Annotated in this window: 416 protein-coding genes, 2 tRNA genes, 1 pseudogene and 1 riboswitch (1 of these 420 only partly in view); of the genes and pseudogenes, 193 read left to right on the top strand and 226 right to left on the bottom strand. The window is 61.9% G+C overall.

What is annotated here, in order from left to right; all coding sequences use genetic code 11:
- From urtD to ureG, 11 genes are all read left to right on the top strand, one after another.
- Positions 1 to 364: the end of an urea ABC transporter ATP-binding protein UrtD gene (urtD, locus tag PQR27_RS03360; protein ID WP_408522304.1), read on the top strand. The gene continues 500 nt to the left of window position 1, outside the view; only the last 364 of its 864 coding nucleotides appear in the window; the start codon falls outside the window, past its left edge; it ends in the stop codon at positions 362 to 364.
- A gap of 56 nt (positions 365 to 420) precedes the next feature.
- The gene (gene urtE / locus PQR27_RS03355; protein ID WP_408522303.1) at positions 421 to 1113 is read left to right on the top strand and encodes an urea ABC transporter ATP-binding subunit UrtE; all 693 of its coding nucleotides are present in this window, start codon (positions 421 to 423) and stop codon (positions 1111 to 1113) included.
- 165 nt (positions 1114 to 1278) lie between these two features.
- A complete protein-coding gene (locus PQR27_RS03350) occupies positions 1279 to 2160 on the top strand; it encodes an urease accessory protein UreD (protein ID WP_408522302.1) in 882 nt (293 codons plus the stop codon).
- Between the two features lie 90 nt (positions 2161 to 2250).
- Positions 2251 to 2517 (top strand): hypothetical protein, encoded by a 267-nt coding sequence (locus PQR27_RS03345; RefSeq protein ID WP_408522301.1) that lies wholly within the window; start codon positions 2251 to 2253, stop codon positions 2515 to 2517.
- A 383-nt stretch (positions 2518 to 2900) separates the two neighbouring features.
- Positions 2901 to 3704, top strand: a complete 804-nt coding sequence (locus tag PQR27_RS03340; RefSeq protein WP_408522300.1) for a transporter substrate-binding domain-containing protein — start codon at positions 2901 to 2903, stop codon at positions 3702 to 3704.
- Positions 3705 to 3867: 163 nt separating this feature from the next.
- Complete coding sequence (gene ureA / locus PQR27_RS03335; protein WP_154565940.1) at positions 3868 to 4170, top strand: urease subunit gamma; 303 nt, start codon at positions 3868 to 3870, stop codon at positions 4168 to 4170.
- Between the two features lie 19 nt (positions 4171 to 4189).
- Positions 4190 to 4495 carry an urease subunit beta gene (locus PQR27_RS03330; protein WP_408522299.1) on the top strand — a complete coding sequence of 102 codons (306 nt, stop codon included), beginning with the start codon at positions 4190 to 4192 and terminating at the stop codon, positions 4493 to 4495.
- A 55-nt stretch (positions 4496 to 4550) separates the two neighbouring features.
- The gene (gene ureC, locus PQR27_RS03325; RefSeq protein WP_408522298.1) at positions 4551 to 6257 is read left to right on the top strand and encodes an urease subunit alpha; all 1707 of its coding nucleotides are present in this window, start codon (positions 4551 to 4553) and stop codon (positions 6255 to 6257) included.
- A gap of 3 nt (positions 6258 to 6260) precedes the next feature.
- Positions 6261 to 6971 (top strand): urease accessory protein UreE, encoded by a 711-nt coding sequence (gene ureE, locus PQR27_RS03320; RefSeq protein WP_408522297.1) that lies wholly within the window; start codon positions 6261 to 6263, stop codon positions 6969 to 6971.
- On the top strand, positions 6958 to 7638 hold the full coding sequence (locus PQR27_RS03315) for an urease accessory protein UreF (RefSeq protein WP_408525391.1): 681 nt from the start codon (positions 6958 to 6960) through the stop codon (positions 7636 to 7638). Before ureE ends, PQR27_RS03315 begins: the two co-directional genes overlap by 14 nt.
- Before the next feature lie 11 nt (positions 7639 to 7649).
- Positions 7650 to 8303, top strand: coding sequence for an urease accessory protein UreG (gene ureG / locus PQR27_RS03310; protein ID WP_408522296.1), 654 nt, complete (start codon positions 7650 to 7652; stop codon positions 8301 to 8303).
- Between the two features lie 26 nt (positions 8304 to 8329).
- Here ureG and waaA read toward each other — a convergent pair whose 3' ends face one another.
- The 4 genes from waaA to PQR27_RS03290 form a co-directional block, all read right to left on the bottom strand.
- A complete protein-coding gene (gene waaA, locus PQR27_RS03305; protein ID WP_408522295.1) occupies positions 8330 to 9640 on the bottom strand; it encodes a lipid IV(A) 3-deoxy-D-manno-octulosonic acid transferase in 1311 nt (436 codons plus the stop codon).
- A gap of 58 nt (positions 9641 to 9698) precedes the next feature.
- Entirely contained in the window at positions 9699 to 10583 is an 885-nt protein-coding gene (gene kdoO / locus PQR27_RS03300) for a Kdo hydroxylase KdoO (protein WP_408522294.1), read from the bottom strand.
- Positions 10584 to 10628: 45 nt separating this feature from the next.
- Positions 10629 to 11630: a lipopolysaccharide heptosyltransferase I gene (waaC, locus tag PQR27_RS03295; protein ID WP_408522293.1), complete on the bottom strand. Its 1002-nt coding sequence runs from the start codon at positions 11628 to 11630 to the stop codon at positions 10629 to 10631.
- A 216-nt stretch (positions 11631 to 11846) separates the two neighbouring features.
- The gene (locus PQR27_RS03290; protein ID WP_408522292.1) at positions 11847 to 13241 is read right to left on the bottom strand and encodes a phosphomannomutase/phosphoglucomutase; all 1395 of its coding nucleotides are present in this window, start codon (positions 13239 to 13241) and stop codon (positions 11847 to 11849) included.
- A 285-nt stretch (positions 13242 to 13526) separates the two neighbouring features.
- Between PQR27_RS03290 and PQR27_RS03285 the strand changes: the two genes are divergently transcribed.
- From PQR27_RS03285 to galE, 4 genes are read left to right on the top strand one after another with little or no spacing between them, the layout of a single operon-like run.
- Positions 13527 to 14789, top strand: coding sequence for an oligosaccharide flippase family protein (locus tag PQR27_RS03285; RefSeq protein WP_408522291.1), 1263 nt, complete (start codon positions 13527 to 13529; stop codon positions 14787 to 14789).
- Positions 14786 to 15625, top strand: a complete 840-nt coding sequence (locus PQR27_RS03280; RefSeq protein WP_408522290.1) for a glycosyltransferase — start codon at positions 14786 to 14788, stop codon at positions 15623 to 15625. Before PQR27_RS03285 ends, PQR27_RS03280 begins: the two co-directional genes overlap by 4 nt.
- Positions 15626 to 15651: 26 nt before the next feature.
- A complete protein-coding gene (locus PQR27_RS03275) occupies positions 15652 to 16800 on the top strand; it encodes a glycosyltransferase family 4 protein (RefSeq protein ID WP_408522289.1) in 1149 nt (382 codons plus the stop codon).
- Between the two features lie 12 nt (positions 16801 to 16812).
- Positions 16813 to 17835, top strand: coding sequence for a UDP-glucose 4-epimerase GalE (gene galE / locus PQR27_RS03270; RefSeq protein WP_408522288.1), 1023 nt, complete (start codon positions 16813 to 16815; stop codon positions 17833 to 17835).
- An 89-nt stretch (positions 17836 to 17924) separates the two neighbouring features.
- Here galE and PQR27_RS03265 read toward each other — a convergent pair whose 3' ends face one another.
- Positions 17925 to 19559 carry a methyl-accepting chemotaxis protein gene (locus tag PQR27_RS03265; RefSeq protein ID WP_408522287.1) on the bottom strand — a complete coding sequence of 545 codons (1635 nt, stop codon included), beginning with the start codon at positions 19557 to 19559 and terminating at the stop codon, positions 17925 to 17927.
- A gap of 632 nt (positions 19560 to 20191) precedes the next feature.
- Between PQR27_RS03265 and PQR27_RS03260 the strand changes: the two genes are divergently transcribed.
- Positions 20192 to 21244, top strand: coding sequence for an O-antigen ligase family protein (locus tag PQR27_RS03260; protein WP_408522286.1), 1053 nt, complete (start codon positions 20192 to 20194; stop codon positions 21242 to 21244).
- A 165-nt stretch (positions 21245 to 21409) separates the two neighbouring features.
- Entirely contained in the window at positions 21410 to 22519 is a 1110-nt protein-coding gene (locus tag PQR27_RS03255) for an MraY family glycosyltransferase (RefSeq protein ID WP_408522285.1), read from the top strand.
- A 96-nt stretch (positions 22520 to 22615) separates the two neighbouring features.
- Here the strand turns inward: PQR27_RS03255 and PQR27_RS03250 are convergent, their stop codons facing one another.
- From PQR27_RS03250 to PQR27_RS03175, 16 genes are all read right to left on the bottom strand, one after another.
- Positions 22616 to 24526: a polysaccharide biosynthesis protein gene (locus PQR27_RS03250; protein ID WP_408522284.1), complete on the bottom strand. Its 1911-nt coding sequence runs from the start codon at positions 24524 to 24526 to the stop codon at positions 22616 to 22618.
- A 20-nt stretch (positions 24527 to 24546) separates the two neighbouring features.
- Positions 24547 to 25107: a sugar transferase gene (locus tag PQR27_RS03245; RefSeq protein WP_408522283.1), complete on the bottom strand. Its 561-nt coding sequence runs from the start codon at positions 25105 to 25107 to the stop codon at positions 24547 to 24549.
- Positions 25107 to 26048 carry a UDP-glucose 4-epimerase family protein gene (locus PQR27_RS03240; RefSeq protein ID WP_408522282.1) on the bottom strand — a complete coding sequence of 314 codons (942 nt, stop codon included), beginning with the start codon at positions 26046 to 26048 and terminating at the stop codon, positions 25107 to 25109. Before PQR27_RS03240 ends, PQR27_RS03245 begins: the two co-directional genes overlap by 1 nt.
- On the bottom strand, positions 26045 to 27223 hold the full coding sequence (locus PQR27_RS03235; RefSeq protein WP_408522281.1) for a glycosyltransferase family 4 protein: 1179 nt from the start codon (positions 27221 to 27223) through the stop codon (positions 26045 to 26047). Before PQR27_RS03235 ends, PQR27_RS03240 begins: the two co-directional genes overlap by 4 nt.
- A gap of 55 nt (positions 27224 to 27278) precedes the next feature.
- A complete protein-coding gene (locus PQR27_RS03230; RefSeq protein ID WP_408522280.1) occupies positions 27279 to 28235 on the bottom strand; it encodes an NAD-dependent epimerase/dehydratase family protein in 957 nt (318 codons plus the stop codon).
- Between the two features lie 42 nt (positions 28236 to 28277).
- Positions 28278 to 29315: an EpsG family protein gene (locus tag PQR27_RS03225; protein WP_408522279.1), complete on the bottom strand. Its 1038-nt coding sequence runs from the start codon at positions 29313 to 29315 to the stop codon at positions 28278 to 28280.
- A gap of 21 nt (positions 29316 to 29336) precedes the next feature.
- Positions 29337 to 30248, bottom strand: a complete 912-nt coding sequence (locus PQR27_RS03220) for a glycosyltransferase (protein ID WP_408522278.1) — start codon at positions 30246 to 30248, stop codon at positions 29337 to 29339.
- Complete coding sequence (locus PQR27_RS03215; protein ID WP_408522277.1) at positions 30242 to 31513, bottom strand: O-antigen translocase; 1272 nt, start codon at positions 31511 to 31513, stop codon at positions 30242 to 30244. Before PQR27_RS03215 ends, PQR27_RS03220 begins: the two co-directional genes overlap by 7 nt.
- Positions 31513 to 32673 (bottom strand): dTDP-4-amino-4,6-dideoxygalactose transaminase, encoded by a 1161-nt coding sequence (rffA, locus tag PQR27_RS03210; protein WP_408522276.1) that lies wholly within the window; start codon positions 32671 to 32673, stop codon positions 31513 to 31515. The genes PQR27_RS03215 and rffA overlap by 1 nt, the downstream gene beginning before the upstream one ends.
- A 14-nt stretch (positions 32674 to 32687) precedes the next feature.
- On the bottom strand, positions 32688 to 33413 hold the full coding sequence (locus tag PQR27_RS03205) for a GNAT family N-acetyltransferase (protein ID WP_408522275.1): 726 nt from the start codon (positions 33411 to 33413) through the stop codon (positions 32688 to 32690).
- 55 nt (positions 33414 to 33468) lie between these two features.
- A complete protein-coding gene (locus PQR27_RS03200; RefSeq protein ID WP_408522274.1) occupies positions 33469 to 34362 on the bottom strand; it encodes a GumC domain-containing protein in 894 nt (297 codons plus the stop codon).
- Between the two features lie 90 nt (positions 34363 to 34452).
- A complete protein-coding gene (gene rfbD / locus PQR27_RS03195; RefSeq protein WP_408522273.1) occupies positions 34453 to 35355 on the bottom strand; it encodes a dTDP-4-dehydrorhamnose reductase in 903 nt (300 codons plus the stop codon).
- 7 nt (positions 35356 to 35362) lie between these two features.
- Positions 35363 to 35914, bottom strand: coding sequence for a dTDP-4-dehydrorhamnose 3,5-epimerase (gene rfbC, locus PQR27_RS03190; RefSeq protein ID WP_408522272.1), 552 nt, complete (start codon positions 35912 to 35914; stop codon positions 35363 to 35365).
- Positions 35911 to 36792, bottom strand: coding sequence for a glucose-1-phosphate thymidylyltransferase RfbA (gene rfbA / locus PQR27_RS03185; protein ID WP_408525390.1), 882 nt, complete (start codon positions 36790 to 36792; stop codon positions 35911 to 35913). Before rfbA ends, rfbC begins: the two co-directional genes overlap by 4 nt.
- A gap of 11 nt (positions 36793 to 36803) precedes the next feature.
- Positions 36804 to 37865, bottom strand: a complete 1062-nt coding sequence (gene rfbB / locus PQR27_RS03180; protein WP_408522271.1) for a dTDP-glucose 4,6-dehydratase — start codon at positions 37863 to 37865, stop codon at positions 36804 to 36806.
- 414 nt (positions 37866 to 38279) lie between these two features.
- On the bottom strand, positions 38280 to 39191 hold the full coding sequence (locus PQR27_RS03175) for a GDP-mannose 4,6-dehydratase (protein ID WP_408522270.1): 912 nt from the start codon (positions 39189 to 39191) through the stop codon (positions 38280 to 38282).
- A gap of 205 nt (positions 39192 to 39396) precedes the next feature.
- Between PQR27_RS03175 and PQR27_RS03170 the strand changes: the two genes are divergently transcribed.
- Positions 39397 to 40275: a symmetrical bis(5'-nucleosyl)-tetraphosphatase gene (locus PQR27_RS03170; protein ID WP_408522269.1), complete on the top strand. Its 879-nt coding sequence runs from the start codon at positions 39397 to 39399 to the stop codon at positions 40273 to 40275.
- Here the strand turns inward: PQR27_RS03170 and PQR27_RS03165 are convergent.
- The 8 genes from PQR27_RS03165 to PQR27_RS03130 all read right to left on the bottom strand — a co-directional run bounded on the left by PQR27_RS03165 (position 40272) and on the right by PQR27_RS03130 (position 47316).
- On the bottom strand, positions 40272 to 41117 hold the full coding sequence (locus tag PQR27_RS03165; protein WP_408522268.1) for a lysophospholipid acyltransferase family protein: 846 nt from the start codon (positions 41115 to 41117) through the stop codon (positions 40272 to 40274). The two genes, PQR27_RS03170 and PQR27_RS03165, sit on opposite strands and share 4 nt — an antisense overlap.
- Positions 41118 to 41154: 37 nt before the next feature.
- Positions 41155 to 42435 (bottom strand): dihydroorotase, encoded by a 1281-nt coding sequence (locus PQR27_RS03160; RefSeq protein ID WP_408522267.1) that lies wholly within the window; start codon positions 42433 to 42435, stop codon positions 41155 to 41157.
- A gap of 98 nt (positions 42436 to 42533) precedes the next feature.
- The gene (locus PQR27_RS03155; protein WP_408522266.1) at positions 42534 to 43559 is read right to left on the bottom strand and encodes an aspartate carbamoyltransferase catalytic subunit; all 1026 of its coding nucleotides are present in this window, start codon (positions 43557 to 43559) and stop codon (positions 42534 to 42536) included.
- Positions 43560 to 43702: 143 nt separating this feature from the next.
- On the bottom strand, positions 43703 to 44245 hold the full coding sequence (gene pyrR / locus PQR27_RS03150; RefSeq protein WP_408522265.1) for a bifunctional pyr operon transcriptional regulator/uracil phosphoribosyltransferase PyrR: 543 nt from the start codon (positions 44243 to 44245) through the stop codon (positions 43703 to 43705).
- Complete coding sequence (gene ruvX / locus PQR27_RS03145; protein ID WP_408522264.1) at positions 44232 to 44672, bottom strand: Holliday junction resolvase RuvX; 441 nt, start codon at positions 44670 to 44672, stop codon at positions 44232 to 44234. The genes pyrR and ruvX overlap by 14 nt, the downstream gene beginning before the upstream one ends.
- Before the next feature lie 10 nt (positions 44673 to 44682).
- Positions 44683 to 45261: a YqgE/AlgH family protein gene (locus tag PQR27_RS03140; protein WP_408522263.1), complete on the bottom strand. Its 579-nt coding sequence runs from the start codon at positions 45259 to 45261 to the stop codon at positions 44683 to 44685.
- A 219-nt stretch (positions 45262 to 45480) separates the two neighbouring features.
- A complete protein-coding gene (locus PQR27_RS03135; protein ID WP_408522262.1) occupies positions 45481 to 46890 on the bottom strand; it encodes a hypothetical protein in 1410 nt (469 codons plus the stop codon).
- A 255-nt stretch (positions 46891 to 47145) separates the two neighbouring features.
- A complete protein-coding gene (locus PQR27_RS03130; protein ID WP_006047743.1) occupies positions 47146 to 47316 on the bottom strand; it encodes a rubredoxin in 171 nt (56 codons plus the stop codon).
- Between the two features lie 279 nt (positions 47317 to 47595).
- Between PQR27_RS03130 and PQR27_RS03125 the strand changes: the two genes are divergently transcribed.
- A complete protein-coding gene (locus tag PQR27_RS03125) occupies positions 47596 to 48459 on the top strand; it encodes a hydroxymethylpyrimidine/phosphomethylpyrimidine kinase (RefSeq protein WP_408522261.1) in 864 nt (287 codons plus the stop codon).
- Between the two features lie 176 nt (positions 48460 to 48635).
- On the opposite strand, the gene groL is transcribed toward PQR27_RS03125, so the two are convergent.
- Complete coding sequence (gene groL / locus PQR27_RS03120; protein WP_408522260.1) at positions 48636 to 50276, bottom strand: chaperonin GroEL; 1641 nt, start codon at positions 50274 to 50276, stop codon at positions 48636 to 48638.
- Between the two features lie 52 nt (positions 50277 to 50328).
- Entirely contained in the window at positions 50329 to 50619 is a 291-nt protein-coding gene (gene groES, locus PQR27_RS03115) for a co-chaperone GroES (protein ID WP_007178996.1), read from the bottom strand.
- A gap of 446 nt (positions 50620 to 51065) precedes the next feature.
- On the opposite strand from groES, the gene PQR27_RS03110 reads away from it, so the two are divergent.
- The 3 genes from PQR27_RS03110 to PQR27_RS03100 all read left to right on the top strand — a co-directional run bounded on the left by PQR27_RS03110 (position 51066) and on the right by PQR27_RS03100 (position 53372).
- Complete coding sequence (locus tag PQR27_RS03110; RefSeq protein ID WP_408522259.1) at positions 51066 to 52157, top strand: alpha/beta hydrolase family protein; 1092 nt, start codon at positions 51066 to 51068, stop codon at positions 52155 to 52157.
- Positions 52158 to 52647: 490 nt separating this feature from the next.
- Entirely contained in the window at positions 52648 to 52929 is a 282-nt protein-coding gene (locus tag PQR27_RS03105; RefSeq protein WP_408522258.1) for a CppA family protein, read from the top strand.
- A gap of 38 nt (positions 52930 to 52967) precedes the next feature.
- A complete protein-coding gene (locus PQR27_RS03100) occupies positions 52968 to 53372 on the top strand; it encodes a DUF2471 domain-containing protein (protein WP_408522257.1) in 405 nt (134 codons plus the stop codon).
- 306 nt (positions 53373 to 53678) lie between these two features.
- Here PQR27_RS03100 and PQR27_RS03095 read toward each other — a convergent pair whose 3' ends face one another.
- The 4 genes from PQR27_RS03095 to PQR27_RS03080 form a co-directional block, all read right to left on the bottom strand.
- Positions 53679 to 56465 carry a winged helix-turn-helix domain-containing protein gene (locus tag PQR27_RS03095; protein ID WP_408522256.1) on the bottom strand — a complete coding sequence of 929 codons (2787 nt, stop codon included), beginning with the start codon at positions 56463 to 56465 and terminating at the stop codon, positions 53679 to 53681.
- Positions 56466 to 56960: 495 nt separating this feature from the next.
- Positions 56961 to 58040, bottom strand: a complete 1080-nt coding sequence (locus PQR27_RS03090; protein ID WP_408525389.1) for a porin — start codon at positions 58038 to 58040, stop codon at positions 56961 to 56963.
- Positions 58041 to 58309: 269 nt separating this feature from the next.
- Positions 58310 to 59266 carry a PDR/VanB family oxidoreductase gene (locus PQR27_RS03085; protein WP_408522255.1) on the bottom strand — a complete coding sequence of 319 codons (957 nt, stop codon included), beginning with the start codon at positions 59264 to 59266 and terminating at the stop codon, positions 58310 to 58312.
- A gap of 170 nt (positions 59267 to 59436) precedes the next feature.
- Positions 59437 to 60492, bottom strand: coding sequence for a Rieske 2Fe-2S domain-containing protein (locus PQR27_RS03080; RefSeq protein ID WP_408522254.1), 1056 nt, complete (start codon positions 60490 to 60492; stop codon positions 59437 to 59439).
- Positions 60493 to 61285: 793 nt separating this feature from the next.
- Here PQR27_RS03080 and PQR27_RS03075 point away from each other — a divergent pair.
- On the top strand, positions 61286 to 62140 hold the full coding sequence (locus PQR27_RS03075) for a transglutaminase-like domain-containing protein (RefSeq protein WP_408522253.1): 855 nt from the start codon (positions 61286 to 61288) through the stop codon (positions 62138 to 62140).
- Positions 62141 to 62228: 88 nt separating this feature from the next.
- On the opposite strand, the gene PQR27_RS03070 is transcribed toward PQR27_RS03075, so the two are convergent.
- Positions 62229 to 62702, bottom strand: coding sequence for a PRC-barrel domain-containing protein (locus PQR27_RS03070; protein ID WP_408522252.1), 474 nt, complete (start codon positions 62700 to 62702; stop codon positions 62229 to 62231).
- Positions 62703 to 63002: 300 nt separating this feature from the next.
- Here PQR27_RS03070 and PQR27_RS03065 point away from each other — a divergent pair, with 300 nt between their 5' ends.
- From PQR27_RS03065 to PQR27_RS03055, 3 genes are all read left to right on the top strand, one after another.
- Positions 63003 to 63662: a carbonic anhydrase gene (locus PQR27_RS03065; protein ID WP_408522251.1), complete on the top strand. Its 660-nt coding sequence runs from the start codon at positions 63003 to 63005 to the stop codon at positions 63660 to 63662.
- Positions 63663 to 63704: 42 nt separating this feature from the next.
- Complete coding sequence (gene cynS / locus PQR27_RS03060; RefSeq protein WP_408522250.1) at positions 63705 to 64175, top strand: cyanase; 471 nt, start codon at positions 63705 to 63707, stop codon at positions 64173 to 64175.
- Positions 64176 to 64288: 113 nt separating this feature from the next.
- A complete protein-coding gene (locus PQR27_RS03055) occupies positions 64289 to 65650 on the top strand; it encodes an MFS transporter (protein ID WP_408522249.1) in 1362 nt (453 codons plus the stop codon).
- 202 nt (positions 65651 to 65852) lie between these two features.
- On the opposite strand, the gene PQR27_RS03050 is transcribed toward PQR27_RS03055, so the two are convergent.
- Positions 65853 to 66176 carry a hypothetical protein gene (locus tag PQR27_RS03050; protein ID WP_408522248.1) on the bottom strand — a complete coding sequence of 108 codons (324 nt, stop codon included), beginning with the start codon at positions 66174 to 66176 and terminating at the stop codon, positions 65853 to 65855.
- A gap of 780 nt (positions 66177 to 66956) precedes the next feature.
- On the opposite strand from PQR27_RS03050, the gene PQR27_RS03045 reads away from it, so the two are divergent.
- The 3 genes from PQR27_RS03045 to PQR27_RS03035 all read left to right on the top strand — a co-directional run bounded on the left by PQR27_RS03045 (position 66957) and on the right by PQR27_RS03035 (position 69145).
- A complete protein-coding gene (locus PQR27_RS03045) occupies positions 66957 to 67211 on the top strand; it encodes a hypothetical protein (RefSeq protein ID WP_408522247.1) in 255 nt (84 codons plus the stop codon).
- A 25-nt stretch (positions 67212 to 67236) separates the two neighbouring features.
- Positions 67237 to 67479, top strand: a complete 243-nt coding sequence (locus PQR27_RS03040; RefSeq protein ID WP_408522246.1) for a hypothetical protein — start codon at positions 67237 to 67239, stop codon at positions 67477 to 67479.
- Positions 67480 to 68206: 727 nt separating this feature from the next.
- On the top strand, positions 68207 to 69145 hold the full coding sequence (locus PQR27_RS03035; RefSeq protein ID WP_408522245.1) for an alpha/beta fold hydrolase: 939 nt from the start codon (positions 68207 to 68209) through the stop codon (positions 69143 to 69145).
- Here the strand turns inward: PQR27_RS03035 and PQR27_RS03030 are convergent.
- The 3 genes from PQR27_RS03030 to PQR27_RS03020 all read right to left on the bottom strand — a co-directional run bounded on the left by PQR27_RS03030 (position 69142) and on the right by PQR27_RS03020 (position 72103).
- Positions 69142 to 70017 carry a PhzF family protein gene (locus tag PQR27_RS03030; protein ID WP_408522244.1) on the bottom strand — a complete coding sequence of 292 codons (876 nt, stop codon included), beginning with the start codon at positions 70015 to 70017 and terminating at the stop codon, positions 69142 to 69144. The two genes, PQR27_RS03035 and PQR27_RS03030, sit on opposite strands and share 4 nt — an antisense overlap.
- 27 nt (positions 70018 to 70044) lie before the next feature.
- A complete protein-coding gene (locus PQR27_RS03025; protein ID WP_408522243.1) occupies positions 70045 to 70767 on the bottom strand; it encodes a transporter substrate-binding domain-containing protein in 723 nt (240 codons plus the stop codon).
- Positions 70768 to 70861: 94 nt separating this feature from the next.
- On the bottom strand, positions 70862 to 72103 hold the full coding sequence (locus PQR27_RS03020) for a pyridoxal phosphate-dependent aminotransferase (RefSeq protein WP_408522242.1): 1242 nt from the start codon (positions 72101 to 72103) through the stop codon (positions 70862 to 70864).
- A gap of 158 nt (positions 72104 to 72261) precedes the next feature.
- Here PQR27_RS03020 and PQR27_RS03015 point away from each other — a divergent pair, with 158 nt between their 5' ends.
- The 7 genes from PQR27_RS03015 to PQR27_RS02985 all read left to right on the top strand — a co-directional run bounded on the left by PQR27_RS03015 (position 72262) and on the right by PQR27_RS02985 (position 78753).
- Positions 72262 to 73695 carry an aminotransferase-like domain-containing protein gene (locus PQR27_RS03015; protein ID WP_408522241.1) on the top strand — a complete coding sequence of 478 codons (1434 nt, stop codon included), beginning with the start codon at positions 72262 to 72264 and terminating at the stop codon, positions 73693 to 73695.
- Between the two features lie 148 nt (positions 73696 to 73843).
- Entirely contained in the window at positions 73844 to 73990 is a 147-nt protein-coding gene (locus tag PQR27_RS03010) for a hypothetical protein (protein WP_408525530.1), read from the top strand.
- A gap of 165 nt (positions 73991 to 74155) precedes the next feature.
- A complete protein-coding gene (locus tag PQR27_RS03005; RefSeq protein WP_408522240.1) occupies positions 74156 to 75178 on the top strand; it encodes an LLM class flavin-dependent oxidoreductase in 1023 nt (340 codons plus the stop codon).
- Positions 75179 to 75516: 338 nt separating this feature from the next.
- Positions 75517 to 76296 (top strand): acetoacetate decarboxylase, encoded by a 780-nt coding sequence (locus tag PQR27_RS03000; RefSeq protein ID WP_408522239.1) that lies wholly within the window; start codon positions 75517 to 75519, stop codon positions 76294 to 76296.
- 18 nt (positions 76297 to 76314) lie between these two features.
- The gene (locus PQR27_RS02995; RefSeq protein WP_408522238.1) at positions 76315 to 77097 is read left to right on the top strand and encodes a 3-hydroxybutyrate dehydrogenase; all 783 of its coding nucleotides are present in this window, start codon (positions 76315 to 76317) and stop codon (positions 77095 to 77097) included.
- A 10-nt stretch (positions 77098 to 77107) separates the two neighbouring features.
- Positions 77108 to 78385 (top strand): DUF3734 domain-containing protein, encoded by a 1278-nt coding sequence (locus PQR27_RS02990; protein ID WP_408522237.1) that lies wholly within the window; start codon positions 77108 to 77110, stop codon positions 78383 to 78385.
- A gap of 224 nt (positions 78386 to 78609) precedes the next feature.
- Positions 78610 to 78753: a hypothetical protein gene (locus PQR27_RS02985; RefSeq protein WP_408522236.1), complete on the top strand. Its 144-nt coding sequence runs from the start codon at positions 78610 to 78612 to the stop codon at positions 78751 to 78753.
- A gap of 52 nt (positions 78754 to 78805) precedes the next feature.
- Here PQR27_RS02985 and PQR27_RS02980 read toward each other — a convergent pair whose 3' ends face one another.
- The gene (locus tag PQR27_RS02980; protein WP_408522235.1) at positions 78806 to 79246 is read right to left on the bottom strand and encodes an ester cyclase; all 441 of its coding nucleotides are present in this window, start codon (positions 79244 to 79246) and stop codon (positions 78806 to 78808) included.
- Positions 79247 to 79842: 596 nt separating this feature from the next.
- On the opposite strand from PQR27_RS02980, the gene PQR27_RS02975 reads away from it, so the two are divergent.
- On the top strand, positions 79843 to 80904 hold the full coding sequence (locus PQR27_RS02975) for a Dyp-type peroxidase (protein WP_408522234.1): 1062 nt from the start codon (positions 79843 to 79845) through the stop codon (positions 80902 to 80904).
- Complete coding sequence (locus PQR27_RS02970; protein WP_408522233.1) at positions 80897 to 81700, top strand: family 1 encapsulin nanocompartment shell protein; 804 nt, start codon at positions 80897 to 80899, stop codon at positions 81698 to 81700. Before PQR27_RS02975 ends, PQR27_RS02970 begins: the two co-directional genes overlap by 8 nt.
- Positions 81701 to 81796: 96 nt before the next feature.
- On the opposite strand, the gene cydB (PQR27_RS02965) is transcribed toward PQR27_RS02970, so the two are convergent.
- The gene (gene cydB / locus PQR27_RS02965; protein WP_408522232.1) at positions 81797 to 82804 is read right to left on the bottom strand and encodes a cytochrome d ubiquinol oxidase subunit II; all 1008 of its coding nucleotides are present in this window, start codon (positions 82802 to 82804) and stop codon (positions 81797 to 81799) included.
- 4 nt (positions 82805 to 82808) lie between these two features.
- Positions 82809 to 84197, bottom strand: a complete 1389-nt coding sequence (locus PQR27_RS02960) for a cytochrome ubiquinol oxidase subunit I (protein ID WP_408522231.1) — start codon at positions 84195 to 84197, stop codon at positions 82809 to 82811.
- 414 nt (positions 84198 to 84611) lie between these two features.
- On the opposite strand from PQR27_RS02960, the gene PQR27_RS02955 reads away from it, so the two are divergent.
- Entirely contained in the window at positions 84612 to 85181 is a 570-nt protein-coding gene (locus tag PQR27_RS02955) for a hypothetical protein (RefSeq protein ID WP_408522230.1), read from the top strand.
- Between the two features lie 180 nt (positions 85182 to 85361).
- Positions 85362 to 86264 (top strand): hypothetical protein, encoded by a 903-nt coding sequence (locus tag PQR27_RS02950; protein ID WP_408522229.1) that lies wholly within the window; start codon positions 85362 to 85364, stop codon positions 86262 to 86264.
- 29 nt (positions 86265 to 86293) lie between these two features.
- Here the strand turns inward: PQR27_RS02950 and PQR27_RS02945 are convergent, their stop codons facing one another.
- Positions 86294 to 87367, bottom strand: coding sequence for a glycosyltransferase (locus tag PQR27_RS02945; protein WP_408525388.1), 1074 nt, complete (start codon positions 87365 to 87367; stop codon positions 86294 to 86296).
- Positions 87367 to 88620 (bottom strand): oligosaccharide flippase family protein, encoded by a 1254-nt coding sequence (locus PQR27_RS02940; protein ID WP_408522228.1) that lies wholly within the window; start codon positions 88618 to 88620, stop codon positions 87367 to 87369. Before PQR27_RS02940 ends, PQR27_RS02945 begins: the two co-directional genes overlap by 1 nt.
- Before the next feature lie 341 nt (positions 88621 to 88961).
- Between PQR27_RS02940 and PQR27_RS02935 the strand changes: the two genes are divergently transcribed.
- Positions 88962 to 90152, top strand: coding sequence for a glycosyltransferase (locus PQR27_RS02935; protein WP_408522227.1), 1191 nt, complete (start codon positions 88962 to 88964; stop codon positions 90150 to 90152).
- 67 nt (positions 90153 to 90219) lie between these two features.
- Here PQR27_RS02935 and PQR27_RS02930 read toward each other — a convergent pair whose 3' ends face one another.
- Both PQR27_RS02930 and PQR27_RS02925 read right to left on the bottom strand, forming a co-directional pair.
- Positions 90220 to 91464 (bottom strand): acyltransferase family protein, encoded by a 1245-nt coding sequence (locus PQR27_RS02930; protein ID WP_408522226.1) that lies wholly within the window; start codon positions 91462 to 91464, stop codon positions 90220 to 90222.
- A gap of 12 nt (positions 91465 to 91476) precedes the next feature.
- Positions 91477 to 92625: an acyltransferase family protein gene (locus PQR27_RS02925; protein WP_408522225.1), complete on the bottom strand. Its 1149-nt coding sequence runs from the start codon at positions 92623 to 92625 to the stop codon at positions 91477 to 91479.
- A 281-nt stretch (positions 92626 to 92906) separates the two neighbouring features.
- Between PQR27_RS02925 and PQR27_RS02920 the strand changes: the two genes are divergently transcribed.
- Positions 92907 to 94400 (top strand): hypothetical protein, encoded by a 1494-nt coding sequence (locus PQR27_RS02920; RefSeq protein WP_408522224.1) that lies wholly within the window; start codon positions 92907 to 92909, stop codon positions 94398 to 94400.
- Positions 94397 to 95608: a glycosyltransferase gene (locus tag PQR27_RS02915; RefSeq protein WP_408522223.1), complete on the top strand. Its 1212-nt coding sequence runs from the start codon at positions 94397 to 94399 to the stop codon at positions 95606 to 95608. The genes PQR27_RS02920 and PQR27_RS02915 overlap by 4 nt, the downstream gene beginning before the upstream one ends.
- A gap of 53 nt (positions 95609 to 95661) precedes the next feature.
- On the opposite strand, the gene PQR27_RS02910 is transcribed toward PQR27_RS02915, so the two are convergent.
- Positions 95662 to 97401, bottom strand: coding sequence for an FAD-dependent oxidoreductase (locus PQR27_RS02910; protein WP_408522222.1), 1740 nt, complete (start codon positions 97399 to 97401; stop codon positions 95662 to 95664).
- Between the two features lie 229 nt (positions 97402 to 97630).
- Positions 97631 to 98251: an LbetaH domain-containing protein gene (locus tag PQR27_RS02905; protein WP_408525387.1), complete on the bottom strand. Its 621-nt coding sequence runs from the start codon at positions 98249 to 98251 to the stop codon at positions 97631 to 97633.
- A 185-nt stretch (positions 98252 to 98436) separates the two neighbouring features.
- Here PQR27_RS02905 and PQR27_RS02900 point away from each other — a divergent pair, with 185 nt between their 5' ends.
- Positions 98437 to 98937, top strand: a complete 501-nt coding sequence (locus PQR27_RS02900; protein ID WP_408522221.1) for a hypothetical protein — start codon at positions 98437 to 98439, stop codon at positions 98935 to 98937.
- A 32-nt stretch (positions 98938 to 98969) separates the two neighbouring features.
- Here PQR27_RS02900 and PQR27_RS02895 read toward each other — a convergent pair whose 3' ends face one another.
- From PQR27_RS02895 to PQR27_RS02855, 9 genes are all read right to left on the bottom strand, one after another.
- On the bottom strand, positions 98970 to 100301 hold the full coding sequence (locus tag PQR27_RS02895; protein ID WP_408522220.1) for a glycosyltransferase WbuB: 1332 nt from the start codon (positions 100299 to 100301) through the stop codon (positions 98970 to 98972).
- A gap of 48 nt (positions 100302 to 100349) precedes the next feature.
- Complete coding sequence (locus PQR27_RS02890; protein ID WP_408522219.1) at positions 100350 to 101492, bottom strand: glycosyltransferase family 4 protein; 1143 nt, start codon at positions 101490 to 101492, stop codon at positions 100350 to 100352.
- 113 nt (positions 101493 to 101605) lie between these two features.
- Entirely contained in the window at positions 101606 to 102565 is a 960-nt protein-coding gene (locus tag PQR27_RS02885; RefSeq protein ID WP_408522218.1) for a GDP-L-fucose synthase family protein, read from the bottom strand.
- 5 nt (positions 102566 to 102570) lie between these two features.
- Positions 102571 to 103689, bottom strand: coding sequence for a GDP-mannose 4,6-dehydratase (gmd, locus tag PQR27_RS02880; RefSeq protein WP_408522217.1), 1119 nt, complete (start codon positions 103687 to 103689; stop codon positions 102571 to 102573).
- Between the two features lie 80 nt (positions 103690 to 103769).
- A complete protein-coding gene (locus tag PQR27_RS02875; protein WP_408522216.1) occupies positions 103770 to 106004 on the bottom strand; it encodes a succinoglycan biosynthesis protein ExoP in 2235 nt (744 codons plus the stop codon).
- A gap of 49 nt (positions 106005 to 106053) precedes the next feature.
- Positions 106054 to 107202, bottom strand: coding sequence for a polysaccharide biosynthesis/export family protein (locus tag PQR27_RS02870; protein WP_408522215.1), 1149 nt, complete (start codon positions 107200 to 107202; stop codon positions 106054 to 106056).
- Between the two features lie 70 nt (positions 107203 to 107272).
- Positions 107273 to 108658, bottom strand: a complete 1386-nt coding sequence (locus PQR27_RS02865; RefSeq protein WP_408522214.1) for an undecaprenyl-phosphate glucose phosphotransferase — start codon at positions 108656 to 108658, stop codon at positions 107273 to 107275.
- 53 nt (positions 108659 to 108711) lie between these two features.
- The gene (locus tag PQR27_RS02860; protein ID WP_408522213.1) at positions 108712 to 110238 is read right to left on the bottom strand and encodes a mannose-1-phosphate guanylyltransferase/mannose-6-phosphate isomerase; all 1527 of its coding nucleotides are present in this window, start codon (positions 110236 to 110238) and stop codon (positions 108712 to 108714) included.
- Positions 110239 to 110332: 94 nt separating this feature from the next.
- On the bottom strand, positions 110333 to 111316 hold the full coding sequence (locus PQR27_RS02855; RefSeq protein ID WP_408525385.1) for a helix-turn-helix domain-containing protein: 984 nt from the start codon (positions 111314 to 111316) through the stop codon (positions 110333 to 110335).
- A 795-nt stretch (positions 111317 to 112111) separates the two neighbouring features.
- On the opposite strand from PQR27_RS02855, the gene PQR27_RS02850 reads away from it, so the two are divergent.
- From PQR27_RS02850 to PQR27_RS02840, 3 genes are all read left to right on the top strand, one after another.
- Complete coding sequence (locus PQR27_RS02850) at positions 112112 to 114397, top strand: hypothetical protein (protein WP_408522212.1); 2286 nt, start codon at positions 112112 to 112114, stop codon at positions 114395 to 114397.
- Positions 114398 to 114548: 151 nt separating this feature from the next.
- Complete coding sequence (locus tag PQR27_RS02845; protein ID WP_408522211.1) at positions 114549 to 115001, top strand: GDP-mannose mannosyl hydrolase; 453 nt, start codon at positions 114549 to 114551, stop codon at positions 114999 to 115001.
- Positions 115002 to 115122: 121 nt separating this feature from the next.
- Entirely contained in the window at positions 115123 to 117504 is a 2382-nt protein-coding gene (locus PQR27_RS02840) for a hypothetical protein (RefSeq protein WP_408522210.1), read from the top strand.
- Between the two features lie 25 nt (positions 117505 to 117529).
- Here PQR27_RS02840 and PQR27_RS02835 read toward each other — a convergent pair whose 3' ends face one another.
- Together PQR27_RS02835 and PQR27_RS02830 are read right to left on the bottom strand one after the other, a co-directional pair.
- Complete coding sequence (locus tag PQR27_RS02835; RefSeq protein WP_408522209.1) at positions 117530 to 118615, bottom strand: glycosyltransferase family 4 protein; 1086 nt, start codon at positions 118613 to 118615, stop codon at positions 117530 to 117532.
- 921 nt (positions 118616 to 119536) lie between these two features.
- Positions 119537 to 119920 carry a hypothetical protein gene (locus PQR27_RS02830; protein ID WP_408522208.1) on the bottom strand — a complete coding sequence of 128 codons (384 nt, stop codon included), beginning with the start codon at positions 119918 to 119920 and terminating at the stop codon, positions 119537 to 119539.
- Here PQR27_RS02830 and PQR27_RS02825 point away from each other — a divergent pair.
- Positions 119895 to 121436, top strand: a complete 1542-nt coding sequence (locus PQR27_RS02825; protein ID WP_408522207.1) for a hypothetical protein — start codon at positions 119895 to 119897, stop codon at positions 121434 to 121436. The genes PQR27_RS02830 and PQR27_RS02825 overlap by 26 nt on opposite strands.
- A 17-nt stretch (positions 121437 to 121453) precedes the next feature.
- Here the strand turns inward: PQR27_RS02825 and PQR27_RS02820 are convergent, their stop codons facing one another.
- A complete protein-coding gene (locus PQR27_RS02820; RefSeq protein WP_408522206.1) occupies positions 121454 to 122269 on the bottom strand; it encodes an SOS response-associated peptidase family protein in 816 nt (271 codons plus the stop codon).
- Between the two features lie 69 nt (positions 122270 to 122338).
- On the opposite strand from PQR27_RS02820, the gene PQR27_RS02815 reads away from it, so the two are divergent.
- From PQR27_RS02815 to PQR27_RS02785, 7 genes and pseudogenes are all read left to right on the top strand, one after another.
- The gene (locus tag PQR27_RS02815) at positions 122339 to 122722 is read left to right on the top strand and encodes a hypothetical protein (RefSeq protein ID WP_408522205.1); all 384 of its coding nucleotides are present in this window, start codon (positions 122339 to 122341) and stop codon (positions 122720 to 122722) included.
- Positions 122723 to 122898: 176 nt separating this feature from the next.
- Positions 122899 to 123231, top strand: coding sequence for a hypothetical protein (locus PQR27_RS02810; RefSeq protein ID WP_408522204.1), 333 nt, complete (start codon positions 122899 to 122901; stop codon positions 123229 to 123231).
- 125 nt (positions 123232 to 123356) lie between these two features.
- The gene (locus tag PQR27_RS02805; protein ID WP_408522203.1) at positions 123357 to 123668 is read left to right on the top strand and encodes a hypothetical protein; all 312 of its coding nucleotides are present in this window, start codon (positions 123357 to 123359) and stop codon (positions 123666 to 123668) included.
- Positions 123669 to 123965: 297 nt separating this feature from the next.
- Entirely contained in the window at positions 123966 to 124247 is a 282-nt protein-coding gene (locus PQR27_RS02800; RefSeq protein WP_408522202.1) for a hypothetical protein, read from the top strand.
- A gap of 137 nt (positions 124248 to 124384) precedes the next feature.
- Entirely contained in the window at positions 124385 to 124690 is a 306-nt protein-coding gene (locus PQR27_RS02795; RefSeq protein WP_408522201.1) for a hypothetical protein, read from the top strand.
- Positions 124691 to 124748: 58 nt separating this feature from the next.
- Positions 124749 to 125087, top strand: a pseudogene (locus tag PQR27_RS02790) (IS21 family transposase); the annotation flags it as partial.
- A 168-nt stretch (positions 125088 to 125255) separates the two neighbouring features.
- Complete coding sequence (locus tag PQR27_RS02785) at positions 125256 to 125396, top strand: hypothetical protein (protein ID WP_408522200.1); 141 nt, start codon at positions 125256 to 125258, stop codon at positions 125394 to 125396.
- A 43-nt stretch (positions 125397 to 125439) separates the two neighbouring features.
- Here the strand turns inward: PQR27_RS02785 and PQR27_RS02780 are convergent, their stop codons facing one another.
- On the bottom strand, positions 125440 to 125649 hold the full coding sequence (locus PQR27_RS02780) for a hypothetical protein (protein WP_408522199.1): 210 nt from the start codon (positions 125647 to 125649) through the stop codon (positions 125440 to 125442).
- Between the two features lie 200 nt (positions 125650 to 125849).
- Here PQR27_RS02780 and PQR27_RS02775 point away from each other — a divergent pair, with 200 nt between their 5' ends.
- A complete protein-coding gene (locus tag PQR27_RS02775) occupies positions 125850 to 126497 on the top strand; it encodes a LysE family translocator (protein WP_408522198.1) in 648 nt (215 codons plus the stop codon).
- A 256-nt stretch (positions 126498 to 126753) separates the two neighbouring features.
- A complete protein-coding gene (locus PQR27_RS02770) occupies positions 126754 to 127542 on the top strand; it encodes a sulfite exporter TauE/SafE family protein (protein WP_408522197.1) in 789 nt (262 codons plus the stop codon).
- 30 nt (positions 127543 to 127572) lie between these two features.
- On the opposite strand, the gene PQR27_RS02765 is transcribed toward PQR27_RS02770, so the two are convergent.
- Both PQR27_RS02765 and PQR27_RS02760 read right to left on the bottom strand, forming a co-directional pair.
- Positions 127573 to 127821 (bottom strand): hypothetical protein, encoded by a 249-nt coding sequence (locus tag PQR27_RS02765; RefSeq protein ID WP_408522196.1) that lies wholly within the window; start codon positions 127819 to 127821, stop codon positions 127573 to 127575.
- 258 nt (positions 127822 to 128079) lie between these two features.
- Complete coding sequence (locus tag PQR27_RS02760) at positions 128080 to 128427, bottom strand: BON domain-containing protein (RefSeq protein WP_408522195.1); 348 nt, start codon at positions 128425 to 128427, stop codon at positions 128080 to 128082.
- Positions 128428 to 128951: 524 nt separating this feature from the next.
- Here PQR27_RS02760 and PQR27_RS02755 point away from each other — a divergent pair.
- The 3 genes from PQR27_RS02755 to PQR27_RS02745 all read left to right on the top strand — a co-directional run bounded on the left by PQR27_RS02755 (position 128952) and on the right by PQR27_RS02745 (position 132451).
- Entirely contained in the window at positions 128952 to 130457 is a 1506-nt protein-coding gene (locus PQR27_RS02755) for a TAXI family TRAP transporter solute-binding subunit (RefSeq protein ID WP_408522194.1), read from the top strand.
- 136 nt (positions 130458 to 130593) lie between these two features.
- The gene (locus tag PQR27_RS02750) at positions 130594 to 131244 is read left to right on the top strand and encodes a 2-hydroxychromene-2-carboxylate isomerase (protein ID WP_408522193.1); all 651 of its coding nucleotides are present in this window, start codon (positions 130594 to 130596) and stop codon (positions 131242 to 131244) included.
- A 226-nt stretch (positions 131245 to 131470) separates the two neighbouring features.
- On the top strand, positions 131471 to 132451 hold the full coding sequence (locus PQR27_RS02745) for a LysR family transcriptional regulator (protein ID WP_408522192.1): 981 nt from the start codon (positions 131471 to 131473) through the stop codon (positions 132449 to 132451).
- 66 nt (positions 132452 to 132517) lie between these two features.
- Here the strand turns inward: PQR27_RS02745 and xdhC are convergent, their stop codons facing one another.
- Genes xdhC through xdhA form a run of 3 tightly spaced genes read right to left on the bottom strand, consistent with a single transcriptional unit; the run spans position 132518 to position 137049 of the window.
- Positions 132518 to 133084, bottom strand: a complete 567-nt coding sequence (gene xdhC, locus PQR27_RS02740) for a xanthine dehydrogenase accessory protein XdhC (protein WP_408522191.1) — start codon at positions 133082 to 133084, stop codon at positions 132518 to 132520.
- 40 nt (positions 133085 to 133124) lie between these two features.
- Complete coding sequence (xdhB, locus tag PQR27_RS02735; protein ID WP_408522190.1) at positions 133125 to 135491, bottom strand: xanthine dehydrogenase molybdopterin binding subunit; 2367 nt, start codon at positions 135489 to 135491, stop codon at positions 133125 to 133127.
- A 28-nt stretch (positions 135492 to 135519) separates the two neighbouring features.
- Positions 135520 to 137049 carry a xanthine dehydrogenase small subunit gene (gene xdhA / locus PQR27_RS02730; RefSeq protein ID WP_408522189.1) on the bottom strand — a complete coding sequence of 510 codons (1530 nt, stop codon included), beginning with the start codon at positions 137047 to 137049 and terminating at the stop codon, positions 135520 to 135522.
- A gap of 379 nt (positions 137050 to 137428) precedes the next feature.
- On the opposite strand from xdhA, the gene PQR27_RS02725 reads away from it, so the two are divergent.
- Positions 137429 to 138640, top strand: coding sequence for an MFS transporter (locus PQR27_RS02725; RefSeq protein WP_408522188.1), 1212 nt, complete (start codon positions 137429 to 137431; stop codon positions 138638 to 138640).
- Between the two features lie 252 nt (positions 138641 to 138892).
- Positions 138893 to 140224 carry a DUF1996 domain-containing protein gene (locus tag PQR27_RS02720; protein ID WP_408522187.1) on the top strand — a complete coding sequence of 444 codons (1332 nt, stop codon included), beginning with the start codon at positions 138893 to 138895 and terminating at the stop codon, positions 140222 to 140224.
- A 78-nt stretch (positions 140225 to 140302) separates the two neighbouring features.
- Here the strand turns inward: PQR27_RS02720 and PQR27_RS02715 are convergent, their stop codons facing one another.
- From PQR27_RS02715 to PQR27_RS02695, 5 genes are all read right to left on the bottom strand, one after another.
- Positions 140303 to 141541 carry a pyridoxal-phosphate-dependent aminotransferase family protein gene (locus tag PQR27_RS02715; protein WP_408522186.1) on the bottom strand — a complete coding sequence of 413 codons (1239 nt, stop codon included), beginning with the start codon at positions 141539 to 141541 and terminating at the stop codon, positions 140303 to 140305.
- Positions 141542 to 141701: 160 nt separating this feature from the next.
- Positions 141702 to 143366, bottom strand: coding sequence for a bifunctional aspartate transaminase/aspartate 4-decarboxylase (locus tag PQR27_RS02710; RefSeq protein WP_408522185.1), 1665 nt, complete (start codon positions 143364 to 143366; stop codon positions 141702 to 141704).
- Positions 143367 to 143478: 112 nt separating this feature from the next.
- Complete coding sequence (gene aspT, locus PQR27_RS02705) at positions 143479 to 145161, bottom strand: aspartate-alanine antiporter (protein ID WP_408522184.1); 1683 nt, start codon at positions 145159 to 145161, stop codon at positions 143479 to 143481.
- A gap of 129 nt (positions 145162 to 145290) precedes the next feature.
- Positions 145291 to 146973 (bottom strand): aspartate-alanine antiporter, encoded by a 1683-nt coding sequence (aspT, locus tag PQR27_RS02700; RefSeq protein ID WP_408522183.1) that lies wholly within the window; start codon positions 146971 to 146973, stop codon positions 145291 to 145293.
- Positions 146974 to 147072: 99 nt separating this feature from the next.
- On the bottom strand, positions 147073 to 147204 hold the full coding sequence (locus PQR27_RS02695) for a hypothetical protein (RefSeq protein WP_408522182.1): 132 nt from the start codon (positions 147202 to 147204) through the stop codon (positions 147073 to 147075).
- A gap of 348 nt (positions 147205 to 147552) precedes the next feature.
- On the opposite strand from PQR27_RS02695, the gene PQR27_RS02690 reads away from it, so the two are divergent.
- Positions 147553 to 148551, top strand: a complete 999-nt coding sequence (locus PQR27_RS02690) for a 2-hydroxyacid dehydrogenase (protein ID WP_408522181.1) — start codon at positions 147553 to 147555, stop codon at positions 148549 to 148551.
- Here the strand turns inward: PQR27_RS02690 and PQR27_RS02685 are convergent.
- The gene (locus PQR27_RS02685; protein ID WP_408522180.1) at positions 148548 to 149168 is read right to left on the bottom strand and encodes a plasmid fertility inhibition factor family protein; all 621 of its coding nucleotides are present in this window, start codon (positions 149166 to 149168) and stop codon (positions 148548 to 148550) included. The two genes, PQR27_RS02690 and PQR27_RS02685, sit on opposite strands and share 4 nt — an antisense overlap.
- Before the next feature lie 62 nt (positions 149169 to 149230).
- On the opposite strand from PQR27_RS02685, the gene PQR27_RS02680 reads away from it, so the two are divergent.
- The 3 genes from PQR27_RS02680 (at position 149231) to PQR27_RS02670 (ending at position 152728) form a co-directional block, all read left to right on the top strand.
- Positions 149231 to 150055, top strand: coding sequence for a crotonase/enoyl-CoA hydratase family protein (locus PQR27_RS02680; RefSeq protein WP_408522179.1), 825 nt, complete (start codon positions 149231 to 149233; stop codon positions 150053 to 150055).
- A gap of 200 nt (positions 150056 to 150255) precedes the next feature.
- Positions 150256 to 151422, top strand: coding sequence for an MFS transporter (locus PQR27_RS02675; protein ID WP_408522178.1), 1167 nt, complete (start codon positions 150256 to 150258; stop codon positions 151420 to 151422).
- Positions 151423 to 151567: 145 nt separating this feature from the next.
- On the top strand, positions 151568 to 152728 hold the full coding sequence (locus PQR27_RS02670; protein ID WP_408522177.1) for an MFS transporter: 1161 nt from the start codon (positions 151568 to 151570) through the stop codon (positions 152726 to 152728).
- A 404-nt stretch (positions 152729 to 153132) separates the two neighbouring features.
- On the opposite strand, the gene fahA is transcribed toward PQR27_RS02670, so the two are convergent.
- Positions 153133 to 154431 (bottom strand): fumarylacetoacetase, encoded by a 1299-nt coding sequence (fahA, locus tag PQR27_RS02665; RefSeq protein WP_408522176.1) that lies wholly within the window; start codon positions 154429 to 154431, stop codon positions 153133 to 153135.
- Complete coding sequence (gene hmgA / locus PQR27_RS02660; protein ID WP_408522175.1) at positions 154428 to 155774, bottom strand: homogentisate 1,2-dioxygenase; 1347 nt, start codon at positions 155772 to 155774, stop codon at positions 154428 to 154430. The genes fahA and hmgA overlap by 4 nt, the downstream gene beginning before the upstream one ends.
- Before the next feature lie 345 nt (positions 155775 to 156119).
- Between hmgA and PQR27_RS02655 the strand changes: the two genes are divergently transcribed.
- A complete protein-coding gene (locus PQR27_RS02655; RefSeq protein WP_408522174.1) occupies positions 156120 to 156953 on the top strand; it encodes an EAL domain-containing protein in 834 nt (277 codons plus the stop codon).
- Between the two features lie 23 nt (positions 156954 to 156976).
- Here PQR27_RS02655 and PQR27_RS02650 read toward each other — a convergent pair whose 3' ends face one another.
- Entirely contained in the window at positions 156977 to 157762 is a 786-nt protein-coding gene (locus PQR27_RS02650) for an IclR family transcriptional regulator (RefSeq protein WP_408522173.1), read from the bottom strand.
- 104 nt (positions 157763 to 157866) lie between these two features.
- On the opposite strand from PQR27_RS02650, the gene PQR27_RS02645 reads away from it, so the two are divergent.
- Positions 157867 to 159057 (top strand): acyl-CoA dehydrogenase, encoded by a 1191-nt coding sequence (locus PQR27_RS02645; protein ID WP_408522172.1) that lies wholly within the window; start codon positions 157867 to 157869, stop codon positions 159055 to 159057.
- 124 nt (positions 159058 to 159181) lie between these two features.
- Here PQR27_RS02645 and PQR27_RS02640 read toward each other — a convergent pair whose 3' ends face one another.
- Complete coding sequence (locus PQR27_RS02640; protein WP_408522171.1) at positions 159182 to 159820, bottom strand: peroxiredoxin; 639 nt, start codon at positions 159818 to 159820, stop codon at positions 159182 to 159184.
- A gap of 386 nt (positions 159821 to 160206) precedes the next feature.
- Here PQR27_RS02640 and PQR27_RS02635 point away from each other — a divergent pair, with 386 nt between their 5' ends.
- The 3 genes from PQR27_RS02635 to PQR27_RS02625 all read left to right on the top strand — a co-directional run bounded on the left by PQR27_RS02635 (position 160207) and on the right by PQR27_RS02625 (position 161666).
- Positions 160207 to 160509, top strand: coding sequence for an ElaB/YgaM/YqjD family protein (locus tag PQR27_RS02635; protein WP_028198798.1), 303 nt, complete (start codon positions 160207 to 160209; stop codon positions 160507 to 160509).
- A 138-nt stretch (positions 160510 to 160647) separates the two neighbouring features.
- A complete protein-coding gene (locus PQR27_RS02630) occupies positions 160648 to 161031 on the top strand; it encodes a phage holin family protein (protein ID WP_408522170.1) in 384 nt (127 codons plus the stop codon).
- Positions 161032 to 161186: 155 nt separating this feature from the next.
- Complete coding sequence (locus tag PQR27_RS02625; RefSeq protein ID WP_408522169.1) at positions 161187 to 161666, top strand: DUF3318 domain-containing protein; 480 nt, start codon at positions 161187 to 161189, stop codon at positions 161664 to 161666.
- A 62-nt stretch (positions 161667 to 161728) separates the two neighbouring features.
- Here PQR27_RS02625 and PQR27_RS02620 read toward each other — a convergent pair whose 3' ends face one another.
- The 7 genes from PQR27_RS02620 to glyA form a co-directional block, all read right to left on the bottom strand.
- Positions 161729 to 162160 (bottom strand): type IV pilin protein, encoded by a 432-nt coding sequence (locus tag PQR27_RS02620; protein ID WP_408522168.1) that lies wholly within the window; start codon positions 162158 to 162160, stop codon positions 161729 to 161731.
- A 10-nt stretch (positions 162161 to 162170) separates the two neighbouring features.
- Positions 162171 to 162617 (bottom strand): pilus assembly PilX family protein, encoded by a 447-nt coding sequence (locus tag PQR27_RS02615; protein ID WP_408525384.1) that lies wholly within the window; start codon positions 162615 to 162617, stop codon positions 162171 to 162173.
- A gap of 89 nt (positions 162618 to 162706) precedes the next feature.
- Entirely contained in the window at positions 162707 to 163516 is an 810-nt protein-coding gene (locus tag PQR27_RS02610; RefSeq protein WP_408522167.1) for a PilW family protein, read from the bottom strand.
- Positions 163513 to 163959: a type IV pilus modification PilV family protein gene (locus PQR27_RS02605; protein ID WP_408522166.1), complete on the bottom strand. Its 447-nt coding sequence runs from the start codon at positions 163957 to 163959 to the stop codon at positions 163513 to 163515. Before PQR27_RS02605 ends, PQR27_RS02610 begins: the two co-directional genes overlap by 4 nt.
- Positions 163956 to 164516, bottom strand: coding sequence for a GspH/FimT family pseudopilin (locus PQR27_RS02600; RefSeq protein ID WP_408522165.1), 561 nt, complete (start codon positions 164514 to 164516; stop codon positions 163956 to 163958). Before PQR27_RS02600 ends, PQR27_RS02605 begins: the two co-directional genes overlap by 4 nt.
- Before the next feature lie 205 nt (positions 164517 to 164721).
- Positions 164722 to 165204: a transcriptional regulator NrdR gene (gene nrdR / locus PQR27_RS02595; RefSeq protein ID WP_280997910.1), complete on the bottom strand. Its 483-nt coding sequence runs from the start codon at positions 165202 to 165204 to the stop codon at positions 164722 to 164724.
- A 6-nt stretch (positions 165205 to 165210) separates the two neighbouring features.
- On the bottom strand, positions 165211 to 166458 hold the full coding sequence (glyA, locus tag PQR27_RS02590) for a serine hydroxymethyltransferase (RefSeq protein ID WP_408522164.1): 1248 nt from the start codon (positions 166456 to 166458) through the stop codon (positions 165211 to 165213).
- Between the two features lie 166 nt (positions 166459 to 166624).
- Positions 166625 to 166733, bottom strand: a riboswitch (ZMP/ZTP riboswitch).
- Between the two features lie 238 nt (positions 166734 to 166971).
- Here glyA and ydfG point away from each other — a divergent pair.
- The 9 genes from ydfG to PQR27_RS02545 all read left to right on the top strand — a co-directional run bounded on the left by ydfG (position 166972) and on the right by PQR27_RS02545 (position 173573).
- Entirely contained in the window at positions 166972 to 167718 is a 747-nt protein-coding gene (gene ydfG / locus PQR27_RS02585; protein WP_408522163.1) for a bifunctional NADP-dependent 3-hydroxy acid dehydrogenase/3-hydroxypropionate dehydrogenase YdfG, read from the top strand.
- 70 nt (positions 167719 to 167788) lie between these two features.
- Positions 167789 to 168268, top strand: coding sequence for a tol-pal system-associated acyl-CoA thioesterase (gene ybgC / locus PQR27_RS02580; protein ID WP_408522162.1), 480 nt, complete (start codon positions 167789 to 167791; stop codon positions 168266 to 168268).
- 155 nt (positions 168269 to 168423) lie between these two features.
- Positions 168424 to 169101, top strand: a complete 678-nt coding sequence (tolQ, locus tag PQR27_RS02575; RefSeq protein WP_012431821.1) for a protein TolQ — start codon at positions 168424 to 168426, stop codon at positions 169099 to 169101.
- Positions 169102 to 169111: 10 nt separating this feature from the next.
- Entirely contained in the window at positions 169112 to 169558 is a 447-nt protein-coding gene (tolR, locus tag PQR27_RS02570; protein ID WP_408522161.1) for a protein TolR, read from the top strand.
- On the top strand, positions 169555 to 170571 hold the full coding sequence (gene tolA, locus PQR27_RS02565) for a cell envelope integrity protein TolA (RefSeq protein WP_408522160.1): 1017 nt from the start codon (positions 169555 to 169557) through the stop codon (positions 170569 to 170571). Before tolR ends, tolA begins: the two co-directional genes overlap by 4 nt.
- A 138-nt stretch (positions 170572 to 170709) precedes the next feature.
- Positions 170710 to 172002 (top strand): Tol-Pal system beta propeller repeat protein TolB, encoded by a 1293-nt coding sequence (gene tolB / locus PQR27_RS02560; RefSeq protein ID WP_408522159.1) that lies wholly within the window; start codon positions 170710 to 170712, stop codon positions 172000 to 172002.
- 32 nt (positions 172003 to 172034) lie between these two features.
- Positions 172035 to 172544: a peptidoglycan-associated lipoprotein Pal gene (gene pal / locus PQR27_RS02555; RefSeq protein WP_408522158.1), complete on the top strand. Its 510-nt coding sequence runs from the start codon at positions 172035 to 172037 to the stop codon at positions 172542 to 172544.
- Positions 172545 to 172563: 19 nt separating this feature from the next.
- Positions 172564 to 173313, top strand: coding sequence for a tol-pal system protein YbgF (gene ybgF, locus PQR27_RS02550; protein ID WP_408522157.1), 750 nt, complete (start codon positions 172564 to 172566; stop codon positions 173311 to 173313).
- A gap of 184 nt (positions 173314 to 173497) precedes the next feature.
- A tRNA-Lys gene (locus PQR27_RS02545) sits at positions 173498 to 173573 on the top strand.
- 904 nt (positions 173574 to 174477) lie between these two features.
- Here the strand turns inward: PQR27_RS02545 and PQR27_RS02540 are convergent.
- Positions 174478 to 175365 (bottom strand): LysR family transcriptional regulator, encoded by an 888-nt coding sequence (locus PQR27_RS02540; RefSeq protein ID WP_408522156.1) that lies wholly within the window; start codon positions 175363 to 175365, stop codon positions 174478 to 174480.
- Positions 175366 to 175466: 101 nt separating this feature from the next.
- On the opposite strand from PQR27_RS02540, the gene PQR27_RS02535 reads away from it, so the two are divergent.
- The gene (locus tag PQR27_RS02535; protein ID WP_408522155.1) at positions 175467 to 176060 is read left to right on the top strand and encodes a LysE family translocator; all 594 of its coding nucleotides are present in this window, start codon (positions 175467 to 175469) and stop codon (positions 176058 to 176060) included.
- Between the two features lie 2 nt (positions 176061 to 176062).
- Complete coding sequence (locus tag PQR27_RS02530; RefSeq protein WP_408522154.1) at positions 176063 to 176446, top strand: cupin domain-containing protein; 384 nt, start codon at positions 176063 to 176065, stop codon at positions 176444 to 176446.
- Between the two features lie 260 nt (positions 176447 to 176706).
- Here the strand turns inward: PQR27_RS02530 and PQR27_RS02525 are convergent, their stop codons facing one another.
- Together PQR27_RS02525 and PQR27_RS02520 are read right to left on the bottom strand one after the other, a co-directional pair.
- Complete coding sequence (locus PQR27_RS02525) at positions 176707 to 177414, bottom strand: SDR family oxidoreductase (protein ID WP_408522153.1); 708 nt, start codon at positions 177412 to 177414, stop codon at positions 176707 to 176709.
- Complete coding sequence (locus PQR27_RS02520) at positions 177366 to 177536, bottom strand: hypothetical protein (RefSeq protein WP_408525529.1); 171 nt, start codon at positions 177534 to 177536, stop codon at positions 177366 to 177368. Before PQR27_RS02520 ends, PQR27_RS02525 begins: the two co-directional genes overlap by 49 nt.
- Before the next feature lie 115 nt (positions 177537 to 177651).
- Here PQR27_RS02520 and PQR27_RS02515 point away from each other — a divergent pair, with 115 nt between their 5' ends.
- Positions 177652 to 178542 (top strand): LysR family transcriptional regulator, encoded by an 891-nt coding sequence (locus PQR27_RS02515; RefSeq protein WP_408522152.1) that lies wholly within the window; start codon positions 177652 to 177654, stop codon positions 178540 to 178542.
- 254 nt (positions 178543 to 178796) lie between these two features.
- On the opposite strand, the gene PQR27_RS02510 is transcribed toward PQR27_RS02515, so the two are convergent.
- Positions 178797 to 179987: an MFS transporter gene (locus tag PQR27_RS02510; protein WP_408522151.1), complete on the bottom strand. Its 1191-nt coding sequence runs from the start codon at positions 179985 to 179987 to the stop codon at positions 178797 to 178799.
- Between the two features lie 22 nt (positions 179988 to 180009).
- Positions 180010 to 181170, bottom strand: coding sequence for an alkene reductase (locus tag PQR27_RS02505; protein ID WP_408522150.1), 1161 nt, complete (start codon positions 181168 to 181170; stop codon positions 180010 to 180012).
- Between the two features lie 83 nt (positions 181171 to 181253).
- Between PQR27_RS02505 and PQR27_RS02500 the strand changes: the two genes are divergently transcribed.
- The 4 genes from PQR27_RS02500 to PQR27_RS02485 all read left to right on the top strand — a co-directional run bounded on the left by PQR27_RS02500 (position 181254) and on the right by PQR27_RS02485 (position 184951).
- Entirely contained in the window at positions 181254 to 181637 is a 384-nt protein-coding gene (locus tag PQR27_RS02500) for a winged helix-turn-helix transcriptional regulator (protein WP_408522149.1), read from the top strand.
- A gap of 795 nt (positions 181638 to 182432) precedes the next feature.
- Positions 182433 to 183092 (top strand): hypothetical protein, encoded by a 660-nt coding sequence (locus PQR27_RS02495; RefSeq protein ID WP_408522148.1) that lies wholly within the window; start codon positions 182433 to 182435, stop codon positions 183090 to 183092.
- A gap of 358 nt (positions 183093 to 183450) precedes the next feature.
- A complete protein-coding gene (locus PQR27_RS02490) occupies positions 183451 to 183825 on the top strand; it encodes a hypothetical protein (RefSeq protein WP_408525383.1) in 375 nt (124 codons plus the stop codon).
- A gap of 313 nt (positions 183826 to 184138) precedes the next feature.
- Positions 184139 to 184951 (top strand): mechanosensitive ion channel family protein, encoded by an 813-nt coding sequence (locus tag PQR27_RS02485; protein WP_408522147.1) that lies wholly within the window; start codon positions 184139 to 184141, stop codon positions 184949 to 184951.
- Positions 184952 to 185094: 143 nt separating this feature from the next.
- Here PQR27_RS02485 and PQR27_RS02480 read toward each other — a convergent pair whose 3' ends face one another.
- Entirely contained in the window at positions 185095 to 185766 is a 672-nt protein-coding gene (locus PQR27_RS02480) for a VTT domain-containing protein (RefSeq protein WP_408522146.1), read from the bottom strand.
- A 219-nt stretch (positions 185767 to 185985) separates the two neighbouring features.
- On the opposite strand from PQR27_RS02480, the gene mutL reads away from it, so the two are divergent.
- Both mutL and miaA read left to right on the top strand, forming a co-directional pair.
- A complete protein-coding gene (gene mutL / locus PQR27_RS02475) occupies positions 185986 to 188013 on the top strand; it encodes a DNA mismatch repair endonuclease MutL (RefSeq protein ID WP_408522145.1) in 2028 nt (675 codons plus the stop codon).
- A 42-nt stretch (positions 188014 to 188055) separates the two neighbouring features.
- Entirely contained in the window at positions 188056 to 189000 is a 945-nt protein-coding gene (gene miaA / locus PQR27_RS02470; RefSeq protein WP_408522144.1) for a tRNA (adenosine(37)-N6)-dimethylallyltransferase MiaA, read from the top strand.
- An 866-nt stretch (positions 189001 to 189866) separates the two neighbouring features.
- Here miaA and purM read toward each other — a convergent pair.
- Positions 189867 to 190934: a phosphoribosylformylglycinamidine cyclo-ligase gene (gene purM / locus PQR27_RS02465; protein WP_408522143.1), complete on the bottom strand. Its 1068-nt coding sequence runs from the start codon at positions 190932 to 190934 to the stop codon at positions 189867 to 189869.
- A gap of 94 nt (positions 190935 to 191028) precedes the next feature.
- Between purM and PQR27_RS02460 the strand changes: the two genes are divergently transcribed.
- The 7 genes from PQR27_RS02460 to panB all read left to right on the top strand — a co-directional run bounded on the left by PQR27_RS02460 (position 191029) and on the right by panB (position 197336).
- Entirely contained in the window at positions 191029 to 192105 is a 1077-nt protein-coding gene (locus PQR27_RS02460; protein WP_408522142.1) for an AI-2E family transporter, read from the top strand.
- Positions 192106 to 192179: 74 nt separating this feature from the next.
- Positions 192180 to 192941 carry a DnaA regulatory inactivator Hda gene (hda, locus tag PQR27_RS02455; RefSeq protein WP_408522141.1) on the top strand — a complete coding sequence of 254 codons (762 nt, stop codon included), beginning with the start codon at positions 192180 to 192182 and terminating at the stop codon, positions 192939 to 192941.
- Positions 192934 to 193620, top strand: a complete 687-nt coding sequence (locus PQR27_RS02450; protein ID WP_408522140.1) for a histidinol-phosphatase — start codon at positions 192934 to 192936, stop codon at positions 193618 to 193620. The genes hda and PQR27_RS02450 overlap by 8 nt, the downstream gene beginning before the upstream one ends.
- Positions 193617 to 195209, top strand: a complete 1593-nt coding sequence (gene pcnB / locus PQR27_RS02445; protein ID WP_408522139.1) for a polynucleotide adenylyltransferase PcnB — start codon at positions 193617 to 193619, stop codon at positions 195207 to 195209. Before PQR27_RS02450 ends, pcnB begins: the two co-directional genes overlap by 4 nt.
- Before the next feature lie 48 nt (positions 195210 to 195257).
- Positions 195258 to 195806, top strand: coding sequence for a 2-amino-4-hydroxy-6-hydroxymethyldihydropteridine diphosphokinase (folK, locus tag PQR27_RS02440; protein WP_408522138.1), 549 nt, complete (start codon positions 195258 to 195260; stop codon positions 195804 to 195806).
- Positions 195803 to 196483: a deoxynucleoside kinase gene (locus PQR27_RS02435; RefSeq protein ID WP_408522137.1), complete on the top strand. Its 681-nt coding sequence runs from the start codon at positions 195803 to 195805 to the stop codon at positions 196481 to 196483. Before folK ends, PQR27_RS02435 begins: the two co-directional genes overlap by 4 nt.
- Before the next feature lie 37 nt (positions 196484 to 196520).
- The gene (gene panB / locus PQR27_RS02430; RefSeq protein ID WP_408522136.1) at positions 196521 to 197336 is read left to right on the top strand and encodes a 3-methyl-2-oxobutanoate hydroxymethyltransferase; all 816 of its coding nucleotides are present in this window, start codon (positions 196521 to 196523) and stop codon (positions 197334 to 197336) included.
- Positions 197337 to 197421: 85 nt separating this feature from the next.
- Here panB and pabB read toward each other — a convergent pair whose 3' ends face one another.
- The 5 genes from pabB to grpE all read right to left on the bottom strand — a co-directional run bounded on the left by pabB (position 197422) and on the right by grpE (position 203959).
- The gene (gene pabB / locus PQR27_RS02425) at positions 197422 to 199314 is read right to left on the bottom strand and encodes an aminodeoxychorismate synthase component I (protein WP_408522135.1); all 1893 of its coding nucleotides are present in this window, start codon (positions 199312 to 199314) and stop codon (positions 197422 to 197424) included.
- A 24-nt stretch (positions 199315 to 199338) separates the two neighbouring features.
- The gene (gene dnaJ, locus PQR27_RS02420) at positions 199339 to 200481 is read right to left on the bottom strand and encodes a molecular chaperone DnaJ (RefSeq protein ID WP_175052138.1); all 1143 of its coding nucleotides are present in this window, start codon (positions 200479 to 200481) and stop codon (positions 199339 to 199341) included.
- A gap of 266 nt (positions 200482 to 200747) precedes the next feature.
- Positions 200748 to 202700, bottom strand: a complete 1953-nt coding sequence (gene dnaK, locus PQR27_RS02415; RefSeq protein ID WP_408522134.1) for a molecular chaperone DnaK — start codon at positions 202698 to 202700, stop codon at positions 200748 to 200750.
- Positions 202701 to 202852: 152 nt separating this feature from the next.
- On the bottom strand, positions 202853 to 203293 hold the full coding sequence (locus PQR27_RS02410; protein ID WP_408522133.1) for a thioredoxin family protein: 441 nt from the start codon (positions 203291 to 203293) through the stop codon (positions 202853 to 202855).
- Between the two features lie 36 nt (positions 203294 to 203329).
- A complete protein-coding gene (gene grpE / locus PQR27_RS02405) occupies positions 203330 to 203959 on the bottom strand; it encodes a nucleotide exchange factor GrpE (RefSeq protein WP_408522132.1) in 630 nt (209 codons plus the stop codon).
- Between the two features lie 380 nt (positions 203960 to 204339).
- Here grpE and PQR27_RS02400 point away from each other — a divergent pair, with 380 nt between their 5' ends.
- Positions 204340 to 204501, top strand: a complete 162-nt coding sequence (locus tag PQR27_RS02400) for a hypothetical protein (RefSeq protein ID WP_165848039.1) — start codon at positions 204340 to 204342, stop codon at positions 204499 to 204501.
- Here PQR27_RS02400 and hslR read toward each other — a convergent pair.
- The 3 genes from hslR to hrcA all read right to left on the bottom strand — a co-directional run bounded on the left by hslR (position 204473) and on the right by hrcA (position 207142).
- A complete protein-coding gene (gene hslR / locus PQR27_RS02395) occupies positions 204473 to 204880 on the bottom strand; it encodes an Hsp15 family ribosome-associated heat shock protein (protein ID WP_408522131.1) in 408 nt (135 codons plus the stop codon). The two genes, PQR27_RS02400 and hslR, sit on opposite strands and share 29 nt — an antisense overlap.
- 8 nt (positions 204881 to 204888) lie before the next feature.
- Complete coding sequence (gene hemH, locus PQR27_RS02390) at positions 204889 to 205959, bottom strand: ferrochelatase (RefSeq protein WP_408522130.1); 1071 nt, start codon at positions 205957 to 205959, stop codon at positions 204889 to 204891.
- A gap of 163 nt (positions 205960 to 206122) precedes the next feature.
- Positions 206123 to 207142: a heat-inducible transcriptional repressor HrcA gene (hrcA, locus tag PQR27_RS02385; protein ID WP_106284494.1), complete on the bottom strand. Its 1020-nt coding sequence runs from the start codon at positions 207140 to 207142 to the stop codon at positions 206123 to 206125.
- Positions 207143 to 207460: 318 nt separating this feature from the next.
- On the opposite strand from hrcA, the gene PQR27_RS02380 reads away from it, so the two are divergent.
- Both PQR27_RS02380 and recN read left to right on the top strand, forming a co-directional pair.
- Positions 207461 to 208363 (top strand): NAD kinase, encoded by a 903-nt coding sequence (locus PQR27_RS02380; protein ID WP_408522129.1) that lies wholly within the window; start codon positions 207461 to 207463, stop codon positions 208361 to 208363.
- Between the two features lie 65 nt (positions 208364 to 208428).
- Complete coding sequence (gene recN, locus PQR27_RS02375; RefSeq protein WP_408522128.1) at positions 208429 to 210099, top strand: DNA repair protein RecN; 1671 nt, start codon at positions 208429 to 208431, stop codon at positions 210097 to 210099.
- Between the two features lie 64 nt (positions 210100 to 210163).
- Here recN and glnE read toward each other — a convergent pair whose 3' ends face one another.
- Positions 210164 to 213010: a bifunctional [glutamate--ammonia ligase]-adenylyl-L-tyrosine phosphorylase/[glutamate--ammonia-ligase] adenylyltransferase gene (gene glnE / locus PQR27_RS02370; RefSeq protein ID WP_408522127.1), complete on the bottom strand. Its 2847-nt coding sequence runs from the start codon at positions 213008 to 213010 to the stop codon at positions 210164 to 210166.
- 132 nt (positions 213011 to 213142) lie between these two features.
- Here glnE and PQR27_RS02365 point away from each other — a divergent pair, with 132 nt between their 5' ends.
- From PQR27_RS02365 to PQR27_RS02340, 6 genes are all read left to right on the top strand, one after another.
- Positions 213143 to 217330 carry a YhdP family protein gene (locus PQR27_RS02365; RefSeq protein WP_408522126.1) on the top strand — a complete coding sequence of 1396 codons (4188 nt, stop codon included), beginning with the start codon at positions 213143 to 213145 and terminating at the stop codon, positions 217328 to 217330.
- A 127-nt stretch (positions 217331 to 217457) separates the two neighbouring features.
- A complete protein-coding gene (locus PQR27_RS02360) occupies positions 217458 to 218321 on the top strand; it encodes a carbon-nitrogen hydrolase family protein (RefSeq protein ID WP_408522125.1) in 864 nt (287 codons plus the stop codon).
- 110 nt (positions 218322 to 218431) lie between these two features.
- Entirely contained in the window at positions 218432 to 219898 is a 1467-nt protein-coding gene (tldD, locus tag PQR27_RS02355; protein ID WP_408522124.1) for a metalloprotease TldD, read from the top strand.
- 404 nt (positions 219899 to 220302) lie between these two features.
- Positions 220303 to 221376, top strand: a complete 1074-nt coding sequence (aroG, locus tag PQR27_RS02350; RefSeq protein ID WP_408522123.1) for a 3-deoxy-7-phosphoheptulonate synthase AroG — start codon at positions 220303 to 220305, stop codon at positions 221374 to 221376.
- 192 nt (positions 221377 to 221568) lie between these two features.
- A complete protein-coding gene (locus PQR27_RS02345; RefSeq protein ID WP_408522122.1) occupies positions 221569 to 221907 on the top strand; it encodes a type II toxin-antitoxin system RelE/ParE family toxin in 339 nt (112 codons plus the stop codon).
- Between the two features lie 3 nt (positions 221908 to 221910).
- Positions 221911 to 222243 carry a helix-turn-helix domain-containing protein gene (locus PQR27_RS02340; RefSeq protein ID WP_063494819.1) on the top strand — a complete coding sequence of 111 codons (333 nt, stop codon included), beginning with the start codon at positions 221911 to 221913 and terminating at the stop codon, positions 222241 to 222243.
- Between the two features lie 114 nt (positions 222244 to 222357).
- On the opposite strand, the gene hmpA is transcribed toward PQR27_RS02340, so the two are convergent.
- Together hmpA and PQR27_RS02330 are read right to left on the bottom strand one after the other, a co-directional pair.
- Positions 222358 to 223563, bottom strand: a complete 1206-nt coding sequence (gene hmpA / locus PQR27_RS02335; protein WP_408522121.1) for an NO-inducible flavohemoprotein — start codon at positions 223561 to 223563, stop codon at positions 222358 to 222360.
- A 100-nt stretch (positions 223564 to 223663) separates the two neighbouring features.
- On the bottom strand, positions 223664 to 224218 hold the full coding sequence (locus PQR27_RS02330; protein ID WP_408522120.1) for a cob(I)yrinic acid a,c-diamide adenosyltransferase: 555 nt from the start codon (positions 224216 to 224218) through the stop codon (positions 223664 to 223666).
- A 206-nt stretch (positions 224219 to 224424) separates the two neighbouring features.
- Here PQR27_RS02330 and PQR27_RS02325 point away from each other — a divergent pair, with 206 nt between their 5' ends.
- From PQR27_RS02325 to proC, 6 genes are all read left to right on the top strand, one after another.
- Positions 224425 to 225840: an FAD-linked oxidase C-terminal domain-containing protein gene (locus PQR27_RS02325; RefSeq protein WP_408522119.1), complete on the top strand. Its 1416-nt coding sequence runs from the start codon at positions 224425 to 224427 to the stop codon at positions 225838 to 225840.
- Positions 225841 to 225935: 95 nt separating this feature from the next.
- A complete protein-coding gene (locus tag PQR27_RS02320) occupies positions 225936 to 227429 on the top strand; it encodes an FAD-linked oxidase C-terminal domain-containing protein (protein WP_408522118.1) in 1494 nt (497 codons plus the stop codon).
- 271 nt (positions 227430 to 227700) lie between these two features.
- Positions 227701 to 228789, top strand: coding sequence for a glycolate oxidase subunit GlcE (gene glcE, locus PQR27_RS02315; protein ID WP_408522117.1), 1089 nt, complete (start codon positions 227701 to 227703; stop codon positions 228787 to 228789).
- A gap of 8 nt (positions 228790 to 228797) precedes the next feature.
- Entirely contained in the window at positions 228798 to 230024 is a 1227-nt protein-coding gene (glcF, locus tag PQR27_RS02310; protein ID WP_408522116.1) for a glycolate oxidase subunit GlcF, read from the top strand.
- Positions 230025 to 230166: 142 nt separating this feature from the next.
- Complete coding sequence (locus PQR27_RS02305; RefSeq protein WP_408522115.1) at positions 230167 to 230865, top strand: YggS family pyridoxal phosphate-dependent enzyme; 699 nt, start codon at positions 230167 to 230169, stop codon at positions 230863 to 230865.
- Positions 230866 to 230892: 27 nt separating this feature from the next.
- A complete protein-coding gene (gene proC / locus PQR27_RS02300; RefSeq protein WP_408522114.1) occupies positions 230893 to 231708 on the top strand; it encodes a pyrroline-5-carboxylate reductase in 816 nt (271 codons plus the stop codon).
- A gap of 84 nt (positions 231709 to 231792) precedes the next feature.
- Here the strand turns inward: proC and ubiA are convergent, their stop codons facing one another.
- The 7 genes from ubiA to recG all read right to left on the bottom strand — a co-directional run bounded on the left by ubiA (position 231793) and on the right by recG (position 239659).
- Positions 231793 to 232656, bottom strand: coding sequence for a 4-hydroxybenzoate octaprenyltransferase (ubiA, locus tag PQR27_RS02295; RefSeq protein WP_408522113.1), 864 nt, complete (start codon positions 232654 to 232656; stop codon positions 231793 to 231795).
- Between the two features lie 205 nt (positions 232657 to 232861).
- Positions 232862 to 233350 carry a Dps family protein gene (locus PQR27_RS02290; RefSeq protein WP_408522112.1) on the bottom strand — a complete coding sequence of 163 codons (489 nt, stop codon included), beginning with the start codon at positions 233348 to 233350 and terminating at the stop codon, positions 232862 to 232864.
- A 176-nt stretch (positions 233351 to 233526) separates the two neighbouring features.
- On the bottom strand, positions 233527 to 233688 hold the full coding sequence (locus PQR27_RS02285) for a hypothetical protein (protein WP_408522111.1): 162 nt from the start codon (positions 233686 to 233688) through the stop codon (positions 233527 to 233529).
- 80 nt (positions 233689 to 233768) lie between these two features.
- The gene (locus PQR27_RS02280) at positions 233769 to 235223 is read right to left on the bottom strand and encodes a catalase (protein ID WP_408522110.1); all 1455 of its coding nucleotides are present in this window, start codon (positions 235221 to 235223) and stop codon (positions 233769 to 233771) included.
- Between the two features lie 90 nt (positions 235224 to 235313).
- Positions 235314 to 235454 carry a hypothetical protein gene (locus PQR27_RS02275; RefSeq protein ID WP_408522109.1) on the bottom strand — a complete coding sequence of 47 codons (141 nt, stop codon included), beginning with the start codon at positions 235452 to 235454 and terminating at the stop codon, positions 235314 to 235316.
- 166 nt (positions 235455 to 235620) lie between these two features.
- Complete coding sequence (locus PQR27_RS02270) at positions 235621 to 236580, bottom strand: hydrogen peroxide-inducible genes activator (protein ID WP_408522108.1); 960 nt, start codon at positions 236578 to 236580, stop codon at positions 235621 to 235623.
- Positions 236581 to 237352: 772 nt separating this feature from the next.
- Positions 237353 to 239659: an ATP-dependent DNA helicase RecG gene (gene recG / locus PQR27_RS02265; RefSeq protein ID WP_408522107.1), complete on the bottom strand. Its 2307-nt coding sequence runs from the start codon at positions 239657 to 239659 to the stop codon at positions 237353 to 237355.
- 148 nt (positions 239660 to 239807) lie between these two features.
- On the opposite strand from recG, the gene queA reads away from it, so the two are divergent.
- From queA to secF, 5 genes are all read left to right on the top strand, one after another.
- A complete protein-coding gene (gene queA, locus PQR27_RS02260; RefSeq protein WP_408522106.1) occupies positions 239808 to 240857 on the top strand; it encodes a tRNA preQ1(34) S-adenosylmethionine ribosyltransferase-isomerase QueA in 1050 nt (349 codons plus the stop codon).
- Between the two features lie 171 nt (positions 240858 to 241028).
- A complete protein-coding gene (gene tgt / locus PQR27_RS02255; protein WP_408522105.1) occupies positions 241029 to 242246 on the top strand; it encodes a tRNA guanosine(34) transglycosylase Tgt in 1218 nt (405 codons plus the stop codon).
- A 216-nt stretch (positions 242247 to 242462) separates the two neighbouring features.
- Positions 242463 to 242792, top strand: a complete 330-nt coding sequence (gene yajC, locus PQR27_RS02250; protein WP_035562406.1) for a preprotein translocase subunit YajC — start codon at positions 242463 to 242465, stop codon at positions 242790 to 242792.
- Positions 242793 to 242909: 117 nt separating this feature from the next.
- Positions 242910 to 244958 carry a protein translocase subunit SecD gene (gene secD / locus PQR27_RS02245; RefSeq protein ID WP_408522104.1) on the top strand — a complete coding sequence of 683 codons (2049 nt, stop codon included), beginning with the start codon at positions 242910 to 242912 and terminating at the stop codon, positions 244956 to 244958.
- An 18-nt stretch (positions 244959 to 244976) separates the two neighbouring features.
- Positions 244977 to 245927: a protein translocase subunit SecF gene (gene secF, locus PQR27_RS02240; protein WP_408522103.1), complete on the top strand. Its 951-nt coding sequence runs from the start codon at positions 244977 to 244979 to the stop codon at positions 245925 to 245927.
- A 115-nt stretch (positions 245928 to 246042) separates the two neighbouring features.
- Here the strand turns inward: secF and PQR27_RS02235 are convergent, their stop codons facing one another.
- The 4 genes from PQR27_RS02235 to PQR27_RS02220 all read right to left on the bottom strand — a co-directional run bounded on the left by PQR27_RS02235 (position 246043) and on the right by PQR27_RS02220 (position 249370).
- Positions 246043 to 247320, bottom strand: a complete 1278-nt coding sequence (locus PQR27_RS02235) for an MFS transporter (RefSeq protein WP_408522102.1) — start codon at positions 247318 to 247320, stop codon at positions 246043 to 246045.
- A gap of 279 nt (positions 247321 to 247599) precedes the next feature.
- Positions 247600 to 248169, bottom strand: a complete 570-nt coding sequence (locus PQR27_RS02230; protein WP_408525382.1) for a YceI family protein — start codon at positions 248167 to 248169, stop codon at positions 247600 to 247602.
- 68 nt (positions 248170 to 248237) lie between these two features.
- Positions 248238 to 248801 carry a YceI family protein gene (locus PQR27_RS02225; RefSeq protein WP_408522101.1) on the bottom strand — a complete coding sequence of 188 codons (564 nt, stop codon included), beginning with the start codon at positions 248799 to 248801 and terminating at the stop codon, positions 248238 to 248240.
- Positions 248802 to 248809: 8 nt separating this feature from the next.
- On the bottom strand, positions 248810 to 249370 hold the full coding sequence (locus PQR27_RS02220; protein ID WP_408522100.1) for a cytochrome b: 561 nt from the start codon (positions 249368 to 249370) through the stop codon (positions 248810 to 248812).
- A 418-nt stretch (positions 249371 to 249788) separates the two neighbouring features.
- Between PQR27_RS02220 and PQR27_RS02215 the strand changes: the two genes are divergently transcribed.
- From PQR27_RS02215 to PQR27_RS02185, 7 genes are all read left to right on the top strand, one after another.
- Positions 249789 to 250520, top strand: a complete 732-nt coding sequence (locus PQR27_RS02215; protein ID WP_408522099.1) for a paraquat-inducible protein A — start codon at positions 249789 to 249791, stop codon at positions 250518 to 250520.
- A gap of 7 nt (positions 250521 to 250527) precedes the next feature.
- On the top strand, positions 250528 to 251178 hold the full coding sequence (locus tag PQR27_RS02210; RefSeq protein ID WP_408522098.1) for a paraquat-inducible protein A: 651 nt from the start codon (positions 250528 to 250530) through the stop codon (positions 251176 to 251178).
- A complete protein-coding gene (locus PQR27_RS02205; protein ID WP_408522097.1) occupies positions 251171 to 252829 on the top strand; it encodes a PqiB family protein in 1659 nt (552 codons plus the stop codon). The genes PQR27_RS02210 and PQR27_RS02205 overlap by 8 nt, the downstream gene beginning before the upstream one ends.
- Positions 252826 to 253539, top strand: a complete 714-nt coding sequence (locus PQR27_RS02200) for a PqiC family protein (RefSeq protein ID WP_408522096.1) — start codon at positions 252826 to 252828, stop codon at positions 253537 to 253539. The genes PQR27_RS02205 and PQR27_RS02200 overlap by 4 nt, the downstream gene beginning before the upstream one ends.
- A 719-nt stretch (positions 253540 to 254258) precedes the next feature.
- Positions 254259 to 255554: a THUMP domain-containing class I SAM-dependent RNA methyltransferase gene (locus tag PQR27_RS02195; protein ID WP_408522095.1), complete on the top strand. Its 1296-nt coding sequence runs from the start codon at positions 254259 to 254261 to the stop codon at positions 255552 to 255554.
- 263 nt (positions 255555 to 255817) lie between these two features.
- Positions 255818 to 256201, top strand: a complete 384-nt coding sequence (locus PQR27_RS02190) for a VOC family protein (RefSeq protein ID WP_408522094.1) — start codon at positions 255818 to 255820, stop codon at positions 256199 to 256201.
- Between the two features lie 59 nt (positions 256202 to 256260).
- Entirely contained in the window at positions 256261 to 257001 is a 741-nt protein-coding gene (locus PQR27_RS02185) for a helix-turn-helix transcriptional regulator (protein WP_408522093.1), read from the top strand.
- A gap of 100 nt (positions 257002 to 257101) precedes the next feature.
- On the opposite strand, the gene PQR27_RS02180 is transcribed toward PQR27_RS02185, so the two are convergent.
- From PQR27_RS02180 to PQR27_RS02170, 3 genes are all read right to left on the bottom strand, one after another.
- The gene (locus PQR27_RS02180; RefSeq protein WP_408522092.1) at positions 257102 to 258556 is read right to left on the bottom strand and encodes an NAD(P)(+) transhydrogenase (Re/Si-specific) subunit beta; all 1455 of its coding nucleotides are present in this window, start codon (positions 258554 to 258556) and stop codon (positions 257102 to 257104) included.
- The gene (locus PQR27_RS02175; RefSeq protein ID WP_408522091.1) at positions 258556 to 258885 is read right to left on the bottom strand and encodes an NAD(P) transhydrogenase subunit alpha part 2; all 330 of its coding nucleotides are present in this window, start codon (positions 258883 to 258885) and stop codon (positions 258556 to 258558) included. Before PQR27_RS02175 ends, PQR27_RS02180 begins: the two co-directional genes overlap by 1 nt.
- Before the next feature lie 129 nt (positions 258886 to 259014).
- Entirely contained in the window at positions 259015 to 260157 is a 1143-nt protein-coding gene (locus PQR27_RS02170) for a Re/Si-specific NAD(P)(+) transhydrogenase subunit alpha (RefSeq protein ID WP_408522090.1), read from the bottom strand.
- 259 nt (positions 260158 to 260416) lie between these two features.
- Here PQR27_RS02170 and PQR27_RS02165 point away from each other — a divergent pair, with 259 nt between their 5' ends.
- From PQR27_RS02165 to PQR27_RS02130, 8 genes are all read left to right on the top strand, one after another.
- Complete coding sequence (locus PQR27_RS02165) at positions 260417 to 260896, top strand: NUDIX hydrolase (protein ID WP_408522089.1); 480 nt, start codon at positions 260417 to 260419, stop codon at positions 260894 to 260896.
- Between the two features lie 41 nt (positions 260897 to 260937).
- The gene (gene mnmA / locus PQR27_RS02160; RefSeq protein ID WP_408522088.1) at positions 260938 to 262119 is read left to right on the top strand and encodes a tRNA 2-thiouridine(34) synthase MnmA; all 1182 of its coding nucleotides are present in this window, start codon (positions 260938 to 260940) and stop codon (positions 262117 to 262119) included.
- 176 nt (positions 262120 to 262295) lie between these two features.
- A complete protein-coding gene (locus PQR27_RS02155) occupies positions 262296 to 263906 on the top strand; it encodes an FMN-binding glutamate synthase family protein (protein WP_408522087.1) in 1611 nt (536 codons plus the stop codon).
- A 260-nt stretch (positions 263907 to 264166) separates the two neighbouring features.
- A complete protein-coding gene (gene glyQ, locus PQR27_RS02150; RefSeq protein ID WP_408525381.1) occupies positions 264167 to 265174 on the top strand; it encodes a glycine--tRNA ligase subunit alpha in 1008 nt (335 codons plus the stop codon).
- A 15-nt stretch (positions 265175 to 265189) separates the two neighbouring features.
- A complete protein-coding gene (gene glyS, locus PQR27_RS02145) occupies positions 265190 to 267289 on the top strand; it encodes a glycine--tRNA ligase subunit beta (protein WP_408522086.1) in 2100 nt (699 codons plus the stop codon).
- Positions 267290 to 267299: 10 nt separating this feature from the next.
- Positions 267300 to 267854, top strand: coding sequence for a D-glycero-beta-D-manno-heptose 1,7-bisphosphate 7-phosphatase (gene gmhB, locus PQR27_RS02140; protein WP_408522085.1), 555 nt, complete (start codon positions 267300 to 267302; stop codon positions 267852 to 267854).
- 40 nt (positions 267855 to 267894) lie between these two features.
- The gene (locus tag PQR27_RS02135; protein WP_408522084.1) at positions 267895 to 268653 is read left to right on the top strand and encodes a lysophospholipid acyltransferase family protein; all 759 of its coding nucleotides are present in this window, start codon (positions 267895 to 267897) and stop codon (positions 268651 to 268653) included.
- A gap of 44 nt (positions 268654 to 268697) precedes the next feature.
- Positions 268698 to 269594: a M48 family metallopeptidase gene (locus PQR27_RS02130; protein WP_408522083.1), complete on the top strand. Its 897-nt coding sequence runs from the start codon at positions 268698 to 268700 to the stop codon at positions 269592 to 269594.
- A gap of 55 nt (positions 269595 to 269649) precedes the next feature.
- Here PQR27_RS02130 and PQR27_RS02125 read toward each other — a convergent pair whose 3' ends face one another.
- From PQR27_RS02125 to PQR27_RS02100, 6 genes are all read right to left on the bottom strand, one after another.
- Positions 269650 to 270048, bottom strand: a complete 399-nt coding sequence (locus tag PQR27_RS02125) for a hypothetical protein (protein ID WP_408522082.1) — start codon at positions 270046 to 270048, stop codon at positions 269650 to 269652.
- A 25-nt stretch (positions 270049 to 270073) separates the two neighbouring features.
- A complete protein-coding gene (gene gloA, locus PQR27_RS02120; RefSeq protein WP_408522081.1) occupies positions 270074 to 270460 on the bottom strand; it encodes a lactoylglutathione lyase in 387 nt (128 codons plus the stop codon).
- A 99-nt stretch (positions 270461 to 270559) separates the two neighbouring features.
- Entirely contained in the window at positions 270560 to 272206 is a 1647-nt protein-coding gene (locus PQR27_RS02115) for a long-chain-fatty-acid--CoA ligase (protein ID WP_408522080.1), read from the bottom strand.
- Between the two features lie 100 nt (positions 272207 to 272306).
- The gene (locus tag PQR27_RS02110; protein WP_408522079.1) at positions 272307 to 274127 is read right to left on the bottom strand and encodes an alkyl sulfatase dimerization domain-containing protein; all 1821 of its coding nucleotides are present in this window, start codon (positions 274125 to 274127) and stop codon (positions 272307 to 272309) included.
- Between the two features lie 122 nt (positions 274128 to 274249).
- Positions 274250 to 274939 (bottom strand): TetR/AcrR family transcriptional regulator, encoded by a 690-nt coding sequence (locus tag PQR27_RS02105; protein WP_408522078.1) that lies wholly within the window; start codon positions 274937 to 274939, stop codon positions 274250 to 274252.
- 112 nt (positions 274940 to 275051) lie between these two features.
- Positions 275052 to 276008 (bottom strand): LysR family transcriptional regulator, encoded by a 957-nt coding sequence (locus PQR27_RS02100; RefSeq protein WP_408522077.1) that lies wholly within the window; start codon positions 276006 to 276008, stop codon positions 275052 to 275054.
- 102 nt (positions 276009 to 276110) lie between these two features.
- On the opposite strand from PQR27_RS02100, the gene PQR27_RS02095 reads away from it, so the two are divergent.
- The 3 genes from PQR27_RS02095 (at position 276111) to PQR27_RS02085 (ending at position 280708) form a co-directional block, all read left to right on the top strand.
- Positions 276111 to 277430, top strand: coding sequence for an MFS transporter (locus PQR27_RS02095; RefSeq protein ID WP_408522076.1), 1320 nt, complete (start codon positions 276111 to 276113; stop codon positions 277428 to 277430).
- A 227-nt stretch (positions 277431 to 277657) separates the two neighbouring features.
- Positions 277658 to 280471: an autotransporter family protein gene (locus PQR27_RS02090; protein ID WP_408522075.1), complete on the top strand. Its 2814-nt coding sequence runs from the start codon at positions 277658 to 277660 to the stop codon at positions 280469 to 280471.
- A gap of 6 nt (positions 280472 to 280477) precedes the next feature.
- Positions 280478 to 280708 carry an autotransporter outer membrane beta-barrel domain-containing protein gene (locus PQR27_RS02085; RefSeq protein ID WP_408522074.1) on the top strand — a complete coding sequence of 77 codons (231 nt, stop codon included), beginning with the start codon at positions 280478 to 280480 and terminating at the stop codon, positions 280706 to 280708.
- Between the two features lie 4 nt (positions 280709 to 280712).
- Here PQR27_RS02085 and PQR27_RS02080 read toward each other — a convergent pair whose 3' ends face one another.
- A complete protein-coding gene (locus PQR27_RS02080) occupies positions 280713 to 281825 on the bottom strand; it encodes a porin (protein ID WP_408522073.1) in 1113 nt (370 codons plus the stop codon).
- 354 nt (positions 281826 to 282179) lie between these two features.
- On the opposite strand from PQR27_RS02080, the gene PQR27_RS02075 reads away from it, so the two are divergent.
- Positions 282180 to 283115 (top strand): DMT family transporter, encoded by a 936-nt coding sequence (locus PQR27_RS02075; protein ID WP_408522072.1) that lies wholly within the window; start codon positions 282180 to 282182, stop codon positions 283113 to 283115.
- 70 nt (positions 283116 to 283185) lie between these two features.
- Here the strand turns inward: PQR27_RS02075 and rsmA are convergent, their stop codons facing one another.
- The 4 genes from rsmA to lptD all read right to left on the bottom strand — a co-directional run bounded on the left by rsmA (position 283186) and on the right by lptD (position 288971).
- On the bottom strand, positions 283186 to 284052 hold the full coding sequence (gene rsmA, locus PQR27_RS02070) for a 16S rRNA (adenine(1518)-N(6)/adenine(1519)-N(6))-dimethyltransferase RsmA (RefSeq protein WP_408522071.1): 867 nt from the start codon (positions 284050 to 284052) through the stop codon (positions 283186 to 283188).
- A gap of 107 nt (positions 284053 to 284159) precedes the next feature.
- The gene (gene pdxA, locus PQR27_RS02065) at positions 284160 to 285170 is read right to left on the bottom strand and encodes a 4-hydroxythreonine-4-phosphate dehydrogenase PdxA (protein ID WP_408522070.1); all 1011 of its coding nucleotides are present in this window, start codon (positions 285168 to 285170) and stop codon (positions 284160 to 284162) included.
- Positions 285171 to 285175: 5 nt separating this feature from the next.
- On the bottom strand, positions 285176 to 286540 hold the full coding sequence (locus tag PQR27_RS02060) for a peptidylprolyl isomerase (protein WP_408522069.1): 1365 nt from the start codon (positions 286538 to 286540) through the stop codon (positions 285176 to 285178).
- Between the two features lie 73 nt (positions 286541 to 286613).
- Positions 286614 to 288971, bottom strand: a complete 2358-nt coding sequence (gene lptD, locus PQR27_RS02055) for an LPS-assembly protein LptD (RefSeq protein WP_408522068.1) — start codon at positions 288969 to 288971, stop codon at positions 286614 to 286616.
- A gap of 222 nt (positions 288972 to 289193) precedes the next feature.
- On the opposite strand from lptD, the gene PQR27_RS02050 reads away from it, so the two are divergent.
- On the top strand, positions 289194 to 290261 hold the full coding sequence (locus tag PQR27_RS02050) for an aminoglycoside phosphotransferase family protein (RefSeq protein WP_408522067.1): 1068 nt from the start codon (positions 289194 to 289196) through the stop codon (positions 290259 to 290261).
- 3 nt (positions 290262 to 290264) lie between these two features.
- Positions 290265 to 290978, top strand: a complete 714-nt coding sequence (gene murU, locus PQR27_RS02045; protein WP_408522066.1) for an N-acetylmuramate alpha-1-phosphate uridylyltransferase MurU — start codon at positions 290265 to 290267, stop codon at positions 290976 to 290978.
- Between the two features lie 69 nt (positions 290979 to 291047).
- On the opposite strand, the gene PQR27_RS02040 is transcribed toward murU, so the two are convergent.
- Positions 291048 to 292937 carry an ABCB family ABC transporter ATP-binding protein/permease gene (locus tag PQR27_RS02040; protein WP_408525380.1) on the bottom strand — a complete coding sequence of 630 codons (1890 nt, stop codon included), beginning with the start codon at positions 292935 to 292937 and terminating at the stop codon, positions 291048 to 291050.
- A 284-nt stretch (positions 292938 to 293221) separates the two neighbouring features.
- On the opposite strand from PQR27_RS02040, the gene PQR27_RS02035 reads away from it, so the two are divergent.
- Positions 293222 to 293617, top strand: a complete 396-nt coding sequence (locus PQR27_RS02035) for an acyl-CoA thioesterase (RefSeq protein WP_408522065.1) — start codon at positions 293222 to 293224, stop codon at positions 293615 to 293617.
- Positions 293618 to 293686: 69 nt separating this feature from the next.
- Here the strand turns inward: PQR27_RS02035 and PQR27_RS02030 are convergent, their stop codons facing one another.
- Positions 293687 to 296797 carry a sensor domain-containing protein gene (locus PQR27_RS02030; protein WP_408522064.1) on the bottom strand — a complete coding sequence of 1037 codons (3111 nt, stop codon included), beginning with the start codon at positions 296795 to 296797 and terminating at the stop codon, positions 293687 to 293689.
- A gap of 159 nt (positions 296798 to 296956) precedes the next feature.
- Positions 296957 to 297433 carry a nitrate reductase associated protein gene (locus PQR27_RS02025; protein ID WP_408522063.1) on the bottom strand — a complete coding sequence of 159 codons (477 nt, stop codon included), beginning with the start codon at positions 297431 to 297433 and terminating at the stop codon, positions 296957 to 296959.
- Positions 297434 to 297592: 159 nt separating this feature from the next.
- Here PQR27_RS02025 and fdhD point away from each other — a divergent pair, with 159 nt between their 5' ends.
- On the top strand, positions 297593 to 298432 hold the full coding sequence (fdhD, locus tag PQR27_RS02020; RefSeq protein ID WP_408522062.1) for a formate dehydrogenase accessory sulfurtransferase FdhD: 840 nt from the start codon (positions 297593 to 297595) through the stop codon (positions 298430 to 298432).
- Positions 298433 to 298459: 27 nt separating this feature from the next.
- On the opposite strand, the gene PQR27_RS02015 is transcribed toward fdhD, so the two are convergent.
- From PQR27_RS02015 to PQR27_RS01930, 18 genes are all read right to left on the bottom strand, one after another.
- Complete coding sequence (locus PQR27_RS02015; RefSeq protein ID WP_408522061.1) at positions 298460 to 299230, bottom strand: enoyl-CoA hydratase; 771 nt, start codon at positions 299228 to 299230, stop codon at positions 298460 to 298462.
- 95 nt (positions 299231 to 299325) lie between these two features.
- Entirely contained in the window at positions 299326 to 300525 is a 1200-nt protein-coding gene (locus PQR27_RS02010; protein WP_408522060.1) for an acetyl-CoA C-acyltransferase, read from the bottom strand.
- 21 nt (positions 300526 to 300546) lie between these two features.
- The gene (locus PQR27_RS02005) at positions 300547 to 302982 is read right to left on the bottom strand and encodes a 3-hydroxyacyl-CoA dehydrogenase/enoyl-CoA hydratase family protein (protein WP_408522059.1); all 2436 of its coding nucleotides are present in this window, start codon (positions 302980 to 302982) and stop codon (positions 300547 to 300549) included.
- 110 nt (positions 302983 to 303092) lie between these two features.
- Positions 303093 to 304880, bottom strand: a complete 1788-nt coding sequence (locus PQR27_RS02000) for an acyl-CoA dehydrogenase C-terminal domain-containing protein (protein WP_408522058.1) — start codon at positions 304878 to 304880, stop codon at positions 303093 to 303095.
- 96 nt (positions 304881 to 304976) lie between these two features.
- Positions 304977 to 305576 (bottom strand): TetR/AcrR family transcriptional regulator, encoded by a 600-nt coding sequence (locus tag PQR27_RS01995; RefSeq protein WP_408522057.1) that lies wholly within the window; start codon positions 305574 to 305576, stop codon positions 304977 to 304979.
- A 225-nt stretch (positions 305577 to 305801) separates the two neighbouring features.
- Entirely contained in the window at positions 305802 to 307061 is a 1260-nt protein-coding gene (gene clsB / locus PQR27_RS01990; protein ID WP_408522056.1) for a cardiolipin synthase ClsB, read from the bottom strand.
- A complete protein-coding gene (gene nudB / locus PQR27_RS01985) occupies positions 307058 to 307558 on the bottom strand; it encodes a dihydroneopterin triphosphate diphosphatase (RefSeq protein WP_408522055.1) in 501 nt (166 codons plus the stop codon). Before nudB ends, clsB begins: the two co-directional genes overlap by 4 nt.
- A 180-nt stretch (positions 307559 to 307738) precedes the next feature.
- Positions 307739 to 309538, bottom strand: coding sequence for an aspartate--tRNA ligase (gene aspS, locus PQR27_RS01980; RefSeq protein WP_408522054.1), 1800 nt, complete (start codon positions 309536 to 309538; stop codon positions 307739 to 307741).
- Between the two features lie 65 nt (positions 309539 to 309603).
- Positions 309604 to 310263, bottom strand: a complete 660-nt coding sequence (locus PQR27_RS01975) for a DUF502 domain-containing protein (protein WP_408522053.1) — start codon at positions 310261 to 310263, stop codon at positions 309604 to 309606.
- A 75-nt stretch (positions 310264 to 310338) separates the two neighbouring features.
- A complete protein-coding gene (locus PQR27_RS01970; RefSeq protein WP_408522052.1) occupies positions 310339 to 310740 on the bottom strand; it encodes an FmdB family zinc ribbon protein in 402 nt (133 codons plus the stop codon).
- Between the two features lie 150 nt (positions 310741 to 310890).
- Complete coding sequence (locus tag PQR27_RS01965; protein ID WP_408522051.1) at positions 310891 to 311514, bottom strand: methyltransferase domain-containing protein; 624 nt, start codon at positions 311512 to 311514, stop codon at positions 310891 to 310893.
- 23 nt (positions 311515 to 311537) lie between these two features.
- Positions 311538 to 313115 (bottom strand): ubiquinone biosynthesis regulatory protein kinase UbiB, encoded by a 1578-nt coding sequence (ubiB, locus tag PQR27_RS01960; protein ID WP_408522050.1) that lies wholly within the window; start codon positions 313113 to 313115, stop codon positions 311538 to 311540.
- 15 nt (positions 313116 to 313130) lie between these two features.
- A complete protein-coding gene (locus tag PQR27_RS01955) occupies positions 313131 to 313775 on the bottom strand; it encodes a ubiquinone biosynthesis accessory factor UbiJ (RefSeq protein ID WP_408522049.1) in 645 nt (214 codons plus the stop codon).
- 144 nt (positions 313776 to 313919) lie between these two features.
- Positions 313920 to 314912, bottom strand: a complete 993-nt coding sequence (locus tag PQR27_RS01950) for a Tim44 domain-containing protein (protein WP_408522048.1) — start codon at positions 314910 to 314912, stop codon at positions 313920 to 313922.
- Positions 314913 to 314950: 38 nt separating this feature from the next.
- Positions 314951 to 315682, bottom strand: coding sequence for a bifunctional demethylmenaquinone methyltransferase/2-methoxy-6-polyprenyl-1,4-benzoquinol methylase UbiE (gene ubiE, locus PQR27_RS01945; RefSeq protein WP_408522047.1), 732 nt, complete (start codon positions 315680 to 315682; stop codon positions 314951 to 314953).
- Between the two features lie 67 nt (positions 315683 to 315749).
- On the bottom strand, positions 315750 to 316163 hold the full coding sequence (locus PQR27_RS01940; RefSeq protein WP_408522046.1) for a gamma-butyrobetaine hydroxylase family protein: 414 nt from the start codon (positions 316161 to 316163) through the stop codon (positions 315750 to 315752).
- A 7-nt stretch (positions 316164 to 316170) separates the two neighbouring features.
- Positions 316171 to 316599 (bottom strand): HIT family protein, encoded by a 429-nt coding sequence (locus PQR27_RS01935; RefSeq protein WP_408522045.1) that lies wholly within the window; start codon positions 316597 to 316599, stop codon positions 316171 to 316173.
- Between the two features lie 34 nt (positions 316600 to 316633).
- Positions 316634 to 320743: a DUF3683 domain-containing protein gene (locus PQR27_RS01930; protein ID WP_408522044.1), complete on the bottom strand. Its 4110-nt coding sequence runs from the start codon at positions 320741 to 320743 to the stop codon at positions 316634 to 316636.
- Positions 320744 to 321245: 502 nt separating this feature from the next.
- Between PQR27_RS01930 and ilvA the strand changes: the two genes are divergently transcribed.
- From ilvA to queF, 3 genes are read left to right on the top strand one after another with little or no spacing between them, the layout of a single operon-like run.
- The gene (gene ilvA / locus PQR27_RS01925) at positions 321246 to 322769 is read left to right on the top strand and encodes a threonine ammonia-lyase, biosynthetic (RefSeq protein WP_408522043.1); all 1524 of its coding nucleotides are present in this window, start codon (positions 321246 to 321248) and stop codon (positions 322767 to 322769) included.
- Between the two features lie 23 nt (positions 322770 to 322792).
- On the top strand, positions 322793 to 323695 hold the full coding sequence (locus PQR27_RS01920; protein ID WP_408522042.1) for a 5'-nucleotidase: 903 nt from the start codon (positions 322793 to 322795) through the stop codon (positions 323693 to 323695).
- Positions 323692 to 324516, top strand: coding sequence for an NADPH-dependent 7-cyano-7-deazaguanine reductase QueF (queF, locus tag PQR27_RS01915; RefSeq protein WP_408522041.1), 825 nt, complete (start codon positions 323692 to 323694; stop codon positions 324514 to 324516). The genes PQR27_RS01920 and queF overlap by 4 nt, the downstream gene beginning before the upstream one ends.
- Positions 324517 to 325317: 801 nt before the next feature.
- Here queF and PQR27_RS01910 read toward each other — a convergent pair.
- The 3 genes from PQR27_RS01910 to PQR27_RS01900 all read right to left on the bottom strand — a co-directional run bounded on the left by PQR27_RS01910 (position 325318) and on the right by PQR27_RS01900 (position 328162).
- Positions 325318 to 325710, bottom strand: a complete 393-nt coding sequence (locus PQR27_RS01910; RefSeq protein ID WP_408525379.1) for a RidA family protein — start codon at positions 325708 to 325710, stop codon at positions 325318 to 325320.
- 76 nt (positions 325711 to 325786) lie between these two features.
- Positions 325787 to 327268, bottom strand: a complete 1482-nt coding sequence (locus PQR27_RS01905; RefSeq protein WP_408522040.1) for an N-acyl-D-amino-acid deacylase family protein — start codon at positions 327266 to 327268, stop codon at positions 325787 to 325789.
- A gap of 3 nt (positions 327269 to 327271) precedes the next feature.
- Positions 327272 to 328162, bottom strand: coding sequence for a MurR/RpiR family transcriptional regulator (locus PQR27_RS01900; protein ID WP_408522039.1), 891 nt, complete (start codon positions 328160 to 328162; stop codon positions 327272 to 327274).
- 145 nt (positions 328163 to 328307) lie between these two features.
- Here PQR27_RS01900 and PQR27_RS01895 point away from each other — a divergent pair, with 145 nt between their 5' ends.
- Entirely contained in the window at positions 328308 to 329585 is a 1278-nt protein-coding gene (locus PQR27_RS01895; protein WP_408522038.1) for an amino acid deaminase, read from the top strand.
- 59 nt (positions 329586 to 329644) lie between these two features.
- Here PQR27_RS01895 and PQR27_RS01890 read toward each other — a convergent pair whose 3' ends face one another.
- Positions 329645 to 330154: a MarR family winged helix-turn-helix transcriptional regulator gene (locus PQR27_RS01890; RefSeq protein ID WP_408522037.1), complete on the bottom strand. Its 510-nt coding sequence runs from the start codon at positions 330152 to 330154 to the stop codon at positions 329645 to 329647.
- Between the two features lie 31 nt (positions 330155 to 330185).
- Complete coding sequence (locus PQR27_RS01885; RefSeq protein WP_408522036.1) at positions 330186 to 331781, bottom strand: MDR family MFS transporter; 1596 nt, start codon at positions 331779 to 331781, stop codon at positions 330186 to 330188.
- Positions 331782 to 331920: 139 nt separating this feature from the next.
- On the opposite strand from PQR27_RS01885, the gene PQR27_RS01880 reads away from it, so the two are divergent.
- Positions 331921 to 332763, top strand: coding sequence for an EcsC family protein (locus PQR27_RS01880; RefSeq protein WP_408525378.1), 843 nt, complete (start codon positions 331921 to 331923; stop codon positions 332761 to 332763).
- On the opposite strand, the gene PQR27_RS01875 is transcribed toward PQR27_RS01880, so the two are convergent.
- From PQR27_RS01875 to PQR27_RS01840, 8 genes are all read right to left on the bottom strand, one after another.
- Complete coding sequence (locus tag PQR27_RS01875; RefSeq protein ID WP_408522035.1) at positions 332733 to 333698, bottom strand: alpha/beta hydrolase; 966 nt, start codon at positions 333696 to 333698, stop codon at positions 332733 to 332735. The two genes, PQR27_RS01880 and PQR27_RS01875, sit on opposite strands and share 31 nt — an antisense overlap.
- Positions 333699 to 333817: 119 nt before the next feature.
- Entirely contained in the window at positions 333818 to 334252 is a 435-nt protein-coding gene (locus PQR27_RS01870; RefSeq protein WP_408522034.1) for a CHRD domain-containing protein, read from the bottom strand.
- Positions 334253 to 334989: 737 nt separating this feature from the next.
- Complete coding sequence (locus PQR27_RS01865; RefSeq protein ID WP_408522033.1) at positions 334990 to 339456, bottom strand: ATP-binding protein; 4467 nt, start codon at positions 339454 to 339456, stop codon at positions 334990 to 334992.
- Between the two features lie 20 nt (positions 339457 to 339476).
- On the bottom strand, positions 339477 to 340223 hold the full coding sequence (gene aqpZ / locus PQR27_RS01860) for an aquaporin Z (RefSeq protein WP_408522032.1): 747 nt from the start codon (positions 340221 to 340223) through the stop codon (positions 339477 to 339479).
- 247 nt (positions 340224 to 340470) lie between these two features.
- On the bottom strand, positions 340471 to 341115 hold the full coding sequence (locus PQR27_RS01855) for a response regulator (RefSeq protein WP_408522031.1): 645 nt from the start codon (positions 341113 to 341115) through the stop codon (positions 340471 to 340473).
- A 131-nt stretch (positions 341116 to 341246) separates the two neighbouring features.
- Positions 341247 to 341939: a response regulator gene (locus PQR27_RS01850; RefSeq protein ID WP_408525377.1), complete on the bottom strand. Its 693-nt coding sequence runs from the start codon at positions 341937 to 341939 to the stop codon at positions 341247 to 341249.
- Positions 341940 to 342089: 150 nt separating this feature from the next.
- The gene (locus PQR27_RS01845) at positions 342090 to 342743 is read right to left on the bottom strand and encodes a response regulator (RefSeq protein WP_408522030.1); all 654 of its coding nucleotides are present in this window, start codon (positions 342741 to 342743) and stop codon (positions 342090 to 342092) included.
- 253 nt (positions 342744 to 342996) lie between these two features.
- Positions 342997 to 344328 carry an MFS transporter gene (locus PQR27_RS01840; RefSeq protein WP_408522029.1) on the bottom strand — a complete coding sequence of 444 codons (1332 nt, stop codon included), beginning with the start codon at positions 344326 to 344328 and terminating at the stop codon, positions 342997 to 342999.
- 99 nt (positions 344329 to 344427) lie between these two features.
- On the opposite strand from PQR27_RS01840, the gene PQR27_RS01835 reads away from it, so the two are divergent.
- From PQR27_RS01835 to PQR27_RS01805, 7 genes are all read left to right on the top strand, one after another.
- Positions 344428 to 345315, top strand: coding sequence for a LysR family transcriptional regulator (locus PQR27_RS01835; protein WP_408522028.1), 888 nt, complete (start codon positions 344428 to 344430; stop codon positions 345313 to 345315).
- Positions 345316 to 345775: 460 nt separating this feature from the next.
- The gene (locus tag PQR27_RS01830) at positions 345776 to 346492 is read left to right on the top strand and encodes a c-type cytochrome (protein ID WP_408522027.1); all 717 of its coding nucleotides are present in this window, start codon (positions 345776 to 345778) and stop codon (positions 346490 to 346492) included.
- Positions 346489 to 347856 carry a c-type cytochrome gene (locus tag PQR27_RS01825; protein WP_408522026.1) on the top strand — a complete coding sequence of 456 codons (1368 nt, stop codon included), beginning with the start codon at positions 346489 to 346491 and terminating at the stop codon, positions 347854 to 347856. Before PQR27_RS01830 ends, PQR27_RS01825 begins: the two co-directional genes overlap by 4 nt.
- Positions 347857 to 348015: 159 nt before the next feature.
- Positions 348016 to 348192: a cytochrome c oxidase subunit 2A gene (locus PQR27_RS01820; protein ID WP_408522025.1), complete on the top strand. Its 177-nt coding sequence runs from the start codon at positions 348016 to 348018 to the stop codon at positions 348190 to 348192.
- Between the two features lie 2 nt (positions 348193 to 348194).
- A complete protein-coding gene (locus PQR27_RS01815) occupies positions 348195 to 348767 on the top strand; it encodes a cupredoxin domain-containing protein (RefSeq protein ID WP_408522024.1) in 573 nt (190 codons plus the stop codon).
- On the top strand, positions 348754 to 350379 hold the full coding sequence (locus tag PQR27_RS01810; protein ID WP_408522023.1) for a b(o/a)3-type cytochrome-c oxidase subunit 1: 1626 nt from the start codon (positions 348754 to 348756) through the stop codon (positions 350377 to 350379). The genes PQR27_RS01815 and PQR27_RS01810 overlap by 14 nt, the downstream gene beginning before the upstream one ends.
- The gene (locus tag PQR27_RS01805) at positions 350376 to 351185 is read left to right on the top strand and encodes a c-type cytochrome (protein WP_408522022.1); all 810 of its coding nucleotides are present in this window, start codon (positions 350376 to 350378) and stop codon (positions 351183 to 351185) included. Before PQR27_RS01810 ends, PQR27_RS01805 begins: the two co-directional genes overlap by 4 nt.
- Positions 351186 to 351938: 753 nt before the next feature.
- Here PQR27_RS01805 and PQR27_RS01800 read toward each other — a convergent pair.
- Positions 351939 to 353552, bottom strand: coding sequence for a methyl-accepting chemotaxis protein (locus tag PQR27_RS01800; RefSeq protein WP_408522021.1), 1614 nt, complete (start codon positions 353550 to 353552; stop codon positions 351939 to 351941).
- A gap of 302 nt (positions 353553 to 353854) precedes the next feature.
- Between PQR27_RS01800 and PQR27_RS01795 the strand changes: the two genes are divergently transcribed.
- The gene (locus PQR27_RS01795; protein ID WP_408522020.1) at positions 353855 to 354655 is read left to right on the top strand and encodes a bestrophin-like domain; all 801 of its coding nucleotides are present in this window, start codon (positions 353855 to 353857) and stop codon (positions 354653 to 354655) included.
- A gap of 84 nt (positions 354656 to 354739) precedes the next feature.
- Here the strand turns inward: PQR27_RS01795 and PQR27_RS01790 are convergent, their stop codons facing one another.
- Entirely contained in the window at positions 354740 to 355279 is a 540-nt protein-coding gene (locus tag PQR27_RS01790) for a single-stranded DNA-binding protein (RefSeq protein ID WP_408522019.1), read from the bottom strand.
- Positions 355280 to 355404: 125 nt separating this feature from the next.
- Complete coding sequence (locus PQR27_RS01785) at positions 355405 to 356592, bottom strand: MFS transporter (RefSeq protein ID WP_408522018.1); 1188 nt, start codon at positions 356590 to 356592, stop codon at positions 355405 to 355407.
- Positions 356593 to 356902: 310 nt separating this feature from the next.
- Between PQR27_RS01785 and uvrA the strand changes: the two genes are divergently transcribed.
- The 3 genes from uvrA to PQR27_RS01770 all read left to right on the top strand — a co-directional run bounded on the left by uvrA (position 356903) and on the right by PQR27_RS01770 (position 362346).
- Positions 356903 to 359776: an excinuclease ABC subunit UvrA gene (gene uvrA, locus PQR27_RS01780; RefSeq protein ID WP_408522017.1), complete on the top strand. Its 2874-nt coding sequence runs from the start codon at positions 356903 to 356905 to the stop codon at positions 359774 to 359776.
- A 34-nt stretch (positions 359777 to 359810) separates the two neighbouring features.
- Positions 359811 to 360896 carry an AI-2E family transporter gene (locus PQR27_RS01775; RefSeq protein ID WP_408522016.1) on the top strand — a complete coding sequence of 362 codons (1086 nt, stop codon included), beginning with the start codon at positions 359811 to 359813 and terminating at the stop codon, positions 360894 to 360896.
- Positions 360897 to 361119: 223 nt separating this feature from the next.
- Positions 361120 to 362346, top strand: a complete 1227-nt coding sequence (locus PQR27_RS01770; RefSeq protein WP_408522015.1) for a PepSY-associated TM helix domain-containing protein — start codon at positions 361120 to 361122, stop codon at positions 362344 to 362346.
- Between the two features lie 96 nt (positions 362347 to 362442).
- Here the strand turns inward: PQR27_RS01770 and purU are convergent, their stop codons facing one another.
- The 5 genes from purU to PQR27_RS01745 form a co-directional block, all read right to left on the bottom strand.
- A complete protein-coding gene (purU, locus tag PQR27_RS01765) occupies positions 362443 to 363312 on the bottom strand; it encodes a formyltetrahydrofolate deformylase (RefSeq protein ID WP_408525376.1) in 870 nt (289 codons plus the stop codon).
- 71 nt (positions 363313 to 363383) lie between these two features.
- Positions 363384 to 364232 carry an NUDIX hydrolase gene (locus PQR27_RS01760; RefSeq protein WP_408522014.1) on the bottom strand — a complete coding sequence of 283 codons (849 nt, stop codon included), beginning with the start codon at positions 364230 to 364232 and terminating at the stop codon, positions 363384 to 363386.
- A 61-nt stretch (positions 364233 to 364293) separates the two neighbouring features.
- Positions 364294 to 364908: a LysE family translocator gene (locus PQR27_RS01755; protein WP_408522013.1), complete on the bottom strand. Its 615-nt coding sequence runs from the start codon at positions 364906 to 364908 to the stop codon at positions 364294 to 364296.
- 43 nt (positions 364909 to 364951) lie between these two features.
- Entirely contained in the window at positions 364952 to 365518 is a 567-nt protein-coding gene (locus PQR27_RS01750) for an adenine phosphoribosyltransferase (protein ID WP_408522012.1), read from the bottom strand.
- 88 nt (positions 365519 to 365606) lie between these two features.
- Positions 365607 to 367610, bottom strand: coding sequence for a monovalent cation:proton antiporter family protein (locus tag PQR27_RS01745; protein WP_408522011.1), 2004 nt, complete (start codon positions 367608 to 367610; stop codon positions 365607 to 365609).
- 147 nt (positions 367611 to 367757) lie between these two features.
- Between PQR27_RS01745 and kdsD the strand changes: the two genes are divergently transcribed.
- The 11 genes from kdsD to PQR27_RS01690 all read left to right on the top strand — a co-directional run bounded on the left by kdsD (position 367758) and on the right by PQR27_RS01690 (position 377167).
- Complete coding sequence (kdsD, locus tag PQR27_RS01740; protein WP_408522010.1) at positions 367758 to 368741, top strand: arabinose 5-phosphate isomerase KdsD; 984 nt, start codon at positions 367758 to 367760, stop codon at positions 368739 to 368741.
- Complete coding sequence (locus tag PQR27_RS01735; protein ID WP_408522009.1) at positions 368741 to 369301, top strand: KdsC family phosphatase; 561 nt, start codon at positions 368741 to 368743, stop codon at positions 369299 to 369301. The genes kdsD and PQR27_RS01735 overlap by 1 nt, the downstream gene beginning before the upstream one ends.
- Positions 369298 to 369906 carry an LPS export ABC transporter periplasmic protein LptC gene (gene lptC / locus PQR27_RS01730; protein ID WP_408522008.1) on the top strand — a complete coding sequence of 203 codons (609 nt, stop codon included), beginning with the start codon at positions 369298 to 369300 and terminating at the stop codon, positions 369904 to 369906. The genes PQR27_RS01735 and lptC overlap by 4 nt, the downstream gene beginning before the upstream one ends.
- Positions 369907 to 369926: 20 nt before the next feature.
- A complete protein-coding gene (lptA, locus tag PQR27_RS01725) occupies positions 369927 to 370598 on the top strand; it encodes a lipopolysaccharide transport periplasmic protein LptA (RefSeq protein WP_408522007.1) in 672 nt (223 codons plus the stop codon).
- On the top strand, positions 370595 to 371380 hold the full coding sequence (gene lptB / locus PQR27_RS01720; RefSeq protein ID WP_408522006.1) for an LPS export ABC transporter ATP-binding protein: 786 nt from the start codon (positions 370595 to 370597) through the stop codon (positions 371378 to 371380). The genes lptA and lptB overlap by 4 nt, the downstream gene beginning before the upstream one ends.
- 187 nt (positions 371381 to 371567) lie before the next feature.
- Complete coding sequence (locus tag PQR27_RS01715) at positions 371568 to 373082, top strand: RNA polymerase factor sigma-54 (protein ID WP_408522005.1); 1515 nt, start codon at positions 371568 to 371570, stop codon at positions 373080 to 373082.
- Between the two features lie 170 nt (positions 373083 to 373252).
- The gene (hpf, locus tag PQR27_RS01710) at positions 373253 to 373612 is read left to right on the top strand and encodes a ribosome hibernation-promoting factor, HPF/YfiA family (RefSeq protein ID WP_408522004.1); all 360 of its coding nucleotides are present in this window, start codon (positions 373253 to 373255) and stop codon (positions 373610 to 373612) included.
- 277 nt (positions 373613 to 373889) lie between these two features.
- On the top strand, positions 373890 to 374405 hold the full coding sequence (locus PQR27_RS01705) for a PTS sugar transporter subunit IIA (RefSeq protein ID WP_408525374.1): 516 nt from the start codon (positions 373890 to 373892) through the stop codon (positions 374403 to 374405).
- Between the two features lie 128 nt (positions 374406 to 374533).
- Entirely contained in the window at positions 374534 to 375502 is a 969-nt protein-coding gene (gene hprK / locus PQR27_RS01700) for an HPr(Ser) kinase/phosphatase (protein ID WP_211608704.1), read from the top strand.
- Positions 375503 to 375598: 96 nt separating this feature from the next.
- Positions 375599 to 376492, top strand: a complete 894-nt coding sequence (rapZ, locus tag PQR27_RS01695) for an RNase adapter RapZ (RefSeq protein WP_408522003.1) — start codon at positions 375599 to 375601, stop codon at positions 376490 to 376492.
- Between the two features lie 39 nt (positions 376493 to 376531).
- Positions 376532 to 377167 carry an LON peptidase substrate-binding domain-containing protein gene (locus PQR27_RS01690; RefSeq protein WP_408522002.1) on the top strand — a complete coding sequence of 212 codons (636 nt, stop codon included), beginning with the start codon at positions 376532 to 376534 and terminating at the stop codon, positions 377165 to 377167.
- A 12-nt stretch (positions 377168 to 377179) separates the two neighbouring features.
- Here PQR27_RS01690 and mutY read toward each other — a convergent pair whose 3' ends face one another.
- Positions 377180 to 378295, bottom strand: coding sequence for an A/G-specific adenine glycosylase (gene mutY, locus PQR27_RS01685; protein ID WP_408522001.1), 1116 nt, complete (start codon positions 378293 to 378295; stop codon positions 377180 to 377182).
- A gap of 7 nt (positions 378296 to 378302) precedes the next feature.
- Positions 378303 to 379133 (bottom strand): bifunctional DNA-formamidopyrimidine glycosylase/DNA-(apurinic or apyrimidinic site) lyase, encoded by an 831-nt coding sequence (mutM, locus tag PQR27_RS01680; RefSeq protein ID WP_408522000.1) that lies wholly within the window; start codon positions 379131 to 379133, stop codon positions 378303 to 378305.
- Between the two features lie 87 nt (positions 379134 to 379220).
- Between mutM and PQR27_RS01675 the strand changes: the two genes are divergently transcribed.
- The 8 genes from PQR27_RS01675 (at position 379221) to hisC (ending at position 386432) form a co-directional block, all read left to right on the top strand.
- Entirely contained in the window at positions 379221 to 381059 is a 1839-nt protein-coding gene (locus PQR27_RS01675) for a tetratricopeptide repeat protein (RefSeq protein WP_408521999.1), read from the top strand.
- Positions 381059 to 381691: a lipoprotein insertase outer membrane protein LolB gene (gene lolB / locus PQR27_RS01670; protein WP_408521998.1), complete on the top strand. Its 633-nt coding sequence runs from the start codon at positions 381059 to 381061 to the stop codon at positions 381689 to 381691. Before PQR27_RS01675 ends, lolB begins: the two co-directional genes overlap by 1 nt.
- A 65-nt stretch (positions 381692 to 381756) precedes the next feature.
- The gene (gene ispE / locus PQR27_RS01665; protein WP_408521997.1) at positions 381757 to 382638 is read left to right on the top strand and encodes a 4-(cytidine 5'-diphospho)-2-C-methyl-D-erythritol kinase; all 882 of its coding nucleotides are present in this window, start codon (positions 381757 to 381759) and stop codon (positions 382636 to 382638) included.
- Between the two features lie 52 nt (positions 382639 to 382690).
- Positions 382691 to 382767, top strand: a tRNA-Gln gene (locus PQR27_RS01660).
- Between the two features lie 45 nt (positions 382768 to 382812).
- Positions 382813 to 383769, top strand: a complete 957-nt coding sequence (locus PQR27_RS01655) for a ribose-phosphate pyrophosphokinase (protein ID WP_310813145.1) — start codon at positions 382813 to 382815, stop codon at positions 383767 to 383769.
- A 164-nt stretch (positions 383770 to 383933) separates the two neighbouring features.
- Positions 383934 to 384554: a 50S ribosomal protein L25/general stress protein Ctc gene (locus PQR27_RS01650; RefSeq protein ID WP_408521996.1), complete on the top strand. Its 621-nt coding sequence runs from the start codon at positions 383934 to 383936 to the stop codon at positions 384552 to 384554.
- A gap of 142 nt (positions 384555 to 384696) precedes the next feature.
- The gene (gene pth / locus PQR27_RS01645) at positions 384697 to 385302 is read left to right on the top strand and encodes an aminoacyl-tRNA hydrolase (protein ID WP_408521995.1); all 606 of its coding nucleotides are present in this window, start codon (positions 384697 to 384699) and stop codon (positions 385300 to 385302) included.
- Positions 385303 to 385352: 50 nt separating this feature from the next.
- The gene (gene hisC / locus PQR27_RS01640; protein ID WP_408521994.1) at positions 385353 to 386432 is read left to right on the top strand and encodes a histidinol-phosphate transaminase; all 1080 of its coding nucleotides are present in this window, start codon (positions 385353 to 385355) and stop codon (positions 386430 to 386432) included.
- Positions 386433 to 386510: 78 nt separating this feature from the next.
- On the opposite strand, the gene PQR27_RS01635 is transcribed toward hisC, so the two are convergent.
- The 3 genes from PQR27_RS01635 to rsmD all read right to left on the bottom strand — a co-directional run bounded on the left by PQR27_RS01635 (position 386511) and on the right by rsmD (position 388074).
- On the bottom strand, positions 386511 to 386768 hold the full coding sequence (locus tag PQR27_RS01635; RefSeq protein WP_211608693.1) for a YfhL family 4Fe-4S dicluster ferredoxin: 258 nt from the start codon (positions 386766 to 386768) through the stop codon (positions 386511 to 386513).
- 63 nt (positions 386769 to 386831) lie between these two features.
- Positions 386832 to 387347 carry a pantetheine-phosphate adenylyltransferase gene (gene coaD / locus PQR27_RS01630; RefSeq protein WP_408521993.1) on the bottom strand — a complete coding sequence of 172 codons (516 nt, stop codon included), beginning with the start codon at positions 387345 to 387347 and terminating at the stop codon, positions 386832 to 386834.
- Positions 387348 to 387459: 112 nt separating this feature from the next.
- On the bottom strand, positions 387460 to 388074 hold the full coding sequence (gene rsmD / locus PQR27_RS01625) for a 16S rRNA (guanine(966)-N(2))-methyltransferase RsmD (protein WP_408521992.1): 615 nt from the start codon (positions 388072 to 388074) through the stop codon (positions 387460 to 387462).
- Positions 388075 to 388314: 240 nt separating this feature from the next.
- Between rsmD and ftsY the strand changes: the two genes are divergently transcribed.
- Complete coding sequence (gene ftsY / locus PQR27_RS01620; RefSeq protein WP_408521991.1) at positions 388315 to 389445, top strand: signal recognition particle-docking protein FtsY; 1131 nt, start codon at positions 388315 to 388317, stop codon at positions 389443 to 389445.
- A gap of 89 nt (positions 389446 to 389534) precedes the next feature.
- Here the strand turns inward: ftsY and maiA are convergent, their stop codons facing one another.
- Both maiA and PQR27_RS01610 read right to left on the bottom strand, forming a co-directional pair.
- Entirely contained in the window at positions 389535 to 390179 is a 645-nt protein-coding gene (maiA, locus tag PQR27_RS01615) for a maleylacetoacetate isomerase (protein ID WP_408521990.1), read from the bottom strand.
- A 20-nt stretch (positions 390180 to 390199) separates the two neighbouring features.
- Positions 390200 to 390898, bottom strand: a complete 699-nt coding sequence (locus PQR27_RS01610) for a fumarylacetoacetate hydrolase family protein (RefSeq protein ID WP_408521989.1) — start codon at positions 390896 to 390898, stop codon at positions 390200 to 390202.
- A gap of 237 nt (positions 390899 to 391135) precedes the next feature.
- Here PQR27_RS01610 and ybiB point away from each other — a divergent pair, with 237 nt between their 5' ends.
- Positions 391136 to 392107 carry a DNA-binding protein YbiB gene (ybiB, locus tag PQR27_RS01605; protein ID WP_408521988.1) on the top strand — a complete coding sequence of 324 codons (972 nt, stop codon included), beginning with the start codon at positions 391136 to 391138 and terminating at the stop codon, positions 392105 to 392107.
- Between the two features lie 228 nt (positions 392108 to 392335).
- Here the strand turns inward: ybiB and PQR27_RS01600 are convergent, their stop codons facing one another.
- Both PQR27_RS01600 and PQR27_RS01595 read right to left on the bottom strand, forming a co-directional pair.
- On the bottom strand, positions 392336 to 392719 hold the full coding sequence (locus PQR27_RS01600) for a nuclear transport factor 2 family protein (RefSeq protein WP_408521987.1): 384 nt from the start codon (positions 392717 to 392719) through the stop codon (positions 392336 to 392338).
- A 43-nt stretch (positions 392720 to 392762) separates the two neighbouring features.
- Complete coding sequence (locus PQR27_RS01595) at positions 392763 to 393326, bottom strand: acyloxyacyl hydrolase (RefSeq protein ID WP_408521986.1); 564 nt, start codon at positions 393324 to 393326, stop codon at positions 392763 to 392765.
- A gap of 362 nt (positions 393327 to 393688) precedes the next feature.
- On the opposite strand from PQR27_RS01595, the gene rpoH reads away from it, so the two are divergent.
- From rpoH to cydX, 5 genes are all read left to right on the top strand, one after another.
- Positions 393689 to 394624, top strand: coding sequence for an RNA polymerase sigma factor RpoH (gene rpoH / locus PQR27_RS01590; protein ID WP_408521985.1), 936 nt, complete (start codon positions 393689 to 393691; stop codon positions 394622 to 394624).
- A gap of 338 nt (positions 394625 to 394962) precedes the next feature.
- On the top strand, positions 394963 to 395223 hold the full coding sequence (gene cydP, locus PQR27_RS01585; protein ID WP_408521984.1) for a cytochrome oxidase putative small subunit CydP: 261 nt from the start codon (positions 394963 to 394965) through the stop codon (positions 395221 to 395223).
- Positions 395213 to 396808: a cytochrome ubiquinol oxidase subunit I gene (locus tag PQR27_RS01580; protein ID WP_408521983.1), complete on the top strand. Its 1596-nt coding sequence runs from the start codon at positions 395213 to 395215 to the stop codon at positions 396806 to 396808. Before cydP ends, PQR27_RS01580 begins: the two co-directional genes overlap by 11 nt.
- Positions 396809 to 396842: 34 nt before the next feature.
- Positions 396843 to 397979 carry a cytochrome d ubiquinol oxidase subunit II gene (cydB, locus tag PQR27_RS01575; protein ID WP_408521982.1) on the top strand — a complete coding sequence of 379 codons (1137 nt, stop codon included), beginning with the start codon at positions 396843 to 396845 and terminating at the stop codon, positions 397977 to 397979.
- A gap of 28 nt (positions 397980 to 398007) precedes the next feature.
- Positions 398008 to 398124, top strand: a complete 117-nt coding sequence (gene cydX / locus PQR27_RS01570; RefSeq protein ID WP_408521981.1) for a cytochrome bd-I oxidase subunit CydX — start codon at positions 398008 to 398010, stop codon at positions 398122 to 398124.
- A gap of 126 nt (positions 398125 to 398250) precedes the next feature.
- Here cydX and nagE read toward each other — a convergent pair whose 3' ends face one another.
- The 5 genes from nagE to PQR27_RS01545 all read right to left on the bottom strand — a co-directional run bounded on the left by nagE (position 398251) and on the right by PQR27_RS01545 (position 405641).
- Positions 398251 to 400026, bottom strand: a complete 1776-nt coding sequence (gene nagE / locus PQR27_RS01565) for an N-acetylglucosamine-specific PTS transporter subunit IIBC (protein WP_408521980.1) — start codon at positions 400024 to 400026, stop codon at positions 398251 to 398253.
- Between the two features lie 93 nt (positions 400027 to 400119).
- On the bottom strand, positions 400120 to 402705 hold the full coding sequence (gene ptsP / locus PQR27_RS01560) for a phosphoenolpyruvate--protein phosphotransferase (protein WP_408521979.1): 2586 nt from the start codon (positions 402703 to 402705) through the stop codon (positions 400120 to 400122).
- A gap of 12 nt (positions 402706 to 402717) precedes the next feature.
- Positions 402718 to 403725, bottom strand: coding sequence for an SIS domain-containing protein (locus tag PQR27_RS01555; protein ID WP_408525373.1), 1008 nt, complete (start codon positions 403723 to 403725; stop codon positions 402718 to 402720).
- Positions 403718 to 404821: an N-acetylglucosamine-6-phosphate deacetylase gene (nagA, locus tag PQR27_RS01550; RefSeq protein WP_408521978.1), complete on the bottom strand. Its 1104-nt coding sequence runs from the start codon at positions 404819 to 404821 to the stop codon at positions 403718 to 403720. The genes PQR27_RS01555 and nagA overlap by 8 nt, the downstream gene beginning before the upstream one ends.
- A gap of 85 nt (positions 404822 to 404906) precedes the next feature.
- The gene (locus tag PQR27_RS01545; protein WP_408521977.1) at positions 404907 to 405641 is read right to left on the bottom strand and encodes a GntR family transcriptional regulator; all 735 of its coding nucleotides are present in this window, start codon (positions 405639 to 405641) and stop codon (positions 404907 to 404909) included.
- A gap of 383 nt (positions 405642 to 406024) precedes the next feature.
- Here PQR27_RS01545 and PQR27_RS01540 point away from each other — a divergent pair, with 383 nt between their 5' ends.
- Positions 406025 to 406951, top strand: a complete 927-nt coding sequence (locus PQR27_RS01540) for a bifunctional helix-turn-helix transcriptional regulator/GNAT family N-acetyltransferase (RefSeq protein WP_408521976.1) — start codon at positions 406025 to 406027, stop codon at positions 406949 to 406951.
- A gap of 83 nt (positions 406952 to 407034) precedes the next feature.
- Here PQR27_RS01540 and PQR27_RS01535 read toward each other — a convergent pair whose 3' ends face one another.
- The 7 genes from PQR27_RS01535 to PQR27_RS01505 all read right to left on the bottom strand — a co-directional run bounded on the left by PQR27_RS01535 (position 407035) and on the right by PQR27_RS01505 (position 414324).
- Positions 407035 to 407847: a MetQ/NlpA family ABC transporter substrate-binding protein gene (locus PQR27_RS01535; RefSeq protein ID WP_408521975.1), complete on the bottom strand. Its 813-nt coding sequence runs from the start codon at positions 407845 to 407847 to the stop codon at positions 407035 to 407037.
- Between the two features lie 205 nt (positions 407848 to 408052).
- Positions 408053 to 409876, bottom strand: coding sequence for a methyl-accepting chemotaxis protein (locus tag PQR27_RS01530; protein ID WP_408521974.1), 1824 nt, complete (start codon positions 409874 to 409876; stop codon positions 408053 to 408055).
- A 319-nt stretch (positions 409877 to 410195) separates the two neighbouring features.
- Entirely contained in the window at positions 410196 to 410825 is a 630-nt protein-coding gene (locus PQR27_RS01525) for an SCO family protein (RefSeq protein WP_408521973.1), read from the bottom strand.
- 5 nt (positions 410826 to 410830) lie between these two features.
- Entirely contained in the window at positions 410831 to 411736 is a 906-nt protein-coding gene (gene cyoE / locus PQR27_RS01520) for a heme o synthase (RefSeq protein ID WP_408521972.1), read from the bottom strand.
- 6 nt (positions 411737 to 411742) lie between these two features.
- Positions 411743 to 412852, bottom strand: a complete 1110-nt coding sequence (locus PQR27_RS01515) for a COX15/CtaA family protein (RefSeq protein WP_408521971.1) — start codon at positions 412850 to 412852, stop codon at positions 411743 to 411745.
- A gap of 22 nt (positions 412853 to 412874) precedes the next feature.
- Complete coding sequence (locus PQR27_RS01510; RefSeq protein ID WP_408521970.1) at positions 412875 to 413537, bottom strand: SCO family protein; 663 nt, start codon at positions 413535 to 413537, stop codon at positions 412875 to 412877.
- 70 nt (positions 413538 to 413607) lie between these two features.
- Positions 413608 to 414324, bottom strand: coding sequence for an SURF1 family protein (locus PQR27_RS01505; protein ID WP_408521969.1), 717 nt, complete (start codon positions 414322 to 414324; stop codon positions 413608 to 413610).
- 111 nt (positions 414325 to 414435) lie between these two features.
- Between PQR27_RS01505 and PQR27_RS01500 the strand changes: the two genes are divergently transcribed.
- Positions 414436 to 414645: a twin transmembrane helix small protein gene (locus PQR27_RS01500; RefSeq protein ID WP_007179452.1), complete on the top strand. Its 210-nt coding sequence runs from the start codon at positions 414436 to 414438 to the stop codon at positions 414643 to 414645.
- A 200-nt stretch (positions 414646 to 414845) separates the two neighbouring features.
- On the opposite strand, the gene PQR27_RS01495 is transcribed toward PQR27_RS01500, so the two are convergent.
- The 8 genes from PQR27_RS01495 to PQR27_RS01460 all read right to left on the bottom strand — a co-directional run bounded on the left by PQR27_RS01495 (position 414846) and on the right by PQR27_RS01460 (position 422103).
- Entirely contained in the window at positions 414846 to 415703 is an 858-nt protein-coding gene (locus PQR27_RS01495; protein ID WP_408521968.1) for a cytochrome c oxidase subunit 3, read from the bottom strand.
- Positions 415704 to 415843: 140 nt separating this feature from the next.
- Positions 415844 to 416053 carry a DUF2970 domain-containing protein gene (locus tag PQR27_RS01490; RefSeq protein ID WP_408521967.1) on the bottom strand — a complete coding sequence of 70 codons (210 nt, stop codon included), beginning with the start codon at positions 416051 to 416053 and terminating at the stop codon, positions 415844 to 415846.
- A gap of 35 nt (positions 416054 to 416088) precedes the next feature.
- A complete protein-coding gene (locus PQR27_RS01485; RefSeq protein ID WP_408521966.1) occupies positions 416089 to 416703 on the bottom strand; it encodes a cytochrome c oxidase assembly protein in 615 nt (204 codons plus the stop codon).
- Positions 416704 to 416745: 42 nt separating this feature from the next.
- Positions 416746 to 416880 carry a cytochrome oxidase small assembly protein gene (locus PQR27_RS01480; RefSeq protein WP_095417582.1) on the bottom strand — a complete coding sequence of 45 codons (135 nt, stop codon included), beginning with the start codon at positions 416878 to 416880 and terminating at the stop codon, positions 416746 to 416748.
- Between the two features lie 117 nt (positions 416881 to 416997).
- Complete coding sequence (gene ctaD / locus PQR27_RS01475; RefSeq protein ID WP_408521965.1) at positions 416998 to 418611, bottom strand: cytochrome c oxidase subunit I; 1614 nt, start codon at positions 418609 to 418611, stop codon at positions 416998 to 417000.
- Between the two features lie 44 nt (positions 418612 to 418655).
- On the bottom strand, positions 418656 to 420320 hold the full coding sequence (coxB, locus tag PQR27_RS01470; protein ID WP_408521964.1) for a cytochrome c oxidase subunit II: 1665 nt from the start codon (positions 420318 to 420320) through the stop codon (positions 418656 to 418658).
- 66 nt (positions 420321 to 420386) lie between these two features.
- A complete protein-coding gene (locus PQR27_RS01465) occupies positions 420387 to 420860 on the bottom strand; it encodes a DUF2244 domain-containing protein (protein WP_408521963.1) in 474 nt (157 codons plus the stop codon).
- 277 nt (positions 420861 to 421137) lie between these two features.
- Positions 421138 to 422103, bottom strand: a complete 966-nt coding sequence (locus tag PQR27_RS01460; RefSeq protein WP_408521962.1) for a methyltransferase domain-containing protein — start codon at positions 422101 to 422103, stop codon at positions 421138 to 421140.
- An 84-nt stretch (positions 422104 to 422187) separates the two neighbouring features.
- On the opposite strand from PQR27_RS01460, the gene PQR27_RS01455 reads away from it, so the two are divergent.
- Together PQR27_RS01455 and trmL are read left to right on the top strand one after the other, a co-directional pair.
- Positions 422188 to 422973 (top strand): phosphoribosyltransferase family protein, encoded by a 786-nt coding sequence (locus PQR27_RS01455; RefSeq protein WP_408521961.1) that lies wholly within the window; start codon positions 422188 to 422190, stop codon positions 422971 to 422973.
- An 18-nt stretch (positions 422974 to 422991) separates the two neighbouring features.
- Complete coding sequence (gene trmL, locus PQR27_RS01450) at positions 422992 to 423462, top strand: tRNA (uridine(34)/cytosine(34)/5-carboxymethylaminomethyluridine(34)-2'-O)-methyltransferase TrmL (RefSeq protein WP_408521960.1); 471 nt, start codon at positions 422992 to 422994, stop codon at positions 423460 to 423462.
- Here the strand turns inward: trmL and PQR27_RS01445 are convergent.
- The 5 genes from PQR27_RS01445 to PQR27_RS01425 form a co-directional block, all read right to left on the bottom strand.
- Positions 423435 to 423983, bottom strand: coding sequence for an O-acetyl-ADP-ribose deacetylase (locus PQR27_RS01445; RefSeq protein WP_408521959.1), 549 nt, complete (start codon positions 423981 to 423983; stop codon positions 423435 to 423437). The genes trmL and PQR27_RS01445 overlap by 28 nt on opposite strands.
- 95 nt (positions 423984 to 424078) lie before the next feature.
- Entirely contained in the window at positions 424079 to 425077 is a 999-nt protein-coding gene (locus PQR27_RS01440) for an NAD(P)H-dependent glycerol-3-phosphate dehydrogenase (protein WP_408521958.1), read from the bottom strand.
- A gap of 22 nt (positions 425078 to 425099) precedes the next feature.
- Positions 425100 to 425570 (bottom strand): protein-export chaperone SecB, encoded by a 471-nt coding sequence (secB, locus tag PQR27_RS01435; protein ID WP_408521957.1) that lies wholly within the window; start codon positions 425568 to 425570, stop codon positions 425100 to 425102.
- Positions 425571 to 425721: 151 nt separating this feature from the next.
- Positions 425722 to 425985, bottom strand: a complete 264-nt coding sequence (grxC, locus tag PQR27_RS01430; RefSeq protein WP_408521956.1) for a glutaredoxin 3 — start codon at positions 425983 to 425985, stop codon at positions 425722 to 425724.
- The gene (locus PQR27_RS01425; protein ID WP_408521955.1) at positions 425982 to 426407 is read right to left on the bottom strand and encodes a rhodanese-like domain-containing protein; all 426 of its coding nucleotides are present in this window, start codon (positions 426405 to 426407) and stop codon (positions 425982 to 425984) included. The genes grxC and PQR27_RS01425 overlap by 4 nt, the downstream gene beginning before the upstream one ends.
- Positions 426408 to 426544: 137 nt before the next feature.
- Here PQR27_RS01425 and gpmA point away from each other — a divergent pair, with 137 nt between their 5' ends.
- The 3 genes from gpmA (at position 426545) to PQR27_RS01410 (ending at position 430082) form a co-directional block, all read left to right on the top strand.
- Complete coding sequence (gene gpmA / locus PQR27_RS01420) at positions 426545 to 427291, top strand: 2,3-diphosphoglycerate-dependent phosphoglycerate mutase (RefSeq protein ID WP_408521954.1); 747 nt, start codon at positions 426545 to 426547, stop codon at positions 427289 to 427291.
- Positions 427292 to 427598: 307 nt separating this feature from the next.
- Positions 427599 to 429170, top strand: coding sequence for a carboxyl-terminal processing protease CtpA (gene ctpA / locus PQR27_RS01415; RefSeq protein WP_408521953.1), 1572 nt, complete (start codon positions 427599 to 427601; stop codon positions 429168 to 429170).
- 153 nt (positions 429171 to 429323) lie between these two features.
- Entirely contained in the window at positions 429324 to 430082 is a 759-nt protein-coding gene (locus PQR27_RS01410; protein ID WP_408521952.1) for a HesA/MoeB/ThiF family protein, read from the top strand.
- A gap of 79 nt (positions 430083 to 430161) precedes the next feature.
- Here the strand turns inward: PQR27_RS01410 and ptsP (PQR27_RS01405) are convergent, their stop codons facing one another.
- The 7 genes from ptsP (PQR27_RS01405) to PQR27_RS01375 form a co-directional block, all read right to left on the bottom strand.
- Complete coding sequence (ptsP, locus tag PQR27_RS01405) at positions 430162 to 431910, bottom strand: phosphoenolpyruvate--protein phosphotransferase (RefSeq protein WP_408521951.1); 1749 nt, start codon at positions 431908 to 431910, stop codon at positions 430162 to 430164.
- Positions 431911 to 432154: 244 nt separating this feature from the next.
- A complete protein-coding gene (locus tag PQR27_RS01400) occupies positions 432155 to 432424 on the bottom strand; it encodes an HPr family phosphocarrier protein (RefSeq protein WP_408521950.1) in 270 nt (89 codons plus the stop codon).
- 95 nt (positions 432425 to 432519) lie between these two features.
- Entirely contained in the window at positions 432520 to 433047 is a 528-nt protein-coding gene (locus tag PQR27_RS01395; protein ID WP_408521949.1) for a PTS sugar transporter subunit IIA, read from the bottom strand.
- Between the two features lie 340 nt (positions 433048 to 433387).
- Positions 433388 to 434344 carry a glutathione synthase gene (gene gshB / locus PQR27_RS01390; protein ID WP_408521948.1) on the bottom strand — a complete coding sequence of 319 codons (957 nt, stop codon included), beginning with the start codon at positions 434342 to 434344 and terminating at the stop codon, positions 433388 to 433390.
- Between the two features lie 102 nt (positions 434345 to 434446).
- On the bottom strand, positions 434447 to 435736 hold the full coding sequence (gene gshA / locus PQR27_RS01385; protein ID WP_408521947.1) for a glutamate--cysteine ligase: 1290 nt from the start codon (positions 435734 to 435736) through the stop codon (positions 434447 to 434449).
- 238 nt (positions 435737 to 435974) lie between these two features.
- Positions 435975 to 437483: an ammonium transporter gene (locus PQR27_RS01380; protein WP_408521946.1), complete on the bottom strand. Its 1509-nt coding sequence runs from the start codon at positions 437481 to 437483 to the stop codon at positions 435975 to 435977.
- 43 nt (positions 437484 to 437526) lie between these two features.
- Positions 437527 to 437865: a P-II family nitrogen regulator gene (locus tag PQR27_RS01375; RefSeq protein WP_006048089.1), complete on the bottom strand. Its 339-nt coding sequence runs from the start codon at positions 437863 to 437865 to the stop codon at positions 437527 to 437529.
- A 397-nt stretch (positions 437866 to 438262) separates the two neighbouring features.
- Between PQR27_RS01375 and PQR27_RS01370 the strand changes: the two genes are divergently transcribed.
- Both PQR27_RS01370 and PQR27_RS01365 read left to right on the top strand, forming a co-directional pair.
- Positions 438263 to 438520, top strand: coding sequence for an accessory factor UbiK family protein (locus tag PQR27_RS01370; protein WP_169485370.1), 258 nt, complete (start codon positions 438263 to 438265; stop codon positions 438518 to 438520).
- Positions 438521 to 438641: 121 nt separating this feature from the next.
- Positions 438642 to 440234: a YifB family Mg chelatase-like AAA ATPase gene (locus PQR27_RS01365; protein ID WP_408521945.1), complete on the top strand. Its 1593-nt coding sequence runs from the start codon at positions 438642 to 438644 to the stop codon at positions 440232 to 440234.
- Positions 440235 to 440565: 331 nt separating this feature from the next.
- Here PQR27_RS01365 and PQR27_RS01360 read toward each other — a convergent pair whose 3' ends face one another.
- Positions 440566 to 441246, bottom strand: coding sequence for a hypothetical protein (locus PQR27_RS01360; protein ID WP_408521944.1), 681 nt, complete (start codon positions 441244 to 441246; stop codon positions 440566 to 440568).
- A 173-nt stretch (positions 441247 to 441419) separates the two neighbouring features.
- Between PQR27_RS01360 and PQR27_RS01355 the strand changes: the two genes are divergently transcribed.
- Positions 441420 to 441950: a TlpA disulfide reductase family protein gene (locus tag PQR27_RS01355; protein ID WP_408521943.1), complete on the top strand. Its 531-nt coding sequence runs from the start codon at positions 441420 to 441422 to the stop codon at positions 441948 to 441950.
- 75 nt (positions 441951 to 442025) lie between these two features.
- Here the strand turns inward: PQR27_RS01355 and PQR27_RS01350 are convergent, their stop codons facing one another.
- The 8 genes from PQR27_RS01350 to ugpQ all read right to left on the bottom strand — a co-directional run bounded on the left by PQR27_RS01350 (position 442026) and on the right by ugpQ (position 452048).
- Positions 442026 to 443378, bottom strand: coding sequence for a sigma-54-dependent transcriptional regulator (locus PQR27_RS01350; protein WP_408521942.1), 1353 nt, complete (start codon positions 443376 to 443378; stop codon positions 442026 to 442028).
- Positions 443379 to 443394: 16 nt separating this feature from the next.
- Positions 443395 to 445392 carry a sensor histidine kinase gene (locus PQR27_RS01345; protein ID WP_408521941.1) on the bottom strand — a complete coding sequence of 666 codons (1998 nt, stop codon included), beginning with the start codon at positions 445390 to 445392 and terminating at the stop codon, positions 443395 to 443397.
- A gap of 28 nt (positions 445393 to 445420) precedes the next feature.
- Positions 445421 to 446701: a dicarboxylate/amino acid:cation symporter gene (locus PQR27_RS01340; protein WP_408521940.1), complete on the bottom strand. Its 1281-nt coding sequence runs from the start codon at positions 446699 to 446701 to the stop codon at positions 445421 to 445423.
- A gap of 397 nt (positions 446702 to 447098) precedes the next feature.
- The gene (locus PQR27_RS01335; RefSeq protein WP_408521939.1) at positions 447099 to 448169 is read right to left on the bottom strand and encodes an ABC transporter ATP-binding protein; all 1071 of its coding nucleotides are present in this window, start codon (positions 448167 to 448169) and stop codon (positions 447099 to 447101) included.
- A 19-nt stretch (positions 448170 to 448188) separates the two neighbouring features.
- Positions 448189 to 448980 carry an ABC transporter permease gene (locus tag PQR27_RS01330; RefSeq protein WP_408521938.1) on the bottom strand — a complete coding sequence of 264 codons (792 nt, stop codon included), beginning with the start codon at positions 448978 to 448980 and terminating at the stop codon, positions 448189 to 448191.
- Complete coding sequence (locus PQR27_RS01325) at positions 448977 to 449915, bottom strand: ABC transporter permease (RefSeq protein ID WP_408521937.1); 939 nt, start codon at positions 449913 to 449915, stop codon at positions 448977 to 448979. Before PQR27_RS01325 ends, PQR27_RS01330 begins: the two co-directional genes overlap by 4 nt.
- 121 nt (positions 449916 to 450036) lie before the next feature.
- Entirely contained in the window at positions 450037 to 451149 is a 1113-nt protein-coding gene (locus PQR27_RS01320) for an ABC transporter substrate-binding protein (protein WP_408521936.1), read from the bottom strand.
- 113 nt (positions 451150 to 451262) lie between these two features.
- Positions 451263 to 452048 carry a glycerophosphodiester phosphodiesterase gene (gene ugpQ, locus PQR27_RS01315; protein ID WP_408521935.1) on the bottom strand — a complete coding sequence of 262 codons (786 nt, stop codon included), beginning with the start codon at positions 452046 to 452048 and terminating at the stop codon, positions 451263 to 451265.
- A 565-nt stretch (positions 452049 to 452613) separates the two neighbouring features.
- Here ugpQ and PQR27_RS01310 point away from each other — a divergent pair.
- A complete protein-coding gene (locus PQR27_RS01310; protein ID WP_408521934.1) occupies positions 452614 to 453384 on the top strand; it encodes a DeoR/GlpR family DNA-binding transcription regulator in 771 nt (256 codons plus the stop codon).
- Positions 453385 to 453441: 57 nt separating this feature from the next.
- Here PQR27_RS01310 and PQR27_RS01305 read toward each other — a convergent pair whose 3' ends face one another.
- Entirely contained in the window at positions 453442 to 455109 is a 1668-nt protein-coding gene (locus PQR27_RS01305; protein WP_408521933.1) for a Na/Pi cotransporter family protein, read from the bottom strand.
- Between the two features lie 211 nt (positions 455110 to 455320).
- Between PQR27_RS01305 and PQR27_RS01300 the strand changes: the two genes are divergently transcribed.
- A complete protein-coding gene (locus PQR27_RS01300) occupies positions 455321 to 456004 on the top strand; it encodes a histidinol-phosphatase (RefSeq protein ID WP_408521932.1) in 684 nt (227 codons plus the stop codon).
- Positions 456005 to 456046: 42 nt separating this feature from the next.
- Here PQR27_RS01300 and PQR27_RS01295 read toward each other — a convergent pair whose 3' ends face one another.
- The 6 genes from PQR27_RS01295 to PQR27_RS01270 all read right to left on the bottom strand — a co-directional run bounded on the left by PQR27_RS01295 (position 456047) and on the right by PQR27_RS01270 (position 461298).
- Entirely contained in the window at positions 456047 to 456886 is an 840-nt protein-coding gene (locus tag PQR27_RS01295; RefSeq protein WP_408525372.1) for an ABC transporter permease subunit, read from the bottom strand.
- 26 nt (positions 456887 to 456912) lie between these two features.
- A complete protein-coding gene (locus PQR27_RS01290; RefSeq protein ID WP_408521931.1) occupies positions 456913 to 457719 on the bottom strand; it encodes a taurine ABC transporter ATP-binding protein in 807 nt (268 codons plus the stop codon).
- Between the two features lie 41 nt (positions 457720 to 457760).
- Positions 457761 to 458783, bottom strand: coding sequence for a taurine ABC transporter substrate-binding protein (gene tauA / locus PQR27_RS01285; protein ID WP_408521930.1), 1023 nt, complete (start codon positions 458781 to 458783; stop codon positions 457761 to 457763).
- A 357-nt stretch (positions 458784 to 459140) separates the two neighbouring features.
- The gene (gene lipA / locus PQR27_RS01280; RefSeq protein WP_408521929.1) at positions 459141 to 460151 is read right to left on the bottom strand and encodes a lipoyl synthase; all 1011 of its coding nucleotides are present in this window, start codon (positions 460149 to 460151) and stop codon (positions 459141 to 459143) included.
- Between the two features lie 13 nt (positions 460152 to 460164).
- Positions 460165 to 460890, bottom strand: coding sequence for a lipoyl(octanoyl) transferase LipB (gene lipB / locus PQR27_RS01275; protein WP_408521928.1), 726 nt, complete (start codon positions 460888 to 460890; stop codon positions 460165 to 460167).
- Between the two features lie 81 nt (positions 460891 to 460971).
- The gene (locus PQR27_RS01270) at positions 460972 to 461298 is read right to left on the bottom strand and encodes a DUF2917 domain-containing protein (RefSeq protein WP_408521927.1); all 327 of its coding nucleotides are present in this window, start codon (positions 461296 to 461298) and stop codon (positions 460972 to 460974) included.
- Positions 461299 to 461373: the final 75 nt, after the last annotated feature.

The raw sequence follows: 461373 nt of genomic DNA, 5'->3' as shown, positions 1-461373 counted from the left end.
AGAGACGTTGGCTTTGATCGGGTTGGAGAGTGAGGCGCGGCGGCTTGCCGGTGAGCTGTCACATGGACAGAAGCAGCGGCTCGAGATCGGCATGTTGCTGATGCAGCAACCGGCACTGCTTTTGCTCGATGAGCCCGCGGCAGGCATGACCGATGATGAGACGATGCAGCTAGCCCAACTGCTCAATCATTTGCGTGGGACATGTTCGATGATGGTTGTTGAACATGATATGGAGTTTGTGGCGGCTCTTTCGGGCGAAAAGGGAAAAGTGACGGTGATGGCTGAAGGGCGGGTTCTCGCCCACGGCACGCTTGACGAGGTGAAGAGAGATGAGACGGTAATCGAGTCTTACCTCGGGCGGTAACGGCCGCAATCAAACCAGAGCCGCAAAAAGCCACCAGAATTCAAGGATCGACCGACATGCTAGAAGTGGAAAACCTGAACCAGTACTACGGCGGCAGCCACATCCTCCGCGACGTGAAACTCACCGTGCCCGACGGCAAGCTCACCGTCTTGCTGGGCCGCAATGGTGTCGGCAAAACAACACTGCTCCGATGCCTGATGGGCGTTGTCCAGACCAGGAGCGGCTCGATCGCCTGGCGTGGCACACCGATCACCAAACTGCCAACCTACTCGCGTGTAGAAAGAGGCCTCGCCTACGTTCCGCAAGGTCGCGACATCTTCCCGCGGCTGACGGTGGAAGAAAATCTGTTGGTCGGCGCGGCCAGCAAAAAAGCCCCGAAGAAAATCCCGGACCGCATCTACGAACTGTTCCCAGTCCTGAAGGATATGCGCAGCCGCCGCGGCGGCGATCTCTCCGGTGGTCAGCAACAACAACTTGCGATCGGCCGCGCACTGATGAGCGATCCGCAATTGCTCATCCTCGATGAACCCACCGAAGGTATCCAGCCTTCGATCATTCAGGATATCGGCCGGACGCTGCGTCAGCTGGTCGAAGAAATGGGCATGACCGTGCTGCTCGTCGAACAGTATTACGACTTCGCCAAAGAAATCGCTGATCGGTATTGGGTGATGAGCCGTGGTGAAATCGTCGCGGGCGGTGAAGGCGCGAACATGGATACGGATGGTGTGCGTGCGCTGATCGCGGTCTGACGCGTATCGGACACGCGGCGGCACAGCTAATCTGCGTGCTATTCTCGCCGCATCCGCTGGCAACGCGGCCAATCGCGGCCTGGCGTCCACGGCAGCACGCGTTGTCATGGCCGTAACCGCACCCATTGGCGCGCCCACCCGCCCGTCCTTCGTACTTCCATTCGTATGTCGCTTCACGAAAATTACGCTGCACTCGCCACCGCACAACCCACTGCGCACTCGCAATGGCGTGCGCGACTCGAACTCGGTTTCGTCAGAGACGGCGAACGGACCACGCTCAAGCATCGGCTGCATGATGGTCCGTTGCGCGTGCAACGGCCGCTCTATCCGGAAGGCCATGCGATCTGCCATGCGGTGATCGTGCATCCGCCGGGCGGGATCGCGGGCGGCGATCAACTCGATATCGACGTGGGCGTCGGCGACAACGCGCATGCCGTCATCACCACGCCTGGCGCGACCAAGTGGTACAAGTCCAACGGCCGTGCGGCACGGCAGAATATTGCGGTGCGCGTCGGCCCTCAGGCGAAGCTCGACTGGCTGCCGCAGAACAATATCGTTTTCGATCACGCCAATGCGATGCTGGATTTTTCGCTGACGCTTGGCGAGGGTGCGACCGCGATTGGGTGGGATGCGACTCAGCTTGGGCGGCAAGCTGCCGGTGAACGCTGGACGGCCGGCCATTTACGCGCGGTGTCGCGGATCGTTGGGGCGGATGGTGAGGCTCTGTGGCTCGAACGTGCGAGTCTTGCTGCAGAGGATTCGTTGCGGGATGCGGCGCAAGGCCTTGCCGGGTTTCCTGCGTATGGGACGCTTTGGGCGGTTGGGTCGGCCTGTAATGATGCGCTCGCTGAAGGGCTCACCGCCCAGTTGCCGTTCGATGATTCGTTGCGGGCGGCGGCTTCTTGCGTCACCGAGGGCGTTTTGCTCGTGCGTGCGGTTTCGCGGTCGATGGAAACGCTGCAGCGCGCTTTGACTCAATGCTGGCTTCAGTTGAGGCCTGTTGTGCATGGGGTTGAGGCTGTGCCTTTGAGGATATGGGCGACGTAGTCCCGAGGTTTGGTTGTGGGCCTTTCGGCTTTGGCCTTTCCTTGCTTTGTTAGTGGTCTATGAGCGACTTCATCGGATTCAGGAAATAAATTGGCTACTCTATATTTTGAGTTATTCGCTGACGTCACCGCCGCACACCCATACATTGCTGTCCATCTTTTTGAAGATGGCGAGTCTTACGACCCTGGCAAGTTCAATCCCTTCATGGAGCTTGCAGTTGAAAAGGACAACAATCTGGTTCTTACCGTCTACAAGACCGACAAGGCCCAGTCCTTGACTGTCGAACAATGGGACGAAATTTCGAGGCGCGCACGCGCCTATCACGCGGAAGTCCTCGCCAGCGGAGAGGAGTGGTAACGCGGCGGGAATGATGAAAGTGGATGGCGCGAGAAATCGCGCCTTTTTTATGCCTCAGGTTGTGTGCTACCGCACTGACATATCCGCGCGAGTGACACAGTAGTCATTCTTCCGGCGGCGCTGCGCGCGTTGTAGCGGTACTTCATCCAGCGCGATGCCTTTATACGCAAGAGTGCTTTGCGGAGGCTTCAACCGCCTTTCACCTTCGTAAGACCGCGCGCGCACCAACATGAATCGCACCAACACCCCAATTAGGTGCACAACTCCCCTTCCTCACCGCAAACCCATGCTGCACCGTCATGGCACACACCTTGCGTCGAGAACCCCCACGATGCTGCCGCGCCCTGACGGCAGCCGACCACCGCCACCACCGCTCGCATAACATGAATCGATCGATCCTTCGCCCCGCGCGTCGCGCCTGGCTCGCCGCACTGCTGCTCTCGCCCGTCCTCGCCATCAACGCGCCCGCCGCTCACGCGGATACGCTCGATAACATCGCCAAAGCAGGCGTACTGAAAGTCGCCGTCCCGGAAGACTATCCGCCGTTCGGTTCGGTTGGCGCGGACATGAAGCCGCAAGGCTATGACATCGATACCGCCGCCCTGCTCGCGAAATCGATGAACGTGAAGCTCGAACTCGTGCCGGTCAATAGCGCAAACCGCATCCCCTATCTGCAGACCAGCAAGGTCGATCTCGTCATCTCGTCGCTCGGCAAAACGCCTGAGCGCGACAAGGTCATCGATTTCTCGACGGCCTATGCGCCGTACTACCAGGGCGTGTTCGGGCCCGCCGACATCAAGGTCACTAGCCCCGCAGACCTCACCGGCAAGACAGTCGGCGCCACCCGCGGCGCGCTCGAAGAAATCGGTCTCACGCAAATGGCACCGAATGCCACCATCAAGCGCTTCGAAGACAACAATGCGACCATCGCCGCGTTTCTGTCCGGGCAGGTGCAGTTGATCGCCGCCGGCAATATCGTCGCCGCCGCAATCCTCGCGAAGAATCCGCCGCGTCGTCCGGAACCGAAGTTCGTTATCAAGAACTCGCCGTGCTTCGTCGGCATGAACAAGAACGAAGCGCGCCTGCAGCAGAAAGTGAACGCCGCCATCGCCCAGGCCAAACAGGACGGCACACTCAATGCGATGTCGAAAAAGTGGTTCGGCGCGCCGTTGCCAACGGATCTGTAAGCGCATCGTTAGCCGGACTTGATACCGTGGCTGGCTTATCCGGCATTGCATTCGTTGTGGACTCATCCCGTGCATAGCATGCGATCACGACCATGACGCGCAACGCCTATCATTGTCGCAGCCGGCCCCGCTCGGAACCGGCGCAACCCTACGCACACATTCGATGAAGCTGACACCTCGCGAAAAGGACAAGCTGCTGATCTTCACCGCCGCGCTGCTCGCCGAACGGCGCCGCGCGCGCGGTCTCAAACTGAATTATCCGGAAGCGGTCGCCTTCATTACCGCCGCGCTGATGGAAGCAGCCCGCGACGGCAAAACGGTCGCCGAGGTCATGCACTACGGCACCACGCTGCTCACGCGCGCCGATGTCATGGAAGGCGTGCCGGAGATGATCCCCGACATCCAGGTCGAAGCCACCTTCCCCGACGGCACCAAGCTCGTCACCGTTCATCACCCAATCCCTTAATCGAAACAAGGCAGGCCCCATGATTCCCGGCGAACTCCTCATCGACGACGGCGAACACGAACTCAACGCGGGCCGCGCCACCGTCACGGTGGTCGTGTCGAACACAGGCGACCGCCCGGTGCAGATCGGCTCGCACTATCACTTCTATGAAGTGAACGAGGCGCTCTCGTTCGATCGCGAAGCGGCGCGTGGCTTCCGGCTCAATATCGCAGCCGGCACCGCCGTGCGCTTCGAGCCCGGTCAGGAACGCACCGTCGAGCTGGTCGAACTGGCGGGCGAGCGCGTCGTCTACGGCTTCAACGGCAAGATCATGGGCAAGCTTTGATGCGCCACCCGCGTGCGCCTGCTCTGACCGCCCTGCTCATTTCCGGACCCACACCATGACATTACGCATTGGCCGCCGCGCATACGCGGAAATGTTCGGCCCCACGACCGGCGACCGCGTGCGTCTCGCCGATACCGAGCTGCTGATCGAAGTCGAACGCGACTTCACGACCTACGGCGAAGAAGTGAAATTCGGCGGCGGCAAAGTGATTCGCGACGGCATGGGTCAGTCACAACGCGTACACGCCGAGGTCGTCGATACGGTCGTGACGAATGCGGTGATTCTCGACCACTGGGGCATCGTCAAGGCCGACATCGGCATCAAGAATGGTCGCATCCACGCAATCGGCAAAGCGGGTAATCCGGACATTCAACCGAACGTGACGATCGCAATCGGCGCATCCACCGAAGTGATCGCGGGCGAAGGCCTGATCGTGACGGCGGGTGGTATCGACACGCACATCCACTTCATCAGCCCGCAGCAGATCGAAGAAGCATTGGCGAGCGGCGTGACGACGATGCTCGGCGGCGGCACCGGTCCGGCGACGGGCACGAACGCGACGACCTGCACGCCCGGTCCGTGGCATCTCGAACGCATGCTGCAAGCGGCCGATGGTTATCCGATGAATCTCGGCTTTCTCGGCAAAGGCAATGTGAGCCAGCCGCAGCCCGCGCTGGAGCAGATCGCCGCGGGGGCGATCGGTTTGAAGCTGCACGAAGACTGGGGCACGACGCCGGCCGCGATCGACAACTGCCTCTCGGTCGCCGACGACACCGACACGCAAGTCGCGATTCACACGGATACGCTGAACGAGGCGGGCTTTGTCGAAACAACCGTGGCCGCGTTCAAGGGCCGCACGATTCACACGTATCACACCGAAGGCGCGGGCGGCGGCCACGCGCCGGACATCATCAAGGTGTGCGGCGAAGCCAACGTGCTGCCCTCGTCCACGAATCCAACCCGCCCGTACACCGTCAATACGCTCGAAGAGCATCTGGACATGCTGATGGTGTGCCACCACCTGGACCCGTCGATCGCGGAAGACATCGCCTTCGCCGAGTCGCGGATTCGCCGCGAAACCATCGCCGCGGAAGACATCCTGCACGACCTCGGCGCGTTGTCGATGCTCTCGTCGGATTCGCAGGCGATGGGCCGCGTGGGCGAAGTGATCATCCGCACATGGCAGACCGCCCACAAGATGAAGGTGCAACGCGGCGCGCTGCCCGAAGACAACGCGCGGCACGACAATTTCCGCGCGAAGCGTTATGTCGCCAAGTACACGATCAACCCGGCCATCACGCACGGCATCGCGCATGAAGTTGGTTCGATCGAGCCCGGCAAATGGGCGGACCTGGTGTTCTGGGAACCGGCGTTCTTCGGCATCAAGCCGTCGCTGATCCTGAAGGGCGGCATGATCGCGATGGCGCAGATGGGCGACCCGAACGCGTCGATTCCGACACCGCAGCCGGTGCACTATCGCGAGATGTTCGCAACGCGCGGCGGCGCATTGGGACGCACGTCGCTGACCTTCGTGTCGCAGATGGCCGCCGACGCGGGCGTCGGCGAACGTTATGGCCTGAACAAGCGTATCGTGGCCGTGAAGAACTGCCGCAAGATCACGAAGGCCGACATGATTCACAACGCGTGGCGCCCGGCGATCAGTGTCGATCCGGAAACGTATCAGGTGATCGCCGACGGCCAGTTGCTGACCTGCGAACCCGCAACGGTACTGCCGATGGCGCAACGCTACTTCCTGTTCTAAACCATGCGCACACTCGACAAACTGATCGCTCCGCATCTGAAGCTCGCACCTGTTCTGGTAAAGCGCGCGCCAACCTTGACGCTCGCTTTCGACGACCGTCGCAAGAGCCGTCTCGCCGTCACGCTCGATAACGGTGAGGAAGTCGCGCTGCTGCTGCCACGAGGCACGGTGCTGCGCGACGGCGATGTGCTGGTCGCCGACGACGGCGCTTTGGTACGCGTGATCGCCGCGCCCGAGGCGGTGCTCTACGTCCGTGCCAACGATGCGCTGACGCTCACGCGCGCCGCGTATCACCTCGGCAACCGGCATACGCCGGTGGAAGTCGGCGCGGATTATCTGAAGCTGGAATACGACCCGGTGCTGGCCGATATGCTCAAGCGCATCGGCGCCAGCGTCGATCAGGTATCGATGCCGTTCCAGCCGGAATCCGGCGCGTACGGCGGCGGTCACAAGCATGGTCACGACGAGACGTTCGCAGAAGACTATGCGTTAGCGCAGCAGGTGTTTGGCGAGCATCACGGGCACTCACATGAGCATGGGCATGAACATGTGCATGACCAATCGCACGAACACGGTCATCACCACGCGCAGGGGCACTCACATGATCATGCCGAGGACCACGGCAACGATCATTCGCACGATCACAAAGACGCCGATCACGTCCACGACGAATCGTGCGGCCATGGCCATCATCATCACCATGCGCATCGCTGAACTCACGGCCCTGCTGCATCTCGCCTCGCCGGCACTGCCGATCGGCGCGTTCAGTTACTCGCAGGGTCTCGAAGCAGCGATCGAAGCGCAACTGATCACCGACGCCAATTCCGCGCGCGCGTGGATCGCCAGCGGTTTGCGCGACGTGCTCGCGCACGGCGAACTGCCGTTTCTCGCGCACCAGATGGAACGCTGGCGTACCCATGACGCGGCCGGTTTGAGCGAGGCGAACAGCGAGTTCCTGGCGAGCCGCGAGTCGGCGGAGTTACGACGCGAGACGGAACAGATGGGTTGGTCGCTGCGGCAGTTGTGCGCATCTTTGGAATGGGGCGATGCCGAAAGGCGCGCCACATTGGCTTCGATGACGCCGCTGGCACAACCAACCGCTTTCGCGTTTGCCGCCTTCGCACACGACGCCGCGCCCGACGCCGCCCTCGCCGCTTACGCCTTCAGCTGGGTGGAGAACCAGGCCGCCGCTGCATTGAAAGCGGTGCCGTTAGGCCAACTCGCCGGACAACGCATCATCGTCGCATTGCGCGAGCCGATTGACGCAGCCGTCACGCGCGCGCTGGCCACTTCGCCCGGGGATATCAATACTTTCGCGCCGCAACTGGGCATCCTGTCGGCACGTCACGAGTCGCAGTACTCGCGGCTCTTTCGCTCATAAGAAGATCCATCATGAACGCACCTCATCACCCCGCTCACCCGCCCGTCCGTACGAAGAAGTTGCCGCCGCTGCGCGTGGGCGTCGGCGGCCCGGTTGGCTCCGGCAAGACCACGCTGCTCGAAATGCTCTGCAAGGCGATGCGCGAACAGTACGACCTTGTCGCAATCACCAATGACATCTATACGAAAGAAGATCAGCGTCTGTTGACCGTGGCGGGCGCGTTGCCGGCCGAGCGGATCATGGGCGTCGAAACGGGCGGCTGCCCGCACACAGCGATCCGCGAAGACGCATCGATCAATCTGGAAGCCGTCGACCGGATGCTCACGCGCTTTCCTGATGCCGACATCGTGTTCATCGAATCGGGCGGCGACAATCTCGCGGCGACGTTTAGCCCGGAGTTGTCGGACCTGACGATTTACGTGATCGACGTCGCGGGCGGCGAGAAGATTCCGCGCAAGGGCGGCCCCGGCATTACCAAGTCGGACCTGCTCGTGATCAACAAGACGGACCTGGCGCCGATGGTCGGCGCGAATCTCGAGGTGATGGCTTCTGACGCGAAGAGGATGCGCGGCGACCGGCCCTTCGTGATGAGCAATCTGAAGGCGCTCGACGGGCTGGATGAGGTGGTGAAGTTTATCGAGAAGAAGGGGTTGTTGAAGGTGTGAAGTCGGGGCACCTTGCACCCCACGCCTCACTCCGGCAACACCGCCATCAACACATCGACCGTCCGCGCCGTCGCCCCCCGATGGCGCGCAGCGAACGCGGAAGCCGCACCGCTCATCGCCAGCCGCCGCGCCTTGTCACCGAACAGCTCACGCAGCGCGCGGGCCAGGTCGGCCGGGTCCTGCACCTGCACCGCCGCACCGGCCGCTACCGCGTCAGCCGTGGCCTGCGTGAAGTTGAACACATGCGGCCCGATCAGCACCGGCACGCCGACCGCACATGCCTCGATCAGATTCTGCCCGCCAAGCGGTAGCAGACTGCCACCGATAAACGCCAGATCCGAAGCGGCATAGTAAGCACCCAACTCGCCCATCGAATCGCCGAGCAGCACGTTCACGCCAACCGGCAACGCGGGCACATCGCCCATCGCACCCGCAGCTGAAGCCACCGTCGCCGCAGGCGCCCACGTCGAACGCCGCTCGATCCGCAGCCCAGCCTTCTCCACCAGCGCCGCCACTTCGTTGAACCGTTGCGGATGTCGCGGCACCAGAATCAGCAGCGCATCGTCGACACCTAGCGCGGCGAACGCCTGCAGCACGAGCTCCTCCTCGCCTTCACGCGTGCTCGCCGCAACCCACACCGGCCGCGCGCCGATCGCCGCGCGCCACGCATGGCCACGCGCCGCAAATTCCGGCGGCGTGCTCATATCGAACTTCAGGTTGCCGAGCACCGCCACATTGCGTGCGCCAAGCGCCGTGAGCCGTTCCGCGTCCGATGGACTCTGCGCCAGCACCCGCGCAAACCCGCCGAATACATCGCGGGTGGCATTGCCGAACTTCGCCGCGCGCCTGTACGAGCGTGCCGACATCCGCGCATTGGTGAGCACCAGAGGTACATCCGCGCGACGGCATTCGTCGATCAGCGTCGGCCACACTTCCGTTTCCATCACCAGACCAAGCGACGGCCGCCACGTCCGCAAAAAGCGCCGCACGGCGTGCGGCAGGTCGTACGGCAAATAGCTGCGCAACACTCGGTCGCCGAAAATCTGCTCGCCTGTCGCGCGACCACTCGGCGTCATGTGCGTGAGGAGAATGCGCGCATCAGGACGCGCCTTCAGCAGCGCGTCGATCAACGGTTGGGCAGCGCGCGTCTCGCCGACCGATACCGCATGCACCCAGATCAGTGGCGTGTTGTCTTCCGGCAGCCTGCCGCGCGAATAACCGAACCGCTCGCCGATATGCTCGCGATAGCCGCGCTCCTTGCGCGAACGGATCAGCAAACGCAGTACCGCAAGCGGCGCGACGATCCACCAGAGCGCGTTGTAAATCGCCCTCAGCATCGGGGCTCCGCGCGCTTCTTCGCATTTTTCAGCGCAACTGGCACAAAAACGGCGGCGCTCAAACCAGCGCCCTGCCCTTCAGGCGCTCGAGAATGCCGAGCGGCGCGCATTCGGGCTGCGCCATTGCCTTGACGGGCAGAAAAAAAGTCTGCTCCAGCATGAACTGGCCGGACATCACTGCGTGCGAGGTCTGGTCGGAGAAACATACCCACACGCTGCCGGGCGGAAACGGCATGGTCTCCTGCGGGCTCGACTTCTGATAGTCGAGGTCGGCCTTCATGCCGTCGTGCAGATTCAGCATCAGATGATCGTATTCGCTGCGCTGCGATTTGGTCACGTGCAGCAGATTCAGCAGCCAGGCCGAGCCCGGCATTTGCGGTTTGATGCGCGGCAGGAAGCGTTTGGCCATGTCCTCGAACGGTTCGCCGACACGCCACACACGCGGTGCGCCTTGCGGATTGACGTTGGTGAACACGCGCAGAATGCGTTCGCCATAATTCGGCCGCGACGGGAATGCGTCGACGTGCAAACGGCTGTCGTCCTTGCGCCAGGAAGTCTGGCGCGTTTCCACCTGATGCAACCGCAGGCTGGTCGGCGCGACGCGCAGCTTGCCGTTGTATTCGGGGAAGAGCCCATCGACCAGCGTGCGCGCGTTGGTTTGATAACGCGCGATCAACGCGCGCACCGCCGACTGCGTGACGGCGTCGCCGGCCACGCCGTGCAACGCGCCGCCATTCGGTTCGAGGCTGATGTTCTTGCGGTTCGGATCGGCGAGCGCGGGGTCGAGCAGCGCCTGTTCGCCGCCTTCGATCGCAAAGCGCAGATTCGGGAAGTACAGCACTTTGCCGCGTTCAACGCCGGCCAGCAGCGTTTCACGCGGCACGGACAGGCTGCGCCCGTGCCAGTCGGCGTTCGCTACTTCAATAATCTGGGTTTCGTTCATGGTCGCCCTTGAAAACGGATGAAGCGTAAGGCGAAGCGCGCCGCGCTACAGCAGACCAAAGCCGGCCAGCGCGGATTTGACTTCTTGCAGCGTGGGCGGTTTGCCTGCCGTGCCGAGATTCAGGACATTCGGCGACCAGTAACCGCCGGTGCGCCACGCGGTGGCGAAATTGTACAACTCGACCGTTGGTCGCTTCAGCGCCGCCGCGATGTGAACCAGACCTGTGTCAACCCCGACCGTCGCCGCCGCGCCTTCGATCAGCCCGACCACGGCGGGCAACGAGAGCTTCGGCGGCACGATGGCCGCCGCGCCAAATTCCCTGGCCAACCGCTCGCTGGTCGCGCGCTCCTCCTCGCTGCCCCACGGCAGCACGATCGACGCGCCGCGCCGCACCAATGACTGGCCGAGTTCGATCCAGGCGGCATCGGGCCATTGCTTGTCGGCGCGCGAGGTAGCGTGCACGAACACCACATACGGCACCGGCAGGTTCAGATTGGCCTCCGACAAAGCCAGTGCCGCGCGCCCGGTGTCGAGGCCGAAGTCGATGTGATCGGTGGGCTGCGGCCGCGGGTCGTCGAGCGCCGCGGCCACCAGCTGGCGCGTGCGTTCGACCACGTGCGTGCGCGGCTCGATCGGCACGCGTTTGTCGTAGAAAAAGCGTACTGGCCATTCGAAGCCCGCGCCATCCGTTCGGTTGGCGAGACCCACCACCGGCCCGCGCGCCATGCTGGCGAGCCAGGCGGTCTTGATGAGCCCCTGACAGTCGATCACGAGGTCGTAGTTCCCGGCGGCGAGCGCGCGGCGAAACGCGCCGATCTCGCGCCAGTTGTCGAGCGAAAAGAGACGCTTGCGCCAGCGGCGCAGCGACACGGGGATCGCCCGATGCACTCCGGCGACCAGCTGCACGAGCCCTACAAAGCTCTCTTCGACGAGCCAGTCGATCTGGGCCTCGGGATGGCGGCGTTGGATGTCGGCAATCACCGGCATGTTGTGAACGACGTCGCCCAGTGACGACACCCGCACGATCAGTATCTTTTGCACGCTCAAGAGTGGGAAAACCGGCTATCCGGCCCGAAGATGCGTTAAGAGAGAGCCCCCGAACCTGTCGCTTCGCGCCAGGCCCCCGAAGGGGTGAGCAGGGGACGGCAATTCTAGCGCGCCACGCATAAATGACATGAAAAAACGCGGCGCGGTAAGTGAAACCCGCGCCGCGTTGGACGGCGGCCGCGGCTCACACCGAGCCGCGCGCCCCCGCGTGTGCCGTCAGAACGGCAGCTTGGCGTCAGCCTTCTCCGCGAGAATCACGCGGCGGAAGTCTTCCTGGATGCGCTTGAGCGCGGCGTCGTTATCGGCCTCGAAGCGCATCACCACCACCGGCGTGGTGTTCGACGAACGCGCCAGACCGAAGCCGTCCGGGTACTCGACACGCAGGCCGTCGATCTTGATGACCTCGTCCGCGCCGGTGAACGTCGCGCTTTGCTGCAGACGCGCGATCAGTTCAAAGTTTTCGCCCTCTTCGAGCTTCAGTTGCAGTTCCGGCGTGGAATGCGAGTTCGGCAGCGAATTCAGCAACTGGCTCGGATCGGCCACGCGCGTGAGGATTTCGAGCAGCCGCGCGCCCGTGTACAGGCCGTCGTCGAAACCATACCAGCGGTCCTTGAAGAACACGTGGCCGCTCATTTCGCCTGCCAGCGGTGCGCCGGTTTCACGCAGCTTCGCCTTGACCAGCGAGTGGCCGGTTTTCCACATCAGCGGCTCGCCGCCCTTTTCCTTGACCCACTTAGCCAGATTACGGGTGCACTTCACGTCGTAAATGATCTGCGCGCCCTTGTTGCGCGACAGCACTTCTTCGGCGAACAGCATCAACTGGCGGTCCGGGTAGATGATCTGGCCGTCTTTGGTGACGACGCCGAGGCGGTCGCCGTCGCCGTCGAATGCGAAGCCGATTTCTGCATCCGTTTCCTTCAGCGCGCGAATCACATCCTGCAGGTTTTCCGGGTGAGCCGGGTCCGGGTGGTGGTTCGGGAAGTTGCCGTCGATCTCGGTGAACAGCTCGACCAGTTCGCAGCCGAGCTTTTTGAAGAGCTTGGGCGCGAGGCCGCCCGCCACGCCATTGCCGGTATCGACCACGATCTTGATGGGGCGCGTGAGCTTGATGTCGCTCGTAATGCGGTCGAGATACGCGTCGGCGATGTCGTATTCGGCGTACGTGCCGTCACCCGCGGAGAAATTCTCGTCGACGATACGTTGATGCAGCGCGAGGATCTGCTCGCCGTATATGGCGGCGCCGCGCAACACCATCTTGAAGCCGTTGTAGTCGGGCGGATTGTGGCTGCCCGTCACGACGATGCACGAATCGACGCGGCGTTCACCGCCGTCGAGCTGCAACGGCACGCTGGCCGCGAAGTAGCCGACCGGCGTGGGCACCATGCCGACATTGACCACGTCGACACCGGCCGCACGCAAACCGTCTGACAATGCCTGAACCAACTCGGGACCCGACAGGCGGCCGTCACGCGCGACCACCACGGCATCGCCACCTTGCGCCCGCACTTCGCTACCGAAGGCGCGACCAATGGAACGCGCTGTATCGGCGTCGAGCGTCTTGCCGATTACACCGCGAATGTCATACGCCTTGAATATGGATTTGGAGATCATGTTGGCTCACTTGCGTGCAATGGAAAATTTTGACCGGCGCCTTGCTGATTGATCGGTAAAACACTCTGTCAACCCCGCAATGCGCCCTTGCCGGAAGCGATCCGGTTCCAACTTATAATTGCGTTTTTCTGACCAGCCTTATAACGCCATTCTAATGCTTAGACGCCCTCCTTATGGAAAGTTGCCGCGACAGCCGGCTCGCGGGTGGGCGCTCGCGCACATTGCCGCCGCGCAGAGTGCGCCTCCTGCGCAAGCGGCGCGCGTGGATTGGCGAGCGGCGCCCGGATGCTGACGCTCAAACGCTTCGCTAATCCCGACGTCACACGCGCTTTCACCAATATCGTCTGGCTGGGGCTGGAGCGGCTTACGCAGATCGGCGTGGCGATCGTGATCAGCGGCATGCTGGCGCGCTACTTCGGGCCGGATACCTTCGGTAAATGGCAATACGCGAACACGCTATTGCTGGTGCTCTCGCCGATCACCTGGGTGTGCGGCGCGGAAATCCTCGTTCCTACCATTGTGAGCCGGCCGTCCGCCCAACTGGGCACGGTCCTCGGCAGCGCCTTCGCGCTGCGCTTTTCCGTTTCCGTGGCGGCGCTGCTGCTCACGTGGCTCGGCATTGCCTCGCATTTCTTCGAGCCGCTGGTCGGCGCCATGCTGGCGGGTCTCGCGGTGACGATGCTGTTTCGCGAGCCGTTCGTCGGCGTGATCAATGCGTGGCTGCAGAGCATGACCTACAGCAAGCCGCAATTGCTCACCAGCATGAGTACGGCCGTCCTGAAGGCCGGCTTCGTCTATCTGCTGGTGCGCGCGATGGCGACGCCCGCGCGCTTCGGCTGGCTTTGGGCCGCCGAATCCGCGTTGATCGGCGCGGTTCTGCTGATCTATTACATCCGCCGGCATGGCGGCAAGCTCGGCTGGCAGGTCGACCGTTCGCTGTTCAGGCACTTCGCCACCGCGGGCACGGTGTTCTGGCTTGGCCTGATCTGTATGTATCTGTTCCTGAAACTGGACCGGCTGATGCTCGAACGGGCGATTTCCTTCGCGGATCTCGGGCGCTATTCCGCCGCCCAGCAACTGAACGAAAACTGGATCACGCTCGCGCTGATGCTCGCGCAGACGATTGCCCCCGCCTTTGTGTACCGGGTGCAGGACGCCGCGCAGTTGCGCCGCAACATGTGGCGCCTCACCGCGATGACCGCCGCCTTGATGGTCAGCGGCGCGCTCGTGCTCGATCTGCTGGCCGGGTTCATCATCCGCCGGGTGTTCGGGCCGGACTATGAAGGCGCGATCGAGATTTTCCGCTGGGCCGTATGGCTTTCCGTGCCGGCCGGCATCGAAGCGATCGGCAATCTGATCGTGCTTAAATACCAGGCCAAATTCGTGTTGCTGACGAAATGGCTGCTGGCGCTGGCCGTAGCCTTCATCGTCAATCTGCTGGCCATTCCGCGGCTTGGCGCTTATGGCGCGCTGGTGGGTCTCGCCGCTGGCTACCTGGCTGCTGCGTCGGTTAATCTTTATTACATCCGTTTCAAATTGCGCCCATGACGAACGCATCCGCCGCTGCGCAAAATTCCGCTGTGCCGTTGGACGACGTCGCGATTCTGCTGCCCGCCTACAACGGCCAGGCCGACGTCGATCTCACCCTCGCGTCGTTCAGCGAAAGCGCGCTGATTCACGTATTGATCGTCGACGACGGCAGCACGCCGCCGATCGTCGCGCCGGTCATCGCCAATATGCAGATCGCCGTGCTGCGCATGCCGCAGAACGGCGGCATCGAGCGCGCGCTGCAAACCGGCATCGACACCCTCGCCCAGCGCGGCTTTCGCTACGCCGCCCGGATCGACGCGGGCGACCGCAGCGTGCCGCAGCGGCTCGCCAAACAACGCGCCTTCATGGAACTGCATCCGCGGGTGGCCGGCCTCGGCATGTGGACGCAGGTCGTCACACGGGAAGGCAAGCCGCTGTTCGTGCTGACGCCCCCCGCCGAACCGGGCGCGATTCGCCGGATGCGCTTTTTCCGCTCGCCGCTTGCCCATCCTTCGATGATGCTGCGTATCGACGCCGTGCGCGCTGTCGGCAACTATCGCGTACGGTATCCGTCGGCCGAAGACCTCGATCTGTTCCTGCGCCTGATGGAGCGTTACGACTGCGCGAACCTGCCGGAACTCGGCCTCTATTACGAGCTGAACGAAGGCGGCATCAGCGCGACCAGGCGGCGCCGCCAGGTGAAGTCGACGCTGCAGTTGCAACTGCGCTACTTCAACGCCGCCAATCCGTACGACTGGCTGGGCCTCGCTAAAAACCTGCTGCACCTGGTGACCCCTTACCGCGCATTGGCGCGGGTCAAACGCACTTTGCTCGCGCCACGCGCGAGTCACTAACCTTCCACCGTCGAGTCTGTTCCTGCATGAAGCCTGCCTTGAAGTCGACGCCCGCGTTGCGCATCTCACTCGTCTGTAACACTGCCTGGGCAATCTATACCTACCGGCAAGGTTTGATCCGCACGCTGATCGGACGCGGTGTCGACGTGACGGTGCTCGCGCCGCGCGACCGCACGTTCGAACTGCTCACCGCGATGGGCTGCCGCTGCATCGACTTGCCGATGGCATCCAAAGGCACCAATCCACGCGACGACCTGCGCACGCTGTGGGCGCTCTATCGCCAATACCGGACGATCCGCCCACACGTGGTGTTTCATTACACGATCAAGCCGAACATCTACGGCTCGATTGCCGCGAAACTGGCGGGCGTGCAATCGGTGGCGGTGACGACCGGGCTGGGTTATGTGTTCATCCAGCACAGCCGCGCTGCGCAGGTGGCGAAAAAGCTGTACCGTTTTGCTTTCCGTTTTCCGCGCGAGATCTGGTTTCTGAACCGCGACGACCAGGCAGCTTTCGTCGATCAGAATCTGCTCGCGCATCCCGAGCGTGCGCGTCTGTTGCATGGCGAGGGCGTCGATCTCGAACAGTTCGCTTTCACGCCGCTGCCCGAGCGGAGCGCCTTCAAGTTCGTGCTGATCGGACGGTTGCTGTGGGACAAAGGCGTGGCCGAATATGTCGATGCCGCACGGCGTTTGCATCAGCGTTACCCGCAGGCGCATTTTCAATTGCTTGGGCCGGTTGGGGTCGACAATCCGAGCGCGATCACGCGTGAAGATGTGGCCGGCTGGGAACAGGAAGGCATCATCGAGTATCTTGGCGAGGCGCATGATGTACGGCCGCTCATCGCCGACGCGGATTGCGTCGTCTTGCCGTCGTACCGCGAAGGGGTGCCACGCACGCTGATGGAAGCCTCGGCGATGGGCCGCCCGATCGTGGCCACCGACGTGCCCGGTTGCCGCGAAGTGGTGGCGGACGGCGTCAATGGATTGCTGTGCGAAGTGCGCAATGCCGACAGTCTCGCGGAGAAAATGGCGCGTATGCTCGACATGAGCGGTGCCGAACGCCGGGCCATGGCTGAACGCGGCCGACAGAAAGTCGCGGCAGAATTCGACGAGCGGGTGGTCGTCGACACGTATAAAGACCTGGTGCAAAAAATGACGGGCGTTTTACTTTAACGGAGCAACAGCATGACCACGAAGGGTACGATTCTGGTAACGGGCGGCGCAGGCTTTATCGGCTCGCACACATGTGTCGAACTGCTCAACGGCGGTTACGACGTCGTGGTAATCGACAATCTCGTGAACAGCCGGCCCGAGTCGCTGCGGCGCGTGGAGCGCATCACCGGCAAAGCGGTGACGTTCTACGAAAACGACGTACGCGATGAAGCCGCGCTCAAGCGCATTTTCGACGCTCATCCGATCACCGGCGCGATTCACTTTGCCGCGTTGAAGGCGGTGGGTGAATCGGTCGCCAAGCCGATCGAGTACTACAGCAACAATGTCGGCAGTCTGCTGACACTGCTCGGCGTGATGCGCGATCGCAACGTCAAGCAATTCGTGTTCAGCTCATCGGCCACCGTGTATGGCGTGCCGAAGAGTTCGCCGATCGATGAATCTTTCCCGCTTTCGGCGACCAATCCCTATGGGCAGTCCAAGCTGATCGCCGAGCAGGTCTTGCGTGACCTCGAACTGGCCGATCCGTCCTGGCGTATTGCCACGCTGCGCTACTTCAATCCGGTCGGCGCGCATGAGAGCGGGTTGATCGGCGAAGATCCGGCTGGCATTCCTAACAACCTGATGCCCTATGTGGCGCAGGTGGCGGTCGGCAAACTCGGGAAACTGCGCGTGTTCGGCGGCGATTATGAAACGCCCGATGGCACCGGCGTGCGCGACTATATCCACGTTGTCGATCTGGCGCGCGGGCACCTCGCGGCGCTCGATGCGCTGGTCACGCGCGATGCGAGCTTCGTGGTGAATCTGGGTACGGGCCAGGGCTATAGCGTGCTGGACGTGGTGCGCTCGTTCGAAAAAGCATCGGGCAAGCCGGTGCCTTACGAAATCGTCGCCCGGCGCCCGGGCGATGTGGCGTCATGTTTCGCCGATCCGGCGGCGGCCGGGAAGATCATCGGCTGGCGCGCGCAGTTCGGCATCGAGCGGATGTGTACGGATCACTGGCGCTGGCAATCGACGAATCCGGACGGATTCGCCTGAGTCGATTGAAGTCGACGGCGTCGGCGGGGAATCTGCGGTTGGCGATTCCCCACTGCCGCCGTCGATTGCGGGATTATCCCGACGAGCGATTACGCCATTGCGGCGACCGCTCTGGCGGCGGGCGCGGCAGCGGCCAGCGCCGCTCTGCCTTGCTGCTGCGCGGCCGACGCTGACGGTGCATCCACCTGGAACACCGCCACTGCATCGCGCAGCAACTGCGCCTGCTCTTCGAGCGATTTGGCCGCGGCGGCCGCCTCCTCCACCAAGGCCGCGTTGTGCTGCGTTACCTGGTCGATCTGTGTGATCGCATGATTCACCTGCTCGATGCCGTCGCTCTGTTGCAAGGCGGCGGCTTCGATCTCGCCCATGATGCCGGTCACGCGCTCCACCGACTGCATCGCCTCGCTCATCGTCTTGCCGGCTTCGGCGACCAGCGTCGCACCTTCATCGACCTTCGCCGCCGATTCGCCGATCAGCTCCTTGATCTCCTTGGCGGCGCCACCCGAACGCTGTGCGAGGTTGCGCACTTCCGCCGCCACGACCGCGAAACCGCGCCCTTGCTCACCCGCGCGCGCCGCCTCGACCGCCGCGTTGAGCGCAAGAATGTTGGTCTGGAACGCGATGCCTTCGATCATGCCGATGATTTCCGCCATCTTGCGCGACGAACCGGTGATGCCGTCCATCGTCGCGACCACGCGCGTGACCACCGAGCCACCGCGCGTCACCGTTTCCAGCGCACTGTGCGCGAGGCGGTTGGCCTGCTTGGCGTTGTCCGCGTTCTGCTTCACCGTTGCCGACAGTTGCTCCATGCTGGCTGCCGTCTCCTGCAGCGCTGCCGCCTGCTGCTCGGTACGTGCCGACAGGTCTGCGTTACCCGCGGCGATCTCATTCGCGCCTTGCGTAATCGCGCCGGTGCTGCCGCGCACCTTCGAGACAGTCTCTACCAGGCCGTCGCGCATTTTCGTCAGCGCGCCTAGCAACTGCCCCATTTCGTTGCGCGACCTGCTCCTGATTGCAATCGTCAGATCGCCCGCGGCGATGCGCTCGAAATGTTTGATGGTCGTGTTGACCGGCTTGATTACCGCCGCCGACAAACCGGCCCGCGCCATCACGCCGATCACGATTGACAGCGCGCCGATTGCGCCGAACAGCAGCGTGGCCAGCTGAAAGCGCTGCGCAGCGGTGTCGGCCTGCTGATGCCGAGTGTCGACCTGCTGACGCTCGAGCGCGTCGATAGCCTTCGCATAGGTCGCGTAGAAGCTGTTCGCGGTGTCGCCCTGGATGTTGCGGAAGGTGTTGAAGTCGAAATCGGTGAGCGCCTTGAACTCCGGCTCGATAGCCCGATCGACCAGCGCGGTGCGCGCCTGCTCAACTGCTTGCGCAAGCCGCTTTTCGTCTTCGTTGACGAATGGGCCGGCCATGTAATTGCGGAAGTCCTTATTCGACTCGACCAGCACCTTGTGCGCGGCCGGCAACAGATCGTCGGTTTGCTTGCCGACGCTAAAGAGCGTCTGATAGGTGCCTAGCGCGAGCTGCACCTGCAGGAGCTTCTCCGAGCTCGCCTTCAGATGCGACAGCGCGGCCGAGCTACGCTGCGTGTCGTCGAGGCTGCTGTTCGCCAGCTTGAGTGCGCCGTAGCCGACACCGATCACGGTCAGCAGGAAAGCGACGAAGACGCTGATGACCAGCGTCAGTCCGCCACGAATGGTGATGTTGTTTAGCATTGGGTCTCCGGAACGGCTTGTCGAACGGCGGCGAAAACGCTGAAACGTTGGTACGTGTCGTTTCTCGTTGGCTGCTTACACTTCGCCGCATCCAGATTAACGACTTGCCGCAGCCGTGGCTAAATAGGGGGAATCCATGATGGGCAAGGGTTTGCGGGGGGATTTTGCCTCACTATGTGGGATAGTTGGGGGAGTGGGGGTGGGGGCGTGCTTCACCCTTGATTCATCGAGTGTGCCGGATAGAAAATCCGATGAAGTCCGTTTAGCCATGACGCCGACGGTCTGGACGAAGAGGCGATCCCTCCTGGGAAGCAGGTACAATAATGGGTCAATTTATCCGGCCGCGCACGTCACCTTGACGTCTTGAAGGTCGACCAAAGTCCAGAGACATGTCGACGCCCGCTACAAAATCTTCCCTGAGCGTCAGCCCGCGACGCCTGTTACCAGCGTTTTTTCTGCTTACGTATCCCGCACTTACGTTGCTCATGCGCGGCGGCGCAAGCGCAATTTCGATTGCAGCCGCGGTGATTTCGCTTGCCCTGCTACTTTCGCCCAAGCCTTGGACACGCCTTGCACCGATTCAATGGGACCGCGTAGATACAAGGTTATGCCTTGCGATGGCGAGTCCGCTTGTGGCGGTGCTGATCGCCGAGATGTGGCACGGCGCAGTGGTGGCCAGCACGCTCGATTCGCCGTCCCGGTTCCTGGCTGCAGCACCGCTATTTCTGGTCCTGCGACAAGGGGCGCCTCGGGCGCTCGCCTGGAGTGACCTTTCGTTTGCGCTCGGCGCGCTGGCCTCGTTGGGCTTACTGCTGATTGCACCGCACAGTTCCGGTATCGATCGGCTCAGCAGCCAGTTCCTGAATCCAATCCACTACGGCGATATTGCACTGGCGCTCGGCGCGCTTTCTATCCTTTCGCTCAACTGGTGGAAAAAGGACAGCTTGCTCGTACGGATCGTCAAGATCGCCGGGCTGATTGCCGGCTTGGCCACATCGCTGCTGACCGGCTCGCGCGGCGGCTGGATCGCCGTTCCTGTCGTCGCGGCACTGATTCTGTATGTTCGCAGCAGTGGCAAGTCTCGCCGATGGAAGGTGCTTCTGCCTCTTGGCATTGTGGCGATACTGGCCTGTATCTTTGCTTTTTCGCCCACGGCGCGAGACCGGGTCGGCGATATATCGTCGGACCTGGTTCACTATAAGCAGGGGCAGAGGGACACGTCGCTTGGCATCCGTCTTCAGTTGTATGAAGTAGCGGTGAAGATCGTAGAGAACCATCCGCTTCTCGGCTTGGGCGCTCATGGCTTCCGCAACAGCATGCAGTCATTTGCCGATGCGGGGGCACTCACACCCGTGGCCGCGCAACTGGGCAGAGGCGAGGCGCACAATCAGTTTCTCGCCTATTTGACGGACTACGGCATCGTCGGCGGCCTTGCCTTGCTGTCCGTGTATGTGGTGCCAGGCGTGATCTTCTGGAAACGGCTCAATGCTCCGACAGCTCCTACCCGCCGCGCCGCGCTCATGGGCCTGACGTTCGTGGTCGCTTTCTGGATTTTCGGCCTCACGGTGGAAACCTTCGACCTTAAGTCGACGGTCGCCTTCTACGCCACCGTGGTCGCGATACTGGCGGCGCTGGCAACGTGCGCCGATAAGACAGCTCGCGCAGCGCGCGTTCCCCCTGAATAGCAAAGGTCACGGTAGCGCAGCACGAACCCGTCCGACGCCTCAGATTTGCGGGCGTTTTCGCCTCACTATCCGGGATATTTCACGCAGTCGCCGCGCAGGCCGCGCTGCCGGGCACCAACCGTTTCGTTTGTATAATTCGGCGTCCTCTCGTTCAGGCCCACCCTCATGCTTAGTTTCGCGCTCGGCTTTCTCATTTCACTGCTAATCACGCTGCTGATCGTGCGTTACGCGCATTTGCATGAGAAATTTTCCACTGATACCGATCTGGCCGGAGTACAGAAGTTCCATGCGCGACCCGTGCCGCGAGTCGGAGGCATTGGGATCCTTATCGGGCTGTCAGTGTCGGCGCTGCAATTGCACTTTTCCTATCCAAAGGTAAGCGCCGGCATTCTCGGTCTGATTGCGTGTGGGATGCCGGCGTTCGCGTCGGGCCTGATCGAAGACGTGACCAAGCGAGTCTCGCCGCTCGCCCGTCTGATTTCTACAATGGGTGCGGCGGTACTTGCGTATTTCCTGCTGAATATCGCGGTTACGCGTATAAGCATCCCTTCCCTTGATTTCTTGCTATCTTATGCGGCGGTTTCCTGCGTCATCACAGTGCTGGCAGTAGCGGCACTGGCCAACGCCATCAACATCATTGACGGCTTCAACGGTCTGGCTTCGATGGTCGCGCTGATGATGTTCGCGTCGATGGCTTACGTTGCTTTCGAGGTTCACGATCCGATCGTGTTGTCTGCTTCGCTCATCATGATGGGTGCCGTGTTGGGTTTTTTTATCTGGAACTTCCCGGCCGGTTTGATCTTTCTCGGCGACGGCGGCGCGTATTTCATTGGGTTCATGCTTGCCGAGCTCTCCATCATGCTCGTGATGCGCAACCGTGATGTATCGGCCTGGTACCCTGTGCTGTTGTTCATGTATCCGATCTTCGAGACCTGCTTCTCGATTTATCGAAAGAAATTCATTCGTGGGATATCACCAGGAATTCCCGACGGTGTGCATTTGCACATGCTCGTATACAAAAGATTGATGCGCAAAGCGGTAGGCGCGCGCACCGCGAGAGAACTCACCCGGAGCAACTCCCTTACCTCCCCGTATCTATGGCTGCTCTGCCTGATTGCCGTGATTCCGGCAACGCTCTTCTGGCGACATACATTGCATCTGTTCTGCTTCGTGGTGCTATTTGCCGGAACGTACGTGTGGCTTTACATGAGTATCGTGCGCTTTAAGGTGCCACGCTGGATGGTTTTTCGTAGACGCCCTGGTCGCCGGCTATAGCGGCGACCAGGGTGTCTGGAGGACATTACGACTGAGCCCCGATAGCAAAATAGCGCCTGATTTTGGAATCAATTCTGCTTTGCAAGCCACCTACAATCAAGGTACAGGCGTTGAAAGCGATTGCTGCACTTGATGTAGATGGTCGACGATATCCCGTTCAGGCTTGTAACCTGCGACGTGCTCAAACAGGATGCCACGAATGCTCACCAGATTGTTTTCTGCGCACGCGTTCGCGAGCGTTTCGATAACCGCATCCATACGTTCTCGTACAAGAAAATTCTCCCGCGCCTTCATGATTCGAGGATGTGAGGTTCCCGTCACGTCCCCGCCAATCAACAGTTCTTCGTAAAGTTTTTCACCGGGCCGCAGTCCCGTAAACGCGATCTCAATGTCGCCGTGCGGTTCAGTCGCATCTTTGACCGAGAAACCACTCAGGTTGATCATGCGGCGCGCGAGGTCAAGAATCTTCACGGGCTCGCCCATGTCGAGCACAAAGACCTCGCCGTTGCCACCTAACGCACCCGCCTGGATTACCAATTGGGATGCCTCAGGAATTGTCATAAAGTAGCGAATGATCTCGGGATGTGTGACGGTAACCGGGCCACCTCTCGCGATTTGCTGACGGAACAATGGCACCACTGAACCGGAGGAACCCAGCACGTTGCCGAACCGCACAATACTAAAACGGGTGGCAACGGTCGGATCGCTAGCAAGGGCTTGCAGAACGAGTTCTGCCATCCGCTTGCTGGCACCCATCACGTTCGTCGGCCGGACAGCCTTGTCAGTCGAAATCAGTACGAAAGTCTCCACATTCGCTGCGATTGCGGCGAGTGCCGTGGCTCGGGTACCGAACGTATTGTTGACGATACCTTCAACCATATTGCACTCTACCAACGGTACATGCTTGTATGCAGCCGCATGGTAGACCGTCTGGATTTGATACCGGCGCATGATGCTGCTCAGGCGACTCATGTTCTGCACCGAACCGAGCACCGGGAGAACTTCAACAGTCAACTTATGAGTTTGCGCGGTGTGCCTCAGTTCGCGCTCGATGCTGTAGAGCGCAAATTCGGAGAGTTCATACAGCACTAGCAATTTAGGCTTGTTTGCAATGATCTGCCTGCACAACTCGCTGCCAATTGACCCTCCCGCGCCGGTCACCATCACAGCCTTGTCCCGAATGTTCGCAGCAAGCAACTGCTCATCCGGCGGCACGGCATCCCGCCCTAGCAGTTCGTCGATTTCGACTTCCCGTACGTCACTCATCTTGACTTCGCCACCCACCACCTCCGCGAAGCCCGGCACTACCTGAACGCGCACATGCAACGGGACCAACTGATTGATGATTTCGATGCGCCGGTTGCGCGAAGCAGAAGGCATTGCGAGCAGAATCTCCGTAACGTCAAACTTACGGATCAACGATTCCAACTGGTCGTCGGAGTAGACAGTTATCCCATCGATCGCGAGCCCGCGTTGGGAGGCGTCGTCGTCGACGAACGCTACCGGCATATATTCGCGGCTGATCCGCAATGCCAGGGCGAGTTGCCGTCCAGCACTTCCCGCGCCATAGATGATCACCCGGCGGCCCGATCTCGACTCAAATTGGCGGAGCAGGATGCGCGCCATAAAACGGCTGACACCGATCGTGAACACTGCCAATACCCAATAGATGGCAAGAGCACCTCGAGGGATATTGGGCAACGCAAGAAACGAATAAACACCAGCGAACACCACAACTGAAATGGTGACCGCCAGCAAAATGGTCAGCGCGGCCTTGTCGCCAAGAAAGCGAATGACGGCCCGATAGAGGCCCATTCGGATGAAGATGGGAATCGCTATCGCCGACGGCAAAAAGAAAATCCACCAACTGTAAACATTTGCGGCTTGCCAACTGTCCATGCGCAGCCCGATGGCCGCCCACAGAGAAAAAGGCAGTAGCAGGCAATCGGCCGCGATAATTAGCGACCGTTTGGCCGCTCGCGGCCAGTTAGAGACTTTTGTACCCATGTTACCTTCCTATTGCCTTCCTAATGCGACACACCGTCTCGTCCCAACACCTTTCCAAAGGTTAAGACAAGAATCTTGATATCAAATATGAAGGATTGCTTCCGAGCATACTCCACGTCGAACTCAACCTTTACGGGAATCGGCAATTCGTCGCGCCCGTTAACCTGCGCCCAACCCGTCAAGCCTGGCCGTAGCAGATGAACGCCTCTCGCGGTTCTCAGGCTGATCAGATCGTCCTGGTTGAACAATGCTGGACGTGGACCGACAAAACTCATATCACCTCTTAAAATTGACCAGAGCTGCGGCAGTTCGTCCAGACTGCTCTTACGAAGAAAGCCACCGATCGGCGTCAGGTGCGCATTCGGATCAGAAAGCAGGTGCGTCGCCACGGCGGGCGTCCCCACTCGCATCGAACGGAATTTCGGCATTCTGAATGTCTTGTTGCCTCGCCCAACCCGGTCGGACCAATACAAAATCGGCCCCCGGGAAGTAACCTTGACCAGCAAGGCAACCAGCAATGCTGGCGTCACAAGCACAGCCAGCGCAACCAGCCCAACTATTAGATCGAATATGCGCTTCATCACTCGCTGATCCGTGTCGAGAGAAAATGAGCCACCGTTTGCGCGATCCCCTGGTCGACGGAAATGCGCGGTTGCCACCCCAACATTGCTTTCGCTTGCGTAATGTCGACCTGCAATGAGCCCGTCACGCGATCGATCGCGGCTGTCCTACCTGTGACGGCACCGACCAATCGCAACAGTGGAAGTGGTACTGGGACAAGGCGAGCTTGACGGTGCATGGCCTTTGCGAGCTTTCGCGCAAGCGCCGCCGTGCTGATATCTTCACCATCCGAGATGAGAAAGGTATTCCCTGCAGCGTTGGCGTGCGTAAGGGCGGCAACGAGAAAGTCCACCAGGTTATCCAGCGCAACCATGCTTCGCGAATTGCGCACCGATCCGATCGGCAGTGGGATGCCGCGATGGACGGCACGCATCAGATTCCGAAAGTTGGCTTTGACGCCCGGGCCGTACACCAGCGGAGGCCTCACTACGACCACTTCCATTTGGGTTTCGCCGGCCAGTTTCCACAAAGCCTCCTCGGCTAGATGCTTCGAGACGCCGTAAGGATCCTCTGGCGCGGGAGTATCGGACTCGGAGTAAGGTTTGTCGGTGGTTGCCTCGCCGTTTACCTTGACCGAGCTAACAAACACGAACCGCTTTACGCCAGCCGATGCCGCTTGCCGAGCGAGGTTGATCGTGCCATCTACATTCACGCGCCGGAATGCCGCAGACGGGTCGACTTCAGTCTCGTCCATGACATGGACCCGTGCGGCAAGGTGCACGACGTGAGAAACGTTCTGCAGTGCGCCCCTCCAATCGGTATCCGGGGCGAGGTCGCCCACGGCGATGTGGCCGTCTCGCGCCGTTCGCCCTGTTCCAACAAAAGCGATGCCCATAGTTGCCAGTTCTTTGCACAGGCGGCGCCCAACAAATCCGCTTGCTCCAGTTACAAGTACATTCATGTCAAATTCCCAGCAACGGCCGTGGTTTTGCCACTTCCAACGCCTTCCTTATTATAAAAATCGAGCAGCGCCTGAACCACACGTTCTTTTGAAAATAGCTCCTCAGCGCGCCGACGTGCCGCCTGCCCCAATGTTTTTCTGAACGTGGTATCCGTAGCCAGCCGATCCATCAACACTTCCAATCCTTTTACGTCTTTCGCCTGATGCAGCATGCCCGTCCTGCCATCCTCGATTGCATCGGTAATTCCGTAAATGCGCGAAGCGATAGTCGGTAAACCTGCCGCTGCGGCCTCGATAATGACTGTGCCAAACCCTTCCCTGTAGCTAGGCAAACAGAACACATCCGCGGCGGACATATATTCTTGGGGACGGGTCGTAAAACCAATACGGTGAATTCGCCCACAAGTAGTACGCCGGCCTTCTTCAATGTCGCGCTCGAAATCTGCTTCGGAAGGTCCAACTATCACAAGATGTAGCCGCTCGGATCTGACCGCAATGCCGCTGAACGCCTGCAAGAGTTCGCTGATACCTTTCTCTACTGTCAATCTGCCCACAAAGAGGAAAACGATATCACTGTCGTTGATGCCCAATTCAGCACGCACCTTGAGCCGTGCTTCATCATTGCGACTGAACTTGCGAACATCCACGCCGCAGATTGACCCATCCGCGAGAACCTCTATACGCCGTCTCGAAACAATGCCCTGCTCGATGAGAAACTCCATTTGCGACGCACTATCGGCGAGAAGGCGGCTTGCGCAACTGGACAAGACCTTATCCATTGCCTTCAGCACTTGACGCATTACGCCGGTTCGCGTTGCCCAGACTTGACCGGTAAAAGAGTGAAAGCGATGTGGCGTGCCAGCCAATCTTGCCGCCAGCATGCCAAGCAGCCCGGATTTCGGCATCAGCGTATGCACGGCTGCGAAGTTACCTGTACGAATGAACCGATGGAGCCACAATACGCACTGAAAATCTTTCCGGAAAGAGATGTTACGCTGGATAGGACACGCGACAAAGGACACGTGCTCGCCGAGCAAGCCCTCGACTTCGGACGATGCGCCATCGCAGACGAGAACCACGTCATAGAGCATTGACAATGCTTCGATGTGCGGCCCCATAAAGACCCTGAGCGGGGTCGCAATCGTGGACACGATGCATATGCGTTGACGTGCCATACATACTTCCTAAAAGTGGTTTAAGGGAACCGGGGGCCGCACGAGAACGGCAACGCTACAAGCGAAGCATCGCGCAAGCGCGAGACGCGACCGAGATCGACGGCCGCACCCCCAGTTCCTGCTGAATTTGTTGTGACGAATACGAAGTGCGCCCGACAAGCGCATCAATCCGCTCCGAAGTAAGGGGGAACCGTGGGACTACCGCGCCGATGGCAGAAATGGCTCTTGCTGCCGCTTCGGGCATGCGCAGCTTGGGCGCGGATACGCCTAGTTCGTGCGCTGCGCCGGAAACCAGTTCTACGAGCGGGCAATCATTAGAGATATTAAAGATGCGGTTGCGCGCAGCCAGATGGCTGCTGCAAGCAATCAATCCCGCTACAACGTCGTCAACGTGGACGTAGTTGGCTACCGCATCACCCTTACCGATGTAAAAGAACAAGCCCTTGCGGATCATCGAAAGCAATCCGCGCAACGACGCATTGCTCATGGACTCGCCGAACACATTTGTCGGACGCACGATCGTGTAGGTAATGGCCTCGCCGTTGCCGGCGTCCATCACCAACTCGTCCGATCGGGTTTTAGTGACCTCGTAAGGACCTACAGGACGCAGTGGATAATTCTCTGTGACAACTCGCACCTCATTCGCGTTATCAGGCGGTCCATAGGCACCGACACTGCTAAGGTTGACCCAGTGGATTGGTCTTCCATTTCGCGCAGCAGCCCTCTCGGCGGCGTCAAGCAACCGCCGTGTGCCGTTAACATGAAGCGCTTCCATCGCCTCCGGCCTGTAGAGTTCACCGGCACAATGAAACACCGTGTCGCATCCGTCGAGCAGCGGCAGTAAATCGTCTTCGTCGCGACACAGATCGCCGTGTACAACATTGACCCTGCCGGCAAGGTCCGCAGCCACTCCGCGACGCGTCAGTACCGTGACGCTCGCCCCGGTACTCAAAAGATGTTCAACCAGACGGCGGCCAATAAAACCGCTCGCGCCGGTTACCGATACGCGCATGAGAATATCCTAGGTAAGCCTGTTGCGTTGATACACCGCGGACTAAAAGACAAAAAAATAGGCGAACGCGGCGCAGGCGGACAAAGCGGCCAAGACCGAGGAGATTGGCCTGATACTCGGCGGCGTGAGACCAACCGCCAGCATCGGCATCAATTGCCAACCGAGGAGTGCGATACGGTCGCTGAACGGGATATATCCAATCAGAAAAAACAGTCCGTTAAGAGTCAGATATATTTTGAACACAAACATGCAACCGCGGTCAACCTCAAACTTCAGGAGCCTGGTGACAGCAAATGCAATGATCGGCAGCGCGCTAAACGCCAAAAAGCGAAACTTGAAACTTGTGTCGTAAGCAGTCGTCAGTGTGCCCGTCAGATACGAAAAGTAGTAAGGAAATTGCTGCCTGAAACTATCGGGCGCTGCGGCCGCTGCCAGTTCCACGAGATGTCGCGGAATCGATAGCATCGCGCAGACAACACAAACTGCCCAGAACACAAGCAGCGGGCGCAGATTCACTCGCCAACGCAACAAGATGAACAGCGGAGCATAAATTGCCGAGCTGAAATGGAACAGCGAGCCGAGTGCAAGCAAGGTGAATGGACTGTACTTTCGCCCCGACAACTCGGCATCGATCGCATAGACGACGAACACAAGTGCCAGCCCTTGGCGCACCGCGTTAATGCTCAAAGAATAGAAAAAAGGAAATCCGAGCCAGAGCAACGCCAAATAAAACCGATCTTCAAACAGCGGGCTACGCTTACCCAACCGACACGTCAATCCGAAAAATTCGATCGCGAAGATCAAAAAGAAATAGAAATATGTCGAGTCCGTAAGATGGGAGATCAGCCAAGTGAAGCCAAAGAAGGCAGGCTCTACGCGGCCGAACCCTTCCGGGACACCCATGTTGTGGGCCAGGTAAAAAAAATAGAGTTCATAGGCCGGCTTGTCCGAGTCAACGCCGACCGTGGCCGACGCATAGACAAGGGCAAGAAGCAGGCCGATGACAACGTACAACCCCGTCCAGCGGACGCTGTCCAGCCGTGACGGAATTATCGCCCGATGTATTCGTTGATAGTTCATAGCACGAAGGTCCTGTGCCGACTAACGGATACGCTGCTTGGGTCCGACGGCACGCCGGATGCGCATGGTTTCACGTACACGGGCGAGATCAAAGTAATTCGCGTGCCGCAGCAAAAACCAGATCATGTTAGGCGAGAAGGTCCTGATCGTCCGATGGTACGTCAAGATGTTCAAAAAGGCATGGGCGTAAATGTCCCGCCGCAACGCAGGCAGCGCAGTGAAATGGTCCATCAGATGACCAATCAGGATCAGGTACGAGCGCTGCCGACCGCTGCGAGATGCCAGATAAGCCTGATTGGATTCATTGCAACGGTATTCAACCAGCACACGGTTGACGAAGCAAGCTCGTGTTCCAGGCTGGCTTAGATACTCCATGGTGAAGTACCACTCCATGAAGTCGCCCCGATACTCTCGCGTGGTTCGCGCGCTCGCGCGGTACATGTACGAACTGTGAACGGCGATTGTTCCCCAGCGGGCCTGTTCGGCCCGAGTGAAGAATATCAGTTCCCTACCGTCTGGCAGTTCGCCCGTTTCACTCACGTAGGTCCGGCTGTCGTTGAAATAGCGTGCCCGATGGATGACAAGCGTACATTCGGGATTCGCTTCCAGTACATCCACCTGCTGCTGCAACTTGCCGGGCAGCATGAGATCATCTCCGTCGATGTGAGCGACAAAGTCTCCACGAGCAGCATTGTGGGCACGAAAATAGTTACGGGCAGGCCCGACGTTTTCGGTGTTCGGCAGTACCCGGATTAAATCGGGATGTCGCTTCGCATAGTCTTCCACCACTTCACGTGTACCGTCCGGGGAATAGTCATCCGAGATGACGATCTCGTAGGGCACCTTGATATCTTGCGCAAGAATGCTATCAATGCAGTCTGCGATATATTCGCGCTGCTTGTAGCAGGAAACGACAACTGACAGTTTCAGCATGATCTATTTTCAGCCTTCAGCCGTCCGTTTGCATAAATCGCCAAGCCGGCAAAGCATATTATAAAATAAGAAAAGTTCGACAGCGCGTACGCAATAAAAACGCCCTTACCTCCGGCCATATGCGAAGTTATTGAAAATAGCGCGACGTAAATCGCCGACTGCACTATTTCACAAATCACATAAATCTTGGTCGCAGCTTTTGCGACCGCCAGAAATCCAATTACATACGCGCCGATTCTAAAAAAATCCCCAGTCAATTGATACCGCAGCAAATCAGGAGCGATATAAAAATCTTTCGATAACAGTATCGAAAATACCAACCCTCGAAGGAAATAAATTGCCACTGCGCCAATTCCAAATACTATCAAAACGCCCGCTAGCGTTTTCAATACATAGCCAATAACCTTCCGCCCTTCCTTGAGACCGGAAAGCGTGGGCATGTAATACACAGACAGAAAGCTCACAAACAGGCTCAGAGCCGCATAAGAAAGACGTTGCACGCCCTGCCAGGTCCCAGCGCCCTCCCAGCCATCAATTCTCGCCAGCTCTGTCCGAATGTACATTTCTACCAGCGGCATCGTCGCCACTGAAAAAAGCTGCATCAGACTGAACTGTCCAAGCCGCCCTAGCTCGCTGAAATGTGTGATAAATCGCAGCTTCACTTTGACAAGCTTGCGCAATTCGAAAACGGCTGGCAACAGCATTCCCGCCTGCACCACCACCAGCGCAATGACTGCGCCGGCGAGATGGTATGTGCTCACCAAGAAATAGCACGGAACGATGCCAATCAATGAGCCAATCGTCATAATCCGTGAAAAAGCCTGGGTCTGCCGTAGTCCATTAACGACACCTGTCACAAAGTTGATATAGGCAAAGGCGAACTGAGCCAAGCCAACAAATATGATCAACCCTTGATACTGAGCGTCGCCGAACAACAAGACAGAAGCAGTATGAGCACCGCCGACAAAAACTACCGCCAGAACGCACGACGCCAGCAATGAATAGGTCCACGCCGCCGAGAGAAAGCCTTCAAGCCTCGCTTTCGATTGCTCGTACTCCGCCGAATACTTTGCAATTCCGACGTTAATGCCACCTCCCGCAAAGACGAAGAGGATCGAAAGCAGGTTCATGAAATGCCCCAACTTGCCGATCCCTTCAACCCCCAACTGCAATACCACGATCTTAAGTACCGCAAGGCCGCAGGCCATCCGGGTAAGTTGCGCTACGGCACTTGCAATGGATGCTCGTATCCAGCCAGAGGACATTATCTCCGTGCCTCGAAGAACTCCTCCAGCGCGGTGCAAACGCGATCGACCTGCGAATCCGACAATTCGTAATAGAGCGGAAGGCGAAGCAAACACTCCGTATAACGATCGCTGTTCGGCAGGCTCCGGCCGTCATGCTTGTCTGCATAAAACGCACTCGAGTGTAGCGAAAGGTAATGGAAAACCGACATTACTTTCCGTTCCTTGAGATACTGAACGAGTTGAGTACGCTCGTCGAGCGACCTGCACACGATGTAAAACATGTGGGCATTGTTCGTTGCCCAAGCCGGGATATCAGGCAATTCGAAGCACCCACGCTCCGCGAGGGCTTTTACGTTGTGTGTATAACGCTGATGGATTGCGAGGCGTCGCGCCTGTATCGCGTCAAGTTGTTCGAGTTGCGCATAGAGGTACGCTGCCACGATTTCCGAGGGCAGAAACGACGAACCAATGTCGACCCAGCCGTACTTGTCGACTTCGCCACGAAAGAACGCAGAACGATTCGTCCCTTTCTCGCGGATTATTTCCGCGCGGGCCATGTACTGTTCATCATTAACGGTGAGCAACCCTCCCTCACCCGAAATAATATTCTTCGTTTCGTGGAAGGAAAAAGCGCCGAGGGCGCCAATCGAACCAAGCGGTTGCCCTTTATAAAAAGAGTCAATTGCCTGCGCGGCGTCCTCAATGACCACAATGCCTTTTTGATTCGCAATCTCAAGAATGCGGTCCATGTCACACGCAACGCCGGCGTAATGCACAACCACGATCGCCTTGGTGCGGGACGTAATTAATTGCTCGATCTGGCCCGGATCAATATTAGGATTATGTGCATAACTATCCGCGAACACCAGCCTTGCGCCGCGAAGCACAAACGCATTGGCCGTAGAGACAAAGGTGTACGACGGCACAATCACCTCGTCCCCTTCCTGAATTCTGAGCAAAAGGGCTGCCATTTCAAGCGCGTCGGTACAAGACGTCGTTAGCAGCGCCTTTTTGATCGCATATCGATTCTCAAAATACTGATGGCAACGCTTCGAAAAAATCCCGTCGCCCGAAATCTTTCCAGAAGCCACCGCCTCGGCGATATATACGAGCTCCCGACCGTGAAGGTAAGGTTTATTGAACGGAATTAGTTCGTCACTCTTCGAAAGATCAGACATTTACAGCCCCTAGATTAGACAAACCACTTGTGCAGGGTATAGCAGCTTTTTGTGGGCAAAAATCCCACCTTGCAGAGCCCCCGCTGAGCGGGCACGTTTGTTAGTTGTGTCGAATACTCCATGGTCGTCAGACCTCGGGATAAACCCCAGTCCATACTGCCCTGCAGCAACGAACGAAAAAGACCTTCGCGCCGCGCCAATGGCGACACGCCAAGCAAAGAACAATCGAATGCCTGCGGCTCGACGAGCTTAAGTGCGGAAAAACCGATTATTTCGCTTTCCCGCTCCAAGATCAGCACCTCATCCGCGACCTGCGGATTGATGCATGCCGCCTCCGCCCACGACGAATACACCTGATCCGCCTTGTCTTTCGGCAAACGGGGATCGGTGTGGTAATGCCCGTCGTAGTCCCTAAAGACTTGAGAAGCCAAATGGCCAATACGCGACGCGTCTTCAGCCTCCGCCTTACGCAGACGAACAGAATCCGGCAAGATCAAAGCACTTCCGGACGAAAGCGTCTTTTCAAAATAAAGCAAAGCGTCCGTAATGAAGGCCCCTTGTTTCTCCGCTGCCTGCACTACCGGAAGGTCGGAGGAATCGACGCGGAGAATTAGAAATTCAACTTTCTGCGCGCTGCAAGCCTCCATAATCCGATCAAATTCATCCACATGGCGTGCGGTCGCCTTGGCGGTAACCACACCAAATCTGGATTGATCGAGTTCTGACAGGACTAGGCTCATGTGTAATTATGTTGTACGCGTTCGTGATGCGAAGCACCCATGACTTCAGCTTCGCTTAAGGCCGCGCGTTGTCGCTCGGCCGGTTCAGTGCCACCAGGGCGTCGGCTCTCCAGAGCGCCCAACCCAACGCGAGACCGACACCCAGGAGCAAACCCACAAACGCCATCAGCGCTCGCCTCGGTGATACGGGCGCATCGCTCACGACGATCGCCTCCAGCGGACGCGTGACAAAGGAGCGCTGCGGGTCCAGTCGTTCCAATATCTCATTCTTGCGCACACGAATCGCGGTAACTTCCTGAGTGTTGGCGTTGATCAGTTCAGTGAGCATCAATCCCTCCCCTGACGGCGCCCCGTTGCTCTTGCCCTGCGATTGCCGGTCCGCCTCGCTAGCCAGGCGCGTGGAGCGGACCTCTGCTTCAGTCAGGAGCTGACTGACCTCTTTTAGGTCTGCGTTAAGGCGATTAAGCGACGGCGCCATCATTGCCTGGTGGGTCTGCGCCAGTTGATCAATCAACGCATGTAAGTCCCGTTGCGCTTCATCGGGCGAAAATCCGTTTACGTCGACTTCGATCAGGTCCGAACTAACTACCTTGGCACGAGCACTCTTGCGCAGCAAGTTAACGTGTGAATCATCGCGGGCGTCTGGGTCAAGTCCCAAGTGTTTGAGGACGCCATCCTGGAAACCACGCGTGTCAAACCTCGCCACAACATTCGCGGGCGTTTCGACAAGCGTGGCTGAATTGCCGTTGAATAGCTGACCAATCCGGACTACCGCAGTCGATTCCCATTGGCGTGGAAAAAGATAGCTAGCACCTAGTCCCACAGCCACGCCAAGCACCGCACCAATCGAAAGCCGGATGGCATCTCGTCGCACGAAATCGACGAGGCCGTGGAGTGCACCGGAGCGCAATTCTAGTGTCGCGTTTGACTGTTTTGTTGTCTCTTGCATAGTCTCTCGTAAGAGTCAGGATTAGTTGAAGCCCCAAGCTCCAGGCAATTGCGCAGGTGCGGTATCGCTAAGCGAGCACAGCAGCGCCAATCAGGGCGTTTGCAAACAAAGCTGCAACGCATCGCGCCAATCGGGAGGGCGCACCCCAAATGCTCTTGCAAGCTTTTCGTTCGACATCACCGAATTCACAGGTCGCCGGGCTGGCGTCGCGTAAGAAGCAGCGCCAATCTGCTGGATCACAGGCTTCTTACTCAGCGCAGAAAGTTCGAAAATCGCGGTGGCAAAGCCATGCCATGACGTCGCCCCGGAAGCAGTCAGGTGATAGAGGCCTGAGTAGGTCCGCCACCACGCTTTTCGCTCACCCTCCGCCTTTACCATGGCTTGCGCCAAAACATGGGCAGTCACTACAGCAACGGTATTTGCCCACGTCGGCGCGCCGTACTGATCGGCTACGACGTCGAGGCACTCGCGTTCTGCGCCGAGTCGAAGCATGGTCAACAGGAAATTTTTCCCTCTTGCCCCGTATACCCAACTAGTCCGAAAAATCAAATGTGCGCAGCCAGACTCGACGATAGCGCGCTCACCTGCCAGTTTGCTTTTGCCATACACATTCTGGGGGTTCGGCTGATCATCCTCCACGTAAGCACCGCTCCCGGTTCCATCGAACACATAATCGGTCGAGTAGTGAACCATAGGGATATCCAGCCTTTTCGCTTCTTCGGCAATCACTCCAGGCGCCTCAGCATTCAGCGCAAATGCGGCGGCCTCGTCTACCTCCGCCTTGTCTACTGCTGTGTAAGCGGCGGGATTCACAATGAGCGAGGGCTTCAGTCGGCGTATGGTGCTTCGAATCTCCTGCAGGTCCGTCAGATCGAGCGTGCCGCGATCAAGCGCGACGACTCGGCCCAGCCCCTGAAGGCTGCGAGCTAGTTCAAATCCGACCTGCCCATTCACACCAGTAAGCAAGATGACGGGTTGCTCGTTCGAAAACATGACTTTCTCACTCGAAACATTCGGCTTCTGACAGGCGCTTGCCAGCAGCATCCTTCGCTGCAAGCAGCGGCTCAAAGCCAATCGGCCACTCGATTCCGATATCGGCATCGTTCCAGACGATGCAACGTTCATGGTCCGGATACCAATAATCGGTCGTCTTATAGAGCACCTGAGCCGATTCCGACGTGACGACAAAACCATGCGCGAATCCAGGAGGCACCCACAATTGGCGCTGATTCTGCGCGGACAACGTCACGCCCTCCCATTTACCGAAAGTCGACGAACTTTTGCGAATGTCCACAATTACGTCGAATATCTCGCCTTCCACCACACGCACAAGCTTGCCCTGCGGGTGTTGAATCTGATAATGCAAACCGCGCAGTACGCCTCTTAACGAGCGCGAATGATTGTCCTGGACAAACTCAACGTTGGCGTCGACCTGATCGCCGAAGTCACGTGCATTGAAGCTCTCGAAGAAAAACCCGCGCGCGTCTCCGAACACCCTCGGCTCGATAATCTTGACTTCGGGAAATGAAGTGTCAACAACGTGGATCGTCATGCGAATCGGTCGGCCAGTAGGTTCTGCAGATATTTACCGTAACCACTTTTAGCAAGCGGTTGCGCGAGTTTCAACAACTGGTCCGCATCGATCCAGTTCTGGCGATACGCAAGTTCTTCAGGACACGCGACTACCAATCCCTGTCGCCGCTGCAGCGTTGCGATGAAGGTCGCGGCTTCGATCAACGAATCGTGCGTTCCCGTATCGAGCCACGCGTAGCCTCGCCCCATAATCTGGACACTGAGTGCGGCGTTGGCAAGATAGTGAGAATTGACGTCGGTTATTTCGAGCTCACCACGCGGCGACGGCTTGATATCCGCAGCAATATCACAAACCTGATTGTCGTAGAAGTACAAGCCGGTAACAGCGTAATTCGAGCGTGGCTTGGCTGGTTTCTCCTCAATCGACAGCGCGCGAAACTCCTTGTCGAACTCAACAACGCCGTACCGTTCCGGATCCTGCACGTGATACGCGAACACTGTAGCGCCTTGATCCTTCTCGTTGGCCCGCTCCAGCTGCTTCGCAAGATCGTGACCGTAGAAAATGTTATCGCCAAGAATCAACGCCGACGGATCGTTGCCCACGAATTCGCGGCCAATGATGAAGGCTTGCGCAAGACCGTCAGGCGAAGGCTGAACCGCATACTGAATATTCATACCCCACTGGCTGCCGTCGCCGAGCATCGCTTCAAACCGCGGCGTGTCTTGCGGTGTGGAAATGACCAGAACGTCACGAATACCTGCCACCATCAGCGTGGACAGCGGATAGTAAATCATCGGCTTGTCGTAGACCGGCAGCAACTGCTTGGAAACGACGTGCGTAATCGGATACAGGCGCGTGCCTGATCCGCCTGCGAGAATAATGCCCTTGCGCGCCATACCCGTGCCCTTCACGCGCGCTGCGCGTAGTTGGTCTCAACCCACTTTCGATACTCACCCGAAGCAACTTCGTCCGACCACTCCTGATTGTCCAGATACCACTGAACGGTTCTCGCAAGGCCGGTTTCGAACGTTTCGGCTGGCTTCCAGCCGAGTTCACGCTCCAGCTTGCGAGCGTCGATCGCGTAGCGGCGGTCATGGCCAGGGCGATCCTTCACATAGGTGATCTGGTCGCGATACGAAGAGCCCGCCTTCGGACGCAATCGATCGAGCAGGTCGCACAGGGTATGCACGACATCGAGGTTCTTCTTCTCGTTCCAGCCACCGATGTTGTAGGTCTCGCCCGGCACGCCACGGGCGAGCACTTCACGGATCGCGTTGCAATGGTCACCGACATACAACCAGTCGCGCACGTTCAGACCATCACCGTATACCGGAAGCGCCTTTCCGCTCAGTGCGTTGGCGATCATCAAGGGAATCAGTTTCTCAGGGAACTGATACGGGCCGTAGTTGTTCGAGCAGTTCGTGGTGAGCACCGGCAGGCCGTACGTGTGATGGTAGGCGCGCACCAAGTGGTCGGAACCCGCTTTGGTAGCCGAATAGGGGCTATTCGGTGCGTACGGCGTGGTTTCGGAGAATTGTGGGTCGGTAGCTGATAGCGAGCCAAACACTTCGTCTGTCGAAACGTGCAGGAAGCGAAATGACGCCTTGTCCGCTTCACCAAGCCCATTCCAGTAGTTGCGGGTGGCTTCGAGCAACGTAAAGGTGCCAACCACATTGGTCTGCACGAAGTCAGCCGGCCCGTGAATCGAACGGTCTACATGGCTTTCCGCGGCAAAGTGCAGCACCGCACGCGGCTTGCGCTCGGCAAAGAGCGCGTTGAGCGCCGTATGATCGCAGATATCGGCTCTTACGAAGACATGCTTGGGATTGGTTTGCAACGACTTAAGTGTTCCCAGATTGCCAGCGTAGGTCAGTTTGTCGACGTTTAGCACCGCTTCGTCCGACGTGTTGAGCCAGTCGAGCACGAAATTGGCGCCGATAAAGCCGGCACCGCCCGTTACCAGGATCATGTAATTCCCTTCAAGATGTTGGTGGCGGATCGGAATCAGGTTGCCGATCTGCACACCCCGCGTTGTGGTGTCCGATTCTTGTCAACGCCGCCGCCGCCTCTCACACCGCTGGCAGGCGTTCGGACGCCAATCTTATGAAGCCCTGATTATAAAGCCGCTCGGGGCAAAAACTAGAACCCTAACAACTTGAAACAGCTTGACAAGTTTGGTTTCCATTGCTTGGAGGAAGGCGCTGTTCCGCTGCGAGGGTCGTTGCTGGCGGGTGACCGGAGGTCGCCGCGAGAATCAGAGAAATTGCACGGTGGCCTGCCGCAACAAGGTATGTGTAAGGCGGCACATTAGGCTCACAGCACTGAATACACTAGCAATGCTGCTGCGGTACGGCGCATGAGCGATCGACGCCGGCGCACTCCCCTACGCCGCCAACATCCACCGCAACGTATCCACAAACGGAATCGCCTCGACTTCAGGCACCAGCGAACGCAGCTTGGCCGGAGACCCCGCCAGCATCTTCACGTCGGTTTGCCGCACAAAAGCCGGATTGACCTGAATCTCGAGCTCATGCCCCGTCAACTCGCTCGCCGCCGACAGGATTTCACGCAGCGTATAAGGCGTGCCCGTACACACATTGACCGTCTCCGAGGCAGCGGCCGAATCGAGCAGTACTTCATAAGCGCTCGCCACGTACCGCACATCCGAAAAATCGCGCGCCACGTCAATATTGCCGAGTTCGATCGCCGGTTCGCGTCGCGCGAAGTGCTCCACGATCTTCGGCACCAGGAAGTTCGACGCCTGCCCGCGCCCCGTGTAGTTGAACGGCCGCACGATCAGGATCGGCAGGCGGTCGAACCAGGTCCGCACCATCGTTTCCATGGCCGCCTTGCTCGCGGCATAGTGGTTGACGGGCGTGAGCGGAAAGGTTTCGTCGACGGCGCTGCTGGTGACGTTGCCGTACACATTCGCGCTGCTCGCGATCAACAGCTTGCGCGGCGTGTGGCCGACCGCCGCGCAGGCCTCGAGCAGATTCAGCGTGCCGAGCACGTTGACGCGGTAGAAGTCGAGCGGGTCGTTGTGGCCCACAAAGCTGATTGCCGCCAGATGGACGATATAGTCGGGCCGCACGGTTTCGATCACGCGCCGGCATGCGTCGGGCGACGTGATGTCGAGCCTCAGCCGCGTCGGCGTTTCCGCCTCGTGGCGCCCCGCTACTGTTTCGATCACCGTGTGACCGCGGCCGAGCAGGTTCTCAACCAGATAGCGGCCAGTGAAGCCACTCGCCCCGGTGACGAGCGTGCGGATAGGTTGCTTCGCATGAGAAGACGACATGCTTTCTCCGTTCACGAGGGTCATCTGTTGTATTGCAATATCGCGCGGGCCCCTCTCAGCGCGGCCCCCGACTGCTTCCAGTCAGCGCATGGCACGATATCAATGTGTCAAACCAGCTATTATGTCACGCTAGCATGTTGCACCGCCGAACGCGGCGCGTCTCGCCCGTGTTCCGCGTGTGTGTCCCGATTTGCACCCACTCCCGATGACAGCCTCCACCGCTTCCACTCTCCTCCCGCAGTCACACCCGCTGCCGCTTGCCTTCGGCGACCTGCAAGGCTGCCGCACGTCGTTCCAGCAGTTGCTGGTCAAAGCCGCGCCGGCGGCCGACACGCCGCTGTGGTTCGCGGGTGACCTGATTAACCGCGGCTCGGAATCGCTCGCCACGCTACGCGATATCATCGCGCTCGGCGAACGCGCGGTGCCGGTGCTGGGCAACCACGATCTGCATCTGCTGTCGGTGTCGGCGGGAATCCGCAAATCGAAGAAAGGCGACACGATCGACGACATTCTCGCCGCCCCGGACGCCGAGGACCTGCTCGAATGGGTCCGTCACCGCCCGCTCGCGCATTTTGAAAACGACATGCTGATGGTGCATGCGGGCGTGTTGCCGCAATGGGACGTCACGCTGACGCTGGAGCTTGCGGACGAACTGCAGCGGGCGCTGCGCGCACCGAGCTGGAAGGAGACACTTGCCGGCCTGTACGGCAACGAGCCGAATCGCTGGAAGCCCGGCCTCAAAGGCATCGAGCGGCTGCGTGTGACCTGCAGCGCCTTGACCCGCGTCCGTTTCTGCAATCAGGAAGGCACCATGGATTTCAGCACCAGCGGCGGTCTGAGTTCCGCGCCGCCGGGCTTCATGCCGTGGTTTGACGTGTCGTCGCGCAAGACCGCGAACGTCACCGTGGTGTTCGGCCATTGGGCCGCGCTCGGCTTGACCTTGCGCGATAACCTGATTGGCCTCGACTCCGGCTGCGTGTGGGGCGAGAAACTGTCTGCCGTGCGTCTGGCAGCTGATCCGGCGCAGCGCACGCTGACCCAGGTGGATTGCGAGGCGTGCCGGGCGCCAGGCGGCGGTAACTAAGCCGAACGTCCTGTCTGATCGACGCGGTCGATCAGCGTCGCGGCGGCGCCAGGCACCGCCGCTGGCGCTGGCGCTTGCGCGGCAAGCACCGCACCGGCTCGCGCCTTGCCGGCCTGCATGTCGTGCAACGCTGCCGCGATCACCTCTTCGGCTTGCGCCGCCAACGTGCGGCGATCCGCGCCCGGCGCAAGCGGCGCGCCGACATACACATGCGCGGTCAGCGGGCCACCCCGTAGCAACAGATTGAGCGAATCGGCCAGCGTCAGGTCGTCGATATAGGCCGGGGCGGTGGACTGCCGGCCCTGCGCGTCTTCATACATGAGGCACAGCGGCTGCACTGGCGCACCCGCCGACACGGCCGCCTGGAACATATTCGCGTGAAACGGCAGCAGCGCCAGTCCGTTGGATGTGGTGCCCTCCGGGAAAACGCACATCAGCTCGCCCGCGCTCAGGCGGTCGGATAGTTCGTGCATGATCCGCTTCGCGTCGCTGCGCTTCTCGCGCTGGATGAACACCGTGTCCAGTTGCTGCGCGAGCCAGCCGACCACCGGCCACTGCCGGATCTCTGCCTTCGAAACGAACGGCGTGGGCCGCCACGCATTGATCACGTAGATGTCGATCCACGAAATGTGATTGGCGACCACCAGCGTGCCACGGTCGAGCCGTGCGCTGTCGTTATGCACGACGAGCTGCATGCCGCACAGTCGCAGCATTTTCACCGACCACGCGCGATTGAGCGTGCGGCGGCCGTCAGGGCCGGCTTTCGGAAAGCGCGTCGCGACAATCCACATGCCGTGCAACAGATGCGCGATAAGGCGGGCCTTGCGTAACGCGAGCTTCATGGTCGGAGCTTTCCGTAACTGGGCAATGGCGCGGATGTTAGCGCTGCTCGAACGCGAGTTGACCGGACACGATGGTCGCCCGCACGCGCGCCGGCAGCTCGTAGCCAAGGAACGGCGTGTTGTGCCCCTGACTCTTCAACGCGCGCGGCTCGACGCGCCAATGCGCGTTGCGATCGAATATGCAGAGGTCCGCCACGCTGCCCACGCCAATGCGTCCAGCCGCGTCGAGCTTCAGTACATCGGCCGGCGCCGCGGTGATGCGGTTGAGCGCCTTCGCGAGCGGCACGCCCGCTTCGTCGGCCCATTTCACCGTCAGTGACAGAAACAGTTCGAGGCCCGTGGCGCCCGGTGTGGCTTCAGCGAACGGCAACAGCTTTTCGTCATCATCGACCGGCGTGTGGTCGGAGCAGATCGCGTCGATCGTGCCGTCGACCAGACCCGCGCGGATCGCTTCACGATCGCGCTGCTGGCGCAGCGGCGGATCGAGCCGGAACTGCGCGTCGAAGTAGCCGATATCGAGGTCGATCAGATGCACATGGTTCACGGTGACGTCGCACGATACCGGCAAGCCTTCGGCCTTGGCCGCGCGCATCAACGCGATACCCGCCGCCGACGACACATGCGACAGGTGCACTCGCGCACCCGTCACGCGGACCAGTTCGAAAATCGTGTGCAGCGCGATGGTCTCAGCCGACGCCGGCACGCCGGACAGCCCAAGCCGCGACGCCAGCGCGCCGCTCGCGGCCACGCCGCCCTTGCCGAGATACGCATCCACCGGACGCAGCCAAACGGTATAGCCGTAGGTCTTCGCGTATTGCAAAGCGCGCATCAGCACCTGCGTGTCGACCACCGGCACATCGGCCTGCGAAAAGCCGATGCAGCCCGCTTCCGTCAGCTCGACCATTTCGGTGATGACCTGGCCTTTGAGGCCCACGGTCAACGCGCCAAGCGGATACACGTGCGCCTGATTCAGATTGCGCGCGCGGAATTTGAGCATTTCGACGAGGCCCGGTTCGTCGAGCGTCGGATCGGTATCCGGCGGACACACGAGGCTCGTCACGCCGCCCGCGAGCGCCGCGGCCATTTCGGATTCGAGCGTGGCCTTGTGTTCATAGCCTGGTTCGCGCAAACGCGCGGACAGGTCGACCAGACCCGGCGCGATATGCAACCCTGTCGCGTCGATAGTCTTCGTCGCGCTGAAATCGGCGGGCGCGTTGCCGATCGCGACGATCTGGCCTGCCGCGATAAAAATGTCCTGCTGCTGTTCGGTGCCCGCTGCCGGATCGATCAGCGTGCCGCCTTGAATATGAATCTTCATGCGCTGCCTTCTATTCAGCTAAGTTCTGCGTTGCTAATCGCGTGTTGTCATGCGTGCCGTCATGCGTGCCGTCATTGCATTCGACGGCCGCGGCAAGGTCAGTCGTGATTGCCGGCGACGATACCCATCACCGCCATGCGCACGGCGATGCCGAACGTCACCTGATTCAGGATCACGGATTGCGGACCATCCGCCACCTGCGAATCGATTTCGACGCCACGGTTCATCGGGCCCGGGTGCATCACAATCGCATCCGGCTTGGCGAGCGCCAGGCGCTCCGGCGTCAAACCCCAGCTCTTGAAGTACTCCTGCGCCGACGGCAGCAACGCTCCGCTCATCCGCTCGTTCTGCAAACGCAGCATGATGATCACGTCGACGTCTTTCAGGCCTTCGTCAAGGTTGTGAAATACCCGCACGCCCATCTGTTCAAGACCGCCCGGCAACAGCGTGCGCGGACCGATCGCGCGCACTTCCGGCACGCCGAGCGTGGTCAGCGCGTGAATATCCGAACGCGCGACCCGCGAATGCAGAATGTCGCCGACGATCGCCACGCGCAGATTGGTGAAATCCTTCTTGTAGTGACGGATCGTGTACATGTCGAGCAGACCCTGGGTAGGGTGTGCATGACGGCCGTCGCCGGCGTTGATCACGTGCACATGCGGCGCGCAATGCTGCGCGATCAGATACGGCGCGCCGCTCGACGCATGGCGCACCACGAACATATCGGCATGCATCGCCGACAGGTTGTTGATCGTATCGAGCAGCGACTCGCCCTTGCTGGTCGACGAAGCATTGATGTTCAGGTTCAGCACGTCCGCCGATAGACGCGTGGCGGCAATTTCGAAGGTGGTACGGGTGCGCGTGGAGTTCTCGAAGAACAGGTTGAACACCGACTTGCCACGCAACAGCGGCACCTTCTTCACTTCGCGATCGGTCACGCTGACAAACTGGTCGGCGGTATCGAGAATGTGATTGACGATCGCCTTCGGCAAGCCTTCGATCGACAACAGATGTTTGAGCTCACCGTTTTTCGTGAGCTGCGGATTGCCCTTCAGGAAGCCATAACGGAAGCGCTCGGTGGCGCTATCGGCTGAATCCTTGGGAACCTGGGTGGCGGTGTTCATGGTGTACCTGCTTCAAATACGGGCTTCAACGTGATCGGTGTCGATGCGGACTGCGTGTGACGGATCAGTGGCAGCGCGCAATGCCGCCGCGCCCGATCCGTTTGGTCTGGTGCCGATGCTGAGGTTGATGAGTAACGCCACGCTCAATCGGCGCGGGCTTCAGTGTGAAAAGTAAAACGCGGGCTTCCGTTCTCGTCGCTCGCTTCGCGGGCCAGCACGAGCGTCGAATCGGCGGGTACCTGGACCACGCCGCCCACAAACCGCGCCGCCACCGGCAGTTCGCGCCCACCGCGATCGGCCAGCACGGCCAGATCGACCAATGCCGGACGGCCGTAGTCGTACAACTCGTTCAACGCCGCGCGGATCGTGCGGCCGGTGTACAGCACGTCGTCCACCAGCACGATACGGCGGTTGTCCACGGAAAACGGCAGCGAGGTCGGGCTCGCCTGCGCGTGCAGGCCCTTTTTCGCGTAGTCGTCGCGATGCAGCGCGACGTTCACCACGCCGAAACTCGACAGGTTCAGGTCGCGCGCAAGGCGCTCGGCGAGCCACGCGCCACCGCTGTGGATGCCGGCCAGCACGGCGCCTTCTCCGGCGCCTTGTCCACCACCGAGTTGGTCGCCGTACACCGCGAGAATCTGTTCGAGCAAAGCGCGATAGAGTGCTTCGGCGTCAATGGAACTCATGATCGTCGGAAAGTCCGTCTAGATATTGCTGGAGGATGATGCTGGCGGCTTCTGCATCGAGCATGTCGGCGCGGCCGTTGCCGGCGCGGATCTCCGCCTTCGCCTCAACCGACGAATAGCGCTCGTCGATCCATGTAACGGGCAGATTGAAGCGGCCATTCAGCTGATTGCCAAAGCGCTTCGCGAGTTGGGTCATTTCGTGCGGCGTGCCGTCGGGGTGCATCGGCAAACCGACCACCAGCATGGCCGGCTTCCACTCCGTGATCAGCTTGCCGAGCGTCTCGAATCGATACTCCCGGCTGCGGTTTTGCACGATCACGAGCGGCCGCGCGCTGCGCGTGAGCGAATTGCCCACCGCCACGCCAATGCGTTTTTCACCGTAGTCGAACGCAAGCAGCGTCGCCTCACGTCCGGCAGGCAGGCTCATACACCACCTTTCATGCGTGACCCGCTTCGCCCGACAGCATCGACAGTGAGATGCCAAGCAGCGCGAGGGCCGCTTCGAGACGCTCTTCGGCGGGCACGTCGAAGACGATTTTCGGGTCGGCTTCAACCGTGAGCCAGCCGTTCTTCGAAATCTCTTCTTCGAGCTGACCCGCGCCCCAGCCGGCGTGACCGAGCGTGAGCAGGAAACGTTCCGGGCCGGTGCCGCTCGCGACGGCTTCGAGCACGTCTTTCGAAGTGGTCATTTCCAGCCCGCCCGGTACCGACATCGACGACGTGTACGCATTGCCGTCTTTCGGATCGTGCAGCACAAAGCCGCGCTCGGTTTGCACCGGACCGCCGAAATAGACGGGCACATGAAGAAGGGGTTCGATCTCGAGTTTGAGGTCGATGCGACTGAAGAGCGCCTGCAGATCGATGTCGGTCGGCCGGTTGATCACGAGGCCGAGCGCGCCGCGCTCACTGTGATCGCAAAGGTAGACCACCGTTCCTGAAAACGTGGGATCGGCCATGCTCGGCATGGCAATCAGGAACTGGTTGGTCAGATTGATGCGATCAGTACTCTTGGACATAGTTCGGATTTTAGCAAAGACGATGCAGGATGGCGGGGCTTTAAGCGTGGAACCGCGATGTGTGCCATGACGTGTGCCGCGAGCCATCGACGGCCAATCAAGTTGCACTCTATCACGCACGCTGACCTTGTCCACGCTGCAGCTTAGCGCTGTTTTACGACACGCACGCGGCATGCCACCGGTTGGGCCGGCGTGGCGGTGCCGTTCAGGCGGGGCCGCTCAGGCGCCGCCCTCCTCGATTGCGCGCGTCAAGGCGGCCTGCGCGGCGCTGCCGGCGGGCGGCGTCACGCCGGCAGCCACCTTGTGCAGCATCGCCCGCAAAGCCTCGGCGGTCTGCTCGAGCGTCCTCGCGGCCGGCGCGCCGACAATCACGTGCGAACGCACCGCGGGCGTCGAAACGCCGGCATGCGCGCGGCGCCGCCACGCCAGACCCAACGCGTCGGCCACCAACGCCACGTGGCCGAGGCCCAGCGCGCACGCGGCGGAGCCGAGCCGGTAGGCGGCGTCGCCGGCTTGCAACGCTTCGCTCGGATCCGCCTTCTCGGGCTGATCGGCGGCACGCGCATGCTCGGCCAAAGCGGCGATCGATGCATCCGCCGTCTGCAGGAAATCCTCATACGCGTGCGCGTTGACAGTCAACACGCCGAGCTCGCGCGTCAGCGAGACACGCGTGGCGGTAATCGCCTGGGCCTGCGCGGCGCCCGCCTCCCAGAGCATTTCCGACGCCTGGGTGCCCGCCACGTGCCAATCGACCGTCAGACCGTAGTCGTGCAGTACTTCAACCTGATCGGCGTCTTCCGCCGCGGCGCCGAATAGCGCGTAATCGCGCCACAGCAGCGCCAGTGCCGCGCGCACCAGCGAGCGCGGCGCCCGCTCGATGCCGCGCGCATGATCGGCCAGCGTCAGGTTGCAGCGCGCGTAGAAGCGGCGCGCGTCGGCATCCCCATGGGCGCGGCCGCTCACGCGCAACGCCTTGGCGCAGGCTTTGGCGAGCCGCCAGAAATCGTACGGATCGGGGCCAGCAAGTTCGGTGAGACAGGTATCCAGTTCGTCGAGCGCTGCATTCGTGGCGGCCAGTGCGACTCCGCTGAGATCGGGCTGCGCGCGCAGCACCGGCAGCAGCGCACGCTCGAAACGCGCTCGCACATGAGCCAGCTGATCGGCGGACTGGGCGTGCAGCGATGCTGGCGGCACCGGCCGCGCAGCCAGCGCGAGATCTTCGAAAGCAACGGTGGAACCGGGCGTGTGCTGCGACAGATGGGTACACACGGCGCGGTAGTGATTGAAGAGCGTGGGCGAACAGGACAGCTCGCGCAGATTGTGGCGTTCGAGCGCGGCGCGAAAGTCGCGCAACGCGGCGCCGAACACGGGCCGGGCGCCGTCCACGTCGGGCGGATCGCCCGCTGCCAGCGGCGATAGCCGGACCAGCGCGTCGGCGAAACGCTGTGCACCGAGCCAGCCAGCTTCACGCAAGGCGTGCGACGCACGCAGCAACGCCGAAGCGCTCTCGGTATGTTGTTCGAACGCTAATAGCGCCTCGGCCAGTGCCAGTTCCGCGGGACGGACAGCGCCACCGCGTGGATTCGGCAAGGCGTCGAAGGAATCGGGTGCGGCGGATCGAAGGTTCATGGGCTGGCGACAGGAAGCTGACGGGCCGTCGCACTGCGCGCCATGCCAGCAGATCTGCTGACGCGCGAACCGGCGACAGGACTATGACAGACTACCGTTGCGACACGGCACAATCGAGGACGTTCCGCGTCGACACGTGGGACGGGCACTTGCGCGCACCGAATGCGATCGGTCCGGCACACGCCCTGGCGCTGAATCGTGCGCCGCGCGCACGGCACGCGCCTCCGCCGGCAACCGCCGGCTGCCCCTCGAACCTCAGATCTGGACCATCTCGAAGTCTTCTTTGCGCGCCCCGCACTCCGGGCACGTCCAGTTAATTGGAACGTCCTCCCAGCGCGTGCCCGGCGCAATGCCTTCGTCCGGCAAACCGGCTTCTTCGTCGTAAATCCAGCCGCAAATCAGGCACATCCAGCTTTGATATTCCATTCTTGTGTCGCGTCGTAGAGTCCGTTGAAACGGGAGCCATGATGGTACCGTGTTGCCGCCCCAATGCCTAGCAATCAGAAACGCGCAATCGCAGCGTGCGACGGCCTTTGGGCTATGCCGGCTGGCTGGAGCGGCCCGACATCGCGACGCCACGCCGTTGCCTGCCGGCCGCGGCTTGTCCAATGATGCGAAAAAACGCCTTCACGACGGTTTAGGCCGCATAATTGAGCCGATTGCGCACTCTCTGCGCCTAAATTTAGCTCCTTTTCGTAAATCTTCATGCCCAGCGACACGCCTCCGATCGTCCTCACCTTCGGGCTTTCCGATCCCACTGGCGGTTCCGGCCTGCAAGCCGACCTATTGACGCTTGCCAGCATGGGTTGCCATGGCGTTTCCGTGCTCACCGGTTATACGGTGCGCGACTCGGCCAGTTGTGACGAAGTCACCGGGCTCGACCCTGAAGTGGTCGCCACCCAGGCGCGCATGCTGCTCGAAGACATGCCGATCGCCGCCTTCAAGGTAGGCGCGTGCACGCGCGCGGAAGTCGTGAGCGCGATTGCCGAGGTGGTTGCCGATTACGACGACATCCCGCTGATTCTCGCCCCCGACTTCACGCTCGACGACGAACATGTGCTCGCCGCCGACGAGCTGCGCGAAGCGATCGCCGACCTGCTCGCGCCGCAAACCACCTTGCTGGTCGCCGATTCCGCTACCTTGCTCGCCCTCGCCCAGCCGGACGGCGACGCCGAAGCACCGAGCCTCGACGCGGCGATTTCGCATCTGCTGTCGCAAGGCTGCGAATACATTCTGTCGACGGAAACCGGCACGCACCGGCTCGTCAACACGCTGTACAGCGAAGATGGCCAGTTGCGCCAGGACACGTGGGACCGCGGCAGCCATCGGATCATGGGCATGACCGATACGCTAGGCTCGGCCATTGCCGCTTTGCTGGCCAACGGCCAGGAACCGGCCGAAGCCGTCCGCGAGGCGCAGGAGTATCTGTATCAGGCCGTGCGCAGCGCATTTCGCCCAGGAATGGGCGCCTATATGCCGGATCGGTTCTTCTGGGCGCGCAGCAGTGACGACGATGAAACGCCGCCCGCAGCCGGCAAGGATGCGACGCCAGGAGAAGCGCGGCATTGAGACTGGCACCGGGGCGTCTGCCGCATCGGCGGCCGGCGCTCGGGAAGCACGCGAAAACCGGACGCCCATAAAAAAACCCGCATTTCTGCGGGTTTTTTCTTTTGGGAAGCACGCCTCGCAGCGCGCTCCCCCATATGTTTCGAGCCGAGCCTCTAACAGGAGAGGCCCAATCGAAATTACATGTCCATGCCCATGCCGCCCATGCCGCCGGGCATACCACCGCCCATCGGTGCATCTTCCTTCGGCAGTTCGCACACAGCTGCGTCGGTGGTCAACAGCAGGCCAGCGACCGAAGCTGCGTTTTGCAGCGCCGTGCGCGTCACCTTCGTCGGGTCCACGACACCTGCGTCAACCAGGTCGACGTACTCGCCGGTTGCTGCGTTGTAGCCGTAGTTGCCCTTGCCAGCAGCAACAGCTGCCACCACGACGCTGGCTTCTTCGCCACCGTTCGTGACGATCTGACGCAGCGGCTCTTCCATCGCGCGCAGCACGATCTTGATACCTGCGTCCTGATCGGCGTTAGCGCCCTTCAGGCCAGCGATAGCCGTGCGTGCGCGGATCAGCGCGACGCCGCCACCAGCCACGATGCCTTCTTCCACAGCTGCGCGCGTTGCGTGCAGTGCGTCTTCGACACGTGCCTTTTTTTCCTTCATTTCGACTTCGGTCGCAGCACCGACCTTGATCACTGCAACACCGCCGGCCAGCTTGGCCACGCGCTCTTGCAGCTTTTCACGATCGTAGTCCGACGTTGCTTCTTCGATTTGCGTGCGAACTTGCTTCACACGTGCTTCGATGTTTGCAGCTTCGCCAGCGCCGTCGATGATCGTGGTGTTTTCCTTGCCCACTTCGATACGCTTCGCCTGGCCCAGTTCAGCCAGCGTTGCCTTTTCGAGCGTCAGGCCGGTTTCTTCAGCGATGACTTGACCACCGGTCAGGATCGCGATGTCTTCCAGCATGGCCTTACGACGATCGCCGAAGCCCGGAGCCTTGACAGCAACCGTCTTCAGGATGCCGCGGATGTTGTTCACCACCAGCGTTGCCAGTGCTTCGCCTTCGACGTCTTCTGCGATGATCAGGAGCGGTCGGCCAGCCTTGGCGACTTGTTCCAGTACCGGCAGCAGATCACGGATGTTCGAAACCTTCTTGTCGTGCAGCAGCACGAACGGGTTTTCGAGCACGGCAACTTGCTTGTCCGGGTTGTTGATGAAGTACGGCGACAGGTAGCCGCGGTCGAATTGCATACCTTCGACAACGTCCAGCTCGTCTTGCAGCGACTTGCCGTCTTCAACGGTGATGACGCCTTCCTTGCCAACCTTGTCCATCGCTTCAGCGATACGGTCGCCGATCGACGAATCGCTGTTCGCCGAGATCGAACCGACTTGAGCGATTTCCTTGTTGGTCGTGCACGGCTTGCTGATCTTGCGCAGTTCTTCGATCGCTGCGAACACAGCCTTGTCGATACCGCGCTTCAGGTCCATCGGGTTCATGCCCGATGCGACGTACTTCATGCCTTCGCGGACGATCGATTGCGCCAGAACCGTTGCGGTCGTGGTGCCGTCACCTGCGTTGTCGCTGGTCTTGGAAGCGACTTCCTTGACCATTTGTGCGCCCATGTTCTGGAGCTTGTCTTTCAGTTCGATCTCTTTCGCGACCGAAACACCATCCTTCGTGACCGTCGGGCCGCCGAAGCTGCGTTCCAGGACAACGTTGCGACCCTTCGGGCCCAGCGTGACCTTCACAGCGTTCGCGAGGATGTTCACGCCTTCAACCATCTTGGCACGGGCTGAATCACCGAATACGACGTCTTTAGCTGCCATCTTCCAACTCCTTGAATTCTTGGGATATAACCGGGTAAGTAGCGACTGGCGCTTACTTCTGCACCACGGCCATGATGTCTTCTTCGCGCATCACGAGCAGTTCGTTGCCGTCGACCTTGACGGTCTGGCCTGCGTATTTGCCGAACAGGACGCGATCACCCACCTTCACGTCGAGTGCGATTTGTGCACCCTTGTCGTCGCGCTTGCCCGGGCCGACTGCCAGAATTTCGCCTTGATCCGGCTTTTCTGCTGCGGCTTCGGGGATCACGATGCCCGACGCGGTCTTGGTTTCTTGATCCAGACGTTTGACGATCACGCGATCATGCAAAGGACGAAGGTTCATACATACTCCTCTCTTGATTGAGACTGAAGAACGCTGAGAAAACCCGGTTGACTGAGCCAACCGGCGATGTTTGTTAGCACTCTCGTGCAGCGAGTGCTAATTATATGGACGGGTGGTGACAAATTCAAGAAGGGATGTCGCTGCTGTCGAGATTCATGTCGGGATTCGCGTAACTTTGAACTTTGCTCGCTTAGGTTTTGGCTCAGCGCCCAGGATCCGGCGCCGCGAAACATGAAATTCGCAATCAAAACAATGATTTGCTGGCACCTAGAATTCCCACCGCACCGCTCTCATTGAGGGATCGACCCGGCCGTCTACACAACTGCTGAGGCCGCGCCGCGACGCTATTGAGCGTGCCAGGGAAATCCCTGGCACGCTCGCATGCAAGCTCGCAGTGGCCCCCTGGAAAGTGGCCGCTCGCTGCGCAGGCTAAAAATGACTGCTCGATGAGCGGCGCTTCGAGTCCATCGAGAAGCCTGGCCACCAATACGGTCCGTTTCACAACACTGACTCCATACCTTTCAGTTAGAGCGACGGCAAGAAAGGAGACCACTGTGAGATTGATGGCCATCATCACCGCTTTTTTTGCCTTGGCTGCCGCGCCTGTTCTCGCCGCCGATGTCGGCTTTGAGGAGGTCAAGATAGCGAATGGTGCTGAGCCGCCGCTAACGGCCGGCATCTGGTATCCGACAAACGCACCGGCGACACCGCACTCCTTGGGCAATTTCACTCAAACTGTGGCGCCGGACGCTCCGCTCGCAGGCAATCACCTGCCACTGGTGGTGATGTCGCACGGCGGCGCAGGCTGGTACGGCGGCCATTACGACACGGCTCTCGCCCTGGCTCATGCGGGTTTCGTCACGGCAGCGGTCAGTCATGCCGGCGACACCTTCGATGATCAGAGCGGAGTCTTGCAGCTCTGGCGCCGTCCCGCCCAGCTTCACCGGCTGGTTGACTACATGCTCGACAAGTGGCGTGGGCACGAGCGTCTGGATGCGGCACGCGTCGGCGCATTTGGCTTTTCCAATGGCGGCTTCACCGTGCTCGTGGCCGCAGGCAGTATCCCGGATCTTTCGAAAATTGCCCCGTTTTGTGAAGCCCACCCGGATCATGATCTGTGTGAGACCCTGCAGCATGCAGGCGTCGACCTCCGTCTCGGCGCGAATGTTCCCGACGTCGACTGGGTCTCCGATCCGCGCATCAAGGCCGTCGTCATCGCTGCGCCTTCGTTCGGCTTTACGTTCGGCCGCGCAGGGCTAAGCGGCGTGCGCGCCCCGGTCCAGCTCTGGAGCGCAGCCGACGATCGTCATCAGCCGCATCCCTACTATGACGAGGCAGTGCGCGATGACTTGCCCCGCGCGCCCGGCTATCACGTGGTTGCCAACGCAGGTCACTACGACTTCCTGCCACCCTGCGATGCGCGTCTTTCCCGGCTGCGGCCGGAAATCTGCAACAGCCTGCCGAGCTTCAACCGTGCGGCGTTTCATGAGCAATTCAACGCGGATGTGGTGCAGTTTTTCCGGGCAACGCTGCCATAGGAAACTTTCCCTCTTGCGTGAGCCGCCAACGCGAGTCGCGAGGTCGTTGACCGTCGCCGTTCGAGAACCACAGCCGAACGTCCCTTCATGGCCGCCCACTGCCTTATGCGTCTGGCCAGTTGGCAGGAGTGCTCACATAACGCCCGGTTTCATCGTTCGGGACGAAGTCGATTCGGTCCGCGACGGTAAGTCCGAGTTGGTTGCGTGCTCCCAGAGGGATCGTAACTGTCCCTTCAAAGTTGCCGATGCCATACCACCGCCACTAGTTGCGCTCCTGACGTTATGCGGCCCGGACCTTGATAGACGCTCATCTCGCGTCTTGTGACCGGGCAGAAGTGCGTCAGCAGCCTCTGCGTGCTCTAAGACCAACCGCGCATCGATTTTGATCGCCATCTTCCTTTCCGCCGAGTCGAACATCCTGCGAATTGACTTGCATCCTGGCAAAATACTGTATAAATTTACAGTACTGTTTTTATATACAGGATCGGTCATGAACCAACTCATCCGCATCTTGAACGACGGTGACCGCGAAACGCTTGCGTGGTTGCGCAAGCATGTCGGAGACGTGCGCGTGGCTGCTGCTGCGCGACATCTCGGAGGCAACGGCAAACCGTACCTGTCCGCAGTGTGTCGCTATCTCGGCGTACGTCCACCAATGCCTCATCAACATGGCCGACCTGCTGACGACTGCACTGTCGGCGACAACTATCTTGCCCAGATCCGACAGTTGTTGGCACACCGAAACCAGGCGTTGTCGAAGCATCAACCTTGATGTCGAGAGTTGCCGCGAATCTTCCGGAAGATAAAAGTATGGATAACGACTCTGCTCTTGATATGGATGCCCACGATATCAATCCTCTCGCCCTCGAACGCGCACTCCGCAGCGCGTCGCTCGATCTCCAGCAGATCATTGCCACGGTCGCAGGTCGTTACCTCGACAATGGTCGTCATCGTTACTCAAATGGCGCGCGATTACCGACCTGGCGTACGCTGCTGACAATCGACGAACAGGTCTTTGAGAATCGCGGCTTTCGGGCGCGGCACAACGAGACAGTACGCTCGACGTTTGTCCGGTTTGAGGACAGTCGTTTATCCGGGATGGAACTCGACGAACCCGTCGACTGGCGACGTGACGACGACAACTTGCCAGCCGTGTACCTGCTCGTGCGCGCACTGGTACAGGCCGACGCTACCGATGTTGCCACTCAGGACTGATGCGCCGGTATCGGCTGAGTCGCAACGCTGTTGAGGGTGTCAGGGAAATCCCTGGCGCGCCCGCACGCAAGCTCGCAGTGGACCGCTGGGAAGCCGCCGCTCGCTGCGCGAGGGTAAAAAAGACGCCGGCGAGAGGCCAACCGCAAAGAGTGAGGCAATACGCCTCGCAACCGCCAGAGACCTTTAGCGCAGGACGTTTTTGAGGTTCCTCTCGAGCAGCTGCTTTTGTGTCTCTATGTTGCACATTGCGGCGTTCGTCGCAAGATCGGTCTGTCCACGCGGCTGAGCGCCGCTGAGGAAGATCGCCTACGCTATCAGGCCATGCATCCGGGCGACGCGTACTGCCAGGGACCGCCGGTGCACACCAAGCTTCTCAAAGATACGCTTCCAATACCACTTGACAGTGCTTTCGGCCAAGCCCAGCGCTGCCGCAATCTCCGATGTCACAAGATTTGCAGCAGTCAATCGCAGAATTTCGATCTCCCTTTCAGATAAGCCTCTCGCGTCCTCTGCTTCGCGCTGTTGAACCTGAATGCCTGGCGCCGTTTTTTTCTCGTCGATCTTCCGCCCGCATGCGGACAAGAGATGTTTAAGGTATGCGTGCGAAAATACCTCGCCTTCTGTGGGCAAGTCTGCGAGCCCCTCCAGAATAGCGACAACCGTGGGCCCTTCATCAAGAAAGCTTCGCGTAAAGCCACCTGACGCGCCCCACCGGAGCGCGTCGATCATCGTACGTCGTGCGGCCAGTTTGTCGCCGCTACGATAGAGTAGACACGCGAGTAGAACGGCGAGACGTATGCTCGATCGGAGACATTGTCGATCGCGTGTCCAATTCAACCAGCGGCGGAGCATTTTTTGCGCATGACCCGTCTCGCCTCGTTCGGAAGCGATTCGAGCCGTCGCTATGGCGAAGCATTCCTTTGCCGTATCGACATGCCCGGAAAACGACATGGCCGCAGCCGCACCCTTATAGCGAGGATCCTGTATCAATCGCTCGGCGTCCCGACATAGTCCGCCAGAAATTAATAGTGACACACGTTCTGCCAGGACATGGGCATGCAATCGCGGCAAAGTATATCGATCTGCGATTCGAGTTGCGGCGTCGAGCGTTTGGTGCGCCTTGTCTGTCGTGTCATCGGCTCGAGCCAGCCGCGTTGCTGTAATGTATCCGGCGATTACCGAATCGACGAACCTGAAATTAGACGGATGCCCGTTGAGGTTTTCGACTAGCCGACGCGCTTCGCCGAGGTTGTTTTTCTCATAAAGCAACTGCGCGAGTTGCGCTGACGGCATTGCCGCGAGTGTCGAACTTTCGCTTTGAATCCGCATAGCGTCGGCACGTGACTGTAGATAGGCTTGCTCCGCCAGTTGGAGTTCGCCTCTCGCAAAATGAATGCTTCCAACCACGGTGTCCAGAAACACAGTTCCGTAGATAGCATTCGCCTCGATAAACTGGTTTCGCAGTTCCTGCGCATGTGCCTGCGTATGTTCGCATTGGTAGGTTTCCCTATTGAGCATCATCAAGATCCCGCCTACCGAACTCGCCATGAACTGGTCACGGTTGCCAAATTCAGCAATCCATAATTTCGCCGCTGGAAGTGAATGCTCGACATTGTCCGTAAACACATCAAGCATAAATTCTCGATGCGCCAGTTTCATTCGAAAAAGCTCTGCCTCTTCGCCGATAAGGTCCTCTCCGTGGTAGATCTGCGATCCTGACACTTTATTGGCCAGTCTATTGCGGACTTCCTTCAGTGTGCGGCGTGCTTCATCGAAGCGCCAAAGAATCGTGTTCTCCCACGCAAGCTCAAGCTGAAGTCGCGGCAAGCCTTTGGCCAGTTCATCAGGTAGCCGTTCCGCGAAACGGCGAAGCGTGGTCGTCTGACCGTTCGCCAGAAGAAGCGGACTGATTTTGTCAATCAAGGCGCCCGCCCGCGCAAGTTCTGACGCAGCAAAGGCGTGCCCGATTGCGTCCGCTATATACCCGTTATCGGCAAGCCAATTACAAGCGCGTCGATTGTAGATTGCGGCTTCGTCGGGAAAGCGGTCAACTAGCCGTTTGCGTAGAAGGTCTGCGAATAGACCGTGGTATCGATACCAATTGCGTTCGCGATCAAGCGAAAAGACAAACAGATTCGAGTCCTCTATCTTGTCTATTAACGAGCTACTGTCACGACGCTCCAGCACGGCATTGCACAAATCGGAGTTAAAACGATCAAGAATAGAAGTCGCAAGCAGAAATCGCTGAACCTCTTCGGTTTGACGATTTAATACCTCTTCAACAAGGAAATCCGCAATGCTTCGGTCCGCCCCGGAAAACTGTATCAGGAACGCCTCAGCATCGGACAGACCCTGCATGGCAATCGTGACCATCTGAAGGCTGGCAATCCATCCTTCAGTTTTTGTCCACAGGTGTTCCATCTGGATCCTCGTCAGCGGGAAACCAATCCTCGCGCCCATGAAGGCTATGGCTTCGTCGCTGGAGAATTTCAGCATCGCCGCGTCGAACTCCCGAATCTCGCCAAGTGCCCTTAACCGTGCGACTGGCAAGGCGAGCTGCTCTCTCGCTGACATGACGAAGTGCAGGTGCTCGATTGGGGCAAGCAACAGCTCACTAATAAGATCGAGGATTCCCGGATCTTTTATGACGTGAAAATCATCGAAGAAGAGAAAAAGATCGGCGTCGAGGAACGAGAATTCGTTAAGCAATGCCGTTCGCAGACTTGCAAAGGGGGGCACACCTGCGCCGACTTCAGAAGTAAGCAGGCCTAGTGTGTGATTTGAAACCATCACCCCCGTCCGGCGCATCGCCTCCACCAGATGCGAAACGAATCTGACAATATCATTGTCTTGCGCGTCGACGCTCAGCCAGCCAACGTGATGTTTCTGGACGCTCAAGGCCCAAAAGAGCTGGACAAGTACACTGGTCTTTCCATATCCAGCAGGCGCGGAGACAAGGACGAGCCGCCGCCCTGCATTCGCTTCGATGTCTGCGGAAAGGCGCTCGCGCTTAAGGAGTTCCCGCCGCTGTCGCGGAGGACGAAGTTTCGTATTTACCGTCTCTAGCGGCCGCTCGCCTTGCGCGCTCAGCATTGCACGCCAGAAAATCTTTCGCCAGACTGGGGATGGAACCCACTCAATTGATCTGCCAGGTGCATATCCGTGTCCTTAGTTGGCCGGCCCATCTGAAAAGACGGTCTCGTCGACTGTCGCGCTGCGCCTAGGAGCTATAACGGACAATCTGACGTCAGTAGCAAGACAACAATAAAGGCGCGAGCCTCCTGCATCCTGATGATCAACTCAAGCTATAAGCGACATGGCGCTCATCGCCTCACGTTGGGCCGCCAAGCCAATTTCGACCCTGCACCATCCGGCTTCTGATGCCCGATGTGCTGGCATCCACGCAGCTCGGATACACTGGGCGCCGCCTTATTTTCCGCTCATGGGATGAATTGTATCCATTTCCTTTCCGGGAATCGGCGGATTGGGGGCATAGACGCTATTCCGTTAAGGCATCGACACGGATACACCAAACGACTGCTCCGCGGCGTGAAGGCGAAGACAGTCTGACAGGCCCGGGCGGCCCGTTTAGAACATGTGTTCTATCCCTGCGCCTACCCCGGTTGTTGTGCCGCTGACTCCGTGCAAAGCACTGAAGGGAGCAACAGATAGACCCGTGTTCATCGCACCGTGGTTGTTCACCACGCCAACTTGCGCATAGAGCGAGGTCGCTTTCGACAGGAAATACTGGGTACCGAGGGCAATCATTAGCGAATGATTGGCCGTATGGTTGCGGTCGCTCGTCACCCAGACGCCGCCGTTGATATCGAGCACCGGCAGCACGTAGCTATCGAGCCCCGCTCCGAAAACATTACTATTGAACGACCCGGCCACCTTATAGTTGGTGAACGATGCCCGCGCGGTCACGGGGCCAAAATTGTACGCCGCACCAAACGTTCGACCTTCGAAGGCCACGGTAGTCGGAATCGGCGTCTGAACCGTGCCGCCACTGTTTCCGTCAAAAATGGAAGCGTTCACCATCAAAGCAGCACCTTGGTATGTCAGGCTCGCGGAATACTGTCGACCCGCCTGAAAATTACCGGCGGCGCCACCCAACGCGACCAGCACTTCGCCCACAAATCCGGCGATGCCAGGACTGGTATAGGAGACCGCATTCGAAGTGAACGCAGAGGTTCCGCCGACGCTGCCGATAAGATTCACAAGGCCACTTCCGAACTGCGTAAAGAAGCGCGGGTCCGACTCGATTAATGCAATAAAGAACGGTGAGTATTGCAAACCCGCCGTGACCGTCCCAAACCTTCCATCTAGCGCAAGCCAGGCTTGCCGACCGAAAAAGTTTCCGTTTGAATCCGAGTAGCCGCCGTTGGCGATATCGATACCGCTTTCGAGATTGAAGTTCACTTTCAGACCGCCGCCAAGGTCTTCGGTACCTTTGAGACCGAATCGTGAAGACGTGATGCCACTGTCGTTCATCGCAAATGTTCGGCCGCCATTCTGTCCGGTCACTGTGTTGAGCGTCTTGCTGGTGTAGATGAGTCCGCCGTCGACGACCCCGTAGAGTGTGACATTGCTCTGCGCCTGCACCGAAACGCATGACAAAAGCAATGTTGCACCCAAAAATGACTTGAATTTACAGCCTTCCGCCATCTTCATTAACGTCTCCTGATTTAGTTATCCGAACGTTTATTTTGCTTATGACATCTGCTTCAAAACGCTTATGCTGAAGAATTCAGAAGTATCTTGATGCTGGGCTACCGGGATGCTTGCCAACATTTCTGACTTACCCACGCGAGCTAAAATATGCGACGCACGAGAGGCCGTGTTCCGCACGCGCAAATACCCGACGAATTGTGGTTTGCTCAACGTAGTCAAGCTCGAAAAGTACGATATTGCGAGCTACGCGTGACAGACTGGTACTAAAGATCAAGTACCAACATTGCACTCCTGGAACGTGAGCAGCACAGCGTCATCTGGTCGTTCTTCGCGCGCTCGTCATCAGTGAAATACAGATCCCGATGATGCGGCGTTCCATCGAGAACGCGCGTAACACAAGTTCCGCATACACCTTGTTGACATGACATAGGGACGTCAACGCCATGTTCCGCGAGAGCAGCAATGATGGTTTTACCGCTGGCAACGGTGATAATTTTTCCGCTACTGGCTACCTTGACATCGAAGGCAGCATCGCTCGCGGAAGACTGTGTCAGCGCACCGAACCGTTCAAAAATGATCTGTTCATTTTTCCATCCAAAATTTTCTGCAGTCTTGGTCACGAAATCGATGAACCCGCCGGGACCGCATACATATAACGTTGTATCTGGGTCAGGACGGTCAATTAACTCCGGAAGCTTCAATCGTTGCTGGGCTGGTCCGTCATCGAAATGAAAACTCACTCTGTCCGAAAAATCTGATTCGATGATTCGCTGATGGAATGCGGTGCGCCCTGGTGACCGGGTGCAGTAGTGCATTTCAAAATCAGCCCCGATCTTGGCCAACTGTTCAACCATGCATAGGATAGGTGTTACCCCAATTCCGCCTGCGAACAATAGGAAACGTCTCGCGGGTTTTAACGCAAAGTGATTTTTTGGTTCGCTGATATGCAGTATCGTCCCCTCCACCACGTCATCGTGAACTGCGAGTGAACCGCCACGCGAGTTCGGGTCCCGCAGCACGCCGATCACATAACGATGACGCTCCGCTGGATCATTGCAAAGAGAGTACTGACGGACGATGCCGTCACGAACAAGAACATCAATATGCGATCCGGCGCTGAACGCTGGCAGTGGCTGTCCTTCAATATGAGTCAATTCAAGACTGACGACGTCCTCGGCCTCTATACTTCTTTTTGTGACCCTAACGGCGATTTGACTCATGATCGGTAAATGGCAGATTGTGTTGTAAAGAGCCTACGACGGCAGGCAGCGAATAACTTCCTTGATCTGGACTTGCGTAAATCTTTTTAGTGGGAGGGAAAAGTACACTCGGCTTATGTTGCGACCAACGGTACACCGCATCTTGGCGCTCTGAAGCGATATGTCAGCGTTCACGCTTCGAGCATACTTGTCGGCTCGACGGCCGCTTCCTCCTTTAAGAACTTGTCGAGCAACCAGAGCAACTTGCCGGGGCCCGCGTCGTGTACGTAGTCGACCGTGGCGAAGCCAGGCTTTTCCTTCATGCGTTGATGCTGGGCTTCGAGGATTCTCTTATCCTCAAGAAAAGCAACTTCCACGATCTCGTGCAGCAGATCGGTCATACCCGGACTGTCAGTAGCGCGGCTCGCGCCCCACGAGTAGTAATAGTCCACGGAGTCTTCGTCACGTGGGGTAACCGCTTGGCAACTGTAAGTGTCCAGAAGCAGTTGTCCGTCGGAAGGGCCTTCAGTATTGGTCCCCGCACTGAAAATCTGGAGGTGCATGATGAAGTTACATGGCAAGCTCATTTGGACATCAAAGCACATGTCGACCAACGTCCCTGCGGGAAACAGGTGTTGAACGAATCGCACGGCCGGTACGCTGCGTAACCAGGTTACCGTATCGAGGCCTCGTGGCCGGAGGGTATGCTCGCTCTTGACTGTCGACCACGCGTTTGTTCCGCCGAATGTCTCGTCATGGACCCATGCCACATGCGATAAATCGCTTAGATTCGCAATTTCCTGACGATAGTTCGCATCAACCCGGAGTTGCGATGTCTTGATGTTCCATGCCGGATCACCAGGTCCGACGGCGAAGCAGATCAGGGCGGGGTCCGCTTTTATCGGATCCCCCATCCAGATCCAGATCCAGTTGTCTTTCTCGACCACCGGGAACGATCGGACACATGCTTGTTGCGGAACATACTCCTGTCCGGGAATCTCAACACACCGGCCGTCCGGCCCGAACTTCCAGCCGTGATACATGCAACGTAGCGAGTCGCCTTCCTTGCGCCCGCAGGAGAGTGCTGTTTGACGATGGCAGCAACGATCCTCCATGGCTACGACACCGCCGTCCGGTTTTCGATAAAGAACGATCGACTCACCAGCGATACGCCGAGCTAGAAGGGCGTCCTTTCCCAAGCTCAGCTCATAGTCCCAGCCCGCGCAATACCACCAATTTTTCAGCATTGAAATCTCCTCCTAGGTTGCCGCCCCGAGGACGACTGTATTTGTATTCGGCCACGTAGCCGTGTCCGTGATCTAACTTTGTCGATAACGTGAGTTTGTGGCACCCCCCATTTGGGAGGGTTGTCCAGACACCGGGGAGTTTTGAAGGTCATGGACCGATTCCGCCACGAGGCACGGTGTCCTCGAAGGGGACTAGACACCATAGAGTCCTCTGATATTGCCCTCTGCAGCATCTCCCGTTCTACCTGTGCGTTTTAATTCAGGAATTGCACGGACGTTGCAGCACTGCACAGGTGACGTGTTCAGCCTGTTTCCGATCTCGAGAAAGTATTTCCTCCCGCGGCCGGCACGCCGCGCCCAGAAACCGCCTGTTTCCATCGGGCGGCATCACTTGGGCGCAGGAACTGCGGTCCGCGCAACACAACGACCTCGTAGGTACGCCGCTTGCGGTGGCTCATTTGACACGAACTGGACAACCCATTTCTTCGATCGAGTGCGACATGAAAAATCCGTGGATGAAAAAGAATCCGTTTCTCAGCATGTGGTTGAGCGGGGCCAATGCGGCGGCCGGCTCGGCGCGTGGGCACGCAACCGCAGCGGCGAAGCGTGGAACCGCTGCTTTCTGGACCGCTGCGCTTGCACCGCCAAAACCCAAAAAGAAAAGGCGGACGCGACGTTGACCTGGCGGCGGGCGGCATGTTGGCCGAGCAAGTACAGAGCTAACAGTTCTGGAAGAGTGCTGCAGCGTCCACGCTCCGACTCCACCGAGAGAGTCCACTGAAAGAGGAATGCCATGAACCTTCGCGTTGGATTTGAACTGGTCTTTGCATGCAGCCAGCCCACGCCCATGCTACTCATGCTGCACACGCACGCTTCACATGCGAATGAAGTGCTTGTGCCCGACCGCTTGCGGATCGATCCACCGCTTCCCCTCACCCAATATCACGACGCGTTCGGCAACCTTTGCAGCCGCCTGATCACGCCGTCCTGCGGCCTTCTGACACTGTCGACTGAAGCGCTGCTCAGCGTGACTGGCGAGCCGGAAGCGCCGCCGCCGGACAGCTACCAGAGTCCCGTCGAACATCTGCCCGACGCGTGCATGCAGTTTCTCCTCGGAAGCCGGTACTGCGAAACCGACCTGCTGTCGAACATGGCGTGGCAGCTATTCGGCAACTCGCCGCCGGGACGACCGCGGGTGCAGGCGATCTGCGACTATGTACATCGGCATATCGTTTTTGACTACCAGCAGGCGCGCCCGACGCGGACCGCCTTCGAGACCTTCCGCGAAGGCGTCGGCGTATGCCGCGACTATGCGCATCTGGCAATCGCGTTATGCCGCGCGATGAACATTCCTGCGCGCTACTGCAGTGGCTATATCAGCGATGTCGGTCTGCCGCCGCCCTACGCGCCGATGGATTTCTGTGCCTGGTTTGAAGCCTGGTTGGGTGGTCGCTGGCAGACTTTCGATCCACGCAACAACGCGCCCCGGACTGGGCGCGTACTCATGGCGCGGGGACGTGATGCAGCTGACGTCGCGCTAAGCAATGCGTTTGGTCCGGTTCCGCTTGTGAAGTTCAGGGTTGTCTGCGAGCCCGACGAGGGGACCGGTTTCTCAGCAGTGGGCCGCGTTGCATCAATGCAGGGCTGAGAAACTCGCGCCGGCCCGACGAAAACTTCATCGGGCCGGCGCGAGCTAGTTGCGTGTATAGCGCTTCGCGCCCAAGCCGGTGCACGCCTTAGTGTTCAAGCGGGCGGATGTCCGGATCGCCTTCAACGACTTCTTGCGTTGCGAGCCAATAGGGCTGACGGTTGTAATAGCTGTGCGTCGTCGTGCCCCACTTTGCGTCGGCCATCATCGGCCAGTGGTCCTTGTCGAAACCTGGGTCGTCCTTTAGACGCTGTGCGGCGATATCGACGTGGAAGCACTTCTGGTCGGTGTCAAGCGTCAGTGCGCTCCAGGGGATAGCGTGCAGGTTCGCGCCCATGCCCAGAAATCCGCCTTCGGCCAGCACCGCATAGGCGATCCGTCCGCTGCGTACGTCCAGCATGATGTCGGAGATCTTGCCTACATGCTCGCCATCTGACGACATCACCTTGTTGCCGTCAAGCGTTCCCGCCGCCATGATATCTGGCCCCGGACCTTCACCGGTACCGCCGCCAATGACGTTCGCTCCGCCGCGGGTATCACCTTGAGGATTGATTGAGCCCATTATTGCCTCCTATGGAAATGGTGCATTGGAAGTCGCGCAAGGGGCGTACCCGAAACGCAAGCGGATGCATGTGCGGTGACGCAAATTGCCCTTAGCAGGGGCGTGTAGTGCTTTCCAATCCTCGTCAGCCAAACCGGGCGCTCGTAGGTGCGCGGCAGCAGTCATGCCGCACGAACATGGGCACCTTCAAACTATTGGCGTTTCCTATCGATATGATCGAAAACCAGTCTTTGACGCTATAGATTGACCAGCGCATTCTTCGTCCATCGGTTCTCAACGAACCCCCAAACGGAGCGAAACATGCAAGACATCATCGACGGCTTCCTGAAGTTCCAGCGCGACGCGTTTCCGCAGCGCTCCGAGCTTTTCAGGCAACTGGCCACGAGCCAGAACCCGCGCACGTTATTCATTTCCTGCTCGGACAGCCGGCTCGTGCCGGAACTCGTCACGCAGCGCGAGCCCGGTGATCTGTTCGTGATCCGCAACGCCGGCAATATCGTGCCGTCGTACGGCCCGGAACCGGGCGGCGTGACCGCCACGGTCGAATACGCAGTCGCCGCGCTTGGCGTCACCGATGTGGTGATTTGCGGCCACTCCGATTGCGGCGCGATGACGGCCATCGCCACCTGCAAGTGCATGGACCACATGCCGGCCGTGCGCAACTGGTTGCACTACGCGGATTCCGCGAAAGTCGTCAACGAGGCGCGTGAGCACAAGAGCGAACGCGACCGGGTCGATTCGATGGTCCGCGAAAACGTGATCGCCCAGCTCGCGAACATCAAAACCCACCCTTCCGTGCGGCTTGCGCTCGAACAAGGCCATCTGGCCCTGCACGGCTGGGTGTATGACATCGAAACCGGCTCGATTGACGCACTCGACGGCGCGACCAACCAGTTCGTTTCTCTCGCTGAACATCCGCATGCCTGTGCAACGCCGGCTCGACTCAGCCTCGCTGCCTGATCAACTGCTTTTCCATTTCATTCCATCTCAAGGAGCATCATCATGACGCAATCGCAACATAGCCAAGCCCGCCGCGAAGCCCTGACCGACGCGATCATCGACTCGAAGGTTCGCAAGAACCTGACGTTCGAGCAGATCAATGAAGGCACCGGCCTCAGCCTCGCATTCGTCACTGCTGCGCTGCTCGGCCAGCACCCGCTGCCGGCCAACGCCGCGCAAGTCGTGGCCGACAAGCTCGAACTCGGTGAAGACGCGGTTCGCCTGCTGCAAACCATTCCGCTACGCGGCAGTATTCCGGGCGGCGTGCCGACCGACCCGACGATCTATCGTTTCTACGAAATGGTGCAGATTTATGGTTCGACGCTGAAGGCGCTGGTTCACGAGAAGTTTGGCGACGGCATCATCAGCGCCATCAACTTCAAGCTGGACATCAAGAAAGTCGACGATCCGGAAGGCGGCTCGCGTGCAGTGATCACGCTCGACGGAAAGTACCTGCCGACCAAGCCGTTCTGAGCAAGATGGGGAGCCGCTCCTGGATGAATGGCTCTCGCGGTCTTTATTCGGATTGTGTTTTGACGTGATGATCCGTAGTCCCCAAGCTCCATCTATTTCGAACGAGTGCATCAATGAAAGATACTGCAGTGGAGATAAGGAATCCAGACGATTGCTACGACGCCATCACGTCGAATGGTTCTTTGACAGCGATTCGTGATGTCGAGACTACTCACGAAAAATCGGCTGAGACGAGCAAAGCAGCGTGGCTCGTTGTTGCGATGGTCGTCATTGCGATGGCACTTCGACCGGGCATCGCTTCGATTGGTCCGGTGTTGCCGCTCATCAGTCGGGAGTTTTCACTTTCGCACGCGACCGCCTCGTTGCTAACGACTATCCCGACGCTGCTGATGGGGCTGTTGGCACTGCCGACCCCGTGGTTGGCCCGGCGATCTGGAAGAAATGGGGTGCTGATTGCGTCTCTCGTGCTGCTGTTTGTTTCGATGGTGGCGCGGGCATTCGTATCGGACGTAGCGATGCTGTTGCTGACCACAGCAGGTGTGGGAGCCGGAATCGCGATATCGGGAACGCTGTTCGCCGGAATTATCAAGGCCAGGTTTCCGACGAAGGTCGCGATGATGATGAGCATCTATGCCACCGCACTCGCGGGCAGTACCACGATCTCCGCGGCCACGACCGGCGCGATTGCCGCGTTTGCTCGCGCAGAGGGATCAAGCGGTTGGCGGGTTGGAACAGGTATCTGGAGCCCTGTCGCGCTGATCGCAATTTTCGCGGCGCTTGCCATCCTCATGTGGGAAAGGCGGGAACTCGCAAACGCTACAGCCAGGACCGTAACGGCTGCACGATTACCCCTGATGAACCGGACAGCGTGGCTGGTGGCACTGTTCTTCGCCTGCGACAACTTTCTGTTCTTCGCGTTGCTGGCCTGGACTTCACCGATGTATCGGGAGCATGGCCTGTCCGCAACATCCGCAGGCCTCGTGCTTGCAACGTACACGGTGGCGTTCACGGTGGCGATTCCGGTGTTCGGTTTGTTGAGCCGCGCGCATGACCGTCGCGGGTGGCTCGCAGTCTGTGCGGCCCTCTCCGCAGCCGGGACTCTGGGAATAGCCTTGGCGCCCTTATTGATGCCTCACGTGTGGATTGCGATCGCTGCTGTTGGTTTGGGCGGCGGCTTCACACTCGGGATGACCTTGCCGCTCGATAACGCGAATGGCGCGGACGAAGCCAACACGTGGAACGCATTCGTGATGACCGTCGGTTATCTGCTTGCCGCCGCTGGGCCTTTGCTTGTCGGCTATTTGCGCGACGTAACTGGCGCTTTTCATGCTCCAGTTTGGCTTCTGTTTGTCGTTGCGCTCGGAATGCTCGTGTTGACGCCGTTCCTCGCGCCTGGTCCGTTACGACACACCGCTAAGCGTGTCGATGTCCCGCTCCGCCGGGACTTGAACTGCTCGTGCCGCCGTCAGCGTTAGCGCGTCCACGACGCTGCTTCGTCGCGATGTTCTTACTATCCGTGACGCTCGACAGCATGGCACCGTGTAGGTCCATCGTATTGACTAGCTCCTGCCAGTCGCAAAACCGTGGCACGGGTCACGATGACAAGCGCACCTTACGCGATTGCACCTCTTAGTCGGTCTGCACTTATTTGCGCCTGGTTGTCATCTTCAACAACAGTTATTGGCCGGCGGGCGACACTACGCTCGGCGTCGCCAGCGTGTTGTGACCCATGGGAGCGGTGGTGACGGGCGTCGAGCTATTGTCCGTGCTATTCGGCAAGCCCGAGTTCCGCGACCCGACGCCCATGCCGCTGTCGGAGTTGGTGACGCCAGGCGTGCCGTAGCCGCTCGTTGCATCGACCGGCGCCCCGGTGGTCGGCGACACGGCGGCTGGCGACACGGTGGTCGGGGTCGCCAGCGTGTTGTTGCTCTGTGCATAAGCGCCGCCCGACAGCGTGAGTGCGGCGACGGCCGCGATCAATATGCTGGTTGCCTTGTTCATGACCTGCTCCTCCTTGATTGGACTGGAATTTCGACGCGAACGATCCATTCGGATTTTTCCATAGCGGTCGTTGTACGCTTGGCTCGCGGCGATCAAACAAACTCGCGCGACCGGTCGCCGTGGTGTACGTGACGTAAACCACGGATCGCCGCTCAAGGCTGACAACGAGACACGTAATCCATTCCTGGAAAGAACCTACGCCCGCCCAACGCCTACCTGAGTGACCGGCACCTCGTTCATGCCCACGATGCCCTCTATGTCCAGGTAATAGCAAGTTTAGGAAAGCGGTCGCTGATAATTAAGCGCGTTGTTCGCAAGGGTGAATTTCGATTTTTGGAGTTACCCCTAATTGGCCGGGTCCCCAATCTGAGGCGGGCCTGGTTCGGCATTGCGCGGTGCATGCTACGTGACCCGCGAGGAAACTGACTGGGCTGCGTGGATAGCGAACAGCCAGTGGAGCGTGGCCGGTGAGCAACGATGGCGACCTTCAGATTTTCATTAACCGGCCGTTATTCCAAATGACGTTGAGTGAACGCGTACTCTGCGAATTTCCAACAAAAGACGTTAGACCAAAATGAATCGTCGTCGCCGGGCATCGTCAAACGTTGGACTTGTTGGACTTGGCGACCAGAATAATCAACCAGGAGTAAAGCAATCATGCTGTTGGGTCGAATCGCTATCTATAGCCTCGCCGCGTCCATCCTCGCCGGATGCGCGGTCGGCCGGACAACTGTCGACGTCGCGGCGCCGCAAGGCACAAACCCTGCGACGGGGAAATACGTGCGAATTGATTCAGTTCAGGACAAACGCACTTTTACCGTCAAGCCTCCGAGCGCCGACATGGCCTCGCTGGATCCTGATGAAGATTCTAGCGATGCGTCGAAAGCTCGCGCGATCGGTCGGAAGAGAAACGGCTATGGCAAGGCACTCGGCGATGTGGTGCTTCCTGAAGGCAAGACGGCCTCCGGCCTCGTTGAAAGCGCATTGGCTACAGGCTTTCAGGAGGCAGGTTACATTGTCGTGAAGCACGGGTGACCCCAACTTTGCCGCCGCCGCTCCGGTGACTGCGCAAATAATCGATTTCTGGGCATGGTTCCAGCCCGGCTTCTGGTCTATTTCGACCAACCAGAAGTCAGAACTGCAGTTGTCAGGCGATGTCGGCGCTCTTCATGGTGCTCAGACCGTCAAGACTCGCGTTAGCGAATCCAAGCAGGTCGTCGTTTCCAGCGACTGGCAGGAGATCGTCGAAAAAGGCCTGTCGGCCATTACCCTGCGGACAAAGGATTTGGTAAGCGGGAAGTAGCTCCCCTCCAGGAGCGAACCACGTCGCTCGTCGTGAAGATGACGGAAGCGTCTGGCTCGCCAACCCGGGACCGCAATCGGTATCTACCGGTTTGCCGGCGATGGGAGCTTCGTTACGTATCCATTCACGAACACGACGGACTTTATCACCTCACTGGTCACCGACAGCCAGTGGCAATCTTTATGCTGCTACACGAGGCTTAGGAGCACAGATCTTCAAAATCCAGTTCCCGAACCAGTGACCCTCGTTTCTGACGTGCTCGATGACGCTGTTGGAGCTGCTGGTTGTGGCCCATTATCAAACTGCTCTATCTCAGCGTCTCGAGCGAGGACATCGGCATACCGGTAGGCGACCGGCCACAACGTCCAGGCGCCTCGCCGAACCTGTCGGCCGATGTTGGCAATTACGTCGTAAACACAAGGCTCATAGATTTGAGCTGCATGTTCGGCAACTGTAGTTCGATGCTTATCTAGCAATCACCGCTTCGCGTACTGCTGCCAACTATCATCCTGTTTCCGGCCAGCAAACAGATCGGCGGCCGAGGTCGATCCATCCAGACTCAATCCTAACTCGCAGCTAATAAACGAGCCCTATTGTTCGAGTCATAGACATTTGGGTGCTATCTGAGGGGTGTCTCCACATTTGCGCCCCCCATTCGCAGCGAGCCAATAACGCCACCTACCTGATGACTTCGACTAATCCCACCGCCCGCTCCCGTAAGAGCAAAATGATCCACGCAAACGACGTCGATCTGTTTTATGAAGAATTTGGCAACGAATGCGATCCCGCCGTTTTGCTCGTTATGGGTAACAGCGCTCCTGGGTTGGTCTGGCCAGATGCTTTTTGCGAATTAATCGCTTCAAGTGGTTTCCGGGTCGTCCGGTTCGACCAGCGCGACACTGGGCTCTCGACCTATGTCGACTTCAGTCGTGCACCCTATACGCTTGATGATCTCGTTTGCGACGCATTCGAGGTACTCAATGAACTTGGCGTCAAACGGGCTCATATCGTCGGACTCTCGCAAGGCGGCGTGCTTGCTTATCGCATGTCGCTCAAAATGCCACAGCGCCTGGCGAGTCTTGTCATCCTGATGTCCTCAGCGGATTTGCGTCCAAAGAACGACGCGTTCTCGGGCGCACCTGTCAGAGCTGGCGAACTGCCTCGTCCTTCGGCTGAGTACGTCGCTCAGGTTATCGCGCTCAATGCAAACGCGCCGCGCGATGCGAGCGAAGTGGCAAACCGGTTCGTGGAGAACTTCCGGCTGGCGAAAGGGCCGCGCTCGCCGTTTGTTGAAGATGCGTGGCAGGCACTGGGCCGGGCGTTCGCAGAAAGGCCGCTTCTACGGCAAGATGGATTGACGCCGGCGATGGCTAACAACAGCAACCACGCACTCGCGCAGAAAGCCACGCCGGAGTTGAGCGCGGCACAATTGGCGTCGATAGCCACTCCCACGCTTATCGTGCATGGCAGTGATGACCCAATTTTTCCTGTCGACCATGCCCATTGGGCAGCCGCCACAATTCCCGGATCGACACTGCGCGTGATCGACGGAATGGGCCACGCGCTTGACCCTTCTTTCTTCCGGGCGGTGGTTGCTACGCTAACGGAATTTTATAAAGGCAGCGCTCTGGCGCCCCGCCGCAGCACAGACGCGTCGGGCTTCTAGTAAGTCAGTGAGCCCTCTACGCAGGTGACACAGGAGCCGCCGACATGTACCTTCCCGTTCGCATCCACGTTCACCTTTATGCGCCCGTCCCGGCCGACACAGCCACCCTGGGTCGCGACGTAGTCCGTGCCACCGGGCGATAACAGGCCGCGCTCCCACTGGAAGACGGCCACACTGGCGTTGCCGCTCCCGCAGACAGGATCTTCGTCGACCCCACAGGACGGCGCGAAGCTACGCACCTCTATCGCCGCGTCTCCATGCGCGTGAGCACCGAATACTGTCACGCCCGTGGCGCCCAGGCGTCGCTCGAACTGCGCCAGCCTCGTGAAGTCCGGTCGCAGATCGAGCACGGAAGCCGCATCATTCAACTGCGCAATGACCCAGACAGGACCGACGTTGACGATAGCTGGTGCGGTTTGTACGGACACCTTGCAGCCAAGAATGCGTTCCAGATCTGCAATATCAACTGCGTGCAGCGGCTCCATCTTCGAAGACGGGAGGCCAAAAGTCAGTTGACGATCCCGGCCTTGCCCTTCGACCGTCAGTTCGACGAGGCCGAGATTGCATTGCTGGACCAACCGTCCGCCTTGACGAAGTGCGACGCCCCCTGCTTCAAGGATCGCGTGGGCACTCCCTAGCGTGGGATGCCCGGCGAAGGGGAGCTCACTGCGCGGTGTAAAAATCCGCAGCTGATAGTCGGCCGCGGTTATCGTGGGCGGGAGGACGAATGTCGTCTCGGAGAGATTCGTCCACGCCGCGATGGCCTGCATCTCGTCAGTGGTCAATCCCTCTGCATCCAGTATCACGGCCACAGGGTTGCCTCGAAGCGGTCGCGAAGTGAAGACATCAACTACCTTGTAGGGTCGCTTCATACTGGTCTCCATTTAACATGCTCGCCGTTACTCCGTGCCCGCCACCACGCCGTCAATCTCGGTGTGCGTGATGCCGTACTTTTCCATGCGGGTGCGGTGATCGGCCGAACCGAGGTACTTGCGAAGCTGCTCATTCAGAGCCTGTAGAAGGTTGTGATTGCTCTTGCTGAACGAGAAAGCGCCGACCGGTGCGTTGCCTGCCTTGCTCACCTCATGTGCAACGGCTTCAAGCGCCTTGTTGGCGTCAGCAACGACGCGGTTCCCCACTGCCGTGGCCGCAAATGCGTCGATCTTGCCTGCGAGCAGCGCGGCGATTGCATCCGCCTGGTCCTTGAACGTCACGATCTGGCTGTCGCTCACGCCCGCCGACCTGGCGGCGTCAAACTGTATCTGCCCGGGAATGAGTCCCAGCCGCGCGTCGCTTCGTGCCGCCACTGCCGCATAGCTCGTCAGTGCTTTCGGATTGCCCCGATGCACGACGAAACCGTCGCCCAGCGACCAGACCGGCACGCTGAATGCAACGTGCTGCGCACGTTCAGCGGTCGCGAAAATGGGCACATTCATGTCCCAGCGGCCTTCCTGTACGCCGGGCAGAAGCTCTCCGAACGAGGTCAGCTGAAAGTCGATGGACGAAACACCAATCGCTCGAAGCACCACCTCGGCCAGTTCGATGTCCGCGCCTGTGGGCGAATGATCTGCTCCAGTCCAGTAGAAAGGCGGCTCTTCGATATATGCGACTCTTAACTTCATAGCTTACTCCACGTATTGATCCGGTAGCCCCTCCCCGGCCGTTCTTCGCCGGGTGGTCCAGATCGAACAGTTTCTTTGCGACGTCTCCCGTCTGTCACGACGTAGCCGCGTCCAGCGCCGACGAAAGCGCAGACAGCGCGGAGCCGAGGCGCTCGGGCGGCAGGTAACCAAAGCCAAGCCGGAACACGCGACTGCTTTCGCCAAACCATGCCCCTGACGCGAGTTGCAGGTCGTAGTCAGGTAACAGGTCCCAGAATCGCGAGACAGCGGTATCGTCGAATGTATCGGAACGCAAACGCACGCAGCACAACGCACCGGCATCAGGCCGCACCCACTCGATGCGTTTGTGTTCGCTCTTGCACCAGGCCGCCAGTTCCTCGATAGCACCGCCAAGCAACCGACGTCGCGGCGCGAGCACACCTTCCCGGCGGCGCAGCAGAACTGCGGCGAGCGTCTCATCGAGTACCGAACCGGAGATGACGGTATTCATCTTGGCGACTGTCAAACGTGAGCGAAGGTCAGCGTCGGCCACCGTGAGCCAGCCTGTTCGCAAGCCCGGCGCGCCGAGCGCCTTGGATACCGATGCGCCGGTGACGATGCGCGGGTCGAATCCGGCAAAGCTGTCGACCGCGGCATTGTCGCCGTAAGTGGCTTCGCGATAGGTCTCGTCGATGAAAAGTATCGCTTCCGGGGAGCGCCTTGCCAGCAAGGCAAGAAGCTGCTCGATATCAGTACGCGAGACCTGGACGCCGCTTGGATTCTGCGGTGAAGCAATACTTACCAGCCTGGTTTTCGGCGTCAGGTTTGCTTCAATCTGCTCCAGGTCCAACCGATAGCCGTTTTCGAACGACAGCCGGACTTCCCGGACGTTGACGCCGACACCAAGCAGGCTGTCGCGGCTCGGCGGAAAGCATGGCGTCGCGAGCACTGCCTCGTCACCCGGTCGGCAGACTTCGAACGCGAGAAGGAAGAGCCCGAGCGCGGTACCCTGGGTCGTGATGATCTGCTCGGCCGGAACGTTGCAGACGTCCGCAATTGCCTCACGGAGCTCGATCGCTCCCGCGGATCTGCTATAGCCGAGCTTCAGTTCCCGGATACGCTCAAGACCGGCGAGATCCAGGAGTTCGCCAACCGTCAGGTCCTGGGAGGTGCTCTCCGCGAGGTTAAGCGGCCGGTTTACGTCGAGCAGCGAGATGATCTCGTTGTAGGGAAATCTGCCGCGCCACTCCGGGGTATCCGGTTCGCTGGAACCAGACCGTTTCTCTTCGGGCGACTGTCCCGGCACAGTCTCAGCAGAACTCAGGCCCGCTTGCGGGGCGTTAGTAGGGACTGACATCTGGGCTCCTTCGGCTGCGACTGGAATACACACATCGTAGCGTTCACCCATTGACCATAACAGTCACAATTTTCCGCTACTTCGACCATCACAGTTCTGCTTGGCGAACTGGCTGTTCCGGCCAGATAATGCTGAAATCCACCGTCACGAATGGTCCCATGGACACGCATACTTCGTACCGTTACGAGCAGTTGGCAGAGCTCATCGTTGGCATGATCGACAATGGCGCGCTCGTGCCAGGCATGCGTCTGCCATCCGTGCGTGCCGTCAGCGAGCAACATCGCATCAGCATCTCCACGGCGTTACAGGCGTACCGTCTGCTCGAAGATCGCGGCATCCTCGTTGCGCGGCCGCAGTCGGGCTTTTACGTCGCCGTAGCGCGCCGCGGCACGCTCGCGTTGCCATCGACTTCGCGCGCGCGAGCGAGGGCGTCAACCGTATCGATCAGTGGCGCCGTTGCGACGCTGCTCGAACATGCGTCGAACTCCGCACTCGTTCCGCTTGGCTGCGCCGTGCCGGATGGAGGCGTACTGCAATCGAAGCGGCTCGACCTGGCGCTCGCGCGTGCGGCTCGTCAACACGGCGCGCGCTATAACGTCTATTGCCCGCCACACGGTGAACCACGCCTGCGTCAGGAAATCGCCAGACGGGCGCTGCGGTTCGGACATGCGCTGTCGCCCGACGATGTACTCATCACGAACGGCTGCACCGAAGCGCTGACACTTGCACTCACAGCGGTCGCCATTCGCGGCGATACGATCGCAGTCGAATCCCCCACCTACTTCGGGCTTCTGCATACGCTCGAAATGCTCGGTATGAAGGCTTTCGAGCTGCCGACCGATCCCACTCGTGGAATCGATATTGGCGCGCTCGCACATTTGCTAGCGACAGAAACCGTGGCGGCTTGCGTACTGTCATCCAATTTCAGCAATCCGCTCGGCTCGACCATGGCCGAAGCCGACAAGCGGGCGCTCCTCGCGCTACTCGCGCGACATGCTGTGCCGTTGATCGAGGACGATGTCTACGGCGACATCCATTTCGGGCGCGAACGGCCGAAGCCATTCATCGCGCTCGGAGGCGACGCCAATACCATCTATTGCAGTTCGTTCTCGAAGAGCCTCGCGCCGGGATACCGGATCGGCTGGATTGCAGCGGGTGCATATACGCAGCAGGTGATGGAACGCAAGCTCGCATTCAGCCTATGCAGCCCCGTCCTACCTCAAGTCGCGCTCGCGGATTTCCTGGCAAGCGGCGCTTATGATGCGCATCTGCGCCGCATCCGCCACATTTTTGAAGAGAACCTCGCCCGCATGACGCGCGCGATCGAAGCAAGCTTTCCCGCTGATACGAAAGTGAGCCGGCCGGCTGGCGGATTCGTGCTCTGGCTCGAACTGCCGAGGCGATTTGATTCACGCGCGCTCTTCGACGCAGCGCTTGAGCAAGGTATCTGCTTTGCACCCGGCGATGTCTTCTCAGCCGGCCGCCGATTTCGCAATTGCTTACGCCTGAGCGCCGGCTACGAGTGGAATGACCGGATCAAAAGCGGCATTCAGCGCTTGGGACAGCTCGCGTGTGCGCAACTGTCGCATTGAAGTAGTTGACGCATGGTTCAGAAGGGGTAGGCCGATGTTCGAGCAGGGTCCAGCCCTGCGCGAGGTCCGCCCGAGGTAGCACAAGCCGGTGGCATAGGGATTGCGTCAACGTTGGCTCCTTGCCGGAACATCGCAATCGCGAGGCACCGTGAAGACCAACCGCGCACTCGAAGCACTGAACTTCTTCATGGCCGATGTCCAGGCCGGCATCGGCCCGTTTCTCGGCGTGTTTCTACAGGCGCGTGGCTGGGGCACGGACATGATCGGCACAGTGATGAGCACTGTTCCCTCCTGAAAGATGTCTTTGAGAAGCGGTCCAATCGCGCGTTTCGAAGCAAGCTGCGTGATGAGCCAGCTGTGACATAAACACCGCTCCAGTAATACCATTGCAAATCCGGCTCACGCTCACTCGGCAACATTTCCGCTCCCCCATATCTGGACGCCATTGCGCGACGTTCCCATGAAAAAAATTGGCTTTCTCTCCTTTGGCCACTGGACCGATTCTGCGCATTCGCGCGCACGGTCAGCGGCTGATGTTCTCCTTCAATCCATCGACCTGGCCGTTGCCGCCGAGGAACTCGGCGCAGATGGGGCCTTCTTCCGCGTCCATCACTTCGCGCAACAGCTCGCCTCGCCTTTTCCACTGCTCGCAGCAGTCGGTGCAAAAACCAGCAGGATTGAAATCGGAACGGGTGTCATCGACATGCGTTACGAGAATCCGCTCTACATGGCCGAAGATGCCGGCGCAGCCGATCTGATCGCCGGCGGACGGCTGCAGCTTGGAATCAGCCGGGGCTCCGGTGAACAGGTTATCGATGGCTGGCGTCACTTCGGGTACGCGCCTGATGAGGGCGAGACTCATACCGATTTAGCGCGCCGCCATACGGAAGTCTTTTACGAGGTGCTGCGCGGCAAGGGCTTTGCGCAACCGAATCCGCGGCCCATGTTTTCGAATCCACCTGGGCTTCTGCGGATCGAACCGCATTCCGAAGGTCTTCGCGATCGCATCTGGTGGGGTTCGGGCTCCGACGCAACGGCGGTATGGGCCGCGAAGATGGGCATGAATCTCCAGACCTCGACTTTGAAGAACGACGAAACGGGCCGCCCTCTTCATATCCAGCAAGCAGAGCAGATCCGGGCCTACCGTGAGGCCTGGAAAGAAGCCGGGCACACACGAGAGCCGCGAGTGTCGGTCAGTCGAAGCATCTTCGCGCTCATCAACGACCAGGACCGGATGTATTTTGGGCGAGGCGCTCAGAGCAGCGACACGGTCGGCTTTCTGGACGACGATGTCCAAAAGATCTTCGGTCGAAATTACGCTGCAGAACCCGATGTTCTCATCGCGCAACTAGCCAGGGACGAGGCAATCGCGGCGGCCGATACCCTGCTGCTCACCGTGCCCAACCAGTTGGGCGTGGAATATTGCGCGCACGTGATCGAATCGATTCTCAAGTATGTCGCCCCCGGTCTCGGCTGGCGCTAGCACCCCACACTTACTGAAGGCGGGCAAATCGTCTGCAACGCTGTGCTGTTTTCGGAAATGGCTCCCGGAGCCACATGACCACTACGCGAACCGGCCTGTGACTCCCAACCATAAGCACAGGTTCCCTTCGATACCGTAGTCCGTCCTGCAACAATGTTTTGCAAGGTTGGAAAATGTGGCGTCGAGGCAAACCTGGACGCAACGCAAACTCAGGCGGGATAGGCGCTTGAAGCCTGACAAGTCAGATTTTTAATCACCGCCCGCCATGTGCGCGTCGCCGACATCTGCTGTGGCTTTGCCTCTATGATGCAGCGTTCGCTATCCACCGGAAAATTGCCGTGACGCTCGATGAAATCCGCAACAATGCTTTCGCAATGCCTATGCACAATCCGGCGTATCCGCGCCCGCCATTTCGGTTTATCAATCGCGAGTACTTCATCATTTCGTACGAGACCGACATGGACGCGCTTCGCGCGGTCGTGCCTGAACCTCTGACTGTCGACAATAGCCTTGTGCACTTTGAGTTCATCCGCATGCCAGACTCATCCGGATTTGGCGACTACACGGAAAGCGGCCAGGTTATTTCGGTGCTGGACGAAGCGGGAAAGAAAGCCAGCTATACGCACGCGATGTACCTCGATGACGAAGGTCCAATCGCTGCCGGCCGGGAGATCTGGGGTTTTCCGAAGAAGCTCGCTTCGCCCCGCCTGGCCGTTGACGGAAAAGACACGTTGCTCGGCACACTCGACTACGGCACGCAACGGATTGCGACTGGCACGATGGGCTACAAGTACCGCCCGCTCGATATCGAGTCTGAGCGCAAGAAACTCGCGGATACACCCAATTATCTGTTGAAGGTCATCCCTCATGTGGATGGTTCACCGCGGATTTGTGAGCTCGTCCGCTTCTACTTGCGCGACGTTTCCGTGCTCGGTGCATGGGAAGGCCCCGCAGCGCTCGATCTGCATGCCCATGCGTTGGCGCCGGTCGCTGACCTCCCTGTCAAACGGGTAGTGGCTGCCAGACACGTCATTGCCAATCTCACCCTCGATGTGGGCGAAGTCGCTTACGACTATCTCGCCCCGGCGGAAGCACTGAAGCTCGCCGTCAACCAATAACTCAGCAAGGAAAAACTTATGTCGTTGCAAGGAAAAGTCGCGCTCGTGACGGGCGCCGCAAGCGGTATCGGTGAACAATGCGCACGCAAACTGGCTTCAGACGGCGCGGCCGTTGTCATTGCGGACCTGAATCTGGCAAACGCGCAGCAGGTCGCGGACAGTATCGTCGCCGCAGGTGGGAAAGCACTTGCGGTGTCGATGGACGTCACCAGCGAAGAAGCGGTCAACGCAGGTATCGAAGAAGCCGTCAATCAGCTTGGCAGTATCGACGTGCTGGTGTCGAACGCGGGTATTCAGATTGTCAACCCGATTGAAGACTACGCCTATTCCGACTGGAAGAAGATGCTCGCCATTCACCTGGATGGCGCATTTCTGACCACGAAGGCTGCGATCAAACACATGTACGCATCGGGCAAGGGCGGCTCCATCATCTACATGGGCTCGGTTCATTCACACGAAGCGTCGAAGTTGAAGTCGGCTTACGTGACCGCCAAACACGGTCTGCTGGGCCTTGCTCGCGTCGTCGCGAAGGAAGGTGGCTCGCGTGGCGTGAGAGCGAATGTCGTATGTCCGGGTTTTGTTCGTACTCCGTTGGTTGACAAGCAGATTCCGGAACAGGCGAAAGCGCTCGGTATTTCGGAAGCTCAGGTGGTGAAGGACGTGATGCTAAAGGAAACCGTCGACGGCGAATTTACCACCGTAGCCGACGTTGCCAGAACGGTCGCGTTTCTGGCGGGGTTTGATTCAGCAGCACTGACCGGGCAATCGATTGTGGTCAGCCACGGTTGGTTCATGCAATAAGGAGCCGACGATGCGCCGCAGTCAACGCAATACATTAGAGCAACCAAATCAACTTGAGCTGCCTGCCTACGACGAGATCGGTTTGGTCCTGCAGGGCGGTGGCGCATTGGGTTCATATCAGGCCGGCGTCTATGAGGGGCTGGCTGAAGTGGGTGTTGAGCCCACCTGGATTTCGGGCATTTCGATTGGCGCGCTGAATACCGCCATCATTGCCGGCAACGCGCCAGAGGACCGGGTAGAAGCACTGCGCGGCTTCTGGAACACCATCTGTCAACCAGCAGACTTGCTGGGGCACGTAGGCGCCTGGCTGCCGACAGCGTTCGGGTTTCCAGACGTTGCCCGAAAGTGGTCGAGCATGTGGGCTGCCACTCGCGCTTTGACTGAAGGTCAGAAGGGCTTCTTCACACCGCGCTTTTCCGTACCCATTGCCGGCGTTGCAAAGAAACAGCCAGGCGAGGTGAGTTTTTACGATACGACGGCGTTGCGTGCCACCCTCCTCAAGTACGCCAATTTCGACCGTATCAACGACGGTGACGTTCGCGTCTCCGTCGGTGCGGTCAATGTTCGCACGGGCAATCTGGTGTACTTCGACAACACGCAGACCCGTCTCGAGCCGGAGCACTTCATGGCGTCCGGCGCGTTGCCGCCCGGTTTTCCAGCAGTAGAAATCGATGGAGAGTTTTACTGGGACGGAGGTCTGGTCTCCAATACGCCGCTTACGGAAATCGTCAGGGAATGCCAGCACAAGGATGCGCTGGTCTTTCAGGTTGACCTGTGGAGCGCAGAAGGAACACTGCCTGGCGATTTCCTCGATGTTGCCGAGCGGGCCAAGGATATCCAGTTCTCAAGCCGGACTCGCGCCATCACGACCTTCGTGTCGCAAAGCCAGAAGCATGCTCGCCTGATCAAGGAACTGCTTGAACACATTCCGGAGAAAGTGCGGCGGACACACCCGCTAGTCAAACAGGCACAGAAAGTGGCAGACGGTGGTGCGGTCAATGTCGTGCACCTTATCTACAAGAACAAGTTCTTTGAAGGTCATTACAAGGACTACGAATTCAGCAACGACACCATGAGCGAACATTGGGCGAGCGGCCTCGAGGACATTCGCCGCTCGTTCGGTAACCCCGACTGGTTCGAGATCCCAAGTCATGATCTTGGCTTTGTTACCCATGACGTCCATCGCCACGACACTGGCCCGGCTTCAGTTTCCGATCGACCTGAGTACGTGCCAGACATGCCGGAGTTAGTTGACGCGGTGGCGAAAGCGGCATCAGACGCCCGGTAGAGCCGACCAACGAGGGGGCGTGCGAGCGGCGCACCCCGGCGCCCCTCCACTACGCAGCGCCGGGCTTCATCGCAAAACAATCTGACAGTGGCAATTACCCGGGAGTAACATCATTCCCAGCGGGCGCTGCACGCGGCACAGCGCATGCAGGCGGCGATGCGCCGCCACAGTGACTGGCCCCGTCCAGAATACGGTACCCCGTAGTAGTCTGAAGGAGAGACGCCGTGTCACAAGATAGCGGTGAACGCCATCAAACGTTTCGCAAACGCCTCTTCTGGTTCGTTGCGTTGTGGCTGCTCGGATTCGCCGGGACGGCACTGCTTGCGCTACCGTTTCATCTTCTGGTCGCAGCAGCAATGCATCACTAGCCTCAACACCTTCCCTGTCTCAGCGCTGCGTGGTGTGGCACAACACGCACATTCAATGCCCTTCGAGCGTCTTGGGCAACTGTCCCAGTTGTCGAAACACTGAAAGCCAGTCTTCAAGATGCCATGTTTTCGCAATCAGACTTCCGCGCATCTCGTGGAACGAGTGAATCGCGAAGCGGATGTGTTTGGAGCTCGAGGCAATGCCAAGCAGTTCCCCAGATTGAGTGCCACTGATCTCCGCGCGAACGCCCACCCGGTTTCCGTGAACCAGCATGTCGAGAATGGTGACTTCCATATCGGGAAGCGCTTTCGCCAGGTTAGCGAACATCTGGACCATCTGGTCGGGTCCGGGCGTGGTACCGGGGGGCGCCGGAATATATTCCCAGTCGGGGGTGACGACCTTTCGTAACGATGCGACGCTCTTCTCCTCGAACGCGTGATAGAACCCTTCAATCGCTGCCTGGGTAATCTCTTCGCCGGTACTTGAAGTCATGATCGCTTACTCCTCGAGAATCCTGACGGCTAAGGCCGTGCCGAACGAATCTGCCCGGCTGCCGGGTAGCCACTGTCGGGCGTGACGTCGTGTTTGCGAAAAACGCTGCCGCCATAGCCGAGCACGATAGTGTCGACTTCAAACGGCGGCGCCGCCTGCGCTCTGAGTATAAATGCAACGCGGCCCGGGGGTGGAGCTTGCCGAATATCGGTGCTCCGCGCCATATCAATTCGGAATACCAATTATCTTGAACTGTCGCGCCTGTTCCAGCAGGTTTGGACGACCAGCGGCTAGCAGGTAGCCGCCCCAAAATGCGAACGGCAACGAGGTAACAGGGGCGAATTGGAATCTGCTGAACGCGACACGACCGGGTCGCCAGCGAGACCGTCTGCGGGCGCAGCACGCCTCAACTCGCCGACGTAGCAGGCTTGTCAGGCTCTGCTGTACAGTTTCCATAAGACGACTGGGCGGTATAACATCTCTGGGCGCAGTGAACGCCAGCCAACATCGCGTGCATTGGCACGCTATCGCGGCGGCGGCAGGATATTCGATCCGCTGTTGCCGGATTCCGTAACGGTCTATCCATATTCAATCCGATGCCTCAAGACACGCCAGAACCGCAAGTCGTTTGTAATACCGTTACACGTAGCGCGATCTTCATGGTCGCGACCCTCGCAGCTGGCCGCGATCCAGCCGAAACAGTGCGCGCGTGGTGCGCCGACGTGGCCGCCCTCGTGCGTTCGGTCGGCAAGCGCGTCCCCAACGGCAACCTGTCCTGCGTGTGCGGCTTCGGCTCCGAAGCGTGGGACACGCTGTTCGGCGCCCCGCGTCCTGCCGGGCTGCACCCGTTTCGCGAATTCGGCGAGGGCGAACGCCGCGCCATGGCTACGCCGGGCGACATCCTGCTGCACATCCGCGCGGAGCACATGGACCTCTGCTTCGAACTCGCCACGCAGCTGATAGGACGGCTAGGCGATGCGGTCTCGGTAGTGGATGAAGTGCACGGTTTTCGCAACTTCGATATGCGCAGCATGGTGGGTTTCGTCGACGGTACCGAGAACCCGACGGGCCGCGAGGCCGCCGAATTCACGCTCATCGGCGACGAGGATCCGGGTTTCGTGGGCGGTAGCTATGTCCTCGTGCAGAAGTACCTGCATGACATGACGGGCTGGAATGCGCTTTCCGTCGAGACCCAGGAGCGCATTATCGGGCGCACGAAATTGTCCGATATCGAGCTCGACGAAGCGGTCAAACCGTCGTCGTCGCACAGCTCGCTGACAACGATCGAAGAGAACGGCGAGGAAGTGAAAATCCTGCGTGACAACATGCCATTCGGCCGGCCCGGCGCGGGCGAATTCGGTACCTACTTTATCGGTTATGCCCGTTCGCCCGAGCCGATTGAACAGATGCTGGAGAACATGTTCGTCGGCCGGCCGCGGGGCAACTACGACCGGCTGCTCGACTATAGCCGCGCGGTCACAGGCGGCCTCTTCTTCGTGCCGTCGGCCACCATGCTCGAGGCGCTCGCGGAACGCGACCCGCAAGCCGGCGGTGCCGGCGCGGACCAACGGTCTGCCGCTCCATCTTCGTCCGCCGAGCCGCGCCACGACGGCTCGCTGAATATTGGCTCTCTCAAAGGAACGTCGCAATATGAATAACCTGCATCGCGAGCTTGCTCCAATCTCCAGCGCCGCCTGGTCGCAAATCGAAGAGGAAGTGGCGCGCACGTTCAAGCGCAGCGTCGCCGGCCGTCGCGTGGTCGACGTCAAGGGTCCCGGCGGCACTGAACTGTCCGGCATCGGCACCGGACACCAGAGCGCGATCACTCCGCCACAGCCAGGCGTCGTGGCGAAACTGTCCGAGGTGAAGGCCCTCGTCGAGTTGACCGTGCCGTTCGAGTTGCAGCGTGATGCGCTCGACAGCGTCGAACGTGGCGCGAAAGATGCCGACTGGCAGCCTGCAAAAGACGCGGCCAAGGAACTCGCCTATGCCGAAGACCGCGCGATCTTCGACGGCTATACGGCCGCGGGTATCGGCGGGATTCGCGAAGGCTCGTCGAATCCGCCGCTCGCGCTGCCAGCGGACGTCAGCGACTATCCGGCCACGATCAGCAACGCACTCGAACAGTTGCGGCTCGCCGGCGTCGACGGTCCCTACTCCGTCCTGCTCGGCGCCGATGCGTACACAGCGCTCGGCGAGGCAAGCGATCAGGGTTATCCGGTCATCGAGCACATCAAGCGGATCGTGAACGGCGACATTATCTGGGCACCCGCGCTCGCGGGCGGCAGCGTGCTGTCCATGCGCGGTGGCGACTTCGAGTTACATCTCGGCGAAGATCTGTCGATTGGCTACACGAGCCATACCGACACGGTCGTGCGTCTCTATCTGCGCGAAACGCTGACGTTCCTGATGCTGACGAGCGAAGCATCGGTTCCAGTGACGCAAGCGGAATAGGCCGCTTGATGCTTTGATAAGGGCTGGCTCGGGCTTCACCGCCCGGGCCGGTCACATAGAAAGAAGGCCTACTCCGCCAGGCGTTCGCGCTCGCCGTCAGTGATAGCCGGCGTCCCCTTCCCTCACCTTGCCGCGGAATACGCGGTACTGCATCGCGTTGTAGACGAGGATGACCGGCAGCACGATCACCGTGCCGACCAGCGTAAACAGCTGGCTCGAGTGGCTCGACGATGCTTCCCAGATCGTCAGGGACGGCGGCACGATATTCGGCCAGATGCTGATGAGCAAGCCGCTGTAGCCGAGAAAGCACAGCGCGAGCGTCAGAATGAATGGGATTGCTTCGTGCTGCAAACGCAGCGACCGGAAGATGCCCCACACACAGGCGACAACAAGAATCGGCACCGGCATGAACCACCCCAGATTGCCGCTGCCGAACCAGCGATGTGCCACCGCGGGCAATCCGATCACCGTCCACAGACTCACGATCACAATCGCTCCAAGCAGGACAATCACGAGCGGCCTCATCACCTGGCGCACGTTGCGCTGAAGGTCGCCCTCCGTCTTCAGGATGAGCCAGCCGCAGCCGAGCGTCGCATACGTCATGAGTACGCCGATTCCGCAGAACAGGCTAAACGGCGAGAGCCAGTCGAACGGATCGCCGACGAAGCGGTCATTCACGATCTTGATGCCTTGCAGCAGTGACCCCAGCACGATGCCCTGGCACAGCGCCGCGAGCGCGGAACCGCCGATAAAGGCGAGATCCCAGGCATGCTGGGTTCGGGTGGCCTTGGCACGCAACTCGAAGGCCGCCCCACGAAAGATCAGGCCGACCACCATCAGGATCAGCGGCAGATAGTTCGCGGGCAGGAGCGTCGAATAGACCACCGGGAACGCGCCGTAAAGTCCCGCGCCGCCCAGCACGAGGAACGTCTCGTTACCGTCCCAGACCGGCGCGATGGTATTGATCATCACCTCCCGATCGCCTTTCGCCTCGAAGAACGGAAACAGCAGGCCAATGCCAAGATCGAATCCGTCCAGCATCACGTAGATGAAAACGCCGAGTCCGATGATCGCGGCCCACACCACTGGAAGATCGATTTGCACGGTGTCAGTCTCCTTCCAGTGCATCCAGCGCGCGGTTGCGCAATACCGGATGCTTGAGAGATTCGGGGCTGTCGGTATGTGCTTCCGGTCCGCGCTTCATCATCTTCAACATGTAGTAGACACCCATGCCGAACACGAGGAAATACACGAGTACAAAGATCAGCAGTGACACGCCTGCTTGCTGCGAGCCGATCGGCGAGAGGGAGTCCACGGTACGAAAAACGCCGTAGACCGTCCAGGGTTGGCGGCCGACCTCCGTCGTGACCCACCCTGCCAGCAACGCGATAAGTCCCGAAGGCCCCATGCACAGCACAAAAACCTGATACCAGCGGGTTTCGTAGAGACGGCCGCGCAGTCTGAGCAGGAGCCCAAGCAGCGCAGTCAATAGCATCAACATGCCGAGACCCGCCATGACCCGGAACGTCCAGAAGATAATCGGTGAATATGGACGGTCCTCGGGGGGAAAGTCCTTTAGGCCACGGATTTCTCCGTCCCAGCTATGGGTCAGGATGAGACTGCCCAGATGCGGCACTTGCAGCGTGTATCGCGTCACTTCCGCCTTCATGTCGGGCAGACCGACCAGATTGAGCGCCGTGCCGCCTTTCTCGGTTTCCCACAGCCCTTCGATCGCGGCGATCTTGGCAGGCTGATACTGGCGTGTGTTCAGGCCGTGCGCGTCGCCGACAAAAATCTGTACCGGCGTCAGCAGAAGCAGGATCCACAGCGCCATCGAAAAACTGCGTGTAACGGGTCCGTCGCGGCGGCCCTGCAGCAGATGCCATGCACCGCAAGCAGCGACGATAAAGCCCGCAACGATAAACGCGGCGATCGTCATATGCGCGAGCCGATACGGAAACGACGGATTGAAAATCACCTTGAACCAATCGACCGGCACGATACGGCCATTCTCGATGGCGAATCCTTGCGGCGTCTGCATGAAGCTATTCGACGCCAGAATCCAGAAGGTTGAAATCAGCGTGCCCGTCGCGACCATGAGGGTTGCGAAGAAGTGCCCGCGCGGACCGACGCGCTGCCAGCCGAACAGCATCACGCCGAGAAAGCCGGCTTCGAGAAAGAACGCCGTCAGCACTTCATAGGTGAGGAGCGGTCCTGTGACATTGCCGGCAAACGTGGCAAAGCCACTCCAGTTGGTGCCGAACTCGTAGGCCATCACCACGCCCGAGACCACGCCCATGCCGAAGCCGACCGCGAAAATCTTCGACCAGAACAGAAACATGTCCTTATAGACAGTGTCGCCGGTCAGCAGCCACCGTCCTTCCAGCACCGCCAGGAAACTGGCCATGCCGATGCTGATCGCGGGAAAAATGATGTGAAACGAAACTGTGAAAGCGAACTGCAACCTGGCGAGGTGGAAGGCATCGAAAATTTCCATGACGATCACAGGCCCCGGTGAATTGCCGTCACGTCACGATAGACGGCGCGGCTATTGGTGCAAGAGCAATATAGTCCATACGCGCCATATTCGACGGTCCGGATAACGTGGCGTTCTTGCAGACAACCCGCAAGGACCGCGCAACGCGTGCGTCTCCGGTGCCCAGGGATATCCCCTAAAACTTGGTGGCGTTGGCCACATTCGACGCGAATGTGTCTTGATTCGACTGAAGCCTGGCGTTTTCACGCGCTATCCGGCTGCTCAGTCAGCAAAGTGCGGTGTTACGCTCCAAACAGAAGCCTTCGCGGCAACGAGCCGCTTGTTCAGCGGCGGGATCAAAAGCCACGAAAACATACTGCGAACGGCAGCTACCTGCCTTTAAAAGGGCGAAACATCGCTGCGGGAGTGACTGCGATGCGACTTAAAACATATACCGCATTAACGCTATCGGTGATTAGCAGTGCTGCTTTCGCATGGCAGCCGCTCACCTATCCGATCCGAAGTCAAAGCGCTTATCAGCAAAGCATTGACACCGCGATGTGTTATGCGGCGGCGAACAAGCAGACCAAGGTCAACATGGTTCACGAATCGCAGATTCCGCCACGCAAACCGGCGGCGTCCAAAACCTCGTCGACCGGTGTACCGTCGCGACCACCCTTGCCTTCCAGCAGCTTTTCATCGAGCCCCATGAGCGCGAGTATGCCTGCCGCCGCAACGGCGGCCGCCGCAACGGCGCCGGCGGCAAGCGCACCGGCCGCGACCACGGCAGCGGGCAAAGGCGCGAGTGAAACGATGGCTGCCACGCCAGCATCGGCGACCAGCGCCGAGAACGGCGCTGCGCAGACAGCGGCGGCCAGCGACGCACAGACGACCGCGGGGTCCAATGTGAAGCTGCCGCCCCTACCGGCGCCTGAACCGCCAATGACACAGTACTGGGCCGCGTATGGCGCGTGCATGCAGGCACGGGGTTACGCCGTACAGTAACCCCGGTTTGCAAGCCTCCTTGCCGCGCGTTGTTGATCTTGATGGTGGCGCCGGCATTCGACGCCCATTAGCGACATGGCAATGCTTAGCGATATTACTTCCGATCGGCATGATCTCCCCCGATGCGGGCACTGCGGTGCCCCGCTAGACGGGCGCTTCGCGTCCTGCCCGTCGTGCAATGTGCTCGCGATCGATTCGCTCGACGTGCGCCCCGTCACTGCTTCCCCCCTGAAGGTCCCGCTGAGTCACACGCCGCCCCTGGCCGCGTCCGGATTGCCGGTGCCGAAGGTATGGAATTCGCCCTCGCGTGCGCTCACCGAGCCATACTACTTCACCCCTGAAACGCCGGTCACCGTACCGCTCTACCAGAGACTGCGCCGCCCGTTGGCAGTGGGTGCGTCGATGGTTGTCGTGACGTCGGCGGTTTATCTGGGCTTCATCCACAGTAACGACACAGTGGTCGGCACGCCGATCGCGGTGTCCGGCAAAGTCACAACCCAGCCCGTCAAGCCACCGCCGGCAGCAGTCGTCGTGCAACGGGCGGCGCCCCCCGCGCGCACTACGCCGACGCCGCCACCCGTCGTTGTCGTGGCGCCTGCCCCACGGCGCGCAGCGGCGACGACGACAGCGGCCGCGACCGCAGCGCCGATTGCGAAACACAATACGGGCACCCAGATCAGCAGCCAGCAGGACAGACCTCGCGCGGACGTGTCGAAGCATCTCAAAGCTGCGCACGCGGATCTGGTCGAGAACAATCTGGCGGCAACCAGAGCGAGGCTCGCAGCAGCCATCTCCGTCGATCCGGACAATCGCGACGCACTGCGCATGCGCTCGACGCTGACCGAGCGCGAACAGCAACGCGACGCGCTGCTGAGTCTCGCGCGTGGCTGCGGATATATCGCCCGGTGGGACTGCGTGCGGCATAACGCCGGCAACGCGCTGCAAGTGGATACGAGCAGCAAGGAAGCGCAGCGCCTTGTGACGCAGGCCTCGCGTGAGTCTGAACTGGCGATCGCCGTGCCGTCAGAGCCGGTGGCCGCACCGGAACCCGACGACCACGTTATGCCGGTCAACCATCATTGAAGATGACGTGCCACGGCGCAAACAGCGCACTACCGTGCCGGCACGGCGAGACAGACCTGATGCGCGATCGCCCGGTAGCGGGCAGCGGTATCCCTGAGCGTCAGCCCGGCGAGCGAGCGGCGCGCGCGCGCCTGGCTCAGCGCAACCACCACGGCATCCGCATAGCACCGCACATCGTCCGTGTCGACCAGTTGCACGCATGGAAATCCATTCGCGAACGCGAACGACGGAATCTTGCTCGCGACGATCGGTATGCCTGAGGCCAGCGCTTCGAGAAACGCCACGCTATGTGCCTCGGAACGCGACGGCATGGCGAATACGTTCGATTCCGACAGCACGGTCGCCACATCCGTGCGCGGCCCCGCGACCACGACGTGATCGGCAAGTCCTAACGCCTGCACCAGTTCGATGACCTCACGCTGATAATCCGGGTCTTCGACCACGCCATACAACACGAGGCGCGCGTCCTTCACCTGCTTGAGCACCTCGCTGAACGCCCGCACCGTCAATAGCTGATTCTTCACTGACGCATATCGGCCGATCTGCACGACCTGCGGCGCGCGGCCACTGCGATCGACACCGTCGGTGAACGCGAAACGCCCGAGATCCACGCCGTTCGGCACCACGGTCATCGACGGATGCGGCCCGATCGCCTGCGCGTAATCCGTCACACCTTGCTGCGATACGCCGATCACCGCGCGGGCCCGTCCGGACAGAATGTGTTCGACGCGCCGGAACAGCGGCCGCTCGAAGTCGTTAGTCGCCGAATGCATCACGTAGACCACCGGCACGCGCAACGGCAAAGCGCGCGCGTAAAACGACGGGATCGTCGCATGCGCGAAGATGACATCCGGTCGGAAACGCCGCACCGCCAGAAAGAGATTCCACAGTTTGCCGGTCACGCGCCGGCGCCGTGGCGGAAACCAGCACTGCACGCCATGGCTCTGCAGTTCCTCCTGCAAGGGCACGAACTCGACGTGCGAGGGCAACAGCGACGCCATGCACACGGCCATGCCATCGGCGCTTTGATCGATGGCGAGATCCTTCGCGAGGACTTCGGCACCCGACAGACGCGGCGCCAGAACCAGATGAAAGACACGCATCATGGAGTCCTCGCAGTTAGCGTCCGAAATAGCATCCATGCCGCGGCGCAACCCAAACCGAGGGTCATGGACCACGCGATACCCGTCACGCCCCACCAGTGCACAGCAGGCGGCGCGCTGCAAAGCAGCACGACGACCTGGATCGCCGAGGCGTGCACGGTCGCTTTCGCATCACCCACCGCGCGCAAATAAGCAACCAGCACTGCAATCAACGCGCCAATCGCCATGTTGATCACCAGAATTCTGAACAGCGGCACCGCGGGCAGCCACGCTGCGCCGAGAATCAGCGAGAACAGCGGCTCTGCAATCAGGCGGAGCACTTCGACGAATGCCGCCAGCCCCACGGCGATCACCAGCAGATAAATCTTGATGAGACGCGATGCAGCGCGCGGATTCCTGCGATGATGCGCCGCGAACGTCGGGAAAAGGTATTGCGACATGGCGATCGCGGCGTCCGCCAGCAACATCTGCGCGAGCCTCGACGACATCTGGTAGCTACCCAGTTGCGCCGGCCCCAGCAGCTTGCCGACCACCACCTTGTCGAACTGATTGAGCAGCAGGTTGATCACACTACTCGCCCAGATCCAGCGGCTAAAGCCAACGTATTGACCGATTCCCGACCACACGGCGCGCACCGGCGGGCGTGGCGACATCGTCAACCAGGTCAGCGTGCTCTTCAGCGATTCGCCGGCCACGAGGCCGATCAGCACCGAAGCGGCACCCGCCCCGAAAAAAGCGAGGCCGAGCCCGACCGAACAGTCGACAAACGCCGCCGCCACTTCGACACCGGCAATATGCTGGAAACGCCGCTCGCGCTGCACGACGTAGTAAGCCGGCGAGGCCAGACCTCGCAGGAGAGGCAGCAATGCGGCGAGTTGTAACAGGATCAGCGAGCCGTCCAGATGAAACTGACTGGCCAGCACCGGCGCAAGCGCGACCAGCAGCAGCGAGATGAGCACACCGCGCGCGGTCAACGTTGTCCATACCGCACCGAGTTGCGAGCGGGTCGGCGGATGTTCACCTTGAATGACGGCCTGCGCGAGACCGGTGTCCGACAACGCCTCGGCGATCGCCACCGCGAGCAGGGCCACGCTCACGCTACCGATTGCCGCCGGCCCGAGCATCCGGCCTATCGCCAGAAACTTGATGGCCACGAGTCCACGTACGGCGAATTGCTGCAACAGCACCCAGGTCGCCGCACTCGCGCCGAAGCTGGCTGCTATCGAGAGCGCCGGAAGCCTGATCGCCCGCAAGCTGTATCTCCGTCGAATCGGATCGCCGTTGACTCGGCCGCGCAGCGATTCAACGAATCAATGCGAAACGCCGCCGGCGCATAATTAGTCAGGTCGCACCAGCAAGCTGGCGAGGTTTTTTTCAACGAACTCTATGCACGACCTTACCGCGAGAGAATCGGCAACAACCGCCATCAGCTAGGCCAGTTCAGCCGAAGCCATGGCGCTCTAGTACGTTTACCCACAGAACGGCCCAAATTGACGGATCCACTCATACTGACGATGCTAACGTTCTTCAGTTAGCCGCCCGGGACAGCCGGCGTCCAGGTGCTTTTTCCGCAACGCATACGACAACCCACGCGATGGAACAAGACTACGTCCTGATTGTGGAACCGAATCTCACCGGCCATCGCTGGCGTTATGTCGAGTGGACCATGCAGGCTTGTACGGAAGCCGGCTATCCGTGCATCCTCGCCACCGAGTCCGCTAACGAAGACCATCGGCTGCCCAGACAGATCATGGCCGCCAACCGGCCGGAATTGCAGATTGCCTTCGTCGATCCGGAGGAACGGCCGCGCAGCCGGCTGCGCGACCCGAATCAGTACTGGCGCTTCCACCATTATTTCAAACGCGTGCATAAAGTTGTCGGCCGCGCGCAGCCGATCAGGCTGGTGGTCGTACCCTATGTCGACTACTTTTTCTATGCGCTGCCGTTTCTCGGCTCGCCGTTCGGCAAGACGCCCTGGATCGGCATCACCATGCGTTCGACGTTTCATCATCACAAGGTCGGCATCAAATCACCCGATCGGCCCATCGTGAATGCGATCAAGGCGCAGCTCTTCAAACGCGCGACCCGCTCAGCCGGCCTGCGCACGTTGCTGACCATCGATCCAACCTTGCCGGAGTGGTCGGCACGCAACTTGTCGAAAGCGAGTGCCGCGGTCGCGTATGTTGCCGATCCGTTTCCGGACGAGCGCGCAGAAAATCCGGTACTGGCTCGCGAGCGGCTCGGACTCGACCCGTCGCAGCGCTATCTGCTGGTGTACGGTGCCATTACCGAACGCAAAGGCATCTATGAACTGGTTCACGCGCTGACCCGCATGGAACACCCGCCCACACTGATCGTCGCCGGCGAGCAGGACGCGGGCACGCGCCATTTCATGCGCAACCACGTGCGCAGCCTGAATCCCGCACCGTTGGTGCTCGATTCGTTCATCGCCAACGAAGTCGAGCGCGATCTGTTCTCGGCGTGCGACGCCGTATGGCTCGGCTACAAGGGACACTACGGCATGAGCGGCGTGCTCGTGCAGGCCTACCGCTTCGGCAAGCCCGTGATCGCCACGGAAGACGGCCTGATCGGCTGGTTTAGCCGGCGCTGCGAATTGGGGCCGATACTGAGCGATCTGAGCTCCGCGTCGATCGGTAACGCGGTTACCGAAATCATGACGTCGTGGCCGCACGCACCTCAGACCATTCCCTCCGCCCGCGAGGATTTGCTGTCACGCCATACGCTCGGCCAGTTCAAGCAGACCTTGCTGCAACAGATGGCGTGATCCGGCGTCACCCGCACTTCAACGGCCGGCCACGCGCGCGGCCCCGCCCGCCCCGCTTTCGCCACACTCAATCGACCGGTTCGCCGCTGGCGCGCGGCGCGCCGCGTCGGCGCATATCGAGGCCACCGCCGGCAAGCAGTACGCGGCGCGCCCAGTCTCCACAGGGACGGTCGATCCAGCGGCTCGTCGCCACAGCGGCGGCGTAGCAAAGCATGCTCACGACCAGCACCGCCGCCAGAAAACTCAACGACGGATAGTGCTTCGCCACTTGCCCAAGCGGAGTTTTCAGCAGCGCGCGCACGACCGCGACGACAGCAGCGCTCCACAGATAGACGCCATAACTTTGTTCTCCGAAGCGCAGAACCATCGGCACATGGAGCCAGCGAGCCGGCAGATGCGCGCCCACGATCAACAGGCAGATCGCCGCCAGCGCCGCGGCGGCCGGTGCGAGACCGTGAGCGAGTTCAGCACCCGCGCCCACTTCGTATAACAACGCCAGACTCAACGCACCCGCCACCGTGACGGCGAGCAGGCTGCGTGGCGATAGCGTCTGTTTGCCGGTAAGCAACGGCATGCCGAGCCGCGCGAGCCAGAGGCCGAACACAAAGCAGGGTAATTGCACCGGCAGCCAGAAATACAGAAAACCGTTGTTGCCGATATGGCACGCGGCGTTCTGGAAACACGCTCCGGCCACCGCAACGGCGGCCCCCGTAATCAGCATGAAGAGACCCGTCAGCAAGACGCTGCGCTGTGTCCTGCTGGCATGGAGAATGAACGGCGCCAAAGCATAAAAGCTCATCTCGACACCGATCGACCAGCCGCCCGGCACCACGCTATTGATCGCGCTCGGCACCCAGCCGTGGATGAACAGCAGATTCGCCGCCACGTCCAATAGATGATGCGGCAAGTTGATTTGCCCATGCGCGAGATGGGCGAGATAGTCCAGCACGCCGTAGGTGAGAATCGCCGCATAGTAGAGCGGTACGATCCGCACGATCCGCTTGATGTAAAAGCGCCGCACGACCGTATGAACGGTTGCGCCATAGCGCCGCTCATCGGCGTCGAGTGTGTAGCTGATCGTGACCGCGCTGATGACGAAAAACAGTTGAACGCCGTACTGCCCCATTGCGGCGGTCGCGCTCAACCAGTGCGGCAGATTGGGCATCCATAAGCCGAGATGCACGCCGATCACGCCGAGAATGGCCAGTGCACGCGCGGCATCGAGCACCGCCACGCGCGCGTCGGCGGCATGCTCGCCGTGGCCGGCCGCGTAGCCGACGCACGGGCTCGATTGCTCGGGGACCGGCCGCACGGGTCGCCGGGTTCAGGACAGTTGGCCGCCGGCGACGGGCACTTCTTCGCGCACCGAACTGCTCCTCTTCTCAGGGAACACTGCGTTACGCATGCGCAGGAACGGATACTCGATCGCGCGCGAGGTCGCATAGCCGATGCCGATTGCAATCGCGAACTGCGCGGTGAGCGCGACAATCCAGATCAGGCTCGGCGCAAGACCGAGTGCGGTCGCTTTGCGAATCACCATGTCGCCAGGTGCGAGTGCAAGCGAATGCCAGAGGTAAATGCCGTACGAATAGAGCCCGATCCACGCCACCGCGCGGTACACGAGCGACTTGCGTAGCGACCCGGAATGCTCCAGCACGAGCACGATCAAGGCAGCGAAACCGAGGGCCTGAATCGTATAACCAATGCTTTCGTCGAGCGCCAGGTTTTTGGTCGCGAACGCGAGCCACGCGCAGAGCAGCACGACGATGCCCACCAGCAGCCATTTGCGTTTGGCGAGCTGGTGATAGACGCCCGGTTTCATCCAGTAGATCGCGGACAGAATCACGCCGACCAGCAAACTGTCGATCCGGTATTGCGTATAGGCGAATGCACCCTCCAGATCGCCGCCCGCCACCGCGAAGCAGCGTGCGGTGAGCACTACGGCGCAGATGGTGGTCAGCACGCCGACGATCGTCCATACGCCGAAACGCCAGCGCGCAAACAGCAGCAGCAACGCCGGCAACACGAGATAGAAATGTTCTTCGACCGCGAGGCTCCAGGTCTGGGTAATCGACGTCCCCAGATAGTTCTGCAGGTGGGTCAGGTTCTGGAACAGAAAGGTATTCCACGGGTGGCGCCCGGCCAGCATATGGAAAATGATCAGGACGTAATACGCGGGCCAGATACGAAAAATACGCCGGATGATAAAGCGCCGGGCGTCGACATGACCTGTTTCGGCGTACTGTCTGAGCAGCAGGCCGCCCACCAGAAAACCACTCAGCGTGAAGAACAGATTCACGCCTTCACGTCCAAAGTTTTTCAGCGGATATTCGATTATCTGGATCAGGACATTACCGGTATGAACAGCATGAAAATGAAAGCCCATCACCGCGATGATGGCAATGCCGCGGACGAAATCGAGTTCGATCGCCCGGCTGGCTTTCGCGGGTCCCGCCCCGCCGAAAAATTTCATGTTGTTCTCCCCTTTCCGCATTCGAGGGCGCATGTCCCTTTCTGCATCTTCCGTGGCGAGAAGCGTCCGTGCGCGCCAACATCAAGGCATTGGCCGACAACCTGGAGAAAATTGCCCGGGTCTTGCAGGGGACTGCCTTTCCACTGTCGCCAGAACCCAGGCCTTGAGAGACGAAACCATTAAGCGAAATTGGCAAGCCGGGATATTCCCGCACAATGACCCGATGCGAGACCGTCCGTAATAGACCGACGGCGAACCGACGGCGACGGGGAGGATCAGCAATGCGCCATCAGTATGCGACGCTCTGGATATGGTTTTTTCTGTTACCGCTTGCGCTGGACTATAAGGCACCCGACGCGAACACCGCTCACTTCGCCCAGTTCGTGTTCGTGATTCCGGTGATCGCCGCCGGGCTGGCTCTCGCGCTGATTGCACCGCGTTTTCACGAAGCCTCGAAGCTGCGCAGGTTCGTCACGATCAGCGTCCTGCTATGCGTGCTCGGCAGCATCGTCGCGCAACTGGTGCAGGATAACGACACTGGCAATTATCTCCGGGTTCTCCTGCCGTTCGTGCTGTTTCTGCTGGGCTATATCGTCGCCTGCCGTCCGTGGAGTGAATACCGGATCTCGCAGTTCGAGAGAGCCCTGTTCGTCGGTAACACCATCAGCCTCGTGTTCACCTTTGGCTACGGCATGGCGACAGGCGGTGGCCTCGACGACGTCCGTTTCCGCATCATCTCCGTGACCCTGCTGGGACTGCAAGGCGTCCTGCTGCACGAATTCGTCGTCGCCAGACGCTTTTCGTTTGTGACGATCGCCGTGTTCGCCGGCAGCGTGGTGGTCGAGTTGCTGAGCGTCACACGCAGTGTGCTGGTCGGCACCGTGTTGCTGTTCCTGCTTGCAATGGCGCTGTGCGCACCGTCGATGCAGCACGCGTGGCGGGCCATCGCCCGTATGCTGGTGGCCAGCGCGGTACTCGCCGGCGTGGCCGGCATCGCGGCGTTGAGCTTTCCCACCGTGACCGAGCACTGGACCCAGCGCATTTTCGCCTCGCAGGAAGCCGCTTCCGGCAAGGACCCGACCACCGTCACCCGTCTCGCCGAAATGCGCGATCAGTACGATCAGGTGACGTCGACGCCCGAAACGCTGCTATTTGGCGAAGGCTACGGACACTACTATCGCTACTCGCCCGTTTATCTGCCGGATCTTGCCGGCCAGATCAGCGAGCAGGACTTTTACGCGATCAATGAATGGGCCGCGGGTCACAACTTCTGGGTCTATCAGTTCTTCGCGGGCGGACTGCTGTTCGGCCTCGGCTTGCCGGTCGCCGCACTGGCCGCGCTGGCGATCTGCTTCTTCTCGTATCGCTACTGGCGCTCGGTCGTACCGGACGCACCCATGCTCCCCGTGCTGGGGCGCGCAATCATGCTGTTTGCCGCGCTGCCGGCTACTTCGATTGGCGGCAATCCGCTCGGCCCGCGTTTCTCGGGACTGGTATTCGGCATCGCTCTCGGGCTGATGATCGCCACTCATGCGAGATTGCAGCGTGCCCTACCCGCGAAGACAAAGCGCAGGCCCAAGCCGCCGCATTTGCATCCGGCCGCGATGCCCGAGTTGCCACGCAGAATCCAGCCCGGCATGGGCCGCGCCGATCTGCCGGGGACTCTCGGCATGTCGCGCACCGCGAACACAGCCCAGGGCTCCGGCCACTTCGGCGCCCTCGTGTCGCACTCGTCGTCGACGCAAAGCGCCAACCGACCGAACATCGTCCGATGAAAATTCTCCATCTGCTTGCCAGCGTCGATCCACGTGCCGGTGGCCCGGTTGAAGGCGTGCGCCGCAGCGGTGTCGCGATGCAGGAAGCCGGGCATGAAATCGAAGTGGCAACCTGCGATGCCCCCCGCGACGCATACCTCGCAGCGTTTCCGTTTCCGGTTCACGTGTTTGGCCCCACCAGCAACCGTTATAGCTACAGCGCGCGCCTCGTGCCCTGGCTGAGCGCGAACGCACCCCTTTTTGACGCGGTGATCGTGCACGGCCTGTGGCAATACCACGGCTTCGCCGCGTGGAAGGCGCTCAGAAAAAGCGCGGTGCCGTACTACGTGTACGCGCACGGCATGCTCGATCCCTGGTTCAAGGAAACGTACCCGCTCAAGCATCTGAAGAAGTGGCTGTACTGGCCGTGGGCCGAATATCGGGTGCTGCGCGACGCGCGCGCCGTCATCTTTACGACTGAGGAAGAGCGCAGCCGCGCCCGCCAATCGTTCTGGCTCTATCGTGCGCATGAACGGGTCGTGCCGTTCGGCACCACCGTACCCACGCTCGAAGCCGAGCCGCTGCGCGAAGCGTTTCTGCAAGCCGTGCCTGGCTTGCGCGGCAAACGTATCGTGCTGTTTCTCGGCCGCGTTCACGCCAAGAAAGGCTGTGATCTGCTCATCGATGCATTCGCGCGTATCGCCAGCCGGGATCCGGCGCTGCACCTCGTCATCGCCGGTCCCGACGAGACCGGCTGGGAAGCGACGCTGCGCGCCCAGGCACAAGCGGCCGGCATCGCGCAGCGGGTCAGCCTGCCTGGGATGCTGCAAGGCGATCTCAAGTGGGGCGCGTTTCACGCAAGCGATGTGTTCGTTCTACCGTCGCATCAGGAGAACTTTGGCGTGGCGGTGGCCGAGGCGCTCGGCACGGGACTGCCGACGCTGATCTCCGACAAGGTGAACGTCTGGCGCGAGATCGAGGTGGACGGCGCGGGTCTGGTGGCCCCCGATACCGTCGACGGCACGGAAAAGAATCTCGTGCGCTGGCTCGAACTCGACGACACAGCGCGCGCGACGATGCGCGCGCAAGCTCACCGCACCTTCAATACACGCTTCCGGGTGGAAACCATGGTCGGCGCGTTGACCGCACTGCTGGAAGCACGAGGCGGTGCCGACGCGCGCGACAACACCCTCGCGTCCCTGCGCGAAGCCACTCAGCAGAGCCGGTAACCACGCGTGCGCCGCGCGCTGTTATCCGGCTGTTCTGCTCTCATGCACCCTCCTCACTGCTCCTTCATCAACGGCGTCAATGCGGAGGCTGCGATCGGCAGCGTGTCGATCTGACTTTGCGTCGGGATCGACATGGTGGAACTGTTGGCCGCGTCAAACCGGGTGTTGCCCACGATATCCGGCGTATCGAGTCGCCGGGCGAGATGGCCGGCGAGACGCAGCGAAAGCGCCCCGATCGTGATGGTCGGGAAGTTCGCGCCGACGGTCGGAAAGACCGAGCTGCCAGCCACATAAAGATTGCTGATCCCGTGCACCTTGCAGTCGCGATCGACCACGCCTTCGCGCGGCGAATCGTGCATGCGCGTCGTGCCCATGTGGTGCCACGTGCCCTCCAGCTTCGCGGGCCAGTCGCGGCCTTCGAGCGGCGCGTCGAGTTCGATGTCCGCCACACCGGCCATCTGCAGCTCCCGCGCGAACAGGGCAAAGGTTCTGTCGAACGTGCGTTTCACCTGCTCGCCGAGCCGCCATTCCACTTTGACGCGCGGCAAGCCGAGCCGGTCGCGGTGTTCCGTCGACAAGGTAACGCGGCTATCAGGATTGGGCTCCGCTTCGACGATGGCCTGCAAGGTCACGCCGGTGATCAGCACCGGCCATTGAAGCAGACGCGTCAAGCCATAGCCGACGGTGTCGAATGGATGCGCGGCCATGGTCGCGATATCCGCCTTCAGGCTGCGGCCAGGCTGATCCTTCTGCATCAGCGCTTCCTTGCAGCGAATCAATGCCTCGGAACCGGCACTGCCCTCGCCGAAAAAGCGCGAATAGACCCATACCCGCGAATTCAGCAGCTTTTCGCGCTCCATCAATTCCTGCTTCGGCGCGAACTGCGAGGAGATCTTCGTGCCGTGCGCCGAGACCGCGGCGTTCTGATAGTGGTACTTGATGTCGTACAGCTTGTTGCGCGGCACGCCGGGGCGCATACGCACCTTGCCGCACATCATGCGCGGATGATCCATGAAGTAGCGGCCCACCAGATCGTTGGCGTTGCCGAGACCCGCGGCCTGGACGTTGTTCGACGAAAGCAGCAGGCGCGCGTTTTCGATGCCGCCCGTCGCCAGCACGAAAATCCTGCTCACCACCGTCAACCTGCGTCCGCTGACCGTGCCGACCTGCAACCGTGAAATCGTCGAGCCCTGCGCGTCGGCATCAATGTTCAGGACGTTCGCATGCAAAAACACCCGCACACGTTGCGAGCGCGACAGTTCCTCGCGATACACCTTGCCAAAACGCACGGGCGGGCTGAACTGAGCCACGGTGTCGCGCAGATCGCCGGTTGAGAGCGGCAGACGGCGCACGTCCGGCCGACCGATCTCGCGTTCCCAGTAGGCCGGGTCGAAATTCTGCGGGCCGAGTTTCAGCAGCTCGTGCGTGCGCGCGTAATACGGCGCCAGTTCATCGAGTCCGAACGGCCAGCCGCTGTGCGGTATCCAGTCACGCTTCTCGAAGTCCCACGGATCGAGCGGCCGGCACCAGCCACCCCAGCAATTGCTGCTGCCGCCGAAATAGCGGCTGCGCGAACCGTCCGCGAACGTGTAGGGAAGGCCAACGTTCTCGCCGCGATAGAGGTCGCGTGTTTCGTCGTCCGGACCAAAGCCGCCGCTTTCGAGGATACAGGCATCGATCCCGGCCCTCGCCATCTCGAGCCCGAGCGTAATGCCGGCGACCCCCGCGCCGATGATGCAGACTGCCGTTTCGATGACCGTGTTCTGTTCGACATTGCGAGTATCGATAAACATCCCCTGCTCCCCATCTTCAAGCATGTCTTGAGCGCGACCATCCGGCTACCGACCCAGCCCCGGTTGCAGATAAGCACGCACGCGTCGTTGCCGAACACACCATCGACTTCTCACCCTGAACGCCGATCAGTCAGTATCGATCGGCAATCGCATGGCGACCGCCCACATTCCGTTGAACAACGATCCCGGCCTTCCGAGCGTAGCAGCGCTGCGGTTCTATATATGTGCTTCAGGACACGGAATCGAAACGATTTCTGATAAAGCGGCACGGATTACCCCCGTACACTCCCTCCGGCTCGAGCGAGCGATGCACCACGGAGAGCGGCGTCACCACCGCCGAACGGCCGATCGTCACGCCCATCTGCACCACACATTTCGACGTGATCCATACGCCGTCCTCGATGACGATCGGCGCTACGCGCAGATCCATCGTAGTGCTCATGTCGTGAGACCCCGCGCTCAGAAAAGTACCTTGTGAAATACAGACGTTCGACCCGATACGGATCAACGCCTGGTTGTAGATCCAGACATCCACGCCGAACCAGCAGTTATCGCCCACCTCCAGATTCCACGGCGCCTTGACCCGCAGGGGATGCACGAAGCGGCAACCCGTGCCGATCTTCGCGCCGAACAGGCGTAACAGCGACACGCGAACGAACGAGAGCGGCAACAACTTGTTGTTGATCACGCAGGCTTCAAGCACGAACCAGATCAGTTCGATCAGGGCACTGCGTTTGGCGCGGTAGTTTCCTTTTCCCGCGAGACTCAGATCGATGACGCGAACATCTTCGTGAACGCCGTCAACGTCCGGTATGCGACCGAATTGCGGATCGTCGGCAACGTTACCCATCATCGTTCTCCAGGCCATGAACGATAGTCGGCATCCCTACCTGCACCGCCCGTCGTTCCTTCATTATGTTGCGGCGCCTCACGGGACTTTTCGTCATGGCTGTACAGGGAAGCGTTTTGGCGGCTACACGCGGGCTGGTTGGCGCACGATAGCTGTATCTTGATCGCATCTCTCTGGGGAACACGATGGTCATCCCGCTCCGGCATACCGCTATCTCGCTGTTCGTCGCCATCGCCGCCTGCGCCGTACCGGCCTTCGCGCAGAACGCCGCTCCCGCGCCGGCTGCACCAGCCGCTGCTGCCACCACGAACTACGGCACCAAGGCGCCAACGCCAGCGGACCGCCAGGTTGCGCATCGCAACAGCGAAGCAGACCTGCTCGGCGCCCCGAACCCATACGGCACGGCTGATGCGACGAAGGGCAACACCGTCGACACACAGCAGGCCGCCCTGCTCGACGAGCAACGCATGCGTGTGACCGGCGGCGGCCCAGGCGCGCTGACCGCCCAAGGCAAGGGCAACAAGGCGCCGGCCGCCGCCAACGGCCAGGTCCGCGTTGCTGGCCAGGCCGGCCGCGCGAATGCGGCTGACGGCCTGATGCCTGCTACAGCGGCGAAAACCACTTACGCTGATCCGTACGACACCACCGGTGCGGGCAAGCACGCCGTGTACCGCTCCCCGTGGTGATGTCGCGTTCATAATGCTGGCCGCGTACCGGATCAATCCGGCGCGGCTTCCTCCGCAGTCGCCGGCTTGGCGTGTTGTCTCGCCGCCGCTGGCGGCATCGCGCCAAAATACGCAGCCGACCCTTTTGCCTGTTTGCCGCCCGTGCCGCGAACCATCGCTGTGAGACGCTCCTCGAAAGGATGAATCGCCGACTCCGGCGAGAGCGCGCGCTCCGCGTAATCACGCGCCGCCTTGCCGAGCGCTGCACGCTGCTCGGGATCGCTCGCGAGCACACTGATCGCCGCGGCCAGGGCCTTGACGTCATCCGGCGGTACAACCACGCCGCGCGACGACACGGCATCGAACAGCCCCGTGCCGCTGCGCGCCATCGCCACGATCGCGCGGCCACTCGCGAACATGCCGGTGAGCTTGGACGGCATCACCAGATCGGCCGCATCGGCGCGTTGCGGCAAAACGTGAATGTCGGCGAGATTGAGCAATTCGTTGAGCTGTTCCGCGGGCTGCAATGGAATGAAGACGCAGTTCGAGAGGCCCGCGCAGCGCTCGATCAAACTCTGCTTTGCCGCACCGCTGCCGCAGAAAACGAATGTGATATCGGTGCGGTCGGCGAGAGCCGCCGCCGCATCGGCGAGTGTTTCGATGCCCTGCTTCGCCCCCATGTTGCCGGAGTACAGAACGACTTTCTGTCCGGCGGGAATGCGCAGGACCCGCCGATATGCGCTCGCGCCCGCCAGCGGAAAGATGGTCAATGCATCCACCCAATTAGGCAGGCAGACGATTCGTGACGGGTCCACGCCTTTCGCCGCGGCACGCGCGGTCATCTGTTCCGAAATCGACGAAATCGCATCGAAACGCCGCAGGACCCGGCTTTCGATCCAGCGGGCAAAACGCGCGGCGCGCGAACTCTTCAGCAGACCGAGTTCGAAGGCGGCATCGACCTCGTAGTCCTGAATATGCAGCCATGCACTCGCGCCCGTTACGCGCGCGAGCGTCAGTGCCGCCGGCGCGCACATCAGCGTCGGCGCAATCAGCATCACCGCGTCCGGACGCCATAGCGCCTGACGTGCGAGCAGCGGGATCGAGCTCAACGCGAAACTCGCGAGATGCACCATCCGCTTCACGCCGCTGGGACGCGACGGCACCCACAACGGCGCACGCCAGAGCGCCACACCGTCGCGCACTTCGCGCCGATAGCGCCACGACGCATACCCCGCCGTCATGCGCCACTCAGGGTAGTACGGAGGCGCGCACACCACGCGCACCTCGTGACCGCGTCTCGCCAGGATCACAGCCATTTCCGCTGTGTACTTACCCGTTCCCGTCAGTTCAGGCGCGTAATTGAGGCCGTAGATAAGAATCTTCATTGTGGCAGCCGGAACGTGTGGGAGCGTGGCAATGAGACGCGAGGCGCGTCAGTCGCTCAACATCAGCGCGCAGCCGCGCGCGATATTCGCAGCGGCAGACGGCGGGTCGAACCGGCGAATCACATCCATGCAGCGACGCGCGGTGCCGCCGGCATCGGCAAACGCTTCGATCGCCTTGAGCATGGTGCGCTGCAAAGCGGCGACATCGCCGGCTGTAAACGCATAACCGCTCACGCCGTCGATCACCAGCTCCGGAACGCAGCCGCAACTCTCACTAACCACCGCCGGACAGCCGTGCGCCAGCGCCTCGTTGACGACCAGTCCCCACGGCTCGCTATAGCTCGGCAGCACGAGGCACGTGGCGCCGTAATACTCGCGGGTCAGCGGTTCGTCCTGCAGGCTGCCGGCAAAGGTCACGGCGTCGCCGAGTTCGAGTTCGGCCACCTTCGCGTGCAGAATGTCCGACATCGGTCCCGTGCCGACAATGCGCAACTTCGCCGCCGGAATGCGCCGGCGTAGTCCCGCGAATGCCTCGATCAGCGTGCCGATACCCTTCTCTTCCGAAAGACGGCCCACGTAGAGAAACACCGGCGGATTACCGGCGCGATAGGCAACCCGATCGACGAGCGCCCGCTCAGGCGAGAACGAGCCCGGCAACGCAGCGGCCTGACACGGCACGAAGATCTTTTCGCGCTTCGCGCCCAGCGACAGCAGATAATCGCGACTCCTCTCACCGAAGCCGAAGTAGCCGTCGCACAACGAAAAGAACACCCGCTTCGGAATCGACGTCAGCAGCCGCTTGGGCCGGTCGCGCGCGGTCGAATCGCAGAACACCGCGCGCCGCTTGCCGGTCACGATGCACGCCGCCAGCATGGCCCAATATTCCGGACGGTGATAGCCCGGCAGAATGATCAGGTCCGACTTGGTCCGCAGCACTTCCCACGTGAGTCGCGCGATCATCTTGATCGTCGGCACATCTTCGTAGCAGCCGTCGAACAGCTTTTGCATCGGATAGCGATGGTATGAATAATCGACATCGGAGAAACCGACCCGGTCATGCTCGGTGTCCGCGATCTGCACCATCGAATAACGAATCGCTCCAGACGCCGAGATGTTGTGCAACGCGGAAAAAACCACACCCTTGTGGCGCGACCACACGACGTTGTGGAAGATCGTGACTGACGCTGTCATTTTTATGCCACTCCTCGAAAAATCGTCCTGTGTGCGCCGCGCGCATTGCATGCGCGCAACGCCTCAAGCGTTCCTGAATGTTGGAACAGCGCTTGGTGGTCCATGACGCGCGCCTATGCCTCGACGGCGGCGGCGGGCGTCGAACCGGCGTGTGATGCAACGAATTCCCGATACGTAGCCGCGATACCCTCCTCGAGACCGATGGTCGCGTGCCAGTTCATTTGCGCGAGCCGCGATACATCGAGCAGCTTGCGCGGCGTGCCGTCAGGCTTCGATGCGTCGAACACGAGTTCGCCCCCGAAACCGACCACCTTGCAGATGCATTCGGCCAGTTCGCGGATCGACAGGTCTTCACCCACGCCGACGTTGAACAGCCCTTCGGTCACGTTGTGTTCGAGCACGAACACGGTGGCCGCAGCCAGATCGTCGACATGCAGAAACTCGCGGCGCGGCGTGCCCGAGCCCCATACCGTCAAGGTCGCGTCGCCGTTGAGCTTCGCTTCGTGCGCCTTGCGCAACAGCGCCGGCAACACGTGGCTGCTATTGAGATCGTAGTTGTCGTTCGGACCATAGAGATTGGTCGGCATCAGCGAGACGAACTGCGTGTTGTATTCGCGGTTGTAGGCTTCGCATAGCTTGAGCCCCGCGATCTTCGCGATCGCATAGGCGTCGTTGGTGGGTTCGAGCGGCGACGTCAGCAGATATTCCTCGCGGATCGGCTGCGGACACTGCTTGGGATAAATGCACGACGAGCCAAAAAATACCAGCCGCTCGACGCGGGCGCGATACGCCGCATGGATCACGTTGGTTTCAATGACGAGGTTTTCGTAAATGAACTCACCCGGGCGCGACGCATTGGCGAGAATGCCGCCCACCCGCGCGGCGGCCAGCAGCACGACGTCGATCTGCTCTTCTGCGAAGAAGCGGTTCACGGCCGCCTGATCCATCAGGTCGAGCTCCGCTCTCGAGCGCGTAACGACGTTCTCGTAACCGTCGGCGGTGAGCCGTCGAACCAGCGCGGAGCCGACCATGCCGCGGTGACCCGCGACGAAGACGCGTGCATTTTTATTCATCGCAGTCACTCGTGATGTTCCAGCGCCGTGAAACCGGCCAGCGTAACCAGCGCGTCACGCCTCGCGATCTGATAGTCCGCGCGCACCATTTCCTTGACGAGCGCGCTGAACGGCGTGGTCGGCTGCCAGCCGAGCTTCGCATGCGCCTTCGACGGATCGCCCAGCAGCGTCTCGACCTCGGCAGGCCGGAAATAGCGCGGATCGACCCGCACGATCACATCGCCCGGCGTCATCCTGATCTCGCGTCCCTCGACCTTTTCGACGATGCCGACTTCATCCACGCCGGTGCCTTCGAAACGCACGGTCACGCCCAGCTCGGCCGCCGCGTGCAGAACGAAATCACGCACGCTGTATTGCACGCCGGTGGCGATCACGTAATCCTCAGGTTGCTCCTGTTGCAGCATGCGCCATTGCATCTCCACGTAGTCACGCGCATGGCCCCAGTCGCGCAACGCCGACAGATTGCCGAGATACAAGGTCTTTTGCATGCCCACCGCAATGCGCGCCACGGCGCGGGTGATCTTGCGCGTCACGAAAGTCTCGCCACGCACCGGGGATTCGTGATTGAACAGAATCCCGTTGCACGCATACAGCCCGTAGGCCTCGCGATAATTCACCGTGGTCCAGTACGCGAACAGTTTGGCGACCGCGTACGGGCTGCGCGGATAGAACGGCGTGGTCTCGGACTGCGGAATCTGCTGGACGAGACCGTATAGCTCCGAAGTCGAAGCCTGATAAAAACGCGTCTTGTGCTGAAGCCCCAGAATCCGGATCGCTTCGAGAATCCGCAAGGCGCCGAGGCCGTCCGCGTTGGCCGTATACTCCGGTTCCTCGAACGACACCGCCACGTGGCTCTGCGCCGCGAGGTTATAAATCTCGTCGGGTTCGACGCGCTGGATCACGCGCAGGATACTGGTCGAATCGGTCAGGTCGGCGTGATGCAGAAAGAGCCGCTGATCCGGGTCATGTGGGTCGCGATAGAGATGATCGATCCGGTCTGTATTGAACAGGGATGACCTGCGTTTGATTCCATGTACGTCGTAATCCTTGCCGAGCAGCAGTTCGGCCAGATACGACCCGTCCTGTCCAGTGATGCCCGTGATCAGCGCGACCTTACGTTTCATGAAGCATTCTCCAGATTAAGCTGTTCTATGGCGGTGCCACAGCACGGTTGAGTGATCGGCCTCAGTCATGGAGCCGTGTGTCAACCGGCGATGCTGTCGTATCCGTAATAGCCGCCCTGGTAACCCGACCCAAGGAATGCCCCTTCCTGCGGTACATCGGTGAGCAGCACGCCTTGCAGCAGCACGCCGCCGTTGCGCAGCCGTTTGGCCGTTTCGGAGATCTCGTTCAACGGATGACGGCCGTGGCGCACCACCAGCAGAGTCGTGCCCGCGTGCTTGCCGATCACGGTCGAATCGGTCACCGCAAGGACCGGCGGCGTATCGACGATCACGAGGTCGTAGCGCGACTTCAGTTCTTCGAGCATGCTTTCGAAGCGCTTGCTCATCAGCAATTCGGACGGATGCGAGGGCAACGTGCCCTTGGCCAGCACATCGAGCCCAGGCAGCACATCGCGCTGGATCATCGCCATCAGATCGCCGCCGCTCAACACGTCCGAGAGTCCCGGCTGGTGGCCGATACCGAAGTGCGAATGCACATCGCCGCGCCGCATGTCGCCGTCGATAATCAGCACACGCTTGTTCGCCGACGCCACCAGCGCCGCCAGATTCACCGACAGGAACGACTTGCCCGCATCGGGCCGCGAACCCGTGATCATCACGACGTTGTTCTCGGCGTTATCGAGCGACAGTTGCAGCGAGGTGCGCAGATTGCGCACGCCTTCCACGGCGATATCTTCCGGCGCCTGTTGCGCCAGCACGTGCAGCCCACGGCGGCGCAGCATGACGTTTTCCTGCAGGCGCAACTGATGCTGGCTGCGCGGCACGATGGCGAACACCGGCACGCCGAGCGCGCCCTCGATTTCATCCGGACGTTCCACGCCGCCGTACATCGCCCGCTTGAAGAAGGTCAGCATGATGCCGATCACGAGACCGCCGCCCAGCGCGATCAGGATCGCCAGCACGCGCTTCGGACGCACGGGTTCGTCGGGTGCTTCGGCGAAATCGACCACGCGCACGCTGCCCACCTGGCCGGCCTTCGCCACCCGCAGTTGCTGCGCGCTATTGAGCAGATTGGTGTAAAGCTCCGTATCGACGTGCACGTCACGCAACAGACGCAATGCCGTCTGTTCGGTGTCGGGCATCACCGCTACGCTGCGATTCATATTGACCTGCGCGCCCTGCAACGCCGCGATCTGTGCGTCGAGTGCGGCCACCGCCGGGTGATTCGCCGTGAAGCGTTGTGACATCTCCGCGCGTTGCTGCTGCAGATCGAGTAGCTTCGTCTTGTTGTCGACGATCTGCTGCAACAGCAGCCGGCTCTCTTCGCCGAGGTCGACCGTGCCGTGCGTATTGCGGAACTTGTTATAGCGTTGCTCGGCCTCGTCGAGTTCCTTGCGCAGGCCGGGCAGTTGCTGGTCGAGGAACGCCAGCATGTGCTCCGCTTCCGTTGAACGGCTCTCCACGTCCTGGCGCACGAACTCGCGCGCCATGCTGTTGACGATCTCCGCCGTGAGAGCACTGTCGCCGCCTTCGAGACTCGCGCGAATCACGCCGGACTGCAGCGTGGTTTCCGCCACCACGAGTGCCTTCTGCAACCGGTCGACGGTGCTCAAGGTCGACGCGCGCTGCAATTCGAAACGCGAGCCGGGCGCGCCGGTCAGCGAGTCGACGTGCAGCGCGATCGGGCCGTCAGCGGTATCGGTTTCCACGGTCTCCCCCACACGGCCGGAGAGAATGGCAATGCCGTTCTTGTCGCGCAGTACATACGAACCTTCATTGCCCGCCACCAGCGTGAAGGTCGTGTCGTACAACTCCTTCGAGGTGTCGAAGCGGGAGACCGCGATATGCTCGTCGCCCCACGCGTAGCCGGACAGGTTGATGAACTGGGGCAATTTGAAGCCCCATTGCCCGTTCACCAACCCCGCAATCATGCCGCCGATCAGCGGCAGATAACGCGGTGTTGCAGTGATGTCGAGATGCAACCTCTTGACCGTTTCCTCAGTGACCAGACGCGACTTCAGCAGCTCGATTTCCGCCGCGGTGGACGGCTTGGTATCGAACATGCCAGTCAACGGCGGCAGGGAATCCTTGCCGTTGTTGTTGGCATTGCCAGTCTTGTCTTCGACATGGAAGAGCACATCTGCGCGATATACCGGCGGCGCCAGAAATGCGTAGGCGCACCCCAGCGCCAACGCGATCAGCGTCACCATGACGATCGTGCGCCAACCTCGCACGATCGTACGCAGATAGTCCGACAGATGCAGCTCATCCGGCCCGGACACGTCGGTGTAGCGGTTCTCGAAGTTAATTGCCATTTTCATCACCCAACAAAGCCCGGCAGTTCAAGAAATGCGAGGCATGGTTTTACTTCGCGAGGACTGCACCCGTAACAGCGGCGTTGATCGCCGGCAGCAGCAGGTTCAACACGCGGTTAAAGCGAACGAGGCCGTTGTTGTCCACGTACACCACGTCTTTCGGCTGCAGCTCGAACTGATTGGCAAGCACCATCGAGACCGGCGAAGTCGCGTCGAGGTGGTAAATCTGCGGCTGTTCGCCCGCCGAATTGCGGATGACGAACAACTGCTTCGCTTCGGCCGTGTTCGGGTTGATGCTGCCGCTATCCGACAGTGCCTGCGACAGTGTCAGCGAACCGTTGCGCATCGGCAGGATCGTGGCGGGTTTGTTGACTTCGCCCATCACATACACGCCGCTGTCTTCACGCGAGGCAATGCGCAGCATGTCACCCGGTTGCAGGTAAATATTCGACGGGTTGTGGCCGCGCTTGATCAGATCGTCCACGTTGAGCGGATAGATCACGCCATTGCGGATCAGCTCCACGCGGCTGCGGTCCGCGTTCGCGCTGAAACCACCGCCCTGATTGATCGCGGTGGTCAGCGACATCGGGATGTCGTTGATCGATTGCGCGCCGGGCGTGCGTACTTCGCCGTCGATATAGATCTGCGATGCGCGGAACGAAGCCACTCGCACCGTCACCTCAGGCTTCTGGTAAACCGTGCTCAACTTCTTGTGCAGATCGCGCTGGATCGAGCTGACGTCCTTGCCGGCCACATGCACGGTCCCTGCATACGGGAACTGCACATCGCCGTTTTCGTCGACCAGAAAGCCTGGCGCGGCATCCGACGTGCGCTGGTTCTGTGCCGGCTGGCCCAATGCGGCGGCGAGTTCCGGGTGGTCCCAGACCACGATCTGCAGCACATCGCCAGGGCCGACCCTGTAAGCGGTCGGCTTGCCAAACAGGGCCAGCGTTTGCGGCGTCAAGGGAGCCGACGTCTGGTCCGCTTTCATCTTGCGCAACAGTGCCAGGTTGATATCGGTAATCTGAATCGGCACCTGCTGTTCCGCCTCCGTGCTGTACTCCCCTCCGGTCTCGGGCAGCGAAGGTGGCGTAACCATCCGTTGGCCCGTGACCATCGAGCATGCGGACAGCAGCGCCGCGACTAAGCCGATTAACATCTTTCCCGTGCTGATACTGCGTGTTCCTAGCGAGCCCATGATCTTCCTCCTTGCGCCAGGGCATCTGTCCTCGGGGGAGGCAGCGCCCAGCGTGCTTGTTAACCACTTCTTAGTAAGCGTTTCGATGCACCAGTCCTGCAACGATCGTCGCGCCGATAATCCGCATGTCGAGTGCGAACGACCAATGCCCCAGGTAGTACAGGTCATGTTCGACACGACGCTCCATCTTTTCTATGCGGTCCGTTTCGCCACGAAAGCCGTTGATCTGCGCCCAACCGGTGATCCCCGGCTTGATCCGATAGCGATTGATGTAGCCAGCGACGACCTTCTGATAGAGGTCGTCGTGCTCGAGTGCATGGGGACGCGGTCCGACGACCGACATATCGCCACGCAACACGTTGAAGAATTGCGGCAGTTCGTCGAGGCTCGTGCGGCGCAGAAATGCGCCCACACGCGTGACGCGCGGATCGTCGCGCGTGGCCTGACTGAGCGTGCCTTTCTGCTCGATATGCGGACGCATCGAGCGGAATTTGTAGATCGTGAAAACGCGTCCGTCCGCGCCTTTGCGCTTTTGCCTGAAGAACACCGGGCCGCGCGACGAAAGCTTCACCGCCATGGCGATGGCGAGCAGGATTGGCGCGAGGCAGATCAACGCCGTGGCCGCAAACACGCGGTCGAAGATTTCCTTCTTCAGCATCGAACTCGCGGACAGCGGTGAGGCGACGAGGTTGATCGCCGGCACGCCGAGCAGATCGATCACGCCGCTGCCTTCGAACAACGCGAGGCTGCGCACGTCCGGCATGAAGCGGATATTCACCAGATCGTCGCGGAACTCGCCGATCAGCGAACAGATCAGCGGCTCTTCGGTCAACGAAAGCATGAGCCACAACTCGTGCACGTCGTTGGTCCGGATATAGTTGGCGAGCGCATCAACGGTGTCGAATACGGGCACGCGCGAGCTCGTCACAGCGGAAGCATCGGGACGCGAGTTATAAACGGCGGTCGCGCGAAAGCCGGTGGCCGGCGCGGATTCGATCCGGCGAATGATGTCGTCACACTGCGTGCCGCTGCCGACAATCGCCACCTGATGCAGATTCAGCCCGGCGCGGCGCGCACGCGCCAGCACCGCATGCGTGATCAGGCGGTAAGCGATCATCAGGCCGCCCGTCATCGCGGTCCAATACGAGAACCAGAGTCGCGACACGAAGTCGCTGCGGTGCAGCGAATACATCAGCACCAGCGCGCACCCCTGCACCATCAGCCACGCCAGCGACACCTGACCGGCGAGCGCCAGCTTGGAGCGGCCGCGCCATGATTCGTAGACGCCGAACGCCGGGAAGATCGCCAGCGCCAAGGCGGCCGCAAACATCACGAATGCCCAATAGAACCCCGATTGAGCAAGGTAATCAAAGCGGATCTGCGACGCGACCGCCGCTCCCACCAGTACTAACCCGACATCGAAGATTCGCGCGAGCAAATCCTGAAACTTGCGCATTTTGCTTACCTCGTTCTTGCCGTTCTTTTCCGCAAATGAGTATTGGCGTGCTGTTAGGGGCAGCGGCCATAGTTGTCGTCGAACCTCACAATGTCGTCTTCACCGAGATAGGTGCCTGACTGGATTTCAATGATTTCGAGCGGGACCTTCCCCGGGTTTTCGAGCCGATGGCGCGTACCCAGAGGAATGAACGTCGATTCGTTTTCGCTCAGCAGAAACTGCTCGTCGCCGCGCGTGACGCGCGCCGTGCCCCGCACGACAACCCAGTGCTCGGCGCGGTGGTGATGCAATTGCAGCGAAAGCCGGGCGCCTGGCGTGACCACGATGCGCTTGACCTGAAAACGCTCGCCCCGGTCGATGGAATCGTAGAAACCCCACGGGCGGCGCACCTTGCGATGCGCGTCGGCTTCGGGCGCGTGCTGTGCCTTGATGCGCGACACCAGTCCCTTGACGTCCTGGACGTGCGAGCGATCGACCACAAGCACCGCGTCGGCGGTTTCGACTACCACTACGTTGGCGGTGCCGACACAGGCCACCAGCCGGCCCTCCGAATGGGCGTAACTCGATACCGCGCCCTCGAACGTCACGCGGCCACGGCCGGCGTTGCCGTTGGCATCCTTCTCCATTGCGGCCCAGACGGCGTCCCACGAACCCAGATCGGACCAGCCCGCTTCGAGCCGCACGACCACGCCGGGCGGATTCACACCGACATCCGTGTCGGTGAGACGCTCCATCACCGCGTAGTCGATAGAATCCCCGACCGTGGCGAGGAATGCCTCCACTTGCGGACGGAAATACGCGCCGTCCGGCTGGCCGCCTGCAAACGCGCGTTCGCAGGTCGCGTGCATGTCGGGCTGCAGGCGCTTGAGCGTGTCGAGCCATACTTTGGCCCGGACGATGAAAATGCCGCTATTCCACCAATATGAGCCTGCCGCGACGTACTGCGCCGCGATCTCTTCTGCCGGCTTTTCGACAAATCCGTCGATCGCATAGCCGCCTTCCGGTAGTTCGGTGCCGATGCGGATATAGCCGAAACCCGTATCCGGACGCGTCGGCGGCACGCCGAGCGTGGCGATCGCCCCCTGTTCCGCGTACCGGGCCGCGCATTCGAGCGCGCCTTGCAACGCCGGGACATTCGCAATCGAATGATCCGCCGGCATCACGATCAGAATGGCGTCGCCGCCGTCGGCGCACGCGAGCGAAGCCGCAAGCGTCAGCGCTGGCGCCGTATCGCGGCGCGCGGGTTCGACCACCAGGCGTGCGTCGACGCCATTGGCGTGCAACTGCTCGGCGATCACAAACCGGTGTTCTTCCCCGCACACGATGATCGGCGCGGCATCCACCTGCCAGCCGGCGGGAAACCCTTCCATGCGCCGCGCGGTGGCCTGCAATAGCGAATCGGAGCCGACCACATCGATCAGTTGCTTCGGATAGTTTTCGCGCGATACCGGCCACAGCCGCGTGCCCGAGCCGCCAGCGAGAATCACCGGCACGATGCGTGTGCAACGCGCCGCGGCAATCCCGGCTTTAGCCGCCTCCGGGCCCACCGACGCAGCGTTCACAGCTCCCTGGTTCAACATATTCGCATTCCTTATAATTCTTCAAATTCAACGAAAAACCTTAGTGAAGCAATGCGTTGTGATGGGCGCGGTTAGCCGGCAAGCAGCGCGAGCGCTATTCACCAACCATGCGGCGGCTCTGGATCCTGAACTCCGTGGGGGAAATTCTCATACGTTTGCGAAACACTTTCGCGAGCCGGTCACCGTTGCCCATGCCCGTGCGGCGGGCAATCTTGTCGACCGGCAGTTCTGACTCGGTCAACAGGCTGCAGGTGACGGCAAGCCGCTCATGCAACAGAAAACTGGATGGCGTGATGCCCATTTCCATCTTGAAGCGGCGCAGGAAGTTGCGCTCGCTCATGGCCGCGAACTGCGCCGCGTCGGCAATCGAAATCGCCTGCTGGCAATTCTCCTGCAGCCAGCGAGCCGCCGCGCGAACCTTGTCGCCGGGGCTCAGGCCGCCGTCTTCGCCGAGCAACGGAGCGAGATTCGAACACGAATCGGCCAGCAGGCGCTCCGCCACCGTGCGAGCGGCCGCGCCGCCCAGATCGCGCTTGATCATCGCCAGCGCGCTTCGCATCGACTCGAGCCGGTCACCCGCGTCGCCGTTCGGCTCGGCCGCGCGTGCCTGGGTCGATGACTGGCGAAAATCGCCGGCTTCCTTGCTGTCGGCCGTATAGGCTGCTTCGAGCAGCGAGCGCCCTTCGGCGATCGGACGAACCATGCCGGTGTTGCGGCGAACGCGCCGCAACCAGGCGATCAGACGCTCGTCGCTGGCGGCAGCACCCGCTCCCTTGCCGCCGGCAACATACAGTGCGTCGAAGCCGCCGTAATGCCGCGCATCGAGCCCGTCTGTCCAGACACGCAATGCGGAAGAACTGGTCACCATGCCGCCATCGGCGGACAGGAAGGAAACGTCATACAACCAGCCGCCAGATCCCGCGGAGGCAAGTTCGTTAGCCGCCTGAAACACCTCGGCAACGACGCCTGCACCCTGCAGCGAGCAGTCGTTGAACATCAGTATCGCGATGCGACGCATACCCTTGTTCGGCGCGTGCACCCAGCGCAGCATTGCAGACTCGAGACTCGCGCAGGTCATAGTCATCCTCTCACCAGAAAACGGATCTACTTTTCACCTAAAACGGCCACCCAGAGGCATGGTTCTGTGCAGTGCATCATAGCCATCCGAAATCCAGCATTTTGCCGCCATGACCGAAAGCGCAGACATGTTGGCGCTTGGATATGGTGGCCGGCCAGTGATTTTCGGAACAGCCCTGTCATTACAAATTTTTCAAAAATTTAAAACCGATTCTGCATATGATTGAGTTGGCATTCCGCGAATCTTAATGCAAAATAATTCTGGTTTTGGTGCGGCAACCCACACACCAGCGACACTCGAAATGGTCGAGTTGCAATTTGATCTGCCCATCATCTCGTTGATTTCAAGTGACTTTTTTCTGTCATCCAGCCAGAATGAGCGTAGCCGCCTTATCTGTACTGGAGTTGCCCTGGCGAGCAGTCAACGAGCGTTTCTTCCGACAATATTTTGGAGGGCAGCGATATGCAAAACAACCTCCAATATAAGCACTTTCGGCGCGACGAAATTATTTAATTCGTTGCTATTGGAGCTTAAGAATATAAACAGGACGATTAATGTTTCAAACGTGAAACACGCCAATAAGACAACTTTGGCCGGCTCCGCAATACACGGGCCAGTGGCGGATTCTGTCGTATGAGAGGCGGTCCGTTTCCGCCATAGGATTGCGGAAATAGACTATGCGGTTTGCGCAACAGATCGCGTCGCGGGTGCTGAAAAGGCGGCTTCTGCCTGGTGAACTAGCAATTCGGCGACGCGTTGCTGGCAGCAAAACCCATCGAACGATACGGGGAACATATGTCGAATGTAGGCGAATTCAACGCCCTGCGGCGGCTCGCCGGCGCCTTTGCCGTTCACCGCTCACCGCTGCGCGTTGCCGCCCTGCCGATGGCGTTCGCGTTGGCGCTGCTCGCCGGCCAGGGCCGCGCGGCCGGCACTGCGGCGGGTCAGAATGGCGCGAGCAGTGCCGACATCACCGTCGACGGCAGAGTGTGGACACCTTGCGCAGCGGAATACGGCACGTGCCGTTTTAGCGGTACGCGCGACGTGTTGTACGGCACGCCCGAGAAGCATGTCGTCAAGACGTTCTCGAACAGCGCGGATTGCAATAACGGTGTATTCGGCGACCCGGCGCCCGGTGTGGAGAAGCGCTGTGCCATGACGGCCTCGCCGGCACCTGTGGCCCCCGTGGCCTCCGCGGCTTCCGCCAGCAAGGAGGCTCCTGCGAACGCCGTCCCGGAGCCTGCGCCTGTCGCCTTGCAGGCGCCGCCCGGACAAGGCTTGCGTTGCTCCGCGCCAGCGGCGCAAAACCGCGCCGCGCCCAATGGCGACCTGCTCGAGGCGGACACGCCGAGCGACGGCACACACCTCTTTGCGGCGGGCAAACCATTCGCGATCGTCTTCACCGCGCGCCCAACACAAAGCGACACGCTCAACTGGCAGATACGTGACAGCTGGAATACCGTACGCGCCAGCGGCCGATTCCCCGTCGCGGCGGGCGCCACGCTATCGACCCTGAGTTGCGCGTCGAGCATTGCCGGGTACTTCGCCGTTTCCGCGTCGCTGGAACGCGCCCACGGGGCGCTCGAATCGCGCGGCACACGGCCTGCCGGCATCGCCACCTTCGGCGTGTTGCCCGACACATCGGCCGCCTTGCCGCCCGTGCAGTTTCCTTACCAGGATCTGCACCGGTTCGGTGGCCAGGGTACGGCCTATCTCGCGCCAGGACAGCACTGCTGCGACGGCGACGGCTATCGTCCCGTGTATACGGCGCTCGGTTTGTCGTGGGCGAACGACAACCGCAACTGGTATATGGAAGAGCCTCAAAAAAGCGGCACCTTCGATCCTGCGACGAAACAGCTGGCCTCCTTTTTCCGGCGTGGCGACATCATGCGGCTGATCCAGCTCGACGGCATTCCGCAGTGGGCGAGCCCAACCGGCAAGGAGACCCACAGCTACGTGCCGACCTCGCTTGCGCAAATGAAGGACTACATGACCAAAGTGGGCGCCGAGTCCAACCATGTTCGTATGACGTATTTCCCGCAGCAGCGCGACAACTACTATCAGGTGACGTGGGAGCCCGATGCGGACGGTGGTCTTCCATGGCGCGACACCGACGCCAATTTCGTTGCGTTGTACCAGGCAGTCTGGCAAGGCATCCATCAGACGGATCCGCATGCGGTCGTGATGGGTGTGACTTACGCGTCGGTGCAGGCCAACGTCACCTGGCTGCGCCGTCTTGGTCCGCTTGGAATTGGCCGCTATCTGGATGGGCTCACCATTCATGGCTATTACGACATCGGCACGACGCCGTCGCATCCGCCCGAGCGGCGTGCCGACGCGGGCGACCAGGCCGTCGTGGCGGGTGCGCTGCCCGCGTCGATGCGCGCGCTGCGCCACGAACTGCGTCAGTACCTGAAACCCGGCGCACCGCTGTTCGTCACGGAAACCGGCATCAGCTACGACATCGGCGAGTCGTACGGCAAGAACTATCCGGGTGCCGACGTGCTGTACGCACAGGCCGCGGTAGTGGCGCGCACGCACCTGATCCTGCTCGGCGAAGGCGCGGACATGACCTACGTCTTTTATCTCGCGGATATGCCGGACGCCGCGCCTGGCTACGGTCTCTTCTTTGAACTCGATCATCCGAAGGGCGCCTACGGACCGACGCACATCAGCCCGAAACCCGCGGCCCTCGCGGTGGCGGCGATGACGCGAATCATCGACGGCACCAACACGCTCGGGCCGCTCAAGGGGCTGCCCAAAGGCGTCTATGCCTACGCGTTCCGCCGGCTCCGTAACGGCAATGTGGTGACCGCCCTCTGGACGCATGACAACGACAAGTGGAACGCTCGCACCGGCTTCAATGCGAGCCAGAGCGCGGACTATCGCTTACGGGTCGATGCGCCGGGCACCTCGGGCGAAATCACGGTGTTCGACGTGATGGGTAATGCGTCGACACTGCCGTATCGCGATGGCGTGGCGAGCCTCAAAGTTTCCCCCACGCCGATTTACGTGGTCTCCGCGAACGCCGACGTCTTCAAGGACGCGGTCACGACACCGGAGGGATACGTACCGCGTTAAACGCACGCATCGGCCATCGGCATCCGCTGTCCAGTTGCGCCGATACTTCGGCGTGATGTGACAGGCCAGGCGGTTTTCTGCGCACGTAGAATCCAGGCGAAGACCGCACCGCGCGAACGGTTCGCGCGCCCCCCAACGTGCAGGAGAAACCATGCTGACACAGATCGATTTCCTCGACGTGGTCCGTCTGACGCCGCTGGTCGCAATCGACCTGATCGTCACCGATGCCGAGGGCCGCATCCTGCTCGGCCGCCGTCGCAACCGCCCTGCCCGCGGCACCTGGTTCGTCCCGGGCGGGCGCATTCATAAAGACGAAACACTCGACGCGGCATTCGCCCGCATTGCCGACGCCGAACTGGGCATCGCCCAGTTGCAGCGCTCCGCAGCGCGCTTCGAAGGCGTATTCGAACACCACTACAGCGACAACTTCGCAGGCGAGCCGGACGTGTCGACTCACTACATCGTGCTCGCCTATGCGCTCGCGCTCACCGGCACGACTGCGGTCGGGCGGCTCGACCAGCACAGCGAATACGAGTGGCTTGCACCCGCGGCGTTGCTGGCGCGCGACGATGTCCACGAAAACACCAAGGCCTATTTCCGCTAACGCCCGTGCAGCGGCCCAGGGCCAACGCTGGCACGCAATCTGATTGCTACTGTGAGATCGCTAACGTGGCGGCCCGCGCCCGTACAGTAAGATCGAGCCCACCGTCAGGGCTCGACTCAACATGCGATTATCGGCAGCCAGGCTCGTTCGCACTTCGTTCATCGTTTTTCTTGCGACACTCAGTTTCGCCGTCCTTTCCGGTTCCGCGCGCGCGGCCGATTGCGGCGCTGGCACGCTGGTCACCGTGGTCGCCCATCTCGACGACGATCTGCTGTTCGTCGACCCGGCCATCAGCGAGCGTCTCGACGCCGGCTGGTGCATCACAACCGTTCATCTGATCGGCGGCGCCAACGGCGCGGATTTCGCGTACGTGCAAACTCGCGAACGAGCCTCCCGGCTCGCTTATGCGCGCATGGCTGGCGTGCCGGACAACTGGACCGAAACCAATCTACTGATCGCCGGCAAGCTGGTTCATCAGATGGTATTGAAGGCGAAACCGCAGGTTCGGCTGCTTGAATTGCGCCTGCCTGGGGGCGCCGTGCGCGGCGGCCGGGTACCGCTCGGTCTGCTGTGGGAACAGCACGCCACGCTCTCGACCTATCCGATGAACGCCGACGGCTCGGTGCGCGTGCAATACGACCGCGCCTCGCTGTCGGCCACGCTGAAAGCGATACTCGCGGGGGCGACGCAGATCTACACGCTCAATCCGGACACCGTGCCGTTCATCGAGCATCCCGACCACATTTACTCCGCGCGCATTACGCGCCATGTCGCCCAGACGCTCAATAGAAGCGTGCCGATCGAATATCACGTGACCTATCCGACCGGTGGATGGCCCGCCAACCTGCCGACAGCCGACGTGCAACGCAAGCGCGACATTGTGGCCAGCTACTTCGCTATTGATGGCAGCGATTTCTCACATGTATTCGGCGAGTATCAATGGGACGGCAACTGGGTCGCACGACGCTATGCCTTTGCCGATCGCAGCGACCACCGGATAGCCGATTTCCAGTCGCATCCCGTGCAGTTGTTCAATGCGGCGTCGAGCCGCTGCCTGACTTCGGGCGGCAGCGGTCGTGCGCCGACACTCGCCGCGTGCACCGGCACGCCCGCGCAACAGTGGCGATGGGAACCGCTCACCGCCTATCCCGGCAATGCGCGCAACGCCTCACTCGTCAGCGTGTCGACCTCGCAATGCATTGCCGAGCGGGACGGTTATCTGGTCTCCGAAACATGCGACCAATGGGATATGGCACAACGTTGGACACCGTGGGACTTCGGCCTCGTCTATACGCCGCTGCGGCATTGCCTCGGTGAGAACGACGGCGAACTCACCATGCGCGGCTGTTCCTTGCTCACCACCCGTTACCGCTGGGCCACCACGCAGCGCACCCAGGCCACCGATCTGCGCCTCGCCGCCGCCATGTATGGCGATATCAGCGGCACGGGCGAACCGTCCGCCGTCTACGTACAACGGCAGAGCGACGGACCGGGATTCAACGTGTACGCGGCGTCGCTCACGCAAGCGTCGCGACCGGCGCTCTGGTATGCGAATGCCGTTCCCTTCGATTACCGCGCAACGGCGCCGAGCTGCGCGAACGACAAACTGTGTTTCGACAGCGTGCGCTTCGTACTCGGCGATTTCGACGGTGACGGCAAGGCTGATCTGATGGTCATCACCGCGCGGCGCGGCGGCACCGCGTTCTGGCTGCTCCGCAGCACGGGGGACCATTTCGACACGCCGCGTCTCTGGCTGCAGACGAACAGCGCCTTCAAACCCGAACTGACCCAGCAATATGTAGCCGCCGACTTCACAGGAACCGGACGAGCCAGCGTGCTGATCGCGCAAAAGCGAGCCGATAGCGGACTCGATCTGTGGATGGTGTCGTCGATGAGCGCGACGGGCTCCGTACCAGTGCTATGGGCTCAAGCGAAGAGCCTCAGGCAGAACGCCAATCTTCTGCCGGTTCAGCCCGCAGGCTCGCGCGCATCGGTTGTCGCAATGGATGGCGCCGACGGCAAGCTCGCTCTCACGCAGATTGCCAACGATGGCACGCACATGACGATCGGCGAGCGCAAAGACCTGCCGGCGCGCTTCGTCCCCGACTTCGTGAAAGTTGCGGTTGGTCCTGTGCACGGCAAAGACAGCACCACGCTGATTCTGCTGACGCCGCGTCTCGACAGCGCAAACGAGGAAGCCGCGATCGACGTTGCCACCGTCGACAATGCGGACGCGACGAATGCGCCAGTCCAGGTGGCGACTTTGCATGGCATGTCCTGGTCCGACGTTTTTCCGGCGTTCGTTCGTGACAAAGTGAACGCGGCACTCGTGGTGTATCGGAGAACCGATGCGACGCTCGGCGACTTCTATTTCGCAGGCGGGTCGGCGGCGCTCGTGCGCTATCCAGTAGGAGACGGTTTCGCCCTCGGCGCCCCTCAGGCGCTCAGCGAACTACCGGGACTGTTCTCGGAGACAGTGCGAATCGACCGGCTGGCCCAATAGCGCAAGGCGGTCGACCGGAGGGCGTTCACACGGACACGGGAAGCGCACGAACGAACTTGCTCGCGATCGACATATAGCGATCCGCCGTGTCGTGCAGCGTGTAGCCGGACAGTTGACGGTTCGTGCGCGGCATGTCGAGCGCGCCAAGCAACGCCCGCCCATACGCCTCGGGATCGGCGGTATCGACAAGCGTCACGCCGGAAAATCCACTGGCAAATCCGAACGAGGGAATCCGGTTCGCCACTACGGGAATACCGGACGCGAGGGCCTCGAGAAAACCGATACTCTGCGCTTCGAAGCGGGAGGGCATGGCAAAGACGCGGGAAGATCGGAGGATGGCCGCGACATCCGAACGGGGTCCGCACACCGTCACGCGGCTTGTCACGCCGAGGCGGTTGACCAGCGACAGCACCGCCTCGTGATACTCGAGATCCTCGACGACACCACACAGCAGCAAACGCGCCTCGGGCTCGTTTTGCAACACCCGCTCGAATGCGCGAATCGTGTGCAGCTGGCTCTTGGCTTCTATATAGCGGCCAAGCTGGACAATCTGCTTCGCGGGCACTTCGATATCCGCTGCCGGTATGTCGGTATATCCCGCAAACTGCGACGCATCCACGCCATTAGGAATCACAACCATCGCGGGATGCTTGCCGATTTCGCGCAGGTAGTCGTCGATATTTTGCTGCGACACGCCGATGATCGCTCTGGCCCGGCGCGACAGCAGGCGCTCGGCTCGCTTGAGCGAGCCGTTTTCGAAATCATTGACACCCGAATGCATCACCCAGGCGATCGGCGTATGCACCGGCAGAAGACGCACATAGAGTGCGGCGAGCGTTGCGTGAGCAACGATGAAATCCGGTCGGAATTGACGCACGACGCGATACAGGTGCAGCAGCTTGCCCATCCGGCCGTGATGAATCGCGGGGAACATGCAGGTGACGCCGGCGGCCTGAAGCTCGGCCCGGATGTCGGCGAAGTCGTCCTGTTGCGGAAGCAGCGAGGCCATGCAGACTTCATGGCCGGCGCGCTGGTGATGAATCGCGAGCCCCTTTACTAATACTTCTGCCCCGGACAGTCTCGGCGCGTGAACCAACTGAAGAATTCTCACGATTTATCTCTCTGGATAACCGCCTTTTTTGCGCAGCGGATGGACATGCCGACCCGGCAGAAGCACCGACCCCAAAAAGCCCAGCATTCCCATCATCGTCATCTGGCGCACCCCAAAAAACGGACGCGGCCTTGTCTCCGAAAATCAGCAACAGTTCCGCCGCGAAGTCCCTGTCGCGAGGAAACGTTACACCCAAGCTCCAGCACTCTTGCGCCAACTCCAAGTTTTTATCGGCGGTGCAATGAGGGCTACCGCCCATTTCCCTGCCTTATTCGCCAACCCGAATAGTTAGGCATCCGTCTCAAACTTCTGCGTACTCCATTTTTTATGGCGGATATAAGCTGGTCTCAGCATACATATCAAATGATCAGTGCAATGCAATTAGTACCGTTTTAATGTTCATACGTAACAGCTCGTTACTTCTTTTAAACATACAAATGCGTATTGTGGCGCTCGATTCTTCCCAGTTGTACCGGCTTCCCTTACGGAACAGTAAAAAGTTCATCAGATGCAGCAGTGAGGCTATTCGCTGCGACGTGAACAGTGCTGTTTCTTAAGACCATTGTTTGTTTTCATCGTACTTTCCCGGTCGTCAGATTCCGCCAGGCCGTGCAGCGGCGCGGATTCCTCCGACGTGAATTTTTCTTCAGAGAAATGCATCGGGATCCGACAGCCCGGGAGGCATCACCTTTCGTGCAGCCGAAGCTTGCGCGACCACGACAGCCAGATCGGCTGGCTTGCAATTGAACCCCAATGTTCGGTCCGCTTCCTGCCGCGCATCGCGCGAAGAGGCGGACGAATGTTCAGCTAACGCATTGCTTACTTGATGAAATCGCAACTACTCGTACTCTCCACACTTTCTTTGGCATTGGCCGCCTGCGGCGGCGGAGGCGGTGACGGCTCCAGCAACAGCGCGGCAACTCAGGGTGGCAGTACCGGCAGTGGCAGTGCGAGCGCTTCGAATGTCGCGGGAAGTAGCGGCACGAACAGCACGAGTGGATCGAGTGGATCGAGCGGCACGAACAGCACGGGCGGCTCGGCCGCCTTGACCGTCACCGCCAGTCCTACCGCAAAGTTGAGCTGCACTGCGCCGGCCACGTCGGCGGGTTCCGGCAGCGCGACGATCTCCGCGGATACGCCCAGCGCGGACGGCACGCGTATTTTTGCTTCCGGCAGCACCTTCCAGCTCGCCTTCACGACCAACGCGCCATCGGCGGACACGCTGAATTGGGCCGTCACGGATACCCTCGGCAAGGTGGCGGCGAGCGGCAGTACTGCCGTGGCGAGCGGTTCGAAGACGATCACGCTGACCTGCACTTCGACGCTCGCCGGCTATTTCGCGGCCACCGGTACGCTCGCGCAGAACGGCGGCCAGTTGCCGCAGGCCGGCACGCGCCCGGTCGGCATCGCGACCTTCGGTGTGACGCCCAACCTGTCCGGCGTCGTTCCCGTGGTCAATTACGCGCATCAGGAGCAGCACCGCTTCGGCATGCAGGGCGCCAACGACAACGGTCCGCTGCTGGCCGCGCTGGGCATTTCGTCGACCATCGACGACCGCCAGCTCTCGACGATGGAGCCGAATGGGCCGAACACCTTCAATCCGTCGGCGAACAATCTCGATCCGTTCTACAAGACCGGCAATGTGATGCGCCTGATCCGCCTCGACGGAATTCCCGCCTGGGCGAGCAGCACCGGCGCGTTCCAGGACGACACCACGTTGCCGACCGATCTTTCGTACTACCAGGGCTATATGAGCCGCGTGGGTACGGAATCGAACGCGATTCGCGCGGCTTATTTCCCGCAGCAGTCGGCCGACTACTACCAGGTGACGTGGGAGCCGAACGAGATGTGGACCGATACCGACGCGAATTTCATCGCGCTGTACAAGGCCGTCTATCAGGGCATCCACTCGACCGATCCACACGCCGTCGTGATGGGCCCGGCCGATGCGTTCCCGAGCCTGACCACGACGCGCCTGAAGCGCCTCGCGCCGCTCGGCTTTGGCCAGTACATCGACGCGGTGGCGACGCATGGTTACTACGACGCGGGGACCTCGCCGTCGCATCCGCCTGAGCGCTACGATGCCGACCCGTCCACGGCGGCTGGTTCGCTGCGTGGTCAGATGCGCAATCTGCGCGCGGAGATGGCGACCGACTACCGCACGGGGATGAAGCTGTTCTCGACCGAGGCCGGCATCAGCTACGACCTGGGGAGCGCGTACGGTCCGAACTATCCGACCGCGAATGTGTTGTACGCGCAAGCTGCGGTCGCCGCGCGGATGCACATCATTACGCTCGGTGAAGGTGCGGATCAGACTTATGTGTTTTATGGTGCGGACTATCCGGGCGAAGTCGGTTACGGAACGTTCTTCGATTTGAGCGATGCGCAAGGCGCGTTTGGCGCGGCGAACATTAGCCCGAAGCCGGTCGCGATGGCGATCAGCGCGATGACGCGCACGCTTGATGGCACCACGACGCTGGGACCGGTGAATGGAACGCCGAATGGTATTTATGCGTATGCGTTCCAGCAAGTGGGGAATGGTGCAGTGATTACTGCTTTGTGGGCCCACAATAATGCTGTGTGGAGCGCGAGCGCTGGATTTAGCTCGAGTTACAGTGTGCCTTATAGCCTTAGTGTCGATGCGCCGGGCACCAGTGGCACCGTTCAGGTGGTCGATATGATGGGGAATGCATCGAGTGTCAAGTACACCAACGGGGTGGTGACTATTGGGCTGACGGAGTCGCCGGTGTATGTGGTGTCGAATAATGCTGCGGTCGCTAAGGCTAACGCTACGGTGCCTGTGGGGTATGTTGGTATTTGAGGGGGTTTTTGTTTTGCCTACGGCGTTGGGGCGCGACTGGAAGATGTCGGCCTGACGGCGATGCGTCCAAAGAATATGTGAACCGGTAGAGGGTGACGCGATGCACCCGCGACTTCTGGTGGCGGCTCGTCGGTAATCGCAGCAAAAGACCATAGATCGGGTTCACCGGGTATCGACGTGCGTGACCACAGGCAGGCCACCAGCATTTTCTGCGGTAGCGTCGGATCGAATTGCAAAACGATTTTCTTCCCGTTTCGATCGACGTTCTCGTAGAAGCGATTGACGATCATGATGCCGTGGTTGTAGCCGAACAACTTCCCCCATACCCGTCGCAGGTTGTTTCGCCTAGCGTTGTACGTTCCCGGCTTTTCTTTCTCCATCTCCTCATTCCAGCCCGGTAACCGGTAGCGATAGCGCATCGGAACAACGACGCGTCTACCGTCCTGAACGATCAGCACTGGGGCATACCCGCCTGGATAAATCCGAGAATTGGAATGCTTCAAAGTGGAGCGCTTCAGGTCCGCCATCCGGCGCACCGCAGCGTCGACCTTGTTGGAGGCAATGCGCTTGCTTTCGGCCGCTGCCTTCGTGGCCTTCGCTTCCTGACTTCGCTCCGCCTTCACGAGTCGTGCGAGTTGCTCGAAAACCTCCTGTTCGAGCTTCGCGGCCCGCAGCGCATTGCTTTCAGCAATTAGCGTTTGGATTCGCCGTTCATCGTCGGTCTGAGCATTCGACAACGCTGCCTCCATTGCCAGCGGCGCCTTTAGTTCTCGACCGCCATGCTCCCAATACAACTCCGCGAACTCCCGGAGACTCACGGCAGCGCCGAACATCTTTACGTACTTCCGGTAGTCCCTCAATTTGGGCCGAATAGCACATAGATATCTCCATTGAACCGTCCAATGATAGTGCCAGATGCAAACGGCGGAATCCTGGATACACGGTACATCCATACAGTGTTTTATTGCCCGACCATGCGCCACCGCCATCCTCCAACCGCTGTCGAACTGGCCGAAATCTATGACCAGAGCCTTACTCCGGTCGTGCTGAAGCTGCTGCTTGAGATACATCGGCTCCGGGCAACGATCATGCGAGCCGACCGGGTGCGAAGGATGATCGGCAGCGCTGGCAGTTCATTCGTGGCGGGAAGCGTATGGGAATGTTTCGTGCGGGAACTGGATGCAGAGCCGTGCCTGACTGATCCACCCACACCGCGTCAGCAGAAATTCACCGACGAGCGGATGCGTATGCTGGAAGAGTGGCGGAAAAATGGCCGAAGGAGATGAACGTATGTTTGTAGATGAACTGAAGGGACCATGGCCCGCCGCGTGCGAGTCTTTTTTCGTCCCGGCACCCGGGCGCTCTCCCGCAGACTGCTTTTCGTATTTGTCCTATATCGGTTTGTGATCCGATGCGCGAGTCTCTTTGCAAAAGATTTTTTCAACGCGAAGGAGACGGACGCATGACACAAACCACACCTGCCGGAACTAAACATCACTTCGCCACGATCGGCGCGCTAACCGAGCGCGGCGGCATGCTGCGCAAGGTCACCAGCACGTTTGAAGTCCGTGAGACTAGCCGCAATGCGGCATTGATGGGTGACTTCATCGAGTACGAGGATGGCAGTCGCGCGCAGATTATTACAGGTGTCGGCATACCAGATACGCCTCATTTCAAACCGGTCGCAGTAGTGGGAAGCATGCTGGATAACGGTGATGTGATTACCGATAGCCCGCACCACAAAGAGCATGCAACCAGCTTCGTGCCGATGCACGCGGGCACCACCACTCATTGATGTCGAACGATGGCTACCTGCGATACAGAAAGCGAATACGGCGAAACTGATGGCGATGGGCACACGCATTTGCTCGCGTCCGTCGCTTCCGTCGAGAACGTCAACGTCTACCTTGCGGGATAGTCATGCCAGAGCAGATTCACGTCTCCCCGGACGGGGTGAAATACCGGTTGGTAGCAACCAAAACGACCACGCCTACGAAAGATTCTTCGGCAAAAGAAATCATCGTAGATTCCACTACCATTGAAGTCATCGTCAGCGACTCCCGGCTGCGCAGTATGGGTTCACAATGGGGACATGTCGCCATAGAAATCGACGGAATCGTCTATAGTCGCGCTCATGAAGAGTACGTAAAAATGGATAAACACACCTATTTTTATGGTGGTGTCGTGAATCTAACCAACGGGTCGATACGAACTGGCGGATTTGTGGCGTGACAATGTCGGCTTGGTGCTCAGAGTATCTCCGGCCGAAAAAGAGAAGGTAAAACGCGAGCTAGAGCGACGTGTAAGTGTGGATGGAGCATTCAAGCGAGCGCATCCGAATGCAAGTACGTACAGTCTTTTTGATAATAGCTGCTCATCGAATGTGGCCGATGTACTCGAAATGATCGGAATTCTGGCTCATGATCCGCGTTGGCTCCCCACCCCCGTAACGCCAGCAGAGCTAGATGCTGTACTAGAGAAATCGAAGCGGCTCGCAAAAAAGAACTATTACGCAAAACAGGCTAACCAGTGAAGAAGCGCTATTTCGTCCTTGGCTTTGTTCAGTTGCTGTTGATCATTCTATCTGGCTGGCTAAGACGGGCTTCGTGGAACGAAATTGATTTTGCTGGGGGGGTATGGCCCCCAAGCGTGCAGCTTTCGTTCTACTGTTTGGCAGGCTGGTTGGCAACGATTGCTATGGCAATCGGGTTTGCTGTAGTTGACAAGGCGAACAGAACGATGGTCGTTCTGTTCCCTGTTCTTCTTCTGCCGTCGATGGAATTCTTCTTGTGGCTCGCGCTGAGCTTTTAATCGCATGCATAGGCGAAGAAAAGGCGCGATTGCTCGCGCCTTTTTCTTTGGCTGCGGTGTGGTGGCCGCTAGTGGTAGTCCGTGCGGCGCGGTCAGCGCTTAAGTGCGGTAGCGCATTTCACTGTCAATGATTTCCTGTGGGCGTTACCGCGCCGCAGAATGTCGGCCCGCACATCGGGGTCGAGAAGGAACAGAGTGTCGGCAGCGATGAGGGAAAACGCCACTTCCTCCGCCACTGCGCGATCCTTGTAGAAATCAGCACAATCGACCAGAGCGTTCGCCAGGTCAGCATATTCCTTTTGCTGGACCTTCCCGGCAGGTATGTACGATTGAATGGTCCGGGCAAGAGCGGCGATGTTGGTGAACTGTGCAATGTGTCGCTTGCTTGTTTACGCCGACCGAAAATTCAGCCACATGTAGGGATCGCGCCGACTGAAAATTGAGCCGGGCAATCAACCTATCCTGCTAGTTTTTCTGGCAGGGTGTTTGGGGATGATCCCGATGACGATGATTGGCAAGGTGCGGCGGATGTTCCACCGCCAGAACAAGTCGGTACGCGAGATAGCGCGTCTCACAAGCCTGTCGCGCAACACGATTAGTAAATATCTGAACATGGATGTTCAGGAGGAGCCGAAGTATCAGCGGCGCTCGCAGCCGACCCGGTTGACGCCGTTTCATGAGGTGCTGGTGCAGGCGCTCAATGTCGATGCGCGGCGACCGAAAAAGGAACGCCGCACCGCCTGGATGCTGTTCCAGGAGATCAAGGCTGGCGGCTACGACGGCTGGCACTCGCGGGTGACCGATTTCATCCGGGCCTGGCGGCAAGGCGAAGGCAAGGGGCGACACTAATAAACCACTAGAATGCAAGGAAAGGCCCAAGAGGCCAGAACAAGGAAAAGCCAACGCCATAGGCCCCCTCCTGTAGGCAAAAAACCAAAACAAGCGCACACTATCTCACCGCTCCCACCTCTCGCGGAGCGAACAAAATAGCTATCTTGGAGCTTCATCATGGCAAAAGGTCAAATGCGCAGTAACCGTGAAGTCAAGAAACCGAAGCAGGCCAAGAAACCGCAACCGGCCACATCGCCCTCAGGCGCGCCGCCGATCCGGGTAATGCCAACCAGCTCGGCAACTCAAAAGAAGCACTAAAGAAGCAAGCCCGCCTCCGCAAGGCGGGCATCACACTCCAACCTCATTTAGAAATATCCTCAAACGCGACATCGCGCGCCTTTGGCCAGAATATGCCGGTGGCCACCCTCACAATCGCCATCGCGCCGAAATAAACCCAAACACTCCATTCACGCGAAAGCGATTCAGATACGCGGAAAACATCACTGAGTTCCGGCTCCAGGAATAAACCAACCGCGCCCGGATGCTGGTCACGAAACGCGATTGCGTCCACGCATCACGCATCGGCACGGCCAGGCGCCATGGCTGGGCAAAACCTCACACGACAGCATCGCGCCGCCCGGCGCCGGTTTATCGTGCATGCACTTGCCCAGCACTTTCGACATAGCTATGCTGACGGACACGAAAGCACCACGGGCACGTGCAGCGCCCGCATAAACACCCACTCCAAAAAACAATCCGCCCGGGATTCGCATGTCCACCACCAGTCTCTTTTTCACCGCCGCAGGCGTCGGCCTCGCGATTGCGGCGCCGGTCGGTCCGATGGGCATGCTGTGCATCCGCCGCACCCTGACAGGCGGTCCGCGCGCGGGCCTCGCAATCGGCTTCGGCATCGCGAGCGGCGATGCGCTCTACGGCCTGATTGCGGCGCTCGGACTGGTCGGCATCTCGCAGTTCATGCTTGCGTACGACCGCCCCCTGCATCTGGTCGCCGGGCTGTTCCTGCTCTATCTAGGGGTGCGCACGTTACTGCAAAAACCGCCCGCTGAAGCAGCTAACGAAAACGGCAACGGTAACGGCAAGCTCGCGCAAGTCGGCCGCGCCGGCGCGTTGCGTGCGTACGCAAGTTCGCTGCTGCTCACGCTGACCAATCCACAAACGGTCATCATGTTCGCGGCGCTGTTCACCACGCTCGCGCCACGCGGCGCGTTTTCTTCAGGCATCGCGTTGACGACGGTGAGCGGCGTGTTTTGCGGTTCAATCGCCTGGTGGTGTTTCCTCGTGACCGTGGTGTCGCTCGCGCGCCATGCAATCGGCAGCAAACTGCGCGTGGCGATCGACCGGTTTGTCGGGCTCATGCTGGCGGTATTCGGCATCGTCGAGATTCGCCGGGCGCTTTGAGCGCGAAGGTCCACGCAGCCTGAGCGCACGCCGCGGGAAAACCGCCAGACATCCCTATCGCCTGAGCCGCGTGCGCGGCGTGTTACTCCTCGATCCGCCACCCTGAGGGACGGCTTCATACGCAATTGCGGCAGTTTTGCGACAATAGCGGCTTTCGCCGCGCCGAAGCACGCGTATCCGCCCACCATCACAGGCATGCGCGCGCCGGCCTCGTCACTCAACCGTCCACCCCACCCGGCCGTCCGCGGTCCGCTCAATGGCTCTTCCCCACATCGATCTGCTGTATTCCGTCTCCGGCCTGTTCGTCGGCTTTCTGGTCGGTCTGACGGGCGTCGGCGGCGGCTCGCTGATGACGCCGATCCTGGTGCTGTTGTTCAATGTCCATCCGGCCACCGCGGTCGGCACGGACCTGCTGTACGCGGCCGCCACCAAGGCGACCGGCACGCTGGTGCACGGCCTGAAAGGCTCGGTCGACTGGCAGATCACGCTGCGCCTCGCCGCCGGCAGCGTGCCGGCGGCAACCATCACGCTGATCCTGCTACATCGTTACGGGATGGACACCCCCGGCGCGGGACGGCTGATCCAGATCGTGCTCGGCGCCGCGTTGCTGGTAACGGCGGTGGCGCTGGTATTCCGGCCGCAACTCGCGGCACTCGGCGCGCGCCGCCGGCGCCCGCCGAAGCAGGGGCGCACGCTCGCGCTCACCATGCTGACCGGAGCCGTGCTTGGCGTACTGGTTTCGTTGACCTCGGTGGGCGCAGGCGCGATCGGCGTGACGGTGCTGTTACTGCTGTATCCGCTGCTGCCGACCACGCGCATCGTCGGCTCGGACATTGCTCACGCGGTGCCATTGACGTTGCTGGCAGGCACCGGTCACTGGCTGCTGGGCTCGGTCGACTGGTCGATGTTGTTGTCGCTGCTGGTGGGGTCGCTGCCGGGCATCGCGGTCGGCAGTTTCCTGTCGTCGCGCGCGCCGGACGCGCTGCTGCGCAATCTGCTCGCAGCCACGCTCACGCTGGTCGGTGTGCGGCTCGTGCTGACCTGAAGGTAGACCGCCGCACCCACGCCAGGCGAGCTATTTGAAAAAGCGGCAGGTCAGGTCGCTTTCGAACTGCCTTACCCACTGACCGCGCTGGTCGCGATATGACTGCGTCCAGCCGCCGCGACGCACTGTGATGAGCCGCTCATCCGCGGCATCGCCCCGCGCCCCGCTCGCGCTGATGTGGAAATGCACCGGCGCAAAGCCGTGCCGCGCGCACACCAGTTCGAACGCAGCCCGATCGCGGATCGGCAAATCCGTATAGCGCAAAAGCGTGGTTTCCATGACGGCGACTCCGTTTCCCCATGCGTCACAGTACGCTGTGTGGCGCAGCAACTCTGTGCCGTAACGCACGCACGGACGGCTCGCTGCCTGTCTCGCGTTCAGCCCCGGATCGGCCGTCCCATCATCGCCACCTGAAAAAACACCGCCGCGAAAACAAATCGAAAAAAAAGCCCCGGCGCTATACCGGAGCTTTTCGACTGACATGCATCAGGACGGCACGCCGCGCTTGCGGCAGCTCGCGCGCCGATGCCAATACGATTACTGCTGCTGAACGTTCAGCTTGTTCGATACCGACGTCACACCTGCCACGCCTTTGGCCGCTGTACCGGCTGCATCGATCTGGCCTTGATCCGGCACCGAGCCCGTCAGGGTCACCGCGCCGCCGCGAGCGCGCACGGCAATGTTCGACACGTCGACGCCTTGCGTCTTGGCCAGCGCGCCACGCACCTTGCGGCCCAGTTGGCTATTGGCCTTCTTGCTGGACGTGGCGCTAGTAGCCGGCGCAGCCGTCGTGCCCATTGCATCGCTTGCCTGAGCGTACACATTGCACGCCACCACCATTGCCACCACCGAACCCAGCGTTTTCAGATAACCGACCGATTTCATACTTTCTCCTTTGACTCACATTGGACCGCATCTACCAAGCGGCTTCGTTACGACTACCGGCGGCCACGCCCGGCGCGCGACAAGGCGCGGCTGAGCGACGGCCGACTATGGCTGCTACACGGTGTGCGAGAGGCGAGAGAGGCCGGCCGCCATAAGCCGCATGCGATGCGGTACGACAGCTGGCAAGCCGCGAAGTCCACCAGCGCGCCCAGTTCTTGTCAGTCGTGCCGGGTCACGCTGCGCGAACATCCAATCGCGGCAGCGATGCACAATTTAATCTAGCCGGGCCAGAAGCGCAAAGGGTTTAGTCATACCTGGCACAATGGCGGACGACTGGCGATGCACGGCGCGCGCGTTGTTCACGCGTTGTTCACGCGCTGTTCACGATTTGTTACGGGTTTGTCGGCGCCAGCCAACGCCCTCCGAGCCGTCGCCGGGCGAATCAAGGTACCATCGGCGCGACGCGCGCCCCAGAGCACCGCCGCCATCCTGTTCACTTTCGACCGTAGCCGTCACGTCATCCGATGAAGCCAGCCACCGGCCGCAAACGCCCTCCCCTTCTCGTCGCCCGCTTCGTGGCGATCTCATGGCGCGATCTCGCGATCTCGTTCGGCCCGATCCTGCTGGTCGCCGCCGCCGCGATCTGGCTCGCCGTCCGTCTGATCCAGCCCGCCCCGCCCAGTACGCTGACGATCAGCGCAGGCCCCGAAGGCAGCACGTTCTGGAACGCCGCCCAAAAGTACAAGGCCATTCTGGCGCGCAACCGCATCACCCTGAATGTGCTGTCTTCGGAAGGCTCGCTGCAGAATCTCAAGCGGCTCGCCGATCCGAAGTCGAATGTCGATGTCGGCTTCGTGCAGGACGGCGTCGCGCCCGGGCCGGAGAGCGCAGGCCTGATGTCGCTCGGCAGCGTGGCGTATGTGCCGCTGGCGATTTTCTATCACGGCCCCACCGTCACGCGGCTCTCCGAGTTCAAGGGCTTGCGTCTTGCCGTGGGCGCTGAAGGCAGCGGCACGCGCGAGCTGGCGCTCGCGCTGCTCAAGGCAAACGGCATCGTGCCGGGTGGCGCAACCCGGCTGTTGCCGCTGTCCGGCGACGAGGCCGCTGACGCCCTCGTCGCCGGCAAAGTCGACGCGGCTTTTCTGGCCGGCGATTCAGCTCAACCGGCGGTCATGGGCAAGCTTTATCGCACGCCGAACGTGCAGTTCTACGACTTCACCCAGGCCGATGCCTACACGCGCCGCTTTCCGTATCTGACGCAACTCGAGATGCCGATGGGCGCGTTCGACCTCGGCAAGAATCTGCCTTCCGCGCCCATCCATATGGTGGCGCCGACCGCAGAGCTGGTGGCGCGCGACTCGCTGCATCCCGCGCTCTCCGATCTGCTGATCGAAGCCGCCCGGGAAGTGCATGGCAAGGCAAACATCATGCAGCGCGCCGGCGAATTCCCGGCGCCGCTCGCGCACGATTTCGCGATCAGCGACGACGCCGCGCGCTACTACAAATCGGGCAAGAGCTTCCTCTACCGGATTCTGCCGTTCTGGCTGGCGAGTCTCGCCGACCGGCTGCTGGTAGTCGTGGTGCCGCTGATCGTGCTGCTGATTCCCGCGCTGCGTCTCGTGCCGTCGCTGTATGCGTGGCGGGTAAAATCGCGCATCTACCGCTGGTACGGCGCACTGATTGCGATCGAACGCAGCGCGCTCAGCGAGCATTCGGCCGCCGAACGCGCGACGCTGATCGAGCGGCTCGACGCGATCGAGGAGTCGGTGAACGGCCTGAAGATGCCGCTTGCCTATGCGGACCAGTTCTACGTGCTGCGCGAGCATATCGGCTTCGTGCGCGAGCGGCTCACGCATAGCCGCGACGCCCAGCAGGACGCGCCGGGCGAGCCTGGCGACGGACCGGATTCACCCGCAGCCACCCAGACCGAGGAAGCCGGCGAAGCGCCCGCGGTGCGCGGCGCAGCCGACGAGGCCGCCGCCGGCCACCCCGCTTCGGGCCCGGCATCGACTGAGCCGAGCCGGGCGTGACCCGCACTGGGCTCGCCGACGCCGGCTGAAAAAGCATATTTGACCGGTGCAAGCAGCCGCAGCACCGCGTAAGATCATTACAAATCCGACGGTCTGGCAGACGCGCCGTTCGGAACAGGCAATCCGGGAGACATTTATGACCGTTGGCATCGACGCCACGCAACCACAGTGGTTTTACGATTTTGTCTCGCCGTTCACGTATCTGTTGCTCGAGCAACACGACAAATGGCCGGGCTTCGACTTCGCCTTCACACCGGTCGTGCTGAGCGATCTCTACAGCCACTGGGGGCAGCGGCCGGCTTACAGCGTGCCCGGCAAGCGCACCTTCATGTACCGCCACGCGCTGTTTCGCGCGGAGCAACTCGGCATTCCGTACAAGATGCCACCGGCGCACCCGTTCAAATCGATCAAGCCGATGCTGCTCGCCACCGCCGCGAACGGCGACGTTCAATTCGTGCGCGAGATCTTCCGTTTCATCTGGCGTGAAGGCCGCGATCCGTCGAGCGACGAGGCCTTCGCCCAATTGTGCGAACGCGTCGGCATGCCGGACGGCCCGGAGCTCATCAAGAACGAAGAAGTAAAGGCGCAATTGCAGCGCAATACCGCGGATGCAATCGGTCTGGGCGTCTACGGCGTGCCGACCTTCCGTCTGAACGATCAGCTGTTCTGGGGCGAAGACGCGTTGCCGATGGTGCTGTACTGCGCGCGCACGCCGAACTGGCTCGAATCGAAAGAAGTGAAGCGGATCAGTTGCCTGGCTGAAGGCACGATGGACGACTGGATGTAGGCGAGGCGTAAGCTTCACGTGCATCGGACACACCGCGCATGGGATGGCATGCGCGCTTGCGTCGAAAAACCGTGCTGATGCCGGCCATACCGTGCCCGCTATGGCCGTCACAGCGCAAACGGGCCAAAGTGATACCCTTTGCACCCCGTTGCGCGTGCTGTCGCGCGGGCGGTCCCGCGCCACGCCTGAACCGGGCCCGATCCGCTTGCACCGCTTCGCCTAAACCATGGACGACACCGCCGCCTCCCTCGATATCTGGCTCGTGCGCGTTTTGCGCACGCTGCTGGTCGAGCGCAGCGTCACGCAAACCGCGCTGCGTCTGAACCAGACCCAGCCCGCCATCAGCACTGCGCTGCGCAAACTGCGCGAAACGCTGAACGACCCGATCCTCGTACGCGGCAAATCCGGCATGGTGCCGACCGAATATGGCGAATCGCTGCTGGCCTCCGCGCAACGCGTGCTGCGCGAAGTCGATTTCGTCGCCACGCCGCACGGCGACTTCGATCCAGGCCGCTCGCGCCGCACCTTTCGCGTCGCCGCGCCGGACTATCTGAACGACTTCTTCATGCCCACCGTGATCGCGCAGTTTCGCGAGGCCGCGCCGCACGCAAGACTGGAGATCGAGTCACTGAGTCCGATGCTCGATCATTCGGCCGCGCTCGATGCCGGCGAACTCGATCTCGTGATTGGCAACTGGCCGAAGCCCGATCCGCGCTTCGCCAAAACCGATCTGTTCTCCGATACCGTGGTGTGCCTGATGCGTGCCGACCATCCGCTCACGCGCATGCCGATGACGCGCGATGCGTATCTCGCCGCGCCGCATCTCGCGCCTACACCTTATAGCGGTGCACGCGGCGGTGCGATCGATATCGGCTTCGCGCGGGCGCACGCCGACCGGCGCATCGTCGCCACGCTGCCGTATTTCGGTCTGGTGCCGCAAACGCTGCTGCAATCGGATCTGATCTTCACCACGACGCGCCGCTTCGCGACGCACTATGCGAACATCTTGCCGCTGGCGGTTGTCGAGGTGCCGATCCCGTTTCCGCGCATCAAGTGCTATCAGCTGTGGCATCCGCAGCCGGACCGTCCAAGCGATGTCGGCTGGCTGCGCGCGTTGATGTCGCAAGTCTCGGACGGTTTGGTGGCGCACAAGGTACGGCGCGCGAAACGGCCGCACAAAAAAGAAACGTCAGCCGCGGCGGGCTGACGTTCTGGTCTGAAACAACAGGGGGCGGAAGGCTTCGGTTTGAAGTGAAGGGCTTGCTCCGAGCGCCTAAACGCTCGCGCAGAGCTTGCGCGTCACCGCCCGTGCCTCGGCGTGCTGCGCACGGATCTGCAGCAACTCGGCGCACACCGCAACCGCAATTGCCGGCGGCGCCTTGTCGACGATCCCGTCCACGCCGATCGGGCACGTCATCTCCACCAGCCGGTCGAGATCCACACCGCGATCCAGCAAGCGACGTTCGAATTTCACGCGCTTGGTCTTCGAACCGATCATGCCGAAGTAGGTGAAATCGCGCCGCCGCATAATGCGGGCGGCGAGCGAGAAATCGAGCGCGTGGTTATGCGTCATCACGAGGAAGTACGCACCCGGCGGCGCTGTGTCGACGATCACATCGGGCGTGTCGGTCGCTTCGACCTGCACGTTGGGCGGCGTTTCGTCGGGGAACAGTTCGTCGCGCTCATCGACCCACTGGACGACGCACGGCAAGCTCCCCAGCAGCTTGATGAGCGCGTGGCCGACGTGACCCGCGCCGAACAGCACGATGTGCATCGGCGCCGGACGCGGCACTTGCACGGCGCTGCCCCGGCCGATCTGAACGGTAGAAAAGTCGTTCATGGCGATCATTCCAGTGAGGTTCGATGTCTGCATGATGCTGTTACTGGCGTGCCGCCGCGGTAGCCGCGCGCACCGCGCCCACTGCCTTCAGGATCTCCTCGCTCGTCGCGGGCGCGTTCAGCGGCGGATTGACCTTGTGGTCACCCACGGCCGACACGGCATCACGCACCGCGAAGAACACCGAGAACGGCAGCAGCAGCGGCGGTTCGCCAGTCGCCTTCGAACGATGAATGCTGTCCTCCGCATTGCGGTTCTTGAAGAGGCGCACACGGAAGTCCGGCGGCGTATCGTTGACGGTCGGAATCTTGTAGGTGGACGGTGCGTGCGTCATCAGTTTGCCGCCCGCGTTCCACCACAGTTCTTCGGTCGTGAGCCAGCCCATGCCCTGAATGAACGCGCCTTCCACCTGGCCGACGTCGAGCGCCGGGTTCAGCGATGCGCCCACGTCATGCAGCGCATCCGCGCGCAGCACGCGCATTTCGCCGGTCAGCGTGTCGATCACCACTTCCGATACGGCCGCGCCGTACGAGTAGTAGTAGAACGGCCGGCCTTGCAGCTTCGACTGATCCCAGTACAGCTTGGGCGTCGCGTAGAAACCGTCGGACCACAACTGGACACGCGCGACATACGCCTTCGCGATCACTTCTTCGAATGGCACGATGACATCGCCGACCACCACGCGGTCGTGCAGGAAGCGCACGTCCACGGCGCTCACCTGCCCCGCACCGAAGCGTTCCGCCGCAAAGGCCGACAGACGTTCGCGCAGCTGACGGGCCGCATCCTGCGCCGCCTTGCCGTTCAGATCCGAACCAGTGGAGGCAGCGGTCGCCGAGGTATTGGCGATCTTGCTGGTGTCGGTTGCCGTGACGCGGATGCGGTTAAAGCCGATCCCGAGTTCATGCGCGACAACCTGCGCCACCTTCGTATTCAGGCCCTGGCCCATTTCGGTGCCGCCGTGATTCACCAGCACCGACCCGTCGGTGTAGATGTGCACCAGCGCGCCGGCCTGGTTGAAGTGGGTCACGTTGAACGCGATGCCGAACTTGACCGGTGTGAGCGCGAGGCCCTTCTTCAGCACTTCATTGTTGGCATTGAACTCGTTGATCGCCGCACGGCGCGCGCGATATTCGCTGGTCGCTTCGAGTTCGTCGATCAGCTCGTGAATCACGTTGTCTTCGACCACCTGGCCGTACGGCGTCTGATTGCGTTCAGTCTTGCCGTACAGATTGCGACGGCGCACGTCCAGCGAATCTTCGCCCACCGAGCGCGCGACGTTGTCCATGATGTATTCGATTGCGAACGCGCCTTGCGGGCCGCCGAAGCCGCGGAACGCAGTGTTCGACTGCGTGTTGGTCTTGCCGCAGAAGCCGTCGATCGACACGTCGGAGAGCCAGTACGCGTTGTCGAAGTGGCACAGCGCGCGCGTCATCACCGGACCGGACAGGTCGGCGGAGAAGCCGCAACGCGAGGTCATGTCGACGCTCACGCCGTCGATCACGCCCTTGTCGTCGTAGCCCACTTCATACGTGTAGTGGAAATCGTGGCGCTTGCCGGTGACCATCATGTCGTCGTCGCGGTCCGGACGCAGCTTGACCGGGCACAGCAGCTTCCATGCAGCGAGCGCCGCGCAGCAGGCGAACAGCCCCGATTGCGATTCCTTGCCGCCAAAGCCACCGCCCATCCGTCGGCATTCGATCAGCACGTTGTGCGAGGCCACGCCCAATGCGTGCGCGACCATGTGCTGCATTTCGGTCGGGTGCTGCGTCGAACAGTAGACGTGCATGCCGTCGTCGTCTTTCGGCACCGCGTATGAAATCTGGCCTTCCAGATAGAACTGTTCCTGCCCGCCGAGCAGCATCTCGCCGGCTTCCCGATGCGCCGCACGGGCGATTTTCGTAGCGGCTTCGCCGCGCGCGAGTTTCATCGGCGGCAGCACGTGCTGGTTCGCGGCGCGGGCTTGCTGCGCGGTGAGAATCGCCGGCAATTCTTCGTAGACCACATCGGCGCGCCGTGCAGCCAGACGCGCGGTTTCGTGCGAGGTCGCGACCACGATGAACATCGGCTGGCCGACGTATTGCACCACGCCGTCCGCGAGAATCGGGTCGTCGCCGTGGATGATCGGGCCGACGTCGTTCACGCCGGGGATATCGCCGGCGGTAAAGATCGCCACCACGCCGGGCGTCGCGCGCACTTTCTCGAGCGACATCGAGACGACCTTCGCATGCGCTTTCGACGACAGGCCGAGCGCGGCGTGCAGCGTGCCGGCGAGCGTCGGGATGTCGTCGGTGTAGGTGGCGCGGCCGCTCACGTGCAGATGCGCGGACTCGTGCGGACGCGAGACGTGCACCTGGGTAAAGTTGTCGAGATCCTGAAGGTCTTTCAGGAACGGTTCAGCGTGCTGATTCATTCTGTGTTCTCCGTATGCTCGTGGCGTCTCAGGCGCTCGCGCCGGCCGGTGCGCAAGCAGCGGCTACCGCGCGCACATCCAGCGCGCTCTTCGGCAGCGGATTGTGCGGACGCGTTTCGAGCCAGAAGCGGTACAACGTGTTCTTCGCCGCTTCGAGGCGATAGTTGCTGGTGGCGCGCATGTCGCTAAGCGGCGCGTAGTCGTTGCCCAGCGCGAGCATCGCGGCCTGCGCAGTGGCTTCATGCCATTCGGCGTCGCGCAGCACGGCTTCAGCGTGCGTGGCGCGCCTGGACGTGGCGGCCATGCCGCCGAACGCGATGCGCGGCTCGCGGATCAGGTTGCCGTCGGCGATAAACGAGAACGCGGCGCACACGGCCGAGATGTCCGAGTCGAAGCGCTTCGAGAGTTTATAGGTGCGAAATTGCAGGTTCTTGCGCACGCCGGTGCGCGTCGGCACTTTCAGCCCAACCACGAACTCATGCTCCGCCATGTCCTTCTTCTGGTACGCGAGGTACAGATCTTCAAGCGGCATTTCGCGTTCGATCTCGCCGCCGCGCACGATCACATGCGCGCCGAGTGCGATCAGGCCCGGCATCGAGTCGCCGATCGGCGAGCCGTTGGCAATGTTGCCGCCCAGCGTGCCCGCATTGCGGATCGGCAGCGACGCAAAGCGCTGCCACATTTCGTTCAGTTCCGGGTACTGCTTCGCGATTTCCGCATAGGCGCTTTCGACCGACACGCCGGCGCCGATCTCGATCCAGTCGTCATTGGTTTCGAGCTTTTGCAGCTCGGCGATCTGGCCCACGTAGACGATATTGCCGAGCTCGCGCATCTGCTTGGTGACCCACAGGCCGATGTCGGTACTGCCGGCGAGAATGCGGGCCGCCGGCTCGGCTTCCTTGATCTTCGCGAGCGCCGCGACCGTGCGCGGCGCGTCGAACTGCTGGCCGGCGTGCGTGTAGTGGAAAGTGTCTTTGCGTTCGAGCGTGGCGAGCGTCTTCGACAGCGCTTCGACATTGACCGGCGCTTTCGGCGCGGGCGCTTCGAACATGCGCACCGCCGCGTCGACGATCGGGCGGTAGCCGGTGCAGCGGCACAGATTGCCGGTCAGCGCGTTGCTGATCGCGTCGCGCGACGGCACAGTCCTGTTCGCGCAGCTGTGTTCGTGGCCGTGCTTTTCGTACAGCGACCACATCGACATGATGAAACCAGGCGTACAAAACCCGCACTGCGAGCCGTGGCACTCGACCATGGCTTCCTGCACCGGATGCAGCGAGCCGTCCGGCTGGCGCAGGTCTTCGACGGTGAAGAGCGCACGGCCGTCGAGCGTCGGCACGAACTGGATGCAGGCGTTGACCGCCTTGAAGCTGATCGCGCCGGCTTCGTCGCGCTCACCGATTACGACCGTGCACGCGCCGCAATCGCCTTCGGCGCAGCCTTCCTTGGTGCCGGTGCAATGCGCGTCTTCGCGCAAATACTGCAGGACGGTGCGGGTGACGGGCGCATCCTTGATCTCGCGGATCGCGTTGCGGTGGTAGAAGCGAATCGGCTCAGTCATGTCTCGTTACTCTCGAATGTTCTGTGTCCGTGGGGACGTGCTGCAGTGATGGTTCGAAAACTATCACCATCAATAAATACAACCCATAGCAGCGATCGCATGCGGGACATATCGTCGAATCGATATAGAGATGGCTTTGGGGGGCGGTTGACTTATGTTGTCACGTCATTATTCCAATATTTTCTATGTTTATATTGATTTAATGACACTTCGCTTTGCGTTGAAGGTGGCGCTTGAGGTCGGAAAACATCGTTTTCCCGACCACTATATCGATCCGGCACCGTTATTCAGGCCAGAAAAATATTAAGCAACCCCTGCAAGGGAATCGGTTCCATGGGAAAATCACGCCTTCCCGCCGATTTCAAGTCTCGTTTTCCCCATGTCCAGCAACTCAGCGACACCTCGCAGCGAATTTGCGACGACCATGCAGATCATTCCGGTCGTCTTTTTCACGTTTATTTGCTATTTGACGATCGGCATTCCGCTGGCGGTGCTGCCAGGCTACGTCCACGACGACCTGGGTTACAGCGCGGTGCTGGCCGGTGCGGCGATCAGCGTGCAATACCTGGCGACGCTGGCATCGCGGCCGCTGGCCGGCCGTTCGGCCGATACGATAGGTCCGAAGCGGACCGTTTCGATCGGTTTGCTGGGGTGTGGCGCGAGCGGCGTGTTGTTGTTGCTGGCGGTGTTGTGCGGGCGTTGGCCGATCCTGAGCCTCGCCTTGCTGGTGTGCAGCCGCCTGGTGCTTGGATGCGGCGAAAGCCTGTGCGGGACGGGCGCGATCTTGTGGGGGATTGGCCGCGTGGGCACGAGCAACAATGCCCGGGTGATCTCGTGGAACGGCATCGCGACTTATGGCGCGCTGGCGATTGGCGCGCCGCTCGGCGTGGCGATTCAGCACACGGTTGGGTTTGCCGCACTGGGGATTCTGGTGATTCTGCTGGCCGCGCTCGGGTTTTATCTGGCCAGGTTGATCGCGCCCGTGCCGGTCGTGCACGGTGAGCGCATGTCGTACCGGAGCGTATTCACGCGGGTGTTGCCGCACGGGATTGGTCTGGCGCTTGGCTCCGCCGGGTTTGGGTCGATTGCCACGTTCATTACGCTGTTTTATGCCGCGAAGCATTGGCCGAATGCGGCCTTGTCGCTGACGGTTTTTGGCACGCTGTTCATTGGCTCACGGTTGTTATTTGCGAACACGATCAAAACCTACGGCGGATTCCGCGTGGCGATCGTTTCGTTTTCGTTTGAATGTGCCGGGTTGTTGATGTTGTGGCTCGCGCCCGAGCCGCATATCGCCCTAGCGGGGGCGGCTTTGACCGGCTTCGGGTTTGCGCTGGTGTTTCCCGCTCTGGGTGTCGAGGCAGTCGGACTCGTGCCGCCGGCGAGCCGCGGCGCCGCGCTGTCCGCTTATTCGGTGTTTCTCGATTTGTCGCTGGGCATTACCGGGCCGCTAGCCGGCTATATCGCCGGCGAATTTGGCTACGGATCGGTGTTCCTGTTCGCAGCCGTGGCTTCCGCCCTCGCTGTCGCGCTGTCCACGATGATGTATCTGCGCAATGCGCGTGTGCCGAACGCGCCTGCCGCGACCTGATTCTGCTGGTTCGCTTCAGGCGTGCTGCGTGTGCCGTGCCCATTCCGGCACGGCACGGCTTGAGTGCACAACAGAAAATAGGACTGGTCCTATTGTCGCAGGCCACGCGATTGCACTAGAAGCTTCCTTGTCGACGACCTACAATCGCCACCACCCGCTCTCTCTTCACGCGTTATTCATTCAATATTCCTAATCAATTCGCATTGATGGAAGACTTTCCCGTTGCCTCGATCTTCTCTTCAGGAGTCAGTCATGAAAGTACGTATCGTGATCTGGGTCACGCTGGTGCTGGCGGCCGGTGCGGCCCACGCCGGCGACCAATTCAACGTGCAGTGCGCCTATTCGCATACCTTGCCGGACGATCCCATCATTCACCCCGGGCAACCCGGACAATCTATGGTGCATGACTTCTTCGGCAATTCAACCACTGACGCTTACAGCACTTACGGTTCACTGAACAGCAACAAGCTCACGACCTGTGATTCAAATGCGGATCGCTCGGCCTATTGGGTGCCGCAATTAAAAAGGGCGTCGGGCATCGTCGTGCCGCAGTATCAGAAGACGTACTACAAGAACGATCAGCCGGTCGTCCCGCTTCAGGCGATCCCATCCGGGCTGGAAATGCTGGCGGGCAATCACATGGGTACCACCCAGAACCCGCATATCAACTTCCTATGCCGGGGAGGATCGTATACCACCGTCGCGCCGACCAACTGCCCGGTCGTGACGGACAGCAGTGGCACCTATTCCCAGTTCAACATCTCGGTGCATTTCCCCGATTGCTGGGATGGCAAAACGCTAGTGCCGAATCTGGCCAGCAAGGTTTCGAATATGGCTTACCGCAACACCGACGGCACCTGCCCAAGTGCTTACCCGGTCAAGATTCCCGAGTTGCAAATGAATATCGCGTACAACCTCGGTCAAGATCCCGATCTCTCCACCGCGCTATTGTCCATGGACCCGACGTTGGTGAGCGGGCAATGGGCCCCTCAATGGGGCAGCCTCTACACGGCGCACGGCGACTTTATGAATGCCTGGAAGCCGGACACGATGCAATACGTGATCGACAAGTGCATGAACAGGAGCACCGGTCAGGTGTGGACATGCGACAAGAGCATTCCGACCTATTACTCCGCGGCAAACGCGGACGTCTGGCTCGACGCCAACGGCGTCGAGCATCCGGTGGACTCCACACTGGTCGTGGCGCCAGGCAATGTCGTGCTGATCAGGTTCGCGACGCCAGCCAATCTCGGCGACTACCCCTACGCTAGCTCGTACCTGCAGACATTGGGGCAAAACGTAACGGATTCCCAACCCATCATGCTCGACCTTTACGCTGCGACCACGACGTGGGACGACGCGACTCATCTGCCGACGGCAGCGGCTTGCACCACGCAATGGATTGGCGGCATCTATCTTGACAACGCCTCGCAGGTGCGACTGAACGACGTCAGCCACTATATTGCGTTGCAGGTGGCCGCCAAGGCGCCGCAGATCGGCATCTGCATCCGCAATACGAACGCCCAAACGGCGCAGTTTTCGTCACGCGAGGGTTCGTGGGCGCCGGCGCTCTTCCTGAAGTGACAGAATCACCGCGATTCACGCCGGGCGGCAGACCGTAGTCATTCGGCGCCGCCCGGCAGGGAACGCGAGGGTAAGGCGCTACTGCCCCGTTCCACGCGCCCCGCCCGAGAGCGATTTTTCCAGCGCCGCCACACCCGCTGGCAAATCCACAACCGAGCCCAGATCCAGCATCGTTCGGCCTAGCGCGTGCAGCGTCCGGAACAGGTTGTGCTCGCGGCACTGCTCGCCCATTTGCCCGATACGCACGATCGGCAAGCCAAACGAGCCGGAAATCTCCACCTGATGTTGCCGCGAAATATGCCCACAGATGTCGCCCGGGCTCAATCCCTCCGGCACCTCGACGCCCACCACCGAATTCAGGCGGCATGCCTGCGGGGTGTACAGGTTCAGGCCCAATGCGCTAATGCCTTCCTGCAACGCGACTGAACACTTCAGATGCCGCGCAAACCGCTTCTCCAGAGTCTCGGCGCACACCAGCCGCAATGCCTCATGCAAAGCCAGCACACCGGACACCGGCGCGGTGTAGTGATATCCAGCGTTGTGCCAGAAGTTCTCCGCCAGCGAGGCATCCAGACACCAATGCGCGTTAGGCGCCGTCCGTCCCTTCACCCGCGCCCAGGCCGCATCGGAAAACGCGATCAGCGACACCCCGGGAATCGACGACAAGCCCTTCTGCCCGCCGGTAATCACCGCATCGATCCCCCATGCATCCATCTCGAGCGGCATCGTGCTCAACGTGCATACGGCATCGACAATCACCAGCGCGCCCGCGGCTTTCGCCAGCGCGGCAATGTCCTTCAGGTGGTAATTCCATACCGTGTTCGACGTCTCGCCCTGCACCACTGTCACGATCTCCGGCCGCTCGCGGCGGATCGCTTCGGCGATCTGGTCGAGGCTGGCAACCGAGCGGTCGGCGACGTCCAGCATGCTCACCCGCGCGCCGACGCGTCGTCCCATCTCCGCCATCCGTTCGCTGAAAAAGCCGTTCCTGATGCTCAGCACCCGCGTGCCTTCCCACGCAAGATTGGAGATCGCCATTTCCATCGCGGCCGAACCTGGACCCGCCACGCCCAGCACCCACTTCGAGTTGGTCTGGAACACATAGCGCGCCATGGTCTTCACCTGGCCGATCACCTTGACCATCGTGCTGCCGAGGTGATTGATCACCACCGTATTGGCCTTGGCTACCGCTGCGGGAATCGGCACGGGGCCGGCGCCCATCATCAATAACGGCTCTTCAGGAAGGATGGCGTCGAGCGATTCGACAACCGGACAGGGCACTGCTGTGGATGCGAAGTTGGATGATGAGGTCGGCATGATCGATACGTGAATGTCAGGGCGCAAAGGAGCAAACGGCCCCGCCACAATGACACTGGCGAGGCCGTTCGTCCGATCATTCACCGATCCGCGCGATTGCGCAAGTTTTTTGTCTATGCTTTATCGCGCTGCGTGCCCCCCATCGGCACGGATCGAAGCGTCACTTCACCTTGGTCTTGTCGAGTTTCTTGCCGGTAGCCGCGTTGAAACGCTCGACATACTCTTCGATCAGCTTGCGCACGGCGCGCCCAATCTGCCGATAGTCCGATTCGTTCAGGTTGGCCAGCGACACACGCCCCGACGGATGCTGTGTGCCGAACCCGCGCCCCGGCAGCAGCACCACTCGCGCCTCACGCGCGAGGCGGAACAGCAATTCGGACGGCTCGGTGTTCTTGAGCAGCCACTCGACGAACTCGCGCCCGAACATCCGCTCGCCAAGGAACTCGACGTCGAGAATCGTGTAGTAGTCGACCTGGTTCGGATCGTCGTCCGCGAACGTAATACCGACCTCTTCGTACAGCGCCTGCTTGCGCTTGCGGATCAGGCGCTTCAACGCGTTCTTGTACGCGTCCGGCGTGTCCATCAGCGAGAACAACGAGAACAGCACCATCTGCACCTGCTGCGGCGTCGACAACCCCGCCGTGTGATTCAGCGCAACGGTGCGGCTGTCGGCCACCAGGCGGTCGATGAACTTGAGGTTTTCCGGCTCGGTCGTGATCGACTCGTAACGCTCGTGCAGCTGCTTCTTCGTGTCCTTCGGCAATTCGGCGATCAGCTTGTCGAGCACGTTGTCGCGATGCGTTGCGATCGTGCCGAGACGCCAGCCGGTCGCGCCGAAATACTTCGAGTACGAATACACGAGGATCGTGTTCTTCGGCGCAAGCGCGAATAGCGAAACGAAGTCGTCGGCGAAGGTGCCGTACACATCATCGGTCAGCAGAATCAGATCGGGGCGTTCCTTGACGATGTCGGCAATATATTGAAGACTCTCGTCATTGATCTTCACCGAAGGCGGGTTGCTCGGGTTCACGAGGAAGAACGCCTTCACCTTCGGATCGCGCAGCTTGTCGAGTTCCTTCTTCGAATACTGCCAGCCGCTTTCCACGGTGGCTTCGAGATTCACGACGTTCAGCTGATAGTCGTTCAGGCGCGGAATTTCGATGTACGGCGTGAAGATCGGCATGCCGAGCGCAATCGTGTCGCCCGCCTTGATCAGGTGATTCTCGCGCATCGTGTTGAAGATGTACGTCATCGCCGCCGTGCCGCCTTCCACCGCGAACACGTCGAACTCGCCGACGAACGGATGGTTGCCGATCATCTCGCGGCGCAGATACTGCCCGACAATCAATTCGGATAGCTTAAGCATCCGGTCTGGCACCGGATAGTTCGACGCGAGAATGCCCTCGCACATTTCATAGAGGAAGTCGCCGGCGGAAAGTCCCAACTGATCGCGCACGTACGACACCGCGCCGCGCAGGAAGTCGATGCCGGCCACGCCCTTGTTTTCACGCAGGAACAGATCGAAGCGTTCTTCGAGGCCGTCGCGGCGCGGAAAACCGCCTACGCCCTCCGGCATATATGCAAACGAGCGCTCCGATTCGCGCATCGCAAAGAGGCCCAGTTGCCAGAACCCGTGACGCGGAACCGTCGCGAGAAAATTCGGGTTGCCGCGGCCGGCGTTCAGCATCGATGCGTTTGCGGGACGCGCCACCGCGCCACCACCGGCTGCCTTGATCAGTTCGTCCTTCAGTTCGAACGGGCTCAGCGCCGACAAGCCTGGCTTCGCCATATCGCCTTGTTTCTTGTCGCCTTTGTCTTTTGCCATGATGCGTTCTCCAGAAAGCAGGTGAATGACGCCGGCGCGACGTGCATGATTCAGACAGCGCCGGCGTGAGAGAAATCGAAGAATGCGAAACGCTTTGCGCGCAATAGCCGCGCTACACCAGCCCGACCACGAGCGGCCCGAGCAGCGTCAATGCGACGTTCGCAATCGCGTACGTAATCGCGAACGGCACGGTCGGCACGGCGCTTTCCGCCTTATCCAGCACGCCGCCGAACGCCGGGTTTGCACTGCGCGAACCCGACAGCGCACCGGCCAGAATCGCCGCGTTGTTGTAGCGCAGCACGTAGCGGCCAAACAGCATCGTCAACAGCAGCGGGAACAGTGTGACGAATACGCCGAGCAGGAAGATCGTCATTCCGCTCTGCTTGACCGTGACCACCGCCTGCAGGCCGGAATTCAGACCGACCACGGCGACAAACGCCGCGAGCCCGAAGTCCTTGAGCAATTGCGATGCTGCCGACGGCATCACGCCGTACATCGGATGCTTGCCGCGCATCCAGCCGAACAGCAAACCGGCCAGCAGGCAGCCGCCACCCGAACCGAGCGTAAGCGGAATGCCGCCCACGTTGAGGACGATCAGCCCGATCAGCAACCCGAGCACGAGGCCCACGCCCATGTAGATGAAGTCGGTCTTGTTGCTATACGGCAGTTCGTAGCCGGCTGCATCCACGGCACGCTTAGTGTCTTTCGGCGAACCGTAGAAGGTGATCACGTCGCCGTGCTCGAGCTTGGTTTCGGGCAGGACCGGCAGCGGCTGGCCGGCGCGCGAGACGCTCTGGATGTAGACGCCGTGACGCATGTCGCGATCCACGACTTCGCGTGCGGCGGCGATCGTCGTGTGGTTCATGCCTTTGCGTGTGAACACGCCTTCGCGCGTCTGCATCACGACGCCAATGTCCTCGACGTTGGCGATCTCGTTGCCATTCGCGCCGAATGCGACTACCGCCTCGCGACGGCCCACCACCAGCACTTCGTCGTTGAGTTGCAACGTGAGGCCGGGCGTCGGCTCGAGATTCTTGCCGTCACGCTTGATCCGCTCGATCGTCAACATGTCCTGATGCTGGGTCTCGATGGCCTTGACCGTTTTCCCGGCGCTGACATCGATCTTGTACGCACGCCCCACCAGTTCGGGCAACGCACGAATTTGCCCTGCTCCCAGTGACGACGAACCTGAAGACAGCTCCTTTTCCGCCTCGATCGAGGCCTCACGCAAGCCCTGCCCCATGAACTTCGGCAAGATGTTCACGCAGACGATGATCGCGCCGAGCGAGCCGAACACATAGGTCACCGCATAAGCAATCGCCACGTCCGACTGCAGCGACTTGACCTGGTCGGCGGGCAGGCCGAGACGCGCAATCGCATCGCCCGCCGTGCCGATGATCGCCGATTGCGTCAGCGCGCCGCCGGCGAGCCCGGCCGCCAGACCTTTGTTCAGATGGAACAGCTTCGCGCAGACCACCACGGTGATCAACGCGGAGACGGCGAGGAAAATCGCCATCGCGATCTCACGCAGTGTCTTGCGGTTCAGCGAGTTGAAGAAGCCCGGCCCGGAGTCGTAGCCGACCGCGTAGATGAATACCGCGAACATCACCGACTTTACGCCGTTGTCGATCGTCACGCCCGCCTGACTGATCACGACCGCCGCGAGCAACGAGCCGCCCACCCCGCCTAACTGAAATTTGCCGAAGTTGATCTGCCCAATGAAATACCCCACTGCAAGCGACAAAAACAGTGCGATCTCGGGTGATTTCTGAAAGATGCTATGTAGCCAGTCCATCGTGCCCTCGCTAGAAAGTTGGCGATACCGAGTACGTGTTGCGGCATGTGCATGCGGACTGCCGAGTGCTTGCATATGCCGGGTAGACCACGCGCGGTCTGGCTCGCCGCGCGCGGTACATCTGGCCGTCTAGCCGAATTTCCCGGCGAGGCCGACCACCAGCGGCCCCATCAACGGCAACAGAATGTTCGAGAGTGCGTAAGTGATCGTGTAGCCGATTACAGGCGTCGAGTTGCCGGTGACGCCGACCAGCGCGCTGATCGCCGGCGTGCTGCATTGCTGCCCGGCAATCGCGCCGAGCAGCATCGGTGCTTCGAGCTTGAGGAACATGCGGCCGATCCATAGCGACAGAAGCCCCGGCACCAGCACCATCAGAATGCCGGCCACCGGCAACGCAAGACCGTATTCGCGCACCAGCTTGATCGCATCGGGTCCCGCGGACAGGCCAACCGCAGCGATGAAGGTGGCGAGACCGAAGTCCTTGAGAATCTGTGCGGCAGCCGAAGGCAGCGAGCCGATCAGCGGATAGCGCGAACGGATCCAGCCGAATAGCAGGCCCGAGAGCAGGCAGCCGCCGCCCGTGCCCAAAGCAATCGACACACCGCCGATCCGCCCGCCCAGATGTCCAATCGCCATGCCGACCAGCACGCCCAGGCCGAGATAGACGAAATCGGTTTTCTGGGTGGCGGCGAGCACGTAGCCGAGCCGGCGCGCGCCGCGCTCGACGTCGGCCTTCGCGCCCACCAGCGTCAGCACGTCGCCGCGATTGAGCTCGGTGCCAGGCAGCGCCGGCACGGTCGTTTCGAGCCGGGTGACGGCGGCGATATAGACACCGCGCCCTTCTTCCGGCGCCGCCCGTTCGCGTATCTGCGCTACCGTCAGACCATGCGCCTCGCGGCGAGTGAGGACCACGTCGAGCTTTTCCGCGGCGATCTGGCTGAAATCCTCGCCCGCCACTTCTTCACCGACGCTTGCGGCCGCCGCGACGATGGCTTCACGACGCCCGCCCACGAGGATCAGGTCGCCGGGTGCCAGCGTCAGTTGCGGTTCAACCGGCACTCGCGCGCCGTTGCGCTCGAGTTGCTCGATCGTCAGGTTATAGCCGTGCTGCTGTTCGAACGCGGCGACCGTGGCGCCAGCCGCCGTGCCGACCCGGAAGGCGCGTGCTACGAGGGCTGGCGCAGCGGCGCGCTGACCCTCACCAAAGGCGCCGTCGCCGCCGAGCTTGTGCCATACGCGCTCGGCTTCGTCGCGCAGGTTGATGCGCAACAGCAGCGGCGCGAACTGACTCGTGAACAGGACGATGGTGATCAGGCCGAACAGGTAGCTGACGCTGTATGCGGTCACGATATTGGCTTGCAGACGCAGCGTCTCGGCGTCGCTGAAGCCGAGCTTGGCGATCGCCTCCGAAGCAGTGCCGATCACCGCCGACTCCGTCGCGGCGCCGGCCAGCAGCCCGGCCGCGGTGCCGGCGTCGAGCCGCATCACGAGGACCGCGATCATGATCAGCACCAGTACCGAGACGATCTCGACCACCGACAGCAAGCCATAGCGCCAGCCACGCCCGATATTGGCGAAGAACTGCGGGCCGCCGGTGAATCCCAGCGCGAAAATGAACAGCGCGAAAGCAATGTTCTTCAGATCCGGCGCCAGCCGCGCGCCCGTCTGCCCCAATAGCAACGCAACGATCAACGTGCCGCAGACGCCGCCAAGCTGAATCGGCCCCACTCGAAACGAACCAATGAAATATCCGATTGCAAGGCTTGCGAACAGCGCGATCTCCGGTTGAGATCTCAGCAATTCACCGATCATGTGTTGGCTCGCCAATTGACGGGTTTATTAGTAGAAAGCTGAAAAAATCGCTCGGGATTTTAAATGAGTTCGACTAACACCTGGACCTTGATCCAGGAATTACTCAACCGGCATCAACCGGTTCATTGAAAAGGGAATATATGCCAGTGCGATGACGCCGTAAGCGCCGGAGGCTGGATGCCGCAGTGCGGCGACAATAGTGAAATGCTTTTCAGAAAGCTCGACAGTCACACTTTCCTCGCAAAGTTGTCTAATGCCGTGAAGTTGTCTAACACCGTGAAAAAGACGCGCTCTGCTAATGGCCACCTAATGGCCACCCAATGGCCACCTTTTACACCACAGAATGCCCGTGCTTTTTTGGGATTGCTTTTTTAATAAATATTGTAGTTCTGCACGGCTGTCAATATGATTTTCAATTGCGTGCGCCCGCTCTACGCAAAAAATGATCTTTGGTAATGCCCGATACGTTTTTGTCAGCGTGGCGGTGATTGCCGCAAAAAGGGCCGATATACTGGCCTGCCTGCATGCCGCGGCCGTTGCCGCATACCCTGCATCGGCGCGCATTCTTCGGAGCCACCCATGCGCATGATCCTGTTCAGCAGCCGCCAATACGACAGCGACACGTTCACCGAGGCCAACGGCACGCATTGCTACGAACTGCACTTCCAGGAGTCGCACCTCGATATCGAAACCGCCATCCTTGCGCGCGACTATGAAGTGGTGTGCCCCTTCGTCAACGACAACGTCGACGCCGACGTGCTCGCCCGTCTGCATGCCGGTGGCACGCGCATGATCGCGCTACGCTCGGCCGGCTTCAATCACGTCGACCTGGCCGCGGCGGAGCGCCTGGGCATGACGGTCGCGCGGGTGCCCGCCTACTCGCCGCACGCGGTCGCCGAACATGCGGTGGGTCTGATCCTCGCACTGAACCGGCGGCTGCCGCGCGCGGTCGCGCGCACGCGCGAGGGCGATTTCTCGCTGCATGGGCTGCTCGGCTTCGACCTGCACGGCAAGACGGTCGGCGTGATCGGCACGGGCATGATCGGCCGCGTGTTCGGCCGCATCATGGCGGGCTTCGGCATGCAGGTGCTCGCGCACGATCCCGGCACGCCGGCCGACGACCTGCTGGCGCTCGGCGCCCGTTACGTACCGCTCGACACCCTGCTTGCCGAGAGCGACGTGGTCAGCCTGCACTGCCCGCTCGTGGCCGGCACGTACCACCTGATCAACGCGCGCGCGCTCGCCAAGATGAAGCGCGGCGCGATGCTGATCAACACCGGGCGCGGCGGCCTTGTCGAAAGCAATGCTTTGATCGGCGCCTTGAAAGACGGCCAGCTCGGCAATCTCGGGCTCGATGTCTACGAGGAAGAGGGCGGCCTGTTTTTCGAAGACCACTCGCACCTGCCGTTGCAGGACGACGTGCTGGCGCGCCTTCTGATTTTCCCGAACGTGATCGTCACCGCGCATCAGGCATTCTTCACACGCGAGGCGATGGGCGAGATCGCGCAGACCACGCTCGATAACGTCGCGGCATGGCGGGCCGGCACGCCGCGCAACGTGGTGCAGGGGCGCACTTAGGCGCCGCTGTTGCCGTTCAACGTGGTCGGGCGGATTGCCGTGCGGGCGTCGTCGGGGGCGCCGCACACTTCGCGCAGCAGTGCGACCTCGCGCTCGTGCACTTCCACCGGAAACCAGCGCGCGCCCGCATCGGCCAGATAGCGCGCGCGATGCTGACCATTGCGGAACGCCACCACGCCTTCCCGCTCCAGTCCGAACCAGCCCAGCAGACCCGGCGCGCGACGCGTCGAGACCGTCACATACGGCATCTGCGGAATGCGCGGGTTCTCCGGATCGAGAAACTCGCGGATACCACGCACCTTGCCCGAATGCCATTCGGCAACTGGCTTCAGCACGTAATCGGTGTTATCGCGATCCGCGCATGCGAGCAGCTTGCGCACGTCGACCAGTACCACTTGATGCCGCGTGCCGTCGGTGACAAAAACGCGTTTCAGGCGCACATGGTCGTACCATGAATGGTCGGGCAAAGGCACGATCCAGACCGGCTCGGCACAGGCCGGCGTGGCAGCGGCCGGCGTTGAATTGGACAAGGGCAAAGGCAGACTCGATAAGCCGACGAACGTGCGCCAGCAGGTTAGGAGAGCGCTAACGCTACGAGCCGATTGTGAAAGAAGCATGACAAACCACTGTAATAATCAACCGGCATGCGCGCCGGATACGAATCTCTACGGAGACAACGATGATAACGACGCAAAATTTCAATGAAAACGTGCGCATCGAAGCCAACGAAGACACCGGCGTCGCCACCATCGTGCTCGATCGGCCCGCGCGGCGCAATGCGGTCGACCGTCCCACCGCCGAGGCGCTCAGCGCGGCGTTCCGCTGTTTCGACGCGGAGCCTGGATGGCGTGCGGCGGTGCTGTTCGGCGCGGGCGGCACCTTTTGCGCCGGTGCGGACCTCACCGCGCTCGCCGACGACGCGCGCCGCAACGAACTGCACGCCGATGGCAGCGGGCCCGGTCCGATGGGGCCGACGCGTATGGCCATCAACAAGCCTGTGATTGCCGCCATCGCCGGATACGCCGTCGCGGGCGGACTGGAACTGGCGGTGCTGTGTGATCTGCGGATCGTCGAAGAAGATGCGGTGCTGGGCGTCTTCTGCCGCCGCGTCGGGATTCCACTGATCGACGGCGGCACTGTCCGTTTGCCACGCCTGATCGGGCTGTCACGGGCGCTCGATCTGATTCTGACCGGTCGCGCGGTCGCTGCGCAGGAGGCGCTCAGCTTCGGTCTGGCCAACCGCGTCGTGGGGAAAGGCGAAGCGCGCGCGGCAGCCGAAAGTCTGGCCGCCGAACTGGCAGCGTTGCCGCAGGCCGCGCTGCTGGCCGACCGCCGCTCGGCGCTGGAAAACAGCATGCTCGGGGATCTCGGCGAGGCGCTGCGGCGCGAAGGTGCCGGCGGCTATCAGGCGGTATTCGACGAAGGCGTGGCGGGCGCCGCACGTTTCGCGGAAGGAGCGGGCCGTCACGGCAAGACGTTAAAGTCTGACGAAAGCGCGTCATAAGCGCGGTCTCACGCCCGAAAAGCCCGCTCCGGCATGGGCCTCCACAAAAAACAACAACCTGCTCGGCGACCAGCACAGCCGTTTTGACTTAGGTAGAATCCCCTACTGTTTACCCCTCGCATGGCGCATGCGTTCTTCGTCCCGAAAACGCGCGCCTGCCGCGCGACGTTTCCCGTCGCGCTGACCCTCGCTCCGCCACCATGCCTTTGCCTCTGCTTGCCCTTGCCATTGCCGCGTTTGGAATCGGTACCACCGAATTCGTGATCATGGGCCTGCTGCCCGATGTCGCGCGCGACTTATCCGTGTCGATCCCGGCTGCCGGCATGCTGGTGTCGGCCTACGCGCTGGGCGTCACGATCGGTGCGCCAATCGTGGCGATCGCGGTCGCCAATATGCCGCGCAAGAAGGCATTGATGAGCCTGATCGGCGTGTTCATCGTTGGCAATCTGCTGTGTGCGGTCGCCCCGGGCTATGCGGTGCTGATGGCCGCGCGCATCGTCACGGCGTTTTGCCACGGCGCGTTCTTCGGCATCGGCTCGGTGGTCGCCGCCGGCCTGGTCGCGCCGAACCGCCGTGCGCAAGCCATTGCGCTCATGTTCACCGGCCTCACGCTCGCCAACGTGCTCGGCGTGCCGCTCGGCACCGCGCTCGGCCAGGCCGTCGGTTGGCGCGCGACTTTCTGGGCGGTGACCGGCATCGGCATTCTCGCCGCGGGCGCGCTCGCCGTCTGCCTGCCGGCGAAGATCGATATGCAGAAAGCCAGCCTGATGCGCGAATTCAGCGTGCTGAAGAATCCGCAAGTGCTGATGGTGCTCGGCATCAGCGTGCTCGCGTCGGCCAGCCTCTTTTCGACCTTCACCTACATCACGCCGATTCTCGAAGACGTGACGGGCTTCACGCCGCATGCGGTCACCCTGGTGCTGTTGCTGTTCGGCCTCGGCCTCACGGTTGGCAGCACGCTCGGCGGCAAGCTGGCGGACTGGCGGCTGATGCCTTCGCTGGTGGCGTTCCTGCTGGCGATCGTGGTGATTCTGACGATCTTCGCCAGCACGATGCACGCGGAGATCCCGGCAATGATCACGATTTTCGTGTGGGGCATTCTGGCCTTCGCGATCGTGCCGCCGCTGCAAATGCTGATCGTCGACCGGGCGAGCCATGCGCCGAATCTGGCCTCGACCTTGAACCAGGGGGCGTTCAACCTCGGCAATGCAACGGGTGCGTGGCTTGGCGGCATGGCGATCGGCGCGGGTGCGCCGCTCACTACGCTGCCGTGGGTTGGCGTGGCGACCTCGATCGGCGCGCTGGTGCTGACGTTGTGGTCGGTGTCGATCGACCGCCGCGCGCAACGCATGGCCGTGGCGGGCTAAGGTTCGAGCGTGGCGGCGGCGGGCTGAACACCCGGGCCGCGCGCTCGCAAGTCCTTCCGACCGCGGCCCTCGTCCGCGTTCAAACAATCCGCACAAAGTCGCACCTAGGTGCCAATGGCCGGCGGCCGTAGTAGCATCTCGGCCGATGAAAGTCATCTTCACTCGCGATTTCCTCGCCCTGATCCTGAGCGTTGCCGTCGTCGGACTCGGCAGCGGCGCCACACTCCCTCTCACCGCCATCGCGCTGACGCACGCCGGCTATGACACCGACGTGGTCGGTCTGCTGACCGCCGCGCAAGCGGGCGGCGGGCTTGTCACAGTGCCGCTGGCCGGCTGGATCGCGGCGCGCTTCGGCGGCCGCCAGGTGATTATCGGCGCGGTGCTGGTCGTGGCGCTCGCCACTGCGCTAATGCAATTCACCTCGAATCTGTGGCTATGGGCCGTACTGCGCGTTCTGTGCGGCGCGGCGCTGATGCTGCTCTTCACGATCGGCGAAGCCTGGGTCAACCAGCTTGCCAACGACGCCACGCGCGGTCGCGTTGTCGCGATTTATGCGACCAACTTCACGCTGTTCCAGATGGCCGGGCCGGTGCTGGTCAGTCAGATAGCCGGTTATACGCACTGGCGCTTCCTGATTTGCGGCGTGATTTTCCTGCTGGCGTTGCCGGTGCTTGCCACTATCCGCAAAACGCCGCAGGCGTCGGAAGATGAACTCGAGGCGCATGGCAGTTGGCGCCATGTGTTGCCGCAGATGCCCGCGCTTGTGATTGGTACCGGGTTTTTCGCGTTGTTCGACACGATTGCTTTGTCGTTGTTGCCGCTGTTCGCGATGTCGCATGGGATTTCCAGCGAGGTGGCCGTGCTGTTTGCGTCGGCGTTACTGCTCGGCGATACGACCATGCAGTTTCCGATCGGCTGGTTGGCCGATCGGCTCGGCCGGGAGCGGGTGCACATTGCATGTGGCGTGGTTGTCGTCGTGTTGTTGCCGTTCTTGCCTTGGGCGATGAATTCTGTGTGGGTGTGCTGGCCTTTGTTGTATGTGCTTGGCGCGGCGGCTGGGGCTATTTATACGCTGTCGCTTGTGGCTTGCGGTGAGCGGTTTCGTGGGGTGGCGCTGGTGTCTGCCAGCTCGTTAGTGGGGGCCTCGTGGAGCGCGGCTAGTTTTGGTGGGCCGCTTGTGGCCGGGGCGCTGATGACGCGGGTTGGGGATGATGCAGTGGTGTGGGTGTTGCTTGCAGCGGGTCTTTTGTTTCTTGTGGCTGCGTGGTGGGAGAGGAGGCGGGGGGTGGGGGGGGTTGTTGGGTGATGTGGTTTTTTTGCCTTTGGCGGCGGCATTTTCCTGGTTCTTGCTTCTTTGGCCTTTCCTTGTTTTGCTTTTGGTTTATTTGTGTTCCCCCTGTGCGGGGGGGCACCTACTTTTCTTTGCCGCCGCAAAGAAAAGTAGGCAAAAGAAAGCGGCTCACACCGCCAATTCTTAAGCGGGTCCCCTGGCTTGGAGGGGCTGGTGGTGCGATTAACGGATCACGCCTCGGTCCATTAGTGTCTGTGACACAGCCGTCATTCGCTCCCACTCCGCACTGCGTGCGTCGCGGTTGGGTCTGCCAGGGAAACCGGGCGCTTCGTTTGCGCTCGGCGGAGGCCGTCGGCTTCGCCTCGGCGACGCGCTCTAGTGTTGCGATGGCTTTTTCGTTCTTCGTTTCTCGCTTCGGGTTATTGGGGCGCCGGTAAGATCTTGCCAACACACATGCCGAAGCCCACCCGATAACCCTCGCCCTGGCACCAGCCGGTAAGCGTCAGTTCGTCACCGTCCGCAATGAATGCACGTGTGCCGCCGTCCTGCAATTCCAGCGGTTTTTTGCCGTTCCACGTCAGTTCGAGCAGGCTGCCGTATGAGTCCTCCGTCGGGCCGCTGATCGTGCCTGAACCCATCAGGTCCCCTACACGCGTATTGCAGCCGGATACGGTGTGGTGCGCAAGCTGCTGCGCCATGGTCCAGTACATATGCCTGAAGTTGGTCCGCGCAATCGTGCTCGCCTCCTTCGCCTGCTGCGGACGCAGCTTCACCTCCAGCGCGATATCGAATGCGTGCTTGCCGGCGTGGCACAGATAGTCGAGCGGTCGCGGCTCCTGCTCGGGCTGCGCGACGCGGAACGGCTCCAGCGCGTCGAGCGTGACGATCCACGGCGAGATCGTCGTCGCAAAAGTCTTCGAGTTGAACGGGCCGAGCGGTACATATTCCCATTGCTGAATGTCCCGCGCGCTCCAGTCGTTCAACAACACCATGCCGAAAATGTGCGCCTCCGCGTCGTCACACGCGATCGGCTCGCCCAAAGCGTTGCCGCGCCCGATCACGAAACCCGTCTCGAGTTCGATGTCGAGCTTGCGGCACGCGCCGAAGACCGGACGTTCCTGATCAGGCAACTTCAGCTGGCCGTTCGGACGCCGCACCGGCGTGCCGCTCACCACCACCGACGACGCGCGCCCGTTGTAACCAATCGGCATCTCCGACCAGTTCGGCAACAACGCATTCTTCGGATCACGAAACATCGAACCGACGTTCGTCGCATGCTCTTTCGACGAATAGAAATCGGTGTAGCCGGGAATCTGCACCGGCAGATGCAGTTGCGCATCGGCCTGGCGCACCAGCACCCTGGAACGCAAGGCGAGATCGTCGCGCAATATGGCCGTGTCGCGCGCAAGCAGGCCGCTTAACTGGATGCGCACGCTGCGCCACGTGTCCCGGCCAAGCGCGATGAAATCGTTGAGCGTGTCGCGTGCAAACACGCCCTCTTGCGACACGCTCAGCAAACCCGCCGATTGCAGCGCCGCCAGATCGACGATCGCATCGCCAATCGCTACGCCCACGCGGCAAGTGGCGTCGCTGGTGTCGCTGAAGATACCGAACGGCAGGTTCTGGATCGAAAAATCGTTCGTCGAATCGTTGGCCGACTCGACCCAGCTCTTGCGCGACGGATCGAGCGTCGCCTGAAGATCGCTCAATGCGTTCATCGTTGCTCCGGATTGAAATGTTTCTTGAGACCTTGCCAGCACTCGTAGTAATGCGCCTGCAATTGCGCGGTTTCGAGCGCGAAGCGGGTCGGCTTGATCAGCGTGCGCGTTTCGAACATGAAGGCCATCGTGTCGGCAACTTTCTTCGGCGTCGATGTATCGCCATGCGACGCTTTTTCGAATGTGTCCGCGTCCGGCCCATGGCCTGTCATGCAGTTGTGCAAGCTCGCGCCGCCCGGCACGAAGCCCTCGGCCTTGGCGTCGTACACGCCATGCACGAGACCCATGAATTCGCTCGCGACATTGCGGTGAAACCAGGGCGGACGGAAGGTATCTTCGGCGGCCAGCCAGCGCGGCGGGAAGATCACGAAGTCGATCGTATCGACACCCGGCGTATCGCTTTGCGATTGCAGCACAAGGAAAATCGACGGATCCGGATGGTCGAAGCTGATCGAGCCGATTGTGTTGAAGCGGCGCAGATCGTATTTGTACGGTGCGTAGTTGCCATGCCATGCCACCACGTCGAGCGGCGAGTGGCCAATGGCCGCGCGCCACAAATTGCCGTTCATCTTCGCAACGAGTTCGAAGTCGCCTTCGCGGTCTTCGTAGGCGGCATGCGGCGTGAGGAAGTCACGCGGACTGGCAAGGCCGTTCGAGCCGATCGGGCCGAGGTCCGGCAGACGCAGCAGCGCCCCGAAGTTCTCGCAGATATAGCCGCGCGCCGCGCCATCCGGGAGGCTCACCGCAAAGCGCACGCCGCGCGGAATGACCGCGATCTCGAAGGGCCCGACATCGAGCTTGCCCATTTCAGTGGCGATATGCAGGCGGCCTTCCTGCGGCACGATCAGCAATTCGCCGTCCGCACTGTAGAAGAAACGCTCCGTCATCGAACGGTTCGCGGCGTACACATGAATCGCGCAGCCGTTCATCGATTCCGCCGCGCCATTGCCGGCCATCGTCACCCAACCGTCGATGAAATCGGTCGGCTCAGTGGGCATTGGCAACGCGTCCCAGCGCAACTGGTTCGGCGGCGTGGGCGGCACTTCGGCAAAATTGGCGACGAGCCGGTCCGATGGCAGCGGCGTGAAGGGCTGATGCACCGCAGCCGGACGAATCCGGTACAGCCATGAACGGCGATTATGGCCGCGCGGCGCGGTGAAGGCGGTGCCCGAGAGTTGCTCGGTGTACAGGCCGTAAGCCGCGCGTTGCGGTGAGTTGCGGCCTTCGGGCAGCGCGCCCGGCAAGGCCTCCGTAGCGAATTCGTTCGCGAAACCACTTTGATAGCCGGGCTCGATTTCAAGCCGCGAACTGGCGGTAGTCGGCGTACGTGTTGGGGTATCCATGCAAGTTCTCCGTTGATACTCGGTCCGCTTATGTCCGGCCCTTTCCGTTTGCGGCGCCAATGGTCCGCGCTGCCGCGCCTACGAAACACTAGCCAAAGCATGCGACGATTCCGTCGCTCGGTAATTTACGTATAGTAAAACGAATTACGTATAGTGAAATTAACGTATACCCTGGACGATCGCGCCAGGTTGCCGCCAGGCCCGTGCCCACAAGCGTTCGGCCGATAACGTTATGAGCATTTTGTTCATATACGCGCGGCGCGGACTGCTACCATCATTGGATGCGGCAACTGAGTCGCGTTGCCGGGCGCCCAGCGCGCCACTTACTGCCATCCAATCGCCTACATGATCCCGCCGACCATCCCCAACCTCATCGCCCGCGCCGCCGCTCACCCGTTTCTCGGCGAACATCTGGCGATGGGGACTGGCGTGCATAGTGAAAGCGCGCTGGCGCATTTCGAAGAGATCGAACTCGGCAGCGCTTATGAACCGATCTTCGATATCAGCGTGCATGCGTTGGCGCAGTCGCTGTCTTCGGGGGCGGAAGGGGTGGACCGGTTCGGCGATGAACTCGGTTTTCAGGCAGTCACGCAGCGCCTGGACGGCGCGGCGGTCGACGCGTTCGATTCGTTGGACCGCATCGACGACGATCAGGAACTGGTCGCGCTCGACCGCATGTCACGCGCGCTGCACGCGATCAATTTCTTCGGCGCGCAGCGGCACGGGCTGCTGTTTCTGCGCGTGCACGAGCGGCTGCTCAAGAGCGTGAAGTACGACCACGGGCTGCATTTTTCAACCGTGCTGGTGTCGTTCGGATTGAACCCGTCGCGGGTGGTGATCGAGTTGCCGGCGGCAGCCGTCGCGCACAAGACTTTTCTCAGTTATCTGACCAAAAGCTATCAACGCTACGGCTTCAAGGTGGCGGGCAATCTGTCCAACGCAGGGCAGATCCTGTCGGTCTCGGAAACGGCGCGGCTCGACTTCATCAAGATGGATGCCACCACCGCTTTGCGCGATGCGACGGTCAAGCCGCTAGTCGGCTATGCGAGCCGCCTGCACATTCCGCTGATCTTCAATCGCGTGATGGATGAAGCGCAGTTCGACGCATTGCAGCAGTACGACGTGCGCTTTGTGCAAGGGCCGTTATTCAACGCGCATTATCACGACCGGGCGGTTTGAGGCGGCACGCCGGTCACTTCGCTTCAGCCCGTATCGCCCAGCCGCCGCGCCAATGCCTTCAGGCGCGGCGCAACGTTTTCCCGAAACACGGCCTCTCCCATCGACGACGCCGGCCCGCTGCAGCTCAGCACCAGCCAGCGCCCTTCGCGCGGCTCGCGAAACGGCACGGCAACCGCGTTCACGTCGTCATGCCAGGCGCGGAACGAAAAGCAGCAGCGCTCCGTGGCGAAGGCCTCGATTTCCTTCGCGGCATCGGCGAGCAATGCCTCGCCCTCCTTTCCCGCAGCCTTTTTCAGTTCGACGAGCAGCGCGGCGCGCACCTGCGCCGGTTGCACGGCCAGGTAGGCACGCCCCATCGAACTCGTCAGCATCGACAGTTTCGATCCGGACGCAAGACCGAGCGTGAGCGCGGTTTCGCTGCGGATCGTGTCCAGATAAATCATATCGAGGCCATCGCGGCACCCGAGCGATACGGCCGCACCCACTTCGCGCGCGAAGTTGCGCATATGCGGACGGGCCAGTTCGAGCGTGTCGGTACCCGAGAGCAACGCGAACCCGAGCGACAGCACCCCGGCATCGAGCGCATATTTGCCGAGTGTCTCGTCGAGCCGCAGATAGCCGAGCACGGTCAGCGTATAGGCCAGACGGTTGACGGTTGCCTTCGGCAAACCGGTGCGTTCGACGAAATCGCGATTCCCGAGCATCGTTTCACCGGGTTTGAACGCGCGCAGCAAGTCGAGCCCGCGAGCGAGAGCGACAACGAATTTTCGCTCGTCGAGCGGTTCGGAGAGAGTGGATATGGGCGGCATGTGGTGATACACTCGGTCGTGGTTTGCAAAACATTGTTTCGCATAGCGGAACTTGAGTCAAGTCCATTCAGTCAAGCTCAAGTCAAGGAATCAGGAGATACGTCATGGCCGAGGCCGCGCAGTTTCATTGGGAAGACCCTCTGCTGCTGGATCAGCAGCTCACCGAAGACGAACGCATGGTGCGCGACGCCGCCGCGGCGTACTCGCAGGACAAGCTCGCGCCGCGCGTGCTCGAGGCGTTCCGTCATGAGAAAACCGACATCGAGATCTTCCGCGAAATGGGTGAACTCGGTCTGCTCGGCCCCACGATTCCCGAGCAATACGGCGGCCCCGGCCTGAATTACGTGGCATACGGGTTGATCGCGCGCGAGGTGGAGCGCGTCGATTCCGGCTACCGATCGATGATGTCGGTGCAGTCGTCGCTGGTCATGGTGCCGATCAACGAATTCGGCTCGGAAGCGCAAAAGCAGAAGTACCTGCCAAAGCTCGCCACCGGCGAATGGATCGGTTGTTTCGGCCTGACCGAGCCGAACCACGGCTCGGATCCGGGCAGCATGGTGACGCGGGCCAAGAAGGTCGACGGCGGCTATTCGCTGTCGGGCTCGAAAATGTGGATCACCAATTCGCCGATCGCCGACGTGTTCGTCGTCTGGGCGAAGCTCGAGGAAAACGGCAAGGACGCGATTCGCGGCTTCATTCTCGAGAAGGGCTGGAAGGGGCTGTCGGCGCCGACCATCCATAGCAAGGTGGGTCTGCGCGCATCGATCACGGGCGAGATCGTGCTGGACGAAGTGTTCGTGCCGGAAGAAAACCGCTTCCCTGAAGTCAGCGGTTTGCGCGGTCCGTTCACGTGCCTGAACTCGGCGCGCTACGGCATCGCCTGGGGCGCGCTCGGCGCGGCTGAATCCTGCTGGCACACCGCGCGTCAATACGTGCTGGACCGCAAGCAGTTCGGCCGGCCGCTGGCCGCGAACCAGTTGATCCAGAAGAAGCTCGCCGACATGCAAACCGAAATCACGCTCGGCCTGCAAGGTGTGCTGCGCCTCGGCCGCATGAAGGACGAAGGCACGGCGGCCGTCGAAATCACGTCGATCATGAAGCGCAATTCATGCGGCAAGGCGCTCGATATTGCGCGGCTCGCGCGTGACATGCTCGGCGGCAACGGCATCTCGGATGAGTTCGGCATCGCGCGCCATCTGGTCAATCTGGAAGTGGTGAACACCTACGAAGGGACGCATGACATCCACGCGTTGATTCTGGGTCGCGCACAGACAGGGATCCAGGCGTTTTTCTGATGCGCTAGTTGCTTTGGGCGGCCGGGCGGTCCGCTCAATTAAAAGGCCGGTTCTTTCGAACCGGCCTTTTTTCGTTTCAGCGCCGCGTTGTATCCACCGCACGCTTCGCAGCCGATTCAGCTGCTTACTTGTTCGGCTGCGGCGTCATGCGCAGGTACGGGCGCAGTGCCTTGTAGCCCTTCGGGAATTTCTGTTTGATGACCTCTTCGTCCTTCAACGACGGCACGATCACCACGTCATCGCCCTGCTTCCAGTTGCCGGGCGTGGCGACCGAATGGTTATCCGTCAGTTGCAGCGAGTCGATCACGCGCAGCACTTCGTCGAAGTTGCGGCCCGTGCTGGCCGGATACGTAATGGTCAGACGCACCTTCTTCTTCGGATCGATCACAAACAGCGAGCGAACCGTGAACGTTTCGCTCGCGTTCGGATGGATCATGTCGTAAAGCTCAGAGACCTTGCGATCGCCGTCTGCCAGAATCGGGAAACCGACGCTGGCTGCCTGCGTTTCGTTGATGTCCTTGATCCATTCCTTGTGCGACTCCGCGGTATCGACCGACAGAGCGATCGTCTTCACATTGCGCTTCTCGAATTCGTCGGCCAGCTTGGCCGTCAAGCCGAGCTCGGTCGTGCAGACCGGTGTGAAATCCGCGGGGTGCGAAAACAGTACGCCCCAGCTGTCACCCAGCCATTCGTGGAATTTGATTCGGCCGACACTCGATTCCTGTTCGAAATCCGGTGCGATGTCGCCAAGACGTAGACTCATATGCATCTCCTTGATGTATTCGGATATCCCGCGCGAGGGCGCGCCCGTAGCATCTACCCGTGGGCGCACTGAAAAAGGGCGCACCGCTAAAGGTGGCGCTCAACAAAGTTACAGCATAAGCGAGTGGCGCACACAACGAACGAACATCGCGTCACTACTTTATGCGTTTTTGTAATTTTCACCGTTTTAGTGGAAACTTTGCGGGACAGATCAACTCCATCTTAAGCAAACTTTGCCTTGCGGTGTGTTGGGCAATGAAGTTTTATGACTTTGCTTCAACCAGGAACGGTTCATGCGTTTGTTTGAACCAACCGAGCGCTGCGCTCGCCAGCGGCCGTTTCTTTGGTTACGATTCACGCGTGGCCTGATACGAAGGGGAGCTGTCAATGTCGGAAGTCAACAAGGAGAGATTGATGTCGGATATCAAAACCGTCCTCGCGGACGCTGAAGATCTGCTGAAACAGGCCGCGAGCGCCACCGGCGAGCGCGCTTCGGAACTGCGCGAAACGGCGCTTACGCGTCTGAAGCAGGCCAAGGAAAAAGCAGCTGACGTGCAGGTTGTCGTGGTCGAGAAAGGAAAAAAGGCCGCCCGCGCTACCGACGACTACGTGCATGAGCATCCTTGGGCATCCATCGGCATTGCCGCTGGCGCTGGCGTGCTGCTGGGCCTGTTGATCAACCGCAAGTAATACCGGTCTCGCAGCCGGACGGAGCGCGTCCGGTACATATCAGCGAATCGAGTTGACCGGCGCCCGCCTGGCCGGTCTGCTTCTTGGCGCGCTCGTTTCCGCGCGCCGGTTAGGCCATCACGCGCAACGCCATAAGCCATGACGATCGAATCACACTCGCACGGAGAACATAGTCCGCTGCGCCGTATCTTCGGTTCCGTGTTTGCCATTCTGCAAACGCGGCTTGAACTGGTCGGCATCGAACTCGCCGAGGAAAAAGACCGTCTGCTGGGCGTGCTGTTCCTCGGTCTTGCGGCCATGATGCTCGCCACCATGGCCCTGATCGCATTGACAGCACTGGTTGCCATCGCGTTCTGGGACACCTACCGTTGGCAAGCCCTGGCCGGTATCACCGCGGTGTATGCGATTGCTGGGCTAGCGTGTGCGCTGAAGGCGCGCAGCGCGCTGCGCAACGCACCGATGGTGTTCGAAGCCACCATCGCCGAGTTCGAAAAGGACCGCGACGTGTTCCGCAAACCCTGATACGCGAACGTTTGACGGGCACGCAGTGCCCGGCGCCTTGCAAGTGGACTGCCGGCGCCTGACAGCAGCCGCTTTGCAACACCGCTTTACAGCACCGTTTGCAGTCCATTTGCAGCTCCGTTTTACCGCCCCACCTCCACTGCCGCCGACACGCCATGAGCCAAGCCCATTCCGATACCGCCTTTCGCAACAAGCGCCACCCGGCCAGGGATTTGAGCGCGCCGCACCTGCGCGCGCTGCGCAAGGAGTTGCTGCTCGTGCGCGCGGATGTCGAGCGCATGGAACTCGCGCAGGCGACCATCGAATTGCGGCAGGCAGTCACGCACTTCAGCTGGCTCAAGTTCATTGTGCCGGGCTTCGGTGGCGTGCGCGTGGGCCGCGGATCGAAAGCAAGCTTCCTGAACGCGGGAAGCATTGGCGCGCTGCTCAAGCAGTATCCCGTCATCAGTTCAATTGCTTCACTGCTTCTGGCCAAGCCGCTGCGCGCGACGGTCGCCGCAGGTGCAAAACCCGTCCTCAAGTGGGGCAGCCTCGCACTCGCGGCATGGGAAGGCTATCGAATCTGGCAGCAAATGAAGAACGAGTCCGCCGCGTCTGCGCGTGCCAAAGCGAGGCCCGTCGATGACGGGGTGTGACGGGGTGTTATTTAGGGGGTGCCGCTCGCTCGTCTCGGCGAACATCCCTCAGCCCCATTCCTCTAGCTTGTATTCCAACAGTCGCCGTTCGTGAGCGCCACGCCGTTTGCGCCGCTTCGATTGCCTCGAAGCCCGGTTGCATCAAGGGTGAACACGCCGCAGGGGTCGTCGCGCATTGGACCGGTTTCGGTTGGCGCAGCTTCCACTGCATAGCCACCGTTTGTCTCGTCTGCCGGCAACACGCGGAGCCGATAGACACGCGTGCCGAATTGCGGCGCCTGATCCGCACCAGGCGGCAAACTAATGGCGCTGTCATTTGTCGCTCCCTCGACGAATTGAGCCGCCCGATAGAGCGCGGATGCCGCGTCGATCCGGTGTGTCCGCGCAACATGGCTCCGGTACGAGGGCACGGCAAACGCAACCAGCACGGCGCCTATCGCCAATGCGATCATGAGCTCCAGAAGGGTGAATCCGTCAGTGTGCCGAATCGTCATGCGCCTCCCGTCAAAATGGCCGCGCGGCAACACGGCGCCAATGCCGCTCAACCCGCTCGCCTGCGATGACCAGTTCCATCTGCAGCCAGACCTGGGACTCTTTGGTGCGGCCGAAACCACGCGCTGTCAGTAAATAAGCGTGGGCGTCGGCACGTGTGGCCAGACGCCATGCTTCGATCAGACATTGCGGCGCGCGCAGCGACCCCGGCCATTGCGCAACAGGGGAGACAGCGCCAGTCTCGAAGGCCGCTTCGAGCTTCCATTGCGTCGGTTCGCCCGGTGTGGTCGGCGCGGCAGCCAGCGATTTCGTCGCGGCGGCTGCGATAACGTTGCGAGCGCATAGGGTCAGCGCAGAATCTGCGGCATGAAACGCCTGCAAGTAGTCGCGGACGTTGATGGTTGCCCGCGCCGCAGCCAACGACGTTTCGAACCACGCGGCCGAAGTGGTCAGCATCATCGCGGCGATCAGCAGGACGATTGGCAGAACGATGCCTCGACTGCGCCCGAGCGACGCCGCGGGCCGTCTCAAGTGAATACGCGTTTCGGTCACAACGAGTCCTCCGCGTGGTTGCGTATGGCCACTCGCCGCCAGAACGCCTGGCGCGCACGCGTGTCGGCGCCAAGAGCGCTCACACCGTCGCAATCGACGTAGCGCACACGCCGCCCCTGCGGCGCACCTCGCACAAGCACGCAAAGATCGACGGCGACGATCTTCGCCCATTGATCAGCCGTCACTGCCGACGCATCGATTGCGCTGAGGCCACCGCTCAGCCAGTAGCGCAATCTCACGCGCTCGACGCCCTCCACCAGCGGCTGCGCGGAACCCGCCTTGCCATTGCCTTCGCAATAGAGCTCCGGCTCGCCAGTCGACCCGCTGACCCGGGCGAAGTATCGATTGACGACCCACACGCCCTGGCCGCCGAGCGCCGCACTGTTGTTCGCCACGGCCTGGCCGAGGCAATCGGTCGCCTGGCCCGTCGCCGACGGCCAGGTCGAAACGTTGTCCCCCACGTAACGGACCGCCACGCCGTCAGAACGACTGGCCAGCGTCTCACAGGCAAGACTGTCGTCGGCGCCCGTTGGACGGCCACCCGAACATCCGAACAAAGGTGGCGGACTGTTGATTGGCAGGACGTCTGCGGGCACGAAGCCGGCCATTTGAAGGTGCTGGCCAATCAGCGTCAGCGCGGTCAAGCCGGCGTCGCGCATGCGCATCGCATCACCCGCTTGCACGAATGCGACCCGCTGCGTTGCGTAGAGCGACACCGCCCCCGCGGTCACCACCAGGCCGAGCGCCATGGCGATCACAAGCTCAACTAGCGTATGGCCTCGCGCACTATGCGAGCGCGGTGTCATTTCGTGAACGCCAGCGCAACGCACGAAGAAGCTGTGGGAACATCCAGACCACCGCAGGACTCAGGCTTGTCGATCAGATCCTCGCCACGCGGCATATCGCGCAGTGCTGCCCACGTGACGCGTGCAGCGGACACGCCGCCGTTGTCTCCCACCGAGGCTTCGCCATGCGGCAAAAGTGTCGCCGCACGCGCATTCCATTGCCTGATCGCGGATTCGCCTCCGGCCGACGAATACATCGCTTCGGCCACGGAATCGGCGATCCACGTAGCGTGCTCGCGCATGGCCATCGCGCGCGCTTCTCGAGCAGTCCACAGTTGACCGGCAACCAACCCAAGCGCCGTCACGGCCATTAGTGCGACGGCCAGCATGACCTCGATCAGTGAACTGCCGCTTCGCCTGGTTGCCTGCAGGCGCAACCGCGGGCCCAACGAATATCGCGTCATGATCCCGCTCCGCATGCGCCCTCTACGATCCGCGCACGGCCGCCCGCCGCAATACGGATGCAACGCCGCCATTTATCGCCCCGGGTGGCTTTCGATACAGTACGTGGCGCGATATCGAAACTGCGAAAGGTACCGATCAACTGTCCGGCCGGCGGGGTAAACGTGAGATTGGTCTGCGTACCCGTGATGCTGACTGCCGCGAGCAACGGGTGAGCTCGCAGCAGAGAACGCGTGCCACCGCGCTCAGCCAGAACGGCCCAGCCGCATGACCAGTCGGCGACGCCGTCCCCGCACGGCTGCCCCGCAGCCAGACAGCGTCGCGCCGCGTCGATTCGGCACACCGTCACGCGCGCGCCGCGGCGCAGCGCTTCGCTGCGCGCATAGGCAAGCGTTGAGGCAAGCGCTTTCGCGCGCGCGTCAACCTGATCCCGCACGTGCCACGCGACGAACGACGGCGTCGTCATCACCGCGACCACAGCGAGCAACGTGACGACGGCTAACGTTTCAACGAGCGTAAAACCACGGCGAGGCCGCGAACAGTTTGCATGGTATTTCATCTGCATCCCTGATCGTTTCAAAGAATGCAGCCAATCTAACGATTCGAAACAGGCTCGACAATCGGCCGAATGGCCAGGTGGCACTCAGACGCTATTGCGCACAACAATGGACGCGTGACGAACCTCAACGGGAGCAGAAATGCTGATGCACAAACCAACGCGGCGGAGAACAGACACTCGCACCCAACTCCGGGTGCAAACACAATCAGCGCTTGCGGGTCGGCTTGGGGGGAGAAGAGGCGCGGCGAAATTCTTCGATGACATCTTCGAATTCGGAGACATCTTCAAAGCGCCGGTAGACAGATGCAAAGCGGACGTAAGCAATCGTATCGAGCGCGCGCAACTCGTTCATCACGAGTTCGCCGAGGCGCTCGCTGCGCACCTCGCGCTCGCCGCTGCCGAGCAGTTGATACTCAATGCGGGCGACTGCCGCGTCGATCGCGTCCGCTGCCACCGGCCGCTTGCGCAGCGCCAGTTGCATGCTCGCAACGATCTTGCGGCGATCGAATTCCGTGCGGCTGCCATCCTTCTTGACGACCGACGGCAGCGCCAGCTCGACCCGCTCATACGTCGTGAAACGTTTGTCGCAGGCCGGGCAGCGGCGGCGCCGGCGAATCGTCGCACCGTCTTCGGATACACGCGAATCCACAACTTGCGTATCGGCGTGACGGCAGAAGGGGCAATGCATGACGGCTTAGCCGTAGACCGGGAAGCGGTGGGTCAACTCGGCAACCTGTGCACGCACACGTTCGATCGTGGCGGCATCTTCCGGGTTGTCCAGCACGTCTGCGATCAGATTACCCACCTGCTCCGCTTCCTTGACGCCAAAACCGCGCGTAGTCATGGCCGGCGAGCCGAGACGCACGCCACTCGTCACGAACGGCTTTTCCGGATCGTTCGGAATCGCGTTCTTGTTGACCGTGATGTGCGCCGCGCCGAGCGCCGCTTCCGCTGCCTTGCCGGTGATCTTCTTCGCGCGCAGGTCGACCAGCATCACGTGGCTTTCAGTACGCCCCGAGACGATGCGCAAACCACGCTTGACCAGCGTTTCAGCCAGCACGCGCGCGTTTTCGACAACTTGCTGCTGATACGTCTTGAATTCCGGCGACAAGGCTTCCTTGAACGCCACCGCCTTGCCGGCGATCACGTGCATCAGCGGACCACCTTGAATGCCCGGGAAGATTGCCGAGTTGATCTGCTTTTCGAACTCGGCCTTCATCAGGATCACGCCGCCGCGCGGGCCGCGCAGGCTCTTATGCGTGGTAGTGGTGACGAAATCCGCGTGCGGCACCGGGTTCGGGTAGACGCCCGCGGCGATCAGACCCGCGTAATGTGCCATGTCCACCATGAAGTACGCGCCGACCGATTTGGCGATCTTCGACAGGCGTTCGAAGTCGATACGCAGCGCGAATGCCGAGGCGCCCGCCACGATCAGCTTCGGCTTGTGTTCCTGAGCCAGTTTCTCCGCTGCGTCGTAGTCGATGTCTTCGGCTTCGTTCAGGCCGTAGCTCACCACGTTGAACCACTTGCCCGACATGTTGACCGGCGAACCGTGCGTCAGGTGACCGCCGTGCGCGAGGCTCATGCCCATGATCGTGTCGCCCGGCTTGAGCATGGCGAAGAACACGCCCTGATTGGCCTGCGAGCCGGAGTTCGGCTGCACGTTGGCCGCTTCGGCGCCGAACAGTTGCTTCACGCGGTCGATCGCCAGCTGCTCGGCGACGTCGACAAATTCGCAGCCGCCGTAGTAGCGCTTGCCCGGATAGCCTTCCGCGTACTTGTTGGTGAGTTGCGAGCCTTGCGCAGCCATCACGGCCGGGCTCGTGTAGTTTTCCGACGCGATCAGTTCGATGTGCTCTTCCTGACGGCGGTTTTCCTGCTCGATGACCTTCCAGAGTTCAGGATCGACGTTGGCAATGGTGCTTTGGGCTCTGTCAAACATACGGATTCCGTTGAGTGTGTTCAGGTTGACCGGATCGTGCGCCGAATCTTGCGTAGAGGGTACGCAGCACTGCTGGCGGTTTGGCCAGCCCTGACGTGGCGGACAGAGAGACGCCGCACACGCGAGGCAGGACAGCCACCGTCAGCGCAGATGAATGCGCGCGGATCACGGCTGCCCAGGCGAACGGCAAAACGGCACCCTGCGCTTCACGGTGGGTTGCTCCACCTTGAATCCGATTGCTTGAACCGGTTCTATCGCCAGTCACGCAGGGGTGAGCGCGTTAGTTTATTGGAAGAGGATCGAATAGGCAACCGGCTTCCTGCAGCCTCCGCGGCCATCGGCGGCGTACGTGACGGCACGGCCGCACTCGGCCTGCAAACGTCTGATAAAAGCCGCCTGAGTGCGATCGCCCAATCCGTGCCGCTGCCGCCTGTACGGCTGGTACATCCTTGCCGCAGCGCGGCATTGGAAGTAGGCTTGGGGCCTTTCTCTCTTACCGACCAGGGAACTGCAATGATCGTGTTCGTCACCGGAGCGTCCGCGGGATTCGGCGCCGCTATCGCTCGCGCCTTCGTCAAGGGCGGCCATCGTGTCGTCGCCACCGCGCGCCGCAAGGACCGCCTGCAGGCACTCGCCGACGAACTCGGCGACGCCCTTCTGCCGTATGAGCTCGACGTGCGCGACCGCGCCGCCGTCGAAGCTGTACCGGCCGGGCTGCCGGCCGATTTCGCCGCCATCGACGTGCTCGTCAACAACGCCGGCCTGGCACTTGGCGTCGAGCCGGCGCAAAAGGCGAGCCTCGATGAATGGAACACCATGATCGAAACCAACTGCACGGGCCTCGTGCAGGTCACGCATGCGCTCCTGCCCGGCATGGTGGAGCGCAACCGCGGCCACATTTTCAATCTGGGTTCGGTGGCCGGCCGCTGGCCGTACGCGGGTGGCAATGTCTATGGCGCCACCAAGGCGTTCGTGCGTCAGTTCAGCCTGAACCTGCGCGCCGATCTGGCCAGCACCGCGCTGCGCGTGACCGACATCGAGCCGGGTCTGTGCGGCGGCACGGAGTTCTCGAATGTGCGTTTCCGCGGGGACGACGAAAAAGCCGCCAACGTCTACCAGAACGTGCAACCGCTAACGGCGGAAGATATCGCTGACTCGATCTACTGGATCGCCACGCGTCCGGCGCACGTCAATATCAACACGATCGAGCTGATGCCGGTGGCCCAATCTTTCGCCGGTTTGACGATTCATCGCGGCTGAAATTGCCGCTGAGGCCCGCCAGACGGGGCGCACATCTTGAAACAGACCTAGGGGTGTGCGTTCCGGTAAAATGCGCCGCATGAATATGTCGACCAGCCAGCCCGGCACGGAAATTGGGTTCACGTGGTCCATCCGCGTGTACTACGAAGATACCGACGCCGGCGGCATCGTGTTTTACGCGAACTACCTGAAGTTTTTTGAACGTGCGCGCACCGAATGGCTGCGCGCATGCGGCGTCGACCAGAACCGGCTTGCGGACGAAACGGGCACACTGTTCATCGTACGCAGCACCGCGGTCGACTATCGGGCCCCGGCCCGGCTCGACGACGTCGTCAAGATCGTGAGCCGGATCGAACGTCTTGGCCGTGCGTCGGTCGACTTCGCGCAGGAAGCGTGGTGTGGCGGCACGCTGCTTGCTACCGGTTCCATCCGGGTCGGCTGCGTGGAGCGCACCGCGCTGCGGCCGGCAGCGATTCCTCCGCCCGTGCTTGCCGCCTTGCGGCGCGGGCCGGACGCAAGCGGCGGCGGCATGTCAACGAACAACGTCTGAACCCCGTTGTTACGGGGCCAGTGAACTCGTATCGATCAAGCAACACAAAGCATGGTTCGGCTTGCTTCGTCGCCGATGCTTCCGTTTTGCTCACGGCAAGCTTCGAGTGACCTTGCAGCCGGACGCCCCCTTCCGGGACGTTAAAACGAACCTTTATGAACACTACACAAGATCTGTCGATCGTTTCTCTCGTACTTAATGCGAGCCTGCTGGCGCAGGCAGTCATGGCGCTGTTGCTGCTGTTGTCGCTGTTGTCGTGGACTTTCATCTTCCGCAAGTGGTTTGCGATCCGCCGGGCACGCGCGCAAACTGAACGCTTCGAACGCGATTTCTGGTCGGGTGGCGACCTGCAGGCGCTCTATCAAAGCGCCGCGAACAACCGCCATACAATCGGCGCGCTCGAACGGATTTTCGAGTCCGGCATGCGCGAATTTTTGAAGGGCAAGGAAAAGCGCCTGAACGATTCGGGCGCCATTCTCGACGGCGCACGCCGCGCCATGCGCGCCGCGTTCCAACGGGAAATGGACGTGCTTGAAGCGAATCTCGCGTTTCTCGCTTCGGTCGGCTCGGTCAGTCCGTATATCGGTCTGTTCGGTACGGTGTGGGGGATCATGAATGCGTTCCGCGGCCTCGCCAACGTGCAGCAGGCCACGCTTGCGAACGTCGCGCCGGGCATCGCCGAAGCGCTGACCGCCACCGCCATCGGCCTGTTCGCCGCGATTCCGGCCGTGGTTGCCTATAACCGCTACGCGCACGACATCGACCGTCTGGCGATCCGCTTCGAGACTTTCATCGAAGAGTTCTCGAACATTCTGCAGCGTCAGGCACAGTAAGGAGTCCACGATGGCAGGCTCTCGTTCCTCCAGCATGCGCGGCGGCCGTTCGCGCCGCGCGATGGCCGACATCAACGTCGTGCCGTACATCGATGTGATGCTCGTGCTGCTCGTGATCTTCATGGTGACCGCGCCGCTGGTTGCCCCGTCGATCGTCAATCTGCCGACCGTCGGCGGCGCCGCGCCGCAGCAGCAAACGCCGCCCGTGATCGTGAACATTCGCGCTGACGGCAACATGAGCGTCAAATACAAGGACGACGCCGGTGCGCAGCAGCAGGAAAACATGACGAAGGCCGACCTGAATGGCTTCATCGCCGACCGCGCGCAGTCACACCCTGACCAGCCGGTCGTGATCGCTGCCGACAAGACCGTGAAGTATGAAGTCGTGATGAACGTGATGTCCGAGCTGAAAGCCCGGGGCGTCAAGCGCGTTGGATTGCTCGTCAAATCACAATGATCCGCAAGAATTCCGAATACCCGCTTCAGCCTCCGCGTGAACGCGGCACCTGGCGAGCTTTTTTGTTCGCTCTGGTGATGCACGCGCTGCTCGGGTTCTTCCTGTACCACGGCATTCAGTGGCAAAACAGCACCCCCGAAGGCGCGGAAGCCGAACTGTGGACCGAAGTGCCGGACACGGCCATACCGCGTCCGCCACCGCCGCCGCCCGTCCCGGTGGCCCCTGCCCCGCCGCTGCCCGACGAGCAGGCCGACATCGCGTTGCAGGAAAAGAAACGCCAGCAACAGGAAGCCGCTCGTCAGGCGCAACTGGCTGAGCAGCAGCGTCAACAGAAGCTGCAGGCCCAGCAGGAAGCCGAGGCGAAACGTCAGCAACAACTGGCGGCCGATCAGGCAGCGCAGCTCGCCGCGCAGAAAGCCGCGGCCGCCAAGCAGAAGCAGCAACAACAGCAGCAGGCCGACAAGCTGAAACAGCAGCAACTGGCCGAGCAGCAGAAGCAGCAACAGTTGAAGGAACAGCAGCAGGAAGAGCAACAGAAGCAGGCGCAGGCTGACGCGCAGAAGAAGGCCGATGCGCAGAAAGCCGCGAAGGCCAAGGCGCAAGCCGATGCTGCCGCGCAGGCGAAAAAGCTGGACACGGAACGCCGCGCGCGGCTCGCGCAGATGCAAGGCATGGCCGGCGGCGAAGGCTCGACTGGCAATGGCCTTGCGAAGAGCGGCACGGGCAGTGGTTCGGGTGGCACGGCGGCATCAGCGGGTTACGCGGACAAGGTGCGACGCGCCGTGCGGCCGAACATCTCGTGGGGCGGCGAAACTGAAGGTCTCGAGACTGTGGTCTCAGTGCGCTGCTCGCCGACGGGCACACTGCTGAGCGCAACGATCTCGCACAGCAGCGGCAATCCGGCATGGGATGACGCAGCGCTGCGCGCTGTTCAGCGTTCCGACCCGATGCCTCAGGACGTCGACGGCAAGACGCCTGCAAGCTTCAAGATTACGTTACGCCCGGCAGGTTGATGCCAGTAGTTTGACAGTCAGTTGACAGCAGACGCGGCGCCCCGCCCAGCGTGGCGTGCCCGGGAACGAATCAGAAGTTTGCCGGTCTGTCTGCTGTCGTGAAGTGTTAGTAAACCGTTTTTGGGGAATCCATACAGCATGAGTTTGATGACCAAGCTAGGCCTGCGGACACTTGTAGCGTCGTGCCTGATCGCCGTTGGCGGTGCCGCCCACGCACAACTCAACGTCCTCGTGACAGGCGTCGGGTCCACCCAGTTTCCGATCGCAACGGCGAATTTTGCCAACGAGGCGAATTCCCCCCAGCAGGTCAGCACGATCGTGCGTCAGGATCTGCAGCGCAGCGGCAAGTTCACGAACATCGACGCGGGTTCCACGCCGATTTCCGAAACAGATTCCGTCGACCTCGGCAGCTGGAAGGCCAAGGGCGCCAACGCATTCGTGTCGGGTAGCGTGAACCGCCTGCCGAACGGCCAGTACGAAGTGCGCTTCAAGCTGTACGACACCGTCAAGGGCGAAAGCCTCGGCGGCCTCGTGCTGGTGAGCCCGGAAAGCGGCTTGCGCATGAGCGCGCACAAGGTTGCGGACTACATTTACGCGAAGCTGATGGGTGGGCGCGGCGTGTTCGCCACGCGCCTGTCGTACGTCATCAAGACGGGCGGCCGTTATCAGTTGCAGATTTCCGATTCGGATGGCCAGGACGCTCACATTGCGTTGTCGAGCCCCGAACCGATCATCTCGCCGGCATGGTCGCCTGACGGCACCAAGGTCGCCTACGTTTCATTCGAAAAGAAGAAGCCGATCGTCTACATCCACGATCTGCCTACGGGGCGCCGTGTGGTCGTGTCGGACCAGAAGGGCAACAACAGCGCGCCGGCGTGGTCGCCGGATGGCCGCACGCTGGCCGTCGCGCTCTCGCGCACGGGCAACACGCAGATTTTCGCCGTCAACGCGGACGGCAGCGGCCTGCGACGACTGACGCAGGGCAGCTCGATCGATACTGAGCCGTGCTTCTCTCCTGACGGCCAGTCGATCTATTTCACCAGCGACCGCGGCGGTCAACCGCAGATCTACAAGATGTCGGCCCAGGGCGAAAACGCCGGCGCAGCGCAGCGCGTGACCTTCACGGGCAGCTACAACACCAGCCCGCGCGTGAGTCCGGACGGCAAGCAGCTCGCCTATATCTCGCGCGTCGGCGGCGGCTTCAAGCTCTATATCCAGGACCTGCAGGGCAATACAGCCACGGGCCTGACGGACACCACACATGACGAATCGCCGAGCTTCGCGGCGAACGGTCAGTACATTCTTTACGCCACAGAGGTGAACGGCCGTGGCGTGTTGGCCGCAGTATCGACCGATGGTCGCACTCGGCAGGTCCTGTCCGTTCAGGGCGGCAGCGTACGCGAGCCGTCCTGGGGCCCGTTTATGCAATAACGTTGATGCAATAACACAAGGAGAGTAACAAAATGATGTCCAAACTTCGTTTCGCTTTTGCTGTATTGATGCTGGGCGCGCTGGCCGCATGTCACTCGGGCGTCAAGCTCGACGAAAACGCCAACAAGGGTGGTGCAGTGTCGACGCAACCGAACCCGACCGATGTCGCGCAGGTCAATGTCGATCCGCTGAACGATCCGAACAGCCCGCTCGCCAAGCGCAGCATCTATTTCGACTTCGACAGCTACTCGGTCAAGGACGACTATCAATCGCTGCTGCAACAACACGCGCAATACCTGAAGAGCCATCCGCAACGCCACGTCCTGATCCAGGGCAACACCGACGAACGCGGCACCAGCGAGTACAACCTGGCACTCGGCCAGAAGCGTGCTGAAGCTGTGCGCCGTTCGCTATCGCTGATGGGCGTGACGGACTCGCAAATGGAAGCCGTGAGCCTCGGCAAGGAAAAGCCGCAAGCTACCGGTCATGACGAAGCGTCGTGGGCACAAAACCGCCGCGCCGACCTCGTGTACCAACAGTAAGTAACGGGTGATGAGCCGAATGACGCATCGTTTCTCCTGGCTGCGGTTTGCCGCAGCGGCCTGTGTCGCAGGTACGGCCTTCGCGGCTGTGCCCGCGCACGCGGGTATCTTCGACGACGATCAGGCCCGTCAGGCCATTCTCGATCTGCGTTCGAAGACCGATAGCCTGTCGAGTCAGTTGTCGGCAGCGCAGCGCACGATCCTCGACCAGTCCAACCGTCTCGACCAGATGAATCAGCAGGTCGCAACGTTGCGTGGGCAGAACGAAGATATGGCCAACCAGCTCGCCACGCTGCAAAAGCAGCAGAAGGACTACTACACGGATCTGGACACGCGTCTCAAGAAGTTCGAGCCGCAGCAGCAGACCGTGGACGGCGTTCAGGGCGAGGTACAGCCGGGTGAGACCGATTCGTTCAACGCGGCTTCGCAGCAGTTCCGCAACGGCGACTTCAAGAATGCGGCGGCGTCGTTCCGCACCTTCATCTCCAGGTTCCCGAACAGCCCCTATCAGCCGACCGCGCAGTACTGGCTCGGCAACGCGCTCTATGCACTGCGCGACTACAAAGGCTCGACGGCGACCTGGCAAGGTGTGGTGAAGAATTACCCGCAGCATCCGCGTGCGCCGGAAGCGCTGCTGGCAATCGCGAACAATCAGCTCGAGCAAGGTCAGAAGGCTGCGGCCAAGAAGACGCTCGAGCAGATCGTCGCGCAGTACGGCGGCTCGGATGTCGCGCAATCGGCTCAGAGCAAGCTGTCGCAGATCAAATAGTTGGTTGGGGTCTAGCGGTTAGCGGTAACGCGTAGTGTCCGATTTCAAAAGTCACGCGCGCCTCTCGCTGGAAATCCCGGGTAGCGGTACGCCGGGCTTTTCACTACCCGAAGCGTAAAGACCCCGGATGTCGCCATGCCTTGACAGCGGTTATGGGCTATCGCTATAATCTCGCTTCTCTTTTGGGTCGTTAGCTCAGCTGGTAGAGCAGCGGACTTTTAATCCGTTGGTCACAGGTTCGAATCCCGTACGGCCTACCAAAGATTCCTGTAGTAAATCAAAGGGCCTGCGCAAGCAGGCCTTTTGATTTTGTACTTCAGGTGCCCGTGGGAGGCAGATCGGGAGGCAGCACTGGCTGCGGTCCACTTCGGTCGACCCGCAGCACGCTCCCGTTGACTGCGCCTCACTGCTGCCGGATGCGGACACTGTTTCCGGTGATCCGCGCTCCGGTCCGTTGAGTATCCGGCCCACCGACACCCGGTCAATTGCCGCCACGACGTCACGAGGTGCGTGCTGTTCGGTGTGGTGACCGGTCGCGAAGCCGCGAATAAAATCCAGGCTACACGTTGCTCCACTCACTAACGGAGCAGCTCATGAGCCGTTACCACGCGTATCCCGTCCGTCGTCCTGTCTGGGACTTTTACAGACAAAAACCATCCTTCCGGCCCCGCATCCTTCCGCTGCGCCCAGCCATAGCTTCCGTAACGTCCTCCGGCCGCATCACGCGCGCGGGTGTCAACAGCGCATCACCACATCTTGTCGGCTTCTCAATCATTGTTCGTGTCCTATGTAGACGCGCCGACGCATTACGAGACCGACGGCTCAAGTCTGATACCTGCCGCTTCATCGTTGACGGTTCGAGCGGCGGCAACGTGTCGACTACAGAAGTTCCGCTATCGCGCGAATCCCTCGCTGCTGGGCCGACCTCGTACTTCCCGGTTCGGCCAAGTGCCGTTCGTAACTGCAGTTTGAACGGCCGCTGCTCGCTCCGCAGCGGACAGACGTGATACCACCTGCGACGTATCAAAGTCGATTCTCACCGTACATAGGCCGTCTCCGCTGAACGGGTCGGGCACCGACGTTCAATATGCTCGGCGACGGTTTGTGTGCCGTGCTCGATCGCACACGTCCCGAAGAGACGTTGGTGCGCTTCAGCACTCACCATCACGCGATTTTCGCGAGCTGCGCGGGGGCAGCGGCGTTGTTCGACATCGATTCGCGCACGCAGCGCGCGAACTCCAGTGCCGTCGGCGCCACCGTCGCGGGCAATCGCAGGCAGATCGCGAACGGCGGTAGAGCGGGCAAGCCCGCTGCGTGCGGCGCAAGCGTTTCCAGGTCGGCCGGTACCGTCGAGGCTAGCCAGGTCGTGATCGCGAGGCCCGCGCGCACTGTTGCGGCAGTCGCTTCGATGTTGCCGCTCTCAAACACCGTGCGCCACGGAATGTCCTTGTCCGCGAGCGCGCCGAGCACCACTGGACGGAATGCGCAGCGTTCGTCCACCATCGACAGCGGCAAGGGTCGCTTCTGCCAGGCATCGCTGCCTCGACCTTTCACCCATACCAACGGTTCGATGCGGACCACTTCGCCCTCGGCTTCGCTCGCGACATATTCGACCAGTGACACGTCCACGCGGCCAGCATCCACCGCTTCGCCCAGTTCAGGCGATGCCGCGCACACAAGTGAAATTTCCACCTGTGGATGCATTTCGGCGAACGTTTTCATTGCAGGGGCGAGCGGTGACACGAGATCGTAGGGCACGCCGACGCGCAGGCTGCCGCGCAGTGACTCGCCGGTCATGTCGGCCCAGATTTCGTCGTTCAGCTGTAGCAGCTGGCGCGCCTTGACGAGAAACTGCTCGCCCTGGCGTGACAGTTCCAGCTTGCGTGTTTTACGCACGAACAGGACGCAGCCCAACAAGTCTTCGAGGCGTTTCACCTGTTGGCTGACGGCACCTTGCGTCATGTGCAGCAGATTCGCGGCGACCGTCATACTTCCGCTATCGGCGACGCTGACGAAGGTACGGATCAGATCGAGATCAAGGTTTCGGACCATCAACGCATTATGCCGCGTAATGCATCGGATCAACATTATTGGCTTTTCTGATGTATCCATGATCCGTAGAGTGCAGGTCTCGATCTCCCGCATGCGTACGAATGACTTCCTCCATCCTGCCGCTTCTCTTGTTCGTCGCCGTTGCGACTGTGACGCCCGGCGGCGCCACCACGCTCGCCACCGCGTCAGGAGCCCGCTTCGGCTTTATGCGCTCGATTCCGCTCATGCTCGGTATCGCGATGGGTCTCGCGTTGCTCGCCGCCGTGGCCGCGCTCGGGCTTGGCAGTCTGTTGCTCGCGATGCCTGCGCTGCAAACGGCCGTAAAGGCGCTCGGGTCCGCGTATCTGCTGTGGCTCGCGTGGCGCATCGCTCGAAACGGGCCGCCGAACGCGGGTAACGGCCCCGCCCGGCCGGTCACGCTCGTCAACGGTATCTTGCTGCTCTGGCTCAATCCAAAAAGCTGGGCGATGACGGTCGGCGCGGCGGCGTCCTTCGCGTTGCTCGCGAACCATCCGAACCGACTCGCGATGCTGCTCGGCGCGGCATTCGGCCTGGCCGCGTGTGGGTCGCTAGCGCTGTGGTGCGCGCTCGGTATGCTGCTTGCGCGGCTGTTTCGAACGCCTCGCCACTGGCGCATCCTGAATCTTGCGATGGGCGTACTGCTTGCCGTATCCGTCATCCCCACCTGGAGATAACCATGCCTGTCTATCCGTTTGCCGAATCGTTCGACCTCGAAGCCGCGTTCGGTGACGTGTCGGAATATTGGTCGCCAAAAATCGTCGCGCAGGTCAACGATCAATACGTGAAGGTCGCGAAAGTACGCGGCCAGCTCGTGTGGCATGACCATGCGCACGAGGATGAACTGTTCTTCGTCGTACGCGGGCACCTCAAGATCGAATACGAAGGCGGGCGCGTCGTCGATCTGCCCGCCGGTTCGATGCATGTGGTGCCGGCCGGCACGCTGCACAATCCGGTCGCCGACCACGAATGCTGGATCGTGCTGATTGAGCCCGTACAGACGAAGCACACTGGCGACGTCGAGTCGCCGCTAACGAGGACGGTCGAGGAGCAGTTACGTTAATCACACTGAGTTCGTGTCTCAGCTTCGACATGTCGGCTCCAAGCCAGTTTGCGACATTCACCCTGTTTGTCTGAACAGCCGCTTACAAGGCTGCTACGGCCGGTGGTCGTGAGCGACCGATCGCGATCCGACCTTCGTTGCCGCATCCCTCCTTGACCTTCCTGGGACAACTGCACCGGGATGGCAAGCCTCGGCTCGCCGCAAACGTGCACAAGTCGTGGCGGCAATGACACGGGCGAGGCCGCGCTAGCCAACCAAATTCAGTTATCCCGATCAGCGGAAAACGCTACGTCTTTCTGGGCCTCCAGGAAGCGTAGCCGCTCGGCCAGCGCCTGGCTGATCGAAGCGTACGCGGTGCTGCCCAGAGTAAGCCGCAAAGGCGGGCCGTCAGCATCTACCGCGTCAATCATTGCTTTGACCGTTTTGACGGCATCGCCCTTGATTGCGAAGGCGCCAGAAGATACCGCCCTGCGTACTTCACCGGCTGGTGTGTCGTCATAGCAAACCATAGGTTGCGCGTGATCCAGTCCCTGGCCGAAGTTGGTTGCGGTTGGGCCCGGTTCAACAATCAGGCAATCAATGCCGAACGGAGCGACCTCCTTCGCGACAGATTCGACAAAACCTTCGATCCCCCACTTGGTGGCGTGGTAGAGGCTGAAGTTTGGATAGGCGATTTGTCCGCCCTCCGATGAGACCTGGACGATCCGCCCGCCACCTTGCTTGCGAAGGTATGGCAGGACTGTACGGATGAGCTGGATCGAGCCCGTCAGGTTGGTGGCGATCTGCCGTTCGATCTGCGTGTCGCTCACCTCCTCTGCGGCGCCGAAGAGGCCATAGGCGGCATTGCTGACCACCACGTCGATGCGCTTCATGTATTCGAAGGCATTCGCCACGGCAGTTCTGATTGACTGGACGTCCGTTACGTCGAGGGTGAGGACGCACAGGCGATCACCGTATTGTGCGAGCAATTCGTCGAGTGCTCCGGGTCGCCCAAGGTAGCCGCCACCCGGTCGCCGCGTGCCAGCAAACGTTCGGTGAGAACCCGGCCGAGGCCGGTAGATGTTCCCGTAATGAACCAGCTCTTGGGCATGGTGTGCATCCTGTGAAGAGCAAAAAAAGCGCGGGGTATGCGACGGATGCTATGGCATTATCATTGTTGCGACAATTACCAACTAATTGCACGATAAGGTGAAAAATAGCCACCAATGAGCAAGCCGACTCTGAATGATCTAAGAGCGTTTATGGCCGTTGCCGAGCACCGTAGCTTCCGGCGTGCTGCCGATCTGCTCGGGATCACCCGCTCCACGCTTAGCCACGCAATGCGGGGGTTGGAAGACAGTTTAGGCACCCGTCTGCTGCACCGGACGACACGCAGCGTGTCGCTGACCGAGGCGGGCGAGCGCCTGTTAGGGCGTCTTGGTCCGCTAGTCGACGATCTCGATGCGACATTGGAGGAAGTCGCTAGCGCGCAAGGACATCCTTTGGGTACGCTGCGGATCAATGGCAGCGAAAATGCCATTCGCTTGCTGCTTCAGACCGTTGTGCCGGAATTCCTCGCGCGCTATCCCGGTGTAGAGCTTGACCTTGTAGCTGAGGGAAGACTCGTGGACATTGTTGAACAGGGCTTCGACGCGGGCGTGAGGCTAGGCGAAGCCGTGCCCAAGGACATGGTCGCGGTTCGTCTTGGACCTGAGATGCGCTTTCTGGCGGTCGCTTCTCCGGAATATCTGGCGATTCATCCAGCGCCGAAAGTCCCTGATGCGCTGCTCCAGCATCAATGCATCCGGCAACGTCTCCCCAGTGGCAAACGCTATCGCTGGGAGTTTCTCAAGCGAAGGCAGGAGGTGGCGATCGACGTACCTGGAGCCCTGACACTGGACAACAATCAGTTGATGGTAGAGGCAGCGATAGACGGCTTGGGCATCGCCTATGTCCCGGAACCCTATGCCCGTGTGGCGTTAAGCGACGGGCACCTGATTGCGGTGTTGGAGGATTGGTGTCCGCTGATCCCTGGCCTGTTCCTTTACTTCAATGGCACCCGTCATATGCCGACGAGTTTGCGAGCGTTCATCGACATGGTTCGGGCGGTTGCCTGATGTGCGGTTGCTTCATTCACAACGGACGTTCACGCGGAGTCGGCCAATGTCTGCTCGGGGTCGAAGGACCTGAGTCTTTCGTCGTCGGGCTCAGGACACCTACAGACGTTGGTCCACGCTTTCATGCTGACGTTCGACCGTCAGCACCGACCCAGATAGCGGACGAACTATATGGCGTAGTTTCAGGGAAGCGATCTGCATCTCGCGTCTGGAGCCTTTTGGCGGCGCGCAGATGCGATCCAACATTTCCAGGTTCATCTCTTTGCCGGGAAGGCGTGGCGGCGACCGAACCAGACCACCAGGAATGTGGGCACGAGCAGAAGAGCAATTACGCCTGGCAGGTAACGAGCGCCAAGCGTCGTAAGCATCGCGCCACCGACCAGGCCGCCGCCTGCAATCGCTATATTCCAGGAAGTGACGAATATCGACTGTGCGACATCGGCGGCCTCGCCAGCAGCGTTTGCGGATGCATTCTGATACAGCGTTCCGGCACCCCCGAAGCTAAGCCCCCACGCTGCGATGCTCGCATAAACTACGAAAGGAGACGCTTGCCAGAAGAACATTGCTGCGGAGGCGAGGCAGAACATAGCGACGCTCGCAAGGACGAGTTCTCGCAGCCATTGGTCAACGAGGACTCCGATAATCCAGATGCCGACAAGAGCGCTCACGCCGAAGACGAACAATGCTGTATGCACGCCGCCCGACATGCCTGACGAGACCAGGAACGGCGAGATGTAGGTATAGATGACGTTGTGGGACATCGCATACGCGAGCGTGACGATCAGCACGGATTTCACCCCCGGAATGCTAAACACTTGGCCGACGGACAGGTGGCGACTTGCGGCGAGGCCCGGAAAGTCGGGTACACCAAAGCGAACCCACGCCAGCAACAGAACGGTCAGGGCGCTCATGACACCGAAGGCGGAGCGCCAGCCAAGAGCCTGTCCGAGGACGGTGCCGAGCGGGATACCAAGCGACAGTGCGATTGGTGCGCCTACCATCGCGATGGCGATGGCGCGGCCGCGCAGATGTTCGGGGGCCATGCGGCTGGCGTGACCCGCAACAAGAGCCCAAAGCAGGCCCGCGAAGACTCCGGCGAAGAATCGCGCTGTGAGTGTAATCGCGTAGTTCGTCGACAGGGCCGTCACAGTATTCAGCACAAAGAAGCCACCGATGGCCAGCAGCAGCACGGACCTTCTACGCCATCCGCGCGTCATGGCCGTCAAGGGGATCGCTGCGATTATCGAGCCAATCGCATATGCAGTGACGAGCTGCCCAGTCAGCGCTTCCGAAACATTTAAATCTGCACCGATCTGTGGCAACAATCCAGCCGGCATTGCCTCAGTCATCATTCCAATGAAGCAGGCTGTGGCCAATGCAAGCAATCCCAATATTGGGAGTTTTGTTGATACGTCTATTTCAGCTAAAGCGGCAGGCGTCGCCATTCTGTTCTCTTACGTGCGTAGGTTAAGAAGCCGATACTTCCGCGCGCTCGACCGAATAGGCGGGGAAGTCCGTGTAGCCCACTTCACCGCGCCGGGTGTAGAAGGTCGATGGGTCGGCTTCGTCCAGGGGCCAGCCGTGCTTAAGACGCTCAGCAAGATCAGGGTTTGCGATGTATGGTCTGCCCAAGGCGATCAGGTCCACTAGCCCGGTGTCGAGCGCAGCCTGAGCGCTCTCGCGGTTCGTGAAGCCGCCGCACCAGATGATTGCGCCAGGAAAAGCGTCGCGAACCCTGGCGAGCAAAGCGTGGTCGATGTGTCGTTCTTTGAACTCGCTGCTCTCCATGTTTCCCGCAGGCATTAGCTGGTAGACCAGATGCATGTAGGCGACGCCGCGACGACCCAATTGCTCGCAAACGTACAGCAACGTTTCCTCGGCAAGAGGGTCCGCCGGCATGGAGTTGTACTTGCCGAACGGCGACAGGCGAACGCCAACGCGCCCCGGACCCCATTCACGCACCGCCGCTTCAACGACTTCCACCAGGAAACGCGTACGATCTTCTACGCTAAGTCCGCCGTAGCGATCAGTGCGGGTATTGAGCACCGAGTTCATAAACTGGTCGAACAGATAGCCGTTGGCTCCGTGGATTTCGACACCATCGAAGCCGGCCTCCCGGGCATTGGCGAAGGCGTGGGAAAAGGTGTCGACCAAAGCCGATACTTCATCGGTGCGGAGGCGTCTTGGCGTGCCTGCACGAATAAAGCCCAATTTGCCGTCGGCATCGTGGGCAAACACATCGGAATGCTCAGCCCTTTCACCGCTTACGCCCCAAGGGGCCTCGCCATTTGGCATGAGCGACGGATGAGCCATCCTGCCGACATGCCATATCTGCAAAAATATCGTGCCGCCATTGCGGTGAACTGTATCGGTCACCAAACGCCAGCCCTGTCGCTGTGCTTCTGTGTAGATGCCGGGCGTCAACGCGTAGCCTTTGCTGGATGGCGCGACGTCGGTTGCCTCGGTCACGATCAGGCCGGCACTGGCCCTCTGCCCATAATAGATACCCATCAGCTCGTTGGGGACATCGCGATCGGACGTCCGCGTGCGGGTCATGGGCGCCATGACAATGCGGTTTTTCAGCGGAACGATGCCGCCAAGGACTTGAGATTCGAACAGATTTACCATATATCCACCTTCAGTCGGGTATGACTGAAAGCTTACTTTCGGTAGCCATCCCTCTCTACACACCGTTTGGTTAGTCGTGTCAAATGAAGATCATCAACAAATTACCGGGCTTGCCGGTCGAGCGAGCGCTAGCTGTCCTTTCAGGACGCTGGAAGACGGTCATCCTGTATGTGCTGCTGGATGGCCCGCAACGCACGTGCGAGCTGGAGAAGCGCATTGCCGGCATCTCGCAGAAGGTGTTGATTGAGCAGCTGCGAGCGCTGGAGGAACATGGATTGGTGAGCCGGCAGTCGAGCGCCGCGGATAGTCAAGGAATCGAATACCTGCTCACCCCGCTCGGCGAAAGCCTGCGGCCCATTCTGGATTCACTCCACGAATGGGGAGTCCATCACGCCAACGAACTCGGCGAGGTCGATAGGCTTCTGCCATGCGATGCTGTCGTTCGAGATCAATTGTCTGACGCCTAATGGCTGTCGGTATCCGGGACGTGGTTTCAGTCGGTCAAGGCGCGACGTTCGGTCGCACGGTGGAAGTCTGCGTTAGGTCCGAAGGCGGCCACTTATTTGACTCGGAGCGAATGGCTCAAACGGGTCGGTCCGGTCCTACGCCTCGCTCGTAAGCGGCCGTTCGCTGAGCGCGGGGCACGACGGGTTGCGGACCACCGCAATGGCCAAACCGAAGTCAGCCGCTGGGTTCGGTCGACTGTTACGAAAAAGGTCGAACTGCCAATCGGCGTGTGCCAGTTTCGACTACTCCGCTATCTCACTCGGTACAGCGTCGACGCATGCTCATCCCGATCCAACACGAATCGCCCGCACACCCCGCCGACTGCCCGCGTGACGGGCCTGAGCCGGCGGAATCGGGAAGCAGACCGGGAGGCAGACAGAGCCGCGAACAACTGCTTCTGACTGCGGAAGACTGCGGCCCGGTTGCGCCAAGTCATTGATTTTTAGTAGAAAAAGTATTCAGCGTTATCCCCTGACTCGCACTTTTAATCCGTTGGTCACAGGTTCGAATCCCGTACGGCCTACCAAAAGATTCAAGGGCTTGCACGCGTTTGCGTCGCAAGCCCTTTTTCTTTTTGGAACCCACTTGCCGTTTCCCCGCGCATTCCTCGCAATAGTTCGCAACCCCACAGACTGCCCGCGTCGCCCGCACGCATGATCTTTTCACGACGCCGATAGAGCGCCAAAAAAAGACCATGAGACGGGGCAGCCAAAGCCGTATGACCGCGCCCCGCCCACTTGCCCAGGGGGGCGCCCATGAAAGCTGCAAAGGTAATCTGGGTAGTAGGGTTAGCCATATCGATCGACACTTCGTACGCTCAGGAGATATTCCTTCAGGGCGGCACGCTAGGGGCCGGAATCGGCGCGGCGCTGAACGTCACGTCATGGTTCGGACTGCACGCCGACTTCAACGCGATCAATTTCTCACACAACTTTACCGTGGGCGGAAATCGCTACGAGGATGGCGTACGCCTTCGCCAGGGGGGTGTCTACGGAGATCTATTCCCGTGGTCGAACAGCGGCTTCCGTGTTACCGCCGGCCTACGCTTTACCGACGACGAGGTCAGCGGCAATTCCGTCCCGACAAACGGCACCTATACGTTCAAAGGCCAGACAACGCCAGCGTTTCCCGGCGAGTATGCGACGGCCACCGCCAAATACCCGACCGTCATGCCGTACCTTGGCGTGGGTTACGGCTTCCGGCCCGCAGCGAAAGGATTTGGGCTGGTTGCAGACCTCGGCGTCGCTTACGGCATACCGCACTCGTCCTACACGTTATCGCCCGCCCTCGCTCAGGCAGCCGGCCCGGCAATGAGCCAGGAAATCATCGCAACGGGATTGCAGCAAGTGAGAAGCAAAGCATCGCCCTATCGCTGGTATCCGACGCTGCAAATTGGTGTTTCGTACCACTTCTGATCGCGCGCTGACGCCAACGACACGTGTCGGACGAAACTTGCCGTCTCGTCGCGGCGCATAAGTGGCATCAAGAACAACGACGGCAACGTAGCCCGAATTCCGAGTACGACGCCGTCGTTGTTTCGATCTCATCCGACACACTCCTACAAGCGTCACCTCAAAGCACGCAGTCCGACAGGAACATCGTCCGACAGTGTGTCAGCGCCACAAAACACAATACAACGGACTCCGAACGTTGCCATTTATTGAGATGTAAAGACGTGCAATGATCGCCGCCGGTTCTGCGCAACACGCCGCAACGCAGCGTGAGCAGATGCTTTGGCAACGCCTCAGTTCCCTGCACTTTCATTCCGTCAACATGACCAATTTTCTGTTCGATCTCGTCTCGAACCTTGTTTTGCTGGCTGTCGTGCTGTTCGTGTGCCATCTGTGCAACCGGCTTATACCCGGCGCCTCGATCAACGGCGCGCATGTTTTCGTCGCGCTGGCACTGGCTGCCTTGCTGCTCGATGCTGCATTGACCTTCCTGGTATTCGCCGATGCGCGGAGTCGCTACGGTCAATTCAGCACGCCCGCCCTGTTCTTCGAACGCGCTGGTGCGTATGTGCTTGCGGCCATTGCCACCCTGGCGTGGCGTTACGTAGCCCGCCGCGCGCGTCCCGCCACGGTCAAGACCACTAACGCAGTGGTCATTCACACCTCTGCGTATTCCGAATCGCATCTGCCCATGTAAGCCGCAACCCCATCACGAGAGTTCACCAGCAACAAATCTGCGATATGCGAACGTGCTAAGGGTCAGCCAGGCACAGACCTGGCCTCCGGCAACGGCGAGCGCAATCCCGTCATCGCACACGCTTCACACCAACCGCGTTTCCCCCGCACGCAATCCGCATAGGAACGGGAACGGACCTTGCGTATGCGCGCGACGTCGGCTATAACTTCCGAACACCGAGTGTTACCGTTTGCGCCCGTCGCCGGGCATTTGCCGCTGTATTGCACCACTGCTGTTCAATCAGTCGAAGGCAACTTAACCAACGAGGAACATCTTGGATCTCGAAACCGTACGCGTCTTCATCATGACCCGAGGCATCGACCTCGGCACCAAGGTACTCGGCGCGATCGTATTGTGGATCGTCGGTCGCTGGGTCATTGGCCTGATTACCGGCTTGCTTCGCAAACTGCTGGCGAAAAATGGCCGCGTCGATCCAACCCTTGCTCATTATCTCGGCTCGATTCTCGGCGCTCTGCTGAACCTGCTGCTGATCCTTGCGATCCTGCAGGTATTCGGTGTGCAGACGACTTCGTTCGCCGCGTTGCTCGCCGGCCTCGGCCTTGCAATCGGCACCGCATGGGGCGGCTTGCTCGCCCACTTTGCGGCCGGCATCTTCATGCAGGTGCTGCGTCCATTCAAGGTGGGCGATTTTGTCACCGTGGGCGGTGTAACCGGCACGGTCTCAGAACTGGGTCTGTTCGGCACGACCGTCGTGACGCCGGACAACGTGACGACCATCATCGGCAACAACAAGATCTTTTCCGACACGATCTCGAACTACAGCGTGTTGCCGGTGCGGCGCGTCGAATTGACTGCGAAGATCGCTAACGGCGTCGATCCAACGGATGCAATGAATCGCCTGAAGGCCGCAGTCACCCAGATTCCGAACGTGGCCGAGAGTCCGGCGCCGGATATCGAAGTGCTAAGTTTCACGCCTGAAGGACCGTTGTTGTGCGTGCGGCCCTATACGCACACTGACCACTACTGGCAGGTCTATTTCGACACCAATCGCGCGATCATCCAGACCTTCAAGGACGCTGGCTACCCAACGCCGGAAACGCCGCTCGCGCCGCGCATCATCAATTAGGCGCGACTCAAGGAAAGGTTCTTCCGCCAACTCACTGGTCCAGCTGTCAGATTCGAAGCTTGAAATAAAAAAACGGCGTCGCGAGATTCGCGACGCCGTTTTTCGTTTGGCTACCGGCTACGGACTACAGGCCATGTGAAACGTCAACGGCCACTCGCTCCGGATGCATTCTTGCGCGTCACCTTCCACAACGCGCCGAGCAGAACCGGCACTACCGCCGCGCCGATACCGATCAGCACAATCACATTCAGATACTGACGGATGAACGGGATGTTGCCGAAGAAGTAGCCGAGCAACACCAGCAGCAGCACCCACAACAGCGCGCCGAGGATGTTGAACAGTTGGAACCGGCTGACCGTCATCTCCGAAGCGCCAGCGACGAACGGCGCGAAGGTCCGCACCACGGGTATGAAGCGCGCCAGCACGATGGTCTTGCCGCCATGCTTCTCATAGAAGTTATGAGTCTTCTGCAGCGCGGCGCGGTCGAGGAAACGCTCAAGAAACGGTATGTGCGAATTGAACACCCGCGGCCCAATGGCCCGTCCGATCATGTAGTTGACCGTATTGCCCGCCACCGCCGCGACGAGCAGCAGCACGATCAGCAAACCAATATTCATTTCGCCGGTCGCACAAAACGCGCCGCCGATGAACAGCAGCGAATCGCCCGGCAGAAACGGCAGTATGACCAACCCGGTTTCGCAGAACACGATCAGGAACAGCACCGCGTAGACCCAGGCGCCGTACTCGTGGATAAAGACTCCCAGAAACTTGTCGATGTGCAAGACAAGGTTGGCGAACTGTAGCAGCGTGTCCAAAAAGCGTCCTTTTTTGAGCGAATGTGATCGTAGCGGGAATGGCCGCGTCGGCGGCCCTGCGAGGAATGAACGGCGAGCGCACGCTCGCCGCCGGAAATTGACCGCGCCATGATACCGAAAGTGCCCGGAAGCGATAAAAAATCTGCGCGGTGCGCGCTCGCGCGGATGAGGTTTTGACCGTCGCGCGGCCCGTGTGCGCCAAATCGCTATAATTTCGCCATGTCCGAATTCTCCGAAACGCCTGCCGACACCGCCGCCGCTGGCGCAGTTTCCGCCGCCGCGCCCGCCCCACGTCCGTTGCGGGCGATCCAGCCCCTTCCCGACCAGTTGATCAGCCAGATCGCCGCCGGCGAAGTGGTCGAGCGGCCGGCCTCGGTGGTCAAGGAATTGCTGGAAAACGCGCTCGACGCGGGCGCGCAGACGCTACGCATCCTGCTCGATGAAGGCGGCGTCAAACGCATCTCGATTACCGACGACGGCTGCGGCATCCCCGAAAACGAACTGGCGCTCGCGCTGATGCGCCATGCGACCAGCAAGATCCGCTCGCTCGCCGAGCTGGAAGCCGTAGCCACGCTCGGGTTCCGCGGCGAGGCGCTGGCGTCGATTGCGTCCGTTGCCGAGATGACCATCACGAGCCGCATCGCCGGTGCGCCGCACGCCGTACGCGTCGACGCACAAACCGGCGTGCTGAGTCCTGCGGCGGGCACCCAAGGCACGACGATCGAGGTTCGCGAGCTGTACTTCAACACGCCCGCGCGCCGCAAGTTTCTGAAAAGCGAACAAACCGAGCTCGGCCATTGCCTCGAACAGATTCGCCGCGCCGCATTGGCGCGGCCCGACGTGGCGATTTCGGTGCTGCACAACGGTAAGGCCGTCGAACACTGGAACGCGAGCGAACCGCCCCTGCGGGTCGCGAAGATTCTCGGCGAAACTTTTGCGACGGCCCACCTGCCGCTCGACGAATCCGCCGGACCGTTGGCGGTCTATGGCTGCGCCGGCCTGCCGACCGCGAGCCGCGGGCGCGCTGACCAGCAGTATTTCTTCGTCAACGGCCGGTTCGTGCGCGACAAGCTGCTCACGCACGCCGTGCGTGCCGCGTACGAAGACGTGCTGCACGGCGAACGTTACCCGTCCTACGTGCTGTTTCTCGATTTGCCGCCGGAAGCGGTGGACGTGAACGTGCACCCCTCGAAGATCGAGGTGCGGTTTCGCGATTCGCGCTCCATTCACCAGTTCGTCTTTCACGCCGTACAGCGCGCGCTGGCGCGGCATGCGGGCGCATCGCCGGAAACGACCGCCGGTGGGCATGCGGCGCATCTGGAAGCTTCGCCGGGCGGTCCGGCTTCGTTTGGTGCCACGCTGCCAGGCGGCGCGGCTGCCGGCGGCTTCGGCTCCAGCGCGGGCGCAGGCAGCAGCCTTGGCGGCGGCTTCGGCTCATCACCGGCTGGAAATACGTGGATGCGCCAGGCGCGCATGACGCAAGGCACGCTACCGGTGGCTCAGCCGCTCGCGTTTTACGACGCCCTGTTCGGCCGGCGCGACACCAGCGCGGGTACAGCCGAAGGCGCAACTCTTTTCGAAGCACGCGACTCGGCCGCCGAAACGCCTGCGCCGTACAACACGTCCGCGCCGTATACAACGCCCGCTTTCAACGCTGCCGATGAGCAGCCGCTCGGTTTCGCGCTCGGCCAGATTCACGGCATCTACGTACTTGCGCAGAATGCGCACGGACTGGTGATCGTCGACATGCATGCCGCGCACGAACGCATTCTGTACGAGCAGTTCAAGAACGCGCTGGCCGATCGCACGATTGCCGTACAGCCGCTGTTGATTCCGCAATCGATGCAGGCCGATCCAATCGAAATCGGCACGGTGGAGGAAGAGCGCGACACGCTCGACGCGCTCGGTTTCGACCTCGCAGTGCTCTCGCCAACCACGCTTGCAATCCGCGCCGTGCCGGCGCTACTGAAAGATGCCGATCTGCAGGCATTGGCACGTGCGGTCCTCTCCGACCTGCATGCGTTCGGCGGCTCGCGTGTTCTGACCGAACGTCAGCACGAATTGCTCGGCACGCTCGCGTGCCATCACGCGGTGCGGGCCAACCGGCGTCTGACGCTCGACGAGATGAACGCGCTGCTGCGCCAGATGGAGGCGACCGAGCGCGCCGACCAGTGCAATCACGGACGCCCGACGTGGTATCAGTTGACGCTAGCAGATCTCGACCGCCTGTTCATGCGCGGGCAATGAGGTGCGTTTGAGTCCGCTTTTTATGCCTGGAATGTCCAGCTGATGTCGTCGAACGTTCCTATGCCCATTCCTTGCCTGCTTGGCCCGACCGCATCAGGCAAGACTGCTGCCGCGCTGGCGCTGGCGGCGCGACGGCCGGTGGAAATCATCAGTGTCGATTCGGCGCTGGTTTATCGCGAGATGGACATCGGCACCGCCAAGCCAACGGCTGAAGAACGCGCGCTGGCGCCGCATCATCTGATCGATATCGTCGATCCCGCCGACGCGTATTCGGCGGCGGAGTTTCGCACTGATGCCTTGCGACTGATCGGCGAAATTAGCGCACGTGGGCGGCTGCCGTTGCTGGTGGGCGGCACCATGCTGTACTACAAGGCGCTCACACAGGGCCTGAACGACCTTCCAGCCGCCGATCCTGACGTGCGTGCCACGCTCGATGCCGATGCCGCCCGTGACGGCTGGCCGGCCATGCATATGCGGCTGGCGGCGGTTGATCCTGTGACTGCCACGCGGTTGGCGCCGAACGATTCGCAGCGAATCCAGCGCGCGCTCGAGGTTTTCATGCTGACCGGGCAGGCGATGTCGGCGCTGCTGGCTGCGCCAGCCCGAGTGGACGATGCTGCGTTGGCGTGGCGATTCGTGCCGATTGCACTGGAGCCATCTGATCGGAGCGTGTTGCATGCCCGCATCGAGAAACGGTTTGACGCAATGCTGGCAGAGGGCTTCGTCGACGAAGTGGTGAAGTTGCGTGAGCGCGGGGATTTGATGCCGGAGATGCCGTCGATGCGATGTGTGGGATATCGGCAGGTTTGGGAATATCTCGATGGGGTGGTCGATTACTCGACCATGAGAAATAAAGGCGTTTTTGCCACGCGGCAATTGTGTAAGAGGCAGCTCACCTGGCTGCGGAGTATGCCTGAGAGGGTTGTGGTTGATTGCTGTAGTTTGGGCGCTGGCGCGCGGGTTGTTGAGATTGTTGATGGTTTGTGAGCGGGGTGATTTTTTTGCCTTTGGCGGCGGCATTTTGTGGTTGTGCCTACGGCGTTTGGTGTTTCTATTCTTATTGGTTTATTAGCGATCCCCCTGTGCGGGGGGCACCTACTTTTCTTTGCCCACCAAGTGGACTTCCTTCGGGGCGCCGCCGCAAAGAAAAGTAGGCAAAAGAAAGCGGCTCACACCGCCAACATTTAAGTGGGTCCCCTGGCTTGGAGGGGCTGGTGGTCCGATTAACGGATCACACCTCGGTCCGTAACCACCCGTGACACAGCCGTCATCCGCTCCCACTCCGCACTACGTGCGTCGCGGACGGGTCCACTACGGAAACCAGACGCTTCGTTTGCGCTCGGCGGGGGCCGTCGGCTTCGCCTCGGCGAGGCGCCGAAAAATACCAATGGTTTTTGAAAGGCCGGCGCCACCAGCAGGTCAGCAGGTCAGCAAGTCAGCAAGTCAGCAAGTCAGCAAGTCAGCAAGTCAGCAAGGGTATGCCATTGCGAGTCGCCGAGTCGGGCAAATCGCATGCGTAAAGCCGAGGGGGTGGTTTGATGAAGTACCGCATCGGCGCGCGCAGCGCCGCCGGAGGAATGACGGCCTGGTCACTCAGGCGGGAAGGTGCGGGGGCTCAATCTCTACGGAGCCACGATCCCCTCCAAGCCAGGGGACCCGCTTAAAAATTAGCGGTGTGAAGCCGCTTTCTTTTGCCTACTTTTCTTTGCGGCGGCGCCCCGAAGGAAGTCCACTTGGTGGGCAAAGAAAAGTAGGTGCCCCCCGCACAGGGGGAACACTAATAAACCAATAAGAAAGCAAGGAAAGGCCCAGGAAGCCAGAACCAGGAAATGCCGCCGCCAAGGCAAAAAACCTTACACCACTACCGTCTGAGCCTCACCAGCCCCGCTCTCGCGCACAACACCAATCTTCCAAACCTGCTCCCCGGCGGCAGCCAAAACCCCAATAGCCGTATCCGCATCGGCGGAAGAAACAACCACAGCCATCCCGATCCCGCAATTGAACACCCGATGCATTTCAGCATCGGCCACCCCACCATGCTTCTGCAGCCATGCGAACAACGGCGGCAGCGGCCAGCCACGATGATCCAGCTCAGCCGTCAAACCTTCACGCAAAACCCGCGGGATATTCTCGACCAACCCGCCGCCGGTGATATGCGCCATGCCCTTGACGGCAATCTGCTGCATCAATGCCAATAGCGGCTTCACATAAATATGCGTAGGCGCCATCAACGCATCGGCCAGCGACCGGCCGTCGAAATCCGCGTTCAGATCAGGCTGCGCCCGCTCAATAATCTTCCGTACCAGCGAAAAACCATTCGAATGAATCCCGCTGGAAGCAAGACCCAGCACCACGTCACCCGGGGCAATCGTGCTGCCGTCGATAATCTTGCTCTTTTCGACCGCGCCAACCGCAAAACCGGCCAGGTCGTACTCGCCGTCCGGATACATGCCCGGCATTTCCGCCGTCTCGCCGCCGATCAGCGCGCAGCCAGCCAGTTCGCAACCATGCGCGATACCCTTCACGACCGTTGCCGCAGTACCGACATCCAGCTTGCCGCAAGCGAAATAATCAAGGAAAAACAGCGGTTCAGCACCCTGCACGAGGATGTCGTTCACGCTCATCGCCACCAGATCCTGGCCGACGGTGTCATGTTTGTTCAGCTGGAAAGCCAGCCGCAGCTTGGTGCCGACGCCATCCGTACCCGACACGAGCACCGGCTCCTTGTATTTTTTCGGCACTTCAAACAGCGCGCCAAACCCGCCGATGCCACCTAGCACGCCGTCGCGCATCGTCTTCTTGGCAAAGGGCTTGATCGCGTCGACAAGGGCGTCGCCCGCGTCGATGTCCACGCCGGCGTCGCGATACGACAGACCTTGGGCCGAATCAGTTGAATTCGGGGCGGATTTCGGTTGATTCATGGGGAAGTGCTCGAAGGTCGGTAAAATGCGATTTTACCCGATGCCGGCCGGTTGGCTGGACTTTCACCCGCGCCAACCACCTGGGACACTCATTTTGCAGCAAAACCCCTCAATTCTGACGCCCGTGCAACGCCGCGCCTTCATCTGGATCGCCATCGCACTGGGCGTCGGGATTCTGCTCTGGCTGCTGAGCCCGGTGCTCACGCCCTTCCTGCTCGGCGCCATTCTCGCGTACATTCTGCAACCGGGCGTCGCGTGGATGGTGCGCCGGCATGTGCCGCGCGGCCTCGCCGCGCTGTTGATGATGCTGCTCTTCACACTTCTGATGACAATGCTCGTGCTGCTGGTGCTCGCCGTCATCCAGAAAGAAGGGCCGCAGCTCAAGCAGCAGGTGCCCGTGCTATTCACTCACGTCAGCGCCTGGCTGCAACCGAAACTCGCCATGCTGGGTCTCGCCGACTCGCTCGATTTCGCCAGCATCCGCGATCTCGTAATGGGCCAGCTGGAAGGCAGCGCGCAGACCGTCGCCCTCTACGCGTGGACCTCCATCCGTACCAGCGGCAATCTGATGATCACGGTGGTCGGCAATGTGGTGATGGTGCCGCTCGTGCTGTTCTATCTGCTGTACGACTGGAACCGCATGCTCGCGCGCCTGCAGATCGTGGTGCCGCGCCGCTGGCTCGACAAGACGCTGCAACTCGCGCGCGACATGGACCAGATGCTGTCGCAATACCTGCGCGGCCAGTTGCTCGTGATGGCGGTGCTCGCGGCGTATTACGCGATTGCGCTGAGCATCGCCCGCTTCGAGATTGCATTGCCAGTGGGTATCTTTACGGGCCTCGCGGTGTTCATCCCGTACATCGGTTTTGCAACCGGTCTCGCGCTGGCACTGCTCGCGGCCCTGCTACAGTTCGGCGACTGGTACGGCTTTGGCGCGGTCGCGTTGATCTACGGCATCGGCCAGATCGTGGAGAGCTTTTATCTCACGCCACGGCTGGTCGGCGAGCGGATCGGCCTGCACCCGCTCGCGGTCATCTTCGCGTTGCTCGCTTTCGGTCAGTTGTTCGGCTTTTTCGGCGTGTTGCTGGCGCTGCCCGTCAGCGCGATTCTGTCGGTGGCGGTGCGCGAGTTGCGCCAAAGCTATCTGACGAGCACGCTTTACAACAACTGACGGCTCATTGACTATTTTTGGCCCGCTATCAGGGCCATTCGCGGCCTAAGCCTCATTTTCGGCATTCACCTACTGTGCTTCGTCAACTGACGCTCGATCTCGGCACCCCGCCGCCATCGACATTCGACAACTTCTTCGCCGGCGCCAACGCCGAGTTGGTCACGCGGCTGCGCGAGCTCGACAACGCGCTCGCGGCCGGGCCGGTGGCCGATCGCACCTTCTACATCTGGGGCGAAGCCGGCAGCGGCCGCACCCATCTGCTGCAGGCGCTCGTCCACGAAGCGCCGCCGGGCCATGCACGCTTTGCCGGCCCGCAAAGCAGTCTGGCCGCGTTCAGCTTCGATCCGCGTGTCGCGCTGTATGCGATCGACGATTGCGACGGCCTGTCCGCGGCACAGCAAATCGCCGTATTCAACCTGTTCAACGAAGTCCGTGCCCATCCAACCAGCGCGCTGGTCGCCGCAGGCAATGCGGCGCCGATCGGCATGACGGTGCGCGAAGATCTGCGCACCCGCCTCGGCTGGGGTCTCGTGTTCCATCTCGCGCCGTTGCCGGATGAGGGCAAAGCGGCGGTGCTGAAACACGCCGCGCGCGAGCGCGGCCTCATGCTCGCCGACGACGTGCCCGCCTACCTGCTCACGCACTTTCGCCGCGACATGCCGAGCCTGATGGCGCTGCTCGACGCGCTCGACCGCTTCTCGCTCGAACAGAAACGCGCGGTCACGCTGCCGCTTCTGCGCACCATGCTGGCGTCGCCCGATGCCGATGAACGGCGAACCGCACCCGCCACATCCGCTTCACCCGCCGCTTCAAGTAAAATAGGCCCCCATGGCTAATCTCGCACTCTTCGACCTCGATCACACGCTCATCCCCACCGACAGCGACCACGAATGGGGCCGCTTCATGGTGAAACAAGGCATGGTCGACGCCGAAAATTTCGCCCGTGAAAACGACCGCTTTTTCGCCGACTACAAAGCCGGCAAGCTCGACATTCACGCGTATCTGATCGCCATGCTCACGCCGCTCGCGAAATATTCGCGCGCGCAGCTCGCCGACCTTCACGCGCAGTACATGCACGAAGTGATCACGCCGGCAATCTTTCCCGTCGCGCTGGAGCTGGTCCGGGAGCACCGCGAAGCCGGCGACCTGTGCTGCGTGGTCACGGCGACCAACGAATTCATTACTCGCCCGATCGCGCAGGCGTTCGGTGTCGATGCGCTGATCGCCTGCGAAGTGGAAACCGTCGACGGCCATGCGCATTCGCCCTACACCGGCCGCCCCACCGGCACGCCGAGCTACAAGGAAGGCAAGATCGTCCGTACCGAAGCGTGGCTCGCCTCGCTCGGCAAGACCTGGGCCGACTTCGAGCACAGTTATTTCTATAGCGACTCGCACAACGACATCCCGTTGCTCGAAAAGGTCACCGATCCGATCGCAACCAATCCCGACGAAACATTGCGCGCCCATGCGCAGGCCAAAGGCTGGCGCATCCTCGAACTCTTTCAACCCACGTGATCAAAAAACTTATCCGCAAGCTATTCGGCCAGGACCCGGCGCCCGCTGACGACACCACGCCCGCCGAAGCCGAAGCAGACGACACCGGCAGCACATCGGCGCGCGACACCACAGGCGCGGCCGGCGCCAGCAAGACGCGCCGCAAACCGGCACGCCCTGCCGCCAAAACCGTGCGCGACCCCGACGTGCCGGTCATCATCCCGCACGACGTCCACGGTATCGATCAGTCGCTGATCTCGAAGAACGCGATTCGCGTCACCGAAGGGCTGCAGCAGGCGGGGCACCGCGCGTTCATCGTCGGCGGTGCGGTGCGCGATCTGCTGCTCGGGATTGCGCCGAAAGACTTCGACGTCGCCACCGACGCCACGCCCGAACAGGTGCAGAAGCTGTTCCGCCGCGCCCGCATCATCGGACGGCGGTTTCAGATCGTGCACGTGCAGTTCGGTCAGGAAATCATCGAAACGTCCACCTTTCGCGCGCTGGTCGATCCACCCGCGGCCGATGCCGCGCCGCCGCGCCGGCTGAAGCGCGACGAGCTCGATCGCCGCACCCATGCGGTGGATGCGAGCGGCCGCGTGCTGCGCGACAACGTGTGGGGCGAGCAGCACGAAGACGCCACGCGCCGCGACTTCACGATCAACGCGATGTACTACGACCCGGCCACGCAAACCGTGCTGGACTATCACAACGGCATGGCCGACATGCGCGCGCGTTTGTTGCGCATGATCGGCGACCCGGCCACGCGTTATCGCGAGGACCCGGTGCGTATGCTGCGCGTGGTGCGTTTTGCCGCCAAGCTCGACTTCGAAATCGAAGACACCACCCGCGCGCCGATCGCCAGAATGGCCGATCTGATCAACAACGTGCCGGCGGCGCGTCTGTTCGACGAGATGCTCAAGCTGATGCTGTCGGGCCATGCGCTGGCGTGTTTGAAACGCCTGCGCCAGGAAGGCCTGCATCACGGCCTGCTGCCGTTGCTCGACGTAGTGCTGGAGCAGCCTACCGGCGAGAAATTCATCACACTCGCGCTGACCAACACGGACGCCCGCGTGCGGGCCGGCAAGCCGGTTTCGCCGGGCTTCCTGTTCGCCACGCTGCTGTGGCACGACGTGCAGACCCGCTGGCAGCAATTTGAAGCGAATGGTGAATATCCGGTACCCGCATTGCATCGCGCGATGGACGAAGTCCTCGACATGCAAACCGAGAAACTCGCGATCCACAAGCGCTTCTCGTCGGATATGCGCGAGATCTGGGGTCTTCAGCTACGCCTCGAAAAACGTTCGGGAAGAAGCGCGCTGAAGCTGCTGGAACACCAAAGATTTAGAGCGGGGTATGATTTCCTCCTGTTGCGCTGCGAATCAGGCGAACTCGATGAGTCGGTCGGTGCGTGGTGGACGGAGTTCATAGAAGGAGACATCGCCGCGCGCGAGGCATTGCTCACGCAAGGCGGGAAGGACCGAAGCCCCAAGAAACGACGGCGGCGCAGCAGTGGCGCCAGAAACCGCAAAACGGGCGAAGGAATGGAGGGCGGCACGCCAGCCGAACGCACAGCCGATAACGCGGGCCACGACGGCCCGCACGAAGACTGAAGCGGCGTTCGCTGAAGCCGTCGAACGACAGTTGCAGGAAGTTATGCCATGACGGTTGCTTATCTCGGCCTCGGCGCGAATCTCGGGGACGCGCGCCAGACCCTGAAAGATGCGGTGGTGTGCCTCGCACAACAGCACACCATCACCGTGCTCGCCAAGTCGAGCTTTTATCGTACTGCTCCGATCGACGCGGGCGGCGACGACTATTACAACTGCGCCGTCAAGCTTGAGACGACGCTCCCCGTGCGGCATCTGCTCGCGCTGTGCCACAAGATCGAGCATCAGTTCGGCCGTGAACGGCCGTTTCGCAATGCGCCGCGCACGCTCGATCTGGACATCCTGCTCTACGGCGATCAATCGATCGACGAAGCCGATCTGATCGTGCCGCATCCGCGTTTGATCGAACGCGCCTTCGCACTCGTGCCGCTGGTCGAACTCGACGCCGCGCTGATCATTCCACTCCATGGCCGCGCCGACGCGCTGCTCGCCGGAGTGGCCGACCAGCGCATCGAAAAGGTGAAATCGCCCTGTCAGTGTCCGATGCTCAACGCGTTGACTGCCGGTGCTGATATGCCAGACAAAGGTCGCTGCGAATGAATTCGCCGCCACTCACCGTCACCGCGCCGCATCTGCGCCCGCCGTTCGGCTATCTCGCGATCGAAGGGCCGATCGGCGTCGGCAAGACGTCGCTTGCACGGCGGCTCGCTCAGCGCTGGTCGATGCAGGAACTGTTCGAGCGGCCGCAGGACAACCCCTTTCTTGAGCGGTTTTACCGCGATACCGCGCGCTATGCGCTGCCCGCGCAGTTGCACTTCGCCCTGCAACGCGCGCAGCAGGCTCAGGAAGTGGTCGCCGCGCACGTCTCGGGCACGCCGCTGATCGCCGACTTCATGACGCAGAAGAACGACATCTTCGCGCGTCTGACGCTGCAGGAAGACGAGTGGCAACTCTATCGCGCGCTCGCCGCGCGGCTCGACGTGAGCGCGCCGGCGCCGGATTTCGTGGTCTACCTGCAGGCGAGCCCCGAGGTGCTGTTCGCGCGCATCCAGAAACGCGCCGTGCCCATGGAACTGCAGATTTCCGATGCGTATCTGCACGCACTGTGCGACGCCTACAACGAGTTTTTCTATCATTACGACCGCACGCCGGTGCTGACGGTCAACGCCGAACATCTGAATCCGCTCGACTCGGACGCGGACCTTGCGCTACTCACCGAACGCATCGAAACCATGCGCGGCCGCAAGGAATTCTTTGTCAAAGGCACGTCGCTGTAAGCGGCGCTGCTCCCTCTTTTTTCCAACGGATTGACCCATGACCTATTTGCAGGAAGCGAGCCGGAGCGCCATCACCGTGCCGAAACTGCAGGCGATGCGCGACGCCGGGCAGAAGATCGCCATGCTCACCTGTTACGACGCGAGCTTTGCCGCGCTGCTGGATCGCGCGGGCGTCGACGTACTGTTGATCGGCGACTCGCTCGGCAATGTGTTGCAAGGCCAGACGACCACCCTGCCGGTATCGCTCACCGACATTGCGTATCACACGGCGAGCGTCGCGCGGGCGCAACCCTCGGCGCTCGTGGTGGCTGACTTGCCCTTCGGCACATACGGCACGCCGGAAGATGCCTTCCGGAGTTCAGTGGAGTTGATGCGCGCCGGCGCGCAGATGGTGAAACTCGAGGGCGGTGAATGGCTCGCGGACACGGTGCGCTTTCTGGTCGAACGGTCAATTCCGGTCTGCGCGCACGTCGGCCTGACGCCGCAATCGGTACATGCGTTTGGTGGTTTCAAGGTGCAGGGCAAGACCGACGCCGGCGCGAGCCAGGTGCTGCGCGACTCGCTCGCGGTGCAGAATGCGGGCGCCCAACTGATCGTAATCGAAGCGATTCCCACGCTGCTCGGCAGTGAAGTCACGAAGCAATTGCGGATTCCGACGATCGGCATCGGCGCGGGTCTGGATTGCTCGGGTCAGGTGCTGGTGCTGCATGACATGCTGGGCATTTTCCCCGGCAAGCGCCCGCGCTTCGTGAAGGACTTCATGCAAGGACAGCCGAGCATTCAGGCGGCAGTTGAAGCGTATGTGCATGCGGTCAAGGACGGCTCGTTTCCTGGGCCGGAGCATACGTTCTGAGTGGCGTGGATTGTCGCTGCTGCGCCTCGATCGCTGTCGAGGCGCTCAGCCGACGGTTTTCCTGCAGCAGGACCTGGTTGTCGTTCTAGCGAACAATCCGCGCCGGCACAGCGCCGCGCAGCGCATTGCAGACCAGAAGCGCCTCGGCATTCAGCACATCGGCGCGAGTCAGCACGCGCTCCGCAGCGCGCAGGGCGGCATCTTCAAGCAGCACACTCCGCATGATTCCGGGCAGCACGCCCGACTCCAGTGGCGGCGTCCACCACTGCCCCGCCAGCTTCACAAATACATTCGACCGTCCGCCTTCCGTCAACTCGCCCCGCTCGTTGAAGAACAGCGTGTCGAATGCGCCTTTCGCTTCAGCTTCGCGCCAGCCGCGGTCGTATTCGGCACGGCGCGTGGTCTTGTGACGCAGTAGCGGATCGTGGGCTTCGGTTGCGGGGAAATCGTGGTCCGGTCCAAGCAGCACGCCGACGCTCGGCTCGGCCAGCGGTGTCAGCGCGGCAGCAGTTATTTGCGTCGTACCGTTCTTGCTCAGTGCGAGCCGCATACGATGCGGGAATTGCGCCGGCAACGATGCACATTTCTCTGCGATTTGCGTGCGAACGTTGCTTTCGTTATCGAATCTGAAGCCGAGCGTCGCGGCGCTCGCCGAGAGCCGTGCGAGATGACGCGACAGATGCCTCACGCCATCCTCCCGCGTCGCGTACATCGTTTCGAACAGGTCGAAACCGGGCTCGGCGCCGGTCAGGAAACTCGCTTTCAATTGACACTCCGCGTATTCGTCGACCGCAACGCTGTCGAGCACGATCCCCGCGCCGACGCCCATCCTGCCTTGCAACTCGCCTGGCCGCGCGGCCGGGCTTAAGGTCAACGTGCGGATCGCAACGGACAGGCAAAAATCGCCGCAGCTGTCGTTATTCCCCTCGACCACGGAAGGCGCATCCAGCCAACCAATCGCACCGGTATAAAGACCCCGCGGCGTGCTTTCGAGTGCGTCGATCAACTGCATCGTGCGATGCTTCGGCGCGCCGGTGATCGAGCCACACGGAAACAGCGCGCGCATGGTCCCGGCGAACGAGGTGCCGGCGCGCAACGTCGCATGCACCGTCGACGTCATCTGCCAAACCGACGTATAGGGCTCGACCGAAAACAGCGCCGGCACTTTGACCGAACCCGTCTGTGCCACGCGCGACAGATCGTTGCGCAGCAGGTCGACGATCATCACGTTTTCGGCGCGATTTTTCGGGTCGTTCGCGAGGAAGTCGGCGGCGCCTCGATCCGCCTCAGGATCTTCCGAGCGCGGCGCCGTGCCTTTCATCGGACGGGCACGCAACGTGGTGCCTTCCTTCTCGATGAACAACTCCGGCGAGCACGACAGCACCCACTCGTTGCCCGGCAACGCGATCAACGCACCGTATGGAACCGGCTGACGCACTCGCAGTCGCCGATAAAGCGCGGTCGGCGAGCCGAATACATCGAAACCAAGCCGATACGTGTAGTTAACCTGATAGGAATCGCCCGCTCGCAGGGCGGCATGGATCGCGTCGATCGCTTCGTTGAACTGCTTGGGATCGACGCTCGCACGCACGTTTGCGGTACCCGCCACCGACGCCTCAGCCGCTCCGCCGTCGCGCTGCGCGAGCCACGCGTCGACCTCATCGCGCGACAACGTCGCGCAACGTTCAAACAACAAAAAACGCAGCGTGGCATCGCCACGCTGCGTTTCTTTCAATACCCGGTGAGCAAGGCCGCCGTCGAGCAGATGCCGGCCAAACTCATAGTCGGCGAGCACGACGGCATGCAAACCACGCCGAGTGTCGGCGGCCACGGTTTCGCACACGACTTCGAGTTGCGCGGCGTCCGCGCAAACCCGTTCATGCACAAAACCCGTGTACAGACGACTCGAACGACGCGCCGCCGTCGCGTCGCAATCGTCGAGCAACGCGAACACCGCGTCGCGCTCATCTGCCGTCATGCTTACCGCCACATCAAACTGCTATTAATCGAAGAAACTCTTCACCCGATCGAACCAGCTCTTGCTTTGCGGGCTATGCCGCGCGCCGCCTTCCACCAGCGCCTTCTCGAACTGCTGAAGCAACTCGCGCTGCGACTCGGTGAGCTTGACCGGCGTTTCGACTTGCACATGCACGTACAGATCGCCGGCAATGCTCGAACGCAGCCCCTTGATACCCTTGCCACGCAGACGGAACGTCTTGCCCGATTGCGTGCCTTCGGGCACGGTGAAACTGGCGCGGCCCGCGAGGGTCGGCACTTCGATTTCACCGCCGAGCGCCGCCGTGGTGAACGGGATCGGCATCTGGCAATGCAGATCGTCGCCGTCGCGCTCGAACACCGAGTGCTGCTTGATATGAATCTCGACGTACAGATCGCCCGACGGACCGCCGTTGATGCCCGGCTCGCCGTTACCGGCCGAGCGGATGCGCATGCCGTCGTCGATACCTGCCGGGATCTTCACCTCCAGCGTCTTGGTTTCCTTCACCTTGCCCGCGCCGTGGCAATGGCCGCACGGCTCGGGAATATAGGTGCCGGTGCCATGGCACTTTGGGCAGGTCTGCTGGATGCTGAAAAAGCCCTGCGACATCCGCACCGAGCCCGAACCGCTACAGGTCGGGCAGGTTTCCGGCTTGGTGCCGGGCTTCGCGCCCGAACCGTGACAGATTTCGCACGAGACCCAGCTCGGCACGCGGATCTGCGTGTCGTAGCCGTGGGCCGCCTGCTCCAGCGTGATCTCCATGCTGTAGCGCAGATCGGCGCCGCGATACACCTGCGGACCCGCACGGCCGCCACCGCCGCGCGCGGCGCCACCGGCTGCCTGGCCGAAGATGTCGCCGAAAATATCGCCGAACGCATCGGCAAAACCACCGAAACCTTGCGCGCCCGCGCCGCCCATATTCGGATCGACGCCCGCGTGGCCGTACTGGTCGTACGCCGCACGCTTTTGCGAGTCCGACAGCATTTCATAGGCTTCCTTCACCTCTTTGAAATGCTCTTCCGCATCCTTGTTGCCCGGATTGCGGTCGGGGTGGTGCTTCATCGCAAGCTTGCGATAAGCCTTCTTGATTTCGTCGTCGCTCGCGTTCTTTGCGACGCCCAGAACCTCGTAGTAATCCCGTTTCGCCATATCGGTTCAACGCCACTCGCGCAATGCGACGCGGTGGCTCCTCTTGAATGCTGGAGTCTTGCGACTCGTCCGGCCGCTGTTCACGCCGTTTTTACGCGGCCCAAACAACGCCCTCCATAAAACAAATGTGCCCGGAGAGCCCAAAAAGGCTCACCAGGCGCGATAACCGCTTTGCAGGTTCATGCACCCGGACGGGAGCAAACCGTTTTGCAGCCAGGCCGCACACATCGCTGTGTGCGGCTTTACGGTCAAATTGCGACCCGGCTTTAGTCTTTCTTCACTTCCTTGAACTCGGCGTCGACCACGTCGTCCTGCTGCTGGCTCGCGCCACCAGCCGATGCGCCCGCACCTGCCGCGCCCGCTGCCGCAGCTTCGGCACCTTGCGCTGCCTGCATGTCGGCGTACATCTTTTCGCCCATTTTCTGCGAGGCGGTGGCCACCACTTCGATCTTGGCTTCGATCGCGGCCTTGTCGCTCGAACCGCTCTTCAGCGTGTCTTCGAGGTCCTTCAGCGCGGTTTCGATCGCTTCCTTCTCAGCGGCTTCCAGCTTGTCGCCGTATTCGGTGAGCGCCTTCTTCGTGCTGTGGACCAGCGCGTCGCCCTGATTGCGGGCATCGGCCAGCTCACGCAGCTTGTGATCCTCTTCCGCGTTCGCTTCGGCGTCCTTCACCATCTTCTCGATTTCGGCTTCGGACAGACCCGAGTTGGCCTTGATCGTGATGCGGTTTTCCTTGCCGGTCGCCTTGTCTTTCGCGCCGACGTGCAGAATGCCGTTCGCGTCGATGTCGAAGCTCACTTCGATCTGCGGCGTGCCGCGCGGTGCCGGCGGAATGCCTTCGAGGTTGAACTCGCCCAGCAGCTTGTTGCCCGCTGCCATCTCGCGTTCGCCCTGGAACACCTTGATCGTCACGGCGCCCTGATTGTCATCAGCCGTCGAGTAGACCTGTGCGTGCTTGGTCGGGATCGTGGTGTTCTTGTTGATCATCTTCGTCATCACGCCGCCGAGCGTTTCGATACCGAGCGACAGCGGGGTCACGTCGAGCAGCAGAACGTCCTTGCGGTCACCGGACAACACCTGGCCCTGGATCGCGGCGCCAACAGCCACGGCTTCGTCCGGGTTCACGTCACGGCGCGGATCCTTGCCGAAGAATTCCTTAACCTTTTCCTGCACCTTCGGCATACGGGTCATACCGCCGACCAGAATCACGTCGTCGATTTCGCCGACCTTCACGCCTGCGTCCTTGATCGCCGTGCGGCACGGTTCGATGGTGCGGTCGATCAGCTCTTCAACCAGCGCTTCCAGCTTCGCACGCGTAATTTTCAGGTTCAAGTGCTTCGGACCCGACGCGTCGGCCGTGATGTACGGCAGGTTGATTTCGGTTTGCTGGCTCGACGACAGTTCGATCTTTGCCTTTTCAGCCGATTCCTTCAGGCGTTGCAGCGCGAGCACGTCTTTCGACAGATCGACGCCCTGTTCCTTCTTGAACTCGCCAATGATGTAGTCGATGATGCGCTGGTCGAAGTCTTCACCGCCGAGGAACGTATCGCCGTTCGTGGACAGCACTTCGAACTGCATTTCACCGTCGACGTCGGCGATTTCGATGATCGACACGTCGAACGTACCGCCGCCCAGGTCATACACCGCGATCTTGCGGTCGCCCTTTTCGGCCTTGTCCAGACCGAATGCCAAAGCGGCTGCGGTCGGTTCATTGATGATGCGCTTCACTTCCAGACCGGCGATGCGGCCTGCGTCTTTGGTGGCCTGACGCTGGCTGTCGTTGAAGTACGCGGGAACCGTAATCACTGCTTCCGTGACCGGCTCGCCGAGATAGTCTTCAGCGGTCTTCTTCATCTTGCGCAGCACTTCGGCCGAGATTTGCGGCGGTGCCAGCTTCTGATCGCGCACATCGATCCATGCGTCGCCGTTGTCGGCCTTCATGATCTTGTACGGCATCAGGCCGATGTCTTTCTGCACTTCTTTTTCTTCAAAGCGGCGGCCGATCAGGCGCTTGACCGCGTACAAAGTGTTCCTCGGGTTCGTGACCGACTGACGCTTTGCAGGCGCGCCGACGAGAATCTCGCCGTCTTCCATGTAAGCGATGATCGACGGCGTGGTCCGCGCGCCTTCCGAGTTCTCGATCACCTTGACCGAATTGCCTTCCATGATCGCCACGCACGAGTTGGTCGTGCCGAGGTCGATGCCGATGATTTTGCCCATTTTTACTTTCTCCTGACTTTGATCGCTGCGGGAAGCGCCGTTTTTGCCTATCCGGCAGTACAGCGCTCCGCTCTGAATTCCTACCTGCACTCAACATAAGTGCGACCGCATCGTTTTCAAGACCTCTTTTGCGATGCGGTCTTTAATTTTTTTCAATCGGCCGAACTTTTGCCCGAATTGTTACCGTCACCTGCCGCTTTGTTAGCGGCATTCGCGGTCCGGATCTTTTCCCGCGCGGCCGCCACGGCTGCTTCGAACTGCCCAAGGCCGTGCCAGCCGGTCGCCCGGCCGAGTCGCCTGCCGCGGTGAAAGAAGAACCATGTGGGCACGCCGTGCAGCGTGAAGCGACGGCCCAGTTCGCGGTGCTCGTAGACGTTACAGTGAAACCATTTCAAACCGAGCGCGCGAATCGCCTCCGGCTGCGCCAGCATTGCCTTCTTGGCGATCTCGCAGTTGAAGCAGTCGAGACCCCAGAAAAACACCACGGCGAGTTCATCCCCGGCTTCGGCCAGCTCCGCGTCAAACGACTCGGGGCTGAGCGCCCGCATGTCGAAGACGGCGAACGCAGTAGTGTCGACGGGAATATTAGCCATGACGCTGGGACTGCCTGGTCGGGACGCCTGCCGCGCTTACTTCGGCGCCGCGACGGTCACGAGGGCCGGCCGCAGCACGCGGTCGGCGATCACGAAGCCCTTTTGCAGAACCGCGACCACCGTATTCGCTTCCTGCTCGGCCGGCACCATCGAAATAGCCTGGTGGCGGTGCGGGTCGAACTTTTCGCCGACCGGATTCAGGGCAACGACGCGCCCCTTCTCCAGCGCGCCGGTGAGCTGGCGCAGCGTCAGTTCGACGCCTTCGCGCACCTTCTGCAGGTCGTCAGAAGAGTGGGCCACCGCTGCTTCGAGGCTGTCGACCACCGGCAGCAAGTGTTCGGCGAAGCTTTCGATCGCGAACTTATGGGCCTTGGTGACATCTTCCTGGGCGCGGCGGCGCACGTTTTCAGTCTCAGCCTTTGCCCGCAGGAAGCCTTCCTGCAACTCGGCAATTTTTGCCTGGGCTTCGGCCAGCGCGGCTTCCGCGTCAGCAGCCGGGGTTTCGGTGGCCGGCATTCCGGTGGCCGGCATTCCGGCGGCCGGCGTCCCCGCGGCGGCGCTTGCGCCCGCATCGGGTTGGGACGCTGCAGCCTCGGCGGCTTGGCGCGCGGCTTCGTCCGCGGGCGTGGGATTCTGGCTCGTCGGGTTCTCTTGCGTGTTTTCCATGTCGCTGAAAGTCGTTAAAAGGTAAAAGCCAACGGTGGCGGCATCGAGCGGAAGCTGGCGCGATTTGTGCGTTGCAAAAAAGCGACAACAACAGTCCCCGCGCGTTACCGCGTATCGAAGCTGAAGATGGGGCCGGAAACAACCATTTCAAGCGGTTCTCGCGGAACTTCTCGCACCACGAACGTGCGGCAGAAATGACCGGTTACAACCATTATCGCGCCGCAATCAGATTGAGATTGAGTGCGATCGGCAAGTGGCCTATGCTCCAATAAAGCATCGGAAAAGACACGTTAACCCTAATCTGACGTAAACCTTTCCGACATTCGCAATTCCACCAGATTAGCTCGTTTCAGTCGTGCAATCTTCCCGAGGGGAGTACCGTGAAACTGACCTTTGCAATATCGGTGGTCGCATTGGTACTGATCGCGGGCACCACGACCATCTGCATGTCCGGCGCCGTGAACGATCACACTACCGAGTACGGCGGTGTGCACGCGACCATGGAGCAGCTGTTCAATCCCCACCTGAAAATTTGTCGATAGTGCGCCGGTCGCGCTTGGTCGGCCTGCCGTGCAATGCGGCAACCGGCTCGCGATATGTCTTGCGCCGCTCCTGCTCAACCTGCCGCTTGACCCGGCTTTCTTCAGTTTCCGCGTAAAGCGTTTGCGCGACGCTCGCCGGGCCGCGCACGTCGCACAGGCCCAGCACTTCCACCTGCCACACAATCCGCTCGATCTCGATCTCGACCAGGTCGCCGACCCGCACGTCTTTGGCCGGCTTGACGCTGGCGCCGCCGATGCGCACATGTCCTTTGTCGACCGCGTCCGCCGCCAGCGAGCGTGTCTTGAAGAAGCGCGCCGCCCACAGCCATTTGTCGATGCGCAGCCTCGCGCCCGGTTCGGTTGAAACCCTGTAATTCATGAGCCTGCTCAAGTCCCTGTGGTGTGCGGCACGGGCACCGCCTGCACCGGCCAGCCTTGCAGATTTTGCGCGACGATTTCGCCAAGCGCGGCAACCCACGCCTGCGAGGCGTTCACGCAGGGAATCCGATGGAACTCCTTGCCGCCCGCATGCAGGAATTCATCGCGCACTTCCATGCCGATTTCCTCGATCGTTTCCAGACAGTCGGCGGTGAAGCCCGGACAGAACACGTCGGCGCGCCGCACGCCCGCCGAGCCCAGTTCCTTCAGCGTGGGCGCGGTGTACGGCTGCAGCCATTCAGCGTTGCCGAAACGCGACTGAAAAGTGATCCGGCATTCCACCGAGGTCAACTCCAGCGCGTGCATCAGCAGCGCGCCGGTCTGCTGGCATTGCTCGTGATACGGGTCGCCGAGATCCAATGTGCGTTTAGGCACGCCGTGAAAGCTCAGGACCAGTTTGTCGCCCGCCGCGAAATCCGGCCGGCCATGCTGATGCCAATAGTGGTGCACCTGGGCGGCTAATGCGGCGATATACGCCGGATGATCCGCGTACTGGCGCACTGTGCGGATTTCCGGCTGATTGCGCATGCGCTTGAGGGCCGAAAACGCGTCGTCGAAAGCCGTTGCTGTGGTCGACGACGAGTATTGCGGATACATAGGCATCAGCAGCACGCGTTCGGCGCCCGCCAGCTTCAGTTGGTTCAGCATGGCGGGAATACCCGGCGTGCCATAGCGCATGGCGTAATCGACCAGCACCGTGTAGTCGTTTAACTGCAACAGATGCCGCAAACCCTCCACCTGCTTCTCCGTGTACACGCGCAGCGGCGAGCCCTCCGGCATCCACACCGCCGCGTACTTTTTCGCCGACGCCCGGCCCCGGAACGGCAAGATCACCAGCCGCAGAATCACCTGCCAGATCAGCGCGGGAATCTCGACCACGCGAGGGTCGGACAGAAACTGCGCGAGATAGCGGCGGACCGCCCGCGGCGTCGGCGCGTCGGGCGTGCCGAGGTTGATCAGCAGCACGGCAACACGGTGCGACGTGGCGTTCTGCGAAGGCCGCTCGAGGTCGAAGCGCATAGGCAACAGGGGCCACCGCCTGGGCGGGGAGTCGGTTCAGGTGGAAATCATTATAGCGGCGCGGTCCATGACGGCATCTGCCAGGACCCCCTGGCCATTCGGCCAATTGGCAAGCCGCGCGCTGTCGCGCATCATGTGCAGCATGAAGCGCCGCAATCCCTGCTTACTGCTGGCTGAGCGTCAGGGAAAGCAGGCGCGCGGTGATGTCGACAATCGGGATCACGCGGTTATAGGCCATCCGGGTCGGCCCGATCACGCCGAGCGTGCCGACAATTTTGCCGTTCACCTCATACGGCGCGGTGACCACGCTCATTTCCTCGATCGGTACGAGATTCGATTCGCCGCCAATGAAAATCTGCACGCCCGCTGCGTGACTCGATACGTCTAGCAACTGTAGGAGGCTGGTCTTTTGGTCGAACACATCGAACAGCTTGCGCAAGCGCGCCATGTCCGACGAAAGGTCGGCCACTTCGAGCAGATTGCGTTCGCCGGAAATCAGCACGGTCTCGCCGGTGTCGGATTCGTCGGTGCTGGCCGTCACGGCGGCATGCATCAGCGTGGTCATGTCGCCGCGCAGCTCGTCGATCTCTTCCCGCAGGCGCCGACGCACGTCGTCGAACGACAGACCCGCAAAGTGCGCGTTGATGTAATTGGAGGCTTCAACCAGTTGCGACGGAGAAAAGTCACGCTGGGTCGCCATGATGCGGTTTTGCACGTCGCCTTCGGGCGTCACGATGATCAGCAGGATGCGCTTGTCGGACAGGCGCATGAACTCGATCTGCTTGAACACGTGGCTGCGCCGCGGCGTGAGCACGACGCCGGCGAACTGGGACAGGTTGGACAGCACGCTGGCGGCGGCCGCAACAATTTTCTGCGGCTCGCCGGCTTGCAGGGTGGTCTTGACGGTGCGGGTGACCGCTTCTTCGTCAGCGGCGGATTCAACCGTCAGCATCGTATCCACGAACAGCCGGTAGCCGCGCGGCGTGGGGATGCGGCCGGCGGACGTGTGCGGACTGATCACGAGCCCCAGATCCTCGAGATCGGACATCACGTTGCGAATCGTTGCAGGACTCAGTTCGAGACCGGAATAGCGCGACAACGTGCGCGAGCCGACCGGTTGACCTTCGGCGATGTAGCGCTCGATCAGCGTTTTGAGGAGGGTTTGTGCGCGAGGATCTAGCATGACGGAAAATTTTAGCTCAATGACGCGACTACCGCGAGCGCTAACGGCGCCAACCACCCACGATCGCGCCGCCGGTTGGCGGGACGGCGCTATGCCTCCGGTACGGCGCTCTGCCCAGCAGCCTGTGCGGCGCCTCGCCAGCCGCCCGTTCCGCGAGTTCGCCGATCGTGCGCCGTCGGACCACCGCCGCGGCGCATGTCATCAAGGCTTCACCATTCTATCGACAATCGCGTCATACGCTGGCAGCCCGCGTGCGTCGGCCCGCTACCGGGTCTGTATGCGGTTCTTTTCAGGCCCCACCTATGGTGTAATGCCGGCATGCAAGTGACCAGCCAGTTCAAGACCGTCGCGCTCGTCGGGCGCAACAATACGCCGGGCATCGGTGAGCCGCTGACCGCGCTCGCCTCGTGCATCGCAAAGCGTGGCTTCGACGTCGTGTTCGAGGCCGACACCGCCGCGGAAATTGGCGTCACCGAGTATCCGGCGCTGCGTCCCGCTGAAATCGGCGCGCGCGCCGATGTTGCGGTCGTACTGGGCGGCGACGGTACGATGCTTGGCATCGGGCGGCAACTGGCGCCCTACCGCACGCCATTGATCGGTATCAATCACGGGCGGCTCGGTTTCATTACCGATATTCCGATCTCCGACATGCGCGAGATCGTCCCGCAAATGCTGTCCGGCAACTTCGAGCGGGAAGAACGCATGCTGCTCGAAGCGCGCATCATGCGCGACGGCAACCCGATTTATCACGCACTGGCCTTCAACGACGTGGTGGTCAACCGCAGCGGCTTCTCGGGCATGGCGGAGCTGCATGTCTCGGTGGACGGCCGCTTCATGTACAACCAGCGCTCGGACGGGCTGATCGTCGCCACGCCCACCGGCTCGACCGCCTATGCGCTGTCGTCGCAGGGGCCGATTCTGCATCCGCAACTCCAGGGCATCGTGCTGGTGCCGATCGCGCCGCATGCGCTATCGAACCGGCCGATCGTGCTGCCGGACGATTCGAAGGTCAGCATTCAGATCGTCTCGGGCCGTGAAGTGAATGTCAATTTCGACATGCAGTCGTTCACCTCGCTCGAATTGGGCGACACGATTGAAGTGCGCCGCTCGCGCCATACGGTGCCCATGTTGCATCCGGTCGGCTACAGCCATTACGCGACACTGCGCAAGAAGCTGCACTGGAACGAGTACCCGTCGCACGAAGAAGACCCGAAGCCCTGAGCGGACCCGGAACAAGCCGGCCTCCCCGCCGCGGCCCGAACCTTTAAGCCCACCACACGACCTCCATGCTTCGCCACCTCTCGATACGCGACTTCGTCATCGTCGCCGCGCTCGACCTCGAATTCGACAGCGGCTTTACCGTTTTCTCCGGTGAGACTGGCGCCGGCAAGTCGATCCTGATCGACGCGCTGGCGCTCGCACTTGGCGCACGTGCCGATGCAAGCGTGGTGCGCACCGGTGAGAGCCGTGCCGACATCACCGCCGAATTCGAAACGCATGCGCAGGTCGAGCAATGGCTCGACGAGCAGGCGCTCGGCCAGACCGCCGATGACAGTCCTCACGGCGCCACCGTGATGTTGCGGCGCGTGGTGGACGCAAACGGCCGCTCGCGGGCGTTCATCAACGGCACGGCGGCCACGCTCGCGCAATTGCGCGAGGTCGGCGAGATGCTGGTGGATATTCATGGGCAGCACGCGCACCAGCTACTGATGCGCCCGGACGCCCAACGCGAACTGTTCGACACCCATGCGGGCCTGACCGACACCGCCGCCGTCGTCACGCGGGCATGGCGCAGCTGGCGCGACGCTGTCCAGGCAATCGAGCTCGCGCAAACGCGCGACCGCGAGTTGCAACTCGAACGCGAGCGTCTTGCCTGGCAGCTCACCGAACTGGACAAGCTCTCGCCGCAACCCGGCGAATGGGAAGAGGTCAACACCGAGCACCGGCGCCTGTCGCATTCGGCCAATCTGATCGACGGCGTGCAAGGCGCGCTCGGCGCGCTGTCCGAATCGGACGAAGCGATGATCACGCATCTGGCCTCGATCGTATCGAAAGTGCGCGATCTGGCGGAGATCGATCCCGCGCTGAACGACGTGCTGGCAGCGCTGGAGCCGGCTGAGATCCAGTTGCAGGAAGCCGCGTATTCATTGAGCCATTACGCGCAAAAGCTCGAACTCGATCCGGACCGGCTCGCACAGGTCGAAAAACGTCTCGACGCCCTGCACTCGGCCGCGCGCAAATTCCGTTTGCAGCCCGAAACGCTGCCGGAAGAACACGAAGCGCGTCGCGCGCAACTGGCCGCGCTCGACGCCGCAGCCGATCTCGACAGCCTGCACGCAGCCGAAGCGAAAGCGAAAGAAACCTTCCTCGCGGAAGCCAAAAAGCTCTCGAAGGCACGCGCCAGGGCCGGCAAAGCGCTGGGCGCCGCAGTCACCACCGGTATGCAGGAATTGTCGATGAAAGGCGGCAGCTTCGAAGTGGCGCTGGTGGCGCTGCCGGAAGGCGGCGCGCACGGGCTCGAGCAGGTCGAGTTCCGCGTTGCCGGTCATGCCGGCGTGCCGCTGCGGCCGCTCGCGAAGGTCGCCTCAGGCGGCGAACTCGCGCGCATCAGTCTCGCGCTCGCTGTCATTGCCAGCGCCGCGAGCCCAACGCCAACTCTGATCTTCGACGAAGTGGATACGGGGATCGGCGGCGGCGTTGCCGAAGTGGTCGGGCGGCTCCTGCATCAATTGGGACAAGCACGTCAGGTGCTGTGCGTGACCCACTTGCCGCAAGTGGCCGCACGTGGCGACCATCATTTCCAGGTGGCAAAAGCAGGCAATGGCAAGGGTGGTACGGTCAGCAGCGTAACCTCGCTCGACAAGACGAGCCGCGTCGAGGAAGTCGCCCGCATGCTCGGCGGCCTGGAAATCACCGCGACCACCCGCAAACACGCGAAGGAAATGCTGGCTGCCTGAACGCGGCTCGCACCGGAACCCGTGCAGCGCAGCGCTGGTGCAACCGGCGCTGCGTACTGCGGGCTCAGTCGAACACGCGCGTCCAAAGCGCCAGCACAGCCTCGCGCTCGCCGGCCACCAGCGCCGGCTCGACGCGCGCCTTCTCCATACCGTCCAGACGCAGCTTGTGCTGCAACTTCCGGTAGATCCGGTACGCGGCGCCGACCGTCTCCGCCTCGGCCTCGCTCATCAGGCCAAAGCGCGACACCTCCCGCAACAGTGCGATATTGCCGGTATTGCGGATCAGCTCCGGGTCGCTCGCCGCGTGCAACAGCACCCAGTATTGGACGGTGAACTCGATGTCGACCATCCCGCCGCGATCGTGCTTCAGATCGAACAGCGGTGTGTGGTTCGGATGCCCCGCCTCGACACGCTCGCGCATCTCGACGATTTCCTTCGCTAGCGGCGCGGCTTCGCGCGGTGTCGTCAGCACCTGTTCACGGATCGCTTCGAACTTGGCGCCAATTTCGGGATCGCCCGCGCAGTAGCGCGCACGGCTTAGCGCCTGGTGTTCCCAGACCCACGCCGTATTCGCCGCGTCGCCTTCACGCAGCTGATAGCGGCGGAATGCATCCAGATCGGTGACGAGCAATCCTGACTCGCCGTTCGGGCGCAGCCGCAAGTCGACATCGAACAGCGTGCCGGCGCCGGTCGCGGTTGTCAGCCAGGTGATCAGGCGGCGGGTGTAGGTGGCGTAGACGTCCGCGGAAGCGTCGTCGGGATCGTCGTAAAGGAAGATCACGTCGAGGTCCGACGCGTAGCCCAGTTCCTTGCCGCCCAGCTTGCCGTACGCGATCACCGCGAAGCGCGGCACCTCGCGATGCCGTTTGGGCAACTGCTTCCAGACCGCTTCGAGCGTGACGTCGAGCACGGCGTCGGCCAATTCGGACAAACGGTCGCTCACGTGCTCCACGCTGAGCCTTCCCGCCAGATCGATCAGCAGAATGCGAAACACCTCGGCCTGGTGCGCGTGACGCAGCAAATCCATTTGCTGTTCGACCCCGTCCGCCGCGGCCAGACGCAGGCGCAGCGTGCGCTTGAATTCAGGCCAGTCGAACGGGCTGTCCATTGCCTCGTCGTCGAGCAGTTCGTCGAGCAACTGGGGATGGCGAATCAGGTAGCCGGCCGCCCAGCGCGATCCGCCCAGCACCGACAACACGCGATGCAGCGCCTGCGGATATTCGGTGAGTAGGGCCAGATACGCGCCGCGCCGGCTCACCGCTTCGAGCAGGTCGAAAAAGCGCGCCACCGTGTCGCCACGCCGCTCGGCTGGCTCCAGCGTTCGCGCGGCCTCCAGCGCGCGCTGCGCGACGATGTCGAACCGTTGCCGGCTGCGCTCGGCGAGCCCCGCGTAACGCGACGATTGCCACACCGCTCTTAGTCGCGCCAGCAGTTCGCCTGGTTGCGCCACACCGAGTTCGACCAGCCGCGCCTGTAGCGCCTCGTCCGCGCTGTCGTCGCCAAGCGCGCTGCTCCAGACCCACGCCGCCGCGCCGTCTTCCGGTGCGCCGCAGCCGTCGCGGCCGCTCACCTTGTCGGCGAAAATCTGATCGAACTGCTGCTCGACGAATTCGCGGTGCGCGTCAAGCTTGCTCATCAGCGCCGCATAGTCATCACATCCCATCGCGCGGGCGAGCGCCGCGCGTTCCTCGGGATCGACCGGCATGGCGTGGGTTTGCGCGTCGTTGCGGTATTGCAGGCGGTGCTCGAGTTCGCGCAGGAAGCGGTATGCCTGGGAGAGTTTCACGCACACAGACGTGTCGATCAGCCCGTGAGTCGCCGCATGCCGCAGCACGGCGAGCGTTGGCCGCACCCGGAACCCGGCATCCTGGCCGCCGCGGATCAATTGGAACACCTGGGCGCTGAATTCGATTTCGCGGATGCCGCCCCGGCCGAGTTTGATGTCGTCGGCTTTGTCGGGCCGCATCGAGGCGCGGCGCTGAGCCTCCTGGCGAATCTGCAGATGCAGCGCGCGAATCGCGCTGATCACGCCGAAATCGAGATAACGGCGATAGACAAACGGCGTGACGATTGCGTCGAGCTGTTTCTGCAGCCGCTGCGCCGCGTCGCTCGCGCCTTCGGAGACGAGCCGCCCCTTGATCCACGCATAGCGTTCCCACTCGCGGCCCTGCACGTAGAAATACTCTTCAAGCATGCCAAGACTGCACACCAACGGTCCCGAATCGCCATTCGGCCGCAGCCGCATATCGACCCGAAACACATACCCGTCGGCGGTCACTTCGGCCAACGCGCCGATCAGGCGCTTGCCGAGACGCGTGAAAAAGTCCTGCGTCGCGATCGGCGAGCGCTGGCCACCGGCGGTCTCGCCGTCCTCTTCATAGATAAAGATCAGGTCGATATCCGACGACACGTTCAGCTCACGCCCGCCCAGCTTGCCCATGCCGACCACACCGAGCGCCAGCCGCTCGCCTTGCGGGCCGCGCGGCTCGCCGTAGAGGACTTCGAGTTCGGCGGACAAAACGGCCAGCGCGCGCTGGATAGTCGTCTCGGCCAGATCGGTCATCGCGCCGGTGACTTCGGCAACATCCGCCTCGCCGGCCATATCGCGCTCCATCACGGCGCAAAATACCTCGGTGCGCAACTGACGCAAGGCCCGTTTGAGTGCATCCTCGCTTAATGGGCCGCCCGCGGCACCGGCGGCCTCGGCACACAACGCGTCGAAGCGCGCGTCGATGCGTTCGCGAGTGAGCGGCGCGGATGCGAGCGCCGCCACTTGCGCCACCAGTTGCGGGCGGGCAGCGGCCGCGCGTGCCGCGTAGTGTGAATAGTTGGAACTCAGGAGGGATGCGTCAGTCATCAAGGGTCTGGCTCGCTCGTTGCTTGATTGGCGTGGTTCAGTTCGCTGTAACACCGGGGCCTGTCGGCCTCGCGCAGGTCGCGAGACGGCATGCAGACAGGGTTTGCAGGAGGTCCGCCGACGCTTTCCCGTGTGTTACATTTCGTCGTTAAATCGCAAAACTACCATACGCCCACCCGCCGCAGCATGTCCGAGCGAAACGAATCCGCCGACCCGCACGAAACCGGGCTGGTCCGGCCAGCGAGTGGACGCGCCCACGTCGTGCTGCATCGGACGTCGCACGTGCTGTTGGGGCTCGCCCTCGCCTTCTACTTCATCGCGGCGGCTCTGTTTCTCGGTTTGCGCTATGTGGTGCTGCCGCGCGTCGACTCGTTCCGGCCGCAGATCGAAGCCGCCGTCTCCGAAAAGCTTCACACGCAGTTTACGATCGGCAAGCTGGCGCCGCACTGGAGCGGTTTCCAGCCCGGCATCGACGTGACCAATCTCGTGATTCGCGACCACGACGGCAAAGCCGCGCTGACAATTCCGCACGCCACCGCCACGCTCTCCTGGAAGTCGCTCTGGCAATTCCACCCGGCGATGTCCAGCCTGATCGTCGACCAGCCGGACGTGCTGGTTTCGCGCAGCGGCGACGGCGTGCTCTCGGTGGCGGGCGTGCCCGTGCCCACGCGGCATAGCGGCAACGACACCCTGTCCACCTGGCTGTTGCGTCAGCAGGCGATCGTGGTACGCGGCGGCGTGCTGCGCTGGCGCGACGCCGAACATGACGCGCCGGAACTTGCGCTGCAGGACATCCGCATCGCGATTCTGAACGACGGCTACGATCACCGGCTCGCTTTGCAGGCGCCCCCGGACGGCCACGTTCTACACGGCCCGATCGATTTCCGCGCGCATTTCAAACACGCGCCGCTTTCCGCCATCGGCAAGCCGATCAACTGGACCGGCCAGGTCTATGTGTCGACCGGCCCGGTCGACCTGCCGACCCTCGCGCGCTACATCAACTTCCCGATCGAGACCTTCACCGGTCGCATCGACAATGCTATCTGGGTCGATTTCACCGACGGCCGCATGAAATCGGCCAACGGCCAGTTGAGCGGCGCGGATGTGTCGATGCGGGTACGCCCGACCCAGCCGAAGCTGTCGATGCCGGTCGCGCACTTCGCCTGGCACCTCGAGGCCGACGAGGGCGACTACAAGCTACAACTCAACAATCTGCATGCCGAACTTGGGCAGCCGCCGCTCGACGACGGCACGCCGCTCACCCGTACTCTCGTGCTTGCCATCCTGAACGGCCGTTACCGGACCGCGTCGCAGCAGCACGGTCAGCTCGTCAGCGTCAGCGGCGACCGCGTCGATCTCGGTATCCTCGCCGAATTCAGCCGGGCCTTGCCGTTGCCGCGCCGCTTGCTGAACAACCTGGTGCGCTTCAATCCCCGCGGTCTGGTGGCCAATTATGTGATCGAGGTGGAGCGCGGCAAACCGGAGTCCGGCGAAGCGGGCAGCGACCATCGGCCAAGCGGCGCGGAGCCGATCGAGCGCTATCGTTTCAAGGGCGATCTGCAAGGCATCAGCGTTGCGGCGCAGGAGCCGCCGCCCGGCCTCACCCCGCTGAATCACCCGCGCGCCGGGATCCCGGGTATCGAAAACCTGTGGGGCAGCGTCGACGCCGACGAAAACCACGGCTCGGCCATCTTCAATACTTCCGACGTCGCGCTTACGCTGCCGGGCGTATTCGACGATCCGCGCCTGAAGTTCGACCGCCTGCATGGCCGCGCCGACTGGACCATCACGCCGAAAGCGCCGGGCGAAAACCATCCGGGCTTTGCCGTCAAGCTGGCGGATTTCGGCGTATCGAACGCGGACGTCGCCGCGACCGCCACCGCCAACTACAGCAATCCTGGCCATGGCCGCGGCTCACTCGACCTGAAAGCCGACTTCCAGCGCGCGCAGGTGACGCGCATCGCCCGTTACCTGCCGACCAGCATCAGCGAAAAGCTGCGCGTCTATCTGGGCCACGGGCTGCAAGCCGGCACCTCGCACGGTGCGAGCATCGAAATCCACGGCGATCTGACCAAATTCCCATACTCGCGCGATCCGAGCGCCGGGATTTTCCATATCGTCGCACCGTTCAAGGGCGGCAAATTCGATCCGTCGCCGTTCCCGCCGCGCAAGATGAAGAACGGCACGCCGAACGTGTGGCCGCCGCTGGACGGTATCGACGGCGTGTTCCAGCTCAGCCAGAACGTGCTGCGCTTCGATATCGACCGCGCGCATTACAAGCGGGTCGCGCTGACCAAAGTAAACGGCAAGATCGACGACCTCGGCACCCGGGCGTCGAACCTCGTGATCGAAGGGAATGCGCGCGGGCCGCTCGCCGACATGCTGGACTACGTCGACGACAGTTCGGTCGGCATCATGGCCAAACACGTCACCGAGAAGGTGCGCGCCGAGGGGCCGGCATCGCTCGCGCTCAAGCTGACCGTGCCGCGCACGCCCAAGCCGCATATCGCCGTGGAAGGCGCGGTCGGCTTCATGAACAATCGTCTGACGGTGGAAAACGTCCCGCCGCTGTCGCAAGTGAACGGCAAGGTGCACTTCACCGAGCACACGGCCAGGGTCGACCGGCTCTCCGGCCAGTTCATGGGCGGCGACGTGCACGTCAACGGCGGGGTGAAGCAGGACGGCACCTATGCGGTCGATCTCGGCGGCCACATCGCCGTGGATGCCGCGCGCGGTCTCAATCTGCATGGACCGGCCGCGCAGGTGCTGACGCGGATGAGCGGCAGCGCGCCCTACGCGCTGAATGTGCGCGGCGCCAAAGGACGCCTGCCTGAGGTCACGGCGAATTCCGATCTGACCGGTCTCGCGCTCGATTTCCCGGCGCCGTTCAATAAACCGGTGGGCACGCCGATGCCGCTGCACTTCGCGCTCGCGCCCGGCGCCAGCGCAGGCGAAACGGGTCTGGAGCGCGCCGATCTGACCTTCGGCCAGATCGCCGCCACCTATTTGCTGCGCTATCAGCCGAAAACGCCGCCCACTGTCGTGCGCGGGGCCATTGGTGTCAACAAGCCCGCGGAGTTGCCGGCGGAAGGCGTGGTCGCAGCCGTCGACGTGGAAGCCTTCGATGCCGATGCCTGGCGCGCGCTCGTCGCCCAGATGCGCAACAAGGAAGCGGCGGCGCCGGCGGCCCCGCCGGTCGCACCAAATGGCACATTCACGCAGTTCCTGCCGAGCCGCTTTGGGGTGCACATCGGCACACTTACCCTGCTCAAACGCCACTGGGACAGCGTGATCGTCGGCGCGTCCCACGCGGACGGCAAATGGCAGGCGAATATCGCGTCAAACCAGGTATCGGGTCACGTTTCGTGGCTGCCGGGCGCGACCAAAGAATCGCCGGGTACGTTGCAGGCGCGCTTTGCCCGCGTGGTGATTCCCTCCGTGACGGATCAGGACCTGCTCGGCCAGGCCATCTCCGCACCGGCGCAAAACATGCCGTCGATCGACCTGGTCGTGAACGAGTTGATCGTGCGCGATCGCAACGTGGGCCGGCTCGAAGTCGATGCGCATAATTTCGACGAAGACGGCGTGCCGGTCTGGCAACTCGACAAGCTCGACATCAGCAACCCGGCCGCCACGCTAACCGCTACCGCCAACTGGCGCACCTCCAGCGGACTCGGCACTACTGCCGACGAAGCCACCCCACGCCGGACCGTGTTCGATTTCAAGCTCGACATCAAGGACGCCGGCGCGCTGCTGGAACGCGCCGGTCAGCCGCGCACGCTCAAGGGCGGCAGCGGCACCCTGTCGGGCAAGATGGTGTGGCGCGGCGGGCCGACCACCATCGACTACCCGACGTTGAACGGCAATCTGGCCGTGGATCTGCGTCACGGACAGATTCTCAAGGTCGATCCGGGCGTCGCCAAGCTGCTGGGCGTGCTCAGCCTGCAAAGCCTCGCGCGCTTTGCCACCCTCAATTTCCGCGATGTGATCGGCGAAGGGCTGCCGTTCGAGCGCGTCACGGGCACCGGGCAGATCCATAACGGCATCGGCCGCACCGAGAACTTCGAAATGGTCACCGCGCCGGCGCGCGTGGAAATGAAGGGCTCGGTCGATCTCGCGCAGGAAACCCAGGATCTGCACGTGGAGATCGTGCCGACCGTGAGCGCGGGTGCCGCCGTGATTGCCGCGACCGTCATCAATCCTCTGCTCGGCCTTGGCGCGCTGGTGGCCGATCTGGCCTTCACGAAGTCGGTCTCCAAGGCATTTGCGCGCGAGTACGCGATCACCGGTTCGTGGTCGAAACCGCACATTCAGCGAGTGACGGGCGATCGCGGTAAGATGGACGCTCCGGCTTCGACCGTGGAAGCGCACTGAGCTTTGTCGGGCCCGTGTTTGACCCATATAAAGCGCGGTGCCGCGCCAGCGGCGAGCCAGCCCTGAACGACGTACGCGGCGCAGGCAGTTCACGCCGCCGCCTTGCCGGGAGTTTTTCGAAACGCTCATGAGCGAAACACACGTCACTTCATTTTTGTCCACCGCGGCGTCCCGCGGGTCTTCCGAAAGCGCATTTCGCGTGGCCGCGCTGCAAATGGTGAGCACGCCGGATCGCGAGCGCAATCTCGCCGAGGCGGAGCGCCTGATCGCCGAAGCCGCCGCTGATGGCGCACAACTCGTCCTGCTGCCTGAATACTTCTGCTTCATGGGTTTCAAGGACACGGACAAGCTTGCTGTGCGAGAGGCTTATCAGGACGGCCCGATCCAGCGTTTTCTCGCCGATGCCGCGCGCCGCCACAAGCTCTGGGTGATCGGCGGCACCTTGCCGTTGAGCGCGCCGGAAGCATCGCGCGTGCTGAACACCACGCTGGTGTTCGACCCCCAGGGCAACGAGGCCGCGCGCTACGACAAGATCCATCTGTTCAACTTCGAAAAGGGCGACGAATCGTTCGACGAGGCACGCACCATCTGCCCCGGTGGCGAGGTCCGCACCTTCGAGGCGCCGTTTGGCCGCGTCGGCCTGTCGGTCTGCTACGATCTGCGCTTTCCGGAGCTGTACCGGCGCATGGGCGACTGCGCGCTGATCGTGGTGCCCTCGGCGTTCACCTACACCACCGGCCGCGCGCACTGGGACATGCTGCTGCGCGCCCGGGCGGTCGAAAACCAGTGTTACGTACTGGCCGCCGCGCAAGGCGGCAAACATGAGAATGGCCGCCGCACCTGGGGCCACAGCATGCTGATCGACCCGTGGGGCGAAATCGTCGCGGTGCGCGACGAAGGCGCCGGCGTGGTCGCAGGCCTCCTGGAGCGGGCGCGCATCGACGAAGTTCGGCAGAGTCTGCCGGCCTGGCGTCACCGCGTGCTTAGCTGATCCAGTTGACCCGGCAGCGAACAACGCGGCATTGAAACTGGGGCGCCTCTCACCCATATAGTGATGCAGACGCCAACCGAATCCTTCGTATCGAGCAGAACATACTTCGCATGAACATCATCGAACCCGGTATCCGTAATCTCGCCACCGCCAAGGACATCCTCCTGACGCCCTACGGTCTCGACGAATCCCTGCTCACCCGCACGCTCGCCGAAATCTTCACGCACAAGATCGATTACGCCGACCTGTACTTTCAGGCTACGCGCAGCGAGGCGTGGAGTCTCGAAGAAGGCATCGTGAAGTCGGGCAGCTTCAGCATTGATCAAGGCGTCGGCGTGCGCGCCGTGTCGGGCGACCGCACCGCCTTTGCGTACTCGGACGACCTGTCGCCCGAAGCGATCCGACAGGCGGCGCTGGCCACCCGTTCCATCGCCAAAGCCGGCGGCGGCAAACAGAAGATCAAGGTGGCGTCGTCGCTGACCGGCATCGCCGGGCGCGATCTGTACCTGCCGTCCGACCCGCTGCATTCGCTCGACGCGACCGCCAAGGTCAAGTTGCTCGAGCGCGTCGAACAGATGGCACGCGGCCGCGATCCGCGCATCCAGCAGGTCATGGCGGGCCTCGCGGGCGAATACGACGTGGTGCTGGTGGCGCGTAGCGACGGTGGGTTTGCCGCCGATATCCGTCCGCTGGTGCGTGTGTCGGTCACGGTGATCGCCGAGCAGAACGGCCGCCGCGAAATCGGCAGCGGCGGCGGCGGTGGCCGCTTCGACTACGCTTATTTCACGGACGAAGTGCTGTCGAGCTACGTCGACGATGCCGTGCATGCGGCGCTGGTCAATCTCGACGCCCGCCCGGCTCCGGCCGGCGCGATGACCGTCGTGCTCGGACCGGGCTGGCCCGGCGTGCTGTTGCACGAAGCGATCGGCCACGGCCTGGAAGGCGACTTCAACCGCAAGGGTTCGTCGGCATTCGCGGGGCGCATCGGTGAGCAGGTCGCGGCCAAGGGCGTCACGGTCGTGGACGACGGCACGCTGCCGAACCGCCGCGGCTCGCTGAATATCGACGACGAAGGCAACCCGACCCAGTGCACAACGCTGATCGAAGACGGCATTCTCAAGGGCTACATTCAGGACACGTTGAACGCGCGCCTGATGAAGATGCCGGTCACGGGTAACGCCCGCCGTGAATCGTACGCCGCGCTGCCGATGCCGCGCATGACCAACACGTACATGCTCAACGGCGACAAGGACCCGCAGGAAATCATCGCCTCCGTGAAGAATGGTTTGTACGCGGTGAACTTCGGCGGCGGCCAGGTCGACATCACGAACGGCAAGTTCGTGTTCTCGGCGTCCGAAGCCTACATGATCGAAAACGGCAAGATCACGTACCCGGTCAAGGGCGCGACGCTGATCGGCAGCGGCCCGGAGTCGCTCAAATACGTCAGCATGATCGGCAACGACATGAAGCTCGATTCGGGCGTAGGCGTATGCGGCAAGGAAGGCCAGAGCGTGCCGGTCGGCGTCGGTCAACCGACACTGCGCATCGACCGCATGACGGTCGGCGGCACGGCCTGATTTTGACAAGAATGCATACTTCGTGCACGATGTGCGCGAAGTATGCGGATTTTCCGCATATTTGTACCCCGCAGCTTGTCAGCCGAGCCTGAGCGGGTTATAAAGTCACTCACCCTTTTGACCTGCGACCTCATTTCGTCATGTCCGCCAAGTTTTACTTTTACTTTTTTTGGCATCTCAGACCGCTGGCGGATCGAGAGGGGTGTTAGTGCACGCAGAACACCAGGAATTCCCGAAAAACCGCCAGCTAGCCTGGCGGTTTTTTTTCGCCCCACGCGTTTGAAACTCTTGTCTTTGAAACTTTTTTGATTGTCGTCCGCTCTGGCATCGCTGCCTGATCGTTTCCTGATCGCAGCGTTCGTTGCCCGCGCGAACACGCTACGAACCGATTGAGGAGAACCACCATGCCCCCGCACAATACCGACGACGTCCGCATCCGCGAGTTGAAAGAACTCACGCCGCCCGCTCACCTGATCCGCGAATTCGCGTGCGACGAAAAGGTGTCCGACGTGATCTACAACTCGCGCAACGCGATGCATCGCATCCTGCACGGCATGGAAGACCGTTTGATCGTCATCATCGGACCCTGCTCGATTCACGACACGAAAGCGGCGATGGAATACGCCGGACGCCTCGTCGAGCAGCGCAAGCGCTTCGCCGGCGAACTCGAAATCGTGATGCGCGTGTACTTCGAGAAGCCGCGCACCACGGTCGGCTGGAAGGGTCTCATCAACGACCCGCACATGGACAACAGCTTCAAGATCAACGACGGTCTGCGCACGGCGCGCGAACTGCTGTTGCGTATCAACGAACTCGGCCTGCCGGCCGGCACCGAATACCTCGACATGATCAGCCCGCAGTACATCGCCGATCTGATCTCGTGGGGTGCAATCGGCGCGCGCACGACCGAGTCTCAAGTGCACCGCGAACTGGCGTCGGGCCTGTCATGCCCGGTCGGTTTCAAGAACGGCACGGACGGCAACGTCAAAATCGCCGTCGACGCCATCAAGGCGGCGTCGCAGCCGCATCATTTCCTGTCGGTCACGAAGGGGGGGCACTCGGCGATCGTGTCGACCGCGGGCAATGAGGACTGCCACATCATCCTGCGCGGCGGCAAGACGCCGAACTATGACGCGGACAGCGTCAACGCCGCGTGCGCCGATATCGGTAAGGCTGGCCTTGCCGCGCGTCTGATGATCGATGCGAGCCACGCGAACAGCTCGAAGAAGCACGAGAACCAGATTCCGGTATGCGCGGATATTGGTCGCCAGATTGCTTCGGGTGACGAACGGATTGTCGGCGTGATGGTGGAATCGCATCTGGTCGCCGGCCGTCAGGATCTGCAGGAAGGTTGCGCGCTGACTTACGGTCAAAGCATTACGGACGCCTGCATCGGCTGGGACGAAAGCGTTGCCGTGCTGGAAGGCCTCGCCGAAGCAGTCAAGCAGCGGCGCGTGGCGCGCGGTAGCGGCAATTAAGCGGCAAGCGGCCTGGCGCGATAGCGCTGCGCCATGCAAAACGAAACCCGGCTCGACGCCGGGTTTTTGTTAGCCGAACGGACTAATGGTGCTTCATGAGCCACCTCTGTACCGTAACTTCTCATCGCCGGGTCGAAGACGATTTGACCAGGTTGGGGATTACGTATAAAATTTTGTACATGACAGGTGACTATGGAGCAGGAAAAAGAAATTCGCTGGATGGGCACCAGCTATCGCGATTTACTGGCTTTTCCCGAGGATCCGCGTCGTCAGGCCGGATTCCAACTCGGCAAGATTCAGGCAGGACTTGAGCCCGATAACTGGAAACCGTTTGACACGATTGGCCCTGGTACGCGGGAGATTCGCATCAGGGAGGCTGACGGCAACTACCGCGTCATGTATGTGACCAAGTTTGTGGAAGCGCTGTACGTGCTGCATTGCTTCCAGAAGAAAACACAGAAGTTGGGCGAGCACGATAGAAACATTGCCGAGATACGGTATCGCGCCATTATCAATGATAGGAAAACTTAACAAATGACGATCGACACCAAAATCCGTCACGTTACAAAGCCCGGGGCCAATCTGTTCCTTGAACTCGGCTTTTCTGCCGAAGAAGCCAAACGCCTGCATGCCGCATCGCAAAAGCAGATTAACGACACCCGGCTGCTCAAGGAACAACTGATGACCGAACTGTCCAGCTGGATCGAGCAGCATCATCTGAAGCAGGCCGAGGCCGCGGAGATTCTGATGGTGTCGCGCCCGCGCGTGTCCGACGTGGTCAACAAAAAGACCACGAAATTCACTATCGATACGCTGGTGGAAATGATGAGCCGTATCGGCAAGCCTGTCACGCTGGCGGTCGGTTGAGTCAAAAAGGCGCGCGGCGTGCGCTCATGTGTTTTCTGCATGATTCATCCATGCGAGTCGCCATGCGCCTTAATGTGCCCTAATACCAGTGGCACCACTGGCGCCACCGAACCGCTACTGCACCGCCCCTGAACCGAATACTTCGGTATGAATCCGCGCGGCGCCCACGCCGAGTGCGGCCAGCGCGTCGCACTGTGCGCGCATAAACGGCACCGGTCCGCAGATGTAGTAATCCGCATCGGGAACGATTGCCTGCTCCGCGATTTTCGCGAGATCGAGGCGTCCTTCAAAATCGTAATCGACGCCGGCGCGATCGGTCGATTCGATGGCTTCGTAGAACACCGCGCGCGTCACATTGGCATGCGCCGCGACCTGGTCGTTCAGCCATTGTCGAAACGCATGCACCCGGCCATTGCGGCAGGCATGCACAAAGGTCACGTGGCGCTCGCTCCGGTCGGCGAGCAACGAGGCCAGCATCGAAGTCATCGGTGTCACGCCCACACCGCCGCTCATCAGCACCACTGGCGTCGTCTTTTGGCGATCCAGCGTGAAGTCGCCCATCGGCGCGCTGACATGCACGACCTCGCCCTCTTCGACACCGTCGTGCATCAGGTTCGACACATGTCCGGGCGCCACGCCTTCGCGGCCCGCTTCACGCTTGACGGAGATCCGCAGCCATTTGCCGTTCGGCGCGTCCGACAAACTATATTGCCGCGGCTGATCAACGCCAAGTTGATCGACAAAGCGCTTCACGCTGAGATACTGGCCGGGTTCGAAACCGCAAGCCGGCGAGCCGTCCGCAGGCGCCAGATAGAACGACGTAATCTCGTCGCTCTCCACGTGCTTGCGCGCCACCTTGAACGGCCGGAAGCCCGTCCACGCGGCGCTCTCATACAGTTTCTCCTCGGTACCGATGAAGATACCGGCCAGTTGACCGTACGCGGCTTGCCAGGCGACAAGCGTCTTCTGATCGACCGCGTCGCCCAGCACGTCGACAATTGCCCCCAGCAGATGTCGACCCACGATCGGATAGTGCTCCGGCCGGATATTCAGGCTGGCATGCTTATGGGCGATTCGCGCAACGGTCGGACCCAGCGCGCCGAGATTGTCGATATTGGCCGCATAGGCATACACCGCCTTCGCCAGCGTTTCCGGCTGATTGCCGCTCTGCTGGTGAGTCTGGTTGAACACATTCTTCAACTCCGGGTGGTGCGCGAACATGCGCTTGTAGAAATGCTTGGTGATGGTCGTGCCGTGCTCGGCGAGTACGGGAACCGTGGCTTTGACGCGGGCCATCTGATCGGCGGTGAGTGTGGTCATGAGTGCCTCTCCTTAAAGATGCATTTAAGATACATCTTTAAGGAGAGGCTTTGAGCCGGACAAATTGTCACATGGTCAACAGCGGGAAGGCAGACCCTCTCTAGCCGGCGCCACGCTCGTGTTGCCATAGCACGTCCGTGCCGCCGTCCACGCGATTGAGCACACGCGCCAGTACGAACAGCAGGTCCGACAACCGGTTCACGTACTGGCGCGGCGCGGGATTGATCGTCTCGACTTCGCCCAACCCGACGATCGCCCGTTCGGCACGGCGGCACACGGTACGGCATACGTGCGCGAGCGCGGCCGCGCGCGAGCCTCCCGGCAGGATAAATTCCTTCAGTGGCGGCAAGCTCGCGTTGTAGTCGGCGAGCCAGTTGTCGAGTTGGCCGAGATGTTGATCGGTAATCATCGTATGGCCGGGGATGCAGAGTTCGCCACCGAGGTCAAAAAGATCGTGCTGAATCGCGACCAGCGCCGTACGCACCGGCTCGGGCAACGTTTCGCACAGCAACACGCCGAGATTCGAATTGAGTTCGTCGACGTCGCCAATCGCGGCGATGCGCGCGCTGTCCTTGCGCACACGGCGGCCATCGCCGAGACCGGTGGTGCCGTCGTCGCCCGTACGGGTGGCGATCTTGCTCAAGCGGTTGCCCATGATGTCTCCCATGCAGTCAGTGACGATGCGTCCGCGTCTGGCGCCGGCGCTTTCACAGCAGCCGTCACCGCGTTTATCCATATTGCGCGCATCGTGAAGTCGCCGCCATTATAGGAGTGGCAGCCGGCTCTGACGCCCGCCCATGGGCGATCGGCGTAAAATGAAGTGAAAGCTCCACAGCTACGCCCCAATATCAGGAGACATGCGTGAACCATCCTGTGCCGCCGCCCCCGCTGCGCCGCCCGTTTCCCACGGAATTGCTGAGCGCGCTCAAGGCCGCTTTTGGCGAACGCGTTTCCACGGCTGAAGCCGTCCGCGCCCACCACGGCCGCGACGAATCGCCGTTCGACCCCCAACTGCCTGACGCCGTCGTGTTCGCGCGCACCACCGAAGACGTGCAAACCATCGTCAAGTGGTGTGGCCAGTACAACGTGCCGATCATTCCCTATGGCAACGGCTCGTCGCTTGAAGGACATTTGCTGGCGGTGCAAGGCGGCGTATCGATCGATCTGTCGGAAATGAACCGTGTGCTGTCGATCAACGCGGAAGACCTCACGGTAACGGTCGAACCCGGCATCTCGCGCAAGCAGCTAAACGAAGCGCTGCGCGACACCGGCCTCTTTTTCCCGATCGACCCGGGCGCGGATGCAAGCATCGGCGGCATGTCGGCCACGCGTGCGTCGGGTACCAATGCCGTGCGCTACGGCACGATGCGCGAGAACGTACTCGCGCTAACGGTCGTTCTGGCCGACGGGCGCGTGATCAAGACCGGCACGCGGGCGCGCAAATCGTCGGCGGGTTATGACCTCACGCGCCTTTTCGTCGGCTCGGAAGGCACCCTCGGCGTCATTACCGAAATCACCGTGCGCCTCTATCCGCAACCGGAAGCGGTCTCCGCCGCGGTGTGCGCGTTCCCGTCCATGGGCGATGCGGTGCGCGCGGTCATCGAAACGATCCAGATTGGCGTGCCGATCGCGCGCGTCGAGTTCGTCGACTCGCTCGCCATCCGCTCGATCAACCGTCACTCGAACCTGACGCTGCGTGAAGCGCCCACACTGTTCTTCGAGTTCCACGGCACCGAAGCGGGTGTGAAAGAGCAAGCCGAACTGGTGCAGGACATCACCGCGCAGAATTCCGGCGAAGGTTTCGAATGGGCGACGCGGCCGGAAGACCGCAGCCGTCTGTGGAACGCGCGCCACAATGCCTATTTTGCGATGCTGCAACTGAAGCCCGGTTGCCGCGCTGTCACCACAGACGTGTGCGTGCCGATCTCGCGCCTCGCCGAATGCGTGGTGGAAACGGAGCAGGACCTGAAGGCGTCGCCGCTGCCGTGCCCGATCGTCGGCCATGTCGGCGACGGCAACTTCCACGTCGCGATCCTGATCGACCCGAACAAGCCCGAAGAACTCGTCGAAGCCGAGCGCCTGAACCAGCGCATCGTCCAACGCGCGCTGCGCATGGACGGCACCTGCACCGGCGAGCACGGCGTCGGTCTGCACAAGATGAACTTTCTGCTCGAGGAACACGGCGAAGTCGCCGTCGACACGATGCGCTCCATCAAGCACGCGCTCGATCCGCGCAATCTGATGAACCCGGGCAAGATCTTTTCCTGGGCCGCTTGAGACGTCATTGACGCCCGTGTGAGTTGCAGCAACACAGCAGCCGTTGCTGTAACTCAAGCGGGCGCGCAGGGTGAAAGCACGAGGAGACAAGTCACATGAACGCCCCCGCTGAACTGACGGCCGAAGTTCTCGCCCAGCGCCAGCGCGAAGTCGTGCAGGCGCTGATGGCGGTGTTGCCGACCCACTGCCTGCTGTATCGCGAAGAAGACACCGTCGCCTACGAGTGCGACGGCCTCGCCGCCTATCGGCGCCTGCCGCTTGCGGTCGCGCTGCCGGAAACGGAATCGCAGGTGCAGCGCATCGTCCAGATCTGCCACCGGCTCGACGTGCCGATCGTGCCGCGCGGCGCCGGTACCGGCTTGTCCGGCGGGGCGATGCCGATTCGCCACGGCGTCGTGGTGTCGCTTGCGCGCTTTCGGAAAATCGTCGAAGTCGACTCGTACGCGCGGACCGCGACGGTGCAACCAGGCGTGCGCAACCTGTCGATTTCCGAAGCCGCCGCGCCGTACGGCCTGTACTACGCGCCGGATCCGTCATCGCAGATCGCCTGCACCATCGGCGGCAATGTGTCGGAGAATTCAGGCGGCGTGCACTGCCTCAAATACGGTCTTACGGTGCACAACGTGCTGCGCGTGCGCGCCGTGACGATGGAAGGTGAAATCGTCGAATTCGGTTCGCTCGCGCCCGACGCGCCTGGCCTCGATCTGCTCGCGGTTCTGATCGGCAGCGAAGGCATGTTCGCGATCGTCACGGAAGTCACCGTCAAGCTGATCCCGAAGCCGCAAACCGCGCAAGTCATCATGGCCAGTTTCGACAACGTAGTGAAAGGCGGCGACGCGGTTGCCGGCATCATCGCGGCGGGCATCATTCCGGCCGGCCTCGAGATGATGGACAAGCCGGCCACGCGCGCCGTCGAAGAATTCGTCCATGCCGGCTATGACCTCGACGCGGCGGCAATCCTGCTGTGCGAATCAGATGGCACGCCCGAAGAAGTCGCCGACGAAATCGTGCGCATGACTGCGGTGTTGCGTGAACAGGGCGCAACCCGCATCCAGATTTCGCGCTCGGAAAATGAGCGGCTGCGCTTCTGGTCCGGCCGCAAGAACGCCTTTCCCGCTGCCGGCCGCATTTCGCCCGACTACTACTGCATGGACGGCACCGTCCCGCGCCGCAGTATCGGGCCGCTGCTCGCGCGTATCGAGGTGATGGAAAAGAAATACGGCCTGCGTTGCATCAACGTGTTCCACGCCGGCGACGGCAACATGCACCCGCTCATCCTCTTCAACGGCAACGATCTGGACGAATGGCACCGGGCGGAAGCGTTCGGCTGCGACATTCTCGAAGCGTGCGTGGAACTGGGCGGCACGGTAACGGGCGAGCATGGCGTCGGCATCGAGAAAATCAATTCGATGTGCGTGCAGTTCTCGCCCGAAGAGCGTGACGCGTTCCACGCGGTCAAACGCGCCTTCGACCCACCTGGCCTGCTCAATCCCGACAAGGGGATTCCCACCCGCGCGCGGTGCGCCGAGTACGGCAAGATGCACGTACGCGGCGGCTTGCTGCCGCATCCGGAACTGCCGCGCTTTTAGGCTGCTTGTGAAACTGCCGGCCCAGGTTCGGGCCGGCACTGAAACACCGCGCGCCAGCTGTGGCGCTTAAAACGCCGACCACCTCATCCAACTAACGGGACTCATCTCCCGCTTCCGTCCCGGTTGGCCGACGCACCGCGCATATCCAGCGCCGGCGCGCCTTTCCAGCTTTCACCCTGATTACCCGATGCGGGTCCGCTCCGGGTTGCCAGCGGGCCCCCGCCCGGTACAATCAAACGAAACACAACGAAGCACAACGAAGCAGGACACCATGGAAGAGGACGACATCGTCGCCGTTTGGTCTGAACGCGTGCGTTCGGCCAGCGCGGAAGGCCACACGTTGCGCATCCGTGGCGGCGGCACCAAAGACTGGTACGGTCAGACACTGGAAGGTGACATCCTCGACACGCGCGCCTATCGCGGCATCATTGCCTACGATCCGGCCGAACTGGTCATCACCGCGCGTGCGGGAACGCCCCTGCTGGAGATCGAGGCCGCGCTCGCCGAACATGATCAGATGCTCGCCTTCGAGCCGCCCCACTTCGGGCCGCAGGCCACGTTCGGCGGCTGCATCGCGGCCGGCATCGCCGGTCCGCGCCGGCCCGCCGCAGGGGCCGCGCGTGACTTCGTGCTCGGCGCGGTGATCATGAACGGCCACGGCCAGACGCTGCATTTCGGCGGCCAGGTGGTCAAGAACGTCGCCGGTTATGACGTCTCCCGTCTGATGGCAGGCTCGCTCGGCACACTTGGGCTGATCCTCGAATTGTCGATCAAGGTGCTGCCGCGGCCGCAGGCCGAAGCCACCCTCAAATTCGACATGAACGGCACGGACGCGGTCCGTAAGCTCAACGAATGGGGCGGCCGGCCACTGCCGATCACAGCCAGCGCATGGCGTCACGGCACCCTTGCCGTGCGGATGGCCGGCGCCGAAGCCGCGGTCAAGTCGGCGCGCACGGCGCTCGGCGGCGAAGTCGTCGACGCGGTCGAAGCGGAGCGCTTCTGGGCCGGCTTGCGCGAACAGACTGACTCGTTCTTTTCGGCGATCGCGCCGAGGGCCGCGCTGTGGCGCCTCGCACTGCCGTCGATCACCGAGCCGCTGCAACTGCCCGGCGCGCAACTGATGGAATGGGGCGGCGGACAACGCTGGTGGATCACCGACACCGACGCGCAAACCGTGCGGATCAGCGCGAAGCAGGCGGGCGGCCATGCCACGATCTTTCGTACCGGCCCCGGCTATGACCGCAGCGCTGGCGTGTTCACGCCGCTGCCCGCGCCGTTGATGAAAATCCATCGCGGCCTGAAAACCGCCTTCGACCCGGCCCGGATTTTCAATCGCGGCCGTCTCTACCCCGACTTCTGAGCGACGCGATGCAAACCAACCTCGCGGACTTCATTCGCAATACGCCCGATGGCAAAGAAGCCGACGCCATCCTGCGCAATTGCGTGCACTGCGGTTTCTGCACGGCGACCTGCCCGACTTACCAGTTGCTCGGCGACGAACTGGACGGTCCGCGCGGCCGCATCTACCTGATCAAGCAGATGGTCGAAGGTGCGCCGGTCACGCGCAGCACCCAGCTCCATCTGGACCGCTGCCTGACCTGCCGCAACTGTGAAAGCACCTGCCCATCCGGCGTGCAATACGGCCGGCTGGTGGAGATCGGCCGCAAGATCACGGAGGAAAAAGTCCCGCGGCCGTTCAGCCAGCGGATGGTGCGGCGGCTCCTCGCGAGCTTCGTGCCGAACAGCGCGCTGTTCACGCCGACCATGCGTCTCGGCCAGCACGTCCGCGCGCTTCTGCCGAAAAAGCTGCGCGACAAGGTGCCCGCGCGACAGCGCCCGCTTGAATGGCCCACCGCGAAACATCCGCGCAAGATGCTGATGCTGGCCGGCTGCGTGCAACCGTCGATGATGCCGAACGTCAACATCGCCACGGCGCGCGTGCTCGATGCGCTCGGCGTCGAAACACTGGTGGCGCCGGAGGCCGGCTGCTGCGGCGCGATCCGCCTGCATCTGGGCTACAACGACGAAGCCCTCGACGACGTGCGCGCCAACATCGACGCGTGGTGGCCGTACCTCGAACAGGGTGTGGAAGCGATCGTGATGAACGCGTCCGGATGCGGCGCGACGGTCAAGGAATACGCGCATCTGCTGCGCGACGATCCAGCGTATGCGGAGAAGGCGCGCCGGGTCGTCGAACTGACGCGCGACATTTCGGAGATCCTGCCGGAATTCGAAGAGGCGCTGGTTGCGCACTCGCGCCGCCGTTCGATTCATACCGTCGCGTTTCATCCGCCGTGCACGTTGCAGCACGGCCAGCAACTGCGCGGCAAGGTCGAACATGTGCTAACCGCGCTCGGCATCGAAGTGAGGCTGCCCGCGGACAGCCATTTATGCTGCGGCTCGGCCGGCACTTATTCGCTGACCCAGCCGAAGCTTTCGTACGCGCTGCGCGATCAGAAGCTTGAGCGGCTGCGCGCGCAGGAGCCGCAGATCATCGTGTCGGCGAATGTCGGCTGTATCGCACATCTGCAAAGTGGCACGTCCACGCCGGTCGCGCACTGGATCGAACTGGTCGAGCATATGCTGTCGACCTGACGAGTCAGCGGTATGCGGCTTGCTGCCAGTGCGGCAAGCCGATGCCAGCTTCTTCTCATCGGCCACGATCCGCCAGGGCGTGAACCGGCGGCGTCCGTATAATTCAGTTCATCGCCTTTCGCTGGACTTCCGGTTCCGTTCCATGCCCGATCTGATTCACAATCTCGACGCGGTACAGCAGCGCATCTCCCTCGCCGCACATGTCGCCGGACGCGACGCGCGTTCGATCAGTCTGCTCGCGGTCTCCAAGACCTTTCCCGCAGAAGACGTGCGAGCCGCTCATGCGGCAGGCCAACGCGCCTTCGGTGAGAATTACGTGCAGGAAGCCCTCACCAAGATCGAGACGCTGGCCGATCTGCGGGCGTCGATTGAATGGCATTTCATCGGACCATTGCAATCGAACAAGACCCGCCCGGTCGCCGAAAACTTCGACTGGGTGCATTCGGTCGACCGGCTGAAGATCGCGCAGCGTCTGTCGGAACAACGCCCCGACCACCTGGCGCCGTTGAACGTGTGCCTGCAGGTGAACATCAGCGGCGAGGCTTCGAAAAGCGGCCTGAGCATTCCCGAGGCCGTGGAGGTCGCGCAGGAAATCGCCGCGTTGCCGAAGCTGAAGTTGCGCGGCCTGATGGCGATTCCCGAACCGGCCGGCGGCATCGACGAGCAACGCGTGCCACATCGTCATTTGCGCGAACTGTTCGAGCGGCTCTGCGCCGACGGGCTTGAACTCGACACGCTCTCAATGGGCATGTCGAGCGACCTCGAAGCGGCCGTGCTGGAAGGCGCGACGATCGTGCGCGTCGGCACCGCAATCTTCGGCGCGCGCGATTACTCTAACTGACCCTCACGGGCGCTATCTCGGAACATCATGAAAATTGCTTTTATCGGCGGTGGCAATATGGCCGCGGCGCTAATCGGCGGCCTCATCAAACGCGGCGTGGCGCCCTCTGACCTGTACGCAATCGACCCCAACGAAGACGCGCGCCAGCGCAACGAACAGCAATTCGGCGTCAAGACCGGCGCCGCCGCGGACGCCGCGCTCGCGTCGTACGACGCCGTCGTGCTGGCGGTGAAACCGCAGATCCTGAAGAGCGTCGCGCAAGGGCTCGCGCCGCATCTGAAGGCGTCGCACCTGGCGATCAGCATTGTCGCCGGCATCCGCATGGACGACATGTCTCGCTGGCTGAACGGCCACGCGCGCATCGTGCGCGTCATGCCGAATACGCCGGCGCTGATCGGCATGGGCGTGACGGGCCTCGTGGCGACCGCCAGCGTCGACGAAGCGGGCCGCGCACTCGCCTCACAGGTGCTCGGTGCGGTCGGTGAAACCGTCTGGTTCGACGACGAAGCAAAGATCGACGCCGTCACCGCAATTTCGGGTAGCGGTCCGGCGTACGTGTTCTATTTCATCGAGGCGTTGCAGGAAGCCGCACGCCAACTCGGCATGGATGAGCGCCAGGGTCGCGCGCTGGCCGTGGCGACCTTCACCGGCGCCGCGCAACTGGCGGCGAACTCCGACGAGCCACCGAGCCTGCTGCGCGAGCGTGTCACGTCGAAGGGCGGCACCACCGCGGCGGCATTGGCGTCGTTCGACGCGAGCGGTATCAAGGATGCGATCGTGCGTGGCGTACTCGCCGCCGACGCGCGCGCCAAGGAAATGGGCGACGAGTTCGGCAAGCTGTAAGCGATCGGAAGATTGCTGCCAGAAAGGATGCCGCATCCGGATCAGACCGGGGTGGCGTCCGCAGTCAGGTAAAGCGGTGAAGAATTAAAACGAAGCCACCGCATAATGCGCGGCGATGCCGACAAACAGCGCACCGCCGAGCCAGTTGTTATGGCGGAATGCCGCGAAGCACGCCATCCGGTCGCGGTTGCGAATCAGCGTGTAGTGATAGATCGCGCAGCCGGCCGCGGCCACCCATCCCAGCCAGTACAGGATGCCGAAGCCGAGCATCACGCCGATGCCGACGTAAATCCCCAGCGTCACCGCGTAGCACAGCATGATCGCCAGCACGTCGAAACGCCCGAAGGTCAGCGCCGAGGTACAGATGCCAATCTTGATGTCGTCGTCGCGATCGACCATTGCGTATTCGGTGTCGTACGCGACCGACCAGAACACGTTCGCGAGCAGCATGACCCACGCCAGCAGCGGCACGTGGTCCTGAATGGCGGCAAACGCCATGGGAATGCCGAAGCCGAAAGCGATGCCAAGGTACGCTTGCGGAATCGCGAAAAAGCGCTTGGTGAACGGATACGAACCGGCGACGAACAGCGCGGCCACCGACAATTCCTTGGTCAGCGTGTTGAGCGGCAGAATCAGCAGGAAGGCCAGCAGCGACAAGCCGGCAGCCAGCGCCACCGCTTCCCACGCCTTGATCTTGCCCGATGTGATCGGGCGGTTCTCGGTGCGCTTCACGTAACGGTCGAAATCACGGTCTGCGTAGTCGTTGATCGCGCAACCCGCCGAGCGCATCAGCACCGTGCCCACCGTGAAGATCACCAGCAGCGGCCACGACGGATGGCCATCGGAGGCGATCCATAGCGCGTTGAGTGTCGGCCACAGCAGCAGCAGGCTGCCGATCGGCTTGTCCATGCGCACGAGGCGCAGATACAGGGGAAGTCGGGCGAACATGGGCGGATTCGGTGAAAGGCTGGCGGTCCCGCTATTTTACGGGATGCACACGCCAGGCAGCCGCCGCGCCGCCAGACGACCATGCGGCCGCCAAAAACCCACGCCACAAAAAGCAAAGCCTCCCGCGAAGGGAGGCTTTGCTTTTTTGCGGTTCAACGCGCGCGTCGAAGCGCCGCATTGAGTCGCTACGTCAGGCTCAGAACGCTTAAGCCAGCATCGAACGCAGCATCCACGCGGTCTTTTCGTGCGTTTGCATGCGTTGCGTCAGCAGGTCGGCGGTCGGTTCGTCATTGGCGGCTTCCGTCGACGGGAAGATCGCGCGGGCAGTACGCACCACGGCTTCCTGACCTTCCACCAGCTGGCGGATCATTTCTTCCGCAGCCGGGACGCCGTCCGCCTCCGGAATCGACGACAGCCTGGCGAATTCCTTGTAGCTGCCCGGCGCATGCACGCCCAGCGCGCGAATCCGTTCAGCGATCGAATCGACGGCCAGTGCCAGCTCGTTGTACTGCGTTTCGAACATCAGGTGCAGCGTGTTGAACATCGGCCCCGTCACGTTCCAGTGGAAGTTATGGGTCTTCAGGTACAGCGTGTAGGTATCGGCGAGCAGGCGCGACAAACCTTCTGCGATTTTCTTGCGATCCTTGTCACTGATCCCGATGTTCACGTGCTGTATGGCTTCTTTCTTGGCCATGACGACTCCTTTAAAGAGTGATACGAACCGGTGGGCTGATTGACGGTTTGCCGAAGAGCAAACCGACAACATACGAACGCTCGACAGTTTATCTTAGATAAGTAACCCGGTTCGCGAGACGCACGGCCACTTGCCGCACCCCCGCACCCCGCTAACGGCCCGATCTCAGTCTGCGTTCAGCCGCCAAACGCATGTTGCAAAGCCTGCGCGACGATCACCGCGAATCCGCTCGTGACGATCGCGAACCCCACCACCTTGCGCAGTATCAATGCCTGTTGCTGTTGCGCGCCGCGTGCGGCCGCCGAGCCGCCAATGGTGGCCATCATCATCCGGATCATGATCGTGCTCCTTCGATTCGTATCCATACCGGCGGGACGCCGATGCGCCCCGCTTTACTGCATCGTTTCACTTCAACTGCTTAATTCTGCTTGCCTTCAGCGAGGCTCGCGATCGCCGCGATCACCCCTTCCGCATAGGCCGGATCGGCGCGGCGGAAGTGCTCGATCTGACGCGCAACGATTTCCTGCGGCACACCGTTGATATGACGCGCGATGTTGCCGAACAGACGCTCACGCTGCGCCGCATCGAACAGCGCGAACAACATGCCCGGCTGCGTGTAGTAGTCGTCGTCTGCGCGATGGTCGTAACGGTCGACCGCGCCTGCCGCGAGCGGCGGCTCCGACGCATTGGCGTCCTGCGCAAAGTCGCCAAAACGATTCGGCTCGTAGTTCACGTTGCCGCCGAGATTGCCATCCGTGCGCATCGCACCGTCGCGATGGAACGAATGCGGGTTCGGCACGCGCGCCGCATTCACCGGGATCTGATGGTGATTGACGCCGAGCCGGTAGCGTTGCGTATCGCCGTACGAGAACAGGCGGCCTTGCAGCAGACGATCCGGCGAAAAACCGATCCCCGGTACGACGTTCGCAGGCGTGAAGGCTGCCTGCTCGACGTCCGCGAAATAGTTCGCCGCGTTGCGATTCAGTTCGATCGTGCCGACGTCGATCAGCGGATAGTCTTTCTGCGACCATGCTTTCGTGATGTCAAACGGGTTGAAGCGATAGTTCGCGGCTTCCGCTTCCGGCATGACCTGAATGGCGAAACGCCATCTCGGGAAGTTGCCAGCGTCGATGTTCGTCACCAGGTCGCGCTGCGCGCTTTCACGATCCTGTGCAACGACTTGTGCCGCTTGCGCGTCGGTAAAGTTCTCAATGCCCTGCATCGTCTTGAAGTGAAACTTCACCCAGAAGCGCTCGTTGTTCGCGTTGATGAACGAATACGTGTGCGAACCGAAACCGTGCATCTGCCGGTAGTTTTGCGGAATGCCGCGATCGCTCATCAGAATGGTGACCTGATGCAGCGATTCCGGATGACGCGACCAGAAGTCCCACGCGGCAATATTGCTGCGCATGTTCGTGTACGGATCGCGCTTTTGCGTGTGGATAAAGTCGGGAAACTTCAGCGGATCGCGGATGAAGAACACCGGCGTGTTGTTGCCGACCACGTCCCAGTTGCCTTCTTCCGTGTAGAACTTGATCGAGAAGCCGCGCACATCGCGCTCTGCATCAGCCGCGCCGCGTTCGCCTGCCACCGTCGAAAAGCGCATGAAGAGCGGCGTTTCCTTGCCGACCTGAGCGAACACTTTCGCCTTGGTGTAGCGCGAGATGTCGTGCGTGATCTTCAGCGTGCCAAATGCGCCCGAGCCCTTGGCATGTACGCGGCGTTCCGGAATCACTTCGCGATCGAAGTGGGCGAGCTTTTCGAGCAACCAGACATCCTGCAGGACAACCGGGCCGCGCACACCGGCGGTCATCGAATTCTGGTTATCGGCGACGGGTGCGCCGGCTGCATTGGTGAGCTTACGTTCAGACATGCGAGACTCCTGGATGATTTTTTGTCGGCGATTACTGATTGTGGGGAGAGACGCGGCGCGCTAATGCGCTCAATGCGTACGGGTGACAACTCACGCGGACAAGGCCCGATCGACCAGCAGCGACAACGCGACCGTGCGCATGCTTTGCAGCGACGCGACGAACGCGCCGGTGGCAACACGAGGGGATTGGACGGCGGCGGTCTGGGCTTGCTGCGGGTGCGATTGCGTCATGATTTCCTCCGGGTCGTATGGGATCGGGCGATCCATGGAGGAGACTATAACAATGCTATCAAACTAGCGTGTTTGATTAATCTTATCTATTCGATAGCAATGGCAGCTATCGCCGCCTTGTGGTGCCGGCCGCCGCGCGGGAGCGGCGAGCCGGCCGGGGGCGCAATTAATTGATGGCGACGGGCAGATCGAGTTTGCTGACGCCAGCCAGATCGCAGGCGTTGATTGCGTCGCAGATGGCGTCGATGGCGGGCATGCGCGTGAAGCTCTTGCGCCAGGCGAGCACGACGCGGCGATCCGGCACTGGTTCGTCGAAGGCGACGTAGCTGAGCAGCCCGGAGTCGATGCCGCCCGCGTGCGGTTTGACCTCGTGCACGGACATGCGCGGCAGCACGGTGATCCCGACGCCGCTTGCGACCATATGGCGAATGGTTTCCAGCGACGAGCCCTCGAAGGTTTTCTGGATGCCGTCCGAATTCTGCGAGAAGCGCATCAGTTCCGGGCACACGCCGAGGACGTGATCGCGGAAGCAGTGGCCGCTGCCGAGCAGCAGCATGGTTTCCTGCTTCAGATCATCCGGATCGATTTTCGGACGATTTTCCCAGGAGTGGCCGGACGGCAGCGCGACGACGAACGGTTCGTCGTAAAGCGGGCGCAGCATCAGGCCCGTTTCCGGGAACGGGAGCGCCATGATGGCGACGTCGATTTCGCCTTGCTTGAGCAGTTCGATCAGCTTGAGCGTGTAATTTTCCTGCAGCATCAGGGGCATCTGCGGGACGCGCTTGATCATCTGTTTGACGAGCGTGGGCAGTAGGTACGGCCCGATCGTATAGATGACGCCGAGGCGCAGCGGCCCGACCAGCGGGTCTTTGCCCTGTTTGGCGATTTCCTTGATGGCGAGCGTCTGTTCGAGAACGCGCTGAGCTTGCGTGACGATCTGTTCGCCGATTGGCGTGACGCTGACTTCGCTGGTGCCACGTTCGAAAATCTGGACGTTGAGTTCGTCCTCGAGCTTTTTGATTGCCACCGACAGGGTCGGCTGGCTGACGAAACACGCTTCGGCGGCCCGGCCGAAGTGCCGTTCGCGCGCTACCGCGACGATGTATTTCAATTCAGTGAGCGTCATTAGGGACCAATCAAGGTGATGAGTTCGATAGGTTCTAGTTATACACCTATAGGGTCGGTTCGCCAACTTTTTGGTTTTTGCCCGGCTGGGCAGGGTTGGTTTTTTGTTTGCCTTTGGCGGCGGCATTTCCTTGTGCCTGCGGCGTTGGCCTTTCCTTGTTTGCTTATTGGTCTATTAGCGTCGCCCCTGTGCGGGGCGGCACCTACTTTTCTTTGCCGCCGCAAAGAAAAGTAGGCAAAAGAAAGCGGCTCACACCGCCAACATTTAAGTGGGTCCCCTGGCTTGGAGGGGCTGGTGGTCCGATTAACGGATCACACCTCGATCCGTAACCGCCCGTGACACAGCCGTCATCCGCTCCCACTCCGCACTACGTGCGTCGCGGACGGGTCCACTACGGAAACCGGGTGCTTCGTTTGTGCGTGGTGGGGGCCATCGGCTTCGCCTCGGCGAGGCGTCGAAAACGCCAATCGGGTTGGTTTTGTGAAGTACCGCCCCGGCGCGCGCAGCGCCGCCGGAAGCATGACGGCCTGGTCACTCACGAGCGCAGGTGCGCAGGCTCAATCTCTACGGAGCCACGATCCCCTCCAAGCCAGGGGACTCGCTTAAAAACTAGCGGTGTGAAGCCGCTTTCTTTTGCCTACTTTTCTTTGCGGCAGGCAAAGAAAAGTAGGTGCCGCCCCGCACAGGGGCGACGCTAATAGACCAATAACAAAACAAGGAAAGGCCAACGCCGCAGGCACAAGGAAAATGCCGCCGCCAAAGGCAAAAAAAGCTACGCCTTCAAATACTGCTCTCTAGCGCCAAGCCACCTCGCCAGGTGCTGCAAAACCACCTCCGGATACCGCTGCAGTAACACAGCAGCCGCCTCCCTGGCCGGTTCAATCAGCCATTGATCATTCTGCAGATCAGCAAACCTCAACATCGCCGCGCCCGACTGCCGGGCGCCTAAAAACTCTCCTGGGCCGCGAATCTCCAGGTCCCTTCGGGCGATTTCAAACCCGTCAGTCGTCTCCCGCATGGTCTGCAAGCGCGCTCTCGCCGTCATCGACAACGGCCCGGTATAAAGCAGAACGCAAACAGAAGCCGCACTCCCGCGCCCCACCCGTCCCCGTAATTGATGCAATTGCGCCAGCCCAAACCGCTCGGCATGCTCGATCACCATCAGCGACGCATTCGGCACATCCACACCCACTTCAATCACGGTCGTCGCGACCAGCAATTGCACCTCGTTGCGCGTGAACGCGTCCATCACCGCCGCCTTCTCGGCAGGCGCCAGCCGTCCATGCACGAGACCCACGTTCAACTCGGGTAAAGCAGCGACCAGCGTCTCGTACGTCTCGACGGCCGTCTGCAACTGCAAAGTCTCGCTTTCCTCGATCAACGGACACACCCAGTACACCTGCCGCCCCGTCAACGCCGCCTCGCGCACGCGACCAATCACTTCCTCGCGCCGCGCGTCGGATACCAGCTTGGTCAGAATCGGTGTGCGCCCCGGCGGCAGTTCGTCGATGGTCGAAACGTCCAGATCGGCGTAGTACGTCATCGCGAGCGTGCGCGGAATCGGCGTCGCGGACATCATCAATTGATGCGGCTGGAAGTCTCGCGCGCCGTCAGCGGCGTTCTGCGCCTTGGCCCGCAAGGCAAGCCGCTGAGCCACGCCAAAGCGATGCTGTTCGTCGACGATCACCAGCCCGAGCCGCGCAAACTCGACTGCATCCTGAATGATCGCGTGCGTGCCGATCACCAGTTGGGCGGTGCCGAGCGCGGCGGCTTCGATCGCGGCGCGCTTGTCCCGGGTCTTCAGGCTGCCGGCCAGCCACGCGACGCTCACGCCCAGCGGCTCAAGCCAGCCGCGCAGCTTGCGCGCGTGCTGCTCGGCGAGGATTTCGGTCGGCGCCATCAGCGCGGCCTGGTAGCCGGCGTCGATTGCCTGTGCCGCAGCGAGCGCGGCCACGATCGTCTTGCCACTGCCGACGTCACCTTGCAGCAGCCGCTGCATCGGATGCGGCTGGGTCAGATCGAGCGCGATTTCGCCACCCACGCGTTCCTGCGCCGCCGTCAGCGAAAACGGCAGTGCCTCGAGCAAACGGGCGACCAGCGCCGACGCATCGCCCTCCTTGCGACGCGGCATGGCCGGCGCGGCACGCGTGCGACGCTCGTCGTGAGCACGCTTGAGCGACATCTGCTGCGCCAGCAACTCCTCGAACTTGATCCGCACCCACGCCGGATGCGTGCCGTCGATCAACGCGGTTTCATCCGACTGCACGCCCGGATGATGCAGCGTACGCACGGCGTCCATCAGCGTCGGCACGCCAAGCGGTTCCATAAACGCGCGTGCAACCGCGTCGGGCAGCAGTTCCGGCAACGACGTGCGCGACAGCGCGTTATCAATCGATTTGCGCAGATACGCCTGCGTCACACCCGCGGTGCTCGGATACACCGGCGTGAGCGCCTGCGGCAGCGGCGTGTCTTCGTCGACCACGCGCACCGCCGGGTGCACCATCTCCATGCCGAAGAAGCCGCCGCGCACGTCGCCTCGCACCCGCAGCCGCGCGCCAAGCGCCATCTGCTTGACCTGCGAGCCGTAGAAATTCAGAAAGCGCAGCACGAGTTCGTCGCCGGCGTCGTCGCGCAGTTTCACAAGCAATTGCCGGCGCGGGCGATAGGCGATCTCGTTGTCGAACACCACGCCTTCGGTTTGCGCGATGCCGCCCGGCAGCAAGTGCCCGATCGGCGTCAACGAGGTCTCGTCCTCGTAGCGCATGGGTAGATGCAGAACCAGATCGATGTCGCGCGTGAGGCCGAGCTTGGCGAGCTTGTCGACGGGTTTGGCCGCGGGCTTGGCGCCGGCTTCGGCGGCAGGCTTCCTGGCGGCTTTGCCCACGGATTTGCCGGGAGGCTTGTCACCGAACGGGTCAACCATTTCACCTTCACGCGCGGCCTTGTCGCTCTCCGGCGCGACGCCCCCGCCGAGGTCGTTCTGGTCGGCTGCCGCTGCTTTGCCCCGCGAGACGCGGCGCTTCGGCTCGGCGCTCACTTCTTCGGTAGCGGAGGGCAAACGGCGTTCGGACAAAGGCATGGGCTGCTTCGCAAGTACAATATCGGCTGTCAAAAGTGTCGCCGCCAACCAGCGCGCGGGCTCGCGGGCCGTTTCGGCGTCCCGCAATCATAGCCGCCCGGCCCCGGCTTCGGCTCGATTCCGTCTCATTTCGCTTCCAGTCGTCCGCATGTTTACGCTTTCCGATTTCGATTTCGATCTGCCTCCTGAGCTGATCGCGCAAGTTGCGCTGCCCGAGCGCAGCGCCAGCCGTCTGCTCGAAGTGGACAACACGGTGAGCCCCGCGCGTCTCACGGACCGGCGCTTTGCCGAGCTGCCGGCATGCATTGCACCCGGCGATCTGCTGGTCTTCAACGATACCAAAGTCCTGAAAGCGCGCTTCCTCGGCCAGAAGGCCAGTGGCGGCAAGATCGAAGTGCTGGTAGAGCGGCTGACGGGCGAACGCACCGCGCTCGCGCAGATTCGCGCGAGCAAGAGCCCGCAGCCAGGCACCACGATTCGTCTGGCCGATGCTTTCGAGGTCACCGTGGGCGAGCGCGTCGAACCGTTTTACACGCTGCATTTCCCCGACGACTGCCTGACGCTGATCGAGCAGTACGGCCGTCTGCCGCTGCCGCCGTATATCGAGCACGATCCGGACGCAACTGACGAAACGCGTTACCAGACGGTGTTCGCGCAGAATCCCGGCGCGGTCGCGGCGCCCACCGCCGGCCTGCATTTCGACGACGCCCTGCTCGCGCAACTCGATGCGCGCGGCGTCGAACGCGCGACCCTGACGCTGCACGTCGGCGCCGGCACATTCCAGCCCGTGCGGGTGGAAAATCTCGCCGAGCACAAGATGCACAGCGAGTGGTATCACCTGCCGCAATCGCTCGCCGACAGGATCGCCGCGACGCGTGCGCGCGGCAACCGCGTGGTGGCGGTCGGCACGACGTCGATGCGCGCGCTCGAAGCCGCCGCGCGCGACGCCGAAGCCGCGGGCCGCCCGCTCGGCGCGGCCAGCACGGAAACCGATATATTCATCACGCCCGGCTACCGATTTCGAGTAGTCGACCGGCTGGTGACGAATTTCCATTTGCCGAAGTCGACGCTGCTGATGCTGGTGTCGGCGTTCGCGGGTGTCGAGACGATTCGTGAGGCGTATCGGCATGCAATTGAGCAACGCTACCGCTTTTTCAGTTACGGCGACGCGATGCTGCTGACGCGTCGCGACGGCTGATTCGTTGCGTGCAGCGGCAGATTAGCGCCGCATCATGAGTTTTCTTTACCCAGCCGCTGTGGCTTGCCCGGCGGCGTTCACCATTTGCGCCGGACTTGTCGATCCGGAGTTAGCGCTTCAGCGCTTATTCCGGTCCCATGCAAAGCTGTTCCGGTAGCACAGGAGTCCCCGATGACCGACGGTCATACCCACGATACAAGCAGTGCCTGCAACACCTGCGCGAGCCACGGCGAAAACGCCCCCGACCGCCCCGACAACGGCCTCAAATTCGAATTGCTCGGCACGGACGGCCAGGCACGGCGCGGGCGCGTCACGCTGAATCACGGCGTGGTGGAAACGCCGATCTTCATGCCGGTCGGTACGTATGGCACCGTGAAGGCGGTCCAGCCGCGCGAGCTCGAGGAAATGCACGCGCAAATCATCCTCGGTAACACCTTCCACTTATGGCTGCGCCCGGGCCTCGAGACCATCGAGGCGCATGGCGGCCTCCACGGCTTCATGGGCTGGAAAAAGCCGATTCTGACCGACTCCGGCGGTTTTCAGGTGTTTTCGCTCGGCGATCTGCGCAAGATCACCGAAGATGGCGTCACATTCGCGTCGCCGATCAACGGCGACAAGCTCTTCCTGTCGCCGGAAGTGTCGATGCAGATCCAGAAAGTGCTGAACTCGGACATCGTCATGCAGTTCGACGAATGCACGCCGTACGCCACCAACAATATCCCGACCTCGCATCAGGAAGCCGCCGACTCGATGCGTATGTCGATGCGCTGGGCCAGGCGCTCCACCGACGAATTCAACCGCCTCGGCAACCCCAACGCGCTCTTCGGCATCGTTCAGGGCGGCATGTTCGAAGACCTGCGCGACGAGTCGCTTGCGGGCCTCGCGGAGATGGACTTCCACGGTCTGGCGATCGGCGGTTTGTCGGTCGGCGAGCCGAAAGAAGACATGATGCGCGTACTGAACCACATCGGCCCGAAGCTGCCGGCGAACAAGCCGCATTACCTGATGGGCGTCGGCACGCCGGAAGACCTGGTGGCGGGCGTGGCCGCGGGCGTCGACATGTTCGACTGCGTGATGCCCACCCGCAACGCGCGCAACGGCTGGCTGTTCACGCGTTTTGGCGACATCAAGATCCGCAACGCAGCGCACAAGAACTCGCTGCGTCCGCTCGACGAACAATGCGGCTGCTACACCTGCCGAAATTTCACCCGCGGCTATCTGCACCATCTGCACCGTGTCGGCGAAATTCTCGGCGCGCAGTTGAACACGATCCACAACCTCCACTACTACCTCGAACTGATGCAGGAAATGCGCGACGCCATTGACGCAAAACTGTTCGAGGCCTTCCGCAAGCGCTTTCACGAGAACCGCGCGCGTGGCGTCGACTAGACGCCATTGCCTTGCCCGAAGACCGATTCAGCGGAAGAATCCGTCGACGCAGCAAGGAAAACCTTACAATTAACTTTCGTGTTTGGCGAAATAGGCGCTCATCGGCGTTAACAGCTTGATCGGAAAGCCGATTCGCCGCGCCGACGCGGGTGAGGCGGGTGGTAGAATAACCGGCTGATTTTTTTGATCGTTTTGATTTATAACGGAGAGACCAACGTGTCGTTCATTTCCAATGCCTTTGCCCAAGGCACAGCAACTGGTGGCATTGAATCGAACCTGATGAGCTTCCTGCCGCTGATCCTGATGTTCGGCGTGCTGTACTTCATCATGATTCGTCCGCAAATGAAGCGCCAGAAGGAACATCGCAACATGCTCTCCGCCATGGCGAAGGGCGACGAAGTGGTCACTAACGGCGGCATCGTCGGCAAGGTGACCAAGGTGGGTGAGGCTTACGTCGGCGTCGAAATTTCGGAAGGCACGGAAATCACGGTGCAAAAAGCGTCGGTGACCACGATTCTCCCGAAGGGCACGATCAAGTCGCTGTAAGGCCTGCTCTCTCGCGTCCGGCGCGGCCTCGCCGGGGGTTCATGCGGTTCACCGCACGTCACCCGCGCTCATCGCCGGACGCATCGCTTCCAAGCCAACCTTCCCGTTGGACCACTCATGAACCGCTACCCCCTCTGGAAATACGCCGTGATGCTGGTGGCTCTGGTCATCGGCCTCGTGTACACGCTGCCCAATCTGTTCGGCGAAGCGCCGGCGGTGCAGGTGTCGAGCGGCAAGGCAACGGTCAAGCTCGACTCGACCACGCTGTCGGCCGTCGAAGCGGCGCTCGCTGCCAATCAGATCAAGCCTGACGACGTCACGTTCGACAATTCGTCGACCAACGCGAACATCCGCGTGCGTCTGCCGGACACCGACACGCAACTGCGCGTGAAGGACCTGCTGCAAAAGTCGCTGAACAGCGACCCGACCGATCCGCAGTTCATCGTGGCGCTGAACCTGCAAAGCGCGTCGCCGCGCTGGCTGACCGCCCTGCACGCGCTGCCGATGTACCTCGGCCTCGATCTGCGCGGCGGCGTTCACTTCCTGTTGCAGGTCGACATGGCCGGCGCGCTGAACAAGAAGCTCGACTCCGACGCCTCGGACGCGCGCACGCTCCTGCGCGACAACAACATCCGCGACGGCGGCGTGAATCGCGTCAACCAGACGGTGGTGATCAACTTCGCCGACCAGGCCACGGCGGACGCAGCGGCCAAGCAGCTGAGCCGCAGCGTCAGCGAACTCCAGTGGGTCTCGCAAACGAGTACGGACGGCAGCGTGCAACTGGTCGGCACATTCACGCCGGCCATGCAGAAAGCCGTGCAGGACGCGGCGCTCAAGCAGAACATCACCACGCTGCATAACCGCGTGAACGAACTCGGCGTGGCCGAGCCGGTGATCCAGCAGCAAGGCTCGGACCGCATCGTGGTCGAACTGCCGGGCGTGCAGGACACGGCGAAGGCGAAAGACATCATCGGCCGCACCGCCACGCTCGAAGCGCGTCTCGCCGATCCGGTCAATACGCACCCGAACCCGTCGGATCCGGTGCCGCCGGGCGACGAACTGTTCACCCAGGGCAACCAGACGCCGGTGCTGCTGCGCAAGCAGATCATCTTCACGGGTGACCGGATCATCGACGCGTCGGCGGGCTTCGACGAACATCAGCGTCCGTCGGTCAGCATCCGTCTGGATTCAGCCGGTGGCCGCGCGGTGCGCAGTGTTTCGCGCGACAACATCGGCAAGCCGATGGCCATGGTGCTGTTCGAAAAGGGCAAGGGCGAAGTGCTGACGGTGGCGACCATCCAGTCTGAACTGGGCGACCGCTTCCAGATCACCGGCCAACCTACGCCGCAAGGCGCCGCCGACCTCGCGCTGCTGCTGCGCGCCGGTTCGCTGGCCGCGCCGATGGACATCATCGAAGAACGCACGATCGGCCCGAGCCTCGGCGCGGACAACATCAACAAGGGCTTCCACTCGGTGGTGTGGGGCTTCGCGGCAATTGCCGTCTTCATGATCGCGTACTACATGCTGTTCGGCGTGATCTCGATGATCGGCCTGTCGGTCAACCTGTTGTTGCTGATCGCCGTGCTGTCCATGTTGCAGGCCACGCTCACCCTGCCGGGTATCGCCGCTATCGCGCTCGCGCTCGGTATGGCGATCGACGCGAACGTGCTGATCAACGAACGGGTACGTGAAGAACTGCGCCACGGCGCGCCGCCGCAACTGGCGATCCAGAACGGCTACGCGCATGCGTGGGCGACGATTCTCGACTCGAACGTCACCACGCTGATCGCCGGTATTGCGCTGCTTGCGTTCGGCTCAGGACCGGTGCGCGGCTTTGCAATCGTGCACTGTATCGGCATCCTGACGTCGATGTTCTCGGCCGTGTTTTTCTCGCGCGGCCTCGTCAACCTCTGGTACGGCGGCAAGAAAAAGCTGAAGTCGCTGTCGATTGGCCAGGTGTGGCGTCCGGAAGGCATTGATGGCGCAGCAGCCTATCTCGGCAACGACGACGCAGGCACCGATACCGCGCAAGCCATCGCCGCGGCCGCAAGCGCAGCCAAGTCGAAGGCAGCAGCGGCCAAAACGCAGGCGGGTCCCGGCAAGCCGACCGTGCGCCGCCGCAACGCGTCTGACAGCGCGCCGCAGAAACCGGGTTCGTCCCGCTGAAACCCGGAGAACTAGACCATGGAATTTTTCCGCTTCCGTAAAGACATTCCGTTCATGCAGCGTGCGTTGATCTTCAACGCGATCTCGCTGCTGACGTTCGTCGCCGCTGTGTTCTTCCTGCTGCATCGTGGGCTGCATCTGTCGGTGGAATTCACCGGCGGTACGGTCATCGAAGTGCAGTATCCTGGTGCCGCACCGCTCGAACCAGTACGCGGCACGTTGGCCAGGCTCGGCTACGCCGACGCGCAGGTGCAGAACTTCGGCTCCTCGCACGACGTGCTGATCCGCCTGCCGCTCAAGCAGGGCTACACGTCCGCGCAGCAGAGCGACCAGGTGATGGGCGCGCTCAAGACCGACACGCCGCAAGTGCAGTTGCAACGTGTCGAATTCGTCGGTCCGCAAGTCGGCAAGGAACTCGCCACCGACGGCCTGCTCGCGCTGGCCTGCGTGGTGGCCGGTATCGTGATCTACCTGTCGTTCCGCTTCGAATGGAAGTACGCGGTGGCCGGCGTGATCGCGAACTTGCACGACGTGATCATCATTCTCGGCTTCTTCGCGTTCTTCCAGTGGGAGTTCTCGCTGTCCGTGCTGGCCGCGGTGCTTGCGGTACTCGGCTACTCGGTGAATGAATCGGTGGTTATTTTCGACCGGATTCGCGAAACCTTCCGCCGCGAACGCAAGCTGACCGTGATCGAAGTGATCAACCACGCGATCACCAGCACGATGTCGCGCACGATCATCACCCACGGCTGTACGCAGATGATGGTGCTGTCGATGTTCCTGTTCGGCGGCCCCACGCTGCACTACTTCGCCCTGGCGCTGACGGTCGGTATTCTGTTCGGTATCTACTCGTCGGTGTTCGTTGCCGCGGCGCTGGCCATGTGGCTCGGTGTGAAGCGCGAAGATCTGGTGAAGGACAAGAAGGAACGCACCGACCCGGACGATCCGAACGCAGGCGCACAAGTCTGATCCTGCTGCGCAGATAGACTTCGCAAAGCAAAAGGCCGGTTCTCGCGAACCGGCCTTTTTTTGTTTACCTGCACTTCACGCGCCGTGCTCCGCGCGTGAGCCACGCCCGCCTATTTCACCGGAACCCCAGTTTGCGGCGCGCCGCCGTCAATGCTGTGAGGCTGATCAATGCGGCGAAGATCAGGTAAAAGCTCGGCGCAGTCTTCAACCCGGTCGTGCTAATCAACGACGCAATGATGAACGGCCCAAAGCCGCCGAAGATCGTCACCGCGACGTTGTAGGCAATCGACATACCCGTCGTACGCGTCTGCACCGGGAACATCTCCGAGAGCAAACCCGGCAATGCGGCGAAATAGCCCGTCATCAGAAAGCCGAACACGATTTGCAGCGCGATCAGCGTGCCGAAGGTCGGATGCGCGACCAGATACACGAACGCCGGATAGATCAGCACGAGCAACAGGCACGCGGACACAAGCATGATCGTCGTGCGGCCATGACGGTCCGACAGATGGCCGACGAGCGGCGAGAACACCATCTGGATCACGCCGGTCAGCGCGATCGCCGCGAATGTGACGGACGGGGCGAGCCCCAGTTGCTTGACGCCGTAGGTCGGCATGAACAGCACGAGATACGTCGACACCGTGCCGAGCACCACCACGCCGATGGCGATCAAGAGGCGCAGCTTCTGGCTGGCGAAGGTGTCACGCAACGGCGTGCTGGTGGTTTCCGCCGCGAGGAATTCGGGTGTCTCGTCGAGCCTGGTACGGATATACCATGCCACCGGCCCGATCAGCAGACCGAAGAAAAACGGCACGCGCCAGCCCCACGAAGCCATTTGATCCGGCGACAGCTTGCCGGTCAGCAGTACGCCGAAGCCAGCGGCCAGCAACGTCGTCAGGCCCTGGCTCGCGACCTGCCAGCTCGCGAAGAAGCCGCGCCGCCCCGGCACGTGTTCCGCCAGAAACGCCGTCGCACTGCCAAATTCGCCGCCCGCCGAAAACCCTTGCATCAGACGCGCGATGACGAGAATCACCGGCGCGGCGAGGCCGATGCTTTGATAGGTCGGCAGGACCGCGATGATCAGCGTGCCGCTCATCATCAACAGGATCGACAACGTCAGCGCCGCCTTGCGACCGGCGCGGTCAGCGTATGCGCCGATCACGATCGCGCCGAGTGGGCGCATGAAGAACGACACGCCGAAGGTGCCGAGCGTCAGCAGCATTGAAACCGTATCGTTGCCGGCTGGAAAAAACAGCTTCGCGATAACCAGCGCGAAAAAACCGTACACCACCAGATCGAACCATTCCAACGCATTGCCGATCGAAGCGGCGATCACCGCGCGCCACGAATTCTGCCGGCTCCCCGCCAGGCTTGCTGCTGTCGTTGCATTCATACAGATCTCCAATGCGCGCTAAATAATCATGCGGGTCTTATGACGCCCTGTCTCGCCGAACTGGATGCGCGCACAACCAATGCGGTGCCTGCGCTCTATGTACATGAAAAAATAAAAGCACGCGAGCAGCAATTCGCCGGAGGCCGTTGCACAAGGCTTCCGGCGACGTGGCCGCGCAATAAAAAACCGCTGCGTCGCAAAAGCGAACGAAGCGGTTTTTTTGTTGCGCCGCAACGGTGGCGCGATTCACTACGTATTCACGGCAACCCGCCCGCGCATTTATTGCTTGATGCCTTCGGACTGGATATGCAGCTTCGTATCCATATTGAAGCCGTACTTGCTGCCGAAGTCCATGCCGTAATCCGCGCGGCTGAAATGCGCGCTCGCTTCCACGCCGCACACTTCGCGCTTGAGCACCGGATGCTGCATGCACTTGAACGATTCGATCTTCAGGTTCAGCGGCTTGGTCACGCCGCGAATTGTCAGGCTGCCGACCACTTCCACCGGCTTGTCGCCATCGAACTTGATATCGGTGCCTTTATAAGTGACGGCGGGATACTTGGCGACGTCGAAGAACGCGTCCGATCTCAGATGCTCGTCGAGCTTGGTGTTGCCGGTTTCGACCGAAGCCGGATCGACGGTCACGTCGACCGTGCCGGTTTTCGCCGCGCGATCGAGCGTCACGGTGCCCGAGCTTTTGGTGAACTTGCCCCGCCACACGGACAGGCCGCCGAAGTGATCCGCCTCGAAGCTCGGGTAGGTGTGGGTCGGGTCCAGCTGATAGGTGTCGGCGGCCGCGAACGCGCCGAGCGAGAAAGAAGAAGCCAGTGCGCCGACGGCGATCAACAGGGATGTTTTCAATTCATGCTCCTTTGTTCTTGAAGGAAAGCAACTGCGCCCGAACGGCACAGCGAACGTCACTTGCGTGCTGCAACGATATGAAATTTGATCACTACTTCATCGGCGACCACCGACGTGTCTTTCCATTCACCGGTGCCGATATCGAACTGCGAGCGCTTGATCGGCAGCGAGCCGTCGAACGTCTGCGTCGCGCCCTGCTGGCTGACCGTGACCGGCACCACCACCGTTTGCGACTTACCCTTGATGGTCAGCTTGCCCGTCACCTTGAACTGATTGCCGCCAGCCGGCGCAATCGCGCTCGACACAAAGGTCGCGCTCGGGTACGACTTCGCGTCGAACCAGTCCTTGCCACGCACCTGGTCGTTGTAGCTTTCGTCGCCCAGGTCGTAGCTGGCGACGTCGATGCTGAACTGCGCGCTGCCGTCCGCCGGCTTGGCCGGATCGAACTTCACCTGCGCACTGAATTTGCCGAACTTGCCTTCAACCGGCACATTCATCTGCTTCGAGGTTGCGGTCACCGTGCTCTTTGCAACGTCGACCTGCGCGAGCGCGCTGCCGGCCGCGGTGAGCGAGGCCGCCGCAAAGGCAGCAAGCATGTAGCGATAAAACGAAACTTTCATGGTTATCCTTATTTAATGAAAGGGAGCATGCGCGACAGCAGGCCGTCGCGGTCCAGCCATTGATGCTTGAGCGCGGCCGCCACGTGCAGGATGACCAGCACGAGCAGCGTGTAATTCAACGCGATGTGCACGTTCTTCAGCAGTTCCTTGAGATGCGGGTCCGGCGCGATCAGGCGCGGCAGCGGGATCAGCCCGAGGTAGACCACCGGCACATTGGCCGCCGAGCTGTACAGATAGCCGGACACGGGAATCGCGATCATCAGCAGGTATAGCAGCAAATGCGTGAGATGCGCGGCGCCGCGCTGCCAGACCGGCATGCGGCGCGGCATCGGCGGCGCGGCGTGCGTGGCGCGCCATAGAATACGAAAGACCGCGAGCGCGAACACCGTCACGCCGATCCATTTGTGCCAGGAGAAATAGCGCAGCTTGGTGGGCGTGAAGCCGGGGATATCGGTCATCACCCAGCCCAATGCGAAGCCGCATACGATCAGCAGCGCGATCAGCCAGTGAAACGCGATGGCGGTCCGCGTGTACGACTCCCGGCCGCCGAAAGAAGGATTGAGTGCCATGACAGGTCAACGCAAGCTAAGAGAGGTTAACGGCGCAGCCGGCCTTGCTATTCCATGCGACCGATGCGGTGTGCATCAGTCGCATGGAATAGCTGGGTTGCCCGCTGCGGCACACGCCAAGGCCGCCATGCTACCCCAAGCAGAAGAAGCTGGCTGAGGGTGTCTTAGTGTGGCACCTTCACAAATTTCCATGCAACGACGAAGCCATTGAACAATTGGGGCCGGACGCGGTCAGAATCACGCACGTTTAACGTAAGACGAATTCGAAACGCAGTGGCAGCTTGGCTCGCAGCCTGATCGGAGGCGACCGGCGGCGCACCTGCGGAGCGCGTTTGGTACTATTGCTCCACCCTTTCGCCAGTCCTGCACTGAAACCGGCATTGCACGCCCCCCTTCACGTCGTTAGCCTATCTGCCGTATGGAACATGACAACCTGATCGCGTGCCATGAGTGCGATACGCTGTTCCGCAAGCCACGGCTTGTTGGGCGTGCCGTCGCGCGTTGTCCGCGCTGCGGCGCGACGCTCTATCGCGGCATCTCCCGTAAGCTCGACAGTATCTGCGCCATGACCCTCGGCGCGCTCATCACATTCCTGATTGCCCAGGGCTTCCCGATCGTCGAACTCGAAACCAACGGCATCACCTCGCAGACTACGCTGTTCGGCGCGCTCGTCGCGTTGTGGAGCGAAGACATGCAGATCGTCGCGGTGATGGTGTTCTGCTCGACCATCCTGTTTCCGCTGACCGAACTGGTGGCCCTGCTCTATGTGCTGATCCCGCTGCGTGCCGGCTATGTGCCGCCGGCATTCAACCGCGTGCTGCGCGCGATCCAGTTTGTGCGTCCCTGGGGCATGATCGAAGTGTTCATGCTCGGCGTGCTGATCACGATCGTGAAGATGGTGAGTCTCGCGCGCGTGATTCCCGAAGCCGCGTTGTTTGCGTTCGGCGTGCTCACGCTGATGTTCGCGGTGGTGGTCAGCTTCGACCCGCGCGTTCTCTGGGACCTCGCCGACGAAATGGGCGACGGCAGCCAGCGGCCGCTGCCGCGCACTTCCGCCGACAGCGCCGCAGCCGCCGTCACTTCAATGGCCGGCCCACCCGCTCCGCCCGAGTCGCCGCCGAACGTGCCGCCGGCGCCGCATCAGGGATGAGCGCACGATGAAATACGTCACCGCGAAAAGCGCGGGCCTGGTGTCCTGTCATGCATGCGGCCGCGTCGAGCCGCGTATCCAGTCCGTCACGCCGCAACACTGCGGCCGATGCGGCGCGGTGATGCACCGGCGCCACCCTGATAGCCTGATGCGCACCTGGGCACTGCTGATCGCCGCGGCCTTGCTGTATATTCCGGCGAACCTGTTGCCGGTGATGCACACCTCGTCGTTGCTCGGTTCCGAAGACGACACCATCATGAGCGGCGTCGTCTATTTCTGGACGTCGGGCGACTGGCCGCTTGCCGTCATCGTGTTCATCGCCAGCATCATGGTGCCGATGCTCAAGCTGAGCGTGCTGGTGCTGCTCACCGTCACCGCGCAGCGTCGCTCGCGCTGGCGGCCGGAGCAGCGCACCACGTTGTACCGGATGGTCGAACGGATCGGGCGCTGGTCGATGCTCGACGTGTTCGTCGTCACGCTGACCGTCGCGCTGGTGCGCTTCAAATCGCTTGCCGTCATCACCGCTGGGCCGGGCGCCATTGCCTTCGGCTCGGTCGTGATTCTGACCATGATGGCTTCCATGCAATTCGATCCACGGCTCATCTGGGACAACGTGGAAGGCAGTACCCAAAAACCTCAGGACCTCGACCATGACTAGCCCGCAAGGACCGACGCCCGCCCCCGATGCGCCGCGCAACGATTCGAACGGACCGAAGCTCCCGCCCCAACTGCCAGACCCCGAGATCGAGCCGCGCAGGCGATGGCTGCCGTCGCTGGTCTGGGTGATTCCGCTGATCGCCGCGCTGATCGGCGTCGCGCTCGTGATCAAGTCGGTGACCGAAAAAGGTCCAACCATCACGATCACCTTTGTCAGCGCCGAGGGCCTCGAGCCGGGCAAGACCAAGGTCAAGTACAAGGACGTCGATGTCGGCGCGGTGAAGACCATCACGCTCTCGAAAGATCTGTCGCACGTGCTGGTTCAGGTCCAGCTCACCAAGGAAGGCGAAGACTTCGCGGTCAAGGATTCGCGCTTCTGGGTGGTGCGGCCAAGGGTTGGCGCGAGCGGCGTATCCGGGCTCACCACGCTGCTCTCCGGTGCGTACATCGGTGCGGATGCTGGCCATTCGCCGGACACCGAGAAAAACTTTGTCGGCCTCGAAACGCCGCCGCCCATTACCGGCGATCAGAAGGGCCACCAGTTCGTGCTGCACGGCGATTCGCTCGGGTCGATCGACATCGGCTCGCCGATTTTCTACCGGCGCGTGCAGGTCGGCCAGGTGGTGGGCTTCTCGCTCGACAAGGACGGCACCGGCGTGACGATGCAGGTGTTCGTATCCGCGCCGTTCGACCAGTATGTCGGCACCAATTCGCGCTGGTGGCATGCGAGCGGCGTCGATCTGCGGCTCGATTCGAGCGGTTTCAAGCTGAATACACAATCGCTCGCGACGGTGATCGTCGGCGGCCTGTCGTTCCAGTCGCCGCCGGGCCAGGGTGTGGGCGCGCAGGCGCCAAACGACATGACGTTCCGCCTCGGTTCGGATGAAGTGGATGCGATGCGCGAGCCGGACGGTGTGCCGCTGCGTGTGGTGATGAACTTCAACCAGTCGCTGCGTGGTTTGTCGATTGGCGCGCCGGTCGATTTCCGCGGCATCGTGCTCGGCCAGGTGACCAACATCGGCATCGACTACGATCCGAAAACGCGCAGCTTCACCATGCCGGTGACGATGAACCTGTACCCCGACCGCCTCGGCAAGCGCTTCCGCGAAACCGCGCCGACGCCCGGTAGTCTGGCGGGTCAAACCATGCTGCAACAGCTTGTCAAACATGGTCTGCGTGGCCAGTTGCGCACCGGCAATCTGATCACGAGCCAGTTGTACGTGGCGGTCGATATCTTCCCGAAGGCGGCGCCGGCCACGGTTGATGTGACGGGCGATCCGCTGGAGCTGCCGACCATTCCGAACACGCTCGACGAATTGCAACTGCAGGTCGCCGACATTGCGAAGAAGCTCGACAAGATACCGTTCGACGAGATCGGAACGAACCTGAACAGCGCGTTGAAGAACGCCGACCAGCTGTTCACGCGACTCGACAAGGAAGTCGTGCCGCAGGCGCGCGACACGCTGGCGGCCGCGAAGCAGACCTTTGGTTCGGCCCAGGCGACGTTGCAGCAGGACTCGCCGTTGCAGTCGGACGTTCATCAGGCGTTGCAGGAACTGACGCGCACGTTGCAGTCGCTGAATGCGTTGTCGGATTATCTGGAACGTCATCCGGAATCGCTGTTGCGCGGTAAACCAGGAGATAAACCATGATGTTTGCCCGGCTCCCCCGGCCGCCGCGCGGGCTCGTGCGCGGCGTGGCTTATGTAGGCGCTCTGGCCGGACTGGTGGCGATGACGGCCTGCTCGTCGCCGTCGAGCCGCTTTTACACGCTGGGCGCCGATGGTGCCTCGGCGGGTGCTTCTGCTTCCGCGGCGCCGGTGAGCGCCCGGACTTCGGCTGCGCCGGCGTGGCTGATTGAAGTTGCGCCGATCGATGTGCCGCCGCAGGTGGCGAAGACCCAGCTTGTCGTACAGACGGGCCCGACGCAGGTGCAGGTGCTCGAACAGGAGCGCTGGGCTTCCTTGCCGGGCGACGAAATTCGCCGGGCGCTGTCGACCAGTTTGACCCAGCAGTTGGGGACGATCGATGTGTATGGGACTGCGTATCCGGATGCGACGGCTGTGTATCGGGTCAGCATGAATGTGCAAAGGTTCGAGTCATGGCCGGGGTCGCATGCGTTGATCGATGCGGTTTGGAGCGTACGGGCCGTACGAGGGGCCGGCGTGATGACCTGCCGGAGTGTGGTGAGTGAGCCGGTTGGCGGTGGGTATGACTCGCTTGTTGATGGCCATCGGGTGGCGTTGCAGCAGGTTTCTTTGCAGATTGCTGCGGCTGTGCGGGCTATGGCTTCTGCTTCTTCTGCTTCGCAGGGGAAAAGTGGAGTGGGGTCTGTGCCGGGTTGTCCTTCTTTAGCGAGTTAGTGGTTTTTTTTGCCTTTGGCGGCGGCATTTTCCTTGTGCCTGCGGCGTTGGCCTTTTCTTGTTTTCTTGCTGGTCTATTAGCGTTCCCCCTGTGCGGGGGGGCACCTACTTTTCTTTGCCTGCCGCAAAGAAAAGTAGGCAAAAGAAAGCGGCTCACACCGCTAGTTTTTAAGCGGGTCCCCTGGCTTGGAGGGGATCGTGGCTCCGTAGAGATTGAGCCTGCGCACCTGCGCTCGTGAGTGACCAGGCCGTCATGCTTCGGGCGGCGCTGCGCGCGCCGGGGCGGTACTTCACAAAACCAACCCGATTGGCGTTTTCGACGCCTCGCCGAGGCGAAGCCGATGGCCCCCACCGCACACAAACGAAGCGCCCGGTTTCCGTAGTGGACCCGTCCGCGACGCACGCAGTGCGGAGTGGGAGCGAATGACGGCTGTGTCACTGGCGCTTATGGACCACGGTGTGATCCGTTAATCGCACCACCAGCCCCTCTAAGCCAGGAGACCCACTTAAGAATTGGCGGTTTGAAGCCGCTTTCTTTTGCCTACTTTTCTTTGCGGCCGGCAAAGAAAAGTAGGTGCCCCCCCGCACAGGGGGAACACTAATAAACCAATAAGAAAACAAGGAAAGGCCACCGCCGTAGGCAAACACCCACCCCTACAAGGCCACGCCGCCACGACCGCGTACAATAGCCCCTTATCCAACGCCTTCCGGCAACCTCAATGTCCTTCGATTTCTTCCTCCCCTGCCCACGCGGCCTTGAAGCCTCGCTTGCGGCTGAACTCGCCGAAATTGCCGCGAACCATCTGAACGGCGCGCCCTTCACAGCCGGCGCGCAAGTGCCGGGCGGCGTGCATTTTCGCGGAGGCTGGGCTGCCGGCATGGCAGCCAATCTGCACTCGCGCCTCGCAAGCCGCGTGCTGCTGAAAATCGCGCACCGCCCCTACCGCAGCGAGCAGGATATTTACGCGCTCGCGCTCGAACAACGCTGGGAACAGTGGTTCTCGGCAAACGAAACGCTTCGCGTAGACGTCACCGCGATCAAATCGCCGCTGCGCAGCCTCGAATTCGCCACGCTGCGCGTCAAGGACGCCATCTGCGACCGTCTGCGTGAAGTCAGCGGCGCGCGGCCAAGCATCGACACAGCCATGCCCGACGTGCGCGTGTTCGCATTCCTCACCGCCGCCGAGTGCACGCTCTATCTCGACACCTCGGGCGACCCGCTCTTCAAACGCGGCTGGCGGCTCGACAAGGGCGCCGCGCCGCTGCGCGAGAACCTCGCGGCAGGCATCCTCCGTCTGACCGGCTGGACCGCCGGCACGCCGCTGTATGACCCCATGTGCGGCAGCGGCACCTTCCTCGCGGAAGCCGCGCAAGTGGCGCTGAACATCGCGCCGGGCGCGGAACGCCGCTTCGGCTTCGAGAAACTCAAGCAGTACGAAGCCAAAACCTGGCAAACGCTGAAGGCCGCCGCGCTCGACGCAAAGCACGCCGCCCGCAACTCGCGCGCCGATCTGCAAATCTTCGGCAGCGATATTTCTGGCGACATGCTCGACAAGGCGCGCGCAAACTTCCAGCGCGCCGGACTGCCGTCGATTTCCCTCAAACAGGTCGACGCGCGTGGCATGTCGGCGCCGTCGTCGGCGCCCGGCATCCTCGTCGCCAATCCGCCGTATGGCGAACGGATCGAAGTGCGCGGGCGCAACGCGCGCGGCGAAATCCGCGAAGGCCGCGGCAATCGTGAGAATCGTGAAGACGACGGCTTCCGCCGCGCCCAGGAAGAAACGCCGGACAGCGAGTTTTTCCAGTCGTTCGGCGATGCGCTCAAACAGCGTTTCACGGGCTGGCATGCGTTCATCCTGACGTCGGATCGCAAGCTGCCCGGCCAGTTGCGTCTGCGTGAATCGACCAAGACGCCGCTCTTCAACGGTGCGCTGGAATGCCGCCTGTTCCGCTTCGACCTGATCGCGGGCAGCGTGCGTCAGCGGCCGCAGAACAACGATACGCCAGCGGCTTAAGCCGGCACAGCCCATAAGCAAAAGACCGCGGACCGAGCTCCGCGGTTTTTTTTCGCCCTGACGCGACGCCCTGCAATGCCCGCCTGTCAGCGCCATGCCTTCGTCACGCCCCTTCTCCATTCCCGCCGCCCCCCAGCCGCGCCACACGCTCATTCCATCTTCCACACCCTACTGACAGCACGCTGTCAGTAGCACCCCCGCACACTCCTTCTCACGCCATCCGGCGCTTTGCACGGCTTACCCGCCATCCACAGGAGAATGTCATGTCCGCATCATCCAAAGTTGTTGCATGGTTCGAAATTCCGTCCGTCGACTTCGAGCGCGCCGTGCGCTTTTATGAAGCCGCGCTCGACGTCAAACTGATTCGCCAGGAAGTCGGCGGCCAGCCGATCGCGATCTTCGGCTACGAGGAACCGGCCACCGGCGGCGCGATCATCCACAGTCCGTCGATGACACCGAGCGACGACGGCGTGCTCGTCTACCTGAACGCGCAGCCGACCGTCGACGCCGCGCTCGCCCGTGTCGAAAAAGCCGGCGGCAAAACCGATGGACCGGTGATCAAGCTGCCGCAGGACATCGGCTATATCGCGTTCTTCACCGATACGGAAGGCAATCGCCTCGGCCTGCATTCGCGGACCAACGGTTAACGGCCCGACGGTAACGGCGGCGCTTCGTCAGCCGATCTGAATGCCGAACGGAGCGCGGCATGCGGCGCTATCATCGCGGGACTGTCCCCGTCCTTTTCTACAAGACGCCCACGATGACGCGCCGCGCCGACCGCCTGTTCCAGATCGCCGAACTGCTGCGCGGGCGGCGTCTGACCACCGCGCAACAACTCGCCGACTGGCTGAATATCTCGCTGCGCACGGTCTATCGCGACGTGCGCGATCTGCAGCTCTCCGGCGTGCCGATCGAAGGCGAAGCCGGTATCGGCTATCGCCTGAGCCGTGCCGCAAGTCTGCCGCCGCTCACCTTCACCGCCGACGAACTGGCCGCGCTCGCGGCGGGCGCCCGCATGCTGGAATCCTGGGGCGGCGCGGGCTTTGCAAGCGGCGCACGCGGTGCGTTGGCGAAGATCGCCTCAGCCATGCCCGCCGACAAACGCGCGACGATCGAACGGCTGGCGATCTTCGCGCCGTCGTTTCATATCAAGGCGGATTTCTCGGCAAAAGTGGACGCGCTGCATCGCGCGATCGACGCGCGGCAAGTGGTGAGTTTCGCCTATACCGATGTGAACGGCGCGGCGAGCGAACGGCGCGTGTGGCCGCTGGCGCTTGCTTACTGGGGCGCGCGCTGGACGCTGGGCGCATGGTGCGAATTGCGTAGCGACTTCCGCAACTTCGGCCTGGAGAAGATCGACAGTCTTCAGGTGCTCGAACAATATCCGGATCTGGAAGGCAGGCGCCTCGCGGATCTGTTGCGGCATGTGGGGGCGAAACGGCAGTGAGGATTCGGCTTGCAACCACCGCATTCCTTCGCAGGCGTTCGAATGGCAAGGCAGGCGGATCGCGGCCCCAAAACTTGCAGGCCGCGATCCGCACGCGGCTTTACTCCACCGCTTTCACCATATCCTCGATCACTTTCTTGGCGTCGCCGAACACCATCATCGTCTTGTCCATGTAGAACAGGTCGTTGTCGAGACCGGCGTAACCTGCGGCCATCGAACGCTTGTTCACGATGACCGTACGCGCCTTGTAAGCCTCGATGATCGGCATGCCCGCGATCGGCGACTTCGGATCGTTCTTCGCCGCCGGGTTCACCACGTCGTTCGCGCCGAGCACCAGCACCACGTCGACCTGACCGAACTCGCCGTTGATATCGTCCATTTCGTAGACCATGTCGTACGGTACTTCGGCTTCCGCGAGCAGCACGTTCATGTGTCCCGGCATCCGTCCGGCCACCGGGTGAATCGCGTACTTCACCTCGATGCCTTTCTCGACCAGCTTGTCGGTGAGCTCCTTCAAAGCATGCTGCGCACGCGCGACGGCAAGACCATAACCCGGCACGATCACCACGGTTTCAGCATTGCCGAGCATGAACGAAGCATCATCCGCCGAACCCGATTTCACTGGACGCTGCTCCGCGGACCCACCGGCTACCGCCGCGCCCGCCTCGTTACCGAAGCCGCCGAGAATCACGTTGAAGAACGAGCGGTTCATCGCGCGGCACATGATGTACGACAGGATCGCACCGGACGAACCCACCAGCGAGCCCGCGATGATCAACATTGGATTGTTCAGCGAGAAGCCGATGCCCGCCGCCGCCCAGCCCGAGTACGAGTTCAGCATTGACACGACCACCGGCATATCCGCGCCGCCGATCGGGATAATGATCAGCACGCCGAGCACGAACGCGATCAGCGTCATGATGATGAACGGCAGCCACGATTGCGTGAGGAAGAAGATCACGCCGAAGCCGAGCATCGCGAGCGCGAGCAGCAGGTTGATCAGATGCTGGCCGCCGTACACCACCGGCGCGCCCTGGAACAGCCGGAACTTGTACTTGCCCGAGAGCTTGCCGAACGCGATCACCGAACCAGAGAACGTAATCGCGCCGACAAACGTGCCGATGAACAGTTCGACGCGATTGCCATACGGCAGGAAGCCCGGCGCCGTATTCTCCGGATCGACAAGGCCGAACGCCGACGGCTCCGACACCACCGCATATGCAATGCAGACGGCGGCAAGACCGATCAGCGAGTGCATCGCCGCGACCAGTTCCGGCATCTTGGTCATCTCGACGCGCGCGGCGACGAACGCACCGACCGCGCCGCCGATCACCAGCGCGACCAGCAACAGGCCGAGCCCCAGGCCGAGATTCGAGCCGAGTCCGTTAGCCTGTTTGATGATCAGCGCGATGGTGGTGAGAATGGCAATCGCCATCCCGGCCATGCCGAAGGTATTGCCGATGCGTGCCGTCTTCGGATTCGACAGCCCCTTGAGCGCCTGAATGAAACAGACTGACGCGACCAGATAAAGCAGCGTGACGAGGTTCAGGCTCATTACGCGTTCTCCTTCGTCTTGTCAGCGATCAGCTTCTTCGGCTCTTTCTTGCGGAACATCTCCAGCATTCGCCTGGTGACGAGAAAGCCGCCGAACACGTTGACGGCCGCAAGCGCGACGGCCAGCGTGCCGAAGAACTTGCCCGGCGTGCCGAGCGTGAGACCCGCGGCCAGCATCGCGCCGACGATCACGATCGCCGAGATCGCGTTGGTCACGGCCATCAGTGGCGTGTGCAGCGCGGGGGTGACGTTCCAGACCACGTGGTAGCCGACGTAAATCGCCAGCACGAAGATGATCAGGTTGATGACGGTGTGGTTGATGACTTCCATCGCCGCTCTCCTATGTAGTGGTTCGCTGTCGGCCAGAGTTAGCGCTTCAGCTGTCGACCAGAGTTGGCGCTTTAGCGCTTACTCTGGTCCCATGCTAAGCACTTACTCTGGTCCCATGCAATTAATTGCTCAGGTCTTGCGCGTGACTTCGCCGTCACGGGCCAGCAGCGTGGCCGCGACGATGTCGTCCGCGAGATCGATGTTCAGGGCGCCTTCCTTCGTGATGATCAGCTTGAGGAAGTCGAGCAGGTTGCGTGCGTAGAGCGACGAGGCATCGGCGGGCACCATCGAGGCCAGGTTCGTATAGCCGACGATCTGCACGCCGTGCTTGATAACGACCTTGTCGGCTTCGGTGAGCGGGCAGTTGCCGCCGCGCTGGCCTTCATACTCGGCGCCGCGTCCGGCGGCGAGGTCGACCAGCACCGAGCCGGGTTTCATCGCCTGCACGGTTTCCACCGAGATCAGCGTCGGCGCGGCGCGGCCCGGAATCAGCGCAGTGGAGATGACCACATCGGCCTGCTTCGCCCGTTCGTGGACCAGCGCCGACTGGCGCGTGAGCCACGAAGGCGGCATTGGCCGCGCATAACCACCGACGCCCTGCGCGGCTTCGCGCTCTTCGTCGGTTTCGTAGGGCACATCGAGAAACTTCGCGCCGAGCGATTCGATCTGCTCTTTCACTGCGGGACGGACGTCGGACGCCTCAATCACGGCGCCCAGGCGCTTGGCCGTCGCGATCGCCTGCAAACCCGCCACGCCCGCGCCGAGAATCAGCACACGCGCCGCTTTTACAGTGCCGGCGGCTGTCATCAGCATCGGCATAAAACGCGGATAGAGCGTGGCCGCCAGCAGTACCGCCTTGTACCCGGCGATGTTCGCCTGCGAACTCAACACGTCGAGGCTCTGCGCGCGCGTAGTTCGCGGTGCGGCCTCCAAAGCGAATGCGGTTACGCCAGCAGCCGCGAGTTTCGCCGAGTTTTCGGTATTGAACGGATCGAGCATGCCGACCAGCGTCGCGCCGCGCTTCAGAAGCGGGAGTTCGGCGTCGGTCGGGGACTGGACCTTGAGGACCAGATCCGCGCCAAAAGCGGTCGCGGCATCGACGATTTCCGCGCCGGCCGCTGTAAAGGCATCGTCTGGAAAGCTGGCGCCGGTGCCGGCGCCGCTCTGGATGGTGACCCGGTGGCCCTGGGTCACGTACTTCTTGACCGTTTCGGGCGTCGCGGCGACGCGGGTTTCGTGCGCGCGCGTCTCGGCTGGCACTCCGATGTGCATCGTTGTATCTCCTCGACTTCCTGTTTTACGACAGACCTGCCGACGAGGCACGCCGGCTTACAAGTGCAACGGCTAACGCCTTACTTTAACCGAAACCAGGGGGCGCTCAATAATCGGGGACAATCCGGGGTCCACGGCCCGCCGGGCAGCGCGGCCCGACGGCTGTCCGCCCCTGCTTACCCACTACTGCAGCCGGTCGCCCGCCGCCGGTCGCCCGCTTCCCGGCAGCCCAATCCCATAAACGGTAAAATGCGCACCCATGAAACCGGAAACCTGGATGCCGCACGTCACCGTCGCGGCCATCGTCGAGCGTGACGGGCGCTTTCTCGTCGTCGAGGAACATACCGTCGACGGTTTGCGCCTGAACCAGCCGGCCGGCCATCTGGAAGCGGGAGAAACGCTTCTGGAGGCGGTAGTCCGTGAGACGCTCGAAGAAACCGCGCACCCGTTCGCGCCCGAGGCGCTGGTCGGGATGTATATGACGCATTTCGAGCGGCCCGGCAGTGAGGGCGTAACCTATCTGCGCTTCACCTATTGCGGCACGAGTGGCGAGGCGGACGTAGAGCGCGGGCTCGATCCCGACATCGTCCGCACGCTGTGGATGAGCGCTGACGAATTGCGCGCGTGCCCTGAGCGGCACCGCACGCCGCTCGTCATGCAATGTCTCGACGATTACCTCGCGGGCCGGCGTTTCCCGCTCGACTTCGTGCACACGCATTCGGTCGGGCCTCTCCGATGAATGAAGTCAGGCAGTAGCAGTGAGCACCCCGTGAGCACCTTATGAGCAAGCAGAAAGTCGTAGTAGGCATGTCGGGCGGCGTCGATTCGTCGGTCACCGCGTGGCTGCTCAAGGAACAGGGCTACGACGTGGTCGGCCTGTTCATGAAAAACTGGGAAGACGATGACGACAGCGAGTACTGCTCCACCCGGCAGGACTGGATCGACGTCGTCTCGGTGGCGGACCTGATCGGCATCGATGTCGAGGCAGTCAACTTCGCCGCCGAATACAAAGACCGCGTGTTCGCCGAATTCCTGCGCGAATATTCCGCTGGCCGCACGCCGAACCCGGACGTGCTGTGCAACGCCGAGATCAAGTTCAAGGCCTTCCTCGACCACGCAATGTCGCTCGGCGCCGAAACCATCGCAACCGGCCACTATGCGCGCGTGCGTGAGAACAACGGCCGCTTTGAACTGCTCAAGGCCTTCGATCATACGAAAGACCAGTCGTACTTCCTGCACCGGCTGAACCAGGCGCAGCTGTCGAAGACGCTGTTCCCATTGGGCGAGATTCCCAAGACAAAAGTACGCGAGATCGCCGAACAGATCGCGCTGCCCAATGCGAAGAAGAAAGATTCGACCGGCATCTGCTTCATCGGCGAGCGGCCGTTCCGCGATTTCCTGAACCGCTATCTGCCGACCCAACCCGGCCCCATGAAAACCACCGAGGGCAAAGTGGTCGGCGAACACATCGGCCTCGCCTTCTATACGTTCGGGCAGCGCAAGGGCATCGGTCTCGGCGGCAGCAAGGAGGGTAGCGGCGAGCCGTGGTTCGTCGCCGGCAAGGATATTGCATCGAACACGCTGTATGTCGCGCAGGGCCACGATCATCCGTGGCTGCTGAGCCATACGCTCCGCGCGGGTAATACGAGCTGGGTGGCGGGCGAGCCGCCGGCAGACGGGTTCGCGTGTGGCGCGAAAACCCGCTACCGGCAAGCGGATGCGCCTTGCACGTTCAGTGCGGCTGCAAGTGCGGCTGCAAGCGCGGTGGCCAGTGCGGCTGCAAGCGCGGAAGGCCTCTTCGAACTGAATTTCGACGCCGCGCAATGGGCTGTCACACCGGGGCAATCGGCCGTGCTCTACGATGGCGACGTGTGTCTCGGCGGCGGCATCATCGAACAGGCGATCACCGGACAGCCGGTGGCACGTCAACCGCAAACAGCGGCGTTGCTGACCGCCCGTTAAGCAAAGGTTTCACCGTGTGGCGGCACTCGCCGCCGCACGCGCTTCATCTTCATGTGTCACCGTCACGCCGCAGTCCCATCATAAAGGCAGCAGTTCGTATCCTTTCGCGGTGGATTCCGTCTGCGCCGACAGCGTGGGCGATCCCGCCGCGACGACCTTCACTGCATGGAGTCCCCATGTTTTCTCGACGTTATCTGGCGATGTGGTGCGCAGTTGTACTGCTCGCCCTCTGCGCGGCGCTCGCCGCGACGCATCGTATCTCCTGGTTCTGGATCGTCGTGCCGGTGGCGCTCGTCGCGCTCGGCCTGTTCGATCTGACGCAGGAGCGCCACGCGATTCTGCGCAACTATCCGCTGTGGGGGCACTTCCGCTTCCTGTTCGAATTCATTCGCCCCGAGATTCGCCAGTATTTCGTCGAAGGCGATACCGACGAGAAGCCGTTTTCGCGCGCTCAACGCAGCATCGTCTATCAGCGCGCGAAGAACGACGTGGATAGCCGGCCGTACGGCACCGAGCTCGATGTGAAAGCGGTCGCGCACGAATGGATCAGCCACTCGCTCGCGCCGACCAAACTCGATAGCCACGACTTTCGTATCGTCGTCGGGCCGGATCGCGCGCAGCCTTATTCGATGTCGATCTTCAACGTCTCCGCGATGAGCTTCGGCTCGCTGTCGGCCAACGCAATCATGGCGCTGAACCTCGGGGCGAAGAAAGGCAATTTCGCCCACGACACCGGCGAAGGCTCGATGTCGAAATATCACCGCGAGCACGGTGGCGACATCATCTGGGAAATCGCGTCGGGCTACTTCGGCTGCCGTAACGATGACGGTACCTTCAGCGCCGAGAAGTTCGCGAAGCAGGCCGCCGAACCGCAAGTCAAGATGATCGAGGTCAAGCTCTCGCAAGGCGCGAAGCCCGGCCACGGCGGCGTGCTGCCGGCCGCCAAGATCACGCCGGAGATCGCCGAGACGCGCGGCGTGCCGATGGGCCGCGATTGCATTTCGCCCGCCACGCATTCCGAGTTCTCGACGCCGCGTGGCCTGCTCGAATTCGTCGACCGGTTGCGCACGCTGTCCGGCGGCAAGCCGACCGGGTTCAAGCTGTGCATCGGGCATCCGTGGGAATTCTTCGGCATTGCCAAGGCGATGCTGGAGACGGGCATTCTGCCGGACTTCATCGTGGTCGACGGCGCCGAAGGCGGCACCGGCGCGGCGCCCCTGGAGTTCACCGATCACGTGGGCGTGCCGCTGCAGGAAGGATTGCTGCTCGTCCACAACACGCTGGTCGGCATCGGCTTGCGTCAGCGCATCCGCATCGGTGCAAGCGGCAAGATGATCACCGCGTTCGATATCACCAAGACACTGGCGATCGGCGCCGACTGGGTCAACGCGGCGCGTGGCTTCATGTTCGCGGTCGGCTGCATTCAGGCGCAGACCTGCCACACCGGCCGCTGCCCGACCGGCGTCGCGACGCAGGACCCGGTGCGTCAGCGCGCTTTGGTGGTGCCCGACAAGGCCGACCGCGTGTTCAATTTCCACCACAACACGCTGCACGCGTTGCAGGAAATCATTCAGGCTGCGGGACTGAAGCATCCGTCGGAACTGCGCGCGCATCACATCGTGCGGCGCGTGTCGTCGCATGAAGTGCAGCTGATGTCCGAACTGTTGAAGTACCTTGAACCGAACGATCTGCTGAACGGCAATTATCGCTACTCCCTCTACGAGAAATGGTGGCCGGTCGCGCAAAGCGATTCGTTCTCGCAGAAGGTTGCACTGGCGGCGATGTAGTTCGATAGTAGCGATCGGCTGCCGGGCCGATCGCCGAGTCTTAAGCGCTTTGGCCAAGCTCCGATAGAAATATAAGAATCCTTACGAACTTGTCTTATATACAACCGTAGCGACGGACCGCACCTCCTACCCACCCCCATAACCACCAAAACGGACACCCCCTTCCCTTTCCGTTAAAATCCAAGGTTTAGCACTTCGCTCCACGGCCACGTCGTGCGCTCCGGCGTTTGCGGCGCGGCCCTATGCCCGAAAGGCACTTCATGCTCACGTTTCAGCAAATCATCCTGACACTGCAGTCCTATTGGGACAAACAGGGTTGCGCGTTGCTCCAGCCGATCGACATGGAAGTCGGCGCGGGCACGTCTCACGTCCACACCTTCCTGCGCGCGGTCGGCCCGGAACCGTGGCGCGCCGCCTATGTGCAGCCGTCGCGCCGTCCGAAAGACGGGCGTTATGGCGAGAACCCGAATCGTCTGCAGCACTATTACCAGTACCAGGTCGTGCTGAAGCCGGCGCCGGAAGACATCCTCGATCTGTACCTCGGCTCGCTGGCGGCGCTCGGCTTCGATCTGAAACAGAACGACGTGCGCTTCGTCGAGGACGACTGGGAAAACCCCACGCTGGGCGCCTGGGGCCTTGGCTGGGAAGTGTGGCTGAACGGCATGGAAGTGACCCAGTTCACCTACTTCCAGCAGGTCGGCGGTCTGGACTGCAAGCCGGTGCTCGGTGAAATCACCTACGGTCTCGAGCGTCTGGCCATGTATCTGCAGAAGGTCGAGAACGTCTACGACCTGGTCTGGACCGAATGGGAAGAGCAAGGGCCGAACGGCCCGGAAATCCGTCGCCTGACATACGGCGACGTGTATCACCAGAACGAGGTCGAACAGTCGACCTATAACTTCGAATACGCGAACGTCGAGTTGCTGTTCTCGATCTTCAACAGCTACGAAGCGGAAGCGAAGCGCATGATCGAAGCGCAGATCGCGCTGCCCGCTTATGAACTGGTGCTGAAGGCCGGTCACACATTCAACCTGCTCGACGCGCGTGGCGCGATTTCCGTCACGGAACGCGCGGCGTATATCGGCCGCATCCGTGCCCTGTCGAAGCTGGTTGCCCAGGCTTACTACGATTCGCGCGAAAAGCTCGGCTTCCCGATGCTCGGCAATCCGGTGCACGGCGTGCCCGGCCTCACGACCGACGCACAGGATGCCGCAATGCCCGCGTGGGCGCCGCCGCTGAAAGTCGAACGCAAGATCGATCCGGACTGACGAGACCACCCAGAAATGACTCATCCCCATCAAGCTACCCTGCTCGTCGAACTGCTGACCGAAGAACTGCCGCCGAAGGCGCTCGCGCGTCTGGGCGACGCCTTCGCCGAAGGTATTGCGCAGCGCCTCGCGGCGCGCGATCTGATCGAAGGCGAGTTGTCATTCGAACGCTATGCCACGCCGCGCCGTCTTGCCGTCACGATCAGGAACGTGCGCGCGGTTGCGCCGGAAAAACACGTGCGCGAAAAAGTGCTGCCGGTTTCCGTCGCGCTGGATAAAGACGGCCAGCCCACCGCGCCGCTTGCCAAGAAACTGGCCGCGCTCGGCTTTCCCGATTTTTCGGTGAACGACCTGGAACGCGCGTCTGACGGCAAGGCTGACGCCTTCTTCCTGCGCTATGCCGCGCCGGGCGCCACGCTCGCCGAAGGCTTGCAAACCGCACTCGACGAAACGCTCGCCAAGCTGCCGATTCCGAAGGTCATGACGTACCAGCGCCCGGACGGCACCAATGTGCAGTTCGTGCGTCCGGTGCATCGCCTGACCACCCTGCACGGGGAACAGGTCGTGCCGGTCACCGCGCTGGGCGTCGACGCCGACGACACCACGCTCGGCCATCGTTTCCTGTCGGAAGGTTTCGTGCAGATCCAGCACGCGGATACGTACGCCGAGACGCTGCTGCATAAAGCCCACGTGGTCGCGAATTTCGCCGACCGCAAGGAAACCATTCGCACGCACCTGCTCGCGCAAGCTGACGGCGATCAGGTGGTGATGCCCGAAGCGTTGCTGGACGAAGTGACGTCGCTGGTGGAATGGCCGGTGGTCTACGCCTGCCGCTTCGAGGACGAATTCCTGCAAGTGCCGCAGGAATGCCTGATCCTCACAATGCAGACGAACCAGAAATACTTCGCGCTGACGGATGCGAACGGCAAGCTGCGTTCGCGCTTCCTGATTGTCTCGAACATCGAAACCAAAACGCCGGGCGATATCGTCGAAGGCAACGAACGTGTGGTACGCCCGCGCCTGGCCGACGCCAAGTTCTTCTTCGAGCAGGACAAGAAGAAGCCGCTGGCGGATCGCGTGCCGCTGCTCGCGAACGTCGTGTATCACAACAAGCTGGGCTCGGCGCTGCAACGCGTCGAGCGCGTTGAAGCGCTGGCCGGCGCGATTGCCACGCTGATCGGCGCGGACGCCGCGCTGGCCAAGCGCGCCGCGCGTCTGGCGAAGGCGGATCTGATCACCGACATGGTCGGCGAATTCCCCGAACTGCAAGGCGCGATGGGCACGTACTACGCGCGCCACGACGGCGAGCCGGAAGAAGTCGCGCTCGCGTGCTCGGAACACTATCAGCCGCGTTTCTCCGGCGATGCGTTGCCGGCCACGGCAACCGGCACGGTCGTCGCGCTGGCCGACAAGCTGGAAACGCTGGTCGGCATCTGGGGCATCGGTCTGCAGCCTACCGGCGAAAAAGATCCGTTCGCGTTGCGCCGCCACGCGCTCGGCGTGCTGCGGATTCTGGTCGAGAAGCAATTGCCGGTCGATCTGATCGAACTGCTGCGCACCGCTTACGCGCAATTCGCCGCCGTGCCGAACGTCACCGATTCGACGCAAGCGATCTACGAATTCTGCATGGACCGTCTGCGCGGCTTGCTGCGTGAGCGTGGCTATGCAATTGGTGAAATCGACGCCGTGCTGGCACTGAACCCCACGCGCCTCGACGACATCGTTGCGCGTCTGGACGCAGTGCGTGAATTCGCGTCGCTGGCCGAAGCGGCATCGCTCGCCGCCGCCAACAAGCGCATCTCGAACATCTTGAAGAAGTCCGAAGGCGCGGCAACTGGCGGCGTACAGATCGCGCTGCTGACCGAGGCGGCGGAAAAAGCCTTGCATGCCCAGCTCGAACAGGTCGCGCCGCGTGTGCAATCGCAACTCGCCGCGCGCGACTACACGGGCGCGCTAACCGCGCTCGCCGCATTGCGCGAGCCGGTCGACACGTTCTTTAACGACGTGATGGTCAACGCCGAAGATCCGGCGTTGCGCGCCAATCGTCTGGCCTTGCTCGGCGCGCTGCATCAGCAGATGAACTGCGTCGCCGACATTTCCCGGCTCGCCGCCTGAGCCCCGCGCCATGCCCACCAAAAAAGTGGTGATCCTGGACCGCGACGGCGTGATCAACGTCGATTCCGACGCGTTCATCAAGTCGCCGGACGAATGGGTCGCGCTGCCGGGCTCGCTCGAAGCGATCGCGCGTCTGAACCAGGCGGGTTATCGCGTAGCCATCGCGACGAATCAGTCGGGCATCGGCCGGGGTCTCTTCGACATGAACGCGCTCAACGCGATGCATCTGAAAATGCATCGCATGGCGGCGACGGTCGGCGGGCGCATTGAAGCGGTGTTCTTCTGTCCGCACACGGCGCAAGACCATTGCGAATGCCGCAAGCCGAAGCCGGGCATGCTGAAGATGATCGCCGAGCGCTTCGAAGTCCATCCGGAAGATACACCGGTGGTCGGCGACGCGATGCGCGACCTGCAAGCCGGCGCGGTCCTCGGCCATCCGACCCATCTGGTGCTGACGGGCAAGGGCCGCAAAACGCTCGAAGCGGGCGGCCTGCCAGAAGGCACGAAGGTGCACGACGATCTGCGCGCATTCGCGCTCGACTTCCTCTCCGACGCTCACGAGTAATGCGCACCATGCGCGTTTCCACCCTTCACTGACCACGCCGATGCGCTTCATTCGTTCCTCCCTGCTGCTGATCTACTTCGTCGTATTCACGGTGCCGTACGCGACCGCGTGTTTCATCGCGTTCCCGTTCATGCGCGCCGACCGCCGCTACTGGATGGCTGCGGGCTGGTGCGCTACCACGCTGCATGTGGTGCGCTGGCTAAACGGCATCCGCTACCGGATCGAAGGCTACGAGAACCTGCCTGACGGCCCGGCTGTGCTGTTGTCGAAGCATCAGTCGGCGTGGGAAACGCTGGCGTTTCCGGCACTGATGCCGCGGCCGCTGTGCTACGTCTTCAAGCGCGAACTGCTCTACGTACCGTTTTTCGGCTGGGCGTTGGGCATGCTGAAGATGGTTCATATCGACCGCAAGGAAGGCAAGTACGCGTTCGAATCCGTCATCCGGCAAGGCAAGGCGCGCATGGCAGAAGGGGCCTGGGTCATCATGTTTCCGGAAGGCACGCGCACGCCGACCGGCAAGCAAGGCAAATATAAAACCGGCGGCGCGCGTTTCGCGATTGCGAGCGGGGCACCGGTCGTACCGATCGCGCACAACGCCGGACGTGTGTGGCCTCGCAACTCGTTTCTCAAATATGCGGGTATAGTCACAGTGTCGATCGGCAAACCGATCGAGACGACGGGGCTCACGCCCGATGAAGTGAACACGCGCGTCGAACAGTGGATCGAAGCTGAAATGCGTCGCATCGATCCTACCGCGTACCGCGCGACGGAAAACCGTTCCGCCGCCGCACCAATCTGACGCGCCCACGCCCTCGATGGCGTATTTGCGCGAAGCCGAATCCGATGCAGAAGTCTCCTACGTCGCAGCCCGCTGCGGCGCTTGATAGCCGGCAACTCGATCTCCCGCTCTTCGCCGAGCCGGGTTCGACGTCGTCGTCCCCTACACCGTCTGCTGCCTCCGGCTCGCCGGGCTCACACACCGGACAGCAGCCGGCCGTGCCGCTTGCGCCGGACGGCAGCAAACTGCGCAGCCTGACCATTGGCTCGCGCACGCTGCACTACGTGCTCAAGCGCTCGGCTCGCCGTTCGATTGGTTTTGCGATCGACAGCACCGGCCTGATGATCACCGCACCACGCTGGGTCACGCTCGCCGATATCGAAACCGCGATCACCGAAAAGCAGCGCTGGATTTTCACGAAGCTGATCGAATGGCAGACGCGCGTCGAGCAGCGCGCATTGCCCAAGGTCGACTGGAAAGACGGCGCGGAAGTGCCGTATCTCGGCCAGCCGGTGCGCGTGACACTCGGCTCGCCGCAGGGCACGCTAGCGTTCAACGCGGACGAAGCGGCGCTGCAATTACCGCTGCCCTTGCAAGCCGATCCGCAGCAGATCAAGGACCGCGTGCAAGGCTGGCTGCAAGGCGAAGCGAAGCGTCTGTTCGGAGAGCGCCTCGCGATTTACGCGGAGAAGCTCGGCGTCAACTATCGCGCGTATGCGCTCTCTTCAGCGGCCACGCGTTGGGGCAGTTGTTCGAGCGATGGCAAGATTCGTCTGAACTGGCGGCTGATTCACTTCCCGCTGTCGATCATCGATTACGTCGTCGCGCACGAACTCGCCCACCTGCGCGAGATGAATCACAGTCCGCGTTTCTGGCAGACGGTTGAATCAATTTTTCCGGAATTCCGCGAAGCGCGGCAGACGTTGAAGTCACACCCGCCGGAGTTGCTGCCAACGCTGTAACGGCAGCACGCGAGGCCGGCGCCGTGCAGGCGCCGCCTCTACCACCACGCGTGGATCACTCCGTGCAGAAGGTCTCGTGCAAATGACGCCACGCCACCTTGCCGTGCGCGTCGAGGTCCATCACCGCGGTCGAGCGCCGCACGTTCGCATTGCCCGCGTTGTCGCGCTGGTATTCACGATATTTCACCACGGCGCCCGACGGGTACTCCGCGATGAGCGCCATCTCCCTGATTTGAATCTTCGAGCCGGGACGCGCACCGTTCAGCTTCGCAAAAGTGTCACGCAGGCTGGCGCGATCCAGTACGGCGCCGGACGGCATGACGAGCGTGAATGACGGCGCGAAGCGGTTCATGATCCGATCCAGTGCGCCGGCGTCCGCTGAACCGTCAAACAGGGTCTGGATTTCGACGTGGATGTTCTCGAGTTCTTCGAAGTAGGGATTGCTGTTATTCATTGCTTGACCTCGCCCAGCTGCCCGATTAATTTTTCTTCTGAATAAACTCGATCTTGTAACCGTCCGGATCGGTGACGAAAGCGATTACGGTGGTGCCGTGTTTCATCGGGCCGGCTTCACGAACAACCGTGCCGCCTTGCGCCTTGATTTTGTCGCATGCGGCGTACGCGTCTTCGACTTCAACGGCGAGATGTCCGAAGCCGGTGCCGAGGTCGTACGACGGCGTGTCCCAGTTATGCGTGAGTTCGAGAACGGTGCCGTCGCGCTCGTCTTCATAACCGACGAATGCGAGGGTGAATTTGCCCTCAGGATAATCGTGGCGGCGCAGCAGTTTCATGCCGAGGAGCTCGGTGTAAAACTTGATCGAACGGTCCAGGTCGCCGACCCGGAGCATGGTGTGTAGCAGGCGCATCGTGTACTCCCGGTTGCTTGATGTCGAGAGCGTAAATGTACCCGGAATCACGCCGCGCTGCAGAGCGCGGGGCACGCCGCGGACGTGCCCCGACGCGACTCAGGCCGGGTTTTTCGCTTCGTCGCGTAACGCGCGCCGCAAAATTTTGCCGACGTTGGTCTTCGGCAGCTCGGTGCGGAACTCCACGATCTTGGGCCGCTTGTAGCCGGTGAGCTGCGCCTTGCAGAACGCAAAAATCTCATCCTCCGTCAGCGCCGGATCCTTCTTCACGACGTATAGCTTCACAACCTCGCCCGCCTCGACATCCGGCACGCCAACCGCGACGACCTCGAACACGCCAGGATGCTTCGCGACGACATCTTCGACTTCGTTCGGATAGACGTTAAAGCCCGACACCAGAATCATGTCCTTCTTGCGATCGACGATCTTGACGAAACCCTCTTCGGTCATCAGGCCGATATCGCCGGATTTGAAGAAGCCGTCTGGCGTCATGACCTTGGCGGTTTCGTCTGGACGATTCCAGTAACCGGCCATCACTTGCGGTCCGCGAATGCAGATTTCGCCGCGCTCGCCGAGCGGCACGTCATTGCCGGCGTCGTCGCGAATCGCGATGTCAGTGGATGGCAACGGCAAGCCGACGGTGCCGGTGAAAGCGGTAGAGCCCGGCAAATTGGTGGTGGCGCATGGCGAGGTTTCCGACAGCCCATAGCCTTCGACAATCGGCACGCCCGTCAATGCCTGCCAGCGCTGCGCGACCGCTTGCTGCACCGCCATGCCGCCGCCATTCGACTGCACCAGCTTTGAGAAGTCGAGCGTGCCGAGATCGGGCTCGTTGAGCAGCGCGTTGTACATCGTGTTGACGCCGGGAAAAGAGTTGATCGCGTAGCCTTGCAGCGCCTTGATCAGTCCCGGCAGATCACGCGGATTCGGAATCAGGATGCCCATGCCGCCGCAGCGCAGCGTCAGCAAACCGCAGACCGTCAGCCCAAAGATGTGATACAGCGGCAGCGCAACCACGGTGATGTACTGCTTGATATCGGGCCTGGCCCGGTACACCGGCTCGCGCCACAATTCCGATTGCAGGATGTTGGCGATCAGGTTGCGATGCAAAAGCGTCGCGCCTTTCGACACGCCCGTCGTACCGCCGGTGTATTGCAGCACCGCGACATCGTCGCCAGTCAGCGTGACGGGCGTAAAACCCGCGTCCGCGCCGCGTGCGATCGCATCGTTAAACGCAATGCGCGCCGTGACATTGTCGCCGGCTTCCGGACTGCCTGTGCCAAGCATCTCGCCAATCGATGTCAGCACGACATGCTTGATCGACGTGCGCGATTGCACCGCGCTGAGCGTGTTGGCAAAGGGTTCGAGCAGCACGATTGCCTGAGCGCCGCTGTCGTTCAGCTGATGCTCGAGTTCGCGCGGCGTGTACAGCGGGTTGACGTTCACGACCACATAACCCGCACGCAGAATCGCCGCCATGGCCACCGGATATTGCAGTACGTTCGGCAGCATCACCGCGATACGCGCGCCGCGTTCCAGGCCCTGCGCCTGGAACCAGGCAGCAAGATGACGCGAACGCTCATCGAGCTCGGCGTAGGTCAACTCGCGCCCCATGCAGACAAACGCACGCTCCGTTGCGTTCGTCCGGAAGCTTTGCTCGAGCAGATCGCCAACGGAACTGAACTGCGTAGCGTCGATCTCGGCCGGCACGCCGGCCGGATACGACTTCAACCAGATTTTTTCCATGTCTTCTCCCTATCGTTTCGCATCGCGACGCGTGAGTGCGCGATGCGCCGGTTCGCCGCTGTGCCGATGAGCCGGTGCACCGGTTTGAGCCGTATGGTCTTCAGCGCGCGGCGAGCGCGGGCATGCGCCGCGTGGGCCTGTCAAAGCATGCGAAGAAGGTTCGCAGTTGCTCCGCCGTGCCACGTTCCAGCACTACTGTGCCGCTCTCGATGCCGTTCGGCAACTGCGCCGCCATGTCGCGCAGCATGCCGTACAAGGTGCCGGTTTCCAGTGCGAGTTGCACATCGATTGAAACCGGCGTGCGCTCGTGAATCTGCAATACGCCACGCCGCAATTCGAGTGCGTATGTTTCGTCGCGATCCGTCACTCGGAACGCCAGCGTCATATGCACTTTCGCGCAACTCGCGGGATCGACGTTGACGCTAAAGCGCTGGAACACGTTGCGCAGCGGTTGGGCGCGCAACACGTCCGCCGACGCCAGGCTCGCACTGCCCGCGAACGGCAGTTCGTCGTAAGCGTGTTCGAGTTCGCGTGCCGCGCTCAGATACCAGTTGCGCCAGTTGGTGTTCACCGTGCGATAGCCGAGTTCGCGCAACGCCTTCGCCTTGATCGTGCGTGCGTCGGCGTCGTTCGAGTCGAGGTGCACCAGTAGCGTGGCCAGTTCGGCGGCCCAACGCCAGTCGGAGTCGTCCAGCGCAGCGAGCGCAGCCGCGCGCACCGCTGGCGCGCCGCCCATCATCTCGATCATGCGCCGCGTACGCTCCACGCGCGGCAGCGGATCGAGCGAAGCCGGGTCGCCGTCGAACCAGCCCAGCTGACCGCTATACACCTGCCGCACCGAATGCTTGACCGTGCCGTAATACTCGCCAAGCCACGCGTGCTCCGCGAGATGCGGCGGCAGCGCGGGAATCGCTTCAGCGAGTTCGTCCGGGCTCAGACCGAAATTCATGTGCCGGATAGTCTGGTCGTGGATGAACTGAATTGCGTCACGATATACGCACAGCACGTCGGCCACATACTTCGCGCCCGACACCGGCCGGCCATGCGCCGGCACCATGTGCGTTGCGTTGAAGCTGCGCATCATGTCGATGGTCTGGTACCAGCGCACCGGATCGCGATAACGCGTGCCACGCAGCGTATGCACATTCGCGAGACACTCGCCCTGAATGACTTCGGCCGACAGCAGCACGCCGAGATCGGGCAGCCACATGACGATTTCGTCGTCGGCTTCGGAAGGCGCGTAGCGGAATTCGAAGCGCACGCCGGCCAGCACGATGTCGAGTTGATCGTCGAACACGCGGGTCGGCGCGAAGAAACTCGCCGGCTCGGCGACCAGCACCGGCCCAATACCCGCATTGACCTTGCCGGTCGCGCCGGCCGGCAGCAGCGTGCCGAAGCTGTAGGCCGAACGCGTTGCGAGAATCGGCGCCACGAGGTTCGCGTTGTTGATAACCGTCTCCATCAACGAGCGATGCGCGATGATTTCGACACTGCCCGCTTCGAGCGCGGCTTCGTCGACGAAAGCGCGCACGCCACCGGTGTGGTCCGTGTGATTGTGTGTGTAAACCATGGCCTTGACCGGCAATGCCGCGTGCCGCGGATCGATCGCGCAGAAGTCGCGGTAGATCTGCCGGGCGGCCGATACGGCCTCCGTTGCGTCGATCACCACGATACCGTCGTCGCCCACCACGAAGATGATGTTGGCGATCGCATAACCGACTGCGCAATACACGCGCTCAGCCACGCGATAGATACGCTGCGCCATGCGGCGCGAATGCTCGGTGAGACGCGGCGGCACGGTCGGTGCGGCAACGGCGAAGGCGAGATTCACGCCGGCGTCGAACGCGACGTCGAGCGGTTCGCCGACGTGTGGCGCGTCGAAAGCAGGATTGCGGACCAGCTCGGGGCAACATGGGGTCATGCGATGTCTCCTTGAAATTTCCGGCCGCGCTGGGCGAACACGCGCCATGTGTCATTCCATCAATTAATCAGAACCGGAATTCTGGTTCCGTTTTTTAGCAAAAAATTTTTGGGGCCAAAAAATCAGTTGTCGGGCAGACCGAAACAGCGCCGCAAGCGGCTTTGCAACCATGGCCGCAATCGCCCGCTGGTCAGCGACAGCGGACCTGGATCGTTCAGCACGCTATTGACGAGCATGCCCAGGATCAATTGCAGCGTGGCGCGCACTTCGAAATCGAGCGCGCGGGCGGTGGCGCCCTCGGGCATGACGCCGCGCGCCCGCGCCAAGGCAGCGACCAGGCGCGGCACGATCAGCGCGAGGACCTCGTGATTGGTTGCCTTCACCGCATCCCAACTGGCTTTGCGCTGCGAGGCCCGCAAAAGCGATGCGTGATACAGCCCGCGATTGCGCCGGAAGGCCCGCACGTAAATCGAAATCGCCGCGTCGGCGAGCATGCCCGCGTCATTGGAGCGCCAGGCGGGATCCCGTTCGACCGCCTCGCGGATACGCTCGAGCCCCTCTTTCATCGCTGCGTCCTGAAGGACTTCAAAGAAGCTGTCCTTATTATCGAAGCGCCGATAGAAGGCGCCGATCGAGGTGTCGGCGCGCTCGACGATGTCGTTGATCGACAGATCGTCGAGATTGCCGCTTGCCTCGATCAATTCGCGCCCGGCCTGCAGCATGCGTACGAGCCCCTGCTGGCTGCGCGTCTGGCGCGGCGCCGCGACGGCGCCCGGCAGCGATTCGCGGCTGCCCATTGAACTCGTGGTCATGCGGATTCGATCCTGGTGGATGGCCGGGGCGAGAGACGATTCACGGCAAACCGGAACTGGGATTCCGAATCGTCCGCGAACGGAGCCGCCTTGTCAACCGCATTCAGGGTAATCACGGGACTGCCGTTTCGGGATGCAACAGGCCGTGCGCAGCGCGGTTGGCGTCGTCCATGATCTGCTCGGCAAGCCCCTGCGCCGAATGCGCGGCAGGCGATGGCGTGCGCTCGGCCAGATACACCAACGCGAATTCGAGCCCCAGACGCGGCGGATTGCTGACCGGAATACGCGCGAGCCGCCGCGCTTGCAGATCGCGACGCACCGCCGAGGCGGTCGAGAACATGAACGCATCGGTCCGCGCCACGACGTCTTTCAGGACCGCCACATCGTTACACTCGATTTGCAACGGAATCTGCTCATGCGCGCGATATTTGAGCAGGCGATGCAGCGCGTCCTTCATGAACGGCGGCAAACTCACGGATACCAGCGGGAAGTCGCGCAACGCCGAGAGCGACACGCTGCCACGCGCGAACAGCGGATGGTCGGGCCGCGCGAACCAGCCGCCTTCGTGACGGGGCAGGCGCTGCATCGTGACATCGGGCGTCACGGGCGGCACGCGGCGGTCGGTGACCAGAAAGTCGATCTGTTCGGCGCGCAACTTCGCGAGCAGGCCATCGCCATCGCCAAGTTCGATCGACACCTTGATCTTGGGAAAGCGCCGCGCAAACTCCACCAGCAGATCCGGTAGCAGCACGACCGCCGCATACGGGCCAAGGCCGATGCGCACCTCGCCGAGCTCATGCGTCCTGAGCAATTCGACGTCGCGAAACAGGCAGCGCGTTTCGAACAACACGCGCCGGGCACGTTCGACCAGCAGCCGTCCCGCCGCGGTCATCGCGACACCGCGGGTGGCGCGGTCGAACAGCTTCATGCCGATTTCTTCCTCGAGCGCCTGAATGCTGCGGCTCAGCGCCGGCTGACTCAGATGCACCCGCTCGGCCGCACGCGCGAAGCTGCCTTCCTCCGCGAGCGCAATCAGATGGGTAAGGCGGCGGGAATTGACCTCATGCATGTCTTGCAAGCTCCCGATGATGAGAATGCACTTGAATAATTCAGTTATACCACCTCAAATGGGCGAAAACCCAGCGCCTCGCGCCAATTATGGAGACACGCTTTGCCCACTTTCCCCAGCCGCGCCGTGCCGGCCCAAACCGCCCAGACACGCGAGGCCGCACAGGGCCGCCGCTGGGTCATCGTCGCTTCGCTGTTCCTGTTCATGGTGATCAACTTCGCCGACAAGGCCGTGCTCGGTCTCGTCGCGATTCCCTTGATGCATGACATGCAGTTGACGCACAGCCAGTTCGGCCTCGTTGGCAGTGCGTTCTTTCTGTTGTTCTCGATCTCTGGCATTGCCGTTGGACTGATCGCCGACCGCGTCAACATGAAATGGCTGCTCGCCGCGCTCGCGCTGATCTGGGCCGTGGCGCAATTGCCGCTTGCGTGGCCAACCAGCTTTGCCGTGCTACTGCTGTGCCGCATCCTGCTGGGCGCGGGCGAAGGACCGGCCTCGCCGCTCGCGCTGCACGTGGTCTACACCTGGTTCGAAGACCGTGAACGCAATCTTCCCACCGTCATCGTTCAACAGGGCGCGACCGCGGGCGTCGTCATCGCGGGACCGGTGCTCACTTACATCTCGCAGCAGTGGCACTGGCATGCGTCCTTTCTGACGCTCGGCGCGGTTGGCATCGGCTGGACTGTGTTGTGGCTGTGCCTGGGCAAGACCGGCAACCAGCAGCACAACGCCTCCCCTACCTTTTCCTCCGTCCCGGCGGCTGGGGTGCAGGCAGCGTCATTGCGGTTTCGCCGCATGCTGAGCGATCGCACCGTCATCGGCGTCATGCTGCAAGGATTTGTCGGCTATTCGGTGATCGCGATCGGCTTCACGTGGGTGCCCTCCTATTTCCGCCTCGGGCTCGGCTTTCCCGCCACGCAGGCAGGCTGGCTGTTCGCGCTGCAAGTCGCCGCGCAGATACCGATCGGCATCGCACTGGCGATCTATTCGCACCGGCTGCTCAAACGCGGCGTACCGTCGAAAGTGGCGCGCGGCAAGCTGATCAGCACAGCTTTCGTGGTGAGCGGACTGGCCTACTGCTCGCTGCTGCTGGGCGCGCCGCCGTTCGCCAAAGTCGCGCTGATGGGGCTCGCCAGCGCGCTGGCGCTCCAGGCCTTCACCTTCGGTCCCATGCTGGTCGCCGAAGTGGCCCCCCTCGCTCGGCGCGCGGCGCTGCTGGCGGTCACCAACTCCATCGTCACCACCGCCGGCCTGATCGGACCGGTCGCGATGGGCAAGCTACTCGGCACGGCAGGCGAAGCACACGGCTATGAGATCGGCTTTGCCGTGACTGGCGTCCTGCTGTTGATCACCGGCGCGGCGGGTTTTGCACTGATCGATCCGCAACGTTCGAAACGGCGCATGGAAGGCGTGTCGGTCTGATACCTGCTGCAATGCTGGCCGGTGACTTTTGCGCGGGCCCCGGGCAGCGTCCTTCGTATCACGACATGCGACTCGTCGCCGCTTTTCACCCGGTATCGCTCGGGGGCCGTTGACTAATGTCATCCGGCGATACATTCTCTCTTTCACCGTCCTGGCGCATCGCCACAAGAGACGGTTCTGCGACCCAGCGGGGAGTGACCAAGCCTGTTCGACGGGAGAACCCCTGTATGCTTCGTGGATGCTCGCGGTATCTGTTCATCCGTTTTCTGGAAGCGCTCTCATCTTCCCTCGGAGTGATCGTTCTCTGGCCCTTGGATCCCGCGTTCGCCGCCTGCGACATCACGGCGCCGGTCAGCGGCCAGACCGTCACGTGCAATACCGGCGCGCCCAACCCTTCCACAACGCCCGTGGCCGCTACTGACGGCAGCGCCAACGTAACCGTCAACGTAGCGGCGGGCGCCGAACTCGATGTCACGAACAACAACGTGATCCTCGTGCGCGACCGCAGCACAGTCGTCAATCTCGGCACCCTGCAAGGCGCCGGCGACACCTTCGACGCCATTTCCGCCCAAGGCACAGGCCCCGGTCAGAATGTGCTGATCAACCGCGGCGCAATTTTCACCAGCGGCGTCGAGTCGGAAGGTATGTTCAACAGCGGCGCGGCGGTGACGATGCTCAACGACACGGCCGGCGTGATCCGCACCACGGGCAATGGATCAGCGGCCATGCATGACTTCCAGAGCCCTGGCGGTGGCACGCTGACCAACAACGGCGCGCTGTCGACGAGTGGTGACAGTTCGCCCGGCATGGCCGCGCTGACAAAAAACGACACGCTCGTCAACAACGGCTCGATCGTCACCACCGGCACTGGTTCATACGGCATGCTGACCAACGGCGACGCGGTCAGCAGCAGTGGCAACAACGTGCTGACCAACCACGGGACGATCGACCTTTACGGCGCGTCGAGCCACGGCCTGGTGTCGCTCGATACGGCGCCTGGCGTCGTGACGAACACCGGCTCGATCACTGCACACGGGCCAAACGGCCTTGGTGCGTTCCTGGCGGGCAAGACCACGTTAAACAATCTGGCGGGCGCGAGCATCGTCAGCCAGCAGGCCAACGCGATCGTGGCGAACGGCGGCGGCACCTTTACCAATGCAGGCACGATTACCGGCGCGATCAACGCGATCGCCTTTGCCAACGCGGCCGCAACCGTCACCAACAGCGGCTTGATCACCGCGACGGCGAGCCAGGCAATCAACTCCATCGGACCGTTCGACATCCTCATCAACAACACCGGCACCATCGCGGGTGGCAACGGCCGCGCGATCTGGACCGATAGCGGCAACGACACCTTCAACTGGAGTGGCGGCACCGTCACCGGCTTCGTCCGGCTCGACGCGGGCGATCACACAGCCAACCTCACCGGCCTCACTGACGCGAATCTCGCGGGCGTGCCGAGCTTCGACGGCGGGACCGGCAATGACGTGCTCACCTTCAACCGCACGTCGGCGAGTGGCCTGGGCCGCTTTATCAACTGGGAGACGGTCAACGTCACCAATGGCAGCCAGTTGACGCTCGACACCAATGGACTGACGCTTGGCGACAGCGGCACATTGACCGGCACGCTCAACGTCGATTCGACCAGCACGCTGTTTGCCGGCGGCCTGGCTGGTGCCGCGACCATCGCGCCGGCGGTGGCGGGCCAACTCGTCAACTTCAACAATGCGGGCATCATCGACCTGACCAATGGCGGCTCGAGCACGCGCGATGCACTGGTCGTCAATGGCAACTACGCCGGGCTCAACGGCCGCTTGCTGCTGCAGAGCGTGCTGGGCGGCGACGGCTCGCCGAGCGACAAACTGGTGATCGCGCAAGGCGTGGGATCAGGCAACACCTCGATCGGCGTCACCAACGTGGGCGGCTCAGGCGGAGCCACGCTCACGGACGGCATCCTCGTGGTGCAGGCAACCAACGGCGCGACGACCACCTCGACCGCATTCACGCTGCCGCGACCACTGACGGCGGGGGCTTATACCTACTACCTGTTCAAAGGTGGCGTGAGCGCGGGAACAGCGGACAACTGGTATTTGCGCTCGAGTCTGGCCGCGGCTCCGACACTGACACCAACGCCCGCGCCAACCCCAACGCCAACGCCAACACCACCCCCAACGCCAACACCAACACCAACACCAACACCAACACCAACACCAACACCAACACCAACACCTGCGCCCAGCCTCGCCGCTGCAGGCGAGCCAATCCCCGCGCCCGGCACGCCACCGTTGCCCGCGCCACCGCCGCCGGGTGCAGCCGCGACACCGCTTTACCGGATGGAAGTGCCCGTCTATGCGGAGGTGCCCGTGCTCACGCGCGAACTGGGCATCGTGCAGATCGGCACCTTTCACGATCGCCAGGGCGAGCAGTCCCTACTGAGCGAAAGCGGCCCACTACCCGCGGCATGGGCGCGCATCTGGGGCGAGCACACCACGCAGAGCAACGGCGGCGGCGCCAATCCCGAATTCAGCGGCACGATCGCGGGCGTGCAGGTGGGCCACGATCTGTACGCAGACCGCAGCGCGAGCGGCCATCGCAATCACTATGGATTTTTTATCGGCTTCGCCCGCGCTCAAGGCGATGTGAGCGGCTTCGCGCTCGGCTTTCCGGATCTGTCGGCCGGCCGGCTGTCGATCAACGCGTATAGCGCAGGCGTCTACTGGACGCATATCGGTCCCAGTGGCTGGTACACCGATGCCGTCGCCATGGGCAGTTCGCTCACGCTCGATCCGATGTCGAATCAAGGCATCGGCGCGAGTACGCATGGACATGCCATCACGACCTCGCTGGAAGCGGGCCTGCCGATTCCGTTGCGCGCTGGCCTCAGCCTGGAACCACAAGCACAACTCATCTGGCAACACGCGTCGATCAACGATCTCAACGACGGCATTTCGAATGTGTCGTTTCATGCGGCAAACGGCCTGGTGGGCCGGCTCGGCTTACGGCTTCAAAGCACGTTCGAAGGCGCGGGCGCGCAGTGGTAGCCGTATGTGCGTGCGAATCTGTGGCGCTATTTCAACGGTACCGACAGTGCGACCTTCGCCGGCACGACCGTCATTCCCACCGATGTCAGCGCGACGGCCGCCCAGTTTGGCGTCGGCGTGGTGGCGCATCTGAGCGCGCGCGGCAGCGTATTCGCTACGGCGAGTTACACGACAAATGTGAATGGCGAACACCGCAGCACCGTGGAGGGCAACCTGGGTGCCCGCTGGAGTTGGTGAACGCTCAGAACTGGTGCCGTAAGCCGGCCATCAAGCCGATCTGTGATCCTTTCTGGGCGAGCCCCACGCCGTTGACGCCCTGCAGTTGCGCGCCGATCAGGTCCCCGCGATACAACCCGTAGTCGCCTTCCAGATAGATGTCCGTGCGCTTTGACAGGTTGTAGTCGGCCATCAGCTGGTACTGCCACGCCGAGCCGTCCTGGGCGGCGGTCTTGCCGTCCTGCAGCGTGCGCCAGACGTTCGCTGCGAAGTGCCACGCGTTGCCGACCTGCTGCGTAATGCCTCCCATGATCATGCTACGCCGCGAAAAGTCCGTGTACTTGAGGGCGGCCAGCGCGGGCGCAGTGAACGGACCGTTGAAGAAATTCGAAAAACCGCGGTCGTTCTGATTGACGATGTAGCCCACCGCGAAGCGCGTCTTGTCCCACGTATACGAGCCGCCAAAAGTCCACGCCTTCTCCGCCGCGCCGTTGACCGAGTCTTTCGACTCTTCGTAAGCGGCGCCCAGCGTGAACGGACCACCCGGTGGCGCATACGCAGCCGTCGCACCGATCTGGCTGCCGTACGAATTGCCCGCATTGCCGCCGAACGCGTAACCCGCGGCGAAAAAGAAACCGTCGAATTTCGCCTGATACTGCACCTGGTTGCTGGTCCAGATGCCGCCGGTCATGGTGACTTCCGGCTGGAAGCTGAAATCGTATGGAATCCACGGGTTGCTGCCGTAACCGGCGATCGTGACGCCTTCGATCATCACGTTGTACTGACGGCCGAAAATCACCTGGCCATAAGAATTCGAGCGCACACCCACTTGCGCTTCGTTGAAGAACGGCATGTTGGGATCGCTTTGTCCGCTATTGATGTAAAAGCGGTTTTCGAGCTTGAAGAAGGTGGACCAACCGCCGCCCAGATCCTCGACGCCCTTCAGGCCCCAGCGGCTCTCTGTCGTACCGCCGTTGCCGAGCCCAAGCGAAGAATCGCCTGCTTTGTTCGCGTGGGTCAGATACCGCACGCTTTCATCGACTACGCCATAAAGCGTCACGCTGGACTGAGCGTGCGCCATCTGACACACCAGTGCTGCGGGCACGACTGCCGCCGCCCACCTGGTTACATTCCTCATGTCGTCTCCTCGTACAGGTTTCGCTTGTCGCGGATGTGGTTCGTTTGCCTGGGCGGTTCGGGCACGCATCGGCCACGTCCTTGTTCGTGGCGCATGACGGCGGCCGCAGCGACGCAGCAGCCGATGCAGCGCATCCGAATGAGCTGACGAAAGGCGCGTGGGGTGAACCTTATCGCGAAACAGGAGGAGTAAGAAAAACAGACTGCACGGGTGTTGTAAGTCAGCGAAACACTTGCAGTCTGTAAGAAGCACGCGTAGGCGGAGGGGTCATCGCGTTACAGTGCTGAGGGTTTTGATATCGTATGCCGTCCGTCAGCCCGGCCCCCCGCCCCTTCGTTCTCGCCACTATTGCCCATGAGCACCACCGCCCTGCCCGCGCGCCGCGCGCCCGATAGCTTCGCCGTCCTGCTGATGATCGGGTTGTGCGCGATCTGGGGACTCCAGCAAGTCGCGATCAAGAGCACCAATGCGTCGCTGCCACCCGTTTTCCAGGCCGGCTTGCGCTCCGCCATCGCCGCCTTGCTGGTCTGGGGCTGGGCGCGTTCGCGAGGCACGCCGCTGTTTCGCGACGATGGCACGCTAGGCGCGGGTTTGCTCGCGGGCGTGCTATTCGCCGGCGAATTCGTGTGTATTTTCCTCGGCCTGACGCTGACCAGCGCCTCGCGGATGGCGGTGTTTCTGTACACGGCGCCATGCTTCACGGCGCTCGGGCTGCACTGGTTTGTCGATGGCGAGCGGATGCGGCGCACCCAGTGGCTGGGCATCTTCGTGGCGTTCGCGGGCATCGCGCTGGCTTTCGCGGACGGCTTCCTGCACGGTCACGCGGCGCAGAGCTCGATGCTAACCGGCGTGGCCGGCGACGCTCTCGGCGTGCTGGCCGGCATTGCGTGGGCCGCGACCACCGTGGTGGTGCGCGCGAGCCGGCTGGCTCATTCGAGCGCCAGCAAGACGCTGTTCTATCAATTGACGGTATCGGCGGTGATATTGCTCGCGCTCGCGCTGGCACTCGGCCAGGCACGGGTGGAGAACGTCACGCCGCTGGCGGTGATCAGCCTTGGTTATCAAGCGGTGATTGTGGCGTTCATCAGCTATCTGACGTGGTTCTGGCTGCTCACGCGTTATATCGCGTCGCGCCTCTCGGTATTCTCGTTCCTGACGCCTTTGTTCGGCGTGACCTTCGGCGTATTGCTGCTCGGCGAATCGTTCAGCCTGCGCTTCCTGATGGCCGCGGCACTGGTGCTGGCCGGCATCGCACTGGTCAACGCGCCTGCGAAGCGGGCAGCTGCTTAGGATCGGTGTTCAGGTACGCAGACACAGTTCTTGACGGAAGCGCGCTTCCTTCAAGGCTGTGCCGCTGACCTCAGGCTTCGTCGGATTCCGCCGCTGCCGCGCCACGCGACGGCGACGCCGCCACCACCTGCGCCACCCGCACGTATTCGATCACCGGCACGTCTTCGGCGCGGCGTTGCAGGTCGAAGCCGAGTGCCTCGAAATCCACCGTGTCGCGGAATGCGGCCAGCGTATTGCGCAGCATCTTGCGACGTTGCGAGAATGCCGCCGTCACCACTTCGCCGAGCACGCGCTCGTCCACCACGGGCAGCTCGTGCAGTTCGTACGGGATCATCCGCACGATGGCCGAATCGACCTTCGGCGGCGGCTGGAACGCTTCGGGCGGCACGTCGAGTTGCTTGTCGATCACGTAACGGTATTGCAGCATCACCGACAGCCGGCTGAACGCCTTGGTGCCCGGCTCCGCCACCATCCGTTCCACCACTTCGTTTTGCAGCATGAAATGCTGGTCGATCACGCGATGTGCGAACGACGTGAGGTGAAACAGCAGCGGACTGGAAATGTTGTACGGCAGGTTGCCGACAATCCGCAGCGACGCCTTCTCGCCCGGCGCGGCGAGCGTGCCGAAATCGAATGCAAGCGCATCGCCCGCATGCAGTTCGAGCAGGCCGCCGAATTTCGTCTTGAGACGCCCGATTAGATCGCGATCCAGCTCGACGGCGTGCAACGGCGCCTCAGGCGTCGCCAGACGCTCGATCAGCGGCTCGGTGAGTGCGCCAAGGCCCGGCCCGATCTCGACCATGCGCTCGCCGCGCTGCGGTCGGATCACGTCGACGATCGAATCGATCACGCCCATATCGACCAGAAAATTCTGTCCGAAACGCTTGCGCGCGATATGACCCTGGTGCCGGCCCTGTTGCTGTCTGCTGGTGGACATCGAAGAAACGCTATGAGAGAGAACTGCTTAAGAAACGGAACAGGCGGACCGCGTGAACCAACCGCGACCGCGGGAAACGCGTACGGAGCCGCATTACAAGCCGCAAATCAGCCCGCCCGGCGGTGCTGCGCCATCGACACTGCCGTATCGATCGCGGCGATCAGACTGCCCGCGTCGGCGCGGCCGGTGCCGGCCAGATCGAGCGCGGTGCCATGATCGACCGACGTGCGGATGATCGGCAAGCCAAGTGTGATGTTAATGCCTTCGCCGAAAGTCGCATATTTCAGCACCGGCAGGCCTTGATCGTGGAACATCGCCAGCACGCAATCGGCTTCGTTCAGATAGCGCGGCTGGAATAGCGTGTCGGCCGGATAGGGGCCGCGCGCGTCGATGCCGCGATCGTTCGCGAGCTTCAGGGCCGGCGCGATCACGTCGATTTCCTCGCGGCCCAGATAACCGTTTTCGCCCGCATGCGGATTCAGACCCGTCACGAGAATGCGCGGCGCGGGCAAACCAAAATGGTGACGCAGATCGTGATCGACGATACGCAAGGTTTCGACGATGCCTTCGACCGAAAGCGCCGCCGAGACGTCTTTCAGCGGCAGATGCGTGGTGGCGAGCGCGACCCGTAAAGGACGCTTGCCGGTCCCGGCCAGCATCATCACCACGCGCGGCGTATGCGTGCGTTCGGCCAGGTATTCCGTGTGACCGGTGAATGGCACACCGGCGTCATTGATCGTGCTCTTTTGCAGCGGCGCGGTGACGATTGCGTCGTACGTGCCGCCCATTGCGCCGTCGATCGCGCTGTCGAGCAATTCGAGCACATAACGGCCGTTGGCCGCGTCGAGCTTACCCGCCAGCGACGCTGCGCCCAGCGGCCGATGCTGTACTCGCACGCGCTTGCCGTCAGCCAGCAACGCGGCCCAATCGACGCTCACCGCGCGCGCACGTTGGGCGAGAAGATCCGCATCGCCCAGCACGGTGAACTGCGCACTGGGCCAATGCGCCGCCGCACCGGCCAGCGCCTGCGCGGTCAGTTCAGGACCGACGCCGGCAGGTTCGCCGGTCGTGATCGCGATCTGCAACGGAAGGCGGGTGGACTGCGCGGCGGTTGTCATGATGTTTATTGCAGGCTTGCCTGGACCGGTTTCACTTCGACGTAGGCAGTATCGCGCAATTCACGCAGCCAGTCGGCGTAGGCCTGTTCCGCCTTGCGCTGACCGATCGCCTGACGCGCCAGATCCATCTGCTGCGATACCGAGCCTTCCGATTCGCGGCGGCCGAGCACCTGGATCAGGTGATAGCCGTATTCGCTGCGCACCGGGTCGCTGATCTGATTGTCCTGCAGACTGTTCATTGCGCGCTCGAATTCCGGCACCGTCTCGCCCGGGCTGATCCAGCCCAGGTCGCCACCTTGCGACGACGAACCGTCTTGCGAATACGTGTGAGCGAACTTGGCGAAGTCGCCGCCCGCAGCGATCTCGTTCTTGATTTCGAGCAGTTTCTGACGCGCTTGCGGCTCGGACATACCGTCGCCAACACGCAGCAGGATGTGGCGAACATGCGTCTGCACGAGCTTCGTCGAGTCTGCGGAGGTGGTGCCCTGACCCGAGCGACGCTCGACGAGGCGCACGATTTCGAACCCGTCACTGGTGCGGATCAGATCCGGATTCACCTCGCCCGGACGCAGCGTCGAGATCGCCTTGACGAATTCCGGCGGCAGCTTGGTCGGCGACACGAAACCGAAATCGCCGCCTTTCGACGCGTCCGGAGCCTGCGAATTGGACTTCGCGAGCTTTTCGAAGTTAGCGCCGCCCTTGGCCTCGTTCAGCAAGGCCTGGGCCTTTTGCTGCGCGGCTTCGATGTCGGTTTCCGACGCGTTCAGCGGCGCCTTCACGAAGATGTGCTGCACATGCAGATCGCTCGTCAGACCGGCGTTCGGGCCGCGCTGACTGGCGATATAGTTCGCGACCTCGGCATCCGACACCGTGACCTTGCTATCTACTTCTTTCTCGCGCAGGCGCGAGAGCGTGAGCTCGGTACGCGCGTCGCTCATGAAAGTGGTCCAGGGCACGCCTTGCGCCTCGATGCGCGCGCGGTACATCTCGAGCGTCAGGTTATTCGCCTGCGCGAGACGTTCGAGCGTTTTTTGCACGGCGGCGTCGTCGATGCTGATGTTATCTTCCTTCGCCTTCTGCAACTGGATGCGCTCCAGCACCATCTGGTTGAGCACCTGCTGGCGCAGCTGGTCCATTGGCGGGATCGGCGCGTTCTGCTGGTTCAGCCGGCGGGTGATCAGGCCCATGCGCTCGTCGAGCTCGCGCCGCGTAATGACACCGTTGTTGACCACTGCGGCAATGGTGTCGACCGTCTGGCCGCCATTGCTGGAGAGCGCCTGCGCCTGAACCGGCGCAACCGACAGGAAAGACGCCGCGGCGGCGAGACCGGCCGCAAGCGTTGCCAAGCGAAGCTTTTTCATGATTGCCACAGATACTCCAATGATGTCGGGCGCGCCTGGCCCGTCTTTTCGCATTTTTTGAATGATCGCTATCGGGCAAGCGTCATTCGTAATTGGTGAAACGCGCTTCCGGCGGCGGCGGCGGCGGCAACGGTGTGTAGCCTTGCACGCTGGTGCGGAATGCGGAAATCAGCCCGTTGTCGACGCTCGACAAGCCCTTGAACGTCAACTGCGCGAGAAACCGCGTGCTCGACTGATTCTGCCCCGATGTGTTCAGACCGTTCGCATAGCGCTGGACCCCAGCGCCGAGCGTCCAGCAGTCGGCATCGTATTGCAGGCCGACAAGGCCGTCGACAATCCGATGCCCGCCCAGGTCGTAATTGAAACGGGCCACCCCGAACACGCGGTGTGACAACGGCCATTGCCCGGAGACCAGCACCTGGTTGATCGGCTGGTTATCCAGCGTGGTGTTCGCGCGGGTGTAGCGATACGCGACGTTGATCACCCTGCCGGTGCCGGGGCTGAACCCGAAGCCGACGCTCGTCTTGACCAACTGGTTGTTGTCGGCATTATATTGGAACGCCGTTTCCGAAGCGAAACCGGCCCCAAGCTTGAGTGACGCACCCACGATCAGGTCCGAATGTGTGGCTTGCGTGCTGGTCTGCGTAGGCAGCAGCGTGACGCGCTGATCCTGGAAGTAATACTGCTGCGCGATCACGAAACGCGCGCGTTCGTCGCCCGTGGCCGGGTTGATGAAGCGCGTGGTGATGGCTGCGGTCAAACGGTTCGCGTCGGCGATCCGGTCGTTGCCGACGAAGGTGTTCGGCGTGAAGATTTCCGCCAGCCCGAAGTCGGAATCGGCCGTATCGAACAGCGGCGCGTTGTTCTGATTACGGTACGGCGTGTAGACGTAGTAAAGCCGCGGCTCCAGCGTCTGGATGTAATCCTGGCCGAAGATGCGCACCGAACGGTCGAAAATCAGCCCCGTATCGAAGCTCAGCGTCGGGATCGATTCGGTGAAATTCTTCGGCGTGCCGGGCGTGGCGATATTGTTCAGGTCGTACGACGCGAAGTGCCACTGCACCTTCGGCGTCACGAAGTAACCCGGCCCAACCACCGAGTACGACAGGTACGGGTTGAACATCACCCGCTGCCCTTGGGTCGTGTCCGCGGTGGTGATGCGGAAATTCGTATAGTCCGCTTCCGCGCCGTAGTCGAAACCGCCGACGTTGTACTTCGCGTACTTCACGTTCAACTGCGGTTCGCGGCCGTACGGCGCCACCGATGGCGTCAGCGTTTGCCAGTGCTGCTCGCGCGCCAGCACCGACCACGGCCCGTTGTTATAGGTCAACCCGGCTTCCTGTTGATACAGGAGCTGGGTGCCGTTCATGAACTGGCTGACTGACGACGACAGGTCTTCCGGATAGGTATTGTCCGAAACCTTGTTGTAGTAGATGTAGCCGCCGAACCCGTCACCGAAGTTCTGGTTGTGCTGGATGTACAGCGCGTAGCGGTTGGTCTTCGTCAGGCGGTCGTCCGGCAGGAACTCGCCGGTAATCGAGCCGGAATAAGTTGGCGACAGGTAGCGGAAGGTCGACTGCAGCTGCACACCACGCTTCGAGATCAGACGCGGTGTGACCGTCAGATCGCGATTCGGCGCAAGGTTGAAGTAATACGGTACGGACAGTTCGAAGCCATTCGACGAACTGAGCGAGAACGTGGGCGGCAGCACGCCGCTACGCCGTTCGCCGGACAGCGGGAACGACAGCCACGGGGAAGCGAACACCGGCACGCCCTGAAAGAACAGCACGCCGTTGTACGCGACACCTTCGTCCGCGCCGGTGTCGAAATCGAACTCGCTGCCTTTGATATACCAGGCTGGGTCGTCCGCGCATTCACAGGCCGTGTACGTGCCCTTCGTGAAAACCGAGCGCTCGTTGTCGAGCAGATCGACACGCTCCGCGCTGCCCGAGCCGCCCGTCAGGTTGAAGTGGTATTTCGGCGCGGTCATGAAGCCTTCGCTCGAATCCACCCGCACGTGCGCTTCTGGCCCGACGAAAGTATTGCCGTTATTGACGACGTGGACCTGGCCGTATGCGTCGGCCATGTCCGTGTCCTGATCGTAGTGCAGCGCGTCGGCCTTGATCACGACCGTATTGCGGCGCACCTCGGCCGAACCTTTGGCCGCCATGTCCTGATCGGTGGTGCCGCTGGTGGTGTCGCCGAGCACGAACGTGGCCGGCTTCTGGCCCGGCTGCAACGGATGTTCTTCGAGCTGCGGGGCGAGCTGCATGCCCCAGGGCGCGTCGATCGGCTGCGGCTGCGCGGCTTCCCCCACCAACTGGGCGTGCGAAAGCGCGGGCATCAGGCCCGGAACGGCGATCAACGCCGCGACGAGCCGCCTTTTGCGCGGCACGCCGTCACAAGAGGGAGTCGTTTGGGAAAGCTGTCTAGGCGGCATGTATCGTTTGGCGAATCGGCCCGTCCGTCAGCTTCTGCAGTCACGATCCACCGCCTGCACATCCCGACCGTGACAGTCGGCTGTACATCAATATTTACAATCTGTCGAACAGTGAGGCGGGCGGTAAAGCGGAACACGCAAAAGCTGGCGTGAGTCGCGTCAAAAAAGTCGTGGGGTATTATATGGCAAGACGTTGCCCCCCTGAATTTGCCGCCGGTTTTCATGACGCTGCCCTCATCCCAAGACTCCACCCAAGATTCCACCGACAGCCGCCTCGAACTGCTCACAGCCTGGCTGAACGGCCATGCACAGCGCTATGCGCTGGAGCTCGACACGCTAGCACCGGCTTCATCCGACGCCAGTTTTCGCCGTTATTTCCGGCTCGCCGGCAAGGCGGCGGAAGGCGACAGTATCGGCACGGTGATCGCCGTCGATGCGCCACCGCCGGAAAAGTGCCGCGAATTTGTGCAGGTTGCCCAGCTGCTCGGCGCCGCCGGCGTGCATGTGCCGCGCGTGCTGGAGGCCGACTTCGACGCCGGTTTCATGCTCGTCACTGATCTCGGCAGCGCCGCGTACCTCGGCGCGCTCAAAAATGCCGATCCGCGTGAGGCCCGCACGCTGATGCGCGACGCGCTCGATGCACTGATCCGCTGGCAGCTCGCTTCGCGTGAAAACGTGTTGCCACCGTTCGACGAAGCCTTCCTGCGCCGCGAAATGGAATTGATGCCGGAATGGTTCATCGGCCGGCATCTGGGCCGTGAGGTCGACGAACGGACCCGCGGGCTGCTCGATCGCACCTTTGCGCTGCTGATCGCGAGCGCCCGCGCGCAGCCGCAGGTGTTCATGCTGCGCGATTTCATGCCGCGCAATCTGATGATCGCCACGCCCAATCCCGGCGTGCTCGACTTCCAGGACGCGGTCTACGGTCCGATTACTTACGACGCCGCGTCGTTGTTGCGCGACGCCTTCCTCAGTTGGGACGAAGAATTCGAACTGGATTGCTTCGTCTACTACTGGGAGCGCGCGAAAAAAGCCGGGTTGCCGGTCGATCCGGACTTCGGCGAGTTCTATCGGCAGCTCGAATGGATGGGCCTGCAACGGCACATCAAGGTGCTGGGCCTGTTCTGCCGGATCCATTACCGCGACGGCAAACCGCACTACATGGCGGATCTGCCGCGTTTCATCGGCTACGCACGCAAGGTCGCCGAACGGTACGCACCGCTGCGTCCGTTCGCGAAGCTGCTCGACGAGCTCGAAGGGCGCGCGAATGAAGTCGGCTATACGTTCTGACCGATGACGAACACCCTGAAGAAAGCGATGATTTTCGCCGCGGGCCGCGGCGAACGCATGCGTCCGCTGACTGACACATGTCCGAAGCCCTTACTCGAAGCCGCCGGCAAGCCGCTGATCGTGTGGCAGATCGAACGGCTCGCGCGAGCCGGTTTTCAGACTATCGTGATCAATCACGCATGGCTCGGCGAACGGATCGAAGCCGCACTCGGCGACGGTTCGCGCTGGGGCGTGCAGTTGCGCTACTCGGCCGAACAGGAAGCGCTCGAAACCGCGGGCGGGATCGTGCAGGCGCTGCCGCTGCTGGAAGATCACGGCGCGAGCGAAGTGTTCGTCGCCGTCAGCGGTGACGTCTATGCCGATTTCGATTACGCCGCGTTGGCCGCTCCCGCCGACGCGCTCTCGCGGTCGCCCGAACCGGGCATGCATCTGGTGATGGTGCCGAATCCGGCGTTCCATCCGAACGGCGACTTCGGTCTGGTCGACGGCGTGCTCTCGCTCGAGGCGCAGCCGTGCCTGACGTTCGGCAATATCGGGCTGTACGACACCCGCATGTTTCGCGATCTGCCGCGCGGCACGCGCCGTGCGCTCACGCCCTACTATCGCGACACGATTGCGCGCGGCCTTGCGAGTGGCGAGTTGTATGACGGCGTGTGGGAGAACGTCGGCACGCCTGCACAATTGCAGGCGTTGGATCAACGTCTGAACGCGCGCTAAGCAAAAAAACGCCGGACGTTCATCATCGCCCGGCGCTTTACGTTTCCCCGCTTAGCCGCGGTTACCGGTTCACCGCTCGTTATCCCCCGCACCAACCGTTTCGGGCGCTTCCGGCGCCTCTGCCGCGCGTTGCTGCTGCAAAGCCCACATCTGCGCGAACAGTCCGTTCGCGCTGAGCAATTCGGCGTGCGTACCGCGCTCGACGATTCGCCCCTTGTCCATCACGATGATCTGTTGAGCGTGCACCACGGTCGAAAGCCGGTGCGCGATGATCAGCGTCGTGCGCTCCCGTGCAATCTGATCGAGTTCGTGCTGGATGGCGCGCTCCGAGCGCGAATCGAGCGCGGAAGTGGCCTCGTCGAATAGCAGGATCGGCGGGTTCTTAAGAATCGTTCGCGCAATCGCGACGCGTTGTTTTTCGCCGCCGGACAATTTCAGGCCACGTTCGCCGACAGGCGTGTCGTACCCCTTCGGCAAACCTTCGATGAACTCGTGAATATGCGCTGCGCGCGCCGCCGCGATCACTTCGTCGCGCGTCGCCGAGGGACGGCCGTAGGCAATGTTGTAGTAGATCGAGTCGTTGAACAGCACTGTGTCCTGCGGCACGATGCCGATCGACGCACGCAGCGAATCCTGCGTGACGTCGCGAATATCCTGACCGTCGATGGTGATCGCGCCGCCGCTGCCGCGATCGAGATCGTAGAAGCGGAACATCAGCCGCGCGAGCGTCGACTTGCCTGAACCGCTGTGGCCCACCACCGCGGTCGTCGTGCCGGCCGGAATATTAAAACTCACGTCGTGCAGAATCTGCCGCGCCGGTTCATATGCGAAGTTCACACGCTCGAAGCGCACCTGCGCGCCGCTCACCTGCAACGCGGGCGCGTCCGGCACATCGGGCACTTCCTGCGCGGCGCCGAGCAGGGTGAACATGCGGTCCATGTCGGTGAGACTCTGCTTCAACTCCCGATACACCACGCCGAGAAAATTCAGCGGAATGTAGAGCTGCAACATGAAGGTATTGATCAGCACCAGATCGCCTAGAGTGAGGCGCCCCGCCATCACGCCTTGAGTCGCACGCCACAGAATGAACACGAGCCCCGTGCCGATGATCGCCTGCTGCCCGAAGTTCAATGCCGACAGCGAGCGTTGCGACTTGATCGCCGCCGTGCGATAGCGCTTGAGATTTTCGTCGTAGCGCTGCGCTTCCCACTCTTCGTTGCCGAAGTACTTCACGGTTTCGTAGTTCAGCAGCGAATCGATCGCGCGCGAATTCGCCCGCGAATCGAGATCGTTCATCGTGCGGCGAAAATGCGTGCGCCACTCGGTGACTTTCACCGTGAAGGCAATGTAGACGGCGAGCGCGATGAACGTGACGACCGCGTAATACGCCTCGTATTTGACGACAAAAAATCCGAGCACGAGACCGACTTCGACGAGCGTAGGCAGGATGCTATAGAGCGAATACGAAATGAGTTGAGTGATGCCGCGCGTGCCGCGTTCGATATCGCGCGACATGCCGCCCGTCTGCCGGTCGAGATGAAACCGCAACGACAGCGCGTGCAAATGGCGGAACACCTTCAGCGCGAGTTGCCGCACCGCGCTCTCGGTTACCTTTGAAAACAGGATCTCGCGCAGCTCGGTGAAGAGCGACGTGGACAGCCGCACCACGGCATACGCGACCACCAGCAAGCCGACACCACCCAGCAGGATGATGCCGGGCGCGTCGTGCGCGCGGCCGAGCGCGGTCAGATGCTGCACCGAGGCGAGACCGTCGACGATCCGCTTCATCACGATCGGCACGCCCAGATTGGCGACCTTTGCGCCGATCAGACAGCTCAGGGCGAAACCGACACGCCATTTGTAGGTGGCGAGGTAAGGCAGCAGTGACAGGATCGTTTGCCAGTCGTTGCGCGGCTGGGTGGAGATCGGCGAGGGTTCGGATGAGGGCGTGCGGCGCATGGAATCGGCTGGGGAGAGTGTGGAAGCGACGGAGTTCGCAGCGGCGCGCCCGAGCGGCAGCGAGCCAACCCGGCTCACTGGTTTTCGTCGCGCGACCCGGCTGGGCGCTTTCCCGTACAATTCCTGATCTTTCTATTGTCGCAGAAGCCGGCTGGCGCCGCTTTTCATGGGCCGTCCGGCCGTTGGTTGCACGTGGATCGTGCTGCCGAGTCATGTAGTTGTCGTGAGATCCCCCGCCTGCTGGTCGAGCCGACCGAGCCAATACGTTACTCAAGGGTGCCCCGATGACCGATATTCTCCAACTCCCGCAAAAACATTGTGCCTTGCGCGTCGTGCCGCAGCCGTCCGACGCGAACGTTCACGGCGACGTGTTCGGCGGCTGGATCATGGCTCAGGTGGATATCGCCGGCTCGATTCCGGCGAGCCGCCGCGCCAACGGGCGGGTGGCGACCATCGCGGTCAATTCGTTCGTCTTCAAGCAGCCCGTGTTCGTCGGCGATCTGCTGAGCTTTTACGCGGATATCGTCAAGACCGGCAACACCTCGGTGACGGTCGCCGTCGAGGTCTACGCGCAGCGCATGAGCCTGACCGAAGACGTGGTGAAGGTGACCGAGGCGACCCTGACCTACGTCGCAACCGATAGCGACCGGCGCCCGCGGGCCCTGCCGGCGCTGGACTGATAGCACTGATAGCAGCGGGGCCACTGAACGCAATCGAGGCGCCTGAGCGCCTCGTTTAGTGTGGCGCGCTCAGACCGCCGCCACTTCCTGCGCCACCCCGCCTTGCAGCAACTCGGAAATCGCGTCCGTCGACAACGGTCTCGCGAAGTAAAAGCCCTGCATCTCGTCGCACGCGCGCTCTTTCAGGAAGTCGAGCTGCGCCGACGTCTCCACGCCTTCGGCAATCACCTGCAGCTTCAGCGAATGCGCGAGTGCGATGATCGCCGAGGTGATCGTTTCGTCGTCGCCCGACACGCCGATGTCCGACACGAACGAGCGGTCGATCTTCAAACGGTCCACCGGGAAGCGCTTCAGATAGCTGAGGCTCGAATAGCCGGTGCCGAAATCGTCGATGGCGAGACCGATGCCCAGAGCATGCAGTTCGTTGAGCATCGACACCGCTTCTTCGGCATTGCGCATGATCGTGCTCTCGGTCAATTCGAGTTCGAGATACCGCGGCTCGAGGCCCGTCTCGGCCAGCACCTGCATCACCAGTTTTGCGATATCGCGCTGCTGGAACACCCGCGCGGAGAGGTTCACCGACACCCGCGCCGGCGGCAGCCCCTCATCCTGCCAGGCCTTGTTCTGCCGGCACGCCTCACGCAGCACCCATTCCGACAGCGGCCCGATCAAACCGCTTTCCTCCGCGACCGGAATAAACGACGACGGCAGCACCAGCCCGACTTCCGGGTCGCTCCAGCGCACCAGCGCCTCAGTGCCGACGATCTGTCCGGTCACGATATCGACCTGCGGCTGGTAGTGCAGGAGGAATTCGTTGTCGCGCAACGCACGGCGCAAACGCCGTTCGAGATTCAGGCGTGCGCCCGCGCTCGCATTCATCTCCGGCTGATAGAACTGGAAGGTGTTGCGGCCCATGTCCTTCGCGCGGTACATCGCAAGGTCGGCCTTTTTCATCAGTGTCTCGGCGTCGTCGCCGTCTTGCGGGTACAGGCTCGCGCCCATGCTGCAGCCGACGTACAACTCCGTGCCGTCGAGCCACACCGGCTCGGAAATCGACGCGCGCACGCGCTCCATCCAGGCGATCAGCGACTGTTCGTCGACGGTATCGGTCATCACGATCACGAACTCGTCGCCGCCGTGCCGCGCGACCGTGTCGCTCGTGCGCGAACAGCGGCCGAGCCGCTCGGCGACCACGGCCAGCAAGCGGTCGCCGACACTGTGGCCCAGACTGTCATTGACATTCTTGAACCCGTCCAGGTCGATGAACACGACCGCAACGCCCTTGTGATGCCGCTGCGCAATAATCAGAGCGTGCTGCAAGCGGTCGCGCAGCAGGTTGCGATTCGGCAGTCGTGTGAGGCTGTCGTAGTTGGCCTGGTATTCGAGCTGCTCCTGATAACGGATCAGATCGGTCACATCGTTGATGACGCCGATGTGGTGCGTAATGACGCCCTCCGCGTTCGGCACCGGCGCAATGAAGAGCTGATTCCAGAACAGCGCGCCGTCCTTGCGATAGTTGCGCACCACCGCGCTGACTTCACGGTTCGCCGCCAGCGACTGGCGGATCAGCGCGACGCCCTCCTGCTCGCGATCGTCGCGCTGCAGGACCCGGCAATCGTGGCCGATCACTTCGGCGGGATCGTAGCCGGTGATGCGCTTGAACGCGGGATTCACGTACTCGATCAGATTGCCGGCCGGCGACGGCGCGGTGATCAGAATCGCGTTGACGCTGGCGTCGAGCGCGCGGCTTTGCAGGCGCAACGCCAGATCGGCGCGCTTGCGCTCGGTGATGTCGGTGTATGACCCGAGCACGCCGATCACGCGGCCATCGCTATCGGTAAACGGCAGCTTGCTCGTCACCGTGGTGCGGTGCACGCTGTCGATCAGCATGTCCACCTCGAAGTTCATCTTCGGCACACCGGTGCTCACCACCTCTTTGTCGTGTCCGTTCAACAGGTCGGCGAAGGCGCGCCACGGCATGTCGCTGTCGCTCTTGCCGACAACCTGTTCCGGGTAAGCGAGCCCTGCGTCGCGTGCGAACGCCATGTTGCAGCCGAGGTAGCGCGAGTCCTGGTCCTTCCAGAAAATGCGCTGCGGGATGTTGTCCATCACCGTTTCGAGCATCTGGTTCGAACGCTGGGCTTCGGCTTCGGTATTGATCTGCTCGGTGACGTCGTCGGCCAGCACGAACAGCGCGTCGCGGCCCATGAAATTCAGCGCGTGATAGGAAATGTCGGCGTTGATCGTCGAGCCGTCCTTGCGCCGGTGGTGCCACACGCCTGCCATGATGCGGCCGTGCTGGACCGCGTCGCTGCGCTGCAGATGCGATTCGAGACGCGGGATTTCCGCATTCGGCCGGATCGCGCGGATCGTCATGCCGAGAAATTCGCTTTCCGAGTAACCGTATTGCTGGATCGCGGCCGCATTGACGGCGAGAAAGCGCAGCGTGTCGCGATCGAAGATATACATCGGCACCGGATGGTCATCGAACAGGCCGCGAAAGCGCTCGTCGTTGCGGCCGAGCGCGCGGACCGTGCGCAGCTTCTCGCGCGCACTGTTTTCGCGTGCGCCGAAGGTGTAGATCAGGAGCCCGCTGCCCGCCAGCATCGTCATGATCAGCAGCAGCATGGCGCGCTGGGTCTCGCTTGCGGAGGCCGCGAGCGACGCCTGCAGCGCCTGGTTTTCCTGTTCGCGCAGCGCCGCCAGACCGGCTTCCACGCGATCCAGTCCCAGTCCGAGATGCGTATAGGCGGACGCCGCCCATGCGCGCGAGTCGTTCGGCGTAGCGTTGGCGCTCTTGAGCAGCGCATCGTCGATGTCGTGTTGCAGCGCGTGGCTATCCGCGCTCAGGCGGGCGAGCGTGCCGAGCATCGCCGGTTCGCCCACCAGTTCGCTGCGCAGTTCCTCCTCCAGACCACTAAGCGACGCCGCCATGGCGCCGGCCGCACTGACCGGCGCGGCCTGGCCGGACGCTTCGAAACGGCCAAGCGCGGCCAGCCCGCTGTCGAGCGCGGTATGGTACGCGTCGAGATTCTGACGCACGCTCGTCGAGCGCAGCATGCGCGCGTCGGCATCGCGTTGGCCGCAAATCTGCGTATAGGCGACAAACGCGTTCGCGCCAACCGCCGCTGCGACAACCGCCAGATTGATCAGCAGCCGCTTCGATAAAAATGGAGTCATGGGTTCCGAACGTCAATCGTTCTGCGGGCGGGGGCGCGCGGGTGGCTTTCGGTGCGTCGGGTCGCATCGATTGGAGTCTTTTTACGCGCCAACCCATGGATAACGGCAGGGCTCGGAACAGATTGAGGGTGCGCGGCGAAATAATTCGCCTGGTAAGGCCTATCTGGCCAGACCGAATTCCTTCATCGCGGGGACGAAGTCGTGATTGCCTTCCGGTTTGCGCGACAACTTGGCGAGCACGTAGCGCTTGAACGGTTCGAGCTCGGCCCACTGGGCCACGCCCGGCGCGGGCAGGCTGGCCAGCCCCGCCTGATGTCCAACCCCTTCCGGCACGGTATCCGTACGGCGCCATACAGGCGCTTCCTCGGGCGTAAACCAGTCCGGTTCGACATTGGCGTGGGTGCGCAACATTTCGAACAGCGCGTGATCGAAATTCGGCTCGATTTCCGCGTCTTCTTCAACCGGGAAACGCGCCAGCAGCTTACGGTCCTCGAGCGGCAGCAACTGCCATTGTTCGAGCGAGATGCGCAATCCGAAACGGTCGAGATTGAAGCGCACCGACATCGGAATAAAGGTGAAATTCTCCGAAGACTCGACTTCGAAGTTGAACAGAAGCGGTGCTTCGTTGAGTCCCATGACGGTATTCCTCTTTGGTGACGGGCAACGCGCAAGCCCAGCTTGAGGTATTTTAGAACCTTATTCGCGCGACGGCGGCGCTATCAGGGCCAGTTTCAGAGGCCCGCCAAGACCCTGCGCCGCTCGCACGCGCGCAGCATCGCAAAGGAGTAAAGCAGCTTGGACGAACTGGACACAGCCGGCCAATCGGGCGCCGTGGCGCGCCAGGTGCACCGGCATCGCGGCGCCGCGGTCGAAACCGTCACCGATCACGTCGGTCAGGAATGGCCGGTGGCGCTCGTCTTCAACGGCATTTCGCATGCGGTGATGATGTGCACGCCTCGCGATCTGGAAGCGTTCGCGGTCGGTTTTGCGATTTCAGAAGGCATCGTGGCGCGCGGCAGCGACATCCACGATATCGAGGTCGAACTGCATGACGACGACGAATTGCCGCATGCTGAAGTGCAATTGCAGGTGGTGCAGCAGGCTTTCGTCGCGCTAAAGGAAAAGCGCCGCGCGCTGGCGGGGCGCACCGGCTGCGGCGTGTGCGGAATCGAAAGCATCGATCTGCTCGATCTACAACCGGAACGAGTGCCGGACACGGGCTTTCTGCAGCGGCTGGCGGCAGACGCGATCGCACGCGCCGCCCGCGAATTGCCCGAACACCAGGCCTTGACGCGCCTGACCGGCGGTCTGCATGCCGCCGCATGGTGCGATGCGGCAGGCGCGATTCGCTACGCGTTCGAAGACGTTGGCCGCCACAACGCGCTCGACAAACTGATCGGCCAACTGGTGCTCGACCGCGCGGATACGCGGGACGGTTTTGTATTCCTGTCGAGCCGCGCAAGCTATGAACTGGTGCGCAAGGCGGCGCGCGTAGATGTGCCGATGGTCGCCACGATCTCGGCGCCGTCGTCGCTGGCCATTGCGATTGCCCGCAAGGCCGGCGTGCGGCTCGTCAGCTTCTGCCGCGAAACCAGCTACGTCGACTACGACACCTTGCAGCCGACGCAGCCTTGATGGCTCGACGGGAGCCGGCGCTGAGGCTCAATCGAATTGCCGGAAATCCGGTTTGCGCTTCTCGAAGAACGCCTTGAACGCCTCGCGCGCTTCCGGCGCGAGCAGCATCTTCCCGAAGTGCAGCGCTTCTTCGCTCATCTGCGTCTGCAGCTCCTGCTGGCTCGCGCGCTTCATCAAACTCTTCGTCACCCGCAACGACGAAGCCGGTAGCGCCGCCAGCTTTGCCGCTTGCGCTGCCGCGAAGGCGTCGACTTCGGCCGTCGACAGAATGCGATTCACAAAGCCGATGCGCTGTGCTTCCTGCGCGTCGAAGGCTTCGCCGAGCAGCAGCTTTTCCGCCGCCGCCTGGTAGCCGGCCACGCGCTGCAACAGCAGACTCGATGCCGCTTCCGGACACAGCCCAAGCTGCGTGAACGGCAGCGAGAAACTGGCGGTGTTACCCGCGTAGACCAGATCGCAATGCAGCAGCAGCGTGGTGCCGATACCCACTGCCGGGCCGGCCACGGACGCCACCACCGGCTTTTCCGCCGCGCTGAGCGCGCGCAGGAACTGGAACACCGGCGCGTGTTCGCCGCCCGGGGGCGTCTTCATGAAATCTTCGAGATCGTTGCCGGCGCTGAAAATGCCGATGCTGCCGCGAATCAGGATCGCGCGCACGGCCGCGTCGCCCTGCGCTTCGACCAGCGTGTCGACCATCGTCTGATACATCGCGGCCGTAATCGCGTTTTTCCTGTCGGGCCGGTTGAAGGCAATCGTCAGCACGCCGTCGGCGCGCTCGACCAGAATATCCATTGTCATCTCCTCGTACTCCTTGCTGCTGAATGGAAAAACGGTTCGCAAGCCAGCTGGCCTGCGAACCGTTTCTGCGGTCTTTAGACGGCCATGAGTCCGGCTTACAGACGCTCGATGATGCCGGCGGCGCCCATGCCGGTGCCGACGCACATCGTCACCATGCCGTACTTGTAGTTGCGCCGGCGCAGGCCGTGCACCACGGTCGATGCACGAATCGCGCCCGTCGCACCGAGCGGATGGCCCAGCGCGATCGCGCCGCCGAGCGGGTTGATCTTCGACGGATCGAGACCAAGGTCCTGAATCACTGCCAGCGACTGCGCAGCGAACGCTTCATTCAGTTCGATCCAGTCCATGTCGTCGATCTTCAGGCCCGCTGCCTTCAACGCGGCCGGAATCGCTTCCTTCGGACCGATGCCCATGATTTCCGGCGGCACGCCGCGCACGGCGAAGCTGACGAAACGCGCGAGCGGCGTGAGGTTGAATTCCTTCAACATTTTTTCCGACACTACGATCAGCGCGCCCGCGCCGTCCGACGTCTGCGAGCTGTTGCCCGCCGTCACCGAACCCTTGTTCGCGAACACCGCGCGCAGCTTCGCCAGACCTTCCAGCGACGTTTCCGCACGCGGACCTTCGTCGAGCGCAACTTCGCGCGTCTTCACCTTCACTTCGCCGGTGGCGAGATCAGGGAAACGCTCCGCGATCGTGTAGGCGGCGATTTCGTCGTTGAACTCACCCGCTTGCTGCGCGGCGATTGCGCGGCGGTGCGATTCGACCGAGAACGCGTCTTGCGCTTCGCGGCTGATCTTCCAGCGCTCGGCGACCTTCTCTGCCGTCAGGCCCATGCCGTAGGCGATACCGATATCTTCATTGCGATCGAAGATGTGCGGCGACATCGACGGCTTGTTGCCCATCATGGGCACCATGCTCATCGATTCGCAGCCGCCCGCGATCATGGCGTCGGATTCACCGACGCGAATACGATCAGCCGCCATCGCCAGCGCGGTCAGACCCGAAGCACAGAAACGGTTCACCGTCACACCGCCGACCGAGTTCGGCAGGCCGGCCAGCAACGCGCCCATCCGCGCGACGTTCAGGCCTTGTTCCGCTTCCGGAATCGCACAGCCGATGATCGCGTCTTCGATGACCTTCGTGTCGAGGCCCGGCACTTGTGCCACGGCCGAGCGGATCGCGTGCACCAGCAGTTCGTCCGGGCGTGTATTTTTGAACATCCCGCGCGGCGCCTTGCCGATCGGCGTGCGGCTCGCGGCGACGATGTATGCGTCTTGCAGTTGCTTTGTCATTTAAAGCTCCAAATGCGCGCGTTAGTTACGAACCGGCTTGCCGGTTTGCAGCATGCCCATGATCCGTTCCTGCGTCTTGGGCGTGCCGAGCAGATCGACAAACGCACGACGCTCCAGTTGCAGCAGCCATTCCTCGTCGACGAGACTGCCGGCTTCCACGTCACCGCCGCACACCGCTTCCGCGATGCGGCTCGCGATCAGGAAATCGTGCTCGCTGATGAAACGGCCGTCGCGCATATTGACGAGCGATGCCTTGATGGTCGCGATCGCCGAGCGGCCCGCCACCGGTACTTGCGTGACGCGCAGCGGCGGACGGTAGCCCGCTGCCGAAAGCGCACGCGCTTCCTTCTTCGCGATGTCGAGCAGTTCGAACACGTTGAAGACGATCGTGTCGGACGGCTTCAGGTAGCCCATCGCGCGGGCGTCGAGCGCGGAGGCCGAGACCTTCGCCATCGCCGCGTTTTCGAACGACTTCTGCACGAACTTCAGCAGGTCGTTGGTCGCGCCGGCTGCGCTCGCGGCTTCCGCTGCGCGCAGTGCCGCTTCCTTCAGACCGCCGCCCGCGGGCACCAGACCCACGCCCACTTCGACCAGACCGAGATAGCTTTCGATGTGCGCGACACGCTTCGCGCTATGCAGCGCCAGTTCGCAACCGCCGCCAAGCGCGATGCCCGACACAGCCGAGATCACCGGCACGCTCGCATACTTCACGCGCAGCATGCCTTGCTGGAATTTCTTCACGAACGGCTCGATGCCCTTCGCGCCGCCCGTCATGAACGCGGGCATCGCTTCTTCCAGGTTCGCGCCGGCCGAGAACGGGCCGCCCGGCGTACCGAGCTTCAGCGACGTGGGCTGCCACACCACCAGACCCTTGTAGTCCTTCTCGGCGAGTTCGATGGCTTGCGTCAGGCCGTCGATCACCGACGGTCCGATCGTGTTCATCTTGCTTTTGAACGACACGATCAGCACGTCGTTCTCGCCTGCGCGATCGTCCACCCATGCGCGCACGGCGTCGGTTTCAAACAGCGTCTTGCCGTAGGTCTTCGGATCAGCCGAGGTTTCGCCGACCAGCGGTGCACGAAACACCTGCTTGTCGTAGACCGACAGCGGCGAGCGCGGCACGAAGGTCTTCGAAGCCGGCGACCACGAACCTTCGTTCGTATGCACGCCACCCGTTTCGGCGACCGGGCCTTCGAGCACCCACGACGGCAGCGGCGTAGTCGACAACGCCTTGCCCGCCGCGATGTCTTCCTGCACCCATTCGGCCACCTGCTTCCAGCCGGCCGTCTGCCAGCCTTCAAACGGACCTTCGCTCCAGCCGAAGCCCCAGCGGATGGCGAGGTCGACGTCGCGCGCGTTATCGGCGATCGATTCGAGATGCACGCCGATGTAGTGGAACACGTCGCGGAAGATCGACCACAGGAACTGCGCCTGCGGGTGTTCCGACTCGCGCAGCAGCTTCAGACGCTCTGCCGGCGGACGCTTCAGGATGCGCCCGACCAGTTCGTCGGCCTTCGCGCCGCCGTCGACGTAGGTGCCCGTTTTCGGGTCGAGCACCTTGATTGCCTTGCCTTCTTTCTTGTAGAAGCCGCCGCCGGTCTTCTGACCGAGCGCGCCCTTCTTCACCAGTTCGGCAAGCACGGCCGGCGTTTCGTACACCGGGAAGAACGGATCGTCCTTCAGGTTGTCCTGCATCGTCTTGATGACGTGCGCCATCGTGTCGAGACCGACCACGTCCGCAGTGCGGAAGGTTGCCGATTTTGCGCGGCCCAGGCGGCTGCCGGTCAGGTCGTCCACTTCGTCAAAACGCAGGCCGAACTTCGCGGCTTCGGTAATGACGGCGAGGATCGAGAAAATCCCGACACGGTTGGCGATGAAGTTCGGCGTGTCTTTTGCGCGCACGACGCCCTTGCCGACCACGCTCGTCAGGAACGATTCGAGTTGATCGAGGATTTCCGGGCGCGTGGTGGCGGTCGGAATCAGTTCGACCAGGTGCATGTAGCGCGGCGGATTGAAGAAGTGCACGCCGCAAAAGCGCGCCTTCAGTTCATCCGAAAAACCTTGCGACAGTTCGGTGATCGACAGACCCGACGTGTTGGTCGCGAAGATCGCGTTCGGCGCGAGGTGCGGCGACACCTTCTTGTACAGGTCGTGCTTCCAGTCCATGCGTTCGGCGATCGCTTCGATCACGAGATCGCACCCGGCGAGCTTTTCGATGTCGTCGTCGTAATTCGCGGGCTGGATGTATTGCGCGTCGTCCTTCACGCCGAACGGCGCCGGCGACAGCTTCTTCAGATTCTCGATTGCCTTCAGGGCGATTGCGTTCTTCGGGCCTTCCTTGGCGGGCAGGTCGAACAGCAGCACAGGCACCTTGGCGTTGATCAGGTGCGCAGCGATCTGCGCGCCCATCACGCCGGCGCCGAGCACGGCTACCTTGCGAATGATCAGATTGCTCACGTCGTTCCTCCGGGGAGTTGTACGGGGTCGCGTATGTTGCGCGATGGATGGCTGGGTCAAGCGCCACGCGTTTTTTTAGAAAGCGTGGCGCCTGCCTGGATGGGTGTGCCTTAGAACAGCGACTCTTCAACTTCCATCAGCGACTTCGAACCCGCGCGTGCCTGGCGGATCGTCATGGCCGTTTCCGGCAGCAGCTTCGCGAAGTAGAAGCGTGCGGTGGCGAGCTTCGCCTTGTAGAACGTGTCGCCCGATGCTTCCTTGTCCAGCGCGATACGCGCCATGCGCGCCCAGAAGTACGAGAACACCAGATGGCCGACGGTACGCAGATACGGCACGGCGGCAGCGCCGACTTCGTCCGGGTTCTGCATGGCCTTCATGCCGATTTCCATCGTCAGCTTCTGCACCTTCTCACCGATGTCGGCGAGCGGGTTGATGAATTCCTGCATCTCCGGCTTGACGCCTTCGGCTTCGACGAATTCGGCGACCAGCTTGCCGAACTTCTTCATCTTCGCGCCCATGTCGCCGAGCACCTTGCGGCCCAGCAGGTCGAGCGACTGAATCGCGTTGGTGCCTTCGTAGATCATGTTGATACGCGCGTCGCGCACGTATTGCTCCATGCCCCACTCGGTAATGAAACCGTGGCCGCCGTAAACCTGCATGGCGTGGTTGGTGCTTTCGAACGCGTTGTCCGACAGGAACGCCTTCAGGATCGGCGTGAGCAGCGCGACGAGGTCGGCGGCATCCTTGCGCACCGCTTCTTCAGCATGCGACAGTTCCTTGTCGATGTGCAGCGCGGACCAGTACGAGAACGCGCGCGCGCCTTCGGCATAGGCCTTCTGCGTGAGCAGCATGCGGCGCACGTCCGGGTGCACGATGATCGGGTCGGCGGCCTTTTCCGGCGCTTTCGGGCCAGTCAGCGAGCGCATTTGCAGACGCTCTTTCGCGTACACCAGCGAGTTCTGGAAACCGATTTCAGTGAGGCCCAGACTCTGCATGCCGACGCCCAGACGCGCGGCGTTCATCATCACGAACATGGCGTTCAAGCCCTTGTTCGGTTCGCCGACCAGCCAGCCCTTCGCGCCGTCGAGGTTGATCACGCAGGTTGCGTTGCCGTGAATGCCCATCTTGTGTTCGATGGAGCCGCACTTCACGCCGTTGCGCTCGCCCGGTTCGCCCGCTTCATTCGGCACGAACTTCGGCACGATGAACAGCGAAATGCCCTTGGTGCCCATCGGCGCATCCGGCAGACGCGCGAGCACCAGGTGCACGATGTTTTCCGCGAGATCGTGTTCGCCGCTGGAGATGAAAATCTTCGTGCCGCTGATTGCGTACGAGCCGTCGCTATTCGGTTCGGCCTTGGTGCGCAGAATGCCGAGGTCGGTGCCGCAATGCGGTTCGGTCAGACACATCGTGCCGGTCCAGACGCCCGCGACCAGCTTCGGCAGATAACGTTGTTGCAGTTCCGGCGTGCCGTGCGCGTGCAGACATTCATACGCGCCGTGCGACAGGCCCGGATACATCGTCCACGCCTGATTCGCCGAGTTCAGCATTTCATACAGCGCGTTGTTGACGAATGCGGGCAGGCCCTGGCCGCCGTATTCCGGATCGCAGCCGAGCGCCGGCCAGCCGGCTTCGACGTACTGCTGATAGGCTTCCCGGAAACCCTTCGGCGTGGTCACGACGCCGTCGCCGACGTACGTGCAGCCTTCCTGGTCGCCGCTCTGATTCAGCGGGAACAGGACTTCCGAGCAGAATTTGCTGGCTTCTTCGAGTACCTGGTTGATCGTGTCGGCATCGAGATCTGCGTGCTTCGGCATCTGCTTGATTTCGGCTTCGACGTTAAGCAGCTCGTGCAACACGAATTGCATGTCGCGCAGCGGCGCGGCGTACTGTCCCATGACTCTCTCCAAAGTTTGACAAGGAGCCAGGCCGTTGGCTCGGTCCGTGCAACGGACTGTCAGCGCCGCTGAATCTGCTTAAGTTCGGCGGCGCTGCTAACGGCTTTCGCTCTGATACGAAATAATCAATTTTTCCAGCGCGGCCCACGTAAGACGTACTGCATCCGGCAAATGCAGGAAGCGCGCGTCGTGATGCAGCCCGAGCGTGAAGCTATACAGTTCGAACAGCATCAGTTGCGGATCCGTATCGGCACGCAGATGCCCTTCTTCCATCGCCTGCGAAATCGCACGATTGAGTGCCGCACGCCAGATCGTCACGCTCGACACGAGTTGCTCGCGCACCGGGTTGTCAGCGCGGTCGTCGTACTCGACAGCCCCGCTGATATAGATGCACCCGGTCGTCACTTCCTGAATGCGCTTCTCGATCCAGCGGGAAATCATCGCGCGCAAGCGCGGCAAGCCGCGGGGCTCACGCAAACTCGGAAAGAACACCTCGTCTTCAAAACGACGGTGATATTCGCGCACGACCTCGACCTGCAAATCCTCGCGCGACCCGAAATGCGCGAACACACCGCTTTTGCTCATCTGCATGCGCTCGGCCAGCAGCCCAATCGTCAGACCTTCCAGTCCATCGCGGCTTGCCAGATCAAGTGCTGCTTCGAGAATCGCGGCTCGCGTTTGTTCGCCTTTTCGCATAGCTATTTACCGTTCTAATGTGACCGAAAGAAAATCGAACGGCCGTACTATTATTGGCTGCGGCCGTCCGCGAAACAAGGACTTTATTAGAAACCGGTTTCTAACCTGGTTTCAATTCTGCGACATTCGTCAATCAGAGGAAGGAGATTTTTTAGAGGCGTTTGCCTTCTTTTTTCCCTCCCCGTGGCGCCGTGCCCTCGCGGTTATGGGCGAGGTGCCCGTGAGCTAGTCATATCCACCCACCGTCAGAAGCTTCATCACGGCCCGATAGGTCGTGTAGGCAAGCCAGTTGAGGAATCGCTCACCGGCCGGACGGGCATCATAGCGCGCCTCATCGATCCGGCGCGAGTCCTTGAAGGCCACCAGGATCGCTTCACGCAAGGCGTCGATCTGCGGGTCGTTCACCAGCACCACATTAGCTTCGTTGTTGAGCATCAGGCTCAGCGCGTCGAGGTTCGACGAGCCGACGGTGCCCCAGCTCGAGTCGACGACCGCGACTTTGCCGTGCAGCAGGGTTTTCTCGTACTCGGCGATCTTCACGCCGGCCTTGAGAAGCGAGCGGTACAGGAACGGCACGGCGTAATCGAGCGCGGCGAACTCCTTGCGCCCGATGATCAGCTTCACGTCGACACCGCGCCGCGCGGCGAACACCAGCGCGCGCCGCAGCTTGCGACCCGGCATGAAATACGGATTGGCGAGCAGCACTTCGTTGCGCGCTTGGCCGATGGCGGTCAGATACGCTTTCTCGATCGCGCGCCGGTTGATCAGGTTGTCGCGCGCGACAAACGCCACGCACGGCAGGCCGCCGGCCCAGAGTTCCTCGTTGCGGTTGCGGCGGCGCCGGCGCAAGGTGCCGAGCGATGCCGCGGTCTTTGGCCCAGGATCGGGCGCCATGGATTCCAACGGCCGATGCCCAAGGCGAATCCGCTGCCATTGCAACTCGAACGCCTGGCGGACATCGGCGACCACCGGCCCATGCAGTTCGACCGCGAAGTCCCAGCGCCGGTAGGGCAGCTTCTCGCCATTGTTCTCGTAATCGTCGACGATGTTGATACCGCCGCAATACGCGAACTGATCGTCTACCGCGGCCAGCTTGCGGTGCGTGCGCGAAAAACCGAAGCGGCCAAACAGGTGCGGGTTGTAGATGCGATGGTCAACCCCGGCGAGCGGCCATTCGTTGAACATCGGCAGACGCGCGGTGCCGATGCCGTCGGTAATCACGCGCACCTTCACGCCGCGCGCGGCAGCCCGGAGCAGCGCGGCGCTGACCTGCTGGCCCGCGTTGTCGTTGCAGAAGATGTAGGTTTCGAGGACGACGTCGCGCTCTGCGGCGTCGATACGCGCAATCAGCGCGCTGAAGAACTCATCGCCGGAACGCAGCAGCCTGATCGCGTTGCCGCTGGTGAAGCGGTAGCGCTGCCAATAGCGGCGGCCGAGCAGCGATTGCCGGAGTCGCGCGAAACGGCGCGCGCCGCCGACGCTCACCGAGCACGCTCCCCGGCTGGTTGGGCGGAACGGCTAGCGAGCCGCCTCGGCAGTTGCAGGATCGCGTCGGCATTCGACGACGAAAAGCAGCGTGACGCGGCCTCTTCATACGGCAGCCACAGGAACGCGGTGTGCTCGCGCGGCGCGAGGGTCACCTCGAGCTGCTCGGGCACCTCGAGGCTGAACCAGTACTCGGTGTTGTGGATCACGCCTTCAGCATAGCGATGCCGGAACTCGGGATAGATCTCGTACTCGATCTGATAGCGCCAGTCGAATAGGGCGCTCTGCGGCACTAGCCTGCTGCCGACAACGATACCGGTCTCCTCGGCCACTTCGCGCGCCGCCGTTTCGGCGACCGCTTCGTCCAGGTGATCTTTGGAACCCGTCACTGACTGCCAGAAACCCGGATGGTCGGCGCGCTCGATCAGAAGCACCTCGAGCGCAGGCGTATGAATGATGACAAGTACGGATTGCGGGATCTTTGGCGGTTTCGGCATGGCTTTAACTGGGCGCAACGCTTGCGCGGTACATGTCGGCGAGTGGTCCATGAGCGGTCGAGACCGGTTGCTTCGACTGTAACGCAAAAAGCGAAAAAGGCGCATTAAGCGCCTTTTTCGATTCACTTTTTCGTCGCCTCATGCTGCTGTTTTCAGACAGCTTCGGCTTGCTTCACGCCGTTACGCCTTCGGCTCCGGCTGACGCAGACGGATGTGCAAGTCGCGCAGCTGGCGCTCGTCCACCTCGCTCGGCGCCTGCGTGAGCAGACACTGCGCGCGTTGCGTCTTCGGGAATGCGATCACGTCGCGGATCGAATCGGCGCCGGCCATCATCGTGACGATGCGGTCCAGACCGAACGCGATACCGCCGTGCGGCGGCGCGCCGTATTGCAACGCGTCGAGCAGGAAGCCGAACTTGGCCTGGGCTTCTTCCGCGTTGATCTTGAGCGCGCGGAACACCTTGCTCTGCACTTCTTCACGGTGGATACGCACCGAACCGCCGCCGATTTCCCAGCCGTTCAGCACCATGTCGTATGCCTTCGCGAGGCAGCGCGCCGGATCCGTTTCCAGATACTCGAGATGCTCGTCTTTCGGGCTCGTGAACGGGTGATGTGCGGCGACGTAGCGGTTGTCTTCCTCGTCGTATTCGAACATCGGGAAATCGATCACCCACAGCGGCTTCCAGCCCGTTTCGACCAGACCGTTGGCCTTGCCGAATTCCGAATGGCCGATCTTCAGACGCAACGCGCCCAGGCTGTCGTTCACCACCTTCGCGCGATCCGCCGCGAAGAAAATGATGTCGCCGTCTTGCGCGCCGGTGCGCTCGATGATCGCCTTCACGGCTTCGTCGTGCAGGTTCTTGACGATCGGGCTTTGCAGACCGTCACGGCCCTTGGCCACTTCGTTGACCTTGATCCACGCCAGACCCTTCGCGCCGTAAATACGCACGAATTCCGTGTAGCTGTCGATATCGCCACGCGAGAGCTCGCCGCCCTTCGGCACGCGGATCGCCGCGACGCGGCCGTCCTTCGTGTTGGCCGGCGTGCTGAACACCTTGAAGTCGACGTCTTTGACCGCATCGGTCAGGTCTGTGAATTCGAGCTTCACGCGCAGGTCCGGCTTGTCCGAACCGAAGCGGCGCATGGCTTCCGAATACAGCATGACCGGGAATTTCTCGTCCAGCGTGACGCCGATCGTTTCCTTGAACACGTGACGGATCATGGCTTCGAACAGATCGCGGATTTCCTGTTCCGACAGGAACGAGGTTTCGCAGTCGATCTGCGTGAATTCCGGCTGACGGTCCGCGCGCAGATCTTCGTCGCGGAAACACTTGACGATCTGGTAGTAGCGATCGAAGTTCGCCACCATCAACAGCTGCTTGAACAGTTGCGGCGATTGCGGCAGCGCGAAGAACTGGCCCGGGTTGGTACGCGACGGCACCAGGTAGTCGCGCGCGCCTTCCGGCGTGCTCTTGGTGAGCATCGGCGTTTCGATGTCGATGAAGCCCAGCGAGTCCAGGTACTTGCGCACTTCGATCGCGACGCGGTAGCGCAGACGCAGGTTGTGCTGCATCTGCGGACGGCGCAGGTCGAGCACACGGTGCGTAAGACGCGTGGTTTCCGACAGGTTGTCGTCGTCGAGCTGGAACGGCGGCGTGATCGACGCGTTCAGCACGATCAGTTCATGGCACAGCACTTCGATCTTGCCGCTTTTCAGCGCGGCGTTCGTCGTGCCTTCCGGGCGGGCGCGAACCACGCCCTTGATCTGCAGACAGAACTCGTTGCGCACGCCTTCGGCCGTCTTGAACATCTCCGCGCGATCGGGATCGCAGACGACCTGGACGAGGCCTTCGCGGTCGCGCAGGTCGATGAAGATGACGCCGCCATGGTCGCGGCGGCGGCTCACCCAGCCACACAGCGAGACGGTTTGGCCCAGCCGTTCTTCGGTCACCAGACCGCAGTATTCAGTTCTCATCGACATGATGTTTGTCTTTCGTTATGCATTGGTTGAACGGCGCGCTGCAATGAAAACACTGCGCGCCGGCATTACAGCGGAGGCTCGACTGTCGTGCGGCGCACCGGCACCGGCGCCGGCGGCGCGGACGGCGCCACGACGCCCATCGAGACGATGTATTTGAGCGCGGCGTCGACCGTCATGTCGAGCTCGATCACTTCGCTCCTCGGCACCATCAGGAAGAAGCCGGACGTTGGGTTCGGCGTAGTTGGCACATACACGCTGACGTACTCTTCTTTCAGGTGGTTGACCACGTCGCCGCCCGGGATGCCGGTCAGAAACGCAATCGTATAGGAACCGCGGCGCGGGTATTCGATCAGAAGCGCCTTGCGAAACGCGTTGCCGCTGCTCGACAGCAAAGTGTCGGACACCTGCTTGACGCTGGTGTAGATCGGGCCGACCACCGGAATGTGAGCGACCACGACTTCCCACCACTTCACAAGCTTCTGCCCGATGAAGTTTTGCGTCAACAGCCCGACGACAAAGATGAACGCCAGCGTCAGCACTGCGCCGAGGCCCGGCAAACGGAAGCCGAGCGCGCGCTCCGGCTGCCACGCGCGCGGCAGCAGCAACAGTGTCTGGTCCATCGTGCCGATGATCAGGCCGAGCACCCACAGTGTGATGGCCAGAGGCACCAGCACCAGCAGGCCAGTCAGAAACACCGATTTGAGCGTCGTTTTTTTCGTCGTCATGTGTACCGCCAGAAAGCCGCGCGAGCCAAGGCCCACGGCGCGGCGTGTGCGCCGCCCCCGAGGGCGGCGGTCCCACTAGGCGCTGCCGGAACCGCTCGAACTCGCCGAAGCGGCCGGTGCGGCAGCAGGCGCAGCCGGCGTGGCGGCCGCGCTCGATGAACCCGCTGCGGCCGTGCTGCCAGCCGAAGCCGTGTCGGATTTTGCGGCGCCGTTATCGGCCGAAGCGTTCTCGCCCGAGTTTCCATTCGAGCCGCCGTTGGCGTCGGGCTTGGCAGGCGCATTCGCGCCGCCATTGCCGCCGCGGAAATCGGTTACATACCAGCCGGAGCCCTTTAACTGGAAACCGGCGGCAGTGACCTGCTTGCGAAAGGTGTCTTTCCCGCACTCGGGACACTGCGTCAACTGGGGGTCGCTCATCTTCTGAAGCACGTCCTTCCCGAAGCCGCATGACTCGCAACGATAAGCGTAGATCGGCATGAACTTTTCCCTACTGAAATCTTGTAAACGCTTGCAAAGCCTTGAATTATAGCCGCAAACGACACCCCTCCCCCGGATTTTGGGGACAAGCGCCCGACGCAGCCGCCGTTGCCATAGGTGGGGGCGGCCGATCGCGAATCAAGTGCGGCCTCAGCCGCAGCGGCGCCATGTCAGCCAGCGCTCGCGGCCGGCGAATACCGCAATCGAATCGTGCACGGCCTCGTCTTCGATCAGATCGAAGTGCGGCGTGAGCAGCGCATCGAGTTCGGCGCGCTCGATACCGAAGGGCGGCCCTTTGGGCGTCGCGCCGATGAAATAGAACCCGGCGAGCAGCGCACCCGCCGGCAGCAACGCGGCCATTCGTTGCGCGTAGTCCTCGCGGCGCGCCAGCGGCAGTGCGCAGAGAAACGCGCGCTCATAAATCCACGCGGGCGTGAACGGCGGCTCATAGGTAAAGAAATCAGCCTGCTCGACCAGATCCGCGTGCTCTGCGCCCAGTTGCTGGCGCGCGGCCGCGACGGCGTTCGGCGAAAAATCGATCGCGCGAACCGGATTGCCTTGCTGCGCAAGCCAGAACGCCTCGTAGGCGCTGCCGCAGCCGGGAATCAGCACCGCCGCGCCGCTATGCCGGCCGGCGAACGATTGAAACGCGGACGGCACGCCCGCCTGGTCCCATGGCATGAACTGGCGCTCAAAGCGCTCGTCCCAGAAGTCCGGCGAATTCGGGTCGCGGGTCGCGAAATCAGGGGCGGAAGGCTGGGTCGGGTCGCTCATGGATTGCCTCGTGTGAATCCGTATCAACCGCCGTAGGCGAATGCCAGAAACGCCCGCGCCAGCACCGCACCGACGCCGACCGCCACGCCGAACAACAGCAGCCCTTGCAGCAACCGGTTGGTACGCTTCTGCTCGAGCAGGATCTGGCGAATCATGTCGTCGTTGGCGCCACGAGCATTGTCGTGACGCTCAGCCAGCACGTGATGAATCAGGCGCGGCAATTGCGGCAACGTCTTGCTCCACTGCGGCGCCTCGATCTTCAGACGCTCGTACCAGCCGCGCAGGCCGATCTGCTCGTTCATCCAGCGCTCGAGATACGGCTTCGCGGTCTTCCAAAGGTCCAGTTCAGGGTCGAGCGAACGGCCCAGCCCTTCGACGTTCAGCATGGTTTTTTGCAGCAGCACCAGTTGCGGCTGAATTTCGACGTTGAAGCGGCGCGAGGTCGAGAACAGGCGCATCAAGACCTGACCGAGCGAAATGTCTTTCAACGCGCGGTCGAAATACGGCTCGCAGACTGCGCGGATCGCGCTTTCCAGTTCCTCGACGCGGGTGGTGGGCGGCACCCAGCCGGACTCCAGATGCAGCGTGGCGACGCGATGGTAGTCGCGCTTGAAGAACGCAAGGAAGTTCTGCGCGAGGTAGTTCTTATCGAAGTCCGACAGCGCGCCGATGATGCCGAAATCGAGCGCGATATAGCGGCCGAAGTGCGCCGGATCGAGACTCACCTGAATGTTGCCGGGGTGCATGTCGGCATGGAAAAAGCCGTCGCGGAACACCTGGGTGAAGAATATCTCGACGCCCTCGCGCGCCAGCTTCGGGATATCGACGCCAGCTGCGCGCAGCGTTTCCACCTGGCTGATCGGCACGCCGACCATCCGCTCCATGACCAGCACGGTGGGCGTGCAGAACTCCCAGTACATCTCCGGCACCAGCAGCAGATCGAGGCCGGCGAAGTTGCGGCGCAGCTGGCTGCCGTTAGCCGCCTCGCGCATCAGATCGAGCTCGTCGTGCAGGTATTTGTCGAATTCCGCGACCACCTCACGCGGCTTCAGGCGCTTGCCGTCCGCCCACAGGCGCTCGGCCCATACGGCGATGTCGCGCAGCAAGGCAAGGTCGGAGTCGATCACCGGCAGCATGTTCGGCCGCAGCACCTTCACGGCGACCGCCTTGCCCGCGTGCTGCCCGGCCTTCACCTTGGCGAAGTGCACCTGTGCGATCGATGCGCTTGCCACCGGCACCCGCTCGAAATCGTCGAACAGCACGTCGACCGGTGCGCCGAGCGATTTTTCGACCAGCCCGATCGCCACCGCCGAATCGAACGGCGGCACCTGATCCTGCAGCTTGGCCAGTTCGTTGGCGATATCGACCGGCAGCAGATCGCGCCGCGTGGACAGCACCTGACCGAACTTGACGAAGATCGGCCCGAGGCTTTCGAGCGCGAGCCGCAGCCGCACGCCTGGCGGCGCATCGAACTTGCGACCGATCGTGGTGATACGCAGCAGCAACCGCACGCGCCGGTCGTTGATGCGACCGAGCATCATCTCATCGAGACCGAAGCGGATGACCGTAAAGAAAATTTTGAGGAAACGCAGAAAACGCATGGTTGAGCCCGGTGACTAGCGCGTGCCGCGCAACGTGGCGGCGCCGCCCGACGCAACAGCGCCGCGGGCTTCGACCTTCTGTTCAAGACGCTCGATGCGCTTTTCCACCCGCGCGAGCGCATCGCGCGCACGGGCCAGTTCAACGTTGAAGTCGTCGAGCGCGGTGCGGCGCACCAGCTGCGGGTTCTCGTCCAGCAGGTATTCGGCGGCGGTGTCGAGCAGGTTGCGCCCCGTGCGGCGGGCATGCTCGCCGACCGTGCGCACCACCGATGCAACCCGCCACGCCGGACCGTCGCCGATCAGTCGGGCCAGATCCTCTTCCGGCTCCCAGCGCAGATGCTCGGCCAGTTTCGCGATCACCGTGGCGAATTCGGCGTCGCCCTCGATTTTGACGTGCTTCATCACCGCGGCCTGGCCGCCTTGCACGAAAGCCGGCAACGCGTCGGACGGCACCGAGATGGTTACATCGAACAGCTGCGCTTCGGTTTCGGCGACCGCGCCCAGGTAGCCGTCAGGTTGCACCAGCAACATCAGCACGACCGGTGGACAGGACAGTCTGGCGGTTTTGCCCGCGTACGGGGCGAGGCGCTCACGAGCCCACGATTCGCGGGCGAGCAGGTGATTGACGGCAGCAGCGAAGGGCTTGGCGGCGAGGGTCATTGAAAGTGGCAAGAAAAAACCCGCGCAGGCGAGGTGCCCGCGCGGGTTCCTATTGTAACGTCCGTTCGCTTCGCGGCTTGCTATGCCGAACGGCCAACGCTTTGTGCAAAGTCAGGGCGACGCCCCTACCGCATCAATGCCGCATCAGTGCTGCGTCACCTGCTGGATACCGGCCAGCAGCCAGCCTTCGCCGGCGCGATTCGCCTTGGTCAGGTTCCAGACTTCGACGAACGGCTCAGCCGCCGCACCCGCCGACTCGCGGATCAGGCCGGAGAAGCGCACGCTAGCGAAGTATTCGCTTGCGCGTTCTTCGACGCCGAGCAACTCGGCATTGAGCTGCACCACGTCCGTCTGGTTCGAATCCGCACCACGCGACGACAGATCGACCTTCACTTCAGCGAACATTTCAGGCGTCGTGAATTCGCGGATGTCTTCCATATTGCCCACATCCCATGCGGCTTGCAGGCGGATGAAGTACACCTTCGCGTTACGCAGGAACGCTTCCGAATCAAAGCCGGCCGGCACAACGGGTGCAGCATTGACGGTAGGTGTGGTCAGCGGGTTGCCTTGCGGTTCGACATACGATCCGGCAGGCGGCGCGTTGTAGCGCGGCTCCTGCCCGTAACCGGTGCCACCCGCGTTCAGCGTCGGCGCGCCGCCGGCGTAAGCCGGTTGCGCCGTATCGCGCTTGCGGCCCATGAAGCGGCGGATCAGCCAGATGCCGATCATCGCAATCACGGCGATGACGATGATGTTGGCCATGGCGCCAGCAAATGCGCCGCCCAGACCGAAGTGCGACAGCAACGCGGCGATACCGAGGCCTGCCGCCAAACCGGCGATCGGCCCAAGCCAGCGCGAGCGGTTAGGCTGCGCGGCAGGCGTGGGCGCAGGCGCCGGTGCCGGCTGGGCACGCTGCTGCATGGCCTGGTTGCCTTGGGAAGGTTGCGAAGGCGCTGACTGCTGCTGAACCGTATTCGACTGACGGCCAATACTACGGCCACCGCCCATGCGGCGAGCTTCCGCATCGAGCGAAGCGAGGGAGCCGGCCATGATCAGACCGACCATCGCGATCAGTCCGATTCTTCTCACCAGCGATCTCGAAACCTTACGGGGAGATAACAAACCTGAATCGGACATTTTCGTACTTTCCTTTAAAAATCGATGGGTTAGGAACCCTAGTATTTGGTCCCCACATGTAAAGCTACCACGCCAGCTGACAAATTGTAATATTTGACGCCGTCCAGGCCCGCTTGTTCCATCATTGTTTTTAAAGTTTCCTGGTCCGGATGCATCCGGATCGATTCCGCGAGGTATTGGTAGCTCTCGGCATCTTTCGCAAAGCGTTCGCCCAACCACGGCAACACCTTAAAAGAATAGACGTCGTAGACCTTTTTGAGCGGATCCCACACCTTCGAAAATTCCAGCACCAGCAGCCGGCCTGCCGGCTTCAGCACGCGACGCATCTCCGCCAGCGCGACATCCTTGTGCGTCATGTTGCGCAGACCAAATGCCACGGTCACTACGTCGAAGTAGTTGTCCGGAAACGGGATTTTCTCGGCGTCGCACAGTAGCGCCGGGGTGATGACGCCCTTGTCCAGCAGGCGGTCGCGGCCCACTCGCAGCATCGATTCGTTGATGTCGGTGTGCCAGACTTCGCCCGTCTCGCCCGCCTGTTTGGCGAACGCCTTGGACAGATCGCCCGTGCCGCCCGCGATATCGAGCACCTTGTAGCCCGGCCGCACATTGGCCTGGGCGATCGTGAACATCTTCCACGCCCGGTGCAACCCGCCCGACATCAGGTCGTTCATCAAGTCGTAGTTGGCGGCAACCGAGTGGAATACACCCGCCACCTTCTGCGCTTTTTCCTGTTCGTCGACCGATTGAAAGCCGAAGTGGGTTTTGCTCATCGCGCTCGTCCTTTCGCGTATTCTGAAATGTTGCACCGCATCAGCGCGGCGACCAGGGCGAATCGTATCAGTGACAGTGCCCGTGCGCAGCGCCGGCTGGCGTCATTGGCGCGTCGCGGTCGACGCCGGCCGCTGCCAGTCTGGCGAGATAGTCGCGCCAGAGTTCATCCTGACGGACGGCAAGATCGTGAAGCAGATCCCACGAATAGAGGCCCGTGGAATGGCCATCCGAGAAAGTCGGCTGTAATGCGTAGTTGCCGACGCCTTCGATCATCGTGATCGTGACGTCGCGCTTGCCGGTCTGCAGCGTCTCCTGGCCGGGTCCATGGCCCTGCACTTCTGCTGAGGGCGAATACACGCGCAGCAGTTCGAACGGCAGGCGATACGATTCGCCGTTTGCGTATTGCAATTCGAGTACGCGCGATTTCGAATGCACGACCACACCGGTCGGCACCGGGGTATCGGGAGTCAATCCGCTCATGATGGCCTCAACCAAAAGCTTGTTCGATTTCCTGTCGCACAGCCTCGCGCAGCAGGGTGGCTTGCGCGCGGCGCGACGACAGCATGGCTTCGGACACCGTGCGCTGGCGCGGCGCCCAGATCGGCAGCGGGAAATGAGCGTCGTTCGAAAATCGCGGAATCACATGCCAATGCACGTGCGGCACCTGGTTGCCGAGGCTCGCCAGGTTGACCTTGACCGGCTGCATGACGCGCCGCATCGCACATTCAACCGCATACACGGCCTTCATCACGCGATCGCGCTCGCCTGCGGCCAGATCGGAAAACTCGGCCACATGCCTGTTCCAGATCACCCGGCAAAAGCCCGGGTAATCGTGTTCGTCGGCGAGGACGACACGCAAGGTGTCGTCCTGCCACAGCACATCGCCGCCATCTTCACGGCAAAAAACGCAGTCCATCGTCGTCCTCAGGCAAAAATCGTCAGTGGTGCCATTAAACCAGCACGCGCTCGATTCCGCCATTGTTCGCCCGCTGGACGTAGTCCGCCATCCAGTCTTCGCCGAGCACGTGACGTGCCATCTCGACGACGATGTAGTCCGCCTCGGTGCCGGCGTCTTCGTTGTAACGCGACAGCCCTTGCAGGCAGGACGGGCAGCTCGTCAGGATCTTCACCGCGGTGGCGCCGTTTGGTTGCGGCCCATCGCCCGCCTTGAGCACGGAGCCGTTCGGCGCACCCGCCGCGCCGGCCGACGCATTGGCCGTGTTGATCCCATTGGCACCCGCCTCAGCCACCAGCGGAGCGCCGCCCGAAGGAATGCCACGCAGCTTCGCGGCGCCCTTGCGCATTTCTTCTTCCTTGCGGAAGCGGACTTGCGTCGAAATGTCCGGGCGCGTCACCGCGAGTGTGCCGGATTCGCCACAGCAGCGATCGTTCTTCTCGATCTTGTAGCCGTCCTTCTCCGAACCCATCAGCTGATTGACGAGCTTGACCGGGTCCATCGTCTTGATCGGTGAGTGGCACGGGTCGTGGTACATGTAGCGCACGCCGTTCACGCCCTCGAGCTTGATGCCTTTCTCCAGCAGAAACTCGTGGATGTCGATGATCCGGCAGCCCGGGAAAATTTTCTCGAATTCGTAGCCGGCGAGCTGGTCGTAACACGTACCGCACGACACCACCACCGTCTTGATGTCGAGATAGTTCAGCGTATTCGCGACGCGGTGGAACAGCACGCGGTTATCCGTGACGATCTGCTCGGCCTTGTCGAACTGGCCCGAGCCGCGCTGCGGGTAGCCGCAACACAGGTAGCCCGGCGGCAGCACGGTTTGCACGCCCGCTTCCCACAGCATCGCCTGGGTGGCCAGACCGACTTGCGAGAACAGACGCTCGGAGCCGCAGCCCGGGAAGTAGAACACCGCTTCCGTATCCGCCGTGGTGGTCTTCGGATTGCGAATGATCGGGACAATCTTGTTGTCCTCGATATCGAGCAAGGCCCGCGCGGTTTTCTTCGGCAGATTGCCCGGCATCTTCTTGTTCATGAAGTGGATCACCTGCTGCGTGACCGGCGGCTTGCCGACGGTTGCCGGCGGGTGCGCCGTCTGCTTCTTCGCGAACTTCTTGAGCACTTCGTTGCCGAGGCGCTGCGCCTTGTAGCCGACGCCCATCATCGCGGTACGCGCGAGGTTGATGGTTTGCGGATTGGTGGCGTTGAGGAAGAACATGCCGGCCGCATTGCCTGGGTTGAACTTCTTTTTGCCCATTTTGCGCAGCAGGTTGCGCATGTTCATCGTCACGTCGCCGAAGTCGATCTTCACCGGGCACGGCGTCACGCATTTGTGACAGACGGTGCAGTGATCGGCGACGTCGTTGAACTCGTCCCAATGCTTGATCGACACGCCGCGGCGAGTCTGCTCTTCGTACAGGAATGCCTCGACCAGCAAGGACGTCGCGAGAATCTTGTTGCGCGGGCTGTACAGCAGATTGGCGCGCGGCACGTGGGTCGCGCACACCGGCTTGCACTTGCCGCAACGCAGGCAGTCTTTGATCGACTCGGAAATCGCGCCGATGTCTGACTGCTGCATGATCAGCGATTCGTAGCCCATCAGGCCGAAGCTCGGCGTGTAGGCGTTGCGCAGGTCGGCGCCTTCGAGCAGCTTGCCCGCGTTGAAGCGGCCATGCGGATCGACGCGCTGCTTGTACGCGCGGAATTCGCCGATTTCCTCTTCAGTGAGGAACTCGAGCTTGGTAATGCCGATGCCGTGCTCGCCGGAAATCACGCCGTCGAGCGAACGCGCCAGCTTCATGATGCGCGCGACCGCCGTATGGGCGTCCTGCAGCATCTCGTAGTTGTCCGAGTTGACCGGCAGGTTCGTGTGCACGTTGCCGTCGCCCGCGTGCATGTGCAGCGCGACGAACACACGGCCACGCAGCACCTGCTTGTGGATCGACTGGGCTTCGTCGAGGATCGGCTTGAATTCGCCGCCGTTGAAGATCTGGCGCAACTCAGCCCGGATCTCCGCTTTCCACGACACGCGCACCGTCCGGTCTTGCGTGATATGGAACACGGTTGCGTCGGGTTGCGCGTCCACGCGATCGGCGAACTTCTCCGCCAGACCTTCATAGCCGAGGCCGACCAGATAGTGCTGTGCCTCGCGCAAAGACAGGTCGAGCTTGTCGCGCAGGAACTCCCAGCGCGTACGCACGCGTTTCAGCAGATCGAGCGCCTGTTGCACGCGGTCTTCGAGCAACTCGGCGCTCGGGATTTCGTTCGCGTCGTCGCTCTTGCCGAGCGGCAGCTTGCCGCCCTTGAAGAACGCTTCGAGCGCGTCGACCAATTGCAGCTTGTTCTTGACCGACAGCTCGATGTTGATGCGTTCGATGCCGTCGGTGTATTCGCCCATGCGGTCGAGTGGAATCACCACGTCTTCGTTGATCTTGAACGCGTTGGTGTGCTTGGCGATCGCGGCGGTGCGGCTGCGGTCAAGCCAGAAACGCTTGCGCGCTTCCGCGTTGACCGCGACGAAACCTTCGCCGCTCTTGCCGTTCGCCATGCGCACCACTTCCGAGGTGGCCTGGGCAACCGCATCGGCGTCATCGCCGACGATGTCGCCGATCAGCACCATCTTCGGAAACGCGTTGCGCTTGCTCTTGGTCGCATAGCCGACCGCGCGCAGATAGCGCTCGTCCAGATGTTCGAGACCGGCGAGAATCGCGCCGCCCTGCCTCGACGTTTCGAACAGGTAATCCTTGATTTCGACGATGCTCGGAATCGCCTCACGCGCCTGACCGAAGAATTCGAGGCAGACGGTGCGCGTATGCGCCGGCATCTTGTGCAGCACCCAGCGCGCCGACGTGATCAGCCCGTCGCAACCTTCCTTCTGGATGCCCGGCAGACCGGCAAGGAATTTGTCGGTGACGTCCTTGCCGAGGCCTTCCTTGCGGAACACGCGGCCCTTGATGTCGAGCGACTCGGTACGCAGCAGTTTTTCGCCCGGCGCAGCATTGCCGTCGAACCATTTCAGTTCGAAACGCGCCACTTCGATGTCGTGAATCTTGCCGAGGTTATGCTCCAGACGCGTGACTTCGAGCCAGTTCCCTTCCGGGTCGACCATCCGCCACCAAGCGAGGTTATCGAGCGCCGTGCCCCACAACACCGCTTTCTTGCCGCCCGCATTCATGGCAATGTTGCCGCCGACGCAGGATGCATCCAGCGAAGTCGGATCGACCGCGAACACGAACCCGGCCTGCTCGGCCGCTTCGGTCACGCGGCGTGTGACCACGCCCGCGCCGGAGAAAATCGTCGCCACCTTGCGGTCAACGCCCGGCAGTTCGGTCATCTCGACCGCGCCGAGCTGTTCGAGCTTTTCGGTGTTGATCACGGCCGAGAACGGCGTGAGCGGCACCGCGCCGCCCGTGTAACCCGTGCCGCCTCCGCGCGGGATCACCGTCAGACCGAGTTCGAAACACGCCTTGATCATGCCGGCGATCTCGGCTTCGGTATCCGGTGTCAGCACGACGAACGGATACTCGACGCGCCAATCGGTCGCGTCGGTGACGTGCGATACGCGGGACAAGCCGTCGAACTTGATGTTGTCCTTTTCCGTGACCTTGCCGAGCACCTTGGTCGCGCGGCGGCGCAGATCGAAGGTCTTCTGGAATTCGCTTTCGAAATCGTCGACAGCGCGGCGGGCCGCCGCTACCAGCGTTTCGACGCGCGCAGCGCGATCGATGCCCGCTTCGTCGCCGTGCTCGACCAGATCGGCGCGGCGGCGCTTCTCGATTTCGCTCAAACGGTGATGCAGCGCTTCGATCAGCAGCGCGCGGCGCTTCGGATTGTCGAGCAGATCGTCCTGCAGGTAAGGATTGCGGCGCACCACCCAGATGTCACCGAGCACTTCGTACAGCATGCGTGCCGAACGGCCGGTGCGGCGTTCCGCGCGCAACTCGGCGAGAGCTGCCCAGGCGGCGTCGCCTAGCAGGCGGATGACGATTTCGCGATCGGAAAACGACGTGTAGTTATAGGGAATTTCGCGCAGACGCGCTTCGGGATCGGTGGCCACCGCAGCGGCGGCCCCGTGCGGATCGAAAACTTGAGGTGCGTTCATGTTTGGACGACTCGGTGGGTCAACCCGGCGCGCTCATCGATGAGACGTCGGCTGACGGTGCGCGTGGCGCGCAATGCTGGAAACCTTCTAGGGGAGCGAAGCGCAACCGACGGCTTACCCACATCAGTCGCTTCACGGCGCTCAGAGACAGCTACACGATCGTGCGTGGCGGACGTGACGCTCCGCCGCGGGGCAACACTCACGCGGGGCGGGCATCAAATGGGCGATCCGAGGCTGCCAGTGCATCTTCCGATCCTTATTCCAAAATGGAATTCTACCGCATGATGCAGCCGCGCGTTGACGCCTGAAATCGGGGCTGTGGCGGGGCTGCCGGCGTTTTGAAAGCAAACAGTATTGGTGAACGCATGCGTGAAATTCTCCGACCGAACGGTCGGGCGGCCCTTGAGCGACGGCTCCTCGCGGCACGCTGAAGGCCAGAGCGCGCACCGTTGGCGCTATCATTGACGTTTTCCCGTCTCACACAGCGCACCGCGCCACCCGCATGGCTTCCCACGACTACCTGAAGAAAACCCTGACCGCGCGCGTCTACGACGTAGCCCGCGAGACCGAACTCGAACGCGCGCCGAATCTGTCGGCACGGCTTCGCAATCCGGTCTATCTGAAGCGCGAGGACAACCAGCCGGTGTTCTCGTTCAAGGTGCGCGGCGCGTACAACAAGATGGCGCATATCCCGGCAGAAGCGCTGGAGCGGGGTGTGATTACCGCGTCGGCGGGCAATCATGCGCAGGGCGTGGCGCTGTCGGCGGCCCGCATGGGCGTGAAGGCGATCATCGTCGTGCCGGTTACCACACCGCAGGTGAAGGTCGATGCAGTACGCGCGCATGGCGGCCCGACGGTGGAAGTCGTTCAGTTCGGCGAATCGTATAGCGACGCGTATGACCACGCAGTGAAGCTGCAGGAAAAACGCGGTCTCACCTTCGTGCATCCGTTCGACGATCCGTACGTGATCGCCGGCCAGGGCACGGTGGCAATGGAAATTCTCAGCCAGCACCAGGGTCCGATCCACGCGATCTTCGTGCCGATCGGCGGTGGCGGATTGGCCGCGGGTGTCGCCGCGTATGTGAAATCGGTGCGCCCGGAGATCAAGGTGATCGGTGTGCAAACCGATGATTCGTGCGCAATGGCGGCGTCGCTGAAAGCAGGCGAGCGCGTCACGCTGAACGAGGTGGGACTGTTCTCGGACGGCACGGCGGTGAAGCTGGTCGGTGAAGAAACCTTCCGCCTGTGCAGCGAATATCTCGACGACGTGCTGCTCGTGAACACCGATGCCTTATGCGCGGCGATCAAGGACGTGTTCCAGGACACCCGCAGCGTGCTCGAACCAGCAGGCTCACTGGCAGTGGCAGGCGCCAAGCAGTATGCCGAGCGTGAAGGCATCGAGAACCAGACGCTGATCGCGATCACGTCCGGCGCGAACATGAATTTCGACCGCATGCGCTTTGTCGCCGAGCGCGCGGAAGTCGGTGAAGCACGTGAAGCGGTATTCGCCGTGACGATCCCAGAGGAGCGCGGCAGCTTCAAACGCTTCTGCGAACTGGTGGGCACCCGCAGCGTCACCGAATTCAATTACCGGATCGCGGATGCGAATTCGGCGCATATCTTTGTTGGCGTGCAGATCAGGAATCGCAGCGAGTCGGCGCAGATCGCGGGCGCGTTCGAAGCACACGGTTTCGCCACCGTCGATCTGACGTTCGACGAGTTATCGAAGCAGCACATCCGTTACATGGTCGGCGGCCGCTCGCCCCTGGCCCACGACGAACGTCTGTTCCGTTTCGAGTTTCCCGAGCGTCCGGGCGCGTTGATGAAGTTCCTGTCGTCGATGGCGCCGAACTGGAATATCAGCCTGTTCCACTATCGTAATCAGGGCGCGGACTACAGCTCGATTCTGGTCGGCATTCAGGTGCCGGAAACGGAAAACCCCGCGTTCGAACGCTTTCTCGCGACGCTCGGCTATCCGTACTGGGAAGAGACGCAGAACCCGGTTTATCGCCTGTTCCTCGCCTGACTCTATTGGATTAAAACGCGCAGATGGCTCTTTCGCTTGCCGACAAACTGGTCGTCGCAATCTCGTCGCGGGCGCTGTTCGACTTCGAGGAAGAGAACCGCGTCTACGAGGACGGCGACCTGCACGCCTATGAAGCGTTGCAGCGCGACCGCCTGACCGTGCCGGCCAAGCCGGGCGTGGCGTTTCCGCTGATCCGCAAACTGCTGGCGCTGAACGCGGGCGGTCATCGGGTTGAAGTGGTGATTCTGTCGCGCAGTGATCCGATCAGTGGATTGCGCGCGTTCCACTCGTGCCGCGAGCATGGGCTGGCGATCGAGCGCGGCGTTTTCACACGTGGCCGTGCGCCGTTTGCCTATCTGAAACCGTTGAACGCGTCGCTGTTTTTGTCCGCGAATCAGGAGGATGTGCGCGACGCGCTGGCCGCGGGATTCCCGGCTGCGCGCGTGTTGCCCGAATCGGCAAAAATGGCGAGCAAGTATCCGGACGAGATCCGGATTGCTTTCGACGGCGACGCCGTACTGTTTTCCGACGAAGCCGAGCGCGTGTTTCAGAAAGATGGCTTGCGCGCGTTCGTCGGCCACGAGATTCACAATAAGGATTTGCCGCTCGCGGACGGGCCCTTGAAGCCGTTGCTCGAGGCGCTGCACCGGCTGCAAAAACTCGCGGACGACGCCGCGCCGATGCATATTCGTACGGCATTGGTGACGGCGCGCTCGGCTCCCGCGCATGAGCGCGCGATCCGCACCCTGATGGCGTGGAACATCGAAATCGACGAAGCGATGTTCCTCGGCGGCCTCGACAAGAGCGCATTTTTGCGCGAGTTCGAGCCGGACTTTTTCTTCGACGACCAAATTGGCCATTGCGAATCGGCCCGCGTCGTGACGGCGACGGGGCACGTGCTGAGTGGCATCGTGAACGCATCATGACACCTGAACAGTCACCGCTGGGTAAGCCTTCCGCTTACACCGAACACTATGACGCTTCGCTGCTGTTTCCGATTGCGCGCAGGAATGCGCGCGAGGCGATCGGGATTGGCGCGCAACTGCCGTTCTTCGGCACGGACATCTGGAATGCTTACGAGCTTTCCTGGCTGAATGCGCGCGGCAAGCCGCAGATTGCGGTGGCGACTTTCTTTGTGCCCGCTGATTCGCCGAATATTGTCGAGTCGAAGTCGTTCAAGCTCTATCTTGGGTCGTTTGCGCAGACAGCGTTTGAGTCGATGGACATTGTGCGCGCCACGATCAAGCGGGATGTTTCCGCTTCTTGTGGCGCGACTGTTTCTGTTCATCTGGCGGCGCCGTATGAGTTCGGCAAGTTGCAGATGGAAGAGTTTGAAGGCATGTCGCTGGATCGGCTCGATCTGGACACCGATGTTTATCAGCCGGATGCTTCGTTGCTCAAGGCGGCGCTTGATGAGGCGCCGGTTGAGGAGACTGTGTTTTCGAATCTGCTGAAGTCGAATTGTCCTGTGACTGGGCAGCCTGATTGGGGTAGTGTGCAGATCCACTACGTGGGGCCGCAGATCGATCATGCGGGATTGCTTAGGTACATCATTTCCTATCGGAATCACACGGGGTTTCATGAGCAGTGTGTCGAGAGGATTTTTATTGATGTGATTAAGGCCTGTCGGCCGGTGAAGCTTGCTGTTTATGCGCGGTATACGCGCCGCGGGGGGCTCGATATTAATCCGTTCAGGACTAACTTTAATTTGCCCATGCCGGATAATTTTCGCCTTGCCAGGCAGTAGGTTTTTTGTTCGCCGCAGGCGGTGATTGGGGGTTTTTTGCCTTTGGCGGCGGCATTATTGCTGTATGCCTACGGCGGTGGTTGTTTCATTTTTTATTGGTCTATTAGCGTCGCCCCTGTGCGGGGCAGGCACCTACTTTTCTTTGCCGGCCGCAAAGAAAAGTAGGCAAAAGAAAGCGGCTCACACCGCCAACTTTTAAGCGGGTCCCTTGCTTGGAGGGGATCGTGGCTCCATAGAGATTGAGCCTGCGCACCTTCTGACCTGAGTGACCAGGCCGTCATGCTTCCGGCGGCGCTGCGCGCGCCGGGGCGGTACTTCACAAAACCACTTCCTTCTTTTGGCGCTCGCTGTTGGCGAAGCATCGTGGTTCGCACTTGCATATGCTGGCGCGATTCGCCGGCGCTCTGCTAGAGCGCTCTCGTTTCCCAACGCCCGGCACATTTCGACGCCTCGCCGAGGCGAAGCCGATGGCCCCCACCACGCGCAAACTAAGCACCCGGTTTTCCTGGCAGACCCGTCCGCGACGCACGTAGTGGGGAGTGGGAGCGAATGACGGCTGTGTCACTGGCGCTTATGGACCGAGGTGTGATCCGTTAATCGGACCACCAGCCCCTCCAAGCCAGCGGACCCGCTTAAGAGTTGGCGGTTTGAGCCGCTTTCTTTTGCCTACTTTTCTTTGCGGCCGGCAAAGAAAAGTAGGTGCCACCCCGCACAGGGGCGACGCTAATAAACCAATAAGAATGCAAGGAAAGGCCAAAAAAGCCAGAACCAGGAAATGCCGGCCGCAAAAGGCCAAAAAACCTAAACCGTGGTGGTCGGTTTCTTATAAGCGACGCAGTCAACCTCAACCCGACAATCAATCACCATAGAAGAAACCACACACGCCCGAGCCGGCGGATTCTCCCCAAAATACTCACGAAAAACCTTATTAAACGAAGCAAAATCCCGCGGATCATCCAGCCAAACCCCACAGCGGACCACATGCTCCGCCCCATACCCGGCTTCCTTCAGAATCGCGAAAACATTCTGGATCGCCTTGTGCGATTGCTCAACAATTCCACCGTTGATCACTTCGCCATTTTCCATCGGCGTCTGCCCGGAAACGAACAACCAGCCGTCCGCTTCGACAGCCCGTGCAAACGGCATATGCTGACCGCCCGTCCCCTTCCCACCTTCAACGCCATAACGCTTCATCATCCAACTCCTTTAAAAAATCGGCACGCGCCAGCAACCCCACCGCATGCCGCATCAATCAAAAAAACAAACCCATTCAGAACGCGCCCTGCGCATCCTTCCCGGACTTCGCGCCACGCGCCACAAAATGCCCTGCCCGCTCGCCGGTAACCGCTCCATCCAGATACGACAGCACGCCGTTCACCCACACCGCATCGATCCCAGCCGCCGCCTGTTGCGGCTTTTCGAACGTCGCCGCATCGTGCACCTTCGCCGGGTCGAACAACACCAGATCCGCGTGATAGCCGATATGCACCTCGCCACGCTGCGCAAGGCCAAACCGTCGTGCCGACAAGCTGGTCATCTTCCGCACCGCTTCCTCGAGCGGCAGCAACTTCGCGTCGCGCACGTAATGCCCAAGCACGCGCGGAAACGCGCCCCACAGCCGTGGATGCGGCAACGGGTCGTTCGGCAAGCCATCGGAGCCGACCATCGTCGCGGGATGCGACAGGATCCGCCGCACGTCCTCCTCGGACATGTTGTGATACACCGCGCCCGCGGGCTGCAGGCGCCTGGCCGCCTCCTGCTGCGTCACGCCCCACTCGGCCGCAATCTCCTTCACCAGCTTGCCCGCCATCTCGGGATGCGGCTCGCACCACGTGATCGTGATGTCGATGTCGCCGGTGACCTGCTTCAGATCGAGCGTCGACGAACTGCGGTTGTACGGATAACAGTCGCAGCCAATCGGCTGCATGTGCCGCGCACCTTCCAGCGATTTCAGCACCTCTTCGCTGCGCCCCCAGTTTGACGGCCCCGCGCACTTCAGATGCGAAATCACCACCGGCACATGAGCATGGCGACCCACGCGGTACGCCTCGTCCATCGCGTCGAGAATCGCATCGAACTCCGTGCGCATATGCGTCGTGTAAAGCGCACCGGCAGCAGCGAGCGGTTCAGCCAGCGCCATGACTTCTTCGGTCGGCGCGGAGAAAGCGGAGCCGTAGGCAAGTCCCGAACTCAAACCCAACGCGCCATTCGCCAAAGCTTCTTCGAGTTGCTCGCGCATCCCGTCGATCTCCTGCGCTGTCGCCGCGCGATCGAGCCGGTCCATCTGGTTGTTGCGCAACGCCGTATGCCCGATCAGCGCGCCGACATTCACCGCGGGACGCGCCGCATTCACCGCTTCGACATACGCAGCGAAAGTCGGATATTTGAACGCGTCGCGCTCGCCGAGCAGGTTCATCGGATCAGGCGGATCGCCCTTTAACGCCACCGGCGACGCACTGATCCCGCAGTTGCCGACGATCACCGTCGTCACGCCCTGTGTGATCTTCGGCAGCATCTGCGGCGAGCGGATCACGTGCGTGTCGTCATGCGTATGAACGTCGATGAAACCCGGTGCGAGCGCGCGGCCATTGGCCTCGATCACCTCTTCGGCTAGCCAGTTCGACAGATTGCCGATCGCGACGATGCGGCCGTCACGGATCGCCACGTCGCGCTCGACAGGTGGCGCGCCCGTGCCGTCATACAGTTGCGCGCCGACGATCAGCGTATCGGCGGCTTCGGGATGCGAATGCATGGATCAGTCTCCTAACGGTTGTCGATCGCCGCCGCCACGGTGCGCATCGAGCGCGTGCTTCATGCGGCGCAGCAATTCGCGGCTCTCGTCACCCTGACTGACGGCAAGTTCGGTGACGAGCACATCGAGCGCCATCATCATCGCGTAGCGTGATGACGACGGCTTGTAAATGAAATCGGTTTCAAATGCGACGATCGGGATCACCCAGTCGGCCAGTTTGGCCAGCGGCGAAGCCGGTGCCGTCAGAGCGATCACGGTCGCGCCGTAACTGCGCGCAATCTTGCAGTTCTCGACCATCTCGGGCACACGCCCGGTGGTGGACAGCGCGATCACCACACATTCGCGCGACACGGTGCTCGCTACCATGCGCTGCAACAAGCCGTCCTGATAGGTTGCGACGGGCCGGCCGAGGCGCACGAGCCGAAAGCGCATCTCGTCGGCGAGCGCGGTCGAACCGCCGCCCATGCCGAAGACATAGATCATGCGCGCGGCACGCAATGCGGCGGCGGCTTCGTCTAAAGGCGCCTGCCGCAACAACTGATGGTTATGAGTAAGCGCGGTCTGCAGTTCGTCGAACACGCGGGTGGCGATGGGCTCGGGCGCGTCGGTGGGACCGCCCGCCTGCAGGAAGCGCTGACCGACGGCCGCCGCCTGCGCGAGCCGCAGCTTCAACTCCCGCACGTCGCGGCAGCCGACCGCTTTGGCAAAGCGCGTGACGGTCGCCACGCTCACCTCCGCCTGCTGCGCAAGCGCGCCGATGCTGGCCCGCGAGGCGCCGGTCAGGTCGTCGAGAATCAGTGCCGCGACCTTGCGTTCGGCCGAGCGCAATTCCGGCGCGCACTCGGCAATGCGCGCGACGATGTCGAAAGCCAGCGGTTCGGCAGTAGAGTTCATTGCAGATGGTGGGATGCCGCGGACGCTTACAGCAAGCTGTCCTGCAAGCCGTGGTACTAAATAACATTTCTTCAGCCATCGTACTTTCGGTAAGATGGTAAAGTCAACTTTGATTCAATTTAACTGGACGATGGAGCAGGGAGACATGAAAGTTACAAACTATCAGGGCGCTACGATTGATCCTTATAGCAAGGGCTTGGGCATGGTTCCGGGCACCAGCATCCAACTCACGGATGCCGCGCGCCTCGAGTGGAATCTGCTGAACGAAGATGTGAGCCTGCCCGCCGCGGTGCTGTACGCGGATCGGGTGGAACACAACCTGAAGTGGATGCAGGCGTTCGTTGCGGAATATGGCGTCAAGCTCGCGCCTCACGGCAAGACCACCATGGCGCCGCAGTTATTTCGCCGTCAGATCGAAGCCGGCGCATGGGGACTCACCCTCGCCACTGCGCATCAGGTGCGCGCGGCCTATCACGGCGGTGTTTCGCGGATTCTGATGGCCAATCAGCTGGTCGGCCGGCACAACATGATGATGGTCGCCGAATTGCTGAGCGATCCCGATTTTGAATTCTTCTGCCTCGTCGATTCGGTTGAAGGCGTCGAGCAACTGGGCAAGTTTTTCACCTCGGTGCGCAAACCGCTGCAAGTGCTGCTCGAACTCGGCGTGCCGGGCGGTCGCACCGGGGTGCGCGATGAGGCGCAACGCAACGCGGTGCTCGAGGCGATCGCGCGCTATCCGGGCGTGTTGAAACTGGCCGGCGTCGAGCTGTACGAGGGCGTGCTGAAAGAAGAACACGAGGTGCGCGAATTCCTGCAAAGCGCGGTGGCCGTGACGCGCGCGCTTGTCGATGAAGGGCGTTTTGATCGTACGCCGGCGGTTCTGTCAGGCGCGGGTTCGGCGTGGTACGACGTGGTGGCGGAAGAATTCGTGAAGGCGTCGGAGACCGGCAAGGTGGAGGTCGTGCTGCGCCCCGGTTGCTATCTCACGCATGACGTGGGCATCTATCGCAAAGCGCAGACGGATATCCTGGCGCGCAATCCGGTCGCGAAGAAAATGGGCGAAGGTCTGTTGCCCGCGCTGCAACTGTGGGCGTATGTGCAATCGATTCCGGAGCCGGATCGCGCGATCATTGGCCTGGGCAAGCGCGATTCCGCGTTCGACGCCGGCATGCCGGAACCGGCGCGCCACTTCCGGCCGGGTAACGAGGCACCGCGCGATATCGCCGCGAGCGAGGGTTGGGAGATTTTCGGCCTGATGGATCAGCACGCGTATCTGCGGATTCCCGCCGGCGCCGATCTGAAAGTAGGCGACATGATCGCCTTCGACATCTCGCACCCGTGTCTGACGTTCGACAAATGGCGTCAGGTGCTGGTGGTCGATCCGTTGTATCGCGTTACCGAAGTGATCGAAACGTTCTTCTGAGTGCGAATGCGGCGTGCTCTGCAGCAGCGTGGTGCGCCGTTCGCTGAGGCTTTGTCGTTTCAGGCCTGGCGAACAGGATCGGTGTTTGCCGTGTCGGCCGTTTGCACAGAAGTCTCGCCAGCGGCGCCCAACGTGGCCGAGGCCGTCACTTCGCCAATCCGCGCTTCCAGCATCTTCAGCGCGCCTGACAGCGACGCCAGCGTTTCGTCCGGCAGCGAGGCTATCGTGTCGTGCAGAAATGCGTTCCGGCGCGGCAGACTGGCCGCGATCGTGGAATGCCCCGCGTCGGTCAGGCGCACATTGGTGATGCGGTTATCGCGCGCATCCATGCTGCGCGCAATCCAGCCGAGCCCCTCCAGCGTTTTCAGTTGCCGCGTGAGCGCACCCGGATCCACGCGCAAACGCTCGACCAGCCGTTTCTGCGATGACTCGCCAGCTTGCTCGTGCAGGGCCACCAAAATGCGCCAGCGCGGCAACGGTTGGCCGACCTGCGCCTCGAATGCCGACATGAACGCCCGATACGTTCGGCCAAATTGCTGCATGACGGCGACGCGGTCCTGTTCTTCCATGATCTGTCAGTAAAACGGTGAGTCTAAAAATTCAGTCTGCGTGGATCACCGGCTCGAGCTTGCGCTGAAGCTTGACCGGCGGCACGCGGCGGCTTTGCCACACCGATACCACGGCGATAATCGCGGCCAGTGCGAGACCCAGGTGAATCGCCGAAACGAGCGCCTCGCGCGCAGTTTCCAGCAACATCGCGCCGTTGTGGCCCGCGTGCGTCAACTGACCGAGCAAGGTGGCCTGCGCGTCGCGGTTGATCAGGATTTGCGGGTCACCGAGATCGGCGAACCATTGCGATGCGTGATCGTTCTCCAAAGCGCTGCGCACGCCGCTCGCGTACATGTGGCTCACCAGCGTGCCCGTGAGCGCCGTGCCGATCATGCCGCCGATCATCCGCAGCGACTGCAGCAGCGCCGTGGCAATGCCGAGATGCTCGCGGCCGGCCGTCTGCTGCGCAAAGATTGTCAGATTGGGCATCACGAATCCGAGCCCCAGCCCACCGATGATCATGAACGACATCAGCAGCCATTGCGGCATGGAATGTGTCGCGACGACCACGCCGAGGCAGGCAAGCGCCAGCAGGCTGAAGCCGATATACAGCATCAGATTCGGATTGCGCACGCGCGAAACGATACGGCCGTTCGCGATACTGCCGATGGTGATGAACACGACCAGCGGTGTGATGACGAGCCCTGCTTCTTTCGGCGACATGCCGAAGCCGCCCTGAAACAGCAACGGCGCGTAAAACAGCAGCGAAAACATCGTAAAGCCGCCTAGCACGGCTAGCGTGAACAAGGCTGCGAGGCTACGGTTACGGAACATGTCGACCGGCAGGATCGCCGTCGGGCAACGTTTTTCCCACTGCCACAGCCCGTACGCCGAAGCCACGCTCAACACCAGCAGCGCGAGCGCGCTCAAGGTGACGCCATGCTTGGGCAGCAACTCCACGAACAACTGCAGCGAGCCGAGCGCCACCGCGATCAGCAACGCACCGGGCCAATCGAGCCGCATCTTGCCTTGATGCTCGACGTGCCGCAGATGCGGCAGGAAGCGCCAGACGAAAAACAGCGACAGCAGGCCGACCGGCAGATTCACATAGAACACCGAGCGCCAGCCGTAATACTGGGTGAGGAAGCCACCGAGCGACGGCCCTACGGCGTTGGCGATGCCGAACGCCGAACTCATCAGCACCTGCCAGCGCAGACGCACGACCGAGTCGGGAAACAGATCTGGAATGCACGCGAATGCGGTGCCGACCAGCATGCCCCCGCCGATGCCCTGCAAGCCACGCGCGAGCACGAGGAACAGCATGTTGTTGGCGGCGCCGCACAACACGGAAGCTGCGGTGAACACGACGATCGACACGATCACGAACGGCTTGCGCCCATAGTAATCGCCGAGGCGGCCGAAGATCGGCACGGTGATCACCGAGGTCAGCAGATACGACGTGGCGACCCACGCGTAGAGTTCGAAACCCTTCAGTTCGGAAACGATGGTGGGCAGCGCGGTGCCGACCACGGTCTGGTCGAGCGCGACCAGCATCGTGACGAAGGAGATGCCGAGCATCGCCAGAAGCGACTCGCGGAACGGTAAAACTTGCCCACTCGAATGGTGGGCCGCAGTATGGACAGCCATTTTTGATAGCGCAACAGTTGACTCGTCAAACAATGCGGGAATCATACCATGAGCTCAGGCTCTAAGCTGGGACGTGCTGGCGCGATTTAGCGCCAGCAATCGACTGAAGAATGGAAAAAACATGACGCCAGGGAGGCACATGGAGCCGAGTTCGCTCACAGCACAATCTTTATCGAACGAAGACCTGAGCGCGCTGCGGCGCGCGAAACACGAGCTGGAAAGTCCTGCGCTCGCGATGAAGCTGGCCAGCATCGTCGGTGCGCCGCTCGAGAAGCTGCTGTCGCGCATGCCCGCTTTCGCCAACGAAAAGGTCACCGATGCGACCGAACTGGCGTTGCGCAAGTGCCTGTCGATTGCATTGCGCACGCTGGGTCGGCAGGACGGCGCGTCGCCTCTGATCGTGCCCGACAAGCCGAGCAATCTGTTGCATAAGTTCGCTGTGGCGACCACCGGCGCAGCCGGCGGCGCATTCGGACTGTTCGCTCTGCCGGTCGAGTTGCCGGTCACGACCACGCTGATGTTCCGTTCGATCTGCGACATCGCGCGCAGCGAGGGCGAGGATCTGAGCTCGATCGATACGCAGTTGCAATGCCTGACCGTGCTCGGCATGGGCGGCACATCGAAGGCCGACGACGACGCCGATTTCGGCTACTTCATCATGCGCGGCGCACTGGCGCAGGCGGTCTCGAAGGCTTCATCCGAAATTGCGACGAAAGGCTTCACCGCGCACGGCTCAGCGGCGTTGCTGCGGCTGCTCAACACGATTGCCGCGCGCTTTTCAGTGCAGGTGAGCGAGCAGATCGCCGCCAAGTCGATTCCGGCGATCGGCGCCGTGCTGGGCGCAATGGTCAACACGGTGTTCATCGACCACTTCCAGCAGGTCGCGCACGGTCACTTCACCGTGCGTCGACTCGAACGGCAATATGGTGCGGACGTGGTCAAAGCCGCCTATCAGACGATCGACATCGCGCTCGACGCCTGAACCGCGGGGTGGTCGCCGCTCGTCACGCGTCGCACGAAAGCCGCGGCGTGGTCGAGCGCGCGACCCGCTTCCGGAATGAATGGCGCGAACATCGGCCAGACATGCGGCATCTTCTTCCACACTTCGAGCTCGCACGCGACACCGGCCGCGCGTGCTTTATCGGCGACGCGTTGCGAGTCGTCCAGCAACACCTCGGTGCTGCCAGCCATGATGAAGAGCGGCGGCAAGCCGCGCAGGTCGGCATAGACCGGCGATGCGTACGGATGTGTGGCGGGCGTATCGCCAAGGTAAATCTGCGCGGCGAGCGCGATCGCGGATCCGCTGAACATTGGGTCGAGACCGTCGTTGCTGCGGATGGTAGCGCCAGCGGCGGCCAGATCGGTCCACGGCGAAAACAGCAGGCACCCCGCCGGCAAAGGATCGCCGGCGTCGCGCAAGGCGACCAGCGTGGCGAGCGCGAGACCGCCGCCCGCTGAATCGCCTGAAATCACGATCGACTCAGGCGGCCGGCCAGCGGCGAGCAACTGACGATAGGCCGCGGTCGCGTCGTCAAGCGCTGCCGGGAAGCGATGTTCTGGCGCCAGGCGGTAGTCGAGCGAAAACACTGGTGCGTTGGCGCGCGTCGCCAAACCGAAAACCAGCGAGCGATGCGTGCGCGGCGAACAGAAGTAGTACCCGCCACCGTGGAAATACAGCACCGTCGGCTCATTGCCCGCGGAGCTCGCTCTGTCGGCGCGTTCGATCCACTCGCCGTGCAATGGCTGAACGTGCGGCCCATACAGTTCGCGCAAACGCCAGCCGCCCGGCACGCGCGGCGACCAGACGCGCTTGGCCGTCAGCGCACGCGCCTTCTCGACATTGATGCGCGGCTTGAGAGTCTCCGGTCGAAACTGCCGGCGCAGATACCAGCATGCGAGTGCGCTTTGCCAGCTCATCGGGACACGCTCCTTCGATAGGTGTCCCGTCATGGTACGTGCGTTCGCCGGCGCGCCGGTGGACGACAGCTTCTAATCCTGAAAACAGCCCGCGCCAACGGATGCGGGCTGCCGTTCGCCTAGTTCGCCGGCAAGACCTGCCCGCGAATCTCACCCATTGGGTTCTCTGCCGTATGGATGTTGAAGTACCACTGCCCCGCCATCAGATCCGTCACCTGCTGTTCGGTGAGCGCGGCCGAGCCTTTGATCGGGGCGGCGAGCGCGCCCTTCTCGATCGGCACCTGGACCTTGGCGTTCTGCCCCACCGGCGCGGGACCGTGGAAATGCGCGGCGGTTGCCGGGCCGCTCAAGCCCTCGTAGGTGACTGTCCATTGCAAGGATTTGGTCGACGTATCGAACGTGGCGTTCAACATGCCATGCCCGTGACTCACACGCGGCGGCACCTCGCTGGAAGGTTCGAGGTCCGCCTTCAGGGCCACCGTATCCGCAAAGGCCACACCCGAGGCCAATGCCCACACCACCACGGCAAAATTCAGTTTACGAAGCGCGATCATGGTCTTCTCCGGACTTGATGCACCGCCGCACCGAAACCTCGGCTACGCGCGGAGCCACCACATACTAGTGCAAATCCTTCGAACATGTTTGGGCGATATGCCGTGCGTCTCACGCAGCGTGCTGCTCTCGCCCACAAACGCAAACAAAGCACTGCGAGCGATGCTTTTTCCTTCCCACAATTGACGTCTGACGCTTAGAAGCGGTGACGGATACCCGTTGTCACCACAACCTGATTCTTGTTCGACGACGGCGCGTCGGTGCCGAACACTTGCGTGCCTGCCACATTACCGTCGGCGCCGATATGCGCGACACCTTCCGCATACAGGTCGGTACGTTTGGACAGCGCGAAATCACGCGGATCCGCTAAGCGGGGCGCTCGTGCAGGTGTTGCCCAATTATTGGATCAAAGGTGGGGGAAAAGAAGTGTCGCTGGTCTATCCCGGACGCCGGCACGTGTCCGCCAAGACACGCTCTTTTGTCGAATTCACGGTCAACTATTTCCGCAGCAATTCCGTGCCGGCGTTTTCCTCTATATTTTTGAAGAGTTAATTGCTTATTTCGTAGTGAATCTTTTACGCCGACACGGCTATGCTTCGTCTGCGAGAAGTGACTCCTTCATCGAAGGAAGTCTCCAAATCTTTTAACGCGGCTTCGGCCGCGTTTTTTTTCGTCGTCGCGTTTCGTACACGGTCATGCGCGCCGATACCGCTACCCAAATAGGCAGTGCGATGACGACTTACGCGAGCAGCGCGGCCTGCTCCTCGATGCCGGCCAGCATTGCGTTGCACTTGCGCATCAGTACCAGTCCGTCGTTGCGCAAGCGCTCCGGCGTTTTGACCGTAATATCGCGGCGATAGTCTTCGAGAGCTTTCAGCAGCGGCGGATACCGCAGCACGCTCGCCGCTCCCACTACCCGGTGATGCCACTCGCGCAAGCGCTCAACCTCTCCGTACTCGAGTAACGGCGACAGCGCTGCAACATCTTCGCGCACCGAAGTCACAAAAGAATCGAGTAACGCCTTGACGGTCGACTCACTACCCCATAACTGCGTCATGCTGCTGAGGTCGACCGGAACAAACGGCTCCGCGCCATCCTGTGCTGACAGTCCGGAGGCCAGCGGCACGTTAGCCGTTTCGCCGGGCGCGGCTTGCCATGCGCTATCCGAGCCGAACCAGCGATTCAGGTAGTCGCGCAGCGTGGCAAGCCGCGTCGGCTTGACCAGACAGTCGTCCATGCCCGCGTCGCGACATAGTTTCAAGTCCTCAGGTGCCGTGTTCGCGGTTATGCCCAGGATCGGCAGGGGATACGCGCCGCCCTGCTCGTTCTCCCGGACGCGCCGCGCCAGTTCATAACCGGACAGATTCGGCATGTGGCAGTCCGTAATCAGAAAGCCGTAGCGGGTTTGCTCGAGCGCCACGAGCGCCTCGGCGCCGTCGTTCACCACGTCGCAGGCAAAGCCGAGCAAGGCCAGTTGATGACGGATCAACTCCTGATTGACTGGATGATCCTCCGCGACAAGAATTAGCCGCCCGCTGGCAATGGCCCGTTCACGATCCGGCGGCACGGCGCCCCCTTCAGGCGTGCGCGGCATGCCCGCGGAACGCGGCGCCACCGCCGGCAAACCAGTCATCGCGGCAGCGCACGCCGCGCCGAGACCGCGCCACGAAAGGGGATTGATGCTGACTCGCACGTTATCGTCCAGAATTCTGTAGCCGGTCGGCTTCGGCTTTTCGGTCAGACTGATAAGCCGCGCGCCTGATCGGACACCCGCAGGCAACGCCACGTCTTCATTCACGAAAATCATATCCACGTCTGCGAGTATCGCGGGATCGCAAAGTTCGGCCGCATCAGGCGATACGTGGCGCAATTCGAGTCCGAGTGCCTGGCCAAAATGCACCAGCGCTTGCGCGACCCGCGCGTCGCCAGTTGCCACGACACCGCGCTTGCCGCGCAAACCGCTCACGGAATAACGCTGAGATTCGACAGGCATGGTGAGCCGCACCGTCATGCGCGTGCCGACGCCTGGCTCGCTATGCAACGCCAGTGAACCGTTCATCAGATCGATCAGCTTGCGACAGATCGTCAAGCCCAGACCCGTACCGCCGAAGCGGCGGGTCGTGGACGACTCCGCCTGTACGAACGGCTCAAACAGCCGCGCCTGCACGTCCGGCGCAATGCCGATGCCGGTATCCTCGACGGTCATCTCGATAGTCTGGGCACTGCCCGTTTGCTCGACAATCGAAACCAGCACCTCAACCTCGCCTTCCGACGTGAACTTGATGGCGTTGCCAAGCAGGTTGAACAGAATCTGCCGCAACCGCACGCTGTCGCCTCGCAGCGTAGCGGCGACTTCGGGCGCAATATCCACACGTACTTTCAGACCCTTCTCGTGGGCACGGCCCGCGAGAAGACCGACGGCGTTGTCGACCATTTCGCGCAGGTCGATAGGCTCGGCCTCAATGGTCAGCCGCCCCGCTTCGATTTTCGAGTAGTCGAGCAAATCGTCCAGAATTTGCAGAAGTGCACCCGCCGACTCATGGATCATGCCCAGCATTTCCCCCTGGTCTGCATTGAGGGGCGTGCGCTCCAGCACTTCGACGAGACCGAGCACACCGTTCATCGGCGTACGGATTTCATGGCTCATCATGGCGACAAAGTCGTCTTTGGCGCGCGAGGCCGCTTCGGCTACGTCGCGCGCGCGCGCGAGTTCCTCAGAACGTGCGTGATCCATGCTCGCGTCCACCCAATAGCCACTCCATACAACGCTGCCGTCCTTCTCGCGGCGTGGCACCAGTTCCGCGCGGGCCCACTTGAGACCGTGCCCGGCCTCGAAGCGGAACTCCATATCGACCGGCGTCTCACAGCGGGCCGAGCGTTCCAGTTCCGCCAGCACGAACGGCCGGTCTTCCTCGCACACGCGGTCGAAATCGATCTGCTCACGGGTCACCACCGACGCGCCGTTGGCGCCCAGCAGATGCCGCGTGTCGCCACCGACATACGGAAACGAATACACACCGTCCGCGGTGCGACGAAGTTGAAACACGACGGCCGGCAACGACCGCGTCACGTCGAACAGGCGCAGCTCGGTTTCACGCGCAAGCATTTCGGCACGCCGAATATCCGTAATGTCGACCATCGTTCCCAGCACGCAACTTGGTTTGCCGTCGGCGCTACGACAAACACGGGTCCAGAACAGGCCATGGCGCAAATCTCCCGTCGTACGTTCGAATTGCAGTTCCACCTGCACCGGCTCGCCGCCTTTCAGCATCTTGCGTGTCATGTCTTCGAGGACGCAGCTGTTGTGTTCACCCCATGTAAGCACATCCAGAGTGGTGCGCCCGATGATGGCTTCGCGTCGCAAACCAGACGCGTCTTCATACGCCCGGTTGACTGCGATGTAATAGCCGTCCAGGTCTTTGGCCACGAGCGGATAAGGAACCATTTCCATCATGGTTTCCTGAAAATTCAGTTGCAACGCCAGTTGGCGCTCGGTCTGTTTGCGTAGCCTGACTTCGCGTTGCAGCAGCAGATAGGCGCGCAACGTGACCAGCAACACGATGCCGATGCCAATCAGCAACGGTAGCAGACGTACCGCGGTAACGCTCCATGTTCCCCCTTCTCCCGCGCTGCCCGTTACCCACTTCTGGCGGATGCGCTGCTTCTCGGCAGCCGGCATGGTCAACAACGCGCGGTCGATCAGCTCGGCGAGCGGAGTCAGGTCCGGGCGGACAGCAAAGCCGAGCGCGTCGGATTCCCCCACCGTCCCAAGGATCTTGAGTACACCCGCGTACCGCTGCTTGAGCAGTATGTCGACGGCTGCCACATTGCCTACCAGCACGTCTGCCCGTCTGTCTTCGACCATCTGTAGCGCGTCGTCGAGAGTGGGCACCACCGCGATGTGGGACTGCGGGATCGTGCCTGCCGTCAGCGAAGCCGATCCGGCGATATGAGACGACACGACGATGCGGCGCGACGCGAAATCCTCAAGCGTTCGCGCGGCCGGTTCGTCTTCACGCCCGACGATCACCAGCGGATAGCTTTCATACGCACGCGTGTGCTGCGCGGTCTTCAAACGCGGATCCTTGCTGGAGGACGTAGCGAGCATGGCGAGATCGCCATGCTGGAAGGCCTCGATGGCCGCCGGCCAGTTGGCTGTGCGGGCCCGGGTGAACGCAACGCCCAACGCGTGGCTGAGATAGTCGAGATATTCGGCGGCGATACCGGCTGGACGCCCTGATTCATCGATGTAGCTGAAAGGCGGCCAGCCGTCGTCAAAGCCCACCTGCAACGGCGGCAGCGATGCGAGCCATGCCCGCTCGTCCGGTGTGAGCACGAGACGCCGTGACGCGGACGCCGCGTGTACGTCAAAGCTACCGGATAGCCAGCGAGTGCGAATCGCCATATCGTCAGCCGGATTTATCGACGCCAGCGCCCGGTCTAGCTGGTCGCGCAGCGCGGTGTGACTACGCGGCACCGCGAAGCGCAGTTCTGCGATCCGGTTACGTTCCTCGAACGCCACGCGCAGGCCGCGGAACTCCGTGGTGGCCAGCTCATATTGAACTGCCGGGGAGAACCCGAGATAAGCGTCGGCATCGCCTTTCGCGACCGCCTGCAAAGCCGCATGCGTGCTTGCGAACGATTCGACCTGGGCACGCGGAAAGCGCTCGCGCAATGACCTTTCCAGCGCAAAGCCCTTTTCTGTTGCGAGGCGAGCGTTAGCCAGCTGGGCGGCGCCGGTGGACACGTTATCGTCGCGCCTGACCGCCACAGAAGTGGAGGCCCGAAAATACGGTGCGGTGAAGCTAAGGCAGCGCTCCCGCTCCGAGGTGCGGGCAAGACTCATGACGAGGTCTACGTTGCCGGCGCACGCTGCGGCCAGCAATTGCGGCATATCCGGGAATGCTTTGGCTTCGATGATGACGCTCGGCCCCACCAGTGAGCGCAGATAGTCCGCGCTCAAGCCCGTCAACTGGCCATCTTCGAGCGCCTCGAACGGCATCCAGCCGCTCGCCAGCACCCCAACGGTCAATTTGGCGGGGAAGGCGCCTGCTACTTGCTGCGGCGACGAATCGGCGAACGGGCTGGCGACGGCAGCCGACATGTGCGCCGCGACAATCGCAAGCGCCACGAGCAGAAACCGCCCGACGTGTCGCAGCGCCCGACTCCACGCGACACTCGTCTTGAGTTCGACAGTTGATGACATGAGTAAACGCTCCGCGCCTGTCACGCGGCTTCGCCCGGGTTGCGGACGAGCTCAGTCGCCTGTCGCGCGGATTTGCCCCAGCAAAAGGAAAACATGACGCCGGCCGCTACACCGCCTAACATCGGAGCGGCCCAGAACAACCAGAGCTGGTCGAGCGCCCAGTCGCCGACGAATAGCGCCTGCCCGGTGGAACGGGCGGGATTGATCGAGCCGTTGGTGACCGGAATCGACACCAGATAGGCGAGCATCAGGCACGCGCCATTGAGAAGCGGCGCAACCGATTTCAAACTCCGCCGGCAACCCGTCATCAGACTGACCATCACGAACGCGAACGACAAAACAAGCTCAACGACGAGCGCCGAATGAAATTGATAGTCACCAGGAGAATGGTCGCCAAAGCCGTTCGCGCCAAATTCGCTCGCGGCCAACTCGAAGCCGGGCCGGCCGCTTGCCACGTACGCCAGTAGCGCCGCGCCGGCAATCGCACCGAGGATGTGAGCGGCGATGTAGGGCAAGAGGTCCCGAACCGGAAACCGCTGCGCGACCGCGAAGCCAACCGTGACGGCCGGATTGAAATGCCCGCCGGAGATCCTGCCGAGCGTGTAATGCGCCGCGGCCAGCGCCAGACCGAACGCAAGCGAAGCTTCGAGCACACTGTAGCCTTGCTGAACGGCGCCGATGTTCAGCACGATGCTTCCGCATCCGATGAACACTACCCAGGCCGTTCCGGCTCCCTCGACCAATAACCGCTTTCCTAGCGCTACCATCCGGCCCCCAGTTCATTTTTGCGCAAGGCGGACGGCGCTGTATCACAAACACAAGCCTTCTGCCCCTATGGCTACAACTCAGTCCCATTCAGCGTGGCGAAATGACGCTGATCGTCAGTTGAGCCAGAGAAAAACAGAGCCGCAGGTAATAGCTAACTATGAGATGGCGAGGCCGCAGGACCAATCAGACGAGTCTTAAAACCCTAAGAACCAGTCGACAAATTAGGTCAACGCTCTCACAAGCCCGTCAGGCAAGTCCTATCTGTCTCGCGTATTCGATCAGATCGTTTTCGGTGTCGAGCCCGAGCTTGCGCATTGCGCTGCGCTTTTGCGTGCTAATGGTCTTGCCGCTACGCTGCAGGCGTGCCGCAATCTCATGGACCGCGAGGCCTTGCACATAGAGTTGGAAGACTTCCCATTCGCGCGCGCTCAGGGCGCCCGCACGAGGCTGGGGCGGGACATCGGCCGCTTTAATGGCGGCGCGCGCGTGCACCGACAGATAGACATCGCCCGCAAGCGTCGCCTCGATGGCATTGATCAGCGCATTCGCGGTGTCGCGTTTGTCGACAATGCCCGTCACACCAATATGCAACAGACCGGACAGCATGTGCGCATGCGAGATCATCGTCAGCACGACGATGCGAGGATGCGGCCTGGCCCGTAACAGCCTCCGCAGGAACGACACGACGTTGCTAGCGCCATGAATGCCCGGCATGCTGACATCCGATACGACGACGTCGCAAGGATGGGCGTCGAGCAATTCGGCGAGCGTGTGCGTGTCGGGCGCCTCGCCGACTATTTCGATATGCGGCACACTTTGCAACAGACGGCTTATGCCGAGACGAACGCAAACGTGGTCGTCAGCCACGATGACGCGGATCTTTTGTGTCATTTTGTTGTTGTCTTATCGACTGACATGCCCTGCACGCGATGTGCATCCCCGGGTGATGTCAAGTACATCCTATGTAAAAAAAATTCTTTTGGGCCCCCCCCCCCCTCGGGGCGCCCCCACGCCTTTTCGATTCAGCGTCTGGTTTGAATCCGGTCTTCCGAGATCACGCCGTGATAGACCGCGAAGCGAAATAACTCCGCGTCGGTATGAAGGGCGAGCTTGCGCATGGCGGTACATTTCTGCGCGCTGATCGTCTTGACGCTGCGGTCGAGCCGGGAGGCGATTTCGGTCACGCCAAGTCCGGAAGCGTAGAGGGTGAACACCTCGAGTTCACGGCGCGACAACATCTGCCGCACGAAGTCGAGACGCCGTGCCTCCGCTGCGTCTGAGATCAACGCGCGCACCGCCGGCCCGATATAGCATTCACGCGCCAGTGCCGTGACGATCGCGACGTGGATCAGATCAAGTCGGTCCCGCTTGCTCACCAGCGCATTCACCCCCAGCGCTATGACCTGCTGCAACGTCTCAGCTTCAGTTTCCATGGTAAGGACGACGAGCGCGACGCCCGGGTGCCGCGCTTTGAATTCCCGGACGGATTCCAGTCCGTCACCGGCTGACCCTCCAGGCATGTAAAGATCCATTAAAACGAGATCGCACGGAATGCGATCGGCTTCCTTCAAAAGCTCCGTGACGTCGGCCGCACGACCGACGATCTGCATGTTCGGATAGCCCAACATCAAATTCTCGATCGCCAACAGGACAAGTGGATGATCGTCCGCGATGATGGTTCGAATAGGTGCACTTATTTCAGCGTTGTCGTTCATTATCTTTTTCTCCCCCGTACCTGGAATTTCCATTGCTCTCTCCGGAACAACTGGCCCTGCGGCGATCATTAGGCATTTCCTTTCATTTAGAAATAAGATCGCTCCGAATTGCATCAATATCCTAACCACGCAATTGTTTAGACATGCGATTCAATCTCTGTCAATTCCGCGGGCGCGGATGTAGGAAAAAAGTCCGGGGTCGTTGGCCACGCCGAGTCTCACCATCACTTCACGCTTTTGCCGACTGACCGTGCGGCGATGACATCCGAGCACCGCCGCAATCTCCGCGATCGACTGGCCACGTGTGAGCATTCTTATAATTTTGGCCTGACGGCTGGACAGGCGGGGCATAGGCGGCTGTTCGCAGATTGTGTTTTGCGGATCGTCGAGTGCATGGATGATGGAACGGCCGACGTAGACTTCATCGTTCCCGGAGGCCTCGATCGCCCGCCAGAGTTCACTTATTGCCTCCATTTTTCCTACTGTACTGACGTCACATTCCGACACGATGGATCGCAGAATCTCCGCATTTATCAGGGTCGTCATCACGACGATGCGCAACGATGGCCACGTACGCCGGATTCGCCTGACAAGCCCAAGACCATCTTCGACAGCACCGGATAAATCCGGCATCGAGAGATCGGTGATGAGCACGTCGCATGGTTTGCTCCGCAGGAGCTCGATCAACGAGGTGGGTGTGGCGGCCTCGCCGACAATCGTTACGTCGGCGTGCATCTCCAATGCGGCACGCACACCAAGCAGGACTAACGGATGATCGTCCGCGAGAATGACTCGAAGGTTCACTGTGATTTCTCTCGTTTGTTGTAGGCATAATCTGCGAATGCGTAAGCGGCCAACAACCTGCGTCACGCACGCACTAACGACTTTGGATTTTTGACTGCATACCAGGGGCGGCCATAAAACCATCACTACAAACAGACGAAAATCAGAACGTTCCGAATCAGCACGATAATTCGATAAATCAATGCACTCCGATCAGAACAGGAGTACATAATTTATTCGAAGTGAATAATCTAAATCCTTACACTGCGAAAGTTCAGCGATTCATTGCCTGCCCGGCGTCACGAGCCCGCGCCGTTGCCAGCTTGTCGGCATGAGGCGCACGCGGAAACACCGGCCACGCGATTAGCGCACACGCACTGGCAACCGCCCACATCATCGGCCACGATCCCAGCGAGAGCAATGGCGGAATGGCAAGTGGTGTCACGAACAGCATGAGAAAAACACAGGTATTGCCGATCGCGAGTGCGGTACCCGCACGGTTTGTGCCTGCGAGCGTCGCAAGTTCCGTGAAGGCGACGCCGTGCCATGCCGACGCGCACACACCGCCCAGCACGATCATCAGCGCAAAAACCGCTGTCATCGCCGCGTGGTACATGCCCGCCAGTCCCGCTACCAGCGCGAGCGATGCGAACAACCCCGCGGTCAGCAGGCTGCACGCGCGCATGTAAGCACGACGGTTGCCGCGCCGGTCGGTCCATCCGCCGCTCCAGACCCGGGCGATGGCCGCACCGGTTTGCACCGCGGCCATCGTCACGCTGATTGCCAGCACGCCGGCGCGACTGAAATCGTGGAGGAAGACGGTTCCGAATGTCACGACCGCAAGCTGCGGCACGCATAGCGCGCCGGCGCCGAGCGCGACGCGCCAGATGCGGATGTCGCGTAACGGCGAAACGCTCGCCGGCGCGCCGCTCGCACCGGTACGGTTGTGAGTTGCGCGAGCCTCGTCCACTTCAACGTGCGGCGGCTCGTGCAGCCAGCGCCATGCAAACAGAGCAGTGATCGCGCACGCCATGGCCAGCACGGTGTACGCACTCGCAAAGCCGAATCTCGACGCGAGCGCTGGCAGCATCAACGCACCCAGACCGCCGCCGGCCGGCACCGCGGTCTGCCGAATACTCATTGCGAGGCCGCGCTCGCCTTCGCGAAACCAGGCCATCACCGCCCTGCCGCTGGACCCGTTGACGCTGCCACCAAGCAGGCCGACCAGTAACAACCCGAGCGCGAGTGTCGCCTCGCCCGGCGCGTGCGTGCCGGCCGGCACCACAAACAATGCCAGCCCCGCTAGCGCCGCCGCCGTCGAAAGAAGCCCGAGCAACAGCACGCGACGGTCGCCCCAGCGGTCGGTGAGCAGCCCCCATGGCAATTCGCTGATCGCAATACCCAAGCCGAGCATGCCGAGCACCAGTCCCAGCCCGGCATTGTCGAGGTGGTAGCCCGCACGCAAGAACACGGCCGTCGTGGGTATGCCCGAAAACGCCGCAGAAAAACTGGCGTTCGCCGCGAAGCCGACCCCCAGCACTTTCCACCGATGACGCGCTGAGCGCTCGGTCGAAGTCCGCCCGCCAGCTATTGACTCATGTCCCATGACACTCCCCTGTCCAAATGAAATTGGAGGTATCCTACGGCTGGGTCAACCATCGGAAAAGCCGGAAATTTAGATGATATCCATCGGATATGCCGAATCATGAGTCAACGAGGATTCGACCTGACGCAGTTGCGGACTTTCGTGGCCGTCGCCGAATCGGGAAGCGTCTCGGCTGGCGCGGAGCGCGTGTTCCTGTCGCAATCGTCGGTGAGCGAGCAGTTGAAGAAACTCGAGGAGCGCGCCGGCCAGCCGCTCTTTGTACGCGGCAAACAGGGCGTGACCGCAACGCCGGCCGGCAGCCGCCTGCTCGATCACGCGCGGCGCATCCTCGCGATGAGCGAAGCAGCGTTCGAAGACCTGCAAGGCCGCTCGCTTGACGGCGAACTGCGTATCGCCATCACGGATTACTACCGTCCGCACGATATCGCTCGCATTCTTAAGACGTTTTCGGAGCAGCACCCGCGCCTGAAGCTGCACGTCACCGTGTTGCCAAGCGCCGTGATCGACAGCAACGCCGGCGACGACGCATCGTTCGACATCGGTCTCTCGCTGCGACTCATGACCGGAAACACGCGCGCCAGCGGCCGTCGCGCAGAAGCACAAAGCACGGTAGTGCGGCGCGAGAAATTGCTGTGGGCCACCGCAGCCGATGCAAGTCCGCGACCGGCCACGCCCTATTCGCTCGTCCTGCTGCCGTCGAGTTGCCAGTTGCAGCGTTTCGTCGTGAAGCTTCTTGACGAGCGCAAAGTGCCCTATCTGGTGTCGCATTCCGCTTCCGGCGTGGCGGGCTTGCAACTGGCCCTGAAGGCAGGGCTGGGCATTTCCTGTCTGAACGAATCATCGATCGGTGCGGGGGTGGTGGCGTGTCCGCCGAGCGTGGGACTTCCCGCATTGCCCGCCGTCGAGTTTCATCTGCTGCCGGGGCGACTCGGCGAAAGCGAACGCGTCACCAATGCGCGCACGGCATTGATGCGACTCTTCAGTTGATGCGCGCCACGACGGTTCAGGCAGAAACTCGAGACGCGCGTGGCGCCCGTCTCAAGTGCATTTCACGTTGTCGTGCGAACTCAAATCATGCTCAATAAGAAATGTTGAAAGCGGTTCAGGCGGCGCCTATGATGATCAGGTGTGCAGCCGATTAACCTTTCATTTTCCATTGACGCATCGGGTGAATTCCTGCACTCTGCTACTCGCTGTCAGACGTACCGCGTATTAAATCGCGCAACCCGAAATGTGCCATGCGGCGCATTCATGTGGATAATTGTTTTTAATAAAGCAATCGCATCGCCGCTTCGATTCAACACTGAGCCTTCCAAAAAAATAAGTCCGTTTCGATTTGCTGTTTTTGCAGTCGTTATAAAAGAAAAAATTGGCTGGGTTGTCATGCATCAGACATCGAATGCATGAGAAATAAATCGAGAAAAACCGTTCCCCAACGAGGTTTGGCGTGCATCGCAGAACTATCGGATCTTCGATTCTATTTGCGCTTTACGTTATGTGGAGCGGCGCGGCATTCGCAGCCGCTGACGCATCCAGCGCCATGCCCTCGGCCATGGACGAACGCGTGCGCGCCTGCACCTCGTGCCACGGTGTGCAAGGCCAGGGCCTGAACGACGACTACTTTCCGCGTATCGCCGGCAAACCAGCCGACTACCTGTTCAATCAGCTCAGTGCGTTTCGCGACGGTGGCCGTACGTATCCGCCCATGGGTTACCTGCTGGCCTTTTTGCCCGACGACTATCTGCGCAAGATCAGCCAATACTTCGCCGACCTGCAACCGCCGTACCCGAATGCCGATCACACCGCCGTCGCACCCGCGGTACTCGCTGCCGGCCAGCGTCTTGTGACGCAAGGCGACCCCGCGCGCAAGATACCGGCGTGCATCGCGTGCCACGGAGCGCGCATGACCGGCACGCAGCCTGGCATTCCCGGCCTGCTCGGCCTGCATGCGAGCTATATCGCCGGGCAGATGGGCACGTGGCGCTCAGGCACACGCCATGCGCTCGCGCCGGACTGCATGCACTCGATCGCCGTCAAGCTCACGGACAAAGACATCACCGCGGTATCGAGCTGGCTCGCGCGCCAGCCGCGTCCGGCCGATCCACGCCCCGCACCGGCCTCCGCTGAACGGCTGCCTCTCGCATGCGGGAGCCAACCGCAATGAAGCCGATCCTCCGCTCTATATGCCCTGCTTTGCGCGCCATGATGAAAAGCCGCCGCTTAGCTGCATCGCTCGCATCCGGCGTGCTCGTTGCCGGACTCTATGCCGCGCTGTCGGTCTCAGCTCACGCGCCTCTGGTTGATGAAGTGCGTGCGGCCGAAGCCGTACCGGCTGCGTCGGCTGCTGGCGAGAATAAAGCCGACAGCCGCCCCGACATCGTCAAACGCGGCGAGTATCTGGCGCGCGCCGGCGATTGCGTCGCCTGCCACACGGCGCCGCGCGGCAAACTGTTCGGTGGCGGTCTCGGCATGGAAACGCCGTTCGGCACGCTCTATTCGCCGAACATCAGCCCGGACGCGCAATACGGTATTGGCACATGGAGCGAGGAAGCGTTCTTCAAGATGATGCGTACCGGCCGCAAGCCGGACGGCACGTTGATCTACCCCGCGATGCCGATCGCGCAATACACCAAGGTGACGCGCGAAGACTCGAACGCGATCTTCGCCTATCTGAAGACCGTGGCGCCGGTGCGTGTCCCGAACAAAAAGCATGAACTGCGTTTTCCGTTCAACCAGCGCAACCTGCTGTACGGCTGGCGCACGCTGTATTTCCGCGAAGGCGAGTTCCAGCCCGATCCGACCAAATCCGTCGAGTGGAATCGCGGCGCCTATCTGGTTGAAGGTCTTGGACACTGCACGATGTGCCATACCAAGATCAACATGCTCGGCGGTTCGTCGCAGAGTGAACAGTTCGCCGGTGGCCTGATTCCGGTGCAAAACTGGTACGCGCCCTCGCTGACTTCCGACAAGGACGGCGGTCTCGGCGACTGGAGCATCAAGGACATCGTCGATCTGCTGCAAGCGGGCATTTCCGATCGCGGCGCGGTGTACGGGCCGATGGCCGAAGTCACCTACCACAGTCTGCAGTACATGACCGACGACGACGTCAAGGCGATGGCCGTCTATCTGAAGACGCTGCCGGACAACGACCGCGGCCGCAAATCGGGCCCGTCCGCGCCAACCAACACCAACGTGTTCGCGCTCGGCGAAAAGATCTACGCCGATAAGTGCGCGCTATGTCATGGCGCGAAGGGCGAAGGCCAGTTGCAACACTACCCGCCGCTGGCCGGCAACCAGTCAATCGAAATGGACTCCGCGGTGAACCCGATCCGCATCGTGCTGAACGGCGGTTTCCCTCCAGGCACCATGCGCAATCCGGAACCGTACGGCATGCCGCCGTTCGGTCAGGAACTGAACGATACCGATGCCGCTGCCGTCGTCACCTATATTCGTACCGCCTGGGGCAATCACGGCAAACCTGTGACGTCCCGCGAAGTCAACGAGTTGCGCAAGGCGCCTTTGCACTGAACCTCGTTTGCGGCGCTGCTTGCCACGGTGTTTCGTCTCGCGTTGTGCGAGGCGCGCTGGCGGGTGACGGGTGGTCTGACTGACGCCGCGCAGTTCGTCGCGCATGCGCCGCGCCGAAGCCGAAGCTGAAGCTGAACCGCCGCACTGGAGAATCTTTAAATGGAAGCGAACGATAACCGCAACGCGGCCCCGCCTACGGATGACGAAGTGGAACGCGTCGTTGCCGCCGGCCCGCATGGCGCGATCGCCGTGGCCGGCGTCGCCACGCTGATCGTTATGGCGCTCTGGTTCGGCTTCTACTTTCTTGTGTTTCTTCCGCGCGGCGTCATTCACTGATCATGTCGACTGATTCCAATCACCAACCTGGCAGCGGCCACGAGGTCGCCTTACGCGCCGAGCGCCGCTGGGCAATTTTCGCCGCCGCGCTGATCGTGCTGATGCTGGCCGTCGTCGTGTTCTCGGGGCTGCATTGGGCAATGATGCCGCCCTCGCGCGTCGAGACGATCGACCCGTCGCGGCTGCAATTATCAGGCGAATTCGTCGAGGACAATCTCGGCACCGCTGTCGAAGCGGATGGCTCGGTGATCGTGCGCTTCATTGCGCAGCAGTATTCGTTCACGCCGCAATGTCTGCTGGTGCCCGCCGACACGCCGGTCACGATCCGCACCACCAGCGCCGACGTCGTGCACGGCCTGCTCGTCACCGACACCAATATCAACACGATGGTCGTGCCCGGCTACGTCGCCACGCTGAATACGCGCTTCGATAAAGCCGGCGATCACACCATGCCGTGTCACGAGTTCTGCGGCTTCGGCCACCAGACCATGTGGGCGCACGTGAAAGTCATCGACAAAGCCACCTTCTTCGAGCAAGCCCGACAATCACGGAGGCTCAGCTGTGTTTCACGCTAAGCGACTCGTTCTTGCGCATTTCTGGCTAGCATTCATTGCGTTTCTGATCGCGCTGTTTCTTGGTGCCTGGCAGATGCTGGTGCGCAGCCCGCTGCTGCCATGGGTCGGCGATCCTGAGCTTTACTATCGATCGGTGACTGCTCACGGGTCGGTCATGGCGTATGTGATGCCTACTTTGGTGTCGATGGGCTTCGGCTACGCAATCGTCGAACTCGCGCTCGCACAAAGGCTTGTCGGCCTCAAATGGGCCTGGGCCGCCTTCATCATGCTGGCGATCGGTGCAGTGATGGCGATGGTGCCGGTTGCGCTCGGCAAAGCGTCTGTGCTCTACACCTTCTATCCGCCGATGATCGGCAGTCCGTTCTATTATCTCGGCGTCGTGCTCGTGGTGGTCGGCTCGTGGATCTGGGTCGCGCTGATGCATGTGAATCTGCGCATCTGGAAGCGCGCCAATCCCGGCAAACCCGTGCCGCTCGCCATGTTCGCCAACGTGGCGGGCGCGTATCTGTGGGCATGGACCGCCGTGGGCGCGGCGCTCGAAATCCTGTTCCAGATTCTGCCGGTCGCGTTCGGCCTCACCAATACCATCGATGCCGGCCTGTCACGCGTGCTGTTCTCATGGACGCTTCACGCGATCGTCTACTTCTGGCTGGTGCCCGCCTACATCGCGTACTACACGCTGGTGCCGCGTGCGATCGGCGGACGGCTCTATAGCGATTCGATGGCGCGGGTGTCGTTCATCCTGTTCCTCGTGTTCGCGATGCCGATCGGCATTCACCATCTGTTCGCCGATCCGCAGGTCGGCTCCGGCTTCAAGTTCCTGCACGCGGTGTTCACCGGCATGGTGTCGGTGCCAACGCTGTTGACGGTGTTCACGATTTGCGCGTCGGTGGAGATCGCCGGACGGCTGCGCGGTGGCAAAGGCGCGTTCGGGTGGCTCACGGCCTTGCCGTGGCAGAACCCGATGATGCTGGTGATCGCGTTTTCGTTCGTGATGCTGGGTCTCGGCGGTGCGGGCGGTCTGATCAACATGAGTTACCAGTTGAACTCGACGGTGCACAACACTCAGTGGGTGACCGGGCACTTCCATCTGATTTTCGGCGGTGCGATCGTCATCATGTACTTTGCGATCGCGTACGAACTGTGGCCGCAACTGACCGGTCGCGCGATCGCGTCGGTGCGGCTGGTGCGCACGCAGCTGTGGCTGTGGTTCATCGGCATGATGGTGGTGACGCTGCCATGGCATTACGTCGGCTTGCTCGGTGCGCCGCGCCGCATGGCGTATTACGACTACCACGCGCTGGGGTTGGAATCGCAGGCGTTCTGGGTTGGGATGTCAGCGGTGGGCGGACTGATTCTGGTGGCGTCCGGCGTGCTGTTCATTTACATCCTGGTGAAGTCGCAATTTGGACCGCAGGTGCAGCAACAGAGCTTCCGCTTCGCGAGCGCGGTGCATCCGGTGGATCGTGTGCCCGCGGCGCTCAATAGCTTCGGCTTGTGGGTGGCGTTGATGATCGGACTGACGGTTGTCAACTACAGTGTGCCGATCGTTCAGTTGCTCAAACTGCCGCAGACGTCTGTACCGGCGGTTGTCGTTGGAGCGCAGCGATGAATGAGGAACGCGTCTTCAGCTTGCGCAACCCGTGGTTTACGGTAAGCGTCGGCGGCACGATTGCGATAGCGATCGTGGGGATTCTGATTGGTTTCATCTGGTTGCCTTCAGCCAATACTGCGTTCGGCGAGCGAGGCTTGTGGGCGACGATTTGCAGCGCCGCGGGCGTGCCGTCGAGTTGGTACGGTGGCGCCAACATTGCCGGCCCGGCGCCGAGCGACGTGGTGGTGCTGCCGCCTTTACGCCAGGTGCGTGCCGATGCAAATTCGATTGGCCGCGGCGCGACGATTGCCACGCAGAATTGTTCGATGTGTCATGGCGTGCTGGGCACGGTGCAGGTGACCGCGCCTGCATTGGCCGGGCAGTTTGCTGACGTAGTCTACAAAGAGTTGCGCGACTATCAGAATGGCGTGCGGCAGAACGCGGTGATGCAGCCGATTATTGCGGCTCGCAGCGATCAGGATCTGCATGATCTGGCGGCTTATTATGCTTCCTTGCCGAGGGCTCCCGCGGCCGAAGTCTTGCCCGCTGGCGTGGGGCCCGACGCTAATGCGGTGAAGCTTGCCATGCAGGGCGATCCGCAGCGCAATATTGCACCTTGTGCTGCCTGTCATGGGCAGCTTGATCGTAAAGGAGCTGCGCCGTGGCTTGGTGGGCAGTCTTCTGTTTATCTTGCTGCACAGATGCGGGCGTTTGCTTCCGGTTCGCGGCGTAACGATATTAATGAGCAGATGAGGAATGTCGCCAGGCAGATGACAGCGGCTGAGATTGATAGTGTGGCTAAGTATTATGCTGCCATGCAATGAGATGCTTTTTTGGCCTTTGGCGGCCGGCGGGTTGTTGTTCTTTGTGCCTATGGCGGTGGGGTTTCCTTGTTCTGGCTTCCTGGGCCTTTCCTTGCATTCTTATTGGTTTATTAGCGTCGCCCCTGTGCGGGGCAGGCACCTACTTTTCTTTGCCTGCCGCAAAGAAAAGTAGGCAAAAGAAAGCGGCTCAAACCGCCAACTCTTAAGTGGCCCCCCTGGCTTGGAGGGGACTGTGGTGCGATTAACGGATCACACCTCGGTCCATAACCGCCAGTGACACAGCCGTCATCCGCTCCCACTCGGCACTGCGTGCGTCGCGGACGGGTACACCACGGAAACCATCGGCTTCGTTTGAGCTTAGCGCGGGCCATCGGCTTCGCCTCGGCGAGGCGCCGCGGCGGGCAAATCGCACGCGTAAGGCCGGCGCATGGTTTGATGAAGTACCGCCCCGGCGCGCTCAGCGCCACCGGAGGTATGACCGCCTGGTCACCCACGCCAGAAGGTGCGCGGGCTCAATCTCTACGGAGCCACGATCCCCTCCAGGCCAAGGGACCCGCTTAAAAATTAGCGGTTTGAAGCCGCTTTCTTTTGCCTACTTTTCTTTGCGGCGGCGCCCCGAAGGAAGTCCACTTGGTGTGCAAAGAAAAGTAGGTTCCCCCCGCACAGGGGGAACACTAATAAACCAATAAGCAAACAAGGAAAGGCCAACGCCGCAGGCACAACGAAATGCCGCCGCCAAAGGCAAAAAAATCATCACCCGGCAACAAAGCTCTCCGCAGGAACCCTCCGTCCGGCGACAGCAACAACCCCATTTCCCGTCTGAAAGACAGCCACCGCCGACGTCAACCTCCTCGCCTGCTCCTCAAGCGAACCAGCCGCCGCAGCGGCCTGCTCCACCAGTGCGGCATTCTGCTGCGTAACCTCATCCATCTGAGCGACAGCGAGATTCACCTGATCGATCCCGGTACTCTGCTCAATCGCGGCAGCCGCAATCTCGCCCATGATCGAACTCACGCGAGCAATCGCGTCAACAATCTCGTTCATCGTCGAGCCCGAACGCTCGACCAGTTGTGAACCTGCCTCCACCCGTGCCGTCGATGCGTCAATCAGACCTTTGATCTCCTTGGCCGCCGTCGCACTTCGTTGTGCCAACGACCGCACTTCACTCGCCACCACCGCGAACCCACGCCCCTGCTCGCCCGCGCGCGCCGCCTCAACCGCTGCGTTCAACGCAAGGATGTTGGTCTGGAAGGCAATCCCCTCAATCACGCCGACAATGTCAGCAATCCGCCGCGAGTCGTCGACGATACCGTGCATCGTGCCCACCACCTGCTCAGTCAGATCGCCCCCTTGCGCAGCAAGACTCGACGCGCCTTGCGCGAGCGAACTCGCCTGCTTCGCGTTGTCCGCCGTCTGCTTGACCGTGGAGGTCAGTTGCTCGATGCTGGCGGCAGTTTCCTCCAGCGAGGCTGCCTGCTCCTCCGTACGTTGCGACAAATCGGTGTTGCCCGCCGCGATTTCACTCACGCCCGTATCGATGGATTCCGTCCCTTGCCGCACCGAATTCACCGTAGCGATCAACGAGTCCTGCATCTTGCGCAACGCCGCAGCCAGGCGGCCCATTTCGTTGTCGCTGGCCACCGCGATATTGCTGGTCAGGTCGCCGTTGGCAATCCGCTGAAACTGCGCAATAGTCGCGTCGACGGGACTCACGATCGCGCGCACCAGCACCGCACGGCCAATCCATGAACCGAGTAGCGAAACGCCTATGCCGACCGCTACCGCGATGCAGATCGCAAAGAACAGGTCCTGTGCATCCTGATAGCGTTGCGCGCCGTGGTCGAGTTGCAACTGTTCGAGCGCCAGCATCGACTTTTCATACGCGCTATAGAGCGACGGCAGTTTGTGCGCCTGCAACTGCTGGAAGGCGGTCTTGTCGCCGGATTTGAGCGCGGCCAGCGCCGGCTCGACGCCCTCGTGGAGGAAGGTGTCCCGCTTGTCCTGCATATCCTTGATCAAACGCTGCTCATCGGCTTCCGCGCTCGCGCGGCTCACATAGTGGGCAAGTCGTTCGTTAGATGCTTTCTGGTACTGATCGAAACGCTTGAGCACCGCATTCGCGCCGTCCTGATCGCCTAGATCGACCAACGACGCATAGGTGGCCAGCGCGAGGCGCAAACGCAGCAGCTGTCCAGCACTGCCCTCCAGATCAGCGACTGCGGGTGTGTCCACGGTGTACATCTGCTGTAGCGATGCGTTGCTCGAGCGCAACGACAGCAGACCCGCAGCGGCACCGAACAGCAGTACGACGCCAAAGAATACGATCATCAGGGTGAGGCAGGTACGAATCGACAGATTTTTCAACACCGGGCTTGTCTCCATTGGGCTGCCTGACCGACGTTCAGAAGTAGCCTCGGCCACGCGTGCTGCGCCCAAGCCCATTCGGCCAGGTTCGCAACCATTGTCTAAAACTTAAGCGAATGCCACATAGAGGGTCTACGGCGGGATTACCGAAAACTTTATGGCCGATGGCGCATACGTTTGCGCTATAGCAACATACGTGCGGAAAACGGCGTCTGCTCACACGTGGGCAATTGCGGGACTACCCGGGTTTTCGGCAACCGGCAGTTAATGGAAAGTGACGAAGCGAAAGTTCGCGGAGCATTGCTATGTCGGAAGTCGGTTCGGCCGTACTGGTTTTTGTTTTACTGCTCGTTGCGACCGGTGCCGGCGTCTGGGTGCGGCCGCTGGTGCCCGAAGAGCATAAGGCACACGAAACCGTGCAGCTCATCCAACTGGTGATCGGCATGCTGGTGACGTTTGCAGCGTTGGTACTGGGGTTGATGACCGCGTCCGCGAAAACCAGCTTCGATACCGCCTCGATCGATATGCGTACCTATGCTGCGGACCTGATCGAACTCGACTCAACGTTACGGGAATATGGCAGTGCTACAGATGAGCCTCGCCGGCTGCTGCGCAGTTATACCGCAGCGGCGATTGCGTCGACCTGGCCGGACCAGCCGGCACCTGCCGGCGACTATCCAAAGGACATCCGCTCGCCGGATAGTTCGCAAACGCTGGAGAGTCTGCAGCTCGGCGACCTGCTGACGGCGGCTGGCAAGGAACTGCGACAGTTGCAGACGCATGACCCGTTGCAGCAGCGTTTGCTCGACGATGCATTGATGCAGTATCGGCGGGTGGTGGATGCGCGCTGGAAGCTCATCGAGGAAGCGCATAGCTCTATTTCGCAGCCTTTCCTGGTGACGCTAAATTTCTGGCTGTGCGTGATTTTTCTGAGTTTCGGCTTGATCGCACCTCGGAACGCGTTGGCGCTGGTCACCATCACGCTCGGGGCTATTTCCATTGCGTCTGCTATCTACGTCATTGTCGATCTCGATACGCCGTTTACCGGGCCTATCGTGGTCTCCAGTGCCCCTCTGAGAGACACGTTGGGACACCTGAGGCGCTAACGAGTCGGTGCCTCGCGAAATGATGTGCAAATAAAAAGCCCCGCTTGCGGGGCTTTTTATTTCGATCAATGCATGTGCGGGCGATCAGAACGGAATATCGTCGTCCATCTCGTCAAACCCGCCGCCAGCCGGTGCGCTCGGGCGGCTCGAACCGCCGCCACCGCCGCTGCCACCACGCGCTGCGCCGCCGCCGGAAGCCGCACGACCGCCGCCGCCGCCGCCGCTACGCTCCGACGACTCACCGCGGCTATAACCGCCTTCGTCGCCACCACCGCCGCCCATCGAGCCGCCGCGGCCACCCAGCATTTGCATCTGCTCGGCGACGATTTCCGTCGAGTAACGGTCGGTGCCGTCCTGCGCCTGGTACTTACGGGTGCGGATGCGCCCTTCCAGATACACCGACGAGCCCTTCTTCAGGTATTCCGACACGATCTCAGCCAGGCGGCCGAAGAACGTCACGCGGTGCCATTCAGTGGCTTCCTTGAATTCGCCGGATGCCTTGTCCTTGTACCGGTCCGTCGTCGCAAGGCGAATGTTCGCCACTGCGTCGCCGCTCGGCAGATAACGGACTTCCGGATCGGCTCCGAGGTTGCCGACGAGAATGACCTTGTTCACGGATGCCATGAGTTTCTCCTGTTGATTCCGTTGCGGGCGGCGCGGCAGTACACGGTTCGCGTCTCATGGCCGGCAGGCCGGAGACCAGAACTGCGCCTCAGCCCGCCGCCTGGTGAGTTCTGTGATGATTCCAGTTACGCCTTGCGGGGCGGCTGTTTCATGTTTGCGGCGATTATAAGCCAGCAAAAGACCAACCCAGAGCAAGTGAAAAATACCGCGCTCTGACCGTCCACTTTCAGCAGCCAGCCGCCGATCATGCCGCCCAGCGCAAGACCGATCGACTGCGTGGTGTTGTAGACCCCGGCCGCCGCGCCCTTTCGGGTGCCAGGCGCCAGTTTCGACACCAGCGAAGGCTGCGACGCTTCCAGAATATTGAAGCCCAGAAAGTAGACAAAAAGGATCGCCGCCACACTCAGAATCGTATGCGGTGCGACGCCCAACAACAACTGTCCGATCAGGATAAGACCGATCGCCGACAGCAGCACGATTTTCATTTTCCCGCGCTTTTCGGCGGCAATGATCGCCGGGACCATCATCACGAACGAGAGCCCCATCACCGGCAAATACACTTTCCAGTGCGAGGCGACCGGCAAGCCGCCGGCTTCGAGAATGCGCGGCACGACGAGGAACAGCGCGGTTTGTGTGGCATGCAGCACGAGCACGCCGAAGTTCAGGCGCAGCAGTTCGACGTTATGCAGCACTTCGGCAAACGGCGCGCGAACATGCACGGGCCTCGGCGCATCCGGCACGACCCACAACACCAGGCCGATCGCCAGAATCGAGAAGATGCCCACCAGCGTAAACAGGCCGCTCATGCCGACCCACTGAAACACGATCGGCGCGCCGACGATCGCCACCGCGAAGGACACGCCAATACTGGCGCCCACCATCGCCATCGCCTTGGTGCGATGTTCCTCGGAGGTGAGGTCGGCGATAAATGCGATCACTGCGGAGGACACCGCGCCCATCCCCTGAATCACCCGGCCGACGATGATCCACGTCATGTCGTGCGCGCCCGCTGCAACAAAGCTGCCGAGCGCGAAGATCAGCAGACCGGTCGCAATGACCGGCTTGCGCCCCACCTTGTCGGAAATCCAGCCGTAGAAAATGTACAGCATCGACTGCGTCACGCCGTACGCGCCCAGCGCGATGCCCACCAGCAGTACGTTGTCGCCGCCGGGGATGGTCTTCGCGTAGATCGAGAACACCGGCATGATCATGAAGAGGCCGAGCATGCGCAGCGCGAAAATGGCGGCAAGCGACACGGTCGCGCGCAGTTCAGGCGCAGTCATGCGTGAGGATGTAGCGGACGGATTGGACATCGGGAGCGTTCTTTGAATGAGCTGGGCAGCCACAGCCGGGCGGCTTACCACGTAACGGCTGGGCGGCGGCAATCAGGCGGCACCGCACCCGCGCCGGCGGCCTTGTTGCAGTCTCGCTGGTGCCCGCGGCGCCTTGTACTCGCGGAAAATGGCCCCAGTTAAACCCCTTCCCCGCAGCGCTAGACCGCTGTCTTACAGCCGGCCCTGGTGCCCGTTCAGGCTGCCAGGAAGCCGTAACGGCGGTCTTGAAAAGTCGTTATAGTAGCAGGTTTAGCCTCCTCCTCTTTCCGCCAGTTCATGGAATAAATCCGTGGAACAAATCCGCATTCGTGGGGCTCGCACCCACAACCTGAAGAACGTCAATCTCGATCTCCCTCGTCACAAGCTCGTCGTGATTACGGGCCTATCCGGCTCAGGCAAATCGTCGCTCGCGTTCGACACGCTCTACGCGGAAGGACAGCGGCGCTATGTCGAAAGTCTTTCCGCCTACGCGCGCCAATTCCTGCAACTGATGGAGAAACCGGACGTCGATCTGATTGAAGGCCTGTCGCCGGCGATCTCGATCGAACAGAAAGCGACCTCGCACAATCCGCGCTCCACGGTCGGCACCGTTACCGAAATCCACGACTATCTGCGTCTGCTGTTCGCGCGAGTCGGTACGCCTTACTGTCCGGATCACGAAATACCGCTGGAAGCGCAAAGCGTTTCGCAGATGGTCGACGCGGCGCTCGCGCTGCCGGAAGAGACCAAGCTGATGATCCTCGCGCCCGTGGTGGCGAATCGCAAAGGCGAGCACGTCGAGCTGTTCGAGGAAATGCAGGCACAGGGCTTTATCCGCTTCCGGGTGCGCTCGGGCGGCGGCACGGCCAATGAGGGCGTCGCGAAGATCTATGAAGTCGACTCGCTGCCGAAGCTGAAGAAGAACGACAAGCACACGATCGACGTGGTCGTCGATCGTCTTAAGGTGCGCGGCGACATGAAGCAGCGGCTCGCCGAATCGTTCGAAACGGCACTCCGTCTCGCGGACGGCCGCGCGATCGCGCTCGAAATGGATACGGACAAGGAGCATCTGTTCAGCTCGAAGTTCGCCTGTCCGATCTGCTCGTATTCGTTGCAGGAACTGGAGCCGCGCCTCTTCTCGTTCAACAATCCGATGGGCGCGTGCCCGGAATGCGACGGCCTCGGGCAAATCACCTTCTTCGATCCGAAGCGGGTGGTCGCGCATCCGTCGTTGTCGCTGGCGGCAGGCGCGGTGAAGGGCTGGGACCGGCGCAACCAGTTTTACTTCCAGATGCTGCAAAGCCTTGCGGCTTTCTACGAGTTCGACATCGATACCGCCGTCGAAGATCTGGCGGAAAAAGTTCGCAAGATCCTGCTGTTCGGCTCGGGCAAGCAGGAAATTCCGTTTTCATATATCAACGAACGCGGCCGCACTTCCGTGCGCGAGCATGTGTTCGAAGGCATCATCCCGAATCTGGAGCGGCGTTACCGCGAGACCGATTCGGTCGCGGTGCGCGAAGAGCTCGCCAAGTATCAGAACAACCAGCCGTGTCCGCATTGCGCAGGCACACGGCTGCGCCGCGAAGCGCGCTTCGTGCGGATCGGCGCGGACGGCGACGCGCGCGGCATCTTCGAAATCAGCGGCTGGCCGTTGCGCGATGCGCTCGGCTACTTCCAGACGCTGCGGCTCGAAGGCTCCAAACGCGAAATCGCCGACAAGGTCGTGAAGGAAATCGTCGCGCGGCTCATGTTCCTGAATAACGTCGGGCTCGACTACCTGTCGCTTGAACGCAGTGCGGAAACCCTCTCGGGCGGCGAAGCGCAGCGCATTCGCCTCGCCTCGCAGATCGGCTCGGGCCTGACCGGCGTGATGTACGTGCTGGACGAGCCGTCCATCGGCCTGCATCAACGCGACAACGACCGGCTGATCGCCACGCTCAAACATTTGCGCGACCTGGGCAACTCGGTGATCGTCGTCGAGCACGACGAAGACATGATCCGCATGGCCGATTACGTGGTCGACATGGGACCGGGCGCGGGCGAACACGGCGGCATGGTGATCGCCGAGGGCACACCCAAGCAGGTGCAGGCGAATGCGGCCTCGATGACCGGGCAGTACATGTCCGGCGCCCGCAACATCGAATTCCCGGATGAACGCAAGGAGCCGGACGAGCGGCGTCTGCGTATCGTCGAGGCGTACGGCAACAATCTGAAGCACGTCTCGCTCGATCTGCCGGTCGGCTTGCTGACCTGCGTGACCGGCGTCTCGGGCTCGGGCAAGTCGACGCTGATCAACGACACGCTGTATCACGCGGTCGCGCATCATCTGTATGGTTCGTCCACCGAGCCGGCGCCGTACGAGTCGATCGAAGGCCTCGAGCATTTCGACAAGGTCATCAACGTCGACCAGTCGCCGATCGGCCGCACACCACGCTCGAATCCGGCCACTTACACGGGTCTTTTCACGCCGATTCGCGAACTGTTCTCCGGCGTCCCGGCAGCGAAGGAACGCGGCTACGAAGCGGGCCGCTTCTCGTTCAACGTGAAGGGCGGCCGCTGCGAATCCTGCCAGGGCGATGGCGTGCTGAAGGTGGAAATGCACTTTTTGCCGGACGTGTACGTGCCTTGCGACGTCTGCCACGGCAAGCGCTACAACCGCGAAACGCTCGACGTGCAATACAAAGGCAAGAACGTCAGCGAAGTGCTCGACATGACCGTCGAGAACGCCTATGAGTTCTTCAAGCCGGTGCCGGTTGTCGCGCGCAAGCTGAAAACCTTGCTGGACGTGGGTTTGGGCTATATCCGGCTGGGCCAGTCGGCCACCACGCTGTCAGGCGGCGAAGCACAGCGCGTCAAACTATCTTTGGAACTGAGCAAGCGCGATACCGGTCGCACTCTATATATTCTCGACGAGCCGACCACCGGCCTGCACTTTCACGACATCGCGCTGCTGCTGGAAGTTATCCATCGGTTACGGGACCAGGGTAATACCGTCGTGATCATCGAGCATAATCTCGATGTAATAAAGACGGCTGACTGGGTCATCGATCTTGGCCCCGAAGGTGGCGCGGGCGGCGGTCAGATCATTGCGCAAGGCACGCCGGAGCAAGTCGCAAAGTCGAAGGCAAGTTTTACCGGTAAGTATCTGGCGCCTTTGCTCAAGCGCGCCGCCAGTCGAACGTAACGCTGCACAACACGGGTGGGAGACGGGATAAGCCATGGCCAAGCGGAATCAGGCGCGCGACGACGGGCAAGTGCAGGACCTACGCCCACGCCCGGTCAGGCTGACTAGCGACATGAGCCTGCCAAAGCTGTCGGCGGTCGAAATCGGCAGTTACCTGCTGATGCTGTTCGGGATGTGGGCGGTCATCGAACTGAATCTGCTCGGCGCGTTACTCGCCGGGCTGCTGGTGTTCCAACTCGTACATACGATCGCGCCGCGCATCGAGCGGCATATGTCCAGCCAGCGTGCGCGCTGGCTCGCCGTGGTGATCCTGTCGGTGGTCATCGTGGGAGCGTTGACAGGCCTGACGCTCGGCATCATCGAGCATTTCGAGAACGACGTGCCGAGCGTGCAGAAGCTGCTCGACCAGGCCATGCAGCTGATTGACCAGGCGCGCGGCCGGATTCCGCAATTCGTCGCCAACTATCTGCCGGTCGACACCGAGCAGATGAAGACGAAGGCCACCGAGCTCATGCAAACGCACGCCAACATGCTGCAGCAAAGCGGCAAGACCGCGGCGCGCGCCTTCACCCACATTCTGATCGGCATGATCATCGGCGCGATCATCGCGGTGGGCGCGCAGAAACATATGCAGCGGCTGCCGCTGTCCACGGCCTTCGTCACGCGTGTGACACGTTTCGCGGACGCCTTTCGCCGCATCGTGTTCGCGCAGGTGAAGATCTCCGCGATCAATGCGTTCTTCACCGGCATCTTCCTGCTGGTGGTGCTGCCGATCTTTCACGACACGCTGCCGCTGTCCAAGACGCTGGTGCTGGTGACCTTTATCGTCGGCCTGCTGCCGGTGATCGGCAATCTGATCTCGAACACGATCATCGTCGCGGTGGCGCTCTCGGTGAGCTTTCCGGCGGCGGTCATGTCGCTCGTCTTCCTGATCCTGATTCACAAGCTGGAGTACTTCCTGAATGCGCGCATTGTCGGCGGCCAGATCGAGGCGCGCGCCTGGGAACTGCTGATTGCAATGCTCGTGATGGAAGCCGCTTTCGGCATCCCCGGCGTAGTCGCGGCGCCGATCTTCTATGCGTATATCAAGCGGGAACTGATTTATCTGCGGCTGGTGTAGACGCGGAACGCAAGCGCAGAATCAAGGCGGCACTTCGGTGCCGTTTTTTTTGGCAGCTCTGTTCCAACCCGGTGAAATGTAGCCACACTTTGACGTCGGTCGCCACACCGACGCGCCACTTGCGGTAGACTGCGCCCTTCATCTAAGATGCGAACAATTCCCATTTACACTGCTCCACCGTGAATCACCGCCATCCTTCCATTCCCGTCCCGCTGGCTCAGGCATGAGGCAACAGTTTGTCCGCCTGCATCGCTGGTTCGGCGTCGCCACCGCGCTGTTTCTGTTTATCGCCGGCCTGACCGGCGCGATCATCGCGTGGGATCATGAACTCGATGCGGCCCTGAACCCGACTTTCTTCAAGGCGCGTACCGACGGCCCCGCGCTCTCGGGGCTGGAATTGGCGCGCCGCGTGGAAGCCGCCGATCCGCGATTCGAGGTGACCTATCTGTCGCTCGCGGCTGAACCCGGCCACACCTTGCAGATGATGGTGCTGCCGCGCATCAACCCCGCCACGCAGCAGCCCTACCCGCTCGACTTCAACCAGATCGCCGTCGATCCCGCCACCGGCGATATCCAGGGACGCCGCGAATGGGGCGCCGTGTCGCTTGCGCGGCTCAATCTGATTCCGTTCATTTATAAGCTGCACTACACGCTGCAGTTGCCGTTTACCGGCGGCGTCGATATCGGCACGTGGCTGATGGGCATTGTCGGGATCGTGTGGCTGTTCGATAGCGTGATCGCGCTCTGGCTGTCGTTTCCGAGCTTCAAAGCGTGGCGCAAGTCGTTTGCCTTTCGCCTGAAGCGCGGCGGCTATGCGCTCACCTTCGATCTGCACCGCTCGGGCGGCGTGTGGATCTGGGGTTTGCTGGCGATCGCCGCCTTGACCTCGGTGTCGATGAACCTTTCCGCGCCAGTCGTGCGGCCGATCGTGTCGGTGTTTTCGACGCTTACGCCCGATCCGATCAACAACCCGGAAATCCTGCGCGCGCCGCAGCCAGGCGATCAGGTGCTGAGTCGTGAGCGCATCGTGCAACTGGCCGAGGAAGCCGGCAAAGCGCAAAACCTGAAGGTACCGCCGGGTGGCATTTACTACGCAGGCCTTCTGCACGCGTACGGCGTCGGCTTCTACGCCACCGGCAACGATCACGGCGACATCGGGCTGGGCAATCCGTGGATGTATTGGGACGCGGCCACCGGCAAGCAACTCGGCGCGCAGATTCCCGGCAAGGGCACGGCAGGCGACGTCTTCCTGCAGATTCAATTCCCGCTGCACTCGGGCCGCATCCTCGGTGTGGGCGGACGGATTCTGATTAGCGCGGTGGGTATTGCAGTCGCCGTGCTGAGCGCGACGGGACTGCTGATCTGGCTGAAGAAGCTGAACGCGCGCCGCCGTTCCGCCCGTAACGCGAATCTCGCGCGGGACACGGGCCAGTCAGCGGCGCAGTCTTAGGGGAAGGTTGCGCCGGACGGACGTCTCCGGCGCGCGACTGCAGCGAGCGGCGCGGCTCAAGCCTTGCCGGCGTCGCTGCACGCGCCTCACCGGCTTTTAGCGGAACACCACCGTCTTGCTGCCGTTCAACACCACACGATGCTCGACGTGCCACTTCACCGCACGCGCGAGCGTCACGCATTCGACATCACGGCCAATCGCCGTCAATTGCTCCGGCGTCATGCTGTGGTCGACCCGCTCCACTTCCTGCTCGATGATCGGACCTTCGTCGAGATCCGTGGTCACGTAGTGGGCCGTCGCGCCGATCAGCTTCACGCCGCGATCGAACGCCTGGTAATACGGCTTCGCGCCCTTGAAGCTCGGCAGGAACGAGTGGTGAATGTTGATCGCGCGGCCCGCCAATGCTTCGCACAGCTTCGGCGACAGAATCTGCATGTAGCGCGCGAGCACCACCAGATCGGCCTGATGCTCGTCGATCACTTCGAGCACGCGCGCTTCCTGCGCGGCCTTTGCGTCGGGCGTCGCGCCCATCAGCGGGAAGTGATGGAACGGAATGTCGTAGCTGGCGGCGAGTTGATAGAACTCCTTGTGGTTCGAGATGATCGCCGCAATCTCGATACCCAGTTGGCCAGTGCGATAGCGGAACAGCAGATCGTTCAGGCAATGGCCGATCTTCGACACCATGATCACCACGCGCGGCTTCACCGACGCATCGTGAAGTTCCCAACGCATGCCGAACTGCTCGGCGAGCGTCGTAAACGACGTGCGCAGCGCGTCCAGACCCGGATCGCCGCCCACCTGCTGAAAATGCACGCGCATGAAGAACTCGCCGGTGCGGCTGTCGCCGAACTGCGCGGAGTCGAGAATATTGCTGCCACGCTCGAACAGAAAGCCCGAAACCGCGTGGACGATGCCGGGCCGGTCGGCGCACGACAGTTTGAGGATAAAGCTGTGATCGGTCGGCATGACCTGGGTGACTCCCTTCTTCATTGCGTGGTTTGTTCGCGTAGTGTATTCGGCGTGATGCAGCGTCCAGTTCAGTCCAGGGCGGGCGGCACGAACAACGTGCCGATGCCCGGGCACGCGTCTTCATCGATCCAGCGGCGGCGCAGCAGGCAATCGAGCGTCGCGAGGCTCGCGTCCACCGTCATCGCGCCTTCTTCGATCCAGCGCGCCACTTCGTCGATACGCGCAAGCCGGTGCTCTCCCACTTCGCCATCCTGATTGCGCGGCGCGAAATCAGCCGGCAGCGCCAGGTCATAGATAAAAATCTGTTCGGCCTGCGTGCCTTCCGGCAACGATTGGAGCACATGGGCCGTGCGGCCCGCCACGGCACGCGCGGCAATCTCCTCCGGAATCCCGGCTTCTTCCCAGCACTCCTTGATGATCGTCGCCTCGATGCCGAAGCCCCAGCCGATCCCGCCGGCCACGACATTGTCGAGCATGCCGGGGTCGGTCGCCTTGGTGTCGCTGCGGCGCGCGATCCACAGTTGCGGCGCGCCATCCACGTATTCTACGACGCCGTTCAGATGCACCGCGTAGGTCAGCGTGCCGAAGAAGCGCGACGCGGCGCGCTCGATATAGGCAAGCGGCGGTGCATCGAACGCATTGCGGATCGCGTACGTCTCGTTGCGCCAGCCTGGAATACGGCCTTCGGCGGCGAGCGCGCCGATCACGGAGCCGAGCGCCGCGCTACGCAGATCGACCGTATTGAACGCGGCCGCGAGCGTCACACGGGTGCTGCCGATTTCAAATACATCCGGCCAGCGCGCGAGCAAGGGCACGTCGTTCGAGCGAATCCAGCCGACCTGCTGGCCGTCGATCCAGAACGGCCGATGCGCGTGAATCTCGAAGCGGCGCGCAGCGGTAATACAAGGCAAAGTCATTCAAAGCTCCCAACTGTTCTTCTGTAGCGGCCGTTACACCTCAGCCGTCAAACCTCAGCCGTCAATCGCGCAATGCCACGCGAATGCCGATCGCGATGAACGTGGCGCCCGCGAGGCGATCGAGCCATACGCCCACCCGCGGCCGGCGCTTGAGCCAGCCACCGATCATCCCCGCGCACACACCGAATAGCGAAAACACCACCACCGTTTGCAGCATGAACAGCACGCCGAGTTCGAGCATCTGCAGCGTGACGCTCTGCGTGCCGTGCGGCTGCACGAACTGCGGCAGGAACACGACGAAGAACAACGTCACCTTCGGGTTCAGCAGATTGCCGAGCACGCTTTGACGAAACACCGCCATCAACGGTTGCGGCGCGCGCTCGTGCGCGGTGGCCAGCCCCTGGCTGCGCAGCGCCTTGATGCCGATCCAGACCAGATAGGCGGCGCCAGCCAGCTTGATCGCTTCAAAGGCAAGCGGCGACGAACGCAGCAACGCGGCCACGCCGAGCGCGGCCAGCGTGGTGTGAAACGTGATGCCCGCGGCAAAGCCGAGCGCGGCGACAAGACCGGCCGCGCGGCCCTGCGAGATGCCGCGCGCAAGCACTTGCAGATTGTCGGGACCGGGCGCCATCGTGATGGCAATCGAGGTGGCGAGAAACAGCAGGAAGTTGGGCATCGTTCTTACCTTGTTGGCGTGCGGGACGAAGTTCGCAGGACGATCAATGACCTTCGAATTGCGTCACGGTATAAAGCGGCAAGCCCGCTTCGCGCAGCAACGCCGAGCCGCCCAGTTCCGGCAGATCGACGATCGCAGCGCCCTCCACCACCACCGCGCCGAGCCGCTCGAGCAGTATCTTGCCGGCCATCATCGTGCCGCCGGTCGCGATCAGGTCGTCGACGAGCACGATGCGGTCGCCGGGCTGACAGGCGTCTTCATGAATCTCGACGGTCGCGGTGCCGTATTCGAGTTTGTACGATTCGGACACGCGCTTGTACGGCAGCTTGCCCTGCTTGCGGATTGGAATGAAGCCCAGGTTCAGTTCGTACGCGAGGATCGGCCCGATGATGAAACCGCGCGCATCGAGACCGGCGATGTAATCGAGCTTCGCGTCGATATAGCGCTGCACGAACAGGTCGATCAGCGTGCGCAGCGACTTCGGACATTGCAGCAGCGGCGTGATGTCGCGAAACTGCACGCCCGGCTGCGGCCAGTCGGGCACCGTGCGAATCTTGCTTTTGACGAACTCGGGCGCATTGAGCGGCGCGCCCGCAAGCACGTTGGACATGATGTCTCCGGATGGACCTCGGCGGTCCGATGAAAGGCTAAACGAGGTCGGCCGGGTGACACACGCCCTGACCGCCATCCGCGGCTCGTCAGGCCGCGGCGGCGCCCGCGCGGCGATGCTTCGAGAGGCGCTCTTCCGCTTCGGCCAGTTGTTCGGGCAGACCGCGCAGCACCACGATATCGCTCGCGCGCAGCTTGGTGGACGGGTCCGGTTCGACGCCGCGAATGCCGTGCCGGCGGATCGCCGTCACTTCGACGCCCACGTCGAACAATCCCAGCTCCGCCAGCGTGCGGCCCACCGCGTCCGCGTTTTCGTCGACCGGCACCGATTGTAGCCTCACCTGTTCGTGACCGTCGTCGTCTTCGACGTCGTCCGCACCGTGGAAATAGCCGCGCAACAGCGCATAACGCTCGTCGCGCATTTCCTCGACCCGCCGCACCACGCGCCGCATCGGCACGCCCATCACCACCAGCGTGTGCGACGCCAGCATCAGGCTGCCCTCGACGATTTCCGGAATCACTTCGGTCGCGCCGGCGGCGAGCAGCTTTTCCAGATCGGCGTCGTCGACGGTACGCACGATCACCGGCAGCGTCGGCTCAAGCTCGTGAATGTTGTGCAGCACGCGTAACGCGGAGGGCGTGTTCGCGTAAGTGATTGCAATCGCCGCAGCGCGATGGATACCGGCCGCGAGCAGCGATTCGCGCCGCCCCGCGTCGCCGAACACGACTGATTCACCGGCGGCCGCGGCCGCGGCCACACGGTCGGGGTCCAGATCCAGCGCCACGTACGACAGGCCTTCGTGCTCCAGCATGCGCGCCAGATTCTGGCCGGCCCGGCCGTAACCGCAAATAATCACGTGACCGCTTTGCTTCAGGCTCTGCGTGGCAATGCGCGTCATCTGCAACGACTGCATCATCCATTCAGTCGACGACAGGCGTAGCACGATACGGTCCGCGTTCTGGATCAGGAACGGCGCGGCTAGCATCGACAGCAACATCGCAGCGAGGATCGCCTGCAGCAGCGTGGCGTCGACGAGGTGCTTGTCGAGAATCAGATTCAGCAGCACGAACCCGAACTCGCCGGCTTGCGCAAGACCGATACCGGTACGCATCGCGACGCCCGGCGAGGCGCCGAACAGGCGCGAGAGCCCGGTCACCATCACCGCCTTCAGCAGGATCGGGCCAACCAGGAAACCCAGCACAATAAACGGATGCTCCCAGATCACCCGCGGGTTCAGCAGCATGCCGGTGGTGACGAAGAAGAGCCCGAGCAGCACGTCGCGAAACGGCTTGATGTCCTCTTCCACCTGATGCCGGTACGGCGTTTCCGCGATCAACATACCCGCGATGAACGCGCCGAGCGCGAGCGACAAACCAAACTTGTCCGTGATGAACGCCGCGCCGAGCGTCACCAGAAGGAGATTGAGAATAAATAGTTCTTGCGAACGGCGCCGCGCCACCACATTGAACCAGCGCGTCATGAAACGCTGGCCGACAATCAGCAGCAGCGACAATGCCACCACGATCTTGATCGCCGCCACCCCGAGCGCGCTGACGAGATCCTCCGAATTGCCGCCCAGCGCCGAGATGATGATTAACAGCGGCACCACGGCCAGATCCTGAAACAGCAGCACGCCGAAGATATTGCGGCCGTGCTCGGTTTCGATCTCCAGCCGCTCGGCCAGCATCTTGCTGACGATCGCGGTCGACGACATGGCCAGCGCGCCGCCCAATGCAACGCTGGCCTGCCAGGTGATATGCACCCAGCGCTCCAGCAAGAAACCGAGCGACACCGCCACGGCGATCGTGCCGATCACCTGCAAGAGGCCTAAGCCGAATACGAGCCGCCGCATCGAGCGCAGTTTGGAGAGCGAAAACTCCAGCCCGATCGAGAACATCAGGAACACCACGCCGAATTCGGCAAGGTTCTGCGCCCCCACGGAATCAGGAATCAGGCCGAATGCGTGCGGACCGACGACGATCCCCACCGTCAGATAGCCGAGCATCGGCGGCAGATTCAGAAAGCGAAAAATCACCACGCCTGCTACTGACGCCAGCAGCAGGAACAGTGTCATTTCGAGTGGGGAAATCATCGGCAAAAGCGCATCTAAAGCGTCCTCGTTCGTCAGCGGAACCGCGCACGCAAAGCGCCGTGCGACAAGGTTGAGGGGCCGGTGAAGGCAGCGGCTTGGCACAGCAGGCCCGGCGCGGCGAACAAGCGCCTTTGCTATACTCCGCGAATGATAGCGAAAATCAATGGCGACCGGGCACTCGCGCTCGCTCGTGACGTGCTCGACATCGAAGCGGACGCCGTGCGCGCGCTTCGCGATCAACTCGACAGCGGCTTTGTCGGGGCGGTCGATTTCATCCTGGGTTGCCGTGGACGCGTGGTCGTTTCCGGCATCGGCAAATCAGGCCACGTGGCCCGCAAGCTGGCGGCCACGCTCGCCAGCACCGGCACACCAGCGTTCTTCGTCCACCCCGCGGAAGCCAGTCACGGCGACCTCGGCATGGTCACGGCCGACGACGTCTTTGTCGCGCTGTCGAATTCCGGCGAAACCGAAGAGCTAGTGTCCATTTTGCCGCTGATCAAGCGCATGGGCGCGAAATTGATTGCCATGACCGGCCGGCCTTCGTCGAGCCTTGCGCAATTGGCCGACGTGCATCTGAACGCCGGCGTGTCGAAAGAAGCCTGCCCGATGAATCTTGCGCCAACCGCCAGCACCACCGCCGCGCTCGCGCTCGGCGATGCGCTCGCGGTCGCCGTGCTGGACGCCCGCGGCTTTGGTCCGGACGACTTCGCCCGCTCGCACCCGGGCGGTGCGCTCGGCCGCCGCCTGCTCACTTATGTGCGCGACGTGATGCGCACCGGCGACCAGGTGCCGAAGGTGACGCGTGAGGCCACCGTGCGCGACGCGCTGTTCCAGTTGACCGCCAAGCGCATGGGCATGACGGCGATCGTCGACCGTGAAGATCGCGTCGCCGGCATTTTCACCGACGGCGACTTGCGCCGTGTGCTCGAACGCGACGGCGATTTCCGCAGCCTGTCGATCGATTCAGTCATGACGGCCGGCCCGCGCACCATCGGTCCGGACCACCTTGCCGTGGAAGCCGTGGAACTGATGGAGCGCCACCGCATCAATCAGATGCTGGTCGTCGACGAAGCAGGCAAGCTGATCGGCGCACTCAACATGCACGACCTGTTTTCAAAGAAGGTGATCTGATGGCCCCCGCGTCCCTTACCGCCACCGAACGCGCGAGCCGCGTAAAGCTGATGATTTTCGACGTCGACGGCGTGCTGACCGACGGCGGGCTGCTGTTCACGGCGGAAGGCGACACCATGAAAGCGTTCAATTCGATGGACGGCCACGGCATGAAGCTGCTGCGCCAGGCCGGCATCGAAACCGCGATCATCACGGGGCGCAAATCGGGCATCGTCGCGGCGCGCGCCAAAGAAATGCACATCACGCATGTCTATCAGGGCGTGCAGGACAAACCCCAGGCGTTTGCGGACCTGCTGAAGCAAACCGGCATGACCGCCGAGGAATGTGGCTACATGGGCGACGACTGGGTCGATCTCGGCGTGATGCTGAAGGTCGGCTTCGCGGCGGCGCCGGCGAATTCGCATCCTGAAGTGATCGCGCGCGCCCACTGGGTCAGCGAGGCGCGCGGTGGCCACGGCGCCGCGCGCGAAGTCTGCGACACGCTGCTGCGCGCGCAGCACAAATACGATGAACTGCTCGCGGCAGCCTGCAGCGGCGAACAGCGGGGCCTGGTCGGATGAATCAGTTTCGCCTGACCTCGCTGATTCCGCTCGTCGCGATGGCGGCGCTCGCCGGCGTCACCTGGTGGCTGCTGCAAGCCACCTTGCCGCGCCAGAACGAAGGCGTGGTGCGTCCCAAAGAGCACACGCCTGACTATTTCGCGGACAACTTCTCGGTGTCCGAACTCGACCAGTCGGGCTCCACGCAATACCGCCTGACCGCCGCCAGCCTGATCCACTACGAAGACGACGAGCTGAGCGATCTGGTGAAGCCGGCCATGCGCGCGTTCCAGCCCGGCAAACCGATCGTCACCGCGACCGGCGATACCGGCAAGGTGAACGGCGACGCGTCGATCGTCGACCTGTACGGCAACGCGCGCATCGTGCGGGCGGCCGGCAACGGCGATCCGCAGATGCAAGCGGATTCGCAGCATTTTAGGGTGCTGGTCAACGACGATGTGATCGAGACTGAAAAGCCGGTTAAACTTCAGCGCGGCATGTCCGTGATGACTGCCAGCGGCATGAACTACAACAACGTCACCCGGGTTATGCAGCTGTTCGGCAATGTGAAAGGCGCGATCGCCGCGTCCGAAGGCTCCGCCAGCTCGCCCAAGCAACCCGGGTAATCCATTCCAGGCGTGACTGCATGAACGAATCGTTCCCCCGTTTTGATACCGGCCGCTCGCGCACCCTGTCCGCGTGCCGCGCCGGACTCGCTGCGCTGATGATCGCGTTGCCGCTCGCCGGCTTCGCGCCGCTTGCACACGCGGACCGCGCCGATAAGGACAAGCCGTTGAATTTTGTAGCGGATTACACGACCTACGACGATCTGAAGCAGGCCACTGTTCTCACCGGCCACGTCGTCGTCACCAAAGGTACGATTTTGATCAAGGCCGATCGCGTCGAGGTCACGCAGGACCCGCAAGGCTATCAATACGCCACCGGCACCTCGAACGGAGGCGATCTGTCCTATTTCCGCCAGAAGCGCGAAGGTCTCGACGAATATATCGAAGGTACGGCTGTCCGCATCGACTACGACGGCAAGCAGGATCTGACCACGTTGACCACCAACGCCACCGTGAGACGTTTGCAAGGGCTCTCCACCTTGCTGGACGACGTGCACGGCAGCGTGATCACATACGACGGCCAGAACGACTTCTATACGGCGAAATCCGGCAAGGACGCGGCCAGCCCGGGCAACCCCGGGGGCCGCGTGCGGGGTATGCTGGCGCCGCGCAACGGCGGCGCGGCGCCGCTGAACGGCGCGTCGGCCACGCTCACGCCGTCCACCTCGATCCAGGGAGCGCCGAACCGGTGAGTAACTCCGCGTCCCTCCCCAATCGCAAACCGGCCGGCACCAGCAGTTCGCTGGTGGTGCGCAACCTGAAAAAGCGTTACGGCTCGCGCACGGTCGTCAAAGACGTGTCGCTCGAGGTCAAAAGCGGCGAAGTGGTCGGCCTGCTAGGCCCCAACGGTGCTGGCAAGACCACGTCGTTTTATATGATCGTCGGCCTCGTACCGCTCGATGCAGGTGAAATCGATCTGGACGGCAAGTCCATCAGCTTGCTGCCGATCCACAAGCGGGCCTCGCTGGGCCTGTCGTATCTGCCGCAGGAAGCTTCCGTGTTCCGCAAGCTCACGGTCGAAGAAAACATTCGTGCGGTGCTGGAGTTGCAGCACGAAGACAACGGCAAGCGGCTTAGCAAAGACACCATCACCAGCCGCACCGAAGCCCTGCTCGACGAACTGCAGATCGCTCACCTGCGCGAGAATCCAGCGCTGTCGCTGTCGGGTGGCGAGCGCCGCCGGGTCGAAATCGCCCGCGCGCTGGCCACCAACCCGAGCTTCATTCTGCTCGACGAACCGTTCGCGGGCGTCGATCCGATCGCCGTGCTGGAAATCCAGAAAATCGTCAAATTTCTGAAGCAGCGCAATATCGGCGTGCTGATCACCGACCACAACGTGCGCGAGACGCTCGGCATCTGCGATCACGCCTACATCATCAGCGACGGCAGCGTGCTGGCCGCCGGTGCACCGAGCGAAATCATCGAAAACGAAAGCGTGCGGCGCGTCTATCTGGGCGAGCACTTCCGCATGTAAGCACTCAAGGGATTACCGGCGATGCGCGCGCGCATCCGCCGGCCCCCTTTTGCGGCAACCGCACATCAGCATTTTTGACCTGGGCCCGTGCGCGCCCAGCGGCGTCGAAATCGGGCGCACGCGTTATTGCGGGTGTCGCAATGTATCGCGGTCGTGGCAAACTCTCTACAATGAATCTCAACTTGCCATGAAAGCCAGCCTCCAACTCCGCCTATCGCAGCATCTTGCGTTGACTCCGCAACTGCAGCAGTCCATCCGTCTGCTTCAGCTGTCCACGCTCGAACTGCAGCAGGAAGTCGCAATGGCGATCTCGCAGAATCCGCTCCTCGAAAACGAGGACGACTGGATTGCGAGTCCCCTGCGCGTGGCGGCCGACGGCTCGCTGATCGCCCAGGCGCCGAATTCCTCGGCTCCGCCCGACCAGATGGGCGGCAACTCCTCGTCGTCCTCCACCAGCAGCAGCGAGCGTGCCGAGAACGGCGAGCCGCAGGGCGTGGACGAGTACAACGGCCTTTCCGACGGCAACGGCGATGCATCGCAATGGGATCTCGGCGACTACGGCCGCTCCGGCAACGCGTCGGACGACGACGATCTGCCGCCGTTGCAAATCCACGAATCGAGCACCTCGCTGCGCGATCACCTGATGGCGCAATTGCGCGTCACCCAGGCGGGCCAGCGCGACCGTGCGCTGATCACCTTCCTGATCGAATCGCTCGACGACGACGGCTACCTCGCCGCCACGCTTGACGAAGTGCTGGCGGACCTACCCGAAGAGCTCGAGGTCGACGTCGACGAACTGAACGCCGCGCTAGCGCTATTACATAGTTTCGACCCGGCGGGCGTGGGCGCGCGGTCTGCCTCCGAATGTCTCAAGCTGCAATTGCTGCGGCTCGACACGTCGTCCACCCGCACCCTCGCGCTCGAGATCGTGGCGCACCATCTGGAACTGCTCGCGGCCCGCGATTTCACACGCCTGCGCAAGCATCTGAAGGCCAACGACGACGACCTGCGCGATGCGCATATGCTGATCCGCTCGCTCGAACCGTTTCCGGGCGCCGCTTACGGCAAGGCCGAAGCGGACTACGTCGTGCCCGACATCATGGTGCGCAAAACGGCACAGGGTTGGCAGGCCGAACTGAATCCGGAGGTGGTGCCGAAGCTGCGCATCAACCATCTGTACGCGAATATTCTGCGCAATAACCGGGGCGATCCGGGCAGCGGATCGTTGCGCCAGCAACTGCAGGAAGCACGCTGGCTGATCAAGAATATCCAGCAGCGTTTCGAAACGATCCTGCGGGTCGCGCAAGCCATTGTCGAGCGTCAAAAGAGCTTTTTTGTGCACGGCGAAATTGCAATGCGCCCCTTGGTTTTGCGGGAAATTGCTGATACGCTGGGCCTACACGAGTCAACTGTCTCGCGTGTGACAACCGGTAAATACATGCTGACCCCATTCGGGACGCTTGAATTTAAGTACTTCTTCGGATCACACGTTTCGACCGACACGGGCGGCGCGGCGTCTTCAACGGCGATCCGCGCGCTCATCAAGCAACTGATAGGAGCGGAAAACCCGAAATCTCCTCTTTCAGACAGCCGCATAGCCGAACTGCTGGCGGAACAGGGCTTCGTGGTCGCACGGCGTACCGTGGCGAAGTATCGCGAAGCACTCAAGATTCCGGCAGTCAACCTGCGCAAGTCTCTGTAGCCCGTCGCCTTCCGTGGCGGGCATTTACCGGCCGCTCCGCAGTTGGCGGACAGGCCGGCCGATGCGACCTGCCAGAAGTCAGTCACCGGGGGGCGACTCAGGCAAGCCGATAGATCGACCGGACCTTCGTCATCGTGCGGATCAAGCGGCCTCTAGCTTGGAGAAGCACTATGAATCTGCAGATCAGTGGACACCACCTCGAAGTAACGCCTGCGTTGCGCGAATACGTGATCACCAAACTGGATAGGGTGCTAAGACATTTCGATCAGGTAATCGACGGCAGTGTGGTCCTCTCGGTCGACAACCACAAGGAAAAGGAAAAGCGTCAAAAGGTTGAAATCAACCTGCATCTAAAGGGCAAAGATCTCTTTGTCGAGAGCTGTGACAGCGACCTGTACGCTGCGATCGATCTGATGATCGACAAGCTCGACCGGCAAGTGATACGTCACAAGGATCGCCTGCAAGGCCATGCGCATGAGGCGATCAAGTACCAGCAACTGGCGCCGCAGGTGGACGTGCCACCGCAATAAGGAAAATTGGAAGGCTTTCTTCATTTTCCTTGCCCCAGCTAAACCGCCCGGAACCGGGCGGTTTTTCGTTTCAGGACGCCCTCCTCGCGCTGCGATGCGGTATGAGACGTGTCCTTCGAACAAACGCATACGCCGTTGATGGCGCGCCGCACCATCCGTGGCTACCCTGTTCTATAATGTTCCGGTTACCATCGGGGTCAAGCGAGCGAACGGAAGTCGGTGTGCCGGAGTCCTGCGCTTTCGGACTTCAACGCACGTCGCCGTGAGCATCAAACGAATGGAACGCCACTCAAACGCCCCTGCGAGGAGAAACCAGGCCACGTTTTCGCCTGTCAACATGAATCGTTTAGCCAAATTTCTTCCCCTCGAGAACGTCGTCGTCGGACTATCGGTCACCAGCAAGAAACGCGTGTTCGAGCAAGCGGGCCTGATCTTCGAGAACCAGAACGGCATCGCCCGTAGCACGGTCACTGACAATCTCTTTGCGCGCGAGCGCCTCGGATCGACTGGCCTCGGTGAAGGCGTCGCGATTCCGCATGGCCGGATCAAAGGCCTGAAGCAGCCGCTCGCCGCTTTTGTCCGCCTCGCCGAACCCATCCCCTTCGAATCGCCGGACGGTCAGCCGGTTTCGCTGCTGATCTTCCTGCTCGTGCCCGAACAGGCCACCCAGCAGCACCTCGAGATTCTTTCGGAAATCGCCCAGTTGCTATCCGATCGCGAAGCCCGCGAGCGCCTGCACACCGAAGAAGACCGCGAATCATTGCATCGCCTGCTCACTCAGTGGCAACCTTGATGTATCGGCGGTTATCCGCACGCCGGTTACCCGCCTGTGTGCGGGTACGGCCTGGCAAGGTATGCGGCCCGCGTTAGTGCGGCCGTACCTTGACCTCGCAAAGCGGCCCACACTGGAGTCACTGACTCATGGATACGTCCAGCATCAACGCCCAGAGTATTTTCGACGACAACGCCGCCATGCTGAAACTGAGCTGGCTGACGGGGCATGAAGGCTGGGAACGCGGCTTTTCTTCGGAATCGGTCGCCAATGCCACGTCGAGCGCCGATCTTGTCGGCCACTTGAATCTGATCCACCCGAACCGGATTCAGGTGCTCGGCGACGCCGAAATTGATTACTACACCCGTCAAACCGACGAAGACCGCTCGCGCCACATGGCCGAGCTGATCGCACTGGAGCCGCCGTTTCTGGTTGTGGCAGGCGGCGTAGCCGCACCGCCGGAACTGGTATTACGCTGCACGCGCTCGTCGACTCCGTTGTTCACCACGCCGATGTCGGCCGCCGCGGTGATCGACAGCCTGCGCCTCTACATGTCGCGCATCCTCGCGCCGCGCGCCACGTTGCACGGCGTTTTTCTCGACATCCTCGGCATGGGCGTGTTGCTCACCGGCGATTCGGGCCTCGGCAAGAGCGAACTCGGGCTGGAGTTGATCAGCCGCGGCCACGGCCTCGTGGCGGACGACGCCGTGGATTTCGTGCGCCTCGGCCCGGACTTCGTCGAAGGACGCTGCCCGCCGCTGCTGCAAAATCTGCTCGAAGTGCGCGGCCTCGGCCTGCTGGACATCAAGACGATCTTCGGTGAAACCGCGGTACGCCGCAAAATGAAGCTCAAGCTGATCGTGCAACTGGTGCGCCGTCCTGACGGCGAATTCCAGCGCCTGCCGCTGGAGAGTCAAACCGTCGACGTGCTCGGCCTGCCGATCAGCAAGGTCACGATTCAGGTCGCGGCCGGCCGCAACCTGGCGGTGCTGGTCGAAGCGGCGGTGCGAAACACGATCCTGCAACTGCGCGGCATCGACACGCTGCGCGACTTCATGGATCGCCAGCGTCTGGCGATGCAGGATCCCGACAGCCAGTTTCCCGGCAAATTGATCTGAGATCGCGCACCGTGTCGCACCTGCGGCCAACGGCAGGCCGCGGGCGCGCGCACGAGGACCAGATGCTATGATGAAATGTACGGATCTCTCGACCCCATGCGCATAATTCTGATCACCGGTATTTCCGGCTCCGGCAAATCAGTTGCCCTGAACGCGCTTGAAGACGCAGGCTATTACTGCGTCGACAACCTGCCGCCGCGTTTTTTGCCGCAACTGGCCAACTATCTCGCCGACGACGGGCAAGAACGCCTCGCGGTCGCGATCGACGCACGTTCGGGCGCTTCGCTAGACGAAATGCCCGCCATGATCCGCGACCTGTCGCGCGCCCATGACGTGCGCGTGCTGTTCCTCAATGCCAGCACGCAGTCGTTGATTCAACGCTTCTCTGAAACGCGCCGCCGTCACCCGCTGTCCGGTTCGACCGCGCACGACGCCGACGTCGGCCTGTTGACGTCGCTGGCCGAAGCGATCGAGCGCGAACGCGGACTCGTGGCGAGCCTGGCGGAATTCGGCCATCAGATCGACACCAGCAATCTGCGCGCGAATGTCCTGCGCGCGTGGGTCAAACGCTTCATCGAGCAGGAGCATACGGGACTCGTGCTGATGTTCGAGTCGTTCGGCTTCAAACGCGGCGTGCCGCTCGACGCCGATTTCGTTTTTGACGTACGCACGCTGCCGAACCCGTACTACGATCATGAATTGCGGCCGCTCACAGGCCTCGATAAACCGGTGATGGATTTTCTCGACGCACTGCCGGTCGTGCACGAAATGATCGACGACATCGAAAAGTTTCTCGCCAAATGGCTGCCGCATTTCCGCGACGACAACCGTAGTTATCTGACTGTCGCGATCGGTTGCACGGGCGGCCAGCACCGCTCGGTGTTCATTGCAGAGACGCTCGCCGCGCGTCTCGCAAGTCAGGCGAATGTGATTGTGCGGCACCGCGATGCGCCGGTCGAAGTCGGCGAATCATCGAAGTTAGTGGCTTAACCGGCCGCGCCGCGCGGCCTCAACTCGAAGCGTTGCGCCATGCCTTCTACTTCTACTGTGCTTGCCGATGTGCCGTTGTTTCCGCTGCATACGGTGCTGTTTCCAGACGGGCTGCTGCCTCTGAAAATCTTCGAAGCGCGTTACCTGGATATGGCGCGCGACTGTCTGCGTGAAAAGACGCCGTTCGGCGTATGTCTGCTGAAAAGCGGGGCCGAAGTTGCGCGCGCCGAAGAGCCTTCGGTGCCCGAAGCAATTGGCTGTCTCGCGGAAATCGACGAGTGCGATGTCGAAGCCTTCGGCATGCTGCTGATTCGCGCACGCGGCACGCGGCGTTTTCGCCTGCTGTCGCATCGTGTGGAAAGCAGCGGCTTGCTGGTCGGGATGGCGGAGCCCCTTGGCGAGGACATGCCGCTCGAAGGTAATCAGCATCTGGCCAAATTTGGCGCATGCGCCGAAGTGCTCGAACGGATCATCGCCACGATTCGCGAGCGCGACCCCGACAGTTTGCCGTTCGCCGAACCGTTCAGACTCGAAGATCCGTCATGGGTGTCCAACCGTCTCGCGGAAGTGTTGCCGATCGCGTTACGCGCAAGGCAAAAACTGATGGAATTGCAGGACGCGGGCGCGCGAATCGACGTGGTCCATCACTACATGCAGCAGCATCAGTTGCTTTAAATGCCAGTGCGCTTATAGCAGGGAACCTTGCAGTCCATCCAGCAGTTTGCGCACCGGCGCTGGCACGCCGAACGAATCGAGATCGCTCAGGGCGACCCACGCGGTATCCGCGTCGCCTAACGCAGCCAGGGCGCCCACGGCACGGTCGAGTTCCGCAAGACGCGGCTCGATATCCAGCTTGAAATGGGTGAAAACATGCGTAAGCGGGGCGAGCGGCGAGAACCCGTCGTCGCCACCGAAGGCGCGCGAACGCTCCGCGAGCGCGGCTTCGTCGGCGGCTTCGGGCAAGCTCCACAAGCCGCCCCAGATGCCCGACGGCGGGCGCTTTTCCAGCATCACGGCGTTGCCGTCGCGTAGCACCAGCATCCATGTGCGCCGTGTCGGCACCGCTTTTTTGGGCCGCGCAGCCGGCAGTTCGCGCTGACGCCCCGTCACGTTCGCCACGCAGTCCGCGGCAAACGGGCAGCGCACGCAATCCGGCTTGCCGCGCATGCAGAGCGTCGCACCGAGATCCATCAGACCCTGCGTGTAGGCACTTACATCGTCGTCCGATGCATTGGACGGCAGCAGCGACTCCGCCAGCCCCCACATCGCGTTCTCCACTTTCTTTTCACCCGGAAAACCTTCGACGCCGAACGCGCGCGCCAGCACGCGCTTGACATTGCCGTCGAGAATCGTCGCGCGCGCGCCGAAGGCGAACGATGCAATCGCCGCCGCCGTCGAGCGGCCGATGCCCGGCAATTCCCCGAGCGCTTCGACCGAGGCCGGGAACGCGCCGCCGTGCTGCTCCACCACAGCCTGCGCGCAGCGGTGCAGATTGCGCGCGCGCGAGTAGTAGCCGAGGCCGGCCCACAACGCCATCACATCATCGAGTGGCGCGGCGGCGAGCGCGGCGACATCCGGAAAACGCCCGAGAAACTTTGCGTAGTACGGAATCACCGTCGACACCTGGGTCTGCTGCAACATGATTTCCGACAGCCAGATGCGATATGGATCGCGCGTGTTCTGCCACGGCAAATCGTGACGACCATGCTGGCGCTGCCAGGCGATCAGCCGCGTGGAAAAATCAGACAAGGCCGGCAAAGCGGGCGCGGCAGGTGCGGTGGACGAAGTTAAGCGAGAAGGCATTGATAAATTAGCGCTGGCAAGTCGGGCAGAAGTATGTGGAACGCTGCCCCTGCACGATCTGTTTGATCGGCGTTCCACACACGCGGCATGGCAGGCCCGCGCGATCATAGACGAAATAGTCGAGCTGGAAGTAACCGCTTTCGCCGTTGCTGCCGACGAAATCGCGCAGCGTACTGCCGCCCTTCTCGATCGCGGCGGCGAGGGTCACGCGCACCGCGTCCGCCAGCAGGTCGTAGCGCACGAGCGAAACGCGGCCCGCCGCGGTGGTTGGCCGGATGCCCGCGCGAAACAGGCTCTCCGATGCGTAGATATTGCCCACGCCGACCACGATCTCGCCCGCCAGCAGCGCCTGTTTCACAGACACCTTGCGCCCGCGCGTCAGCCGGTGCATCAGCGCGCCGGAGAAAGCCGGCGAAAACGGTTCGACGCCAAGACCCGCGAGCAACGGGTGCTCGAGCACGTCGCCGGCTTCACGCGGATGCCACAGCACCGCACCAAAGCGCCGGGGATCGCGATAGCGCAGAATAAACTCGTCGAAGATCCAGTCGACATGATCATGTTTCGCCGCGGCGGGCGGATGCGGCACGTGGCGCAACACGCGCAGCGTCCCAGTCATGCCGAGGTGCACAATGAACCAGCCGGCGTCGATTTCGAAGAGCAGGTACTTGCCGCGCCGCTCGACCTTGCGCACCACATGGCCACGCAAGGTTTTCGCAAGGTCGGCCGGAATCGGCCAGCGCAGCGCGGGCGTGCGCACGTCGACGCGTTCAACCTTGCGCCCGGACACATACGGTTCGATTCCCCGTCGGGTAACCTCAACTTCTGGCAACTCTGGCATGTCTAACTGGTCTGCAACTTGCGTGAGTGGTTGTGCGCGTATTGTAGCGAGCGCGTTACAATCGTCCGAAACATTGAACGGATTTCCATGAACTTGTCCTTCGTGAAGCTGTTTTCGAAGCGCCCGGCTAGCGCACCCCACGTGCCGCCCGTCCCCGCTCGCCGGATGCTCGGCGCGGCTGCGCTCGCTCTCTGGGCGCTGGCTGCCGTCCCGGCGCACGCGCAGGACCCTTCGCCGGACTCGGATGACACGTCCGTTACCTTGCCGGACCCGCTCGGCCCGGCGTCGGCGGAAGATCAGAAGTCGTTGCCGAACGTCGCGCTGACGAGCCAGATCGTCTTCCAGGTGCTGGCCGCCGAGGTCGCTTTGCAACGCGATCAGCCGGCGCCGGCCTACCAGACCTACCTCGCGCTCGCGCGCGACACGCATGATCCGCGCATGGCGCAACGCGCCACCGAAATCGCGCTGGCCGCACAAAGCCCGTCGGACGCACTCGCCGCCGCGCAGCTGTGGCAGCAGTATGCGCCGAGTTCGGAACGCGCCGCGCAACTCGACGCGTCGCTGCTCGTGCTGTCGGGCAAACCAGACGACGCCGCGCCGATCCTTGCGCGCGAACTGGCCAGGGTACCCGTCGACAATCGCGGCAGCGCGATTCTAGCGCTGCAACTGCTGCTTTCGCGCGGTCCGAACCGGATCGGCGGCCTGCACGTTCTGCAAGATCTGCTGAAAGACGACATGAACCGCCCCGAAGCGCAACTGGCCATCGCGCGCCAGCAGCTCGTGTCGGACGACGCACCCGGCGCGCGCAAGTCGCTCGAACAGGCGCTTACGCTCAAGCCGGACTATTTGCCGGCCGCGCTGACGCTGTCGCAAATGGGCCCCGAGGAGCGCAAGGAAGGCATCGCGTCACTCGAAAAGTACGTGCAGCAGAACCCGAAATCGCATGACGCGCGCCTTGCGCTCGCCCAGATGTACCTCGCGAGCGACCGTCTGGATGACGCGCAGAAGCAGTTCGAGATCATGCACAAGAACAACGCCAGCGACCTCACGCCGCTCATGGCGCTTGCGCTGATCAAGATCCAGCAGAAGAATTTCAACGAGGCGCAGACCTACCTCATCCAGTACGCGCAGCAAGCCGAAAAAACGCCCGGCGCCGATCCGGGTCAGGCGTACATCTATCTCGCGCAACTGTCGCTCGAACTGAAGAACGAAGCGGCGGCAGCCGACTGGCTGAACAAGATATCGCCGTCGAGCCAGCAATACGTGCCGGCGCAGATTACGCGTGCACAACTGCTCGCCAAGCAAGGCAAGGCTGACGACGCGCGCAAACTGCTGGCAGGCCTGCAGGCACCCGATCCGCGCGACCAGGCGCTGATCGCGCGCACCGACGCGGCCATCCTGTTCGACGCGAAGCGCTACGCGGAGGCGGAAACCCGCCTGCAGCAAGCCACGGCGCAGTTTCCCGACGACCCCGATCTGACCTACGACTACGCCATGGCCGCCGAAAAGACCGGCCATTACGACGTCATGGAAGCGCAGTTGCGCAAGCTGATTCAGACACAGCCCGACAATCCGCAAGCCTACAACGCGCTCGGCTACTCGCTGGCTGATCGCAATCAGCGCCTCGCCGAAGCGGACAAGCTGGTCGAGAAGGCATCCTCATTGGCACCGGACGACGCGTTCATCATGGACAGCGTCGGCTGGGTCAAATATCGGATGGGCGATACGTCGGACGCGATCAAGCTACTGCGCAAAGCCTACGACATGCAGCCGAATGCGGAAATCGGCGCGCACCTCGGCGAGGTTTTGTGGAAAACCGGCGCGCAGGATCAGGCGCGCGCCGCGTTCCGCGATGCACGCAAGCTCGAACCGGACAACGACACGCTTGTCAAAACGCTCCAACGTCTTCAGGTGAACGATCTTTGATGCGTCTTTCCCGTCTGATCTCTTATCCCCGGGCGCCGCGTGGCGCGGTGCTCGGTCTCGCGGCAGCCGCCGTTGTCGCACTGGCCGGTTGCGCATCGGTAAAGCCCCAGGGGCCGTCCACGTCGAACGCCGCGACATCGGTCACCGCACAAACCAGTCGCTCGTATCAAGGTCGGTTCGCGGTCCAGTACAACGACCAGAACGGCCAGCAGCGCAATGCCTACGGTAACTTTACCTGGCAGGAAACGGGCGACACCGTCACCTTGCAATTGCGCAATCCGCTCGGCCAGACGCTGGCTATCGTGACTTCATCACCGGCTTCGGCCACGCTCGAATTGCCGAACCGCCAGCCGCTCACCGCTGACAACGTCTCCACGCTGATGCAGAACGCGCTCGGTTTCGCGCTGCCGGTCGAAGGACTGCGGTATTGGCTGCAACCTTCGCCCGCACCTACGTCTCGCGCCAAAACGGAGAAAGATCCGGAGCAGCCGTCGCGTCTCAAGCAGATCACGCAGGACGGCTGGACGATCGATTACCTCGCATATGCCGACGCACCGGCCACCGGCGTGAAGCGCGTGAACCTGAGCCGCTCGGAACCGCCGCTCGACATCAAACTGGTCCTGGATCAGTAACCGGCACCGTCCGCGCAACCCTTGCAGCTTCTTTGGCGCCGCTTTGGCGCATGTAGCCCAGCCTTATGATTGAAACCACCGATGCGTTGCGCGATTGCCTCGCGCCAGCGAAGCTGAACCTCTTCCTGCATATCACCGGCCGCCGGCCGGACGGTTATCACACGCTGCAGACCGTCTTCCAGTTGCTCGACTGGGGCGACACGCTGCACTTCACCCGGCGCGATGACGGTCTCATCACGCGCAGCACCGAGATTGCCGACGTTCCGCCCGAGCACGATCTCACGGTGCGTGCGGCGACGCTCCTGAAGGCACACACGGGTTCGCCGGAAGGCGTCGACATCGAAATCGACAAGCGCCTGCCGATGGGTGCCGGCCTCGGCGGTGGCAGCTCCGACGCGGCCACCACACTGCTCGCGCTGAACCGTTTGTGGAAGCTCGATTTGCCGCGCGTAGAGCTGCAGGCGCTGGCGCTGAAACTCGGTGCCGACGTGCCTTTTTTTGTTTTTGGAAAAAATGCGTTCGCGCAGGGTGTCGGAGAAACGCTAGACGTTGTACAATTGCCGCCGCGCCATTTCCTAGTAGTGACGCCGAGGGTTCATGTTCCGACTGCAGCGATTTTCTCTGAAAAAACGTTGACAAGAGATTCAAAACCCCTCATAATTACGGACTTTCCTGCAGAACTTAGCTGCAATACTGAATGGCCAGAAAGTTTTGGTCGGAATGACATGCAGCAGGTTGTCGTTGGAAAATACGCGGAAGTAGCGCAAGTGCTGCGGTGGTTTGAAACTATCGCGCCAGCGCGGATGTCTGGATCAGGTGCAAGTGTATTTGCAGCGTTCCGTAGCAAAGCTCAAGCAGAAGCGGCGCAAGCCAAACTGCCCGGCGAATGGAACAGCGCAGTGACTGCAGGTCTCGATCAGCATCCACTCTTTACTTTCGCGTCATAAGTTTTGCATCGTCGAACGAAACTCCACGTTCGGCGGAGCTTAAAGTTAGTGTAGGGGAGTCGCCAAGTTGGTTAAGGCACCGGATTTTGATTCCGGCATTCGAAGGTTCGACTCCTTCCTCCCCTGCCAAAAATTCTCGCATTTCCCTCGCCCCCAGCCTGAAGTAGGTGCACGATGAGCAGCCATGACGGCCTGATGGTTTTTACTGGCAACGCAAATCCCGCGCTTGCACAGGAAGTCGTCAAAATCCTCGGTATTCCCCTCGGCAAAGCAATGGTTAGCCGTTTCTCGGACGGCGAAATCCAGGTCGAGATTCAGGAAAACGTGCGTGGCAAGGATGTCTTCGTCCTGCAGTCCACCTGCGCACCGGCGAACGACAATCTGATGGAACTGATGATCATGGTTGACGCGCTCAAGCGCGCGTCTGCCGGCCGGATCACCGCAGCCATCCCCTACTTCGGCTATGCCCGTCAGGATCGACGCCCGCGTTCGGCGCGCGTCGCCATCTCGGCGAAGATCGTGGCGAACATGCTGGAAATCGCCGGCGTCGAGCGGATCATCACGATGGATCTGCACGCCGACCAGATTCAAGGCTTTTTCGACATCCCGGTGGACAACATCTACGCTACGCCCGTGCTGCTCGGCGATCTGCGCAAGCAGAACTACGAGAACCTGCTGGTCGTGTCGCCGGACGTCGGCGGCGTGGTGCGTGCCCGCGCATTGGCCAAGCAACTGAATTGCGATCTCGCGATCATCGACAAACGCCGCCCGAAGGCGAACGTTGCCGAAGTGATGAACATCATCGGTGAAGTCGAAGGCCGCACCTGCGTGATCATGGACGACATGGTCGACACCGCCGGCACGCTCTGCAAGGCAGCTCAAGTTTTGAAGGAACGCGGTGCGAAGCAGGTGTTCGCTTATGCCACCCACCCGGTTCTGTCGGGCGGTGCAGGCGAGCGCATTGCAGCTTCGGCACTCGACGCACTGGTTGTCACCGACACCATCCCGCTCGGCGAAGAAGCCCGCTCGTGCGCCAAGATCCGTTCGTTGACCAGCGCGGGCCTGCTTGCCGAAACGTTCTCGCGGATTCGCCGCGGCGATTCAGTGATGTCGCTGTTCGCTGAAAGTTAAGTATTTGCGAAGGCGCAGCGTGCATTGCAGTAGGGCACGCTGCGCTTTTGCACAATTGGCATGAACGAACGAAGGTTCGTGCCATCGCTCTGGGGCCTCAGCCAGAATGGCTTGGAGGCCCCGTTTTTACTGCCTGGTCGCGGGCAGTGCATTGGAGATTCAACATGAAAGTAGTCGCTTTCGAGCGTTCCCTGCAAGGTACGGGTGCGAGCCGCCGCCTGCGTATCTCGGGCAAGACCCCGGGCATCGTATATGGCGCTGGTGCTGACACGCAATTGGTCGAACTGGACCACAACGCACTGTGGCACGCGCTGAAGAAAGAAGTTTTCCACTCGTCGATCCTCGACCTGGAAGTGGGCGGCAAGTCGCAACAGGTTCTGCTGCGCGACGTGCAATACCACCCGTTCCGTCAGCTCGTGCTGCACGTGGACTTCCAACGTGTCGACGCGAAGAAGAAGCTGCACACCAAGGTGCCGCTGCACTTCATGAACCAGGAATCGAACCCGGCAGTGAAGCTGTCGAGCGCGGTGATCTCGCACGTCGTCAACGAAATCGAAATCGAGTGCCTGCCGTCGGCACTGCCGGAATTCCTCGAAGTCGACCTGGCGAAGATCGAAGCTGGCCAATCGCTGCATGCCAAGGACATCGTTCTGCCGGCAGGCGTCGCACTGGTTGCTCACGTTGAAGCAGAAAACCCGGTCGTCGCAGCTGCAACGATCCCGGCTGGCGCAATCGCTGAAGGCGAAGCCGCTGCTGCAAGCGAAGGCGAAACGCCGGCTGCTTAAGCTGCACTGAGCGAGCAATCCTCTCGATCCGTTTCAATGGAACGGTCGATGTGACCCGCCGAGGTTCGCCCCGGCGGGTTTTTTTTCGGTTTTTTTCGACTCGGCTGCATTCGGCACCCGGGCCAGATGGACCCACGCAATCATGATCAAGCTGATCGTCGGGCTCGGCAATCCGGGCGCCGAATACACCGCAACGCGCCACAACGCCGGCTTCTGGCTGGTCGATCAACTGGCGCGCGAAGCGGGCACCACGCTGCGAGACGAGCGCCGCTTCCACGGTTTCTATGCGAAGGCGCGGCTTCATGGTGAAGAAGTGCATCTGCTCGAACCGCAGACGTACATGAACCGTTCGGGTCAGTCGGTCGTCGCGGTTGCACAGTTCTTCAAGATTCTCCCTGACGAGATTCTGGTCGCGCACGACGAACTCGATATGCCGCCTGGCAGCGTCAAGCTGAAGCTCGGCGGCGGTAGCGGCGGCCATAACGGGCTGAAGGACATCACCGCGCATCTGTCGTCGCAACAGTATTGGCGGCTGCGGATCGGCATCGGCCATCCGCGCGACCTGATTCCCGAGAGCGCGCGTGCAGGCGCCAAGCCGGACGTCGCCAATTACGTGCTGAAGCCGCCGCGACGCGAGGAACAGGATGTGATTGACGCGTCGATCGAGCGTGCGCTCGCTGTGATGCCGCAGATCATCAAAGGCGAACTCGAGCGGGCGACGATGCAACTGCATCGCAACAACGCGTAAGCACCCGCCGTACGCACGCCTCGCCGCATTGCCACTGACAGGAGAATCGCTTGAGCCGTTACTGGAGTGACATCGTTCACCGTCTGACGCCCTATGTGCCGGGCGAGCAACCGGCGCTCGCGCACCCGGTGAAGCTGAACACCAACGAGAATCCGTATCCGCCCTCGCCGCGCGTGCTCGAGGCGATCCGGCAGGCGCTGGGCGATACCGCCGAGTCGTTGCGCCGCTATCCCGATCCCACGGCGCGCAAGTTGCGTGAAACAGTCGCCGCGTACCACGGCATCCAGGCGGAGCAGGTGTTTGCCGGCAATGGCTCGGACGAAGTTCTCGCGTTCACCTTTCAGGCTTTGCTGAAGCACGACAAGCCGCTACTGTTTCCGGATATCACGTACAGCTTCTATCCGACTTATGCGCGGCACTTTGAAGTCGGCTATCAGACAGTCGCGCTCGACGACACCTTCGCCATCAATGTGGACGATTACGCGTCGCCCAACGGCGGCGTGCTGTTCCCGAATCCAAATGCGCCGACCGGACGCCCTCTGCCGCTTGCCGATATCGAGCGTCTGGTGTCAAGAAACACCGATTCAGTCGTCGTGATTGACGAGGCATATGTCGATTTCGGCGCGGAATCGGCCATCGCGCTGATCGACCGCTACCCGAATCTGCTGGTGGTTCAGACCGTGTCGAAATCGCGTTCGCTGGCGGGGATGCGCGTGGGGTTCGCGTTCGGCAACCGGGAACTGATCGATGCCCTGAATCGCGTAAAGGACAGTTTCAACTCATATCCGCTCGACCGGCTCGCCCAGGCCGCAGTGATCGCCGCATACGAGGATGATGCGTGGTTCCACGACAATTGCGCCAAGGTGATTGCCAGCCGCAAACGGCTGGCCGCAGGGCTGACCGCGCTGGGCTTCGAGGTGGTACCGTCAGCGGCCAACCTGTTGTTCGCGCGGCACGAAGGCTATGACGCAGCGACACTCGCGGGACGGCTAAGGGAAAAAGAGATTTTCGTGCGCCATTTCAATGCGCCCCGAATCGACCAGCACCTGCGAATCTCGGTCGGCACCGACGCCGAATGCGACATGCTGGTGGACACGCTGCGCGACATTTTCAGCGCCTACGTCGGCTAGAACGGCGCTCGACTCAACAAGCCGCTGCAAAAAACGCGGCGAGGTCAACCCACCTCGCCGTTCGCCACGCGTTGCCACTCACGCGCCCTTTGCGGCCTGCAGCGCGTGATACTTCGCCATCAACCCGTCTGCCGTCTCGAGATGTTCAGGATCGCGCGGGATGCACTCGACCGGACACACCTGAATACACTGCGGTTCGTCGAAATGGCCGACACACTCCGTGCATTTCTTCGGGTCGATCACGTAGATTTCCGGGCCCATCGAAATCGCGTCGTTCGGGCACTCAGGCTCGCATACGTCACAATTGATGCACTCGTCGGTAATCATCAAGGCCATACTTCTCTCACTTCGCGCCGGCCGAAGCCAGCTTTGATCCGTCAAGCCGACAGTTTACGCCGGTTACGGTTGCGCCGCCGAAGTGCCGTTCTCCGAATCCAGCAGCGCGACCTTTTCCTTGAGCCTTTTTTCGACCGACGGGAAGACGAATTTGCTGACGTCGCCGCCTAGTTGCGCGATTTCGCGCACGATGGTGCCCGAGATGAACTGGTATTGGTCGGACGGCGTCATAAACATGGTTTCGACGTCAGGCAACAGATAGCGGTTCATGCCGGCCATCTGGAACTCATATTCGAAGTCCGACACGGCACGCAGCCCGCGCACGATCACCCGCGCGTTGTTAGTGCGCACGAAGTCTTTCAGCAGCCCCTTGAAGCTCATCACATGAACGTTCGGATAGTGGCCGAGCACTTCGTGAGCGATGTCGAGGCGCTCTTCGAGCGTGAAGAACGGCTTCTTGTTGCGACTGTCAGCAACGCCCACCACCAGCGTGTCGAAAATGCTCGACGCGCGCCGAACGAGGTCTTCGTGACCGCGTGTCAGCGGATCGAACGTGCCCGGGTACACGGCGACTACCATGAGACTTCTCCTCTCTTCAGACAAATGGGCACGTCAAAGCGTCCGCGGGACGCATTCGGCACCGACCGCGCGCGTAACGACAAAGCGCCCGCCGCTTGTTTTCGAACGCGCATTATTCCTTATTTTCGCGCTGCAGCAAATGAAAGTGGACAGCGCCCGCTTTACCTTGCCGCACGATTTCCCAGCCCGCAAGGATCTCATTCCCGTCCAACTCTAGTGCGGCGCCGGCTTCAACGTACAGAAAACCCTGCTCGCTGACGAGCGGCACGGCCAGCGCGAGCGCCCTGATGAGCAAGTCGTTGCCAAACGGCGGATCGAGAAACACCACATCGAACGACCCGGGCGCGAGGCTCGAGGCAAGACGCAAGCCGTCTGCTTCAGCGATTTCGATCATGCGTGCTGACAGTCGCTCCTGGTTCGCGCGCAACTGGTTTGCGGCCCGTGCGTTGCGCTCCACCATCAACACCCGCGCAGCGCCCCGTGAAGCCGCCTCAAAGCCCAGCGCGCCACTGCCGGCGAACAGATCGAGGCAGCGCTGGCCGTCCAGATCCTGGCCAAGCCAGTTGAACAGCGTTTCGCGGACGCGATCGGGCGTGGGCCGCAGGCCGTCGAGGTCGAGTACGGGCAAAGGCGTGCGCTTCCAGTCGCCGCCGATGATACGGATGGCGTGCGGCTTGCCGCCTTTGGGCGAGGCGCCGTGGGCGCGTGAAGGTGCGGAACGGGGCATGCAGTTTCGAGTACGTAAGAAGGGCGCCCGCTCACCAAAGCCAGCGGGCCGGAGCGCCAACGTTACCACAGGGGCGCACGGCGTCCAGCCTGGCCGTTCGGCCAATACGACGGGCAGCGGCGCGCCTGATAAAATGTGCGGCTTCCAGCGCCTTGCATCCCGCATCGCAACGCTGCCTGCCGCTCCCGCCGGTCCTGTGCCGGCTGCGCGCACCGGCGCGCGCTCTCACCACGCCACATCATGTTCAGCTTTTTCAAACGATTCAAGGGTTCGAAAGAGTCCGATAACGCGCCAGAAGAATCGCAGACCGCGCCGGAAGCCCTGGCGCCCGAGCGCACTATAGAAGCACCGGCCGCCCCGCGTGTCGAAACGCCGGCGGAAGCTGCACCGTTGGCGGACGAACCACAGCCGGAAGAGTCCGCGCTGGAAACCGTCGAGGTCGTCCCGCCGCCGTTGCAGGACGAAGGTGCCAGGCGCTCGTGGCTGACCCGCCTGAAAAGCGGGCTCTCCAAGACGAGTTCGAGCCTGACGGGTATTTTCGTCGGCACGAAGATCGACGAGGATCTTTACGAAGAACTTGAAACCGCGTTGCTGATGTCGGACGCGGGCGTCGACGCAACCGAATTCCTGCTCGAATCGCTGCGGGAGAAAGTCCGCGCCGAGCGCCTCGCCGATCCTCAACAGGTGAAAACGGCGCTGCGCACGCTGCTCGTCGATCTGCTCAAACCGCTGGAAAAGTCGCTGATGCTCGGCCGCGCGCAGCCGCTCGTCATGATGATCGCGGGCGTCAACGGTGCGGGCAAAACCACCAGCATCGGCAAGCTTGCGAAGCACCTGCAGAGCTTCGACCAATCGGTGCTGCTGGCCGCGGGCGATACCTTCCGCGCCGCCGCGCGTGAGCAGCTCGCCATCTGGGGACAACGCAACAATGTCACCGTGGTGCAGCAGGAAAGCGGCGACCCGGCCGCAGTGATCTTCGACGCGGTCGGCGCTGCGCGTGCGCGCAAGATCGACGTGATGATGGCGGACACGGCCGGCCGTCTGCCGACCCAGCTGCATCTGATGGAAGAGTTGCGCAAGGTGAAGCGCGTGATCGGCAAGGCACAAGACGGCGCGCCGCACGAGGTGCTGCTGGTGATCGATGCGAACACCGGCCAGAACGCGCTCGCTCAGGTCAAAGCCTTCGACGACGCGCTCGGCCTCACCGGCCTGATCGTCACCAAGCTCGACGGCACGGCCAAGGGCGGCATACTTGCCGCGATCGCCCGGCAGCGTCCGATTCCGGTGTACTTCATCGGCGTCGGCGAGAAGGTCGAGGATCTGCAGCCTTTCAGCGCAGAAGAATTTTCGGACGCCTTGCTGGGCGGCTGAGCAAGCGAGCCGGCACTGGCATAAAAAAAGGGCGCTCTTTCGAGTGCCCTTTTTTTCATTCAACCTGCTCCGTCATTCGTCACTCCGCGTCATTCCGCGTCCGGCTGCACGCCAGGCGCGGCACGAGCAAAGGCGTCAAGCTGCATTGCGTGATCGTAGATGCGCTGAATCGTCGGGAATTTCGCCGTATCGATCTTGAAGCGCTGCGCGTTGAACACCTGCGGGATCAGACACGTGTCGGCCAACGTCGGCGTGTCGCCGAAACATAGCTTGCCGGTGCGGGGATCGCCCGCCAGATGGGCGTCGAGGGTCGCGAATCCAGCGTCGATCCAATGCCTGTACCACGCGTCCTTCGCATCCTCATCGACACGCAACGTGTGCTTCAGATACTTCAGCACGCGCAGGTTGTTCAACGGATGAATCTCGCACGCCACCTGTAAGGCGACCGACCGCACGTACGCCCGATCGCAGGGCACTGTGGGCAACAGCGGTGGCTCCGGGTGCGTCTCCTCCAGATACTCGATGATCGCAAGCGACTGCGGCATCGCCTCGTTACCGTCGACAAACGTAGGCACGATGCCGTCCAGATTGACCTTGCGGTACTCCGGCTTCAACTGCTCGCCGCCGTCGCGCACGAGGTGCACCGGCACGTAGTCGTAGGGCAGATTCTTCACGTTTAGCGCAATGCGCACGCGATAGGACGCCGAGCTACGGAAATAGCTGTAAAGCTTCATGCCTGTCTCCCCCTCTTCTTTCAGACGACGCGAACGCTGAGCTCGCCGAGCCCGTCGACGCCGCCCTTCATCAGATCGCCCTGCACGATCGCGCCGACACCCTCCGGCGTGCCGGTGAAAATCAGGTCACCTGGCTGCAGTTCGAACAGCGTGGACAGATACGCGATGGTCTCCGCCACCGACCAGATCAGTTGCGAGACGTCCGAGCTTTGTTTTTCTTCGCCATTCACCGACAACCAGATCGCGCCCTTGTCGACATGTCCGACCGTGGTGACCGGATGAATCGGACCCAGCGGCGCCGAGTGGTCGAAGCCCTTGGCGGTGTCCCACGGTCGACCGAGCTTCTTGGCCTCCGCCTGCAGATCGCGGCGCGTCATGTCGAGACCGAGCGCGTAGCCGTACACGTGGTCGAGCGCGCTCTCAGCAGGAATGTCCTTGCCGCCTCTGCCGATCGCCGCGACCATTTCCATTTCGAAATGCACGTTCTTCGATTGCGACGGATAGGGGAATTCGCCAGTCGCACCGGGCGCCACGTACAGCACGGCATCCGCCGGCTTGGCGAAGAAGAACGGCGGCTCGCGGTCGGGATCGTGCCCCATCTCGCGCGCGTGCGCCTCGTAGTTGCGACCCACGCAGTAAATGCGACGCACCGCGAACTGCTCGCTGGACCCGACGACCGGCACCGCGACCACCGGTGCGGGTGCAAATACGTAACTCATCCCGTTCTCCGCTTTTTGAATTGACTTGTGCCGACTGCGCGGCGATAAAACATCGAGTGTAACGCGCGAGAATGCCCGGCGCGCGCCCGTCGGACAGGCAGACGCACTGCCGACGGTCGAGGCACTTCGGCTCACCGGACCGCTATAGATGCGATACTCACACCCAACAGCGTCCTTTGAATTCCGTGGCCGACCGCTTTGCAACCTGCAACGGCAGCCCACCGTCCCCTGCACCCGATGACCGACTCCGCCGACACCGCCATCCCCTTCCCCTGCGCCCGCTTCATCAAGGAAATTGGCCGCGGCCCGAACGGCGCCCGCGCGCTGACCGCTGAAGATACCCTCGCGCTCTACAGCGCGATGCTCGACGGCCGCGTGTCAGACCTCGAACTCGGCGCGGTGCTGCTGGCGTATCGCGTGAAAGGCGAAACAGCGGACGAACTCGCCGCGATGCTGGCCGGCGCACATGCATCGTTCGACCCCATTCATCTGCCGCATGGCGCGTTCCGGCCCGTCTCGATTCCGACCTATAACGGCGCGCGCAAACAGCCGAATCTGGTCCCGCTACTCGCGTTGCTGCTGGCGCGCGAAGGCGTTCCGGTTCTCGTGCATGGCGTCACCGAAGATCCGGGCCGCGTGACGAGCGCGGAAATCTTCACGCACCTGCAGATTCCGCACGCGCGATCGCATGCCGATATCGAAGACGGTCTCGCCGAGCGCCGCCTCGCTTTCGCACCGATCGGCGTATTGGCGCCGAAACTCGCACGTCTGCTCGCCTTGCGTCGACGCATGGGCGTGCGCAACTCGACGCACACGCTCGTCAAGATCCTGCAGCCGTTCACGCCGGCAGGGCTACGGCTCGTGAACTATACGCACCCGCCGTATCGCGACAGCCTGACACAGTTGTTCAGCACGCATCCGGATGCAGCCGACGGCGGCGCACTGCTCGCGCGCGGCACCGAAGGCGAAGCCGTTGCCGATACGCGGCGTCAGGTGCAGGTGGACTGGCTGCACGACGGCCTCTGCGAAACCCGCGTGCCGCACGAGCGCTCGTCGCCCGACGCGCCTGAAGTCGACCTGCCCGAAGCGCGCGACGCGCCAACCACGGCCGCGTGGATCGATGCCGTGCTGCGCGGCGAAGCGCCGGTGCCAAGCGCGATCGAGCGGCAAGTCGAACTGATCGTGGACGTCGCGAAAACGCCCTTGTGACGGGCGTTGGGTATGTACCCCGCGGTGCTCATCACACCGCGCTGGCCGCGGCGGAACTGACGCTGCGGTGCGGCGCGTGGTCGAGCGCTGCAATCAGATGCCGGTGCATCCGCGGCATCCGTATGCGGGTGATACGCGCCAGCGGGAACCGAACAGCGCGCCCTGCCTGCTGGTGCCTCGCGAATGCTCGCCAGACGCGCTCGCTGAAGCAATGTGAGCGTAAAAAATTCACTCGATCGCGCAACGTGTCGCCTGCCAGGCGATCAGGCGCCATTGCCCGTCTTCCTGGATGTGAATCGCCGTGTAGGCGATCGGGAACAGCAAGGCGCCGTTGTTCGCTTCCATCTCGATCAGCGCGCGGCCGGTGACGACACAGGTCTCGCGCCCCACGGGGAGAACATCCTGGGACTGCACCTCGATCTGCCGATAGCGGCGGCGCCCGGCGGTGATGCCGTCGATGAACTGCCGCTTCGTTTCACGTTTGCCGTTCGTGTGGACATAGCTCACGTTCTCCGCGAGCAGCGCATCGAGCGACGACCCATCACCGTCGACCATCGCACGAAAGCGCTCGCGCTCGAGTCCGCGAATCGCTTCGATTATCTTTGCCGCCATTGCTCAGCCCCTCGCACCGGTGAGCCGAACGTGGCCACGGTCGTCAGAAGTTATATTGCAAATATAGCTGGTGGAAATTTATACCAGGATTGGGCTCTTTGATACCGCCATTGGAAATATGCTGGAAGCGATAGCCCACCTGGTACTGCTGGCGGTTGCCGACCTGCACGCCAACGCCCGCCATGGGCGTGAACTGGAACGCCGTGGACAGTGTGAAGTCGGAAGATAACGTGGGACTCGTTAGTAGCCGGATACCCGCCCCTGCTTCGATAAAGGGGCGAATCGACCCCGATGCCTTGATGAAGCGAATGATCGGCGTGACACCAAATTCGCCGATGTTCTCGTGTACGTTTCCTTCGTCGGTGTGCCACCAGGCCGCATGGGCCTCGCCGATCAGCGCGAAATGCCAGTCGCCTATCTGCCACCAGGTCAGATTCGGATCCCAGACGAAACCGAGGTCGAGTTTTTTGACGTGATCATCCGCCACGCCACCCGCGACCTGCACGCCGAACTGGTCAGCCACCGCGAGTTCCGAAGCGCTACACAGCACGGCAACAGACGCGGCCTTCAGAACCAGACCACGCAAAACGTTTTTTTTGTTCTTCATCGAACACCCGAGCGAGTCGAACGTTGATCGTCTGCAACAGTTTTGCCTATTCTAAAGACAATCTGAATCCGGTGGATCGTATGGAGAAATCTAAATTTTCGACATTAGTCACCTCGAATCTGGAAAATATCGGTCACTTATGAGACTGAAGGCTGTTGGTTAGGTAAATACTACGGCCCGAGCAAGACATCCGGCCCGGGCGTATCATGGCTATCGAAAGCCAAATTTCAATAGGAATTTGCGGAACTTGGATGCCCCTACGGCCTCTAAGTATTAGCACTCGGCAATTCAGAGTGCTAACATCCAACGCTGGAGTCGTTTAACTGAATACGCTTTTGTCTGATTCCAAAGGAGTTTCCTACGTGAGCCATGCAATGACCCTTCCGAGTACTCTGAGCCCGTCGTCGGCTAAGGCCGCTTCGGCAGGTGCACTGGCGCTCTCGCATTCCTCGCTGCTGCCCGGTCAACTGGGCAATATCGACGCCTACATCCAGGCCGTAAATCGGATTCCGATGCTGACGCCGGCGGAAGAACGCCAGTTCGCCACAGAATTTCGCGAGCAGGACAACCTCGAGTCCGCGCGCCGTCTCGTCCTGTCGCACCTGCGGCTGGTCGTGTCGATTGCGCGCAACTACCTCGGTTACGGACTGCCGCATGCCGACCTGATCCAGGAAGGCAATATCGGCCTGATGAAGGCCGTGAAGCGCTTCGATCCGGAGCAGAATGTGCGCCTCGTGTCGTACGCCATGCACTGGATCAAGGCTGAGATTCACGAATACATCCTGCGCAACTGGCGCATGGTGAAGGTCGCCACCACCAAGGCGCAGCGCAAGCTGTTCTTCAACCTGCGCAGCCACAAGCAGGGCCTGGGTGCGTTCACGCCTGACGAGATCGAAGGTCTCGCCAAAGAGCTGAACGTGAAGCGCGAAGAAGTGTCGGAAATGGAAACGCGCCTATCCGGCGGCGACATCGCGCTGGAAGGCCAGGTTGAAGACGGCGAAGAGTCATACGCGCCGATCGCCTATCTTGCCGACTCGCATAGCGAGCCGACCGCCGTGCTGGCATCGCGGCAACGCGACAAGCTGCAAAGCGATGGCATTGCCAGCGCGCTGGAAGCGCTGGACGCACGCAGCCGCCGTATCATCGAGGCCCGTTGGCTGAAGGTGGAAGACGACGGCTCGGGCGGTTCGACGCTGCACGAACTGGCTGACGAATTCGGCGTGTCGGCCGAACGCATCCGTCAGATTGAAGCAAGCGCCATGAAGAAAATGCGTGGCGCACTGACCGAGTATGCGTAAAGTCTAAAACATACAGTTCGCCGGCTCGCCCGGCGTGCAGCATTCAGTCGCCAGGCCCCGCCTTCGAAAGAAGGCGGGGCTTTTTTCTGTCCACACGAAGGCGCACTCGCGCATGCCCGTGCGCTCACAAGGCCATGCCCAGCCAGCAGGCATTTCTTGACGTACCACAAACCCCATAGCAATACTGTCCAAAGGGCGCGAGCTTCGCGACCCAATGCCGCAGTGCCGCACTCGCGCGTGCAAGGTCACTGCTCCTAGAATCGGCATGCACTCGCCAGACCGCTGAAGCGGCCTGGATCCAACCGGAATCGCCGGTGTGAAGTCGCCTTCGACCGATCATGACCATAGCCCTCAATCGCCATAACACCCGTCGTCCCAGCTTGCGCAAGCGGCTCGCCGGCTGGGTGCGCGGCCCAACGCTGGCGCGGGATATCGTCATTGTCCTCAGCATCAAATTTGTACTGCTGATGGTGCTGAAATACGCGTTCTTCAATCATCCGCAGGCGGAGCATATGTCGCTGCCGCCTGAGCAAGTCGCGCAGGCGTTGCTGTCCGTGCCTGCCTCGCATCCGTCCCAAGGTGATCAACATGCCCGTTAGCGAAGTCGTAGAACTGTCGCGCCTCCAGTTCGCCATCACGGCGCTTTATCACTTTCTGTTCGTGCCACTTACGCTCGGCCTGTCCTGGCTGCTGGTCATCATGGAGTCGGTCTATGTCATGACCGGCAAGCAGATCTACAAGGACATGACCCAATTCTGGGGCAAGCTGTTCGGCATCAACTTTGCGATGGGCGTGACCACGGGTCTGACGCTGGAATTCCAGTTCGGCACCAACTGGTCGTACTACTCGCACTATGTCGGCGACATCTTCGGCGTACCGCTGGCCGTTGAAGGCCTGATGGCGTTTTTTCTCGAGTCGACCTTTGTCGGGCTGTTCTTCTTCGGCTGGAACCGGCTCTCGAAAGTGCAACACGTAGTCGTCACGTTCCTCGTCGCGCTTGGCTCGAATCTGTCCGCGTTGTGGATTCTGGTGGCCAACGGCTGGATGAATAATCCGGTCGGCGCCACCTTCAATTACCAGACCATGCGCATGGAACTCGACAGCATCTTTTCGGTGCTGTTCAATCCCGTTGCGCAAGTGAAGTTCGTCCACACGGTATCCGCCGGTTACGTGACGGCGTCGATGTTCGTGCTCGGTGTGTCGTCGTGGTATCTGCTCAAGCGCCGCGATACGGAATTCGCCCTGCGCTCGTTTGCGATTGCTGCCGGTTTCGGTCTCGCGTCCACGCTCTGCGTAATCGTCCTCGGCGACGAATCCGGCTACCGCACCGGCGAAGTTCAGGAAGTAAAACTGGCCGCGATCGAATCCGAGTGGGAAACGGCGCCGGCACCCGCACCGTTCACAATCTTCGGCATTCCGAATCAGAAGGAAGAGCGAACCGACTACGCAATCCGCATTCCGTATGCGCTTGGCATCATCGCCACGCGGTCACTCGATGAACCGGTGGTCGGTCTCAAAGATCTGATGGCACAGAACGAAGTGCGCATCAGGAACGGCATGCTGGCCTATGAAGCCCTGCAGAAACTCAAGCAAGGCGACGCGACCGACGAGGCCAAGACCCAATTCGAAGCGCACAAGAAAGATCTCGGTTACGGCCTGATGCTCAAGCAGTTCACCGCGAACGTCACCGATGCAACGCCGGATCAGGTCGTGCAGGCCGCCAAGAAGACGATTCCGCCGGTGGCGCCCGTGTTCTTTTCGTTCCGTCTGATGGTCGGCCTCGGCCTCCTGTTCCTCGCAACCTTTGTGCTGGCGTTCTGGTTCTGCGCGCAACGTTCCCTGCTGCTCGACAAGCGCCGCTGGTTCCTGCGCTGGGCCGTGTGGGCGATTCCGTTGCCCTGGCTCGCCGCCGAATTCGGCTGGATCGTTGCTGAAGTGGGCCGCCAGCCATGGACCATCGCGGGCATTCTGCCCACTGCCTTGTCCGCGTCGAGCCTTACGCCGGGCGATCTGTATCTGAGTATTGCCGGCTTCGTCGTGTTCTACACGGTGTTGTTCATCATCGAAATCATGCTGATGTTCAAGTACGCGCGACTCGGGCCTTCGTCGCTGCATACCGGGCGCTATCACCACGAACAGCAACAGCCACTGAATCAGCCGCTGCCGACCAATACGGCCGCATGATTCGCCGCCACTCCGTTTCAAGGGAAAGATCATCATGGATTACGCAACCCTCAAACTGATCTGGTGGGTGTTGATCGGCGTGCTGCTGATCGGCTTCGCGCTCACCGACGGCTTCGACATGGGCGCGGCGATTCTGCTGCCGTTCATCGGCAAGACCGACACCGAGCGGCGTATCGTCGTGAACACGGTTGGCGCGACCTGGGAAGGCAATCAGGTCTGGCTCATCACCGCGGGCGGCGCGATGTTCGCCGCGTGGCCGCTGGTGTATGCCGCATCATTCTCCGGCTTTTACTTCGCCATGCTGCTGGTGCTGTTCTCGCTGTTCTTCCGCCCGGTCGGTTTCGATTACCGCAGCAAGCGTGAGGACCCGCGTTGGCGTAGCGCATGGGACTGGGCGTTGTTCGTCGGCGGCTTCGTGCCGGCGCTGGTGTTCGGCGTCGCGTTCGGCAATCTGCTGCAAGGCGTGCCCTTTTCCTTCGACACCGATCTTCGCGTCACGTATCACGGCAGCTTCTTTGCGCTGCTCAACCCGTTTGCGGTGTTGTGCGGGCTCGTCAGCGTGTCGATGCTGGCCGCGCACGGCGCTGCGTTCGTGAAAATGAAGACGGACGGCGTCATCGCCGAGCGCGCTTCGACGGCGCTGCGCGTTGCTTCGTTCGTCGGCGTGGTGCTGTTCCTGATTGCCGGCGCGTTGATTGCAACGATGATCGGCGGCTATCAGATCATCGACGCCCCCCCGCTCGATACCGTCGCCAATCCGCTGCTGAAAAATGTGCTGGGTGCGCCGGGCTTGTGGCTCACCAACTACGCCACCTACCCGTGGATGGTGGCCGCACCGGTGGCGGGCCTCGTCGGCGGCGTGTTGGCCTTGCTGCTGGCGCGTTCGCGTTTTGAAAAGAGCGCCTTCCTGTCCACCTCGCTGATGATCATCGGCGTGATCCTGACGGCGGGCTTCTCCATGTTCCCGTTCATCATGCCGTCATCGCTCGACGGCCGCAGCAGTCTGACGGTCTGGGACTCGACCTCCAGCCGCATGACGCTGCAGATCATGCTGATCGCCGTGATCATCTTCCTGCCGATCATCCTGATCTACACAAGCTGGGTGTATCGCGTGATGCGAGGCAAGGTAACCGCTGCGGCGCTCGAAGAAAATCGCCATTCAATGTACTGATCAGGAAAACGGATAACAGGAGTTTGTGATGTGGTATTTCAGCTGGCTTCTCGGCATTGGCGTAGCGTTGGCCTTTGGCATCATCAACGTGATGTGGCTCGAATCACGCCGTCCGATGGAAGCAGGAAAGCAGAAGACGCACTGATGGAACGTTTGCCGGCCACGCGGCGGTAAACGAAAAAAAAGCGGCACCTTGAATCAAGGTGCCGCTTTTTTATTGCTGCATTACCGCGGAAACGGAAGCGGCAGAGGCCGCTCCGTCAACACTGCGTCAGGCCGGCAGAGGATTGGCTCCGCCCATCGGCGCCAGACGCATCGCCAGTTGTTCCGCGTAGCGCTGCGCGGCATCGCCGACAACAATGTGGAACGTATCCGCCGAAACCCACGCCGTATCGAGCGTAGCCAGACGCTGACGATCGACCGCCGACGGATCGCGCACGACGATACGCAGACGCGTCGCCGCCACGGCATCCAGCGACACCACATTGCCCGCGCCGCCGAACACTGCCAGCCAGCGCAACGGATCGGGGTCGAGCGGGCCGCCTTGCGCAGTCCTGGCCGCGGCCACCGGAGCGGCAGCAGCAACGGGCGCGGAGGCAACCGCCGCCGGCTTCACCGCAGCGCCACCACCTTGCGCGATCACGGTGCGGATTTCATCAGCGATGATGTCCGCTTCCGGTCCGATGATCACCTGCACATTGGTCGAGCCGCGCTTGAGCACGCCACGTGCGCCGATCGTCTTCAGTTCGTTTTCCGAGACCTTGTTCGAATCGACCACCGACAGACGCAGACGCGTCGTGCAGGCATCCACCACTGTCAGGTTCGACGCGCCGCCCAGCGCAGTGATATAACGCTCTGCGCGCGGTATGGCAGCACCCGCTACCGGCGAAACGAAACCACCAGCCGTGAACGACTCGACCTGTTCTTCTTCTGCGGCGGGCTCGCGACCCGGCGTCGCCATATTGAACTTGCGGATGAAGAAGCGGAACAGCCCGTAGTACAGCAGCGAGTACACGATGCCGATCGGGATCGCCCACCAGCCCTTGGTCGACAGGCCGTAGTTCAGCACGTAGTCGATGAAGCCCGCCGAAAACGTGAACCCGAGATGAATGCCGAGCGCCGAGCAGATTGCCAGAGACAGACCCGTGAGCAACGCGTGAATCACATACAGCACCGGCGCGAGGAACATGAAGCTGAATTCGATCGGCTCGGTCACGCCCGTCAGGAAGGACGTCAAACCCATCGAGACCAGCAGGCCGAACACCATCGCGCGGCGCTCTTTCGGTGCCTCGTGATACATCGCCAGACAGGCTGCCGGCAGACCGAACATCATGATCGGGAAAAAGCCCGTCATGAAGGTGCCCGCAGTCGGATCGCCCGCGAAGAAGCGGTGCAGGTCACCCGTCACGGCGGCGCCACCCGGCGGCGTGAAGTTGCCGAACACGAACCACGTCAGCGAATTCAGGATGTGATGCAGACCCGTCACGAGCAGCAAGCGGTTCAGCACGCCGAACACGAATGCGCCGAGCGCACCGGCCGTTGTCAGCCAATGGCCAGCCGTATCGATCACGGCTTGCACCGGCTGCCACACGTAGCCGAACACGATGCCAAGCCCCAGGCAGACTACCCCCGTGACAATCGGCACGAAGCGTTTCCCTCCGAAGAACGCGAGGTAATCAGGCAGCTTGATATCCTTGTACCGGTTGTACAGCAAGCCCGCGACGATACCCGCCACGATCCCCGACAACACGCCCATATTGAGCTTGTCATTGATGTCCTTCATGACCGCGACTTCGACCAGATAACCGATCGCGCCCGCGAGACCCGCTACGCCGTTATTGTCTTTCGCGAAACCGACCGCCACGCCAATGGCGAACAGCAGCGGCAGGTTGTCGAAAATCGCGCCGCCGGCGTCGGCGATCATCTTGATGTTGAACACATCGGGCTGGCCCAGTCGCAGCAGCAGGCCGGCAACCGGCAGCACCGCAATTGGCAGCATCAGCGCGCGTCCCAGGCGCTGAATCTTCAGAAACGGATTTCCATCCATCGAAACCTCCAATCCTTGTCTCGATCGTCGATCGTCGTCGAGTCTTAGCTTTACGTGGTTATTGTGCGAATCTGCCTGGGGACTGTGTGGGGTTCAGTCCAAAGGCCAGGTTTCGCGGCTCACTGCTCTTACCGCCTGTGCCGATTCAAGCGCCAGGGCATCCTGGGCGCGCTGGCGGCACAGCTGATAATCGAGGTTGCGCACTCGCGCCTTGATGCCCGGCACTGACACCGGATCCACCGACAGCTCGGTCACGCCAAGGCCGACGAGCAACGGCATTGCCAGCGGGTCACCCGCCAGTGCGCCGCATACGCCAACCCATTTTCCATGCTTGTTCGCGCCCTGCACGGTCGCAGCGATCAGCCGCAGGACGGCCGGATGCAGGCCGTCGGCTTGCGCCGCGAGATCGGCTTGGCAACGGTCCATTGCAAGCGTGTATTGCGTCAGATCGTTCGTGCCGATCGACAGGAAATCCGCGTGTTGCGACAGTTGATCGGCGAGCAACGCCGCCGACGGCACTTCGATCATCACGCCGACTTCGATCGGCTCCGTGCGGCCCGCTTCGCGAGCGAATTCGTCGATGCGTTTGCGGATGCGGATCAGCTCGCCGACATCGGTGACCATCGGCAGCAGGATGCGCACGGCGCCCAGCGGTTGCACAGCCAGCAGACCGCGCAACTGGTCGTCGAGCAGATCGGGGCGGACTTGCGCGAGGCGGATGCCACGCAGGCCAAGCGCCGGATTCGGCTCGGGCGGCAGCGTCAGGTAATCGACTTCCTTGTCGGCGCCGACGTCCAGCGTGCGAATGATCGCGGTGCGGCCGCTCAACGCGTCGACGATGGCCTGGTAACTTTGACGATGCTCGTCCGTGGTCGGGGCAGCAGCGCGGTGGATGAACAACAGCTCAGTGCGCAGCAGGCCGACGGAATCGGCGCCGTTATCGACGGCGGTTTTCGCGTCGTCGAGTGTGGCGATGTTCGCGGCCACTTCGATCGCGCGGCCGTCAGACGTGACAGCGGCTTGCTGCGAGGTGCGACGGTTCGCTTCGCGCACACCGGCAAGGCGGCTGCGCTCCAGACGCGCGCGTTCGACATCGAGTTCGGTCGGCGCATATTCGAGGCGCCCCGTCGTGGCGTTCACCACCACTTGCGTGCCTTCCGGAATCGCATGCAAGGCGTCGCCCACCGCCACCAGCGCCGGAATGCCCGCTTGCCGCGCGAGAATCGCCGCATGCGAAGTCGCGCCGCCGCGTGCCATCACCAGTGCGGTGACGCGCGAACGATCGAGCGACGACAGATCGGACGGGGTGAATTCTTCCGCCGCCAGTACAGCTTCTTCCGGCAAGACCCGCGCAGCGGCGTTGGTATAACCCAGCGCGCGCAACACGCGTTTTTCGATGTCGCGCAGGTCGGCGCCGCGCTCGGCGAGCAACGCGTCTTCGATATTCGTCAGGATGCCGATCTGTGCACGGATCGCTTTGCGCCACGCAAAACCGGCGCTCTTGCCGAGGCTGATCAGATCGCGGGCGGCGTCGATCAGGCCCGGATCTTCAAGCAGCACGCGATGCACCGAGAAAATCCCTGCTTCGCCCACGGCGCCACGTTGCGATGCGTCGCGCACAGTTGTGTCAAGGTCGGCATCTACAGCGGCAATCGCCGTGTCGAGCAGACGGCTCTCGGCTGCCGACGTACCGTTCGCCTTTTCCGGCGGATCGATGTCCGCGTCGTCCCAGCGCACCAGCTTGCCGACCGCCACGCCGGGCGCCGCGCACACACCTGCCAGCGTATTCGCCGCGAGCGGTTCACCCGCCGCGCGCGCGACGGTTTGCGGCGCGGGTGAGCTTTGGCGCGCCGGCTTCTCTTCGACCTCGCCGTGCGCTTCACGCGTCAATTCGTGGGCGATCGCTTCGATCGCGGCTTTGGCTTGCGGGCCGACACCGAGCAGTTCAACGGTCGCGCCCTCGCCCGCGCCCAGGCCGAGCAAACCCACCACGCTCTCGATCGCCGCCTTGCGTCCTTCGTAACGCACTTCGACGCGTGCGTCGAAGCCGCGCGCTGCTTCACGCGCGCGCGCCGCCGGTCGCGCATGCAAGCCACCGGCGTGAACCAGCGTGACTTGCTGACGGGCTTCTTCCGTGACGTGAGTCGCGGCGCGCGATGCCTCGGCCGCTGCGCCGGCGCGAGCGCGCAGCACCAGCAACGGCGTTTCGCCGGCCTTGAGCCTGCCGCCGTCGATGCGCTCGACAATCTCGAAGGCGTCCGAATTGGCAATCGCGATCACCGATACGAGACTCCGCGCATTCAGCGCAACCTGGTCCTGATCGAACTCGATCAGGACGTCGCCGGCTCGCACGTGCGCACCTTGCGCGACCATCGGCGCGAAGCCTTTGCCATTCAGTTCAACTGTATCGATACCGATATGCAGCAGAATTTCCGCGCCTTCGGCGGTTGCGAGCGTCACCGCGTGACCGGTGCGCGCGAGATGGGTGACGGTGCCGTCGCATGGTGCGACGAGCCGGCCCTCGAGCGGATCGACGCCGATACCGTCGCCGAACATGCCGCCCGAAAACACAGGGTCGGGTACGTTCGCCAGCAGCACGACCGGACCGGTCATCGGCGCAAGCAAAACAATATGGCCTTCAGAATGGCTCATCAAGCGGGACTCCTCGACACGTCGCATCTGATTTCTCGATCAGTGAGTTTCGGTGACTTTGTTGAGATGGCGCGGCGCATCAGGATTGCGCCCACGCGCGGCGGCAAGGCCGGCGGCCATCACATAAAAGGACAGGATCGCGGCGATCGGATCGAGCGCCGCGTGAGCGGTAACAGCAAGCGGCAAGGTCGCTTCCGGCACATCGGCCGGCGCGGCGAGCAGCACCCGGGCGCCGCGCGCCTGCATGTCGCGCGCGAGCTGCAGCAGGCCGGCCTGTTCCGGGCCGCGCGGGGCAAAGACCAGCAGCGGGTAGTCGCGGTCGATCAGTTCCATTGGACCGTGCCGCACTTCCGCACTCGAAAACGCCTCGGCCTGAATGCCGGAGGTTTCCTTCAGTTTCAGCGCGGCTTCCTGGGCAATCGCGAGACCCAGCCCGCGACCGATGACGATCATGCGTTCGATGCCACGCAATTCATCCACCGCGTTTGACCAGTCGAGCTTGCCGGCCGTCTGCAGCGCTTCCGGCAGCGCCTGCAAAGCGGCGAGCAGTTCGGCGTCCTTCTGCCAGTGCGCGACCAGTTGCGCGGAAATCGACAGCATCGCGATATAGCTCTTGGTGGCGGCGACGCTCAGTTCAGGACCGGCGACGAGCGGCAGATGCCATTCGCAGGCGTCGGCCAGCGGCGAGCTCGGCGCATTCACAGCGGCGACCGTCAACGCGCCGGCGTGACGCAGTGCTTCCATCGTGCCAACCAGATCAGGACTTTTGCCCGATTGCGAGAACGCCAGCGCGAGTTGATCGCGCACCTGCAGCGGCGCCTGTTGCAGCGTGGCGACCGACATCGGCAGTGAAGCGACCGGCAGGCCGAGACGGCTCATCGTCAGGCTGGCGAAATAACTCGCCGCGTGGTCCGAGCTGCCGCGCGCAACCGTCAGCGCGACATGGCGCGGCTTCTCCGCGAGCTTCGTGGCCAATGCGGCGACGCGCGAGGTGTCCGTCAGTTGCGCGGCGACCGTTTCAGCGGACGCCAACGCCTCTTTAAGCATATTCGACAATTGATTCTCCTTCGACGTAAGTCGCGGTCAACGCCAGTTCACGGTCGAACACGACCACGTCGGCCCACGCGCCGCGCGCGATGCGGCCGCGGTCTTCGATGCCGAGGTAGTCGGCGGCGTAGCGCGACAAACGGTTTGACACATCGGCGATCGGCAAGCCGATCGAAACAAGATTGCGCAGTGCCTGATCCATCGTCAGGGTGCTGCCGGCCAGCGTGCCGTCGGCAAGACGTACACCGCCGAGACACTTCGTCACGCGCTGACTGCCGAGACGATATTCACCGTCGGGCATGCCGGTGGCGGAGGTGCTGTCCGTCACCACATACAGGCGCGGAATCGCGCGCAACGCAGCGCGGATCGCACCCGGATGGACGTGCAGCAAATCGGGAATGATTTCGGCGAATTCGGCGTGCGCGAGCGCAGCGCCGACAAGGCCAGGATTGCGGTGGTGCAGCGGCGACATGGCGTTGAACAGGTGCGTGAAGCCACATGCGCCATGCTTCAGCGCGGCGACGGCGTCGTCGTACGTGCCGAGCGAATGGCCAAGCTGGACGCGCACGCCGCGCGCCGCCATCTCGGAGATGATCTCCATGTGGCCGGCGATTTCCGGCGCCAGCGTGACGACGCGAATCGGCGCGATCGACAGGTATTTCAGCACTTCGTCCATCACCGCCGAGACCGCCGCGTCCGGTTGCGCGCCAAGCTTGCCGGGATTGATGTACGGCCCTTCCAGATGCACGCCGAGCACGCGTGCGCCGCCTGGCGTACGGATGCGCGCCACGTCGCCGAGACCGGCCACCACGCGCATCAGTTCGTCGCGCGGCGCGGTCATCGTGGTGGCGAGCAGGCTGGTCGTGCCATAACGCGCATGCGTTCGGGTGATGGTTTCGATTGCGTCGCCGGCTTCCATCACGTCGGAGCCGCCGCCGCCGTGCACGTGCAAATCAATGAAGCCTGGCAGGATGTACGGCGCGTCGTTCGTCGACGGATCGACGCGTTCGCCAGTCAGCGCCGTGATGCGGCCGTTTTCAAATTCGAGCGTGCCGTGAATCCACCCGTCGGTGGTGAGTATGTTTCCGGTCAGCATGTCTCTCTCTGGTGAGGCAGTAATGCGGGGTATGACTGAGTTGCGCTGACGGGCGCCACCTGTGAAGGCTTTTCGCCTCGCTCGTTCAGGTACGCAATTCAGCGACAAAGTCGTAGTAGTCGTCGCGACAATAAGTGTCGGTCAGCTCGATCGCGCGCTGATCGGCGCTGTAGCCGATACGGGTAATGACCAGCAGCGCCGAGCGCGGTTCGATATCCATCAACGAGGCGATCTCACTCGAAGCATTGACCGCGCGGAAGTGCTGCAACGCGCGCACGACAGCGGCGCCACGTTGTTCCAGATAGCTGTATAGCGACGCGCCGACTGCCTGCGGATCGGGCACGATGGCCGCCGGCAGCGCCGAATGCTCGACCGCCATGACGATGCCGTCAGCGCGCCGCAGGCGCCGCAAGCTCGCCACCGCGGCACCGGGCGACAGGCCGAGGTGCACCAGCTCGTCACGGTTGGCGGCGCGGATATCGCGCTCGAGCCACACCGAATCCGGCCGGAAGCCGCGTTGCTGCATCTTTTTCGTGAAACCGGTGAGCCGTGACAGCGGGTCTTCGACGCGCGGCGTAATGAAGCTGCCCGCGCCACGCGCCCGCCGGATCAAGCCTTGCTCGACCAGCAATTCGATCGCCTTACGCGCGGTGATGCGCGACACGCCGATCGCATCCGACAGCGTGCGCTCCGAAGGCAGCGCCTCACCCGCCGACCACACACCGCAGCGGATCGCCGTCGCAAGATTGCGCGCGAGCTGCAAATAGAGCGGCGTGACGTTGCGGGCGTCAGGCATCAGTGCGGACCAGCGAGTTTCCATGGGGCTCCGGCGGTCGTCGTGGAGAGTACGGCCTACGAGAAATGAGAGCCCATTATATAACCAACATAATACCAGTCAATCGACTGGTTCTATGCTGGTATGAAATGGCCCGAAGCCTTGCTGGACAGGCGTGAGAGGGTGATTTGCGGACCTCGGGCAGTCCAATTCGGGGATCGGGATTTACCCGTATTCGGGATCCTGTAAGGGTCCACTCGGGGTCCACCCGGTCCTATTGGTTCTCACCCTGGCTGACGATATGCCCCCGAATTGATACATTGCACATACCAGTTTGATCTGCCCATCGCTGTGGCGTCTTTTTTAATGGATGGGCTTCAAATATAGTGCTGTGTACGAAGCCAGTAAAAAATTCCGGGGAGCAGCACTTGACTGATTCCGAGGCGCTGTGGCGCGCTCAGGCCGTCCGCCACTTCAATCGCTTCTATACCCAGCACATTGGCGCGCTGCACGAGCATCTGGCAAAGAGTGCCTTCTCGCTGACGGAGGTGCGCGTTCTGCATGAGTTGTCCCGCGGACGCGCACAGACGGCCTCGGTGCTCGGGCGCAATCTTGGGCTCGACAGCGGTTATCTGAGCCGCCTTCTGACCAGCTTCGAACGACGCAACCTGATCACGCGACGTCCGTCCGATACGGACGCACGTCAGTCGTTCATCGCCCTCACCGACAGTGGCCATGCGGCCTACGCGCCGCTCGATGCCGCCGCGATCGACGAAGTGTCGGCCTTGCTGGACGGCCTCCCCGCGCTCGCGCAGGAACAACTGATCACCGCGATGAAGCTCATCGAGCGGCTGCTCAGCGACAAAGCAAGGCGCGAAACCGTGGCGCTGCGGCAACCGCGCGTCGGCGAATGCGGCTGGCTCGTGCATCGGCAGGCGCAGTGGTTCGCCGCGCAATACGGCTGGGATCAATCGTTCGAAGGCCTGCTCGCACGCATTGTCGCGGATTACGCGCAACACAATGATCCGGTGCGGGAGACCTGCTGGATCGCCGATCAGGAAGGCATGGTGGTCGGCTCGGTGTGCATCGTCGGCGTCTCGACGACGGTGGCGGGTGTGCGGCTTCTGTGGGTCGAACCGGACGTGCAGCGTCTGGGCATCGGCACGCTGTTGCTGGGCGAATGCGTGCGGTTCGCAAGACGCGCGGGTTACACCAAGCTCACGCTGACCACCGCCAGCATGCTCGATGATCCGCGCCGGCTATGCGAGCGCGCCGGCTTCAGACTCGCCAGCACGACTGCGGAGCGCCGTTTCGGCCAGGATCTGGCAATCGAGCGATGGGAACTGGAGTTGTAGGCCGGGACGCGTCGTGAACTAAAAAAAACGCCACGGTTTCCCGTGGCGTTTCCAGTTTACAGCCTGGTTTCACACTCAATCGCTCAGAACGACGGCACCACCGAGCCCTTGAACTGCGTCTTGATGAACTGACGCACGTCTTCCGACTGGTAAGCCGCGACCAGCTTCTTGACCCACGGCTTGTCCTTATCCTGTGTGCGCACGGCGATCAGGTTGGCGTACGGGCTGTGGATGTCCTCCAGCGCGATCGCATCTTTGGTCGGCTGCAAGCCGGCGGCCAGCGCGAAGTTCGTGTTGATCGCGGCCGCGTCGACGTCCGACAGCGAGCGCGGCAGTTGGGCGGCGTCGAGTTCGACCAGCTTGATCTTCTTCGGATTCTCGGCGACGTCGAGCGGCGTTGCGTTATTTCCGTTGGTGCCCGCCCCGGCCTTCAGCTTGACCACGCCTTGTGCCTGCAACAGCAGCAGCGCGCGGTTTTCATTCGAGGGATCGTTAGGCACCGCGATCTTCGCGCCTTGCGGCAGATCCTTCAGCGACTTGAGCTTCTTCGAGTAGATGCCGAGCGGCGAGATGTACGTGAGGCCGGCATTGACGATCTTATAGCCACGTTGCTTGACCTGGCTATCCAGATACGGCTGATGCTGGAAGCTGTTGGCATCGAGATCGCCTGCATCGAGTGCCGCGTTCGGCTGCACGTAGTCGTTGAATTCGACGACCTTGACGTTCAGGCCTTCGCGCTTCGCCACCTTGGTGACGACTTCCCAGATTTGCGCATCCGGGCCGCCGATGGTGCCGACCTTGATGACCTTGTCGTCGGCATGGGCGCCGAAGCTGGTGACGATCGCGGCGCTCGCGACCACTGCGGAGAGGGCTTTCAGAATGTTTCTGCGCTGCATGTGATTCTCGCTTTCTTCTGATCGATGTCAGATTCGGGTGGAAGCCGGCGGCAGGCATCTTGTGGACGCGCCGCCAACTGGACCGCAAATGGTCTCATAAGGCCGGCGAGATGGGAAATATCACGATCGCATATGGTTATGCGCCTTCAGCAACGGGGATGGAACCGCGCGCATGACATGCGGCATGCACGCGGTCGATCGCTGACTAGAACGCGGTCCAGTCGTCGTCGGACACTGAGACCTTCGTCGCGGTGGTGGCGGCGCGCGCGGCTAGTGGTTTTGCGCTCGCTGCGAATGTGGAGCTCGATGCGGCCGAAGGCGTACCGGACGGCACAGGCAGCTTCGGTTCGGCACGCGTTGCCGACGGTACAACGGTCGGTGCTTGCCGTGGCGTGCGGGTCTCGGGTGTGGCAATAGCCTTCGTTGCAGGTGTCGCGCGTCGTGCCGCCGTCTCTACCGAGGGCTCGGCCGCAGTATCGGCGCTGTTCACGCGGAACGCGCCCACCGTGTCACGCAGACGCCCCGCCTGATCCTGCAACGAAGCCGCCGCGGCGGCTGCCTCTTCGACCAGCGCCGCATTCTGCTGCGTCACTTCGTCCATCTGTGTCACCGCGCGGCCGACCTGCGAAATGCCGCTGCTCTGCTCCTCGGACGCCGCCGCGATTTCGCCCATGATGTCGGTGACGCGCTGCACGGCTTGCAGAATCTCGCCCATCGTCGTGCCGGCCTGCTCCACCAGCGTCGAGCCGTTGTGCACACGCTCCACCGACGCGCTAATCAGTTGCTTGATCTCCTTGGCCGCCGTTGCCGAGCGCTGCGCCAGGCTGCGCACCTCGCCCGCGACAACCGCAAAACCACGGCCCTGTTCGCCGGCTCGCGCGGCCTCGACCGCGGCGTTCAACGCGAGAATATTGGTCTGGAACGCGATGCCCTCGATCACGCCGATGATGTCGGCGATCTGCCGCGAGCTGTCGTTGATTTCGCCCATCGTGCCGATCACGCGCGACACCACATCGTGGCCGCGGGTCGCGATTTCGGACGCGTTGTGGGCCAGACCGCTCGCCTGGCGCGCATTGTCGGCGTTCTGCTTGACCGTCGCGGTGAGCTCTTCCATGCTCGCTGCCGTCTCCTGCAATGAGGCCGCCTGCTGCTCGGTGCGCTGCGACAAGTCGCCGTTGCCGGCGGCGATCTGCTTCGTCGCCGAGGCGATCGATTCCGCCGAGCGGCGAATCTCGCCGATGGTCCGTTGCAACCGATTCTGCATGTCGCGCATGGCCGCCATCATGCTAGTCGAATCGTCATCGCGAACGTCAACCACCTGCGTCAGATCGCCCGCGGAGATGCTCGCCGCGAGCCGCGCCGCCTGATCAGGCTCGCCGCCCAGGCTCGCGCGCACATTGCGGATGATCAGCACCATGGCAAACGAAATGATCGCGCCGATCACCAGCACGACGGCGAGGTGGCCGAGCAAGGTGTCGTAGTAGACCGTGTCGATGTCCTTGATGAACACACCGCTGGTGATGTTCCAGTCCCACGGCGCGAAACGCACCACATAGCTGACTTTCGGCACGGCGGTTTCGCTATGCGGCAGACGTCCGCGATACTCGGCGAAGCCACGCCCGCCGGTCCTGGCTGCGTCGACGATGGCGACGTACAGCAATTTGCCGTCAGGGTCCTTGAAGTCGCCGACCGGTTTGCCATTCATTTGCGGCAGCGTCGGGTGCATCAGCACGACCGGCTTCGAATCCATCACGAACAGATAGCCGGACTCGCCGTAGCGCATTGTCGCGAGACGGGCGAGCGCTTCGCGCTGCGCGTCGGCCTCGCTCATCTTGCCGCCTTGCGAGAGCGCGTAATAGCCGTTCACGACGCCCTGCGCCGCGTCGACGAGATTCACCATGCCCGCCTTGCGCTCCGCCAGCATCGTGCTGCGCGTTTCGATCGCGCTCCACAGCCCGACGCCGAGCAGCCCCAGCCAGACGAGCGCGAGCGCGAGCCATAGTTTGCGATTCAAACTCATCCTGCTCATTGTTGTGGTCTCTCTCGTGTGATTCGTGTTCCGTTTTGCGGCCGCGAGTATGCCGCGCAAGCCGCGCGCAAACGATTGCCTCAGTTATATCGGCACGGCAGACACGCAACTTGAGACGGCTGGAAGGATTACGGCGCCGCTGCAGGTAGTCCGTGGGCGCACGTTGATATCGCGCAGCGCGCGTTGCTACACCGCCCGTTCGAAAGGGGCGGGTTCGTAGCGACTGGAGCGAAAGTGCCGATTTCCGGCTTGAGAGGGGGTACGAAATGACATGAAAAACGGGCGCGCGGCAAATGCACGCGCCCGCAGTATCAATGCATCAATCGAGCAGCAGCTTGATATCGTGCACCCAGGGCGTTGCGCCCTGACCATCGCGTGCGAAGAGCCGCAGCTTGCCGTCCGTGTCGAACACGTAGCTCGCCGCCGTGTGATCCATGGTGTAGCTATCGGGCGTCTTGCCCGGCACCTTCGCGTAGTAGACGCGGAAATCTTTAGTGATCTTCGTGAGCTGCGCCTCGTCGGCCGGACGCAAACCGACAAAGGTCGGATTGAATGCCGGCACGTATTGCGCCAGCAAGGCCGGCGTATCGCGCTGCGGATCAACGGTGACGAACAGGACCTGCACGCGTTTCGCGTCTTGCGGGCCGAGTTGCTGAAGCGCTTGCGAGAGCTCGGCCATTGTGGTCGGGCAGACGTCCGGGCAATGCGTATAGCCGAAAAACAGCACGACCACTTTGCCCTTGTAATCCGCCATTGTGCGGATCTTGCCGGACGTGTCGGGCAGCGAAAAGTCGTTCCCGAATTGCGTGTTGCCGGTGATGTCGAGATTCTGGAATGCCGGCGTCTCTTTGCCGCAACCTGCTGCCAGCAACGCACCGCCAAGCATGCAGGCGATCACGGTGACGCGCGCGGCGGCACGCGCCGTGCGCACAAAGCGAAGTGTGAACATGGGTGTTACGCGCCGATCAGGACGCGCGCATAGTGGTCGATCAGTAGCGCGGCGAACAGCAGCGACAGATACACGATCGAGTAACGGAAGGTTTTGCGCGCCAGCTCGTCGGAATATTCCCGATAGATCTTCCACGCATACGCGAGGAACACGGCGCCCAGCAGCACCGCCGCGGCAAGGTACACCACACCGCTCATACCGGAGATGAACGGCATCATGGTGACCGCGAACAGGATGACGGTGTACAGCAGGATATGCAATCGCGTGTACTTCTCGCCGTGCGTGTTCGGCAGCATGGGCAGGCCGGCGTTCTCGTAGTCTTTGCGGCGATACAGTGCGAGCGCCCAGAAATGCGGTGGCGTCCACACGAAGATGATCAACACGAGAATCCATGCGTCGCCCGGCACGTGACCGGTGACTGCCGCCCAGCCGAGCGCTGGCGGCATTGCGCCCGAGGCGCCGCCGATCACGATGTTCTGCGGCGTGGCCGGCTTCAGAAGCAGCGTGTAAATCACCGCATAGCCGACAAACGTGGCGAGCGTGAGCCACATGGTGAGCGGATTGGCGAACGTGTAGAGCGTCCACATACCGAGGCCGCCGAGCACGGCAGAAAACAGCAGGATCTGCGGGGTCGTGATTTCGCCACGCGCGGAGGGTCGCCATGAGGTGCGACGCATCTTTGCGTCGATCTTCTGTTCCATCAGGCAATTGATGGCGAACGCCGCACCGGCCAGCAGCCAGATGCCGACGGTGCCGCCGATCAGAACGGTCCACGGCACCATGCCGCGGGTCGACAGAAACATGCCGATGACTGCGCAGAACACAGCCAGCTGCGTGACGCGCGGCTTCGTCAGGGCGATGTACTGGGAGACCCGGCTACCGGGCGTTTGGGAGAGAGTTGTGCTGTCCATGTAGGGTCACGCTGGCGCGGCATCGCGCGCAGGCAACACGGCGCGGCCGGGACGGCTATAAGCGATCCGAAAGTTTAACATAACGAGTAGAAGCAGCAGGATCGCGGCCCCACCGTTATGGGCGACCGCAATGGGCAACGGCCATTGCAGAACGATGTTCGACAGCCCGGTGATGAACTGGATCAGCACCACCAGCAACACGCCGTTGGCCGGCCGCCGCAGTGACTCGAAGCGGCGCAGTTTCAGGGCAAACCACACCAGATAGGCGACCACCACGATCGCAAAGGTGCGATGGGTCCAGTGGATGGCGACCAGCGCGTCCTGGGTGATCATGTCGCCGTCGCCGGTCATGCCGAGCGCGCGCCACAGATGAAAGCCGTGCGTGAAGTCCATGGGCGGAACCCACTGGCCGTTGCAGGTCGGGAAATCCGTGCACGCGAGCACCGCATAGTTCGTACTGACCCAGCCGCCCAGCGCAATCTGCGCGATCAGCAGCACGAGGCCGGCGATCGCCGCCGCGCGCCAGCGCGCGGCTTCAGGTTCATAGGCGGGCAGCGGCGTTTGGCGCGCGGCCAGCCAGCCGAGCGTGCCGAGCAGCGCGAGACCGAGCAGCAGATGGGTCGTCACGATGATCGGTTGCAGCTTCATGGTCACGGTCCATGCGCCGAATGCGCCCTGAACCAGGATCAGCAGCAACAGCGAAGTCGGCCACCACGGCGACACGTGCAACGGGCGGCGCTTGATGCGCGCGGTCCATGCGAGCAGCGTCTGCGCGATGATCAGCACGCCGATCGCCATGGCGAAGTAGCGGTGGATCATCTCGATCCAGGCCTTTGTCATGCTGACGGGCCCGGTGGGCATCGATTGATGCGCAGCGGTAATCGCCGCGTGCGCGATGAACGGCGAGGAGGTGCCGTAGCAGCCTGGCCAGTCCGGGCAACCGAGGCCGGAGTCGGTGAGGCGCGTGAAGCCGCCGAACATCACCAGATCCAGCGTCAGGAAGGTGGTGAGCCAGACCAGTTTGCGGAATTTGTTGTCATCTGCCTTGACCCACACATAGGACAGCGGCAACAACGCGATACACAAACCGATCAGGGCCAGTTGCAGTACGAACATCTCTCTTACCCTTGTTGCGGCATCAGCCGATGCTCGACCATTTGAGCAGCTTCGTCACATCGCCCTTGATCTTGCTCGGGTTCGGATCTTTCGGGAAACGCATCATCAGATTGCCGTTCGGATCGACCATGTAGATGTGGTCGGTGACCTGGGTGCCGGTGTCGGCCGGCAACCACGCGGACACCTGCGCCGGATCGGCGACCAGCATGTTGGTGTCGGGATAGGCCTTTTGTATCACGTCAGCGACATTGCCTGCATCGGTGCGCAGCCACACCTCGACGACGCGTTCGCGTTCCGGGCCCTGAGCTGCGCGGATTTGCCGCATGAAGTAGAGCTTGGTGACGCACGCCTTGTCGCACGCGCTGCCGTCGACGGAGATCAGCAGCCAGCGGCCACGCAGCGACGCGAGCTTGAGCGGCTTGCCGTCTTCGCCGGTCACGACGAGCGAGTCCGGAATCGGCCGCTGCGGTTCGACCAGCGTGCCGTAGCTCGTCGAGCCGCCGGTCGGCTTGATCACGTAGTACGTGAAGTACGAGACCGCGATTGGCGCGGCGCAGATCACCGCCAGCAACAGCAGCATCCAGCGGCCGCGTTTCCACGAGCCTTCACCGTTGGGTCGGCCGGGGATCACTTTCGGAGCAGCGGGTTTGCCGGCTTGCGGCGAACGGGGAGATTGCGTCGACACTACAGGACCTCTTTCAATGATTGCGCGGCTTCGACACCCTTGCTCAAGGCACGAAACCGCAGGCGATGCGTTACACGTTCGGGACGTGCTCTTTCTTCGCGGCGCGGCGCGCGGCGTACAGACCGAAGACCAACGCCGCGGCCGCCATGCCCCACCACTGGAACATGTAGCCGTAGTTGCGCTCGACGCCGCTCGTCGGCGCCGGCCAGTCGCGCACCAGGTTATCGCCGTCGTCACTCAGTTGCTGGATCACGAACGATTGCAGTGGCAAACCGGTTTCCGCCGCGTAGGTCGCCGGATCCAGATTCTGGCGGATCGTCTGATGCGCGGCCGAACCGCCCTGCCCCAACTCGAATGCGCGCGTCGCATCGGCGCGCGCAATGCCTTCGATGTCGATTTCGCCTTGCGGCGTGGCGTACGGCGCGATCGTCTCGCGATTGCTCATGTTGCGCGGCAGCCAGCCGCGATTGACCAGCACATACCCGCCGTCAGCCAGTTTAAAGGGCATCACGACGTAAAAGCCCGGCTGGTCGTTATAGGGGCGATTATCCAGATAGACGACCTTATCGGCGACGAAGCTGCCACGCGCCTTCACGCGATGGAATTCGATATCCTTCAGGTCGACCGGCGCGGCGCTGACGGGCTGCGCGGGTGCGTTCTCAAACTGGGTGATGTGCGCCTCGAGCGCTTCCTTCTGATGCGCGCGATCGCGCTGCCAGAAACCGAGCCGCAGCGTCACCGCGATGACGAGCAGAATCAATAGCGTGGGAATCAAGCGGATCTTCATCGGCCGTGCTCCGCCCTGGTGTGCGGCCGCGTCTGGAACGTACGGCAGACGCCGGCGCGCAGTGCGATAATAAACGTCTTGCCTCTGCGCTTTCCGGTTTCAATTGGTTCCATGCACATTCTCGTTCCCATCGCCTTCGTCCTGATCATTGCCAGCATGGTGTCGGCGCTGTACTTCATGATGCATGACAAGGGCAAGACCAAACGGATGGTCTGGTCGCTCGCCACACGGGTGGGCCTGTCGATCTCGCTGTTCCTGTTCATCCTGTTTGCACACTGGATGGGCTGGATTCAGTCGACCGGTATTCCTTACGGGCGTTGAGTCTGGCGCGAAGAACCGTTCCTTCGCCGTGCGCTCGTCTTCCCCTCGTCTTCCCGTCATCAAGCAAAACGCCGCCCTGACAGGGTCGAGGGCGGCGCTGCTGGAATCTTGCGTACGGCTCTGCGCGACGCCCCAGAAGAGCATGACGCAGATAGCCTGCGCGCGCTCCGGATAACCGGTTCGGCGCAGGCCGGATTGCGTTACAGCCAGTACACGACGATGTACAGCCCGAGCCACACGACGTCCACAAAGTGCCAGTACCAGGCGGCGCCTTCGAACGCGAAGTGATGCTCCGCCGTAAAGTGGCCACGGATCATCCGCACCAGTACCACCGCCAGCATCGTGCCGCCGAGGAACACGTGGAAACCGTGGAAGCCCGTCAGCAGGAAGAACGTGGAGCCGTACACACCCGAAGCCAGCGTCAGGTTCAGTTCGTTGTACGCGTGGAAATATTCGAAGCCTTGCAGGAACAGGAAGCAGACGCCGAGCACGAGCGTAGCCGCCAGCCAGATGATCGCTTTCTTGCGATGATCTTCACGCAGCGCGTGGTGCGAGACCGTCAACGTGGCGCCCGAGGACAGCAGCAGCGCCGTGTTGATGGTCGGCACCGGCCACGGCTGCATCGACTTGAAGGTCGAGACCAGCGCTGCCGGACCGTTGTTCGGCCACACCGCGGAGAAATCCGGCCAGATCAGCTTGTAGTCGAGACTGCCGAGTTGATGCAGCGCGATTTCACGCGCGTAAAACAGCGCGCCGAAGAACGCGCCGAAGAACATCACTTCGGAGAAAATGAACCAGCTCATGCTCCAGCGGTATGACTTGTCGACATTCTTGCCGTACATGCCGCCTTCCGACTCGGCGATCGCGTCACCGAACCAGTGCCACAAGGTATAGAGCAGCCACAGCAGACCCACGGCGACGCCGAGCGGTGCCCAGTCATGGTCGTTGATCCAGGCCGCAAGCGATCCGAGCATGACCAGCAACCCGGTGGCGGCGCTGATCGGATGCCGCGACGGATGCGGCACGAAATAGTACGGGCTCTCGTTTTGACCGCTCATTCTTGATTCTCCACTTCAGTCCAGTTGTTCCGGAAATCTCCGGCTGTATCTTCGGCGGCGCGTCGATACCGCACCGCTTCACTCTAATTCGTGGGCGCTGTTTCGCCCTGTGCTACCTGTGCGCCTGCCCTAACACCCCATCAACCCACTACCGCGCGCACGATCAGGATCAACACGGCAATCAGAATTGCCACACTGATCAGCGCTGCTGCAATCACATGCAGCGGGTTCAGCTGCGCCGCGTCCGCTTCCAGATCGCGACGCTTGCGTACACCGAAAAACGACCAGAACACGGCACGCATCGACTGACCAAAACTGCTCTTGTGCGGGCTGCCGCCGTTATCGCTCATCTCGTCTTCTCTTCCTTCGCCCGCGGCTCACGCCGTCAGGCGGGGTTGGCGGTGGTTGCCGCCGTGTTGGCCGTGGGCGCTGCACTCCCGGCCTTCGCCGCTGCCGGCGTATTCAACTCAAAGAACGTGTACGACAACGTGATCGTTTTCACATCCTTCGGCAACTTCGGGTCGACCACGAACACCACCGGCATCCGCTTCGTCTGATTCGCAGTCAAAGTCTGCTGCGTAAAACAGAAACACTCGATCTTCTTGAAGTATTCGGTGGCCTGCTTCGGCGCGTAGCTCGGAATGGCTTGCGCCTGAATCGTGCGCGCCTGTTCGTTGCTGACTTCGTACATCACCGTTGTGACTTCGCCCGGATGCACGTCGAGACTGCGTTGCTCCGGCTTGAAACCTAGCGGGCCGCGCGCGTTCGCATCGAATTCGATCGAAATCGTGCGGCTCATGTCGACCTGCGTATTCTTCGCCTCGCGCGCCGTTGCATCACGCTGCACGAGGTTGTTGATGCCCGTGACCTCGCAGATCGCGCGGTACATGGGTATTAGCGCGAAACCGAAACCGAACATCATCAACGCGACGACGAGCAGCTTGATCAGCATCGAACGGTTAAAAGAGCGATCGGCCTGAGCCGGCGGTTGCGTCGACATCTCAATCCTCAACAAACCTGCACACAGATTCGAACCACCCCGTCAGGAAAACCACTTCTGATGGATGATGACGCTCGCGAAAAAGACCGCGGCGATCACAAACATCACGAAACCGATCCGCCGGTTGCCCGCACGAATCTGCTCGGGCGTACGTCTTTCTTGAGGATTACGCGTCATGCTCGACTTTCTGAATACTTTCGTGACTACGGGGTGCCGCCACTGCTTCACTCGCTGCCGGATTCCGACGGGGACTTACCCGCCCGCCGCCAGAACCGGCAACTCACAGCAAGCCGATTACTCGACGGTCGGCGGGTTTTCGAACGTGTGGAACGGAGCCGGGCTCGGCACGGTCCATTCGAGGCCCGTTGCGCCGTCCCATGGCTTGTCGCCAGCCTTTTCGAGTTCGCCACCGCCACGGTAGGCCGGCAATGCCACTGCGAACAGGAAGTAGACCTGCGCCAGACCGAAGCCGAACGCGCCGATCGAGATCACCTGGTTCCAGTCGGTGAACTGAGCCGGATAGTCAGCGTAACGACGCGGCATACCTGCGAGACCGACAAAGTGCATCGGCAGGAACGCGAGGTTGAAGAAGAACATCGACGCCCAGAAGTGGATCTTGCCGCGCGTTTCGTTGTACATCCAGCCGGTCCACTTCGGCGCCCAGTAATACCACCCGGAGAACAGCGCGAAGAGTGATCCCGCCACTAGCACGTAGTGAAAGTGCGCCACCACGAAATAGGTACCGTGATACTGGATGTCGAGCGGTGCCATAGCGAGCATCAGGCCCGACAGACCGCCGAACGTGAACACCAGCAGAAAGCCGACCGCGAACAGCATAGGCGTCTCGAAGGTCAGCGAACCGCGCCACATCGTCGCGACCCAGTTGAACACCTTCACGCCCGTCGGCACGGCAATCAGCATCGTCGCGTACATGAAGAACAGTTGGCCTGTCACCGGCATGCCGGTAGCGAACATGTGATGCGCCCAGACCATGAACGACAGAATCGCGATCGACGAGGTTGCGTACACCATCGAGCTATAGCCGAACAGCGGCTTGCGCGAGAACGCCGGGATCACCTGCGACACGATCCCGAACGCCGGCAAGATCATGATGTACACCTCGGGATGCCCGAAGAACCAGAAAATATGCTGGTACATCACCGGATCGCCGCCGCCTGCCGCGTTGAAGAACGACGTGCCGAAGTGGCGATCGAACAGCACCATGGTGATCGCGCCTGCCAGAACCGGCATCACGGCGATCAGCAGGTACGCAGTGATCAGCCACGTCCAGACGAACATCGGCATCTTCATCAGCGTAAGGCCAGGTGCGCGCATGTTCAGGATCGTCACAACAATGTTGATCCCGCCCATGATCGACGAAGCACCCATCAAGTGGACCGCGAAAATCGCGAAGTCCATGCCCGGGCCCATTTGAGTGGACAGCGGCGCGTACAGCGTCCAGCCCGCAGCGGTCGCGCCACCCGGCGCGAAGAACGAACCGACCAGCAGGATGGCGGCCACCGGCAGCAGCCAGAAGCTGAAGTTGTTCATCCGCGCGAAGGCCATGTCCGATGCGCCGATCTGCAGCGGCACCATCCAGTTCGCGAAGCCGACGAAGGCCGGCATGATCGCGCCGAACACCATGATCAGGCCGTGCATGGTGGTCAACTGGTTGAAGAACTCGGGGCGCATGATCTGCAGGCCCGGCTCGAACAGTTCGGCACGGATCATCAGCGCCATCACGCCCCCGGAGAGGAACATGGTGAACGAGAAGATCAGGTACAGCGTACCGATGTCCTTGTGATTGGTTGCGAACAGCCAACGACGCCAGCCATGCGGCGTTTCGTGGGCATGGTCGCCGTGCACGTGCTCGTGGCCCGCGGTTACATCGTGTCCGATGCTAGACATGACAATCTCCTAATGCGAATACTGCGGTGCTGACCATGAACACGTCAGGCAGCCGGGCTGATCTGGACACGCCGGGCTTCTTTCGCGTCGCTGCCGCCCGTGATCGTTTCCGGCTTCTTCAAAATAATATGGTCTTCGGCAATGCCGGCTGCTTTCAGTGCGTCGCGCACGGCTTCCGCGCGGCTCTTCGCGAGCTTCGCGTTGACGTCCGCAGAACCGGTGGCGTCGGTGAAGCCCGACAGCGTGAATTTCGCGTCCGGGTGTGCCTTCGAGTAGGCCACAGCCGCGTCGACTGCCGCTTTCGCGTCGGCCGGCAGCGTGCTCTTGCCGGTCTCGAAGTAGACGCTTGCCGGGAGTGCCACCTGCGCTGCCGCGGCGCTGTCCGAGCCGGCCGCAGCCGCTTCGGCACCCGAGGCGCCTGCTGCGCCTGAGGCACCTGCTGCACCCGAAGCACCTGCTGCGCCCGAAGCCGCTTCTGCGCCGCTAGCTGCCGCAGCCGCGCCGGCCAGATGGTCGCCGCCTTCGGGCATTTTGCCGTTGCGCGCGTCCAGCACCTGCTTCGGCTGCAGAATGTCGCCGGTGTGGTTGCCCCACGAGTTACGTTCGTACGTGATGACCGAAGCGATTTCGACGTCGTTCAGCGTCGGCGCCCACGAAGGCATCGCGTTCTTGCCCTTCAGCACGATGCTCACGTGCTCGGCGATCGGGCCATTGGCGATCTTGCTGCCGTCGAGCGCCGGGAATGCGCCTGCGCCCTTGCCGGTCGGCTGGTGGCAGACCGCGCAGTTCGACGCGTACACCTTGCCGCCGCGCTCCATCAGTTCGGCCATCGTGTAGGTCTTGTTCGGATCGTCCTGGCCCGCGGCCATTTTCTTCTTCTGCGCATCGACCCATGCCGCGTAGTCGTCAGCGGACAGCACTTCGACCACCACCGGCATGAACGCGTGTTCCTTGCCGCACAGTTCGGTACAGAAGCCGCGGAATGTGCCGACCTTGTCAGCCTTGAACCACGTGTCGCGCACGAAACCCGGGATCGCGTCCTGCTTCACGCCGAAGGCCGGCACGTACCAGGAGTGGACTACGTCGTTTGCGGTGGTGATGATGCGGATTTTCTTGTCGACCGGGACGACCAGCGGATTGTCGACTTCCTGCAGATACGTGGTGGAAATCGGCTGGCGGCCATCGGTTTCCGCACGCGGCGTGGCCAGCGTGGACAGAAAGCTGATGCCTTCGCCCGGTCCCTTCACATAGTCGTAGCCCCATTTCCACTGGTAGCCGGTGACCTTGATCGTGACGTCGGCGTTGGTGGTGTCTTTCATCGCAACGACGGTCTTGGTGGCGGGCAACGCCATCAAGACGACGATGATGAACGGCACGATCGTCCAGATGATTTCGACGGTGGTGCTTTCGTGGAAATTAGAAGCCTTGTGACCTTTCGATTTGCGGTGTGCAAAGATCGAATAGAACATCACGCCGAACACGCCGACGAAGATCACCAGGCAAAGAACCAGCATGAACATGTGGAGGCTGAAGAGCTCCTCAGCGATTTTTGTCGCAGGCGGCTGGAGATTGATCTCGTTGACGGCAGGGCCGCCCGGAACATCGCCCACTGCCAGGGCCGCACCGGCGAAAAGCAGTCCGCTCATCGCCAGCACGCCCATGAGGGCTCGCTTGATTGTTTTCATAGCTTCCTTACCCAAAATTTCCATTCAAACCCTCGACCCCGCTGGCAGGCTGTCCCGCGCTCCCCGTGAACGCCGCGCGACTTCACGCATCTAACAACGCGTGAGCCACATACGCAATTCGCCTGCAAACTGCGTGCGCCGATACTGCGCGAGATGTTGCCCGATCATGATCGTCTGACCGCGCGAGACCAGCTTGATCTGGTCACGCGGCGTTGCGCCCGGCTCGATCCGCACCCAGCGCGGATTGAATTCAAACTGCGTGAGCCGCTCGGCGCTGACCTGCTCGATCACAAGCCGGTTCTGAAACAGCCGGATCCGCTCGTAATCGACAGCATGACGCGCATAGATGGCAAACGCGATGCCTACCGCCAGCAATTCAACACCGGTGAACGGCAGCACCAGCCAGGCGCCGACCAGAACCAGCATGAAAGCAATTGCCAGCGAGAACAACGCAAGCGATACGTAGAAACATACGAACTGCCGCGGCGAAATCGAACAGTTGCGTTTCATTGTCCAGTCTTTGAGAACCGGTTCTGAATCCGCCAGCAGATCTGATGCTTCCATCGCTGCCTCCCGCCGATCGTCACCAATCGCCGCCTGCGGCTACCTTATTACTGCCGCGTCACCTTATATTGCAGCCCTATGCCTCGGGCCTGTCGCCCCAAATGTGGGAACTCCGGGCGACAAACTGACGCATTATAGGCGCGATCCATGGCATCCACAAGCAAGCCTCTATCGGCTCACAAGCCACGCGCGGCAAGCCTCCGCGCCGTTTTGCCGCATCTTTCCGGCGTCTTTTGAAACGGTAATTTCAGACATAACGGATGTCCTCTTTACCGCTTCAACGATTCCTCGACGAACCTCGTCCGATATCCTCTATTCGAACGATCCCGTGCCCTTCCGCCGTTGTGCGCGGCACGGCTTTCCACGCATGTCCATAGATCACTTCGAAGGTCAGGGCGATGGTGCCGTCGGCACGCCGGCGGGCTTCGAGCGCCGCCAGCAAAGCCTTGTGCAGACGACGTGCCGCCGCGCTCGAGGCCGCCTCGCGCTCGAACGGATAGGCGCCCCAGCGGCGCACATCCGCGAGCAGCGACTCGGGCGACTTGTACGTAATAGTGAGTGTTTCCTGATCCATCACGGGGATCTCAAACCCGCTTTCGACCAGCATATCGCCGAGATCGTGCATGTCGACAAAATCGATCACATGCTTGCGCGAGACCACACCGTGCGCGGCCTCGACCTCCGCGTAGGCGCCGCGCAACTCCTTCAGCGAATCGGGACCGAGCGTGCTGAACATCAGCAGGCCGTTTACTTTCAGTACGCGCTGCCATTCAGGCAACACGAGGTCCGGCCGCGAATGCCAATGCAGCGCGAGATTGGACCAGATGAATTCGAAGGCGCCGGCCGCGAACGGCAACGCCGAGAAGTCGGCCTGCGCGAAACGCGGCCCACGGGCGCCGAGCGCCTTGCCGAGCGTGGCCGGCAAGAAACGCCGCCAGCTCGTGTCGCCGGCGTCGTGACGCAGCGCGCGCGTGAGCATCCCATGCGACAGATCGGTACCGAACACCGGCGCCTCGGGAAAGCGTTCGCGCAGTGCGGGGAGGTCTTCGCCCGCGCCGCAGCCCGCATCGAGCACGCTCGCCGGGGTGACCTTGATGTAGTCGAGACGCTCGCGCATACGCTGCGCGATTTCGCGCGGCAGGAAGGCGACCTCGTCGAAGGTCGCCGCGCGGCGGTCGAAAATCCGCCTGAGGCGCCGGGAATCATAGGCCGGACGGCCAGATTGAGCGGGAGTTGGGGGCATGGGTGTCGTACTGGCGAAGAGCACGAAGTATACTCGCTCGCTTCGTTCCCTTCAGCGTGAAAGGCCTTTGTGGGCGGTCCAATCATGCCATTTCGACCATTTTCTTCGTCTTCCGGCGGCCGCTTCGCACGTTTTGCGCGCGGTTTGCATTCGGCATGGCCGCGCGTGATCCACGCCGCGCTGCCGAATCTGTGCGTGTTGTGCGGCAATTTGTCGCACAAGACACTTTGCGCCGGTTGCGATGAAGCGTACTGGAATGAAGAGCGCTTGCGCTGCACGGTATGCGCGGTGCCTCTATCCGGAACGCGGTGGGCAGCTCGCACGCACTATCGCTGTGCGGATTGTGTCGGCGAGCCGCCGCGATTCGATGCAACATTCGCGCTCGCGGACTATCGCGCGCCGCTCGACGCCCTCGCGCTCGGCCTGAAGTTCCGCGCCCGGCTGATGCTGGCGCGCGAGTTTGCGCAACGCCTCGCACGTCTCGCGGAAGACTCCTGGCAAGAATCGTCCGAATGGCCCGACGTGATCGCGCCGGTGCCGCTCGCCACCCAACGTCTGGCCGAGCGCGGCTATAACCAGGCGTGGCAGATCGCCAAGCCGCTGGCTCGCGCGCTCAATGTACGCGGCGACGCCACCTTGCTGCACCGGGTGATCCACACCGCGCCGCAATCGCGGCTCGACCTCGACGCGCGCAGGCAGAACGTAGGCCGCGCGTTCAAAGTCGCCAGACCGGTGCAGGGGTTGCATGTCGGCATCGTCGACGACGTCATGACGACCGGCGCAACCCTCGAAGCACTGGCCCGCACGCTAAAAGCAGCCGGTGCGCGGCGCGTCACCAACTTCGTCGCGCTGCGCACGCCGAAAAACTAGTCCTTACCTGATCTCATCATGTTCAATGTCGTTCTCGTCGAACCCGAAATTCCGCCGAACACCGGCAACGTCATCCGCCTGTGTGCGAACACGGGCGCGCGCTTGCATCTGATCGAGCCGCTCGGCTTTCCGCTCGACGACGCCAAACTGCGCCGCGCCGGCCTCGACTATCACGAGTACGCGCAGATGAACGTGCACGCCAACTGGGCAGCGTTCGTCGCCAGGGAGGCACCGGACCCGGCGCGCATGTTCGCCTTCACCACGCGCGGCTCGGGTCGCTTTCACGAGCACGCGTTTCAATCCGGCGACTGGTTTGTCTTCGGTGCCGAAACGCGCGGCCTGCCTGACGCGGTGCTCGATCAATTCGCCAATGAACAGCGTGTTCGTCTGCCGATGCGGCCGGGCAACCGCAGCCTGAATCTGTCGAATACGGTCGCGGTCGTGGTGTTCGAGGCGTGGCGTCAGACCGGCTTCGAGGGTGGCGCCTGACGGCGCTTCAATTCGGCTTCGTAGCGCGCCAGCATGGTGGCGTCGAAACAGGCGAACACCACGAGCTCGATCTGCGGCATGCGCGGCAAGGTTTCGAGTACGGTGCCGACGGCGATCTGCACGGCTTCGTCGGCGGGAAAATGGTAGACGCCGCAACTAATTGCGGGAAAGGCAATGCTCCTGCACTGCGCCTGATGCGCTACCTCAAGCGAGCGCTGATAGCAAGAGGCAAGCAGATCGGCTTCGCCGCGCATCCCCCCCTGCCAGACCGGCCCGACCGCGTGGATCACGTGTCTGGCTGGCAACTGGTAACCGCCGGTGATTTTGGCGTCGCCGGTCGCGCAGCCGCCAAGCGTCTCGCATTCCTGCAGCAATGCCTTACCGGCCGCGCGATGAATCGCGCCATCCACGCCACCCCCGCCTAATAAGGACGTATTGGCCGCGTTGACGATTGCATCGAGCGCGAGCGTCGTGATGTCGACTACGCGTGCTTCCAGCGTGCAACGATTAAAACTGGACATGGGAACCTCGCTGATCCGAAGCGTCGATAAAACGTGGACAGCGAAGGCAGGCAGCCGTTCAGCGCATTTCGCGCCAAACGACTGAAAGACAAGACTTATTCGGCCTTGGAATCGCGCCGCAGCAAGGCGCTGACGGCGTCGCGAGGCGCTACGCCGTCGAACAGGACGGCACAGACTGCCTGCGTGATCGGCATCTCGATTGCATGAGCGCGCGCAATCGCCAATACCGCTTGAGCACAGCGCACACCCTCGGCCACGTGGCCAAGGCCACCGAGGATGTCGCCAAGCGTTCGGCCCGCGGCCAGTTGCACGCCGACCGTGCGATTGCGCGACAGGTCGCCCGTTGCGGTCAGAATCAGATCGCCCAGGCCGGTCAAACCGGTGAACGTTTCCGCCCGGCCGCCGAGCGTCACGCCAAGGCGCGACATTTCAGCCAGCCCGCGCGTGATCAACGCCGCGCGCGCGTTCAGGCCAAGCCCGAGACCGTCGGCAATGCCGGTGGCAATCGCCAGCACGTTCTTCACCGCGCCGCCCACTTCCACGCCGACGATGTCGTCGCCGGTATAGATGCGCATCGCGCCATGATGGAACGCAGCGACCGTACGCTCACGGCACGCCGCGGACGCACTCGCGACGGTCAGCGCGACCGGCAGACCCTGCCCGACTTCGCGCGCGAAGCTCGGGCCGGAGAGCACGCCATTGCTGCCATGCCCCGCCAGTTCAGCCGCGACCACCTGATGCGGCAGCAATTGCGAATCGGCTTCGAACCCTTTGCACAACCACACCACATGCGCCGGCACTTTGCCCGCATCGCGCATTGCCTGAAACAGACCGCGCAGTCCGGCGACGGGCGTTGCCACGACGCACAAGGCGTGGTCGGCTAGCGCGTGTTCGAGCGCCGCGCCCAGATCCGCTTCATAGCGAAGCGCGGCAGGCAAAGCAACGCCCGCCAGATAGCGGGCGTTTTCGTGCGAAGCGGAAAGGTCGGCGATGAGCGCGGGTTCACGCGCCCACAGCACGGTGTCGTGCCGTACAGCCAGATGGCCGGCGAGGGCTGTGCCCCATGCACCGGCGCCGAGGACAGCAACCTTCATGGCCGGCACCGTACGCGACGCGTTAATGCGTGACGCCGTTCTGCGCCGCGCCTTCCTGGCCGCCCATTTGCGCGAGGCGTTGCTCGTACAGGGCCTGGAAGTTGATTTCGGCGAGGTGGATCGGCGGGAAACCGGCGCGGGTGATCGCGTCGGCGATGTTCGAGCGCAGATACGGGAACAGGATAGTCGGGCAGGCAATGCCGACCAGCGGATCGATCTGTTCTGCCGGGATGTTGCGGATGTCGAAAATGCCGGCTTGCTTGGCTTCGATCAGGAACGCAACCTTGTCCGCGACCTTGGCCGTCACCGTGCCCGTGACGATGATTTCGAACACGGTGTCGGCAAGGCGCTCGGCCTTCACGTCGACTTCCACTTCGACCGACGGCATTTCCTGCTCGAGGAAGATGCCCGGCGAATTCGGCTGCTCGAGCGACATGTCCTTCAGGTAGATGCGTTGGATATTGAAGAACGGCTGGTTGTTCTCGTCGGACATGATTGAATGATTCCCTGAATGTATACATAGCGGCGGCCCATGGCTTCACGGGCCGCCAGATCGTTGCGACGCATCGCCCGCCTTCAGAAAGGCGGCGACACACCGGCTTGTTTTTCATCTACCCCGTTCACGCGCCAACCGGCGCGCGAATTCAGGCAGTGGCTTCGAGCAGCGGCATCAGACCACCCGCGCGATCGAGCGCGGAGAGATCGTCGTAGCCGCCGACATGCGTCTCGCCGATGAACACCTGCGGCACCGTGCGACGACCGGTCCGGGTCATCATTTCTTCGCGACGAGCCGGATCCTTGTCGATCAGTACCTTTTCGACCTGCTCGACGCCGCGCGACTTTAAAAGACGTTCGGCCATCTGGCAATACGGGCACACCTGGGTGCTGTACATGATCACTTTGTTCACTTCGCAACTCCTTGTTTCACGACCGGCATACCGGCCTTCTGCCAGGCGTCGACACCGCCTTCGAGAACGTGGACTTCGGCATACCCTGCATCCTGAACGATACGCGCCGCCTTGTTTGACTGCTGGCCGTTCTGGCACACCAGCAGCACCGGATTGCTCTTGTTCTTCACCAGTTGCGCGACTTTCGCCTGCAACTCCGCGAATTCAAGGTGCCGTGCCGCGGGCAGATGGCCCGTGGCGAAATCGGCGGACGGACGCAGATCGATGACCGCTGCATTGCGCCGGTTGATCAGCTGGGTGGCTTCAGCGGCCGACAGGCCGCCGCGGCCGCGCCGGGTGATCGTTGGCCACAGCAGCAACCCACCGGAGATGAGGACGATTGCGATCAGTACAAGGTTTGTGTAATCAGTGAAAAACTTCACGGAAAATCCGCCGAAAAAGAGAGAAATCGAAAAGGGCAATCCACCCATTATAAAATAACCGTCTGACGCGATGGCGGCGCGCCTCAAGACGGCGCTCGCAACGCTTTACCGCTTCCTTACTACCGACCGGCAATCTCATGTACAAACTCGTTCTCATCCGCCACGGCGAATCGACGTGGAACAAGGAAAACCGCTTCACGGGCTGGGTCGACGTCGACCTGACCGAGCAAGGCAATCGCGAAGCGCAACAGGCCGGCGTGCTGCTGAAAGAGTCCGGCTACACGTTCGATATCGCCTACACCTCGGTGCTCAAGCGCGCGATCCGCACCTTGTGGCACGTGCAGGACCAGATGGACCTGATGTACCTGCCGGTGGTGCATTCGTGGCGTCTGAACGAGCGTCATTATGGTGCACTGTCGGGGTTGAACAAGGCGGAAACCGCCGCCAGGTTCGGCGACGACCAGGTGCTGGTGTGGCGCCGCAGTTACGACACGCCGCCGCCCGCGCTCGATCCGTCGGACGAACGCACCGCCTATAACGACCCGCGTTACGCCAAGGTGCCGCGCGAACAATTGCCGCTCACCGAGTGCCTGAAGGATACCGTTGCCCGCGTTCTGCCGATGTGGAACGAGTCGATCGCGCCGGCCATCAAGTCGGGCCGCAAGGTGGTGATCGCCGCGCACGGCAACTCGATCCGCGCGCTGGTGAAGTACCTCGACAATATTTCCGACGACGACATTGTCGGCCTGAATATTCCGAACGGCGTGCCGCTCGTCTACGAACTCGACGAAAACCTCAAGCCGATCAAGCACTACTATCTGGGCGACCAGGAAGCAATCGCGAAGGCACAGGCAGCAGTTGCCAAGCAGGGCAAGGCGGGCTGATTCCGCCGCCCAGAGCCCCTGCGGCGAGCAAAAAAAAAGCAGCGAGGCATGGCGAGCGGGCCGCGCTGACCGGCAAGACGTACCGGTTAGCGCGGCCCGCTTCGTCTCAAGGCTGCCGATTCAGCCTGATCCGCCTGTTACCGCACATTACTTCAGCGCCGCGGCCCCGATCCGCCGAACCAGCCCCGGCTAGCGCTGTCGAATCACGATTGTCTGCGCCGCGCCCTGACTGGGCGGGTGTGCAGTTATACTTGTCCGTCCCCATCTCTATCGACGCTGCCACGCGCTTCCGACCGCAACAGACTCTATGCGAAAGAACCTGAAAAATATCGGCCTGATTGCCGCGGGCCTTGCTACCGGCGCATTCGCCACCTTGCAGCTTTCCGCCTCGGCCCAGCAGCCCGCTAGTGCCGTTGCACCGCTGCCGCTCGACCAGCTCCGGCTCTTTGCCGAAGTGTTCGGGCAAATCAAGCATGAATACGTCGAACCGGTCGACGATAAAAAGCTGCTCACCGCCGCCATCAAAGGCATGGTATCGAGCCTCGACCCCCACTCGTCGTACCTCGACAAGACCGATTACGAAGAACTGCAGGAGCAGACCAAGGGTCGCTTCGCGGGTCTCGGCATCGAGATTTCGTCGGAAGACGGTCTGATCAAGGTGATCTCCCCGATTGAAGATACCCCGGCGTTCCGTGCCGGCATCCGTCCGGGCGACCTGATCACCCGCATCAACGACAAACCCGTGCGCGGCATGACGCTCGATCAAGCCGTCAAGCAGATGCGCGGCGATCCGGGCACCAAGGTCACGCTGACCATCTTCCGCAAGACCGACGACCGCACCTTCCCGCTCACGGTTACGCGCGCGATCATCAAGGTTCAGTCGGTCAAGATGAAGATTCTTGCGCCGGGCTACGCGTATATCCGCATCACCAGCTTCCAGGAACGCACCACGCCGGATCTGGCTGCCAAGCTTCAGGACATCGCGCGTCAACAGCCGAACCTGAAGGGCCTCGTGCTCGATCTCCGCAATAACGGCGGCGGTCTGCTGCAAAGCGCGGTCGGTGTTGCCGGCGCGTTCCTGCCGCCGAATTCGGTTGTGGTGTCCACCAATGGCCAGATTCCGGATTCGAAACAGGTCTATCGCGACACGTACGATAACTACCGCCTGCAATCGTTCGACAGCGATCCGCTGAAAGACGAAGCGCCGATCTTCAAGACCGTGCCGATGATCGTCCTGACCAACGCCTACTCGGCGTCGGCGTCGGAAATCGTCGCGGGCGCGCTGCAGGATCAGCATCGTGCGCTGATCGTCGGCAAGACCACGTTCGGCAAGGGTTCGGTGCAAACGGTCCGGCCCATGACGGCGGACACCGCACTGCGTCTGACCACTGCGTACTACTACACACCGAGCGGCCGTTCAATCCAGAACAAGGGCATCCGTCCTGACATCGCGGTCGATCAATACGCAGAAGGCGATCCGGACGACGCACTCGTGACCCGCGAAGTCGACTACTCGAATCACCTTGCGAACACGCAAGACCCGAACGAGAAGAAAGAAGCGGAACAGCGCGAGCAGGAACGCATGGACCAGTTGCGTCAGCTTGAAGAGCAGAACGACAAGAAGACGCCGGAACAGCGTCAGAAGGATCGTGAGCGCAAGCCGGTCGAGTTCGGTTCGACCGACGACTTCATGCTGCAACAGGCTTTGAACAAGCTGGAAGGCAAGCCGGTGCAGGAATCGAAGTCGCTGACCGAGCGGCGTCTGGCGCAGAACAAGCCGGCTACATCGGCATCCGCGCCGGTCGCGGTGAAGTCGACCCAACCGGTGCCGGGCGCATCGGCGCCTGCCGGCGCCTCGGCAGCCGCTCCGGCAAACTAAGCCGCACATCCTGACGTGCCTTCGCAGCGCTCATACTGCGAAGGCACCCAGCGCTCCGCTCCCCCCGCGCGATTAAAATAAACATAACGACAGCGCGCGCCGCGACCCATCGGTCTGCGTCACACTGCGCGATACACCTCACGCGCCCTCGCCATGAATGACGATCAACTCCTCCGCTATTCCCGCCACATCCTCGTCGACGAAATCGGCATCGAGGCGCAGCAGCGCTTTATCGACGCTCACGCGATCATTGTCGGCGCGGGTGGACTGGGGTCGCCGGCCGCGATGTACCTGGCGGCTGCCGGCGTCGGCCGTCTGACGCTGGTCGACGCCGACACCGTCGACCTGACCAATCTGCAGCGGCAGATTCTGCATGTGACGGCTTCTGTCGGGCGCAAGAAGGTGGAGTCCGGGCGCGACGCGATCGCGCAAATCAATCCCGAGGTCAAGGTAAGCGCGGTGGCCGAACGCGTCGACGACGCATGGCTCGATCGCGAAGTGCCGAACGCCACGGTCGTACTCGATTGCACCGATAACTTCGCGACGCGCCACGCAATCAACCGCGCCTGCGTGAAGCACGGCGTGCCGCTGGTGTCGGGCGCGGCCTTGCGCTTCGACGGCCAGATCAGTACTTTCGATTTCCGCGACGCAGCGTCGCCGTGCTACGCGTGCGTATTTCCCGAAGATCAGCCGTTCGAAGAGGTCGCGTGCTCGACCATGGGCGTATTCGCGCCAACGGTCGGCATCATTGGTTCGATGCAGGCCGCCGAGGCGCTGCGGGTGATCGGCGGAATCGGCACGCCGCTGGTGGGGCGCCTGATGATGCTCGATTCGCTGCGGATGGAATGGAACACCATGCGCATTGCGCGTCAGCCGGATTGCCCGGTGTGCGGACAGCCGCATCCGGCTTGACGCAGAAAGAACAGAACGAACGCTGAATAAGAAACGCCGCACATGTGCGGCGTTTCTTATTCGAGGCCAACCTCGCGCCTCACGCCAGCGCCACGCGCTTGAGCGCCGCCTGCACCTCTTCCGGTTCGAACGACGCCAGCACATCCGCCACCGGCTTCTCCAGCGTCTTCAGATGCGAGCGCAGGATTTCCTGCTTGACCACCAGCAACTGGCTCGGATGCATTGAAAACTCCGTGAGCCCCATGCCGAGCAACAGACGCGTCAACGCCGGATCCCCCGCCATCTCCCCGCACACCGAGACCGGCACGCCGGCCCGCTTCGCTTCACGCAGCGTGAATGCGATCAGATGCAGCACTGCTGGATGCAGCGGGTCGTACAGATGGGCGACCGAGTTATCCGCGCGATCGATGGCCAGGGTGTACTGGATCAGATCGTTGGTGCCGATCGACAGGAAATCGAGCCGCTTCAGGAACAGCGGCAACGCGATCGCCGCAGCGGGAATCTCGATCATCGCGCCGACCTGCACGTTCGGATCGTAAGCAATACCAGCGTCGTCCAGTTGACGCTTGGCCTCGCGAATCAGATCGAGCGTCTGATCGATTTCCTGAGCGTGCGCGAGCATCGGAATCAGGATCTTCACCTTACCGAATGCGGACGCCCGCAGAATCGCGCGCAATTGCGTGAGGAACATCTGCGGCTCGGAAAGGCTCCAGCGGATCGCGCGCAACCCCAAGGCCGGATTCGGGGCGGTTTCGTAGCCGTCGCCCCCGTTCATCGAATCGAGCGGCTTGTCGGCGCCCACGTCGATCGTGCGAATGGTGACCGGCAAACCGTTCATCAACTCGACCGCACGGCGGTAAGCGGCAAACTGCTCTTCCTCTTCCGGCAGCTGGTGCTTGTGATTCATGAACAGGAACTCAGTGCGAAACAGGCCCACGCCGGTCGCGCCCGAATCGACCGCCGCGCGTGCGTCGTCCGGCAACTCGATGTTCGCGCACAACTCGATACGCGTGCCGCACAGCGTTTGCGTCGGCGAAAATTTCAGCCGTTGCAGCTTGCGCTGTTCCAGCGCTTTTTCGCTTTGCCGATACGAGTACTCTTCCAGCACGATCGGCGCGGGATCGACGATCACGATACCGTGATCGCCATCGACAATGATCAGGTCGTCCTGCCGGATCAGCGCGCTCGCGTGCTGCACGCCAACCGCTGCCGGGATGCCGAGACTGCGCGCGACAATCGCCGTATGCGACGTGCGGCCGCCGAGATCCGTGACGAAACCCTGAAACGTTTGCGTTTTGAACTGCATCATGTCGGCCGGCGCGATGTCATGCGCGACCACGATCATTTCGTCGCACGCGCCGTGCACGCTGCCCATCAGCGCCACCGAGGCACCGGCCAGCGCCTTCAGCACACGCTCCACCACCTGTTCGATGTCGGCTTTGCGCTCACGCAGGTATTCGTCTTCGATATCGTCGAAATGGCGCGACAGGCGCTCTAGTTGCTCCGTCAGCGCCCACTCGACGTTGTAGCGACGCGTGCGGATCAGGTCGATGGTTTCCTGAACGAGCATCGCGTCATTCAGGATCATTGAATGAACGTTGATAAACGCGCCCATCTCGCTTGGCGCGTCTGCCGCGAGATCGGCGCGCAGTGCGTCGAGCTCGTAGTGCACATGTTGCTGGGCCACGCGAAAGCGTTCGATCTCGCCCTCGATCTGGGCGGGTTCGATCAAATAGTGGTCTACGTCCAGTGCAGCCGGGGCGATCAGATAAGCCCGCCCGATGGCGATACCGCGTGACACGGGAATTCCATGCAGCGTGAAGGACACGCGCACCTCCTCTAGTTGTGTGATGCCGCGGCAAACCGCTGCAATGCTCTCAGACTCTCGTCGCTATTATAAATTCCGCGCCCTCCGCAGGTACATCGGCGCTGTGTGCAGCGCAGCACAAATGCCCGTAAGCAGTACGACAACTCGCAGCAAGGAACGCTGGCTCATCCGCCAATTGTCACGCGCTAAAAAAAACGCCGCGGAGAGCCGCGGCGTTCTGCTTCCAGGCAAGGTGGATGCGTGCTTACTGACCCTCGCCGAATTTATCGGCAATCAGTTTCAACAATGCGTCCATCGCTTCTTTTTCGTCGGAGCCTTCCGTTTCGATCGTCACGGTGCTGCCGATTCCCGCAGCCAGCATCATCACACCCATGATGCTCTTGGCATTGATGCGGCGGCCATTGCGGCTCATCCAGATTTCCGCCTGGTAGTTGCCCGCGAGTTGCGTCAACTTGGCCGACGCGCGCGCGTGCAGCCCCAGCTTGTTCACGATAGTCGTTTCCTGTTGCAGCATGTGATGGTCCGAAGCGCGGGTAAGTGTGGTTGTGAAAGATGAAACTGCACGACAGTTGCACTGCCTTTGAAGCTGTTGAATGCCGTTCGATCCGCTTACAGTCCGGTGGAGTCGGCTTTCTGAGTCAGGTCAGCCTCGGGTGGCAACGCAGGCAGGCAGTCGCCGGAAGCCGCTTCTGGTGGCAAGGCGGGCAGGCAGTCGCCAGAAGCCGCTTCTGGCGCAACTGGCGCTGGCGTCGCGGGCCCGATGGCGTGCACGCCCTTCGTGCCACCGGCGAGTGCCTTGTCGACTAGCGTGTCGAGCGGCGTGGCGCGATAGCAGACCGCGCGTACCAGCATCGGCAAATTGACGCCGCACAGCACGCGCACATCCGGCATCGAAGCGAGACGCCCGGCGATATTCGCTGGCGTGGCGCCGAACATGTCGGTGAGCACGAGCGCGCCGTTTTCTTCCTTGAGCCGCTCGATTTCGGAGTGCGCGAACGCGACCTGTTGTACGGGATCGCAATCCGGAGAAACGTCGATCACGCCGATACGAGCCGGCAAGCCACCGTAGATGTGCGAAATACAATCGCGCAACGCGGTGGCGAACGGAGCGTGCGCGATGATCAGAATACCTGCCATGTCAGCCCTACTGCAAAAGAACGGCCCCGAACCGTGGACCGGGACGAAGCCCGGTTCGCAAGCGCCCTCGACCGGCCGTGGGTCGTAAGGGCCGGAACGCACCATTTGACCAGTGGCCCGCAGCGCCTGATGCATCTCACGCGCTGGCGACACACTGCTCGTTCACTGTCCGCGATCCATGCCCGCGGCGTTCAGAAAACGCCCTTGTTTCAGCCTGGATCGGAAGAGCGGGCATTGTATCAGGCTCATTTTGGCGCTAAAGCCGACGATACGCCTGGTGCGGATTTACTACACAGTTTGGGGAGCATGGCGGCCATTCAAGAGCGCTGCCGTAGTGGCCTCAGGCTGCCGCGCGCTCCAGTGCGTCGATGAACATCGCTGCAACGTCGAATCCGGTCTGATCCATGATCTCGCGGAAGCACGTCGGGCTCGTCACGTTGACTTCGGTGAGCCAGTCGCCGATCGCGTCAAGGCCCACCAGCAGCAGACCACGCGCGGCGAGCACCGGTGCCAGCGTCTCAGCAATCTTGCGGTCATGCTCGGTGAGCGGGCGCGCCACGCCCAGTCCGCCCGCCGCCAGATTGCCGCGCACCTCATTCCCCTGAGGAATTCGCGCAAGCGAATACGGCACCGCCTCGCCGCCGATCAGCAGAATGCGCTTGTCGCCGTCCTTGATGTCCGGGATGAATTTTTGCGCCATCACCGAACGCGCGCCGTCGTGGCTCAGCATCTCGATGATCGAACCGAGATTCATGCCGTCCGCCTTCACGCGGAACACGCCCATCCCGCCCATGCCGTCGAGCGGCTTGAGGATCACGTCGCCGTGTTGCTCATGGAATGCGCGCAGGCGGGCCGCGTCGCGCGTCACCAGCGTAGGCGCGACGAATTGCGCGAACTCGCCAATCGCGAGCTTTTCCGAGTGATCGCGAATCGCCTGCGGCTTGTTGAAGATGCGCGCGCCGCCACGTTCGGCCAATTCCAGCAGCCATGTGGACGTCACGTATTCCATATCGAACGGCGGGTCTTTGCGCATCACCACCGCGCTGAAGCTCTTCAGCGATTTCGGCGTGGCCGCTTCAGCCGCGTACCACGTGTCGCGATGCAGGTCCGTCACGTCGCCGACGATCGCAAAGCGCTGCACGTTCGCCTCGACGTCGCCGCCGGTCCAAGCCAGATGTTTGGGCTCGCACGTGTACAGCGTGTGACCGCGACGCGCGGCTTCGGCCATCATCGAGTAAGTCGAGTCTTTGTAGATCTTGAATTGCGTTAGCGGGTCGGCGATGAAAAGAATGTCCATGGGAATTCCGGTGCGCCCTGATGGGCTTGGCATTAATCATTAAACAGAAGCAGCGGCTACAGGACCCACGCAGGGCCCGCAGCGTCTGGCGGCCGAAGCCGCTCAGACCTGAATCGCTTCCGGATCGGTCTTTTCCAGTTCGACCGATGCGGCCAGCAGCCCGAGCCGCGCTACCACGCCGTACATATAGAAGCGGTTCGGCGGCGCCGCGCCGGGCTTGGCGTGCGCATCCGGCAACGCCGTATGTTCGAAGCCGAGCGGCACGAAGTGCATGCCGGGTGCGTTCAGATTCTGATCGCGCTCACGGCTGCCGTGCACGCGATAGAAACCGCCCACCACGTACCGGTCGATCATATACACCACCGGCTCGGCGACTTCCTCACCGATGCGCTCGAACGTGTACACGCCTTCCTGCACGATCACGTCATGCACTTCGAGACCGTCTTTGGTCGCGGCCATCTTGGCGCGTTCGCGCTTGGTGAGCGCGGCCACTTCCGACGCGTCGTGCACGGTCATCACACCCATACCGTAGGTGCCCGCATCTGACTTGATGACAACATACGGTTTCTCGGAGATACCGTACTCGCGATACTTCTTGGCAACCTTCTTGAGCACGCCGTCAATTGCATCGGCCAGCGCTTCTTCGCCGGTGCGCTCCTGGAAATCGACCCCTTCGACATGCGCGAAGTACGGATTGATCATCCACGGATCGATTTCGACCATCTTCGCGAACTTCTTCGCGACGTCGTCATAGCAGGAGAAGTGCGTCGATTTGCGGCGAACGGCCCAACCCGCGTGCAGCGGCGGCAGCAGATACTGCTCGTGCAGATTTTCCAGCACCGGCGGAATGCCGCCCGACAGGTCATTGTTCAGCAGAATCGAGCACGGGTCGAAGTTCTTCAGACCGAGGCGCCGCTGCGAGCGCTCGAGCGGTTCGAGCACGAGCTTCTGGCCGTCAGACAGCGCGATGGTGACCGGCCCGACGATGCTTTCGTCGAGCGTGCCGAAGCGGACGTTCAGACCCGCCTGACGCATGATCGCGGCGAGGCGCGCGACATTCTCCAGATAAAAGGCATTGCGCGTATGGCGCTCGGGAATCACCAGCAGATTTTTTGCGTCCGGGCAGATCTTTTCGATCGATGCCATCGCGGCCTGCACGGCGAGCGGCAACACTTCCTGCGGCAGATTGTTGAACGCGCCGGGGAACAGATTGGTGTCGACCGGAGCGAGTTTGAAACCCGCGTTACGCAGATCGACGGAACAGTAGAACGGCGGCGTGTGCTCCTGCCATTCGAGCCGGAACCAGCGTTCGATGGCGGGTGTGGCGTCGAGGATCTTCCGCTCGAGGTCGAGCAGCGGGCCGTTTAACGCCGTAACTAGGTGCGGAACCATTGATCACTCGCAGACTGGAGAAAAAAGATTGTAGAGCAAATGCTTTGTCCATTTGGGGACGGTTTCTCCATTCGCAAGCGGACGCGAATGCATTCTCGCTATCGCCATGATAGGCGGGAAAAACTGCTGTTAACAAGATGACCGGCAAGAAAAAAGGCCCGCCATGAAGGCGGGCCAAAATCGCTGCGCTAGATTCGTAATCCGTCAGGCCCCGGAGCGAGGGCCGATGGAGAACTCCTTATTCGACGTGTTCGCCATGCAGCGTCACGTCAAGACCTTCGCGTTCCTGTTCTTCCGTCACACGCAGGCCCATCACCATATCGATGACCTTCAGCAGGATGAAGCTCACCACGCCGCTGTAGATCAGCGTCGTCAGCACGCCCTTGGCTTGCAGGATCACGCTGCCGTCCGCGCCGCCGATGTCCTTGACTGCGAACACGCCGGTCAGGATCGCACCCACGATACCGCCGATGCAGTGCACGCCGAACGCGTCGAGCGAGTCGTCGTAACCGAGCTTGTGCTTGAGCCACGTAGCCGACCAGAAGCAGATCACGCCTGCTGCGATACCGATCACGAGCGAGCCCGTCATACCGACAAAGCCCGAAGCCGGCGTAATGGCCACCAGACCTGCCACAGCACCCGACACGATACCGAGTACCGACGGCTTACCCTTGGTTGCCCATTCGGCGAACATCCATGCGAGTGCTGCTGCAGCGGTTGCCACTTGCGTAGCGAACATGGCGAAGCCGGCACGGCCGTCAGCCGCCACTGCCGAACCCGCATTGAAGCCGAACCAGCCTACCCACAGCATGGCGCCACCGATCAGCGTGAGCGTCAGGTTGTGCGGCGCCATCGCTTCCTTGCCGTAGCCGACACGCTTGCCGAGCACCAGCGCGCAGACCAGCGCCGCGATACCGGCGTTGATGTGCACCACCGTGCCGCCCGCGAAGTCGAGGATGCCCGCGCTAGCCAGCCAGCCGGTCGGTTCCCACACCATGTGCGCGATCGGCGAGTAGACGATGATCGACCACAGCGTCATGAACACCAGCATCGCCGAGAACTTCATACGATCGGCAAACGCGCCCGTGATCAGTGCCGGGGTAATGATCGCGAACGTCATCTGATAGACGACGTAGACCGTTTCCGGGATCGTCGGTGCGAGGTGGCTGACGGTCAACGTCGTGGCCTTGTCGCCCTTGATGTAGTTCATGCCCGACATGAAGAAGCGTGAGAAGCCGCCGATGAACGAACCGCCCGGCGTGAAGGCGAGGCTGTAGCCCACCACGACCCAGATGATCGACACAAGGCAGGTGATCGCGAAGCTCTGCATCAGGATCGCGAGCACGCTCTTCTTGCGGACCATGCCGCCGTAGAACAGTGCCAGACCCGGGATCGTCATGAACAGCACGAGCGCGGTGGAAGTCAGCATCCAGGCGGTGTCGCCCGAATTGATCTTCGACGAATCGACCGAGAACGGCGCGGTCGGGGCGGCCGGCGCAGCGTCCGATGCTGCGGGTGCGGCTGCGGCGGCGCTGGCAGCCGGTGCGGCGGACGCATCAGCGGCCGGTGCCGAAGCCGCGGCGGCAGCGGGTGCCGCCGAAGCGTCCGGCGCCGGCGCACTCGCCGTCGTATCGGAAGCAGCGGCCGAGGCGGCTGCGGGGGCGGAAGCGTCGTCCGCGAGGGCGGCGCCGATACCGCCCGCGAGCAGCGATCCGGCCATCAGCATGGACATCATTAATTTGCGCATCTTCGTTTCCTCTTGTCGCTATCTGTGTCGCTATCTTTTGGTATTACAGAGCGTCCGCCCCGGTCTCCCCGGTGCGAATCCGAATGACCTGTTCGATCGGCGTGACGAAAATCTTGCCGTCGCCGATCTTGCCGGTACGTGCCGCGCGTTCGAGCGCTTCGATCGCCTGGTCGACGATGTCGTCCGAGACAGCTGCCTCGATCTTCACCTTCGGCAGGAAATCGACGACGTACTCAGCGCCCCGGTACAGCTCCGTGTGGCCCTTCTGACGGCCGAACCCTTTGACTTCCGTCACCGTGATGCCCGAGACGCCGATGGCCGACAAGGCTTCGCGCGCCTCATCGAGCTTGAACGGCTTGATGATTGCGGTAATGAGTTTCATGACATCCCTCGCTTAGTTGCGTAACCCGTTGCGTAACCTGTTTGCGTACCCGTAACCCGCTTGTGTGGTCTCGATCCGCTGCCGGTAAAAACGTGTCGGCAGGGGGCGCGGGGCAGTAACAGCAACTCGCGTGCCATGTTGTGTCAGACTTCGCCCGCGGCAGGTCGTAAAAAGGGCGCAAGCTGCCCTGGCCGCATGGCTAACGTTGCCTGGGCACAGTGGCGCGGCGTTTGGATCGTTGCTAGAGTGTTTGCAGGCTTTGAACGCTGAGGCACGCACCAAACGGGCTCATGCGCCGGCAGTAAGGAAACTGTCATGCACCAAGGCAGTACATTCGCTGTCACAAAGCACAGGCGTAACGAAATATGCACATTTTTTGTGCACCAAGGGGAACACCATGAAACAACCGAACGACGTCTTCAACGATTTTCAGGCCCGCATGAGCGAGCTGTTCAAGAACTCGCCGGCCAAAGATGTCGAACGCAACGTCAAAGCCATGCTCTCGCAAGGCTTCTCGAAGCTCGATCTGGTCACGCGTGAGGAATTCGATACGCAGACCCAGGTGCTGGTGCGCACCCGCGCGCGTCTCGAGGAACTGGAACGCCGCGTCGCCGAACTCGAACAGAAGCTGCCGGTTACAACGCAAGCGTCTTAAGGCTTTGCTCGCAGCGCATTAGCTGCGCAGTGCTGCGCATCACTGGCAAGCGAGCCGTGACGTCATCAGCGTTTTAGGGGACGAGCGTGCGCCGTCGGCGCCCCGTCCGACGGGAGAAAACATGTCGCTTGCCGTGGTGCGCAGTCGCGCGCCGGCCTCTGGCCGCGCGCCCGAAGTAACCGTCGAGGTTCATCTCGCGAACGGATTACCCTCTTTTTCCATCGTCGGCCTTCCTGATCTGGAAGTTCGCGAAAGCCGCGAGCGGGTGCGCGCGGCGCTGCAGAACTGCGGCTTCGACTTTCCGGTTCGGCGCATCACCGTCAATCTGGCGCCCGCCGATTTGCCGAAGGAGTCCGGCCGTTTCGATTTGCCGATCGCCTTGGGCATCCTCGCCGCCAGCGGGCAGATTCCAGCGGAATCGCTACTGCACCGGGAATTTGCCGGCGAACTGTCGCTGACCGGCGCGCTGCGGCCCATGCGTGGCGCCTTTGCAATGGCCTGCGGAACAGCCCGCGGCGGCGCGGCGCATTGCGGGGCGCCCCCTTCCGTCGTCGCCGCCGAACAGGCTATGACCGGTACGGAGGCTCATCTCACCCCACAGCTCTACCTTCCTGCTGCGAGCGCAGCGGAAGCGGCGCTCGTCCCTGGGGTCGATGTCTACGGCGCGGTGGATTTGCCGTCCTTATGCGCGCATCTGGCGGGGGCGCCCGACGCCCGGCTTTACCCCGTCGCCGCGCCGGATCTCACCGAGCGCACGCCCGCTGTCATTCCGGATATGACCGACGTCATCGGCCAGCGCGGCGCGCGCCGCGCGCTCGAAGTTGCCGCCGCCGGCGGGCATCATGTGCTGATGGTCGGGCCGCCCGGCGCGGGCAAATCGATGCTCGCCGCGCGCCTGCCTGGCCTTCTGCCGCCCATGACGGACGACGAAGCACTCAGCTCCGCCGCGTTGCTGTCCGCCGGCCGGACCGGCTTCACACCGTCGCAGTGGCGACAACGGCCGTTTCGCGCGCCGCATCACTCGTCGAGTGCGGCGGCGCTGGTCGGTGGACGCAATCCGCCTCAACCGGGTGAAATCACGTTGGCGCATCTGGGTGTGCTATTTCTGGATGAACTGCCGGAGTTCGACCGCCACGTGCTGGAAACACTGCGCGAGCCGCTCGAGGCCGGCCGGATCACCATCTCGCGCGCCGCCCTGCAGGCGGATTTTCCGGCGGCGTGTCAGCTGATCGCCGCGATGAACCCCTGCCCATGCGGGTGGCGCGGCGACCCGAACGGCCGTTGCCGCTGCACGCCCGAGATCGCGGCGCGCTATCTGCGCAAACTATCTGGACCGCTGCTCGACCGGATCGACATCCAGATCGAGATTCCCGCGCTCACACCGGCGGAGTTGGCGGCCCGTTTTTCCGTCTCCGGCGAGGCAAGTGCGGCGATCGCGTCGCGGGTGAGCGCGGCCCGCGACCGGCAACTGGCCCGGCAGGGCAAAACCAATCGGGAGCTCGGTGGACGTGAAGTGGATGAAGTCTGCCGCCCCGATGCAGCCGGTGAAATTCTGCTGCGTGAAGCCGGCGAGCGCTTCGGCTGGTCAGCACGTGCTTACTACCGGGTCCTGAAGGTCGCGCGAACCATTGCCGACCTCGCGGGCGCCGCGACACCGAGCGCCGCGCAGATCGGCGAAGCCATCCAGTATCGACGCGCTTTTAGTGCCGCATGAGACGAAAAATCTGCTGTCAAGACTTGACTTATGCACATGTGCGCGCTTCAGACAGATTTTGATACAACTGAAAGGCAGACTGTAAGGTGCACGCAAAAAGCATTGATTTTATTGATCTTTTTTTCATGCCAAGATCACGTGCAAACCGGCAGAATGCCCACGGGATGGGCATCTGCGGCACTTCGCGGGAAGTTCTCAACAGAGTTATCCACAGCAGCTGTGGGTAACCAGAAAACCTCAACGTAAACCGATAATTAGCGCGCGATCCTGCGAAGGAACTTTCACTCGCCACTCCAATGCGTCGCATCGTCAATCGGCCAAAACTACCCGTTCAATAAAGTTGGAATGACGAAAAAAACTGGTCGACCTGTTCCTGCTGTAGCGGCCTGGACGCGATGATCGCCGCCTGATACACATGGCGGCCGCGCGCGACCAGCCGAGCATAGACCGTGCGCGCCTCGTGTTGCGAGCCGGCCGCGCCGCTCAGCTTCATTTCCAGACCCAGCACCTGACCGCCCGCAGCGAGCGGGATCTGAACCGCATGAGCATCCGGCGCGGCGCCTACGTTGCGGGCGAGGCCAGTACGAAGGAACTCGAGGGTGGCTCGCTGGATCGCGGGATCGTCGTTCGGCAGCATCACTGTGCCGACCGCGAAGACCGCGTCGCCGGCTTCGGCGGTTTGCATAGCCATCTGCATCGGCGTGCCGTCGATCTGCACGGCGCGCTGATCGTTACTGGGCTTGGCCGGGAGATCGACGGTGTAGCCGTTGTCGTTATTCATGATGGTGCGCCAGTCGAAAGTCGGCGAACAGGCCGTCAGCGCGCCACCTAGCGCCAGCGCGCAGGCTGCCGTGGTGAATAGCGCGTGCGCACGCCGCGAGCGCGAAACCGGGCGAGACGCGGCGCTGGCGCGCTGGTCATCGAGCGGAGACAAGCGGGAGGAGCGGGACCACCGCTTAATGGAGCAATGCAAAGGGCTGCGGGCGAGAAAACGAAAAACAGTTCGGAGCATGGGGGCAGAAGATCAGACTGACCAGAACGTAAAGCCCTATTATCCGCTCCCGGCGCCTGCCCTGCCGCGCCGCCGGAATGGCGCTACAATAGCGACGCCAAGCGACACCGGGTTTCAGAACCCTGGCTGACGCACTGCCCCGCGCGTTCTGCGCGACTCTCGAGGTTCCGTTCATGAGCTCCACATCGTCCACCGCCGCCCGGCGCGCGAGTCCGATTCGCTACATCGTCATCGCCGCCGTGGCCGTCGCGATTGCGATTGCCGGTTACTTCGCGTTTGCCGGCCAGCAGCGCGTGCCGGATGCGACCTTCACGCTGCTGTCCGGCCAGAAAATCTCGACCGCAGATCTGAAAGGCAAGGTCTACCTCGTCAACTTCTGGGCGACGAGTTGCGACACCTGCATGAAAGAAATGCCGCAGATGGTTCAGACCTATAACCGCTTCAAGGGTAAAGGGCTCGAATTCGTCGCGGTGGCAATGAACTACGACGCGCCGATGTACGTGACCAACTACACGCAAACCCGCCAGTTGCCATTCAAGGTGGCGATGGACGACGGCTCGGCCGCCAAGCAGTTCGGCAACGTCCAGCTCACGCCGACCACTTTCCTGATCGACAAGGACGGCAAGATTCTCAAGCGTTACGTCGGCGAGCCGCAATTCGCGGAACTCGACAAGTTGCTGGAAAAGGCGCTGAACGCGGCCTGATACCCACGTCACTTAACACGCCCTTCCTGATTCAAACGCGCCGGCGCAGTCCCTCGCCGCCGGCGCTTCAGATCCTCACCGCTCCCCTTCCCCCTTGGCCGCCAGGCCATATCGCTTGATCTTCTCGTAAAGCGTGGCTTTGCCCAGTTGCAGCTTGTCCGCCGCAACCGCGACCGCGCCGCCGGCCTGCTCCAGCGCCTCCGCGATCACTGCCCGCTCGAATTGCTCGACACGTTCCTTCAGTGGCTGCATCGCCACGCCGTCGTCGCCGAAGGACATGACCGGGTCGTCGGCGACGCCGAGCACGAAGCGGTCCGCGGCATTGCGCAGTTCCCGCACGTTGCCTGGCCAGTCGCGCTGCATCAGGCTGGCGCGCTGGCGGTCGGTGAGGATCGGCGCCGGGCGCTGATAACGCACCGCCGCATCCAGCAGGAAGTGCTCGAACAGCGGCACGATGTCCTCACGCCGCTCGCCTAGCGGCGGTAACGCGATCGTCACCACGTTCAGCCGGTACAGCAGATCGCGCCGGAACGAGCCGTCGGCGACGTGCTCCGCCATGTCGCCTTTGGCCGCTGCGACCACGCGGCAGTTCACCCGAATCGGCTGATTCGAACCGAGCCGTTCCAGCACGCCGTCCTGCAGCACACGCAGCAACTTGACCTGCAATGCGAGTGGCATGCTCTCGATTTCGTCGAGGAACAGCGTGCCGCCGGACGCATGTTCAAGCTTGCCGATGCGGCGCTTTGCCGCCCCGGTGAACGCGCCCGGCTCATAGCCGAACATCTCCGATTCGAACATCGGCTCCGGCAACGCACCGCAATTGACCGCGATAAACGGTTTGTCGCGTCGCGGCGACAGTTCGTGCAGACTCCGCGCGATCAACTCCTTGCCCGCGCCGGTGTCGCCGTTGATCAGCACCGAAGCGTCGGTCGGCGCGACATTGGCGATCAGCCGCCGCACCTGTTCGATCGCCGGGCTGCGGCCAATGATGCGCGGGGCCACAGTGTTCTGTTCGGCCAGTTCGCGACGCAACGCGAGGTTTTCCAGCACCAGCTTGCGCCGCTCCAGTGCGCGCCGCACGGTTTCAATCAGGCGCTCGGACGCAAACGGCTTTTCGATAAAGTCATACGCGCCGTCGCGCATCGCCTGCACGGCCATGGAAATATCGCCGTGACCGGTGACGAGAATCACCGGCACGTCGGGCGCGCGCTCGTGGCACTGCGCGAGCAGTTCGAGACCACTCGCCCCGGGCAAGCGAATATCGCTGACGACCACGCCCGAGAAATCCGCGCTGATCATCTTGCTAGCGGATTCCGCCGAGGCGTGCCCGATCACGTCGAAGCCGGCCAGTTGCAGACTCTGCACGCTGGCGCGCCGCACCAGTTCGTCGTCTTCGATATACAGCACTTGCAAGCCCTGGTTCTGCATGTCGTTCTCGTTTGATTCAGGAACCCGCCGTCAGCGGATTCGTGGTGGGGCTCGTCTGCACGCGCGCGCGGCGCAGCGACAGTACGAATAATGCACCGCCGTCCGGCGCATTGCGCGCCACCAGCGAGCCGCCGCAATCGCGCGCAATCGACGACGAAATCGCAAGACCGAGCCCGAGTCCCTGACCCATTTCCTTCGTCGTAAAGAACGGTTCGAAAAGACGCGGCAATATCTCATCGGGAATGCCGGGGCCGTTGTCGCGCACGGCGAACGACAGGCTTGTCCCGGCGGCTTCGATTTCGATCGAGATACGCGGCGGCGTCATGTCCGCCGTGGCGTCGAGCGCGTTGCCGAGCAGATTGATCAGCACCTGTTCGAGCCGCAGATCGTCGCAACTCGCGACCAGCTCCGGGTGGTCGTCGGCGAGACTGAGCGGCGTGTGCGCACCCGTGGCGGCATCGAGCAGAACGAACTCGAGATCGACGCCCTGCAAGCGCTTTTGCAGCAACGCGACGACATTGCGCAACGCCCGCACGATCGGTGCACGCTCGCTACGCGGCCGGGCGCGGCCAACGAACAGCTTCAACTGATTGGTGATCTTGCCCATGCGCTCGGTGAGCGCCGCGATCGCCTCGAGATTCTCGCGCGCCGAGGCCTGATCGCCGCGTTCCAGCAGCACACGGGTATTGTCCGAAAAGCCGCGCAATGCCGCGAGCGGCTGATTCAACTCATGCGTGATGCCGGCCGCCATCTGACCGAGCGCGGCAAGTTTGCTGGCCTGAATCAGTTCATCATGCGCGGCGCGCAACTCCTGTTCGGCGCGCGTGCGCTCGGCCACTTCCTTCTGCAATTGTTCGTTCGCCTGCGACAGATCCGCCGTGCGTTCCGCCACGCGCTGGTTCAACTCCGCGTAGGCCTTTTGCAGCAGCGCACGGCTACGCATCACCTCTCGCACGCGGGCGCGGCGCATTTTCCAGTAAAACGCCAGCAGCACCAGAGACACATAACCGAATGCGGTGATAACGGTCGCCTTGCGCGCGTCGGCGTCGACCCGATCGACGGGCGACATCGTAATCAGATGCCAGTCGGGCTCGCCCATGTCGCGCCGCGACGCGAGATAACGCGGCGCATAACGGCCGCCGCCGATCCGCACGATCTGCGCATTGCCTTCCAGCGTGCGTTCGATCGACACCGGCAGCGGCGCGATCGGCTGTTGCGCATATTGACGCGCCTGGTAAATCGAATCGGCGACCTGGCCCGACAACGGCCGGATGGTGTGATATTTCCACGCCGGCACGGACGACAGAAAAATCACGCCGTGATCGTCCGTGACAACGAGGGGTTCGGACGCATCCACGCCCTGAAACCACTCCAGATCGAGTTTGACCACGGCCACGCCGACGATCTTGCCCGCGCGCCGCACCGGCTGCGAAATGTAGTAACCCGGCGCCTGCGAGATGGTGCCGATGCCGAAGAAGCGGCCTACGCCACCCTTGATCGCATCGAGAAAATACGGCCGGAATTGATAGCCCGCGCCAATGAAGCTGCCCGGCCCGCGCCAGTTGCTCGCGGCCACGCAATAGCCGTCGACGGGAATGATGTAGGTGACCGTGGCCCGCGCGTGGCGGTTGAGGTCGTCGAGATAGAGATTCGCGCGCTCGACGTTGGCTGGAGTGGGATTGACCAGCACGTCCTGAACAATGGGATGTTCAGCCAGCAGATAAGGCAGGGATTCGTAGCGCTCGAGCGTGCTCTTCAGCGCGTTGGTGGTGCGATCGACGCGCACCGCGGCATTGCGCCGCAAACTGTCGATCCCGCTCTGCCACGCGATGCTGTACGTGAGCCCGCACGCCGCCACGAGCCCGGCGACGAGCGCGAAGAGGATCAGAAGACGGCGCGTCACGTTGGCAATATCCGATCGATGAGGATCAGCTATTGTGGCATACGGCGACGCGCCGCCGGCCCGCGGTTCGGCCGGCAGCGCGTCCGGTCCGCGCGTTGCCGCGGGTTCCATGTGCGTCGCGCTCCGGCCGCTACCCGGCTCAAACGCCAGCCGGCTCTTTGACCACCACATCACCCCGCAACGCGGCGTTCAGCTTGCTGCGATCCAGTTCCTTTTCCCATGCCGACACCACTACGGTCGCCACGCCGTTGCCGACGATGTTGGTCAACGCACGGCATTCGCTCATGAAGCGGTCGATGCCGAGAATCAGCACCATGCCCGACAGCGGAATGGTCGGCACCACGGCGAGCGTCGCCGCCAGCGTGATGAAGCCCGCGCCGGTCACGCCGCTTGCGCCCTTCGAGGTCAGCATCGTCACCGCGAGCAGCGTGAGCTGTTGCGTCCACGTGAGATCGGTGTTGGTCGCCTGGGCGATGAACAGCACGGCCATCGTCATATAGATGTTGGTGCCGTCAAGGTTGAACGAGTAACCGGTCGGCACGACGAGGCCCACCACCGAGCGCGAGCAGCCGAGCTTTTCGAGCTTCAGCATCAGTTGCGGCAGCGCCGCTTCCGACGAACTCGTGCCCAGCACGATCAACATTTCCTCCTTGATATACGCGACGAAGCGCAGGATGTTGAAGCCCACCGCCCGCGCGATGATGCCGAGCACCACGACCACGAACACGATCGAGGTCAGATAGAACGTGCCGATCAGCTTGAGCATCGGCACCAGCGAGCCGATACCGTACTTGCCGATCGTGAAGGCCATCGCGCCGAACGCGCCGATCGGCGCCAGCTTCGTGATGATGCGAACGATGCCGAACAGCACGTGCGCGAGCCCGTCGATGAAGTTCGTGACGACCTTGCCCTTCTCACCGGCCGTTGCCAGCACCGCGCCGAACAGCAGGGCGATCAGCAGGATCTGCAGGATTTCGCCTTGCGCGAACGCCGACGAGAGCGTGTCCGGAATGATGTGCATCAGGAAGTCGACGGTCGTCTGGCCGTGCGCCTTGGCGGCGTACGAAGCGACCGCCTTGCCGTCGAGCGTAGCCGGGTCGATATTGAAACCGACGCCGGGCTTGAGCACGTGGGTGGCGATCAGGCCGAGCAGCAGCGCGAACGACGAGACGATTTCGAAGTACAGCAGCGCCTTGCCGCCGACGCGCCCAACCTTCTTCATGTCTTCCATGCCGGCAATGCCGGTCACGACCGTACAGAAGATGATCGGCCCGATCACCATCTTGATCAGCTTGATGAAGCCATCGCCGAGCGGCTTCATGTCGACGGCGAGGTTCGGGTAAAAGTGGCCGAGCGCAATGCCGATGATGATCGCCACGATCACCTGGACGTACAGCACTTTATGGATAGGTTTCTTCACGATATTACCTGCGATGTGGGTGAGCCCATGGCCTGCCACGCTGCGCATCATGCGAACGAAGATTCGTCACGCCTGTGCACGGCATTAGGCCGCGACAAGACGACGAATTCAGAGATACCGGGAAAGAAATTTGGACATCGTTGTCTCCTTGCTTTAGTTGTCGGACCGTTGCGGCCGCGTTATCTCAATTGCAAGGTCGATGCCAGCTTAAATAAAGTCTCAATGCTTTGATTTTTATACGTTTTTTGGCGAACCAAGGCGTGCGTCGTCCGGGATTCCGGAAATCCGGACGAGGGCTGTCGGGGAATCCGGAATCCGCATCCATCGCGCCCTCGGGAAAACCCCGCAGGGTTAACAGCAGCGCCTGGCGCTCAGCCGGCGCGCCGGCTGCCGGCGTTCAAACGCCGCCTTCTTCCAGCACCAGCAGGTTCTCGTGCGAGAAACCCAGGGACACGGGTTGCCCCCGTTCGGGCAAGCCGCGATTCGGGTCGTTGAACACGTCGAGCGAAATCACGGCGTCTTTCACGCGCGTTCTGATGCGCACCACCGCGCCCAGGAAATTCACCTCTTCGACGGTTGCGTTCAGCGTGTTGCGGCCAGGCACGGCTGGTTCCAGCACGATCGCCTCCGGCCGCAATGCGAGCAGACGCTTCTTGCCGGCGTCGTCGGCGGGCAGTTCCTGCGTGGTTGTCAGCTCCTGCCCGTCGACCGCCATCCTGCCGGTCGACGGATCGACCACATGCCCCGACAGAATATTCAGCGTGCCGACAAACGAGGCCACAAACCGCGTACGCGGATAGTTGTAGATCTCCGAAGGCGAACCGATCTGCTCAACGCGCCCCTCGTTCATCACGACGATGCGATCGGAAATCGACAACGCCTCTTCCTGATCGTGCGTGACGAAAATCGACGTGATGCCGAGTTCGCGCTGCAGCGCGCGAATATCCTGGCGCAGCGAGATACGGATTTTTGCGTCGAGCGCGGAGAGCGGCTCGTCGAGCAGCAGCACCTGCGGCTTGCCGGCCAGCGCGCGTGCCAACGCCACACGCTGCTGCTGACCGCCCGACAATTGCCACGGATAGCGCTCGCCGAGATGCGGCAGCTTGATCAGTTGCAGCATTTCTTCGACCCGCTGACGAATCTCCGCCTGCGGGCGATGCGCAATCTTCAGCCCAAAGCCGATGTTGTCGGCCACCGTCATGTTCGGAAACAGCGCGTACGACTGGAACACCATGCCGACTTTGCGCTGCCGCGTGCGCAGATGCGTGACGTCCTTGTTGTCGAGCCGGATGATGCCGCGCGTCGGCGTTTCAAAGCCGGTGATCATGCGCAGCACTGTCGTCTTGCCGCAACCGGACGGCCCGAGAAAGGTGATGAATTCGCCACGTTCGATCTGCATATCGAAATGATGCAGCGCCGTGTTCGCCCCGAAGGACTTGTGCAGATTTTCGATCTCAAGGAATGCCATGATTCGCTGCCTCAGTCCGTCAAATTTTTTGGCCACTCAGCGCGCGGGCCGAGCCGAATACCTGAATCAACCCCATCGACGCCCACGTGATCACGAACGCAATGATCGCAAGCGCTGACGGCTCATACGCGCGGTTCGCACCGATCAACTGCAGATACGGGCCGAACGCAGGGCGGTCGAGCAGACTCGCCAGTGTGAATTCGCCAATTACCACCGCAAAGGTGAGAAACGCGCCGGACAGAATGCCCGAGCGGATATTCGGAAAGATCACCTTGAACAGAATCGTCGGCCAGTTCGCACCCAGGCACTCGGCGGCTTCGGTGAGCGAACGCACGTCGACAGCGCGCAAGCCGGCGTCGACCGCACGGTACATATAGGGCAGCGATAGCGTCACGTAGCCGAACACCAGCAACACGTCGGTCGCGCGTTCATTGCCGGTGAGCGGCAGAATCGAGCTACTGTTATAGATGCGCAGATAGCCGAACACGATCACGATCGCCGGCACCACCAGCGGCAACAAGGTGATGAACTCGACAATCGGCCGCAGTTTCGGCAGCCGCAATTGCACCCAGTACGCGGTCGGCACCACCAGCAGCACGCCGACCACGATCGTCAGCACCGCCATCAGGATCGAATAGCCGAACGAGGCCTGAAAGCGCGGATCGGCCAGCACGACGCTATACGCCTCGAAGTTATACGTGCCGCGCTTCATCCGCAGACTGAATTCGAAGGTCGCGATCAACGGAATCAGGAAGTACAGCGAACCGACGATCATCGCGGTCCACGCCCCCACACGCGATTGGCTTTTCATCGACGCCCCCTCTCCGCACGCGAACGCAACCAGATATAGCCGCCGTTCGACAAACCGGTCACGAGCACCATGCCGAGCGCGAGCGCATAGCCGAGATTCTGGTTGTGCATCACGTCGCCGCGTATCTGCGCATACAACAGGATCGTGACGATATTCAGCGAACTGCCGGTCAGCGCGTAAGCCGTCGCGACCGCGCCGAACGAATTGGCGAACAGCAGCAGCGTGGCGCCGAGGACGCTCGGCCACAGCACCGGCAGGGCGACGTGGCGCCAGTACTGATACGAGGTGCCGCCGAGACAATCACAGGCTTCGCGCCATTCGCGCTTCAGGCCGTCGAGCGCCGGCGTGATGATCAGCACCATCAGCGGAATCTGGAAGTACAGATAGGTGAGCGTCAGACCGGAAAAGCTGAGGACGCTGAAGCCTGTCGAGTAAAGATTGAAGCCGAGGTATTTCTTCAGCAGCACGGTGACGAGGCCCACGCGCCCCAATGTGCAGATGAATGCAAACGCGAGCGGCACGCCGGCGAAATTCGACGCCACGCCGGAGAAGGTCATCAAGGTCGGCCGAATCCAGCCGGGCAATTTGCCCTGCACTGCCGCCCATGCGAGGAGCGAGCCGATCAGCGCGCCGCCGAGCGCCGACGCCGCGCTGACCTTGAAGCTGATCCAGTATGCGTCGAGCACACCTGGCTGCAACAGGTCGCGAAAATTGGCGAGCGTGAAGTGCCCTTGCGAATCCTGAAACGCGCCGACCATCAGGAAGCCGGTGGGCAGAATCAGGAACAGAAGCGCGAAGGTGAAAAACGGCACCACCCCGATCCAGCTCAGGAACTGCGCCGCGCGGTCCGGACCGTTGACGCGAGGCGTTGGCGTGGGCACAGGCGGAACCAGCAATTCCGGCTGCACCGGTCCAGCATCCGATGAAGCGCTCATAGCTCACCCTTGAGGGAATCTGGGTAACGCCAGCGCCACGCTGCACCCGCCCGATCCGGGCGCGACGCTGCGTGGCGCCGGCAACACTGCATACTGCACGTGCAGAAAGCGCGATCCCCGTTTACTTCACGTTCGCGCCGACGGCTTCGTCCCAATGCTTCGTGATGGTGTCCTTGTAGGCATCCTGTTGGGACAGCGTCGGGAACACCACATTCTTGTATGCCGAAGGCGGCGGCAGCTTGTCGAGCAGCGCTTGCGGGACCTTCTTCGCGCTCACCAGTTCGTTATAGCGCATCGGATGGCAATAGCCCGTCAGCCAGCCAATCTGCCCTTCGTCCGAGTACAGGTACTCCATCCACAGCTTGGCCGCATTCGGATGCGGCGCATAAGCGCTGATCGCCTGCACATAGACACCGGCGACGACGCCCGTCTTCGGAATCACCACCTGTACCTTCGGATTGCCCTTCAACGTATCGCGGTCGGCCAGCGCGTTGTAGTCCCAACGCACGACAATCGGCGTGGTGCCTTGCGCAAGCGAGGCGGCCTTGCCGATCACCGGCACGAAATTGCCGCTCTTGTTCAGATCGGCGAAGTACTTGAGGCCGGCCTTGTCCGCCTTGCTCACATCGCCCTTGCTCTGCGACAGACCCGCTGCGAATACGGCCTGGATCGCCTGATTGGCCGAGCGCGGATCGCCTGCCAGCGAAACCGCGTTCTTATAGTCCGACTTGAGCAGATCGCTCCAGTCGGCCGGCGCCTTGTCGATCATGTCGGCGTTCACTTCAAACGCCAGCACGCCGTAGTAGTCGCCATACCAGTAGCCGTCGGCATCTTTCGACTCGTTGGGAATCGACTTCCACGTCGCCACCTTGTACGGCTGCAGCAAACCCTCAGCCTTGGCGGACGGACCGAACGACAGACCCACGTCGATCACGTCCGGCGCCTGCGGACCCTTGTTGCCCTTGTTCGCCTTGATCGCTTCGATTTCGTCGCCCGAACCCGCGTCCGGATTCAGCTCGTTGACCTTGATGCCGTACTTCTTCTGAAAGCCGGCGACCAACTCGCCGTAATTACACCAGTCGTGCGGCAACGCGATCACGGTGAGCTGGCCTTCCTGCTTGGCGGCTGCGACCAGTGCGTCAGGCGGCGCGGCCGAAGCGCTGCTCACGCCGGCTGCGGCGACACCCGCCGCAGCGGACATCGAAAGTAAACGAGCTAACGCGGTGCGGTTCATAGTCTTCCCCATCCTCTGCCGAAATTGCTACGTTAGGAAAATGTCTAGTTCGAGTTCTATCGGTGCGCGCGTACCCGCGTCTGTTCGCTGACACTCGCGCGCCTGCGCCATGCTCACGCCGGGTTCGCCGGCGAGGAAAACATGTCGTGCTCCAGTGTATCGATGCGATCTGTACAAATCATGTCGACGCCCCACTTCGCAAGCAGCCTGGCTCGCTCCGGGTCGTTCACCGTATAGGCCAGCACGCGCAAACCCGCGGCACGGATCTCGGCAACCAGCGGCTCACTCAGGTGCCGATGACTGGCGTGCAACGACACGCAGTCGAGTTCGCGCACGATGTGCAGCCAGTCGGCGGGAACCTCTTCGAACAGCATGCCGCGCTGCAGCGAAGGGGCGCTCTCCTGCGCCGCAGCGAGCGCCTCGAACGAAAACGATGACAGCAGCGGCGGCGTCTGTGTTTGCCACAAGCTCAACGCGGCGCTTGCCACCAGACGCCCGGTGATCTCGTCACGGCCGGGGCACGGCTTGATTTCTATGTTGGCGGCGATCCCGTCGCGGGCACAGCGTGCCGCGGCATCGGCCAATGTCGGCAAGCGCGTGCCGGCGAATTGCGGACCGTACCAGGCGCCTGCATCGAGCCTGGCGAGCGACGCCCAGGTGTGCTCCGCTGCGGCGCCGTGACCGTCGGTGGTGCGCTCCAGCGTGTCGTCATGTAGCAGGAAGAGCTGGTTGTCGGCGGAAAGCTTGGCGTCGAATTCGACCATGCGGTAGCCATACCGGACGCACGCGTCGAATCCAGCGAGCGTGTTCTCTGGCGCCAGCGTGCCGCCGCAGCGATGCGCGATCAGCTTTGGATAAGGCCAGTGCGCGGATGTAGCGCGATCAATCCCGTTTCCCACGTCTCGATACCTTCCAGATAGTGCGGCTTGAACGTACGCCCGACACGCGCCCGGCCGCCACCGCCACCATCGCGGCCGCCATCGCTGCCACCATTCCGCACAGCTTCCACGCGCGAGCTCCACGCGTAGTATCGCGCCAGGTGATGACGCTGCGATACAGCGACTCGCCCATGGACTGGCAACACCAGCGCATGCAGTTCCATGGTCAGGATGACGAATCGTGTAGCGTCTTCGCGGCGTCACGCGCTGACGCCGAAGGCTCGATCCGGCGCTCTCGACAACCCTTACGGGAACGGCTCGGTTCAGTCAAATTGCAAGAAAACGCCACAAAATGCGCGAGTCGCGACATTTCAATTCCTTTTCGAACATTTCGTGTTCGAAACAGGCGCGACGCTTCGATCTGCGAAGGCTAGTGTTAAATACACAAACTTGCAAGCTACCAAAAAAATACAACACATACCGGCTAAAGTAGTAGGCTTGACATCGCCCGGACACACATCCGTGCCCACGATGTCGTCATTCAAACAAGCCGTGTGAACGGGCGTTCGCACCCAGGGACAAATGCATGTGGCAGGAAGACCGTCACCAGAGAATTCGCGCGTTGCTGTCGACGCTTCAACGTGTGTCGACCGAACGCATCATGGCAGACCTCGGTGTGTCACGCGAAACGGTGCGGCGCGACCTGCTCGATCTGGAAGCGCTGGGTGAGTTGCGGCGCGTGCATGGCGGCGCAATCAAACCCGCCGACGAAGCGCCGATCGCCGAGCGCGCACACATGCGCGTCAAATCCAAGACCGCGATCGCCAAGGCGGCAATCGGCCTGATCGCCAGCGGCCAGACACTGTTCATCGACGCAGGCACCACCACCGCGGCGCTCGCCGAAGAGCTGGCGAAGCTGGCGAACCTGACAATCGTCACCAACTCGATCGACGTCGCGTTGAAAATGCGCGGTTCGGTGGAGCAGGCGGAAGCGGCGAACGAAGTGATCTTGCTGGGCGGTTCGATCAGCGATCGCGCGATGGCTACCACCGGCGCCACCACCGTGCTCGATATCCATCGCTATCGTGCGGACATTGCATTGCTGTCGCCGGTCGGCATCGACCACCGGCATGGCGCCACCAATTACGATCACGCCGAAACCGAAGTCGCGCGCGCCATGGTCGCCAACGCGGACCGTGTAGCGATCCTCGCCGATTACAGCAAAATTGGTCAGCGCAGCCGGATCTCGTATTGCCCGGTCGATCGTATCGACGTGCTCGTCACCAATAAAAAAGCGGCCGAAGCCGCCGACTTTGCGTCACTGAAAAAGAAGCTGGAAGAGATCGTGCTGGCATAGCGCTTCGCTTCGCCTTTGCGCGATCGGCGCGCGTACGGCAGGTTGCCGGACTACGCCCTACTCCTTCACGTGGATCGTATCAAGCACGCGCTTGCGCAAGCGCGTGTCGTGCAGTGCGCCGGCCGCGTCGAGCACCGGGTAAGCCGTCGAGCAGAACAGCGAATTGAGCCGCTTCATATCGCTGATCAGATCCAGATGCAGCGCGCTGGTCTCGATGCTGCGCAAGGTCTGGCCGGCGAGCCGGTCCAGATGCTTGTACGAATACGCGCGCTCCAGATCGCGAAAGCGCTCCTTCTCCGCCAGCAGGCGCTCGGCGCAACGCAGATCGTTGTTCAGAAACACTGACAGGCCCAGCTGCAGATTGCTGATCAGCCGTGCTTGCAAGTCGTCCAGTTCCCCGAGTCCTTCTTCCGAAAACGACAGACGGTGGGCGATTTTCTTCTCTTCGATATCGCTGACGATTCGCTCGATGATATCGCCCGCATGCTCCAGATTGATCGTCAGCGAAATGATGTCGGTCCAGCGGCGGCTATCGGCTTCGTCGAGTTGCTCGCGGGAGATCAACGTCAAATAGCCTTTGACCGCGGCGTAGAGTTCGTCGACGTCGTCGTCCATCCGCACGGTTTCGCGCGCCTTCTCGAGATTGTTGTGATGGATCAGGTCCGCGACATTGTCGAGCATGGTGCGCACGATATCGCCGATGCGCAGCACTTCGCGTGCGGCGTGCGCCAGCGCGAGTGTCGGCGTGGGCAGCGCGGCGGCGTCCAGGTGCAGGGGCCGCAGCTCGCCATTGGCCAGCGGCCGGTCTGACAACATACGCGTGCAGATGCGCGCCACCGGGTCGATTAGCGAAATACACGCGCAGCAGCGCAGCGTGTTGTAGATCAGGTGGAAGCCCACCACTGCTTCGCGTGGATTCGCGATCAGCACCGGCAGACCACGCGCGAGCAGCGGCGCGAACGGCAGGATCAGCAGCGCGCCGGCCAGCTTGAACGCAAGGCTGCCCAACGCGAGGCGTCGCGCCGCCGCATTCTGCGCGACGGTACCCATCAGCGCCAGCAGGCCGCTGCCCAGGTTCGCGCCGATCACGAGGCACAGCGCCACCTTCAGCGAGATCACGCCTGACGAGGCGAGCGTCGCAGTCAGCAAGACCGCCGCGAGGCTCGAATAGGACAGCATGGCAAACGCGGCGCCGACCAGTGCGTCGAGCATGGTGTCGCCGGTCAGCGCGCCGAACATTACGCGCACGCCGGCGCCTTGCATCATTGGCTGAGCGGCTTCGACAATCAGATGCAGCGCCAGCAGGATCAGTCCAAGCCCGATCAGCGTACGGCCGACCTGACCGAGACGCGTCTGCTTGCGCGAGAGGAAGAGCGGCACGCCGGTCAGAATCAGGATCGGCGACAGCCACGACAGATCCAGCGTGAGGACCCGTGCCATCAATGCGGTACCGACGTCCGCGCCGAGCATGATTGCAAGGCCACTCGTGAGCGGCAACAACCCTTGCGCTGCAAACGACGTGACGATAACCGCCGTTGCGTTACTGCTTTGCACCAGACTCGTCACGCCGACGCCGGAGAGAAACGCGCGCCAGCGGCTGCTGGTACTTCGTCCTAGCGCGCTGCGCAGATCGGCGCCGAGTACCCGCAGGATGCCTGTGCGCACGATGTGCGAGCCCCATACGAGCAGCGCCACACCGGCAAGGAGGTTAAGGAGAATCAACATAGGCACTACGCATTCCGTTCCTGCTGCCATGACCCGAACCGCATGCCGCGCGAACCGGCACCCGGGGCGTACATGACAGTAGTGTTGCACAATTTTGCCTTATTGTAATTTTGTGCTTTTAAATATACGCTCGTCCCAACTGTGGATCGCTGTGCACCGCCGCCCGGTTCGCGGAGCAGTCCGCGCGACCGTTCGATGCCGAGGAAACTGCATGAGTCGCAATCTTGCGCTGTTCGATCTGGACCACACGCTGCTGCCACTCGACAGCGATCAGGCGTGGGCGCATTTCATTGCCGGCCTGGGCATTGACGGCGCCGCGCAGCACGCCGAAGAGATCGACGGCTACTACCGTCAATACGTAGCGGGCACTCTCGACATGCACGCCTACCTGAACTACACGCTGGCGCCACTGGCTCGCCATTCACGCGAGCAGCTCGACGCGTGGCACGCGCAGTTCATGCAGGAAGTGATCATGCCGGCAATCCTGCCGGCAGCGCGCGAACTCGTGCAGCGTCATATCGAAGCGGGCGACTTATGCTGCATCGTTACCGCGACCAACGTGTTCATCACCAGCCCGATCGGCAAGGCGCTCGGCTTCGACCATCTGCTGGGTATCGAACTCGGCACGGAAGGTGACGATCCGCTGGCGCGTTTTACCGGAACCGCTGTCGGCGTACCCACCTTCCGCGAAGGCAAGATCACGCGTACCGAAGGCTGGCTCGCTTCGCTCGGTTATCGCTTGCAGGATTTCCCACGGAGCTACTTCTACAGCGACTCGATCAACGACGTGCCCTTGCTGGAACGCGTCACGCATCCGGTCGCGACCAATCCCGATACGCGCTTGCGCGCGATCGCCGCGGAACGCGGCTGGCCGGTTATCGAACTGTTTGTCTGAGCTTGCACTGCCCGTCACCCACCAGGCGGCGATGAGCTACGGCTACACGCGCCCTTTCCATGGCACCAGCCTGCGCTCCAGCGCACGCATGCCGAGGTCGAACAGCCACGCGATCAAGCCGATCAGCACGATGCCCATCACAACCACATCGGTGCGCAGAAAACTCGACGCATTGAGCACCATCTGCCCGAGTCCCGCGGTGGCGGCGACCATTTCGGCAGCGACCAGGGTGGTCCAGCCGAAGCCAATTGCGATGCGCAGGCCGGTGAGAATTTCCGGCAGCGCGGCCGGCAAGACGACGTAGCGCACGATCTGCGCGAAGCCACCGCCCAGCGAATACGCTGCATGAATCTGCTCGGTGGTCGCGCTGCGCACACCGGCACGCGCGGCCATCGCGATCGGCGCAAAGCAGGCGAGGTAAATCACAACGATCTTCGCCGTCTCGTCGATACCGAACCAGATCACGACCAGTGGCAAATACGCGAGCGGCGGCAACGGCCGGTAGAACTCCAGCGGTGGATCGAGCAGGCCGCGAGCGACCCGGCTCACACCCATCAGAATGCCGACCGGCACCGCCGTCACTGCCGCCAGCGTGAAGGCGCCGAACACGCGCAGCGCGCTCCACGCGAGATGCTCCGATAACGGCAAGCCGCCTTGAATGCGTCCGTGCCACGCGTCCAGAAACGCGGCCCACACGGCTTCCGGCGTCGGCAGAAACAAGGGAGGCAGCCAGTGCAAGTGCGTGGCAAGCCACCACAGCGCCGCGAGTGTTGCTACCGAAGCGGTGCTCAACGCCGCCGTGGGACCCTCGCCAGGCAGGCGCCAGCCACGCGTTAGCCGCGCTGTCTTGCGCGACGGCGTTTCGGCCCGAGTCAATGCCACATTGCCCAACGATTCCCGCGAAGCCGTCACGACACCACCTCTTCCTGATTGGGTTCACTGCGCTCATGCAGGCGGCGCACCAGTCGCTCACGCCACTCGATGAAATCCGGCGCTGACTTCACCGCGCGGGCGTCGCGTGTCTCAAGAAAGCGGCGCGCGAAAGGCAGCTCATAGCTCTCGGCGATGCGCCCTGGCCCCGGTGCCATCACAACGAGACGGGTCGCCAGAAACAGCGCCTCTTCGACGCTATGGGTGATGAAAAACACTGTCTTCCGGGTTCGCCCCCACACGTCGAGTACTAGCTCCTGCATCGACTCGCGCGTCATCGCATCGAGTGCGCCCATCGGCTCATCCATCAGCAGCATTTGTGGATCGCTCGCGAGCGCGCGGGCAATGCCGACGCGCTGCTGCATCCCGCCCGACAACGCATAAACCCGCGAGCGAGCGTGCTTCTCGAGTCCGACCAACGCCAGCATCTGCCGCGCAATGCGCTCGCGTTCCGCCTTCGGCACACGCTGGAAGCGCAACCCGAGCGCCACGTTGTCGAGCACGTCGAGCCACGGCATCAGCGCGTACTTCTGGAACACGACACCGCGATCCGCACCCGGTCCGACGATGGGCTCGCCATTCAGGCGCACTTCACCTGCGGTCGGCTGAATGAAGCCGGCGATGCAATTCAGCAAGGTCGTCTTGCCGCAGCCCGACGCCCCCAGCGCGACGACAAATTCACCGGGCGCGATGGTCAGATCGACGTCCGCGAGCGCGACGTTCGGCGCCTCGCCACGCGCCCCCTCGTAAGCGACGTGTAGCCGCCTGATCTCAAGACCGTTCATCGCCACGCCTCATGATGCGGGTGGAAAACCATGCGACGCGATCAATGCGCCGCGCGCTGCACGAACTGCGGATCGACGCCGGTCGAGTAGTCGGCAAGCACATTCTGAATCGTGCCTTGCGTCTTCAGGAACGCAGCAGTCGCGGCGAGCGACTTCGCCGCGCCGGATTGCGTCCCGCCGCCAAGCCACGCATTCGACGCCTGTTGTGCCGGCGTCGGGAACGCATACAACGCAAGGCTCGCCGGCACTTCCTGCGCCGTGGCGCCGGACTCCTTCGCGACGGCTTGCACCTGCGGAGAAGCCGCCGTCCATGCCGACGCATGATCGCGATAATTCGCGTCCGTTGCGGCCAGCACCTTCACGAAGCGCGCAACGAATTCGGCATTCTGACCGGCAAACTTACGGTCCACGACGAAGCCGTCGAAGGTCGCCTTGCCAGTCTGTTGCGCCACCTGCCCCGAGGTGATCAGTACCTTGCCGTTCTTCTTGACCTTGGCTAAGACCGGGTCCCAGATGTAGGTCGCGTCGATGTCGCCACGCTCCCACGCTGCCGCGACTTCAGGCGGGCGCAGATTGACGATCTTCACATCGGACGGATTCACGCCGGCGTTTTGCAGCGCAACCAGCGTGTGAAAGTGCGAGGTCGACACAAACGGCACACCGATCTTTTTGCCTTTCAGACCTGCGACGCTGGTGACATTCGACCCGTCGCGCGCGACCAGCGCTTCGGCGTCGTTGATATTGTCGAGAATCCAGAACAGGGAAATATCGACTCCTTGCGACAGCCCCGCTGCGATCGGGCTCGATCCTGCTTCGCCGAGCTGCACCGAGCCGGACGCGAGCGCGCGGATCACGTCGGCCCCGCTGCCGAGCTTGCGGTAGGTGACCTTGTAGCCGGTGGCTTTCTCGACCTCGCCCGTGGCCTGCGCGTAGCGCCACGGCACCACCATGTCCTGATACGCGATCACGACTTCTTTGGTGTCGGCGTGTGCAACCGATGCGAACGGCGCGGACAGTGCCAGCAGCGTGGCGAATGCGGCGAGCGGACGGAGAAGGCGGTTCATCGGGAAGCCCCTTTAGTGGATGTTGTCTGGGAGGCTTTCGACTATAGGGAGTTTGTCCGCGGACGGTTCTAACTAATCGGCACTTGCTAATTACGTTGTTCGGGCATTGCTTTTCAGGTTGAGTTGGATCGGCGCGACTGTTGTGGCTGACAGACGGCAGGTTCTAGCGAATGATTGCGGATTGGGGTATCGGTGGCACGCTTGCCTCAATGTGCATGTTGCTCGCACGGTATTACCAGTAGCTCACGTGGGTAGGCCGTCAACGCATGACGCAGGCCGGAAGCCTGCCTGCCCAAAAGAACAAAGCCCGCAACACGTGCGGGCTTTGTTTTTCAAACAACTACGCTATCCAAACCTTCAGACCACCCCAGCACCATGCGCCTGCAAATCGGCGTGGTAGCTCGAGCGCACCATCGCGCCGACCGCCGCATGCGTGAAGCCCATTTTGTACGCTTCTTCTTCGTACATCTTGAACGTGTCCGGGTGCACATACGAGCGCACCGGCAGGTGGTGTTCCGACGGCTGCAGATACTGGCCGATCGTCAGCATATCCACATCGTGTTCGCGCAAATCGCGCATCACTTGCAGGATTTCTTCTTCGGTTTCGCCGAGGCCGACCATCAGGCCGGACTTGGTCGCAACATCCGGATGTAGCGCCTTGAAATCTTTCAGGAGCTTCAGCGAATGCGCATAGTCCGAACCCGGACGCGCTTCCTTGTACAGACGCGGCACCGTTTCGAGGTTGTGGTTCATCACGTCAGGCGGTGCGGCGTTCAGAATGCCGATCGCGCGATCCAGACGGCCGCGAAAATCCGGCGTCAGAATTTCGATGCGTGTTTCCGGCGACAGCTCCCGGGTCTGACGGATACATTCCACGAAGTGAGCCGCGCCACCGTCGCGCAGATCGTCGCGATCGACACTGGTGATGACCACGTACTTCAGTTTCAGCGCGGCGATGGTGCGGGCCAGATTGCCCGGCTCGTCCACATCGAGCGGATCGGGGCGGCCATGACCGACGTCGCAGAACGGGCAGCGGCGCGTGCACTTGTCGCCCATGATCATGAACGTCGCGGTGCCCTTGCCGAAACATTCGCCGATGTTCGGGCAGCTCGCTTCTTCGCACACCGTGTGCAGGTTGTGCTCGCGCAGAATCTGTTTGATTTCGTAGAAGCGCGAATTGCCGGTGGCCGCTTTGACGCGGATCCAGTCCGGCTTTTTCAGCTTTTCGATCGGGACGATCTTGATCGGAATTCGGGCGGTTTTGGCTTGCGCCTTCTGCTTCGCGGTAGCGTCGTACACCGTGGCGGCGGTAGCCGGCGCGGCATCGGTAGCGGGAGAGCCTGCGAGGTTCGCGGTAACGTCAGTCATTCGTTCGGTCCAGTCAGGCGGTGAGGACACCGACCTGTGGTTGGGCGACGGCCGCGGGACTGCCGTCGAGGTTTGCGGTGAGGCGTGCTGCAAAGGTACGGGCCACGTCTTCCCAGCCGGCAGCCACGCCCAGCGTGGCCATGTCGACTGTTTCGAGCCCCGCGTAGCCGCATGGGTTGATGGCCAGAAACGGCCGCAGATCCATGTTCACATTCAGGCTCACGCCATGATAGCTGCAGCCATTGCGGATTTTCAGACCCAGCGCGGCGATCTTGGCGCCGGCGTGCAGCCCGGCATCCGGTCCGGGCGCCACGTAGATACCGGGGGCGCCCGCCTTGCGTTCTCCGGCGAGATTATACGCCGCGAGGGTGTCGATCACGGCCTGCTCGATCCGCGTGACCATCTCGCGCACCATCAGCTTGCGGCGGCGCAGGTCGAGCAGCAGATAGGCCACCACCTGTCCAGGCCCGTGATAGGTGATCTGCCCGCCGCGATCGACTTTGACCAGAGGAATGCCGCTATCGGCGGCCAGCAGATGCGCCGGATCGCCAGCCTGGCCGAGCGTGAAGACGGGGGGATGTTCAACCAGCCAGATTTCGTCGGGTGTGTCGGCGGTGCGCTCGTCGGTGAACGCGCGCATCGCTTCGAAACTGGCTTCGTAGGGTTCGCTGCCGCGCCAGCGCAGCGTGAGCGGCGCCGTGGCAGCGTGTGGAGAAGGAGAAACCGGGGTGGCGGACATGATCCCGTCAGTTTACCGAAATCTGGGCATCCCCGCCGGAAGTGCCCGCATCGGACGCCGCTTGCGCGGCGCCGTTTGCCGTCAAACGGTACGCCAGCCCCCGCGCATTCTGGCCGCCAGCCGTTCGCCGACCCGCGCAAGCCAGTTCAGCGCGCGCTCGTCGCAGCGTGTCGGCACCGAAAACGCCACCTTCGCCACCGTGCTGCCCTCAGCGCTCAGCCACAGCCGTTCGCCGCGCCGCAGCCGCAACGTGTGACCGGGCTGCAGCCAGTAGTCTTCGGTGTCGTCGCTGCGTGTGACCCATACTGCGCCGCCGCGCACGACCAGCTTGGTGCTGCGCGCCACCTTCATAGGAATCGTTTCGCCATGACGGATTTCAAACGCGATGCTAGAGGAAATTTCTCGCATAATGCCCTCGCCAAAGTTCGTTTCATGACTACAATCCTAGGTGCAACAAGGGTTTACGCAAAACGATCTATTTTC

This window comes from Paraburkholderia fungorum, assembly GCF_046027215.1.
GTDB classification, from domain to species: Bacteria; Pseudomonadota; Gammaproteobacteria; order Burkholderiales; family Burkholderiaceae; genus Paraburkholderia; species Paraburkholderia fungorum_D.
Note: the sequence above shows the minus strand (reverse complement) of the source record. Positions and strands in the feature narration are given on the sequence as shown.

Excerpts from the sequence above, each read along its gene's own strand:
- PQR27_RS01545 (WP_408521977.1), bottom strand. The coding sequence starts at position 405,641 with ATGGAAACTCGCTGGTCCGCACTGATGCCTGACGCCCGCAACGTCACG.
- PQR27_RS02215 (WP_408522099.1), top strand. The coding sequence starts at position 249,789 with ATGGAACATGACAACCTGATCGCGTGCCATGAGTGCGATACGCTGTTC.
- xdhB (WP_408522190.1), bottom strand. The coding sequence starts at position 135,491 with ATGAATCAGCACGCTGAACCGTTCCTGAAAGACCTTCAGGATCTCGAC.
- lptC (WP_408522008.1), top strand. The coding sequence starts at position 369,298 with ATGAATCAGTTTCGCCTGACCTCGCTGATTCCGCTCGTCGCGATGGCG.
- PQR27_RS03205 (WP_408522275.1), bottom strand. The coding sequence starts at position 33,413 with ATGAGCCTAGTCCTGTCAGAACTCGATCAATCCAGATTTGGTGTGGTT.
- PQR27_RS02170 (WP_408522090.1), bottom strand. The coding sequence starts at position 260,157 with ATGCACATCGGAGTGCCAGCCGAGACGCGCGCGCACGAAACCCGCGTC.
- ureC (WP_408522298.1), top strand. The coding sequence starts at position 4,551 with ATGACATTACGCATTGGCCGCCGCGCATACGCGGAAATGTTCGGCCCC.
- PQR27_RS01595 (WP_408521986.1), bottom strand. The coding sequence starts at position 393,326 with ATGAAGAACAAAAAAAACGTTTTGCGTGGTCTGGTTCTGAAGGCCGCG.
- PQR27_RS02680 (WP_408522179.1), top strand. The coding sequence starts at position 149,231 with ATGATAACGACGCAAAATTTCAATGAAAACGTGCGCATCGAAGCCAAC.
- PQR27_RS02030 (WP_408522064.1), bottom strand. The coding sequence starts at position 296,797 with ATGACTCCATTTTTATCGAAGCGGCTGCTGATCAATCTGGCGGTTGTC.
- PQR27_RS03020 (WP_408522242.1), bottom strand. The coding sequence starts at position 72,103 with ATGTCAGTCCCTACTAACGCCCCGCAAGCGGGCCTGAGTTCTGCTGAG.
- PQR27_RS02860 (WP_408522213.1), bottom strand. The coding sequence starts at position 110,238 with ATGTTGAACCAGGGAGCTGTGAACGCTGCGTCGGTGGGCCCGGAGGCG.
- mutY (WP_408522001.1), bottom strand. The coding sequence starts at position 378,295 with ATGCCTTCTCGCTTAACTTCGTCCACCGCACCTGCCGCGCCCGCTTTG.
- PQR27_RS01375 (WP_006048089.1), bottom strand. The coding sequence starts at position 437,865 with ATGAAACTCATTACCGCAATCATCAAGCCGTTCAAGCTCGATGAGGCG.
- PQR27_RS01905 (WP_408522040.1), bottom strand. The coding sequence starts at position 327,268 with ATGCATTCGCATCCCGAAGCCGCCGATACGCTGATCGTCGGCGCGCAA.
- PQR27_RS01890 (WP_408522037.1), bottom strand. The coding sequence starts at position 330,154 with ATGGAAGAACAGGACCGCGTCGCCGTCATGCAGCAATTTGGCCGAACG.
- PQR27_RS02775 (WP_408522198.1), top strand. The coding sequence starts at position 125,850 with ATGTCCACCACCAGTCTCTTTTTCACCGCCGCAGGCGTCGGCCTCGCG.
- PQR27_RS02865 (WP_408522214.1), bottom strand. The coding sequence starts at position 108,658 with ATGCGCAAGTTTCAGGATTTGCTCGCGCGAATCTTCGATGTCGGGTTA.
- PQR27_RS02815 (WP_408522205.1), top strand. The coding sequence starts at position 122,339 with ATGATAGTGCCAGATGCAAACGGCGGAATCCTGGATACACGGTACATC.
- PQR27_RS02605 (WP_408522166.1), bottom strand. The coding sequence starts at position 163,959 with ATGACGCGATATTCGTTGGGCCCGCGGTTGCGCCTGCAGGCAACCAGG.
- secB (WP_408521957.1), bottom strand. The coding sequence starts at position 425,570 with ATGTCCGACGAGAACAACCAGCCGTTCTTCAATATCCAACGCATCTAC.
- PQR27_RS02710 (WP_408522185.1), bottom strand. The coding sequence starts at position 143,366 with ATGGCAAAAGACAAAGGCGACAAGAAACAAGGCGATATGGCGAAGCCA.
- mutL (WP_408522145.1), top strand. The coding sequence starts at position 185,986 with ATGTCCGAATTCTCCGAAACGCCTGCCGACACCGCCGCCGCTGGCGCA.
- PQR27_RS02225 (WP_408522101.1), bottom strand. The coding sequence starts at position 248,801 with ATGAAAGTTTCGTTTTATCGCTACATGCTTGCTGCCTTTGCGGCGGCC.
- PQR27_RS01690 (WP_408522002.1), top strand. The coding sequence starts at position 376,532 with ATGCCTTCTACTTCTACTGTGCTTGCCGATGTGCCGTTGTTTCCGCTG.
- PQR27_RS03080 (WP_408522254.1), bottom strand. The coding sequence starts at position 60,492 with ATGCTGAAAAATTGGTGGTATTGCGCGGGCTGGGACTATGAGCTGAGC.
- PQR27_RS01380 (WP_408521946.1), bottom strand. The coding sequence starts at position 437,483 with ATGCGCAAATTAATGATGTCCATGCTGATGGCCGGATCGCTGCTCGCG.
- PQR27_RS02995 (WP_408522238.1), top strand. The coding sequence starts at position 76,315 with ATGTCGTTGCAAGGAAAAGTCGCGCTCGTGACGGGCGCCGCAAGCGGT.
- ybiB (WP_408521988.1), top strand. The coding sequence starts at position 391,136 with ATGACCGACTCCGCCGACACCGCCATCCCCTTCCCCTGCGCCCGCTTC.
- PQR27_RS01900 (WP_408522039.1), bottom strand. The coding sequence starts at position 328,162 with ATGAACTCTACTGCCGAACCGCTGGCTTTCGACATCGTCGCGCGCATT.
- PQR27_RS03175 (WP_408522270.1), bottom strand. The coding sequence starts at position 39,191 with ATGTCGTCTTCTCATGCGAAGCAACCTATCCGCACGCTCGTCACCGGG.
- PQR27_RS02855 (WP_408525385.1), bottom strand. The coding sequence starts at position 111,316 with ATGACCTGCGCGAGTCTCGAGTCTGCAATGCTGCGCTGGGTGCACGCG.
- kdsD (WP_408522010.1), top strand. The coding sequence starts at position 367,758 with ATGATAGCGAAAATCAATGGCGACCGGGCACTCGCGCTCGCTCGTGAC.
- pyrR (WP_408522265.1), bottom strand. The coding sequence starts at position 44,245 with ATGAGTTCCATTGACGCCGAAGCACTCTATCGCGCTTTGCTCGAACAG.
- coxB (WP_408521964.1), bottom strand. The coding sequence starts at position 420,320 with ATGGAAATTTTGGGTAAGGAAGCTATGAAAACAATCAAGCGAGCCCTC.
- PQR27_RS02435 (WP_408522137.1), top strand. The coding sequence starts at position 195,803 with ATGAATTCGCCGCCACTCACCGTCACCGCGCCGCATCTGCGCCCGCCG.
- PQR27_RS02895 (WP_408522220.1), bottom strand. The coding sequence starts at position 100,301 with ATGAAGATTCTTATCTACGGCCTCAATTACGCGCCTGAACTGACGGGA.
- PQR27_RS01880 (WP_408525378.1), top strand. The coding sequence starts at position 331,921 with ATGGAGCCGAGTTCGCTCACAGCACAATCTTTATCGAACGAAGACCTG.
- PQR27_RS02100 (WP_408522077.1), bottom strand. The coding sequence starts at position 276,008 with ATGCATGAGGTCAATTCCCGCCGCCTTACCCATCTGATTGCGCTCGCG.
- rfbA (WP_408525390.1), bottom strand. The coding sequence starts at position 36,792 with ATGGCGCGCAAGGGCATTATTCTCGCAGGCGGATCAGGCACGCGCCTG.
- PQR27_RS02210 (WP_408522098.1), top strand. The coding sequence starts at position 250,528 with ATGAAATACGTCACCGCGAAAAGCGCGGGCCTGGTGTCCTGTCATGCA.
- PQR27_RS02275 (WP_408522109.1), bottom strand. The coding sequence starts at position 235,454 with ATGACGCAATCGCACCCGCAGCAAGCCCAGACCGCCGCCGTCCAATCC.
- gshA (WP_408521947.1), bottom strand. The coding sequence starts at position 435,736 with ATGGTTCCGCACCTAGTTACGGCGTTAAACGGCCCGCTGCTCGACCTC.
- kdoO (WP_408522294.1), bottom strand. The coding sequence starts at position 10,583 with ATGAACGAAACCCAGATTATTGAAGTAGCGAACGCCGACTGGCACGGG.
- glcF (WP_408522116.1), top strand. The coding sequence starts at position 228,798 with ATGCAAACCAACCTCGCGGACTTCATTCGCAATACGCCCGATGGCAAA.
- glyA (WP_408522164.1), bottom strand. The coding sequence starts at position 166,458 with ATGTTTGACAGAGCCCAAAGCACCATTGCCAACGTCGATCCTGAACTC.
- cydP (WP_408521984.1), top strand. The coding sequence starts at position 394,963 with ATGACCATAGCCCTCAATCGCCATAACACCCGTCGTCCCAGCTTGCGC.
- PQR27_RS03075 (WP_408522253.1), top strand. The coding sequence starts at position 61,286 with ATGAACCTTCGCGTTGGATTTGAACTGGTCTTTGCATGCAGCCAGCCC.
- PQR27_RS01995 (WP_408522057.1), bottom strand. The coding sequence starts at position 305,576 with ATGCGAAAAGGCGAACAAACGCGAGCCGCGATTCTCGAAGCAGCACTT.
- PQR27_RS01895 (WP_408522038.1), top strand. The coding sequence starts at position 328,308 with ATGAAAGTTACAAACTATCAGGGCGCTACGATTGATCCTTATAGCAAG.
- PQR27_RS02745 (WP_408522192.1), top strand. The coding sequence starts at position 131,471 with ATGGACGACACCGCCGCCTCCCTCGATATCTGGCTCGTGCGCGTTTTG.
- PQR27_RS01270 (WP_408521927.1), bottom strand. The coding sequence starts at position 461,298 with ATGCGAGAAATTTCCTCTAGCATCGCGTTTGAAATCCGTCATGGCGAA.
- PQR27_RS01365 (WP_408521945.1), top strand. The coding sequence starts at position 438,642 with ATGTCGCTTGCCGTGGTGCGCAGTCGCGCGCCGGCCTCTGGCCGCGCG.
- rfbB (WP_408522271.1), bottom strand. The coding sequence starts at position 37,865 with ATGATCCTGGTAACGGGCGGTGCCGGCTTTATCGGCGCCAATTTCGTG.
- PQR27_RS01955 (WP_408522049.1), bottom strand. The coding sequence starts at position 313,775 with ATGACCCTCGCCGCCAAGCCCTTCGCTGCTGCCGTCAATCACCTGCTC.
- PQR27_RS01465 (WP_408521963.1), bottom strand. The coding sequence starts at position 420,860 with ATGGAAGCATCAGATCTGCTGGCGGATTCAGAACCGGTTCTCAAAGAC.
- waaA (WP_408522295.1), bottom strand. The coding sequence starts at position 9,640 with ATGCTGAGGGCGATTTACAACGCGCTCTGGTGGATCGTCGCGCCGCTT.
- PQR27_RS03350 (WP_408522302.1), top strand. The coding sequence starts at position 1,279 with ATGTCGCTTCACGAAAATTACGCTGCACTCGCCACCGCACAACCCACT.
- PQR27_RS03170 (WP_408522269.1), top strand. The coding sequence starts at position 39,397 with ATGACAGCCTCCACCGCTTCCACTCTCCTCCCGCAGTCACACCCGCTG.
- urtE (WP_408522303.1), top strand. The coding sequence starts at position 421 with ATGCTAGAAGTGGAAAACCTGAACCAGTACTACGGCGGCAGCCACATC.
- PQR27_RS03275 (WP_408522289.1), top strand. The coding sequence starts at position 15,652 with ATGAAGCCTGCCTTGAAGTCGACGCCCGCGTTGCGCATCTCACTCGTC.
- PQR27_RS01555 (WP_408525373.1), bottom strand. The coding sequence starts at position 403,725 with ATGCTTAAAGAGGCGTTGGCGTCCGCTGAAACGGTCGCCGCGCAACTG.
- PQR27_RS01505 (WP_408521969.1), bottom strand. The coding sequence starts at position 414,324 with ATGAAGATCCGCTTGATTCCCACGCTATTGATTCTGCTCGTCATCGCG.
- ftsY (WP_408521991.1), top strand. The coding sequence starts at position 388,315 with ATGTTCAGCTTTTTCAAACGATTCAAGGGTTCGAAAGAGTCCGATAAC.
- xdhC (WP_408522191.1), bottom strand. The coding sequence starts at position 133,084 with ATGAACGACTTTTCTACCGTTCAGATCGGCCGGGGCAGCGCCGTGCAA.
- cydX (WP_408521981.1), top strand. The coding sequence starts at position 398,008 with ATGTGGTATTTCAGCTGGCTTCTCGGCATTGGCGTAGCGTTGGCCTTT.
- PQR27_RS02715 (WP_408522186.1), bottom strand. The coding sequence starts at position 141,541 with ATGCCGACCTCATCATCCAACTTCGCATCCACAGCAGTGCCCTGTCCG.
- dnaJ (WP_175052138.1), bottom strand. The coding sequence starts at position 200,481 with ATGGCGAAACGGGATTACTACGAGGTTCTGGGCGTCGCAAAGAACGCG.
- secD (WP_408522104.1), top strand. The coding sequence starts at position 242,910 with ATGAACCGCTACCCCCTCTGGAAATACGCCGTGATGCTGGTGGCTCTG.
- PQR27_RS02125 (WP_408522082.1), bottom strand. The coding sequence starts at position 270,048 with ATGAATAACAGCAATCCCTACTTCGAAGAACTCGAGAACATCCACGTC.
- PQR27_RS02670 (WP_408522177.1), top strand. The coding sequence starts at position 151,568 with ATGAAAGTCATCTTCACTCGCGATTTCCTCGCCCTGATCCTGAGCGTT.
- PQR27_RS02155 (WP_408522087.1), top strand. The coding sequence starts at position 262,296 with ATGTTTTCTCGACGTTATCTGGCGATGTGGTGCGCAGTTGTACTGCTC.
- PQR27_RS02945 (WP_408525388.1), bottom strand. The coding sequence starts at position 87,367 with ATGCGTGTCTTTCATCTGGTTCTGGCGCCGCGTCTGTCGGGTGCCGAA.
- PQR27_RS02875 (WP_408522216.1), bottom strand. The coding sequence starts at position 106,004 with ATGGCAATTAACTTCGAGAACCGCTACACCGACGTGTCCGGGCCGGAT.
- PQR27_RS02270 (WP_408522108.1), bottom strand. The coding sequence starts at position 236,580 with ATGACGCTCACTGAATTGAAATACATCGTCGCGGTAGCGCGCGAACGG.
- rsmD (WP_408521992.1), bottom strand. The coding sequence starts at position 388,074 with ATGCCCCGTTCCGCACCTTCACGCGCCCACGGCGCCTCGCCCAAAGGC.
- PQR27_RS02180 (WP_408522092.1), bottom strand. The coding sequence starts at position 258,556 with ATGAGCCTGAACCTCGTCACGCTGCTTTATCTGGTCGCGTCAGTCTGT.
- PQR27_RS01855 (WP_408522031.1), bottom strand. The coding sequence starts at position 341,115 with ATGACACAAAAGATCCGCGTCATCGTGGCTGACGACCACGTTTGCGTT.
- PQR27_RS02645 (WP_408522172.1), top strand. The coding sequence starts at position 157,867 with ATGGCCGAGGCCGCGCAGTTTCATTGGGAAGACCCTCTGCTGCTGGAT.
- PQR27_RS02510 (WP_408522151.1), bottom strand. The coding sequence starts at position 179,987 with ATGGCGACGCCTGCCGCTTTAGCTGAAATAGACGTATCAACAAAACTC.
- secF (WP_408522103.1), top strand. The coding sequence starts at position 244,977 with ATGGAATTTTTCCGCTTCCGTAAAGACATTCCGTTCATGCAGCGTGCG.
- PQR27_RS02820 (WP_408522206.1), bottom strand. The coding sequence starts at position 122,269 with ATGTTCGGCGCTGCCGTGAGTCTCCGGGAGTTCGCGGAGTTGTATTGG.
- PQR27_RS02885 (WP_408522218.1), bottom strand. The coding sequence starts at position 102,565 with ATGAATAAAAATGCACGCGTCTTCGTCGCGGGTCACCGCGGCATGGTC.
- PQR27_RS02175 (WP_408522091.1), bottom strand. The coding sequence starts at position 258,885 with ATGGAAGTCATCAACCACACCGTCATCAACCTGATCATCTTCGTGCTG.
- PQR27_RS01600 (WP_408521987.1), bottom strand. The coding sequence starts at position 392,719 with ATGGCGGCAAAGATAATCGAAGCGATTCGCGGACTCGAGCGCGAGCGC.
- PQR27_RS02955 (WP_408522230.1), top strand. The coding sequence starts at position 84,612 with ATGCGACTTAAAACATATACCGCATTAACGCTATCGGTGATTAGCAGT.
- tauA (WP_408521930.1), bottom strand. The coding sequence starts at position 458,783 with ATGAACCGCCTTCTCCGTCCGCTCGCCGCATTCGCCACGCTGCTGGCA.
- groES (WP_007178996.1), bottom strand. The coding sequence starts at position 50,619 with ATGAACCTTCGTCCTTTGCATGATCGCGTGATCGTCAAACGTCTGGAT.
- PQR27_RS01440 (WP_408521958.1), bottom strand. The coding sequence starts at position 425,077 with ATGAAGGTTGCTGTCCTCGGCGCCGGTGCATGGGGCACAGCCCTCGCC.
- PQR27_RS02290 (WP_408522112.1), bottom strand. The coding sequence starts at position 233,350 with ATGGCCAAGAAAGAAGCCATACAGCACGTGAACATCGGGATCAGTGAC.
- PQR27_RS02025 (WP_408522063.1), bottom strand. The coding sequence starts at position 297,433 with ATGGGACTCAACGAAGCACCGCTTCTGTTCAACTTCGAAGTCGAGTCT.
- purM (WP_408522143.1), bottom strand. The coding sequence starts at position 190,934 with ATGAATCAACCGAAATCCGCCCCGAATTCAACTGATTCGGCCCAAGGT.
- PQR27_RS03110 (WP_408522259.1), top strand. The coding sequence starts at position 51,066 with ATGAGCGGCGCTTCGAGTCCATCGAGAAGCCTGGCCACCAATACGGTC.
- galE (WP_408522288.1), top strand. The coding sequence starts at position 16,813 with ATGACCACGAAGGGTACGATTCTGGTAACGGGCGGCGCAGGCTTTATC.
- grpE (WP_408522132.1), bottom strand. The coding sequence starts at position 203,959 with ATGGAAAACACGCAAGAGAACCCGACGAGCCAGAATCCCACGCCCGCG.
- pdxA (WP_408522070.1), bottom strand. The coding sequence starts at position 285,170 with ATGACAACCGCCGCGCAGTCCACCCGCCTTCCGTTGCAGATCGCGATC.
- PQR27_RS01735 (WP_408522009.1), top strand. The coding sequence starts at position 368,741 with ATGGCCCCCGCGTCCCTTACCGCCACCGAACGCGCGAGCCGCGTAAAG.
- PQR27_RS02870 (WP_408522215.1), bottom strand. The coding sequence starts at position 107,202 with ATGGGCTCGCTAGGAACACGCAGTATCAGCACGGGAAAGATGTTAATC.
- PQR27_RS01950 (WP_408522048.1), bottom strand. The coding sequence starts at position 314,912 with ATGTCCGATTCAGGTTTGTTATCTCCCCGTAAGGTTTCGAGATCGCTG.
- miaA (WP_408522144.1), top strand. The coding sequence starts at position 188,056 with ATGTCGTCGAACGTTCCTATGCCCATTCCTTGCCTGCTTGGCCCGACC.
- purU (WP_408525376.1), bottom strand. The coding sequence starts at position 363,312 with ATGCCGACCGATCACAGCTTTATCCTCAAACTGTCGTGCGCCGACCGG.
- tldD (WP_408522124.1), top strand. The coding sequence starts at position 218,432 with ATGAACATCATCGAACCCGGTATCCGTAATCTCGCCACCGCCAAGGAC.
- PQR27_RS01875 (WP_408522035.1), bottom strand. The coding sequence starts at position 333,698 with ATGAGCTGGCAAAGCGCACTCGCATGCTGGTATCTGCGCCGGCAGTTT.
- PQR27_RS01760 (WP_408522014.1), bottom strand. The coding sequence starts at position 364,232 with ATGACTTTGCCTTGTATTACCGCTGCGCGCCGCTTCGAGATTCACGCG.
- nudB (WP_408522055.1), bottom strand. The coding sequence starts at position 307,558 with ATGCCGAAACCGCCAAAGATCCCGCAATCCGTACTTGTCATCATTCAT.
- PQR27_RS01460 (WP_408521962.1), bottom strand. The coding sequence starts at position 422,103 with ATGCCCCCAACTCCCGCTCAATCTGGCCGTCCGGCCTATGATTCCCGG.
- PQR27_RS02770 (WP_408522197.1), top strand. The coding sequence starts at position 126,754 with ATGGCTCTTCCCCACATCGATCTGCTGTATTCCGTCTCCGGCCTGTTC.
- PQR27_RS03280 (WP_408522290.1), top strand. The coding sequence starts at position 14,786 with ATGACGAACGCATCCGCCGCTGCGCAAAATTCCGCTGTGCCGTTGGAC.
- PQR27_RS03035 (WP_408522245.1), top strand. The coding sequence starts at position 68,207 with ATGATCCACGCAAACGACGTCGATCTGTTTTATGAAGAATTTGGCAAC.
- PQR27_RS01360 (WP_408521944.1), bottom strand. The coding sequence starts at position 441,246 with ATGCTCCGAACTGTTTTTCGTTTTCTCGCCCGCAGCCCTTTGCATTGC.
- pth (WP_408521995.1), top strand. The coding sequence starts at position 384,697 with ATGATCAAGCTGATCGTCGGGCTCGGCAATCCGGGCGCCGAATACACC.
- PQR27_RS02105 (WP_408522078.1), bottom strand. The coding sequence starts at position 274,939 with ATGACCACGAGTTCAATGGGCAGCCGCGAATCGCTGCCGGGCGCCGTC.
- PQR27_RS02015 (WP_408522061.1), bottom strand. The coding sequence starts at position 299,230 with ATGACAATGGATATTCTGGTCGAGCGCGCCGACGGCGTGCTGACGATT.
- PQR27_RS01370 (WP_169485370.1), top strand. The coding sequence starts at position 438,263 with ATGAAACAACCGAACGACGTCTTCAACGATTTTCAGGCCCGCATGAGC.
- ptsP (WP_408521979.1), bottom strand. The coding sequence starts at position 402,705 with ATGCGACGTGTCGAGGAGTCCCGCTTGATGAGCCATTCTGAAGGCCAT.
- PQR27_RS01655 (WP_310813145.1), top strand. The coding sequence starts at position 382,813 with ATGAGCAGCCATGACGGCCTGATGGTTTTTACTGGCAACGCAAATCCC.
- PQR27_RS02845 (WP_408522211.1), top strand. The coding sequence starts at position 114,549 with ATGCTGACACAGATCGATTTCCTCGACGTGGTCCGTCTGACGCCGCTG.
- queA (WP_408522106.1), top strand. The coding sequence starts at position 239,808 with ATGTTTACGCTTTCCGATTTCGATTTCGATCTGCCTCCTGAGCTGATC.
- PQR27_RS03240 (WP_408522282.1), bottom strand. The coding sequence starts at position 26,048 with ATGAATGTACTTGTAACTGGAGCAAGCGGATTTGTTGGGCGCCGCCTG.
- aroG (WP_408522123.1), top strand. The coding sequence starts at position 220,303 with ATGCCCCCGCACAATACCGACGACGTCCGCATCCGCGAGTTGAAAGAA.
- rsmA (WP_408522071.1), bottom strand. The coding sequence starts at position 284,052 with ATGTCCACCAGCAGACAGCAACAGGGCCGGCACCAGGGTCATATCGCG.
- PQR27_RS01350 (WP_408521942.1), bottom strand. The coding sequence starts at position 443,378 with ATGCAGAACCAGGGCTTGCAAGTGCTGTATATCGAAGACGACGAACTG.
- lptD (WP_408522068.1), bottom strand. The coding sequence starts at position 288,971 with ATGCCGCCTAGACAGCTTTCCCAAACGACTCCCTCTTGTGACGGCGTG.
- PQR27_RS01910 (WP_408525379.1), bottom strand. The coding sequence starts at position 325,710 with ATGAAGCGTTATGGCGTTGAAGGTGGGAAGGGGACGGGCGGTCAGCAT.
- PQR27_RS03215 (WP_408522277.1), bottom strand. The coding sequence starts at position 31,513 with ATGTCCTCTGGCTGGATACGAGCATCCATTGCAAGTGCCGTAGCGCAA.
- PQR27_RS02135 (WP_408522084.1), top strand. The coding sequence starts at position 267,895 with ATGCGCTTCATTCGTTCCTCCCTGCTGCTGATCTACTTCGTCGTATTC.
- PQR27_RS01965 (WP_408522051.1), bottom strand. The coding sequence starts at position 311,514 with ATGAGCGACCCGACCCAGCCTTCCGCCCCTGATTTCGCGACCCGCGAC.
- gshB (WP_408521948.1), bottom strand. The coding sequence starts at position 434,344 with ATGGACATTCTTTTCATCGCCGACCCGCTAACGCAATTCAAGATCTAC.
- PQR27_RS02915 (WP_408522223.1), top strand. The coding sequence starts at position 94,397 with ATGAAAATTCTCCATCTGCTTGCCAGCGTCGATCCACGTGCCGGTGGC.
- nagA (WP_408521978.1), bottom strand. The coding sequence starts at position 404,821 with ATGCTGACCGGAAACATACTCACCACCGACGGGTGGATTCACGGCACG.
- PQR27_RS02530 (WP_408522154.1), top strand. The coding sequence starts at position 176,063 with ATGCCTGTCTATCCGTTTGCCGAATCGTTCGACCTCGAAGCCGCGTTC.
- tolA (WP_408522160.1), top strand. The coding sequence starts at position 169,555 with ATGATCCGCAAGAATTCCGAATACCCGCTTCAGCCTCCGCGTGAACGC.
- ureA (WP_154565940.1), top strand. The coding sequence starts at position 3,868 with ATGAAGCTGACACCTCGCGAAAAGGACAAGCTGCTGATCTTCACCGCC.
- PQR27_RS01535 (WP_408521975.1), bottom strand. The coding sequence starts at position 407,847 with ATGCAGCGCAGAAACATTCTGAAAGCCCTCTCCGCAGTGGTCGCGAGC.
- maiA (WP_408521990.1), bottom strand. The coding sequence starts at position 390,179 with ATGAAGCTTTACAGCTATTTCCGTAGCTCGGCGTCCTATCGCGTGCGC.
- PQR27_RS02080 (WP_408522073.1), bottom strand. The coding sequence starts at position 281,825 with ATGAGGAATGTAACCAGGTGGGCGGCGGCAGTCGTGCCCGCAGCACTG.
- glcE (WP_408522117.1), top strand. The coding sequence starts at position 227,701 with ATGGAAGAGGACGACATCGTCGCCGTTTGGTCTGAACGCGTGCGTTCG.
- PQR27_RS01770 (WP_408522015.1), top strand. The coding sequence starts at position 361,120 with ATGAGGCAACAGTTTGTCCGCCTGCATCGCTGGTTCGGCGTCGCCACC.
- PQR27_RS02360 (WP_408522125.1), top strand. The coding sequence starts at position 217,458 with ATGAGCGAAACACACGTCACTTCATTTTTGTCCACCGCGGCGTCCCGC.
- PQR27_RS02610 (WP_408522167.1), bottom strand. The coding sequence starts at position 163,516 with ATGACACCGCGCTCGCATAGTGCGCGAGGCCATACGCTAGTTGAGCTT.
- PQR27_RS03065 (WP_408522251.1), top strand. The coding sequence starts at position 63,003 with ATGCAAGACATCATCGACGGCTTCCTGAAGTTCCAGCGCGACGCGTTT.
- PQR27_RS03050 (WP_408522248.1), bottom strand. The coding sequence starts at position 66,176 with ATGAACAAGGCAACCAGCATATTGATCGCGGCCGTCGCCGCACTCACG.
- PQR27_RS02505 (WP_408522150.1), bottom strand. The coding sequence starts at position 181,170 with ATGGTAAATCTGTTCGAATCTCAAGTCCTTGGCGGCATCGTTCCGCTG.
- PQR27_RS02450 (WP_408522140.1), top strand. The coding sequence starts at position 192,934 with ATGGCTAATCTCGCACTCTTCGACCTCGATCACACGCTCATCCCCACC.
- PQR27_RS03015 (WP_408522241.1), top strand. The coding sequence starts at position 72,262 with ATGGACACGCATACTTCGTACCGTTACGAGCAGTTGGCAGAGCTCATC.
- PQR27_RS01920 (WP_408522042.1), top strand. The coding sequence starts at position 322,793 with ATGGCTCTTTCGCTTGCCGACAAACTGGTCGTCGCAATCTCGTCGCGG.
- PQR27_RS02810 (WP_408522204.1), top strand. The coding sequence starts at position 122,899 with ATGACACAAACCACACCTGCCGGAACTAAACATCACTTCGCCACGATC.
- PQR27_RS02630 (WP_408522170.1), top strand. The coding sequence starts at position 160,648 with ATGACGATCGAATCACACTCGCACGGAGAACATAGTCCGCTGCGCCGT.
- PQR27_RS02305 (WP_408522115.1), top strand. The coding sequence starts at position 230,167 with ATGCCCGATCTGATTCACAATCTCGACGCGGTACAGCAGCGCATCTCC.
- PQR27_RS02920 (WP_408522224.1), top strand. The coding sequence starts at position 92,907 with ATGCGCCATCAGTATGCGACGCTCTGGATATGGTTTTTTCTGTTACCG.
- PQR27_RS01870 (WP_408522034.1), bottom strand. The coding sequence starts at position 334,252 with ATGATCGCGCTTCGTAAACTGAATTTTGCCGTGGTGGTGTGGGCATTG.
- PQR27_RS03220 (WP_408522278.1), bottom strand. The coding sequence starts at position 30,248 with ATGCTGAAACTGTCAGTTGTCGTTTCCTGCTACAAGCAGCGCGAATAT.
- aspT (WP_408522184.1), bottom strand. The coding sequence starts at position 145,161 with ATGGACTGGCTACATAGCATCTTTCAGAAATCACCCGAGATCGCACTG.
- PQR27_RS01815 (WP_408522024.1), top strand. The coding sequence starts at position 348,195 with ATGTCGACTGATTCCAATCACCAACCTGGCAGCGGCCACGAGGTCGCC.
- PQR27_RS01305 (WP_408521933.1), bottom strand. The coding sequence starts at position 455,109 with ATGTTGATTCTCCTTAACCTCCTTGCCGGTGTGGCGCTGCTCGTATGG.
- tolR (WP_408522161.1), top strand. The coding sequence starts at position 169,112 with ATGGCAGGCTCTCGTTCCTCCAGCATGCGCGGCGGCCGTTCGCGCCGC.
- hprK (WP_211608704.1), top strand. The coding sequence starts at position 374,534 with ATGGATACGTCCAGCATCAACGCCCAGAGTATTTTCGACGACAACGCC.
- PQR27_RS02970 (WP_408522233.1), top strand. The coding sequence starts at position 80,897 with ATGAATAACCTGCATCGCGAGCTTGCTCCAATCTCCAGCGCCGCCTGG.
- hpf (WP_408522004.1), top strand. The coding sequence starts at position 373,253 with ATGAATCTGCAGATCAGTGGACACCACCTCGAAGTAACGCCTGCGTTG.
- lipB (WP_408521928.1), bottom strand. The coding sequence starts at position 460,890 with ATGTCCGCCACCCCGGTTTCTCCTTCTCCACACGCTGCCACGGCGCCG.
- PQR27_RS02690 (WP_408522181.1), top strand. The coding sequence starts at position 147,553 with ATGCGCATGATCCTGTTCAGCAGCCGCCAATACGACAGCGACACGTTC.
- rffA (WP_408522276.1), bottom strand. The coding sequence starts at position 32,673 with ATGTCTGATCTTTCGAAGAGTGACGAACTAATTCCGTTCAATAAACCT.
- cynS (WP_408522250.1), top strand. The coding sequence starts at position 63,705 with ATGACGCAATCGCAACATAGCCAAGCCCGCCGCGAAGCCCTGACCGAC.
- PQR27_RS03255 (WP_408522285.1), top strand. The coding sequence starts at position 21,410 with ATGCTTAGTTTCGCGCTCGGCTTTCTCATTTCACTGCTAATCACGCTG.
- PQR27_RS03055 (WP_408522249.1), top strand. The coding sequence starts at position 64,289 with ATGAAAGATACTGCAGTGGAGATAAGGAATCCAGACGATTGCTACGAC.
- PQR27_RS02515 (WP_408522152.1), top strand. The coding sequence starts at position 177,652 with ATGAGCAAGCCGACTCTGAATGATCTAAGAGCGTTTATGGCCGTTGCC.
- panB (WP_408522136.1), top strand. The coding sequence starts at position 196,521 with ATGACCTATTTGCAGGAAGCGAGCCGGAGCGCCATCACCGTGCCGAAA.
- PQR27_RS03200 (WP_408522274.1), bottom strand. The coding sequence starts at position 34,362 with ATGCAAGAGACAACAAAACAGTCAAACGCGACACTAGAATTGCGCTCC.
- PQR27_RS02685 (WP_408522180.1), bottom strand. The coding sequence starts at position 149,168 with ATGCTTCTTTCACAATCGGCTCGTAGCGTTAGCGCTCTCCTAACCTGC.
- PQR27_RS03315 (WP_408525391.1), top strand. The coding sequence starts at position 6,958 with ATGCGCATCGCTGAACTCACGGCCCTGCTGCATCTCGCCTCGCCGGCA.
- ybgC (WP_408522162.1), top strand. The coding sequence starts at position 167,789 with ATGCGCCGCATGAATATGTCGACCAGCCAGCCCGGCACGGAAATTGGG.
- PQR27_RS01580 (WP_408521983.1), top strand. The coding sequence starts at position 395,213 with ATGCCCGTTAGCGAAGTCGTAGAACTGTCGCGCCTCCAGTTCGCCATC.
- PQR27_RS02540 (WP_408522156.1), bottom strand. The coding sequence starts at position 175,365 with ATGGTCCGAAACCTTGATCTCGATCTGATCCGTACCTTCGTCAGCGTC.
- PQR27_RS01480 (WP_095417582.1), bottom strand. The coding sequence starts at position 416,880 with ATGACGCGTAATCCTCAAGAAAGACGTACGCCCGAGCAGATTCGTGCG.
- PQR27_RS02220 (WP_408522100.1), bottom strand. The coding sequence starts at position 249,370 with ATGGCACTCAATCCTTCTTTCGGCGGCCGGGAGTCGTACACGCGGACC.
- PQR27_RS02535 (WP_408522155.1), top strand. The coding sequence starts at position 175,467 with ATGACTTCCTCCATCCTGCCGCTTCTCTTGTTCGTCGCCGTTGCGACT.
- PQR27_RS03130 (WP_006047743.1), bottom strand. The coding sequence starts at position 47,316 with ATGGAATATCAAAGCTGGATGTGCCTGATTTGCGGCTGGATTTACGAC.
- PQR27_RS02520 (WP_408525529.1), bottom strand. The coding sequence starts at position 177,536 with ATGCCCAAGAGCTGGTTCATTACGGGAACATCTACCGGCCTCGGCCGG.
- PQR27_RS01455 (WP_408521961.1), top strand. The coding sequence starts at position 422,188 with ATGCCATTTCGACCATTTTCTTCGTCTTCCGGCGGCCGCTTCGCACGT.
- PQR27_RS01335 (WP_408521939.1), bottom strand. The coding sequence starts at position 448,169 with ATGGCATTCCTTGAGATCGAAAATCTGCACAAGTCCTTCGGGGCGAAC.
- murU (WP_408522066.1), top strand. The coding sequence starts at position 290,265 with ATGACGAACACCCTGAAGAAAGCGATGATTTTCGCCGCGGGCCGCGGC.
- PQR27_RS01840 (WP_408522029.1), bottom strand. The coding sequence starts at position 344,328 with ATGGGACATGAGTCAATAGCTGGCGGGCGGACTTCGACCGAGCGCTCA.
- PQR27_RS02110 (WP_408522079.1), bottom strand. The coding sequence starts at position 274,127 with ATGACCCCATGTTGCCCCGAGCTGGTCCGCAATCCTGCTTTCGACGCG.
- PQR27_RS02675 (WP_408522178.1), top strand. The coding sequence starts at position 150,256 with ATGCCTTTGCCTCTGCTTGCCCTTGCCATTGCCGCGTTTGGAATCGGT.
- pabB (WP_408522135.1), bottom strand. The coding sequence starts at position 199,314 with ATGACGGCAGATGAGCGCGACGCGGTGTTCGCGTTGCTCGACGATTGC.
- PQR27_RS02725 (WP_408522188.1), top strand. The coding sequence starts at position 137,429 with ATGTCCAGCAACTCAGCGACACCTCGCAGCGAATTTGCGACGACCATG.
- PQR27_RS01705 (WP_408525374.1), top strand. The coding sequence starts at position 373,890 with ATGGAACGCCACTCAAACGCCCCTGCGAGGAGAAACCAGGCCACGTTT.
- PQR27_RS03340 (WP_408522300.1), top strand. The coding sequence starts at position 2,901 with ATGAATCGATCGATCCTTCGCCCCGCGCGTCGCGCCTGGCTCGCCGCA.
- PQR27_RS02925 (WP_408522225.1), bottom strand. The coding sequence starts at position 92,625 with ATGAAATTTTTCGGCGGGGCGGGACCCGCGAAAGCCAGCCGGGCGATC.
- PQR27_RS02040 (WP_408525380.1), bottom strand. The coding sequence starts at position 292,937 with ATGCGCCGCACGCCCTCATCCGAACCCTCGCCGATCTCCACCCAGCCG.
- PQR27_RS03155 (WP_408522266.1), bottom strand. The coding sequence starts at position 43,559 with ATGAACACCGCCACCCAGGTTCCCAAGGATTCAGCCGATAGCGCCACC.
- rapZ (WP_408522003.1), top strand. The coding sequence starts at position 375,599 with ATGCGCATAATTCTGATCACCGGTATTTCCGGCTCCGGCAAATCAGTT.
- gloA (WP_408522081.1), bottom strand. The coding sequence starts at position 270,460 with ATGCGCCTGCTACACACCATGCTCCGGGTCGGCGACCTGGACCGTTCG.
- PQR27_RS03225 (WP_408522279.1), bottom strand. The coding sequence starts at position 29,315 with ATGAACTATCAACGAATACATCGGGCGATAATTCCGTCACGGCTGGAC.
- PQR27_RS02490 (WP_408525383.1), top strand. The coding sequence starts at position 183,451 with ATGACCAATTTTCTGTTCGATCTCGTCTCGAACCTTGTTTTGCTGGCT.
- PQR27_RS01790 (WP_408522019.1), bottom strand. The coding sequence starts at position 355,279 with ATGGCATCCGTGAACAAGGTCATTCTCGTCGGCAACCTCGGAGCCGAT.
- PQR27_RS01885 (WP_408522036.1), bottom strand. The coding sequence starts at position 331,781 with ATGGCTGTCCATACTGCGGCCCACCATTCGAGTGGGCAAGTTTTACCG.
- PQR27_RS02205 (WP_408522097.1), top strand. The coding sequence starts at position 251,171 with ATGACTAGCCCGCAAGGACCGACGCCCGCCCCCGATGCGCCGCGCAAC.
- PQR27_RS01650 (WP_408521996.1), top strand. The coding sequence starts at position 383,934 with ATGAAAGTAGTCGCTTTCGAGCGTTCCCTGCAAGGTACGGGTGCGAGC.
- PQR27_RS02990 (WP_408522237.1), top strand. The coding sequence starts at position 77,108 with ATGCGCCGCAGTCAACGCAATACATTAGAGCAACCAAATCAACTTGAG.
- PQR27_RS02115 (WP_408522080.1), bottom strand. The coding sequence starts at position 272,206 with ATGGAAAAAATCTGGTTGAAGTCGTATCCGGCCGGCGTGCCGGCCGAG.
- PQR27_RS02235 (WP_408522102.1), bottom strand. The coding sequence starts at position 247,320 with ATGAATGCAACGACAGCAGCAAGCCTGGCGGGGAGCCGGCAGAATTCG.
- aspT (WP_408522183.1), bottom strand. The coding sequence starts at position 146,973 with ATGATCGGTGAATTGCTGAGATCTCAACCGGAGATCGCGCTGTTCGCA.
- nagE (WP_408521980.1), bottom strand. The coding sequence starts at position 400,026 with ATGGATGGAAATCCGTTTCTGAAGATTCAGCGCCTGGGACGCGCGCTG.
- ureG (WP_408522296.1), top strand. The coding sequence starts at position 7,650 with ATGAACGCACCTCATCACCCCGCTCACCCGCCCGTCCGTACGAAGAAG.
- PQR27_RS02200 (WP_408522096.1), top strand. The coding sequence starts at position 252,826 with ATGATGTTTGCCCGGCTCCCCCGGCCGCCGCGCGGGCTCGTGCGCGGC.
- PQR27_RS01775 (WP_408522016.1), top strand. The coding sequence starts at position 359,811 with ATGGCCAAGCGGAATCAGGCGCGCGACGACGGGCAAGTGCAGGACCTA.
- PQR27_RS02600 (WP_408522165.1), bottom strand. The coding sequence starts at position 164,516 with ATGAAATACCATGCAAACTGTTCGCGGCCTCGCCGTGGTTTTACGCTC.
- PQR27_RS02635 (WP_028198798.1), top strand. The coding sequence starts at position 160,207 with ATGTCGGAAGTCAACAAGGAGAGATTGATGTCGGATATCAAAACCGTC.
- PQR27_RS02980 (WP_408522235.1), bottom strand. The coding sequence starts at position 79,246 with ATGACTTCAAGTACCGGCGAAGAGATTACCCAGGCAGCGATTGAAGGG.
- PQR27_RS02900 (WP_408522221.1), top strand. The coding sequence starts at position 98,437 with ATGGTCATCCCGCTCCGGCATACCGCTATCTCGCTGTTCGTCGCCATC.
- PQR27_RS01805 (WP_408522022.1), top strand. The coding sequence starts at position 350,376 with ATGAATGAGGAACGCGTCTTCAGCTTGCGCAACCCGTGGTTTACGGTA.
- PQR27_RS02640 (WP_408522171.1), bottom strand. The coding sequence starts at position 159,820 with ATGAGTCTACGTCTTGGCGACATCGCACCGGATTTCGAACAGGAATCG.
- PQR27_RS02720 (WP_408522187.1), top strand. The coding sequence starts at position 138,893 with ATGAAAGTACGTATCGTGATCTGGGTCACGCTGGTGCTGGCGGCCGGT.
- PQR27_RS02075 (WP_408522072.1), top strand. The coding sequence starts at position 282,180 with ATGAGCACCACCGCCCTGCCCGCGCGCCGCGCGCCCGATAGCTTCGCC.
- PQR27_RS02765 (WP_408522196.1), bottom strand. The coding sequence starts at position 127,821 with ATGGAAACCACGCTTTTGCGCTATACGGATTTGCCGATCCGCGATCGG.
- PQR27_RS02890 (WP_408522219.1), bottom strand. The coding sequence starts at position 101,492 with ATGACAGCGTCAGTCACGATCTTCCACAACGTCGTGTGGTCGCGCCAC.
- PQR27_RS01485 (WP_408521966.1), bottom strand. The coding sequence starts at position 416,703 with ATGTCGACGCAACCGCCGGCTCAGGCCGATCGCTCTTTTAACCGTTCG.
- PQR27_RS02500 (WP_408522149.1), top strand. The coding sequence starts at position 181,254 with ATGAAGATCATCAACAAATTACCGGGCTTGCCGGTCGAGCGAGCGCTA.
- PQR27_RS03265 (WP_408522287.1), bottom strand. The coding sequence starts at position 19,559 with ATGCTAAACAACATCACCATTCGTGGCGGACTGACGCTGGTCATCAGC.
- PQR27_RS02495 (WP_408522148.1), top strand. The coding sequence starts at position 182,433 with ATGAAAGCTGCAAAGGTAATCTGGGTAGTAGGGTTAGCCATATCGATC.
- tolB (WP_408522159.1), top strand. The coding sequence starts at position 170,710 with ATGAGTTTGATGACCAAGCTAGGCCTGCGGACACTTGTAGCGTCGTGC.
- PQR27_RS02380 (WP_408522129.1), top strand. The coding sequence starts at position 207,461 with ATGCAAGTGACCAGCCAGTTCAAGACCGTCGCGCTCGTCGGGCGCAAC.
- ilvA (WP_408522043.1), top strand. The coding sequence starts at position 321,246 with ATGGCTTCCCACGACTACCTGAAGAAAACCCTGACCGCGCGCGTCTAC.
- PQR27_RS03245 (WP_408522283.1), bottom strand. The coding sequence starts at position 25,107 with ATGAAGCGCATATTCGATCTAATAGTTGGGCTGGTTGCGCTGGCTGTG.
- PQR27_RS02620 (WP_408522168.1), bottom strand. The coding sequence starts at position 162,160 with ATGACGATTCGGCACACTGACGGATTCACCCTTCTGGAGCTCATGATC.
- proC (WP_408522114.1), top strand. The coding sequence starts at position 230,893 with ATGAAAATTGCTTTTATCGGCGGTGGCAATATGGCCGCGGCGCTAATC.
- PQR27_RS03165 (WP_408522268.1), bottom strand. The coding sequence starts at position 41,117 with ATGAAGCTCGCGTTACGCAAGGCCCGCCTTATCGCGCATCTGTTGCAC.
- xdhA (WP_408522189.1), bottom strand. The coding sequence starts at position 137,049 with ATGACTGAGCCGATTCGCTTCTACCACCGCAACGCGATCCGCGAGATC.
- PQR27_RS01935 (WP_408522045.1), bottom strand. The coding sequence starts at position 316,599 with ATGGACTGCGTTTTTTGCCGTGAAGATGGCGGCGATGTGCTGTGGCAG.
- PQR27_RS01500 (WP_007179452.1), top strand. The coding sequence starts at position 414,436 with ATGCACATTCTCGTTCCCATCGCCTTCGTCCTGATCATTGCCAGCATG.
- PQR27_RS01975 (WP_408522053.1), bottom strand. The coding sequence starts at position 310,263 with ATGACGACGAAAAAAACGACGCTCAAATCGGTGTTTCTGACTGGCCTG.
- PQR27_RS03235 (WP_408522281.1), bottom strand. The coding sequence starts at position 27,223 with ATGGCACGTCAACGCATATGCATCGTGTCCACGATTGCGACCCCGCTC.
- PQR27_RS02035 (WP_408522065.1), top strand. The coding sequence starts at position 293,222 with ATGACCGATATTCTCCAACTCCCGCAAAAACATTGTGCCTTGCGCGTC.
- PQR27_RS01850 (WP_408525377.1), bottom strand. The coding sequence starts at position 341,939 with ATGAACGACAACGCTGAAATAAGTGCACCTATTCGAACCATCATCGCG.
- PQR27_RS02785 (WP_408522200.1), top strand. The coding sequence starts at position 125,256 with ATGGCAAAAGGTCAAATGCGCAGTAACCGTGAAGTCAAGAAACCGAAG.
- PQR27_RS01930 (WP_408522044.1), bottom strand. The coding sequence starts at position 320,743 with ATGAACGCACCTCAAGTTTTCGATCCGCACGGGGCCGCCGCTGCGGTG.
- PQR27_RS02130 (WP_408522083.1), top strand. The coding sequence starts at position 268,698 with ATGCAGAAGTCTCCTACGTCGCAGCCCGCTGCGGCGCTTGATAGCCGG.
- gmhB (WP_408522085.1), top strand. The coding sequence starts at position 267,300 with ATGCCCACCAAAAAAGTGGTGATCCTGGACCGCGACGGCGTGATCAAC.
- ctpA (WP_408521953.1), top strand. The coding sequence starts at position 427,599 with ATGCGAAAGAACCTGAAAAATATCGGCCTGATTGCCGCGGGCCTTGCT.
- PQR27_RS02330 (WP_408522120.1), bottom strand. The coding sequence starts at position 224,218 with ATGGGCAACCGCTTGAGCAAGATCGCCACCCGTACGGGCGACGACGGC.
- recG (WP_408522107.1), bottom strand. The coding sequence starts at position 239,659 with ATGCCTTTGTCCGAACGCCGTTTGCCCTCCGCTACCGAAGAAGTGAGC.
- PQR27_RS02905 (WP_408525387.1), bottom strand. The coding sequence starts at position 98,251 with ATGGGTAACGTTGCCGACGATCCGCAATTCGGTCGCATACCGGACGTT.
- PQR27_RS02190 (WP_408522094.1), top strand. The coding sequence starts at position 255,818 with ATGTCCGCATCATCCAAAGTTGTTGCATGGTTCGAAATTCCGTCCGTC.
- PQR27_RS01310 (WP_408521934.1), top strand. The coding sequence starts at position 452,614 with ATGTGGCAGGAAGACCGTCACCAGAGAATTCGCGCGTTGCTGTCGACG.
- PQR27_RS02910 (WP_408522222.1), bottom strand. The coding sequence starts at position 97,401 with ATGTTTATCGATACTCGCAATGTCGAACAGAACACGGTCATCGAAACG.
- PQR27_RS01490 (WP_408521967.1), bottom strand. The coding sequence starts at position 416,053 with ATGAGCGATAACGGCGGCAGCCCGCACAAGAGCAGTTTTGGTCAGTCG.
- PQR27_RS02340 (WP_063494819.1), top strand. The coding sequence starts at position 221,911 with ATGACGATCGACACCAAAATCCGTCACGTTACAAAGCCCGGGGCCAAT.
- lipA (WP_408521929.1), bottom strand. The coding sequence starts at position 460,151 with ATGACTGACGTTACCGCGAACCTCGCAGGCTCTCCCGCTACCGATGCC.
- PQR27_RS03140 (WP_408522263.1), bottom strand. The coding sequence starts at position 45,261 with ATGTCCAAGAGTACTGATCGCATCAATCTGACCAACCAGTTCCTGATT.
- PQR27_RS01970 (WP_408522052.1), bottom strand. The coding sequence starts at position 310,740 with ATGCCGATCTACGCTTATCGTTGCGAGTCATGCGGCTTCGGGAAGGAC.
- PQR27_RS03005 (WP_408522240.1), top strand. The coding sequence starts at position 74,156 with ATGAAAAAAATTGGCTTTCTCTCCTTTGGCCACTGGACCGATTCTGCG.
- trmL (WP_408521960.1), top strand. The coding sequence starts at position 422,992 with ATGTTCAATGTCGTTCTCGTCGAACCCGAAATTCCGCCGAACACCGGC.
- ubiE (WP_408522047.1), bottom strand. The coding sequence starts at position 315,682 with ATGAGCAAAACCCACTTCGGCTTTCAATCGGTCGACGAACAGGAAAAA.
- tgt (WP_408522105.1), top strand. The coding sequence starts at position 241,029 with ATGACCGACGGTCATACCCACGATACAAGCAGTGCCTGCAACACCTGC.
- PQR27_RS02320 (WP_408522118.1), top strand. The coding sequence starts at position 225,936 with ATGAACGCCCCCGCTGAACTGACGGCCGAAGTTCTCGCCCAGCGCCAG.
- PQR27_RS03285 (WP_408522291.1), top strand. The coding sequence starts at position 13,527 with ATGCTGACGCTCAAACGCTTCGCTAATCCCGACGTCACACGCGCTTTC.
- PQR27_RS02000 (WP_408522058.1), bottom strand. The coding sequence starts at position 304,880 with ATGGGACAGTACGCCGCGCCGCTGCGCGACATGCAATTCGTGTTGCAC.
- nrdR (WP_280997910.1), bottom strand. The coding sequence starts at position 165,204 with ATGCATTGCCCCTTCTGCCGTCACGCCGATACGCAAGTTGTGGATTCG.
- PQR27_RS01395 (WP_408521949.1), bottom strand. The coding sequence starts at position 433,047 with ATGGCAGGTATTCTGATCATCGCGCACGCTCCGTTCGCCACCGCGTTG.
- PQR27_RS02090 (WP_408522075.1), top strand. The coding sequence starts at position 277,658 with ATGCTTCGTGGATGCTCGCGGTATCTGTTCATCCGTTTTCTGGAAGCG.
- fahA (WP_408522176.1), bottom strand. The coding sequence starts at position 154,431 with ATGAACGCATTGAGCGATCTTCAGGCGACGCTCGATCCGTCGCGCAAG.
- PQR27_RS01530 (WP_408521974.1), bottom strand. The coding sequence starts at position 409,876 with ATGAGCAGGATGAGTTTGAATCGCAAACTATGGCTCGCGCTCGCGCTC.
- PQR27_RS02840 (WP_408522210.1), top strand. The coding sequence starts at position 115,123 with ATGCGATTATCGGCAGCCAGGCTCGTTCGCACTTCGTTCATCGTTTTT.
- PQR27_RS03330 (WP_408522299.1), top strand. The coding sequence starts at position 4,190 with ATGATTCCCGGCGAACTCCTCATCGACGACGGCGAACACGAACTCAAC.
- rfbD (WP_408522273.1), bottom strand. The coding sequence starts at position 35,355 with ATGTTTTCGAACGAGCAACCCGTCATCTTGCTTACTGGTGTGAATGGG.
- PQR27_RS02050 (WP_408522067.1), top strand. The coding sequence starts at position 289,194 with ATGACGCTGCCCTCATCCCAAGACTCCACCCAAGATTCCACCGACAGC.
- PQR27_RS02345 (WP_408522122.1), top strand. The coding sequence starts at position 221,569 with ATGGAGCAGGAAAAAGAAATTCGCTGGATGGGCACCAGCTATCGCGAT.
- lptA (WP_408522007.1), top strand. The coding sequence starts at position 369,927 with ATGAACGAATCGTTCCCCCGTTTTGATACCGGCCGCTCGCGCACCCTG.
- PQR27_RS01825 (WP_408522026.1), top strand. The coding sequence starts at position 346,489 with ATGAAGCCGATCCTCCGCTCTATATGCCCTGCTTTGCGCGCCATGATG.
- PQR27_RS03090 (WP_408525389.1), bottom strand. The coding sequence starts at position 58,040 with ATGGCGGAAGGCTGTAAATTCAAGTCATTTTTGGGTGCAACATTGCTT.
- coaD (WP_408521993.1), bottom strand. The coding sequence starts at position 387,347 with ATGGTAGTCGCCGTGTACCCGGGCACGTTCGATCCGCTGACACGCGGT.
- PQR27_RS03135 (WP_408522262.1), bottom strand. The coding sequence starts at position 46,890 with ATGAACCTTCGATCCGCCGCACCCGATTCCTTCGACGCCTTGCCGAAT.
- tolQ (WP_012431821.1), top strand. The coding sequence starts at position 168,424 with ATGAACACTACACAAGATCTGTCGATCGTTTCTCTCGTACTTAATGCG.
- PQR27_RS02165 (WP_408522089.1), top strand. The coding sequence starts at position 260,417 with ATGAAACCGGAAACCTGGATGCCGCACGTCACCGTCGCGGCCATCGTC.
- ispE (WP_408521997.1), top strand. The coding sequence starts at position 381,757 with ATGATTGAAACCACCGATGCGTTGCGCGATTGCCTCGCGCCAGCGAAG.
- ybgF (WP_408522157.1), top strand. The coding sequence starts at position 172,564 with ATGACGCATCGTTTCTCCTGGCTGCGGTTTGCCGCAGCGGCCTGTGTC.
- PQR27_RS02650 (WP_408522173.1), bottom strand. The coding sequence starts at position 157,762 with ATGCCGCCCATATCCACTCTCTCCGAACCGCTCGACGAGCGAAAATTC.
- gmd (WP_408522217.1), bottom strand. The coding sequence starts at position 103,689 with ATGAAACGTAAGGTCGCGCTGATCACGGGCATCACTGGACAGGACGGG.
- PQR27_RS01610 (WP_408521989.1), bottom strand. The coding sequence starts at position 390,898 with ATGAGTTACGTATTTGCACCCGCACCGGTGGTCGCGGTGCCGGTCGTC.
- PQR27_RS02760 (WP_408522195.1), bottom strand. The coding sequence starts at position 128,427 with ATGAAATCGGTCGGTTATCTGAAAACGCTGGGTTCGGTGGTGGCAATG.
- mutM (WP_408522000.1), bottom strand. The coding sequence starts at position 379,133 with ATGCCAGAGTTGCCAGAAGTTGAGGTTACCCGACGGGGAATCGAACCG.
- cyoE (WP_408521972.1), bottom strand. The coding sequence starts at position 411,736 with ATGGACAGCACAACTCTCTCCCAAACGCCCGGTAGCCGGGTCTCCCAG.
- hemH (WP_408522130.1), bottom strand. The coding sequence starts at position 205,959 with ATGCGCTTCGACCTCGAGCGGCCTTCGCAGAACGCCACGTCGCACCGT.
- PQR27_RS01755 (WP_408522013.1), bottom strand. The coding sequence starts at position 364,908 with ATGCCCAACTTCCTGCTGTTTCTCGCCACCTCGATTGCCATCACGATG.
- PQR27_RS01785 (WP_408522018.1), bottom strand. The coding sequence starts at position 356,592 with ATGTCCAATCCGTCCGCTACATCCTCACGCATGACTGCGCCTGAACTG.
- ureE (WP_408522297.1), top strand. The coding sequence starts at position 6,261 with ATGCGCACACTCGACAAACTGATCGCTCCGCATCTGAAGCTCGCACCT.
- PQR27_RS02615 (WP_408525384.1), bottom strand. The coding sequence starts at position 162,617 with ATGATGCTGACCACTTCGGCCGCGTGGTTCGAAACGTCGTTGGCTGCG.
- PQR27_RS02935 (WP_408522227.1), top strand. The coding sequence starts at position 88,962 with ATGGAACAAGACTACGTCCTGATTGTGGAACCGAATCTCACCGGCCAT.
- PQR27_RS02285 (WP_408522111.1), bottom strand. The coding sequence starts at position 233,688 with ATGATCCGGATGATGATGGCCACCATTGGCGGCTCGGCGGCCGCACGC.
- PQR27_RS03160 (WP_408522267.1), bottom strand. The coding sequence starts at position 42,435 with ATGAAGATTCATATTCAAGGCGGCACGCTGATCGATCCGGCAGCGGGC.
- folK (WP_408522138.1), top strand. The coding sequence starts at position 195,258 with ATGACGGTTGCTTATCTCGGCCTCGGCGCGAATCTCGGGGACGCGCGC.
- PQR27_RS02280 (WP_408522110.1), bottom strand. The coding sequence starts at position 235,223 with ATGTCTGAACGTAAGCTCACCAATGCAGCCGGCGCACCCGTCGCCGAT.
- PQR27_RS01745 (WP_408522011.1), bottom strand. The coding sequence starts at position 367,610 with ATGATTTCCCCACTCGAAATGACACTGTTCCTGCTGCTGGCGTCAGTA.
- PQR27_RS01400 (WP_408521950.1), bottom strand. The coding sequence starts at position 432,424 with ATGCTGCAACAGGAAACGACTATCGTGAACAAGCTGGGGCTGCACGCG.
- ruvX (WP_408522264.1), bottom strand. The coding sequence starts at position 44,672 with ATGAGCCTGCCTGCCGGACGTGAGGCGACGCTGCTTGCGTTCGACTAC.
- PQR27_RS03085 (WP_408522255.1), bottom strand. The coding sequence starts at position 59,266 with ATGAGTCAAATCGCCGTTAGGGTCACAAAAAGAAGTATAGAGGCCGAG.
- PQR27_RS02185 (WP_408522093.1), top strand. The coding sequence starts at position 256,261 with ATGCGGCGCTATCATCGCGGGACTGTCCCCGTCCTTTTCTACAAGACG.
- PQR27_RS03030 (WP_408522244.1), bottom strand. The coding sequence starts at position 70,017 with ATGAAGCGACCCTACAAGGTAGTTGATGTCTTCACTTCGCGACCGCTT.
- PQR27_RS01635 (WP_211608693.1), bottom strand. The coding sequence starts at position 386,768 with ATGGCCTTGATGATTACCGACGAGTGCATCAATTGTGACGTATGCGAG.
- recN (WP_408522128.1), top strand. The coding sequence starts at position 208,429 with ATGCTTCGCCACCTCTCGATACGCGACTTCGTCATCGTCGCCGCGCTC.
- ubiA (WP_408522113.1), bottom strand. The coding sequence starts at position 232,656 with ATGTTCGCCCGACTTCCCCTGTATCTGCGCCTCGTGCGCATGGACAAG.
- PQR27_RS03250 (WP_408522284.1), bottom strand. The coding sequence starts at position 24,526 with ATGGGTACAAAAGTCTCTAACTGGCCGCGAGCGGCCAAACGGTCGCTA.
- PQR27_RS01410 (WP_408521952.1), top strand. The coding sequence starts at position 429,324 with ATGAATGACGATCAACTCCTCCGCTATTCCCGCCACATCCTCGTCGAC.
- hmgA (WP_408522175.1), bottom strand. The coding sequence starts at position 155,774 with ATGGATACCCCAACACGTACGCCGACTACCGCCAGTTCGCGGCTTGAA.
- PQR27_RS03070 (WP_408522252.1), bottom strand. The coding sequence starts at position 62,702 with ATGGGCTCAATCAATCCTCAAGGTGATACCCGCGGCGGAGCGAACGTC.
- glyS (WP_408522086.1), top strand. The coding sequence starts at position 265,190 with ATGACTCATCCCCATCAAGCTACCCTGCTCGTCGAACTGCTGACCGAA.
- PQR27_RS03125 (WP_408522261.1), top strand. The coding sequence starts at position 47,596 with ATGCCCAGCGACACGCCTCCGATCGTCCTCACCTTCGGGCTTTCCGAT.
- aqpZ (WP_408522032.1), bottom strand. The coding sequence starts at position 340,223 with ATGGTAGCGCTAGGAAAGCGGTTATTGGTCGAGGGAGCCGGAACGGCC.
- PQR27_RS02805 (WP_408522203.1), top strand. The coding sequence starts at position 123,357 with ATGCCAGAGCAGATTCACGTCTCCCCGGACGGGGTGAAATACCGGTTG.
- PQR27_RS02755 (WP_408522194.1), top strand. The coding sequence starts at position 128,952 with ATGAAGCCAGCCACCGGCCGCAAACGCCCTCCCCTTCTCGTCGCCCGC.
- PQR27_RS02750 (WP_408522193.1), top strand. The coding sequence starts at position 130,594 with ATGACCGTTGGCATCGACGCCACGCAACCACAGTGGTTTTACGATTTT.
- PQR27_RS01515 (WP_408521971.1), bottom strand. The coding sequence starts at position 412,852 with ATGTTCGTACTGCAACTGGCCCTGATCGGTTTGTGTATCGCGTTGTTG.
- PQR27_RS02850 (WP_408522212.1), top strand. The coding sequence starts at position 112,112 with ATGTCGAATGTAGGCGAATTCAACGCCCTGCGGCGGCTCGCCGGCGCC.
- PQR27_RS02625 (WP_408522169.1), top strand. The coding sequence starts at position 161,187 with ATGAGCCAAGCCCATTCCGATACCGCCTTTCGCAACAAGCGCCACCCG.
- PQR27_RS03095 (WP_408522256.1), bottom strand. The coding sequence starts at position 56,465 with ATGCTGAGCGCGCAAGGCGAGCGGCCGCTAGAGACGGTAAATACGAAA.
- PQR27_RS01445 (WP_408521959.1), bottom strand. The coding sequence starts at position 423,983 with ATGTCCAGTTTTAATCGTTGCACGCTGGAAGCACGCGTAGTCGACATC.
- PQR27_RS03105 (WP_408522258.1), top strand. The coding sequence starts at position 52,648 with ATGAACCAACTCATCCGCATCTTGAACGACGGTGACCGCGAAACGCTT.
- PQR27_RS01835 (WP_408522028.1), top strand. The coding sequence starts at position 344,428 with ATGAGTCAACGAGGATTCGACCTGACGCAGTTGCGGACTTTCGTGGCC.
- PQR27_RS03100 (WP_408522257.1), top strand. The coding sequence starts at position 52,968 with ATGGATAACGACTCTGCTCTTGATATGGATGCCCACGATATCAATCCT.
- PQR27_RS01495 (WP_408521968.1), bottom strand. The coding sequence starts at position 415,703 with ATGAGCGGTCAAAACGAGAGCCCGTACTATTTCGTGCCGCATCCGTCG.
- PQR27_RS01355 (WP_408521943.1), top strand. The coding sequence starts at position 441,420 with ATGAGCTCCACATCGTCCACCGCCGCCCGGCGCGCGAGTCCGATTCGC.
- PQR27_RS02975 (WP_408522234.1), top strand. The coding sequence starts at position 79,843 with ATGCCTCAAGACACGCCAGAACCGCAAGTCGTTTGTAATACCGTTACA.
- queF (WP_408522041.1), top strand. The coding sequence starts at position 323,692 with ATGACACCTGAACAGTCACCGCTGGGTAAGCCTTCCGCTTACACCGAA.
- hmpA (WP_408522121.1), bottom strand. The coding sequence starts at position 223,563 with ATGACCACACTCACCGCCGATCAGATGGCCCGCGTCAAAGCCACGGTT.
- PQR27_RS01320 (WP_408521936.1), bottom strand. The coding sequence starts at position 451,149 with ATGAACCGCACCGCGTTAGCTCGTTTACTTTCGATGTCCGCTGCGGCG.
- PQR27_RS01940 (WP_408522046.1), bottom strand. The coding sequence starts at position 316,163 with ATGAGCGGATTGACTCCCGATACCCCGGTGCCGACCGGTGTGGTCGTG.
- PQR27_RS01345 (WP_408521941.1), bottom strand. The coding sequence starts at position 445,392 with ATGGAACCCGCGGCAACGCGCGGACCGGACGCGCTGCCGGCCGAACCG.
- PQR27_RS02655 (WP_408522174.1), top strand. The coding sequence starts at position 156,120 with ATGATCCCGCCGACCATCCCCAACCTCATCGCCCGCGCCGCCGCTCAC.
- PQR27_RS01330 (WP_408521938.1), bottom strand. The coding sequence starts at position 448,980 with ATGAAAAGCCAATCGCGTGTGGGGGCGTGGACCGCGATGATCGTCGGT.
- PQR27_RS01325 (WP_408521937.1), bottom strand. The coding sequence starts at position 449,915 with ATGAGCGCTTCATCGGATGCTGGACCGGTGCAGCCGGAATTGCTGGTT.
- gpmA (WP_408521954.1), top strand. The coding sequence starts at position 426,545 with ATGTACAAACTCGTTCTCATCCGCCACGGCGAATCGACGTGGAACAAG.
- PQR27_RS01865 (WP_408522033.1), bottom strand. The coding sequence starts at position 339,456 with ATGTCATCAACTGTCGAACTCAAGACGAGTGTCGCGTGGAGTCGGGCG.
- mnmA (WP_408522088.1), top strand. The coding sequence starts at position 260,938 with ATGAGCAAGCAGAAAGTCGTAGTAGGCATGTCGGGCGGCGTCGATTCG.
- PQR27_RS03290 (WP_408522292.1), bottom strand. The coding sequence starts at position 13,241 with ATGATCTCCAAATCCATATTCAAGGCGTATGACATTCGCGGTGTAATC.
- cydB (WP_408521982.1), top strand. The coding sequence starts at position 396,843 with ATGGATTACGCAACCCTCAAACTGATCTGGTGGGTGTTGATCGGCGTG.
- PQR27_RS01715 (WP_408522005.1), top strand. The coding sequence starts at position 371,568 with ATGAAAGCCAGCCTCCAACTCCGCCTATCGCAGCATCTTGCGTTGACT.
- PQR27_RS02010 (WP_408522060.1), bottom strand. The coding sequence starts at position 300,525 with ATGACAAAGCAACTGCAAGACGCATACATCGTCGCCGCGAGCCGCACG.
- ubiB (WP_408522050.1), bottom strand. The coding sequence starts at position 313,115 with ATGCGTTTTCTGCGTTTCCTCAAAATTTTCTTTACGGTCATCCGCTTC.
- ctaD (WP_408521965.1), bottom strand. The coding sequence starts at position 418,611 with ATGTCTAGCATCGGACACGATGTAACCGCGGGCCACGAGCACGTGCAC.
- PQR27_RS01300 (WP_408521932.1), top strand. The coding sequence starts at position 455,321 with ATGAGTCGCAATCTTGCGCTGTTCGATCTGGACCACACGCTGCTGCCA.
- PQR27_RS02195 (WP_408522095.1), top strand. The coding sequence starts at position 254,259 with ATGTCCTTCGATTTCTTCCTCCCCTGCCCACGCGGCCTTGAAGCCTCG.
- PQR27_RS02960 (WP_408522231.1), bottom strand. The coding sequence starts at position 84,197 with ATGGAAATTTTCGATGCCTTCCACCTCGCCAGGTTGCAGTTCGCTTTC.
- PQR27_RS03230 (WP_408522280.1), bottom strand. The coding sequence starts at position 28,235 with ATGCGCGTATCGGTAACCGGCGCGAGCGGTTTTATTGGCCGCCGTCTG.
- PQR27_RS02365 (WP_408522126.1), top strand. The coding sequence starts at position 213,143 with ATGTCCGAGCGAAACGAATCCGCCGACCCGCACGAAACCGGGCTGGTC.
- rfbC (WP_408522272.1), bottom strand. The coding sequence starts at position 35,914 with ATGACGATCCACGTTGTTGACACTTCATTTCCCGAAGTCAAGATTATC.
- PQR27_RS01820 (WP_408522025.1), top strand. The coding sequence starts at position 348,016 with ATGGAAGCGAACGATAACCGCAACGCGGCCCCGCCTACGGATGACGAA.
- PQR27_RS01525 (WP_408521973.1), bottom strand. The coding sequence starts at position 410,825 with ATGTTCACACTTCGCTTTGTGCGCACGGCGCGTGCCGCCGCGCGCGTC.
- PQR27_RS01675 (WP_408521999.1), top strand. The coding sequence starts at position 379,221 with ATGAACTTGTCCTTCGTGAAGCTGTTTTCGAAGCGCCCGGCTAGCGCA.
- PQR27_RS03025 (WP_408522243.1), bottom strand. The coding sequence starts at position 70,767 with ATGAAGTTAAGAGTCGCATATATCGAAGAGCCGCCTTTCTACTGGACT.
- PQR27_RS02410 (WP_408522133.1), bottom strand. The coding sequence starts at position 203,293 with ATGGCTAATATTCCCGTCGACACTACTGCGTTCGCCGTCTTCGACATG.
- groL (WP_408522260.1), bottom strand. The coding sequence starts at position 50,276 with ATGGCAGCTAAAGACGTCGTATTCGGTGATTCAGCCCGTGCCAAGATG.
- PQR27_RS01795 (WP_408522020.1), top strand. The coding sequence starts at position 353,855 with ATGTCGGAAGTCGGTTCGGCCGTACTGGTTTTTGTTTTACTGCTCGTT.
- PQR27_RS01290 (WP_408521931.1), bottom strand. The coding sequence starts at position 457,719 with ATGAACGGTCTTGAGATCAGGCGGCTACACGTCGCTTACGAGGGGGCG.
- lolB (WP_408521998.1), top strand. The coding sequence starts at position 381,059 with ATGCGTCTTTCCCGTCTGATCTCTTATCCCCGGGCGCCGCGTGGCGCG.
- dnaK (WP_408522134.1), bottom strand. The coding sequence starts at position 202,700 with ATGGGCAAAATCATCGGCATCGACCTCGGCACGACCAACTCGTGCGTG.
- PQR27_RS01750 (WP_408522012.1), bottom strand. The coding sequence starts at position 365,518 with ATGTCCAACGTGCTTGCGGGCGCGCCGCTCAATGCGCCCGAGTTCGTC.
- glyQ (WP_408525381.1), top strand. The coding sequence starts at position 264,167 with ATGCTCACGTTTCAGCAAATCATCCTGACACTGCAGTCCTATTGGGAC.
- hrcA (WP_106284494.1), bottom strand. The coding sequence starts at position 207,142 with ATGCTAGATCCTCGCGCACAAACCCTCCTCAAAACGCTGATCGAGCGC.
- aspS (WP_408522054.1), bottom strand. The coding sequence starts at position 309,538 with ATGTCGATGAGAACTGAATACTGCGGTCTGGTGACCGAAGAACGGCTG.
- ydfG (WP_408522163.1), top strand. The coding sequence starts at position 166,972 with ATGATCGTGTTCGTCACCGGAGCGTCCGCGGGATTCGGCGCCGCTATC.
- pal (WP_408522158.1), top strand. The coding sequence starts at position 172,035 with ATGATGTCCAAACTTCGTTTCGCTTTTGCTGTATTGATGCTGGGCGCG.
- hslR (WP_408522131.1), bottom strand. The coding sequence starts at position 204,880 with ATGAATTACAGGGTTTCAACCGAACCGGGCGCGAGGCTGCGCATCGAC.